Source organism: Micromonospora saelicesensis (assembly GCF_900091575.1).
Lineage (GTDB): Bacteria > Actinomycetota > Actinomycetes > Mycobacteriales > Micromonosporaceae > Micromonospora > Micromonospora saelicesensis.
Genome location: NZ_FMCR01000006.1, coordinates 168,528 through 522,698, shown reverse-complemented (window position 1 = coordinate 522,698; position 354,171 = coordinate 168,528). Strand labels below are relative to the sequence as shown.

General features: G+C 71.4%; 325 protein-coding genes, 3 tRNA genes and 2 pseudogenes (1 of these 330 cut by a window edge). 190 read left to right on the top strand and 140 right to left on the bottom strand.

All coding sequences use genetic code 11. From position 1 onward, the window contains the following. A partial coding sequence (locus GA0070561_RS26410) for a hypothetical protein (RefSeq protein ID WP_091406433.1) occupies positions 1–491 on the bottom strand: 491 nt, incomplete at its 3' end. Positions 492–1,193: 702 nt separating this feature from the next. Continuing rightward, positions 1,194–1,577: a WhiB family transcriptional regulator gene (locus GA0070561_RS26405; RefSeq protein ID WP_091406539.1), complete on the bottom strand. Its 384-nt coding sequence runs from the start codon at positions 1,575–1,577 to the stop codon at positions 1,194–1,196. A 253-nt stretch (positions 1,578–1,830) separates the two neighbouring features. Between GA0070561_RS26405 and GA0070561_RS26400 the strand changes: the two genes are divergently transcribed. After that, positions 1,831–2,646, top strand: a complete 816-nt coding sequence (locus GA0070561_RS26400; RefSeq protein WP_091406431.1) for a helix-turn-helix transcriptional regulator — start codon at positions 1,831–1,833, stop codon at positions 2,644–2,646. A 107-nt stretch (positions 2,647–2,753) separates the two neighbouring features. Here GA0070561_RS26400 and GA0070561_RS26395 read toward each other — a convergent pair whose 3' ends face one another. Next, on the bottom strand, positions 2,754–3,173 hold the full coding sequence (locus GA0070561_RS26395; protein WP_030337860.1) for a DUF5319 domain-containing protein: 420 nt from the start codon (positions 3,171–3,173) through the stop codon (positions 2,754–2,756). A 186-nt stretch (positions 3,174–3,359) separates the two neighbouring features. Between GA0070561_RS26395 and guaB the strand changes: the two genes are divergently transcribed. Then, positions 3,360–4,922: an IMP dehydrogenase gene (gene guaB, locus GA0070561_RS26390; protein WP_091406429.1), complete on the top strand. Its 1,563-nt coding sequence runs from the start codon at positions 3,360–3,362 to the stop codon at positions 4,920–4,922. A gap of 30 nt (positions 4,923–4,952) precedes the next feature. Further along, a complete protein-coding gene (locus GA0070561_RS26385; RefSeq protein WP_091406427.1) occupies positions 4,953–6,071 on the top strand; it encodes a GuaB3 family IMP dehydrogenase-related protein in 1,119 nt (372 codons plus the stop codon). Between the two features lie 101 nt (positions 6,072–6,172). Here GA0070561_RS26385 and GA0070561_RS26380 read toward each other — a convergent pair whose 3' ends face one another. Then, a complete protein-coding gene (locus GA0070561_RS26380; RefSeq protein ID WP_091406425.1) occupies positions 6,173–7,288 on the bottom strand; it encodes a sugar phosphate isomerase/epimerase family protein in 1,116 nt (371 codons plus the stop codon). A gap of 220 nt (positions 7,289–7,508) precedes the next feature. On the opposite strand from GA0070561_RS26380, the gene GA0070561_RS26375 reads away from it, so the two are divergent. Both GA0070561_RS26375 and GA0070561_RS26370 read left to right on the top strand, forming a co-directional pair. Further along, positions 7,509–8,912 carry a M1 family metallopeptidase gene (locus tag GA0070561_RS26375; RefSeq protein WP_091406424.1) on the top strand — a complete coding sequence of 468 codons (1,404 nt, stop codon included), beginning with the start codon at positions 7,509–7,511 and terminating at the stop codon, positions 8,910–8,912. A 110-nt stretch (positions 8,913–9,022) separates the two neighbouring features. Beyond that, positions 9,023–10,480, top strand: a complete 1,458-nt coding sequence (locus tag GA0070561_RS26370) for a M1 family metallopeptidase (RefSeq protein ID WP_091406422.1) — start codon at positions 9,023–9,025, stop codon at positions 10,478–10,480. Positions 10,481–10,486: 6 nt separating this feature from the next. On the opposite strand, the gene GA0070561_RS26365 is transcribed toward GA0070561_RS26370, so the two are convergent. Further along, complete coding sequence (locus tag GA0070561_RS26365; RefSeq protein ID WP_091406420.1) at positions 10,487–11,605, bottom strand: LCP family protein; 1,119 nt, start codon at positions 11,603–11,605, stop codon at positions 10,487–10,489. 145 nt (positions 11,606–11,750) lie between these two features. Between GA0070561_RS26365 and GA0070561_RS26360 the strand changes: the two genes are divergently transcribed. Together GA0070561_RS26360 and guaA are read left to right on the top strand one after the other, a co-directional pair. Next, on the top strand, positions 11,751–13,448 hold the full coding sequence (locus GA0070561_RS26360; RefSeq protein ID WP_091406418.1) for an FAD-dependent oxidoreductase: 1,698 nt from the start codon (positions 11,751–11,753) through the stop codon (positions 13,446–13,448). A 66-nt stretch (positions 13,449–13,514) separates the two neighbouring features. Then, a complete protein-coding gene (guaA, locus tag GA0070561_RS26355; RefSeq protein WP_091406395.1) occupies positions 13,515–15,071 on the top strand; it encodes a glutamine-hydrolyzing GMP synthase in 1,557 nt (518 codons plus the stop codon). 7 nt (positions 15,072–15,078) lie between these two features. Here the strand turns inward: guaA and GA0070561_RS26350 are convergent, their stop codons facing one another. Beyond that, complete coding sequence (locus GA0070561_RS26350) at positions 15,079–15,468, bottom strand: PspC domain-containing protein (RefSeq protein ID WP_091406392.1); 390 nt, start codon at positions 15,466–15,468, stop codon at positions 15,079–15,081. A gap of 143 nt (positions 15,469–15,611) precedes the next feature. Here GA0070561_RS26350 and GA0070561_RS26345 point away from each other — a divergent pair, with 143 nt between their 5' ends. From GA0070561_RS26345 to GA0070561_RS26335, 3 genes are all read left to right on the top strand, one after another. Next, a complete protein-coding gene (locus GA0070561_RS26345) occupies positions 15,612–16,562 on the top strand; it encodes an NUDIX hydrolase (protein ID WP_091406389.1) in 951 nt (316 codons plus the stop codon). Between the two features lie 729 nt (positions 16,563–17,291). Continuing rightward, positions 17,292–18,272, top strand: a complete 981-nt coding sequence (locus GA0070561_RS26340) for an NUDIX hydrolase (protein ID WP_091406386.1) — start codon at positions 17,292–17,294, stop codon at positions 18,270–18,272. 345 nt (positions 18,273–18,617) lie between these two features. After that, positions 18,618–19,568 (top strand): CDP-alcohol phosphatidyltransferase family protein, encoded by a 951-nt coding sequence (locus GA0070561_RS26335; protein WP_091406384.1) that lies wholly within the window; start codon positions 18,618–18,620, stop codon positions 19,566–19,568. A gap of 57 nt (positions 19,569–19,625) precedes the next feature. Here the strand turns inward: GA0070561_RS26335 and GA0070561_RS26330 are convergent, their stop codons facing one another. From GA0070561_RS26330 to GA0070561_RS26320, 3 genes and pseudogenes are all read right to left on the bottom strand, one after another. After that, positions 19,626–20,879, bottom strand: a complete 1,254-nt coding sequence (locus GA0070561_RS26330) for a phosphatidylserine decarboxylase (RefSeq protein WP_091406382.1) — start codon at positions 20,877–20,879, stop codon at positions 19,626–19,628. 637 nt (positions 20,880–21,516) lie between these two features. Next, a pseudogene (locus GA0070561_RS26325) lies at positions 21,517–21,765 on the bottom strand (hypothetical protein); the annotation flags it as partial. Beyond that, positions 21,762–23,555 (bottom strand): PspC domain-containing protein, encoded by a 1,794-nt coding sequence (locus GA0070561_RS26320; RefSeq protein ID WP_244166433.1) that lies wholly within the window; start codon positions 23,553–23,555, stop codon positions 21,762–21,764. The pseudogene GA0070561_RS26325 and the gene GA0070561_RS26320, both read right to left, overlap by 4 nt. Positions 23,556–23,710: 155 nt before the next feature. Between GA0070561_RS26320 and GA0070561_RS26315 the strand changes: the two genes are divergently transcribed. The 7 genes from GA0070561_RS26315 to GA0070561_RS26285 all read left to right on the top strand — a co-directional run bounded on the left by GA0070561_RS26315 (position 23,711) and on the right by GA0070561_RS26285 (position 31,983). Further along, positions 23,711–24,976 (top strand): ATP-binding protein, encoded by a 1,266-nt coding sequence (locus GA0070561_RS26315; RefSeq protein WP_091406533.1) that lies wholly within the window; start codon positions 23,711–23,713, stop codon positions 24,974–24,976. Between the two features lie 2 nt (positions 24,977–24,978). Next, positions 24,979–25,665, top strand: coding sequence for a response regulator (locus GA0070561_RS26310; RefSeq protein WP_091406380.1), 687 nt, complete (start codon positions 24,979–24,981; stop codon positions 25,663–25,665). Between the two features lie 580 nt (positions 25,666–26,245). After that, positions 26,246–27,886 (top strand): peptide ABC transporter substrate-binding protein, encoded by a 1,641-nt coding sequence (locus tag GA0070561_RS26305; protein WP_091406378.1) that lies wholly within the window; start codon positions 26,246–26,248, stop codon positions 27,884–27,886. A gap of 148 nt (positions 27,887–28,034) precedes the next feature. Beyond that, positions 28,035–28,961, top strand: coding sequence for an ABC transporter permease (locus tag GA0070561_RS26300; RefSeq protein ID WP_091406376.1), 927 nt, complete (start codon positions 28,035–28,037; stop codon positions 28,959–28,961). Continuing rightward, positions 28,954–29,922, top strand: coding sequence for an ABC transporter permease (locus tag GA0070561_RS26295; RefSeq protein ID WP_091406374.1), 969 nt, complete (start codon positions 28,954–28,956; stop codon positions 29,920–29,922). Before GA0070561_RS26300 ends, GA0070561_RS26295 begins: the two co-directional genes overlap by 8 nt. A gap of 26 nt (positions 29,923–29,948) precedes the next feature. Continuing rightward, positions 29,949–30,977: an ABC transporter ATP-binding protein gene (locus GA0070561_RS26290; RefSeq protein ID WP_091406372.1), complete on the top strand. Its 1,029-nt coding sequence runs from the start codon at positions 29,949–29,951 to the stop codon at positions 30,975–30,977. Further along, positions 30,970–31,983, top strand: a complete 1,014-nt coding sequence (locus GA0070561_RS26285; protein ID WP_091406370.1) for an ABC transporter ATP-binding protein — start codon at positions 30,970–30,972, stop codon at positions 31,981–31,983. Before GA0070561_RS26290 ends, GA0070561_RS26285 begins: the two co-directional genes overlap by 8 nt. Before the next feature lie 168 nt (positions 31,984–32,151). On the opposite strand, the gene GA0070561_RS26280 is transcribed toward GA0070561_RS26285, so the two are convergent. Continuing rightward, positions 32,152–32,541: a chorismate mutase gene (locus GA0070561_RS26280; protein WP_091406368.1), complete on the bottom strand. Its 390-nt coding sequence runs from the start codon at positions 32,539–32,541 to the stop codon at positions 32,152–32,154. 326 nt (positions 32,542–32,867) lie between these two features. Here GA0070561_RS26280 and pcrA point away from each other — a divergent pair, with 326 nt between their 5' ends. Continuing rightward, positions 32,868–35,273 carry a DNA helicase PcrA gene (gene pcrA / locus GA0070561_RS26275; protein WP_091406365.1) on the top strand — a complete coding sequence of 802 codons (2,406 nt, stop codon included), beginning with the start codon at positions 32,868–32,870 and terminating at the stop codon, positions 35,271–35,273. Positions 35,274–35,378: 105 nt separating this feature from the next. Here the strand turns inward: pcrA and GA0070561_RS26270 are convergent, their stop codons facing one another. Together GA0070561_RS26270 and GA0070561_RS26265 are read right to left on the bottom strand one after the other, a co-directional pair. Next, positions 35,379–36,149 (bottom strand): M23 family metallopeptidase, encoded by a 771-nt coding sequence (locus GA0070561_RS26270; RefSeq protein ID WP_091406363.1) that lies wholly within the window; start codon positions 36,147–36,149, stop codon positions 35,379–35,381. 273 nt (positions 36,150–36,422) lie between these two features. Then, positions 36,423–37,130 carry a M23 family metallopeptidase gene (locus GA0070561_RS26265; protein WP_091406360.1) on the bottom strand — a complete coding sequence of 236 codons (708 nt, stop codon included), beginning with the start codon at positions 37,128–37,130 and terminating at the stop codon, positions 36,423–36,425. A 486-nt stretch (positions 37,131–37,616) separates the two neighbouring features. On the opposite strand from GA0070561_RS26265, the gene icmB reads away from it, so the two are divergent. From icmB to sucD, 3 genes are all read left to right on the top strand, one after another. Further along, positions 37,617–38,021 (top strand): coenzyme B12-dependent isobutyryl CoA mutase small subunit, encoded by a 405-nt coding sequence (icmB, locus tag GA0070561_RS26260; protein ID WP_030491849.1) that lies wholly within the window; start codon positions 37,617–37,619, stop codon positions 38,019–38,021. Between the two features lie 432 nt (positions 38,022–38,453). Beyond that, the gene (gene sucC, locus GA0070561_RS26255) at positions 38,454–39,632 is read left to right on the top strand and encodes an ADP-forming succinate--CoA ligase subunit beta (RefSeq protein WP_091406357.1); all 1,179 of its coding nucleotides are present in this window, start codon (positions 38,454–38,456) and stop codon (positions 39,630–39,632) included. A 2-nt stretch (positions 39,633–39,634) separates the two neighbouring features. Next, on the top strand, positions 39,635–40,522 hold the full coding sequence (gene sucD, locus GA0070561_RS26250) for a succinate--CoA ligase subunit alpha (RefSeq protein WP_030337831.1): 888 nt from the start codon (positions 39,635–39,637) through the stop codon (positions 40,520–40,522). Positions 40,523–40,595: 73 nt separating this feature from the next. Here sucD and GA0070561_RS26245 read toward each other — a convergent pair whose 3' ends face one another. After that, positions 40,596–40,862 carry a hypothetical protein gene (locus GA0070561_RS26245; protein ID WP_091406354.1) on the bottom strand — a complete coding sequence of 89 codons (267 nt, stop codon included), beginning with the start codon at positions 40,860–40,862 and terminating at the stop codon, positions 40,596–40,598. A 200-nt stretch (positions 40,863–41,062) separates the two neighbouring features. Here GA0070561_RS26245 and GA0070561_RS26240 point away from each other — a divergent pair, with 200 nt between their 5' ends. Continuing rightward, positions 41,063–42,373: a cell division protein PerM gene (locus GA0070561_RS26240; RefSeq protein WP_091406352.1), complete on the top strand. Its 1,311-nt coding sequence runs from the start codon at positions 41,063–41,065 to the stop codon at positions 42,371–42,373. A gap of 97 nt (positions 42,374–42,470) precedes the next feature. Here GA0070561_RS26240 and GA0070561_RS26235 read toward each other — a convergent pair whose 3' ends face one another. Next, positions 42,471–43,022 carry a DUF4190 domain-containing protein gene (locus GA0070561_RS26235; protein ID WP_091406350.1) on the bottom strand — a complete coding sequence of 184 codons (552 nt, stop codon included), beginning with the start codon at positions 43,020–43,022 and terminating at the stop codon, positions 42,471–42,473. Positions 43,023–43,309: 287 nt separating this feature from the next. On the opposite strand from GA0070561_RS26235, the gene purN reads away from it, so the two are divergent. Then, on the top strand, positions 43,310–43,930 hold the full coding sequence (gene purN, locus GA0070561_RS26230; RefSeq protein ID WP_091406347.1) for a phosphoribosylglycinamide formyltransferase: 621 nt from the start codon (positions 43,310–43,312) through the stop codon (positions 43,928–43,930). Continuing rightward, positions 43,927–45,498 carry a bifunctional phosphoribosylaminoimidazolecarboxamide formyltransferase/IMP cyclohydrolase gene (purH, locus tag GA0070561_RS26225; RefSeq protein WP_091406344.1) on the top strand — a complete coding sequence of 524 codons (1,572 nt, stop codon included), beginning with the start codon at positions 43,927–43,929 and terminating at the stop codon, positions 45,496–45,498. Before purN ends, purH begins: the two co-directional genes overlap by 4 nt. 97 nt (positions 45,499–45,595) lie before the next feature. Here purH and GA0070561_RS26220 read toward each other — a convergent pair whose 3' ends face one another. The 5 genes from GA0070561_RS26220 to GA0070561_RS26200 all read right to left on the bottom strand — a co-directional run bounded on the left by GA0070561_RS26220 (position 45,596) and on the right by GA0070561_RS26200 (position 51,336). Then, entirely contained in the window at positions 45,596–46,630 is a 1,035-nt protein-coding gene (locus tag GA0070561_RS26220) for an ABC transporter ATP-binding protein (protein ID WP_091406342.1), read from the bottom strand. After that, on the bottom strand, positions 46,611–47,642 hold the full coding sequence (locus GA0070561_RS26215; RefSeq protein ID WP_091406340.1) for an ABC transporter ATP-binding protein: 1,032 nt from the start codon (positions 47,640–47,642) through the stop codon (positions 46,611–46,613). Before GA0070561_RS26215 ends, GA0070561_RS26220 begins: the two co-directional genes overlap by 20 nt. 7 nt (positions 47,643–47,649) lie before the next feature. Further along, positions 47,650–48,606, bottom strand: coding sequence for an ABC transporter permease (locus GA0070561_RS26210; protein WP_091406338.1), 957 nt, complete (start codon positions 48,604–48,606; stop codon positions 47,650–47,652). Next, positions 48,599–49,537 (bottom strand): ABC transporter permease, encoded by a 939-nt coding sequence (locus GA0070561_RS26205; protein WP_091406336.1) that lies wholly within the window; start codon positions 49,535–49,537, stop codon positions 48,599–48,601. Before GA0070561_RS26205 ends, GA0070561_RS26210 begins: the two co-directional genes overlap by 8 nt. A gap of 197 nt (positions 49,538–49,734) precedes the next feature. Continuing rightward, positions 49,735–51,336, bottom strand: a complete 1,602-nt coding sequence (locus GA0070561_RS26200) for a peptide ABC transporter substrate-binding protein (RefSeq protein ID WP_091406335.1) — start codon at positions 51,334–51,336, stop codon at positions 49,735–49,737. A gap of 481 nt (positions 51,337–51,817) precedes the next feature. Here GA0070561_RS26200 and GA0070561_RS26195 point away from each other — a divergent pair, with 481 nt between their 5' ends. Beyond that, positions 51,818–52,678, top strand: coding sequence for a bifunctional methylenetetrahydrofolate dehydrogenase/methenyltetrahydrofolate cyclohydrolase (locus tag GA0070561_RS26195; RefSeq protein WP_091406333.1), 861 nt, complete (start codon positions 51,818–51,820; stop codon positions 52,676–52,678). Positions 52,679–52,817: 139 nt separating this feature from the next. After that, positions 52,818–53,768 (top strand): malate dehydrogenase, encoded by a 951-nt coding sequence (locus GA0070561_RS26190; RefSeq protein WP_091406331.1) that lies wholly within the window; start codon positions 52,818–52,820, stop codon positions 53,766–53,768. A 208-nt stretch (positions 53,769–53,976) separates the two neighbouring features. Here GA0070561_RS26190 and GA0070561_RS26185 read toward each other — a convergent pair whose 3' ends face one another. Then, on the bottom strand, positions 53,977–54,783 hold the full coding sequence (locus GA0070561_RS26185) for an MBL fold metallo-hydrolase (protein WP_091406328.1): 807 nt from the start codon (positions 54,781–54,783) through the stop codon (positions 53,977–53,979). A gap of 137 nt (positions 54,784–54,920) precedes the next feature. On the opposite strand from GA0070561_RS26185, the gene GA0070561_RS26180 reads away from it, so the two are divergent. Then, positions 54,921–56,138, top strand: a complete 1,218-nt coding sequence (locus tag GA0070561_RS26180; RefSeq protein WP_091406326.1) for an NADP-dependent isocitrate dehydrogenase — start codon at positions 54,921–54,923, stop codon at positions 56,136–56,138. A gap of 324 nt (positions 56,139–56,462) precedes the next feature. Here GA0070561_RS26180 and galT read toward each other — a convergent pair whose 3' ends face one another. The 4 genes from galT to GA0070561_RS26160 form a co-directional block, all read right to left on the bottom strand. Next, positions 56,463–57,539 (bottom strand): galactose-1-phosphate uridylyltransferase, encoded by a 1,077-nt coding sequence (gene galT / locus GA0070561_RS26175; RefSeq protein WP_091406323.1) that lies wholly within the window; start codon positions 57,537–57,539, stop codon positions 56,463–56,465. Then, entirely contained in the window at positions 57,536–58,360 is an 825-nt protein-coding gene (locus GA0070561_RS26170; RefSeq protein WP_091406320.1) for a DeoR/GlpR family DNA-binding transcription regulator, read from the bottom strand. Before GA0070561_RS26170 ends, galT begins: the two co-directional genes overlap by 4 nt. Before the next feature lie 112 nt (positions 58,361–58,472). Continuing rightward, on the bottom strand, positions 58,473–60,002 hold the full coding sequence (gene cysC, locus GA0070561_RS26165) for an adenylyl-sulfate kinase (RefSeq protein ID WP_091406531.1): 1,530 nt from the start codon (positions 60,000–60,002) through the stop codon (positions 58,473–58,475). 88 nt (positions 60,003–60,090) lie between these two features. Continuing rightward, complete coding sequence (locus GA0070561_RS26160; RefSeq protein ID WP_091406317.1) at positions 60,091–61,605, bottom strand: glycosyltransferase family 2 protein; 1,515 nt, start codon at positions 61,603–61,605, stop codon at positions 60,091–60,093. A 240-nt stretch (positions 61,606–61,845) separates the two neighbouring features. Here GA0070561_RS26160 and GA0070561_RS26155 point away from each other — a divergent pair, with 240 nt between their 5' ends. The 5 genes from GA0070561_RS26155 (at position 61,846) to GA0070561_RS26135 (ending at position 66,019) form a co-directional block, all read left to right on the top strand. Next, the gene (locus GA0070561_RS26155) at positions 61,846–62,760 is read left to right on the top strand and encodes an ABC transporter ATP-binding protein (protein WP_091406315.1); all 915 of its coding nucleotides are present in this window, start codon (positions 61,846–61,848) and stop codon (positions 62,758–62,760) included. After that, complete coding sequence (locus GA0070561_RS26150; RefSeq protein WP_091406313.1) at positions 62,753–63,658, top strand: ABC transporter permease; 906 nt, start codon at positions 62,753–62,755, stop codon at positions 63,656–63,658. Before GA0070561_RS26155 ends, GA0070561_RS26150 begins: the two co-directional genes overlap by 8 nt. After that, positions 63,658–64,569 (top strand): ABC transporter ATP-binding protein, encoded by a 912-nt coding sequence (locus GA0070561_RS26145; RefSeq protein WP_091406310.1) that lies wholly within the window; start codon positions 63,658–63,660, stop codon positions 64,567–64,569. The genes GA0070561_RS26150 and GA0070561_RS26145 overlap by 1 nt, the downstream gene beginning before the upstream one ends. A 1-nt stretch (position 64,570) precedes the next feature. Then, positions 64,571–65,281 carry an ABC transporter permease gene (locus GA0070561_RS26140; RefSeq protein WP_091406308.1) on the top strand — a complete coding sequence of 237 codons (711 nt, stop codon included), beginning with the start codon at positions 64,571–64,573 and terminating at the stop codon, positions 65,279–65,281. 93 nt (positions 65,282–65,374) lie between these two features. Continuing rightward, the gene (locus GA0070561_RS26135) at positions 65,375–66,019 is read left to right on the top strand and encodes a hypothetical protein (RefSeq protein ID WP_091406529.1); all 645 of its coding nucleotides are present in this window, start codon (positions 65,375–65,377) and stop codon (positions 66,017–66,019) included. A gap of 42 nt (positions 66,020–66,061) precedes the next feature. Here the strand turns inward: GA0070561_RS26135 and valS are convergent, their stop codons facing one another. The 9 genes from valS to GA0070561_RS26090 form a co-directional block, all read right to left on the bottom strand. After that, positions 66,062–68,626 (bottom strand): valine--tRNA ligase, encoded by a 2,565-nt coding sequence (gene valS / locus GA0070561_RS26130; protein ID WP_091406307.1) that lies wholly within the window; start codon positions 68,624–68,626, stop codon positions 66,062–66,064. A 161-nt stretch (positions 68,627–68,787) separates the two neighbouring features. Further along, positions 68,788–70,356, bottom strand: a complete 1,569-nt coding sequence (locus GA0070561_RS26125; RefSeq protein WP_091406305.1) for a trypsin-like serine protease — start codon at positions 70,354–70,356, stop codon at positions 68,788–68,790. 117 nt (positions 70,357–70,473) lie between these two features. Next, entirely contained in the window at positions 70,474–72,372 is a 1,899-nt protein-coding gene (locus GA0070561_RS26120) for an ABC transporter ATP-binding protein (protein ID WP_091406302.1), read from the bottom strand. Beyond that, the gene (locus tag GA0070561_RS26115; RefSeq protein ID WP_091406299.1) at positions 72,351–74,207 is read right to left on the bottom strand and encodes an ABC transporter ATP-binding protein; all 1,857 of its coding nucleotides are present in this window, start codon (positions 74,205–74,207) and stop codon (positions 72,351–72,353) included. The genes GA0070561_RS26120 and GA0070561_RS26115 overlap by 22 nt, the downstream gene beginning before the upstream one ends. Before the next feature lie 37 nt (positions 74,208–74,244). After that, positions 74,245–74,754 (bottom strand): methylated-DNA--[protein]-cysteine S-methyltransferase, encoded by a 510-nt coding sequence (locus GA0070561_RS26110; RefSeq protein WP_091406298.1) that lies wholly within the window; start codon positions 74,752–74,754, stop codon positions 74,245–74,247. Next, entirely contained in the window at positions 74,751–76,247 is a 1,497-nt protein-coding gene (locus tag GA0070561_RS26105; protein ID WP_091406295.1) for a DNA-3-methyladenine glycosylase 2 family protein, read from the bottom strand. The genes GA0070561_RS26110 and GA0070561_RS26105 overlap by 4 nt, the downstream gene beginning before the upstream one ends. 85 nt (positions 76,248–76,332) lie before the next feature. Beyond that, positions 76,333–77,757, bottom strand: a complete 1,425-nt coding sequence (locus GA0070561_RS26100) for an FAD-binding oxidoreductase (protein ID WP_141710455.1) — start codon at positions 77,755–77,757, stop codon at positions 76,333–76,335. Between the two features lie 218 nt (positions 77,758–77,975). After that, positions 77,976–78,485, bottom strand: a complete 510-nt coding sequence (locus GA0070561_RS26095) for a hypothetical protein (RefSeq protein WP_091406291.1) — start codon at positions 78,483–78,485, stop codon at positions 77,976–77,978. Further along, positions 78,482–78,991 (bottom strand): SigE family RNA polymerase sigma factor, encoded by a 510-nt coding sequence (locus GA0070561_RS26090; protein ID WP_091406289.1) that lies wholly within the window; start codon positions 78,989–78,991, stop codon positions 78,482–78,484. The genes GA0070561_RS26095 and GA0070561_RS26090 overlap by 4 nt, the downstream gene beginning before the upstream one ends. A gap of 139 nt (positions 78,992–79,130) precedes the next feature. Here GA0070561_RS26090 and GA0070561_RS26085 point away from each other — a divergent pair, with 139 nt between their 5' ends. Both GA0070561_RS26085 and GA0070561_RS26080 read left to right on the top strand, forming a co-directional pair. Continuing rightward, positions 79,131–79,634 carry a hypothetical protein gene (locus tag GA0070561_RS26085; RefSeq protein ID WP_244166431.1) on the top strand — a complete coding sequence of 168 codons (504 nt, stop codon included), beginning with the start codon at positions 79,131–79,133 and terminating at the stop codon, positions 79,632–79,634. A 122-nt stretch (positions 79,635–79,756) separates the two neighbouring features. Then, the gene (locus GA0070561_RS26080) at positions 79,757–80,491 is read left to right on the top strand and encodes a Type 1 glutamine amidotransferase-like domain-containing protein (protein WP_091406287.1); all 735 of its coding nucleotides are present in this window, start codon (positions 79,757–79,759) and stop codon (positions 80,489–80,491) included. A gap of 3 nt (positions 80,492–80,494) precedes the next feature. Here the strand turns inward: GA0070561_RS26080 and GA0070561_RS26075 are convergent, their stop codons facing one another. Beyond that, positions 80,495–81,064: an exonuclease gene (locus GA0070561_RS26075; RefSeq protein ID WP_091406285.1), complete on the bottom strand. Its 570-nt coding sequence runs from the start codon at positions 81,062–81,064 to the stop codon at positions 80,495–80,497. A gap of 143 nt (positions 81,065–81,207) precedes the next feature. Here GA0070561_RS26075 and ychF point away from each other — a divergent pair, with 143 nt between their 5' ends. Next, positions 81,208–82,293, top strand: a complete 1,086-nt coding sequence (ychF, locus tag GA0070561_RS26070; protein ID WP_091406282.1) for a redox-regulated ATPase YchF — start codon at positions 81,208–81,210, stop codon at positions 82,291–82,293. Positions 82,294–82,573: 280 nt separating this feature from the next. Here the strand turns inward: ychF and GA0070561_RS33275 are convergent, their stop codons facing one another. Both GA0070561_RS33275 and GA0070561_RS26050 read right to left on the bottom strand, forming a co-directional pair. Further along, the gene (locus GA0070561_RS33275) at positions 82,574–82,972 is read right to left on the bottom strand and encodes a hypothetical protein (protein ID WP_141710454.1); all 399 of its coding nucleotides are present in this window, start codon (positions 82,970–82,972) and stop codon (positions 82,574–82,576) included. Positions 82,973–83,284: 312 nt separating this feature from the next. Further along, complete coding sequence (locus GA0070561_RS26050; protein WP_091406272.1) at positions 83,285–83,851, bottom strand: DUF3592 domain-containing protein; 567 nt, start codon at positions 83,849–83,851, stop codon at positions 83,285–83,287. Positions 83,852–83,891: 40 nt separating this feature from the next. On the opposite strand from GA0070561_RS26050, the gene GA0070561_RS26045 reads away from it, so the two are divergent. Beyond that, positions 83,892–84,662 carry a class I SAM-dependent methyltransferase gene (locus tag GA0070561_RS26045; protein WP_091406269.1) on the top strand — a complete coding sequence of 257 codons (771 nt, stop codon included), beginning with the start codon at positions 83,892–83,894 and terminating at the stop codon, positions 84,660–84,662. Between the two features lie 14 nt (positions 84,663–84,676). After that, a complete protein-coding gene (locus GA0070561_RS26040) occupies positions 84,677–85,057 on the top strand; it encodes a cysteine hydrolase family protein (protein ID WP_208603857.1) in 381 nt (126 codons plus the stop codon). Between the two features lies 1 nt (position 85,058). Here the strand turns inward: GA0070561_RS26040 and GA0070561_RS26035 are convergent, their stop codons facing one another. Together GA0070561_RS26035 and GA0070561_RS26030 are read right to left on the bottom strand one after the other, a co-directional pair. Next, positions 85,059–85,865 (bottom strand): nucleotidyltransferase family protein, encoded by an 807-nt coding sequence (locus tag GA0070561_RS26035; protein ID WP_091406267.1) that lies wholly within the window; start codon positions 85,863–85,865, stop codon positions 85,059–85,061. Positions 85,866–85,924: 59 nt separating this feature from the next. After that, entirely contained in the window at positions 85,925–86,299 is a 375-nt protein-coding gene (locus tag GA0070561_RS26030) for a VOC family protein (protein WP_091406265.1), read from the bottom strand. A gap of 114 nt (positions 86,300–86,413) precedes the next feature. Between GA0070561_RS26030 and GA0070561_RS26025 the strand changes: the two genes are divergently transcribed. The 3 genes from GA0070561_RS26025 to GA0070561_RS26015 are packed head-to-tail and all read left to right on the top strand — an operon-like array spanning position 86,414 to position 87,665. Then, complete coding sequence (locus GA0070561_RS26025) at positions 86,414–86,872, top strand: SRPBCC domain-containing protein (protein ID WP_091406264.1); 459 nt, start codon at positions 86,414–86,416, stop codon at positions 86,870–86,872. Continuing rightward, positions 86,869–87,219: an ArsR/SmtB family transcription factor gene (locus tag GA0070561_RS26020; protein WP_091406261.1), complete on the top strand. Its 351-nt coding sequence runs from the start codon at positions 86,869–86,871 to the stop codon at positions 87,217–87,219. The genes GA0070561_RS26025 and GA0070561_RS26020 overlap by 4 nt, the downstream gene beginning before the upstream one ends. A 2-nt stretch (positions 87,220–87,221) precedes the next feature. Then, positions 87,222–87,665, top strand: coding sequence for an SRPBCC family protein (locus tag GA0070561_RS26015; protein WP_091406258.1), 444 nt, complete (start codon positions 87,222–87,224; stop codon positions 87,663–87,665). Here GA0070561_RS26015 and GA0070561_RS26010 read toward each other — a convergent pair. The 6 genes from GA0070561_RS26010 to GA0070561_RS25985 form a co-directional block, all read right to left on the bottom strand. Further along, positions 87,649–88,926, bottom strand: a complete 1,278-nt coding sequence (locus GA0070561_RS26010) for an MFS transporter (protein WP_091406256.1) — start codon at positions 88,924–88,926, stop codon at positions 87,649–87,651. The two genes, GA0070561_RS26015 and GA0070561_RS26010, sit on opposite strands and share 17 nt — an antisense overlap. An 80-nt stretch (positions 88,927–89,006) precedes the next feature. Next, positions 89,007–89,288, bottom strand: a complete 282-nt coding sequence (locus GA0070561_RS26005; RefSeq protein WP_141710453.1) for a hypothetical protein — start codon at positions 89,286–89,288, stop codon at positions 89,007–89,009. A 117-nt stretch (positions 89,289–89,405) separates the two neighbouring features. Further along, positions 89,406–90,137 (bottom strand): class I SAM-dependent methyltransferase, encoded by a 732-nt coding sequence (locus tag GA0070561_RS26000; RefSeq protein ID WP_091406252.1) that lies wholly within the window; start codon positions 90,135–90,137, stop codon positions 89,406–89,408. Between the two features lie 223 nt (positions 90,138–90,360). Next, on the bottom strand, positions 90,361–90,723 hold the full coding sequence (locus tag GA0070561_RS25995) for a PH domain-containing protein (RefSeq protein WP_030337500.1): 363 nt from the start codon (positions 90,721–90,723) through the stop codon (positions 90,361–90,363). A 10-nt stretch (positions 90,724–90,733) separates the two neighbouring features. Further along, positions 90,734–91,489, bottom strand: coding sequence for a class I SAM-dependent methyltransferase (locus tag GA0070561_RS25990; protein ID WP_091406251.1), 756 nt, complete (start codon positions 91,487–91,489; stop codon positions 90,734–90,736). Then, positions 91,486–92,370, bottom strand: coding sequence for a LysR family transcriptional regulator (locus tag GA0070561_RS25985; RefSeq protein WP_091406249.1), 885 nt, complete (start codon positions 92,368–92,370; stop codon positions 91,486–91,488). Before GA0070561_RS25985 ends, GA0070561_RS25990 begins: the two co-directional genes overlap by 4 nt. Before the next feature lie 114 nt (positions 92,371–92,484). On the opposite strand from GA0070561_RS25985, the gene GA0070561_RS25980 reads away from it, so the two are divergent. Both GA0070561_RS25980 and GA0070561_RS25975 read left to right on the top strand, forming a co-directional pair. Beyond that, the gene (locus tag GA0070561_RS25980) at positions 92,485–92,838 is read left to right on the top strand and encodes a DUF1801 domain-containing protein (RefSeq protein WP_091406246.1); all 354 of its coding nucleotides are present in this window, start codon (positions 92,485–92,487) and stop codon (positions 92,836–92,838) included. Positions 92,839–92,843: 5 nt separating this feature from the next. Then, complete coding sequence (locus GA0070561_RS25975; protein ID WP_244166430.1) at positions 92,844–93,257, top strand: VOC family protein; 414 nt, start codon at positions 92,844–92,846, stop codon at positions 93,255–93,257. Here GA0070561_RS25975 and GA0070561_RS25970 read toward each other — a convergent pair. Then, positions 93,244–93,552: a 4a-hydroxytetrahydrobiopterin dehydratase gene (locus GA0070561_RS25970; protein ID WP_091406523.1), complete on the bottom strand. Its 309-nt coding sequence runs from the start codon at positions 93,550–93,552 to the stop codon at positions 93,244–93,246. The genes GA0070561_RS25975 and GA0070561_RS25970 overlap by 14 nt on opposite strands. Positions 93,553–93,735: 183 nt before the next feature. Between GA0070561_RS25970 and GA0070561_RS25965 the strand changes: the two genes are divergently transcribed. Further along, a complete protein-coding gene (locus tag GA0070561_RS25965) occupies positions 93,736–94,179 on the top strand; it encodes a (deoxy)nucleoside triphosphate pyrophosphohydrolase (protein ID WP_091406241.1) in 444 nt (147 codons plus the stop codon). Positions 94,180–94,319: 140 nt separating this feature from the next. On the opposite strand, the gene GA0070561_RS25960 is transcribed toward GA0070561_RS25965, so the two are convergent. The 6 genes from GA0070561_RS25960 to GA0070561_RS25935 all read right to left on the bottom strand — a co-directional run bounded on the left by GA0070561_RS25960 (position 94,320) and on the right by GA0070561_RS25935 (position 101,856). Further along, on the bottom strand, positions 94,320–95,384 hold the full coding sequence (locus GA0070561_RS25960; protein ID WP_091406239.1) for a succinate dehydrogenase/fumarate reductase iron-sulfur subunit: 1,065 nt from the start codon (positions 95,382–95,384) through the stop codon (positions 94,320–94,322). Continuing rightward, complete coding sequence (locus GA0070561_RS25955) at positions 95,381–97,309, bottom strand: fumarate reductase/succinate dehydrogenase flavoprotein subunit (RefSeq protein WP_091406236.1); 1,929 nt, start codon at positions 97,307–97,309, stop codon at positions 95,381–95,383. The genes GA0070561_RS25960 and GA0070561_RS25955 overlap by 4 nt, the downstream gene beginning before the upstream one ends. A 12-nt stretch (positions 97,310–97,321) precedes the next feature. Continuing rightward, positions 97,322–98,128, bottom strand: coding sequence for a hypothetical protein (locus GA0070561_RS25950; RefSeq protein ID WP_091406234.1), 807 nt, complete (start codon positions 98,126–98,128; stop codon positions 97,322–97,324). Between the two features lie 245 nt (positions 98,129–98,373). Continuing rightward, positions 98,374–99,780 carry a TldD/PmbA family protein gene (locus tag GA0070561_RS25945; RefSeq protein WP_091406231.1) on the bottom strand — a complete coding sequence of 469 codons (1,407 nt, stop codon included), beginning with the start codon at positions 99,778–99,780 and terminating at the stop codon, positions 98,374–98,376. Between the two features lie 58 nt (positions 99,781–99,838). Then, positions 99,839–101,275: a TldD/PmbA family protein gene (locus GA0070561_RS25940; RefSeq protein ID WP_091406229.1), complete on the bottom strand. Its 1,437-nt coding sequence runs from the start codon at positions 101,273–101,275 to the stop codon at positions 99,839–99,841. A gap of 32 nt (positions 101,276–101,307) precedes the next feature. Next, entirely contained in the window at positions 101,308–101,856 is a 549-nt protein-coding gene (locus tag GA0070561_RS25935; RefSeq protein WP_091406520.1) for a Uma2 family endonuclease, read from the bottom strand. A gap of 277 nt (positions 101,857–102,133) precedes the next feature. On the opposite strand from GA0070561_RS25935, the gene GA0070561_RS25930 reads away from it, so the two are divergent. The 9 genes from GA0070561_RS25930 (at position 102,134) to pip (ending at position 110,661) form a co-directional block, all read left to right on the top strand. Beyond that, positions 102,134–103,198 (top strand): ABC transporter ATP-binding protein, encoded by a 1,065-nt coding sequence (locus tag GA0070561_RS25930; protein WP_181541478.1) that lies wholly within the window; start codon positions 102,134–102,136, stop codon positions 103,196–103,198. Beyond that, positions 103,195–104,259, top strand: coding sequence for an ABC transporter ATP-binding protein (locus GA0070561_RS25925; RefSeq protein WP_091406226.1), 1,065 nt, complete (start codon positions 103,195–103,197; stop codon positions 104,257–104,259). Before GA0070561_RS25930 ends, GA0070561_RS25925 begins: the two co-directional genes overlap by 4 nt. Then, a complete protein-coding gene (locus tag GA0070561_RS25920; protein WP_091406224.1) occupies positions 104,256–105,263 on the top strand; it encodes an ABC transporter permease in 1,008 nt (335 codons plus the stop codon). The genes GA0070561_RS25925 and GA0070561_RS25920 overlap by 4 nt, the downstream gene beginning before the upstream one ends. Positions 105,264–105,274: 11 nt before the next feature. Beyond that, a complete protein-coding gene (locus GA0070561_RS25915; protein WP_091406222.1) occupies positions 105,275–106,261 on the top strand; it encodes an ABC transporter permease in 987 nt (328 codons plus the stop codon). Positions 106,262–106,406: 145 nt separating this feature from the next. Continuing rightward, positions 106,407–108,149, top strand: a complete 1,743-nt coding sequence (locus GA0070561_RS25910) for an ABC transporter substrate-binding protein (protein ID WP_091406220.1) — start codon at positions 106,407–106,409, stop codon at positions 108,147–108,149. Positions 108,150–108,290: 141 nt separating this feature from the next. Next, entirely contained in the window at positions 108,291–108,608 is a 318-nt protein-coding gene (locus GA0070561_RS25905) for an ArsR/SmtB family transcription factor (protein ID WP_091406218.1), read from the top strand. Then, entirely contained in the window at positions 108,605–109,132 is a 528-nt protein-coding gene (locus tag GA0070561_RS25900; protein WP_091406216.1) for an SRPBCC domain-containing protein, read from the top strand. The genes GA0070561_RS25905 and GA0070561_RS25900 overlap by 4 nt, the downstream gene beginning before the upstream one ends. Beyond that, positions 109,129–109,509 (top strand): VOC family protein, encoded by a 381-nt coding sequence (locus GA0070561_RS25895; protein ID WP_091406214.1) that lies wholly within the window; start codon positions 109,129–109,131, stop codon positions 109,507–109,509. Before GA0070561_RS25900 ends, GA0070561_RS25895 begins: the two co-directional genes overlap by 4 nt. A 195-nt stretch (positions 109,510–109,704) precedes the next feature. Further along, on the top strand, positions 109,705–110,661 hold the full coding sequence (pip, locus tag GA0070561_RS25890) for a prolyl aminopeptidase (RefSeq protein WP_091406211.1): 957 nt from the start codon (positions 109,705–109,707) through the stop codon (positions 110,659–110,661). A 296-nt stretch (positions 110,662–110,957) separates the two neighbouring features. Here the strand turns inward: pip and GA0070561_RS25885 are convergent, their stop codons facing one another. Together GA0070561_RS25885 and GA0070561_RS25880 are read right to left on the bottom strand one after the other, a co-directional pair. Continuing rightward, positions 110,958–111,950 carry a MerR family transcriptional regulator gene (locus GA0070561_RS25885; protein WP_091406516.1) on the bottom strand — a complete coding sequence of 331 codons (993 nt, stop codon included), beginning with the start codon at positions 111,948–111,950 and terminating at the stop codon, positions 110,958–110,960. A gap of 64 nt (positions 111,951–112,014) precedes the next feature. After that, a complete protein-coding gene (locus GA0070561_RS25880; protein WP_091406209.1) occupies positions 112,015–112,917 on the bottom strand; it encodes an NADP-dependent oxidoreductase in 903 nt (300 codons plus the stop codon). A gap of 106 nt (positions 112,918–113,023) precedes the next feature. Between GA0070561_RS25880 and GA0070561_RS25875 the strand changes: the two genes are divergently transcribed. Further along, positions 113,024–113,422, top strand: a complete 399-nt coding sequence (locus tag GA0070561_RS25875; RefSeq protein ID WP_091406207.1) for a winged helix-turn-helix transcriptional regulator — start codon at positions 113,024–113,026, stop codon at positions 113,420–113,422. A gap of 68 nt (positions 113,423–113,490) precedes the next feature. After that, positions 113,491–113,904 (top strand): nuclear transport factor 2 family protein, encoded by a 414-nt coding sequence (locus tag GA0070561_RS25870; RefSeq protein ID WP_091406206.1) that lies wholly within the window; start codon positions 113,491–113,493, stop codon positions 113,902–113,904. Positions 113,905–113,913: 9 nt separating this feature from the next. Here GA0070561_RS25870 and GA0070561_RS25865 read toward each other — a convergent pair whose 3' ends face one another. Next, a complete protein-coding gene (locus tag GA0070561_RS25865) occupies positions 113,914–116,058 on the bottom strand; it encodes a S9 family peptidase (RefSeq protein WP_091406204.1) in 2,145 nt (714 codons plus the stop codon). An 87-nt stretch (positions 116,059–116,145) separates the two neighbouring features. On the opposite strand from GA0070561_RS25865, the gene mshB reads away from it, so the two are divergent. The 3 genes from mshB to GA0070561_RS25850 all read left to right on the top strand — a co-directional run bounded on the left by mshB (position 116,146) and on the right by GA0070561_RS25850 (position 118,107). After that, a complete protein-coding gene (gene mshB / locus GA0070561_RS25860; protein WP_091406202.1) occupies positions 116,146–117,072 on the top strand; it encodes an N-acetyl-1-D-myo-inositol-2-amino-2-deoxy-alpha-D-glucopyranoside deacetylase in 927 nt (308 codons plus the stop codon). A 17-nt stretch (positions 117,073–117,089) separates the two neighbouring features. Next, positions 117,090–117,527: a hypothetical protein gene (locus GA0070561_RS25855; protein ID WP_091406514.1), complete on the top strand. Its 438-nt coding sequence runs from the start codon at positions 117,090–117,092 to the stop codon at positions 117,525–117,527. Between the two features lie 115 nt (positions 117,528–117,642). After that, on the top strand, positions 117,643–118,107 hold the full coding sequence (locus tag GA0070561_RS25850; protein ID WP_091406199.1) for a hypothetical protein: 465 nt from the start codon (positions 117,643–117,645) through the stop codon (positions 118,105–118,107). Between the two features lie 91 nt (positions 118,108–118,198). Here GA0070561_RS25850 and GA0070561_RS25845 read toward each other — a convergent pair whose 3' ends face one another. Further along, positions 118,199–119,215: a GNAT family N-acetyltransferase gene (locus GA0070561_RS25845; RefSeq protein ID WP_091406196.1), complete on the bottom strand. Its 1,017-nt coding sequence runs from the start codon at positions 119,213–119,215 to the stop codon at positions 118,199–118,201. A 79-nt stretch (positions 119,216–119,294) separates the two neighbouring features. Here GA0070561_RS25845 and fdxA point away from each other — a divergent pair, with 79 nt between their 5' ends. The 5 genes from fdxA to GA0070561_RS25820 are packed head-to-tail and all read left to right on the top strand — an operon-like array spanning position 119,295 to position 123,071. Then, positions 119,295–119,621 (top strand): ferredoxin, encoded by a 327-nt coding sequence (gene fdxA / locus GA0070561_RS25840; RefSeq protein WP_030490464.1) that lies wholly within the window; start codon positions 119,295–119,297, stop codon positions 119,619–119,621. Further along, entirely contained in the window at positions 119,618–120,721 is a 1,104-nt protein-coding gene (gene dapC, locus GA0070561_RS25835) for a succinyldiaminopimelate transaminase (RefSeq protein ID WP_167362494.1), read from the top strand. Before fdxA ends, dapC begins: the two co-directional genes overlap by 4 nt. A 22-nt stretch (positions 120,722–120,743) precedes the next feature. Continuing rightward, positions 120,744–121,763, top strand: coding sequence for a prephenate dehydrogenase (locus GA0070561_RS25830; RefSeq protein WP_091406193.1), 1,020 nt, complete (start codon positions 120,744–120,746; stop codon positions 121,761–121,763). Positions 121,764–121,773: 10 nt separating this feature from the next. After that, positions 121,774–122,424 (top strand): SIMPL domain-containing protein, encoded by a 651-nt coding sequence (locus GA0070561_RS25825; protein ID WP_091406191.1) that lies wholly within the window; start codon positions 121,774–121,776, stop codon positions 122,422–122,424. Then, positions 122,424–123,071 (top strand): nucleoside/nucleotide kinase family protein, encoded by a 648-nt coding sequence (locus tag GA0070561_RS25820; protein WP_091406189.1) that lies wholly within the window; start codon positions 122,424–122,426, stop codon positions 123,069–123,071. Before GA0070561_RS25825 ends, GA0070561_RS25820 begins: the two co-directional genes overlap by 1 nt. Here the strand turns inward: GA0070561_RS25820 and GA0070561_RS25815 are convergent. After that, a complete protein-coding gene (locus GA0070561_RS25815) occupies positions 123,068–123,625 on the bottom strand; it encodes a sugar O-acetyltransferase (RefSeq protein ID WP_091406187.1) in 558 nt (185 codons plus the stop codon). The two genes, GA0070561_RS25820 and GA0070561_RS25815, sit on opposite strands and share 4 nt — an antisense overlap. A 76-nt stretch (positions 123,626–123,701) precedes the next feature. Between GA0070561_RS25815 and GA0070561_RS25810 the strand changes: the two genes are divergently transcribed. Next, the gene (locus GA0070561_RS25810) at positions 123,702–127,121 is read left to right on the top strand and encodes a S8 family serine peptidase (protein ID WP_091406185.1); all 3,420 of its coding nucleotides are present in this window, start codon (positions 123,702–123,704) and stop codon (positions 127,119–127,121) included. Between the two features lie 51 nt (positions 127,122–127,172). On the opposite strand, the gene dapD is transcribed toward GA0070561_RS25810, so the two are convergent. Next, positions 127,173–128,132, bottom strand: coding sequence for a 2,3,4,5-tetrahydropyridine-2,6-dicarboxylate N-succinyltransferase (gene dapD / locus GA0070561_RS25805; protein WP_091406183.1), 960 nt, complete (start codon positions 128,130–128,132; stop codon positions 127,173–127,175). 78 nt (positions 128,133–128,210) lie between these two features. Here dapD and dapE point away from each other — a divergent pair, with 78 nt between their 5' ends. Beyond that, positions 128,211–129,284, top strand: a complete 1,074-nt coding sequence (gene dapE / locus GA0070561_RS25800; RefSeq protein WP_091406181.1) for a succinyl-diaminopimelate desuccinylase — start codon at positions 128,211–128,213, stop codon at positions 129,282–129,284. A gap of 50 nt (positions 129,285–129,334) precedes the next feature. On the opposite strand, the gene GA0070561_RS33770 is transcribed toward dapE, so the two are convergent. Next, positions 129,335–129,502 (bottom strand): hypothetical protein, encoded by a 168-nt coding sequence (locus GA0070561_RS33770; RefSeq protein WP_167362488.1) that lies wholly within the window; start codon positions 129,500–129,502, stop codon positions 129,335–129,337. Between the two features lie 154 nt (positions 129,503–129,656). Here GA0070561_RS33770 and GA0070561_RS25795 point away from each other — a divergent pair, with 154 nt between their 5' ends. The 7 genes from GA0070561_RS25795 (at position 129,657) to GA0070561_RS25765 (ending at position 140,725) form a co-directional block, all read left to right on the top strand. Further along, positions 129,657–130,511 carry an LOG family protein gene (locus tag GA0070561_RS25795; protein WP_091406179.1) on the top strand — a complete coding sequence of 285 codons (855 nt, stop codon included), beginning with the start codon at positions 129,657–129,659 and terminating at the stop codon, positions 130,509–130,511. Continuing rightward, positions 130,511–131,056 (top strand): LOG family protein, encoded by a 546-nt coding sequence (locus GA0070561_RS25790; RefSeq protein ID WP_091406178.1) that lies wholly within the window; start codon positions 130,511–130,513, stop codon positions 131,054–131,056. Before GA0070561_RS25795 ends, GA0070561_RS25790 begins: the two co-directional genes overlap by 1 nt. Positions 131,057–131,251: 195 nt before the next feature. Then, a complete protein-coding gene (locus GA0070561_RS25785) occupies positions 131,252–134,794 on the top strand; it encodes an ATP-dependent helicase (protein WP_091406175.1) in 3,543 nt (1,180 codons plus the stop codon). A gap of 79 nt (positions 134,795–134,873) precedes the next feature. Continuing rightward, positions 134,874–138,308: an ATP-dependent helicase gene (locus tag GA0070561_RS25780; RefSeq protein WP_091406173.1), complete on the top strand. Its 3,435-nt coding sequence runs from the start codon at positions 134,874–134,876 to the stop codon at positions 138,306–138,308. 226 nt (positions 138,309–138,534) lie between these two features. Further along, on the top strand, positions 138,535–138,738 hold the full coding sequence (gene cspE, locus GA0070561_RS25775) for a transcription antiterminator/RNA stability regulator CspE (protein WP_007464836.1): 204 nt from the start codon (positions 138,535–138,537) through the stop codon (positions 138,736–138,738). A 227-nt stretch (positions 138,739–138,965) separates the two neighbouring features. Next, entirely contained in the window at positions 138,966–140,279 is a 1,314-nt protein-coding gene (locus GA0070561_RS25770; RefSeq protein ID WP_091406172.1) for a DEAD/DEAH box helicase, read from the top strand. 245 nt (positions 140,280–140,524) lie between these two features. Then, a complete protein-coding gene (locus GA0070561_RS25765; protein WP_091406170.1) occupies positions 140,525–140,725 on the top strand; it encodes a hypothetical protein in 201 nt (66 codons plus the stop codon). 214 nt (positions 140,726–140,939) lie between these two features. Here the strand turns inward: GA0070561_RS25765 and GA0070561_RS25760 are convergent, their stop codons facing one another. From GA0070561_RS25760 to GA0070561_RS25745, 4 genes are read right to left on the bottom strand one after another with little or no spacing between them, the layout of a single operon-like run. After that, a complete protein-coding gene (locus GA0070561_RS25760; protein ID WP_091406168.1) occupies positions 140,940–141,398 on the bottom strand; it encodes an RrF2 family transcriptional regulator in 459 nt (152 codons plus the stop codon). Between the two features lies 1 nt (position 141,399). After that, positions 141,400–142,284 (bottom strand): ABC transporter permease, encoded by an 885-nt coding sequence (locus tag GA0070561_RS25755; protein WP_091406165.1) that lies wholly within the window; start codon positions 142,282–142,284, stop codon positions 141,400–141,402. After that, on the bottom strand, positions 142,274–143,053 hold the full coding sequence (locus GA0070561_RS25750) for an ABC transporter ATP-binding protein (RefSeq protein ID WP_091406162.1): 780 nt from the start codon (positions 143,051–143,053) through the stop codon (positions 142,274–142,276). The genes GA0070561_RS25755 and GA0070561_RS25750 overlap by 11 nt, the downstream gene beginning before the upstream one ends. Beyond that, positions 143,050–144,114 carry an ABC transporter substrate-binding protein gene (locus GA0070561_RS25745; protein ID WP_091406160.1) on the bottom strand — a complete coding sequence of 355 codons (1,065 nt, stop codon included), beginning with the start codon at positions 144,112–144,114 and terminating at the stop codon, positions 143,050–143,052. The genes GA0070561_RS25750 and GA0070561_RS25745 overlap by 4 nt, the downstream gene beginning before the upstream one ends. Before the next feature lie 173 nt (positions 144,115–144,287). On the opposite strand from GA0070561_RS25745, the gene GA0070561_RS25740 reads away from it, so the two are divergent. The 4 genes from GA0070561_RS25740 (at position 144,288) to nudC (ending at position 149,159) form a co-directional block, all read left to right on the top strand. Then, positions 144,288–145,403 (top strand): LLM class flavin-dependent oxidoreductase, encoded by a 1,116-nt coding sequence (locus GA0070561_RS25740; protein ID WP_091406158.1) that lies wholly within the window; start codon positions 144,288–144,290, stop codon positions 145,401–145,403. Positions 145,404–145,413: 10 nt separating this feature from the next. Next, positions 145,414–146,724 (top strand): M16 family metallopeptidase, encoded by a 1,311-nt coding sequence (locus GA0070561_RS25735; protein ID WP_091406156.1) that lies wholly within the window; start codon positions 145,414–145,416, stop codon positions 146,722–146,724. A 55-nt stretch (positions 146,725–146,779) separates the two neighbouring features. Beyond that, complete coding sequence (locus GA0070561_RS25730; RefSeq protein WP_091406154.1) at positions 146,780–148,123, top strand: M16 family metallopeptidase; 1,344 nt, start codon at positions 146,780–146,782, stop codon at positions 148,121–148,123. Positions 148,124–148,199: 76 nt separating this feature from the next. Continuing rightward, a complete protein-coding gene (gene nudC, locus GA0070561_RS25725; protein WP_091406152.1) occupies positions 148,200–149,159 on the top strand; it encodes an NAD(+) diphosphatase in 960 nt (319 codons plus the stop codon). A gap of 127 nt (positions 149,160–149,286) precedes the next feature. On the opposite strand, the gene GA0070561_RS25720 is transcribed toward nudC, so the two are convergent. From GA0070561_RS25720 to GA0070561_RS25710, 3 genes are all read right to left on the bottom strand, one after another. Continuing rightward, on the bottom strand, positions 149,287–149,562 hold the full coding sequence (locus GA0070561_RS25720; protein ID WP_091406149.1) for a hypothetical protein: 276 nt from the start codon (positions 149,560–149,562) through the stop codon (positions 149,287–149,289). Positions 149,563–149,847: 285 nt separating this feature from the next. After that, entirely contained in the window at positions 149,848–150,087 is a 240-nt protein-coding gene (locus GA0070561_RS25715; RefSeq protein WP_091406147.1) for a DUF397 domain-containing protein, read from the bottom strand. 74 nt (positions 150,088–150,161) lie between these two features. After that, positions 150,162–151,142, bottom strand: coding sequence for a helix-turn-helix domain-containing protein (locus GA0070561_RS25710; protein WP_091406146.1), 981 nt, complete (start codon positions 151,140–151,142; stop codon positions 150,162–150,164). A 213-nt stretch (positions 151,143–151,355) separates the two neighbouring features. On the opposite strand from GA0070561_RS25710, the pseudogene GA0070561_RS25705 reads away from it, so the two are divergent. Beyond that, positions 151,356–152,573: pseudogene (locus GA0070561_RS25705) on the top strand (MFS transporter); the annotation flags it as partial. Between the two features lie 184 nt (positions 152,574–152,757). Here GA0070561_RS25705 and GA0070561_RS25700 read toward each other — a convergent pair. Beyond that, a complete protein-coding gene (locus GA0070561_RS25700; RefSeq protein ID WP_030337579.1) occupies positions 152,758–153,000 on the bottom strand; it encodes a mycoredoxin in 243 nt (80 codons plus the stop codon). A 92-nt stretch (positions 153,001–153,092) separates the two neighbouring features. Here GA0070561_RS25700 and GA0070561_RS25695 point away from each other — a divergent pair, with 92 nt between their 5' ends. The 3 genes from GA0070561_RS25695 to GA0070561_RS25685 all read left to right on the top strand — a co-directional run bounded on the left by GA0070561_RS25695 (position 153,093) and on the right by GA0070561_RS25685 (position 156,124). Further along, on the top strand, positions 153,093–155,258 hold the full coding sequence (locus GA0070561_RS25695; protein ID WP_091406142.1) for an ATP-dependent DNA helicase UvrD2: 2,166 nt from the start codon (positions 153,093–153,095) through the stop codon (positions 155,256–155,258). 154 nt (positions 155,259–155,412) lie between these two features. Next, positions 155,413–155,628, top strand: coding sequence for a hypothetical protein (locus tag GA0070561_RS25690; RefSeq protein WP_181518366.1), 216 nt, complete (start codon positions 155,413–155,415; stop codon positions 155,626–155,628). Between the two features lie 130 nt (positions 155,629–155,758). Next, positions 155,759–156,124 (top strand): WhiB family transcriptional regulator, encoded by a 366-nt coding sequence (locus GA0070561_RS25685; RefSeq protein WP_030490434.1) that lies wholly within the window; start codon positions 155,759–155,761, stop codon positions 156,122–156,124. 361 nt (positions 156,125–156,485) lie between these two features. Here GA0070561_RS25685 and GA0070561_RS25675 read toward each other — a convergent pair whose 3' ends face one another. The 3 genes from GA0070561_RS25675 to GA0070561_RS25665 all read right to left on the bottom strand — a co-directional run bounded on the left by GA0070561_RS25675 (position 156,486) and on the right by GA0070561_RS25665 (position 159,334). Next, positions 156,486–157,832, bottom strand: coding sequence for an ABC1 kinase family protein (locus GA0070561_RS25675; protein WP_091406139.1), 1,347 nt, complete (start codon positions 157,830–157,832; stop codon positions 156,486–156,488). Beyond that, positions 157,829–158,941, bottom strand: a complete 1,113-nt coding sequence (locus GA0070561_RS25670; protein WP_091406511.1) for a TOMM precursor leader peptide-binding protein — start codon at positions 158,939–158,941, stop codon at positions 157,829–157,831. Before GA0070561_RS25670 ends, GA0070561_RS25675 begins: the two co-directional genes overlap by 4 nt. Before the next feature lie 222 nt (positions 158,942–159,163). Continuing rightward, on the bottom strand, positions 159,164–159,334 hold the full coding sequence (locus GA0070561_RS25665) for a DUF5679 domain-containing protein (protein ID WP_167457767.1): 171 nt from the start codon (positions 159,332–159,334) through the stop codon (positions 159,164–159,166). 512 nt (positions 159,335–159,846) lie between these two features. Here GA0070561_RS25665 and GA0070561_RS25660 point away from each other — a divergent pair. Together GA0070561_RS25660 and GA0070561_RS25655 are read left to right on the top strand one after the other, a co-directional pair. Then, on the top strand, positions 159,847–160,380 hold the full coding sequence (locus GA0070561_RS25660; protein WP_091406137.1) for a M48 metallopeptidase family protein: 534 nt from the start codon (positions 159,847–159,849) through the stop codon (positions 160,378–160,380). Between the two features lie 178 nt (positions 160,381–160,558). Next, positions 160,559–161,167, top strand: coding sequence for a hypothetical protein (locus GA0070561_RS25655; RefSeq protein ID WP_091406135.1), 609 nt, complete (start codon positions 160,559–160,561; stop codon positions 161,165–161,167). An 82-nt stretch (positions 161,168–161,249) separates the two neighbouring features. On the opposite strand, the gene GA0070561_RS25650 is transcribed toward GA0070561_RS25655, so the two are convergent. Then, complete coding sequence (locus tag GA0070561_RS25650; protein ID WP_091406133.1) at positions 161,250–162,593, bottom strand: zinc-dependent metalloprotease; 1,344 nt, start codon at positions 162,591–162,593, stop codon at positions 161,250–161,252. Between the two features lie 115 nt (positions 162,594–162,708). On the opposite strand from GA0070561_RS25650, the gene GA0070561_RS25645 reads away from it, so the two are divergent. The 6 genes from GA0070561_RS25645 (at position 162,709) to GA0070561_RS25620 (ending at position 168,778) form a co-directional block, all read left to right on the top strand. Further along, on the top strand, positions 162,709–163,722 hold the full coding sequence (locus tag GA0070561_RS25645) for a YlbL family protein (protein ID WP_181539400.1): 1,014 nt from the start codon (positions 162,709–162,711) through the stop codon (positions 163,720–163,722). Between the two features lie 96 nt (positions 163,723–163,818). After that, on the top strand, positions 163,819–166,803 hold the full coding sequence (locus GA0070561_RS25640) for a UPF0182 family membrane protein (RefSeq protein ID WP_091406507.1): 2,985 nt from the start codon (positions 163,819–163,821) through the stop codon (positions 166,801–166,803). A 192-nt stretch (positions 166,804–166,995) separates the two neighbouring features. Continuing rightward, the gene (locus GA0070561_RS25635) at positions 166,996–167,505 is read left to right on the top strand and encodes a SigE family RNA polymerase sigma factor (RefSeq protein WP_091406131.1); all 510 of its coding nucleotides are present in this window, start codon (positions 166,996–166,998) and stop codon (positions 167,503–167,505) included. Next, entirely contained in the window at positions 167,495–168,418 is a 924-nt protein-coding gene (locus GA0070561_RS25630; protein ID WP_091406129.1) for a hypothetical protein, read from the top strand. The genes GA0070561_RS25635 and GA0070561_RS25630 overlap by 11 nt, the downstream gene beginning before the upstream one ends. 84 nt (positions 168,419–168,502) lie before the next feature. Beyond that, a tRNA-Met gene (locus GA0070561_RS25625) sits at positions 168,503–168,576 on the top strand. 125 nt (positions 168,577–168,701) lie between these two features. Then, positions 168,702–168,778 (top strand) — tRNA-Met (locus tag GA0070561_RS25620). Positions 168,779–168,895: 117 nt separating this feature from the next. Here GA0070561_RS25620 and GA0070561_RS25615 read toward each other — a convergent pair. Continuing rightward, complete coding sequence (locus GA0070561_RS25615) at positions 168,896–172,669, bottom strand: S8 family serine peptidase (protein ID WP_091406128.1); 3,774 nt, start codon at positions 172,667–172,669, stop codon at positions 168,896–168,898. 163 nt (positions 172,670–172,832) lie between these two features. Here GA0070561_RS25615 and GA0070561_RS25610 point away from each other — a divergent pair, with 163 nt between their 5' ends. After that, complete coding sequence (locus tag GA0070561_RS25610) at positions 172,833–173,081, top strand: hypothetical protein (protein ID WP_030336617.1); 249 nt, start codon at positions 172,833–172,835, stop codon at positions 173,079–173,081. 57 nt (positions 173,082–173,138) lie between these two features. Here the strand turns inward: GA0070561_RS25610 and GA0070561_RS25605 are convergent, their stop codons facing one another. Then, on the bottom strand, positions 173,139–174,458 hold the full coding sequence (locus GA0070561_RS25605) for an ABC transporter substrate-binding protein (protein WP_091406126.1): 1,320 nt from the start codon (positions 174,456–174,458) through the stop codon (positions 173,139–173,141). Between the two features lie 138 nt (positions 174,459–174,596). On the opposite strand from GA0070561_RS25605, the gene GA0070561_RS25600 reads away from it, so the two are divergent. Further along, on the top strand, positions 174,597–175,430 hold the full coding sequence (locus GA0070561_RS25600) for a phosphoribosylaminoimidazolesuccinocarboxamide synthase (RefSeq protein WP_091406124.1): 834 nt from the start codon (positions 174,597–174,599) through the stop codon (positions 175,428–175,430). Positions 175,431–175,445: 15 nt separating this feature from the next. Here the strand turns inward: GA0070561_RS25600 and glpK are convergent, their stop codons facing one another. Further along, on the bottom strand, positions 175,446–176,930 hold the full coding sequence (gene glpK / locus GA0070561_RS25595; protein WP_091406122.1) for a glycerol kinase GlpK: 1,485 nt from the start codon (positions 176,928–176,930) through the stop codon (positions 175,446–175,448). A gap of 101 nt (positions 176,931–177,031) precedes the next feature. Here glpK and GA0070561_RS25590 point away from each other — a divergent pair, with 101 nt between their 5' ends. After that, positions 177,032–177,970, top strand: a complete 939-nt coding sequence (locus tag GA0070561_RS25590; protein WP_091406120.1) for a ribose-phosphate diphosphokinase — start codon at positions 177,032–177,034, stop codon at positions 177,968–177,970. Positions 177,971–178,086: 116 nt separating this feature from the next. On the opposite strand, the gene GA0070561_RS25585 is transcribed toward GA0070561_RS25590, so the two are convergent. Continuing rightward, entirely contained in the window at positions 178,087–178,542 is a 456-nt protein-coding gene (locus GA0070561_RS25585; RefSeq protein WP_091406505.1) for an ATP-binding protein, read from the bottom strand. Positions 178,543–178,661: 119 nt separating this feature from the next. Between GA0070561_RS25585 and macS the strand changes: the two genes are divergently transcribed. Together macS and GA0070561_RS25575 are read left to right on the top strand one after the other, a co-directional pair. Continuing rightward, entirely contained in the window at positions 178,662–179,795 is a 1,134-nt protein-coding gene (gene macS / locus GA0070561_RS25580; protein WP_091406117.1) for a MacS family sensor histidine kinase, read from the top strand. Between the two features lie 14 nt (positions 179,796–179,809). Then, positions 179,810–180,463 carry a response regulator gene (locus tag GA0070561_RS25575; RefSeq protein WP_091406503.1) on the top strand — a complete coding sequence of 218 codons (654 nt, stop codon included), beginning with the start codon at positions 179,810–179,812 and terminating at the stop codon, positions 180,461–180,463. A 7-nt stretch (positions 180,464–180,470) separates the two neighbouring features. Here the strand turns inward: GA0070561_RS25575 and GA0070561_RS25570 are convergent, their stop codons facing one another. From GA0070561_RS25570 to GA0070561_RS25560, 3 genes are all read right to left on the bottom strand, one after another. Further along, on the bottom strand, positions 180,471–181,043 hold the full coding sequence (locus GA0070561_RS25570) for a DUF5709 domain-containing protein (RefSeq protein WP_091406114.1): 573 nt from the start codon (positions 181,041–181,043) through the stop codon (positions 180,471–180,473). 88 nt (positions 181,044–181,131) lie between these two features. Beyond that, positions 181,132–181,926 carry an ATP-binding protein gene (locus tag GA0070561_RS25565; protein WP_341844881.1) on the bottom strand — a complete coding sequence of 265 codons (795 nt, stop codon included), beginning with the start codon at positions 181,924–181,926 and terminating at the stop codon, positions 181,132–181,134. Continuing rightward, entirely contained in the window at positions 181,923–182,921 is a 999-nt protein-coding gene (locus GA0070561_RS25560; protein WP_091406110.1) for an SDR family oxidoreductase, read from the bottom strand. Before GA0070561_RS25560 ends, GA0070561_RS25565 begins: the two co-directional genes overlap by 4 nt. Positions 182,922–183,145: 224 nt before the next feature. Here GA0070561_RS25560 and GA0070561_RS25555 point away from each other — a divergent pair, with 224 nt between their 5' ends. Then, positions 183,146–184,345: a glycosyltransferase gene (locus GA0070561_RS25555; protein WP_091406108.1), complete on the top strand. Its 1,200-nt coding sequence runs from the start codon at positions 183,146–183,148 to the stop codon at positions 184,343–184,345. A gap of 45 nt (positions 184,346–184,390) precedes the next feature. On the opposite strand, the gene GA0070561_RS25550 is transcribed toward GA0070561_RS25555, so the two are convergent. The 4 genes from GA0070561_RS25550 to aroA are packed head-to-tail and all read right to left on the bottom strand — an operon-like array spanning position 184,391 to position 188,585. Further along, positions 184,391–185,245 carry a hypothetical protein gene (locus GA0070561_RS25550; protein WP_225855223.1) on the bottom strand — a complete coding sequence of 285 codons (855 nt, stop codon included), beginning with the start codon at positions 185,243–185,245 and terminating at the stop codon, positions 184,391–184,393. A 59-nt stretch (positions 185,246–185,304) separates the two neighbouring features. Next, positions 185,305–186,123: a histidinol-phosphatase gene (hisN, locus tag GA0070561_RS25545; protein WP_091406104.1), complete on the bottom strand. Its 819-nt coding sequence runs from the start codon at positions 186,121–186,123 to the stop codon at positions 185,305–185,307. A gap of 28 nt (positions 186,124–186,151) precedes the next feature. Continuing rightward, positions 186,152–187,228: a ribosome small subunit-dependent GTPase A gene (gene rsgA / locus GA0070561_RS25540; RefSeq protein ID WP_091406102.1), complete on the bottom strand. Its 1,077-nt coding sequence runs from the start codon at positions 187,226–187,228 to the stop codon at positions 186,152–186,154. Positions 187,229–187,283: 55 nt separating this feature from the next. Beyond that, the gene (gene aroA, locus GA0070561_RS25535) at positions 187,284–188,585 is read right to left on the bottom strand and encodes a 3-phosphoshikimate 1-carboxyvinyltransferase (protein WP_091406100.1); all 1,302 of its coding nucleotides are present in this window, start codon (positions 188,583–188,585) and stop codon (positions 187,284–187,286) included. A 103-nt stretch (positions 188,586–188,688) separates the two neighbouring features. Here aroA and GA0070561_RS25530 point away from each other — a divergent pair, with 103 nt between their 5' ends. The 5 genes from GA0070561_RS25530 (at position 188,689) to rsrA (ending at position 192,004) form a co-directional block, all read left to right on the top strand. Then, positions 188,689–189,399 carry an SOS response-associated peptidase gene (locus tag GA0070561_RS25530; RefSeq protein WP_091406099.1) on the top strand — a complete coding sequence of 237 codons (711 nt, stop codon included), beginning with the start codon at positions 188,689–188,691 and terminating at the stop codon, positions 189,397–189,399. Positions 189,400–189,595: 196 nt separating this feature from the next. Then, positions 189,596–189,988 carry a WhiB family transcriptional regulator gene (locus tag GA0070561_RS25525; protein ID WP_091406097.1) on the top strand — a complete coding sequence of 131 codons (393 nt, stop codon included), beginning with the start codon at positions 189,596–189,598 and terminating at the stop codon, positions 189,986–189,988. 51 nt (positions 189,989–190,039) lie between these two features. Next, entirely contained in the window at positions 190,040–190,657 is a 618-nt protein-coding gene (locus GA0070561_RS25520; protein WP_091406095.1) for an alpha/beta hydrolase family protein, read from the top strand. A gap of 233 nt (positions 190,658–190,890) precedes the next feature. After that, positions 190,891–191,715, top strand: a complete 825-nt coding sequence (locus GA0070561_RS25515; RefSeq protein WP_091406092.1) for a sigma-70 family RNA polymerase sigma factor — start codon at positions 190,891–190,893, stop codon at positions 191,713–191,715. Position 191,716: 1 nt separating this feature from the next. Then, positions 191,717–192,004: a mycothiol system anti-sigma-R factor gene (gene rsrA / locus GA0070561_RS25510; protein ID WP_030490399.1), complete on the top strand. Its 288-nt coding sequence runs from the start codon at positions 191,717–191,719 to the stop codon at positions 192,002–192,004. 139 nt (positions 192,005–192,143) lie between these two features. Here the strand turns inward: rsrA and GA0070561_RS34780 are convergent, their stop codons facing one another. Further along, positions 192,144–192,218, bottom strand: a complete 75-nt coding sequence (locus GA0070561_RS34780; protein WP_372433306.1) for a 50S ribosomal protein bL37 — start codon at positions 192,216–192,218, stop codon at positions 192,144–192,146. Positions 192,219–192,439: 221 nt separating this feature from the next. Between GA0070561_RS34780 and GA0070561_RS25505 the strand changes: the two genes are divergently transcribed. Together GA0070561_RS25505 and GA0070561_RS25500 are read left to right on the top strand one after the other, a co-directional pair. Next, positions 192,440–192,661, top strand: coding sequence for a biotin/lipoyl-binding carrier protein (locus tag GA0070561_RS25505; protein WP_181518367.1), 222 nt, complete (start codon positions 192,440–192,442; stop codon positions 192,659–192,661). Continuing rightward, entirely contained in the window at positions 192,658–193,167 is a 510-nt protein-coding gene (locus tag GA0070561_RS25500; protein WP_091406088.1) for a GNAT family N-acetyltransferase, read from the top strand. Before GA0070561_RS25505 ends, GA0070561_RS25500 begins: the two co-directional genes overlap by 4 nt. A gap of 41 nt (positions 193,168–193,208) precedes the next feature. Here the strand turns inward: GA0070561_RS25500 and GA0070561_RS25495 are convergent, their stop codons facing one another. Beyond that, the gene (locus GA0070561_RS25495) at positions 193,209–193,787 is read right to left on the bottom strand and encodes a TetR/AcrR family transcriptional regulator (RefSeq protein ID WP_091406086.1); all 579 of its coding nucleotides are present in this window, start codon (positions 193,785–193,787) and stop codon (positions 193,209–193,211) included. Between the two features lie 111 nt (positions 193,788–193,898). On the opposite strand from GA0070561_RS25495, the gene GA0070561_RS25490 reads away from it, so the two are divergent. Further along, positions 193,899–195,485 (top strand): MDR family MFS transporter, encoded by a 1,587-nt coding sequence (locus GA0070561_RS25490; protein ID WP_091406083.1) that lies wholly within the window; start codon positions 193,899–193,901, stop codon positions 195,483–195,485. A 31-nt stretch (positions 195,486–195,516) separates the two neighbouring features. Here GA0070561_RS25490 and GA0070561_RS25485 read toward each other — a convergent pair whose 3' ends face one another. Continuing rightward, on the bottom strand, positions 195,517–197,358 hold the full coding sequence (locus tag GA0070561_RS25485; RefSeq protein ID WP_091406080.1) for a tetratricopeptide repeat protein: 1,842 nt from the start codon (positions 197,356–197,358) through the stop codon (positions 195,517–195,519). A gap of 189 nt (positions 197,359–197,547) precedes the next feature. Between GA0070561_RS25485 and GA0070561_RS25480 the strand changes: the two genes are divergently transcribed. Together GA0070561_RS25480 and GA0070561_RS25475 are read left to right on the top strand one after the other, a co-directional pair. After that, on the top strand, positions 197,548–198,579 hold the full coding sequence (locus GA0070561_RS25480; RefSeq protein ID WP_091406078.1) for an SIS domain-containing protein: 1,032 nt from the start codon (positions 197,548–197,550) through the stop codon (positions 198,577–198,579). 25 nt (positions 198,580–198,604) lie between these two features. Next, positions 198,605–200,197, top strand: coding sequence for a PAS domain-containing sensor histidine kinase (locus GA0070561_RS25475; RefSeq protein WP_091406501.1), 1,593 nt, complete (start codon positions 198,605–198,607; stop codon positions 200,195–200,197). Positions 200,198–200,409: 212 nt separating this feature from the next. Here the strand turns inward: GA0070561_RS25475 and GA0070561_RS25470 are convergent, their stop codons facing one another. Together GA0070561_RS25470 and GA0070561_RS25465 are read right to left on the bottom strand one after the other, a co-directional pair. After that, positions 200,410–201,918 (bottom strand): glycosyltransferase family 39 protein, encoded by a 1,509-nt coding sequence (locus GA0070561_RS25470; protein ID WP_091406076.1) that lies wholly within the window; start codon positions 201,916–201,918, stop codon positions 200,410–200,412. A 36-nt stretch (positions 201,919–201,954) separates the two neighbouring features. Beyond that, complete coding sequence (locus GA0070561_RS25465) at positions 201,955–202,980, bottom strand: aldo/keto reductase family protein (RefSeq protein ID WP_091406074.1); 1,026 nt, start codon at positions 202,978–202,980, stop codon at positions 201,955–201,957. 63 nt (positions 202,981–203,043) lie between these two features. On the opposite strand from GA0070561_RS25465, the gene GA0070561_RS25460 reads away from it, so the two are divergent. From GA0070561_RS25460 to GA0070561_RS25445, 5 genes are all read left to right on the top strand, one after another. Continuing rightward, a complete protein-coding gene (locus GA0070561_RS25460) occupies positions 203,044–203,955 on the top strand; it encodes an ArsR/SmtB family transcription factor (RefSeq protein ID WP_091406072.1) in 912 nt (303 codons plus the stop codon). Positions 203,956–204,247: 292 nt separating this feature from the next. Then, positions 204,248–205,960 (top strand): nitrite/sulfite reductase, encoded by a 1,713-nt coding sequence (locus GA0070561_RS25455; protein ID WP_091406070.1) that lies wholly within the window; start codon positions 204,248–204,250, stop codon positions 205,958–205,960. Next, entirely contained in the window at positions 205,957–206,118 is a 162-nt protein-coding gene (locus tag GA0070561_RS33760) for a hypothetical protein (protein WP_165435836.1), read from the top strand. Before GA0070561_RS25455 ends, GA0070561_RS33760 begins: the two co-directional genes overlap by 4 nt. Continuing rightward, positions 206,115–206,876, top strand: a complete 762-nt coding sequence (locus GA0070561_RS25450; RefSeq protein WP_091406068.1) for a phosphoadenylyl-sulfate reductase — start codon at positions 206,115–206,117, stop codon at positions 206,874–206,876. The genes GA0070561_RS33760 and GA0070561_RS25450 overlap by 4 nt, the downstream gene beginning before the upstream one ends. Continuing rightward, positions 206,858–207,661 carry a sirohydrochlorin chelatase gene (locus tag GA0070561_RS25445; protein ID WP_425255913.1) on the top strand — a complete coding sequence of 268 codons (804 nt, stop codon included), beginning with the start codon at positions 206,858–206,860 and terminating at the stop codon, positions 207,659–207,661. Before GA0070561_RS25450 ends, GA0070561_RS25445 begins: the two co-directional genes overlap by 19 nt. Before the next feature lie 89 nt (positions 207,662–207,750). Here GA0070561_RS25445 and GA0070561_RS25440 read toward each other — a convergent pair whose 3' ends face one another. Further along, positions 207,751–208,008, bottom strand: a complete 258-nt coding sequence (locus GA0070561_RS25440; RefSeq protein WP_088950012.1) for a WhiB family transcriptional regulator — start codon at positions 208,006–208,008, stop codon at positions 207,751–207,753. A gap of 450 nt (positions 208,009–208,458) precedes the next feature. Next, positions 208,459–209,409 (bottom strand): diacylglycerol/lipid kinase family protein, encoded by a 951-nt coding sequence (locus GA0070561_RS25435; protein WP_091406065.1) that lies wholly within the window; start codon positions 209,407–209,409, stop codon positions 208,459–208,461. A 43-nt stretch (positions 209,410–209,452) separates the two neighbouring features. Here GA0070561_RS25435 and GA0070561_RS25430 point away from each other — a divergent pair, with 43 nt between their 5' ends. Continuing rightward, complete coding sequence (locus GA0070561_RS25430; protein WP_091406063.1) at positions 209,453–209,842, top strand: hypothetical protein; 390 nt, start codon at positions 209,453–209,455, stop codon at positions 209,840–209,842. Between the two features lie 22 nt (positions 209,843–209,864). Here the strand turns inward: GA0070561_RS25430 and GA0070561_RS25425 are convergent, their stop codons facing one another. From GA0070561_RS25425 to sodN, 3 genes are read right to left on the bottom strand one after another with little or no spacing between them, the layout of a single operon-like run. Further along, entirely contained in the window at positions 209,865–210,272 is a 408-nt protein-coding gene (locus GA0070561_RS25425; protein ID WP_091406059.1) for an ATP-binding protein, read from the bottom strand. Positions 210,273–210,304: 32 nt separating this feature from the next. Continuing rightward, positions 210,305–210,826 (bottom strand): GNAT family N-acetyltransferase, encoded by a 522-nt coding sequence (locus GA0070561_RS25420; RefSeq protein ID WP_091406057.1) that lies wholly within the window; start codon positions 210,824–210,826, stop codon positions 210,305–210,307. After that, positions 210,823–211,227, bottom strand: a complete 405-nt coding sequence (sodN, locus tag GA0070561_RS25415) for a superoxide dismutase, Ni (protein ID WP_088987805.1) — start codon at positions 211,225–211,227, stop codon at positions 210,823–210,825. Before sodN ends, GA0070561_RS25420 begins: the two co-directional genes overlap by 4 nt. Before the next feature lie 84 nt (positions 211,228–211,311). On the opposite strand from sodN, the gene GA0070561_RS25410 reads away from it, so the two are divergent. From GA0070561_RS25410 to GA0070561_RS25400, 3 genes are all read left to right on the top strand, one after another. Next, positions 211,312–211,662 (top strand): S24/S26 family peptidase, encoded by a 351-nt coding sequence (locus GA0070561_RS25410; protein ID WP_220090120.1) that lies wholly within the window; start codon positions 211,312–211,314, stop codon positions 211,660–211,662. 145 nt (positions 211,663–211,807) lie between these two features. After that, positions 211,808–212,986 carry an NAD(P)-dependent malic enzyme gene (locus tag GA0070561_RS25405; RefSeq protein ID WP_091406055.1) on the top strand — a complete coding sequence of 393 codons (1,179 nt, stop codon included), beginning with the start codon at positions 211,808–211,810 and terminating at the stop codon, positions 212,984–212,986. Positions 212,987–213,130: 144 nt separating this feature from the next. Then, positions 213,131–214,093 carry a zinc-binding dehydrogenase gene (locus tag GA0070561_RS25400; protein ID WP_091406053.1) on the top strand — a complete coding sequence of 321 codons (963 nt, stop codon included), beginning with the start codon at positions 213,131–213,133 and terminating at the stop codon, positions 214,091–214,093. A 164-nt stretch (positions 214,094–214,257) separates the two neighbouring features. On the opposite strand, the gene GA0070561_RS25395 is transcribed toward GA0070561_RS25400, so the two are convergent. The 3 genes from GA0070561_RS25395 to GA0070561_RS25385 form a co-directional block, all read right to left on the bottom strand. Next, positions 214,258–215,223, bottom strand: coding sequence for an alpha/beta hydrolase family protein (locus GA0070561_RS25395; RefSeq protein WP_091406051.1), 966 nt, complete (start codon positions 215,221–215,223; stop codon positions 214,258–214,260). Positions 215,224–215,298: 75 nt separating this feature from the next. Beyond that, a complete protein-coding gene (locus GA0070561_RS25390) occupies positions 215,299–215,832 on the bottom strand; it encodes a nucleotidyltransferase domain-containing protein (protein ID WP_091406050.1) in 534 nt (177 codons plus the stop codon). A gap of 27 nt (positions 215,833–215,859) precedes the next feature. After that, positions 215,860–216,756: an alpha/beta hydrolase family protein gene (locus GA0070561_RS25385; RefSeq protein WP_091406048.1), complete on the bottom strand. Its 897-nt coding sequence runs from the start codon at positions 216,754–216,756 to the stop codon at positions 215,860–215,862. Positions 216,757–216,913: 157 nt separating this feature from the next. Between GA0070561_RS25385 and GA0070561_RS33755 the strand changes: the two genes are divergently transcribed. Continuing rightward, the gene (locus GA0070561_RS33755) at positions 216,914–217,087 is read left to right on the top strand and encodes a hypothetical protein (protein WP_167362491.1); all 174 of its coding nucleotides are present in this window, start codon (positions 216,914–216,916) and stop codon (positions 217,085–217,087) included. A 118-nt stretch (positions 217,088–217,205) separates the two neighbouring features. Here the strand turns inward: GA0070561_RS33755 and GA0070561_RS25380 are convergent, their stop codons facing one another. The 7 genes from GA0070561_RS25380 to GA0070561_RS25350 all read right to left on the bottom strand — a co-directional run bounded on the left by GA0070561_RS25380 (position 217,206) and on the right by GA0070561_RS25350 (position 227,379). Beyond that, entirely contained in the window at positions 217,206–218,321 is a 1,116-nt protein-coding gene (locus GA0070561_RS25380) for an acetate/propionate family kinase (protein ID WP_091406046.1), read from the bottom strand. Next, a complete protein-coding gene (pta, locus tag GA0070561_RS25375) occupies positions 218,318–220,387 on the bottom strand; it encodes a phosphate acetyltransferase (protein WP_091406044.1) in 2,070 nt (689 codons plus the stop codon). The genes GA0070561_RS25380 and pta overlap by 4 nt, the downstream gene beginning before the upstream one ends. A gap of 92 nt (positions 220,388–220,479) precedes the next feature. Then, entirely contained in the window at positions 220,480–220,665 is a 186-nt protein-coding gene (locus GA0070561_RS25370; protein WP_030490374.1) for a DUF6104 family protein, read from the bottom strand. Positions 220,666–220,786: 121 nt separating this feature from the next. Continuing rightward, positions 220,787–224,557, bottom strand: a complete 3,771-nt coding sequence (locus GA0070561_RS25365; protein ID WP_091406042.1) for a multifunctional oxoglutarate decarboxylase/oxoglutarate dehydrogenase thiamine pyrophosphate-binding subunit/dihydrolipoyllysine-residue succinyltransferase subunit — start codon at positions 224,555–224,557, stop codon at positions 220,787–220,789. 287 nt (positions 224,558–224,844) lie between these two features. Beyond that, positions 224,845–225,657 carry an ABC transporter permease gene (locus tag GA0070561_RS25360; RefSeq protein WP_091406040.1) on the bottom strand — a complete coding sequence of 271 codons (813 nt, stop codon included), beginning with the start codon at positions 225,655–225,657 and terminating at the stop codon, positions 224,845–224,847. Continuing rightward, a complete protein-coding gene (locus GA0070561_RS25355) occupies positions 225,654–226,589 on the bottom strand; it encodes an ABC transporter ATP-binding protein (protein ID WP_091406038.1) in 936 nt (311 codons plus the stop codon). The genes GA0070561_RS25360 and GA0070561_RS25355 overlap by 4 nt, the downstream gene beginning before the upstream one ends. A 142-nt stretch (positions 226,590–226,731) precedes the next feature. Beyond that, on the bottom strand, positions 226,732–227,379 hold the full coding sequence (locus tag GA0070561_RS25350) for a hypothetical protein (protein ID WP_091406036.1): 648 nt from the start codon (positions 227,377–227,379) through the stop codon (positions 226,732–226,734). Between the two features lie 149 nt (positions 227,380–227,528). Here GA0070561_RS25350 and GA0070561_RS25345 point away from each other — a divergent pair, with 149 nt between their 5' ends. The 9 genes from GA0070561_RS25345 (at position 227,529) to GA0070561_RS25305 (ending at position 236,876) form a co-directional block, all read left to right on the top strand. Continuing rightward, positions 227,529–228,299: a GNAT family N-acetyltransferase gene (locus GA0070561_RS25345; RefSeq protein ID WP_091406033.1), complete on the top strand. Its 771-nt coding sequence runs from the start codon at positions 227,529–227,531 to the stop codon at positions 228,297–228,299. After that, positions 228,296–229,234 carry a lysophospholipid acyltransferase family protein gene (locus tag GA0070561_RS25340; RefSeq protein ID WP_091406031.1) on the top strand — a complete coding sequence of 313 codons (939 nt, stop codon included), beginning with the start codon at positions 228,296–228,298 and terminating at the stop codon, positions 229,232–229,234. The genes GA0070561_RS25345 and GA0070561_RS25340 overlap by 4 nt, the downstream gene beginning before the upstream one ends. Positions 229,235–229,358: 124 nt before the next feature. Further along, entirely contained in the window at positions 229,359–230,183 is an 825-nt protein-coding gene (locus GA0070561_RS25335) for a DUF4097 family beta strand repeat-containing protein (protein ID WP_091406028.1), read from the top strand. Further along, positions 230,180–230,791 carry a PadR family transcriptional regulator gene (locus GA0070561_RS25330; protein ID WP_091406026.1) on the top strand — a complete coding sequence of 204 codons (612 nt, stop codon included), beginning with the start codon at positions 230,180–230,182 and terminating at the stop codon, positions 230,789–230,791. Before GA0070561_RS25335 ends, GA0070561_RS25330 begins: the two co-directional genes overlap by 4 nt. An 86-nt stretch (positions 230,792–230,877) precedes the next feature. Further along, on the top strand, positions 230,878–231,579 hold the full coding sequence (locus GA0070561_RS25325; protein ID WP_030336721.1) for a response regulator transcription factor: 702 nt from the start codon (positions 230,878–230,880) through the stop codon (positions 231,577–231,579). Then, a complete protein-coding gene (locus GA0070561_RS25320) occupies positions 231,576–233,132 on the top strand; it encodes a sensor histidine kinase (RefSeq protein ID WP_091406024.1) in 1,557 nt (518 codons plus the stop codon). The genes GA0070561_RS25325 and GA0070561_RS25320 overlap by 4 nt, the downstream gene beginning before the upstream one ends. A gap of 62 nt (positions 233,133–233,194) precedes the next feature. Further along, positions 233,195–234,820: a trypsin-like peptidase domain-containing protein gene (locus tag GA0070561_RS25315; RefSeq protein WP_091406022.1), complete on the top strand. Its 1,626-nt coding sequence runs from the start codon at positions 233,195–233,197 to the stop codon at positions 234,818–234,820. 179 nt (positions 234,821–234,999) lie between these two features. Continuing rightward, positions 235,000–235,671: a BON domain-containing protein gene (locus GA0070561_RS25310; protein WP_091406021.1), complete on the top strand. Its 672-nt coding sequence runs from the start codon at positions 235,000–235,002 to the stop codon at positions 235,669–235,671. Between the two features lie 149 nt (positions 235,672–235,820). Next, entirely contained in the window at positions 235,821–236,876 is a 1,056-nt protein-coding gene (locus GA0070561_RS25305; protein WP_091406494.1) for a glycosyltransferase family 4 protein, read from the top strand. Positions 236,877–236,894: 18 nt separating this feature from the next. Here GA0070561_RS25305 and GA0070561_RS25300 read toward each other — a convergent pair whose 3' ends face one another. Then, positions 236,895–238,394, bottom strand: a complete 1,500-nt coding sequence (locus GA0070561_RS25300; protein WP_091406019.1) for a serine/threonine-protein kinase — start codon at positions 238,392–238,394, stop codon at positions 236,895–236,897. Positions 238,395–238,559: 165 nt separating this feature from the next. On the opposite strand from GA0070561_RS25300, the gene GA0070561_RS25295 reads away from it, so the two are divergent. The 7 genes from GA0070561_RS25295 (at position 238,560) to GA0070561_RS25265 (ending at position 247,040) form a co-directional block, all read left to right on the top strand. Further along, positions 238,560–239,393, top strand: a complete 834-nt coding sequence (locus GA0070561_RS25295) for a patatin-like phospholipase family protein (protein WP_091406017.1) — start codon at positions 238,560–238,562, stop codon at positions 239,391–239,393. Then, positions 239,393–240,397, top strand: coding sequence for a 1-acyl-sn-glycerol-3-phosphate acyltransferase (locus GA0070561_RS25290; protein WP_091406016.1), 1,005 nt, complete (start codon positions 239,393–239,395; stop codon positions 240,395–240,397). The genes GA0070561_RS25295 and GA0070561_RS25290 overlap by 1 nt, the downstream gene beginning before the upstream one ends. Before the next feature lie 21 nt (positions 240,398–240,418). Next, positions 240,419–240,739 (top strand): divalent-cation tolerance protein CutA, encoded by a 321-nt coding sequence (gene cutA, locus GA0070561_RS25285; RefSeq protein WP_091406014.1) that lies wholly within the window; start codon positions 240,419–240,421, stop codon positions 240,737–240,739. 48 nt (positions 240,740–240,787) lie between these two features. Continuing rightward, the gene (locus GA0070561_RS25280) at positions 240,788–244,249 is read left to right on the top strand and encodes an SCO7613 C-terminal domain-containing membrane protein (RefSeq protein ID WP_091406011.1); all 3,462 of its coding nucleotides are present in this window, start codon (positions 240,788–240,790) and stop codon (positions 244,247–244,249) included. A gap of 136 nt (positions 244,250–244,385) precedes the next feature. Then, a complete protein-coding gene (locus tag GA0070561_RS25275; RefSeq protein WP_091406009.1) occupies positions 244,386–245,435 on the top strand; it encodes a fatty acid desaturase family protein in 1,050 nt (349 codons plus the stop codon). Between the two features lie 160 nt (positions 245,436–245,595). Continuing rightward, positions 245,596–245,889 (top strand): 4a-hydroxytetrahydrobiopterin dehydratase, encoded by a 294-nt coding sequence (locus GA0070561_RS25270; RefSeq protein WP_091406005.1) that lies wholly within the window; start codon positions 245,596–245,598, stop codon positions 245,887–245,889. Next, positions 245,886–247,040 carry an FHA domain-containing protein gene (locus GA0070561_RS25265; protein ID WP_091406003.1) on the top strand — a complete coding sequence of 385 codons (1,155 nt, stop codon included), beginning with the start codon at positions 245,886–245,888 and terminating at the stop codon, positions 247,038–247,040. Before GA0070561_RS25270 ends, GA0070561_RS25265 begins: the two co-directional genes overlap by 4 nt. A gap of 53 nt (positions 247,041–247,093) precedes the next feature. Here GA0070561_RS25265 and rocD read toward each other — a convergent pair whose 3' ends face one another. The 3 genes from rocD to GA0070561_RS25250 form a co-directional block, all read right to left on the bottom strand. Next, a complete protein-coding gene (gene rocD, locus GA0070561_RS25260; RefSeq protein ID WP_181539483.1) occupies positions 247,094–248,308 on the bottom strand; it encodes an ornithine--oxo-acid transaminase in 1,215 nt (404 codons plus the stop codon). Continuing rightward, positions 248,308–249,123, bottom strand: coding sequence for a dimethylargininase (ddaH, locus tag GA0070561_RS25255; RefSeq protein WP_181518433.1), 816 nt, complete (start codon positions 249,121–249,123; stop codon positions 248,308–248,310). Before ddaH ends, rocD begins: the two co-directional genes overlap by 1 nt. A 344-nt stretch (positions 249,124–249,467) precedes the next feature. After that, positions 249,468–250,379, bottom strand: coding sequence for a DMT family transporter (locus GA0070561_RS25250; protein WP_244166427.1), 912 nt, complete (start codon positions 250,377–250,379; stop codon positions 249,468–249,470). Positions 250,380–250,718: 339 nt separating this feature from the next. On the opposite strand from GA0070561_RS25250, the gene GA0070561_RS25245 reads away from it, so the two are divergent. After that, positions 250,719–251,528 carry an Fpg/Nei family DNA glycosylase gene (locus tag GA0070561_RS25245; RefSeq protein ID WP_091406490.1) on the top strand — a complete coding sequence of 270 codons (810 nt, stop codon included), beginning with the start codon at positions 250,719–250,721 and terminating at the stop codon, positions 251,526–251,528. Positions 251,529–251,706: 178 nt separating this feature from the next. On the opposite strand, the gene GA0070561_RS25240 is transcribed toward GA0070561_RS25245, so the two are convergent. Then, a complete protein-coding gene (locus GA0070561_RS25240) occupies positions 251,707–252,588 on the bottom strand; it encodes an aminoglycoside phosphotransferase family protein (protein WP_091406000.1) in 882 nt (293 codons plus the stop codon). A 99-nt stretch (positions 252,589–252,687) separates the two neighbouring features. Between GA0070561_RS25240 and GA0070561_RS25235 the strand changes: the two genes are divergently transcribed. The 4 genes from GA0070561_RS25235 to GA0070561_RS25220 all read left to right on the top strand — a co-directional run bounded on the left by GA0070561_RS25235 (position 252,688) and on the right by GA0070561_RS25220 (position 256,410). After that, entirely contained in the window at positions 252,688–253,539 is an 852-nt protein-coding gene (locus GA0070561_RS25235) for an LLM class flavin-dependent oxidoreductase (RefSeq protein ID WP_091405998.1), read from the top strand. Then, positions 253,536–253,961 carry a nucleoside deaminase gene (locus GA0070561_RS25230; RefSeq protein ID WP_091405997.1) on the top strand — a complete coding sequence of 142 codons (426 nt, stop codon included), beginning with the start codon at positions 253,536–253,538 and terminating at the stop codon, positions 253,959–253,961. Before GA0070561_RS25235 ends, GA0070561_RS25230 begins: the two co-directional genes overlap by 4 nt. Before the next feature lie 236 nt (positions 253,962–254,197). Next, positions 254,198–255,463 carry an AGE family epimerase/isomerase gene (locus GA0070561_RS25225; protein ID WP_091405995.1) on the top strand — a complete coding sequence of 422 codons (1,266 nt, stop codon included), beginning with the start codon at positions 254,198–254,200 and terminating at the stop codon, positions 255,461–255,463. Further along, entirely contained in the window at positions 255,460–256,410 is a 951-nt protein-coding gene (locus GA0070561_RS25220; protein ID WP_091405993.1) for a carbohydrate kinase family protein, read from the top strand. Before GA0070561_RS25225 ends, GA0070561_RS25220 begins: the two co-directional genes overlap by 4 nt. On the opposite strand, the gene GA0070561_RS25215 is transcribed toward GA0070561_RS25220, so the two are convergent. The 3 genes from GA0070561_RS25215 to GA0070561_RS25205 all read right to left on the bottom strand — a co-directional run bounded on the left by GA0070561_RS25215 (position 256,407) and on the right by GA0070561_RS25205 (position 259,987). Further along, positions 256,407–257,375: a LacI family DNA-binding transcriptional regulator gene (locus tag GA0070561_RS25215; RefSeq protein WP_091406488.1), complete on the bottom strand. Its 969-nt coding sequence runs from the start codon at positions 257,373–257,375 to the stop codon at positions 256,407–256,409. The genes GA0070561_RS25220 and GA0070561_RS25215 overlap by 4 nt on opposite strands. A 72-nt stretch (positions 257,376–257,447) precedes the next feature. Next, positions 257,448–258,827: an FAD-dependent oxidoreductase gene (locus GA0070561_RS25210; protein ID WP_091405991.1), complete on the bottom strand. Its 1,380-nt coding sequence runs from the start codon at positions 258,825–258,827 to the stop codon at positions 257,448–257,450. Between the two features lie 23 nt (positions 258,828–258,850). Beyond that, a complete protein-coding gene (locus GA0070561_RS25205) occupies positions 258,851–259,987 on the bottom strand; it encodes a carboxylate-amine ligase (RefSeq protein ID WP_091405989.1) in 1,137 nt (378 codons plus the stop codon). Positions 259,988–260,148: 161 nt separating this feature from the next. Between GA0070561_RS25205 and GA0070561_RS25200 the strand changes: the two genes are divergently transcribed. From GA0070561_RS25200 to GA0070561_RS25180, 5 genes are all read left to right on the top strand, one after another. After that, positions 260,149–260,442 (top strand): DUF6412 domain-containing protein, encoded by a 294-nt coding sequence (locus GA0070561_RS25200; protein ID WP_244166426.1) that lies wholly within the window; start codon positions 260,149–260,151, stop codon positions 260,440–260,442. Positions 260,443–260,544: 102 nt separating this feature from the next. Then, entirely contained in the window at positions 260,545–261,297 is a 753-nt protein-coding gene (locus GA0070561_RS25195) for a YidC/Oxa1 family membrane protein insertase (protein ID WP_091405987.1), read from the top strand. 73 nt (positions 261,298–261,370) lie between these two features. Continuing rightward, positions 261,371–262,780: a carbohydrate-binding protein gene (locus GA0070561_RS25190; RefSeq protein WP_091405985.1), complete on the top strand. Its 1,410-nt coding sequence runs from the start codon at positions 261,371–261,373 to the stop codon at positions 262,778–262,780. 149 nt (positions 262,781–262,929) lie between these two features. Next, positions 262,930–264,315 (top strand): chitinase, encoded by a 1,386-nt coding sequence (locus GA0070561_RS25185; protein ID WP_091405983.1) that lies wholly within the window; start codon positions 262,930–262,932, stop codon positions 264,313–264,315. Positions 264,316–264,470: 155 nt separating this feature from the next. Beyond that, complete coding sequence (locus tag GA0070561_RS25180) at positions 264,471–266,036, top strand: cellulose binding domain-containing protein (RefSeq protein WP_091405981.1); 1,566 nt, start codon at positions 264,471–264,473, stop codon at positions 266,034–266,036. Positions 266,037–266,048: 12 nt separating this feature from the next. Here GA0070561_RS25180 and GA0070561_RS25175 read toward each other — a convergent pair whose 3' ends face one another. Both GA0070561_RS25175 and GA0070561_RS25170 read right to left on the bottom strand, forming a co-directional pair. After that, a complete protein-coding gene (locus GA0070561_RS25175; RefSeq protein ID WP_091405979.1) occupies positions 266,049–266,720 on the bottom strand; it encodes a DedA family protein in 672 nt (223 codons plus the stop codon). Between the two features lie 70 nt (positions 266,721–266,790). Beyond that, on the bottom strand, positions 266,791–267,405 hold the full coding sequence (locus GA0070561_RS25170) for a DUF1349 domain-containing protein (protein ID WP_091406484.1): 615 nt from the start codon (positions 267,403–267,405) through the stop codon (positions 266,791–266,793). 106 nt (positions 267,406–267,511) lie between these two features. On the opposite strand from GA0070561_RS25170, the gene GA0070561_RS25165 reads away from it, so the two are divergent. Next, positions 267,512–269,164, top strand: coding sequence for an alpha-amylase family protein (locus tag GA0070561_RS25165; protein ID WP_091405977.1), 1,653 nt, complete (start codon positions 267,512–267,514; stop codon positions 269,162–269,164). Positions 269,165–269,207: 43 nt separating this feature from the next. Continuing rightward, the gene (gene fabG / locus GA0070561_RS25160; RefSeq protein WP_091405975.1) at positions 269,208–269,966 is read left to right on the top strand and encodes a 3-oxoacyl-ACP reductase FabG; all 759 of its coding nucleotides are present in this window, start codon (positions 269,208–269,210) and stop codon (positions 269,964–269,966) included. Positions 269,967–270,053: 87 nt separating this feature from the next. Here the strand turns inward: fabG and GA0070561_RS25155 are convergent, their stop codons facing one another. The 3 genes from GA0070561_RS25155 to GA0070561_RS25145 form a co-directional block, all read right to left on the bottom strand. Beyond that, positions 270,054–270,470 (bottom strand): hypothetical protein, encoded by a 417-nt coding sequence (locus GA0070561_RS25155; RefSeq protein WP_091405972.1) that lies wholly within the window; start codon positions 270,468–270,470, stop codon positions 270,054–270,056. Continuing rightward, a complete protein-coding gene (locus tag GA0070561_RS25150; RefSeq protein ID WP_181539482.1) occupies positions 270,463–270,855 on the bottom strand; it encodes a hypothetical protein in 393 nt (130 codons plus the stop codon). Before GA0070561_RS25150 ends, GA0070561_RS25155 begins: the two co-directional genes overlap by 8 nt. A gap of 136 nt (positions 270,856–270,991) precedes the next feature. Then, entirely contained in the window at positions 270,992–271,354 is a 363-nt protein-coding gene (locus tag GA0070561_RS25145; protein WP_091405967.1) for a cupin domain-containing protein, read from the bottom strand. Between the two features lie 258 nt (positions 271,355–271,612). On the opposite strand from GA0070561_RS25145, the gene GA0070561_RS25140 reads away from it, so the two are divergent. Further along, the gene (locus GA0070561_RS25140) at positions 271,613–272,515 is read left to right on the top strand and encodes a Gfo/Idh/MocA family protein (RefSeq protein WP_167362490.1); all 903 of its coding nucleotides are present in this window, start codon (positions 271,613–271,615) and stop codon (positions 272,513–272,515) included. A 133-nt stretch (positions 272,516–272,648) separates the two neighbouring features. Here GA0070561_RS25140 and GA0070561_RS25135 read toward each other — a convergent pair whose 3' ends face one another. Beyond that, positions 272,649–272,840, bottom strand: coding sequence for a DUF2795 domain-containing protein (locus GA0070561_RS25135; protein WP_091405965.1), 192 nt, complete (start codon positions 272,838–272,840; stop codon positions 272,649–272,651). A 128-nt stretch (positions 272,841–272,968) separates the two neighbouring features. Between GA0070561_RS25135 and GA0070561_RS25130 the strand changes: the two genes are divergently transcribed. Beyond that, the gene (locus tag GA0070561_RS25130) at positions 272,969–274,225 is read left to right on the top strand and encodes an erythromycin esterase family protein (protein WP_091405962.1); all 1,257 of its coding nucleotides are present in this window, start codon (positions 272,969–272,971) and stop codon (positions 274,223–274,225) included. A gap of 52 nt (positions 274,226–274,277) precedes the next feature. Here the strand turns inward: GA0070561_RS25130 and GA0070561_RS25125 are convergent, their stop codons facing one another. The 3 genes from GA0070561_RS25125 to GA0070561_RS25115 form a co-directional block, all read right to left on the bottom strand. Then, positions 274,278–276,479 (bottom strand): MMPL family transporter, encoded by a 2,202-nt coding sequence (locus tag GA0070561_RS25125; protein WP_091405961.1) that lies wholly within the window; start codon positions 276,477–276,479, stop codon positions 274,278–274,280. Then, entirely contained in the window at positions 276,479–277,066 is a 588-nt protein-coding gene (locus tag GA0070561_RS25120; protein WP_091406480.1) for a TetR/AcrR family transcriptional regulator, read from the bottom strand. Before GA0070561_RS25120 ends, GA0070561_RS25125 begins: the two co-directional genes overlap by 1 nt. A 102-nt stretch (positions 277,067–277,168) precedes the next feature. Further along, positions 277,169–277,603, bottom strand: a complete 435-nt coding sequence (locus GA0070561_RS25115) for a winged helix-turn-helix transcriptional regulator (protein ID WP_244166425.1) — start codon at positions 277,601–277,603, stop codon at positions 277,169–277,171. A gap of 74 nt (positions 277,604–277,677) precedes the next feature. Between GA0070561_RS25115 and GA0070561_RS25110 the strand changes: the two genes are divergently transcribed. Then, the gene (locus tag GA0070561_RS25110; protein WP_091405959.1) at positions 277,678–279,162 is read left to right on the top strand and encodes an MFS transporter; all 1,485 of its coding nucleotides are present in this window, start codon (positions 277,678–277,680) and stop codon (positions 279,160–279,162) included. Positions 279,163–279,329: 167 nt separating this feature from the next. On the opposite strand, the gene GA0070561_RS25105 is transcribed toward GA0070561_RS25110, so the two are convergent. Then, positions 279,330–280,268, bottom strand: coding sequence for a GNAT family N-acetyltransferase (locus GA0070561_RS25105; RefSeq protein WP_091405955.1), 939 nt, complete (start codon positions 280,266–280,268; stop codon positions 279,330–279,332). A gap of 223 nt (positions 280,269–280,491) precedes the next feature. Here GA0070561_RS25105 and GA0070561_RS25100 point away from each other — a divergent pair, with 223 nt between their 5' ends. The 4 genes from GA0070561_RS25100 (at position 280,492) to GA0070561_RS25085 (ending at position 284,832) form a co-directional block, all read left to right on the top strand. Continuing rightward, positions 280,492–281,451, top strand: a complete 960-nt coding sequence (locus GA0070561_RS25100) for a DNA polymerase domain-containing protein (RefSeq protein WP_091405953.1) — start codon at positions 280,492–280,494, stop codon at positions 281,449–281,451. Positions 281,452–281,555: 104 nt separating this feature from the next. Next, complete coding sequence (locus GA0070561_RS25095; protein WP_091405951.1) at positions 281,556–282,005, top strand: helix-turn-helix transcriptional regulator; 450 nt, start codon at positions 281,556–281,558, stop codon at positions 282,003–282,005. Positions 282,006–282,010: 5 nt separating this feature from the next. Further along, the gene (locus GA0070561_RS25090; protein ID WP_181541458.1) at positions 282,011–282,421 is read left to right on the top strand and encodes a VOC family protein; all 411 of its coding nucleotides are present in this window, start codon (positions 282,011–282,013) and stop codon (positions 282,419–282,421) included. Positions 282,422–282,450: 29 nt separating this feature from the next. Next, positions 282,451–284,832, top strand: coding sequence for an ATP-binding cassette domain-containing protein (locus GA0070561_RS25085; RefSeq protein WP_091405946.1), 2,382 nt, complete (start codon positions 282,451–282,453; stop codon positions 284,830–284,832). A gap of 8 nt (positions 284,833–284,840) precedes the next feature. On the opposite strand, the gene GA0070561_RS25080 is transcribed toward GA0070561_RS25085, so the two are convergent. After that, positions 284,841–285,467 carry a TetR/AcrR family transcriptional regulator gene (locus GA0070561_RS25080; protein WP_091405944.1) on the bottom strand — a complete coding sequence of 209 codons (627 nt, stop codon included), beginning with the start codon at positions 285,465–285,467 and terminating at the stop codon, positions 284,841–284,843. A gap of 123 nt (positions 285,468–285,590) precedes the next feature. Between GA0070561_RS25080 and GA0070561_RS25075 the strand changes: the two genes are divergently transcribed. Next, complete coding sequence (locus GA0070561_RS25075) at positions 285,591–287,726, top strand: ABC transporter permease (RefSeq protein WP_141710452.1); 2,136 nt, start codon at positions 285,591–285,593, stop codon at positions 287,724–287,726. Positions 287,727–287,912: 186 nt separating this feature from the next. Here GA0070561_RS25075 and GA0070561_RS33750 read toward each other — a convergent pair whose 3' ends face one another. The 5 genes from GA0070561_RS33750 to GA0070561_RS25050 form a co-directional block, all read right to left on the bottom strand. Beyond that, positions 287,913–288,377, bottom strand: a complete 465-nt coding sequence (locus tag GA0070561_RS33750) for a hypothetical protein (RefSeq protein WP_167362486.1) — start codon at positions 288,375–288,377, stop codon at positions 287,913–287,915. Between the two features lie 150 nt (positions 288,378–288,527). Beyond that, positions 288,528–288,602, bottom strand: a tRNA-Arg gene (locus GA0070561_RS25065). A gap of 92 nt (positions 288,603–288,694) precedes the next feature. Next, complete coding sequence (locus tag GA0070561_RS25060) at positions 288,695–289,390, bottom strand: winged helix-turn-helix domain-containing protein (protein WP_091405941.1); 696 nt, start codon at positions 289,388–289,390, stop codon at positions 288,695–288,697. A gap of 373 nt (positions 289,391–289,763) precedes the next feature. Further along, positions 289,764–290,432 carry a DUF305 domain-containing protein gene (locus tag GA0070561_RS25055; protein WP_091405938.1) on the bottom strand — a complete coding sequence of 223 codons (669 nt, stop codon included), beginning with the start codon at positions 290,430–290,432 and terminating at the stop codon, positions 289,764–289,766. An 8-nt stretch (positions 290,433–290,440) separates the two neighbouring features. Beyond that, a complete protein-coding gene (locus GA0070561_RS25050) occupies positions 290,441–291,244 on the bottom strand; it encodes a DUF3105 domain-containing protein (protein ID WP_091405936.1) in 804 nt (267 codons plus the stop codon). A 97-nt stretch (positions 291,245–291,341) separates the two neighbouring features. On the opposite strand from GA0070561_RS25050, the gene argS reads away from it, so the two are divergent. The 10 genes from argS (at position 291,342) to GA0070561_RS25000 (ending at position 309,685) form a co-directional block, all read left to right on the top strand. Next, entirely contained in the window at positions 291,342–293,009 is a 1,668-nt protein-coding gene (gene argS / locus GA0070561_RS25045; RefSeq protein ID WP_091405934.1) for an arginine--tRNA ligase, read from the top strand. A gap of 1 nt (position 293,010) precedes the next feature. Beyond that, positions 293,011–294,396: a diaminopimelate decarboxylase gene (gene lysA / locus GA0070561_RS25040; RefSeq protein ID WP_091405932.1), complete on the top strand. Its 1,386-nt coding sequence runs from the start codon at positions 293,011–293,013 to the stop codon at positions 294,394–294,396. Between the two features lie 8 nt (positions 294,397–294,404). Further along, the gene (locus tag GA0070561_RS25035; protein WP_208603859.1) at positions 294,405–295,715 is read left to right on the top strand and encodes a homoserine dehydrogenase; all 1,311 of its coding nucleotides are present in this window, start codon (positions 294,405–294,407) and stop codon (positions 295,713–295,715) included. 139 nt (positions 295,716–295,854) lie between these two features. Further along, on the top strand, positions 295,855–296,904 hold the full coding sequence (gene thrC, locus GA0070561_RS25030; RefSeq protein WP_091405927.1) for a threonine synthase: 1,050 nt from the start codon (positions 295,855–295,857) through the stop codon (positions 296,902–296,904). Positions 296,905–297,045: 141 nt separating this feature from the next. Beyond that, complete coding sequence (locus tag GA0070561_RS25025; RefSeq protein WP_091405925.1) at positions 297,046–300,324, top strand: efflux RND transporter permease subunit; 3,279 nt, start codon at positions 297,046–297,048, stop codon at positions 300,322–300,324. A 159-nt stretch (positions 300,325–300,483) separates the two neighbouring features. Further along, complete coding sequence (locus GA0070561_RS25020; RefSeq protein WP_091405923.1) at positions 300,484–301,302, top strand: polysaccharide deacetylase family protein; 819 nt, start codon at positions 300,484–300,486, stop codon at positions 301,300–301,302. Between the two features lie 11 nt (positions 301,303–301,313). Next, positions 301,314–302,558, top strand: coding sequence for an MFS transporter (locus tag GA0070561_RS25015; RefSeq protein ID WP_091405921.1), 1,245 nt, complete (start codon positions 301,314–301,316; stop codon positions 302,556–302,558). A gap of 64 nt (positions 302,559–302,622) precedes the next feature. Further along, positions 302,623–303,567, top strand: a complete 945-nt coding sequence (gene thrB, locus GA0070561_RS25010) for a homoserine kinase (RefSeq protein ID WP_091405918.1) — start codon at positions 302,623–302,625, stop codon at positions 303,565–303,567. A 297-nt stretch (positions 303,568–303,864) separates the two neighbouring features. Next, entirely contained in the window at positions 303,865–306,012 is a 2,148-nt protein-coding gene (rho, locus tag GA0070561_RS25005; protein WP_091405916.1) for a transcription termination factor Rho, read from the top strand. A 193-nt stretch (positions 306,013–306,205) separates the two neighbouring features. Further along, positions 306,206–309,685 (top strand): phosphodiester glycosidase family protein, encoded by a 3,480-nt coding sequence (locus GA0070561_RS25000; RefSeq protein WP_091405913.1) that lies wholly within the window; start codon positions 306,206–306,208, stop codon positions 309,683–309,685. 43 nt (positions 309,686–309,728) lie between these two features. Here the strand turns inward: GA0070561_RS25000 and GA0070561_RS24995 are convergent, their stop codons facing one another. Continuing rightward, positions 309,729–310,625 (bottom strand): phosphatase domain-containing protein, encoded by an 897-nt coding sequence (locus GA0070561_RS24995; protein WP_091405910.1) that lies wholly within the window; start codon positions 310,623–310,625, stop codon positions 309,729–309,731. A 275-nt stretch (positions 310,626–310,900) separates the two neighbouring features. Between GA0070561_RS24995 and rpmE the strand changes: the two genes are divergently transcribed. Further along, on the top strand, positions 310,901–311,125 hold the full coding sequence (rpmE, locus tag GA0070561_RS24990; RefSeq protein WP_030333150.1) for a 50S ribosomal protein L31: 225 nt from the start codon (positions 310,901–310,903) through the stop codon (positions 311,123–311,125). Between the two features lie 133 nt (positions 311,126–311,258). After that, positions 311,259–312,347 carry a peptide chain release factor 1 gene (gene prfA / locus GA0070561_RS24985; protein ID WP_091405908.1) on the top strand — a complete coding sequence of 363 codons (1,089 nt, stop codon included), beginning with the start codon at positions 311,259–311,261 and terminating at the stop codon, positions 312,345–312,347. Between the two features lie 42 nt (positions 312,348–312,389). Here the strand turns inward: prfA and GA0070561_RS24980 are convergent, their stop codons facing one another. Next, positions 312,390–313,934, bottom strand: a complete 1,545-nt coding sequence (locus GA0070561_RS24980; RefSeq protein WP_091405906.1) for a GGDEF domain-containing protein — start codon at positions 313,932–313,934, stop codon at positions 312,390–312,392. 73 nt (positions 313,935–314,007) lie between these two features. Between GA0070561_RS24980 and prmC the strand changes: the two genes are divergently transcribed. The 4 genes from prmC (at position 314,008) to GA0070561_RS24960 (ending at position 318,432) form a co-directional block, all read left to right on the top strand. Continuing rightward, a complete protein-coding gene (prmC, locus tag GA0070561_RS24975) occupies positions 314,008–314,955 on the top strand; it encodes a peptide chain release factor N(5)-glutamine methyltransferase (protein ID WP_091405903.1) in 948 nt (315 codons plus the stop codon). Continuing rightward, complete coding sequence (locus GA0070561_RS24970; protein ID WP_091406475.1) at positions 314,955–315,602, top strand: L-threonylcarbamoyladenylate synthase; 648 nt, start codon at positions 314,955–314,957, stop codon at positions 315,600–315,602. The genes prmC and GA0070561_RS24970 overlap by 1 nt, the downstream gene beginning before the upstream one ends. Further along, positions 315,603–316,214 carry an arsenate reductase/protein-tyrosine-phosphatase family protein gene (locus tag GA0070561_RS24965; RefSeq protein WP_091405900.1) on the top strand — a complete coding sequence of 204 codons (612 nt, stop codon included), beginning with the start codon at positions 315,603–315,605 and terminating at the stop codon, positions 316,212–316,214. 106 nt (positions 316,215–316,320) lie between these two features. Continuing rightward, positions 316,321–318,432: a transglycosylase domain-containing protein gene (locus GA0070561_RS24960; RefSeq protein WP_091405899.1), complete on the top strand. Its 2,112-nt coding sequence runs from the start codon at positions 316,321–316,323 to the stop codon at positions 318,430–318,432. A 159-nt stretch (positions 318,433–318,591) separates the two neighbouring features. On the opposite strand, the gene GA0070561_RS24955 is transcribed toward GA0070561_RS24960, so the two are convergent. Next, positions 318,592–320,052, bottom strand: a complete 1,461-nt coding sequence (locus tag GA0070561_RS24955; protein WP_091405897.1) for an SDR family oxidoreductase — start codon at positions 320,050–320,052, stop codon at positions 318,592–318,594. Positions 320,053–320,087: 35 nt separating this feature from the next. On the opposite strand from GA0070561_RS24955, the gene GA0070561_RS24950 reads away from it, so the two are divergent. The 13 genes from GA0070561_RS24950 to GA0070561_RS24890 all read left to right on the top strand — a co-directional run bounded on the left by GA0070561_RS24950 (position 320,088) and on the right by GA0070561_RS24890 (position 331,083). Then, on the top strand, positions 320,088–321,377 hold the full coding sequence (locus GA0070561_RS24950) for a serine hydroxymethyltransferase (protein WP_091405895.1): 1,290 nt from the start codon (positions 320,088–320,090) through the stop codon (positions 321,375–321,377). Beyond that, entirely contained in the window at positions 321,370–321,795 is a 426-nt protein-coding gene (locus GA0070561_RS24945) for an ATP synthase subunit I (protein ID WP_181541090.1), read from the top strand. Before GA0070561_RS24950 ends, GA0070561_RS24945 begins: the two co-directional genes overlap by 8 nt. Before the next feature lie 181 nt (positions 321,796–321,976). Next, a complete protein-coding gene (locus GA0070561_RS24940) occupies positions 321,977–322,213 on the top strand; it encodes an AtpZ/AtpI family protein (protein WP_091405894.1) in 237 nt (78 codons plus the stop codon). A gap of 11 nt (positions 322,214–322,224) precedes the next feature. Continuing rightward, on the top strand, positions 322,225–323,022 hold the full coding sequence (gene atpB / locus GA0070561_RS24935; protein WP_091405892.1) for a F0F1 ATP synthase subunit A: 798 nt from the start codon (positions 322,225–322,227) through the stop codon (positions 323,020–323,022). A gap of 65 nt (positions 323,023–323,087) precedes the next feature. After that, positions 323,088–323,321 (top strand): ATP synthase F0 subunit C, encoded by a 234-nt coding sequence (locus GA0070561_RS24930; RefSeq protein ID WP_091405890.1) that lies wholly within the window; start codon positions 323,088–323,090, stop codon positions 323,319–323,321. 32 nt (positions 323,322–323,353) lie between these two features. Next, a complete protein-coding gene (locus GA0070561_RS24925) occupies positions 323,354–323,893 on the top strand; it encodes a F0F1 ATP synthase subunit B (RefSeq protein WP_091406472.1) in 540 nt (179 codons plus the stop codon). Next, positions 323,893–324,714 (top strand): F0F1 ATP synthase subunit delta, encoded by an 822-nt coding sequence (locus tag GA0070561_RS24920; RefSeq protein WP_091405889.1) that lies wholly within the window; start codon positions 323,893–323,895, stop codon positions 324,712–324,714. The genes GA0070561_RS24925 and GA0070561_RS24920 overlap by 1 nt, the downstream gene beginning before the upstream one ends. Positions 324,715–324,855: 141 nt before the next feature. Next, the gene (gene atpA / locus GA0070561_RS24915; protein WP_091405887.1) at positions 324,856–326,508 is read left to right on the top strand and encodes a F0F1 ATP synthase subunit alpha; all 1,653 of its coding nucleotides are present in this window, start codon (positions 324,856–324,858) and stop codon (positions 326,506–326,508) included. Between the two features lie 4 nt (positions 326,509–326,512). After that, positions 326,513–327,442, top strand: coding sequence for a F0F1 ATP synthase subunit gamma (locus GA0070561_RS24910; protein ID WP_091405883.1), 930 nt, complete (start codon positions 326,513–326,515; stop codon positions 327,440–327,442). Then, positions 327,442–328,878: a F0F1 ATP synthase subunit beta gene (atpD, locus tag GA0070561_RS24905; protein ID WP_091405880.1), complete on the top strand. Its 1,437-nt coding sequence runs from the start codon at positions 327,442–327,444 to the stop codon at positions 328,876–328,878. The genes GA0070561_RS24910 and atpD overlap by 1 nt, the downstream gene beginning before the upstream one ends. Before the next feature lie 224 nt (positions 328,879–329,102). Next, positions 329,103–330,245, top strand: a complete 1,143-nt coding sequence (locus GA0070561_RS24900) for an LCP family protein (protein WP_091405878.1) — start codon at positions 329,103–329,105, stop codon at positions 330,243–330,245. A gap of 88 nt (positions 330,246–330,333) precedes the next feature. Then, positions 330,334–330,615: a F0F1 ATP synthase subunit epsilon gene (locus GA0070561_RS24895; RefSeq protein WP_030333186.1), complete on the top strand. Its 282-nt coding sequence runs from the start codon at positions 330,334–330,336 to the stop codon at positions 330,613–330,615. A gap of 12 nt (positions 330,616–330,627) precedes the next feature. Beyond that, positions 330,628–331,083 carry a DUF2550 domain-containing protein gene (locus GA0070561_RS24890; RefSeq protein ID WP_091405874.1) on the top strand — a complete coding sequence of 152 codons (456 nt, stop codon included), beginning with the start codon at positions 330,628–330,630 and terminating at the stop codon, positions 331,081–331,083. A 402-nt stretch (positions 331,084–331,485) separates the two neighbouring features. On the opposite strand, the gene GA0070561_RS24885 is transcribed toward GA0070561_RS24890, so the two are convergent. Then, positions 331,486–332,058, bottom strand: a complete 573-nt coding sequence (locus tag GA0070561_RS24885) for a cob(I)yrinic acid a,c-diamide adenosyltransferase (RefSeq protein WP_091405871.1) — start codon at positions 332,056–332,058, stop codon at positions 331,486–331,488. On the opposite strand from GA0070561_RS24885, the gene murA reads away from it, so the two are divergent. Both murA and GA0070561_RS24875 read left to right on the top strand, forming a co-directional pair. Then, entirely contained in the window at positions 332,057–333,499 is a 1,443-nt protein-coding gene (gene murA, locus GA0070561_RS24880) for a UDP-N-acetylglucosamine 1-carboxyvinyltransferase (RefSeq protein ID WP_091405869.1), read from the top strand. The two genes, GA0070561_RS24885 and murA, sit on opposite strands and share 2 nt — an antisense overlap. Before the next feature lie 95 nt (positions 333,500–333,594). Further along, on the top strand, positions 333,595–334,443 hold the full coding sequence (locus GA0070561_RS24875) for a 3-hydroxyacyl-CoA dehydrogenase family protein (protein WP_091405866.1): 849 nt from the start codon (positions 333,595–333,597) through the stop codon (positions 334,441–334,443). A 43-nt stretch (positions 334,444–334,486) separates the two neighbouring features. Here the strand turns inward: GA0070561_RS24875 and GA0070561_RS24870 are convergent, their stop codons facing one another. From GA0070561_RS24870 to GA0070561_RS24860, 3 genes are read right to left on the bottom strand one after another with little or no spacing between them, the layout of a single operon-like run. After that, on the bottom strand, positions 334,487–335,299 hold the full coding sequence (locus GA0070561_RS24870) for an alpha/beta hydrolase (RefSeq protein WP_091405865.1): 813 nt from the start codon (positions 335,297–335,299) through the stop codon (positions 334,487–334,489). Between the two features lie 48 nt (positions 335,300–335,347). After that, a complete protein-coding gene (locus GA0070561_RS24865) occupies positions 335,348–336,193 on the bottom strand; it encodes an ABC transporter permease (protein WP_091405863.1) in 846 nt (281 codons plus the stop codon). Beyond that, the gene (locus tag GA0070561_RS24860; RefSeq protein ID WP_091405862.1) at positions 336,190–337,041 is read right to left on the bottom strand and encodes an ABC transporter ATP-binding protein; all 852 of its coding nucleotides are present in this window, start codon (positions 337,039–337,041) and stop codon (positions 336,190–336,192) included. Before GA0070561_RS24860 ends, GA0070561_RS24865 begins: the two co-directional genes overlap by 4 nt. Before the next feature lie 150 nt (positions 337,042–337,191). Between GA0070561_RS24860 and GA0070561_RS24855 the strand changes: the two genes are divergently transcribed. Next, entirely contained in the window at positions 337,192–339,198 is a 2,007-nt protein-coding gene (locus GA0070561_RS24855) for a protein meaA (RefSeq protein ID WP_091405860.1), read from the top strand. Positions 339,199–339,234: 36 nt separating this feature from the next. Here GA0070561_RS24855 and GA0070561_RS24850 read toward each other — a convergent pair whose 3' ends face one another. Together GA0070561_RS24850 and GA0070561_RS24845 are read right to left on the bottom strand one after the other, a co-directional pair. Next, complete coding sequence (locus GA0070561_RS24850) at positions 339,235–339,531, bottom strand: DUF1540 domain-containing protein (RefSeq protein ID WP_091405858.1); 297 nt, start codon at positions 339,529–339,531, stop codon at positions 339,235–339,237. Positions 339,532–339,613: 82 nt separating this feature from the next. Beyond that, positions 339,614–340,231 carry a DUF4126 domain-containing protein gene (locus GA0070561_RS24845; protein WP_091405855.1) on the bottom strand — a complete coding sequence of 206 codons (618 nt, stop codon included), beginning with the start codon at positions 340,229–340,231 and terminating at the stop codon, positions 339,614–339,616. Between the two features lie 71 nt (positions 340,232–340,302). Between GA0070561_RS24845 and nucS the strand changes: the two genes are divergently transcribed. Next, the gene (nucS, locus tag GA0070561_RS24840; protein ID WP_091406470.1) at positions 340,303–340,962 is read left to right on the top strand and encodes an endonuclease NucS; all 660 of its coding nucleotides are present in this window, start codon (positions 340,303–340,305) and stop codon (positions 340,960–340,962) included. Positions 340,963–340,970: 8 nt separating this feature from the next. Here nucS and GA0070561_RS24835 read toward each other — a convergent pair whose 3' ends face one another. Beyond that, positions 340,971–341,627, bottom strand: a complete 657-nt coding sequence (locus tag GA0070561_RS24835) for a methyltransferase domain-containing protein (RefSeq protein WP_091405852.1) — start codon at positions 341,625–341,627, stop codon at positions 340,971–340,973. A gap of 80 nt (positions 341,628–341,707) precedes the next feature. Then, positions 341,708–343,204, bottom strand: a complete 1,497-nt coding sequence (locus GA0070561_RS24830; protein ID WP_091405849.1) for an aldehyde dehydrogenase family protein — start codon at positions 343,202–343,204, stop codon at positions 341,708–341,710. Between the two features lie 257 nt (positions 343,205–343,461). On the opposite strand from GA0070561_RS24830, the gene GA0070561_RS24825 reads away from it, so the two are divergent. The 7 genes from GA0070561_RS24825 (at position 343,462) to GA0070561_RS24795 (ending at position 349,801) form a co-directional block, all read left to right on the top strand. Further along, on the top strand, positions 343,462–343,878 hold the full coding sequence (locus GA0070561_RS24825; protein WP_091405846.1) for an FHA domain-containing protein: 417 nt from the start codon (positions 343,462–343,464) through the stop codon (positions 343,876–343,878). Between the two features lie 77 nt (positions 343,879–343,955). Next, positions 343,956–345,026 carry an alpha/beta hydrolase gene (locus tag GA0070561_RS24820; protein ID WP_425255912.1) on the top strand — a complete coding sequence of 357 codons (1,071 nt, stop codon included), beginning with the start codon at positions 343,956–343,958 and terminating at the stop codon, positions 345,024–345,026. Positions 345,027–345,152: 126 nt separating this feature from the next. Further along, on the top strand, positions 345,153–346,943 hold the full coding sequence (locus GA0070561_RS24815) for a 3-hydroxyacyl-CoA dehydrogenase family protein (RefSeq protein WP_091405841.1): 1,791 nt from the start codon (positions 345,153–345,155) through the stop codon (positions 346,941–346,943). Between the two features lie 40 nt (positions 346,944–346,983). Further along, complete coding sequence (locus GA0070561_RS24810) at positions 346,984–347,478, top strand: SigE family RNA polymerase sigma factor (RefSeq protein WP_091405838.1); 495 nt, start codon at positions 346,984–346,986, stop codon at positions 347,476–347,478. Continuing rightward, on the top strand, positions 347,475–348,524 hold the full coding sequence (locus tag GA0070561_RS24805) for a hypothetical protein (protein ID WP_091405835.1): 1,050 nt from the start codon (positions 347,475–347,477) through the stop codon (positions 348,522–348,524). Before GA0070561_RS24810 ends, GA0070561_RS24805 begins: the two co-directional genes overlap by 4 nt. Before the next feature lie 43 nt (positions 348,525–348,567). Then, the gene (locus GA0070561_RS24800; protein ID WP_181539310.1) at positions 348,568–348,891 is read left to right on the top strand and encodes a hypothetical protein; all 324 of its coding nucleotides are present in this window, start codon (positions 348,568–348,570) and stop codon (positions 348,889–348,891) included. A 100-nt stretch (positions 348,892–348,991) separates the two neighbouring features. After that, positions 348,992–349,801, top strand: a complete 810-nt coding sequence (locus tag GA0070561_RS24795) for an alpha/beta hydrolase (RefSeq protein WP_091405830.1) — start codon at positions 348,992–348,994, stop codon at positions 349,799–349,801. Positions 349,802–349,844: 43 nt separating this feature from the next. Here GA0070561_RS24795 and GA0070561_RS24790 read toward each other — a convergent pair whose 3' ends face one another. Genes GA0070561_RS24790 through GA0070561_RS24780 form a run of 3 tightly spaced genes read right to left on the bottom strand, consistent with a single transcriptional unit; the run spans position 349,845 to position 351,415 of the window. Continuing rightward, positions 349,845–351,074 (bottom strand): AI-2E family transporter, encoded by a 1,230-nt coding sequence (locus GA0070561_RS24790; protein ID WP_373861935.1) that lies wholly within the window; start codon positions 351,072–351,074, stop codon positions 349,845–349,847. Positions 351,075–351,089: 15 nt separating this feature from the next. Then, positions 351,090–351,278 carry a DUF397 domain-containing protein gene (locus tag GA0070561_RS24785; RefSeq protein ID WP_091405826.1) on the bottom strand — a complete coding sequence of 63 codons (189 nt, stop codon included), beginning with the start codon at positions 351,276–351,278 and terminating at the stop codon, positions 351,090–351,092. Continuing rightward, positions 351,269–351,415, bottom strand: coding sequence for a hypothetical protein (locus tag GA0070561_RS24780; protein WP_181541454.1), 147 nt, complete (start codon positions 351,413–351,415; stop codon positions 351,269–351,271). Before GA0070561_RS24780 ends, GA0070561_RS24785 begins: the two co-directional genes overlap by 10 nt. A 64-nt stretch (positions 351,416–351,479) precedes the next feature. On the opposite strand from GA0070561_RS24780, the gene GA0070561_RS24775 reads away from it, so the two are divergent. Then, positions 351,480–352,796 (top strand): endonuclease domain-containing protein, encoded by a 1,317-nt coding sequence (locus GA0070561_RS24775; protein WP_244166443.1) that lies wholly within the window; start codon positions 351,480–351,482, stop codon positions 352,794–352,796. A gap of 72 nt (positions 352,797–352,868) precedes the next feature. On the opposite strand, the gene GA0070561_RS24770 is transcribed toward GA0070561_RS24775, so the two are convergent. Continuing rightward, positions 352,869–354,171, bottom strand: partial view of a coiled-coil domain-containing protein gene (locus GA0070561_RS24770; protein WP_091405821.1) — the 3' portion only. Its footprint extends 785 nt past the window's final position; only the last 1,303 of its 2,088 coding nucleotides appear in the window; its start codon lies beyond the right edge, outside the window; its stop codon occupies positions 352,869–352,871.

Here is a 354,171-nt window from a genome sequence, read left to right as displayed (position 1 = left end):
GCCGACACCTGCACCGTCTGCGCGGCGTCGGTCAGCGCCATGTCCTGCCACCCGTCAACCTGCTTCAAACCCTTGAGGAACGCGGTCGTCGAGTACTCGGGGTCGGTGATCTGCTCCGGCGTACCCCAACCACTGGACGGGCGCTGCTGGAACAGGCCCAGCGAGTCGTGGTCGTTCATGTCGCCCAGGTGACCCAGGTTTTCCAGCTTCGACTCCTGCAGGCTCGTCGCGATCGAGATGACCGCGGCCCGCTCGGGCAGACCGGCCTTCTTCGTGGCGGCGATGATCGCCTTGACGTTGGCGGTCTGCTCGTCGTTGAGGCTGATGTGGGACTGCTCGCCCTGCGGCTTCGGCGCCGCCGACTGCACGGCCACCGCAACGGGCTTGGCATCCACCGGGTTGGCGTGGGCGGCGATCGGGCCGGCGAAGACACCACCGGCGAACGCGAGACCAGCAACAGACAGCATGCTCTTACGGAAGATCGTGTTCATGAGGGGTAGCTCCTTCGGGGGTAGAACACCCCAACCGCCAAAGGGGGAACGGCGGTAAGGGTGTGAGCACCTCGTCCGGCGCTGCACGTACAAAGGGGGAAAAGTTTGGGGGGTGACGCCGTGTCGGGCGTCGGGCGGCGACCTGCGAGCGGGGGCTCGTGGCGCCGGGTCCCTGTGTAACGACCGGGGGGCCGGGGTCATTCCGGGGTTGGCCCACCTGCCGGCGCCCTCATGGTGGCGGTGCCTGCGGTCGTTCGTGGGGACTGTAACGACCGGGTGGAGGTTGGCATTCCGACCTGCGCGACCAGCCCTCAGGGTCGGGCGGCGGGTCGTGGTGCTGCGATCGTCAGGATGTGTAACGACCCCGCCCCGGCCATGATTCCGGCCCATGAGTGCATCCGGTCACCGGACAAAGACCGCGTACCTCGCAGCAGCCTAAGCCCTACGCCCGGCTTGAATGCCCCAGACCGGACAAACCTCCCCAGGGCGCGCCCTCTGTCTGCCCCCGGGGACACCCGGCTTGGGGTCATTGAAATCGGGTGTCCGGGCCGGTGGGATGCCCCGACATCAAGGAACCCGTGTTGATCACGGCCTTGCCGGCGGTGGCGACGGAGGCCCTGGCCGCTCGGAACCGCATGAACGGCACGAAACCGCGCCCCCGGGGCGGGGACGCGGTCTCGCGGATGTTGGGGACGCCTCGGGTCAGGCGACGTTGCGTTGGGCCGGGACGGTCGACTTGTGCGGGCGGCCCAGGCGGGCCTCCAACCGTGCGACGTCGACCCGAGCGTGCCGGCGGTCTGCCAGGTCCTCCCAGCCGACGGCGAGCAGTCGCAGGCGCTCCGACTCGCTGAAGCCGCCCCACACGCCGTACGGCTCCCGTACCGACAGGGCGTGGGCGGCGCACTCGGCGCGAACCGGGCAGGCGCGGCAGACCGACTTGGCGGCGGACTCGCGACGCAGCCGGGAAGAACCACGCTCACCGTCGGGGTGGAAGAACTGGGCGCTGTCGCGCCCTCGGCAGGCACCGAGTCGCTGCCAGTCCCAGAGATCGACGATGGGTCCGGGCAGTCTACGTACGTTCGACATCAGCACCCCTCCTCCCGCGCGGCTCCGCGAGAATCCTTATGGCCGGCATCCGGGCGGCGGGCCGCGCAGGCGCACCGTTCCCGGCCTGGATCTCCCGGTACCCGGGCTTTCGTCAACTCACACGTCTGTGATCGAAAACGTCCGGGAAATTGCGGCTTTTGCCCTATCTGTCGGAAAAGTTCGAAGGATTGCCGGGAACCTCCTCCCCAGCCGACCGCGTCATGGTCTGCTCGTTGGCGGAGAGGAGACCACAGTGCGTACCGTTCTTGTGTGCGTTCGGACACCACTCGCGGCCCAGCACCTTACTTCTGCTGCCGCGCGGCTGGGGTTGTCCGCGATCGTTCGTACCGCCGTCTCTGATCCCGAGGTGATGCTGCGGCTGGCCGAGCGACCGGCCGACGTGGTCCTGGCCGACACGGCCCTCACCCGGCCGGACAGCGCCGGCTTCGTCCGCCGGGTGTTGGCGCGTGCGCCGCAGGCGGCGGTGCTGCTGCTCGGCACCGAGGAGTCCGAGGCCGCGGCGGCCACCATCAGCGCCGGCGCCCGGGGGCTCATCCAGAATGTCGACCATGACCTGACCAGCGCGGTGGCGAAGGCGCTACTGCTGCTCACCGCACCCGGCCGAGCTTCCCGGCAGCGGATCACCGATCCGGCCCGCGACGCGGCGGCGGTAGGTGGTTCCGGCCGCTCCGGACCGTCGCCGCGTGGTTCCGGTGAGCCCGGCTGGGCGGCCACGGCCGCCGACGGGCCGGCCGGGGTGGCGTCGGTGCCGGTGCAGCGGGGCGACGACGAGGCGGAGGCGGGGACCGGCGAGTCGCCGGCGCAGACCGACCCGGGCCGTCCTGCCCCGAACGCCCGACCGGGTCGGGCGTCGATCGGCCTCACCGAGCGTGAGCTTCAGGTGTTGCTCGGCATGGCCGAGGGCAAGAGCAACGCGGAGATCGGCCGGGAGCTGTTCGTCTCGGAGGACACCGTCAAGACGCACGCCCGCCGGTTGTTCCGCAAGCTTGGCGCCCGGGACCGGGCCCACGCGGTGGCGGCGGGCTTCCGCGCCGGTCTAGTGGCCTGATATCCGCGCAGCGCCGCCGCAGCGCACGCCGGGCAGCCGGAAACGCCGCGCGGTCGCACGGCACGGCACGGGACAGCAGGGGTACGTCGCGCAGCCGCGCGGCGGTGTCACTTGGTGGCGGTCGGGGCGCCCGGCTCGTCCTCGGTGCCCTCGGACAGGGTGTCGTGCACCCCGTCCGCGTACCCCCGGGCGTAGTCCCAGGTCACGTAGTGGTCCGGGTCCGGGTCGTAGGCGGGTTCGTGCACGCGGGGACGGCCCGAGTTGAGCAGGTGCCGCAGGTTGCCGCGGAGCAGGTCCCAGTCGAAGTAGTGCGGCTCGCGACAGTCCTCGCATTCGATCACCAGCCCGCGAACCCCGATCGGGGCCAGCAGAGCTTGGTAGATCTCCAGGTCAGCGAGGTCTTCCAGCACATCCTGCCGCTCGACGTCGGTCAGCGGATCCGGCGTCGCGTCATCGCCCGGGTCATCCAGACCCGCGGTCGGATCGGCCGGGTCGCCATTGAACGGGTCGATGGGCTCGTCGTGCACCCCCTCACCGTAGACCCAACGCGGTGCGAACGTCCGCCCCCCGGCCTCGGCGCCGGCCCGGCCTGCCACGGACGGGTCGCCCAGCTCACTGGGTACGATGAGGCGACGTGCCGGCACCGTGGCGCGCTCCGGTGCCCGCCCGCGCCACCTCGCTGAAGCCCATCCGAGCAGCTCAGGGGAGCAATCGTGGAAAATTCGCCCAGCACCGATCTTCCGGCCGGCGTCGAGCACGCCGACCTGGGCGGCCACCTGCCCGAGCTGCCGGCCGGCTCCGCCCGGGTGGTTCCGCTCGGCCTCACCTTCGACGACGTGCTGCTTCAGCCGGGCGAGTCGGACGTGGTGCCCAGCCGGGTCAACACCCGGACGAAGCTCACCCGCAACATCGAGTTGTCGATTCCGCTGCTGTCCAGCGCGATGGACACGGTGACCGAGGCCCGGATGGCGATCGCCATGGCCCGCCAGGGTGGCATCGGCGTGTTGCACCGCAACCTCTCCCTGGAGGACCAGGCCCTCCAGGTCGACCTGGTGAAGCGCTCCGAGTCCGGCATGATCACCAACCCGGTGACCGCCAGCCCGGACGACACGCTGCGCGAGGTCGACGAGCTGTGCGGGCGTTACCGCATCTCCGGCGTTCCGGTGGTGGACGGCGACGGCCAACTGGTCGGCATCGTCACCAACCGGGACATGCGTTTCGTCTCCGAGCCGAACACTCCGGTTCGCGAGATCATGACCCACACCCCGCTGGTCACCGCGCGGGTCGGGGTGAGCAAGGACGACGCCCTGGCGCTGCTGCGTCAGCACAAGGTCGAGAAGCTGCCGATCGTCGACGACTCGGGCCGGCTGCGTGGCCTGATCACCGTCAAGGACTTCACCAAGAGCGAGCAGTACCCGGACGCCAGCAAGGACGACGCCGGCCGGCTGCGGGTCGCCGCCGCCATCGGTGTGGGCGAGGACGCGTACAAGCGGGCTCGTGCCCTGGTCGACGCGGGCGTCGACGTGCTGATCGTGGACACCGCGCACGGTCACCAGCGGGCCGTGCTGGACATGGTCCGCCGGCTCAAGGCCGACGTGACTGTCGACATCATGGGCGGCAACGTGGCCACGTACGCCGGCGCGAAGGCGCTTGTCGACGCCGGCGCCGACGGCGTCAAGGTGGGCGTGGGGCCGGGCGCGATCTGCACCACCCGCATCGTCGCCGGGGTCGGCGTGCCGCAGGTGACCGCGATCATGGAGGCGGCCCGGGCCGCCCGCCCGGCCGGCGTGCCGGTGATCGGCGACGGCGGCATCCAGTATTCCGGTGACATCGCCAAGGCCCTGGTGGCCGGCGCCGACACGGTGATGCTCGGCAGCCTGCTGGCCGGCTGCGAGGAGAGCCCCGGCGAGCTGATCTTCGTCAACGGCAAGCAGTTCAAGACGTACCGCGGGATGGGGTCGCTCGGCGCGATGCAGTCCCGGGGTCAGGCCAAGTCGTACAGCAAGGACCGTTACTTCCAGCAGGACGTGCTCAGCGACGACAAGCTGGTTCCCGAGGGCGTGGAGGGTCAGGTGCCCTACCGGGGGCCGCTGTCCCGGGTCGCCCACCAGCTGGTCGGCGGGCTGCGGCTGGCCATGGGATACGCCGGTGCGGAGAACATCCCCGATCTGCACCGCCGGGGCCAGCTCATCCGGATCACCGCGGCTGGTCTGAAGGAGAGCCACCCGCACGACATCCAGATGACCGTCGAGGCGCCCAACTACCACACCCGCTGACCCAACACCCCCAACCACCTGGAGTCCCCCATGCGTGACGTGGTCGAGATCGGGCTGGGCAAGACCGCGCAGCGCGGCTACCACCTGGACGACATCGCCATCGTGCCGAGCCGCCGTACCCGGGACGTCGACGACGTGTCGACCTCCTGGCAGCTCGACGCGTACCCGTTCGGCATTCCGTGCGTCGGCCACCCCTCCGACGCCACCATGAGCCCGGCCTCGGCGGTGCGGCTCGGTCAGCTCGGCGGCCTCGGCGTGCTCAACGTCGAGGGGCTCTGGACCCGCTACGAGAACCCGACCAAGGTGCTGGACGAGCTGGCTGGCCTCGACGAGGAGGCCCGCGCCACCAAGCGGCTCCAGGAGGTGTACGCCGAGCCGATCCGTCCGGACCTGATCGCGGAGCGGGTCCGCGAGCTGCGCGCCGGTGGCGGCACGGTGGCGGTGCGGGTCTCCCCGCAGCACACCCTCGCGCTGGCGCCGGTGATCCTGGACGCCGGGGTGGACATCCTGGTCATCCAGGGCACCATCGTCTCGGCCGAGCACGTGTCGACCACTGATGAGCCGCTGAACCTCAAGGAGTTCATCGCCGACCTCGACCTGCCGGTGATCGTCGGTGGCTGCACCGACTACAAGACGGCGCTGCACCTGATGCGTACCGGCGCGGCCGGCGTGATCGTGGGCATTGGTGGCGACGAGTGGTCAACCACCGAGTCGGTGCTGGGCATCCGGGTGCCGATGGCCACCGCGATCGCCGACGCCGCGGCGGCCCGCCGTGACTACCTGGACGAGACCGGCGGCCGGTACGTGCACCTGATCGCCGACGGTGACATCCAGACCTCGGGCGACATCGCCAAGGCGCTCGGCTGCGGTGCGGACGCGGTGATGCTCGGTGAGCCGCTGTCGCTCTGCGACGAGGCCCCCGCCGGTGGTGCCTGGTGGCACTCGGCGGCGAGCCACCCGTCGCTGCCCCGGGGTGCCTTCGAGGTCTCCGGTGAGCCGCTCGGGTCGATGGAGCAGCTGCTCTTCGGGCCGGCGGACGAGGCCGACGGCCAGCTCAACCTGTTCGGTGGGCTGCGTCGGGCGATGGCCAAGTGCGGTTACCGCGACCTGAAGGAGTTCCAGAAGGTCGGTCTGGTCCTCGACCGCTGACCGATCCGTCAGACGCCGGAAGGCCGGCCCCGCCTGGTGCGGGGCCGGCCTTCGCCGCGTTCAGCCGGGAGTCACTCAGCCGGGAGTCACTCAGCCGGGAGTCACTTCTCCACGTAGATGGTCAGGTCGGACATGTTGCGGTAGCTGGTCGCCGCGAAGTCGAGCGACTGGCCCTTGTTGTCCGCGCCGCCGGGGGCGGTGTCCATCTCCCAGTTGGCGTGGTGGAAGTTGCGCTCGCCGATGGTCTGGAAGAACTGCTGGAAGTTGAGGTCGCCGTCGCCCAGCGGGGTCATCTGGTACCCGTTGGGCACGCTGGTGTCCCGGTCGCCGTCCTTGGCGTGGAAGAGCGGGAACCGGGTGGTCCGGTCGGCCACGGTGAGGATCGGGTCGAACAGGTCGGTCACCTCCTGGCCGGCCGGGTTGACGTACTTCTGGTGCTTGTAACGGGCCACGTAGGCCCAGTAGATGTCCAGCTCGAAGAAGACGTACCGCGGGTCGGTGATCTCGAAGAAGTACTCCAGTCGGCGGATGCCGGAGGACCGGGTCTGCCGGCCCTGCGCGTCGCGCGGGCCCCGGTCGATCAGGAAGCTGTACGCGGCGTCGTGGTTGTGCGTGTAGAGCCGCATGCCCCGGGCCCTGGCCTGCCGGCCCAGCTCGTTCCAGATGTCCGCGGCGGCGTCCCACTCGGCCTTGTACGCGCTGCTGGTCGGGTCGCTGCCGGTGCCGATGTTCTTCATCCCGAGTTCCTCGGCGATGTCCAGCTGTTGCTGGAAGGTGGCCGGCTGGATCGAGGCGTGAGTGCCGTTGGCCACCAGACCGTTGTCGTCGAGGATCTTGCGGATCTCGGCGGGGGTGATCTGCCGGCCCAGGATCTCGGTGCTCTGGGTGTAGCCGGCGAACTCGATCTCCTTGTAGCCGATCTCGGCGAGTCGGGCGAGGACGCGCTCGAAGCCGTACGGCACCCCGCTGTCGTCGGGCGCGGCGGTGATCCGGTCGCGGACGCTGTAGAGGATGATGCCGCGGTTCCTGGCCGGGATCAGCGGCTCCACCCGCAGCTTGCTCGCGTTGCCGGGGTTGGCGAGCGCGGGGGTGCCGGTGGCGAGGACGGGTAGGCCGGCCGCGCCGATCGCGGCGGCAGCGCCGGCGGAGGCGGCGAGCAGGGATCGGCGGCTGAGCCGGCCGGTGGGGGTGGCGTCGGGGGCGGTGTGGTCTGGCATGGTTCCACCTTTCGCGACGGTGGTCGGAGACAGACACTAACGTCGGTCTAAGTCGAAAGAAAGGTTCGATCGACAGCAGCTTTTGTTTGATTCAACGAAAGTTACTGATGATCGTCGATACCGGCCGCGCGGCCCGCGATGCTGACTACGCTCGTCCTGACCGGAACGCGGCAGAAGGCCGCAACGCCGCAGGAGGCCGGACGCCGCAGGAGGGGTGGGCATGGTCCTGACCGGACGGAGACTGCGCGTAGCCGCGCTGACCTGCGCGATCGGGCTGGCCGCCACCGGTTGTACGGGCGATGACCGCGACGGCTTCCGGCCCGGTGCCGCCGATGCCGGCGACCCCTACGTGCCGGGGCACGGCAATGGCGGTTACGACGTCGGGCACTACGGCCTCGACGTCCGCTACGACCCGTCGACCGACCGGCTGAGCGGTCGAGCCGTCATCACGGCCACCGCCACGCAGGACCTGTCCCGGTTCAACCTCGACCTGACCGGCCTGGAGGTCCGCGCGGTCAGCGTGGGTGACGCGGCGGCCGAGCACCGACGCGGCGACGGCGAGCTGGTGGTGACGCCCCGCGACGGACTGCCGCGCGGCCGGCAGTTCACAGTGACCGTCGAGTACGCGGGCGTCCCCACTGCGGTCGACGACGGTGCGTTGGGCAGCGGCGGTTTCCTGCACACCGCCGACGGCGCGGTGGCGCTCGGCCAACCCGACTCGGCCGCCACCTGGTTCCCGGTGAACGACCACCCGTCGGACAAGGCCACCTACGACCTGGCGGTGACCGTCCCGGACGGCCTGGCCGCGCTGAGCAACGGCGTACCCGGGCCGAAGAGCAGTGCCGACGGCTGGACCACCTGGCGCTGGTCGGAGCGCGCCCCGATGGCCAGCTACCTGAGCACTCTCGTGATCGGTGACTATCGGGTGGTGACCGGCACGCACGCCGGCCGGCCGATGGTCACGGCGGTGGCCGCGAGCCTGCCGGCGACCGGCGGCGCGGCCACCTCGCTGGCCCGCACCGGTGCGATCGTCGACTTCCTGGCCAGCCGCTTCGGCCCCTACCCGTTCGACTCGTACGGGGGGATCGTGATCGCCGACGACCGGATCGGGTACGCGCTGGAGACCCAGTCCCGGCCGGTCTACGGGCCCGGCTTCTTTGCGGACGACCGGCCGAACCCGAGCGTCGTCGCACACGAGCTGGCGCACCAGTGGTTCGGCGACAGCGTGTCGCTGACCAGGTGGGGCGACATCTGGCTCAACGAGGGCTTCGCCAGCTACGCCGAGTGGCTGTGGGAGGAGCACGACGGCGGCCGGACCGCCCAGCGCAACTTCGAGATCCAGTACGCGGCGACCGACTGGACGCAGCCGTCGGTCGAGCCGGGCCGGGAGCAGATGTTCGGCTCGGCCGTCTACAAGCGCGGGGCGCTCGCCGTGCACGCGTTGCGCCGGACCGTCGGTGACGACCTCTTCTTCCGCATCCTGCGTACCTGGACCACCGAGCGGGCGGCGGGCAACGCGACCACCGCGGACCTCGTCGCGCTGGCCGAGCGGGTCGCCGGGCGGCAACTGCGTCCGCTCTTCGACGCCTGGTTGGTGGGCGGGTCGGCACCCACACTGCCGTGACCCGGCCCCGCTGCCCGGTCGATATGCTGCCGCCTGCGAACGGCGGGTAGGCGCCCGTTCGCACGGAACAGCGGAGGCCGTCACCGGCCACCGTGCGGAAAGGGTGTGGGATGCGGGGGACGCGGCACAGACTGCGAGTGGCTGCCGGCCTGCTGGTGACCGGTGCGCTCGCACTGTCCGGATGCGACTCGGCGGGCCCGGAGACGGCCCCACCACCGAGCGCGTCCCCCACGCCGGCGCGGACGTTCACCGCGGGCGCCGACGGGGTCGGCGACGCCTACTTCCCGACCTACGGCAACGGCGGCTACGACGTCGCGCGGTACACGGTGAAGGTGCGCTACGACCCGGCCAAGGACCAGTTGACCGGTACGACCACAGTGCGGGCCACCGCGACGGCCGACCTGTCGACGTTCAACCTCGACCTGGCCGGTCTGACCGTCAGCGCGGTCACCGTGGACGGCGCACCGGCGACCCACAGCCGCAAGCGGAACGAGTTGGTGATCAAGCCGGCTTCCGGCCTCATCAACGGCAACGGGTTCGTCGCCGAGCTCACCTACGCGGGCAAGCCGAAGCCGCTGAAGAACGAGACGCTCGGTGACGGCGGCTTTCTGCACACCGCCGACGGTGCCATCGCGCTGGGCCAGCCCGAGTCGGCCAGCACCTGGTTCCCGGTCAACGACCACCCGTCGGACAAGGCGGCCTACGACTTCGAGGTCACCGTTCCGGACGGCCTGACCGCCATCAGCAACGGCGTTCCCGGCGGGAAGACCAGCACGGGCGGTTGGACCACCTGGAAGTGGTCGGAGAAGTCGCCGATGGCCAGCTATCTGAGCACGCTGGTGATCGGCAAGTTCCGGATCACCACGGGCGAGCACAAGGGCCGCCCGGTCTACAACGCGGTCACCACCACCGAGGCCAAGGGCAACGCGGACGCGTCCATCGCGCAGACCGTCGCGGTGGCCGACTACCTGGAGAGTGTGTTCGGGCCGTACCCGTTCGACGCGTACGGCGGGGTGGTGATCTCCGACAGCCGGATCTCCTACGCCCTGGAGACGCAGAGCCGACCGGTCTACGCGGCGAGCTTCTTCCGGCAGGGCGAGAACACCGAGGTCGTCGCCCACGAGCTGGCCCACCAGTGGTTCGGCGACAGCGTCGCGTTGGCCAAGTGGGAGGACATCTGGCTCAACGAGGGCTTCGCGACGTACGCGGAGTGGCTCTGGGCCGAGCACACCAAGGCGTACACCGCCAAGGAGGCGTTCGACAGCCGGTACGCCAGAATGTCCGCTCAAGTGTGGCAGACGCCGCCGGGCAAGCCGGGCGCGGAGAAGCTGTTCAGCGAGTCGGTCTACCAGCGCGGCGGGATGACCCTGCACGCCCTGCGGGTGGCCGTCGGTGACAAGGCGTTCTTCGAGATCCTCAAGACCTGGGCGGCGGAGAAGCGCGACGGCGTCGCCACCACGCCCGAGTTCGTGGCCCTGGCCGAGCGGATCTCCGGCAAGCAGCTCGACGCGATCTTCGACGCCTGGCTCTACGGCACGAGGAAGCCGGCCCTGCCCAAGCGGCTCTGACCCGGGTCAGTTCTTGACGACCAGGGCGGGGTGGGCGGCCAGGTAGGCGTCGGCACGGCCGGCGCGGAGTTCGGTGAGGAACTTCCGGCCCTCGCTGGTCAGCTGTTCACCCCGGTAGGCACTGCCCTTGCCGACGCCGGAACCGGGCAGCCCGACCAGCGTGAAACGGTTCTCCGGCAGGCCACTGAGGGCGTACGCGATGTCCACGATCCGGCGCCCGCCCACGTAGACCAGCGTGTCGCCCAGCGCGGAGACCACCTGGTCGACGCGCTCCGGCTGCCGGGCCAGGCCCTCGTCCAGGATCTTGCGGGTCATCGCCCGGATCAGCTGCTGCTGGTGGCGCTGCCGTGCGTAGTCACCGCCGGTGATGTAGCGCTGCCGCGAGTAGTCCAGCGCCTGCCAGCCGTTGAGGTGCTGCTCGCCCTTCTCGTACACCTGCTGCGGCCCCTTGTACCCGCCCGGCGCGCTCTCCCGGTACTTGCCGTCCGGTCGGCGGTGCAGCGACTCGACCCGCTGGTCGACGTAGATGTCCACCCCGCCCAGGGCGTTGACCAGCCGGTCGAACCCATTGAAGGTGAGCACCGCGCCGGCGTCGATGCGCAGCCCGGTGTAGCCGCTGACAGTGCTGCGCAGCAGCTCGTACCCCTGGGCCGTGCTGGGTTGTTTGGGTTTGCCCGGCACCCGGCTGCCGAAGCTCATCGCGTGCGTGAGCTTGGTCTTGCCGCCCTTGTATCCGGCCTTCGGGAACGCCGGGATGTCCACCACCAGGTCGCGGGGGAGTGAGAAGAGGTACGCCCGATCCAACCCCTTGGGTACGTGGAGTACCAGCACGGCGTCCGAGTGCGGCTCCCAGCCGGGCACGCTGACCCGGGTGTCCACACCGACCAGCAGCAGGTTGAGCGGGCCGGTGATGTCCGCGCCCGGCGGCGGGCCGCTGGGGCTCGGGGTCGGCGTGCCGATCGGCGACGGGGTCGGTGAGCCGGCCACCGGAGCGCCGCCCGGCTTGTCGTTCCCGGTCAGCCGGGTGATCACCACAGTGCCGGCCGCGATCAGCGCGACGACGGCGAGGGCCGCCAACCCCAGCAGCAGCCACCGTCGGCGCGGCGCCATCGACCCGAGAACCATCCTGGATTCCTTCCACCCGTCTGGTGAACAACGCTCCGACGGGTGCTCCGGGTTGCGGCCGGGAGACGCCGGGTCGGTCGGCCGGAGCATGATCGCGCGAAAAGTGCCGCTGGCGCGAGCGCTACTCGCGAGTAATGATGCGTGCATGCGGTACGACGTGGTCGTCATCGGGTCCGGCTTCGGTGGCAGCGTCACCGCGCTCCGACTGGCCGAGAAGGGCTACTCGGTCGCGGTGCTGGAAGCCGGCCGCCGCTTCGCCGACGACGAGTTCCCGCAGACGTCCTGGCGGCTCCGCCGGTTCCTCTGGGCACCGAAGCTGGGCTGCTACGGCATCCAACGGCTCACTCTGCTCCGCCCGGGCGACCGACGATCCGGCGGCGGGGTGCTGGTGCTCTCCGGCGCCGGGGTGGGCGGCGGTTCGCTGGTCTACGCGAACACCCTCTACGAACCGCTGCCGGCCTTCTACAGCGACCCGCAGTGGCGGGACATCACCGACTGGCGCGACGAGTTGGCCCACCACTACGACCAGGCGAAACGGATGCTCGGCGTCACCACGTACCCGGTGCACACCGGTGCGGACCGCGCCATGCTCGCGGTGGCCGAGCGGATGGGGGTGGGGCACACCTTCCACGCCACCCCGGTGGGCGTGCACATCGGCCGGCCCGGCCAGCGGATCGCCGACCCGTACTTCGGCGGTGCCGGCCCGGAACGCACCGGCTGCCTGCACTGCGGCTCGTGCATGACCGGCTGCCGGCACGGGGCGAAGAACACACTGGTGAAGAACTACCTCTGGCTCGCCGAACGGCTCGGGGTCACGGTCCGTCAGCTGACCACGGTGACCGCCGTCCGGCCCGCCGACGGCGGTGGGTACGAGGTGCACACCGAGCGCACCGGCGCCTGGCTGCGCAAGGCTCGACAGGTCATCCACGCCGATCAGGTGGTCTTCGCCGCCGGGGCGCTCGGCACCCAGCGGCTGCTGCACGGGATGCGGGCCGACGGTGCGCTACCCGGGCTCTCGCCCCGCCTCGGCGAGCTGACCCGGACCAACTCGGAGGCGATCCTCGGCGCCTCGGTGCCACGCCAACGGGCCCGGTCCGAGCGGTTGGACTACACCGAGGGGGTGGCCATCACCAGCTCGTTCCACCCCGACCCGCAGACCCACATCGAGCCGGTCCGCTACGGGCGGGGCTCCAACGCGATGGGGTTGCTCCAGTCGCTGCTGGTCGACGGCGGCCCGCACCGGGTCCGCCGCTGGCTGGGCAGCATCGTGCGGCAGCCCCGGTTGGCGGCGCGGATGCTGTCGGTACGCGGCTGGTCGGAACGGACGGTGATCGCCCTGGTCATGCAGTCCGCGGACAACTCACTGACCACCCGGTGGCGGCGTGGTCCGCTCGGCCGCAGGTTGGTCACCGGCCCGGGCCACGGCACGCCCAGCCCCACCTGGATCCCGGCCGGCAACACCGCCGCCCGGATGCTCGCCGACGAGATCGGCGGCACCCCCGGTGGCTCGCTCACCGAACCCTTCGACATCCCGATGACCGCGCACATCCTGGGCGGGGCGGTCATCGGGGCCACCCCGGCCGACGGGGTGATCGACCCCTGGCACCGGGTGTACGGGCACGCCGGGCTGCACGTGGTCGACGGCGCGGCCGTCTCGGCCAACCTGGGCGTGAACCCGTCCCTGACGATCACCGCACAGGCGGAACGGGCGATGTCCTTCTGGCCCAACAAGGGCGATGAGGACCCCCGCCCGACGCTCGGGTCCCCGTACCGCCGGCTGTCGCCCGTACCCCCGAAGAACCCGGCGGTCCCGGCGGACGCCCCGGGCGCGCTGCGTTCCTGAACCCCGCCGCCCGCCACGGCGAGCCGGTGCCGGCAGCGGCCGTGACTGTCGGTAGGCTTCGTGCACATGAGCCTGCCTCGCCCCGTCCTCGTGGTGGACTTCGGAGCCCAGTACGCCCAGCTCATCGCCCGCCGGGTCCGTGAGGCGAAGGTCTACTCCGAGATCGTGCCGCACTCGATGCCGATCGCCGAGATGCTGGCGAAGAACCCCGCCGCGATCATCCTCTCCGGTGGTCCGGCCAGCGTCTACGCCCCGGAGGCGCCGCAGATCGACGCGGGCGTGTTCAGCGCCGACGTGCCGGTCTTCGGCATCTGCTACGGCTTCCAGGCGATGGCCCAGGCGCTCGGCGGCACGGTCACCAGGACCGGCAACCGTGAGTACGGCGGCACACCGCTGCGCCCCCGCCTCCTCGACCCCGGTGTGCTGCTGCGTGACCTGCCGGCGGACCTGCCGGTCTGGATGAGCCACGGCGACTGCGTCACCGAGGCGCCCGAGGGCTTCACAGTGACCGCCGAGTCGGCGGGCGCGCCAGTCGCCGCATTCGAGGACCTGGCCGGTCGCCGGGCCGGTGTGCAGTTCCACCCGGAGGTCGGGCACACCGCGCACGGCCAGGAGATGCTGACCCGCTTCCTCTACGACATCGCCGGCATCGAGCCGACCTGGACTCCCGAGAACATCATCGACGAGCAGGTCGCCCGGATCCGCGCCCAGATCGGCGACAAGGAGGTCATCTGCGGCCTCTCCGGCGGGGTGGACTCGGCCGTCGCCGCGGCGCTCGTGCACAAGGCCGTCGGTGACCAGCTCACCTGCGTCTTCGTCGATCACGGCCTGCTGCGCGCCGGCGAGGCCGAGCAGGTGGAGAAGGACTACGTCAGCGCCACCGGCATCAAGCTGAAGGTGGTGGACGCCACCGACCGGTTCCTCGGCGCGCTCGCCGGGGTTATCGACCCGGAGCAGAAGCGAAAGATCATTGGTCGGGAGTTCATCCGGGTCTTCGAGGCCGCGGCCCGCGAGATCGCCGCACACGGCGACGTCGAGTTCCTCGTCCAAGGCACCCTCTACCCCGATGTGGTGGAGTCCGGCGGCGGCACCGGCACCGCCAACATCAAGAGCCACCACAACGTCGGCGGCCTCCCGGAAGACCTGAAGTTCGCGCTGGTCGAGCCGCTGCGCACCCTGTTCAAGGACGAGGTCCGGGCGCTCGGCCTCCAACTGGGCCTGCCCGAGGCGATGGTCTGGCGGCACCCGTTCCCCGGCCCCGGCCTGGCCATCCGCATCATCGGCGCGGTCGACCAGGAACGCCTCGACCTGCTCCGCCAGGCCGACCTGATCGCCCGCGAGGAGCTGACCGCCGCCGGCCTCGACCGGGGCGTCTGGCAGTTCCCCGTGGTGCTCCTCGCCGACGTGCGCAGCGTCGGCGTGCAGGGAGACGGGCGCAGCTACGGGCACCCCGTGGTACTGCGCCCGGTCTCCAGCGAGGACGCGATGACCGCCGACTGGTCCCGGCTGCCCTACGACGTGGTGGCCCGGATCTCCACCCGGATCACCAACGAGGTCGCCGAGGTCAACCGGGTGGTCCTGGACGTCACCAGCAAGCCGCCGGGCACCATCGAGTGGGAGTGAGCGCCGCTCAGGCCACCGGCGGTGGGCTGAACGGGACCGTCGGCGTGCTGGACGGGGTCGTCGGCGGGTAGGGCTGCGTCGGGGCGTACCCCTGCGGTGGCCCGCCGGGCGCGGGCCCGGCGGTGGGCGGCGGGCCGTTCTGCGGCGCGACCCCCGCGGCGTGCGGCCAGGCCGGCGCGCCGGTGGGCTCCTCCGGCATCAGGAACCACATGATCGGGTACGCGAACAGCGCGAGCCCGCCGGTGAGCAGGCCGGTGACCGCGAAGATCACGCGGACCAGGGTGGGATCGACGGCGAAGTAGCGGCCGACGCCACTGGCGACGCCGGCGACCATGCGGTCGGTGGTGGGTCGCCGAAGCTGCTTGTACGGGGCACGGGGAGCGGTGGTCGATGTCATACCCCCACGGTCCGCGCCGGCGCCCGTCCCGCCCTCGGTGACCGCCCGGATCCTTACCCTGACCAATCCCTGACCGGGGCCAGACAGTCAGGAATCCGACTCTTTTCCGTCCCGGTAACCCGGCCCGGGGAGAATTTGCTTCCGTGACCACCTTGCTCAAGCCGCTCCGCAGGATCGCGGCATACGCAGTTTGTGCTGATTCAAGCGGCCGAGTCTTGCTGGTCCGCGCATCGGAGCGCTCCGGCACCCCCGGCGCGTGGTCGCTGCCCGGCGGGGCGGTCGACCACGGCGAGGACCCGAACCACACAGTCGTTCGCGAAACCGCCGCCGAAACCGGCCTCTCCGTCGCCGTCTCCGGCCTGGTCGACGTGCTCGCCGACATGCGGGCACTCCCGGACCGCGGCATCACCATCCACACCGACCGGCTGATCTACCGGGTGGCCGTGCGCGGTGGCACCCTCGCCGACCGGGTCGGCGAGCGCCCCACCGACCTGGCCCGGTGGTACACCCTCGACGAGGCGCGCGAACTGCCGCTGCGCTCGTTCACCGCACGCGCCCTCGGGCTGCCCGCCTCCTCGGCCGACGTGGTGCCCGACGAGGCACCCGAGTTCCCCTCCTTCTACGCCGTCCCCGGCCCCGACGGGCTGCACCGGGCCCAGCGCTTCGCCGCGTACGCGGTCTGCACCGACCCCGCCGGCCGAGTGCTGCTCACCCGCATCTCCGACGGCTACCCCGGCGCTGGCTGCTGGCACCTACCCGGCGGCGGCACCGACTACGGCGAACAGCCCGGCGCGGCACTCATCCGGGAGCTGATCGAGGAGACCGGCCAGGCCGGCCGCCTCGTCGAGCTGCTCGGCGTCGCCAGCCACCGCGACGCCGCCTCACTCGGCCCCGAGGGCTACCCGATCGACTGGCACGGCGTACGCGCCTTCTACCGGGTCGTCGTCGACCAGCCCAACCCACTGACCGTGGCCGACGTGGGCGGGTCCACCTGCGAGGCCCGCTGGTTCGGCCGCGAGGAACTGGGCGCCCTCCCCACCGACCGCCTCACCGAGGTGACCGCCGAAGCAGTCCAAGCCGCCCAACTCACCTGACCCCCGACCAGTCCGCGGGGTCAGCGGCGCACCGCGTCGTCGGGCCTCGGGCCTCGGGCCTCGGGCCTCGGGCCTCGGGCCTCGGGCCTCGGGCCTCGGGCCTCGGGCCTCGGGCCTCGGGCCTCGGGCCGTCGGGCCTCGGGCCTCGGGCCTCGCGCCTCGCGCCTCGCGCCAAGATCGTGCTCGAACCAGGATGTAGTGGCTTCACCGACGCGGCGATGCCACTACATCCTGGATATTGCGCGATCTTGAGTTCGGGTCGCCCCGCTGCAGGGCTCCGGGTGTCTCGGGGCGGGCAATCTCGGCGCGGCGGCCAGGATCCACCCCGTGATCCACTCGGGTTCCTTGAAGGCGCCTGTATCCCGGGCGCTGTAACACCGCGCCTCCCGTGAACCCGAGTGGATCACGGCTTGTCTCGGCTCCCGCGAAGCGAATGGGCTCCACAATGAGGGCTAATGGAGTGAAGCGGACCGGGTCGCGAAACAGGCCGAAGGGGGCCTTGGCGGGCTAAACGGTCGTCGTCAAGGGTCGGCTACCGGGCGCTGCGGCCACCCCGGGCGCTGCGGCCACCCCGGGCGCTGCGGCTGCCCTGGGCGCTCCGGCTCGCCAAGCTCTGCGGGTTTCCCGTGCACTGCTCGCGTTGATCATGAAGTTATTGTCGGAACGCGGGATGGACGGCGATAACTTCATGATCAATAGTTGTGGGTGCGAAGCGGGGGGCGAGCAAAGGTGCAATTTGCGCGGCGAGTCGGGGTCCATGGGCTTTTGCGGAACTCGGGCCGGGTCTTGGTGGTTCAGGACGGGGCGGAGGGTGAGTTTCCCGGGGTCTGGCGGCTGCCGGGCGGTGCCGTCCGGCATGCAGAGGACCCGGAGCGCGCCGTGGTCCGCCAGGTCGCCGAGCAGGCCGGGCTGACGGTCGCGGTGACGCGACTACTCACGGTGGTCGCCGATGTGGCCACCTTGCCGGAGGACAAGACCGCGCTGCACACCGACCGGCTGTTGTTCGAGCTCAGCACTCCCCACGGCGCGCTGTCCGACGGCGCGCGGCCCGCGAGCGCGGGGCCTGGGAGTGCGCGGCCCGAGAGCGTGGGGCCCGGGGGCGGGTTGCGGGGCGTCGAGGCTGGTCTGGTTGATCAAGCTTGCTGGCTTTCGCTGGCGGAGGTGACGCAGTTGCCGCTGACCCCGTTCACCGCCGAGGCGCTCGGCCTGCCGGTCACCCCGCTGCCGCCGGCAGCGCACCGGTCGCGGGGCCTGTTCCCGCCGCAGCACCCCGACCGCCGACTGCGCTTCGGGGCGTACGGGCTGGTCACCGACCCCGCTGGGCGGATCCTGCTCACCCAGATCGCGGAGGGCTACCCGGGGGCCGGTCTGTGGCATCTGCCCGGCGGTGGCACCGATCACGGTGAGCAGCCGGCCACCGGGTTGCTGCGGGAGTTGGTCGAGGAGGGCGGGCAGGTGGGCCGGGTCGTGGAGCTTCTCGGCGTCAACAATCTGCACAATCCCGCCGCGCTGGGCCCGGAGGGCCGACCTCTGGACTGGCATGGCGTACGGGTGATCTATCGGGTGCTGGTGGACGTACCTACCGATGCGGTGGTCACCGAGTCCGCCGGAGGGTCGACGGCGCGGGCGGGGTGGTTCACCCGCGACGAGGCGACTGACCTGCCATTGAGTGACATCGCCGTCGTGGCAATCGGACAGAGTGGCCGATAGCACCCCGCTCGGTGAGCCGAGTTGGTGACCCTCCGGTACAGTCAAAGGCGGGAATGATGGAGGAAACGGGCGATGAAGCCCGGGATGGGAACAAGCGAGCGGTTCGAGCGGTTTAAGCCAGATATAAGTACCGCCGGCAGCTATCGCCAAGCCATGTTCCCCTATGCGATGGTGTACTCCGCAAAACGGCTGCCGGGCCATGCAAGGTCCGGCACGAGACAGCCGGACACCCGCCACTTGGCGGTCAGCAGATCCGGTGATGGAGGAAACGTGCCGAGAGCCCCATGGCGCCGGCGTCGTACTACTGACAGTCCGCGCCCCGCAGGGCGTCGCTGGGCGGGCCGGTTGCGCCGCAGCAGCACGTTCGCCCGCCAGGTGCTGTTGGTCCGGGTCGGTCGCCGCGACGGCGACCTGCACCCGACCGACCTGGCCCCCACCGAGCACCGGTACGCCGATCGGCAGCGCCGTCGCTACGGCCTGGACCGGCTCAGCCGGCCGACACTGGGCGTGGACCCGACACTGGGCCTGGGCCGAGCCGACGTCGACGCGGTCATGCCGGTCAGCCCGGCGATGCCCCCGATGACGCAGACCGACGAGGCCCACTCGATCCCACTGCTCCCCGGCGAGCGCACCATGGCGCGCCGGATGAAGTTCGGCCTGGTCAACGCCTGCACGCTGGCCAGCCTGATGCTCGGCATGCTGGCCATCTTCCTGGCCATGCAGGGCGAGGTGCGCATGGCGGCGCTCTGCCTGATCGCGTGCGTCGGCTTCGACGGTCTGGACGGCGCGCTGGCCCGACGGCTCGGGGTGGCCAGCCCGTTCGGCGCGCAGATGGACTCACTGGCCGACATGTGCTCGTTCGGTCTCGCCGCGCCGGTCGTGGTCTACGCCTCGCTCGCCGGCTCCGTCTCCACGGCGGCGGCGGCGGTGGCGTGCGCCCTGGTCGCGGCGTGTGCCGCGATTCGACTGGCCCGCTTCAACGTCTCGCCGAAGGACGGCAGGTTCTTCTGCGGAGTGCCCACCACCATGGCGGCCGCGGTGCTCGCCGTGACAGTGGCGATCGGCCTGCCGGTGCCTGGCGCCGTGCTGGTCGCCGGGGTGGCGCTGCTGGCCTTCGCGATGGTGTCGAGCTTCCCCTACGCCAAGCTCGCCCGCCTGGTGAAACTGCCGCCGTGGCTCTGGTTGGCCCCGGTGATCGGCGCGCTGGTCGACATCCGGCTCACGTTCGCCCTGATCGTGGTGGGCTACCTGGTCAGCGGGCCGGTTCTCTGGCTGCGGCAACGTCGTACCGCCTGATCTGAACAGACAAAACGGGGCGCCGCGGACAGCGGCGCCCCGTTCGTCGTTTGCGGGTCAGCGCCAGCGGGCGATGACCGTGGACCCGCCGACCACCTTGTCGCCCGGCCCGACCAGCGGGTCTGCGGCCTCGGCGGGCAGGTAGACGTCGGTCCGGGAACCGAACCGGATCAGCCCGAAGCGCTCGCCCTTGGCCAGCAGCGCGCCGATCGGCGCGCGCTGCACGATGCGGCGGGCGATCAGCCCGGTCCGCTGCGCGACCACCACCGTGCCGCGAGCGGTGTCCAGCACGGTGTACGCGGCGACGTTGTGCTCGGCGTCCGGCTTCATCGCGTTGACGAAGCCGCCATCGGCGACGAAGTAGTCCACCACCTTGCCGGCGACCGGGGCGCGGTTGACGTGCACGTCCAGCACCGACAGGAACACCGCGATCCGCAGCCACTCGCCGTCGCCGAAGCGCTCGTCGTGCAGCCGCTGCACCGACAGGACCTTCCCGTCCGCGCTGGCGACCACGGCGCTCGGGTCCTCCGGCACGTCCCGTTCGGGATCCCGGAAGAACGCGGCGACCGGCCCGGCGGCCAGGGCCGGCAGCAGCCACAGCTTGGACGACGGGCGCGCCACCCGGGCCAGCGCCGCGAGGCTCAGCGCGATGCCCGCCGCCGCCACACCGTTGGAGTCGATGTGCATGCCGCGGGTCACCGGCACGCTCGACGGCCGGTACGCAGGGGCCAGAGTGTCGGCCGTGGCCGGGCTGGCCGGGGTGAACCGCAGTCGGTAGACCCGCACCGGCGGCGAGTTACGTAGCACCAGATCGGCGCCGACGCCGTAGAGGGCATCCTGTCGGGCCAACTCGGCGGCGGCACCCTCGGTCCGGCCGGGGGTGGCGACGGTCGCCACGCTCAGCACCGCCCCGTCGGTCAGGTACTTGGCCAACCCCTCGACGCCGCTGCGGGTGGCCTCGGCGGTGCTGGTGAACGCCTCACCGGCGATGACGACCCCGGCGGCCTCGGCTTCGGCCAGCGAGTCGACGACGCTCACCCGGTCGGCGACCCAGCGGCCCTGGGCTGTGACGTGCTCGCGGAGCGCCGCAGCGCCGAACGGCTCGGCGGGCACCACGGTGAGCCGGTCACCGGGGAGCAGCGCATCGACCGCCGCGGCCAGCACCGCGGAGTCCGGGGTCACCCCGACCAGCAGGGCGGCCTTGGGGTCGTTGATCCGGGCCAGCTCGGCGACGAGGGTACGGGCGGCTCGCTCGCCGATGCGGACCGGACCGGACCGGCCGGTGGTACGCACGGCGGGGGACTGGGTCATGTCGGGCGGGCTCCTGACGGGGGTAGAGACGGGAATCGCGGCGGGACCGCCATGGGCGGGACGGGCCGGCCGGCGGAGGCGAGATCTCCACCAGCCAGCATATGCGTCCGTCCGCGCCGGCCGCACCGCCGTGGGGATGCGGTGGACCGACGCGGACGGGTGCCCGAGGTCACGCTTCCCTACGCGGGCCCTCCCGCTCGTCACCCGGCTGGTCGCCGGTGGCCTCGACCGGTTGGTCGGGCCGGGTCGGCTCGTCCCCCTCGGGCGAGGCCGGGCGGGTGAGGTTCCCGATGGTCGGCTGGTCGTCTCCGTTGCCGGATTGGCCGGGGATGGGCTCGGTCCGCGGCTCCGACGGCGAATGTGCCAGCCAGGCCGGGTGGATCACGTCGGTGGCCGGCACGTCCTGCGCCCGCACCTCGGTGGTCGGCGTCTCCAACGTCCGGTCCGAGATGAGCGTCGGGTCCGAGGAGGGCGTCGGGTCCGAGATGAGCGTCGGGTCCGAGGAGGGCGTCGGGTCCGAGATGAGCGTCGGGGCCGAGGAGGGAGTGTCCCAGGTGGACCGTTCTGCTTCCCAGACCGGCAGGGACGCGCCGGACGTCGACGTGGCGGCCCCGGAGACGGGTGCGCCGGAGACGGACGTGCCGGAGACGGGAGCGACCGCCTCGGCGGCACCGGCCTCGGAAATTGGCTCCGGCTGGTTCGGTCGACCGGAGCGCAGTGCGCCGACCAGCCCGAAGACCCCGATCAGGATGAGTGCGCCGGCCAGGAACCAGCCGACCGGCGGCAGCGCGAGCCCGAGCAGTTGGGCGAGCAGCCACCAGGCGGACAGCGCCAGGAACACGAGCCCGAAAGCGAACGACACCAGATCCGTGCGGTGAGCCTTCACCGGGTCACCTCCAGGTTGCCGGCATTGACATGGATGTAGAGGCGCAGGGTCCCGCCGCCGGGCCCGTCCGCGCCGACGTCGGTGGATTCCCGCAGGCGGCCGTCCAGCCCGCCGGAGCGGTTGCCGAAGACGGTGGCGTCACCGGCGTTGACGTCGGCCACGGTGGTGACGTCCACGTTCGGCGGCACGACGACCGTCGCCTGGCCGAAGTTGACGGCCACTGTCACCTGGCTGTCCCGTTTCGCGAAGTCGATCCCGCGCAGGTCGAGCACGGCGTCGCCGAAGCTGTTCTCGTACCGGTCCGCCAGGTCGCGGTAGTCGGTGGGCGCCCAGGTCACCGCGCCGTCGACCCCCCGGATCCGGTCGTAGGACTCGGCGACGGTCGCCGTGCCCAGCGCGGCCGCGGTCACCAGACCGAGCGCGATGAGCCAGCGGGCCCGCCCGAACCACGTGCCGACCAGCAGGCCGAGCGCGATCGTGGCCAGCGCGGCCGCGAAGTACGCCGAGGCGCTGATGGCGAAGACGTCCAGCAGGTCGAGCAGGGCGACCAGACCGAGCACCAGGAAGATCAGCGAGAAGGTCACCGCGCCGAGCGGCGAGCGCTCCTTGGGGCGCTTCGGCGGCTTCGGTGGCTTGGGTGGACGAGGCGCGGCCGGGGCCGGCGAAGCGTACGGGCCGTGCGGCGCGAACGGGGGCCGGTAACCGGAGGGCGGCGGGGCGGTCGGATAGCCGGCCGGGGCAGCGGGTGTGCTGCTCACCGGTGCCGACGGCCAGCCGGCGCTGGGCATGGCGGTGCTCGGCCAGCCGGGCTGGGCAGCCGTCGTGCCGGCCGGTTGCCCGGACACCGGACCGACCCCGGACACCGGCTGCGTCGCGCTGGTCGGCGGCGCGTCGTACGCCGGGATGGTGACGGTGGGCGTCGCCCCCGTCGTCGCGGTGGCGTACCCCGGACCGGTGCCGAACATCGGCGGCGTCCCCGCCGGGCCGGTCGACGGGGCCGCGCCGTACGACGGTGCGGGCCAGGTCACCGGTGGGACGACCGGACCGGCCGGGTTGCCGGACGGCGCGGCGGGCGGCGGACCAGCCGGGGTGCCGGGCCGTGGATTGCGGCCGTCCCGGTTGAGCAGGAGCGCGCCGGCGACCAGGATGGCCGCGCCGAGCAGCACCGCGCGGAAGGCGTCGGTGACGATGTACGCGAAGCTGGCCGCGACCAGGATGCCCAGGACGATCACCGTCACCGGGGACATGCTGGAGCGACCACGACCGAGCATGGACTCGACGGGGGACGCGGTGTCGCCCTCGTTCGGGATGATCAGCCAGGCGGCGACGTACACCAGGATGCCGATGCCCCCGAAGAACCCGAGCACCGCGAGCAGCACCCGCCAGAGCACCGGATCGGTGTTGGTGGCGCGCCCGATCGCCGCGCAGACGCCGGCCAGGTACCGCCCCTCGCGCGGCCGGACCAGCCCGTACCGCGAGGTGAAGCCGGTGCCGCCCAGGGGCGGTGGTGGCGCGGACGGACCGGGACCACCCGGCCCCTGTGGCGTGCCGCCCGGGCCGTAGCCGGTGCCCGCCGCGAACCCCGGGCCTGGGCCGTAGCCCGCCGTGGGCGGCGCGTAGCCGTCGGCCGGCTCGCCGGGCGCGGTGCCGGCGGTCGCGTCGCCGCCAGCGTGCGGACCGAACGTGCTGGGCTCGGTCCATTCAGTGGGCGTGGTGGTGGGCGGGGGCGGTGCTGAACCGCCCGGCTGTGCCGACCCCGGTCGGGGCGGCGGGGCAGCTTCCTCGGTCATGCTTCGATCCTGCTGCCCGGTCCACCCGAACGACCTCAGGACCCGACCCTGACCCCACCCTGAGATCCGGCGGCCGGAATGTCGGGGGCGTCCCCGTGGTCGTGGACGCCGCAGCGTGTGACGATCGAGTCACCGACCTCGACCTGTCCGCCACCGTGACCAGGGAGCCTCCGATCAGCACCGTGACACCGCCCCCGCGCCTCTACCGCGCCCCGGAGCACCGGATGGCCGCCGGCGTCGCCGCCGGTATCGCCGACCATCTCGGCATCTCGGTGCTGCGGGTGCGCGTCGCGTTCATGGTCCTGCTCGGGCTCAGCGGGCTGGGCCTGCTGCTCTACGCGGCCTTCTGGGCGGTGGTGCCGCTGCGTCCCGGTGACACCGCGGTGCCGCCCCGGCGGGACGTCGCCCAACTCCTGCCGTTCGTGGGGATCGGGCTCGGTGTCCTGTTGATCCAGGTGATGGTCTTCGACTCGGTCGGCGCGGCGGGCACCGCCGGTTGGTTGGTGGCCATCATCGCGGTCGGCGCCGGGGTCATCTGGCACCAGTCCGCGCCCGAGCGGCGGCGACAGTGGGGCGACGCGATGCCGGTGCCCTGGCTGGGCGCGGTCGTCGAGGAGAGCGACCGGCGGGCCTTCGTGCTGCGGTTCATCGGCGGGGGAGTGCTGGTCGCGGTCGGCATCATCGGCGTCGCGGCCGTCTACTCACCGGCACAGAACTTCGATGCGGTGATCAATGGCGTGATCTTCGCGTTGGTCGGGCTGGCGGGCGTCGGCGTGGTCGCCGCGCCGGTGCTCTGGCGGACGTACAGCCAGCTCCGCTCGGAGCGTGAGGGGCGCATCCGCGAGCAGGAGCGGGCCGAGCTGGCCGCGATGGTGCACGACCAGGTGCTGCACACGTTGGCACTGATCCAGCGCAACGCCGGCGACGTCAAGACGGTGCAGCGGCTGGCCCGGGGGCAGGAGCGTTCGCTGCGCAACTGGCTCTACAAGCCGACCGCTTCGCCGAGCGAGCGCTTCGCCGCCGCTCTCGAACAGGCCGCGGCCGAGGTCGAGGACACCTTCGCGATCAGCGTGGAGACGGTGGTGGTGGGGGACCGGGAGACCGACGAGAAGGTCGGCGCGCTGGTCGCGGCCGCGCGGGAGGCGTTGGTGAACGCGGCCCGGCACGCAGGCGTGCAGACCGTGTCGCTCTACGCCGAGGTGGAGCCGGATCAGGTCAGTGTCTTCGTCCGGGACCGGGGGAAGGGCTTCGATCCGGATACCGTGGAGGACCACCGGCACGGCGTACGCGGCTCGATCATCGGGCGGATGAAGCGGCACGGCGGACGGGCCGAAATACGGTCCGGCCCGGGGGAGGGGACCGAGGTCCGGTTGATCCTGCCGATCTCCCGGGACTCGTCCGCAGCGGAGAGGAACAGATGACCATGGCCGAGCAGTCGACCGAGCACCTCGACCCGGCGGATGCCCGCCCCGAGCGGCTGCGGGTGTTCCTGGTGGACGACCACGCCATGTTCCGAGCCGGGGTGCGCGCGGAGTTGGGCGCCCACGTCGATGTGGTGGGCGAGGCGAGCACGGTGGCCGAGGCGGTCACCCGGATCGCCGCCGTCGGCCCGGACGTGGTGCTGCTCGACGTGCACATGCCCGACGGTGGCGGTCGCGCGGTGCTGGAGGCGATGCGGCGTACGCACCCGCAGGTCAAGTTCCTCGCGTTGAGCGTCTCCGACGCGGCGGAGGACGTGATCGGGCTGATCCGTGCCGGTGCCCGCGGGTACGTCACCAAGACCATCTCCCCGGACGAGTTGGCTGCCGCGATCCGTCGCGTGGCCGACGGTGATGCGGTGTTCAGCCCTCGGCTGGCCGGGTTCGTGCTGGACGCCTTCGCGGCCCGGCCGGACGCGCCGGTGGCCGACCCGGAGCTGGACCAGCTCACCAACCGTGAGCGTGAGGTGCTGCGGCTGCTGGCCCGGGGGTACGCGTACAAGGAGATCGCCAAGGAGCTCTTCATCTCCATCAAGACGGTGGAGACGCACGTGTCGAACGTGCTGCGCAAGCTTCAGATGTCAAACCGCTACGAACTCTCCCGTTGGGCGGCGGATCGCCGCCTCGTGTGACGGCGCGTCGGCACCGGCGAGGATCAGAGAAACGTCCGGCGCGCCCTCGTACACCCAGCCGGTGATCGTGTCCGGGTAGCCGTAGGGGCCCTCATCCGGATGGGTCGAAACGTGAGTCGTGACGGACGTCCCACCGGGCTCGGGTGACCTCGGGGCTCGCGCACGGGCGGAGGCCGGCTGTTCGGGCGGCGCAACGTATTTCCTGCTCAGTGCCGCCCGCGTCGACCCTTTTATGATCATTTTTCAAGTATCGGCAACGTGGCGGGCAACTAACGGCTTGATAACGGCACCTTCACGGAAGAGGCCAGTGGGTGTCACAGTGGCAGCACCTCACCATCGGTGTGTGGCACTCCGTACGCCCCACGACCACGATTCCGCCGATCTCGGCGGCCCGTGGCTGTGTCGATTGCGTCGTGTCACGCCTCGTTGGTGGGGGAGCCCGGCGGATCGGAACATCAGGGGTGTCCCCAACTTCCCTGTGGTCCCGGCGACCCGCGCCCCGGGGTGGTCGGGCGGTGTCACCCCCAAACGTGCGTGAAACCCACGACGGAACCTGGTTAGAAAGAGGAGGCCCCTCGGAATGAGAGTCTCGAAGCGGGCGACGAGCGCCATCGCGCTCAGCGCGGCTGCCGCGCTTGTCGCGAGCGGTTGCTCGAGCGGCGGCGACGGCGATACTGCCGCCAGCACGGACGGCTCGATCGTTGTTCACGGCGTCCAGCCGGAGAACCCGCTGGTCCCGTCGAACACCACGGAGACCGGTGGCGGCAAGATCATCGACTGGATGTGGACCGGCCTGGTCGAGTACCCGAACGACGGTGGGGCCCCGCGTAACGCGCTGGCGGAGTCCATCAACACCACGGACTCCAAGGTCTTCACGATCAAGATCAAGGCCGGTACCAAGTTCCACGACGGTACCGAGGTCAAGGCGAAGAACTTCGTCGACGCCTGGAACTGGGCCGCCTACTCGCCGAACGGCGCGCAGAACGGCACCTTCTTCGCGGACATCGCGGGCTTCGACCAGACCTACACCACGGACCCGGATGGCGCGGACGGCCCGAAGAAGGCCCCGACGCCGACGGCCGACAAGCTGTCCGGCCTGAAGGTCATCGACGAGCAGACCTTCGAGGTCACCCTGGCGGCGCCGACCGCGGTCTTCCCGACCAAGCTCGGCTACAGCGCCTTCATGCCGCTGCCGGACGTGTTCTTCACCATGAAGCCGGAAGAGTTCGGCAAGAACAAGCCGATCGGCAACGGCCCGGTGAAGTTCGTGTCCTGGGAGGACAACTCCCTCATCAAGCTGACGCGCTTCGACGACTACAACCTTCGCGACAAGATGAAGGTCAAGGACGTCGACGTCAAGCTGTACCAGGACGACAACGCCGCCTACGCCGATCTGCTGGCCAACAACCTCGACTTCATGGAGGTTGTCCCCACCTCGGCGCTCGCCGGTGACAAGTGGAAGACCGACCTCGGTGACCGGGGCCGCTCGACCGTCACGCCGTCGACCGCGTTCATCGCGTTCCCGATCTACGACAAGCGCTTCGCGAACCCGAAGCTGCGTCGTGCGGTGTCGCTGGCGGTCAACCGGCAGGAGATCTCGGACAAGATCTTCTTCGGCACCCGCAAGCCGGCCGACAGCTGGGCGAACCCGCTGACCCCGGGCGCCAAGCCGGGCAACTGCACCGCCTGCAAGTTCGACCCGGAGACGGCCAAGACGCTGCTCGCCGAGGCCGGTGGCTTCACCGGTGAGATGGTCTTCTACTACAACGCGGACTCCGCCCACAAGGACTGGATGGACGCCGTCGCGCAGCAGGTCAAGACCAACCTCAACATCAACGCTCGGGCCGAGGGTGTGCCGACCTTCGCGGTGTTCCGCCAGAACATCAACGCCCACAAGATGACCGGCCCGTACCGCGCTGCCTGGCAGCAGGACTACCCGGACGTCGAGAACTGGGTCAACCCGCTGTTCATCACCAACGGCTCCTCGAACGACGGCCTCTACAGCAACCCCGAGGTCGACGCCCTTGCCAAGCAGGCCAGCGGCGCGCCGAGCCTGGAGGCCTCGCACGAGGCGTTCGCCAAGGCGGTCGAGAAGGTCGACCAGGACGTCCCGAGCATCCCGGTCTACTTCTACGGTCAGCAGTCCGGCCACTCGGAGAAGATCAAGAAGCTCGAGCTGAACAACGTCGGCGAGATCGACATCACCTCGGTCGAGCTCTGATCCGAACGGTCTGACCCCGGGTCGGGCTCGCCACATCCGGTGAGCCCGACCCGGGGCCGTTCCGCGATTGGGTGTTACAACACTCCACTCGCACGTTGTCACCACCGTGTCGGCCGTCCGACGCGCCCCCTGTCTGGAGGACCACCCCATGGGCCGTTATCTGTTGAGACGGCTGCTCCAACTCGTGCCGGTCTTCATCGGTACGACGTTCCTGATCTACTGGCTCGTCTGGGCCGTTCCGGGCGATCCGTTCGCCGGCAAGTGCGGTGAGCGTCGCTGCCCGGACCAGTACATCGCCTTCATGACCGAGAAGTACCACCTCGACCAGAACGTCTTCGTGCAGTACGCCAACTACATGAAGAACCTGCTCCAGGGCGACTTCGGTCAGACGTTCTCGCAGCGCGAGATCAGCGACATCATCCTGACTTCGTACCCGAACACCCTGAAGCTGGCCCTCGTGGCGCTCGCCATCGAGGCGATCATCGGCCTCGGCGCCGGCGTGCTGTCCGGTCTGCGGCGCAACGGCTTCCTGGACAACCTGGTCCTGGTCTCCACCCTCTTCCTGATCGCGCTGCCGGTCTTCGTGGTCGGCTTCGTGCTGCAGTGGCTGCTGGGTGTTCAGTGGGGCATCATCAAGCCGACCGTCTCCTCCGAGATGCGGTGGTCCGAGTTGATCGTGCCGGGCTTCGTGCTGGGCAGCGCGTCAGTGGCGTACATCGCCCGGGTGGCACGAACGAGCATCGCCGAGAACCGTCGCGCGGACTACGTGCGCACCGCCATCGCCAAGGGCCTGCCGATGCGCCGGGTGGTCGGCGTGCACCTGCTGCGCAACTCGCTCATCCCGGTGGTGACCCTGCTCGGTACCGACCTGGGTGCCCTGATGGGTGGCGCGATCGTCACCGAGGGAATCTTCGGCATCAACGGAATCGGCCGCCAGGTCTTCCGGGCGATCATCACCAAGGAAAGCGCCACGGTGGTAGGAATCGTGGTCGTCCTGGTGCTGGTCTATCTCGTGATGAACCTGCTGGTTGACCTGCTCTACGCCGCCCTGGACCCGAGGATCCGTTATGAGTGACCCGAGTACCGCATCGATCGTCAGTACCCCTGGCGCACACCCCACCGACTCCGCCGCACCCGCCACCGCGGGCCAGCCGCAGAGCAACGAGAAGCCGCGCGGCCTGCTCGCCGACGCCTGGCGGGATCTGCGGCGCAAGCCACTGTTCTGGATCTCGGCCACGCTGATCGTGATCTTCCTGTTGATGGCGGCCTTCCCGGCGCTGTTCGCTCCGGGCGACGCGGTCAACGGCTCGCTGTCCCGCAGCCTCGACAAGCCGTCCGCCAATGGCTGGTTCGGCTACGACGTGCAGGGCCGCGACGTCTACGCCCGGGTCATCTACGGCGCACGGGCCTCCATCGTGGTCGCCGTGCTCTCCGTAATGGGCACCCTGCTCATCGGCGGAACCATGGGCATCATCTCCGGTTACCGCGGTGGCTGGGTGGACGCGCTGCTCAGCCGGATCGCCGACGTGTTCTTCGGTCTGCCCTTCGTGCTCGGCGCGATCGTCATCCTGACCACCTTCAACGGGTCGGGCGCCGGCAACAGCAAGGCCCAGATCATGGGCCTGGTGATCGCGTCACTGATCGTGCTGAGCTGGCCCGTCGTGATGCGGCTGATGCGCTCCTCGGTGCTCGCCACCAAGGAGGCCGACTACATCGTGGCGGCCCGCGCACTGGGTGCCGGCACCGGCCGGATCATCCTCAAGCACCTGCTGCCGAACTGCCTGGCCCCGCTGCTGGTCTACGGCACGATCATGGTCGGCTCGTTCATCGGCGCCGAGGCCACCCTGTCGTTCCTGGGCGTCGGTCTGAAGTCGCCGGTGGTGTCCTGGGGCATCATGATCAGTGATGGGCAGCAGTTCGTCCGGGTCGCGCCGGGGCTGGTGTTCTTCCCCGCCGCGTTCCTCGTCACCGCAGTGCTGAGCTTCGTGATGCTCGGTGAGTCGGTCCGCGAGGCCCTCGATCCGAAACTCCGCTAGGGGAGATCCAGTTGTCCGACATTCTCGTGTCCGAGCAGTCAGCGCCGGGACCCGGCGGGTCCGGGCGTCCCTCCGGCCGCCTGCTCGAGGTCGACGACCTGCGGGTGGAGTTCCGCACCCGGGACGGCGTCGCAAAGGTCATCAACGGGGTCACGTACCACGTCGACGCGGGGGAGACCCTCGCCGTGCTCGGCGAGTCCGGCTCCGGTAAGAGCGTCACCGCGCAGACCATCATGGGCATCCTCGACACGCCGCCCGGCTTCGTCACCGGTGGGCAGGTCCGCTTCCACGGCAAGGACATGCTCCGCATGTCCGACGAGGAGCGCCGCCGCATCCGCGGCGAGGGCATCGCGATGATCTTCCAGGACGCGCTCTCCGCGCTGAACCCCGTCTTCACCGTCGGGTTCCAGATCGCCGAGCAGTTCCGGGTCCGGCGGGGCATGGGTCGCGCGGAGGCCAAGAAGCGCGCGATCGACATGCTCGACCAGGTCAAGATCCCGAACGCCAAGGGCCGGTTCAACAACTACCCGCACCAGTTCTCCGGTGGTATGCGGCAGCGCGCGATGATCGCGATGTCGCTGGCGCTCGACCCCGAGGTGCTGATCGCGGACGAGCCGACCACCGCCCTCGACGTGACCGTGCAGGCCCAGATCATGGACCTGCTGGCCGAGCTTCAGCGCGAGCGGCAGATGGGCATGATCCTGATCACCCACGACCTCGGCGTGGTCGCCGACGTCGCGGACCGGATCGCGGTCATGTACGCGGGCCGGATCGTTGAGGAAGCCGACGTGTACGAGCTGTACGCCAAGCCGGCGCACCCGTACACGCTGGGTCTGATCGACTCGATCCCGCGCCTCGACGAGAAGGGGCAGCAGCTCCGGACGATCAAGGGCCTCCCGCCGAACCTGATGAACATCCCGCCGGGCTGCCCGTTCAACCCGCGGTGCCCGATGGCTCAGCCGGTGTGCCGGGAGAAGGTCCCGCCGCTGCTGCAGGTCGGCCCCGCGCGGGCCAGCGCCTGCCACTTCGCCGAGGAGCTGGTGAACCGTGTCTGAGAACATCCTCGAGGTCAATGACCTGGTCAAGCACTACCCCGTCACGCAGGGTGTGGTGTTCAAGAAGACCGTTGGTCAGGTCAAGGCGGTCGACGGGGTCTCGTTCGGTCTGCGCGCCGGAGAGACCCTCGGTGTGGTCGGCGAGTCCGGCTGCGGCAAGTCGACGCTCGCCCGGGTGCTGATGAACCTGGAGAAGCCGACCGCCGGCAACGTGGTCTACAAGGGCCAGGACATCTCCAAGCTGTCCGGTGGGGCGCTGCGGCGTCTGCGCCGGCAGATCCAGCTGGTGATGCAGGACCCGTACACCTCGCTGAACCCGCGGATGACCGTCGGTGACCTGCTCGGTGAGCCGTTCGAGATTCACCCCGAGGTGGCGCCGAAGGGCAGCCGCCGGGCCAAGGTCCGCGAACTGCTCGACCTGGTCGGGCTCAACCCGGAGCACATCAACCGGTACCCGCACCAGTTCTCCGGCGGTCAGCGTCAGCGCATCGGCATCGCCCGCGCGCTCGCGCTGCGGCCGGAGATCATCGTCTGCGACGAGCCGGTGTCGGCGCTGGACGTCTCCATCCAGGCTCAGGTCATGAACCTGCTGGAGCAGTTGCAGGGCGAGTTCGGCCTCTCGTACGTCTTCATCGCGCACGACCTGTCGGTGGTCCGCCACCTGTCGGACCGGGTGGCGGTGATGTACCTCGGCAAGATCGTCGAGATCGGCACCGAGGACGAGATCTACGAGCGACCGACCCACCCGTACACCCAGGCTCTGCTCTCCGCGGTGCCGGTGCCGGACCCGACCCAGCGGAACAACAAGACGATCATCCGGCTCACGGGTGACGTGCCGTCGCCGATCAGCCCGCCCTCGGGCTGCCGGTTCCGGACCCGCTGCTGGAAGGCGCAGGACGTCTGCGCCGAGCAGGTCCCGTTGCTGGAGATCCGGCGGGGCTCGGACCACCCGAGCGCCTGCCACTTCGCGGAGAAGCGCGAGATCGTCGCCACCCACGAGGTGTGAGTCACCGAAACCGCCTGCCGCCGTCACCACGACGACGGCAGGCGGTTTCGTCTGTTCGTGACCCGGATCGGCCGCGCGGCGTCTGGCCGCCCAGGCGGCGTCAGCAAGCACGATGGGCGGTGTGCTCACCAGGGAGCCGTGGCCCGGTTCAGCGCGGGCTGAGGCGGCTCACAGCGGGCCGCGGCCCGCGCGGAGCAGCAGCAGGGCCAGCTGGGTGCCGTCGGCACCGAGCGCGACGCGGAAACGCTCCAGGATCTCCCGTTCCCGGGAAAGCACCAGGCGGGTCCCACCGGACGCCATCCGGGTCGCGCCGACCTCCTGGGACAACGCGGCCCGCTCCTGCCAGAGCGTGATCAACGCGTGGTCGATCTCGTCGATCCGTTCCCTGATCTGCACGATCCGCGCCGAGGCGGACGGCTCCTGGGTGCCGGTCTGCTGCTCGGCCGGCTCGGCGTCCGCACCCGTCGGTGCTGCGGCCACCGCCGCCTCAGCCCCCTGCGCTGCGGGCTGCCCCGGTCGGTTCGGGCTGCCGCTCTGCTCCATCACGCCTGTCATCATCGGGTACCTCTCGCACTGTGGTGCCCGGTGCCCGGAACCTGGGACGGAAAAAGCCCCGGACTCCAGGAGCCCGGGGCTTTAGCAGGTCTGAATCGATCAGGCGCGACCTACGGCAGCCGGACTCCCGGTGCCATAGTAAAAGTAGAAGCGCGCAGCGATCACGCCGTCGAGTATGCCCACGTCGTTGCCGGGTGCGCAAGCATTCCGCGTCGCGAAGGGCACCTTTCCCGCCGGTGGGCGTGCCGGGTGGTGGTGCGCGCCGTCGGGCACGAGCTGCTGAGCGCCAGAGGCGCAGTGTCCGGCCTGCGGCATAGACTTGTCGGGCGATGCATCCTCTCTTCGACATCCCCGCGTCCCCGCCTGCGCCGGAGTCCGCGCCGGCCCGCCCGCACCGACCCGGGGCGGCCGCCGCGCGCCTCGATCCGCAGCAGCTGCTCGCCGGGCTCAACGGGCCGCAGCGCGACGCCGTCAGCCATGCTGGCTCGCCGCTGCTGATCGTGGCCGGCGCCGGGTCCGGCAAGACCCGGGTGCTCACGCACCGGATCGCCTACCTGCTCGCCGCTCGGGACGTGCACCCCGGCGAGATCATCGCGATCACCTTCACCAACAAGGCCGCCGGCGAGATGAAGGAGCGCGTCGCCGCGCTGGTGGGCCCACGGGCCCGCCTGATGTGGGTGTCGACGTTCCACTCGGCCTGCGTGCGGATCCTGCGTGCCGAGCACGAGCACGCCGGCCTCAAGTCGACATTCTCGATCTACGACGCGGACGACTCCCGCCGGTTGATGCAGTTGGTAACCCGCGAGCTGGATCTCGACCCGAAGCGCTACCCGGCGCGTGGGCTGGCCGCCCAGGTCTCCAACCTCAAGAACGAGCTGGTCGACCCGGAGCAGTTCGCGGCGCGGGCCACCGGGCCCAACGAGCGGGCGCTGGCCGAGGCGTACACGCTCTACCAGCGTCGGCTGCGCGAGGCACACGCCCTGGACTTCGACGACCTGATCATGACCACGGTGCACCTGCTCCAGTCCCACCCGCACGTCGCGGAGAGCTACCGCCGACGGTTCCGGCACGTGCTGGTCGACGAATACCAGGACACGAACCACGCCCAGTACGTCCTGATCAAGGAGCTGGTCTCCGGCACCGACGGGCTGGAGCCCGCCGAGCTGTGCGTGGTCGGCGACGCCGACCAGTCGATCTACGCGTTCCGGGGTGCGACGATCCGCAACATCCTGGAGTTCGAACGGGACTTCACCGACGCTCGGACGATCCTGCTGGAGCAGAACTACCGCTCCACCCAGACCATCCTCAACGCGGCCAACGCGGTGATCGACCGCAACACCTCCCGCAAACCCAAGCGACTGTGGAGCGAGGCCGGCGCCGGCGAGCAGATCGTCGGCTACGTGGCCGACACCGAGCACGCCGAGGCCGACTGGGTGGCCCGGGAGATCGACCGGCTGGTCGACGCCGACGAGACCCGCCCCGGCGACGTCGCCGTCTTCTACCGGACCAACGCGCAGTCCCGCGTCTTCGAGGAGGTGTTCATCCGGGTCGGCCTGCCCTACAAGGTGGTCGGCGGGGTGCGCTTCTACGAGCGCAAGGAGGTCCGCGACGCCCTGGCGTACCTGCGTTCGGTGGTCAACGACGACGACACGGTGAGCCTGCGGCGGGTGCTCAACACCCCGCGCCGGGGGATCGGCGACCGCGCCGAGGCGTGTGTCGAGGCGCTCTCCAGCCGCGACCGGATCTCCTTCGGCGCGGCGCTGCGGCGGGCCCGAGAGGCTCCGGGCATCTCCAGTCGGGCGGCCAACGGCATCGCGGACTTCGTGGCGCTGCTCGACGGCGCCCGCGAGCTGGCCGAGACCGGCACCCCGGAGGAGGTGCTGGAGGCGCTGCTGACCCGTTCCGGCTACCTCACCGAGCTGGAGGAAAGCCTGGACCCGCAGGACGCCGGCCGGGTGGACAACCTCCAGGAGCTGGTCAGCGTCGCCCGCGAGTACACCGAGCGGATCGAGGCGCTGGGCGAGGAGGGGGAGCGGGCCACTCTGGCCGGCTTCCTGGAGCAGGTGGCGCTGGTCGCCGACGCGGACCAGATCCCCTCCGACGACCCCGACCACCAGGGCGTGGTCACCCTGATGACGCTGCACACCGCCAAGGGGCTGGAATTCCCGGTGGTCTTCCTGACCGGGCTGGAGGACGGCGTCTTCCCGCACCTGCGCTCGCTGGGCGACACCCGCGAGTTGGAGGAGGAGCGCCGACTGGCGTACGTCGGCATCACCCGTGCCCGACAGCGGCTCTACATGTCCCGGGCGGTGACCCGCTCGGCCTGGGGGCAGCCGTCCTACAACCCGCCGTCACGCTTTCTGGAGGAGCTGCCGAGCGAGTTGGTGCACTGGGAGCGCACCGAAGGGTCGTACACCTCGTGGGCTGGCGGGGGCGGCGGCGTCGGTGGCCGCGCGGACCGCGCGCCCGGCGCGCGTGGCAACTTCACCGGGGGTACGCCGAAGGCGGCCCAGTTGGCGCAGCGGCTCGGCGTGGACGCCAGCCGGCTGACCACCGCCAGTGAGCTGCCGCAGGGGCCGAAGGTGTCCGCGGGCGACCGGGTCAACCATCAGCGGTACGGGCTGGGGCGGGTGCTCGCCGTCGAGGGGCACGGCCCGGGTGCCCGCGCGCAGATCGATTTCGGCGACCAGACCATGTGGCTGGTGCTCCGGCACGCCCCGGTCGACAAGCTCTGACCCCGTCGTCCCAAGATCGTGCTAGATCAAGGAAAGAGTGGCCTCGCGTACCGCTGAGGCCACTCTTTCCTTGATGTTGCGCCCGGACCGCGCCCGGACGTCGCCTCAGCAGCCCAGGTCGACGCCGCGGGACCGCATGAACGGGGCCGGGTCGATCTGGTTCCACATGCCCTGGTGCACCTCGAAGTGCAGGTGCGGGCCGGTGGCATCGCCGGTGGCGCCCTCGTAGCCGATGACCTGGCCGGCCTTGACCTTCTGCCCGACGGTGACCGCGATGCGGCTCTGGTGGGCGTAGTGGGTCAGGTAGCCGTTGCCGTGGTCGATGAAGACGGAGTTGCCGTACCCGTCGGAGGCGTCGCCGGCCTGGGTCACGGTGCCGGCGGCCGCAGCGTGGATCGGCGTACCGGACGGCAGCGCCAGGTCGATACCGGCGTGCAGGGTGCCCCAGCGCTGCCCGTAGCAGGACGTGACGGCTGCGCCCGGCATCGGGTCGACCCAGGCGGGCGTGGGCCTGGTGGTCTTTTTCGGCTTCGGCTTGGCCTTCGCGGCGGCCGTCTTCGCGGGGGTCGGGCTGGCGCTGACCGTCGACGGGCTGGGCGTCGGGCTGAGCGAGGGGGCGACCGGGGTGCTCGACTCACGGACCGAGCGGTCGGCCCGGCTCGCGGCCTCGGCCCGGGCCTGGGTGTCGAGGGAGACGGCGGCGGGGGCCGGGTGGTCGGTGCCGCTGGTGGCGACGGCGACACCACCGAGGCCGAGGGCTACCAGGGCGGCGGCCCCGAGCACGATGAGGCGGTTCCGTCGGCCGGTGCGCTGCGGCGGCGCGGTCTCGCTGGTGTCGGGGGTGTTCTCGTTCTGGACGGGGCTGTCTTCCTGCACGGCGGACCTTCACAGTCGAGGGGCACTTGACCTCGAAATACTGGTGTCGGGCCGAGGTGGGGTGGGCGCGGGGACCGAACCCTCGGACGGAGAGCGGACGATCGGCTGCCCGGATATGACCCGCTGTGCGGCGCTACATCCGGAAAAGTGATCATGTTGGTGGGTGCCGTCGGTCACATTCGACACTGTGACCCGGGATACATCCGCCGTGACCGCCCAACGCAAAACCGCCCGGATCGACAGATCCGGGCGGTCAACGGTCGTTACGCATCGTCAGGAGGCGGCTACCTCGCTGTAGATTGCCTCGACTTGCAGCTTGATGTCCACTCCGCGCTCCTGGAGGAACGGCACCGGGTCGATCGGCTGCCCCTTGACATGGATCTCCAGGTGCAGGTGGGTGCCGTACGCGTGGCCGGTCTGACCCACGAGGCCGAGCTGGTCGCCCGCCTTGATCTGCTGGCCTTCCTTGACGCTCACCGCGGAGGAGTGGCCGTAGATGGCCTCGCTGCCGTCGGCGTGCTGGACGATCACCGCGTTGCCGTACCCGCCGAACCAGCCGGCCTTGGTGACCAACCCGTCGTGGATCGCCACGTAGGGCGTGCCTTCGCCGGCGACGAGGTCCACGCCGGTGTGCAGCTTGCCCCAGCGCATCCCGTACGGGGAGTTGAAGTCGTAGCCCTGTAGCGGCAGCAGCCAGACCTCGGGCTCGGCGCTGTCCTTGCTGCGGCTGTCCCGGGAGGCGCGGTCGGCGTTCTCCGAACGGGCCGCGACGTCCTGGCTGGTGACCGACGCCTGCTTGAGCTCGTCGAGGACCGTCGGGCTGACGTCCTTGGCGTCCGGCAGGGCGCTCGCGCCGAGGGCCACGATGCCGGCACCGACGAACGCGGTGGTGACGACAGCGGCGTAACGGCTGCGGGGTGGGGTGGGTACGCGGCGGCGACCGCGATATCGATCGGGCTCAGACGACAGGCGCTGGCGCACGCACACCCTCCGTTGTCGGGGTTCCGAAGCGGCCGGTGGGCATCCCCTGGAACTCCAGTGAAACGTCCGCTGACCGCGTCGTCACCCGTCCATGGACCTGATGACAACCGTGGACACGTTAGCCAACCGCCAGGCGAGTCACAAGCTAGACCGAAAAATTGGCGTGTCGGTCTGTCCGTTTGCGTCCCTGATTGTCATGCATCGCGACGCCGAACGGTGCCCCCGTCGCTGCCCGTTCGTCGCCGAGCGTGACCGTTCCGGCGGAGTCGTCCGGCTTGACTCCGAACGGTGCCGGGATGGTGTCCCCGGCCCTGCCAGCGGCGCGGCGGCGGTGAGGCCGGCATGGGGGTGGGTCGGAGTTCTCCGGGTTGCCGGGTGGACACGCCGGGTAACGACCGGTGGCAGAGCCCGGATTTCCCGGGCCGGGCCCGCCGGGTTACCGTTCGTTAAGGTCATGGCGGTCAAGCCGGTGAAAGGTGTGCGCTGATGAGCTCTCGTATTCGGGTCGTCGTCGCCAAGCCCGGCCTGGACGGCCACGACCGGGGCGCGAAGGTCGTCGCGCGCGCCCTGCGGGATGCCGGGATGGAGGTCGTCTACACCGGCCTGCACCAGACTCCCGAGCAGATCGTGGAGACCGCCATCCAGGAGGACGCCGACGCGGTCGGCCTGTCAGTGCTCTCCGGGGCGCACATGACGCTCTTCCGACGGGTGCTGGAACTGCTCGGTGAGCGGGACGCCCGCGACATCGTCGTGTTCGGTGGCGGCATCATTCCGAACGGCGACATTCCCGAGTTGGAGAAGCTGGGCGTCGCGAAGATCTTCACGCCGGGCGCCACCACCCAGGCGATTGTCGAGTGGGTCCGACAGAACGTGGCCCAGCCGGTTTCCTGAGGCACGCCGATCTGCTGCGTCACCGAGTTTTGGGCACGGGGGAGGGGCCGGACGCACCCCTCACACGTCCGGCCCCTCTATGCACGATGCCCCGCCGCCACCCCTCGACCGACAGGGCATCGGCCGTATCCCGTCATTGCGCTGTTCGGCGCTCCGACATCTGACTCAACGACGCCTCCACGGCAGGGTTACGCAAGCCGGACAACATCGCCCGGACGGTGGATGCCACCCGCGTCATGGCCGGAAACCGGCCACACCTGATGTCCGGTTGTGCATTACCGCACACCGTGCACCCGCTCGGTTGCCGGTGGTGCCGACCTCGCTAGGCTGCGGCCAATGGCCTGTTTCAACTGATGACAGGCGTCAAACTGTTTTCTGAACGCTGGTGGCGGCGCGACGGCGCGCCGCGGAGACGGGACGGGACGCGCAATCGTGGACCTGTACGAGTACCAGGGGCGGGACCTGTTCGAGCGGCACGGCTTGCCCGTGCTGGCCGGCGGCGTCGCCACTACCCCGGAAGAGGCCCGCGCGATCGCCGAACGTCTTGGCGGCCGTGTGGTCGTCAAGGCGCAGGTAAAGGTCGGCGGCCGAGGTAAGGCCGGCGGCGTCAAGCTGGCCGAGGGCCCGGATGAGGCGGTGGCCCGTGCCACCGACATCCTCGGCATGGACATCAAGGGTCACACCGTCCACAAGGTCATGATCACGGTGACCGCGGACGTGGCCGAGGAGTACTACTTCTCGTACCTGCTCGACCGGGCGAACCGCACCTTCCTCTGCATCGCCAGCGTCGCCGGCGGCATGGACATCGAGCAGGTCGCCGCCGAGACCCCCGACAAGGTCGTGAAGGCCCCGATCGACGCCGTGAAGGGCGTGGACGAGGCCAAGGCCCGCGAGATCGTGACCGCCGCCGGCTTCCCGGCCGAGGTCGCCGACCAGGTGGTCGAGATCGCCGTCGGCCTGTGGCAGGCGTTCGTCGCCGAGGACGCCACCCTGGTCGAGGTCAACCCGCTCGCCAAGAACGGCGACGGCCGGATGCTCCTGCTCGACGCCAAGATCAGCCTGGACGAGAACGCCGCGTTCCGGCACCCGGACCACGAGGCGCTGGTCGACCAGGCCGCCGTGGACCCGCTGGAGCAGGCCGCCAAGGCCAAGGACCTCAACTACGTCAAGCTCGACGGCGAGGTCGGCATCATCGGCAACGGCGCGGGTCTGGTCATGTCGACCCTCGACGTGGTCGCGTACGCCGGTGAGCGGCACGGCAACGTCAAGCCGGCCAACTTCCTCGACATCGGCGGCGGCGCGAGCGCCGCGGTGATGGCGAACGGGCTGGAGATCGTGCTCTCCGACCCGGCCGTGAAGAGCGTCTTCGTCAACGTCTTCGGCGGCATCACCGCCTGCGACGAGGTCGCCAACGGCATCATCCAGGCGCTGGCCCTGCTGGAGCAGCGCGGCGAGCAGGTCACCAAGCCGCTCGTCGTCCGTCTCGACGGCAACAACGCCGAGGCTGGCCGGGCCATCCTGGACAGCGCGAACAACCCGCTCGTGCAGCGGGTGGACACCATGGACGGTGCGGCCGAGCGGGCCGCCGAGCTGGCAGCTGCGGGGGTCTGATCATGGCTATCTGGCTGACCAAGGACTCGAAGGTCATCGTCCAGGGGATGACCGGTTCCGAGGGTTCCAAGCACACCCGGCGGATGCTGGCCGCCGGCACCAACGTGGTCGGTGGCGTCAACCCGCGCAAGGCGGGCCAGACTGTCGACTTCGACGGCACCGAGCTGCCGGTCTTCGCGTCCGTCGCGGACGCGATGGCCGAGACCGGGGCCGACGTCACGGTCATCTTCGTGCCGCCGCAGTTCACCAAGGCCGCCGTGGTCGAGGCGATCGACGCCGCGATCCCGCTGGCCGTGGTGATCACCGAGGGCGTCCCGGTGCACGACACCGCGTCGTTCTGGGCGTACAACGTGGCGCAGGGCGAGCGGACCCGGATCATCGGGCCGAACTGCCCGGGCATCGCCTCGCCGGGCGCGTCCAACGCCGGCATCATCCCGGCCGACATCACCGGCTCCGGCCGGATCGGCCTGGTCAGCAAGAGCGGCACGCTGACCTACCAGATGATGTACGAGCTGCGCGACATCGGTTTCTCCACCTGCGTCGGCATCGGCGGTGACCCGATCATCGGGACCACCCACATCGACGCCCTCGCGGCGTTCGAGGCCGACCCGGAGACCGACGCCATCGTCATGATCGGTGAGATCGGTGGCGACGCCGAGGAGCGGGCCGCCGAGTTCATCAAGGCCAACGTCACCAAGCCGGTGGTCGGCTACATCGCCGGCTTCACCGCTCCGCCCGGCAAGACCATGGGTCACGCCGGGGCGATCATCTCCGGCTCGGCCGGTACCGCCGAGGCGAAGCAGGCGGCGCTGGAGGCCGTCGGCGTCAAGGTCGGCAAGACGCCGACCGAGACCGCGAAGCTGATGCGGGAGATCATGTCCGGCAGCTGAGCCGGCCAGGCAGTACGAAGGGGGTCGACCGGTCACGGTCGACCCCCTTCGGCGTACGCGCGCTCCGCGCTGGTCAGTCGTTGTTCCAGAACGGGTAGTTGCCGGTCGAGCGCAGGATCGCCCCGCCGATGATGTTGATCACGCCGAACGCGATGGCGAGGTAACCGAGCAGCGGGGACTGCCCGTACCGCCGGGCGTCGCGGATGGACAGGTAGCCGAAGACGATGCCGAAGATGCCGCAGCAGATCAGCCCCAGCACGATGCCCAGCACGCCCCAGAGGGTGGTTCGGTCGCGTCCCTGGGCCGGTGGCGGTGGGGGAGGCGGGTATGGCGTCGTCACAGCGTCCTCCGAGCGGTCATGGGCGACGTGCCGGCCCGGACCGCGACCGGCGGGCCCGTCCCGGGTGGCGGCGACTCGCGCCCCCTCAGGGCCGAGGCTAGACCGGCCCGGGTGGGCAGGACGTCGGTTCGGTGAACTCGCCGACCTTAGGAGGGGTTAACGGACTGCCACCGCCCGCGCGACGTGCCAGAGTAGAGCGGATGTCCCCCGTCACCCCTGACCGTCCCAGCCGTCCCGGCGGTGTGAGCGCCGACGACCGGCCGGTCGACCGTGCCGCACCGGCCCGGCGGGTGCCCGCGCCCCGCGCGGGCGGGTCGCCGCGCGGGCGGGCGCCGTTGCCAGTCGCCGCCGGGGTGGCCGCCTGCTGGGCCGCCCTCACCTCGTACCTGCCGGTCGCCATCGTGCTCGGCCTGGTGCAGCTCGGCGCGGATGGCACCACAGTGACCGGCACCCTGCGCACCGCGCTGGCCGGCTGGCTGCTCGGGCACGGCGTGCCGCTGCACACCGAGACCGGGCCGCTCGGGCTCGCCCCGCTGGCGCTGACCGTGCTCGCGCTCTGGCGGCTGACCCGCGCCGGCGTGCACGTCAGCCGCGCGATCGGTGCCCGCGACACCCGCTCACCGCGCCGGGCACTGCTCGCCGCGGTGGCGGTCGGTGTCGCGTACGCGCTGCTCGGCGCGCTCGCGGCGGTGCTGGTCGGCACGGGTGGGCCCAATGTGTCGCTGATCCGGGCGGGCGCCACGTTCGCGGCGGTCGGCACACTCGCCGCGCTGGTCGGCGCGGTCCGGATCACCGCCGTGACCCGGCTGCTCGTCACCCGGCTTCCCGGCCCGGTGCGCGACGGCGTTCGCACCGGCCTGGTGGCCGGGCTGCTGCTGCTCGGCGCGGGCGCGGGCGCCGCCGGCCTGGCGGTGGCCACCGGCGGCGGCGACGCCGCCGACATGATCGGGGCGTACCGGACCGGGGTCGCCGGGCAGGCCGGCATCACCCTGGTCAGCGTCGCGTACGCGCCCAACGCGGCGGTCTGGTCGACCAGTTACCTGCTCGGGCCGGGGTTCGCGGTGGGGACCGACACCGCGGTCCGTACCAGCGAGGTGTCGGTCGGCGCGCTGCCGGCCGTGCCGCTGCTCGCTGGCCTGCCGCGTGGCCCGGTGGACGGCTTCGGCGCCCTGCTGCTCGCGGTGCCGGTGCTGGCCGGGATGGTCGCCGGTTGGCTGCTCGCCCGGCGGGTGGCTCGGCTCGCCGTGCCGGAGCGGGCTGCGCAGCGCTGGGCCGAGTTGCTGGCGCCGGCGGTGCTGGCCGGGCCGGTGGCCGGGGTGGTGCTCGGTGCGGCCGCGGCGGTCTCCGGCGGGCCACTCGGCGCCGGTCGGCTGTCCCAGGTCGGCCCGGTGGGTTGGCAGGTCGGGGCGGTGGCGGCCGGTGTCATCGCGGTCGGCACGCTGCTCGGCGCCGCCGCCACCCGGGCGCTGACCCGCAGTCCCGCGCAGCTGACCCGCAGTCCCGCGCAGTAGAGCCGCTGCCACCCGGGCGTTGACCCGCGGTCCCGCTCGGTAGACGAGCGCGGGGCGCCCCGGGCGAACCCGGAGCGCCCCGTCGAATCCGAGCCCGTCAGGGCTGGGCGGGCAGGTTGACGTTCAGCACAACGCTCAAGATGATCGAGATGATGCCGAGCGCGACGCCGACCGCACCACAGATCAGGCCGGCCTTGGCCTGGCCGGCGTTGCTGGCCTGCCCCTGGGCAGCCTTCTGCTTGCCCAGGTAGCCGGTCACCAGGGCCCCGATGCCGACCGGGATGCCCAGGATGGCGCAGCAGGCCAGAGGGATCGACGCGATACCGAGGATCAGCGCCACCAGGCCGAGGGTGTTGTTCTGCCCCTGTGCCTGCGGGTACCCGGCGTTCGGGTAGTTCGGGGCGCCGTACGGGGGCTGCTGCTGCGCGTACGGGTCCTGGTGCGGCGGCTGCTGACCGTACGGCTGCCCCGAGGTGGGCTGCTGACCGTACGGGGCCTGCGGCGCGGCGTACGGGTCCTGCGGCTGCTGACCGTACGGCTGGCCGGAGGTGGGCTGCTGGCCGTACGGGGCGGCCGGCGGCTGGGGAGCGGTCGGGTCCTGGTTGGGCTGCTGGCCGTACGGGTCCTGACCGGGGTTACCGGGCTGCATTCGAGAAGCTCCTTGGACTGGTTCCGTCAGTTGGTGCTCTTTGTTTCCATCCATGATCGCGGTCAGTCCTCCCAAAGCCCAGTACAGCAACAGGACGACATATCTTTCAAAGCAGGCAAAAGGCCCTTGTCGACCGCTTCGTGTGCCGGATCAGGGGCGGTGTGGGCCGGCGCGGCGTTCGGCCCGAGCGAGCGGCAGCGTATCGGGTCGACGCACGTCGGCACTGTCGAAGATCGGCACACCGCCCAGTCGAAGGGCGTCCCTGACCTGCCCGATAGGGTGGCCCGGTGACCGAGCCCGCGCCTGTCGCCCGCATCGTCGTCCTCATCTCCGGCTCCGGGAGCAACCTTCAGTCGCTGCTGGATGCCGCCGCCGACCCCGCGTACGGCGCACAGGTCGTCGCGGTCGGCGCGGACCGCGACGGCATCGCGGGCCTGGACCGGGCCGACGCCGCGGGGGTGCCGACCTTCGTCGAGCGGGTCCGCGACCACGACACCCGGGAGGACTGGGACCGCGCGCTCACCGCGCACGTCGCGAAGCACCAACCCGACCTGGTCATCTCCGCCGGTTTCCTCAAGCTGGTCGGCCCGCACTTCCTCGCTGCCTTCGGCGACCGCTACCTGAACACCCACAACACGCTGCTGCCGGCGTTTCCCGGCATCCACGGCCCGCGTGACGCCCTCGCCTACGGCGTGAAGCTCACCGGAGCCACCCTCTTCTTCGTCGACGCCGGCATGGACACCGGGCCGATCGTCGCGCAGGTAGCGGTGCCGGTGCTGGACGACGACGACGTCGACACGCTCACCGAGCGCATCAAGGAAGCCGAGCGACGCCAGCTCGTCGAGCAGGTCGGTCGGCTGGTCCGCGAAGGCTGGACCATCACCGGAAGGAAGGTCACGGTTCCGTGAGTCCCACTCAGGACGGGCGCCGCCCGATCAGGCGGGCGCTGGTCAGCGTCTACGACAAGACCGGGCTGGTTGAGCTGGCTCAGGCCCTGCACGCGGCCGGTGTGGAGATCGTGTCCACCGGCAGCACGGCGGGCACCATCGCCGCCGCCGGGGTGCCGGTGACGCCGGTGGAGACGGTGACCGGGTTCCCCGAGGTGCTCGACGGCCGGGTGAAGACCCTGCACCCGAAGGTGCACGCGGGTCTCCTCGCGGACCTGCGGAAGGACACGCACGTGGCACAGCTCGACGAGCTGGGCGTGGCGGCGTTCGACCTGCTGGTCTCCAACCTCTACCCCTTCCAGGCGACAGTCGCCTCCGGCGCCGACGTCGAGGAGTGCGTGGAGCAGATCGACATCGGTGGCCCGGCCATGGTGCGGGCCGCCGCCAAGAATCACGCCTCGGTCGCCGTACTCACCGACCCGGCCGGTTACCCGGCGCTGCTGGGCGCGCTCAGCGAGGGTGGCTTCACACTGGCCCAGCGTCGCGCGCTGGCCGCCCGGGCGTTCGCCGACATCGCCGAGTACGACGTCGCGGTGGCCCAGTGGTGTGCTCGGGAGCTGGCACCCGCCGACGACTGGTGGCCGCAGTTCGCGGGGCTGGCGCTGCGCAAGTCGACAGCGCTGCGCTACGGCGAGAACCCGCACCAGCCGGCCGCGCTCTACACCGACCCGGACGCCCCGGCCGGGCTGGCCCAGGCCGAGCAGTTGCACGGCAAGGAGATGTCCTACAACAACTACGTCGACGCCGACGCCGCCTGGCGGGCCGCTAACGACTTCGTCGACCAGCCGGCGGTGGCGATCATCAAGCACGCCAACCCGTGCGGAATCGCGGTCGGCGCGGACGTCGCCGAGGCGCACCGCCTGGCGCACGCCTGCGACCCGGTGTCGGCGTACGGCGGCGTCATCGCTGTCAACCGGTCGGTCTCGCTCGAGCTGGCCCGGCAGGTCGCCGAGATCTTCACCGAGGTGGTGGTCGCCCCCGGCTTCGACGAGGGCGCGGTCGAGGTGTTGCAGGGCAAGAAGAACATCCGGCTGCTGCGGGCACCGGCCTGGAAGCCGGCGCTGGTGGAGTTGCGGCCGGTGACCGGTGGCGTGCTGGCCCAGGTCGCCGACCGGGTGAACGCACCCGGCGACGACCCGGCCAACTGGCAGTTGGCGACCGGCGAGGCCGCCGACGAGGAGCTGCTGCGGGACCTCGCGTTCGCCTGGCGGGCGGTCCGCGCGGTGAAGAGCAACGCGATCCTGCTCGCCAAGGACGGCGCCACCGTCGGCGTGGGCATGGGTCAGGTCAACCGGGTCGACTCGGCGCAGCTCGCGGTCAGCCGCGCCGGTGCCGACCGGGCCCGCGGCTCGGTCGCCGCCTCGGACGCGTTCTTCCCGTTCGCCGACGGCCCGCAGATCCTCATCGACGCCGGCGTCCGCGCCATCGTGCAGCCCGGCGGCTCCATCCGCGACGAAGAAGTCATCGAGGCGGCCAAGAAGGCCAACGTAACGATGTACCTAACCGGAACCCGCCACTTTTTCCACTAACCCCCGGGGCTCGACCCCGTCGATCATGAAGTTATTGCCCTGCACGTCGGCGTGTCAGGGCAATAACTTCATGATCAACAGCAGGGGTCTGGGCCGGTCAGGCCGGGGTGGGGCGGAGTTCGGCGAAGTGGCAGGCGGATGGGTGGGGGTCCGCCGCTCTCGGGACCGTTGCCGGGTCTTCGACGGCGCAGATGTCCTGGGCCTTCCAGCAGCGGGTCCGGAAGTGGCACCCGCTCGGCGGGTCGGCCGGGCTGGGCACGTCGCCGACCAGCCGGATCATGTTGCGCTGGTCGCGGGCCTCCGGGTCCGGCACCGGCACGGCAGAGAGCAGAGCCTGGGTGTACGGGTGGGTGGCCCGCTCGTAGATCTCGTCCTCGGTGCCGATCTCGACGATCCGACCGAGGTACATCACCGCGACGCGGTCGGCGATGTGCCGCACCACGGACAGGTCGTGCGCGATGAAGATGTACGAGAGCCCCAGCTCGCCCTGCAACTGCTTGAGCAGATTGATCACCTGGGCCTGGATGGAGACGTCCAGCGCCGACACCGGCTCGTCGCAGACGATCACCTCGGGCTTCAGCGCGAGGGCGCGGGCGATGCCGATGCGCTGACGCTGACCACCGGAGAACTGGTGCGGGTACCGGTTGATGTGCTCCGGGTTGAGCCCGACCAGGTCCAGCAGCTCCTGGACCCGCTTGGCCTTGCTGCCCTTCGGCGCGGCATCCGGGTGGATCTCGAACGGCTCGCCGATGATGTCGCCGACGGTCATCCGCGGGTTCAGCGAGGTGTACGGGTCCTGCATCACCATCTGCATGTTGCGGCGAAGCCGGCGCAGCTCGCCGCCGGAAGCCTTGAACAGGTCCTTGCCCTCCAGGGTGGCGCGTCCGGAGGTGGGCGTCTCCAACCGCATCAGCAGCCGGGCGAGGGTGGACTTGCCGCAGCCGGACTCGCCGACCACGCCGAGCGTCTCGCCCCGACGCAGCTCGAAGCTCACCCCGTCGACGGCCTTCACCGCCCCGATCTGCCGCTGGAACAGCACGCCCTGGGTGATCGGGAAGTGCTTCACCAGGTTGTCGACGGAGAGGATGGTCTCGCCGCGGACCTTGGTGGGGTTAGCGGGCGACGCTGTCATCACGGACCTCCTGCGCGAAGTGGCAAGCGCTGGTCCGGCCGTCGCCGAGGACCAGGTCGTGCGGCACCTCGTCCACGCAGACCTGCTGGACGTAGGGGCACCGGGGGTGGAACGGGCAGCCGGACGGGATGCGCATCAGGTTCGGCGGCAACCCCTTGATCGTCGACAGTTCCTGGCCGCGGACGTCCAGGCGCGGAATCGACTCCAACAACCCCTTGGTGTACGGGTGGGCGGGCGCCTTGTAGAGCGAGCGGACGTCGGCGTGCTCGACGATCCGGCCGGCGTACATGACCGCGATCCGATCCGCGACACCGGCGACCACACCCAGGTCGTGGGTGATCAGGATCATCGCCATGTTGAGTTCCCGGCGCAGGTCGGCCAGCAGGTCCATGATCTGGGCCTGCACTGTCACGTCGAGGGCCGTGGTGGGCTCGTCGGCGATCAGCACCTTCGGGTCCAGCGCCAACGCCATGGCGATCATGACGCGCTGCCGCATGCCGCCGGAGAACTGGTGCGGGTAGTCGCCGATCCGCTTGGCGGCACCCGGGATCTTGACCAGATCCATCAGCTCGACGGCACGACGTCGAGCGTCGGCTCGGGACATGCCGGCGCGCTGGCGCAGCGTCTCACCGATCTGCCAGCCGACCGGGAAGACCGGGTTGAGGGCGGAGAGCGCGTCCTGGAAGATCATCGCGATCTCCTTGCCGCGTACCTGCCGGCGCTGCTCCTCGGAGCGGGTGAGCAGGTCCTCACCCTTGTAGAGGATCTGGCCGGAGCGGACGAACGCGGGCGGGGTGTCCAGGATGCCCATGATCGCCTGGGCGGTGACCGACTTGCCCGAGCCGGATTCGCCGAGCACGGCAAGGGTCTCGCCGGCGTCCAGGTGGTACGACACACCGTTGATCACCCGGGCGACGCCCTCGTTGGTGCGAAACTCGACGTGCAGGTCCCGCAATTCCAGCAGGTGACCGCCCTCGGGTGTGGCGGAGGCGGGAGTTGGATTGACGGTCATGGTGTTCTCACCGCAGCTTCGGGTCGAAGGCGTCACGGATCGCGTCGCCGAGCATGATGAACGCCAGCACGGTCAGCGCCAGGAAGGCCGACGGGACGATCAACGGGGTGGCCGCCTCCCGCATGTGGATCCGGCCGGTGTCGATGTCCTGCCCCCACGAGATGGTGGGCGCCTTCAGGCCGATGCCGAGGAAGGAGAGCGTCGCCTCGGCCGCGATGAACGAGCCGAGCGCGATGGTCAGTACGACGATCGCCGGGGCCAGCGAGTTCGGCAGAATGTGCCGCCACATGATCCGGCTGTTGCCGGCACCGAGCATCCGGGCCGCCGCGACGTAGTCCTGCTCCTTCGCGGTGATCACCGAGGACCGGACCACGCGGGCGGCGGTGGTCCAGCCGAGAAGAGCCAACACGAAGACGACAGCGCCGATCCGAGCCCACTGGCTGTCACTGGACACCCGCTTGAGCAGCACGATCGCGGCCAGCAGCAGCGGAATGCCGAGCACCACGTCGATCACCCGGGAGAGCACCGCGTCGACCCAGCGGCCGAAGTAACCGGCCAACATGCCGATCACCAGCGCGATGATTCCGGTGCCGAGCGCGGCGAGCGCGCCGACCAGCAGCGACGCCCGGGTGCCGTAGACCGCCCGGGAGTACGTGTCGCAGCCCTGGAAGTCGTACCCGAAGATGGCCCCGCCGGACGGCCCGGCGTGTTGCCGGGAGAGCAGGCAGTCGTTCGGGCTGTTGGCGGTGAAGACCCCGGGGAGCAGCGCCATCAAGGTGAAGATGACGACCAGCGCCAGCGAGATCCAGAAGATCGGGTTGCGGCGCAGGTCGCGCCAGGCGTCCCCGGCCAGGCTGCGGGGCTTGTTCGCGGCGCCGACCTGGTTGGGCGTGCCAGGCTCCCCCGAGGGGCCACGTCGCGCGGCCTGGTTCTCGGTGGCCGCCACAGTCTCAAAGTCACTCATAGCGGATCCTCGGGTCGAGTACGGCGTACAGGACGTCCACCACCAGGTTCGAGACCAGGTAGACCACGACGAGCACGCTGACGATGCCCACCACCAGGGGGCCGTCCTCGGTGCGGATGCCGCGGAAGAGGTTGAAGCCCACGCCGGGGATGTTGAAGACGCCCTCGGTGATGATCGCGCCGCTCATCAGGTTGCCCAGTTCCACACCGAGGAAGGTGACCACCGGGATCAGCGAGTTGCGCAGCACGTGGACGACGACGATGCGCCGCTTGACCAGGCCCTTGGACCGGGCGGTCCGGACGTAGTCCGCGCGCAGGTTCTCCGCCACCGAGGCCCGGGTGAGTCGTAGGGCGGTGGCCAGCGACAGCGAGCCGAGCACGATGCCCGGCAGCAGGAGCGCGTAGAACGTCGGGTCGGAGCCGGCGGTGGGTGGGAAGAGCTGCCACTTGACGCCCAGGAAGTACTGCGCCAGCGGCGCCAGCACGATGGTCGGGATGCCCAGCACGAGCAGGGTCAGCACCAGCGTCGAGTTGTCGAAGATGCTGGCCCGGCGGATGCCGGCGAGGACCCCGGCGGTGACACCGAAGATGATCGCCACGGCGAGCGCGATGAGCGCGAGCCGCACGGTGACCGGCCAGGCCTGCTGGAGGATGTCACCGATGCTCCGACCGGTGAGCGACTCGCCCAGGTTGCCCTGGAGCAGGTCCTTCACGTAGTCGAAGTAGCGGTAGAAGAAGCCGCCGACGCCCGTCTGATCCAGGTTGTACTTCTCGGTGAGGTAGGCCCGCTGCGCTGGCGTCACCGGCCGTTCGCCGGCGAGCGCCTGGATCGGGTCGCCCTGCCCGGCGAATGTCAGCGCGTAGACGATCAGGGTGGTCCCGAAGAACGCCAGGACCATCTGCAGTAGGCGCCGCAGGATGTAGCGGAACATGCTTAGCAGTCTCTCCGGAAATGTGCGAAAGGGTCGCAGGACGGCATCTCTGGTCGTACCCGAAATATCCGAGACGTGCCGTCCGGCCCGGGGGAGCCGGCACCACCGACGCCGGGTCCGCTGCTGCGACCCGGCCCCGGTGGTGCGGTCCGGGCCACCCGGGCTTCGTCGCCCGGGTGGCCCGCACCATGGTCAGCTCAGCTGGCTGCTTCGATCTTGACGAGGTTGACCCGCTGGAACAGGTCCATCTCCACGTTCTTGACCTTGGACGAGTGGCCGAACACGTTCTCGCCGAAGCGGAGCGGGATCACCGGCATGTCCTTGGCCAGGATGTCCTCCGCCTGCCGGTACTTGGCGATCGCCTCGTCCTGCGTCTTGGCGGCGGAACCCTCCTTGACCAGCTTGTCGAACTCCGGGTTGCTGTACCCGTAGTAGTTCGACGAGCCGTTCGTGCTGTACAGCGGGCCGAGGTAGTCCTCCATGGTCGGGTAGTCCATGACCCAACCCATCCGGAACGCACCCACCGGCGTCTTCTTCTCGACCTTGGTCAGCAGGTCGGCGAACTTCGGCTCGGCCGAGCCGACCGCGTCCACGCCCAGGTTGGCCTTGAGCTGGTTGACAGTGGCGTCGACCCAGTCCTTGTGCCCGCCGTCGCCGTTGTACGAGATGACGATCTTCGACGGACCGCCGGCGGCCTGGTAGAGCTTCTTGGCCTCGGTCGGGTTGAACTCGCCGGCCTTGCCCGCGGTGTTCTCCCGGTAGCCCGGCAGGACCGGCGAGACGAAGGAACGAGCCGGCGTCTGCGAACCCTTGAAGACCGACTTGGTGATCTCGTCACGGTCGATCGCCATCGAGATGGCCTTGCGCACGTCCGGGCTGCTGTAGTCCTTGTCGAACGTCGGGAACGCGAGGAACTGGAACGACGACATCGGGCTGGTCTTGTACCGGTCGCCCAGGTCGCTCGGCGCGGTGCTCAGGCTCTCGGTCGGGATCGTGGGCAGCACGTCCAGGTTGTCCGCAAGGACGTCCGCGTAGGCCGCGGTGAGCTGCTGGTAGATCCGGAACTCGATGTTCTTGACCTTGGGCTTCTCGCCCGGGTACGCGTCGTAGCGCTCGACGTCGATCTTGCTGTCGTGCTGCCAGGCGCCCTTCATCTTGAAGGGGCCCTGCCCGATCGGCGCCTGCTCGTAGGAGTCCTTGAGCACGCCCGGAGCCGAGAACGCGGCGTCCGGCATCGGGTAGAACGCGGTGTAGCCCAGCGTCGTCTTGAAGTCGATGTACGGCTCGGAGAGCGTCGCGGTGAAGGTGAGGTCGTCGACCTTCTTCAGGCCGGACATCTCCTTGGCCTTCGGCGCCTTGCCCTGCAGGTCGGCGTAGCCAGCGATCTTCTCGAAGAAGAAGTTGCTGTCCTGGCCGTTCGGGGCGTACGCGCCGTAGTTCCACGCGTTGATGTAGTCCTCGGACGTGACCTTCTCACCGTTGTGGAAGGTGAAGCCGTCCTTGAGCTTGATCGTCCAGACCTTGTTGTCGGACGAGGTGATCGACTGCGCGGCGACCTCGTACGGCTTGTTCTGGGCGTCGTAGTCGACGAGCGGGCTGAACAGGCCGGTGAGCACCTGTGCACCGGACGTCTCGGTGGTGTTTGTGGGAACCAGGTGCTTCGGCTCGGCGATCTGAATGCTGACCACCGAACTGTCGCTGCCACCGGATCCACCGTCTCCGCCGCTGCCGCAGGCCGCGAGGCCCAGCGTCACCGCGAGCGGGAGGGCGGTCCAGGCGGCGAGTCTACGAACTCGCATTGAGCCTCCTCATCTCCTCACGCTGCGCAGTCAGGCCCGACGCTGGGTTACGCTGCGCAACAAGCCGTAACGGTAGGTCGGCGACGAGCCTTCGACAACGACGCGGTTGCGGGTGGGTAACGGTCCGGGGTTGCCTTCCTTGTCGGGGGCGAGTGAACCTGCTACACCAAACCGGGTTTATCGACGTTGAACTGCGGAAACCACGAAGGTTGACGACGTGTTCGCCCCTGCTCGGCCGTCGCCGCGCTGCCTGGGGCGGCCGTCCGGTCTCCGCAGAACCGGCCCGGTCTGTCTGGTTCGACCGTGATCGAACCCACAAATTGTCACCGAAAGTGACTAGCAACACCTCACGCACGGTGACTTCAGTGGCTCTCGTCCCACCCTGGCCCGGCCCGTCCGGTCGCCGCCCCACCGCACAGCGCGGCGACGGCCCGAGCGAGGTCGTCTGATCCGCGGGCGGTGGCCGTGAGACGATCTGGTCGTGACGGCGACGCTTCTGGACGGCAAGGCAACCGCAGCGGAGATCAAGGACGAGCTGCGCATCCGGGTGAAGGCACTCGCGGAACGCGGCATCACCCCCGGGCTCGGCACGGTCCTGGTCGGTGCGGACCCGGGCAGCCAGGCGTACGTCAACGGCAAGCACCGCGACTGCGCGGAGGTGGGCATCGCCTCGATCCGCCGCGAACTGCCGGCCGACGCCACCCAACAGCAGGTCGACGACGTACTAGCCGAGCTCAACGCCGACCCGGCGTGCCACGGCTACATCGTTCAACTGCCGCTGCCGGCCCACCTCGACACCCAGCGGGTGCTTGAGTTGATCGACCCGGACAAGGACGCCGACGGCCTGCACCCGGTCAACCTGGGTCGGCTCGTGCTCGGCTACGACGGTCCGCTGCCGTGCACGCCGCGCGGCATCGTCGAGCTGCTCCGCCGGCACGACGTGGCGCTGCGCGGGGCCACCGTCGCGGTGGTCGGTCGCGGCAACACGGTTGGCCGACCGCTCGGCCTGCTGCTCACCAGGCGCAGCGAGAACGCCACTGTCACCCTCTGCCACACCGGCACCCTGGACCTCGCCTCGCACACCCGGGCCGCGGACATCGTCATCGTCGCGGCCGGCGTACCGGGTCTGCTCACCGCCGACATGATCAACCCCGGTGCGGTGGTGGTGGACGTCGGCATCACCCGCGTGATCGGCGCGGACGGCAAGGGCCGCTACACCGGCGACGTGGACCCGGAGGTGGTTGAGACGGCCGGCGCGCTGGTCCCCATGCCCGGCGGTGTGGGCCCGATGACCCGGGCCATGCTGCTCACCAACGTCGTCGAGCGCGCCGAGCGCGGCTGACCCGCACCTCGGTGGCGTCGAACCAGGACGGCGGTGACGTTCACCCCATCCCGGCGATGGCCGCCGCCCCTGGCCTGATCGGTGCCAGGATGACTGATACGGTCCGGAAAACCGACTGGTATCAGGGAGTGGGACGACCATGGGTAAGAAGGTCACTGTCGTCGGGGCTGGCTTCTACGGCTCCACCACCGCACAGCGCCTGGCCGAGTACGACGTCTTCGACACCGTAGTGATCACCGACATCGTGGAGGGCAAGCCCGCGGGCCTCGCGCTCGACCTCAACCAGTCCCGGGCCATCGAGGGCTTCGAGACCAAGGTGGTCGGCGTGACCACCGGCCCCAACGGTGAGGGCTACGAGAGCATCGAGGGCTCCGACGTCGTCGTGATCACCGCTGGTCTGCCGCGCAAGCCCGGCATGAGCCGGATGGACCTGCTGGAGACCAACGCCAAGATCGTCCGTCAGGTCGCCGAGAACGTCGCCAAGTACGCCCCGAACGCCGTCGTCATCGTGGTCTCCAACCCGCTGGACGAGATGACCGCGCTGGCCCAGCTCGCCACCCAGTTCCCGAAGAACCGGGTGCTCGGCCAGGCCGGCATGCTCGACACGGCCCGGTTCAGCAACTTCGTCGCCGAGGCGCTGAACGTGCCGGTGGCGTCGGTACGCACGCTGACCCTGGGCTCGCACGGCGACACCATGGTCCCGGTGCCGTCCAAGAGCACCGTCAACGGCAAGCCGCTGCGCGAGGCCATGCCGGCCGAGCAGATCGAGGAGCTGGTCGTCAAGACCCGCAACGGTGGCGCCGAGGTCGTCGCGCTGCTCAAGACCGGTTCGGCCTACTACGCCCCGTCCGCCGCCGCGGCCCGGATGGCGAAGGCCGTCGCGGAGGACTCCGGCGAGGTCATGCCGGTCTGCGCCTGGGTTGACGGCGAGTACGGCATCTCCGGTGTCTACCTGGGTGTCGAGGCCGAGATCGGCGCCGAGGGCGTCAAGCGGGTCGTCGAGACCGACCTGGACGCCGACGAGCGCGCCAGCCTCCTGGAGGCTGCCGAAGCCGTCCGCGCCAAGCAGGGCGACATCTCCAGCATGTAGTTCCCCCGAACCACAGCACCAGCGAAGGGCGCGCCAGCAAACCCGGCGCGCCCTTCGCCGTCCAGCCCCTCCCCGCCCGACCCTCCCTGACCCGGCCCCCGCTCCTCCCCGCCCCGGTTGATCAAGAGGTTTGCGTCAGGAATCGCGCCTGCGGTGACGCAAACCTCTTGATCAACGAGGTGGGGGTGCGCGAGATCGCGCTTGAGGCCTAGGTGGGCTGGTGGGGGGTGAAGGGGGCGCCGAGGTGGGGGGTGGCCAGGACGGTGGGGGAGTGGGTGCGCAGGGCGCTCAGCCGGGAGGTGCGGGCGAGTTCCGGGTCCTCCTCGTGGGCGTACGCCAGGTCGGGGTCGACGAGTTGCACCATGTGCACCAGTAGGTCCCCGGTGAGCAGCATCTGTTCGTCGGCCGAGGTCAGGAGCACCGACTGGTGACCGGGCGTGTGGCCGGGGGTGGGAAGCAGACGTACCGCTGGGGTGAGGGCGGTCTCGCCGTCGACCACCCGGAGCTGGCCGGCGGCGCGCAGGGGCGCGATGAGGCCGGCCGGCAGCCCGGGGTTGAGCGTCTCCGCCGCGTCGACTTCGGCGCGCTGCAGCAGGTAGCTCGCGTTCGGGAAGTGCGGCTGTCCCGGCGTGCCGGTGACCGCCCAGCCGATGTGATCGCTGTGCAGGTGGGTCAGGACGACAGTGTCGACATCGGCGGGGTCGATGCCCGCGGCGGCCAACTCGGCGGGCAGCCGCCCAGGCACTGGCGCCCAGCTCGCGGCGGGTGCGTCGGCCGGGCCGATCCCGGCGTCGACCAGCGTGACCGGCCCGTCGCCCGCGCGGATCGCGAAGCTGCGGAACGCCAGCCACCACTGCCCGTCGGCGGTCACCGAGCCGGGGTCGCGCCGGTCGGCCTCCGCCCAGTGCGCCGCTGTGGCCTGCGGAAACGCCTCCGCGCGGGGCTGGAAGAAGGCACCCTCACCGTCGGTGAGTGCGGTGACCGTGATAGACCCGAGGGTGCGGTTCAATGGCATCGGACGATGATTCCAGGGCATTCCTGTTCCGCGCAGCCCGGTTCCGCCGGCCGGTCGAGGCCGGCTGGGGGCTGCCGGCCCAATTGCAGTACGCTCGTACGGCTTGAGCACGTGTCCCCCGAGAGGAGCGCCGGCCGATGGCGAAGATCAAGGTAAACAACCCGGTCGTAGAACTCGACGGCGACGAGATGACCCGGATCATCTGGAAGCAGATCCGGGAGCAGCTGATCCTGCCCTACCTCGACGTCGACCTGCACTACTACGACCTGTCGATCCAGCACCGCGACGAGACCGACGACCAGGTCACGATCGACGCCGCCAACGCCATCAAGGAGCACGGCGTCGGCGTCAAGTGCGCGACCATCACCCCGGACGAGGCCCGGGTCGAGGAGTTCGGCCTGAAGAAGATGTGGCGGTCGCCCAACGGCACCATCCGCAACATCCTCGGCGGCGTCGTCTTCCGTGAGCCGATCATCATGTCCAACGTGCCGCGGCTGGTCCCCGGCTGGACCAAGCCGATCATCATCGGCCGGCACGCCCACGGTGACCAGTACAAGGCCACCGACTTCGTCGTCCCCGGCCCGGGCACGGTGACCATCACCTACACCCCGGCCGACGGCGGCGCCCCCATGGAGATGGAGGTCGCCAACTTCCCCGGCGGCGGCATCGCCATGGGTATGTACAACTACGACGAGTCGATCCGGGACTTCGCCCGCGCCTCGTTCCGGTACGGCCTGGACCGCAACTACCCGGTCTACCTGTCCACCAAGAACACCATCCTCAAGGCGTACGACGGTCGGTTCAAGGACCTCTTCGCCGAGGTGTTCGAGGCCGAGTTCAAGGCCGAGTTCGACGCCGCCGGCATCACCTACGAGCACCGGCTGATCGACGACATGGTCGCCGCCGCGCTCAAGTGGGAGGGCGGCTACGTCTGGGCCTGCAAGAACTACGACGGTGACGTGCAGTCCGACACCGTCGCGCAGGGCTTCGGCTCGCTCGGTCTGATGACCTCGGTCCTGCTCTCCCCGGACGGCCGCACCGTCGAGGCCGAGGCCGCGCACGGCACTGTCACCCGGCACTACCGGCAGTACCAGAAGGGCGAGAAGACCTCGACCAACCCGATCGCGTCGATCTACGCCTGGACCCGGGGCCTGGCCCACCGGGGCAAGCTGGACGGCACCCCGGCGGTCACCGAGTTCGCCAACACCCTGGAGCAGGTCATCGTCGACACCGTCGAGGGTGGCCAGATGACCAAGGACCTCTCGCTGCTCATCTCGCGCGACGCCCCGTGGCTGACCACCGACGAGTTCATGAACGCGCTCGACGAGAACCTGGCCCGCAAGATCGCTGCCTGATCCAGGCGTACCGCGTCATCGGAGCCCGCCGGCATCCCTGCCGGCGGGCTTCGGCGTGTCCGGCGCCGCCGCGCCGATCGGCGTCACTGCGACCGGCGCGCCTCGTTGACCAGGATGGACGAGATGCCAGTCGCGTCCAGGAAGGTTGACCTCGGTCGACCCGCGGCACCCGTGCGCCGATCAGCCAGCCTTCCCGGCTGTGCCGTGCACAGCCAGCCGTCCCTTCCCTGCGGGGGGCCCTGTCCCGGGCCCCCCGCGCCCTGTTTCCCGCAGTCATGCCGCACCGCACCGGCCAAGCTCAGGCCCCGCGCACAGCAGCGCGGCTCAGGCGGCGCGCAGCAACTCGGCGGCGCGTTCCGGGGAGATGTCGTTGATGAAGACACCCATCCCGGACTCGGAGCCCGCCAGATACTTCAGCTTGTCCTTGGCCCGCCGGATGCTGAACAGCTGCAGGTGCAGGTGGCCCAGCTCGCGGTCGATACGCACGGGAGCCTGGTGCCAGGCCGAGATGTACGGCATCGGCATGTCGAACAGGCCGTCGAAGCGGCGCAGCAGATCCAGGTAGAGCGGCCCGAAGGCGTCCCGCTCGCTGTCGCTGAGCGCCGGGATGTCCGGCACCACGCGGTGCGGCGCGACGTGCACCTCGAACGGCCAGCGGGCGGCCGCCGGGACGAACGCCGTCCAGTGTTCGTTCTCCGCCACCACCCGGTCACCGGTGGCGCGCTCGGCGGCCAGCACGTCCGCGTACAGGTTGCCCCCGCCGGTCCGCTCGGCGTGCCGGCGCGCCGCGGCCAGCAGCGCGCGGGTGCGCGGCGTCACGAAGGGGTACGCGTAGATCTGGCCGTGCGGATGGTGCAGGGTGACACCGATTTCGACGCCCCGGTTCTCGAAGCAGAAGATCTGCTCGACGCCGGGCAGCGCGCCGAGCACCTCGGTGCGATCGGCGAGGGCGTCCAGCACGGTGCGGACCCGGCGCGGGGGCAGGCTGGCGAAGGAGGCGTTGTGATCCGACGTGAAGCAGACCACCTCGCACCGGCCGAGGCCCGGCCGGACCGGTGTGAACGGGGTGATCTCCCCGGGCTCCTCGGCCACCCGACCGCTCAGCGACGGGAACCGGTTCTCGAAGACCACCACGTCGTAGTCGGGTGCGGGGATCTCGGTCAGCCGGTCGCCCACCGACGGGTCGAGAGGGCACTCGTTCGCCGGCGGGAGGAAGGTGCGGGTCTGCCGGTGCACGGCGACCGCCACCCACTCGTCGGTCAACGGGTCGTAGCGCAGCTGCGAGGCGGGGGGAGGCGGCGGCAGGTCCCGGCGGTCCGGCTGGTCGCGGACCGCGTCGTCGCGCTCGTCGAAGTAGATCAGCTCCCGGCCGTCGGCCAGGTCGATCGCGGTGCGCTTCACGGCGCCGTCCCCTCAGTTGTCGGCGTGCGCGTCGCGCGGCCCGCCCCTGTCGCCTTGACCATGATCAGTTCGCCCACCTGTTCGCCGAGTACCCGTCGTGCGGGTGGAGGCAACCGGTCGTCGCTGACCAGTACGTGGGCCGCCGCCAACTCGACGATCGAGGAGATGCCGACCGTTCCCCACTTGGTGTGGTCGGCGAGCACCACCAGCTGGTCCGCCGCCGCCACCAGCGCCCGATCGGTCTCCGCCTCCATCAGGTTCGGAGTGGTGAAGCCGGCCCGCTCGGTGATGCCGTGGACGCCCAGGAAGAGCAGATCCAGGTGCAGTGACCGGACGGCCCCGACCGCGAGCGGACCGACCAGCGCGTCCGACGGTGTGCGTACGCCGCCGGTGAGCACCACCGTCTGGTCCGGGCGGCCACCGGCGTGCATGATCTCGGCCACCGGCAGCGAGTTGGTCACCACGGTCAGCTCGGGCACGTCCACCAGCCGGCGGGCCAGCTCGGCCGTGGTGGTTCCGGCGGAGAGCGCGACTGCTGCTCCCGGCCGGACCAGCTGAGCCGCCCGGTCGGCGATGGCCGCCTTCTCGGGCAGTTGGCGGACCGACTTGGCGCGGAAGCCCGGCTCGTCGGTCGAGCTTGGCCCGGTCGTGGTGGCGCCGCCGTGCACCTTGGCCAGCAGGCCGCGCTCGTGCAGCGCATCCAGGTCACGCCGGATCGTCATGTCGGACACGCCGAACTCGCCTGCCAACTCGCTGACCCGGACGCCGCCGGTCGAGCGGACCCGCTCCAGGATGGCCGCCTGCCGCTGCTGAGCGAGCATCCGCCGTGCCTCCCCGGACGTCCATGTACCCTCACGCGGTCAAACGTGTTCCAACAAAGATGAACACTAGCGCGTGCCGTTCAGCGGTGGAAGGAACGGGTACGGCGACGCCTCAGGCGGACGCGATCTTCAGCTCCACCCAGCCGGTCTCGGTCAGATGGTGCAGCACGGCCTGCACCGCGTCCGCCACGCTCAGGTCGGTGGTGTCGAGCACCAGATCGGCGTCGGTCGGCTCCTCGTACGGGTCGTCGATGCCGGTCATCCCGGTGAGCAGGCCGGCTCGCGCTCGCGCGTACAGGCCCTTGCGGTCCCGCTGCTCGCACACCTCCAGCGGGGTGGCAACGTGCACCAGCACAAAACCCGATCCGGCGGCGAGGGCCATCTCCCGGGCGGTGGCCCGGGCCGCCGCGTACGGGGCGATCGGACAGCAGATGCCCACCCCACGGTGCCGGGCGATCTCGGCGGCCACCCAGCCGATCCGCCGGACGTTGAGATCCCGGTCGGTCTTGCTGAAGCCCAGCCCGGCGGAGAGTTCCCGACGCACCACGTCCCCGTCGAGCAGGGTCACCGTGCGGTCGCCACTCTCCCGTAACGCGTCCGCCAGCCCACGGGCGATCGTCGACTTGCCGGAGCCGGAGAGACCGGTCAGGAAGACCACCAGCCCTCGCTGCCGACGCGGCGGTCGGGCCCGGGCCAACTCCCGTGCCACAGCGGGCGGGGTGTGCCACTCCGGTAGCGGGAAGCCCCGGTCGAGCAGGTCGTCGATCTCCGGCTGGGTCAGCGCGAGCCGGCGGTTGCGCGGTGGGATGTCCTCCCGCCAACGCCACTGCCCGTCCCTGTTGTCGTAGGCGAGTTCGCGCGGCACCAGCACCCGCAGCCCGGCGCCGGAGAGCATCTCCCCGGTGGAGAGCAGGTGGGTGACCCCGTACGCGGCCGAGACCCGGGCGCGCAGCAACGCGTCGCTGATCTCCTCGCTTCGGTGCGACAGCGGCACCGCGACCAGGGTGGCGGGTGGCATCCGGTCCCGCGCGGCGAAGATCGTACGGACCAGCGCCTCCGGCGGGAGCCCGTCTGCGCCGCCCTCGCCGACCGGGATCATCACGAGCAGATGAGCGGCCAGGGTGCGGGCGGCGTGGGCGATCTGGGCGAGCTGTGGACGATGCAGCGGTCGATCGGCGATCACCCCGAGCACCCGGCCCGGGGGCAGCAGCGCACGGACCTCCTCCGGGTTACGCCGCAGTCGCTGGAACGGACCGTGCCCACCGTCGCCGAGCCGCCGAACCTGGCCGCCCACTCCCGCCACGCCCTCGCGGACCGGCCAGACGTCGGCCACGTCCAGGGCGGCCGCCGGGGCGCCCTCCCCGTCGGTCAGGACGAGCGCCCGGCGGGCCGGGTCGCGCGGATCGAAGCTCTGCGCCAGGGCGGCCGGAACCTGGAGGACGACCGCGACCTGCCACGGCGTGCCGTCGGCCAGCCGGCTGCGTCGGCTGACCGAGACCAGGTCGGCGCGGGTCATGAAGCCGGTCAGAGGGGCGTACGCGCCGGTCAGCAGCAGCTCCAGATCCGCGAGCTCACCGGGACGTGGCGTGTACGCCGGTGCGTCCCGTAGCACCTCGTCGGGCAGCACCCAGCCGTTGCTCATCCACACCCCCCACTCGCTGACCGGCACACAGTTTCGCAGCCGACCGCCCATCGGTCGAGGGCGCCACTCCAAGACCCCTGCGGGCGGATCAGCGCTTGATCCGCCGGCCTACCGCCGACCGCACCCGGTTCCACACCTTCCGCTCGTCGCGGATCCGGGGTTGCGAGCCGTCGGCCCGGCAGATGAACAGCAGAGGCAGTCGCGCGTCCTCGGTCCAGCCCACGTTGGTGATCCGGGCCTTGAGCTGCCAGCTGCCCCTGGTCCGGCCGCCGTTGAGGGCGGCGAAGTCGATCGTGGCGGTGGCCCGGTGCACCAGGTGGACGGTGTCCGCTCCGGTCGTACCGGTGATCCGCTCGGTCTCGAAGGTGTTCGGAAGAAAGATCTCGGCGCCGGTCTCCCGGTGGCGGGCCACGAGGTCCAGGCGGGCCTTGCGCACCTGCGCGGTGGCGTCGAGCACCTCGGGGGCGACCTCCTCCATCGGGAGCATCAGCACGTCGCGGCCATCGTCGGCGCGGAACCCGACCGGCTGGTCCGCGGCGCGTAGCTCGGCGGCGACGGTCACTGTGACGGCGTGGTCGACACGTCGGAACTCGTCGACCGTGCCGTGTGCGGCGATGCCCGCCTCCCAGCGGGCAAGCCTGCGCAGGTCCTCGACGCGCCCCTGCTCGGCCAGGTACGCCACGGCTCGGAGCAGAGGCGGCAGGCCGCCGGCGACGCCCGGGGCGAAGCGGTCCTGGATGATCTTCTGGATCTCCAGCGCGACCTGCTCCAGCCACGCGTCGGGGGCGTTCAGCAGCCGCTTGCCGCGCAGCCGGCTGAGCATCTCGTTGCGCAGCCAGCGCCGGTGCAGCCGGTCCCGCAGCGGACCCGGCTCGGTGTTGGCGTCCACGACGTCCAGCGCCTCCCGCACGCTGGCGTAGTAGCTCGCCGGGTCCAGCTCGCCGGCGGTGACGTTGCGCGCGTCGCCCCGCTGGACGTGGTGGTAGCAGATGTAGTCGGACAGCACGGAGGTGCGCCGGGACCGGAAGTAGGCCCGGATGACCATCGAGTGGTCCTCCAGCCGACGCTTGCCGCCCTCCGGGAACCGCAGACCATGCTCGTTGAGGAACGACCGCCGGAACAACTTGTGACAGGTCAGGCTGTCGACCAGGGGGGAGTTGCCGAGGGTGGCGTCGAAGCGGTTCTTGCGGAACAGCTCCCGCGGCACGGGGCGTCCGTACCCGGCCATCTTCCCCACCACGATGTCGGCGTCGTTCGCCTTCGCGCAGGCGTAGAGCCGCTCCAGTGCCTCGTCGGCGAACCAGTCGTCGTCGTCGGCGAAGAAGACGTACTCGCCGCGGGCGTGGTCGACGCCGAGGTTGCGCGGACGCGACGGCCAGCCGGAGTTCTCGATGTGCAGCACCTTGATGTGCGGGTGCTCGGCGGCCAGCCGGTCCAGCCGCTTCGCGGTGTCGTCGGTCGAGCCGTCGTCGACGAAGATGGCTTCGAACTCGTCGGCGGGCAGTGACTGGCGCAGCAGCGAGGCAGCGAGCTTCTCGATGTGTGGGCCGCAGTTGTACGCCGGCACCACGACGCTCACCTTGGGGACGCCCACCTCGGCCATCAGGATCCCTCCCGCGTCGTCGGTCGATCACCGGGCGGGGTCGATGCCTGGTGAACGGGAGGTGAATGGTGTCACCCTGGACTGGTCTTTCCCAAGGCGGGGTCGGGTCGAACGCGGGACCGGCGGAAACGTGGCGAGGGCCTCGGCGGGGGACCTTAGGGGTTCGGCGGGAAAAGGATCAGGGGAGCGCCGGGGGCGTGCCGGTGTCCCTGCTGGGCATCGACTCCCTACGCTGGGCGCGTGACACTGATCGCGACCCAGTCGCTCACCAAGACGTACGGAGGTCGGGTCACCGCGTTGGCCGACCTCACCGTCGCCGTCGAGCCCGGGATCATCGGCCTGGTGGGCGCGAACGGCGCCGGAAAATCCACGTTGATCAAGATCCTGCTCGGCCTGATCGCACCAACCAGCGGCCAGGTCTCGGTGCTCGGCATCGACCCGACCGCAGACCCGGCGGCCGTCCGCAACCGGGTCGGCTACATGCCGGAACACGACTGCCTCCCGCCGGACCTGTCCGCCGCCGAACTGGTCACCCACCTTGGTCGAATGAGCGGCCTTCCCCGCACCGCGGCTCGCGAGCGGGCCTCGGAGGCGCTGCGGCACGTGGGGCTCTACGAGGAGCGCTATCGCCCGGTCGGTGGCTACTCGACCGGCATGAAGCAGCGCGTCAAGCTGGCCCAGGCGCTGGTGCACGACCCCGACCTGCTGTTGCTGGACGAACCGACCAACGGCCTCGACCCGGCCGGCCGCGACGCCATGCTGGCCCTGGTACACCGGATCGGCACCGAGTTCGGCATCTCCGTGCTGGTCTGTTCGCACCTGCTCGGCGAGGTGGAGCGGATCTGCGACACGCTGATCGCCATCGACGGCGGCCGGTTGCTGCGCGCCGACAACATCTCCGCGATGACGTCGGCCACCGACGTGCTCGCCGTGGAGGTCAGCGAGGGCACCGAGGAACTCGCCGCCCGACTCGCCGAGCTGAAACTGCCGGTCGCCCGGGACGGGCGACTGCTCCTCGTGCCGCTCGCCGACGACGGCACCTACGACCTGATCCTCGGTGCGGTCGCCGAACTGGACCTGCCACTGCACCGACTGGACCAGCGCCGGCACCGGGTGGCCGAACTCTTCGCCACGAGGGAGCTCACTCATGCCTGAGCCGTCCACCGCCGCCGTGCGCCCCACGCCGACCGGCGTCATCCACGACATCGGCTACCAACGCTACGAGGGTCCGCGGCTCGGCCGCCGACAGGTCTTCGGCGCGCTCTACCTGCACGGTCTGCGTACCGCGTTCGGTTTCGGGCGCAGCGCCAAGGCCAAGATCTTTCCGTGGCTGGTGGTCGGCATCGTCACCCTGGTCGCGGTGGCCCTGGCCGCGGTACGCAGCCAGATCGGCGAGCCGGTCGCCACGTACGCCCAGTTCGCCGATGCGATGAGCTGGCTGGTCATCTTCTTCGTCGCGGTCGTCGCCCCGGAGCTGGTCTCCCGGGACCTGCGCAGCGGTGTGCTGCCGCTGTACTTCTCCCGGCCGCTGCCGCGCGCCGACTACGCGTTGGCCAAGTTGCTGGCGCTGGTCACCGCGCTCTGGCTGCTGCTCGGCGGGCCGCAGCTGCTGATGTTCCTGGGTGCCGCGTTCACCACCAAGCAGGGCATGCGCGGGGTGTGGAACGAGTTGCTCGACCTGCTGCCCGGGCTGCTCTACGCCGGGCTGTGGGCGGTGGTCTTCGCCTCGGTCGGCCTGCTGGTCGCGTCGCTGACCGGCAAGCGCGCCTTCGCCGCCGGCGGCGTGGTCGCGGTCTTCCTGATGACCACCCCGATCGTGGGCGTGCTGAGCATCCTGCCGTCGCGCGCCGCCAACGAGCTGGCCGGGCTCGCCTCTCCCTCCACGCTGGTGCAGGGGGTGGGCATCTGGTCGCTGGGTGACCTGCTGGTCGAGGGCGATCCGGGCGAGATGATGATCGGCGGGTTCGGCCCGGTCTACGCCCTGGCCGCGGTGCTGCTGGTCGCCGGCGCGACCGCCCTCCTGCTGGCCCGCTACCGGAAGGTCGCCTCCTGATGAGCACGCTGAGCCTGACCGGGGTGTCCCGGTGGTACGGCAACGTGGTCGCGGTCAACGACATCAGCATGGCCCTCGGCCCGGGCGTGACCGGGCTGCTCGGCCCGAACGGCGCCGGCAAGACCACGCTGCTGCACATGATGGCCGGGTTCCTCGCCCCGTCGCGCGGCACTGTCACCCTCGACGACGAGCCGACCTGGCGCAATCCCGACGTCTACCGGCGGCTGGGGCTGGTCAGCGAGCGGGAGGCGGTGCAGGGTTTCCTCACCGCGTACGAGTTCGTGCTGGCCAGCGCGAAGCTGCACCGGCTGCCCGATCCGGCGGCCGCGGCCCGACGGGCGATTGATCTGGTGGAGCTGGAGTCGGCGCAGGACCGCCGGATCGGCACGTACTCCAAGGGCATGCGCCAGCGTGCCCGGGTGGCCGCCGCGCTGGTGCACGACCCGCAGGTGCTGCTGCTCGACGAGCCGTTCAACGGCATGGACCCGCGCCAGCGGCTGCACATGATGCAGCTGCTGCACACCCTGGGTGACGCTGGCCGGACGATCCTGTTCAGCTCGCACATCCTGGAGGAGGTCGAACAGGTCTCCGGAACGGTGCAGGTGATGGTGGCCGGTCGGTTGGCCGCCTCCGGCGACTTCCGGACCATCCGCCGGTTGATGACCAACCGCCCGCACGTCTTCGCGGTGCGCTCCACCGATGACCGGGCGCTCGCCGTCGCGCTGATCGCCGAGGCGTCGGTGAGTGGGGTCGAATTGGACCCGACCGGCTTGACCGTGCGGGCCGGTGACTACGGCGCGTTCACCCGGGCGCTGCCCCGGATCGCGCTGAACAAAGGCATCCGGGTGCGCCAGCTGGTGCCGTCCGACGAGTCCCTGGAGAGTGTCTTCTCCTACCTGGTGGAGGCCTGACATGTCGACCGTTACCTGGATCACCGCGCGCGGGTTGTTCGGCCGACGTCGGTTCCTGCTGCTGCTACCGCTGCCGTTGGTGCTGCTCGGGCTGGCCGTGCTCTGCCGGTCGCTGGGGGTGGACCCGGGCCAGTGGGGGCCGCCGGTGCTGGTCGGCCTCGGGCTGGCCGTGGTGCTGCCGGTGGTTGCGCTGATCATCGGCACGGGCGTGCTGGGCGCCGAGATCGACGACGGCACTGTGGTGCACATCCTGACCAAGCCGCTGCCGCGCTGGCAGATCGTGCTGCCGAAGCTTGCGGTTGCCGCCGGGGTGACCGCGGTCACCGTGGCGGTGCCGCTCTACGTCGCGGGCGTGCTCGCCGATTCGGTACGCCTCGGACTGGCTCTGGCGGTCGCGGGGGCGCTCGGCGCGCTGGCGTACTCGGCGTTGTTCCTCGCGCTCAGCCTGGTCACCAGGCGGCCGGTGCTGCTCGGGCTGGTCTACGTGCTGATCTGGGAGGGGCTGCTGGGCAACTTCGTCAGCGGCACCAAGGTGCTCTCCATCCAGCAGTACGTGATCGCCCTCGCCGACCGGATCGCCCCCACCGGGCTGCTGGAGACCAGTGTGTCGGTGCCGGTGGCGTCGGTGATGACCGCGCTGGTCAGCGTCGGCTTCACAGTGCTCGCCATCGACCGTCTGCGCTCGTTCAGCGTGGCTGGCGAGACGAGCTGACAGCGGTGCGAGACGCTGTTCCGGCCAGCCCCCGCGCGGCGGTAGGGCTGGCCGGATGGACCGGCCGGGCCACATCGGGCCAGGCTGGTGGACGTGAGCGTCGAAGCGGAGCGGACGTCGTTGGCTGAGCCATACTCCCGGAGCAGCCGGCCGTGGCTGACCAGCCTGGCCGTCGCCGGGCTGGCCTGCGCCACGGTCGCCACGGCGGCTCAGGGCAGCGGCCAGTTCCACTGGTGGGCGGTGTTCATCCTGATCCCGGCCGCGTTGATCGCGGCCAGCGGTGGGCCGTTGCTGGCTCGCGGCGGCGGCCGCGCCTTCGCCGGGTACATGCTCGCCTGCGTCGGCACGATGGTCTTCGCGGTCGGCGCGCTGCTGATGTTCGGCGTGATGGGGCGAGGTTGGCCGCTCATGGTGGTGCTGCCCTGCCTGGCGGTGGCCGGCACCTACGGCTGGCGCGCGGCCCACCCGCTGGCCCGGGGCCTGCACCGGGCGGTGGCCCTGCTCGCGCTGACCGGAGCACTGCTCGGCCTGACCCTGCAACTGATCCGGGTGGATCTGATCCACCTGGAGACCGGTTGGTGGGGTGCGTTCCTGATGCTGGCTGGGGCCATCGTGCTGGGCAACGCGGGCGAGTTGACCCGGCACCGGATGCCGTACCGCCTCCAGGCGATCACCCTGCTGGTCGGGCCCGCCGTGATCGCGTTTCTGCTCGGGCTGCGCTTCCTGCGCGGCTGGTGACCCGGGTCCGCCGCCGCCCGAGCGGGCGGCGGCGGACCCGGGTCAGAAGGCGCAGGCGATGACCAACTCCGGGGTACGGTCCGGGAGCAGGTCGAGTTTGCCGATCCGGCCCGCCGCCCGTAGGTCGTCGGCGACCAGCGTGAGCTGCTCCAGCAACGCCGCCGGGCCGAGCGCCTCCGCCAACGGCACCTCCGCCTTCATCGACAGCTTCCGCTCCGACTTGGCCCGTCGCACCTGGCTCAACGCGTCACCGGCGAGCCGCAGCAGCGCCGGCTCACCCGAGCCCTCGATCGTCCGGGCCACCTCGTAGGTGGTGGGCCACGGCGCCTGGTGCACCGAGCCGTACCGCCACCACGACCAGACCTCCTCGGTCACGTACGGCAGCACCGGGGCGAACAACCGCAGCTGCACCGACAACGCCGAGGCCAGCGCCGCCCGTGCGGAGTCGGCCGCCGCGCCGGTGCCGTAGGCCCGCTCCTTGACCAGCTCGATGTAGTCGTCGCAGAACCGCCAGAAGAACGCCTCGGTGACCTGCAAGGCCGCCGTGTGGTCGTACGAGTCGAAGGCGGTGCCCGCGGCGGTGACCACGGTGGCCAGCTCGGCGAGCATGGCCCGGTCCAGTGGTGTCGTCGCCGGGGCGCGCAACGCGTCCGCCGCGCCCAGCCCGAGCGCGAACTTGGACGCGTTGAGCAGTTTGGTGGCCAGTCGCCGGCCGACCTTGATCTGCGCCGGGTCGAAGGCCAGGTCCATGCCGGGCTTGCCGCTGGCCGCCCAGTAGCGCACCGCGTCCGAGCCGTGCTGCTCCAACAGGGCCAGCGGGGTGACCACGTTCCCCTTGGACTTGGCCATCTTCTTGTGGTCGGGGTCGAGGATCCAGCCCGAGAGCACGGTGTCCCGCCAGGGCAGCACCCCGTGCTCGAAGTGCGAACGGACGACGCTGTCGAAGAGCCAGGTCCGGATGATCTCCTGCCCCTGCGGGCGGAGGTCCATCGGGAAGACCCTGGCGAACAGGTCCGGGTCGGTCTCCCAGCCACCGACGATCTGCGGGGTCAGCGAGGACGTGGCCCAGGTGTCCAGCACGTCCGGGTCGCCGATGAAGCCGCCCGCTCGGCCGCGTTGCGACTCGTCGTAACCGGGCGCCGGATCGCTGGATGGATCGACCGGCAGCGCGGACTCCTCCGGCGTGAGAGGGTGGGACCAGTCCGGCTCGCCAGTGTCGTCGAGTCGGTACCACACCGGCACCGGCACGCCGAAGAAGCGCTGGCGGCTGACCAGCCAGTCCCCGTTGAGGCCGCCCACCCAGTTGTCGTAGCGGTGTTTCATGTGCGCCGGCACCCAGTGCAACTGCTCGCCCCTGCCCAGCAGCGTCGCTCGCAGCGCCTCGTCCCGGCCGCCGTTGCGCAGATACCACTGTCGAGTCGAGACGATCTCCAGTGGCCGGTCGCCGCGTTCGTAGAACTTGACCGGGTGGGTGATCGGGCGCGGCTCGCCGATCAGGTCACCGGCGTCGGCCAGCATCCCGACGATCTCCCGGCGGGCGCCGTTGACGGTCTGCCCGGCCAGCGCCGCGTACGGCTGCGCCGGCACCCCGTGCGGCGGCTCCGGGAGCAACCGACCGTCCCGGCCGATCACCACCCGGGTGTCCAACCCCAGCTCACGCCACCACGTCACGTCGGTGAGGTCACCGAATGTGCAGACCATCGCGACGCCGGTGCCCTTGCCGGGCTCGGCGAGGGGATGGGCGTACACGGGCACCTCGACGTCGAACAGCGGACTGCGCACGGTGCCGCCCACCAGGTCGGCGTACCGCTCGTCGTCGGGGTGGCAGACCAGCGCCACGCAGGCCGGTAGCAGCTCGGGCCGGGTGGTGTCGATGAGCACCTCACGCCCGTCGGCCGCGGTGAACCGCAGCCGGTGGTACGCGCCGGGGCGCTCCCGGTCCTCCAACTCCGCCTGGGCGACCGCGGTGGCGAAGCCGACGTCCCAGAGCGTCGGCGCCTCCGACTGGTACGCCTCGCCGCGGCGCAGGTTGCGGACGAACGCCCGTTGGCTGGTGATCCGGGCGATCCGGCCGATCGTCGTGTACGTCAGGGACCAGTCCACCGAGAGCCCGAGCCGCCGCCACAGCGCCTCGAAGGCCTGCTCGTCGGTGACCGTCAGCCGTTCGCACAGCTCGATGAAGTTGCGCCGGGAGATCGGGGTGGGGTCGCGACGGGCCGCGTCGTCGACCGGAGCCGCGGGTGGTCGCCACACCGGGTCGTACGGCAGCGCCGGATCGCAGCGCACCCCGTACACGTTCTGCGCCCGACGCTCGGTGGGCAGGCCGTTGTCGTCCCAGCCCATCGGGTAGAAGACGGCCTTGCCGCGCATCCGCTGGTACCGGGCGGTGGTGTCGGTGTGCGTGTACGAGAAGACGTGCCCCATGTGCAACTCGCCCGATACGGTCGGCGGCGGGGTGTCGATCGAGAACACGTCGCTCCGCTGCTTCGAGCGGTCGAACGCGTACGTGCCTTCCTCCTGCCAGCGGTGTGCCCAGCTCTCCTCGAGCCCGTCCACTGTCGGACGCTCGGGAACGCCGGCGCGGGCCGTCCTCGCCGTATCGGTCATCCTGCGATCGTAGGCAGGGGCCAACGGCCGGACCACGGGTTAACCGGTGCGCCACGAGAATTCGTGCCGGAAGGCTGTCGGCCGGCGCGGCGGCAACCACCGACGAGGTGTTCCGGTCGACCGCTGGTGGGCCGACCGGCTGGTGCCGATCGGCCCTCCCGTCAACGGGCGACCGGGCCGGCCCCCGGGCCGGACGTGGCCAGCCGGACCCGCAGCCTTCCGCCGCTGCGGGCGTTGACCCGTTCCAGGATCGTGGAGATTGGGGCGTAGGAGTTCCGCTCGTTCGGGTTGGTGCAGGCGCCCTGCCCCGGGTCGCCGTTGGAGAGGATGCCCAGCGCCTTGCCGTCGGCCTCGGTGAACAGCGGCCCGCCGCTGTCTCCCGGCCGGGCGCAGATCCGCACGTCGATGCCGCCGCTGCTCTTGCCAGTGATCTCCCCGCACCGGGTGCCCGGCACGTAGCCGGCGCCGGCGCCGGAGTCGACGTACTGCTCACCGGCCTTCGGGGTGTACGCCGCGCCGGTCGCGCAGACGACCCAACCGCTCTGGATGGCGCTCCACGGCACGTAGCCGGTGATCCGCACGTCCCGGCTGCCGCTGGTGGCGCATCGCGGGTTGTCTGCGACGCACCAGTAGTTGACCAGGCTGGGTGTGCTCCTGGCCCCCCGCGGATACGTCCACCGGGGCAGGGCCCCAGCCTGGTACGGCATGATCGCGTAGTCGTACGGGTAGGCGTTCTCGGCCAGGTCCGGGTTCGGCGCCTCCACTGTCACGGGCACCTTCGGGCCGAGGAACTGATGCCAGGTCCGGTCGACCTGCTGGTGCCGTCCGCCGACGACGCAGTGCCCCGCGGTCAGCACGTACGCATCGCGCACGCCGACGGTGAGGTTGAAGCCGGTGGTGCAGCCGCCGACGGTGCCGTCGTCGCGGGGCACGTCCAGGCGGATGCCGCCGCGCATCGGCGCCTGGGGGCAGTAGCGCGGGTCGCACGCCTTCGGCACGTTGGTCGCGGGGGTCCGGACCTGGGTCCGGGTCGGCACCCCGGCGGCGCGGCGCGCCTCGGCCAGCCGCGGGTCGTCCGCCGTGATCCGGTCGCCGGTGAGCACCACGATCTCGTTGGCCTGCGGATCCACCACGACATCCGAGCCGGGTGACGCGTCGAGCGTGACGGCGATGGCGGCTGCGGCCTCGGCGAGCTGACCCAGGGCGTGCCGCACGGCGACCACCCGGACGTTCACCGGGTCCGTCACCTCGGCCACGGCCGCCCGCACCGCCGCGACGTCGGTCGCTCCGACGGTGAGTACACCGCCGGCCTCCTGGTCGAGCCACATGCCGCCGTACGAGCGCGGGACCTGCTCGGTCAGCCGCGCGGCGAGGGGCGCGGACAGTTCCTGGAGGGCGAGCCGCCGGGCCGCCTCGGTCGCGGAGATCCGGTAGCGGTCGCGCAGGTACGCGACGGACTCGGGCGCGGCCTGAGCGATCACCTGGGCCGGTCGGACGCGCACCGGCCCGGCGGTGGCATTCGGCTCGGTCTTCTGCTCCGTCTGCGAGCCGGGCGCGACGCCACCGGAGGCGGTTGCGCCGGGTGCTGTGCTCGCTCCGCTGGTTGTCGCGCTGCCCAGCCCTTCCTCAGCCGCTGCCGCGGTCGTCGACGGGCGCTCGGCTCCGTCTCCTCTGGTCACCGCGACGGCGGCTCCGATCAGACCGATGACGGTCAGCCCAGCCACGATCATGCGTCCCCGTGTGCGCACCCCGTACCCTCCCCGTGCGTTCGGTGGTGCCGGCCGGAAGGATCCGGTCGATGTTGGCGGCCCTACCGCGCGGGTGCCGCCGACGAGCGGTGATTGTAGCTAGACCAGTGACTCCCGCCACTGCCGATGCAGGGCGGCGTACCGGCCGTCGGCCTCGGCGAGCACGGCGGGTGGGCCGTCCTCGACGACCCTTCCGCCGTCGAGGACGAGCACCCGGTCGGCGGTCTCCACTGTGGAAAGTCGATGTGCGATCACCAGTGCGGTGCGGTCGCGCAGGATGGTGCCGAGTGCCCGCTGCACCAGACGTTCCGTCGGCACGTCCAGCGACGACGTCGCCTCGTCCAGGATGAGCACGGTCGGGTCGGCCAGGAACGCGCGGGCGAACGCGACCAGCTGCCGCTGCCCGGCGGAGAGCCGGCCGCCGCGCCGGTGCACCTGAGTGGCGTACCCCTCGGGTAGTGCGGCGATGAAGTCGTGCGCGCCGATCGCCCGCGCGGCGGCCTGGACGGCGGCGTCGTCGGCCCCCGGGCAACCGAACCGGATGTTCTCCGCGACGGTCCCGCTGAACAGGTGGTTCTCCTGCGTCACCAGCACCACCGCGCGGCGCAGGTCGGCGTCGCGTACGTCGCGCAGGTCGACCCCGTCCAACCGGACCGCGCCGGTGTCGGGGTCGTGGAAACGGGCGACGAGCTTCGCGATCGTCGACTTGCCCGCCCCGGTCGGGCCGATCAGCGCCACGGTCTGCCCGGCCGGCACTGTCAACTCCAGCCGACGGAGAATCGGGGTGTCGGCCCGGTAGCCGAAGCCGACCGAGCGAAAGATCAACTCACCACGGCCGGGACCGGTCGGCAGCGGTGTTGGCCGGGTCGGTTCGGCGACGGCCGGTCGTTCGTCGAGCACCCCGGCCAGCTTCTCCAGTGCGGCGGTGGCCGACTGCAACGAGTTGTAGAACTGGCTCAGCTCCTGCATCGGCTCGAAGAAGCGCCGCAGGTAGAGCAGGAACGCGGCGAGCACGCCGATCTCGGTCTGCCCGCCGAGCACCCGCCAACCGCCATAGCAGAGCACCACAGCCACTGTGACGTTGCCGATCAGCTTGATTGCGGGCGAATACGTGGCGATCAGCCGGAACGCGTGCAGGCTGCTCCGCCGGTAGTCGTCGCCGAGCGCCACGAAGATCCGTTGGTTGCGAGGCTCCCGGCGGAACGCCTGCACTGCCCGGATGCCCCGCATCGACTCGACGAAGTGAACGATGACCAGCGCGACCGCGTCCCGGGTCCGTCGGTACGCGCTGGCCGACGACCGGGCGAACCAGCGGGAGAGCGAGAACAGGAATGGAAAGGCGAACAGCGTCACGGCCGCCAGCGGTAGGTCCAGCCAGAGCAGGATGGCGGCCACCGACAGGATCGAGAGCCCGGCCAGCACCAGGTTGTCGATCCCACCGTCGACCAGCTCGGCGATCGAGTCCAGGTCGCTGGTGAGCCGGGAGACCATCCGGCCGGACGTGTACCGCTCGTGGAAGCCCACCGAGAGTCGCAGGAAGTGCCCGAACACCCGCTGCCGCAGGTCGAGCAGGACGGCCTGGCCGATCCGGGCGGAGAGGGTGAGGAAGCCGCGGCGGGCCGCGTACTCGGTCACCGAGGCCACCGCGAACGCCCCGGCGACGGCGACCAGCGGGCCGGCGTCGCCGGCGCGCAACGGCGGGATGGCCCGGTCGATGCCGATCATGACCAGGTACGGGCCGGCCATCGCGGCGGCGTTCTGGGCCAGCAGTAGGGCGACCGCCGCGGCGAGACGCCTCCGATGTGGGCGGAGCAGGCCGCCCAGCAGGGTGCGGCTGAGCCGGCGTAGCCGGGCCACCGCCTCGGGGCTGGTGTCCTCGGCTCGACTGCGGTCAGCCTCCGGGTCGGTGGCGGTTCCGCGCCAGCGGGTGAGCTCGGGCTCCTCCTCGGGAGGTGGCTCGGCCTGCTCCGGCACGCTCACGAGCGCACCAGCCCCCATCCGTCCGAAGGGGACGAACTCGGGCCGCTGGCCCCGGCTGGCGGTGGATGCCCGACGGTCGGCTCGGCGGCGAGCAGTGCCCGGTACGCCGGAACGGTGGCCAGCAGTTCGGAGTGCCGGCCGGTCGCGGTGATCCGTCCGTCCTCCAGCAGGGCGACCCGGTCGGCCAGCGCGATCGTCGACGGCCGGTGCACCACCAGCAGTGCGGTGCTGTCGCGCAGGACCCGCCGTAGCGCCGCTTCGACCAGGGCCTCGGTGTGCACGTCGAGAGCGGAGAGCGGGTCGTCCAGCACCAGCACCGCCGGTCGGCCGAGCACGGCCCGTGCCAACGCGAGCCGCTGCCGTTGCCCGCCGGAGAGGGACAACCCCTGCTCGCCCACCCGGGTCGCCAACCCCCAGGGCAGGTCGTACGCGAAGTCGGCCTGGGCCAGCGCGAGGGCCGCGCGGATCTCGTCGTCCCCGGCGTCCGGGCGACCCAGGGTGAGGTTCTCCCGCACCGACATGGAGAAGAGGGTGGGCTCCTCGAACGCCACGCCGACCAGCCGGCGCAGCGAGGCCAGCCGCAGCTCGCGCAGGTCGTGCCCGTCCAGGGTGATCCGGCCGGTGGTCACGTCGTGCAGCCGGGGCACCAGGGAGAGCAGCGTGCTCTTGCCGGAGCCGGTGGCGCCGACCAGGGCCAGCGTCTCGCCCGGCTCGATGGTCAGGTCGATCTCGCGCAGCACCCCCGTGGTGGCACCCGGATAGCTGAACGCGACCCGTTCGAAGCGCAGCCGACCGTGCACCGCGTCGCGCGGCAACGCGACCGCGCCGGGAGAATCCACGATCTCCGGTGGAGTGTCGAGCACCTCCTGGATCCGGTCGGCGGCGGTGGCCGCCTCCTGACCGTTGGCGATGATCCAACCCAGCGACTGCACCGGCCAGATGAGCATCAGTTGGAGGCTGACGAACGCGACCAGCTCGCCGATGGTGAGCGCGCCCTGCGCGGCGGCGGCCGCCCCGGCCGCCAGCACCACGCCAAGGGTCACGTTGGGCACCAGGTCGAGCAGCGCCGAGGTGTTCGCCAGCAGCCGCCCCTTGCCGACGCCCGTGTCGTGCAGCCGCCGGGCCGCACCGGCGAAGCGGGCGGCCAGCTCGGGCCCCCGCCCGTACGCCTTCATGGTGCGCAGGCCCTGTGCGGTCTCCTCGACCAGCGTGGCCACGTCGCCCTGCTGATCCTGCATCCGGCGGGACGCGGCGTGGTAGTGCCGGCCGAACCGGCGACTGATCAGCAGCAGCGGCACCGCGCTGGCGGCGACCAGCACCCCGAGCGCCGGGTGCAGGTTGATCAGCAGCACCACCACCACCACGTACGTGGTCAGGTTGAGCACCAGGAAGAACACGCCGAAGGAGAGGAACCGGCGGATCACCGACAGGTCGCTGGTGATCCGGGAGAGCAACTGGCCGGACTGCCAGCGGTCGTGGAAGTTGGTCGGCAGCCGTTGCAGGTGGGCGTAGACGTCGGCGCGCAGCGCCGCCTCCATGCCCACCGCCGAGGACGACTGCACCCACCGGCGGATGAAGATGAGCACCGCCTCGACGACGCCGAGCAGCAGCGCCAGGCCGCCGAGTTGGAGCAGCCCGGCCGTTTCGTGTCGGGCCACCGGCCCGTCCACGACCCGCTGCACGACCAGTGGTACGGCGATCCCGGCCGCGGTGCCGGCGAGGCCCGCGACGAGCAGCCAGACGAACTCGGCCGCGTACGGGCGCAGGTAGGGGCGCAGCCGCCAGAGGTTGTGCACGGGGTGGGTGCCCGCGGCGGCCCGGGCGGCCGGGTCGCCGTCGCTCTCCACAGGCACTACCCGACGGTAGCGTCAATGAGTGTCGATGCTCCTGTCAGCTTGTTGTCAAGCGTCGCTCATGACCGAGAAGCCACTTCTTCACGTCCAGCCCCCAGCGGTAGCCACCGAGCGTGCCGTCGGTGCGGAGAACCCGGTGGCAGGGCACGAAGAGGGCTGCCGCGTTCCGGGCGCAGGCGGCCGCGGCGGCCCGTACCGCCGGTGGCCGGCCGGCCAGCGCGGCGTACCCGGTGTAGGTGACCGGGGTGCCCGGCGGCACCTCGCGCAGCACCTGCCAGGCGTGCGCCATGAACTCTCCACCGGTGCGTTGACGGACCGGCACCGCGTCGATGGCGGCGAGGTCACCGTCCAGGTAGGAGTGGACCGCCGCAGTGACCGGGCCGAGGTCGGCCCTCTCCCGTAGCGGTGCCCGCAGGGTCGGGTGGACCAGGGGCAGCAGCGCCGCCGGGTCCGGGGTGAAGCCGGCCGCCCGTACGTCACCGTCGGGGCCGGCGAGGATGCTCAGGGGGCCGGCCGGTGTGCTCAGTACGGTGCTGTCGATGTTCATGCCGCTCTCCAGAGTCTGATCGTGGCGTAGGACCGCCAGGGACGCCAACGCTCGGCGTACCTGTCGAGGGTTGGTGGGGTGTCGGGCAGGCCGAGTGCGGCGGCGCCGCGCCGGACCGCGAGGTCGGAGCTGAGTAGGACGTCCGGGTCGCCGAAGGCGCGCATGGCCAGGTAGTTGGCGGTCCACGGGCCGATGCCGGGCAGCGCGAGCAGCCGCCGAACGGCCTCCTCCCGATCCACCCCAGCGGCGAGGCCGACGGATCCGTCCACCACGGCCCGAGCCAACCCGCGCAATGCCTCCCGCCGCCCCACCGGCATCCCAAACCCCGAGTCCGGCAGGCCCAAAAGCTCCTCCGCGCTCAAGAAACCCCGCAGCCCCTCCGGCGACCCATCCCGTTGATCATGAAGTTGTTGTCCCGGCACGCCGTCCTCAGTGGCAATAACTTCATGATCAACGCGAGCGTGGGCGGTCAGGAGGCGGGTGAGGGTTGTTCTTGCGGACGTGACCGAGACCTGCTGGCCGATGATGGCGCGGACGGCCTGCTCGAAACCGTCGACGGCGCGGGGGACGCGGATGCCGGGTTCGGCGGCGACCACCGGGGCCAGCGCCGGGTCGGCGGCCAGCGTCGCGTCGATGGCCGCGGGGTCCGCGTCCAGGTCGAGCAACCGGCGGCAGCGGGCCACCGCCGGCGCCAGGTCGCGCAGGTCGGCGAGCCGCAACGTCGCCGCCACGTGCCCGTCCGCCGGGGTCAGCGCCACCTGGCCGGTGCCGTGCGGCAACCGCAGACCCCGGTGGTACGTCCCGTCGCGGACCGCCTCCACGCCGGGCAACGCCCGCACCGTGAGGAAGTCCAGCAGCGCCCGGGCGTGCAGCGGCGGGCGGTACGCCAGCCGGAGCGCGATGATCCCCGCCCCGGCCGGCGCCTGCTGGCGGCCACGGGCCGTGCGCAGGTCCGACGGCGCGCTCGCGTACACCTCGCGAAGCGTGTCGTTGAACTGCCGCACGCTGCCGAAGCCGGCGGCGAACGCGATCTCGGCCATTGCCAGGTCGGTCGTCTCGATCAGGATCCGGGCGGTCTGGGCGCGTTGGGCCCGGGCCAGCGCCAGTGGACCGGCGCCCATCTCGGCGCTCAGCATCCGGTGCAGGTGCCGCTCGGTGTAGCCCAGCCGGGAGGCCAACCCCGGTACGCCGTCCCGGTCGACAACCCCGTCCGCGATGAGCCGCATCGCCCGACCGACCACGTCCGCGCGGACGTCCCAGAGCGGTGAGCCGGGCGCGGCGTCCGGCCGGCAGCGGCGGCAGGCGCGCAGCCCGGCGCCCTGCGCGGCGGCGGCGGACGGGAAGAATCGGACGTTCTGCCGCTTCGGGGTGATGGCCGGGCAGGACGGCCGGCAGTAGATCCCGGTGGACGTCACCCCGGTGTAGAACCAGCCGTCGAACCGCTGGTCACGGCTGTCCACGGCCCGGTAACACCGCTCGAAGTCCATCTCCATGTCACCGATGATGCCCCGCTCGACCGGTCATCGGCTGGCGGGAATCGGACCTGGGCGTGCGCGCTGGCCGCGCGGGACCCTCCGGTCAGCGGCGGCGTCGGTGCGGCTGACCGGACCGGCCGGCGCTGGAGCCCTGACTGGTTCGCTCGGCCTGGCCGGCGCGGCTGGACCGGTTGCCCTGACCGGCGCGGTTGGCCTGACCGGTGAGCAGGGCCGATCGGAACACACCGTCCGGGTCGTACCGCTTCCACAGCCGCCGGACCCGGGCCCCGGCCTCGCCCGGGTAGATCCGGGCGAACGCGGCCGGGTCCGGCCGGCTCTCGAAGTTGACGTAAGCGCCGTCGGCGCGTGCCCCGGCGGCCCGCCACGCGGCGTTCAACGCGGCGTCGGCCTGCGGCGGAAACACCGAGGCCACGATCAGCGTGTCCTGGTGGCGATGCGGGTACGCGGTTGCCTCGGAGGCGACGTCGTTGACCGCCCCACCCAACGAGCGGAGCTGGATCACCGCCCGCCCCGGCCCGGTCACCGCTCGCGTCACGGCCCGCGCCCCGGCGTCGTCCAGCGCGGTGAACAGACCGTTGGTGGTCGTGCCACGCTGCTGCCCGACGTTGGGGTTGAGGTGCGCGGTCGGCACCAGCGTCGGGTAGGGCAGCAGGTCGGTCCGGTGTTCGAGCACCTTGCCGATGGCGAGCAGCGGTTCCACCGCCGGCCGGGCTCGGCGCAGGCTCTCGGCGGCGACCACGGCGGTGATGGACATGAGCACCGACCGACCCTCGGCGAACACCACGGCGGCCGCGGACAACTCCCGTGGCGCCTGGGCGAGGTAGCTCGTCCACTCCCGGACCGTGCGACCGTCCGGATGCGCCTCGACGACCAGCTGCGCGACACCGACGTTGCGCTGCTCGGCCGCCTCGATCTCGAAGGCCACCACGATGCCCGCACCGGCGCCGGCCCCGCGGACCAGCCAGAACAGCTCCGGCTCGTGGTCGGCGTCCGCGCGTACCAGCGTCCCGTCCGCCAGCACCACCTCGACGGCGCGGACCCGGTCGATGGTGAGGCCGTGGGCGCGGACCAGCCAGCCGACACCACCGCCGGTGGCCAGGCCGCCGACGCCGACGCCGCCGTAGTCACCCGAGCTGATCACCAGGCCGTACGGTGCCAGTGCCTTCGCCACGTTCGCCCAGCGCGCGCCGGCCTCGACCCGGACCAACCCGGCCCGCTCGTCGATCACCTGAACCCGGTTGAGCATGGACAGGTCGATGACCACTCCACCGTTGTTGGAGGAGGCTCCGGAGAGGCCGTGCCCGCCACTGCGGACCGCGATGGGCAGCCGCTGCTCCCGCGCGTAGCGCAGCGCGTCGACCACCTGCGCGGTCGTCTTCGGCAGCAGGACCGCGGCCGGTGACGCCGACCTGGTGTACGTCGAACGCAGTTGCGCGTACCGGCGGTCGCCGGGCGTGACGATCTGCCCCCGGAGGGAGTCGGGCACCCGGGCCATGGCGGTGCTCATCGTCGCCCCCACAGCTCGCACCTCGGGTGTCCGGGATCGGTCATGGCCCAAGGATGAGCGGGCATGCCGGCCTCGACAAATTTCGTGGACCGGTGCCCGCTGGCCGCTGCGACGCGCGACGCTCGCCGGTACGGGGAGCGACGCGCGAAGGTGACCGGGATCTCCTGGGTCGACCGGTCAGGCCGGGGCGGAAGAACCACCGACCTGACCGGTGATGCTCAACGTGACGGGATCGGCGTGACCGTCGGCCGGCCCGGCACGCCGGGCGGGCCCAGCGGAGTCGTCGGGGTCGGTGAGACAAGCGGTTTGCCCGGTGCGCCCGGCGTGCTGGGCAGGCCCGGCCGGGTCGACGGACTCGGCTTGACCGTCGGTTGGCCCGGTACGCCGGGCGTGATCGACGGGTCCCCGGGCGCGCCCCCCGGGCTCGGCTCGACAGTGGGCACCGTGGTGGGCGCGGACGGGGTGGGCACGGGTGGGCTGGGCACGGCCGCCGGGCCGGCCGGGCTGGGCACGGCCGGGGGAGGCTCGTCCGAGCCGGTCGCGGCCAGGGCGAGCGGCGTGGCGATCAGGATCGCCGCCAGGGTGCTCACCGCCCCCACCGTCACCGTGGCGCGGCGTCGGTTGCGCACCCGCCGTTCCGCTCGGCTCAACTGGTCATGCACGATCGGTGCCTCCTCGGCCAGGTCGGTGAGGGTGGAGCGGATGAGGTGCTCGAAGGGTTCGGTCATCGCCGTACCTCCAGCCTGTCGACGTCCGGCAGCAGGTCGCGTAGTCGCTTCACCGCTCGATGGGTACGGCTGCGTACGGTCCCCACCGAGCAGCCCAGCAACTCGGCCACCCGGGCTTCGGGCAGGTCCTCGTAGTAGCGGAGGACCACCACCGCACGCTGTGTCGGTGGCAGGTGACGCAGCGCGGCCCGCATCGCCAAGCGCACGTCGGTGCCGCCGCTCGGGTCGCCACCGACCGGTTCGTCGGCCGGGTTGAGCGGTGTCTCCCGCCACCGGCGGAGTCGCCGCCACCAGCTGATCTGCTCCCGGTACATCACCACCCGCAGATAGCCCTCAGGATCGGCGTGCCGGATGGTTCCCCACTTCGGGATGGTCCGCGCCAACGCCGACTGGAACAGGTCCTCAGCGGCGTTGCGGTCCCCCGTCAGCAGGTACGCGACCCGCATCAGCGCCGGAGTCCGGCTGCCGACGAACTCGGCCAGCCGCGCGCGCTCGTCCTCGTCCACCCACCACCCCCGTTTCGTTGTCACAGATACAGACGTCCCAGGTCATCGTCGCTATCCACGATCGGTGGGGTTTTTCGGCCCGAAAGTGTCGGTCGTGCCGGGTAGCGTCCGGCCACCAACTGAAGAAGGGGTGCGGCGAATGACGAGCGTGGCGGGTTGGGCGGCGGCGTCGACACCGGGTGCGTTCCCGCCGCTGCCCCGCGCGGTGGCGCAGTCCTTCTACCGCCGGATGCGGGCCGTCGCGCCGGCCGCCGTGGGCGCCATCGAACGGGACCGGGCGGGCGACCCCGAGCAGAGCTTCCCCGACACGGCCTGCGGCCGGTTGGCCGGCTCCCTCGACGAGGCGGGCCTGCGGGCGCTCGGGATGTGGACGCACCACTGGTGCATGCGCTTCTACGACGACGACACGAGGGTCGGCCGGCGGTTGATCCGCGAGATCGCCGCGCGGCCGGGGCTCGGCTGGACGGCCGACGAGGTGCGTTGGATGCTGCGCGAGTCGGTCTCGGCCGGCCCGGCCGCCGCCGACCGGTTCACTCTGCCCCGCGCGGCCGCCGGGCAACTGACGCCGGCCGACCGTCGGGCCCTGGGCCGTTGGCCCGAGGTCGAGGTTCCCCGCCAACGGCGGCCCGACCAGGCTGGTTGATCATGAGGCTGGCGGGGCCCGACCGCCACCCGCGGGTGGCGGTCGGGCCCCGCACCGAGCGGGCGGGAGACCAGCTACGGCAGGATGGACGCCGCACCGGCCCCCGACGGAAGGACGCTTCGATGCCCGCCAGCGAACCGACCATCATCGCCACCAGCATGGGCTTCTTCCGGGGCGACCGCGGGCCCTACGACCTGCGCCCCAGCCCCGTCTTCGAGCTGGCGGCCGAGTTGGCCGAGGCCGGTCCGCAGCCGCGGGTCTGCTACCTCGGGCAGGCCGTCGGCGACCAGCCCACCTCGCTGACCGCCGTCTACGGCGCGTTCGCCGACACGCGGTTCCGGCTGTCACACCTCGCCCTGTTCCCGATGCCGAACGTCGAGGACGTCCGCGCCCACCTGCTCGCCCAGGACGTGATCTGGGTCGGCGGCGGCAGCGTGGCCAACCTGGTCGCGGTGTGGCGGGTGCACGGGCTCGACGAGATCCTGCACGAGTGCTGGCAGGCCGGCGTGGTGCTGGCCGGCGTCTCCGCCGGCTCGATCTGCTGGCATGTCGGCGGTGCCACCGACAGCTTCGGCCCCCGGCTGCGCGGCTTCACCGAGGGCCTGGCCTGGCTGCCGTACGGCAACGGGGTGCACTACGACAGCGAGGGCCAGCGCCGCCCGCTCATGCACGAGCTGGTCGGTGACGGCACGTTCCCGACCAGCCACTGCACCGACGACGGCGTCGGCCTGGTCTACCGGGGCACCCAGCTGGTCGAGGCGATCGCGGACCGCGACGGCGTCTCGGCGTACGAGGTCAGCCGAGGCGCGGACGGCAGCGTCCGGGAGGCGGTCATCGCCCCCCGCCGGCTCGGCTGAGCGTCACGCCTCCTCGACCGGCTGTCGGCGGCGCAGCACCGCGTCGAAGACCTGGGCCAGCTCGGCGGCGTCCTCCCCGGCGTGGTGCGTGTGCGGCATGTCGTGCAGGCCCAGCTCGTTCTTGATCGTGCCCTGGCGGGTCCTGGCCCACTCACTGCCGGTCAACCCCATCCAGTAGCTGCGGAGATCAACACCGGAGCCGGTCGAACCGAACGGGCTGTGCCCGACGAAGCGGACGAAGTACCAGTGCACGAACATGCCGTCCCAGACGGCCGGGGCGGCGAGGAAGACCGGACGGCCGACCCGGCGCAGCCCGTCGACCCAGGCCGCCGCGGCGGACATCGCCTCCTGCGCGGTGGGTGCCTCCCGCAGCAGCCGGTCCCGGTCCAGGCCGGAGACGGCCAGCGCCGCCGGGACGAACTCGTCGGAGATGGGGCGCAGTTCGGTGTAGAAGGTGAGGTCCGGGCGACCGGCCACGGCCATGCCCAGCGAGATCATGCTGTACGGCCCGGGAATCGGTCCGTCCGCCTCCACATCGACGGCGATGTACAGCTCAGGCAATGTCGAGGTCATCTCACCTCCAGCAGCGGAACATCGAACCGGGAGATTAGCAACGCCTGGCGGGGCCCGGTGGGAGCGACGATCGACCACCGGCGCGGCGCCGAATCGGAGCCGCCTGGACCGGCTCGGCCGGGACCGGCGTAAGCTGGCCCGTCGTGAGTCTCACCATCGGCATCGTCGGCCTGCCCAACGTCGGCAAGAGCACGCTTTTCAACGCGTTGACCAAGAACGACGTGCTGGCGGCGAACTACCCGTTCGCCACCATCGAGCCCAACGTCGGCGTGGTCGGGCTGCCCGACGAGCGGCTGGGCAAGCTGGCCGAGATCTTCTCCTCGCAGAAGGTGCTGCCGGCCCCGGTGTCGTTCGTCGACATCGCCGGCCTGGTCCGCGGCGCGTCGAAGGGGCAGGGCCGGGGCAACGCCTTCCTGGCCAACATCCGGGACGCCTCGGCGATCTGCCAGGTCGTCCGGGCCTTCTCCGACCCCAACGTGGTGCACGTCGACGGCAAGATCTCCCCGGCCGACGACATCGAGACGATCAACACCGAGCTGATCCTCGCCGACCTGCAGACCCTGGACAAGGCGCTGCCCCGGTTGGAGAAGGAGGCCAAGCTCCGCAAGGACCGGGCCGCCGCCGTCGCCGCCGCGAAGGCCGCGATCGAGGTGCTCGACGGTGGCACCACCCTCTACTCCGGGGCCGCCGCCGCCAAGATCGAGCTGGAGCACCTGCGCGAGCTGCACCTGCTCACCACCAAGCCCTTCCTGTACGTCTTCAACGTCGACGAGGCCGAACTGGCCAACGAGACGTTCCTCGACGAGCTGCGCGCCCTGGTCGCCCCCGCCGAGGCCATCTTCATGGACGCCAAGATCGAGTCTGAGCTGGTGGACCTGCCCGAGGAGGAGGCCCGCGAGCTGCTGGAGTCGATCGGGCAGAACGAGCCCGGCCTCAACCAGCTCGTCCGGGTCGGCTTCCGCACCCTCGGCCTCCAGACGTACCTCACGGCCGGCCCCAAGGAAGCGCGCGCCTGGACCGTCCCGGTCGGCGCCACCGCGCCGGAGGCCGCAGGTGTCATCCACAGCGACTTCCAGCGCGGCTTCATCAAGGCCGAGGTGGTCTCGTACCACGACCTGGTCGAGCACGGTTCGATGGCGGCGGCCAAGGCGGCGGGCAAGGTCCGCATCGAGGGCAAGGAGTACGTCATGCAGGACGGCGACGTGGTGGAGTTCCGCTTCAACGTCTGAACCTGTCCTGTCGACGGCCTCGGGCGAGGATGACGCGGCGGGGCGACAAGGGTGGATGTCCGGCAGGACGCCGTACCTTGTCGCCCTGACCACGTCACCGACGAGGCGTGAGGCCAGCCGTCAGGTGGTGCTTTCGCTCTTACCTGTCATCAATCCGGTCGCTGCGCCTATTTCTGGCTCCGAGCGCAGGCGGATGATGATATCTGTGGCGACGCAAATGGTCGTTGTCGAAGAGTGGTGCACGCTACGTGTTAAGCCAACTATCCCATTATGGGCGCGCCTAGTTGTAGTGGGCGAACTCGGTGTAGTCGTTCCAGATCCAGCCTTTGACGCCAGTGCAGCAGTCCGAGTGCCACCACAGGTTTCCGGCATCGTTCACACAGCGCTTGTCGATACGGAATAGCGTCTTGGACTTCCAGTGGGCGATCACGGTGGACGATCCCGAATAGCTGGTGTGCACCGCGGCGCTGCCGACGATGACCCGTCTCATGTGGGGCGTCCAGTTCGAGCAGGAGGCCAATGTTCCGACCTCCGCCGGCACCTCGCCCATTTCGCTCACCATTGCGCTCGGGCTGGGCTCGACCGCTGCTGCCGGTGCCGCGATCGGAAGAATGCCGGCAAATGCGAGCGTGAGTGCGCCACCCGCCGCTGCGAGTCTCCTCGACGTTGCTTTCCTCATAGAGTTCTCCATGTCTGTAAGGGCCTCTGAGTTGGACCGTATAGCTAAGGCCATCTCTGCGAAGTCCGACCTTGGTAACGGATAGATAAACGTGGCTTGATCAGGGCTTTTATTTGGTGGATTCAAGTAAATGGAGCCAGCGAGTCTCGCTTTGTGGGCGGTGGCCAGGCTCTGCTTGCCAACCGCGCTCGGGATCACGGCCACCGTCGGTGCAGCCGGGGCTTGGATGTCCGAGGGCAGCCGGGCAGCCGGGCAGCCGGGCTCGGCCCGTGCTCGCTACCGTGTCGGCCTGCCCGAGCACCTGGAGCGCTTCTACTGCTGGCCGTAGTGAGGGCGGCTCGGCTTCCGCTTCGTCCCGGCCCTGGCCTTCACGAACTGTCCTTGGCGTTGGTCCCGCTGCTGCCGCTGCCAGTCGTGTCGCCGGCGGTCGCGTCGTCTCTCGTAGCCGCGGGCGACCACGGCCAGCGCCATCCACCCGGACAGCACCAGGCCTGCCGCCCCGACCACCCCTTGCGGCCGGCCCCGATGCCCGCTGAGGACGCCGAAATCGGTGACGAAATCCCCCGGATCCTTGGGGTTGACCCATATCTGCACCGCGCTGTCGGCCGGTAGGCAGACCTCCCAACAGCCAACCTCGGCCTGACGCTGACCGCCGGCGGACTCGTAGCGCAGGTGCATCGTGTTCCGCCGCTTGTGCACGAGTTCATCGACGACTGCCTGGGCTGGCACGCCGTCGACCCGCAGTCGACGTCCCCACGCGTCGTTGTCCTGAAAGGTCTTGAACGGCAGCCACATCATGGCCAGCCCGACCGCAAGGCCGAGTGTGTAGACGGGGTAGCGGGCACGCCACCAGCTCCGCAAGATCTGCACGGTGGTCATGGTGGCAGTCGATGTCGACAAGCGGCGGTAGGTTGACCGGATGACGGAACAGTTGCTCCGATCGTCGTTCGGCGCGGCGGCGACCGCGTACGCCGAGCACCGCCCGGATTACGCGCAGGCCGCGGTGCGGTGGGCGCTGGAGCCCGCCCCCGGCCTACGCGTGCTCGACCTGGGCGCCGGCACCGGCAAGCTGTCCGCGACGTTGGCGGCGGTGGGCGCGGACGTCGTGGCGGTCGAACCCGACCCGGCGATGCTCGCCGAGCTACGCCGTGCACTGCCGGCCGTCCGTGCCCTGCCGGGTAGCGCCGAGGCCATCCCGTTGCCGGACGCTTCCGTCGATGCCGTGCTCGCCGGCAACGCCCTGCACTGGTTCGACATGGCTGTCGCGGGGGCGGAGATCGCCCGGGTCCTCGCACCCGGCGGTGTCCTGGCCGGTCTGTGGAACATCATGGACGACCGGATCGACTGGGTTGCCGGGCTCGAACGGGTCAGCGGGAGTGCGGCCATCGGCCCGCGGGACACGTTGAGCAGTTGGCGCACGGCTACGGCGGACATGCTCGTTCCGAGCACCGGCCTGATCGCGGGGTTCGGGTCGGCGGAGCAGGTCGAGTTCCCGCACGGGCAGCGCCGTACCGCCGACTCGCTCGTCGCGACGCTCGCGACGCGGGCCGGGATGCTGGTCATGCCGGAGGAGGAGCGAGAGGCCATCCTCGGCCGGATCCGCTCCTTCCTCGGGAGCCGACCCGAAACCGCTCACGGCGAGTTCACGCTGCCGATGCTGACCGGCGTGCTGCGCGCCCGTCGGAGCTGACGATCGTCGACCCGGTGAACCGGCATCGCTCCGGGGCGTTGAACGCTGTGCTGGCAGGCGCCGAGGTGGCGCTGGTGGGCCTGTTCTCGGCGAAGGACAAGGAGTTCGACAGCAAGCTCAATCTGCTGGCCAGCGTGGTGGAAGCCCACGGCGGCCAGGTCGTGAGCCGGCACGTGCAGCGGCGGGGAGTTTCGTCCGGCGGAGCGGACAAGATGGGCGACCCGTTCTCGCGGCGGACTCTGCTCAGCCCCGGTAGGGCCCGCGAAGTCGCCGAGGCCTGCCGGCAGCGCGGGGTCGGCGTCGCGGTCTTCGCGAACCCCTTGACCGACCACCAGCGGGCCGTCCTCACGGACATGTTCGGCTGTCCCGTCCTGACTGGCGAGGACCTCCGATAGTTCAGGGACGGGGGGCCTTCTCGCCATGGACGACTGCGTACTCCGCGGCGAGCCAGGGCCCGAGGTCGTCGATGAGTTCGCGGAGCACACTCGGAACCGGCGAGGGCGTGCGGCCGATAACGGCAGCTCTACGCATCTGCTCCGCGCGTTCCGGATAGTGGAGCCCGAACGCCTCGGCGGACTGGGTGAGGTCGCTCGTCCAGCCTCCCCACCGCGGCATGATCAGCGTGAACCCCGTCCTGACGATGCGCCGAGCGACGACCCGGCTGAGAGCCTTCCGTTGCTGGTCGTTGTTGGCTTCGGCTGCCTGGCGGCGCCACCCGGTTAGTGCAAGGGACAGGTCGCCGTTCGTCTCGCGGGCGAGCAGGGGAGTGGGCCGGTAGCGGGGGAGTTGGTCGGCGAGGTCGTCGCCCAGCAGGGGGGTGCACAGGCAGGCGACGAAGAAGCCGAGGTCGTGCCGCTCAAGCTCGCTGAGCAGCGTACGTGCACTGAACAGCAGGATGCCCACGCCGTCGATCTGCGGAAGGGTCCGGTCGAGGTCTTGCTCGATCCTGGTGGCAGCCGCCCGGTCGGCCTCGGTGGGTTCGGTGTGCAGGGCGAGGAGCAGGTCGAGATCGGAGACGCCGAGGATGGCGGTGCCGCGCGGGATGCTGCCGTAGATGTAGGCGCTGTGCAGCAGACCACCGTCGAACGAATCGGCTATCCGAGCGCGTGCCGCGTCGACAACACCGGCGAACGCGGCCGGGACCCGACTCAGCGCACCCTCGCGCGCAATCCAGCCCTCGACGTCCAGTCCTGTTCCGGCCATGGGGACACTCTGCCGGAGCTGGCGAGCACGTTCAGCCCCGGCCGTGCGACGTCGGCGCCCTACTGCTCGGCCCAGGCACCCAGCTCGTTGCCGCTGGGGTCGGTGAAGTGGAACCGCCGGCCACCGGGGAACTCGTACGGCCCGTTCACCACCTGGCCGCCCGCCTCCTTGACGGCCTGCACGGACCGGTCCAGGTCAGTGGAGTAGAGCAGCACGAGCGGGCCGCCCGCCCGAACCTCCCTGTCCAGCCGGAGGCCGCCCACCTCGGGCGCGGCGTCGCCGTGTGGGCTGCGGATGCCGGCGTACTCCGGCCCGTAGTCGTTGAACTGCCAACCGAACGCGTCGGCGTAGAAGCGCTTGGCCACGGCGAGGTCGGTCACCGTGAACTCGACGTAGTCGATGGCGTGGTGTCGGTGCGGCGATGGCTCAGACATGCGCCGATCGTGCACCCCGGGTACGACGAAACCGCGACGTGCAACGAAAGGTTGCGCGATGGGTGTGGGCTGCCGTAGGTTGAGTGCAACCAAAGGTTGCGAAAGGTTGTGGGCATGGAACAGGGAACGATCGAACGCGACATCCACGTCAACGCGTCCCCCGAAGTCGTCTTCGAGGTGGTCAGCCAACCCGAGCACATGCGGGAGTGGTGGCCCGACGACGCGCGGTTCGAGTCTGTGGCCGGCGCGCCCGGTGAGCTGGTCTGGCGCGACACCGACACCGGGGAGACGAAGACCGTCGCGCTCGCCGTCGTCGAGGTCGACCCGCCGAAGCGGTTCTCGTTCCGGTGGTGCTTCACCGAGCCGGACCGGAGTGGGCAGGCGCTGTTCGTCACCTTCGACCTGGTGCCCAGCGGCGGCGGGACGCTGATCCGGATGACCGAGACCGGGTTCCGCGAGTTGGGTTGGGAGGTCGCTGTCCTGGAAGAGCAGTACCGCGACCACGAGAACGGTTGGGACCACTACATGCCCCGGCTGGGCGAGTACGTCGCGCGGCTGGTCGCGACCCCGTGAACGCGGTGGTCGACGACGAGTTGTGGTCGGCGATCGGCGACCCGATCCGGCGTACGATGATCGATCTTCTTCTCGCCGACGGGCCGGGCACGGCCACCTCGTTGAGCAGGCGGCTACCCGTCACCCGTCAGGCCGTCTCGAAGCACCTGGCGGTCCTCGACCGGGTTGGGCTGATCCACGCCGAACCGGCCGGTCGCGAGCGTCACTACCAGGTGGACGAGGCGCAACTCGCCCGCGCGGTCGCCCAGTTGTCGGCGGTCGGCTCCACCTGGGACGCCCGACTCCGCCGGATCAAGCGCATCGCCGAGACGATCGAACGCACCCGCACCAACGACGAAGGAGACTGAGAATGGTCGACATCCTGCACCGGGTCGGCGTCGTCGCTCCGCTCGACGACGTCTACCGAGCGGTGGCAACGCCGGAGGGCCTCGCCGCCTGGTGGACCACCGACACGGTGGGCAAGAGCGAAGTCGGTGGACAGCTGGCCTTCCGGTTCGGCGATGCCGGCGGCTTCGACATGGAGGTCCTGGAGCTGAACCCCGCCGGGCGGGTGCGGTGGCGCGTCGTCGACGGCCCCGAGGAGTGGGTCGGCACCGAGGTCGACTGGCGTCTCGACCAGCGCGGCGAGTACACGATCGTCCAGTTCGCGCACCAGGGCTGGCGCGAGCCGGTCGAGTTCATGCACCACTGCAGCACCAAGTGGGCGCTGTTCCTGATGAGCCTCAAGGAGCAGGTGGAGACCGGCCACGGCCGACCGGCCCCGGACGACGTCCGGATCAGCGACTGGCACTGACCACGGTGATGGCTGCATCGCCGGGCAATCGCGAGCTCCGCCTGGAGATCGCGATTGCCCCGGCGGTCAGGCCGAGGGCCACGATCGCCATGGCGCACAGCAGCAGCGTCGGGCGTGCACCGATGGCACCCACCAGTGGCCCGCCGAGCATGGTGCCCAGCGGCACCGCCAGCACGAGGATGGCGCCGTTCGCGGCGAGCACCGCCGGGAGCTGCGCGATGGACGTGCTGCGCTGGAACAGCGCCATCGACGTGGCCATGTACGGTGCCCAGATCAGGCCTGCGAGGGCGAAGGCGGGCAGCGACAGGCTGACAGGTGCTCCCAGGCCGAGCGGCAGCATGGCGACGCCGAACCCGACGACGATGCTGATGGTGGTGGCACGCAGCGGCCAGCGACGTAGATGGCCGGCGACCACACCGCCGACCAGACCGCCGACGCCGAATGCGGTGTAGTAGCCGCCGAGCAGCGTCGCGGAGGCGTGCAGGTCGTCGGTGATGTGGATCGGCATGGCCACGTACACCGGCCCGAAGAGGAAGAAGAACCAGAGGCTCAGCACCAGCAGGCCCAGCAGCGCGGGGTTGCGACGGATGACGGCGAAGCCTGCGGTCCGCGAGGCGCCGCGCTCATGCCGGTGGTCGCTCTTGCGTGCAGGGAGGGCGAGACGGTACGTGAGGGCCAGTGTGGCGAAGGTGGCAGCGTCGATGGCGATGACCCATACCGGCCCAACCCAGGCGATCAGGAGGCCCGCCAGTGGTGGACCGACGATGGTGGCGAACCCGGCGATGCTGGCGAGCACGGCGTTGGCCGGCAGGTGGTGTCGCTGCGGCAGCAGTTCGGCGATCAGTGTGAAACGCCCGGCGGAACCCCACGAGTGCAGCAGTGCGGACGCGGCCAGCAGGACGACGTACAGCCCGAGGGTCAGTGCGCCGAAGATGTAGGCGAGGGGGATTGCCGCGAGCGCCGTGGCCCGCAGAATCGCGTCCCACCCGGCGAGTTGCGCGCCGCTGCGCCCCCGCAGCAGCCGACCGAAGACGACAGTTCCGGCCGCGCTGGGCAGCGTGTACGCCGCCATGGCCAGCGCGATCCAGGTGCCCCGCTGACCGTGCGGGGCGAGTTGGATGGCGAGCCAGGTCACCGCGACCACCGCCAGGCCGTCACCCAACGCGGAGACGGCCAGCCCGGGTAGAACGCGCCGGAGCTGAGGGTGACTGACCACCGGCCAGTACGGAGAGGAGCGCGGAAATCGGGAGGCGTCCGTCATGTTGTCAGCTCACCCGGCGCGGGACCTGCGGATCAACACCTACTGCTACCAGCAGAATCAGCCGAGGGCGAAAGGCCCGATCAGCCGCTCGGGCGGTCGTCATCGCGGCCCTGACGGTCCGGGCGCTCGTCCGCTTCCGTCGGGGTGTGGCCGCCGAGCAGCGCCGCGCGTAGTCGGTCGTTCTCGCGCTTGGCGCGACGCTCCCGGCTGATACCGGCGGCGATGCCACAGATCCAGGCGAGGGGCACCAGCACCCTGCCGATCGTGTGGGCCCCGCCGTGCTCGTTGGCCCGGAGGGTCCAGCCGGCACCGAGCAGAACGAGCGCCAGCGCCAACAGAGCCCGTTCGACTCGTCTGGTCATCATGGGCACCCGTTTCGGCTGACGGAGATCGACCCCGGCCCCTCGGGGACAGGTCGTCGTGCCCACAGTGGCACATCCACGCCCATGCCCCCGGGGACCGGAGTCGATCAACCGCCGCTACTCCGCCCGGTAGACGGAGATGTGCGACGGGCTGTCGGCCTGGAACGGCCGTCGGTGCCAGTCGGCGTACCGCTCGGTGAGCCGGAGCCCGGCCTGCTGCGCCATCTCGTCGATCTGGTGCGGCCAGGCGTACCGCATGGCGAACGGCTTCAGGTGCACACCGTCCGCGTCGAACGTGATCGTCTGCCGGATGAACCGCTGCGCCGGCCGGTCGTACCGGTGCAGTCGGATCGTCGCGGAGTCCTCGGTCACGGCACGTACCTGCACCTGCTCGTCCGAGTCGAAGCTGCGCGGGTCGGGCACGAACGTCTCGATGACGAACGCGCCGCCGGGCGACAGCACCCGGGCGACGTTGCGGAAGCAGTCCGCCTGCCGCTCGGCGTCCACCAGGTTGAACAGGGTGTTGAAGACCAGGTACGCGAGCCGGAACTCACCGGCCACCGGCACATCCGCCATGTCGGCGACGACCACCGGGATCCGGTCGCCGCCGGGTTTCGCCCGCAGCTGCGCGAGCATCTCCTCGGACGCCTCGACGCCCTGCACGGCGAGGCCACGTTCGGCCAGCGGCAGCGCGACCCGGCCGGTGCCGATCGCCAGTTCGAGAACCGGACCCCCGTCGGCCAATTCGGCCAGGAAGTCAACGGCGGGCGCCGGGTCGGGGTTGCCTGGGCCGTCGTAGTCGGCGGCCCACAGTCGGCCGAAGAGGCCGGGATCGTCGAAGACCGACATCAGCGGCCTCCGAGGTTGGGGTCAGTGGCGCCCAGCAGCGCCAGGGAAACAGTTCTGCTCACGAAGTCTCGATTCCTCGGGTCGGATAACGGTTGGTTCGGGGGACTTCGTCGTGTTGGGCATGGTGGCTGCTCCCTTCGCGCGGCTGTCGACCGAGGACACCAGAGACGCCGCGGGCCCGGCAAGGCAATTACGCCAGCCGGGCCCACGACGGGACGTGCGGTCAGGAGATGTGGTGCAGGATCACGTTGTGCACGTGGTGGCTCTTCTGCGCGCCACGGAACTCCACCTCATAGGTGTGCGTGCCGACGTGGATGGCGATGGCGCCGGTGGAGAAGAACGAACCACCCCACGACTTGTTGCTGACCACGCTCACGCTGGTGATCTTCGAGTACGGGATGCTGGTGATCGCGAACCGCTTCCCGACGAAGGACCGGTCCTGGATGATCACGCGGCGGTCGGTCAGCCCGATGAACCCGGTGCCGGTGCCGACGGCGTCGTAGACGGCGATGATCTGCTCGCCTTCGAGGAGGCCACTCTCAATCTGCTGGACCTGCTCTTTGCGGTCGTACGCGATGTTCGCCATGTGATCCAGGCTAGAAAACCGGTGCCAACGTACCCACCCGGGCGAGGACCACGAACTCGCCGTCGCCGTGGCCGACGGGCTCGCCGTGCCAGCCCCCGTGAACGCGATCCACGATGAAGCCCGCCCTGGTCAGAGAGGTGCGTAGCTCGGCCTCGGTGCGGAAGCGCAGGCTCGCCGAGCTGAGGAGTTCCTCCCCGTCGTCGAAGTGGTAGTGGTGGGTGAAGTCGACCACTCCGTCGCGTACCCCGGTGACCTCGGTCCACGCGCGGACCTCGCCGCCGTCGGGCAGCATGACCAGCCGGTGCGAATCCACCGGGTTCCACCGCTCCCAGCGACGGTCCGCCGGGTCGCGGGCGTCGAACACCAGCCGGCCGCCGGGCACCAGCGCCCGGGCCAGGTCGGCGAGGGTACGCGCCCACTCCGCATCGTCCACGAAGAACTGCGCGACGTGGCTGGTCAGCACCGCCACGTCGAACGCCCGCTCCGGCAGCAGCGCGGAGGTGCCCGCGAGCCAGGTCACCCGCTCACCACCCGGCTTGGCGCGGGCGGCGGCCACTGACGCGTCGGCCGGGTCCACACCGGTGACGGTGTGGCCGGCGGCGGCGAGGGCAATGGTCAGCCGGCCGGTGCCGCAGCCGAGGTCGAGCACCCGGGCGGCCGGGGTCTCGTCGACCACCGTCTGGAAGAAGTCGTCGTCCGGCCCCCACCGGCACTCCGCGTCGTACACCGGGACCAGCCGGTGGTGGCGGAACTCGGCGTGCCTCATCGGGGGTTCGCGTCGGTCGCGGCGCGGACGAACTCGCGTACCCGGGTGGTGGTGTTGCTGGCCAGCCAGACCGGCCCTCGTTCGATCGGTGGCGCGTCGTGGATGGGCACGTACGCCACGTCGGGGCGCGGGTAGTAGCGCCGCGTGTGCTCGCCCACCGGCAGGACTCCCCGGCCCAGCGCGACCAGGGACAGCATCTCGGAGAAGGTGTTCCCGGCAGGCCCCTTTGGCACCGCCCGGCCGGACGGGGTGCGCTCCGGGGTGCGGTCCCGCTTGAACTCCACCGAGGTCACCGTCGGGTACTGCACCACCGGGTGGTCGGCGAGCACCTCCAACGACACCGACCGCTCCCGGGTGAGCGGGTGGCCCGCGGCCACCGCCAGCACCCGGTCCTCGGAGAGCAGCGCCGGGCCGGTGGTCATCCCGTCGAACGGGTACGAGGCGATCAACACGTCGGTCGAGCCGTCGAGCAACCCCGATCGGGTGGTGGACAACTGCGCCTCGTGCACCTCCACCCGGCAGTCGGGGTGCCGTTCACCGAACAGGGCCACTGCCCGGAGCAGCACCGGCGCGGTCCACTCGCCGAGGAACGCCACCCGTAGCGTCCCGGTCACGCCCCGGGCGGCGTCGGTCGCGCGGCGGACGGCCTCGTCCATGCCTGCCACCAGCGGGGCCAGCTCGTCGGCGAGCTGCCGGCCGATCGGGGTGAGCCGGACGACCCGACTGGTGCGGGCGAACAGCGGTGCGCCGATCCGGCGCTCCAGCTTCTTCACGATGTGGCTGACCCGGCCGGTGCTGACGGTCAGCCGCTCGGCGGTCCGGCCGAAGTGCAGTTCCTCAGCGAGGGTCAGGAACGTCTCGACCTCGTACCGCTCCAGCACACCGTTCCCATCGTTGACCTGCGGGCAACGATCGTAGCGGCATCGGGTCTTGGTCGGCGTCCCTCGTCCGGGGATCGTGAACGCGGCAGGGAAAACCGAGCGAAAGGCTCTGACGTGAGCATTGACGACTACCTGGCCGGCCTGGCCGGCCCACTGCGCGAGATCGGCGAGAAGCTGACGCCCATCATCGCGGCGACCCTGCCCGGGGCGACCGGGGCGATGTGGCACGGGCACCCGGTCTGGAGCCTGGGCGACCGGCCCGGCCAGCGCCCGGTCTGCCTGGTCAAGGCGTACGGGTCGTACGTCACCTTCGGGCTGTGGCGGGGGCAGGAGATCACCGACCCGTCGGGGCGGCTGATCCCCGGTGCGCGGGCGATGGCGGCGGTGAAGTTGCGCGACGTCGCCGACATCGACCCGGCCCTGTTCAGCGACTGGCTGCACGCGGCGGCCCACCTGGAGGAGGCGTGAGCGCGGTGCGGGTAACCGGTTTCGACCACCTGGTGCTGACCGTCGCCGACGTGGAACGGTCCCTGGGCTTCTACTGCGGCCGGCTCGGGCTGGCACCGGTGCGGGTCGACGAGTGGCGTGCGGGCAGCGTCCCGTTCCCGTCGGTGCGGATCAGCCCCGACAGCATCATCGACCTCGTCCACGGTGAGCCGCATGGCGCGAACGTGGACCACTTCTGCCTGGTGGTGGCACCACTGGACTGGGAGCAGGTGATCGAGTCGGGAGACTTCACCGTGCTGACCGGGCCGGTCAGCCGGTTCGGCGCCCGCGGGTCGGCGACCTCGATCTACGTACGGGACCCGGACGGCAACTCGGTGGAGCTGCGCTGGTACCCGCAGGACGCCGGGTCGGATTCGGAGACGGTCGTCAGGACTCGGTGACCGCCCGGTACGCGTCCTCGATGCGGGCGGCCAACAGCACCTCGCCCTCGGTCAGCGGCTCGCTGCTGCCGTGACCGACCCGGATCTGGGTGCTGTCGGCCCGGCGGCTGATCTCGGGTCGCAGATGCAGCGCATCCGCGACGACCTTGACCCGTTCAGTTAGTGCGGCGTGTTGGGTATCGTCGATCACGAGCGTCCGTCGGATCTGCTCGCCCTCGCGCGTCCAACCAGATAGCAAGGTCAACGCGTCGGAAAGGTAGTCGTGCTTGGCCCTGCTGTTGAACAGCACGCGCATCACCGCACCCCCCAAGCGCCGTTGCCGGCTTGTGGCCAAATCGTCGCCATCCCGTGTCTTGTCGGTGTCTCCTAGTCTCCCGCTGCTCGGAGGGGGTGTCCACGCCCACACTTCCGTGTCTTGTTGGCCTAGCGGACGGCTACGGTACCCAAACCGCCGATTGATCTGGCACCCTGGACGCCCGTGCGGACCGAACGGGCGAATGATGGCGGGCAGGCCGAACGACGGGACCTGAAGGTGATCGTCGGTGCGGCGATCATCCGGGATGGGCGGGTGCTCGCCTGTGCGCGTTCCGCCCCACCCGAGGTAGCGGGCATGTGGGAGTTTCCGGGCGGAAAGGTCGAGCCGGGGGAGGCCGAGACCGACGCGTTGATCCGGGAGTGCGCCGAGGAGTTGGCCGTACGCGTCGAGATCGGCGCCCGGGTCGGCCGCAACGTACGGATGGCGCACGGCCGCTCGGTGCTCAAGGTGTACGCGGCCCGCCTGCTCGGCGGCGACCAGCCCCAGGCGCTGGAACACGAGGCGCTCCGCTGGCTGACCGCCGACGAACTGGACTCGGTCACCTGGCTCCCCGCCGACGCCCCCATCGTGGCCGCCCTCCGCCCCCTCCTGCTCAACTCGCGTTGATCATGAAGTTATTGCCATCGCCGGCGGCGTGTCGTGGCAATAACTTCATGATCAACCGGAGGGTGGGGTGGGCGCGCCGGGTGCGGGAAGTGGGACGGGGGCCGTGGCAACTGCCACGGCCCCCGTTGTTGTTCAGGTGGTCAGTGCTTGTTGTCCTGCTCCGGGTGGGCGAAGTTGAGGTGCTCCGGAGGCAGCGGGAAGGTCACGTCGTCGCCGAACGGCGACGGCGCGGCGGCCCGGTCGAAGGTGAGCTCGGTCAGCGGCAGCTTGCCCCGGTCGTCGACCGCCGGAGCGGTCGGGTGGGGCACCTCCCGGTGCCAGTTGACGCCGCTCTGCGCCTGCGTCTCAGCCCGCGAATCGTGGGAGCCACCCGCGTGCGAGTGCACCCCACCCCGGGCGGAGCCCGGCGTCGCCGAGCCCTGACGGGCGGTGGTCACGCTGGTCTGGGGCGTCTCGCCCCGACGGAAGATCTTGCTACCAAGCCACACAAGGGGATCGTACCTGCGGTCGACGACCCGTTCCTTCATGGGGATGATCCCGTTGTCGGTGATCTTGATGTGCTCGGGGCAGACCTCGGTGCAGCACTTGGTGATGTTGCAGAAGCCGAGGCCCTGTTCGGCCTGCGCGTACTCCTTGCGGTCGGTCCGGGCGTCCAGCGGGTGCATGTCCAGCTCGGCCGCCCGGATGAAGTACCGCGGGCCGGAGAACGCCTGCTTGTTCTCCTCGTGATCGCGGATCACGTGGCAGACGGTCTGGCACAGGAAGCACTCGATGCACTTGCGGAACTCCTGCGAGCGCTCCACGTCGACCTGCTGCATCCGGTAGTCACCCGGGGCCACGTCCGCCGGAGGGGCGAACGCCGGGGTCTCCCGTGCCTTCTCGTAATTGAACGAGACGTCGGTGACCAGGTCCCGAATGACCGGGAAGGTGCGCAGCGGGGTGACCGTGACGGTCTCGTCGTCGCCGAAGGTCGACATCCGCGTCATGCAACCCAGCCGCGGCTTGCCGTTGATCTCCATGGAGCAGGAGCCGCACTTGCCGGCCTTGCAGTTCCACCGGCAGGCCAGATCGGGCGCGTCGGTGGCCTGCAGGCGGTGGATGACGTCGAGGACGACCTCGCCCTCGTTCACCTCCACCATGTAGTCCTGGAGGTCGCCGCCGCTCTCGTCGCCCCGCCAGATCCGGAACTGACGCTTCCCGCTCATCGGTTGTCCGCCTCTCCAGCGTCGGCAACGAGGGCGTCGAAGTCGGCGAGCTCCTCGTCGGTGAGGTACTTGGCCAGCTCGGCCCGGTCGAAGAGGCCGATCAGCTCCGGCCGCATCTTCGGCAGCGGCTTGCGGGTCAGCTGCACGGTGTCACCGTCCAGCGCGCAGACCAGGTTGACCTGCCGCCACTTCGGCTCCATCGCCGGGTAGTCCTCCCGGGTGTGCCCGCCGCGCGACTCCTGCCGCTCCAGCGCCGCCTTCGCGGTGCACTCCGAGACCACCAGCATGTTGCGCAGGTCCAGGGCCAGGTGCCAGCCCGGGTTGTAGCGTCGGCCGCCGGCCGCGCTCACCTTGGCCACCCGCTCACGCAGCTCGGCGAGCCGGACCAGCGCGTCGGCCAGCTCACCCTCCCGGCGGATGATGCCCACCAGGTCACCCATGACCGCCTGAAGGTCCTGCTGAAGGGTGTACGGGTTCTCGCCGGTGTCCCGTTGCAGCGGCGCGAGGGCGGTCTCCACGGCCGCCTCGACCTCGTGCACGGCCACCTTCGGCCGGGCGGTCAGCCCGTCGGCGTAGCTGGCCGCGTGCCCGCCCGCCCGCTTGCCGAAGACCAGCAGGTCGGACAGCGAGTTGCCGCCGAGTCGGTTGGAGCCGTGCATGCCACCGGAGACCTCACCGGCGGCGAACAGCCCGCGTACGTGGCCGAAGGCGGCACCGGAATCCGGGTCCACCTCGACACCGCCCATCACGTAGTGACAGGTCGGGCCGACCTCCATCGGCTCGGCCGTGATGTCGACATCGGCCAGTTCCTTGAACTGGTGGTACATCGACGGCAGCCGGCGGCGGATCTCGTCGGCCGAACGTCGGCTCGCGATGTCCAGGAAGACGCCCCCGGCGGGGGAGCCCCGGCCTGCCTTGACCTCGCTGTTGATGGCGCGGGCCACCTCGTCGCGGGGCAGCAGCTCCGGTGGACGCCGGTTGTTGTCCGGGTCGGTGTACCAGCGGTCCGCCTCCTCCTCGGTCTCCGCGTACTGCTTGCGGAAGACGTCGGGGACGTAGTCGAACATGAACCGCTTGCCGTCGGAGTTCTTCAGGACGCCGCCGTCACCACGCACCGACTCGGTGACCAGGATGCCCTTCACCGAGGGCGGCCAGACCATGCCGGTCGGGTGGAACTGGAGGAACTCCATGTTGATCAGCGTCGCTCCGGCGCGCAGCGCCAGCGCGTGCCCGTCCCCGGTGTACTCCCAGGAGTTCGAGGTGACCTTGTAGGAGCGCCCGACGCCGCCGGTGGCCAGCACGACCGCCGGCGCCTCGAAGAGGATGAACTCGCCCGACTCGCGGTAGTAGCCGAACGCGCCGGCCACCCGGTCACCGTCGAGCAGCAGCTCGGTGATGGTCGTCTCGGAGAAGACCCTGATCCGGGCGTCGTACGAGCCGAACTCCCGCTGGTCCTCCTGCTGGAGCGAGACGATCTTCTGCTGGAGGGTGCGGATCAGCTCCAGGCCGGTCCGGTCGCCCACGTGCGCCAGGCGCGGGTACTCGTGGCCACCGAAGTTGCGCTGCGAGATCTTGCCGTCCTTGGTGCGGTCGAAGAGCGCACCGTACGTCTCCAGCTCCCAGATCCGCTGCGGCGACTCCTTCGCGTGCAGCTCGGCCATCCGGAAGTTGTTGAGGAACTTGCCGCCGCGCATGGTGTCGCGGAAGTGCACCTGCCAGTTGTCCCGGCTGTTCACATTGCCCATCGCGGCGGCCGCGCCGCCCTCGGCCATCACCGTGTGCGCCTTGCCGAACAGCGACTTGGAGATGATCGCGGTCTTCTTGCCGGCCAGCCGGGCCTCGATCGCCGCGCGCAGACCGGCGCCGCCGGCCCCGATGACGACGACGTCGTAGTGGTGTCGTTCGATGCGAGTGGTTGTGGTCATGTCAGGGGCCCTTTAGTTGATGAACCGCAGGTCGGAGAACCAGCCGGCCGCGAGCGCCATGATGTAGAAGTCGGCCAGCGCCAGGGTGCCGAGGGTGATCCAGGCGAGCTGCATGTGCCGGACGTTCAACGCCGAGACGAAGGTCCAGGCCTTGTACCGCACCGGGTGCTTGGAGAAGTGCTTGAGCCGGCCGCCGATGATGTGCCGGCAGGAGTGGCAGGAGATCGTGTACGCCCAGAGCATCACCACGTTGAGCACCAGGATGATGTTGCCCAGCCCGAAGCCGAAGCCCTTGGGCGAGTGGAAGGCGAGGATCGCGTCCCAGGTGTTGATCAGGGAGATGATCGCGGCGGCGTAGAAGAAGTAGCGGTGCAGGTTCTGCCCGAGCAGCGGGAAACGGGTCTCACCGCCGTACTCCTTGTGCCCGTCCGGGACGGCGCAGGCCGGCGGCGACAGCCAGAACGACCGGTAGTACGCCTTGCGGTAGTAGTAGCAGGTGAGCCGGAACAGCAGCAGGAACGGCAGGGTCAGCGCGGCGTCCGGGATGATCCACCAGCCGGGCAGGAACCGGCCGAAGTGCGAGGCTGCCTCGACACACCGGTCGGTCACGCACGGGGAGTAGAACGGCGTCAGGTAGTGGTACGCGTCCACCCAGTAGTTGTCATGCTGGAAGACCCGGACGGTCGCGTACGCGACCCAGGCGCTGAGCCCGATCACGGTGATCAGCGGGGCGAACCACCATCGGTCGGTACGCAACGTCTTCGCCGCGATGGCGGCGCGCGCCCGCGCCCCCCTCGGCCTCGTTGCCGTTGAAGTCATTCGAGTCGTCTCCTCGACGGGCCCGTACGGGCGGGCTGGTCTCTCTCCGGTCGGCACGCGGACCGGCGAACCCGCACCCGCTGCCACGTCATGCGCACACCAACGACCACGCCGGATCGACCGACGCAGCTAAGTGACACACGTTACGCCGATCTCTGCGGGCCGTCCGCGCAAGGGAGTGTCCCGTGTGTCTGGCCTGCGGAAAAGCCCTCGACACGCCGGTTTGGCGCCCGCAGTCGAGAACGTCAGCCGGAGGCGCCTCCGGTGAAGTGCCAGGACGCCAGCCGCAGTGAGGGCGCCGCCCACCAGGCACCGTCCACCCGCTCCGGTTGGCGCACCGCCCGCGCACCCAGCCCGAGCACCGCCCCCGGCCCGAGCGCCCGCGGGTACGACTCGGTGAACCGCAGGTCACGGACCGCCCGGACGACAGTGCCGTCCTCGATCAGCCAGACGCCGTTGCGGGTCAATCCGGTGACGACGAGGCTCTTCGGATCGAGCACCCGCGTGTACCAGAGGTCGGTGACCAGCAGCCCTCGGCGTACGCCGGCCACCAACGCGGCGGTGTCCGCGTCGACGACAGCCCCGCCCGCCGCGCCGGTGGTGCTCCGGCCCACCGCACTGGCCGGACCCGCCACCGCGCCGGTCAGCCGCAGATTGCGGGGCATCGGGCCCCAGGTGGCACCCCCCGCGACCGCGTGCCCGGTGGACTCCGCGCCCGCCTCGGCGCTGGTCCGGCGATCGTGCGCCACCGCCCGGGTGGTGCCCGCCTCGACCAGCGTCAGCGCCCGTCGGCCGGTGCCCTCCGCGTCGAACGGCAACCCGGACCCGCCCAGTGGGTCGTCCACCACTGTCACCGCCCGGTCGAACTGGGCCGCGCCCGGCTCGGCGAACGACTGCCGCTCGGCGTAGCGCTTGCCGTTGAAGCCGTAGAAGGACAGGTTCTGCAGGAGGTCCGCCACGGCGGCCGGCTCGAACACCACCTCGTAGTGCCCCGGCGGCAGCTCGACCGGGTCGGCCGCCGCCTGCGCCTTCGCGGCCGCCTGCGCGCCCAGCTCCGCGCCGTCGAGGTCGGACAGCCGGTCGGCGCTGCGCCGCGCCACCCCGTCCGCGCCATCACGGCGGGCGATGCCGTCCATCGCCGCCTCCACCGAGCGGCCGTACGCCGAGTGCCCGGCCGAGTTGGCGAACGCCGACGAGCGGTGCGCGGTGCGGCAGTAACCGGCGGTGCTGAGGCCCCCGGCGGCGGCCACGAACGCCCCCACCCGATCGGCCCGCTGATCCGGCTCGGCGTGCGCGGTGGCCTCGTCGACGGGCGGGGCGTCCGGCGTGGGCATGGGCGGGGTCAGCCCCGGCCAACCCGGGTCGGGCGGGCAGAGCCGGGCCGCGGTCAGGGTGCGCTCCACCAGGGCGGACAACCCGTCGGCGGTGACCACGCTGCCGCCACCGGCAGCCGTCCGACCGTCGACGTGCACCCGCAGCCGGACCCCGACCGTGGACTCGGAGACGTTCTGGTGGATGCCCGAGTTGGCGAACCGGGTCAGCGCCAGGTCCGCCCGCGTCACCACCGCCTCGGCCTGCGCGGCCGGCCCGCCAAGACGCCGAACCAGCTCCACGACCTGCCCGGCCAGCTCCAACTCCGTCTGCCCACTCATGCGAAGCCACCTTTCGTTCGCGACTGCGGGGCTCGCAAGCCCGGCTCACTCCTCGCGCTCACGCCGAGACCCCCACGCGGACGTTGCGGAACCGGGCCGGCGCGGCCGGGTGGCCGGTGTGCCCGACCTGGCCGGGTTGGCCCTTGCCGCAGTTGGGCGTCCCCCAGGAGACCGTCTCGCTGGAGAGCATGTCCATCGAGCGCCAGAACAGCGGACCGATCCCGGTGTACGTGGGGTTGCGTAGCATCCGCCCCCGCCGCCCCTTCTTGATCTCCCAGCCGACCTCACAGCCGAACTGGAAGTTGAGCCGCTTGTCGTCGATCGACCAGGACCGGTTGAGGTCCATCAACACGCCGTCGTCGGTGGCCGCGATGATCTCGTCCAGCGTGTGTGGGCCGGGTTCCAGGCCGACGTTGGTCATCCGCACCATCGGCAGCCGGGCCCACCCGTCGGCCCGTACGCTGCCGCCGTAGTCCAGGCTTGCCATCGCGGCGGAATCCCGGCCGGCGAGCACACCCACCCAGCGACCGTCGCGGACCGCGTCCCGCTTGACCGCCGGGGAGCCCTCGTCGTCGAAACCGAAGCTGCCCAGCGCACCCGGGATCGTCGGGTCGATGGTGATGTTCATCAGCTCCGAGCCGTAGCGCAACGAGCCGAGCTGGGCCAGGTCCAGCCAGGACGTGCCGGCGAAGGCCGCCTCCCAGCCGAGGATCCGGTCCAGTTCGATGGCGTGCCCGACCGACTCGTGGATCTGCAGGGCCAACTGCTCGCCGCCGAGGATCAGATCGGTCTCACCGGCCGGGCAGGGCGGCGCGGTGAGCAGCGCCCGGGACTCCTCGGCGATCTGCGCGGCGTGCGCGGCCAGATCCAGCGACTCGACCAGCTCCCAACCGGTGGTGCCGTACTGGCCGCGGTAGCTCGGCCAGGAGCGGCGCTGCGTCTCTCCGTCGCCGATCGAGGTGGCCGAGATGCCGCCGCCGCACTCGCGGATGCGCTGGTCGATCCGGTGGCCCTCGCTGGAGACGAACCACTTCGCGGTGTCCCAGATCTGGTACAGGCCCTCGGCCAGGTCCGCGCCGTGCTCGGCCATCGTGCGGGTCGCGTCGACCAGCAGATCGCCCTTGTCCGACAGCGGCACCCCGAGCGGGTCGATCTGGCAGCCGGAGGCCCAGCTCGCGGTGACCGCCTGGACCGGCACCAGGTCGACCGGAGGGCCCGGCACCCGCGCGCTCGCCATGGCGGTCCGCGTCGCGCGCCGGCCGGCGTCGCGGGCGGCGGCGTCCGACAGATCGGGTACGGCGTGGAAGCCCCAACTCGCCCCGACCAACGCTCGGACCCCGAGCCCGATGCTCTCGTCCTGCGTCAGCTCCTCCACGTCACCGTTGCGCGCGGTCATCGACTCGTAGCGGCGGTGCATCACCCGGGCGTCGGCGTACCGGGCGCCCGCGTCGAGGGCGGCCTGGACGGCGGCGGCGGCCGCGTCGAACTCGGTCATGGACCGACCCTAGGCCAGGCGACCGACACCCGTCAGGGGACGAGATCCTCCGGCCGGATCGTGGCCTTCACCGGCTCGGTAAGCACCAGCAGATCGCCTGGTCTGGTTACGGACTGCTCGGTGTAGTGACCGCCCCGCCGCCGGTAAAGATGCATGGTTCCGCTGTCCTGCTCCACCAGGAGATACCACTCGATGCCGGCGGCCGCGTAGTAGTGCATCTTGAGCACTTTGTCGGTCGACGCGTTGCTCGGCGAGATGATCTCACAAACCAGCCGCACGTCACCCGCCTCGACGTTGAGTTCGTCGAAGTCGATCGGACCGGTGATAACAAGATCGGGGATGGGGATCCGGCCGGGCCTGAGTCGGACGTTCACCGCTTCCAAGACGTGCAGGCCGGCTTCGCGAACCGGGGCTCGTAGCGCTGCGCGTAGTTCGCCGGAGATGTTCTGGTGTCGAGGGGTGGGGGCTGGGGTCACGTGGAGGCTCCCGTCGAAGAGTTCGACGCGTTGCTGCGTCTCGCCGAGGGCGAGGTATTCCTCTTCGGTCCACGGGCCTTCGTGGTTGAACACCGCCGCGGTCATCGTCACCTCCACCTCGTGCCACGGGGATCCTCTGCTGGTTGCTCGTTCAATGGTCGCACCCGACGTGCGGGTACGGCCATGAATGGGCGTGGATGGGGAGGTGACGGGGGTGCGGGGCCGATGCCGACTCGTTACGCTCGGGCCCGCTGACACGTGCCGACTTTGTAGCTTATTTTCACCCTCGGGACTTTCCTGTAAGTTCCCTTCGTCACTGAGGGAGGTGGCCGTGGACAGCTCGGAACCCTCGCCGTCCGGCGAACCGGACGACCGCCCCGTCGTGCCGGCACAGCGCTCCGACCAGGACGCCTACCTGCGGGTGCGTGATCTGCGGGTCCGGTTCGACACCGAGGACGGCGTGGTGCGCGCGGTCGACGGCGTGTCGTTCGCCGTAGAGCGGGGCCGCACCCTCGGCATCGTCGGTGAGTCCGGCTCCGGCAAGAGCGTCACCTCGTTGGCCATTCTCGGCCTGCACGACCCGAAGCGGACCACCATCACCGGGGAGATCTCGGTGGGTGGTCGGCAGGTGGTCGGCCTCGGAGACGAGGAGGTACGCCGGCTACGCGGCCGGGACATGGCGATGATCTTCCAGGATCCATTGTCGGCGCTGCACCCGTACTACACGGTGGGCCGGCAGATCGCCGAGGCGTACCGGGTGCACCACCCGAAGGCCAACCGGCGCGAGGCCCGCCAGCGGGCCGTCGACATGTTGGACCGGGTCGGCATCCCGCAGCCGGCGCGCCGCTTCGACCAGTACCCGCACGAGTTCTCCGGCGGCATGCGCCAGCGGGCGATGATCGCGATGTCCCTGGTCAACGACCCGGCGCTGCTGATCGCCGACGAGCCGACCACCGCGCTGGACGTCACCGTCCAGGCGCAGATCCTGGACCTGCTCGCCGACCTCCAGGCCGAGTTCAACTCGGCGATCATCCTGATCACCCACGACCTCGGCGTGGTCGGCCAGGTCGCCGACGACGTGCTGGTCATGTACGGCGGGCGGGCCGTCGAGCGGGGCAGCGTCGAGCAGGTGCTCCGGGCGCCGCAGCATCCGTACACCTGGGGGTTGCTCTCCAGCGTGCCGTCGCTGCACGGCGACGCGGACGCGGACCTGGTGCCCATCCCCGGCAATCCGCCCAGCCTGATCAACCTGCCGCCGGGCTGCGCGTTCCACCCCCGCTGCCGGTACGCGGACCGCGCCGGCAGCCGCTCCCGTACCGAGGTGCCCGAGCTGCGCCCGGCGGGGGAGGGCGACTCGGCCGGCCACCTGGTCGCCTGTCACCTGAGCGCCGAGGAGCGGGCCACGTTCTACGCCGAGGACATCGCATCCGTGGGGGTGGCCCGATGACCGATGAACCACTGCTGCGGGTACGCGGCCTGAGCAAGCACTTCCCGGTACGCCAGGGGCTGCGCGCCACCGGTCTGGTGCGGGCGGTGGACGGGCTCGACTTCGACGTGCGCCCCGGCGAGACGCTCGGCCTGGTGGGGGAGTCGGGCTGCGGCAAGACCACCACCGGTCGGATGCTGGTGCGGCTGCTGGAACCGACGAGCGGCAGCATCGAGTTCGACGGGCGGGACATCACGCACGCCGGCCGCCGGGAGTTGCGCCCGTTGCGCCAGGAACTCCAGATCATCTTCCAGGACCCGTACGCCTCGCTGAACCCCCGGCACACGGTGGGCCGGATCGTGGCGATGCCGCTACAGGTCAACGGGATCAAGCCGCCGGGTGGGATCAAGGCCCGGGTTCAGGAGTTGCTGGAGCTGGTCGGGCTGAACCCGGAGCACTACAACCGGTACCCGCACGAGTTCTCCGGTGGTCAGCGCCAGCGCATCGGCATCGCCCGCGCCCTGGCCCTGCGGCCGAAGCTGATCGTGGCGGACGAGCCGGTGAGCGCGCTGGACGTCTCGATCCAGGCGCAGGTCGTCAACCTGCTGCGCGACCTGCAACGCGAGCTTGGCCTGGCCTTCGTGTTCATCGCGCACGACCTGGCCGTGGTCCGGCACTTCTGCCAGCGGGTCGCGGTCATGTATCTGGGCCGGATCGTGGAGATCGGCGACCGGGCGGACATCTACGAGCGCCCGCAGCACCCGTACACCCGGGCGTTGCTCTCGGCGATCCCGGACGTCACCCAGCTCGGCCCGGCGGGTCGGATCCGGCTGACCGGTGACGTGCCCACCCCGCTGGACCCGCCGTCGGGCTGCCGGTTCCGTACCCGGTGCTGGAAGGCGCAGGACATCTGCGCCACCGAGGAGCCCGCGTTGATCCCGCGCGACGGCGGTTCGCAGGCCACCGCGTGTCACTTCCCCGAAGGGGAAGCAGCCCGCACGAGCCCCGAAGGCGAAGCGGACAGCACGAGTCCGGAGGCGGCGGAGTCGACTGCCCAGGTCGTTGAGGAGGTGCCGTCGTGAGCCTGTCCCCGGTAGAGGGTGTGGCGCTGGCCGAGATCGAGTCCGGCACGGACCCGGTCGGGCCCGCCGCGAAGGGCGTCGTCGGTCGCTCGCCCGGTCAGCTCGCCTGGCTGCGGCTGCGCCGCGACCGCACGGCCGTGGTCAGCGGCGTACTCCTGATCTTTTTCCTGCTGTTGGGGTTGTCCGCCCCGCTGATCGAGATGGCCTACGGGATCGGGCCGCGGGAACAGTTCCAGAACATGCTGGACGGCTTCGGCATGCCGCTGGGGTACGCCGGCGGGGTCAGCGGCGAGCACTGGTTCGGCCTGGAGCCAAACCTGGGTCGGGACATCTTCATCCGGCTGATCTACGGGCTGCGGACGTCGCTGTTCATCGCGTTCGCGGCGGCGCTGATCACCGCGACGATCGGGATCGTGCTGGGCGCGCTCGCCGGTTACCTCGGCGGCTGGCTCGATGCGGTGATCAACTGGATCACCGACCTGACCCTGGCCATGCCCTTCCTGATCATCGCGCTGGCGCTCACGCCCACCATCACGCTGCGCTTCTACGGTGAGCGGGGGCAGGTGTCGTCCGCCTTCGGGGTGGGCGTGCTGATCGCCGTCTTCGCCATCTTCGGCTGGACCAGCACGGCCCGGCTGGTCCGCGGGCAGGTGATCGCGCTGCGCGAGCGGGAGTTCGTGGAGGCGGCCAGGGCCAGCGGGGCCGGGCTGGGGCACATGCTCTTCCGGCAGTTGCTGCCCAACATCTGGGCGCCGATCCTGGTGTCGTTCTCCCTGGCGGTGCCGCAGTTCATCACCAGCGAGGCCGCGCTGTCGTTCATCGGTGTCGGTCTCAGCGACGAGACCCCGAGCTTCGGTCGGATGATCTACGACAGTCTGGACTTCCTCCAGACCGACCCGGCGTACGTGTTCTTCCCGGGCATCATGATCTTCGCGCTGGTGTTCGCCTTCAACCTCTTCGGCGACGCGTTGCGTGACGCGCTCGACCCGAAGTCGTCCCGGTAGGGGTCAAAATCATGGCGCGATTTCTGCTCAAGCGACTCTTCTCCGCCACGCTGACCCTCTTCGCGGTGAGCGTGTTGACCTTCCTGATGTTCTTCGCCCTGCCGCGCGACCCGGTCAGCAGCATCTGCTCGAAGAACTGCAACCCGGAGCGGCTGGAGCGGGTCCGCGACGACCTGGGCCTGAACGACCCGCTGATCAGCCAGTACGCCGGTTACATGAAGGGCATCGTGACCGGTCGGGACCTGGGCAGCGCCCAGGGCGGCCGGTGCGACGCGCCCTGCCTGGGCTGGTCGTACGTCACCAACGAGGCCGTCTCGGACACCATCGCCCGGGTACTGCCGGTGACGCTGAGCATCGTGATCCCGGCGGCCATCCTCTGGTTGCTGCTCGGCGTGGGGCTCGGCATGGTGTCCGCGCTGCGTCGGGGCACCTGGCTGGATCGGCTGGCGATCGGGTTCTCGCTGACCGGCGCGTCGTTGCAGCTGTACTTCGTGGGTGCGGTGCTGCTGCTGGTGTTCGTCTACAACCTGCGGCTGTTGCCGGTGCCGAGCTACACCTCCATCTTCGACAACCCGGCGAAGTGGGCCAGCGGCCTGGTGCTGGCCTGGGTGGCGCTGGCCTTCCTCTTCTCGGCCATCTACGCCCGGTTGTCGCGGGCGCAGATGTTGGAGACGCTGTCGGAGGACTTCGTCCGGACCGCGCGGGCCAAGGGCCTGGCCAAACCCAAGGTGTACGGGCGACACGCGCTGCGCGCGGCGATCACTCCGGTGGTGACCATCGCCGGGCTGGACGTGGGCGGGGCGCTGGGCGGGACGGTGATCACCGAGACGACGTTCGGCATCCAGGGGTTGGGGCGTACGGCGGTGGACGCGGTGCGCTCGGGTGATCTGCCCACCATCATGGCGACCGTGCTGATCGCCGCGGTCTTCGTGGTGTTGGCGAACGTACTGGTGGACCTGCTCTACGCGGCCATCGACCCCCGGGTGCGGCTGCGCTGAGCGCGACGTGTCCGGCGCACCCGCCGATGGCGAAATTTATCGACAACTGTTACACAACTTGTAGGTTTTCTTCCTTACGATCCTCGGGACGTCGGCGGTTCTCGCCCCGACGAAACCGCACGGCACATGGTGAAGGGGGTACTTCATGAGACCACGCGTGGCGGTTGCCGCAGGCGGCGCGATCGCACTGGTTGTGGCATTGGGTGCGTGCTCGAAGAACACGGGCGAGGGCACCACTGTCGACACCGAACGGCAGCAGACCGGGGTCATCGCGACCGACCCCAAGGACTCGCAGGGGCCAGCGGCCGAGGTGAGCGGCGCCGCGAAGGGCGGCACCTTCACCATCATCCGGGAGTCGCCGATCTCCCACCTCGACCCGCAGCGGACGTACTCGTTCGCCGGTCTGATGGCCAACCCGCTCTTCGCCCGCTACCTGACCACGTGGAAGGACGACGGCAAGGGCGGCCTGGTCCTGGTGGGCGACCTGGCCGAGACGCCGGGCAAGAACGTCAACAACGACTGCAAGGTCTGGGAATTCACTGTCAAGGACGGCGTGAAGTTCGAGGACGGCCGGCCGATCACCTCCAAGGAGATCGCGTACGGCATTGCCCGGTCCTTCGACCCGGACCTGTCCGGCGGCCCGACCTACATCCAGGAGTGGCTGGCCGACACCCCGCAGTTCGACACCAAGTGGGACTTCAAGAAGAACAAGACGTCGCTGCCGCCCGGCCTGAGCACGCCGGACGCCAAGACGCTGCGCTTCGAGTTCGCCAAGCCCCGCTGTGACCTGCCGTTCGCCGTCTCGCTGCCGACCACGGCGCCGCTGCCGGCCGACAAGGACACCGGCGTCGACCTGGACAAGCAGCCGTTCTCGTCCGGCCCGTACAAGGTCGCCAAGAACCAGGTTGGCGTGCAGATCACGCTGGACCGCAACACCAACTGGGACCCGAAGACCGACCCGGTCCGGCACCAGTACCCGGACCAGTTCGTCTGGAGCTTCGGCCCGACCGCGGACGCCGCCAACAACCGGGTGATCGCCGACAACGGCGCCGACCAGAGCGCGCTCGCCTTCAACGCCGTGCCCGCCTCGCTGGTCGCCAAGGTGGCCGGGGACGCCACGCTCAAGTCGCGCAGCATCCTCTCGCCGACCCCGAGTGCCAACCAGCTCGTCATCAACAACCAGCGGGTCACCGACCTCAAGGTCCGTCAGGCGCTCAACTACGCCATCGACCGCGAGGGCTTCATCAAGGCAATGGGCGGGCAGACCGTCGCCGCGCCGCTGACCACGCTGATGCCGCCGGCCACCATCGGCTACAAGGCGTACGACGCGTACCCGGCGGGTGCCAACGGCAACGTCGAGAAGGTCAAGGAGCTGCTCGGCGGAAAGACGCCGGAGCTGGTCCTCGGTGTCGCCGACAACTCGACCGAGCAGCAGCAGGGCGCCCAGCTCAAGGCCAACCTGGAGCGGGCCGGCTTCAAGATCACGCTGCGGAACATCTCGGACGACGCGAAGCTCGACGAGATCAAGAAGAAGAACAACCCCTGGGACCTGTACATCGGTAACTGGGCGGCGGACTGGCCCAGCGGGGCGTCGATCCTGCCGGTGCTCTACGACGGCCGGACCATCAAGGCCGAGGGCAACAGCAACCAGGCCTACTTCAACGACCCGGCGATCAACGCCGAGATGGACCGCATCCAGGCCATGCCGGCCGCCGACCAGGGCCCGGAGTGGGCCAAGCTCGACGAGCGGATCATGAAGGAGCACGCGCCGGTGGTGCCGCTCTTCGTGGACGTGGCCTACAACGTGCACGGGTCCAAGGCCGGCGGGGTCTTCATCTCCAGTGTCTTCGGCTACCCGTCGTTCGTGAACGCGCACGTCAAGCCGTAAGTCACACCGCAAGCCAGCAGGGTCCCCTCCCGACAGCGTCGTCGGGAGGGGACCCTGCTGTTTCTGCCGATCGGCTGCGGGCTGCGCATGGGAGGTCAATGTAACCTTGTGGGTACGTACCCGAACGGTTACATTAGGGCCATGGATGCCGTGTTGCACGCGCTGGCAGACGAGAGCCGGCGCACGGTTCTCGACATTCTCCGCGACCACCCGGCGAGTGCGGGAGAGCTGGCCGAGGCTCTCCCGATCGCACGCCCGGGCGTGTCCCGGCATCTCCGCGTGCTGCGGGAAGCCGGGCTGGTCGACGTACGCCAGGACGCACAGCGCCGGATCTACACCCTCCGCCCGGAGGCGCTCGTCGAGGTCGACGAGTGGCTGGGAGAGTACCGCCGGCTCTGGGAGAGCCGGCTCGACGCTCTTCATACCGAGATCGCACGAGGAAAGAAGGCGCGACGATGACCACGATCGCGACGATGCGAACGATCGACGAGAGCCGCGGAGCAGTCCGGGTCGAGAACCTCTACGACACGGACATCGGCGACCTCTGGCAGGCGTGTACGACGCCCGAGCGGCTGGCCCGCTGGATGGCCCAGGTCGACGGCGACATGCGGGTCGGCGGCACGATCCAGGCCGTCTTCACGAGCAGTTGGGCCGGTCCGGCGCGCATCGAGGTGTGCGATGCGCCCCACCACCTGCTGCTGACGACGAAGCCGGGTGCGGACGACGAGGGGCAGATCGAGGCGTGGCTGACCGAGGAGGGCTCCAAGACGCGGCTGGTGGTCGAGGAGCGCGGCCTGCCGATCGGGCATCTCCCGTTCCACGCCTCTGGTTGGCGGGTCCACCTCGAGGATCTCGGTCGGTCGTTGGAGGTCGACGGCCCGGTCCATTCGGAGGGCTGGAGTTCCGATGCCAGAGCGCCCGGCTGGAAGGAACGCTGGGAAGAGCTCACGCCGACATACCAGCGGATGAAGATTCTCCGATGACGGACCTGATCAGGCTCAGCTTGACGACGGTCAATGCGCCAGACGCAATCGCGCTCGCGCGGTTCTACGCCGAGATCACCGGCGGGGTCGCGAAGGGTGACGAGAGATGGGCGCTCGTCGAAGGGCCGAACGGTGACATCGGGTTCCAGCAGATCGACGACTACCGGCCACCCACCTGGCCGGATGGCGAGGTGGGGATGCAGATGCACCTCGAGTTCCTCGTCGACGACCTGGAGGCGACCGGAGCGCGTGTGCTGGCGGCCGGCGCTACCCGATTCGAGCATCAGCCCAACGCGGACCACTGCTTCGTGTACGCCGACCCGGCCGGGCATCCGTTCTGCCTGTCCCTGTGGGGGGTCCCGAGAGTCGGCGACTGACTCAGCTCGTTCGGGCATCTGTTGTTCAGGCGCGACCAACGTGCCGGTGCCGGAACGGGCCGAGCACCACTACCGGTACGGCCCGACGACGGCGTTGGCAACGAGGATCCGGGCGGTGCTGTCGGCGTACCCAATGGCTTCTGGTCGCCCGACGGGCCTGGAGGTGATGTCGGTTGATCGGTTGGGGTTGAATGAATGATGGACTGGTATCCGCCCATCGAGCCGTACGACTCCGGGATGCTGAGCGTCGGCCACGGTAATGAGCTCTACTGGGAACTGTGCGGAAATCCCGGCGGCAAGCCCGCGGTGTTTCTGCACGGCGGCCCCGGCGGTGGCCTGCTCCCGGACAATCGGCGGTACTTCGACCCGTCCGGCTACCGGGTCGTGCTGTTCGACCAGCGAAACTGCGGTCGCAGCCGGCCCTTCGCGGGCGACCCGAAGACGTCACTGGAACACAACACCACCCCACACCTGGTGGCGGACATCGAGCGGCTGCGCGAGCACCTGGGGATCGAGCGTTGGCTCGTCTTCGGTGGCAGTTGGGGCAGCACCCTCGGCCTGGCCTACGCGCAGGCCCATCCCGAGCGGGTCACCGAACTCGTGCTCCGTGGCGTGTGGCTGGTTCGCAGGTCAGACGAGGCATGGGGGTTCACCCCGGCGGGCGCGGCGCACCTGTTCCCCGCCGAGTGGGAGGCGTTTCGTGCTGCGATCCCCGCGAATGAGCAGGACGACCTTGTCGGGGCCTATGGCCGCCGCATCTCCGACCCCGACCCCGCGGTCCACGGCCCGGCGGCTCGCGCCTGGATGAGCTGGGAGCTCTCGGCCAACACCCTGCTGCCGATGACGCCGCCTGGCATCGAGGACACCAGCCTGCTGGCGTTCGCCCGCATCACACACCACTACATCAGCAACGGCGGCTTCCTCCCGCCGGAAGGTCTCCTGGCGGGCGTCGACCGCATTCGACACATCCCGACGGTCATCGTGAACGGCCGTTACGACATCAAGACGCCGCCGAACCAAGCCTGGGACCTGCATCGGGTCTGGCCTGAGGCGAAGTTGCACATTGTGGAGGGCGCGGGCCACAGCGGCTCCGAACCTGGCACCCGCAGCCTGCTCATCGATGCCACCACCCAGTTCCTCGCGCCAAGGTGATACGGGTAGGTCCTGACCCTGGCCAGGCTGTGGGCGCAGCCGACGGTCGGCGGTGACCGTCCGTCACCTTCAGGCGGGCGGATGCGGTGTCGAGCGGTATACCTCAGAGTCATATTCATACCTCTGAGGTATACCGCTCAACAGCACATCCACATGCGGGCCGAGCGGCGACCGGCTGGCGGCGCGAGCCGTAGATGCGGGTCACCCCGTCGAGTTCCACCACGTTGTCCATGCGTTCCAGCCTCGGCGCTGGCGGCGGCACGGACATCCGGGTGGCCCGACCGGTACGGGTGAAATCAGGAAGCAGGCGCGGCGGACGCGCGCAGTGCGTCGGCCAGCCACTCGTACGGGAACCGCTCCGGCGGCGCATCGTTCACGACGGTGACCAACTCCATGTACCTGTCGAACGGCCCCTCCTGCTCAGGCGGCGTGCGGTCCCACTCCGCGCCCTTGAGCATCTGGTCGGCGACCTGGACCCGGAACTCGGATGTGTCCGGGATCCCGGGGCTGTCCGGTGTCGCGAAGATGCCGGTCAGCCACCCGATCCACTGGTCGGCGATCTCCCGGCCCCTGGGCGAGTCCGGCGGCACCTGTTCCCGCGCCGCGTCCATCACCGGCTGGCCGATCGCCGCGCCCGCTTCCAGGGCGTCCAGCATCGGCGACGACGTCATCAGCGGCCCGGCCCCGGTAGTGCACGCCTCGTGCAACTCACGGCGTACGGCCTGCCGGACCTCGGTGTCCCGGACCAGTTCGGCCAGCTCGATCCACGCCTCCAACTGGGCCGCTGTGGGATGGTCGGGCAGCTCCGGCCGGGCCGCCCGCCACCACTCGACCATCCGCTCCGGTGGCTCCCAGCCGGCGGAGACCTCGGTCCAGAACTCGTCGATCAGCCGATCGCGTTCCTCGTCCGACAGGCCGACCAGCTTGTGCATCAGCGTGACCTGCTCGGCCGTGGAATCCTGCCGCAGGATGGCCGACAGCACCGCGCGGCGACTGCGCAGCCGTGCCTCCTGCCGTTCCAGCAGGGCCAGGTGGGTGGCGGCCAGTTCGCGCAGCGTCGCCTCGCCGGCCAGCACCCGCCGGATCTCGTCCAGCCCGGCGTCGAGTTCCCGCAGCGTCCGGACCAGTTCCAGCCGGGCGATGGCCGACACGTCGTACAGGCGGTGGCCGGCCGGGGTGCTGGCGGCCGGCGTGACGACACCGGCATCCGCGTAGTACCGGACGGCGCTGACGCTCAGGCCGGTCCGCCGGGCGACATCCCCGATGGCGTACAGCTCGTTTCGGTCCACGACGCCCACTATGCGATCTCAAGCGGCTTGAGATACAAGCCCCACGTCGAGCTTTCGCTGGGGATCAGGGGACGATCACCACGCCGCCGCGCACGCCACCCTGGGCCAGCCGCTCGTGGGCGGTCGCCGCGTCGGCGAAGGGGTAGACGGCAGCGACCCGGAGCGGGAGGTCGCCGCTGGTGACGAGTTTGACCAGTTCGCCCAGCCGGGTTCCGTCCGGTAGCACCTCCAGCGCGACGGTCCGGATTCCGCGCACCGGCTCCGGGCGAAGCGGGGGTGACGCGGCCACGTAACCGCCGCCGTCCCGAATGAGGTCCAGCAGCGAGGAGCCGATCACCGCCAGGTCGATGACCGCGTCGAACGTCCCCGTCGGATCGTCGGTGCGCGACAGGAACGCCGCGCCCAGCGACTCGACGAACTCGCGGTCGTCGGCCCCGGCCAGTCCGGTGGCGTGCAGACCGGCCGCCCGGGCCAGCGCCAGAACGAACCCACCGACCTGCCCGGCGGCTCCGGTGACGAGCACTGTCGAACCCGCCGGAAGCGCGAGCAGGTCGAGTGCCTGGGCCGCGGCGAGGCCATTGGTCGGTAGGGTTGCCGCCTCGGTGGCGGGGACGCCGGCGGGCGCGGAGGCCAGCCAGGCGGCGTCGAGAACTACGTACTCGGCGTGGGCGCCGACAGTGGTTTGCAGCCAGGGCGAGAAGCCGATGACCTCGTCGCCGATCGTGAACTCGTCGACCGACGGGCCGACGGCGTCGACGCTGCCGGCAACGTCCCAGCCGGGCGTGTACGGCAGACCGGTCGGCAACGGAGCCGGGAACCGACCGGTGCGGACCATCAGGTCGACCGGATGGACAACCGACGCGGCGACCCGCACCCGCACCTGCCCCGGCCCCGGCTCGGGCACCGGCACCTCGGCCACGTGCAGGACCTCCGGCCCTCCGAACTGTGCATAGCTGACTGCGCGCATCGCCGTCTCCTTCGTGGGATTTCGTGATCACCACGACCGTACGAATCATCGGCACTGTGAGAAAGTAGGTACCTTAAAGTGCCTAGGGCACCAAGCGGAGGTAAGAATGGCGACGTCGACCGCAGCGCAACGCCGCGAGCAGGCCAAACGCGACTACGACGCGTTTCTGGACCAGTGCCCGACCCGTGAGCTGCTGAGCAGGCTCACCGACAAGTGGGTCGCCCTGGTGATCCCAGCGCTCGTCGACGGCCCGCAGCGGCACGGCGAGCTCGCCCAGCGCATCGCCGGCGTCAGCCAGAAGATGCTCACCCAGACCCTGCGCACCCTGGAACGCGACGGCCTGGTCACCCGCACGGTCACTGCCTCGGTGCCGGTCCGCGTCGACTACGAGCTCACCCCGCTCGGCCACGAACTCTTCCCGGTCATGATCGCGATCAAGAACTGGGCGGAGACGCACATGGACCGCGTCTTCGAAGCCCGGAGCCGATACGACGCACGCCCCTGAAATCGACGGCGCCGATCACCTCGGAGGCTGCGGCGACTGTATTCGCCAAGGCCGCCGGGCTCGCCAGATTGTCGCTGGCGGGGGCTATGGTCCGCGCCGTGGATGACACCTCGACGGCCCGGCAGGCCGCCCACGCCTACGTTGATCTTTTGGAGCGCCGCGACTGGTCCGGGTTGGCCGCCCTGCTCACCGATGACGTGGTCTACGAGATGCCGCAGACTCGGGAGCGCATTCGCGGCAGGGACGCGTTCCTGCGGTTCAACACCGAGTATCCCGGCGACTGGCACCTCCGGCCGCGACGGGTGATCGCCGATGGTCGCCTCGCTGCCCTGTTGCTCGACGTTCGCGTCGGTGACGAGCAGCAGGACGCGTGCGTCTGGCTGGAGATGTCCGAGCATGGGCTGATCAGCAAGATCACCGACTACTGGCCCGAACCGTACGATCCGCCGCAGGGCCGGGAACACCTCGTGGAGCGTTGGTGATCGTGGCCGTTACAGCAGGTGGGTACGGAGGAAGTCCAGTTCCAGGGGGAGCAGCCGCTCGGCGGTGCCGTTCGCGGCCAGATGGGTGGCCCCGGTCAGCGGCAGCACGGCGTGCGGTCGGCCGGTGCTCAGCAGGGCCGCGGAGAGCCGGAGCGTGTGCGCGGCCACCACGTTGTCGTCGGCCATCCCGTGCACCAGCAGCAACGGGCGGGCCTGGTCCGGGCTGGTGACCGGCTCGGCGGCCAACTCGACGAGCGAGTGGTGCGCGTAGATGTCCTGGCCGTCTTCCGGCAACCCCAGATAACGCTCGGTGTACGCGGTGTCGTACAGCGCCCAGTCGGTCACCGGGGCACCCGCGATTCCGCACCGGAACAGCTCCGGGTGGCGCAGCACCGCCAACCCGGCCAGCCACCCGCCGAACGACCAGCCGCGCACTCCCACCCGCCCCAGGTCCAGGTCCGGGTGCTTGCCGGCGAGCGCAGTGAGCGCGTCGATCTGGTCGGTCAGGATCACGTCGGCGACCCGCCGGTGGATCGCCTTCTCGAACGACGGCGCCACGCCCGGCGTACCCCGGTTGTCGATGGTGACCACCGCGAACCCGGCGTCGGCCCACCACTGCCGTTCCAGCCACGCGGCCCGCGCCGCCACGACCTCCTGGTGCCCCGGGCCGCCGTAGATGTCCAGCAGCACCGGCAGCCGCCGGCCCGTCACGTGGTTGTCCGGGTAGAGCACCGCCGCCGGCAGCCGCCGATCGGTCACCCGCTCCAGCAGCGGCAACGGAGAGTACGGCGGGGCGGCGGCGAACGAACGCAGCTCGGCGATCTCCTGATCGCCGCGGCGCACCGTCCAGCGGACCCCGGCGTGATCCAGCGACGCGACGCCGACGGCCAGCACGTCCCCGCCCACCGCGGCGGTGTACCAGCCGGAGTCGGTGGTGAGCCGACGCGCGTCCACCCCACCGCCGATGGTGGTGCGGACCCGGAACAGGTGCCGCTCGCTCGGTTCGCCGTCGCTCGCCTCCACCAGCAGGTCGGCCGGGCCGGCGGCGGCCGGCAGCCGACCCACCACCCGTCGTACGTACAGCGACGGCGGGGTGAGCAGGGTGCCGTCCGCGAACAGGCACCGGGCGTCGTACCCGTCGTGGGCCAGTTCCCCACCGACCAGCACCCGGCCGTCCGGCAGGTGCGCGGGGGTGCCGGCGATCGGCTCGACCCAGCGCGGATCGGCCAGCTCGGCGTGCACCTGCGTCTCGCCCGTGCGCGGGTCCACCGCCAGCACCAGCCCGTGCTGCTGCGAGCGGCGCAGCACGGTGATCAACGGACTGCCCTCACCCCAGCTGACCCCGGTCAGGTACGGGTAGGTCTCCCGGTCCCAGTGCACGTCGACCCAGCCGTCGTCCAGGTCCAGCAGGTGCAGGCTGACCTCCGCGTTCGGGCCACCGGCCCGGGGGTACGCGACGGCGGTCGGGGGGTTCGCCGGCTCGGCCGGGTCATGCAGGTGCCACCGCTCCAGGCGGGACTCGTCGACCCGGGCGGCGAGCACCGAGCGGCCGTCGGGCGCCCACCAGTACCCCCGGAACCGGCCGAACTCCTCCGCCGCGATGTGCTCGGCCAACCCCCAGCTCACCCCGGCGTCCTCGCCGGCCAGCAGGGTGTCGGTGCCGTCGGGGTCGATCACCCTCAGCTCACCCCGGCGCACACCCTCGGCCGCGTCCGTCACGTACGACAGCCGCTGCCCGGTCGGGTCCGGACGTGGGTCCAGCACCGGGCCGACGGCCGCCACCTCCACCACGTCGCCGTGCACCAGATCGGCCCGGAACAACCGCCCGGCCAGCGCGAACACCGCAACCCGGCCGGCCGCGTCCAACGCGTACGAGCCGATGCCGGCGGCGCTGAGCCGCAGCCGCTCGCGTAGCGCGCGTTCGCCGGGGGAGAGGGAGCGGACGTCCCCGCCCTCGCCCAGCAGGGTCGCCGGATCGGCGACCAGCCGCTCCTCGCCGGTGCTCACGTCCAGAAACCAGAGCGCGTCCGCCGGATCCTCCGGGCCGGCGGAGCGCAGGAAGATCACCCGGGAGCCGTCCTCAGCCACCGAGACAGCGCGTGGCGCGCCGTGGCTGAACCGGCGGGTGCGGGCGGCCAGCTCCGGAAAGTCCACAGCCCAAATCGTAGAGCGGGAGCGGGGGTGATGTGGCGGACCTGGGCGGACGCGTCAGCGTCGGCCGGGGGAGAACGGCCAGTTAGAGTGACCGTCGTGACGATGCTGCCCGACCGCCGCCTGCTGCTGGTCCACGCGCACCCCGACGACGAGTCGATCGGCACCGGCTCGACGATGGCCCACTACGCCGCAGACGGCGCGCACGTCACGCTGGTGACCTGCACGCTCGGCGAGGAGGGCGAGATCCACGTGCCCGCGCTGGCGCAGCTCGCCGCCGCCGAGGCCGACCAGCTCGGCGGGTACCGCGTGGCCGAGCTGGCCGCCGCGTGCGCCGCGCTCGGCGTCACCGACCATCGCTTCCTCGGCGGCGCCGGCCGCTACCGCGACTCCGGGATGATGGGGCTCGCGACCAACGACCACCCCCGGGCCTTCTGGCAGGCCGACCTCGACGAGGCCGCCGGGCACCTCGTGGAGATCATGCGAGAGGTACGCCCGCAGGTGCTCGTCACGTACGACCCGAACGGCTTCTACGGCCACCCCGACCACATCCAGGCGCACCGGGTGGCCATGCGCGCCGTCGAGCTGGCCACCGCCGAGGGCTGCGCCCCGCTCAAGGTCTACTGGACGGCCATGCCGCTCAGCGTCCTGGAGGCCGGCATGACGCATTTCGCCGAGTCCGCCGACAACCCGTTCGGCGGCATCGAGAACATCGCCGACCTGCCCTTCGGCACCCCGGACGCCCAGATCGCCGCCCGGATCGACGGCACCGACCAGCACACGGCCAAGGAGGCCGCGATGCGGGCGCACGCCACCCAGATCCCGGCCAACTCGTGGCTCTACTCGATCGCCGGCAACTTCGGTGGCGAGTTCATGGGCGTGGAGTTCTTCACCCTCGCGGTCGGTGAGAAGGGCCCGGGCACCGGGCCGTACGGCTGGGAGGACGACCTCTTCGCCGGCCTGCCCGCGGAGACCGCCCCGGACCGGTCACCGGTCGCGGCGGCGGGTCTCCGGTGACAGTGCCGGCCGCACCGATGACGGTCGTGGAGGACCAGGAAGGCCCGCCCCCGGCGGGGCCACCGCCGCGACTGCTGGACCTGGGCGTCCGGCTGGTCGGTGCGATCGTCGTGGTCCTCGCCGGTGTGCTGACCGGCGTACTGGAGCTGCTGCTCGCCACGGTCCGCGTCGGCGGGCAACTGGTCGGCGTGTCGGTGCTCCTCGCCATCGGCGCCAACATCGTGCTGAGCTGGTTCGCCTACGAGGCGGTCGGCCGTCGGTGGGCGGTGGCGCTGCCGGCGGTGCCGTGGTTCGCGCTGATGGCGGTCGCCGCCATCCGGACCAACGAGGGCGACCTGTTGCTGGCCGGCGACAACTGGGTCGGGCTGGCCATGATCGTGGCCGGCGCGATGACCTTCGCGGTGATGGGCTTCCGGCAGATCCTCGCCCCGCAGCCGCCTCTGCTCGGCGGCTGACGCTCGGCTGCTTTTGGGGTGCTGCCGGCTGATGACGTCTCCCAGGTAAGGGTGGTAGATATTCCTGCCAGGGATGCGAACCCCGCGACGGGGCGTACGGCAGGAGGGTCCGGCGATGGACAAGCGGTGGCGTGACCTCGGGGTGCTCGTAGCGGCACTGTTCGCTGTCAACGTGGTCGCCCGACTGATCACCCGGTTCGGCTTCGACGGTGACGACACCGCCGCCGACCGGGTGTCGCTGGCGATGTTCACGGTGATCGGCCTGATCCTCGCCGTGGTCGCCTTCCGCTGGGGCCGACGCCGGCCGCTGGCCGGCTGGGCAGCCGACATGGCCCTCGTGGTGCCGGTGGCGATGCTGCTGACCGTGCTGGTCGGGCCCCTGCTGGTCGGTCACAACCCGTTCGCCGGCGGCGCGGCGACGTTCTTCGCCCAGATCTGGCTCTACCTGCTCGCCACCGGCGCCGGGTTGCTGATCGGCTACCTGGTGCTCACCGCGCTCGGCCGTGACTACCGCTCTCAGCAGCTCAAGCGGTACGCCGAGGTCAAGGCCGCCAAGCCCCGCCGGGTCGTCCGCCGCTGACCCGACCGTCCTGCCGCCCGGCGGCATGCCGTGTAGATCTTGGAAGGAAGCTGCCCTCGGAGGGGCGTTTTCCCTTCAAGATCTCGACGGGTCAGTGTGGGGCGACGCGGGTCAGGTAGGTGTGGTGGGTCGTGAAGCCGAGCCGCTGGTAGAGCGCGACCGCCGCCGTGTTGCGCTGCTCGACCTGGAGGAACGCGTGCGTCGCGCCGCCGGACGCGCCCCAACTGACCAGCTCGTGGATCACGCGGCGGGCCAACCCCTGGCGGCGGGCCGTCGGCACCACCTCGATCAGGCTGAGGCCCAACCAGCGCCCCTGGCCGGTCACCGTGCCGCGGCCGACGGCCACCAGGGCGTTGTCGGCGTACACGTGGGCGAAGCGGACCTGGTCCACGGCGGTGAGGACGTGTCGGGCGGCGTCCGGCAGGCCGCCCTTGCGGCCGGCGGCGATGGCCAGCCACTCGTCGCTGGGGGCGGCGGCCAGCTCGACGACCGCGCTGCCCCACCCGTCGGCCGGAGCGTTGGCGGCGTCGTTGGCCGTCGCGGGGAGATCGGCGGGCAGGGCTTCGGCGGACGCTGACACCAGCAGGGGCAGCGGCGCGGTCTGCACCAGCGTCGGCGGGCGGGTGCCCCAGCCGCGGGCGTCCAGTTCGGCGCCGACCGGCGCGGCGAGGGGCAGCGGCGTGTTGATCAACGCGGGTTGCCCCCGCTCGGCGTACCAGCGCTCCACCGCGTCGACGGCGGCGGCCAGTGGTCGGTCCGGGTCGCCGATCGGCAGCGCCGAGTTGGCACGCCCGGTCCAGCCCTCGGCCGACCGGAGCAGCCAGTCACCGAGTCGGCCCTTGGTCGGTGCCGGCCAGGCCTCGTCGGCGGCCCGCTCGAGCGCCACGACCGCGGCGGCGGTCGGCCGACGGGTCGGCGGAACGCGCTTGGCGCGGTGGACCTGCGCCACCGGAACCCGAAGCGGTCCCTGAGCGGTGGCCAGCGTGAGATGAGTCTCGCTCAGCTCGACCAGCTCGCCGAGGGCATCGGAAAATTGTGGGCGGCCCTCGCGAATCCCCACAATCCGGCGGACCACGATCCGGTGTCCCACATCCTGCTGTCGGAGCACGATCGACCCCCTCCCCGGCGAGATACTAGGCTCTTACCGTCGCGGGAGATCGCGGCGAGTCTTGCGGAGGAGAAGACCGGTGACCTACATCATCGCCGAGCCGTGCGTAGATGTGCTCGACAAGGCATGCATCGAGGAATGCCCGGTCGACTGCATTTACGAGGGCAATCGGATGCTCTACATCCACCCCGACGAGTGCGTCGACTGTGGTGCCTGTGAGCCCGTCTGCCCCGTGGAGGCGATCTTCTACGAGGACGACGTCCCGGAGCAGTGGAAGGACTACACCGGCGCGAACTACGAGTTCTTCGAGGACCTGGGCTCGCCCGGTGGCGCCTCGAAGGTCGGCAAGGTGGAGAAGGACGCCACCTTCGTCGCCGCGCAGCCGCCGCGCGGCGAGGGCCACTGAACCGGCCCGCGCCGGTCTCGTCGCGGCTGCCCGAGTTCACCTGGGACACCCTGGACGCCGCGGCCACGCTGGCCGCGGCGCATCCGGAGGGCCTGATCAACCTCTCCATGGGTACGCCGGTCGACCCGGTGCCCGAGGTGATCCGGCGGGCGTTGGCTGACGCGTCCGATGCTCCCGGTTACCCGCTGACCGCCGGCACGCCGGCGCTGCGGGCCGCGATCGCGGCGTGGGTGTCCCGAGCCTGTGGCGCCGGCGTCGACGGTCTCGGTGTGCTGCCGACCATCGGCTCGAAGGAGTTGGTGGCCTGGCTGCCCACGCTGCTCGGCATCGGCCCGGGTGACGTGGTGGTGGTGCCGTCGATCGCGTACCCCACCTACGAGGATGGCGCCCGGCTGGCCGGCGCGACCGTCGTCCGTACCGACTCGCTCACCTCGCTCGGGCCGACCCCGCGGGTCCGGTTGGTCTGGGTCAACTCGCCCGGCAACCCGACCGGCCGGGTGTTGCCCGCCGCGCACCTGCGCAAGGTGGTCGACTGGGCCCGCGAACGTGGCGCGGTGGTCGCGAGCGACGAGTGCTACCTGCCCCTGGGCTGGTCGGCCGAGCCGGTTTCGGTGCTGTCTCCGCAGGTCAGCGGGGGTAGCTACGCCGGGGTCCTGGCCGTGCACTCGCTCTCCAAGCGGTCCAACCTCGCCGGCTACCGGGCCGGCTTCGTCGCCGGCGACCCGGCGCTCGTCGCCGAGCTGCTCAAGGTCCGCAAGCACGCCGGCATGATCGTGCCCGCGCCGGTGCAGGCGGCCATGGTGGCCGCGCTGGAGGACGAGCGACACGCCGAGGAGCAGCGGGAGCGTTACCGCGCCCGGCGGGAGGTGCTCGCCGCCGCGTTCACCGGTGCCGGGTTCACCGTCGAGCACTCCGAGGCGGGCCTGTACCTCTGGCTGACCAGGGGTGAGGACTGCTGGCAGACGGTCGACTGGCTGGCCCGACGCGGCATCCTGGTCGCCGCCGGCGTCTTCTACGGCCCGACGGCCGGGCAGCATGTCCGGGTCGCCCTGACCGAGTCCGACGAGCACATCGCCGGCGTCGCGGCACGTCTCGCCTGATCGCGGCTCCGGGCGGTCGAGCATGGTGGACAGGCCAGGTGCGCGGGTGCGGGCGGCGGTGGTCGGCACCGGCCTGATCGGTGGTTCGGTGCTGCTCCGGATGGTCGCCGCCGGCATCGACGTGATCGGGTGGGACCCGGACGAGGCCACCCGGCGGGAGACCCGCCGGGTGGGCGTACCCGCGCCGGACCGCCTGGTCGAGGCGGTGACCGACCGGGACGTGGTCTTCCTGTGCGGGCCGTTGCCCACCCTGCCGGCAACGCTGGTCGAGGTGGCGGCGATGACCGGTGAGCGTTGTGTGCTGACCGACGTCGGTAGCACCAAGGAGCAGGTGGCGGCGTTCGCCGCCGCGCAGGGGCTGACGCACCGGTTCGTGCCCGGCCACCCGATGGCGGGCACCGACCGGGCGGGCCTGACGGCCGCGCGACCGGACCTGCTCACCGGCGCGGCCTGGGTGCTCTGTCCGGCGCCCGGGCCGGCCACCACCGCGTTCCGTTGGCTGGCCGAGCTGCTGGTGGAGGTCTTCGAGGCCCGGGTGGTGCCGATGTCGGCCACGGAGCACGACTCGGCTGCCGCGCTCGCCTCACACGTGCCGCACCTGCTCGCCGGCGCGCTGGCCGGCGCCGTGCAACGCGCACCGCTGCGCGACGCGATCCTCGCGCTCGCCGCCGGCAGCTTCTCCGACGGCACCCGGGTCGCCGGAACCCCGGCCGATCGGACCGCCAACATGCTGCTCGGCAACCGGGACCGGGTGCTGCGTGAGCTGGCCGAGGTCACCGCGTTCCTGGACGACCTGACCGCCGCGCTGCGCGCCGATGACGCGCCAGCGCTCACCGCCAGGTACGACGAGGCGCGGGCCTCTCGCGTGGCGCTGCGCGACCGGCGGTTCGACGCGTACGACCGGCAGTTCCCGGCCGGTGGTGACCACGCCGCAGAGGTGTCCTGGTTGCGCGAGCTGGGGGTGGCCGGCGGCTACCTGACCGGCCTGCACGTCGACGCGGACACCGTCTCCTACGCGGCGCGGCGCCCCGTCGCTGACTAGGCTGAGGGGCATGGCGGTGGACGGTCCGGTGGTGCAGGTGCGCGGCGAGGCGTACCGGGAGGTGCCTCCCGAGCTGGCCCGGTTCGCGGTCACCGCGACAGCCCGGGACCGGGACCGGGAGGCGACGCTGACCCGGTTGGCCGAGCGGGCCGCGGCGGTCCGGGTGCTGCTGGACGGCTCCGGGCCGGCGGTGGCGCGGCGGGAGACCGGCGACCTGCGGGTGCGGCCGGAGACCCGGCGCTCGGGTGAGCGGGTGGTCGCCTGGCACGGCAGTGTCACCACCACCGTCACTGTCACCGACTTCACCGCGCTGGGTGAGCTGATGCTCCGGCTCGCCGACCAGGACCAGGTCGAGGTGGCCGGCCCGTGGTGGGAGCTTCGTCCGGACAGCCCCGCCCATCGTGCGGCCCGGCACGCCGCGATCAGCGACGCGCTGCTGCGGGCCCGGGAGTACGCGGAGGCGCTGGGTGCCCGGGTCACCTCGTTGATCGAGCTGGCCGATGCCGGCCCCGCCGACCGGCCGATGTTCGCCCGTGCGGCCTTCGCCGGGGGTGGTGGCGCGGGCGGTGGTCCGCCGGAGCTTGAGCTGGACCCGCAGCCGCAGACTGTGCAGGCGGCGGTGCAGGCGCGTTTCACCATCAGCGACCCGGTCCTGGGCTGATGCCGCCGGCCCGGGTGCTGTCCGCCGACGAGTTGGTGGCGCGGGCGGTGGTGCTCGCCGAGGCCGGCCCGCGACAACTGCTCGGCATCGCAGGTGCACCGGGCGCCGGGAAGTCCACACTGGCGGAGCGGATCGTCGCCGAGATCGGGTCGGCTGCCTGCCTGGTGCCGATGGACGGCTTCCACCTGGCGCAGTCGCAACTGGTTCGCCTGGGCCGCGCCGACCGCAAGGGCGCCGTGGACACCTTCGACGCCAACGGGTACGTCTCACTGCTGCGCCGGCTGCACCGGTTGGAGCCGACGTCGGTCTACGCGCCGGAGTTCCGCCGGGAGTTGGAGGAGCCGGTGGCCGGCGCGATCGAGGTGCAGCCGTCGGTCCGGCTGGTGGTGACCGAGGGCAACTACCTGCTGTTGCCGGATTTCCCCTGGCAGGAAATCCGACCGCTGCTGCACGAGGCGTGGTTTCTCGACCTGGACGCCGAGGTGCGGCACCGCCGGCTGACCGCCCGGCACGAGGCGTTCGGTCGGTCTCCGGAGCAGGCGCGGGCGTGGGCGCTGGGTAGCGACGAGTCGAACGCCGCCCTGATCACCCCCAGCGCCGACCGCGCCGACCTGGTCGTCCGCCTGTCGGATCCACCGACGGTCTAGCCGAGTTCGCGGACCGGCCGGGCCGGGTTGCCGACGGCCACCACGTTGGCGGGCAGGTCCCGGGTGACCACCGCGCCCGCGCCGACGACGGTGTCCGCGCCGATCGTCACGCCGGCCAGCACGATCGCGCCACCGCCGAGCCACACGTTGTCGCCAATGGTGATCGGTTTGGCCGCCTCCCACTTGTCCCGTCGCGGGCCGGGCTCGACCGGATGCGTCGGGGTGAGGAGCTGCACGTTCGGGCCGACCTGGACGTCCGCGCCGAGGGTGATCCGGGCGACGTCGAGGAAGACCGCGTTGTAGTTGACGAAGCTGCGCGGGCCGATCCGGATCTGCCAGCCGTAGTCGCAGTAGAACGGTGGTCGGATCCAGGTGTCCTCGCCCAGTTCGCCGAGGAGCTCGCGCAGTGCCGCGATCCGGGCCTGCGGATCGGCCGCGGGACTGGTGTTGAAGCGCTCCATCAGCCGGGCGGCCCGGTCCAGATCGGCGACGATCTCGGGATCGTCGGCGATGTATGGCTCGCCGGCGAGCATCTTGTCCTTCATGGAGGTCACCGCCCGATCATGCCGGCCCGATTCGTCGGCTCGTGGCCGGTCCGTCATTTTTTGGCCTTCATTTTGCATACTCGGTATGCAATTCTGGGTTGTCAATGTGACTCCATCCATCAAGACGCTTGACCAGGAGGATCCGTTGCACCAGGGAAGAAGATTGGCCGCCCTCGGCCTCGTGTTCGCGCTCGCGCTCTCCGCGCCGGCTCCCGCCTCAGCCACGGCCGCCGTGCCCGCCCCACCGGGCGGCACCGGCCAACAGTCCACTCCGGGTGGACCCACCATCAACCGCTCGACCACGGTCACGCTGATCACCGGTGACCGGGTCACCGTCACCGCGTCCGGTGCCTCGGTCCGGCCCGGCGCCGGCCGCGAGGACGTGCAGTTCCTGGTCCAGCGCGAGCGCGGACGCCTCACCGTGACGCCGACGGACGCGGTGCCGTTGCTGCGCTCCGGCCGGGTGGACCGGCGGCTCTTCGACGTCACCGGGCTGGTCGAGGCGGGTTACGACGACGTCCACCGCGACACCCTGCCGCTGCTGGTGGCGTACGGCTCGACGGGTACCGCCAAGCGCGCCTCGGCCGCTCTGCCCGGCACGCGGCTGACCCGCGACCTGCCGGTGATTCGCGGCGCCGCCCTGAACAGCGACAAGTCCTCCCTCGGCGCGGTCTGGGAGAAGGTCACCACCGGTCCCGCTGGAGCCAGGCTCGAGGCGGCGGGGGGCGTCGAGCGGATCTGGCTGGACGGCCGTCGACGGGTGACCCTCGACCACAGCGTGCCGCAGATCGGCGCGCCCACCGCCTGGGCGGCCGGGTTCACCGGTACGGGGGTGTCCGTCGCGGTGCTGGACACCGGCGTCGACGCCACCCACCCGGACCTGGCCGGCAAGGTGGCCGAGGCGCGCAACTTCACCGAGGTCGCCGACGCTCGTGACACGGTCGGCCACGGCACCCACGTGGCATCGACCATCGCGGGCAGCGGCGCGGCCTCCGGCGGCAAGTACCGGGGTGTGGCGCCGGACGCGACGCTGCTGGACGGCAAGGTCTGTGAGGACGGCGGCTGCACCGACTCGGCGATCCTCGCCGGCATGCAGTGGGCCGCTGTGGAGAAGAAGGCCGCAGTGGTCAACATGAGCCTCAGCGGCTGGGACACCCCGGAGCTCGACCCGGTCGAGGAGGCCGTGCAGACCCTGACCGCGCAGACCGGCACGCTGTTCGTCCTCGCCGCCGGCAACGACGGCTCGGACGGCTCGGTCGGCTCCCCGGCCAGCGCCGACGCAGGGCTCGCCGTGGGCGCGGTGGACCGCGACGACGAGCTGGCCGAATTCTCCAGCCGGGGCCCGCGAGTCGGCGACGACGCGCTGAAGCCGGACATCACCGCGCCCGGCGTCGACATCGTCGCCGCACGGTCCGCCACCGGCGTCATCGGCGATCCGGTGGACGACCGCTACGTCACGCTCTCCGGCACCTCGATGGCGACCCCGCACGTGGCCGGGTCGGCTGCGCTGCTGGCGCAGCAGCACCCGGGATGGCGAGCCGACCGGCTCAAGGCCACCCTGATGGCCGCCGCCAAGCCACACCCGGACCAGACCGCCTACCAGCAGGGAGCCGGGCGGGTCGACGTCGCACACGCAATCACCCAGCAGCTCACTTCCGACCCGGTGAGCGTCTCGTTCGGGCGTACCCTCTGGCCGCACGGCGACGACGCCCCGATCACCCGCACGGTGACCTGGCGCAACGACGGTCCGGCCCCGGTCACAGTGGACCTCAGCATCGAGGGCGCCGGCCCCGGCGGTCGGGCGCTGCCGGCCGGCCTGTTCGTCCTGGGCGCCAACCAACTCACAGTGCCGGCGGGCGGCACGGCCGCCACTACCGTCACCACTGACACCCGGCTCGGCGACGCCGACGGTTACTGGACCGGGCGGATCGTGGCCCGGTCCGGTGCGGCGGTCGCTGTCACTCCGCTGGCCGTGAACCGGGAGGTGGAGAGCTACACGCTGACGGTGGAGCACCTGAACCGCGTTGGCGCGCGCACCGCGGACCACTGGACCGCGCTGGTCGGGATGGACACCTTTGGCACCTGGGACCTCGTCAGTTCCGACGGGGTGGCCACCGTGCGGGTGCCCAAGGGGCACTACGGCCTGACCGGCCTCGTCTTCGAGCCCGGGCCGGAAGATGAGCAGCGCGGGATGTCCCTGTTGGCGCAGCCCGAACTGACTGTCGATCAGGACACCCGGATCGTCGTGGACGCTCGCCGGGCCAAGCCGGTGCGGACGACCGTTCCGGACCGGAGCGCCGTTCCGCAACTGATCGACCTCAGCGCCAACTTCACCGCCGACGACGGCAGTGGGTACGGCGTCGGGCTCTGGGCGGAGACGTTCACCGGCCTGACCAGCGGTCAGCTCGGCAAGCCGGTCTCCGCCGACAAGTTCGTCGCCACAGTCAGCAGCAACTGGACCAAGCCGGACCCGGCCACCAGCCCGTACCTGTACGCGTTGGCCGAGGCGATCCCTGGCCGGATGCCCACGGGGTTCGTCCGCGACTACGCCCGACGGGACCTGGCCACCGTCGTGCACCAGCTCCGCGGTGACTACCCGGGCATGGCGGCCGAGCGGACCGTGTACCCGGTGCTGGAGTACAACGTCGGCGGCTCCGCCGTGATCCTGCCCATCGCCGTGCCTGGCCAGCGGGTCGAGTACTACAACACCAGGAACGTGAAGTGGGAATCCGACATCTACTTCGGGACGGTGGACGAGGACGGCTGGTTGAACCCGAAGGCAGCGCTCTTCTCCATCCCCACCGCGTACCGGGCCGGACGGACGGTCCAGGAGATCTGGAACCAGTCGCCGTACGCACCGTCCTTCCCGAAACCGCGCTGGCCGGAACAGAGCGTCAGCCGGGTGGGCGACACCATCCTGGTCGGCGTGCCGATGTTCAGCGACGCGGCCGGGCACCCGGGCGCCTCGCTGACCGACAGCGAGCACACCACGCTGTGGCGCAACGGCAAGCTGGTCGGTGAGAACGAGTACGCCGGCTCCGGAGAGTTCACAGTGCCACCGGGCGCGGCGGACTACCGGCTCGTCACGTCGGCGAAGCGGAGCTTCACCGACCTGAGCACCGAGGTGGAATCCACCTGGACCTTCCGGTCGAGGCACGTCGCCGGTGACACGCCGGCCCGGCTGCCGCTGTCGGCGGTTCGCTTCGCGCCGCCACTGCGGGTCGACAACAGCGCTCCGGCCGGTCAGGGCTTCGTCGTGCCGGTGCGGGTGCAGCGGCAGCCCGGCGCACCGGCCAGCCGGGTGGAGAAGCTCGCCGTCGACGTCTCGTACGACGGCGGGAAGACCTGGGGCAAGGCGAAGCTGGTCCGCACCTCGGTCGACGGCTGGTCGGCCCTGTTGCGGCATCCGGCCGGCGCCGGCCACGTGTCGCTGCGGGCCACCGCCCGGGACACCGCCGGCAACACGGTGACCCAACGGATCATCCAGGCGTACCGGTTGCGTTGAGGCGTACCCCGTCCGGGTCCGCGGCCGAGCGCCGCGGACCCGGCGGGTCCGTCAGTCGTTGGCGTGCAGGGCGGCGTTCAGCTCGATGCCCCGGCCGGTGCGCGGCCGGGCCTCCAGCCCGCCGGTGACCGAATTGCGCCAGAACAGCAGGCCGTCGACGCCGGACAGCTCCCGGGCCTTGACCACCCGGCCATCGGGGAGCGTGATCTTCGACGCGGCGGTGATGTAGCAGCCGGCCTCGACCACGCAGTCGTCGCCGAGCGAGATCCCGACGCCGGCGTTCGCGCCGACCAGGCTCCGCTCACCGATGCTGATCTTGTCGGTGCCGCCGCCGGAAAGGGTGCCCATGATGGAGGCCCCGCCACCGATGTCGGAGCCGTCGCCGACCAGCACGCCCTGCACGATCCGCCCCTCGACCATCGAGGTGCCGACAGTGCCGGCGTTGAAGTTCACGAACCCCTCGTGCATCACTGTGGTGCCGGCGGCCAGGTGCGCGCCGAGACGGACCCGGTCGGCGTCGGCGATCCGCACCCCGGACGGCACCACGTAGTCGGTCATCCGCGGGAACTTGTCGACCCCGTACACCGCCAGGTGCCGGCCGGCGGCCCGCTCGATCACCCGCAGCTCGTCGACCCGCTCCGGGGGGCACGGCCCGGCGGACGTCCAGGCCACGTTGGCCAGCTTGCCGAAGATGCCGTCCAGGTTGAGCTGGTTGGGTCGCACCAGGCGGTGCGAGAGCAGGTGCAACCGGAGGTACGCGTCGGACGCGTCCTTGATCGGGTCGTCCAGCGAGCCGATCACGGTGACCACCTGCACGGTACGCAGACCGGGCAGAGACCGGTCACCGAGCGCGGCCGGCGGCAGGTCGAGCACGTCCGCCTTGTCCTCGCCGGCGACCAGCGGCAGCTCGCCCAGGCCCAGCTTGCCGGTCGGGTACCAGGTATCGAGCACCTGCTCGTCTGCGGTGACCGTAGCCAGGCCGATGCCCCAGGCGGAATCTGCGGACGTCACTGTTACACCTCTCGGTCACGGCCGGGCTGACCTCGGCTCGCTCCTCGCGCTGACAGACCTGAAGGTACCGTGCGAACCATGGAGAACCCGCTGACCCCCGAGGTCCTCGCCGATCCGGTGCAGCTGACCCGCGCTCTGGTCGACATAGAGTCCGTGTCCCTCAACGAGAAGGCGATCGCCGACTGTGTCGAAGAGGTGCTGCGGGGCGTACCGCACCTGACCACCCACCGGCACGGCAACACGGTGATGGCACGTACCGACCTCGGTCGGTCACAGCGTGTCGTGCTGGCCGGACACCTCGACACGGTGCCGCTGAACAACAACTTTCCGTCGACCATGCGCGGCGACCTGATGTACGGCTGCGGCACCTCCGACATGAAGTCCGGCACCGCTTACGCGCTGCACCTGGCGGTGACGCTGCCCGAGCCGCGCTACGACGTGACGTACTTCTTCTACGAGGCCGAGGAGATCGAGTCCCGGTACAACGGGCTCAACCTCGTCGCCCAGGCATTCCCGGAGTGGTTGCAGGCGGACTTCGCGGTGCTGCTGGAGCCGACGTACGGCATCGTCGAGGCGGGCTGCCAGGGCACCATGCGCTCGGTGGTCACCACGACCGGCGTACGCGCCCACTCGGCGCGTTCCTGGCACGGGGTGAACGCCATCCACGCCGCCGGCGAGGTGCTGCGACGCCTCCAGACGTACGAGGCACGCCGGGTCACCATCGACGGCTGCGACTACCGCGAGGGCATGAACGCGGTGCGGATCAACGGTGGAGTGGCCGGCAACGTGGTCCCCGACCTCTGTGAGGTCGAGGTCAACTACCGGTTCGCCCCGGACCGCACCCCGGCCGAGGCGGAAGCGCACCTGCGTGAGGTGTTCGCCGGCTTCGAGGTGACCGTCACCGACACGGCTGCCGGTGCCGCGCCCGGGCTCGACGCGGCCCCCGCGAAGGAGTTCCTGGCGGCGGTCGGCGCCGCGCCGATCGGCAAGCTGGGCTGGACGGACGTGGCCCGGTTCGCGGCGATGGGCATTCCCGCGCTGAACTTCGGCCCGGGCGACCCGAACCTCGCGCACCACCCCGACGAGCACGTCGAGATCAGCAAGATCCGCGACGGCGCGGCAACCCTGCACCGCTGGCTGGCCCCGGCCTGACCCCGGTCGCCCCGTCGCGTCCGGTCGCCCCGGTGATCAAGAGGTTTGCGTCAGCCTGGCCCGTTGTCGGCGACGCAAACCTCTTGATCGGCTCCGGATGGGGTGGGGGAGGTGGGGATTGGGTTCTGCTGGCGGATGCGGCGGCGTTCGGCCACCACGTCTCGGATCCGTCGCTGCATCTGGCGACGGATCCGGATCATCTCGCTGTTACTGATCACGCTGTCTCCTCCCCCGAAGGCGCGCGCCGGGGCATACCCGGTATGTGAATAGTAAGACGTACGGGAGCGCCGAATAGTTGCCCATGATCCCGAACAATTTCTCGGCGTCCCCGCCCCGCGCACCCGAGCGGTGCTGCTCCACTACGGTTGCCCCATGAGCCAGAGCAACGGGCGGGAGGCCGGTCGCGGTCCGGGACAGGAGCGGCATCGCGGTGCGGTCACCCTGCGCAGAGGGGCGATCCCGAGCAGCACCGCCGACCAGCGACTGCTGGATTCACGGGGGCGGGGCGACTGGAAGACCAAGGACGCCTGGCGTGCGCTGCGCATCCTCGCCGAGTTCGTCGAAGGTTTCGACACCCTCGCCGACGTGCCGTCCGCGGTCAGCGTCTTCGGCTCCGCGCGCAGCGCGCCGGACAGCGCCGAGTGCCAGTTGGCCGAGCAGTTGGGCGGTGCGCTGGCCCGAGCCGGCTACGCGGTGATCACCGGAGGTGGGCCCGGCGTGATGGAGGCCGCCAACCGGGGCGCCAGCGAGGCCGGTGGGCTCTCCGTGGGCCTCGGCATCGAGCTTCCGTTCGAGCAGGGCATCAACGACTGGGTCGACCTGGCCATCGACTTCCGCTACTTCTTCGCCCGCAAGACGATGTTCGTCAAGTACGCCCAGGCGTTCGTCGTGCTGCCCGGCGGGTTCGGCACCATGGACGAGTTGTTCGAGGCGCTCACCCTGGTGCAGACCGGCAAGGTCACCCGGTTCCCGGTGGTGCTCATGGGCGTCGCCTACTGGCAGGGTCTGCTGGACTGGCTGCGCGACACGATGGCCGCCACCGGCAAGATCGGGCCGGTTGACCTGGACCTGATCTGCCTCACCGACGACGTCAACGAGGCGGTCCGGTACATCGTCGCGTCGGAGGCCGCGCTCTCCGCCGAGCAGGAGGCGGTCCGCGAGGAGGCCGTCGCGCGCACCGGCGCAGACCAGCAGGCCGCAGCCGTTCAGGCTCGGGACCACGACTGATGGCGGCGATCTGCGTCTTCTGTGCCTCCTCTCGTACCCTCGATCAGCGTTGGTTGGATCTGGCCGCAGAGACCGGCGCGGAGCTGGCCCGGCGCGGCCACACGCTGGTCAGCGGCGGTGGCTGCGTCGGAATGATGGGCGCGCTGGCGGACGGCGCCCGATCCGCCGGTGGACGCACCGTCGGCGTGATCCCGCAGTCGCTGGTCGACCTGGAGGTCGCCGACCTGGCCTCGGACGAGCTGCTGGTGACCGACTCGATGGCCAGCCGCAAGACCTTGATGATCGACAAGTCGGATGCCTTCCTCACCCTGCCCGGCGGGCTGGGCACCCTGGACGAGTTGTTCGAAGTCTGGACCACCGCCACCCTCGCCCTGCACGCCAAGCCGATGGTGCTGATCGACACCGACGGGTTCTACCGCCCTCTGCTGGACTGGCTCGACGCGCTGGCCGACCAGACCTTCCTCAAGCCCGCCGGCCGCGACCTCCTGACGGTCACCACCACCGTCACCGAGGCCCTCGACGTCCTGGAATCCCACCTGACCTGACCCCCCAGCCCACCCCCACCGCCCACCCCACCCGGCTGGGCCGCGGTGATCATGGAGTTGGCGACGCGGCCGTCGGCGTGTCGCGCCGCCAACCTCATGATCGACGAGAGTGGATGGGGTGGGGTGGACGGGGTGTGGGGCGGGTGGGGTTTGGGTGGGTGGGTGGGTGTCGTATGGGTCTGATGGGATGAGCTGATGCAGGCGTACCGGTTGGTGCGGCGGCCCGGAGGGCCGGCGCGGGGGGACGGGACGACGCCTGACAGCGCTTCCGTGCTCGCCAACGGCGGCACGTCCGGAGGCGGTGTCGGCGCGTCGGGTGGACCCGATGGCGTGGCCGGGCCCGAGCTGGCCGTCGGCGGTGGCTGGCGGGCCGATCCGGTGCAGGCCGAGGTGGTCGGGCACACCGACGGGCCGATGCTCGTGCTCGGCGGCCCGGGCACCGGCAAGACCAGCACGCTGGTCGAGGCGGTCGCCGCCCGGGTGGCCGAGGGGGTCGACCCCGAACGGATCCTGGTGCTGACCTTCGGCCGTCGGGGCGCCACCGCACTGCGACAGCGCATCGAGGCCCGGATCGCGCAGGACGGCCACCGGGTGCTGCGCGAGCCGCTGGTGCGCACCTTCCCGGCGTACGCCTTCGGGTTGCTCCGCCGCGCCGCCGCCGAGCGGGGCGAACCGTCGCCCCGGCTGCTCACCGGCCCCGAGCAGGATCTGATCATCCGTGAGCTGCTGGACGTGGTGGGCGAGGAGCCCGAGGACGACCCGGTCGGCTGGCCCACCGACCTGCGCCCCGCCCTGCGCACCCGGGCGTTCGCCGGCCAACTGCGCGACCTGCTCATGCGCGCCGCCGAGCGCGGCGTGGGCCCGATCGACCTGGCCCGCCTGGGTGAGAAGCTCGGCCGCGCCGACTGGCCGGCCGCCGCGCGCTTCCTGCGGGAGTACGTCGCCGTGCTCGCGCTACGCGACGTCAGCAACCGGGGCTCCATCGCGTACGACCCGGCGGAGCTGGTCCGGGCGGCCACCGGGCTGCTGCGCGACGACGAGGAGTTGCTGGCCGCCGAGCGTCGTCGGCTCGCGTACGTCTACCTCGACGAGCTGGCCGACACCGACCCCGCCCAACTGGAGCTGCTCTCGGTCATCGCCGGTGGTGGCAAGTCGCTTGTCGCGTTCGCCGACCCGGACTCCTCCACGTACGCCTTCCGGGGCGCCGACCCGGCCGGGGTGGCGACGTTCCCGCACCGGTTCCGGACGGCATCCGGTGCGCCGGCCGCGCAGGTGCTGCTGACCACGTCGTACCGGGCCGGGCCGGGTCTGCTCGCGGCGATCGCCCGGCTGGGTCGCCGGCTGCGGGGTCCGGCCGCGCACCGCCGGCTGCACCCCCTGCCGGACGCGCCACCCGGCGTGGTCGAGGTGCACACCTTCCGTTCGGCGACCAGCGAGGCCGCCTGGCTGGCCCACGCGCTGCGCTCGGCCCACCTGCTCGACGGCGTGCCCTGGTCACGGATGGCGGTGCTGGTGCGGTCCACCGCGTTGCAGCTGCCGACCCTGCGACGGGCGCTGCACGCTGCCGGCGTACCAACCGTGGTGCACGGTGAGGATCTGCCCCTGCACCTGCAACCGGCGGTCGCGCCGCTGCTGCTCCTGCTGCGCTGCGCGCTGGAGCCGGAACGACTCGACGAGGAGTCGGCCGTCGCGCTGCTGCACTCGCCGCTCGGCGGCGCCGACCCGCTGGCCGAGCGGCGGCTGCGGCAGGGCCTGCGCGCGCTCGCGTTGGCCGGCGGTGACCGACGCCCCTCCGGGGAGCTGATCGTCGAGGCGTTGCAGGATCCGGAGGAGTTGTCCGGCATCGAACGGCGCTGGGCCGAGCCGGCGCAGGCGGTGGCCGGGCTGCTGGCCATCGCACGGGAAGCCGCCGCCCGGCCGGGTGCGACCGCCGAGGACGTGCTCTGGGCCGTCTGGCACGCCAGTGGTCTCGCCGAGCGGTGGGCCGGCGCGATCAACCAGGGGCGCCCGGAGGCCGGCGAGGGCGACCTGGCCCGGCGTCGGCGGGCCGAGGCTGCCGACCGCGACCTGGACGCCGTGCTGGTCCTCTTCGACGCGGCGGCCCGGTTCACCGACCGGCTGCCCGGCGCGCGTACCGAGGTCTTCCTCGACCACGTGCTCGCCCAGGACCTGCCGGCCGACACCATCGCCCCGACCGCCGACCGGGGTGCGGCGGTACGCCTGCTCACCGCGCACGCCGCGAAGGGCCTGGAATGGGACCTGGTCGCGGTGGCCGGCGTGCAGGAGGGCATCTGGCCGGACCTGCGGCTGCGCGGCAGCCTGCTCGGCTCCGAGCGACTCGTCGACGTGCTGGCCGGCCGGTCGGTCGACGGGGCGACAGCGGCGAACGTGGTGGGTCAGACCTCGGCGTTGCTGGACGAGGAGCGTCGACTCTTCCACGTCGCCATCAGTCGGGCCCGGCACCGGCTGCTGGTCAGCGCCGTGGCGTCGGCCGCCGTCGGCGGGGACGACCACGAGGAGCAGCCCAGCCGGTTCCTGCACGAGCTGGGCCCGAGCACACCGCCACCGACCCCGCCGAGCACGCCGCCCACACCGCCGACGGCGCCCGGCCCGCCGCCCGGTCCCCGCACCGAGCCGTCCTCCGGCGGCACCGCCGGCACCGGCGGCGCTGCGGTGGGCGAGACCGGCGACGAGGAGCCGGACCGCCCCGGGGCACTGCCGGTGACCCGTCCACCCCGGGCGCTCACCCTGCCGGCGTTGGTAGCGGAACTGCGTACCGCCATCACCGACCCGGCGGCCCCGGCGGCCCGGCGGCGCGCCGCGGCGGCCGAGCTGGCCCGGCTCGCCGCCGCCGGGGTGCCCGGCGCGCACCCCGACGACTGGTGGGGGTTGCGGGTGCTCTCCGACGACCGGCCGCTAGTCGACGACGGCGACCCGGTGCGGGTGACTCCGTCGGCCATGGAGAGCGCGCTGCGGTGCAGCCTGCGCTGGCTGCTGGAACGGCACGGCGGTAGCGGCCCGACCAGCACCGCGCAGGGGGTGGGCAACCTGGTGCACGCGGCCGCGATGCTCGCCGAGGACGCCAGTGCCGACCGGGGCGCGCTGCTCGACTACGTGGCCGCGCGGTTCGACGCGATCGAGCTGGCGGCCCGGTGGATGGCCGGGCCGGAGCGGGAACGCGCCGAGGCGATGGTCGACAAGCTGCTGCGCTGGCTGGCCACCAACCCGCGCCGGTTGCTCGCCATCGAGCACGAGTTCGCCGTCCGCCTGGACGACCCGAACCGGCCCATCGACCTGACCGGCCGGGTCGACCGGCTGGAGGTCGACGAGGCCGGACGGCTCGTGGTGATCGACTTGAAGACCGGCAAGTCCACCGCCGTCACCGGCACCGACCTGGCGGAGCACCCGCAGCTCGGCGCCTACCAGGCGGCGGTGGAGGCGGGGGCGTTCGCCGAGTTCGGCGACGAGTCCGGGGGCGCCGCGCTGGTGCAGCTCGGGACCTCCGCCAAGGACGCCAGGGAGCAGAATCAGCCCGCTGCCAGCGAGGGGCCGGCGGCCGGTTGGGCGACGGCGCTGGTCCGGCGGACCGCCGATACGATGGCAGCCGCCACGTTCGCCGCGGTGGCCAACTCGAAGTGCCGGGTCTGCCCGGTGCGCACCAGCTGCCCGGTCTCCGGGCAGGGTCGCCAGGTCGTCGAGCCGCCCACCGTCCGACGCACAGGTGAGGGCGAGGAGTGAGCTTGCGAGCCCAGTCGCGACCTGGGACGGCACCCGTGAGGGCGAGGAGTGCGCCGGTGTTGGGAACCGAGACGGCACGGTGAGTCAGCCCACCCTGTTCGGCGCGGGCCCCGCGCCGACGCCCCGACTCGCGGACTCCGGCCCCCGGTACACACCGGTGGAGCTGGCCAAGCTGCTGCGGTTGCCGGCGCCCACCCGGGAGCAGGCCGCGATCATCGCCGCCCCGGTGGAGCCGCTGCTGGTGGTCGCGGGCGCCGGGTCGGGCAAGACCGAGACGATGGCCGCCCGGGTGGTCTGGCTGGTGGCCAACTCGTACGTGCGGCCGGAGCAGATCCTCGGGCTGACCTTCACCCGCAAGGCGGCCGGCGAGCTGGCCCATCGGGTACGGACCCGGCTCGACCAGCTGATCCGCCGACTCGGCCGGCAGGGACGGGACCCGCTGGGCGATCCGCTCGCGGGTGAGCCCACCGTCTCCACCTACCACTCGTACGCGGGACGGATCGTCACCGAGCACGGGCTGCGGGCCGGTTACGAGCCGTCCACCCGGCTGCTCACCGAGGCGTCCCGCTGGCAGTTGGTCGACCTGCTGGTGCGCAACTACGACGGCGACATGTCCGAGGTGGACCGGATGCCGAGCACCATCACCGACGCGGTGCTGGCGCTGGCCGGGGAGCTGGACGAGCATCTGGTCGCGCCGGACGACCTGGCGGCCTGGACCGGCCGGTTCTTCGCCGAGGTGCAGTCCCGGCCGGGTCGGGTGTACGCGGACGTGCGCAAGGCGCTCACCCTCCAGCAGACCCGGTTGCGCCTGTTGCCGCTGGTGCGGGCGTACGCCCGGCGCAAGGAGGACTTCGAGGCGATGGACTTCGCCGACCAGCTCGCCCGGGCGGCCCGGGTGGCCCGGGACCACCCGGGGGTCGGCGTGATCGAGCGGGACCGCTTCCGGGTGGTGCTGCTCGACGAGTACCAGGACACCAGCCACGCCCAGGTGGTGTTGCTCAACGCGCTGTTCGGTGGCGGGCACCCGGTGACCGCGGTGGGCGACCCGTGCCAGTCGATCTACGGCTGGCGGGGGGCCAGCGCGGGCACCCTGGACCGGTTCCCCACCGAGTTCGCCCGCGCCAACGGTGAGCCGGCCCCGGCGCTGGGGCTCACCACGAGTTGGCGCAACCGCCCGGAGATCCTCCGGGTGGCGAACGCGCTCTCCACCCCGCTGCGGGCGGCGGGTGCCCGGGTGCCGGAGCTGCGCTCCGCGCTGACCGTCCGGGACCCGATCCCGCACCGCAGCCCGGGCGGCGCGGCCGGCGGCACTGTGCACTGCGCCATGCTGCCCACGTACGCCGACGAGGCCGACTGGATCGCCGACAGCGTGCTCGCCGCCTGGCGTGGGGCGGCCGGGATGCCGGGCGCGGCCCCGGAACACATCCCGGTGGACCGCCGTCCGACGACCGCCGTGCTGGTCCGGGTGCGCAGCCAGATCCCGGCGATCGAGTCGGCGCTGCGTGAGCGGGGCCTACCGGTCGAGGTGGTAGGGCTGGGCGGCCTGCTGGACACCCCCGAGGTACGCGACGTGGTCTGCACGCTGCGGGTCCTGGCTGACCCGACCGATGGCGCCGCGCTGCTGCGGTTGCTCACCGGCGCCCGTTGGCGGATCGGGCCACGTGACCTGGTGGCGTTGCACCGGCGGGCCCGGGCCATCGCGAACGCCCGGCGACAGGTGGCCGCCGACGAGGCCTCGGAGATCAGCCCAGACCTGTTGGACGAGGCGACGCTGGTGGAGGCGTTGGCCGACCTCGGGCCGGCGCAGGCGTACTCGGCGGAGGGGTTCGCGCGGCTGCGCGCGTACGGCCGGGAGCTGGCGCTGCTGCGCTACCGGCTGGATCAGGCGCTGCCGGACCTGATCGCGGACATCGAGCGGACCATCGGCCTGGACGTGGAGGTCGCGGTGCGGGCCGGCCGGGACGGCGCCGGCGACGCGGGCCTGGCCCGGGGGCATCTGGACGCGCTCGGCGACGTGGCGGCCCGGTTCAGCGGGGAGACGCCCGGGGCGACCCTGTCCGGGTTCCTGTCCTACCTGGCCGCCGCCGAGGACGAGGAGCGCGGTCTGGCGCCGGGCGAGGTCGAGGTGGTGGAGGGCGCGGTGCAGGTGGTCACCGCGCACGCCGCCAAGGGCCTGGAGTGGGACGTGGTGGCGGTGGCCGGGCTCAGTCGTGGGCTGTGGCCGGGGCCGGTCCGCAACTCCGACCACTGGCTGGGTGGGCTGGGCGTGCTGCCGTTCCCACTGCGCGGCGACGCCGACGGGCTGCCCGAGTTGGCGCTCGACGAGGCGGGGGACCAGCGGGCCGTGGCGCGGGCGGTGACCGACTTCACCGACGCGTGGCGGGCCCACGACGAGCGGGAGGAACGCCGGCTGACGTACGTGGCGGTCACCCGGCCGCGCCGGCTGCTGCTCTGCTCCGGTTACTGGTGGGGGGAGGGCACGAAGCGACCGCGAGGTCCGTCGGTCTTCCTGCGTGAGGTGTACGACGCCTGCCTCGACGGCGGTCCGGGGCACCTGATCGACGCGTGGGCGCCGGAGCCGACTCCCGACGCGACGAACCCCACGGCCGAGGTGGTGCTGCGCGCGGAGTGGCCGGCGGACCCGCTGGGCGGTCGCCGGCCGGCGTTGGCCGAGGCGGCCGGGCTGGTGCGTCGCCTGATGGCCGACGGTCCGGCGGCGGCGCTTTCCGGGCCGGTCGGGCCGGTGCTCGCCGGGCCGGTCACGCCGACCGGATCGACGGCCGAGCCGGTCGAGCCGGCCGAGCCGGAGGTTGATCCGGAGGTGGCGCGGTGGCAGCGCGAGGCGGACCTGCTGTTGGCGGAGCGCGCCGAGCTGACCCGGCTCTCCGGTGCGGTCGAGGTGGCGCTGCCCGGGGCGCTGAGCGTCACCCAGTTGGTCGCGCTGCGGCGTGATCCGGCGGCGCTGGCCCGTACGCTGCGTCGCCCGGTGCCGGCCGAACCCAACCCCTACGCCCGTCGAGGCACCGCCTTCCACGCCTGGTTGGAGCAGCGCTTCGGCGCCGACCGACTGTTGGACCTGGACGAACTGCCCGGCGCGGCCGACGCCGATGCCGCACCCGACGAGGCGCTGGTCGAGCTCCAGGAGCGGTTCCTGGCCAGCGAGTGGGCCGACCGGTCACCGGTGGAGGTGGAGGTGCCGTTCGCCACGGTGATCGCCGGCGTGGTGGTGCGGGGCCGGATGGACGCGGTCTTCGCCCGGCCGGGTGGTCGGTTCGACGTGGTCGACTGGAAGACCGGCGCGCAGCCCACCGGGCCGGCGGCCGACGTGGCCGCCGTGCAGCTGGCGGTGTACCGGCTGGCCTGGGCGGAGTTGGCCGGCGTGCCGGTCGACCGGGTGGGCGCGGCGTTCCACTACGTTCGGCACGGGGTGACCGTCCGGCCCGCCGACCTGTTGGATGTGACCGGCCTCACGGCCATGATCGCCCAGTTGCCCGAGGATTCTGCCCAACATTGACCATGGCGGGGAAAACCGTGGTAGGTTGACCGGGTTGCAGTTTTGGTTACCAGAGACTCTGTGTGCGCCTGGCGGGATTGTGGCCCCAGGCGCTCTTTGTTGTGTCCGGAGTTCTCCGGGCGGGGCGACCAGAAGCGACAGGCGATTCGCGCATCCCCGCGCGGAGCGCTCCTCTTCGGGCAGGCAACAAGTGCGTGTCCGACGTTCCGTCAAGGAGACGAAACACATGGCTATTGGCACCGTGAAGTGGTTCAACGCTGACAAGGGCTTCGGCTTCATCACCCCGGACGGCGGCGGCGCTGACGTCTTCGCCCACTTCTCGGCGATCCAGTCCTCCGGCTACCGGAGCCTGGACGAGAACCAGCGGGTCGAGTTCGAGGTGACCCAGGGCCAGAAGGGCCCGCAGGCGGAGAACATCCGCCCGCTCTGATCTTCGGATCGGTCAGCATTACCTGTCGCGCCCTCCGGGTGTGACGGTGACGGGACCGGCCCGCCTCGCCGCCGCCTGCTCACGCAGGCGGCGGCCCGGCGGCGGGCCGGCCCGTACTCCAATCGGTTCGTGCTTGTGAGTCCTGGCTGCCTTGCGCCGCCGGTTGACAGCGCCGACTTCGGCGCCCTCCCTCGACACGTTCCGCGTCGAGGAAGGCTCGTTTCCGCATGACCACAGTTATTCCTTCTTTCGCTCATACCGGTCTGGCGCCGGCGCTGCTCACCGCGCTGACCGCGCAGGGCATCACCGAGCCATTCCCGATCCAGACGGCGACGCTGCCCGACTCGCTCGCCGGCCGGGACGTGCTGGGCCGGGGTCGTACCGGCTCCGGCAAGACCCTCGCCTTCGGGCTTCCGCTGCTGTCGCGCACCGCCGGCCGTAAGGCCCGGCCGGGTCGCCCGCTGGCCCTGGTGCTCGTGCCGACCCGTGAGCTGGCCCAGCAGGTCACCACCGCGCTGGCCCCGTACGCCCGCGCTGTCGGGCTGCGCTGCACCACGGTCGTCGGCGGCCTGTCGTTGCAGCGGCAGGCGGACGCCCTGCGCGCTGGCGCCGAGGTGGTCGTCGCGACCCCCGGCCGGCTGCACGATCTGATCAACCGTGGCGACGCCCGACTCGACCAGGTCGAAATCACCGTGCTGGACGAGGCCGACCAGATGGCCGACATGGGCTTCCTGCCGCAGGTCACCAAGCTGCTGGAGCAGGTCGCGCCGCAGGGGCAGCGGATGCTGTTCTCCGCCACCCTGGACGGCGGTGTGGACCGGCTGGTCCGCCGCTTCCTGAGCAACCCGGTGACCCACTCGGTGGACCCGGGCACGGCCACCGTCACCGCGATGACCCACCACGTGCTGCACGTCGACGCGCTGGACAAGCCCGACGCGCTGACCCGGATCGCCGCCCGTGAGGGCCGCACCATCCTGTTCATGGGCACCAAGCACCGCGCCGACCGGCTGGCCCGCCAGCTGCTCTCCAAGGGCGTACGCGCGGCCGCGCTGCACGGTGGCAAGTCCCAGCCGCAGCGCACCCGGATCCTGGAGCAGTTCCGCAACGGTCAGGTGACCGCCCTGGTCGCCACCGACGTGGCGGCCCGTGGCATCCACGTGGACGGCCTGGACATGGTGGTCAACGTGGACCCGCCGACCGAGGCGAAGGACTACCTGCACCGGGGCGGCCGTACCGCCCGGGCCGGCGAGTCCGGTTCCGTGGTCACCCTGGTCCTGCCGGAGCAGCGCCGGGACGTGTCCCGGCTGATGGCCACCGCCGGTATCCGGCCCGAGTCGGTCCAGGTGCGCCTGGGTGACGGGGCGCTGGCCCGGGTGACCGGTGCCCGCGAGCCGTCCGGTGTGCCGGTGACCATCGTCGCTCCGCCGGCGCCGGCCTCTCGGGCCCGTACCTCCGGCGGCTCGGCCGCCGATGGTGGCGCCCGTCCGGCGCACCGCGCGTCGGGCCGGTCCCGTCGCCCGCGTCGCCCGCGTACCGTCTGATCTTCTGCGCGTCGACCGACCCGTCCCGCTTCGGCGGGGCGGGTCGGTTTTGTCTGCGCGGTGTTGCGGGCCGGTCGGCTGTCCGTGCGGTCCGACCGGTCAGCCGGCCGCGCCGGGTGGCCCACTCTGCTGAGTCGGTAATCAGCCTCTGCTGGGTCGGCTGGCCGACTGCGCCCCGGCCGTTCGTGGTCGAGGCTGACCGACGGGGGAAGTCGGGCGGGGGGCCCGGCACGGGAGGGGTGACCATGGCGGGCGAAGCCGGCTCGGGCGCACTGCGTGAACTGATCCTGGTGGTCGCGGTCGCGCTCGCCGGGTTGTTGCTCGCCATGGTTGCGGCCTTCGCGCCCTGGCATGCCACCCCGGCGGGTAACGCTCCCGCCGGTCTGGTGGAGCTGCACAGTCCTGGCGACCCGGGCCTCGGCCCGGCGACCGCACACGTGGGCTGAGCAGCGACCGGCCTACCGGTGCCGACGGAGGGGCAGGCCCGGTCAGGATCGGTACGAGGTGTGGTCGGGTCGGCGGGGCACCGGCCCGACCACATCGCCATCGGGCCCTCCTCGGTGTGCTCGAGCACGACGCACCAGCCCAAGATCGCGCTCGATCCAGGAAGTAGGCCCCTCGCCACGCGGGCGAGGCCACTACATCAATGATCGAGCGCGATCATGCGAGCGGTGCGTCGGTGCTGACCGCACTCGGGGCGTGGGTGAGCAGGTCGGCCAGGGTGGTGCTGTCGACCACCGTGGCGATCGCCCCGTGCACCGCCAGCCAGACGTCGGTGAGCCCGGCGGCCACTCCGTGATAGCCGGCCCGCTCGGCCGGCAGACCGCGCACCGTGGTGAGCGAGCCGCCGACCGCACGCAGCACGTCTCCGACGGTGATCTCGTCGGGTGGGCGGGTCAGCGCGTACCCGCCGTCGGCGCCGCGATGGCTGTGCAGCAGACCGGCCCGGCGCAGGTCGAGCAGGATGCCCTGCAGGAAGCTGAGCGGGATGTCCTGCACCTCGGCCAGGCTGGCCGCCTTCACCAACTCGCCGACCCGGTCGCCGTCGCCGCCACCACCGGCGGCGGCGACGGCGAGCATCGCCCGGAGCGCGTAGTCGCTGCGCGCGGAGACGAACACGTCACTGACCAGCCTGGTCCAGTACGCCCCAGCGGCGCCGGATCGCCTTGTCCGCCGCGCCGAACGCGGCGTCCACGACGAGGCCGACGACCAGGATGACGATCATCGTGGAGAGCAGCCAGGGCGCGTCGGACAACTCGCGGGAGTAGGTGAGCTGGGCGCCGAGCGAGGTCTGCGAGATACCGCTCACGAGCAGCTCACCGGCCATCAGGCTGCGCCAGGAGAAGGCCCAGCCCTGCTTGAGGCCGGCGACGATCGCCGGCAGGGCGGCCGGCGCGATGACGTACCGGTAGAGGTTGAGCCCTCGGGCGCCCAGGTTGCGGCCGGCGCGCACCAGCAGCGGAGGCACGTAGTCCACCCCGGAGATCACCCCGTTCGCGATGGACGGCGCCGCGCCGAGCACCACCACGAAGAAGATCGCCTTCTCGCTCAGCTCGAAGAGCAGGATGGCCAGCGGGAACCAGGCGATCGACGGCATGGTCTGCAATGCGGTGATCATCGAGCCGATGGCGGCGCGCAGCACCGTGGACCGGGCCACGGCGAGGCCGAGCAGCAGGCCGACGGCGACCGAGAAGACGTACCCGAGGGCGGCCCGTTGCAGCGTGGTGAGCAGGCCGTCCCAGAGCTGCGGGCCCTGGGCCTGGGCCACCAGCTCGCGGCCGACCTCCAGCGGTGGCGGCAGTGAGTACGGCGGCTTCCAGCCCGTCCAGACCACGATCTGCCAGGCGGCGATGGCGATGGCCAGCGCGGCGAGCTTGGGCCAGGTGGCCGCCCAGATCCGGGCGCCGCGGGAGACCTCCTTGTCCCGGCCGGCGATCTCCAGCGCGTCGAGGCCGGTGATCTCCGCGTCGGTACGCGCCGAACTGGTGAGGGTGTCACTGGCCATGGCGGCCCACCTCCGTACGGAGCCGCTCGGTGACCTCGGCGGCGATGGCGGCGACCTCGGGGGAGTCGATCCGGCGGGGGCGCGGGATGTCCACCTCGGTGGAGTAGATGATCCGGCCGGGTCGGCTGGAGAGCAGGATGATCCGGTCGGCCAGCCGGGCCGCCTCGCGGACGTTGTGCGTCACGAAGAGCACCGAGAGTTTGCGCTCGGACCAGATCCGTTCCAGCTCGTCGTGCAGGATGTCCCGGGTCATCGCGTCCAGCGCGCCGAACGGCTCGTCCATCAGCAGCACCGGGGTGTCCAGGGCCAGCGTGCGGGCCAGCGCGACCCGTTGCCGCATTCCGCCGGAGAGCTCGTGCGGGCGCTTACGGCCGAAGTCCGCCAGGTGCACAGTGCGCAGCAGCTCGGCGACCCGCTCGCGGCGCTGGGCCCGGGGCAGTCGGCGCAGCTTGAGGGGCACCTCCACATTGGCGTCGACGGTCAGCCACGGGAAGAGCGCCGGCTCCTGGAACATCAGGCCCGGGTTGGCGTCGCCGGCCAGGGTGATCTGCCCACCGCTGACCCGGTCCAGCCCGGCGACCAGGTTGAGCAGGGTGCTCTTGCCGCAGCCGGACGCGCCGACCAGGCAGACGAACTCGCCGGGTGCGACGTCCAGCGAGACACCGTCCAGGGCCAGGACTGCGTTCGCCCCGCGCCCGTACACCTTGGTCACGCCGGAGAGCGCGACCGCGGTGGTCGCGCTCTGCGGCGTCGTCGTGGTCGACGTCATGGCTGGACGACCTCGGGCTTGCCCTGCGCCTTGAGCGCGTTGTTGAGGTACTTCAGGTCGTACAGGCCCTTGAGGTCCACCGGCTCGGTCAGCCCGACGTCGACGGCGTGGTCGAGCCCGGCCTTGAGGGAGGACGAGATCGGGTCGTTCGTGAACTCCAACGTCGGCCACGCCTGCTTGATCAGCTTCAGGTCCAGCGGCTTTCCGGTGATCTTGCCGATCGCGTCGGAGATGGCCTGCTGCGCCTCGTCGGGCTTGCTGTTGACGAACTCGTTGGCGGCCACCTGGCCGTCCACCAGCTTCTGCACCACGTCCGGGTGTGCCTTGAGGAACTTCGTGCTCACCAGCAGGTTGGTGATGACGAACTTCTTGTCCGGCCACAGGTCGCGCTCGTCGACCAGCACCTTGCCGCCGGCGTTGACCAGGCGGGAGACGAACGGCTCGGGCACCCAGGCGCCGTCGATCGCGCCGCTGTTGAACGTCTCGACCGTCTGGGCGTTCTCCTGCGGCACGATCTTGACGTCACCGCCACCCTCCTTGGTGGTGGTGAGGCCCTGTTGCTTGAGCCAGTACCGGATCGCCACGTCCTGGGTGTTGCCCAACTGCGGAGTGGCGATCTTCTTGCCCTTCAGATCCTGCGCGCCGGCGATGCCGGGCTTGACGACCAGCGCCACGCCGCCGGACGCCGCTCCGGAGATGACCCGGACGGCCTCCCCCTTGGACTTCGAGAAGGCGTTCACTGTCGGGTTCGGACCGATGTAGGTGGCGTCCAGCGCACCGGAGAAGACCGCCTCGATGGCGGCCGGGCCGGCATTGAAGGTCTTCGGGTCCAGCTTGACGTTGGTGCCGAGCTTTTCCGCGAAGATGCCCTTCTCCACGCCGACGACCGCCGGCGCGTGGGTGATGTTGGGGAAGTAGCCGAGGCGCAGCGTCACCGGGCCGGAGTTGCCGCCCGCGCCCTCGCTGTCGTCGCCGCACGCGGCGGTGCTGCCCAGGGTCGCCGCGCCGAGGGCGGCGAGGGTGGCCAGGGTGACCAACCGGCGCAGGGGGAGCCGTCTCATCGTCCATCCAATCCGCAGTATTCCTACTTAGTTGGTAGGAAGGGTGGGCCAGGGCGCGGTCAGCGTCAAGGCCCATCCACATGGCGGGATGGCGCGTCTCAGTTATGTCGGTATTTCCTACCAGCTTGCTAGGGTAACCGGTATTCGGTCACCGGCAGAGAGGCGACTTCGCGATGACCTTCCACTGGTTCCTGCCCACCTCCGGCGACGGCGACCAGGTCGGTGCCGCCACCGTCGCCGCGGGCGCCGCGAGGCACGACCGGGCCGCGACGGTGGCCTACCTGGCCGAGGTTGGCCGGGCCGCCGAGACGAACGGGTTCACCGCCGTTCTCACCCCGGTGGGCGCCGGCTGCCCCGACCCGTGGATCGTCTGCGCGGCGGTCGCCCAGCACACCGATCGGCTCGGCATGCTGGTCGCGGTCCGGGCCGGTTTCGCGCTGCCCACCCTGATCGCCCAGCAGGCCGAGGCGTTCCAGGCCGTCTCGGGTGGCCGGCTGTCGCTCAACATCGTGACCGGGGGCGACCCGGCCGAGCAGCGGGCGTACGGCGACTTCCTCGGGCACGACGACCGCTACGCGCGCACCGGCGAGTTCGTCGAGGTGCTTCGCCGCGCCTGGGCCGGCGGGCCGTTCGACTACGCCGGAAAGCACTACCGGGTCGACGGCGGCGGCCTGGCCACCCCACTCGCCACACCGCCGCCGGTCTACTTCGGCGGCGCGTCCCCGGCTGCCGAGACGGTGGCCGCCCGACAGGCCGACGTGTACCTGATGTGGGGTGAACCACCGACGTCGATCGCGGCCCGGGTCACCCGGGTCCGGGCGCTCGCCGCCGAGCAGGGCCGCACCCTGCGCACGGGCCTCCGGCTGCACGTCATCGCCCGGCCGACCAGCGCGGAGGCGTGGGCCGAGGCGGACCGACTGCTGGCCGGGATGAGCCCGGAGCGGATCGCCGCCGCCCAGGCCCGGTTCCGCCGGATGGACTCGGTGGGTCAGACCCGGATGGCCGCGCTGAACGCCGGCCGGACCGACGGGCTCACCGTCGCGCCGAACCTCTGGGCCGGCGTCGGCCTGGTCCGCGAGGGCGCCGGCACCGCGCTGGTCGGAAGCTACGCCGAGGTCGCGGCCCGCATCGACGAGTACGCCGCGCTCGGCGTGGACGAGTTCATCCTCTCCGGCTGGCCGCACCGTGAGGAGGCCGAGCGGGTCGGCGTCGAGGTGCTGCCCCTGGTGACGGCCCCGGTCGCGGCGGCTCCGGGAAGGTCGCGGGTGGCGGAGGTGTCGACGCGCTAGGGTCGACTCCGTGGCGGCGCGGAGATCCAGAATTCCAGCGACGAAGTATCCGGTCGAGCGGTTCACCCTCGACAACGGCCTGCGGGTGGTGCTCACCCCCGATCGCAGTGCCCCGGTGATCGGGGTGGCGGTGGTCTACGACGTCGGCATCCGCTCGGAGCCGGAGGGGCGTACCGGCTTCGCCCACCTCTTCGAGCACCTGATGTTCCAGGGCTCGGAGAACCTGGAGAAGCTGGCCCACTTCCGGCACGTGCAGGGCGCGGGAGGCACCTTCAACGGCTCCACCCACCTGGACTACACCGACTACTTCGAGACGCTGCCGAGCAACGCGCTGGAGCGCGCGCTGTTCCTGGAGGCGGACCGGATGCGGGGCCCCCGGCTGACCGAGGAGAACCTGCGCAATCAGGTCGACGTGGTCAAGGAGGAGATCCGGGTCAACGTCCTCAACCGGCCGTACGGTGGCTTCCCCTGGCTCACTCTGCCGCCGGTCATGTTCGACACCTTCCCGAACGCCCACGACGGCTACGGCTCCTTCGACGACCTGGAGTCGGCGACCGTCGCCGATGCCGCGGACTTCTTCCGCCGCTACTACGCCAGCGGCAACGCCGTGCTGGCCGTCAGCGGCGACATCGACGTGGCCGAGGCGACCGAACTGGTCACCCGGCACTTCGGCGACGTGCCGGCCCGGCCGGCACCGCAACGGCCCGACTTCACCGAGCCCGACCTGAGCGCCGAGCGGCGCACCTCGTACACCGATGCCCTGGCGCCGCTGCCGGCGGTGGCCGGCGCCTGGCGCGTGCCCGACCCGGTCACCGACTTCGCCGGCTACCTGCCGTACGTGGTGCTGGCCGAGGTGCTCACCGACGGCGACGCGTCGCGGCTGGTCGAACGGCTGGTGCAGCGGGACCGCACGGTGACCAGCCTCGGCGGATACCTCGGTTTCATGGGCGACCCGTTCGACGTCCGCGACCCCACCGCGCTGCTGTTGCAGGCGCACCTGCCGCCCGGTGGCGATGTGGACAAGGTGCTGCGCACCATCGACGAGGAACTGGACCGGCTGGCCACCGACGGGCTGACCGACGGTGAGCTGGCCCGCACCCAGGCCCGGATGGCGACCCACCTGCTGCGCGACACCGACGCGGTGCTCGGTCGGGCGCTGCGGATGGCAGTGCTGGAGCAGCAACGCGGCGAACCAGGTCTGCTCAACGAACTGCCCCGGCTGGTCGGCGAGGTCACCGAGGAGCAGGTCCGGGCCGCCGCGGCCACCCTGCGCCCGGAGCGCCGGGCGGCCATCGAGGTCATTGCCGGAGGCGTTCGGTGAGCGCGAGGAGTGAGCCGGTTTTGCGAGCCCCACAGTCGCGAACGAAGGTGACACAGTGAGTATCGCTACTTCTCCTGCCGGTCCGCGTACGCTGCCGCCGCTCGGGCCGACCCGCAAGCTCAAGGTGCCCAAGCAGGCCGAGCGCACACTGCGCAACGGGCTCACCGTGATCGCCGTACGCCGGCCCGCCGTACCCCTTGTCGAACTGCGACTCTGGGTGCCGTTCGGCCGGGTCCACCTGGCCCGCGGCGCGATGCTCTCGCAGACCATGCTTTCCGGCACCGAGTCGATGACCAGCGTGCAGATCGCCGCCGAGTTGCAGAAGGTGGGCGGCGGGCTTTCCGCGGGCGTCGACCCGGACCGGCTGATGCTCTCCGGCGCCGGCCTGGTCACCGGTCTGGACCGGATGCTGGAGTTGCTGGCCGAGGTGCTGACCGGCGCCAGCTACCCCAGTGACGAGGTGGCCACCGAACGGGACCGGCTGGTCGACCGGATCCAGGTGGCGCAGAGCCAGCCTTCGCACCTGGCCCGGGAGGCGCTGCTCAAGCGGATCTACGGCCGGCACCCGTACGCGACGCAGACGCCGGAGCCCGGTCAGATCCGTGCCGTCCGACCGGCGGCGCTGCGCACCCTGCACGCGGAGCGGGTCCACCCGACCGGTGCGCAGTTGGTGCTGGTCGGTGACGTGCAGCCGGAGAAGGCACTGGACGCGGCCGAGCGGGCGCTCGGCGGCTGGTCGGGTGCCGGGCGTGTGGCCGAACTGCCGGCGACCCCGCCGCTGGAGCCGGGGCCCCTGCTGCTGGTCGACCGGCCGGGCTCGGTGCAGTCCTCGCTGCGGATCGCGTTGCCCGCGGTGTCGCGCACCGACCCGGACCACGCCCCGCTGCAACTGGCCAACCTGATCTTCGGCGGCTACTTCTCCTCCCGCTGGGTGGAGAACATCCGCGAGGACAAGGGCTACACGTACGGCCCGCATTCGGTGATCGAGCACTCCGTCGCGGGGTCGGTGCTGGTCGCCGCCGCCGACGTGGCCACCGAGGTCACCGGCCCGGCGCTGCTGGAGACGACGTACGAGCTGGGTCGGTTGGCGTCGCTCCCACCGAAGCCCGAGGAGTTGGAGCAGGCCCGGCAGTACGCCTTGGGCACCCTCCAGCTCGGCATGTCCACCCAGGCCGGGTTGGCCGCGTTGACCAGCGCGTACGCCGGCAACGGTCTGCGCCTGGACTTCCTCGCCGAGTACGCGGCGAGGTTGGCGAAGGCGAGCATCGACGACGTCGCGCAGGCGGCGGCCCGCTACCTGGCCCCGGCTCGGGCGGCGATCGTGGTGCTCGGCGACGCGGAGCGGGTCACCCCCGGGCTGGCCGCGCTGACCACGGTTCAGACCGAGCAAGAGGCGTGAGCGAGCGGAGCGAGCGAGCCATGGGGTTCAGCAGCGGGCCGTCTCATGGCGGCGTGCAGCGAAGCGGAGCGCCGGCGTGAGCGGGGAGGCGGCGCCGCCGTTGGCGCGGTCCACGCTGGATCGGGCCGCGCACCGGCGGGGTGACTCGCAGTGGTTGACCGAGGCGTGGTTGCGCGCCCGGGTGCTGTTGCTCGACTCGACCGACGAGGGTCGGACGCTGGCCCGCACCGAGACGTCGCCTCCGACGTTGGTGCTGTTCGGGGCGGCTGACGTACCCGCCGGGTCAGAGTCGATGGCGATGTTCCTGGGTGTCGAGCCGGACGGGGTGCCGGTCTTCGCGGTCGACGCGCCTCTTCCGGCGATCCCGGGGACCCGGGCGGTCCACCTCCGGGAGGTGGGTCATCTGCTCGCCGACCGGGAGGCCGGCATCTTCACCACAGCGTTGGCGCTGGTCAACTGGCACACCCGACACGGTTATTCGACGAGCACCGGCGCGCCGACCGCGATGGACGAGGCGGGTTGGTCGCGGGTGGACCGCAATGGTGGGCGGATCTGGCCCCGTACCGACCCGGCGATGATCGTGCTCGTGCACGACGGCGTGGACGGCCCGGACGGTCGCTGCCTACTCGGCAACAACGCCGGCTGGCAGGGCACCCCGGGTGGTCGCCGCTACTCCTGCCTGGCCGGCTATGTGGAACCGGGGGAGTCGGCGGAGGCGGCCGTGCTGCGCGAGGTCCGCGAGGAGGTGGGCATCGGGGTCGAGCGCATCGGGTACGTGGGCAGCCAGGCCTGGCCGTTCCCCGGCTCGCTGATGCTGGGCTTCCTGGCCACCGCGAACCCGGCCGAGCCGGTGCGGGTCGACCCGTCCGAGATCGCGTACGCCCGGTGGTTCTCCCGGCATGAGATCGGGGCGGCGTTGGCCGGGCAGACGGTGGACGTGGGCGACGGTGCCCGGCTGATCCTGCCGCCGCCGTCGTCGATCGCGCTGTTCCTCATTCACCGCTGGCTGGACGGCTGGGTGGACGCCGACCGCTGAGCACGGTCCCGACCCGTGGCCGCCGTTGCCGCGGCGGTCACGGGCCGGGAACACGGGCCGTCGTGGTCGGCGGGTGCGAGTAACGCGGCGGGGGAGCCGGTCCGACCACGACGGACGACCTGTGGAATCAGGTGCCGGTGCGGCCCGGTCTGTGTCGGAAGGCGGGCCGCGACTCGATCAGCGGGAGGACCTTGACCCGTTGCTTGCCGGCGCGGACCGCGCCGACGGTGGCCAGGGCGCGGGCCAGCAGCAGCGCGGCGTCCCGGTCCTCGGCGTGCACGATCTGCCGGCGCGGCTCGGGCGTGGTCGTCTCGTCGCGAAGTCGGTGGCCGTCCGCCCAGGCGGCGGCGATGTCCCCGTCAGCGACGGCGCGGATGTCGGTGCGAACGATCAGGAACCGCATGAGGGTCTCCGGATGAACCGCGACGGATGAGCCAGTGTGGAAGTTCCACGTATCCGAGGGCCATGTTACGCCCCGTGTTCGTCCCAGCAACTGAAACGCGCCTATCGGTTTCGAGCCTCGTCCGATCGGCGGATGGCTGCTCAGCGGGGTCGCCGGGTCGCAAAGCGACGGAGTCGGCGGGTCGTCGAGCGACCGAGCCGCCGGGTCGCCGAGCGACTGCGGCGGCGGGTACGACGCGACGGGGCCGCCGGCAGTGCGCCGACGGCCCCCGTACCGGTCACCGAATCAGTTCAGATCGAACTGGCCCTTCTTCGCCCCGGTGATGAAACCGAGCCATCCCGTGCGGTTGAACAGCAGCACCGGGCCGCCCCGGTCCTTGCTGTCGCGCAGGGCGACCGCCGACGGTCCGGTGGCCAGTGGGGCGACCTCCACGCAGTTGGAGGTCTGGCTGCGTGTGCTGGTACGCCACGGGGCGTCCGCCAACGAGTGGGCGGAGACAGACGGCGTGTTGCGGATTTCGTTCATGGTTCTGCTCCTGATGTGCAGCGATCCGATGGGACGAGTGGTGCCGCACGTCCCGACGGAGGGTCCCCCGTGGATCACCGGTCCGTCAGTCGCCCTGATTCCCGGCGGCGTTGGGTCGGCGCCGTTGCCGGCCCGAACGCCACTGTGGATGGGGGCGCCGCCTCGGTCAGCCGTCCCGTCGCCTCGATAAGCCAGGAGAGGGTGTCCGAGGCGTCAAGTGCCGCCGTGCATAGCCACTCGAACACCACTTTATAGCGATTTAGCGTGATTGACTCGGTCGACATGACGTCGGTGAAGCCACCTTCGATGGCCAATGTCTCCGGATCGAGGGGATCGGCGAACCGATAGACCGAGAAGGCGGTCGGCGGAAGGTACCAATTGCCGATCTGGGTGTCCCGGGGCAGCACGTGCAGGGCCACGTTGGGCAGCAGCGCCAACTCGCAGAGCTGGAGCAGCTGTTCGTGCAGCACCTCCGGCGGCCCGGCCCGGCGGCCGAGAGCCGCCTCCTCCAACACGGCGGTGTAGCGGGGAGCGTGCGGCTCGCGGGTCAGCAGCGACTGGCGGGCCAGCCGCGCCTGCACCTCGGTATCCGGCTCGTCGCCGGGCTCCGGCTCGCCCGCGCCCGCGTTCACCTGCCGGGCCGACACGATCCGGAGCTGGGCGTACCCGGGGGTCTGCAACAGGCCCGGCACCAGCACCGGGTTGTACTCGGAGATCTCCGCGCAGCCCGCCTCCAACTCGGCCCAGCCGCGCTGTTGCTGCGTCATCACCGGGAAGTTCTTCAACCAGCCGCGCATGTCGCCGGCCTCGTTGGTGATGCCCAGCAGCTCGTCGTGCAGCGCCTGGTCGGCGCCGTAGAGGTCGAGCAGGTCGCCGACGTCCTGCGGGTCCGGTCGGCTGCGGCCGTTCTCCAAGCGGGACAGTTTGGACGCGGAGGCCCAACCGATACGCTCGATGACCTGATCGCCGGTGAGGCCCGCGGCCTCACGTAGGCGGCGCAGCTCGATGCCCAACCGGCGACGACGCAGGATCGGGCTGGGTGCGGCAGGAGGCACAGTGTCCTCTTTCCCGTCGACCGCCGCAGACGCGACGGTAACTGTATGAAATTCGCCCCCCACGGTCAGTATGGACGGCGCGACCGGTGTCGGAGGTTCCGGCGAGGGCGTGTCTTGCGAAAATCGCACCACGGGAATGCCGGATGACGACGGACCCGCGGTCGCGGCCCGTCGACCTCGCCCACCTGGGCAGCCATCCCGCCGGAGGGACCCATGCGCACGATCCTGCGCCGACCCGACTTCCGCCTGCTCTTCGGCGGCCTGCTGGCCAGCATGACCGCCGAGTCGATCCTGCTGCTCGCACTCGCGATCTGGGTCAAGGATCTGACTGGCTCGAACGGGTTGGCCGGTGCCACGATCTTCGCGGTCATCGCGCCGATGACGCTGGCGCCGCTGGTCGGCTGGGTCGTCGACCGCTACCCGCGCCGACCGTTCTTCGTGGCCGCGAACGTGCTGACCGCGGCCCTGCTCGCCCCGTTGTTCACGGTCCGCGACGCGGGCGACGTCTGGGTCGTCTATCTGGTGGCCGCCCTGTACGGACTCTCGTCCATCACGCTCGGCGCGGCGCTCAGTGGGCTCATCCGCGAGATGGTGCCGGTCGAGCTGCTGGCCGACGCGAACGGCGTGCTGCAGACCGTACGCCAGGGGATCCGACTGGTCGGCCCGCTGGTGGGCGCGGCGCTCTACGCGGCGCTCGGCGGGTGGGCGCTGGCCGGAATCGGCATGGTCGGATTTCTGACCGCGGCGGCGGTGGTCACCGCGCTGCCCACCCCGCAACAGCTGCCACCGGCCGTACGGCTGCGGTGGCCGGCCGAACTGGGTGCCGGTCTGCGGCACCTGGCCGGCGAGCCGGCCCTGCGACGGGCCCTGCTCGGCTACGGGCTCGGGTCGCTGGTGATGGGCTTCAGCGAGTCGCTCATCTTCGCCTACGTCGACCAGGGGCTGAACCGGGATGCCGCGTTCGTGGGGGTGCTGGTCACCGTGCAGGGCGTCGGTGGGTTGCTCGGTGGACTCTGCTCACCGACGCTGGTCCGCCGGCTCGGAGAGGTCGGCACCCTGGCCGCCGGGGTCGCCTTCTTCTCTCCGGCCGCGCTCGCGCTCGCGTTCCCCGATCTGCGGCTCGGGTTCGCGGCGGTGCTGCTGGCCGGAGTCTCGCTCCCGCTGACGATGGTGGGTCTGCACACGCTGATCCAGCGCCGCACGCCGCCTTCGCTGGTCGGCCGGGTCGCCGCGGCCACCCAGGCGGTGGTCAGCGGACCGCAGGCGGTCTCCATCGGGGCGGGTGCCCTGCTGGTCGGGTTCCTGGACTACCGGCTGCTGTTCGCGCTGGTCGGGGTGGCCACCCTGGCCGCCGGCAGCTACCTGTGGCGGGGCCGGCACCTGAGCGCGCCGGCCGGGGCCCGCCCGCCGACGCCGCCCACCCGCCCGACGCTCCCGGCGCCTCGCCGACCGGCCGAGGACGCCGACCGACAGGGGCTTCCGACACCTCGCCGACCGGCCGAGGACGCCGACCGACAGGGGCCTTCGGCACCCACCGACCGTGGCCACCCGTTCCCGAACACGACGAGCGGCCGCCCCGGGTGGGGCGGCCGCTCGTCGAGAATGAACCGGTAGATCAGGCGTTGAGCGTCTCCAGGTGCTGCTTCACCTGGGTGATCGAGGGATTCGTCAGGGCACTGCCGTCGGCGAAGCGCAGCGTCGGCACCGTCTGGTTGCCGCCGTTGACGCTCATCACGAACTCCGCGGCCTTCGGGTCCTGCTCGATGTCGACCACCTCGTACCCGATGCCCTCCCGGTCGAGCTGCGACTTCAGGCGGTGGCAGTAGCCGCACCAGGGGGTGGAATACATCGTCAGCATCCTCGGATCCTCCAACTCCTCCGGCCGCGGCTTGCGGATCAAGCCGAGGCTGTTCGCTGCAACGCTGGGAGGAGCTGAGATGATTCCTGGTTGTGGTGGTTCACTCAGGGTCGGAACAGGTGCTCGCCGGGCTGGACCCGGAGCAACGCTCCGCCGTGACCGCACCTGCCGGCCCGGTCTGCATCCTGGCCGGCGCCGGCACCGGCAAGACCCGGGCGATCACCTCCCGAATCGCCCACCGGGCGCTCTCCGGCGAGATCTCCCCCCGGCACGTGCTCGCTGTCACCTTCACCGCCCGCGCGGCCGCCGAGATGCGACACCGTCTCACTCTGCTCGGGGCGCACGGTGTCCAGGCGCGGACCTTCCACGCCGCCGCGCTGCGCCAGGTGCGGTATTTCGCGCCCCGGCTGCTGGCCGGCCGCGCCATGCCCGAACTACTGGACAGCAAGGTACGACTGGTCACCCTCGCCGCCGCCCGGGTCGGCCTGCGTACCGACCGGGCAGCCGCCCGGGACCTGGCCGGCGAGATCGAGTGGGCGAAGTCGTCGCTGGTCGAGCCGACGGACTACGTGGTGGCCGCAGCCCGGGCACTGCGCGACACACCGCACGAGCCGACGAAGGTCGCCGACGTGTTCACCGCGTACGAGCAGCTCAAACGGTCGAATGGCGTGATCGACTTCGAGGACATGCTGCGGGCCGCGGTGTGGGGCATCGAGGAGCACCCGGACGTCGGCGAGCAGATCCGTAGCCAGTACCGGCACTTCGTGGTCGACGAGTACCAGGACGTCAACCCACTCCAGCAGCGGTTGCTGGACGCCTGGCTGGCCGGCCGCAACGACCTGACCGTGGTCGGCGACGCCAGCCAGACGATCTACTCGTTCACCGGGGCGACCTCGGCGTACCTGGTCGACTTTCCCCGCCGGCACCGCAATGCCACAGTGGTGCGGCTGGTCCGCGACTACCGCTCCACCCCGCAGGTGGTCGGGCTGGCCAACGCGGTGATCTCCCAGGCCCGGGGCACCGAGGCGCGCCTGCGGCTGGAGCTGAGCGGGCAACGCCCACCCGGCCCCGAGCCGGACCTGCGGATCTTCACCGACGAGCCGGCCGAGGCGAACGCGGTGGCCGCGCGCTGCCGGTCACTGATCGACGCGGGTACGCCGGCGAAGGAGATCGCCGTGCTGTTCCGCGTCAACGCGCAGTCCGAGGCGTACGAGAAGGCGCTCACCGAGGCCGCGGTGCCGTACGTCGTGCAGGGCGCGGAGCGGTTCTTCGAACGGACCGAGGTGCGCCAGGCGATGGTCGCGCTGCGTGCCGCCACCCGCTCGATCCCGGGCGAGACACCGCTGCCGGCCGCCGTCGTCGAGGCGCTCACGGCCGTCGGCTGGGCCCCGGACGCGCCCCCGGCCGGCGGCGCGGCCCGCGAGCGATGGGAGGCGCTGTCCGCGCTGGTCCAGCTCGCCGAGGAGTACGCGGCCACCCCCGAGGTCGTGCCGATCGGCGAGGCCGCCTCGGTGGAGCGCCCGGTCACCCTCACCGACTTCACCGAGGAGTTGGCGCGCCGGGCCGCCCAGCAGCACGTGCCGACGGTGGATGGCGTGACGCTGGCGTCCCTGCACTCGGCCAAGGGGTTGGAGTGGGACGCGGTCTTCCTGGTCGGCCTCGCCGAGGGCACCCTGCCCACCACGTACGCCAAGACCGTCGAACAGGTCGAGGAGGAGCGCCGGCTGCTCTACGTCGGGATCACCCGCGCCCGGGAGTGGCTGTGGCTGTCGTACGCCAGCGCGCGCTCGCCGGGCGGACGGGCCCGGCGGCCGTCGCGGTTCCTGCCCCAACTGGACCGCTCAGGCGGCACCGAACGGGCGACCGGTGGCGCCGGTCCGGCCCGCAGTCCCGAGCGACGGCGAACCCAGATCGTCTCCTGCCGGATCTGCGGCGCCACCCTGCTCGCCGGCCCGGACCGCAAGCTCGGCCGCTGCCCCACCTGCCCGTCCGACATAGACGATGAGCTGCACGAACGGCTGCGCGAGTGGCGGCAGCGGGTGGCCGGTGCGCAGAAGGTCCCGGCCTACGTTGTCTTCACCGACGCGACGCTTGTCGCGTTGGCCGAGCGGCGACCGGGCCGGTCGGAGGAGTTGATCGCCATCGCCGGCATCGGCCCTCGCAAGCTGGGTCTCTACGGGGAGTCGGTGCTGGCCCTCGTGGCCGGTGCCGGGGTGGACGATGTCTGCCCGGAGAAAACTTTCGAAATCTCGTCGTAAATTCGTTTGCCCTCGCCCCGGCGCGAGGAATAGCCTCAGAACACACCACGCGAGCGGCGCCATTCCGGCTGCTCACGAGGTCGGTCCAGTCGATTCGAGGAACGTGAGGGAGGTGGCACCCGTGAAGATCTTCACCTATGAGCGTCTGGCGGCGATGCCGTCTGTCTGCGCTCCGCTGTCGGCTGTCCGGGTGGCCCTTGCGGCTGCACGACCGTCGGTTCCACAGGTGCACCAGGTTCAGGCCGAGCTGATCCTGACCGTCGCGCCCGCTGGAGTCGAGGGGACCAGTGGCTTCACGGGCAATGGCATCCAGGTCGCCAAGAAGCGCATGGATGTCCGCGGCGTTCCACCTCGAGGTAAACCGGTCTGACCATCAGACTCCGGCTCACCTCGAGGCCGCGGAACCCGCTTACCGGGATCCGCGGCCTCAGTTTTTTGCCCGCCGTAAGTACGTCGGAATGCGATCCACGAGATCGAAGTGAGAGAGAGGTGACCGGGAGATGAGTCTGGCGTTGGCCCCCCTCGACATGAGCGTCGAGATGGAGGCGAACCTGCCCTGCCGGAAGTTCGACCCCGACCTGTGGTTCTCCGACTCGCCCACCGAGCTCGAGCTGGCCAAGTCACTCTGCGGGGACTGCCCGCTGCGTGTCGAGTGCCTGGCCGGAGCCGTTGAGCGAGCGGAGCCGTGGGGCGTCTGGGGCGGCGAGATCTTCGAGCGTGGCGCGGTTGTCCCGCGTAAGCGGCCCCGTGGCCGTCCGCGTAAGGAGGACGTCGCCCGTGACGCCGAGCTTCGGGTCGAGGCCGAGGCGCGCCTGGCGGCCAGTGGGCTGTCCGAGGTGCGTGGCGCGGTCCGGCTGGCAGCCTGACATGTTCCCGACCCGTTCCAACTACGCCGGTGGGACACCGGCAGTGAGTGAGAAAACGATGTTGAACGTTCCGAGTGGAGCCTTCGAGATGCAACTACTCCACGAAGCGTTGACCAGGGCTCGAATGCGCCGGCCTCAGGCCGGTCGTACCACCACGAGCACTGAGGCAGCCCGATCCGCCCGTACCGTCGCCATGACCAGCCGCAACCAGGCGGCTCGCGACCTGGGCGTTCTCTAGTACCACCCCCACGCAGAAGGGCGGGTGCCGACCGGCACCCGCCCTTCCCCATGTGTTCAGCCGCCCGGGCCTCGACGGGTTCAGCCGCCCGGGCCTCGGTCAGGCCCCCGGGTCTCGACGTGATCAGGCGACCGGGGCGAAGCCGGGCAGCCAGCGCTCCAGGATGCTCCGGTAGGGGGCTTTCGCCTCCAACTGGCAGAGCACCCCGATCGACCCGAGCGTCACCCGGTGGATCAGCAGGTACGACGGTGGCAGGTTGAGCCGCTTGCTCAGCTGGTACGTGGGGGAGCGGGGGCTGGCCAGTCGCCCCGCCTCGGCCCGTAGCCAGGCCCGGGTGAACCGGAAGCCGTCCGCCGCGATGGGCTCCAACATGGGACGGATGAAGTCGAGCACCCCCTCGGCGTCGATCTCCTCGGCCGAGCCGATGAACCCCTCCGACCGCAGTCCCGCCACGACCTCGTCGGCGTCGCCGCGCAGGGCCATCGCGGCGATACGACCGATCGGCTCCGGGGTGCCCTCCGGCATCCGGGCCACCGCACCGAAGTCGATCACCCCGAGCCGACCGTCGGGCAGCAGCCGGAAGTTTCCCGGGTGCGGGTCGGCGTGCAGCAGCCCAGCCCGCTGCGGTGCGGAGAGGTGCAGGGTGGCCATCAAGCGGCCCGCCTCGTCCCGCTCCTCCTCGGTGCCCTCGCGGATGATGTCGGCCAGCGGGGTGCCCGTCACCCACTCGGTGACCAGCACCCGGGGCGAGGCGTCGACCACTTCCGGGATGAAGATCTCCGGGTCGTCGGCGTACGCGGCGGCGAAGGTGCGCTGCGACTCGGCCTCCAACTCGTAGTCCAACTCCTCGGTGATCCGTTCGCGCAGCTCGGCCAGGAGTGGCTTGACGTCCAGGCCGGGCTGGATGGCCCGGAACATCCCGCCCAGGCGGGACAACTGCTTGAGGTCGGCGAGCAGGGCGTCGCCAGCCCCCGGATACTGGATCTTGACCGCCACGTCCCGGCTGTGCGGTGCACCCGACGCGTCGAAGCCGGGCTCGCGCCAGCGCGCCCGGTGCACCTGGCCGATGCTGGCGGCGGCGGCCGGGACGTCGTTGAACTCGACGAACAGGTCCCGCCAGTCGGGGCCGAGCTGCTCGGCCAGCACCTTGTGCACGCTGGCGGCCGGCAGCGGTGGCGCCGCCTCCTGCAGCTTCGTCAGCGCCTGCCGGTAGGGGGCGGCGATCTCCTCCGGCAGTGCCGCCTCGAAGACCGACAGCGCCTGGCCGAACTTCATCGCCCCGCCCTTGAGCTGGCCCAACACGCTGAACAGCTGCTCGGCGGTGCGCTGCTGAATCTCCGCGGAGATCACGTCGGAGGCCAGCCCGGTGACGCGCTTTCCCATCCCGAGAACGGTCCGGCCGGCGAAGCCGAGCGGCAGGGCGGCGAGCTTGGCGGTGCGGGACACGGCGCGGCGCGGGATGTCGGTCACACGGTCATTGTTACCGACCGGAGGGCCCCGTTGCTGCTCTGCGGCCGGGCTGGTGCGGACACTCGGCCTCGCGAGCACCCACACGCCGGGTGTGGCGGCCAACCCCGACGACGGAAACGGCCGGCACCGGTGATCTCCATGGCACTGCCCAGCGTCTCCGGCTGGCCGCCGTCCAGCTGCGTCAGCGCCTCGGCCAGGGCGTACCCGCAGGCGACGAGCAGCGTGCCGGTCGTTGCGGCGGCCACCGGGTCGGCGGCGGCGAGTTGCGCGGCGAGCCGGGGCCAGTCCGGGTCGCGGTCGGCCCGGTGCAGCTCGACGCAGTGCAGGCAGGGCCCGGCGGGTGGGCGGACCAACGGCCCGATCACCGGTACGCCCTCGCGCAGCGTGATCAGCAGGTGCGGCTGCCGGCGCTGGGCGAGACCGGCGGCGAGCAGCGCCGGAGGGCGGTCCATGCCGAGTTGGATCACCAGGTCGATCCGCCCGGCGCGGCTCGGGCGGGTGCCGGTGCCCGGTGCGGCGCGGTTGACCGCGGCCCGCACCGCCGGCGCCAGCGGCCGACCCAGTTCGGTGGCGGGGATGCCCGTGCCGATCAGGTCGACGGGGCGTACCGGGCCGGTGAGCTGGGGAATCACCTGCCCCACGCCGGACTGGGCCAACGCCACCGTCAGCGGCCCGCCGAGCGCCCCGGCGCCGGTGAGCAGGACGCGGGCCGCCCGTCGCCGACGAAGGACCTGCGCGGGGGTGCCGGGCAGTCGGGCGGCGGCCAGGGCCAGCGCGCCGGCCTCCGCCGCGAGCCGGGCGCGGACCGGGCCGGTCAGGTCGCGGGGGAGCAGGCTGTGCGCGGGCACCAACAGGCCGGCGGCCCGCAGGGTGTCGAGCAGGGTGCGCGCGTCGTCGGCGCTGACCTGGGCGGACGCCGCCTGGGTCAGCACGGTCCGCTCGCTGCGGGTGCCGTCGAGCAGGTCGAGCAGGCGAGCGGCGCGGGGGTTGGCCAACTCCAGTAGGGCGGCCGGCCCCGGGCCGACGCCGAGTTGGAGGGTGTGCCGGTCCCGCCAGAGCCGGTTGAGGCCGGGCAGCAGGGTGGGGCGGGGCAGTGCGGTACGGCTCATGGTCACGAATCGTGACCGCATCTTCGCGTTCAGTCGATCGTTGTCCACAGGCGGTCAGGCCGCTGTCCAGCGCTATCCACAGGATTTGACGGGTTATCCACAGCCCCTCGCGCCTGTTGTCAGTCACCCGACAGGGCTACCACCGCAGTGGCACGCACTCCCGATTCGGCAACGGGGGTGGGGTGGCCACCCGGCCACCCCACCCCCGTTCACCCGTTCGGGTCAGACCTTGGCCTTGCCCAGGATGCGGTTCACTGTTGTACCGCATACCGGACACTTGCCCTTGGCCATGTTCATTCCGGTCTTCGAGACCTCGACGTGCCCCTCGAAGTCCCGCTTCTCCTTGCACTTCACGCAGTAACCGTTGTAGGTCGTCTGGGCCTGGTCGGCCACGGTGCCCTCCTCGTCTCGTCCGCCGGTCAATGCCGTTCCGGCGGGGTGCCCGGCGGCGGGCCACACGGGGCGCCGGCGCTGGGTCTCACTCCGCGGCCACCTTCGTGACCGCTGGTCCGCGGACCCTACCCAGGTCTGGGCAGTTCCATGTCAGCTGTGCATCGACACTGTGAGGAAGTCGACGTCGAGAGTGTGCATGGCGAAATAGGTCGGATAAGTCAGTTTGGCGGGGACACGCCGACCAAACCCTGTCAGCCACCCGTGCGAGTGCCCCCGCAGCGACATCCGGGGCGTGATCACCTACCGTGGAGACGTGCCGCGCACCGGCGCCATCGGCGTTCACCAAGGGTGACGAGATGGCGCGATGCCGCTGCGGTCAAGAAATTTTCGGGACGGCTGGCGACCAATCACCATTTTCTGGGCGCGTGTCGTGCGGTTGACTCTTGCGGACCCCTGGTCAGTGGGCATTAGCTTTCCTTCGTGACACGTAGTCGAGGCTGCGCGGGCCAGTGATGGCGGGGACGCGCAAGCCGGTCGTCGAGGTGCGGCGCAGTCAGCGTCGACGACGCACGGTGTCCGCGTACCGTGACGGTGAGCGAGTGGTCGTCCTCATCCCCGACCAGTTCTCCCGTGCTGAGGAGAGCGAGTGGGTCGACCGGATGCTCGCCCGGCTCGCCGCCCGGGAGGGGCGCCTCGCCCGGTCCGACGACGAGCTGCTGGCCCGTGCCAATCGGCTCATCGACCTCTACCTCGCCGGGTACGCCACGAAGGCGGTTCCGGCCAGCGTCCGATGGGTCACCAACCAGAACGGCCGGTGGGGCTCCTGCACGCCGGCGGACCGCAGCATTCGAATCTCGCACCGCGTCCAGGAGATGCCCGAATGGGTGATCGACTACGTGTTGCTGCATGAGCTGGCGCACCTCATCGTGCCCAGTCACAACGCCCGGTTCTGGGCGTTGGTCGGCCGCTACCCCAAGGCGGAACGCGCCCGCGGCTACCTCGAAGGGGTCGCCGCCGCCTCCTCCTGCGCGCCGCTCCCCACCTGATCCACACCCCCGCGCCACGCGCGTGATCGGCCTAGATCCACTCGCCTTCCTGAATGCCGCGCTATCCGGGCTGCCGGGACAGCGCGACTTCAATGAAGCCAGGTTGATCATGCCGTCGAGCCGCGCCAGGGTGGGCCGGGTGGGATGGCTGTGTGGGGTGGGGCGCTAGGGTCGGGGGATGGCGCGACGGGTGGTGGTGGCGTTGCTCGGGCCGGTGCACTGGTCGCCGCCCGGTGTCGACCTGGCGCAGTGGCGAGCGGCGCTCGCGGAAGATGTCATCGACCTCTTCGCCACGCTCAACGAGGTGGAGGTCGCGGTCGCGGTGACCCCGGCCGACCGGGCCCTGGCCGATGCGTTGGTGTGGCCCGGTACGGCGGTGTACGAGGTGGCCGAGCCGACGCCGAACGCCGTGTTCGCCGCGCTGGAGGGGTACGACCAAGCGGCCGTGCTGGTCAGTGACGTGCCTGACCTGCCCGCCCTGACCGTCGGCAAGCTGCTCCGCCCACTCACCAGTCGGCCGGTCGCGGTGGCCCCGGTCGAGGGCGGCGGGCCGGGTCTGCTCGGGGTCGCGGTACGACTGCCCGCGCCGGACTGGCTGCCGACGCTGGAGCTGGACACGGCGACGCCTGCTGAGGCACGCGCCAACGCCCCGCGCCCGGGTGACGTGGCGGTCACCACCGGTTGGCGACGACTGCGCGGCCCGGCTGACCTGGCCACGCTGGACCCGGCCTTCGAGGGTTGGGAAGCGACCCGCGCCCTGCTCTCCGGGTCGGGCCGACCCACCTGAACCGTCGGCACCGCCGAACGCGCCGCGGGTGCCCGCTGTCGATCTGCGGGCACCCGCAGCGCAGGCCGTCGATGTGCGGGCGTCAGGACTTGGTGTCGCCCTCGCCGTCGGTCTCGTCGGACGGACCGGGCTGCCCCGACTGCCCCGACGGACCGGGCTGACCCGGCTGATCCGACTGGCCGGGTGCCTTCTCCTCCACCCCGCCGGGGGCGGAGAAGTCGAAGCTGTCCAGCTCGCTGAGGTCCATGTCGTTCATCGCGAAGGCGACCGGGTCGGCGAAGTCGTCGTCCGACGGGAGCAGGTCGGGGTGGCCCCAGACGGCGTCGCGGCCCTCGATGCCACGGTGCTGGGTGAGCGCGGCCCAGAGCGCCGCGGCCTCGCGCAGTCGGCGGGGGCGCAGTTCCAGACCGACCAGCGCGGCGAAGGTCTGCTCGGCGGGACCGCCGGCGGCCCGGCGACGGCGGAACGCCTCGCCCAGCCGGACGACGTTGGGCAGCCGGTCGCTGGCGGCGCTGTCGACGACGTGGCACACCCAGCCCTCGACCAGGGCGAGTGCGGTCTCCAGGCGGGCGAGTGAGGCCTTCTGCGCCGGGGTGTCCTCCGGCGTGAAGATGCCCTCCAGGGCGATCGCCTGCATCGACTCGGGGTCGGTCGGGTCGACCCGGCCCATCGCCTCCTCGATCGCCTCCCGGTTGACCCGGATGCCCGAGGCGTACATCTCGACCGCGCTGAGCACGTGCCCACGCAGCCACGGGACGTGTTGGAACAGCCGCTGGTGGGCGGCCTCGCGCAGCGCCACGTAGAGGCGGACCTCGTCCTCGGGCAGCTCCAGGCCCTCGCCGTACGCCCGGATGTTGGCCGGGATCAGCGCGGCCGTGCCGGCCGGGCCGAGCGGCAGCCCGATGTCGCCGGCGGAGAGCACCTCCGCGGCGAGCGAACCGAGGGCCTGGCCCAGCTGACCGCCGAAGAGCGCGCCACCGAGGGAGGCCACCATCGACTGCATCGGGCCGAGCTGGGCGCGCGCCTCCGGTGGCACCAGGTCGCCCATCGCACCGACCATCCGGCTGGCCACGGGGTCACACAGCTTGCGCCACACGTCGAGCGTCTTGAAGATCCACTCGTTGCGGTTCCACGCAACGGGGTTCTGGATGCCGGAGGGCCACGCCGAGGCGGGCTCCAACCACAGGTCGGCGAGGCGCAGCGCCTCCTCGACCGCGTTGCGTTCGTACATCGACACCGCCGGGTCACCGGCGGCCGCGAGCTGGCTGGCTGCTACCTGCCGGGCCAGGTCCCAGTTGACCGGCCCGCTGCCCGGCGCGGAGAGCAGGTGCTGCAACTGCGACATGAACTGCTGCATCTGCGCGGGATCGTTGGGGTCTGGTGGCTGCCCACCCGGGAGCGCGAAACCGAACGGAATATCAGGCACGACATCTACGGTACGCGGACCGCGCCCCAGGTAGCCGCCGCTGGCGTTGCGCTGAGGGCGAAGTCGCGCGGCGCATCCGGCGGGTCACCCGCAGCCGGTCGGTACGCTCTGCGGCATGAGACGTCGTGGCCTGACGGTCCTGCTCGGTGCCCTGTTCACCGCCCTGCTGAGCATCGGGGTGCTCCGGGTGCCGATTCCGTACGTGGTGCTGGGCCCAGGGCCGACGGTCAACACCCTCGGTACGTCCGACGGTAAGGAGGTCATCCAGGTCTCCGGTCGGGAGACCTCGACCTCGGCCGGGCAGTTGCGGCTGACCACGGTGGGTGTGCAACCCACAGTGCGGTTGCGGGGGGCCATCGCGGGCTGGTTCTCCGACGACGAGGCGGTGGTGCCGCGTGAGCTGGTCTACCCGCCGGGGGAGTCGACGGAGCAGGTCGAGCAGCGCAACGCCGAGGACTTCAAGGCGTCGCAGACCAGCGCGGAGACCGCCGCGCTGCGGGAGCTGGGCTTTCCGGTGCAGGTGGTGATCAAGACGGTGGCCGGGGACGGCCCGGCGGCCGGGGCGCTGAAGGCCGGCGATGTGATCACCTCGGTCGACGGCCAGCCGGTGCCGGTGGCCGCGAAGGTCACCGAGCTGGTCCGGGCCAAGCCGGCGGGCACGGCGTTGACCATCGGCTACACCCGTGACGGCGTGCCGGCCACCGCGACGGTGACCAGTCAGGAGCAGGACGGCCGACCGCGGATCGGTGTCGAGATCGATCAGCAGCAGCCACACCCGTTCACGCTCGGCATCGACCTGGGGGACATCGGTGGGCCGAGCGCCGGTCTGATGTTCGCCCTGGGGATCGTGGACAAGTTGACCCCGGCCGACCTCACCGGCGGCCAGATCATCGCCGGCACCGGCACCATCGACGACGAGGGCACCGTCGGCCCGATCGGCGGGATCGCCCAGAAACTGGTCGGCGCCAAGCACGCCGGGGCGAAGGTCTTCCTGGTGCCGGCGGACAACTGCGCCGAGGCGGTCCGCAATCCGCAGCCCGATCTGCCGCTGTTGCGGGTGGGCTCGTTGGACGAGGCGATGACCGCTCTGGAGACGTTGCGCGCGGGTGGTCAGCCGACGCGTTGCTGACCGGTGTGACCGTGCCCCGACACGCTCAGGAACACCCCGTACTCTGGGTGCCTGGTCGGAGCCGATCATATCGAGCGTGCGGAGCAGACAGTGGTCATGCGTAGCAGCAGCCCCCTCCCGAGGATGAGCCGGCGCGGGCGCGTCACCATCGCGGTCCTGGTCGGGGTGTTCGTGCTCTTCACCCTGCTCGGCTGGGGTGTTCAGGCGTGGACCGACTGGCTCTGGTTCGACGAGGTCCGCTACACCGAGGTCTTCACCGGCGTCCTGCTCACCCGGCTGGTGCTCTTCCTCGCCATCGGCCTCGGCATGGCGGTGATCGTCGGTGGCAACCTGTGGTTGGCCTACCGGTTGCGCCCGCGACTGCGTCCGCACTCGGTGGAGCAGGCGACCCTGGAGCGCTACCGGATGGTGCTCAGCCCGCGTCTCGGCACCTGGATCTCGCTGACCGCCGCGGTGGTCGGGCTCTTCGCCGGTCTCTCCGCGCAGAACCGGTGGAACCAGTGGCTGCTCTTCCGCAACGGCGGTGACTTCGGCATCAAGGACCCGGAGTTCGGGGTCGACATCGGCTTCTACGTCTTCCAACTGCCGTTCTGGCGTTACCTGCTCGGGGTCGCCTTCACCGCTGTGGTGCTGGCCGTGATCGGCGCGCTGGCGGTGCACTACCTCTTTGGCGGGGTCCGCCTTCAGGGCGTCGGCGACCGGATGAGCAACGCGGCCCGCGCGCACCTGAGCACCCTGGTCGCGGTCTTCGTGCTGTTGAAGGCGATCGCGTACGTGTTGGACCGGCGGGCCATGCTGCTGGAGTACAACGAGGGCGCCAAGTTGTACGGTGCCGGCTACGCCGACGTCAACGCCTTGCTGCCGGCGAAGGAGATCCTCGCCTACATCTCGATCGTGGTGGCGATCGCGATCCTCGTCTTCTCCAACGCCTGGATGCGGAACCTGGTCTGGCCGGGGATCTCGCTGGCGCTGCTCGGCGTGTCCGCGGTGGCCATCGGCGGCATCTACCCCTGGGCGGTGCAGACCTTCGAGGTCAAGCCGAGCGCCAAGGACAAGGAAGCGCCGTACATCCAGCGCAGCATCGACGCGACGCGGGCGGCGTTCGGGTTGGGGGCCACCGAGACGACCCCGTACGCGGCGAACAACCTCACCCCACCAGCGAACCTGGCCACCGACACCTCGGTGGTGTCGAACGTGCGACTGCTCGACCCGCAGTTGGTCAGCGAGACGTACACCCAGCTCCAGCAGGTGCGTGGCTTCTACGACTTCGGTCCGAAGCTGGACATCGACCGGTACGGGGTGAACGGCAAGGTCTCCGACTACGTGGTCGGCGTCCGGGAGATCAACTACGGCGAGCTGACCGACCAGCAGAACACCTGGATCAACCGGCACACCGTCTACACCCACGGGTACGGGCTGGTGGCCGCCCCGGCCAACCAGGTGGTCTGCGGCGGGCAGCCGTTCTTCGTCTCCGGCTTCCTCGGCGAGAAGACCCAGGAGGCGTGCTCCTCACAGACCGAGCAGATCCCGGCCAAGCAGCCGCGCATCTACTACGGCGAGCGGATGGCGGACGACGACTACGCCATCGTCGGGCAGTCCGACCCGAACAAGAAGGCCGAGTTCGACCGGCCGGTCGGTGAGGGCGGCGGCGAGTCCTACACCTACACCGGTGAGGGCGGCGTGGAGATCGGCTCCTTCACCCGACGACTGCTGTACGCCATCAAGGAGCAGGAGTCGAACTTCCTGCTCTCCGAGGCGGTCAACAAGGACTCCAAGCTGCTCTACGTGCGCAACCCGCGCGACCGGGTGGAGAAGGTCGCGCCGTTCCTCACCCTGGACGGCGACCCGTACCCGGCGGTGGTCGACGGTCGGGTGCAGTGGATCGTGGACGGCTACACCACGGCGGCCTCCTACCCGTACGCGGAGAAGGTCAACCTGCAGACCGAGACCACCGACGAGTTGACCAACCGGGGCACCTTCCAGCTGGCCCGGGAAGACGTCAACTACATGCGCAACTCGGTGAAGGCCACCGTCGACGCGTACGACGGCACTGTGAAGCTCTACGAGTACGACGACACCGACCCGGTGCTCAAGGCGTGGAACAAGGCGTTCGGCGGTGACCTGGTGCTGCCGAAGGCGGAGATCCCGGTCGAGCTGACCGAGCACCTGCGCTACCCGGCGGACATGTTCAAGGTGCAGCGCAACCTGCTCACCAAGTTCCACGTGACCAACCCGGGTGACTTCTACTCCGCACAGGACTTCTGGCAGGTGCCCAACGTGCCGGACGCCCCGGACAGCGGTCAGAAGCAGCCTCCGTACTACCTCTTCACCCAGTTCCCGGGGCAGGAGAGCCCCCGGTTCCAGCTCACCTCGGCGGTCACCCCGAACGGCCGGCAGAACCTCGCCGCGCTGATCTCCGGGTCGTACGTCGAGGGGAAGCCCCGACTGGAGGTGCTGGAGTTGCCGGATCAGACCCGGATCTCCGGCCCGGTGCAGGTGCACCAGCAGATGACCAACAACGCGAACATCCGTCAGCAGCTCAACCTGCTCTCCAGCAACCAGGCGCAGGTGCAGTACGGCAACCTGCTCTCGTTGCCCTTCGCCGACGGGATGCTCTACGTCGAGCCGGTCTACGTGAAGAGCAACCAGCAGGACGCGTACCCGCTGTTGCAGAAGGTGCTGCTCTCGTACGGTGACGGCGGCTCCTTCGTGGCGCTCGCCGACAACATCAACGACGGCATCAAGCAGTTGGTCGAGCAGGGTAAGAAGGCCGGGCAGGGCACGTCGCCGCCGCCGACGACCGGGGGCAACCCGACGACTCCGACGCCGACTCCGACGCCTTCGGGGACGGCGGCGCCAACGCCGACCCCGAGCGCCGGCACGCCACCGCCGACAGGTGACCTGGCTGCCGCCGCGGACCGGGTGCAGACCGCGATCACCGAGGTCCGGGCCGCGCAGACGTCGGGCGACTTCGAGCGGTACGGGCGTGCGCTGAAGGCCCTCGACGAGGCGCTCACCGCGTTCCAGCAGGCGCAGCAGGCCGCTGGTGTGCCGGGTGCCAGCCCGAGCGCCGGCGGCTGACCCGCCCGCCACCGCCGGGAGTACGTCTCGGAGCCCCCGTCGTTCGGACCGCACCGGTCCGAACGACGGGGGCTCCGCCGCGTCCGGGGCTGTGCCCCCGCTGTCACCTCGCTGACAGGGGCAGCTGGGCCGCAACCTGCGGCACCGGTCCACCGTCCTCAATTGCAACGGGGTGGATGAGGGGGAGCAGTTGTGAGGGACGGGCAAAGCTTCGATGACTTCTACCGCAGTACGACGCGGCGGATGATGCGGTACGGCTATGCGGTCGTCGGCGACTACAACGAGGCGCAGGACCTGGTGCAGGAGGCGTACGCCCGGGCCTGGCGGCAGTGGGGGAGGTTGTCGGCGCATCCGGCGCCGGAGGCGTGGCTGCGGCTGGTGGTGTCCCGGTTGGCGACCGACCGTTGGCGGCGGCTGCGCGGTCTGCGGGGCGCGTTGCGGTTGGCCGGGCCTCCGCAGTCGGTGTCTCCGCCCAACGAGGACAGCGTGCTGCTGGTCCAGGCCCTGCGTCAGGTGCCGGCGACCCACCGGCGGGCGTTGGCGCTGCACTACCTGTTCGACATGCCGGTCGAGGAGATCGCCGATGAAATCGGCGTACCCGTTGGCACTGTGAAGTCGTGGCTTTCCCGCGGGCGGGCCCGACTCGCCGCGTTGCTGCCCGATCTGGCTGTCGTGGAATTGGAGGCCACCGATGTCGCGTGAACTGTCCGAGCTGTATGGGTCCCTTGCCGCCGACGCTGACGCTCGCGATCTGGGCCTTCCGGACGTGCTCCGGCACCAGGCGGACCGTCGGGCCCGGTTCCGTGCGGCCGGGAGCACCCTCGCCGTGGGGCTGGTGGTGGTGGGCGTGGTGATCGGCGCCCAGGTGGTCACCACGCCGCCGGCGTCGGTACCCGCGCCGGCCGGCATGCCGACGCCGTCGACGTCGCCGTCTCCCAGCGCGACTGGCGGTTCGCCATCGCCGTCCGTCCCGCCGACCACGCCCGGCCGCTCTCCGGGTACGACGTCTCCGGGTGCCACCGGCACGCAGCCCTCCAGGACGCCGACCAGCATCCCGGATCGGGCGTTCTTCGCGCTCGCGCCGACCAACCAGGTGGGCATCGCGCCGGAGTTCCGGGACGAGGCCGTACTGCCGAACCTGTGCGGCGCAGACATCGGGGGTGAGGCGATCGTGCAGCGCCGAACTCGGCTCCTGATCTACAAGCTGCCGCAGACCCCCAAGGGGTACGTCCCGGACGGCAGCTACACGCACTCCATCACGATCTACCGGGCCGGGCGCGCCGACGACGTGCTGAAGGAGTTGCGGCAGGCGGTGCGGGACTGCCCCGAGCAGAACGGGTCGAGCAGCGGCAGTTCCGTGCGGAGCAGGCAGCGGCTGCTTTCCGACAGCGGGTTCGGCGACGAGTCGGTGCTGTTCGAGATGCGCAACGCGGGTCAGGACGTCAACGGCACGCCGACCGGTGCGGACGAGGTTCGCCTGATCCGGGCGATCCGGGTCGGCGACGTGGTGACCATCCTCTGGGAGCAGGGCTGGGAGGGCACCTCCAGCCAGCGGGCGCAGGTCGACGCGGACGGTCGCCGCGCGGTCGCCGCCATCCGGAGGTGGCTTGGCTGACCGGCACGTGCCGGACCGCGGTCCGGCGGATTCGGATGTCGTTTTGCGGGGCCCGGGGGTGGTGCGCTACGGTTAGCGAGCCGACGCGGGGTGGAGCAGCTCGGTAGCTCGCTGGGCTCATAACCCAGAGGTCGCAGGTTCAAATCCTGTCCCCGCTACAAGTTCGAAGCCCGTCTCCGGTTCACCGGAGGCGGGCTTTCGACTTTCCGGGATGGCGGGCCGCAGGGTTGGTGACCCCCGCTGATCATCGCCGGAACGGGGTGGGTTAGTCTTAACCAGTCGACGCGGGGTGGAGCAGCTCGGTAGCTCGCTGGGCTCATAACCCAGAGGTCGCAGGTTCAAATCCTGTCCCCGCTACCACTGAAAGTGATATGAGTCCGGCCCCCACAGTGTGGGGGCCGGACTTGTTTGGTGCCGCTGCGCACTGAGGGCCCCCGCAGGGGCCGGCACCTCGTCGGCGCCGACCCCCGGCGGGTTCTACCGCAGGCCGAAGGCCCGGGTGACGGTCTGGGTGACGCCGCTACCGTTGCGCTGCTTGGCGGTGACCCGGATCGACACGAAGTCGGCCCGGTGCGGCGCGTTCAACGATGCCTGCCAGGTGCCCTTCTTCTCCCGCAGGTCCTGCCGCTGCCAGCTCACCCCGTCGTCGTAGGAGATCTCCAGTTGGAGCGACGACACGGCGTCCCGAGCTGCGGCGCTGCCCACCACCACTGGCGTGATCGCGAAGTCGGTTCGGCGCTTCGTCCGACCCGCGAAGTCCACATCCGTTCCGTAGTCCAGCTGGACAAGCGGGATTGCCTGCACCTCACTGCTGCCGCCGGAGACGAAACTCCACTCGGTGTGCGTGGCGGTCGAGTACGGGCTGAACTCGGGCTTGCCAGTGGTCTCGACGACCAGTCGGTACGGCAGCTTCTCCGGCGACAGGTCACCCGCGCCGACCTCCGGCCAGCCGTCGAACTGGGTCAGCTGCTTGTCGCCCTGATAGAACGTGGCGATCTGCGACATGCTGGCCCCGCCACTGTGGGCGGCGCCCGCGTCGCCGAACCCCTGGATGTAGGCGCTCATGGCGGTCTCACCACGGAACGGGATCTCGGTGCTGAGCAGCCGTGGCCGGGTGATGGGCCCGAACCAGCGGTCCTTCTGGACGCTGCCCGGCCGGTACGCGATGGCCTCCGTGTTGGACCGCGCCCAGTCGGCGACGTCGGCGTACTGCATCCACTTGATGCCGCCACCCGCCGAGACCCAGTCGGTGCGCGGCCCCGGCTCGACCGGCTCGAACGGGAAGGGCCGTGCCGCCGCGTACTCGTACGGCGGGAAGTCCATCCGGGTCTCACTGGACTGCTTCCCCGGGGGCGGGGAGAAGGTGAGATCGATCCGGGCGAGGTTGCGCGGGTCGGTCTTGGCGGACGGGTTCTTCGGCACCCCGCCACTGTGGTAGTCCACCAGGTCGTACAGGTACTTCGCCCTGGGGTGGGCGACCACGACCAGTCGTACCGGGTTGCGGCCCGCGGCGGTGATCTTCTGGATCAATGCCTCGCCCTCGTCCATGGTCACCGAGGCCACCGGGACCGGTCCGGTCGTCACGGCGTCGGGGTTGCCGTACCAGTCGCTCCTGCGGCCCGCGCGGTCGTTGACCACGACGAGCATCGCCGCCCCGGCGGTGTGCGCCGCCGCTGCCTGGTCCGTGGGGGTCACCGAGTCGTCGGCGCGGACGACCACGGCCCTGCCGTGGGCGGGGACGCCGGCGTAGTCGGCGGTGCCGCCGACGCCCGCGAAGACGGCGTCCAGGCGCGAGGTGCCGTCGGGCAGCGGTGGGGAACCGGGCTGCGCGAGCGGGTCGCTGAGGTGCCGGCCCTGGTAGCTGATCGCCAGCGGCGTCTGCTCGGCGCGGATCCGGGTGGTGAAGACGAAGCTGCCCTTGCGCACCTTGTCCCTGGTCGGCAGGGCCCACAGGCTGTCGTAGGCGGCGCCCGGCCAGAACGTCTCGCGGAGGGCGCTCCAGTCGGCGGGTGTCGGTTCGCTCGAGGTGAAGGAGCGGTAGACGTCGATTCTGCTGTTGACGACGGCGGTCGGCTGGGGTGTCGCCACCTTCACCTGGCGGGCCCGCGCGGCGTCGAGTTCCACGACCCGGTTGGTGGTCAGGTCGACCTCGGGAGCGGTCAGCATCGCGAGCCCGAGGGAGCGGGGCCCGTGCAGACCCTCCACGTCCGCCGCCGTGACGACGGTGTACGAGCCGGGTGCCAGGCGGGCGGTGAGCTTTCCGTCCGGCACCCACATGAAGGCGGAGCCGGTCTCGGCGTTGACGACCTCGACCTCGCCGCTCATGGGCCGGCCGGCGCGGTCCTTCAGGTGGATGGTGAGGTCGTACTTCCTGGACTCGACGGCGATCCCGACGGCCGTGTGCACCTCGCCGGCGGCGAAGCGGGCCGTGACCTGGGCGGAATACCTGCCGGAGGGAAGGCCGGCCGGGGCCACCACGACGTCGACAGTCGCGCTGGCCCGGGCGGGCACCGTGACGCGGTTGGCGGTTGCCGTGAACGTCTGCGCGGGGGCGGTGCCGTGGTCGACGGAGAGCTCCAACGCGATCGGGCTGTCCGTGGTGTTGGTGTAGGTGATCGTCCGCTTGATCGGCTGTGGCGTGCTGCCCCAGCCGACGAGTCCGACGTCCACCGACCCGGACGCGACGACCTGATCCTGGTGGTAGGCGGCGGCGACGTTCAACCGACCGCTGCCGGCCTGGTAGGCGTCGTAGTCGGACGTGCGGACGCTGGTGCTCATCAGCGCGTCCTTGATCTGCCGCGCGCTCCAGGTCGGGTGCTTCTGCACCAGCAGGGCGGCCGCCCCGGCGACGTGCGGCGCTGCCATCGAGGTGCCACTGTCGGCGTAGTAGTAGCCCTCACCCCAGGGGATGTGCTGCGAGCGTGCCGCCAGCACGTCCACCCCGGGAGCGGTCATGTCCGGCTTGAGGGCCTCGTCGTTCATCCGGGGTCCGACGCTGGAGAACTCCGCCAGGTGGTCGGAGGTGTCCACCGCGCCGATGGTCAGCGCGGCGTCCGCGGTGCCCGGCGCACCGAGGGTGTACGGGTCCGGTCCGCTGTTGCCGGCGGCCACGACGAAGAGCGCACCCGTCTCGGCGGTCAGCTGGTTGACGGCCTGGCTCAGCGGGTCGTCCTGGGTGTGCCACGCGCTCACACCGAGACTCATGTTGATCACTTTGGCGTGCTCGGCCCGCGCCGCCCACTCCATGCCCGCGATGATCCCCGAGATGGACCCGCTGCCGTACTCGTCGAGGACCTTGCCGATCACCAGGTCGGCGTCGGGGGCCACGCCCCGTTCCTTGCCGCCGGAGGCGGCGCCCGTCCCGGCGACGGTGGAGGCGGTGTGGGTGCCGTGCCCGTTCCGGTCGATCACGTCCTGGCCGGGGATGAAGCTCCGGGAGGCCACCACCTGGTCGGCGAGATCCGGGTGGGTGGTGTCCACCCCGCTGTCCAGGACGGCGACCCGGACACCGCTGCCGGTGCCACCCGCGGCCCACGCCGCGGGCGCGCCGATCTGGGCGGTGGTGTCGGCCAGGGTGGCCTTCGCCTTGCCGTCGAGCCACACCTTGTCGACGCCGGCAGCGAAGGAGGGTGCCGGGGTGGCAGCGCTGCGGCCGGTCGGCGACTGTCCATCGGTGAGGGCCGACCAGAAGTCCGCGGCCTGCGATCGGCGGGTGCGGATCGCCTCGCCACGGACGGAGGGAAGCTCCAGCGTGGTCTGCGCGCCCGGCAGCGTGCTGCCGGCCCTGAGCTTCGCCGCACCCGTCGTGCGGGTGACGATCAGGGGGAGTTCGGCGGTCCGAGCGTCGTCGTAGCCCTGGGCGATGAGCTGGGTGACGTCGAACAGTTGCTTGTCGAGTCGACCGGTGGCGAGGTACGGCAACGCCTCGTCCGGGTACACGTAGGTGTCCCGGTCCTCCGTGGAGACGCGTACGGAGCCGGTGGCACCCGGGGCGCGCGTGACATCCACCGAGGGGCTTGCGCCGTGGACGCCCGGGGTCACCGTCACCCGGTCGCCGGTGATCAGCGTGACCGTGACGGGTGCGCGGTCCGCGTTGTCGCTCGGAGCGGGTCTTGTCGGCGGCGGTGGAGGCGGTGGGGCGCCGTGCGCCGCCGTGGGGGTGAGGAGAGCGGCGACGAGGGTGACGCCGACCGCTGCCGCCGCAGATCTTCGGGTGCGAGAGATCCGCGCACTGTCTACAGAGTTGAGCATGAGGCGAATCCGATCACCTCGAGAGATTCATGTAAAGATCATCATCTTTGCCGGGATGTTGCGAGCGCGTTGCGCCCCGACCGGAGAGCTTCCGGACCATCCGGTCCCGTGATTCGGCGTGGACCGACGTGCCGAGGTTGCGCCCTTCGGCGAGGATGGGCACATGTCTTCATTCGGTAAGTGGTGGGGCCGCCTGAGCGCGGTCTTCGGTGCGGTCGTACTGGCGGTCTTCGTCCCGGTCGCGGCCTGGGCGTCAACGGGCACCGGCGAACTCGTGGTGGAGGCCGCCCGGCGGCGAGGCCGCAGTGGCTTCGGGGTGCTCCCGCTGCTCTGCTGCCTGGTGGTGGTCGCGATCGTCGTGTTCCTGGTGTTGCGTCTGATGCGCAACCGCCGGGGTGGCCCGCCGCGCTGACCGGGCCCGAGGCGTCGACGGGTCACCAGCGGCCGGCTCCGGGCCGGCCGCCGGTGTTCACACCGCCAGGGCCGCGATGGCCTGGGACAGGAAGCGCGCGGTGGCCTCGCGGGTGCCGTCGCGCTTGACGCGGATGCGCTCGGCGGCGGTGACCAGCAGGGTGCGCACCTTGGCGTGCCCCTTGGGCGGCGGCGCCGGCGCAGGCCCGAGCAGGTCGGCGATGCTGGCGCCGAACTCGGCGGCACGTCGCTGCGCCGGGTCGGTGATGCTGCCCTCTGCGTAGCGGCGGACCTGGGCACTGGCGTTCAGCCCACGTTCGTGGCCGAGAACGGCGCCAACCTCACCATTGGTGGTCAGAAAGTTGATCACGTCGGCGACCGCGTCCGGGTGGCGGGTGCCCCGGAAGCCCGCCCAGTACATCGACGCTCGCGCCCACTGAGCCCCCGGCGGGCCGGGAACGCCGACGATGCCCAACTCGGACTCGGTGAGCCGTTGCAGCTCCGGTAGCTGGTGCGACCAGGCGAAGGACGCCGCCGTCACCCCGCTCACCACCAGTTGCCGGGCCGGCTCGCCGCTGTCGGCCTGCTCGACCAGGGCCGCGCTCGGCGTGGCTCGGCCCCGGCGGGCCCGCTGCCACAACTCGAACCACGCGATCAGCTCGTCCGCGCCGAAGCCGAGCTGGTTGCCCCGGTAGAACTCGCCGCCCTGCGACCGCAGCCAGAGCCAGAGCGCCCGGTAGTCGCCCGACCCGTCCATGGTGCCGGCCACCCGGCGGTCGCTGGCCTCGGTGACCTGCGTGGCCCAGGAGATGTAGTCGGCCCACGTCATCCCCGCGCGTGGCTCCGGCATCTCCAGCTCCCGCAGCAGGTCCCGGTTGAACACGACGACGGCGTGGGTCTGCCCGGCGGCCACCGCCATCGTCCGCCCCTCCACCGTGCCGTAGCGGATCAGACCCTCCGGCAGGCCCCGAAGATCCAGGTGGTGGTCGGTGAGGTCGAGGATGACCTGACGTTGGGTGTACTCGGTCAGCATGGCGTCGTCGATCTGGATCAGGTCCGGTACGTTCCCGCCGCCCGCCTGGGTGGCCAGCCGGTCGTAGTAGCCGTCGGCGCCCTGCCAGGTGACCCGGAAGGTGACCCTGGGGTTGCGATCCGAGTAGAGCCGCAGCGCCTTCTCGGTGAGCTCGGCCCGCTTGGTGCCACCCCACCAGAAGACCGACAGCTCGACGGGCCCGTCCTGGGCCGAGGTGGCGGCGCCGTCGGTGCACCCCGCCAGCCCGCCGGACGCGAGCAGAGGTGCGCCGAGCAGCGCGCCGAGCAGTCGGCGCCGGCCCGGGTCGGCACCGAGGCGGTCGAGCGGGGGTCGAACAACGGGCACGGGGCTCTCCTGGACCTACGGGGGTGGCGGTCGGACCATTCACGCAGGCAGCGCACGAAGGTGTCAACGTCCGTCCGGTCACCCTCGGCCGGGTGGTCGAATCAGGCCCTTCCGTTGTCGCGTGGTGTACTAGGGCGCGTGGAACTTCTGCACTCGGGCAAGGTCCGGGACGTCTACGCCGACGGCGACGACCTGATCCTGGTGGCCTCGGATCGCATCTCGATCTACGACGTGGCGCTGCCGACGCCGATCCCGGACAAGGGTCGCCTGCTCACCGCGCTCTCGCTCTGGTGGTTCGAGCAGCTCGCCGACCTCGTGCCGAACCACGTCATCTCGGCCACCGACGTGCCCGCCGAGTTCGCCGGGCGGGCCATCCGCTGCCAGCGGCTGGACATGGTCCCGGTCGAGTGCGTCGCCCGCGGTTACCTGACCGGCGGCGGCCTGCGGGAGTACGAGCAGACCGGCGCGGTCTCCGGCGTACCACTGCCGCGAGGGCTCGGTGAGGCGTCGATCCTGCCCGAGCCGATCTTCACGCCGTCGAGCAAGGCGCCGATGGGCGAGCACGACGAGCCGATCACGTACGACGACGTGGTGGACAAGGTGGGCCAGGCCACCGCCGAGCGGCTGCGGCAGATCACCCTCGACGTCTACCGGCGCGGCGCCGAGCTGGCCGCCGACCGGGGCATCCTGATCGCCGACACCAAGCTCGAGCTGGGTTGGGCGCCGGACGGCACCCTGGTCCTCGCCGACGAACTGCTCACCTCCGACTCGTCGCGGTTCTGGCCGGCCGAGTCGTACCAGCCGGGCCGGGTGCAGTTCTCCTACGACAAGCAGTACGTGCGGGACTGGGCCACCGGCAGCGGCTGGAACAAGCAGGCCCCCGCCCCGGACATGCCGGCCGAGGTGGTCGAGGCGACCCGGGCTCGCTACATCGACGTCTACGAGAAGCTCACCGGCAACCGCTGGGAGTGACCGCCGCAGCGGCGGTCACTCCACCCAGTCGAGGGTGCGCTGCACGGCCTTGCGCCACTGGCGCAGCTCCTCCTCGCGCAGCTGCGGGGCCATGGCCGGCTCCCACTGCGCGTCGGAGCGCCACTGCGCCCGCAGGGTGGCCAGGTCCGGCCAGAAGCCGACCGCCAGACCGGCCGCGTACGCGGCGCCCAGGCAGGTGGTCTCGGTGATCCGGGAACGGACCACCGGCACGTCGAGCACATCGGCGAGGAACTGCATGAGCAGGCCGTTCGCGGTCATCCCGCCATCCACCCGGAGACGGCGCAGCGCCACATCCGAGTCGGCGTTCATCGCGTCGACCACCTCGCGGGTCTGCCACGCCGACGCCTCCAGCACCGCACGCGCCAGGTGCCCCTTGGTGATGTAGCCGGTCAGGCCGGCGATCACCCCGCGGGCGTCGCTGCGCCAGTGCGGGGCGAACAGTCCCGAGAACGCCGGCACCACGTAGCAGCCGCCGTTGTCGTCCACGGTGCGGGCCAACTCCTCCACCTCGGCGGCCGTGGAGATCAGCCCGAGGTTGTCGCGCAGCCACTGCACCAGCGAGCCGGTGACCGCGATGGCGCCTTCGAGGGCGTACGCCGGTGGTTGGTCCTTGATCCGGTAGGCGACCGTGGTGAGCAGGCCGTGCGTCGACGGGACCGGGCTGGCGCCGGTGTTGAGCAGCAGGAAACTACCGGTGCCGTAGGTGCACTTCGCCTCACCCGGCTGGAAGCAGGTCTGCCCGAACAGGGCGGCCTGCTGGTCGCCGAGCGCACTGGCCACCGGCACCCCGGCGAGCACCCCGCCGGCCGTCCCGTACACCTCGGCGGAGCAGCGGATCTCCGGCAGCATCGCCGCCGGAACACCCATCGCGTCCAGCAGCTCCGGGGCCCAGTCCAGGGTCGTGAGGTCCATCAGCATGGTCCGGCTGGCGTTGGTCACATCGGTGACGTGCTCGCCGGTCAGCTTCCAGATCAGCCAGCTGTCCATGGTGCCGAAGAGCACCTCACCGCGCTCGGCGCGCTCGCGCAGGCCGTCGACCTCGTCGAGCAGCCAGCGCAGCTTCGGCCCGGCGAAGTAGGTGGCCAGCGGCAGGCCCGTGCGGGCCCGGAACCGCTCCTCGCCGTACGCCGACGCAAGCTCCCGAAGCAGCGGCCCGGTCCGGGTGTCCTGCCAGACGATGGCGTTGGCCACCGGGCGGCCGGTGGCCCGGTCCCAGACGACTGTGGTCTCCCGCTGGTTGGTGATGCCGACGGCGGCCAGCCCGGACGCGTCGGTGCCGGCGGCCCGCAGCGCCTCGGCGACCACCTGCTCGACGTTGTCCCAGATCTCCTCGGCGTCGTGCTCCACCCACCCCGGTCGAGGGAAGATCTGCCGGTGCTCGCGCTGGGCCACGGCGACGATGTCCCCGGCCCGGTCGAAGACGATGCACCGCGAGGAGGTGGTGCCCTGGTCGATGGCGGCGACGTACTGGGGGGTCACCGCAGCACCGTACCCGGACGGCGGCGCGGCGCGACAGGCGTCACGGCGGGTTCCGGCCCGCCGCCGTCGGCGGCCGTCGGCTTCCCCTACGATGTGCGAACGTGCGCGACATCGCAGTTTTCAGTGGAACCGCCCATCCCGACCTGGCTGCCGAGATCTGCGCCCACCTGGGGGTGCCGCTGCACCCGGTGCGGGTCTCCCGGTTCGCGAACGACTGTCTGGAAGTCCAGTTGCAGGCCAACTGCCGGGAGCGGGACGTCTTCCTGATCCAGCCGTTGGTGCCGCCGGTGCAGGAGCACCTGGTCGAGCTGCTGTTGATGATCGACGCCGCCCGGGGCGCCTCCGCCGGTCGGATCACTGTGGTGCTGCCGCACTACGCGTACGCCCGGTCGGACAAGAAGGACGCGCCACGGATCTCGATCGGCGCGCGGCTCGTCGCCGACCTGCTCACCTCGGCCGGGGCGGACCGGGTGCTCGCGATGACCCTGCACTCGCCGCAGGTGCACGGCTTCTTCAGCGTCCCGGTGGATCACCTGCACGCGCTGCGGGAGTTGGCCACCCACTTCCGGCGCTACGACCTCAGCAACACCGTTGTGGTCTCGCCCGACCTGGGCAACGCCAAGGAGGCCGCGGCCTTCGCCCGGCTGCTCGGAACGCCGGTCGCGGCCGGGGCGAAGCAGCGGTTCAGCGACGACCTGGTCAAGATCAGCGCGGTGATCGGCGACGTGACCGACCGGGATGTCATCGTGCTGGACGACGAGATCGCCAAGGGCAGCACGGTGGTCGAGCTGATGGAGCATCTGCGCGGCCTGAAGGTCCGGTCGATCCGGCTCGCCTGCACCCACGGTCTCTTCTCCGGCGACGCGTTGCAGCGGCTCAGCGACCAGGACGGCGTCCTGGAGATCGTCTGCACCAACACGGTGCCCATCCCGGCCGCCAAGCGGGTCCCCAAGTTGCAGGTCCTGTCGGTGGCCCCCGCCCTGGCCGAGGCGACGCGCCGAATCCACAACGGAGAATCCGTCTCCGCCCTCTTCGCCTGACCCGCCCTCGCCCCTTACCCCGCGCGATCTTGCAGTTTGTGTCGCCGGGATGAGGGGGTTTGGGTGATTCGTCGCGACAGTAAGTGCAAGATCGCGCGCAGGGGTGGGGGTGAGGGTTAGCGCGGGGTGTGGTTGTGGTTGGTGAGGCCGGTGGTGATGCGGACGGTGGTGCCGGCGGTGCCGGTGACGACCTCCATCGCGTCGGTCAGCTCGCGGGCCAGCCAGAGGCCCCAGCCGCCGGCGGTGTCCGGGGCGGGCCGACTGCGGTCGCCCAGCCGTTGCGGGCTGATCCCGTGCCCGTGATCGGCGACCTCGCAGACCAGCACACCCGACTCGTGCCAGAGCCGCAGCCAGCCGCGCCCGCCGCCGTGCCGCACCGCGTTGGTGATCAATTCGTTGATCGCGAGCACGAAGTCGTCCAGCCGTTGGCCGCTGAGACCCGAGGCATGCGCGCAGGAGGTGACCGAGTGTCGAATCTCGGTCACCTGGGCCTGGTCGAAGGCTTCGGCGATCAGGAGGGCAGGTTCGATGGGCACAACCGTACGCGGTGCGTGCGGGTCTGCGTTCGTCATGGGCCCGTCCCGGCGGCGCATCTCGGAGTATTTCGCGGCTTTTCCACCGTACGTCAGGGTTTCCCGAACCGCACTCGCTGCTCGCCGTGCGCCGGCCCGGTTGTGGCATCCTGACCGCCATGCCGTCGCCGCCGGGTGGGTTCGAGGTGCCGCTGTGGCGTGCCCTCACCGTGTTCAGGCTGGCCTCCCTGGCGTACGTCTGCGCGCTCGCGGTGCGCGACGCCGACCGGTACGCCCACCCGTACGCCGTCGGCGCCCTGATCCTGTTGATGATCCTCTGGACCGGCACGACAGCGATCGGGTACGCCCGACCGGCCTGGCGGCGCTGGCCGCTGCTGCTGGCCGACCTCGGGGTGGTGGTGGCCATCGTGCTGGCCACCCCGTGGGTGGTCGGCCGGACGGCGCTCACCCACGGCGTACCCACCCTGGGGGTGGCCTGGATGGCCGGCCCGGTGCTGGCCTGGGCCGTCTCCGGTGGCCGGCGGCGGGGCACCGTCGCCGCGCTGCTGGTAGCCGGCGCGGACCTGGCCACCCGGGAGCGGATCGGCCAGTCCTCGTTCACCGGGGTGATCCTGATGCTGCTCGCCGGAGTGGTGGTCGGGCACGTGGCCCGGCTCGCGGTGAGCGCCGAGGAGCGGTTGCAGCGCGCGGTGGAGCTGGAGGCCGCCACCCGGGAGCGGGAGCGGCTGGCCCGGGACATCCACGACTCGGTGCTCCAGGTGCTGGCGCTGGTGCAGCGGCGCGGCGCCGACCTGCCCGGGGAGGCCGGCGAGCTGGCCCGGCTGGCCGGCGAGCAGGAGGTTGCCCTGCGGGCGCTGATCGCCGGCGCCGGCCCGGCCGCCGCGAGCCTCCCGGACGGCGGCGAGGCGGTGGACCTGCGGACCCTGCTCGGCCGGTACGCCTCGGCGGCGGTGGCGCTCTCCGCCCCGGCCACGCCGGTGCCACTGCCCCGACGGGTGGCCGGAGAGTTGGCCGCCGCGACCGGCGCGGCCCTGGACAACGTGGGGCGGCACGCCGGTGGGCGGGCCTGGGTGCTGATCGAGGACGAGGGGGCGACGGTGACCGTGTCGATCCGTGACGAAGGACCGGGCATCCCGGACGGTCGGCTGGACGAGGCGGCCGCCCAGGGTCGGCTCGGTGTGACCCAGTCGATCCGGGGCCGGGTGGCCGACGTGGGCGGCACGGTTCGGATCGTGTCCGCCCCCGAGGCGGGCACCGAGATCGAGCTGAGCGTGCCGAGGTCACCGCGGTGAACCCGATCCGGGTGATGGTGGTGGACGACCATCCGATGTGGCGGGAGGGCGTGGCCCGCGACCTGACCGAGGCCGGTTTCCTGGTGGTGGCGACCAGCGGCGAGGGACGACAGGCCATCCGGGTGGCCGCCGCCGCCCGGCCCGACGTCGTCGTCCTCGACCTGCAACTACCCGACATCTCCGGCGTCGAGGTGATCCTGGGGTTGCGCGCGGCACTGCCCGCCGTACGGGTGCTGATGCTCAGTGCCAGCGGCGAACAGCAGAGCGTGCTGGACGCGGTCAAGGCCGGGGCCACCGGTTACCTGGTGAAGTCGACAGCGCCCGCCGAGTTCCTGGAGGCGGTGCACCGCACAGCGGCCGGCGACGCGGTCTTCACCCCGGGCCTGGCCGGGCTGGTGCTCGGCGAGTACCGCCGGCTGGCCGCCGGGCCGGGGCGGGGGACCGGGCCGGCCGGCGCTGCCGAGCCCCCGACGCCCCAGCTCACCGAACGGGAGACGGAGGTGCTGCGGCTGGTGGCGAAGGGGATGTCGTACAAGCAGATCGCCCAGCGGCTCGGCCTGTCGCACCGCACGGTGCAGAACCACGTGCAGAACACCCTGGGCAAGCTGCAACTGCACAACCGGGTCGAGCTGACCCGGTACGCCATCGAACGCGGTCTGGACGACTGAGCGGACGTCAGACCGAGCGCGGCGGCTCCGTCTCGTGGATGGCCAGCTCCTCGGCGGTCGCTCCGCCGCCGGCCGATCCGGCGTCGTACGCCACCGAGTCGGTCTCCTGGTCGGTGTGCGACCCCTCGTCCGGTTCCACCAGCCGGCCCACAGTGGCGTCGGCCACCGTGCCGAGCTGACCGTGGTCGTAGAGGGAGACCGGTGAGTTCGGGTCCGAGGTCGGCCCGGGATCCATCACGTCGGCGTCCAGCTGAGCCTCCGCCGCGGCTTCCAGGTTGTCCGCCTCGAAGGCGATCTTCGGGTCGATGGTGCCGGCCAGCGGGTCGTCCGCCGGGCGCTCGTAGACCTCACGGTCGAGCTTGTAGTCCAACGACTCACCGTCGAGCTGCTCCTCGGCGGTCGTGCCGAACCGGTCCACCGCCACCGGCGTCCGATCGCCGGGCAGTTGGGCCGGGTCCGGGCCGTCCGCCTCGCGCCCGGTGAGGACGTCGTCGTTGGCGGTCGAGTCGTCATCGGCGGTGTCGGGCAGCCCTTGCGCCTCGGTGTCGGACAGGGGGGTCGGGTACTCGTTGTCGCGCATGTCTGATCACTACCCGCTGCCCTGCCGCCATAACCGGGCGGCCTCCGGCGGTACGTCGCCGAACCGGGCGCCGATGGCGAAAGCCCCGTCAGGCAGCCTCGTCGTCGGGGTGCAGCACACACCAGACGACCTTGCCGTCCGGTACGGCGCTGCTGCCCCAGCGACGGGTCACCGTGTCGATCAGCAGCAGGCCCCGGCCGCCGGCACGGTTCGGCGGGGAGATCCCGGCGAAGGTCGGCTGACGCGGGGAGTGGTCGCGAACCGCCAGGTGCAGGGTGGTCTCCTGAGGCGCCAGCCGAACCGTCATCGGGGTCCGGGCGTGCGCCACCACGTTGTTGACCATCTCGGTGATCGCGATGCACGCCGGGTCGGTGAGCGTCGGCATGCCCCAGCGCTCGCAACCGGTGGTGACCAGCTCACGCGCCTGCCGGGCGGCTCCCACCGCCGGCGCCAGGTCGGCGGTGAGCACCGCCGCCAGTGGTGTCGCCGCCACCGCGGCCAGCGCCCCGTCGAGCGTCGGCCAGGCCGGCACCCCGGCGAGCGCGGCGTCCGGACGGGCGGGCCCGTCGACTGCCGGGTCACACAGCAGCAGGTCCGCGGCGGGCCAGTCGGCGACCTCCCGGCGTACGTCGGCGAAGACGCCGCGCCCGGCCGGGTCGACGACCCGCAGGCCGGTCACGTCGGCCACCACTGGGCCGGGCCGGGTCAGCAGACGGGCGAGCAGCGCGCCGCGTACCGCCTCGGCACCAGCGGCATCGAGCACACCGGTCAGCCGGACCACCGCTGACGACTCGTCGATTTCCACGAGACAGCTCGACATGATCGCCCCATTGTGCGCGCCGGTGACGGTGAGCGCATTCGGGCGCTCGACATCGGCCATCATCGGTCCGACCGGGAGCGGCGGTTGATGGCCGCCAGGGTGCCGACAGCGGTGCCGGCGGCGGCCAGACCGAACGCGGCGGTCATCCGCACCAACTGCCGCCGCCGACCGTGCCAGCCACCGTCCTCGCGCGCCAGAGCATCGGCGTGGAACACGTTGCCGCTGCTGTCCACCCGGGCGCCCGGGCCGAACTGGGTGCGGTGGGCGTACCAGCCGAGGGTGCGCTCGACCAGCGCGGGCGCCAGCCGCCACTGCAGGCCGATCAGCCGGGCCGCGCCGCCGGCGTACGCCTCGCGGCGGGGCCGGCGCAGCAGCCGGACGATGGTCTCGGCGACCACCTCCGGCGGGTAGATCGGAGGAGGTGCCATCAGCTCCCGGCCGCTGTGGTTGCCGGTGTGCCGGAAGAACGGGGTGTCGATCGTGGCCGGCAGCACGGTGCAGACGGAGATGTGACCGCGACCGGTGACCCGCAGCTCCTGTCGGACGGTGTCGGCCAGCCCGCGGATGCCGTGCTTGGAGGCGTTGTACGCCGACTGGTACGGCATGGCCACCTCGGCCAGCACCGAGGCGTTGTTGACCAGCACACCACCACCGGCGGCGCCCAGGTAGGGCAGTGCCGCCTTGATGCCGTGCACCGCCCCGAGCAGGTTGACCTCCAGCACCCGGCGGAACTCGGCGACCGGGATCTCGTCGAACAGGCCCACGGCGCTCACCGCGGCGTTGTTCACCCAGGCGTCGATCCGGCCGAACTCGGCCACCGCCTGCTCGGCCAGCCTGCGCACCGACTCCAGGTCGGTGACGTCGGTCGGTACGACCAGCGCCCGGCCGCCCAACTCCCGGCAGCGCTGCGCGACCTGTAGCAGGGCCGGCTCGCTGCGGGCGGCCAGCACGACGGCGGCACCCCGGCGGGCCAGTGCGTACGCGGTCGCCGTGCCGATCCCGCTGGACGCGCCGGTGATCACCACGGTCGAATCGTCGAGACTGCGGGTCAGCGGCATTCCTGAGCGGTACCCCCGGCCGGGCCTGGTCACACCGACGACGGCTTGTCGATCATCGTCGAACCACGCTGTGGCGTGTCGCCTGTGCTTGCCGTGGCGCAAGTGTCGGTGGCACTCGCGCTGACTCTTCCTGATCTGCCAGGTTTCGGCTCAGCGTCGCGGGGTTAATGGGACGCTCTGACCGGGAGGACCACCGCCGAGGAAAGATCGCAGGGAGGTGACCCATGCGCGTCGGCCTCGTCTGCGCGCACGCCAGTTCCTACCGCCACGCCGACGGCCCGCCGGTCGGCACCCGACAGCACACCGCGAGGGTCGCCGCCGAGCTGGCCGAGCGAGGCCATGACGTCCGGCTCTACGTACGCCGGGACGACCCGACGCTGCCGGCGACGATGAACGTCGACGGATACCAGGTGCACCAGGTGCCCGCCGGCCCGCCCACCCCACTACCCACCGTCGAGCTGATCCCGTACGTGACCGAGGTCGGCCGCTGGCTGGCCGACGAGTGGTCGGGTTCCTGGCGGCCCGAGGTGGTGCACGGGCACTACTGGGTCGGTGGCCTGGCCGCCGCGCACGCCGTCCGGGAGACCGACATTCCGGTGGTGCAGACGTTCCACTCGCTCGGCATCGAGCAGCTGCGTCACCTGGGCGGCCACTACGACGGGCCGGGCCAGCGGATCACGCTGGAGCGCGCATTGACCAGGGCGGTCGACATCGCCGTGGCCCAGTCCAACGACGAGGTCGACGAGCTGACCCGGATGGGTCTGCAACGCAGCTCGGTCGCGTTGGTGCCGGCCGGCGTCGACATCGACCTGTTCCATCCCGACGGCGAGGCGGCACCGCGCGAACAGCGGCCCCGCATCCTTTCGGTGGGCTCGCTGGCCGCCGGGCACGGCCAGGAGGACCTGATCCGGGCGATGCGGCTGGTCGGTGACGCCGAGCTGGTGATCGCCGGTGGGCCGCCGGCCGACCAGTTGGCCAACCACGCCGAGGCGCGACGCCTGCGCGAGCTGGCCGAACAGCTCGGCGTCGTCGACCAGGTACGGCTCGTCGGGGCGGTGCCGCACGACCAGATGGCCACCTGGTACCGGTCGGCGGACGTGGTCGCCTGCACGCCGCACTACTCCTCGGCCGGGCGGGTCTCGCTGGAGGCGATGGCCTGCGGGGTGCCGGTGATCGGCTACGCGATGGGCGGCCTGGCGGACGCCGTCGTCGACGAGGTCACCGGCCGCCTGGTGCCCCCCGGTGACGTACGGGCACTCGGAGTGTCGCTGCGCCGGCTGCTTTCCGACAACGCCGGTCGGTTCGCCTACGGGCACGCCGCGGTGGACCGGGTGCGCAGCAGTTACACCTGGGAGCGGACCGCCGGTGCGTTGGAGCGCCTCTACGAACGGGTGGTGAGCCGCCGCAAGCCGGTCGAGGCCTGAGTTGGCGGTACTGCGAGACCTCTGCCGTGGTGCGGTGCCGGACGGTCAGCCCGGCCGGCCGGCACCGACCATGGCGGGGTCCCGACGGCGTGCCACCGAGCGGTGCTGCTGCGGTTCGGCGTACCGGGTCAGGCCGATCACCGCTGCCAGGGTCACCAGGAAGCCGACCGCGGCCAGCCACTCCCGCCCCGGCCAGATCTTGTCGTTGAGCAGCAGCAGGCCGACGATCGCGGCCGGCACCGCGCCGGCGGCGTCCATCGCGGCGACCGCGGCCGTCGTCGAGCCGCGCTGCATGGCCAGACCGAGCAGCAGCTGACCCACGATCGAGTGGGCGATCAGCAGGTAGAACAGCGGGTCGGCGAGGAACGCCTCGGCGGACGGCGCGGATGCCAGTGGCCGGGCAGCGACCGCGGCCGAGCTGAACGCCAGCCCGGCCAGTGAGCCGAGGGCCACCGAACCCGGCGCCCCGTGCAGCCGGACGGCGAAGAAACCGAGCACCGCGATCACGCCCAGCGCCACCAGCAGGGCGATCGAGCCGGCGGTGCCGAGCTGCTTCGACGGGGCCGGCCGGGCGGACAGCACCAGCGCGGTGATCCCCGCGAAGAGCAGCGCCAGCAGCACCACCTCCGCCGCCGGCAGCCGCCACTTCAGCACCAGCACCCCGAGGATGGCGGTCACTCCCAGCCCGGCGGCCACGCTGGCCTGCACGAGGAACAGCGGCAGGTCCCGCCGGGCCAGGAAGGCGAGCACGAAACCGCCGATCTGACAGCCGAGGCCGATCAGGTACGTCCGGTGCCCGGCGAGGCGCAGCAGCAGGCCCGGATCGAAGGTGTGGTGGACCGTGGTGCGCGCCGCCGCCACCGACTGGAGCAGGTTGGCGAAGCCGTACGCGACGATCATCGCCGCGAGAAAGCACCAACCGGAGGAGACCACCTGGCGAGGATAGAGGTTGCCGGGGGTCAGCGCTCGGCTGGTCGATCGAGGCGGGCGAGGATGTCGGCGTGCAGCACACCGTTGGTGGCCACCACGCTGCTGTCGGTGCCCGGAGCGCCGGCGGGGGCCGGTTGTCCGGCCAGATCCGTGACCGTGCCACCCGCCTCCGTGACGATCGGCACCAGCGCCGCCACGTCCCACACCGACAACTCCGGCTCGGCCATCACGTCCAGTGCCCCCTCGGCCAACAGCATGTAGCCGTAGAAGTCGCCGTAGGCCCGGCTGCGCCAGCTGTCCCGCATCAGGTCGAGCACGGCGTCGAGCCGCCCGGTCTCCTCCCACCCGTTCAGGGACGAGTAGCAGAAGCTGGCATCCGCGACCCCACGCACCGCGGACACGCCGATCCGCTCGCCGGCCGCGGGGCCCGGCCCGGCGTACGCGCCAGCACCCGCGCTGGCCCACCAGCGTCGTCCGAGCGCTGGTGCGGACACCACGCCGACCGCCGGCAGGTCGCCGTCGTAGAGCGCGATCAGGGTGGCCCAGATCGGCACGCCACGGACGAAGTTCTTGGTGCCGTCGATCGGATCGATGATCCACCGGCGGCCGTTCGGGTTGGCGGACGACTGCGCGCCGTACTCCTCACCGAGCAGCCCGTCGGCCGGTCGGTGCTCGGCCAGCAGGGCGCGGATCTCCCGCTCCACGGCGGTGTCCGCGTCGGAGACCGGGGTCAGGTCGGGCTTCGCCTCGACGCGCAGGTCGAGCGCGCGGAACCGGGCCGTGGCGATGGCGTCGGCCCGGTCGGCGAGCAGATGGGCGAGGGCGAGGTCGTCGGCGTACCCGGTCATGCCGGCAACCTAGCCCACACCCGTCGGCTCACTCGTCGGGGCCGCGCCGGTCACCCTCGCCGGGGCCCCGCTGGTCGCTGTCGCCGCGGGAGTCACCCTCGCCGGCCCGGGAGGCGAGCAATCGACGGTACGAGGCCAGCCGGCGCGGGTCGGCCTTACCAGCGGCCACCCAGGCGTCCAGCCCACACTCGGCCTCGTCGGCCGTGTGGGGGCAGTTCGGTGGGCAGTCGACGGTGCCCTCGACCAGGTCCGGAAAGCCGTGCAGCAGGCTGTCGGCCGAGACGTGCGCCAACCCGAAGCTGCGGATCCCGGGGGTGTCGATGATCCAGCCCGGGTCGGTGTCGATCCCGGGCACCGGTGGCAGCCGCAGCGCCACCGCGCTGGTCGAGGTGTGCCGGCCCCGGCCGATCGCGCTGACCACGCCGACCGCGCGCAGCGCGTCCGGAACGAGGCGGTTGACCAGGGTCGACTTGCCCACCCCGGAGTGCCCGACCAGCACCGACACCTTGCCGCTCAGCAGCGCGCGGAGCGCGTCGAGGTCGGAGTCGGGGCGGTTGAGCACGTAGGGCAGCTCCAGCTCGGTGTAGTAGCCGAGCACCTCCTCCGGCCCGGCCAGGTCGGCCTTCGTGAGGCAGAGCAGCGGCTCGACGTCCGCGTCGTACGCGGCCACCAGGCAGCGGTCGATGAACCCGGTGCGCGGCGGCGGGTCGGCCAACGCACTGACGATCACCAACTGGTCCGCGTTGGCCACCACGACCCGTTCCAGCCGACCCTCGGCGGTGGTCTCGTCGTCGTCGGCGGTGCGGCGCAGCACCGAGCGGCGTTCGGCGATCCGGACGATGCGGGCGAGAGCGCCCTCCGCGCCGGACGTGTCACCGACCAGGCTGACCCGGTCACCGACCACCACCGACTTGCGGCCCAACTCGCGGGCCCGCATCGCGGTGACGGTGGGCAGCTCGGCACCGACCACGCCGCGTTCGGCCCCGGAGAGCACGCAGGTGTAGCGCCCCCGGTCGACGGCGATGACGAACCCGTCGACCGCGTCGGCGTGCTGCGGGCGGGTGCGCGTACGCGGGCGCGACGACTTTCCGGGCCGGACCCGCACGTCGTCCTCGTCGTACTCCCGCCGTTTGGTCGCCAGGACCTGTCCTCTTCTCGCGTCAGCTCTTGCCGGTCACCATCGCTGACCATAGTGCCGGGAACTCGGGCATGGTCTTGGAGGTACACCCCACGTCGTCCACGTCGATGCCCGGAACGGCCAGCCCGGCCACCGCGGCGGCGTGCGCCATCCGGTGGTCGTGGTAGGTGCGGAAGACCCCGCCGCGCAGCGGTCGGGGCCGGATCTCCAACCCGTCCGGTGTTTCGGTGATGTCCGCGCCGAGGCCGCCGAACTCGCGCGCGAGCGCCGCGAGCCGGTCGGTCTCGTGCCCACGGATGTGCCCGACGCCGGTGAACACCGACGGCGAGTCGGCCAGCAGGGCCAGCGCGGTCAGCACGAGGGTCAGCTCGCCGACGTCGGACAGGTCGGCGGTCAGACCGTGCACCACGCCGGTGCCACGGACGGTCAGCCCGTTGGTGGACAGGCTGACCTCACCGCCCATCCGCTGTAGCAGCGAGCGCAGTTTCTCGACCGGCTGCGCGCTGCTGTGCGGCCAACCCTGAAGGGTCACCTCGCCGCCGGTGACCAGGGCGGCGGCGAAGAACGGCACGGCGCCGGAGAGGTCCGGTTCGATGTCCCAACCGCGCCCGGTGAGCGGGCCGGGCTCGACTGCCCAGACGTCGGGAGTGCTGTCGTCGACCGCCGCGCCGGCGGCCCGCAGCATCTGCACCGTCATCCGAAGGTGCGGCGCGGAGGGCACCGGCGGGCCGACGTGGCGGACCACGACGCCCCGGTCGAAGCGCGGGGCGGCCAGCAACAACCCGGAGACGAGCTGGCTGGAGGCGGACGCGTCGATCACGACCTCGCCGCCGGTGATCCGGCCGGTGCCGAGCACTGTCAACGGCAGGCTGCCGGTGCCGGTGACGTCGATCCGGACGCCCAGCGAGCGCAGCGCGCCGACCAGCGGGCCGAGTGGCCGGGTGCGCACGTACGGGTCACCGTCGAAGGTGACCCGCCCGTCGGCCAGGCCCGCCACCGGTGGCACGAACCGCATCACGGTGCCGGCCAGCCCGACGTCGACGTGGGCGGGGCCGGCCAGCGGGTGCGGTCGGACCAGCCAGCGCTCGTCGTCGCTGATCGAGACGTGCGCGCCCATTGCCCGCAGGCCGGCGGCCATCAACTCGGTGTCACGGGCGCGCAGTGGTCGGGCCAGCGTCGACGGGCCGGCGGCCAGCGCGCTGAGCACCAGGGCCCGGGCGGTCATCGATTTGGAACCGGGCAGGCGCAGCGTCGCCGCCACCGGGTCGGATGCGGTCGGTGCGGTCCACGGCTGCGGCGGCCGGGTCGCGGTCAGGTTGCCCACGGTTACATTCTGCCGTGTCGGTGGGCGGGCGGCGGCGCCCGGCGTTCGTACTCCCGGTTGGCGGGACAGCCGACGGGGCCTCCGACGCGTTAGCGTGTGCCCCATGTGCGGCAGGTACGCGACGACCCGGAGCTCCGGCGAGCTGAGCGCGCTGTTCGAGTCGTCCGACGACTCCGACGGCCTGGTCCGGGCGGACCACAACGTCGCACCGACCGACCCGGTGCCGCTGGTCCGGGTCAGCCCGGAGGGGCACCGCAGCCTCTGTGTCGGCCGCTGGGGTCTGCTGCCGCACTGGTCCCGGTCCGCCTCGGGGGCCGCCCGGATGATCAACGCGCGGGCGGAGACGGTGGCCACCAGCCGGGCGTACGCCGGCTCCTTCTCCCGTCGCCGTTGCCTGGTCCCGGCCGACGGCTGGTACGAGTGGGTCCGGTTGCCCGACGGTGGGCGACAGGCGTACTTCATGACCCCCCGGGACGGCTCGGTGCTCGCGCTGGCCGGCATCTGGTCGGTCTGGGAGTCCGACGCCGAGACCCGGCTCACCTTCAGCGTGCTGACCACCGCGGCGCTCGGCGACCTGGCCGAGGTGCACGACCGGATGCCGGTGCTGCTGCCCCCTGAGCGGTGGTCGTCGTGGCTCGCACCGACCGACGAGCCGGAGCGGCTGCTCACTCCGGCGTCGACGGAGCAGTTGGCGGGGTTGGAGATCCGCCCGGTGGGTGCGGCGGTGGGAGACGTTCGTAACGACGGGCCACAGCTGACCGCGCGGGTGGCGGTGGCGCCGACGGTGTCACCGCAGGAGCTGACCCTGTTCTGACGCCGCCGTGCATCGTCGGTCGCCGATTTGCCAGGGTTCCGCGTGATTCGTCTCCTGACTGTTCAGTCATGTTCCCGGCAGACCCTTGTCCCGGTGTTGTGAAGTGCGATAGAACACAGCGCCGGTAGTGGCTGTCGGTCCGCACGGGGCGGACGACGTCCACAGCTTTTGCCGGTCCCACGGGGGAGGTGGGTGGATGACACGGGCACGTATGCCGCGCCCGCACGAGGTGGCAGCGGCGCGGCGAGATCCGCGACTGCTGCGGGCCGTGCGAGAACGGCGACAGGACGACGCTTGGCGCACCAGAGGAACCTGCCAGAGCGTCGATCCGGAGACATTCTTTCCGGCACCGAACGAGCCGGCGGACGCCGCCGTCGCGCTGTGTCGCAGTTGTGACGTGCAGGGGTCCTGCCTGGCCTGGGCCCTCGACGTCGGTGACTGCCACGGCGTGTGGGGCGGCACCACGCCGCGGGAACGCCGGGCGATGCTGGTCGCCTGGCGCGGCGAGGTCGAACCCGATCCGGACGCCATCGACGACGCAGGCCCGCCGGTGCGCGATCGCCTGCTCGCCCTGGTCCCGCTGAGCTGATCGGCGGCCCGGTTCGCACCCGACGTCCGTCCGGCGGCGCAGAATAGGTCGGTGCCAGCCAGCAACGAGATCGACACCCCGCGCGGTCCGGCGTGGATCGACACCGACCTGCCGGTCCGCCCGGCCACCGCCCTGCTCGTCCTCGGGCACGGCGCGGGCGGCAGCGTCGACGCGCCCGACCTGCTCGCGGTCCGGGACGCGTCGGTGGCGGCTGGCCTGGCGGTGGTCCGGGTGACGCAGCCCTACCGGGTCGCCGGTCGACGTGCGCCGGCACCGGCAGGTCACCTCGACGAGGCCTGGACGGCGGTGCTCGCCGAGCTGCGTGACCGGCACGCCGACGTGCCGACGGTGGTGGTCGGTGGGCGTTCCAGCGGCGCACGGGTGGCCTGTCGGACGGCCCGAGCGGTGGGCGCGGTGGGCGTGGTCGCGTTGGCCTTTCCACTGCACCCGCCCGGCCGGCCGGAACGCTCGCGCGCCGCTGAACTGGGCACCGGCCTGCCGACGTTGGTCGTGAACGGCGACCGGGATCCGTTCGGGACGCCGGAGCCGGGACCGGCCGTGCAGGTGGTGAGTCGTCCCGGTGAGACGCACGACCTGCGCCGGGATCCGGCCGGCACCGCCGCCGCCGTGCGCGACTGGTTGGCCGCCCAGGGCTGGGCGGCCAACTGACCCGTCGCGGCGGCGCGCCGGGGCGACCGTTTCCGGCGCGGGCACGGGTCGTTGCATCCGATGGTGCCGCCGGCCCGAGCAGGGCCGGTGACACCAGTCCTCCCAGGCCCTTCCTGGTCCCAGCGCCGGCCGCCGTCGGGGCCGGGACCAGGAACGGGGAGGGCCGGCCGGAATGCCCCAGTGGTCATCTCGCGTTACTACCCCCGGACGACTTTTCTGTGAGGGGGTGACCGGTGCCAACCGAGACACGAAGCCTGGAACGGGACGAGCGGGACGCCCGGCAGCTGAAGCGGCTGCTGGATGCCCCGGAGTGGCCCGCGACGGCGGGACCGGGCGGGGTGGGTGCGGTGAGCACGGGCACACCGGCCGGAAGTGAATCTGCGGGCAGGTCCGTGCGCGTATCCTCGGCGGGAAAGCATCCGACGCGAGGGGATGTGCGGTTGACCACCGAGAAGACGGACGAGCGCAGGGCCCGATTCGAGCGGGACGCGATGCCATTCGTCGATCAGCTCTACGCTGCTGGGCTGCGGATGACACGCAACCCGGCGGATGCCGAGGACCTGGTCCAGGAGACGTACCTGAAGGCGTACGCGGCCTTCCACCAGTTTGAGCAGGGCACGAACCTCAAGGCCTGGCTCTACCGGATTCTGACCAACACCTACATCAACTCCTACCGCAAGCGGCAGCGCCAGCCGATCCAGGCGCCCACCGAGGAGATCACCGACTGGCAGCTCGCCGAGGCCGAGTCGCACACCTCAAGCGGTTTGCGCTCGGCCGAGACGGAGGCACTGGACCGGCTGCCGGACAGTGACGTCAAGGAGGCCCTCCAGCAGTTGCCGGAGGAGTTCCGCCTGGCCGTCTACCTCACCGATGTCGAGGGCTTCTCCTACAAGGAGGTCGCGGACATCATGGGCACGCCGATCGGCACCGTGATGTCGCGTCTGCACCGGGGCCGTCGTAATCTGCGCAAGCTGCTCGAGCGTTACGCGGGGGAGCGGGGCTTCAGTGCGGCCCGCTCCGCGAAGGGCTCGACCGCCGCTGCCGGCCGGGAGGTGTGACGTGAGCTGTGGGGAGCCGCACGAGACGGACTGCCGCGAAGTGCTCGCGGAGGTGTATCTCTACCTGGATCTGGAGTGCGCCGACGAACGCCGCTCGCTGATCCGGCACCACCTGGACGAGTGCGGGCCCTGCCTGCGCGAGTACGGGCTGGAGCAGGAGGTGCGGGCGTTGGTGGCGCGTTGCTGTGGCAACGAGACCGCGCCGGATCAGCTGCGTGAGCGGCTGCGGGTCAAGCTCACCGAGCTGGTGGTCTTCGAGACCAGCGACTCCCGTGAGCTGGCCGACTGATCGTCTGAGCTGGCCGACCGAGCGTCGGCACGAGCTGGCAAGACCGGTGGCCCGGGTCGATGTCGACCCGGGCCACCGGTGTACCCGGCCTCGGCCGGGTCGAGCTGAGCGGCGACGGGCAACCGGCCCGTCGACCCGTTCAGGAGTTGGGACGCTTGCCGTGGTTCGCGGCGTTCTTCTTACGAGCCTTCTTCTTCCGGGACTTCTTCGCCATGCTGACCTCCTCGTGATGGGTCGGATCCGTCCTGCGCACGACCTCGGCGCGGATGCGGCCACCGGCGGTCCGGCGTCGGGTCCGACCCGCTGATGGTAGTGCGGTCGACACCCGCCGCCTTCCCCAGGGCGGGCCTGTCATCCCGGCTGTGCCGCTGCCCGCCCATCGCCGGTCGACGCATGATTGGATACATCGGCAGGCACGTCGCGAAGAGGGAGGGCCTGGACATGGCCGAGGAGATCCGCGCCGAGATGGTGGCCAACGTCTGGAAGGTCGTCGCCACTGCGGGTGACACGGTGACCGAGGGTGACACCCTGGTGATCCTCGAGTCGATGAAGATGGAGATCCCGGTCGTCGCCGAGTCCGATGGTGTGCTCCAGCAGCTCGTCGTCAACGAGGGCGACGTCGTGCAGGACGGTGACCTGATCGCCGTGATCGCTTGACCGGGTTGCGGGTCCGTCCGGCCGAGTCGGCCGACTTCCCGGCGGTGGCCCGGCTGACCGTGGCCGCGTACGAGGCGGACGGCCAGCTCAAGGGCGAGCACGGGTACGGCGAGGTGCTGGCCGACGTGTCGACTCGAGCCGCCAGTGGCGAGGTGCTGGTCGCTGTCGACGAGGTGACCGGGGCGGTGCTCGGGTCGGTCACGTTCGTGCTGCCGGGCACCCCGTTCGCCGAGTTGGCCGGGCCGGGCGAGGCGGAGTTCCGGATGCTCGCTGTCGACCCGGGCGCTCAGGGGCGGGGTGTGGGTGCCGCGCTTGTCGAGGCGTGTGTCGACCGTGCGACCGGGTTGGGTTGCACGGCGATGGTGATCTGCGTACGGGCCGGGATGGCCGATCCGGCGCACCGGCTCTACTCGCGGCGCGGCTTCGTCCGTTCCCCGGAGAAGGACTGGTCACCGCTGCCGGGTGTGGACCTGCTCGGCCTTCGGATGGAGCTGACGCGCGGCTGAGCCGGCGACCGACGAACCCGGACGGGCACGATCACGCCCGGTCAGGCGTTGGGCTGCGTGCCGATGGCGGCCAGCAGTTCGTCGGCCACCTCCAGGGCGAGCTTGCGGCGTTCGTCGTCGCTGATGTGCGGCGCGCGGACCGCGAACCAGCTGGTGTGCACCGCAAAGATTGACAGCGCGGCGCGCAGTTGGGCGGCCGGCGAGTTGTCGCCCCGGCAGAGCGCGTCGGCCAGCTCCAACATCCGACCGCGCATCTTCTGCCCGGAGGAGAGGCTCTTGAGCGCGGTCTGGTTCTGCTCGAAGAAGCGCATCACCGACGGCTGAGTGCCGTCGAACATCGTGTCGGCGTACCGGGAGATCAGCTCGCGCCTGGTGGCCAGGGTGGCGGGCTGGGTGGCGGCCCAGGCGATCAGTGCGTCCATCCCCTCCAGCCGGTCCTCGACGAAGCTGGCGACGATGTCGTCCTTGCTCTTGAAGTGGTAGTAGAGCGCGGCCTTGGTGACGTTGAGGCGCTCGGCGATTTCCCGGAGCGAGGTCTTCTCGTACCCCTGCTCGGTGAAGAGTTCGAGCGCGACGGCCTTGATCCGTTCCCGCGTTCCGCCGCCTGTGCTCTCGCTCACGCACGCCCTCCAAATGGCTTGACCGTTACTCGTACCCAACTTACCGTGCGGCTAGTAAGGTGACTAGCCGGGCGGCAAGTAAGTACGGCAATCTTCGGGGGGAGCTTACCCATGACTCAGGCAACCCAGGCCGGCACGCGACCCAACAACATCCGGGTCGTGCTGTTCGGGCTGATGATCGCGATGATGCTCGCGATGCTCGACAATATGATCGTCAGCACCGCGTTACCGCGGATCGTCGGCGAGTTCGGCGGGCTCAACCACTTCACCTGGGTGGTTACCGCGTACGTCCTGGGCACCACCGTCTCCACCCCGATCTGGGGCAAGCTCGGTGACCTCTACGGCCGCAAGTCGGTCTTCCTCACCTCGGTCGTCGTCTTCCTGGTCGGCTCCGCCCTCTGTGGCATGGCCGGCTCCGGGATGCTCGGCGGTCCGGAGGACGGCATGGTCCAGCTCATCGCCTTCCGGGCCGTGCAGGGCCTCGGCGCCGGCGGCCTCATGGTCGGCGTGATGGCGATCATCGGTGACCTGGTCCCGCCCCGCGAGCGCGGGCGCTACCAGGGCATGATCGCCGGCATCATGGCCATCGCCATGGTCGCCGGCCCGCTGGCCGGTGGATTCATCACCGACCACCTCTCCTGGCGCTGGGCGTTCTACGTGAACCTGCCGCTGGGCGGAATCGCGCTGCTCGTGCTGATCACCACCATGCACCTGCCGAAGTACCGCACCGAGCACCGGATCGACTGGCTCGGGGCCGGGCTGCTCTCGGTCGGCATCACCGCGATCGTGCTCATCACCACCTGGGGCGGCAACGAGTACGACTGGACGTCGCCGCAGATCCTCGGCCTGGCCGTGCTGGCCGTCGTCGCGTTGGTGGCGTTCGGCCTGGTGGAACGCCGGGTCCAGGAGCCGATCCTGCCGCTGGCGCTCTTCGCCAACCGCAACTTCGCGCTGATCTCGGTGATCGGCTTCCTGCTCGGCTTCGCGATGTTCGGCGCGATGAACTTCCTGCCGCTCTACCAGCAGACCGTGCAGGGGGCGTCGGCCACCAACAGCGGTCTGCTGCTACTGCCGCTGATGTTCGGCATGCTGGTCGTCTCGCTGGTCATCGGCCGGGCGATCACCCGCAACGGCAGGTACCGGGCGTACCCGATCATCGGTGGTGTGGTGATGACCGCGGGCATGGCGCTGCTGTCCATGCTCGACACCGACACCAGCAAGCTGATGTCCTCGCTCTACATGATCGTGCTCGGCGTCGGCATGGGCTTCCTCATGCAGACGTCGATGCTGATCGCGCAGAACAGCGTGGAGCAGAAGGACCTCGGCGCGGCCAGTGGCGCGGCCACCTTCTTCCGGTCGATCGGCGGTTCGTTCGGCATCTCGCTGTTCGGCGCGATCTTCGCCAACCGGCTGGCCAGCTCCGAGGGCGGTCGGGCCTTCGGTGGCGGCGAGGCCGGCGCCGGGATGGACCTGGAGAAGCTCAAGGAGCTGCCCGCCCAGGCGCGCGAGGCGGTGCTCGGTGGTCTCTCCGACGCCATCTCGCACGTCTTCCTCTGGGCGGTGCTGTTCACCATCGTGATCCCGGTGCTCGCCTGGTTCATCAAGGAGATCCCGCTGCGCACCGCGAACGAGGCGCCGCCGCAGGCCACCCCGGAGGAGGACGCCGAGGTCGCCCTCGGCAAGGCGCCGGTCGCCTGACCCAACCGCGCGACACGCGCCGCGTCGACCGTCACGGTCGGCGCGGCGCGCCCCGGCTCAGACGTTGCCAGAGACGGCGCAGAGGATTGCGGGGGCGGGGAAGCCGGGGGGAGTGGGTGGCCAGCAGTTCGGTGGCCAGTGCCGCCGTCGCCGGATCCAACTGCGGGGCGGCGAGTGCCAGGTGAGCCAGCGAAGCGGCGATCGGGACCGGTCGGCTCCGCGCCACGGCAGCCGCGTCGGCCAGCCGCTCCGCCACCACCCGGGCCACGTCCGACCGCACCGTCGGGTCCACCCAGGCGGCGGTGACCAGGGCGAACAGCGCCGCCTCGGTGACCCAGTCCTCGACGCCCCAGATCAGATCGAGCAGCACCCGGCGCCGGGTCGAGCCCTCCCACGGCTCGTCGGTGCGGTGGTGCAGCAGCCCCAGACAGGCCCACACCTGCACTCCACGGACCCACACCGACGGGTCGTGGGCCGCCAGCAGCCGACCCACCGCGTTGGCCGGCGCCGCCGGCGGGTGCACCAGCAGACCGAGCAGGTCGCCCAGGTCGAGGCCGGCCAGGCCCACCGCCGCGTCGTACGCCGCCGGTGGGTGTGCCCACGCCGGGTGGGCGATCTGTCCGATCCGTTCGACCGCCGTCGCCGAGGGTGCCGCCAGCGCGGGCGTCGGGACCGCGTCCGCGTAGTGCCACAACCGCTGAGCGGACTCCCGCCGGGGCTCGCGCGGGTCGGGCTCCGGCGCGCCGACGACCTCGATCCTCAGCCCGGGGGCGGTGGAGATCGCCGTCCCGACCGCGCTCGGCGGGGCGGCGGCGGGTAGGCGTACGGCACCGCCGAGACCGTTGTCGTCATCGGCCACCGCCTGGCGCATCGCGTCGACAAGGGGCCCACCGGCCGGGGTGAGTTGGCCGAGCCAGGGCCGACCTCGGCAGCACTGGGCCAGGTCGCCGTGCTCGTGGCTGTCGTCCGGGTGGTCCCGCACGAAGTCGGCGAGCGCGACCAGATGGGAGAGGTCACCGTCGCGCAGGTGCCGCAGGCGGTGGGCGGTGTGCACCGCGCAGTCGAACGACGGATCGCGCGCCAGCGCCCGCTCGGTCCACTCCAACGCCTCGTCCAGCCGGCCGATCTCGGCCAGGGTGCCGGCGATGTCCGCGTAGATCGCCAGGTCGTCGGGGTCCAGCTCGACGGCCCGACCGAGGGCCGCGAGGCCGTCGCGGGTCCGGCCCGAGCTGCGGTACGCGTACCCGAGCCACACCTCGCCCATCTTCGAGGGCTGTGCGCGTACCCCTCGGGTGGCCCACCGGACCGCCAGCTCGACCTCGCCGAGGCGCCGGGCCAGCGCGGACGCCGCGCCCAGCAGCAGGCCGTGTTCGGGGTGCACGGTGGCTGCGTTGCGGGCGAGCGTGAGGTACGGGGTCAGCGGGGCCCGGCCGATCCGCGGCACCGGGTCGGGCAGTGCGGCGCAGACCTGCATGAGGACGCGGGCGATGTGCTCCGGGTCCAGTCGTTCGGCCAGCTCGGGCGCGGTGACCCAGGGCACGCCGGCCCACTCGGTGCCGGGCGCGTACGACGTCGCCGCGGCCAGCAGCTCCAGCCCTTCGGCGGGGCGCCCGGCGGTGGCGAGGAGGTGGGCCCGGGCGACGACCGCACCGACGAAGGTGTGGTGGTTGATCGGGAAGAGGTCGAGGCCGCCGCCGTTCGTCGCGGCGAGCCGGGCCAGCGTCTCGTGCACCTCCGGCAGGGTGGGGGCCCGTGCCAACGCGCCGGCGAGGTGGCCGGCGGCGTGGTGCAGGTCGCCCTCGTCGAGTGCCAGCCGGGCCAGCGCCAGCTCCTCCGTCGCGGAGAGCGCGGGATCGTCCGTTCCCTCGGGCACGTCGTCCTCTCGTGGCAGTTAGACCGGGTACAACGGGTAAAGCCTAGTTGATATTGAGATCAACTGGTGATCACCTGCGCAGTCCTGCTCGTTCGATTGCTGAGATACGCTTAAAAGTGCAAGACTGAGCAAGAATCGCGCGGCAACCGCGCAGGGGGAGGGGTTTCCGTGACACGTGCAGGGGCTGGAATGGCCGCCGACATCGACGAGCAGCCGGCCGGCTACGCGCGCCTGCTCTCCGCTGCCAACGCCGCCGAGATCGCCCGGGTGGCAGCGGTCATCGCGGAACGTCGGCCACGGCACGTGGTCTTCACCGCACGGGGCACCTCCGATCACGCGGCGCTCTACGGGGCCTACCTGACCGAGATCCGGCTCGGCCTGCCCGCCGGGCTGGCCTCGCCCAGCGTCGTCACCCTGTACGGGGCCCGCCCCGACCTCTCCGACGCGCTGGTCGTCGGGGTCAGCCAGAGCGGCGGCTCGCCCGACCTGGCCGAGGTGCTGCGCGCAGCCCGAGCCTCCGGTGCGCTGACCCTCGCGGTGACCAACGCCCCCGACTCGCCGCTGGTCGACGTGGCCGAACTGAGCGTCGACATCGACGCCGGGCACGAGCGGGCGGTGGCCGCCACCAAGACGTACACCGCCGAGCTGCTCGCCCTGCTGATGCTGGTGGAGGGGATCCGGGCCGGCGACGGCGTGCTTCCGAAGGCCGAACGGGAGGCGCTCGACGCACTGCCCGAGCTGGCCGCCCGCACCCTGGCCGACGGCACCCCGGCCCAGCTCGCCCCGCGCTACCGGTTCGCCCGTCAGTTGGTCACCACCGGCCGGGGGTACGCCTACCCCACCGCCCGGGAGGCCGCGCTGAAGCTGATGGAGACCTCGTACCTGCCGGCGCTCGCCTTCTCCGGCGCCGACCTGCTGCACGGCCCGCTCGCGATGACCGACCCGGAGGTCCCGGTGCTCGCCGTGGTCGGCTCCGGCCCCGGCGGCCGGTCGATGGGTGAGGTGCTGCCCCGCCTCGGCGAACGCCGCGCCGACGTCGTGGTGGTCGGCTCCGCCGACGTGCCGGGCGCCACCCGGCTGGCCGTCCCCGAGGTCGACGAGCGGTACGCCCCGCTGCTGGACATCCTGCCGATGCAGCGGTTGGCGCTGGCACTGGCGCTCACCCGAGGCGAGGACCCGGACGCGCCGCGCGGGTTGAAGAAGGTCACCGCGACGATGTGAGGTGCGGCGTGGCACCCTGGTCACCGTGTCCACGCTGCGCGACCTCGCCGAGGAGCACACCCATCTCCGTCCGGCCGACATCGACCACCTGCACCGGATCGCCGGCGACTGGCAACTGCTCTCCGATCTGTCCTTCGCTGACCTGCTGCTCTGGGTGCCGGTCGACGCCGACGGCACGTTCCTCTGCGTCGCCCAGGTTCGCCCGACCACCGCACCGACCGCCTACCAGGACGACCAGGTGGGTCGGATCGTCGGCGGGCCGGAGGTGGCCCACCTGGGGGTGGCGTACTCCCAGGGTCGGATCTGGCGCGAGGGCGACCCGGTCTGGTACGGCGACGTGCCGGCCCGGCACGAGGCGATCCCGGTTCGGCTGCGTACCGCCGAGGGGGAGGCCGGCGAGGTGATCGCCGTGGTGGGACGGGACACCAACCTCTCCACCGCGCGTACGCCCAGCCAGCTGGAGCTCAACTACCTCACCACCGCCGACGACCTGGCGCAGATGATCGCGGACGGCACCTTCCCGCCGCCCCGGCATCCGGGCGAGACCACCTCGGCGCCCCGGGTCGGCGACGGCCTGGTCCGGCTCGACGCCGGCGGCAAAGTCACCTATGCCAGCCCGAACGCGCAGTCCGCGTACCGCCGACTGGGCTACGCCTCGCACCTGGTGGGGGAGGACCTGGCCGCGTTGCACCGTCGGCTGGCCGGTGACCCGCTGGACGGCACCGAGGCCTCGAACGGCATCCTGGCCGCGCTGCGCGGTGAGGCGCCACCCCGCCGGGAGATCGACGCACGAGGTGCCACGATGCTCACCCGGGCGCTGCCGCTGATGCCGGCCGGGGTGCCGATCGGAGCGTTGGTGCTGGTCCGGGACATCACCGAGGTCCGCCGCCGGGACCGTGCACTGATCACCAAGGACGCCACCATCCGGGAGATCCACCACCGGGTGAAGAACAATCTCCAGACGGTTGCCGCGCTGCTGCGGTTGCAGGCCCGCCGGGTGGCGATGCCGGAGGCCCGGGTCGCGCTTGAGGAATCGGTCCGTCGGGTCGCCTCGATCGCCCTGGTGCACGAGACGCTCTCGATGTCCAGCGACGAGGCGGTGGAGTTCGACGGGATCGTCGACCGGGTGGCCAGCGCGGCGACCGAGGTCGCGGCGACCGAGGTGAGCGTCGGCATGCGCCGGCGGGGCAGCTTCGGCGTACTGCCGGCGGAGATTGCCACCTCGCTGGTGATGGTTCTCAACGAGTTGCTGCTCAACGCAGTCGAGCACGGCTTCCCGCCGGCCGACGAGGCGGACGAGGGCCCCGTACCCGCCGCCTCCGGCATGGTGCCGGTCGCCGCTCCTGAGGTGGACCCGTCGCTGCGGCCCGAGGTGGTGGTCTCCGCGCACCGGTTCCGCAAGATGCTGCACGTCTCGGTGACCGACAACGGGCGCGGCCTGCCCCCGGACTTCGACGCCGAACGCGGCAGCCGGCTCGGCCTCCAGATCGTCCGAGCCCTGATCACCGGGGAGCTGCGCGGCACCATCGAACTGCGCGCCGGCGCCAACGGTGGCACCGAGGCCATGCTGGTCGTCCCGCTGGCCCGCAACACCGCCGACGGCCGCTCGCAGGCCTGACCGCCGCGCCGCCCGCCCCCTTCCGCGTTCCGCGGACCGTCGGCCTGTCCTGGCGTGGCGGCGCGTTCGCGGGCCCGGCATGGCGGCGTGTCGGGCCCGAGCGGTCTTGTCGTTGTGAGCGATATACCTGTGGGTCATAAATATGACCCACAGGTATATCGCCTACTGAGGTGGTGGCGGTCTGACGGCGGCAACCGGGCTGTGTCAGCGGGTCAACGGTCGGGGCGGCTGGTCAGCAGGGCGACGGTGAGGCCCGGGCGCTGCCAGACCTGGGTGACGGTGAAGTCCGCGCGCAGCGCATCGCCCTTGGCGCCGGACACGGCGGCCAGCGGCTCGGCGTGCCGGCCGGAGACGACGAGCCAGACCCGCGTCGTACCGGCGAGGCACCGGGCTGGCTCTGGGCACTCGGCGGCCCACAGATCGCCGCGGCGGACCTCGTCCTCGGTGACCAGCACGTCGCGTGGTGGGTCGCCGAGGTGGTACTCGATGCCGAGATCGAGGAAGAGCCAGCTGTGCCGGGGCGAGTAGACCACCGCGTCCCCCGGGCGTTGACCGTCGGCGATCACCCGGGCCGCCCCCGCATAGTCCACCGGCGCGCTGCGTGGCCACTCGTGGGTCCGTCGCAGCGCGGCCTGGTCGGGTAGGCCGAGCAGCCCGGCCAGGACCACCACGACGAGCGCGGCCGGAGCGGCCACGGCAGCCAGCGCCGCGCCCGCCAGCAGGCACGCGAAGGGCACCACGAAGACCAGATACCGGGGTACCCACAGCGGTACGACAGTGCCGGCGGCGAAGAGCAGCAGTACGGGCAGCAGCACCGCGCCGACCGGCAGCAGTGCGCGTCGCCCGAGTCGGGCAGCGCCCAGCGCCGCGACCCCGACCAGCAGTCCACCGACCACACTGCTCTGGGTGACGCCGCCGGGTAGTGCGGTGAGGTCGTCCAGCCGGGCCAGGTGGACCCAGTTCAACTGCCGGGACTGCTGGGTCCGGGCCTTGATCAGCAGCGGGCCGGCCAGCAGCGCGACCGGCACCACGGCGACCAGCCACCGCCACACCCGCCGGTCCCGCCCGGCGTCGGGCTGGGCCGGGGTGGCGATGCCGGCCGGGGCCGGGCCGCGCCACCAGGCGATGAGGACGACCAGCGCGTGGGCGGCGAGCACTGTGAGCGCGATCAAATGGATGAGCCCGAGAGCGGCAATGGCGGCGGCGTAACCGGTCCAGCGGGACCAGCTCGGTCGACGCAGCGCGGTCACCAGCAGCACTGTGGCGAGCACGGCGAGCATGGTGGCCAGCGCGTACGGGCGAGCCTCCTGCCCGTAGCGGGAAGTGCCGGGGAGCACCGCGAACAGCAGCCCGGCGAAGAGGCCGCCGCGCCGGTCGACGAGCCACGCGCCGAGCACGGCGAGCAACCCGGCGGCCACTGTCATCGCCAACACGGCCGGTACGCGCAGGGCGATCGTGGAGTCGCCGAAGACCCTCGTCCAGAGGTGCATCAGCAGGTAGTACGGCCCGGTGGCGGCATCGATGGTGCCGGCCAGTCGGGCCAGGTCGCCGGGCGACCGGGTGGCCGCGCTCCACGTCGCCAGCTCGTCGCGCCAGAGCTGGGCGGAGCCCAGCCCGGTCACTGTCACCGCCAGGGTCAACAGCGCCGGGGGGAGCCAGACCGGCAGGCGGCGCAGGTGCTCCCACGCCGCCCCGGCCGACCTCTCGGACAATTGCCCCACGCTCCGAGCCTGCCATGGCCACCCCCTCCGTGGGCGTCAGCCGGCGGCAGGTGACGGGCGCCAGGCGGGCATCACGTCGTTCGGCCGGGCGGTCTTCGCCGGATCACGCTCCACGAGTTCGTCGAGCACGGCGTCGATTTCGGCCATCAGCTCGTCGTCGAGCCGTACCGTGGCGGCCTTGGCCGTCTCGGCGAGCTGCTCGGGCCGGGACGCGCCGACGATCGCGCCCGCCACGGTCGGCTGGCGCAGCACCCACGCCACCGCCAACTGGGCCATCGTGCAGCCGGCGGCCTCGGCGATCGGCCGGAGCTGGCGTACCCGGGAGAGCAGCAGATCCGAGGAGTAGCGGGCGATGAACGAGCCACCGAAACCATCGGCAGCCCGGGAACCGGCGGGCGGACGTCGGCCCGGCTCGTACCGACCGGTCAGCACGCCCATCGCGAGCGGCGACCAGGCGAGCTGGCCCAGGCCCAGGTCGGCGCAGGCGGGCGACACCTCGGCCTCCACCACCCGCCACAGCATCGAGTACTGCGGCTGGTTGGCGATGAACGGGATGTGCAGCTCGGCGGCGAGCCGCAGGCCCGCGCGCAGCTGCGGCGCGGTCCACTCGGAGGCGCCGACGTAGAGCACCTTGCCCTGACGGACCAGGTCGGCGAAGGCGAGCATCGTCTCCTCCAGCGGCACGCTGTCGTCGTACCGGTGCGCCTGATAGAGGTCGAGGTAGTCGGTGCCCAGCCGGCTCAGCGAGGCGTGACAGCCCTCGATGATGTGCTTGCGGGACAGCCCGGCGTCGTTGGCCCCCGGCCCGACCGGCAGGCACACCTTCGTACACAGCTCGATCGAGCTGCGCCGGACGCCGCTCAGCGCCTTGCCCAACGCCTCCTCGGCCCGCCCCTGGGCGTACCGGTCGGCGGTGTCGAACGTGGTGATGCCCGCGTCCAGGGCGGCGTTCACGCACGCGGCCGCCGCGTCGTCGTCGAGCTGGTTGCCGTGGGTGACCCAGTTGCCGTACGCGACCGCGCTGACGCGCAGGCCCGACCGGCCCAGTTGCCTGTACTCCATGACGAGAATCGTCGGGCCGCCCCGCGCTGTCGCCGAACCGTTCGAACGTGGTCGAATCCGTGGGTGATTGAGGTCCGGTTCTCGCCCGACGACCTGAGCCGGGTCCGGTTCGTGCACTCGCCTTTGGCCGAGCTGGTGGCCAGCTCCTGGGCGTTACGCAAGCCGGCGAAGTACTGGATGCACCGGCCATGGCGGGAGCGCGCGGAGCGGTTGCTGCCGGATGCCGGCCTGGAACCGCTGTTGGCGGTCCTCAGGTCGTCCAACGGTTACGTGCCTGATTTCCTCACCCCGATCGGAGTGGCACCGAACCTGGCCGCCGAGCTGCGGGCGGTCGCCGGCACCGACCCGTCCCGGATGCGCCGGCAACTGGAGCGGGCTGGCGCACCCCGGCTGGCCCCGGACGAGTTGGTCGCGCAACTCCACAGGTACTTCACAGTGCTGATCGCACCGGACTGGCCCCGGCTGCGGGCGCTCGCGCTGGCCGACATCCGGCGGCGGACGTTGCTCGCCGCCGAGCAGGGCGGGCGCACCCTGCTGCGCGAGGTGCACCCGTTGATCCGGTGGGACGGCGCGGCGCTGCGGGTCGCCGTCGGCACGACCCTGCCGGCCGGCCTGGACGGACGCCCGTGGACGCTGCTGCCCACCGCGTTCTCCGGGCCGACCGTGCACGCGATCATGGAGGGCGACGCCGGGCCCGCCCTCTGCTATCCGCCGAGCGGGCTGGGCGGGCTGTGGGATTCGCCGGCGCCCAGCAGGGCGCTCGGTGCCCTGCTCGGCGGTACCCGGGCGGCGGCGCTCTCCCTGCTCGACTCGCCGCTGAGCACCGGGGAGCTGGCCGCGATGCTGGGTCTCGCGCCGGCGACGGCGTCGCACCACCTCACCACGCTGCGGGACAACGGCCTGATCGTCGGCGTACGACAGGGGCGGGTGGTGCGTTATGCCCGAACTGTCCTCGGTGACCAGCTGGTCGGCTGAACCCCGGCCCGTGATGTGGGATCCAGCACGTGGACATTGGCCGGCCCCCATGGGGTGTGGCAGCATGGGCCCATGACCGCCGCAGTCGTCCGCCGCTTCGTGGCACGTCGCCACGTCGATTACGGCCGCGTGCGCAGCGCGATCTGTCCGGCCTACTGACGACGCCCGACCATTCTGTCTCGGGCGCGCTCCGCGCCGGCTGTCTGAAGACACCGTTGTCCCGCCCGCTTCGCCGGGCCGGCCGCCGCGCCCCGCGTATCCCGAGGCACAGCAGACAACGGAGGACGCCGCGATGGCGGTCAGCAGCATCCCGGCCCGTTCCGAGGACCCGACGGCTCGCCCGACCCGAGCGCCGCGCCGGCCACGGGGTGAGGGTCAGTGGGCGCTCGGCCACCGCGAGCCGCTCAACCCCAACGAGCGGATCAAGAAGGACGACGACCCGCTCAACGTCCGGGCCCGCATCGAAACCATTTACGCGCACCGTGGGTTCGCCTCGATCGACCCGCAGGACCTGCGGGGCCGGTTCCGCTGGTGGGGCCTCTACACCCAGCGCAAGGCGGGCATCGACGGCGGGCGTACCGCCGTGCTGGAGCCGCACGAGCTGGAGGACGAGTTCTTCATGCTCCGGGTCCGCATCGACGGCGGGCAGCTCAGCCTGGCCCAGCTGCGGGTGATCGCGGACATCTCCCGGGAGTTCGCGCGGGACACCGCCGACATCACCGACCGGCAGAACATCCAGTACCACTGGATCCGGGTCGAGGACATGCCGGAGATCTGGCGTCGGCTGGAGTCGGTCGGTCTGCAGACCACCGAGGCGTGCGGCGACTGCCCGCGGATCGTGCTGGGCAGCCCGGTCGCCGGGGTGGCCCGCGACGAGCTGCTCGACCCGACTCCGGCGATCGACGAGATCGTCTCCCGGTACGTCGGCGACAAGCAGTTCTCCAACCTGCCCCGCAAGTTCAAGACGTCGATCTCATGGCTGGTGGACACCCCGTACGAGTCGAACGACATCGCCTTCCTCGGTGTCGACCACCCGGAGCACGGGCCCGGCTTCGACGTCTGGGTCGGCGGCGGCCTCTCCACCAATCCGATGCTGGCCAAGCGGCTCGGCGTGTGGGTGCCGCTGGCCGAGGTGCCGGACGTGTGGGCCGGGGTGGTCGGGATCTTCCGCGACTACGGCTACCGCCGACTGCGCAACCGGGCCCGGTTGAAGTTCCTGGTGGCCGACTGGGGCGTGGAGCGCTTCCGCGAGGTCCTGGAGAAGGACTACCTCGGTCGTACGCTGCTCGACGGCCCGGCGCCGGTCCTGCCGTCGAAGCCGGTCGACCACGTGGGCGTGCACGAGCAGTCCGACGGGCGGCACTACGTGGGCGCCGCTCCGGTGGTCGGGCGGGTCTCCGGCGCGCAGCTCAGTCAGCTGGCCGACGTGGTCGAGGCGCACGGCAGCGACCGGGTGCGGCTCACCCCGTACCAGAAGCTGCTGGTGCTCGACGTGCCGTCGGAGCGGACGGAGTCGCTGGTCGACGCGCTGCGCGGGATCGGTCTGGAGGCCCGGCCGTCGGCCTGGCGGCGCGGCACGATGGCGTGCACCGGCATCGAGTACTGCAAGCTCGCCATCGTCGAGACGAAGGCCCGCGGCGAGGAGTTGGTGGCCCGGCTGGAGCAGCGGCTGCGCGACTTCGACGCGGACATCTCGATCCACATCAACGGCTGCCCGAACGCGTGCGCACGCACCCAGGTGGCCGACATCGGGCTCAAGGGTCAACTGGTGGTCGGCCCGGACGGCCGGCAGGTCGAGGGTTTCCAGGTGCACCTGGGCGGCGGGCTGGGCATGGCCCAGGGGCAGACCGCCGGTTTCGGCCGCAAGCTTCGCGGCCTGAAGACCACCGCCGACGAACTTCCGGAGTACGTGGAACGGCTGGCCCGTCGCTACCTGGCCGGTCGGAACGAGGGCGAGACGTTCGCCAACTGGGTGATCAGAGTCGACGAGGAGGAACTGCGGTGAGCAGCGAGAACCGAGCGGCACCTCTGTACTGCCCGTACTGCGGCGAGGAGGACCTGCGGCCGCACGAGGCGGGTCACGGCGCCTGGGAGTGCCACGCCTGCACCCGGGTCTTCTCGGTGAAGTTCACCGGGCTGCTGAGTCGGGCGGTGACCTCATGAGTCTCGTCTCGGCCGCGAGCCTCCGCCTGGTGGGCCCGGGCGGCTCGACGCCGGCCGACCCGGCCCGGCGTGACCCGGACGAGCTGCGGGCCCTGGCCGAGCAGGCCGCTCGGGACCTGGAGGGCGCCCCGGCACTGGAGATCGCCCGCTGGGCGGCGCAGACCTTCGGTGAGCGGTTCTGTGTGACCAGCTCGATGGCCGACGCCGTGCTGGCGCACCTGGTCTCCCGGGTGGCCCCCGGGGTGGACGTGGTCTTCCTCGACACCGGCCTGCACTTCCCCGAGACGCTGCGGGTACGCGACGAGGTCGCCCGGACGCTGCCGGTGAACGTCAGGTCGATCCGGCCCCGGCTCACCGTCGGCCAGCAGGACGGCCAGTACGGCCCCCGGCTGTTCAACAAGTCGCCGGACGACTGCTGCCAGTTGCGCAAGGTGGAGCCGCTGGAGCGGGCGCTGACCGGGTACGACGCCTGGGCTGCCGGTCTGCGCCGGGACGAGTCGCCGAGCCGGGCCAACACACCGGTGGTGACCTTCGACGCGCGTCGGGGCAAGGTCAAGGTCAACCCGATCGCGGCCTGGTCGCAGAAGGATGTGGACTCCTACATCGCCCGTTTCAACGTGCCGGTCAACGAACTGTTCAAGCAGGGTTACGGGTCGATCGGCTGCTGGCCGTGCACCCGCCGTACCAAGGCCGGCGAGGACGCGCGGGCCGGCCGGTGGGCCATGTTCGAGAAGACCGAGTGCGGGCTGCACGTCTGACCTCCCCGGCGGCGACCCTGACCGGCCCCGGTGCGGCCGGCGGGGCGGACCCGGTGGTGCTGGTCGCGCACGGCAGCCGTGACCCACGGGCGGCCGATGCCACCCGGGCACTGGCTCGGGCGGTGTCGGCCGCCCGGCCGGGCACACCGGTGTGGGCGAGTTGGCTGGACCACACCGAGCCGGGGCCGACCGAGGTGCTGCGCGACCTGGCCGTGGCCGGTCATCGCCGGGCGGTGCTGGTGCCTCTGCTGCTGACCGCCGCGTACCACCATCGGGTGGACATTCCGGCGGCGGTCGCCGCAGCGGCACGGTCCGGACCACCCCTGTCGGTACGGGTGACCGACGTGCTCGGCCCGGCGGACGACACGCCCGATCCTGCGCTGCTGGCCGGGTTGTGCCGGCGGCTGGGTGAGACGCGTCCGGGCCGCTTCGACGCGTTGGTGCTGGCTGCGGCGGGCACCCGGGACGCGCGGGCGCGACGATCGGTGGGCTGCGTCGCCGATGCGCTCGGCGCGGAGTTCGGGGTGCCCTGCCGGGTGGCCTACGCGTCGGCGGCTCCACCGGCGGCCGGTGTGGCGGTGTCCCGGCTGCGGGCCTCCGGCGCGCGCCGGGTCGCGGTGTCCGCGTACTTCCTGGCGCCGGGGCTGTTCCATGACGCGGTGACCGAGGCGGCCGGGGCGGCGGGCGCGGTGGCGGTCGCCGCGCCGCTGACCGACGCACCGGAGTTGGTCGAGTTGGTGCTGCGTCGGGTCGACGACCGGCCAGTGCTGGCGTCTACGGGCTGATACCCGTGCCAGCACTGTGTGATCCGGTGCCGGACAGCAGAACGCCCCGGTGGGCGAACCCACCGGGGCGTACGGCTGTGTGTTGGGGATCAGGCGGAGTGAGCGCGCAGCACCCGGAGACCGCCGCGCCGCTTGACGGCGCGCCGCTCTTCCTCGCTCATTCCGCCCCAGACGCCGGCGTCCTGACCAGACTCGAGTGCCCACTGAAGGCACTGGTCGGTCACGGAGCAGCGCCTGCAGACGGCCTTGGCCTGCTCGACCTGCAGCAGAGCCGGTCCAGACGTCCCGATCGGGAAGAACAGCTCCGGGTCCTCGTCGCGGCAGACACTATGGTGACGCCAGTCCATGGCGGCAACACTCCTCATTCTGGATGGGTGGCGAACAATTGCTTGGTCGTGCTTTTCCTATATGCATCCGCAGTGCCGATGGTGACAGTTAGCGTCCGTCCATTCGGCAGTGCGTGAGCAGGCGTTCAGCGCCGGGGACCTGCTGGAACAGCTCAACCTGACGAGCATATCCAGGCAATGTCCCGGTAACTCAAGTTCGCTTGTGAATACTTTCACGAACAGTCGCGATGTCAAGGGTGACGCTCGGAAAAACTCCGGGCGGTGAGCAAGCCCACAACCCATTTGTCCGGGTTCCAGTGCTTTCCTGGTTACCCGCCGTGCCACAGTCGAGGATCAATATAGTACAGTCCGCGTGACATTGCTGACATTTCCGGCACCTGCCCCTCGGTGTGGCGGCGACCAGGTCGATCGGTTGTGGCCACCGTGTCGACCAAGGGCAGTACCCGAGACCTAGCAGATTACTCTCAGTGCGGCCGGAACGGAGGTGAATCTGACTTTCTCCCGCTCGCCGAGATAGTCCCCATCCAGCTGGAACGCCTGCGGACGGCTGGAGACCAGCGTGAACTCCGCCGTGTCATGGAGTCGTAACACCTGCCGACCGCGCGGATCCGGTTGCCGGGACAGGAACTGGGTCACTGTCCGTGTTGTGCTAGCCACCCGGAGCTGACGCAACGCCAGCACATCCAGCCCGAGATCGAACGACGCCGCCGGGTTCGGGTTGACCTCCCGGTCGCCCAGGTACGTCCAGGGGGCCGTGTTCTGGATGATGACGGTGGCCAGCTCGGCCTCCGCCGGCTCGCCCGGACGCTCCAGCACGATCGCCGGGTGCCGCCGGTCCGAGGCGAAGAAGTACTGATTCATGATCGAACGCAGATAGAGCGACGGTGTGGAGACCCGCCCCTTCCGCCGGGCCTGCTCCACCCGGTGGATCACCGCGGCGTCCAGGCCGAAGCCGGCGCAGAAGGTGAAGTAGCGGTCGTCGGCGAGGCCCAGCCCCACCGTCCGGCTCCGGCCCAGCCGCAGTCCTTCCAGGATCATGCTGGTCGCCTCCGGCCACTCCCGGGGCAGACCCACCGCACGGGCGAACACGTTGGTCGAGCCACCGGGGACGGTCGCCAGCGCGGGCAGTCGCTCGGCCATCGGCGCGTCGCCGGCGCGAGTCGGCGGTTCGGCCGTCATCAGGCCGTTCACCACCTCGTTCACCGTGCCATCGCCACCCAGGGTGACGACCAGGTCGACGCCCTCAGCGGCTGCCTCCCGGGCCAACGCCACGGCGTGCCCACGCCGACGGGTGTAGCGCACGCTGAGATCGACTTCGCTGCGCAGCGCCCGGACGAGCACGTCCCGGCTGCGTTCGCTGGTGGTGGTGGCCTTCGGATTGACCACCAGGACGGCCCGCATGGGCGGCACTGTACCTTCCGACAGCCCGGGTATCGTGGCGCGCGTGACCATCGACTCGGACCCGATCCCCGTCACGCTCCGCTGGGCGGTCCGGCTGCTGTGGGCGGAGGCGGCCGTCGTCGGGCTGATCGCCGTCTGGCTGGTCTGGGCCGACCTCACGGCCACCCGCACCGACCTGCTGGCGGCATTGCTGGTGACCGTGTTCGCCATCGGGGCGGCCGTCGCGCTCTGGGCCCTGGGTCGCGCGCTGCTACGCCGTCAGGCGGGCGCACGAGCCCCCGCGATCGTGCTTCAGCTCATGCTGCTGCCGATCGGGTGGTTCATGATCCAGGCCGGCCTGGGCTGGCTGGGCGTGCCGCTGATGGCACTCGGCCTGGGCGTGGCCTGGCTGCTGGTCTGCCCTCCGACGACCCGCGCCCTCGGCTTCGAGTGACCCCGCCGGTGCGTCGGACCGGTCAGTAGCCGCCGGAGCGGCGGGTGAGCAGCGCGATCGTGGCCCGATCGTCGGCCGAGGTGGCCGACGCCGAGGTGGTCAGCGCGGTGAGCACCTTCCAGGCGAAGGACGACTCGGCGGGCAGAGTGGCACCGCGCACTGTCGGCACTGTCACCTCGACGGTCAGCGCGTCCTCGGTGACCGCGAAGCGGCACTCCAACTCGGCGTCGCGGGTGGCGATGGCGAGCAGCATGGCGCACGCCTCGTCGACCGCGATCCGCAGATCCTCGATCTCGTCGAGCGCGAACTGCAACCGGGCCGCGAGACCGGCGGTGGCGGTGCGGAGCACGCCGAGGTAACCGCCGTCGGCAGGCACCGTGAGGTGCACCACGTCGTCGTCGATCGCTGGCTGGCCAGTCAGTTGAGTCACGCCTCATCCCCCCGGTCGGGGACTCTACCCGGTCAGTCGCCCATACGCGTGCCGGCGGTGGTGGCGTGCTCGGCCAGCTCGCGGAGCGCGGCGCCGCTGAGCCGGTAGGGAACCCACTCGTTCATCTGCTCGGCGCCGATCGAGGCGTAGAAGCCGGCGGCCGGATTCCAGTCGATCATCCACCACTCCAGCCGCTGGTAGCCGCGTCGTACGCAGATGTCGGCCAGCGCGGCGAGCAGCAGTCGACCTGCTCCGGTGCCCCGGGCGGCCGGCCGGACGTAGAGGTCCTCCAGGTGGATGCCGTGCACGCCGGCCCAGGTGGAGAAGTTGAGGAACCACAGCGCGAAGCCGACCGGCGCGTCGTGCTCGTCCACCGCGACGTGACCGAAGAGCGCCGGAGTAGTCGTGAACAGCGCCGAGGTCAGCTGTTCGGTGGTGAGGTGGCACTGCTCCGCGGCACGCTCGTACTCGGCCAACTCGTGCACCATGGCGACGACGGCCGGCACGTCCTCGGGACGTGCCGGCCGGATCGTCGGGATGACCGGGGAGGTCACGCCTTCTTGGTCTCCCAGAAGATCTTCGAGATCTCGTCGATCTTCGCGAGCAGCTTGTCGGCGGTGGCCGGGTCGAGGCTGCCCTTGACGCCACCGGCGCCGGCGAGCTTGGTGGCCTCGTTGAACAGGCTGTGCAGGTTCGGGTACTTCTCGAAGTGCGGCGGCTTGAAGTAGTCGGTCCACAGCACCCAGAGGTGGTGCTTGACCAGCTCGGCGCGCTGCTCCTTGATGATGACGGCGCGGGTGCGGAACTCCGGGTCGGTGTTCGCCTGGTACTTCTCGCAGATCATTTTGACCGATTCGGCCTCGATCCGGGCCTGAGCCGGGTCGTAGACACCACACGGCAGGTCGCAGTGAGCGCTCGCGGTGACGCGGGGCGCAAGGATGCGCGGAAGTCGCATCGGGATCCTCCATGGGAAGTTTGCGATGATCAAAGGCGACATTACTCCTGGGGATGCTCCCCGAACCGGGTGGAGGTGAAACCAGTGGCCGCCGATCACCCGGCTGAGGTGCCCCGGTTGGGGAGGCCGCTGACCGCCGTTCTGGTGACCGGCCCGTCCATGGTCCCGACCCTGCGGCACGGTGACGCGGTGCTGGTTCGTCCCGGTGGCCGCCCGATCCGAGCCGGCGACGTGGTGGTCGCGGTCTTCCGGACCCGCCCCGATCTGCTGGTGGTGAAGCGTGCGGTCCGGCCGCAGGACGGCGGCTGGTGGCTGCGTGGCGACAACGACCTGATCACCGATGACTCCCGGGCGTACGGGGTGGCCGACGTACGCGGACGCGTGGTGGCCCGCTACTGGCCGCGCCCCGGACGGATACCTCGTCGTCAGTTATGACCCTGCTCACATCCGAGGGGTGGTGTCGACACTATGCTCGGAAAGTGCCCGGGTGACCCCCCGCACCGCGTGCCACCGCTCGCCGCCCACCTCGCGGCGGGGCCGGCCGCCTCACATCTGCTCGACAGATCCTGGAGTCACCACCATGTCTTCGTCCACCGTGGACCCCGCTGATCCCGTCTTCCTGCTGCACCGGGGCGGCAAGATGGCCGTCACCTCGACCGTGCCGCTCACCAGCCGGGAGGACCTCTCCCTGGCGTACACCCCGGGGGTGGCCCGGGTGTGTGAGGCGATCGCCGCCGACCCCGCCCTGGTGGACGACTACACCTGGGTGTCGCACACGGTCGCGGTGGTCACCGACGGCTCGGCGGTGCTCGGGCTGGGCAACATCGGTCCCCGGGCCGCGCTGCCGGTGATGGAGGGCAAGGCGGTGCTGTTCAAGCAGTTCGCCGGGGTGGACGCTGTGCCGGTGTGCCTGGACACCCAGGACGTGGACGAGATCGTCGCTGTGGTGCGGGCGCTGGCGCCTTCCTTCGGTGGGATCAACCTGGAGGACATCAGCGCGCCGCGATGCTTCGAGATCGAGCGTCGGCTCGACGAGGCGCTGGACATCCCGGTCTTCCACGACGACCAGCACGGCACCGCCATCGTGGTGCTCGCCGCGCTGCGTAACGCCGCGACGTTGCTCGACCGCAAGCTCGGTGACCTGCGGGTGGCGGTGAGTGGCGCGGGCGCGGCCGGTGTGGCCGTGACGAAGATGCTGATCGCCGGGGGCGTCAACCCCGACCAGGTGGTGGTCTGTGACTCCAAGGGAATCATCGGCCGGCACCGCACCGAGCTGACCGGCACCAAGGCCGAGCTGGCGGCGAGCACCAACGTCGACGGCCGCCACGGCGACATCACCGAGGCGTTGCGCGGCGCGGACGTGCTGGTCGGGGTGTCCGGTGGGCAGATCCCCGAGGCCGCGGTGGCCGGGATGGCGCCCGGCGGGATCGTGTTCGCGTTGGCGAACCCGACCCCCGAGGTGCACCCCGAGGTGGCTGCCCGGCACGTCGCGGTGGTCGCCACCGGGCGCAGCGACTACCCCAACCAGATCAACAATGTGCTGGCCTTCCCCGGTGTGTTCCGCGGTGCGCTGGATGCCGGTGCCACCCGGATCACCGAGGCGATGAAGGTCGCCGCCGCGGACGCCATCGCCGGTGTGGTGGCCGATTCCCTGACCGCCGACGCGATCGTTCCGTCCCCGCTCGACCCGCGCGTCGCGCCGGCCGTGGCCGAGGCGGTCGCCGAAGCTGCCCGCCGCGACGGCGTCGCCCGCCGGTAGGCGCACGCGTCGGCCGGGGACGCTCTGCGCCGCCGGTGAGGGCACCCATGGGCTGGGGGGCGCTGCGGCGCAGCGTGCGCTGCGGCGCAACCTGCGCCGCCGGCCTGCGCGCACGGCTTCTTAACGAGCGCTCAGCTTGTTACCGTGCCGATCATGCGTGCTGCCTTTGCCTCCCGTTTCGACGACGCCGACCCGCTCGCCGCGCTCACCGTCGGCGAGCGGCCCGAGCCGACCCCTCCGGCCGACGACTGGGTGACCGTGCAGTTGCGGGCCACCTCGCTCAACCACCACGACCTCTGGTCGCTGCGCGGGGTGGGTCTCACCGAGGCCCAGCTGCCGATGATCCTCGGCTGCGACGCGGTCGGGCTGGACCCGGAGGGGCGCCCGGTGGTCGTGTACCCGGTGGTCGTCACGCCGGGTGACCCGCGCGGGGTTTCCATCCTCTCCGAGCACTTTGCCGGGACGGTCGCCGAGCGGGTGGCCGTACCCCGATCGAATCTGATTCCGCTGCCCGACGGCATGGCGGCGACCGACGCGGCGTGCCTGCCCACGGCCTGGCTGACCGCGTGGCGGATGTTGACCACCAAGGGCCGCGTCGCGGACGCCGACAGCGTGCTGGTCCAGGGCGCGGGCGGTGGCGTGGCCACCGCGGCCGTCGCGCTCGCCGTCGCGATGGGCAAGCGGGTGTACGCGACCAGCCGCGACGCCGTCAAGCGGGACCGGATCTCGGCCCTCGGCGCCATCGCCGTGGAGCCCGGTGCCCGGCTGCCGGAGCGGGTGGACGTGGTGATCGAGACGGTCGGCGCGGCCACCTTCGACCACTCGCTGAAGTCGGCCGCGCCGATGGCCCGGATCGTGGTCTCCGGCGCGACCGCCGGGCACGAGCCGTCGGTCAACCTGCGCCGGGTCTTCGCCATGCAGCTGGAGATCCTGGGCACCTCGATGGGCACGCCCGGCGAGCTGTACGAGCTGCTGGCGTTCTGCTCCGACAACGAGGTGCGCCCGGTGGTGGACAGCGTCATCCCGTTCAGCCGGGTCGAGGACGCCTTCGCCCGACTGCACTCCGGCGACGCCTTCGGCAAGGTCGTCATCGACCACACCGCCTGACGCGTACCGCGCGCTGCATCGCATCGCCGCGCCGCCCGGCTCCGCCCCAAGATCGCGCAACATCATGGAAGTAGTGGCCTCCGCGTCGTGGGAGGCCACTACTTCCTGGTTACTGCACGATCTTGGACGGCCGGCGCGGGCGGAGCGCACGGCGCGGGCGGGCCTCAGAGGTGGTCGTCGAAGGTGGCGATGTCGCCGCGCGTCGCGTCGGTGGGGATGCGCTTCTTGGCGTCCGCGTCGCCGTAGAGCGACCAGCGCAGGAACTCGACAGACGTGTCCGAGACGACCCGCAGCGTCGCGCCGTCGCTGAGCAGCGCCCGCCCGTGGTCGCCCTTGGGCAGGCTCAGCATCGCCTTCGGCCAGGGCACCTTGTCGTACGCGGCCCTGCCCGCCGCGTACTCGACCACCTCGTCCAACTCGCCGTGCACGAACAGTTGCGGTGCGGCCGCACCGGCGAACGCGGTGCCCACACCGAGCGCCGTGCCCGCGAACACCACACCCGCGTCCAGTCGCTCGTCCCGGCTGGCGGTGAACAGGCCGATGGTGGTCACTCCGCCCGCCGAGTGCCCGGCCGCGGCCACCCGCTCGCCGTCCAACCGGCCGCGCAACGCGTCGCCGGCCCTGCCGTCCAGCGCCAGCACCTGGTCCAACGCGTACGACACGTCGGCGGGCTGGTTGAGCACGTCGAGGACGTTGTTGTCCGCGCCCCGCGAGGTGTGCGGGAACATCGGCGCGGCCACCACGAAACCCGCCGCCGCCCAGCGGGTCAGCAGCGTGGCGTAGTCGTCCGGTCGCCCACCCAGGCCGTGACTGAACATCACCACCGGGAACCGGCCCTCCGCCGCCGTCGCCGACCGCTTGGCCGCGCCGCCGGACTGCCCGGCCGCCGGGTACCAGAGCGTCGTCGGCAGCGCGCGGCCGTCCCGGTTCAGTTTGAGCTGGCGTACGCCGACCGCGAAGGCGCGCTGCGGGGCCTTCCCGGCGGGGACCTGTGGTGTCGGCGTGGCGGCGGGCTGTGGTTCGACGGGCGCCTGCTGGCTCTCGGTCTTCCTGGCGTCCGCGGAGCAGCCGACCAGACCGGCCATGAGCACGGCGCTGGCCAGCAGGGCGGGGGTGACGCGACGTGGCATGAATCCGATTGTGCCCTGTCCGGCGGGCGTGCTCGGCAGCGTTCGGCGCGGCGTGCCCATCCGCTCACCCACCGTTCAGCCGGTAGCGCCTGCCGGGCCGAGTTCGCGCAGCCGGGCCAGGTCGTCGGCGTCCTTCGGGCGGCGGGGACGTTCCGGCATCCAGACCGGGTACATCTGCTTGAACTCGATCTGGGCCGCCACCGAGATGGTCGGCGCGGTGAGCGGGCCGATCCGGCCGGGTGGGCCGGCCAGCATCCCGGCCGGCAGCGGGGTGCCGGCCCAGGATCCGGCACCGACCGTCGGTCGGCCGGCGGCATCGCGACCCAGGTACGCGAAGCTGACCTCCACGTCGGCGGCGAACAGGTCGAGCTGCGACTCCACCGGCATCCGCGGGTCGGGAAGCCAACCCCGGGCCAGCAGCAGGTCGGCCAGCCGGTCGGCGTCGTCGCGCCAGCAGTACCAGTCGACGTCGACGTGCGGGCGGGTCACCGCGCCGAGCTGGAAGTCCATCGCCCAGCCGCCGCGCAGCCACACCGGGATGCCGCCCGCCCCGGTCACGGCGATGACCTCGGCGATGCTCGCCAACTGCCGGCGCGCAAGCTCGTCCACCGCAAGACCGTACCGGTGTCGGTCGGGTCAGTGGGCCGGGCGGGACTCGTAACGGGTCAGGGTGGGGGAGTGGGCGTCGGCGGGGAGGCGGGCACCGGCGGTCCGGTCGCCGTAGAGGGTCCAGCGCAGGAAGTCGGTGGTGGTGGCGAGGACCGGGGCGAAGCCCGGGTGGCCCGGCGTGAGGTACGCGCCGTGGTCCTGACCGAGCAGGCTGAGGAACGCGGCCGGCCCGGGGGTGCGCGCGTACGCGGCCCGGCCGACCGTCACCGGCACCACCGGGTCGGCAGTGCCGTGCACGAAGAGCACCGGCGCGGCCGGCCCGGCGAAGCTGCCCGGCAGGCCACCGCCAGCGATCACGATCCCGGCGCGTAGCCGGGCCGGGTGGCCCTCGCTGAACATGCCGGAGGTGGTGAAGCCGCCCGCCGAATGCCCGGCGGCGGCGACCGAGGTCAGGTCGAGGTGCCCGGCGAGGGGGTCGACACGGCTCCGGTCGAGGCCGCCGAGATACCGGACCAGTCGCCAGGCGTCGGCCGGCTGGTGGCGTACGTCGGCCCGGGTGAAGTTCGCGGCACCCTGTCGGGTGTGCGGGTACGCGGGTGCGGCCACCACGAAACCGGCCGCCGCCCAGCGGGTGGTCAGGCCGGCGTGCAGTTCGGGGAGGCTGCCCAGCCCGTGGCTGTAGATCACCACCGGGAACCGTCCGGCCGCCACCTGATCGGTCGACGCCGGGTACCAGATCGTCACCGGCAGGGGGCGCGCCGAACGCGGATCGAGGGTGAGCGTACGCACGCCGACGGCGTACGACCCCTCGGGCGCCCGACGCGCCGACACCGGCCCGGTGGCCCCGCCGGCCACCGCCGTGGCCGGCGCACAACCAGCCAGCAGCGCTGTCACCAGTACGGCCATCAGCCGGCCCGCCCCCATCGTTCCACGGTAGGTGCCCGGGCGGGCGTAGCGGCCCCGCCGTCCGGCTGGGGTGCACCCGCCACCCGGTCGGGTCACCTCCGCCGGCCGGATCCACCCATGGGACGCCGCCGGCCGGGGACGGTGCCGCGTGACCAGCTTCGCTAGGGTCACCGGCATGCCTGAGAACTACACGGACCCCAGCGGCAACACCGAGGCGTTCCGCGCCTTCAACCAGACGCCGGAGACTGCGGCGCCGACGGAGGCCCCGTCCCGCCTGCCGCTCATCATCGGTGCGGCAGTGGTCGTCGTGGTGCTGGTGGCACTCGTCGCCTGGCTGGCGACCGGCTGACCGGGTCGCCTGGCTGGCGCCGCACTGATCAGGTCGCCTGGCTGCGGCCGCACTGAACGGGCTTTACCGACTTCGCGCGCACCCTCGGGCCTCCCGGGGGTGCGCGCCTCGAGTGGCGTCAGGCCGCCCCGACCACGTCCAGGGTCTGCCGGGCGATTTCCCGCTCCTCGTCGGTGCGGATGACGCAGACGCTCACCTCGGCGCCGTCGGGCGAGATCAACCGGTCGCCCTCGCCGTCGTTGCGGGCGTCATCCACGGTGATGCCGAGCCGGTCCAGGCCGGCCAGCGCGGCGGCCCGCACCGGCGCGGCGTGCTCGCCGACCCCGGCGGTGAAGGTGATCGCGTCGACCCGACCGAGCAGCGCGTAGTACGCCCCGACGTAGCCGGTGATGCGCCGGCAGTACACGTCGAAGGCCAGCGCTGCCGCCCGGTCACCGGCGGCCCGGCGCTCGAGCACCTCGCGCATGTCGTTCACCCCGGTCAGCCCGAGCAGGCCGCTGCGGTGGTTGAGCAGGTCGTCGATGTCGTCCACCGACAGCCCGCCCTCGCGGCGCAGGTGGAAGATCACGGTCGGGTCCACGTCGCCACTGCGGGTGCCCATCACCAGGCCCTGCAACGGGGACATGCCCATCGAGGTGGCGACGCTGCGACCGTTCGCCACCGCGCAGGCGCTGGCCCCGTTGCCCAGGTGCAGGGTGATCGTGTTGACCTGTTCGTACGGGCGGCCCAGCAGCTCGGCGGTGCGCCGGGACACGTACGCGTGCGAGGTGCCGTGAAAGCCGTACCGGCGGATGTCGTACCGCTCGGCGGTGTCCCGGTCGATCGCGTACGTCGCGGCTGCCTCCGGCAGGGTGTGGTGGAACGCGGTGTCGAAGACGGCGACCTGCGGGACGTCCGGCAGCGCCGCGCGGGCCACCTCGATACCGGCCAGGTTGGCCGGGTTGTGCAGCGGGGCGAGCGGCACCAGATTCTTGATCGCGGCCAGCACCGCGTCGTCGACCAGTACCGGTGCGCTGAACGTCCGGCCACCGTGCACCACCCGGTGTCCGACCGCCGCCAGCCCGGTCAGGTCCAGCCCGTCCAGGATCTGCCGGACCGCCTCGGTGTGGTCCGCCGGGCCGCCACCGGGCTCACCGATCCGCTCGACGGTGCCGTGGTCGAGTGCCCGGTCACCGTCGTAGCGGCGCCACTTCACCGACGACGACCCGCAGTTGAGCACCAGCACCTGACTCACGACGCCTCCTCGGTGGCCGCCTGGATGGCGGTGATCGCCACCGTGTTGACGATGTCCGGCACCGTGGCGCCCCGCGACAGGTCGTTCACCGGCCGCCGCAGGCCCTGCATGACCGGGCCGACGGCGACCGCCCCGGCGGAGCGCTGCACCGCCTTGTACGTGTTGTTGCCGGTGTTCAGGTCCGGGAAGATGAAGACCGTGGCGTGCCCGGCGACGGGGCTGTCGGGCAGCTTCGCGGCCGCCACCGCCGGGTCGATCGCCGCGTCGTACTGGATGGGCCCCTCGACCAGCAGGTCGGGCCGACGCTCCCGGACCAGCGCGGTGGCCGCGGCGACCTTCTCCACGTCGGCGCCCGCGCCGGAGCTGCCGGTCGAGTACGACAGCATGGCCACCCGGGGTTCGATGCCGAACCGGGCGGCGGTGTCGGCCGACGAGATCGCGATGTCGGCGAGCTGGGCCGCGTCCGGGTCGCGGTTGACCGCGCAGTCGCCGTAGACCAGCACCCGGTCGGCGAGCAGCATGAAGAAGACGCTGGAGGCCACCGAGACGTCCGGCAGCGTACGGATGATCTCGAACGCCGGCCGGATGGTCGCGGCGGTGGTGTGCGTGGCGCCGGAGACCATGCCGTCGGCTCGGCCGGTGGCCACCATCAGCGTGCCGAAGTAGTTGGGCTGGGCCACGATGTCGTGCGCCAACTCGGCGGTGACGCCCCGGTGGGCGCGCAGCCGGGCGTACTCGGCGGCGAAGTCGTCGCGCCACTCGCTGGTGCCCGGGTCGACCACCTGCACGTCGCCGAGGTCGATGCCCAGCTCGCGGGTGCGCCGGGCGATGTCGTCCGGCCGGCCGAGCACCGTCAGCTCGGCCACTCCACGCCGTAGCAGGATCTCCGCCGCGCGCAGGATCCGCTCGTCGGTGCCCTCCGGCAACACCAGGTGCCGGGGCTTCGAGCGGGCACGGTCGATCAGCTCGTTCTCGAACATCAGTGGGGTGACCCGCGCCGACCGGCTGACCCGCAGTCGACGGGCCAGGTCGTCGGTGTCCACACAGCGCTCGAACGCGCCGAGCGCGGCCTCCACCTTGCGGGGATTGGACGCGCTGGGCCGGCCCTCGATGCGACTGGACGCGGCCACCGTGTCGTAGCTGTCGCTACGCACGGAGAGCACCGCCAACCCCGTGTTGAGGCCCTCCACCAGCCGCATCACCCTGGGGTCGGGCTGCTCGCCGAGGGTGAGCACCAGACCGGCCACCGACACCTGCCCGGCCACGTGCGCGGCGCTCGCGGCGACGAGCAGGTCGGCCCGGTCCCCAGGCGTGATCACCAGGGCGCCCTCGGTGAGGTGGCCCAGCAGTGTCGGCACGTGTGCCGCGCCGACCACGAAGTCCAGCACGTCGCGACCGAGCGCGGTGTCGTCCCCGGCCAGCAGGGTGGCCCCGAGCGCCGCCGCCACCTCGGCCACCGTCGGCGCGGACACGCTCGGCACCTCCGGGATGGCGTACGCGGGGACCGGCAGCTCGGGCAGCGTCATCGGCTCGGTCACCCGGTTGGCGATCACCGCGAGCACCGTCGCGCCGAGGTCGGCCAGATCGTGGTAGGCCCCCCGCATCGCCGCCGCGACCGCCGCCGGCTCCTGCCCGAAGCCGTCCACCACCGGCACCACCACGCTGCCGAACTCGGTGGCCAGCCGGGCGTTGAAGGCCAGTTCCCGGGGGTGGGCCGGGTCGCCCGGCTCGTCGAAGTCACTGCCCACCACGACCACCGCAGGGCACTGCCGCTCCACCGCCCGGTAGCGCTCGACGACGGCGGAGATGAGCTGCTCCCGTCGGCCGTCGGCGACCAGCGCCGAAGCCTCGGCGTAGCTCGCCCCGGCCAGCTCGGACAGCGGCACCTCGACCCGGTAGCGCTCGCTCAGCAGGGCGAGGATCGGGTCCTGGCCGGTGTCGGCCACCAACGGCCGGAACACGCCGATCCGCCCGACCTGGCGGGACAGCAACTCCGCCAAACCGAGGGCAATCGTCGACTTGCCCCCGCCGGACCCCACGCTGGTGAGGTAAACACTCCGAGCCACGTTCCCACCCCCTGCCCGTTGATCAAGAAGTTTGCGTCAGCTCCGGCCCCCATCGTGACCGAAACTTCTTGATCACCGGGTGCGGAACGAGGTTAGGCGTCTTCGTCGTCTGGGTCGTCCAGGCGGGCCAGGTAGGTGGCCAGGCGCTCGATGGGGGTTTCGAAGTCGGGGTTGAGGTCGACGAAGTCGCGCAGGCGCTCGCCGAGCCACTCCAGGGTCACCTGCTCTTCGCCCCGGCGCTCGACCAGCTCCTCGATGCCACGGTCGGTGAAGTACATCGCGTACGTCCTCGTGCTCGGCCCGGCGCGGGCCGGGCGGTCGGGTGGGTGAAGGGACCGACGGAGCCGGGGCAGGACCGTGGTGAAACGGCCCTGCCCCGGCTTCCGTGCTCAGGTCAGGTCACGGGCGGGGGAGAGCCGCCTCGATCAGCGCGTTCTGCTCGACCTCGTGGGTCTTGGCCGAGCCGACCGCCGGGGCGGCCGCGGCCGGGCGGGAGATCCGCCGCAGCCGAACGTCCGTGAGGTGCTCCAGCAGGTTGAGCGCGACGAACGACCAGCCACCCTGGTTGGCCGGCTCCTCCTGCACCCAGGCGAAGTCCTCGGCGTTCGGGAACTGCGCGAGGGCGGCCCGGATCTCCTCCACCGGCAGCGGGTACAGCTGCTCCAGCCGGAGGATGGCGGTGTCGGTGACGCCGCGCTCCTGCCGGGCCTGGAACAGGTCGTAGTAGACCTTGCCGGAGCAGAGCAGCACCCGCTTCACCGCCTCCGGCGCCGGGGCGGCCGTGTCGCGCAGCACCGGCTGGAAGGTGCCGGTGGTGAAGTCCTCCACCGACGAGACGCAGAGCTTGTGCCGCAGCAGCGACTTCGGCGTGAACACCACCAACGGCTTGCGCTTGGGCGACAGGGCCTGGCGGCGCAGCAGGTGGAAGTAGTTCGCCGGGGTCGTCGGGATGGACACCCGCATGTTGTCCTCGGCGCACATCTGCAGGAACCGCTCCGGCCGGCCGGAGGTGTGGTCCGGGCCCTGACCCTCGTGGCCGTGCGGCAGCAGCAGGGTGATGGCGGAGCGCTGGCCCCACTTCACCTCACCGGACGAGATGAACTCGTCGATCACCGACTGGGCGCCGTTGACGAAGTCGCCGAACTGGGCCTCCCAGGCGACGAGGGCGTTGATGTTCTCCACCGAGTAGCCGTACTCGAAGCCCATCGCCGCGTACTCGCTGAGCAGCGAGTCGTGCACGAAGAACCGGGAGCGGTCACCGTCGCCGGTGAGCGACTTCAGCGGCAGGTAGTCGTCGCCGGTGCGGGAGTCGACCACCGAGGCGTGCCGCTGGACGAACGTGCCGCGACGAGAGTCCTGCCCGGCGAGCCGGACCGTGACCCCGTCGTGCAGCAGCGCCCCGAGCGCGATGATCTCGCCGAAGCCCCAGTCGATGTTGCCCTCGACGGACATCTTGGCCCGCCGGTCCAGCAGCTGCTGGATTCGCTTGTGCGGGGTGAAGCCCTCCGGCAGGTTGATGTGCGCCTCGCCGATGGCCTTGACCACTGACGCGTCGGTGGCGGTGTCGACCTGCGGCTCCGGCTCCTCCTCGCGGCGCGGCCGGTTGAGCTGGCGCGGTGCCGAGGCGGCGTCCCGGGTGGCCTTGAAGACCTTCTCCAGCTGCGCCTGGTAGTCGCGCAGCAGCTCCTCCGCGTCCTCCACGGTGATGTCACCGCGACCGATCAGCTCCTCGGTGTAGAGCTTGCGGACCGAGCGCTTCGAGTCAATGATCTTGTACATCTGGGGGTTGGACATCGACGGGTCGTCGCCCTCGTTGTGCCCGCGCCGGCGGTAGCAGACCATGTCGATCACGACGTCCTTGTTGAACGTCTGCCGGTACTCGAACGCCAGCCGGGCCACCCGGACCACGGCCTCCGGGTCGTCGCCGTTGACGTGGAAGATCGGCGCCTGGATCATCCGGGCCACGTCGGTGCTGTAGAGGCTGGACCGGCTGTACTCCGGGGCGGTGGTGAAGCCGACCTGGTTGTTCACGACCACGTGCACCGTGCCGCCGGTGCGGTAGCCGCGCAGCTGCGACAGGTTGAGCGTCTCGGCGACCACGCCCTGCCCGGCGAAGGCGGCGTCACCGTGCACCGCCAGCGGCAGCACGGTGTAGCCCTCCAGCTTGAGGTCGATCCGGTCCTGCTTGGCCCGGACGATGCCCTCCAGCACCGGGTCGACGGCCTCCAGGTGCGACGGGTTGGCCACCACCGACACCTTGACCGCGTGCTCGCCGTCGGGGGTGGTGAACTTGCCGTTCTGACCCAGGTGGTACTTCACGTCACCGGAGCCCTGCGTCGAGCGCGGGTCCAGGTGACCCTCGAACTCCGAGAAGATCTTCTCGTACGGCTTGCCGACGATGTTGGCCAGCACGTTGAGCCGACCCCGGTGGGCCATGCCGATGACGACCTCGTCCAGCCCGTTCTCGGCGGAGGACTCCAGCACCTCACCGAGCAGCGGGATCAGCGACTCGCCGCCCTCCAGCGAGAAGCGCTTCTGGCCGACGTACTTCGTCTGCAGGAAGGTCTCGAACGCCTCGGCGGCGTTGAGCCGGTTGAGCACGTGCTTCTGCTCGTCGGCGGACGGCTTCTCGTACTTGCGCTCGATCCGTTCCTGGACCCAGCGCCGCTCCTCCGGGTCCTGGATGTGCATGTACTCGATGCCGACCCGGCGGCAGTACGAGTCGCGCAGCACGCCGAGGATCTCGCGCAGCTTCATCCGCTGCCGGCCGGCGAAGCCGTTGACCGGGAACTCGCGGTCCAGGTCCCACAGGGTGAGCCCGTGCTGGAGGACGTCCAGGTCGGGGTGCTTGCGGATCTTGAATTCCAGCGGGTCGGTGTCGGCCATCAGGTGACCGCGCACCCGGTACGCGTGGATCAGCTCGTGCACCCGGGCGGTCTTGTTGATCTGACCCTCGGAGTTGACAGCGACATCGCGCATCCAGCGCACCGGCTCGTACGGGATGCGCAGCGCGGTGAAGATCTGGTCGTAGAAGCCGTGCTCGCCCAGGATCAGCTCGTGCATCACCTTGAGGAACTCGCCGGACTGCGCGCCCTGGATGATCCGGTGGTCGTACGTGCTGGTCAGCGTGATGATCTTGCTGACCGCCAGCTCGGCCAGGGTGGCCTCGGACATCCCCTGGTAGGGGGCCGGGTACTCCATCGCGCCGACGCCGATGATCGCGCTCTGCCCCTGCATGAGCCGCGGCATCGAGTGCACGGTGCCGATGCCGCCCGGGTTGGTCAGCGAGATCGTGGTGCCGGAGTAGTCCTCCATGGTCAGCTCGTTGCGCCGCGCCCGTCGGACCACGTCCTCGTACGCCTGCCAGAACTGCCGGAAGTCCATCTGCTCGCAGCCCTTGATGGAGGGGACCACCAGGTTGCGGCTGCCGTCCGGCTTGGCGAGGTCGATCGCGATGCCGAGGTTGACGTGTGCCGGGCGGAGCACCGCCGGCTTGCCGTTGGCCTCGGTGAAGGAGTTGTTCATCTCGGGGTGCTGGACCAGCGCGCGCACCAGCGCGTAGCCGACCAGGTGGGTGAAGCTGACCTTGCCGCCCCGCCCCCGGGCGAGGTGGTTGTTGATCACGATGCGGTTGTCCACCAGCAGCTTGGCCGGGACCGCGCGCACGCTGGTCGCGGTGGGCACACTCAGCGAGGCGTCCATGTTCTGGACGATCTTCGCCGCGACGCCCCGCAACGGCGTGGTCTGCGGGCCGTCGGCAGTCGGCGCGGCGGCCTTGGCGGCCGGCTTGGCCGGAGTGGCCTTCTCCGGAGCGGTCTTCTCCGGCGCGGCCTTCGGTGTGGCCGCAGCGGCAGGCTTGGCCGGCGCCGGCTGGGCGGCGGCCGGCTTGCTCGCGGTCGCCGGCTTGGCCGGGGCGCTCGGCTGGGCCACCGTGGCGGCTGCCTCCGGCTGACCGTCCGGCTCCGGTGCGGCGGCCGGCTTGTCCGAGGATTCGGCGCCGCGCGGGGTGCCCGCGCCAGGTGCCGGTCGGTAGTCGGCGAAGAAGTCGTGCCAGGCCGAATCAACGCTCGATGGGTCGGCGAGGTAACGCTGGTACATCTCCTCGACGATCCACTCATTCGGGCCGAAACCCGCCAGTGGGTTCTCCTGCGAAGTCTGCTGGGTCGACACGGCCGGTAATCGCCTCTTTCACGCGGGTTTGTGTGGCACGCGGTGGGTCCGTCGCGCCCGATTAGGAGCACGGACTAGACGGCTCCCAGGCTACGCCGTACCGATCCCGCAGGCATTTCCGCCTCGGTCCCGTGGCCGGTTTCACAGAAGATGCCAGAAGTTCGGCAACGCCTGCGCGCACCGTGTCGAACTGGTAACACCCGGCCCTCCCGCGGCCGGTCGCCGAGGGTGACGCCCGACCCCGGGGCGGCGAGCCTGTCGTCGCCGCTCCGGGGTCGCAGACGCCATCAGGCGATGTCGCGCCGCCGGGTGAGCAGAACTCCGGCAATTCCGCTGACCAGCGCGTAGCCGATCAGCACCAGGGCACCGACCCACCAGGAGGGTGTGAACTCCGAGGTGCCCTCCGTGATCATGACCTGGGATGCCACAGCGGGCCAGATCACCTGCCACTTGAGAACCGCCTGGCTGTCGAGGAGGTTCGACAGGAGCAGGAAGAGCAGCCCCACCACCTGGGTGCCGATCAGATAGAGCACTGCCGCCGTGATCACCGCACCGAGCTGGTTGGTGATCAGGGTGCCGATGCCCACACCGAGGATCGTCCAGATGGCGTAGGCCAGCAGGTTGAACAGCAGCGCCCGCTGCACCGGCCACTCACCGAGCTGAGTGCCGTAGTCGTTCGCGGACAGGAAGATCGCGCCGGCGGCCAGGTCGATGAGCGTGGTCGCCAGCCAGAACATGAAGCCGAGCAGGCTGGCGGCGACGAGCTTGCTGACGATGACCGACGTCCGCCGGGGAGTCGTCAGGAACGTCGTGGTCGCGGTCTGGTGGAAGAACTCGTTGGTGACCATCAGGATGCCGATGAGCATCACGAACATCAGCCCGAGGTACTGACCCGAGGTGTAGAGGTTCGCCGCCTGCGCCGGCGCGGTCGCCTGCTCGGCGCTGACACCGATCTCTTCGGCGTCGCCGCCGAGCGCCGTGACGGCCAACCACGCGTTGATCGCGAACGCCAGGGCGATCGAGAGGAACGCGCCGATGGCCAGCCACCACCAGGTGCTGGTGGTACGGATCTTGAGTAGCTCGGATCGGACCAGGTTCATCGGATGCCCGCCTTTCCGGCCGTCAGCTCCAGGAAGACCCGTTCCAGATCGGGCCGTTCGGTGGTCAGTTCGTGCAGCTCGACCCCGGCCGCGAGGGCGGACCGGCCGATCGTCGGGGCGTCCACCCCGCCGACCAGCAGCACACCCTGCTCGTCGGTCTCGATCGTCGCCGACTGCGCCTTGAGGGCGGCGGTCAACGCCTCGGCCTGCGGGGTGCGGACCCGGACCCGGGCGCCCTGGGCCATCGACCCGAGCACCTGGTCGACCGGACCCTGCCGGACCAACTGCCCGGCCGCGATGATCACCACGTCGTCGGCGAGGAGCTGCATCTCCGACAGCAGGTGGCTGGAGACCAGCACCGTACGACCCTCGTGGGCGAGGTTCTTGAGGAACCCACGCATCCACCGGATGCCCTCCGGGTCCAGCCCGTTGGCCGGCTCGTCGAGGATCAGCACGCGGGGGTCACCGAGCATCGCGGCGGCGATGCCGAGCCGCTGCTTCATGCCCAGCGAGTAACCCTTGAACTTGCGCTTCGCCGCCGGGGTCAGCCCGACCAGGGCCAACGCCTCGTCGGCCCGCTGCTTGGGCAGCCCGGCCGCCGCGCAGATGACCCGGAGGTGGTTGATGCCGGTGCGGCCCTTGTGCGCGCTGGACGCCTCCAGCACCGCGCCGACCTGCCGCAGCGGGGTGGCGAGGTCGGCGTACCGCTGGCCGCTGATGGTGGCCGTGCCGGCGGTCGGCGTGACCAGATTCAGCAGCATGCGCAGCGTGGTGGTCTTGCCTGCGCCGTTCGGGCCGAGGAAGCCGGTCACCCGTCCCGGCGCCACGGTGAAGGACAGGTTGTTCACCGCCCGGACGTTCTTGTACTGCTTCGTCAGACCGGACACCACGATCTGACCGTCGCTGGTGGGGCTTCGCTGCCCGTCAGTCATCGTTCTCCTCCCGTGTGTGGCGTCGAGGTACGCCGTGGCACAGCGTGACGGCCCGTGGCAACAAGGTCAATCAGGCGCGGTCAGTACGTTTGCCTCCGTCGCGGGGTGGACGCGACTCATCCCTGCGGACTACGGCCCGGGTTCAGCGGGCGATCCAGGTTGCCCGCGCCGAGCCGAGCAACGACCCGTCCGGGCCGTACAGGCTGGTGTGCACGAGCGCCTTGCGCCCATCGACGCGCAGCAACGCCCCGGTCACCACGCACTCGTCGCCCGGCCGGGGCAGCGCCGCGACCACTGCGGCGATCCGGCCCAGCAGGTACGGGCGGCCCGGCGCGAGCACCGCCCAACCACCGGGGCAGTCCAGCGCAGCCCAGACCGTGGCCGTGCTGACCTGTGCGGGCGCGCGGAAGGGTGCGGCGGTCCGGCCATCGGGCAGCCGGCCGGGGAAGATCCGCAGCCCGTCGGCCCGCTGCGGCCCGCAGACGTAACAGCTGGGGAACGGATGCTCGACCAGGCCGGGGTAGCGGGCCGCGGCGGCCACCGCCGTCTCCAGGTCGACCGGGGGTACGACAGCATCGATCACCCCGGCCGGGCTCACCTCGGCCACCAGTTCGCCGGCCGGGTCCCGGACCTCGCCGTCGACCACTGTCAGCTCGGTCTCCAGCGGTGGTGGCCGGCGCAGCGTCACCTCGACCGGCCCGCTGCCGCCCGCCTCGGCGGCGAAGATCCCCGCGCTCCAGCCGCCGTTGCCGGAACCGGCGGGCCCGTTGTAGCGGGTTTCGATACGCATCGTCGACCTCCGGTGGTGCGTGTCGGCGTCGTCGCCGGTCCGCTCCGCAGCCTCGCACGACCGGGGTGGGAGCCATCTGCCGGCCGGCGTTCATCCTGCCGACACCAGTGGTCCCCGTGAATGGCAACCCGGGCCCTTACACAGATCCCATGGCCGTTCTGCATGCCGCTGGCGCAGCCCTGAAGACCAGCGGATACACCCTGCTGATCGCCGACGACCCCACCCAGGTCGCGGCCGCGCAACGCCTGCGCCACGAGGTGTTCGCCACCGAGCTCGGCGCCACCCTCCCCGGCGAGGCCGGGTTGGACGTCGACCCCTTCGACGCGTACTGCGACCACCTGATCGTCCGCGAGGACAGCACCGGCGAGGTGGTCGGCACGTACCGGCTGCTGCCGCCGGGGCGCACCACCCGGCGCTACGCCGAGGACGAGTTCGACCTGAGCCCGCTCGACCCGCTCCGCGACGACCTGGTCGAGGCGGGTCGGTCCTGCGTGCACCCGGACCACCGCTCCGGCGCGGTGATCAACCTGATGTGGGCCGGCATCATCCGGTACCTGCACCTGCGCGGCTCCCGCTGGCTCGGCGGCTGCGCGTCGGTGCCGGTGGCTGACGGCGGGCGGACGGTGGCCGAGGTGTGGACCCAGGCCCGGGCCCGGCACCTGTCGCCGCCGCCGCTGCGGGTCCGCCCGTTGCGGCCCTGGTTCACCGAGGCGGCTGCGGCCGGCCCGGTCGCCGCCGCCCCGGCCGGGCGGGTGGCGGTTCCGCCGCTGCTGCGTGGCTACCTCCGGCTCGGCGCGTGGATCTGCGGCGAGCCGTCGTACGACAGCGACTTCGGGTGCGCGGACTTCTACGTCCTCTTCTCCCTGGACCGGATGAACCCGCGCTACCTGCGGCACTTCCTCGGCGGGGAGCAGCGGTGACCGCCGTGCCGCGCGACCTGTGGCGCCCCGCCTCGGGTTGCGACGACGACTGCCTGCCGGCGGCCGGCGAGGGGCCCACGGTGCCGGTGTCCCGCCGGGTGCTCCGACTGGTCGCCGCGCTCGGCATGCTTATGGCCGGGATCCCGGTGGTGGCGCTGCTGCCCGTGCTCCCCACTCGGGAACGGCAGGCGCTGGTCAGCGGCTGGGCGCGGGCCACCGCGCGCGCCTTCGGCGTCCGCCTCGTGGTCCGGGGTCGGTTGCCCCGGCGGCGCGCACTGCTGGTCGCCAACCATGTCTCCTGGCTGGACATCCTCGCGGTGCTGGCGGTCGCGCCCACCCGGATGGTGGCCAAACGGGAGGTCCGCTCCTGGCCGGTGGTCGGTCTGCTGGCTGCGGCGGTGGGCACGGTCTTCGTGGACCGCGCCCGGCCGCTGGCGCTGCCGAGGACCGTCGCCCGGGTCGCCGACGCGCTGCGCGCCGGGCGGTCGGTGGCTGTCTTTCCGGAGGGCACGACGTGGTGTGCCGGGAACGGTGCCACCGACTGCCGCCCTGGCGGTGGGTTCCGGCCGGCGACGTTCCAGGCGGCCATCGACACCGGCAGCCCGGTGGTTCCGCTGCGGCTCACCTATCGCTGTGCGGCCACCGGGTCGACCACCACGGCGGCCGCCTTCCTCGGTGCGGACACCCTGCTGCGCTCGGTGGCACGGGTGGTCGCGGCGCGGGAGCTGGTGGTCTCGGTGACGATCGCCGCCGCGCTGCACCCGGCCCGTGACGCCGATCGGCGGTTGCTGGCCCGGGCCGCCGAGTCGGCCGTACATCTGGTGCCGGCGGCGGGTGCCGTGGCGCGGGCCCGGCTGCGGCCGGTGCCGACGGTGACCCCGGCCGTTCCCGTACCGGGTCCGCCTGCTGATCGGGAGCTGGACCTGGCGGCCTGAGGGGAGCACGCCGAACGCCGGGCCGGCGACCAACTCGCGACAGTCTTGTGGTGTCGCGATGTATCGCGTTACATTCTCCTCCTGTTCGGCGTGCCTCCCGCGCGTCGTCGAGAGGGGGAACGCCATGGCCGGATGGACGGTCGAGAGCCCGCAACGGCTCACACTGGACGCTCCGGTCGTCCGGCTGGACGTTCGACTGATCAGTGGGCGGCTCAACGTGGTCGCCACCGACGGGCCGACCCGGATCGACGTGACCCAGGTCGGCCGTCGGCCGGTCCTGATCGACCACACCGACGGTCGCCTCAGCGTCCGCCAGGAACGCGGTCGGGGCTGGTCGGACGTCCTGCGCTGGTTCCGGATGATCCACCGCTATCCCCGGGTGGACGTCTCCATCGCCGTGCCCGCCGACGTCCTCGCCGATCTGGGCCTGGTCGCGGGCTCGCTGGTCGCCTCCGGCCTGCGCCGGCAGACCACCGCCAACGTCGTCGCCGGCCAGATCACCCTGATGGGGCTGCGCGGCAGCACCTCCGCGAAGCTCACCTCGGGCCCGGTGGAGGCGCTCGGCGTCCGCGGCGACCTCACTGTGGAGACGGTCTCCGGGGAGGTGATCCTCGCCGACAGCGCCGCCGACCGGGTCCGGGCGCAGACCGTCTCAGGTCAGATCACCTGTGATTTGGACAACCCCCGGCGCAGCGAGATCCGGTTGACCACCATCTCGGGCAGCATCACCGTCCGGGTCCGCGCGGACAGCGACCTCGCCGTCCAGCTGAACACCGCCTCCGGCCGGATCACCAGCGGCTTTCCGCAGCTGCGCACCTCGACGTTCCCACTGCCCAGCAGCGAGGGGGTGCTCGGCGCCGGCGACGGTAAGCTCTGGGCTTCCGCGACCTCGGGGAGCATCGCCCTGCTCGCCCGAGCCGTCGACGACGATGCAGAGGAGCTGCCGTGACCGCCGTGTTCAGCCACGGGCGGCTCCGGCTCTACCTGCTCAAGCTCCTCGACGACGGCCCGAAGCACGGCTACGAGCTGATCCGCCTGCTGGAGGACCGCTTCCTCGGGCTGTACGCGCCCAGCGCCGGCACCATCTACCCCCGCCTGCAACGGCTGGAGGTCGAGGGTCTGGTCAGCCACACCGCGGCCGGCGGCCGCAAGACGTACGACATCACCGATGCCGGCCGGGCGGAACTGCACCAGCGGGCCGGTGAGTTGACCGCGCTGGAAACGGACATCGCGGCCTCCGTGGCGGACCTCTCCAGCCTGGCCGGCGAGATCCGCAGCGAGGTACGCGGATCGGCACGCGACCTCAAGCGGGAGCTGAGCGAGGCCACCCGGCAGACCCGGCGGACCCGGTGGGAGGCGCCCGCGCCGCCGCCCCGCCCGGCGTCGACCGGAGGGCCGCAGGCCGAGCTGCTCGACGAGTTGGACCAGCGGCTGGCCGCGTTCACCGCCGAGGTGGGCCGGCTGATGCGCGCCCGACAGTTCAGCGACACCCAGTTGCGCACCGCGATCCGGCTGCTCGACGGCGCCCTCGACGGGCTGCGTCGCCTGCTGCGCTGACCGGCCTCGCCGGACGGCCGCCGACTCACAGCCTTTTTGCAGGAAGCGTCCAGCGCTGGCGCAGTGAAGTCACCGATGATGGGCTCATGCCCGCTACCCAGACCGAGGCGCGACTGCTCGTCGTCGAGGACGACCCCAACATCCTCGAACTGCTCTCCGCGAGCCTGCGGTTCGCGGGCTTCGACGTGGCCACCGCGACAAGTGGGAGCGCCGCGCTCAACGCCGCCAAGGACCACCGGCCCGACCTGGTGGTGCTCGACGTGATGCTCCCCGACCTCGACGGCTTCGAGGTCATCCGGATGCTCCGCGAGGGCGGCACGCGTACCCCGGTGGTGTTCCTGACCGCCCGGGACGCCACCGACGACAAGATCCGTGGGCTGACTCTGGGCGGCGACGACTACGTCACGAAGCCGTTCAGCCTGGAGGAGTTGACCGCCCGGATCCGCGCCGTGCTGCGCCGCACCACGACCGGCGAGCAGGCCCCGTCCCGGCTCACCTTCGCGGACCTCGAGTTGGACGAGGAGACCCACGAGGTGCACCGTGCGGGCCAGCGGGTGCAGCTCTCGCCGACCGAGTTCAAGCTGCTGCGGTACCTGATGCTCAACGCCAACCGGGTGCTCTCCAAGGCGCAGATCCTCGACCACGTCTGGAACTACGACTTCCGGGGCGACGACAACATCGTCGAGTCCTACATCTCGTATCTGCGGCGCAAGGTCGACACCACCCAACCCCGGCTGATCCACACCCTGCGCGGCGTCGGCTACGTGCTGCGCAAGCCGGCGGCGTGAACGCGGTCCAGCAGGCGAAAGGGCGGGTCCGCAGCGTTCCGCTGCGGGTGAAGCTGGTCACCTCGGTGCTCGCGCTGGTCGCCGTCGCGCTTCTGGTGATCAGCTCGCTGACCGCGTACTTCCTCCGCAACTACCTGGAGGGCCAGGTCGACGGGCAGGTCCGGTCGACCGCCCAGGGCCTCGGCCAGCTGCTTCCGAAGCTGCGCAGCGGTGAGGTCGGCGCGATGCTGCCCAGCGACTACGTCGTCATCGTGGCCGACGAGCAGCAGGTGTACCCGCCCAAATACGACGACCTCAGCTACGACCGCGACCAACTGCCCGCGTTCCCCACCAGCCGCGCGGGTTTCGAGGCGGCGGAGGGCGAGCCGCAGACCGTCCTGTCCCACAACGGCTACACCCGCTGGCGGGTGTACTACGCCCCCCAGCCGGACGGCTCGGTGCTGGCCGTGGGTCAGCCGCTGACCGACGTGGACCGGGCGGTGAAGCAGCTCGTCTGGATAGACCTCCTGGTCGGTGGCGCAGTGCTGATCATGCTGGCCTCGGTCGGCGCGGCGATCGTCCGGACCAGCCTCAAGCCCCTCGTCGAGATCGAACAGACCGCCGCCGCGATCGCCGGCGGTGACCTGACCCGCCGGGTGCCCGACCCGGAGGAGGGCCAGGCCGAGCCGACTTCGGAGCTGGGCCGGCTCTCCCGTGCGCTGAACGCGATGCTCACCCAGATCGAGGCGGCGTTCACCGCCCGAGCCGCGTCGGAAACCTCGGCCCGGTGGGCGGAGAGCGCCGCCCGGGATGCCGCCGCCGCCGCACAGGCGTCCGAGGCGCGGGCCATCCGCTCCGAGGAGCGGATGCGGCAGTTCGTCGCCGACGCCTCCCACGAGCTGCGGACTCCGCTCACCACCATTCGTGGCTTCGCCGAGTTGTACCGGCAGGGTGCCGCCCGTGCGCCGGAGCAGACCGCCGGTCTGCTGCGCCGGATCGAGGACGAGGCGGCCCGGATGGGGCTGCTGGTGGAGGACCTGCTTCTGCTCGCCCGGTTGGACATGGAACGGCCGCTCTCGCTCACCCCGGTGGAGCTGCCGGTGCTCGCCTCCGACGCGGTGCAGGCCGCCCGGGCGATGGCACCGGACCGGCGGATCGAGCTGGAGATCGCGCCCGAATCGGGCCCGCTCGTCGTCTCCGCCGACGACGCGCGGCTACGGCAGGTGATCGGCAACCTGGTCACCAACGCGCTCACCCACACCCCACCGGAGGCCGAGATCCGGGTACGGCTGCGCGCCGAACCGGGTGGTTTCGCCGTCGTGGAGGTGGCCGACACCGGCCCCGGTCTCTCAGCCGAGCAGGCGGAACGTGTCTTCGAGCGGTTCTACCGGGCCGACGCGGCCCGGACCCGGAGGGCCGACGGCAACACCGGCACCGGCCTCGGCCTGGCCATCGTGGCGGCGCTGGTCGCCGCCCACCACGGCTCGGTCGAGGTGGCCGAGACGCCCGGCGGCGGGGCCACCTTCCGGGTTCGGCTGCCGCTGCTGCCGCAGATCGACGGAGCGGGCGAGTGACTTTCAGCCAACTTCCAGGACGGTTCCAGGTTGATTGCAGTGCCGGGGGAGAAGGTAGTGCCATGACCGAGTTCGAGTCCGACCCGCAGCGCCGGCCGGCCCCCACCGACGCCGAGCCGTCGCACCCCACCGCCGAGCTGCCGCGCGACGAGCGCGTGCAGTCCGACTCCCCGACCACTCCCGTACCGGTCGTCTCGACCGGCGGCGACCCGACGGTCGCCGCCCCCACCGGTGACGCCGAGACCACCGCCGTCACCCCCGCCGGGTACACCGGCTCCTCCGCGCCCGCCGGCCCGCCGGCAGCCGCTCAGCCGACCGGGTTCGAGCCGTCGACCGGCTACGAGCGCCCGGCCGCCGCCGCGTCCGCGCCGTCGTACCCGGTCTCCGGTCACCCGGCGCCCGGCCAGCCCGGCTACCCACAGCCGGCCGCCGGTCACTACCCCGGTGCTCCCTGGTACCCGGGCCAGCAGTCCGGCTGGGCCGGCGGGGGCCAGCCGGGAATGCCGTACGCCCAGCACCAGCAGCACCCCGGGCAGCACGCCCAGCACCCCGGACAGCACCCGCACCACCCGGGCCAGCCGGTCCCGCCGTGGGGCCCGCAGGTCGCGCCGCCCGGCAGCGGCCCCCGGCCGGGTCGGATCGCCAAGTTCGCCGGTGCCGGTGTCGCGGTGTTCGCCCTGATGCTCGGTTCCGGTGTTGCCGGTGGGGCACTCGCGCTCGCCCTCGACGGCGACGGCGGTGGCATCACCCGCACCTACTCCGCGGCTCCCGTGATCAACGGCGCCGACCTGCCGAAGATCGCCGCGTCGGTGCAGGACAGCGTCGTCTCGATCACCACCAACAGCGGTGAGGGCTCCGGGGTGGTGCTCAGCGCCGACGGGTACGTGCTGACCAACAACCACGTGGTCGCGTCCGCAGCCGGCGACGCCGTGCGGGTGGTCTTCGCCGACGGCAAGACCGCCGACGCGAAGATCATCGGCACCGACCCGAAGACCGACCTGGCCGTGGTGAAGGCCAACGGGGTGAACGACCTGAAGCCGGCCAAGTTCGGCGACAGCGACGCCATGCAGGTCGGCGACCAGGTGCTCGCCCTGGGCAGCCCGCTCGGTCTGCAGGGTTCGGTCACCTCGGGCATCCTCAGCGCCCGGGACCGCACCATCCGGGCCGGTGAGGGGCAGCCGCAGGACCCGACCCAGCAGCAGAGCCAGCCGGTCAGCTCGATCTCCGGCCTGCTCCAGACGGACGCGCCGATCAACCCCGGCAACTCCGGTGGCGCCCTGGTCAACACCCGGGGCGAGGTGATCGGCGTCAACACCGCCATCGCGACCTCCGGGCAGAGCACCGGCAACATCGGTGTCGGGTTCGCCATCCCCAGCAACAAGGCCAAGGACGTCGCGGGCAAGCTCCAGCGGGGCGAGAAGGTCAGCCACCCGTCGCTCGGAGTCGGCGTCAACCAGGCCGAGGGCGGCGGCGCCCTCGTTGCGTCGGTCACCCCGGGCAGCCCGGCGGAGAAGGCCGGCCTCCAGCGCGGCGACGTCGTCACCCGGTTCGGCGACAAGCCCGTCAACGACTCGGACGACCTGGTGGGCGCGGTGCAGGCCGGCAAGGTCGGCGACCGGGTCGAGGTGCAGTTCAAGCGCAACGGTGTCGAGAAGTCGGTGACCGTGACGCTCGCCGAGACGTCCTGACCAGCTGTCTGAACCTGCTTCCTCCCTCCGGCGGCGGGTGGCGGGGCCGAGGGGGTCGGCTCCGTCACCCGCCGCTTCTTTCCGCCCGGACGGCGGTTCACCCGTAACGGGTGAACCGCCGTCACCCGTCCGCCCGGCAGGTTCGGAGGGCGACGACCGGAACCGGGGGGTGGGGTGCCATGACCGAGGTGGTGGGTGTCCGCGACGACCAGCGGATCCAACGCGACGTTCTGGCCGAACTGGCCTGGGACGCCCGGCTGCAACCGAACGAGATCGGCGTGACAGTCGACCAGGGCGTGGTCACCCTGACCGGATTCGTGGACGGTGCCGCCCGCGGCTGGGCCGCGACACGGTGCGCGCAGCGGGTTCGCGGCGTACGGGCGGTGGCCGACGAGATGGAGGTGCGGCTGCCCGGCACTCCGGGGCGTACCGACGCCGAGGTCGCCAACGCCGCCACCCGCGCCTTGGAGTGGGACAGTTTCGTGCCCGCCGAACGGCTGGACGTGACAGTGGCCAACGGCTGGCTGATGCTGCGCGGTGAGGTCGAGTTCGGGTGGCAGCGGCGGGCCGCCGAGGGCGAGGTGCGCCGGCTCGACGGCGTACGGGGGATCACCAACCTGATCGAGGTACGACCCGCGGCGCCACCGGCTGGCGAGCGGCTGCGGCGGGACGTCCAGCGGGCGCTGCTGCGCACGCTCGGCGGCGAGCGGGTGACCGTCGAGGTGGACGGCGACACGCTGGTCCTCGCCGGCGTGGTCCGTTCCTGGTGGGAACGCGATCAGGTCGAGCGGGTGGCGTGGTCCGCGCCCGGAGTGCGGGTGGTCCACGACCAACTCCTGGTGGGCGGGTGATCGTCCGCCATGTCCGGTTTACCCGGGACGCCACCGGGAAACCGCCGCCGACCGGCGGTGCCGCCGCACCGGGGGAGCAACGGGGAGGACTCGTGGCCGTGAACCACCCGCCTGCGGGCCGCCCCGAGGAGCGGTCGCTGCGCATCGCGATGGTGGTTCCGCCGTGGTTGTCCGTACCGCCGCCCGGCTACGGCGGCCTCGAACAGGTCGTCGCCGCCCTGGTGGACGCGCTCTGCGGGCAGGGGCACTCGGTGACCCTGTTCGGCGCCGGAGGTGACCACGGCACGGCGGCCGACGGCTTCGTCTCCACGGTGGCCGAGGTCCAGTACGAGCGGCTCGGCGAGTCACTGCCCGAGCTGGCACACCTGGCCCGGGTGAATCGGCTGATCAGCCCGGCCGACTTCGACGTGATTCACGACCACACCACGATCGGTCCACTGGTCGCCGGCCGCCGGGCCGTGCCGACCGTCGCGACCGTGCACGGCAACCCCGTGGGGGAGTACGGCGACGTGCTGAGCGACATCGACGCGGGCGTCGCACTGGTGGCCATCTCGCACGCCCAGCGCCGGCTGAATCCGAACCTGCCCTGGGCCGGCACTGTGCACAACGCGCTCGACATCCGCGGCTTCCCGCGCAAGCACACACCCGGCGCGGGGCCGGTGCTGTGGCTGGCCCGGTTCAGCCCGGACAAGGGCCCGGACACCGCCATCCGGGCGTGCCGGGCGGCCGGACTGCCCCTGCTGTTGGCCGGCAAGTGCAACGAGCCGGCCGAGCGCCGCTACTACGAGCAGGTCGTCGCGCCGATGGTCGACGACGACGTGACCGTCGTGCTCAACGCGGACCGCGCGACGACGCTGCGGATGCTTGTCGACGCGCGCTGCCTGATCATGCCGATCCAGTGGGACGAGCCGTTCGGCATGGTGATGCTGGAGGCGATGGCCACCGGCACGCCGGTGGTGGCGCTCAACCGGGGTGCGGTGCCGGAGCTGGTGCGGCCGGGGCTGACCGGGCTCGTCGTCGAACGGTCGGAGGAGCTACCCGCGGCGCTGCTCGCGGCGGAGCGACTCGACCCGGAGGACTGCGTGGCGCACGTCGCGCGGAACTTCTCGGTCGAGCGGATGGCGAGCGGCTACGCGGAGGTCTATCAGCGCTTCGACCTCGGCCGGCACGACGTCCGTGAACCGGACCGGGTGCCGGTGCGCTGACCCACCGGTGTCGCCGGGTCAGGCTCCGGTCGCGCCCAGCTCGGCGATGGCGGCGTCGAGCCGAGAGGCGTAGGCCGGGCTGATGCCGCCCTCACCGAGACGGACGGCGACCTTCGCGCGCAGCCGGGCCACCGGCGGCGCCAGCTCTTCGCGGCCGGAGCTGACCGCCACGGTCAGGTTGCGCAGCTCGTTTCGCAGGTCGAGGGCCACGTCGTCGCGGATCTCACCGGCGCTCAGGCCGGCGCCGATCAACCCGTCGACCCGGTTCGCGACCTCGGTCAGGGTGCCCGGGTTCGAGGTGGGCGCCCCGGTGGTCGGCTTCGTCGTCGGTGCCGCGGTCGGTGGGGTCGACGTGATCGGCGCGGACGACTCGGGGGCCGGCGGGTCGGTCGACGGGGTCGTCACCGGCCCGGCGGAGGGCTGCGCCCGGCGGGTCGGCTGCTCTTCGGGCAGCAGGGCCACCCCGGCCAGTGTCACTCCGACGGCCAGCACCAGCAGCAACACCAACCGCCGGCGCGACCAGCCGGACCCGGTCGCCGGCTCGCCCGCGCCGGAGGAGGTCCCGCCGTCCGAGGCGTCTCCGTCCAGCCGCGCCGCCGCTGGAGGGCTGACCGTCGCGACGGCGGGCGACTCCGGTGGCAGGGGCTGCGTGGGCACCCGGATGGTCGCCGTCGGGGGCTCGGCGGGCAGCGAGTGGTCGCGGAGCGCGGTGGCGACCTGCCGGGCCGTCGGCCGATCGGCCGGGTTCCGGGCGAGGCTGCGCAGGCAGATCTGGGCCACCGGTGCGGGCAGATCCGGTAGGTCGGCCAGCGTCGGTGGCGGACCACTGGCCAGCGCGGCGCTGAGCTGCTCCCAGGTGTCCGCCGGATACGGGACCCGGCCGGTGAGCGCCTCGTGCAGCAGTACGCCGAGCGAGTAGACGTCGGTGGACGGTTGGGCCGGCGCGCCGTCGAGGCGTTCCGGGGCGACGTACGCCGGGGTGCCGAAGGTCTCGCCGTCCTCGTCCTCGTCGGGCGCGCCGATCCGGGTGGCGATGCCGAAGTCGAGCACCTTGACGCCCGTCCCGGTCATCATCACGTTGGCCGGGGTGATGTCCCGGTGCACGATGCCGAGCCGGTGCGCGGCGGCCAGCGCGTCCGCGACCTGCGCGCCGACCTGGACCGCCTCGGTCCACGGCAGCGGCCCCTCGGTGAGCCGCAGCTTCAACTCCTCGCCGCTGAGCAGTTCCATCACGACGAACGAGGTGATCGAGCCGTCCGGGTCGACCGTCTCGCCGTAGTCGTGCACGGAGGTCAGGTGCGGGTGCACCAACTGGGCGGCGGCCCGTGCCTCCTCGCGCACCATGCCCCGGAACCGCGCGTCGGCGGCGAGTGACGGGGCGAGCACCTTCAGCGCGACCACCCGGTCCAGTACCTCGTCCCGGGCACGCCAGATGACCGACATGCCGCCGGCGCCGATCTGGTCCAGAAGTCGGTATCTGCGAGCCAGCAATCGGCCCGGATGCAGTGCTGCCTTCACAGATCGCACCTGCCTCAGGGGTGGGAGCGGTATCAGGTTGCGCGAATGCGTCCTGCCTGTCAACGCCGTCGCCACCAGCCGTCGGCGGACGGTGCCTGCCGTGCGCTGACCGCCGGTCGGCAGCGGCCCACCGGTCGGCGGCGGGCCCGTGCCAGGATGAGAGACATGGCGGGGGGACCGGTGGCGTTCGTGCTCGGCGGCGGGGGAGTGCTCGGCGCGGTCGAGGTCGGCATGTTGCGTGCCCTGTTCCGGGCCGGCATCCAACCCGACATGGTCCTCGGCACCTCGATCGGCGCGGTCAACGGCGCGCTGGTCGCCGCCGACCCGTCCGAGGCGGTGACCGATCGGCTGGTCCGGCTCTGGGCCTCACCGGAGGCGAGCGAGGTGTACGGCGACTCGGTCGCCCGGCAACTGCGCCGCTTCGCCGCCCGCACCCACCTGCACTCACCCCGGCCGCTGCGCCGCCTGTTGGAGAACGAGCTGGGGGTGGACACCACCTTCGCCGACCTGCGGGTTCCGTTCCGGTGCTGCGCCGCCCACATCGAGCGGGCCGCCGAGCACTGGTTCGACAGCGGCCCGGTGGTGCCGGCGGTGATGGCGTCGGCCTCGGTGCCGGGCCTGCTCCCGCCGATGCAGATCGACGGCGCGCACTACGTGGACGGCGGCATCGTCAACTCCATCCCCATCGGCGAGGCGGTGGCCGTCGGCGCCCGCCGGATCTACGTCCTCCAGGTGGGTCGGATCGAACGGGAGCTGACCCCGCCCCGTCGGCCGTGGGAGATCGCACAGGTGGCGTTCGAGATCTCCCGCCGGCACCGCTTCTTCCGGGAGATGGCGGCTCTGCCGGAGGGGGTGGAGGTGCACGTCCTGCCGACCGGCGGGCTCAACCCACGCGACGACACGCCGTGGGCGTACCGGGACATGGCGGCGGTGGGACGGCGGATCAGCCGCGCGTACACCGCCTCCCGGCGCTACCTCGCCACCCACCTGGAGCGTTGATGCCGCTGCCTCCCCGGTGGCTGCGTCGGCTGCTGATCGCCCCCGCCGTCGTGCTGCTCGCCTTCCTCGTGGTCACCACGTTGCCGATCTGGGCGCTGCTCGCCGCGGCCGCGTCCCCGCTGGTCCCGGGCCGGTTGCGCCCGCTGCGACTGCTCTGGATCGGCTGCTTCTACCTGGTCTGGGACGCTGCCGCGCTGCTCGCGCTCTTCCTGCTCTGGGTCGTCTCCGGCTTCGGCTGGCGGACCCGGTCGCCGGCGTTCCAGCGCGCGCACTACGTGTTGGCCGGCTGGTTCCTGCGGTTGCTGTTCTGGCAGGCACATTGGACACTGCGGTTGCGCATCGACGTCGTGGGCACCGACCCGGACACCGCGTTGCCCGGCCGGCCCGAGCTGGTGCTCTGTCGGCACGCCGGGCCGGGCGACTCGTTCATCCTGATCCACGGGCTGGTCAACTGGTTCCACCGGGAGCCCCGGATCGTCCTCAAGGACAGCCTCCAGTGGGATCCGGCGATCGACGTGCTGCTCAACCGGCTGCCCAACCGGTTCATCGCGCCGACCCCGGAGCGCGGCGAGGAGACGGTACGCCAGGTGAGGCACCTCGCCACCGGCCTGGACGACAACGACGCCTTCGTGATCTTCCCCGAGGGCGGCAACTTCACCCCCAGGCGACGGCTGCGCGCCATCGCCCGGCTGCGCTCCCTCGGCCTGGAAAGGATGGCCCTGCGCGCCGAGCGGATGCGCCACGTGCTCGCCCCGCAGCCCGGTGGGATGCTCGCCGCGCTGGACGCCGCACCGGACGCCGGGGTCATCTTCGTCGCCCACACCGGGCTGGACCGGATGCTCACCGTCGCCGACGTGTGGCGGGAACTGCCGATGGACAAGCGGATCGTCATGCGGTTCTGGTCCGTGCCGCCGGAGGACGTACCGACCGGACGGCAGCAACGCATCGACTGGCTCTTCGATTGGTGGGCGCAGATTGATGCCTGGATCGCCGCTAATCGGTAGATGTCCGCGTAGGGTGCGGGCGTGGACGAGATCTGCGTGGTGACAACGGTGGTGGATGCGCGTTCGGTCGCCGACGTGCTGGCGGCTGCGGCCGTCGCCGGCAGGCTCGCCGCCTGCGCCCAGGTGGGTGGTCAGGTGGACAGCACCTACTGGTGGCGGTCCGGGATGGAGACGAGCACCGAGTGGTCGGTGCAGTTCAAGACCGCACCGGATCGGCTCACCGCGTTGCTGGACCAGATCCGGGTCAGCCACCCGTACGAGGTGCCGGAGATCCTGGTGTCCAGGGTGGAGAGCGGCAACCCCGACTACGCCACCTGGGTGTACGAGCACACCCGCTCCTGAGTACGCGCACTCTGGGTCGCACCCCGGTCGGTTGTCGATGATGACCGGGTGGACGACACCCGTTACCCCTGCCCCGCCTGCGGTGCACCGGCCGATCTGAGCGCCGGTTGCTCCGGCTGCCGACGTGCGCCCGACCCGATCGCCGCTGAGGTGGTTCGGCTGAGCCGGGAGGTCGCCGAGCTTGAGCCGCAGGTGGAGCGGGCTCGTCGCGCGTACACCGAGCTGGCCGGACGACTGTCGACAGTGTCCGGGCGGCGGGCCGAGCTGGCCGCGGTCGTCCGCGCCGGGTTGGCGGCCTCGGTCGTGGCGCGTCCGGTGCCTCTCGGCGGGCCGGCGCCGTCCATCGGCCCGGGTCCCGGGGTGGCGGCGGATTCGCGGCCGGGCGCGGCGGAGACCTCGACCCGGACGGTCCAAGGTCTGCTCTTCGTCCTCGGTGGACTCCTGCTGGGCACCGCGGCGGTGGTGTTCACCGCGGTCGCCTGGGCGGCGGTGGGGGTCGCCGGGCGGGCGTTGATCCTGGCGGCGTTCACAGCGCTCGCGCTGGGCGTACCGCTGCTGGCGGTCCGCCGAGGGCTGCGCGGTACGGCGGAGACGTTCGCCGCGGTGGGGTTGCTGCTGGTGGTGCTGGACGGTTACGCGGCCTGGTCGGTGGACCTGGCCGGCGTGGCCGACTGGCCGGGCAGCCGGTACGCCGCGCTGGTCGGGGGGGCCAGCGCGGCGGTCGCCGTGGCGTACGGCCGGTGGAGCGGGTTGACGGGGCCCTGGTTCGCCGCCCTGGTGGCCGCCCAGCCGGCGTTGCCGCTGCTCGCCGCCGAGGCCGGGCTGGGTGCGACGGGGTGGGCGTTGGTACTGCTCGGGGTGGCGTCGCTGAACCTGGCCGTGCTGGCCGCGTTGCGTGGCCGGGAGGGGGCGGCGCAACTCGTCGGCCGGGTCCTTGCCGGCGCGGGTCACGTCGCCGCGCTGGTGGGCGCCTCGGCGTGCGCGGTGGTGCCGCTGGTCAGTGGGCGGGCGGGGGGCGCGCCACTGCTGGCCGGGGTGCCGCTGTTGCTGGTCGCGCTGACCGGGTTCGGTGCGGCCTGGCTCGTCGGGGGGCGGGCGCTGCGGGCGGTGGCGGCCGGGCTGCTGGTGCCGGTGCTCGCCGCCGCCCTGCTGCGTCCGGTGGCGGAGCTGCGGCCGTCAGTGCTGCTGCTCGCGGCGGCGACTGTGGCGCTGGGGATGGCCGCGGCCGTGCGGCTCCTGCCGGCGGCGGCCGGGGCGGCAGTGGACGGTGGCGGCGGTTGGCGGGCCGGTCCGCGGGCCGGCGCGCTGTTCGTCGCGGCGGGCACGGCGCAGGTCACCGTATTGATCACCATCGGGCTGGCGGTCGCCGCCGTCGGCCGGTCGCTGCCGCCCTGGGGCGGGGCCGGGACGGCGCCGGATCTGCGCTGGGGCTGGCAGCTGGCACCCGCTGTGGCGCTGGCGATCGGCGCGACGGTGCTCCTGCTGCCCCGTGGCGCGCGGGCGGTGCTCGCCACGGCCGGCGCGGTGGCGGTGCTGTTCGCCGTACCCGCCGGCTGGTCGGCCTCCTGGCCTCAGGTGGTGGCCGTCGACCTGGTCGGCGGGGTCGCGTTGCTGCTCGCCGTGCTGGCCCGCCCGAGCACCCCATCGGTCGCCCTGCGCACCCGTGCTCTCGGCGGTGCCGTCCTGCTCGGGCACGGGCTGCTGGTCGCCCTGGCCGCCCCGATCGGTGCTCTGGTGGCGCTCGGCGTGCTCGCCGTGGTCGGGCTGGCGCTCGCCGTCCGACGGGGGGCCGGCGCGTACCGGGAGGTGGCCGGCGCGGGTCTGCTGGTCGGGCAGCTCGCGCTGCCTGGAATCGCGGCGGTGGCGATGTTCGCCGCGGGCGGGCCGCCCTGGTGGCAGGCCCGGCTCGCGCTGGCCGCCGCCGGGCTGTCGCTGGTCGCAGCGCTCGCGGCCCGCCGTCACCGGGTGGAGCTGATCGGGTACGCGGTGACCGGCGCCGTCGCGGCGGTGACCGTGCCCGGCCTCACGCCGCTGGTCGGGGCGGGTGACGAGCCGCTCGTGCTGTACGCGGCGCTGGCCGCGCTGGGCGTCTGCTGGCTGCCGTCGGCGAGCGCCTCCGGTCAGGCGGTCCTCGGGGACCGGCCGGCGGCCGACGGGCGCGAGTCGGCCCGGTCAGCGCTGTTGCTGGCGGCCGGCGGAACGCTGGCGGCGGTCGCCGTCCTGGCGGCCCTGCCGACGGTGCTGACCGCACTCGGGTCGCCCTACGGCGGCGGGAACCCTGTGTGGTCGGGGGTGCCCACGGTCGTGGCCGACCCGTCGGTGCTCCCGGTCGGGTTCGCGCTGGTCGTGCTGGCGGTGGCCGGCGCGCTGGCCGGTCGGCGGGTCGGCCTGCCGGTGCCGCCCGCGCTGCCGTTCGTCGCGGCGGCGCTGCCGGTGCTGCTCATCGCGATCGGCGCGCCGTGGCCGGTGCTGCCGGCCGCCGTTCTGCTCGCCGGCCTGGCGGCGCTGCTGTTCACCGCGCTGGCCGCGGCCCGCCCGGCGCTCGCACCGGTCGCCGTGCCGGTGGGCGTGGTGCTGGTGGCCTCCGGTGTGCTCGGTCTGCTGGCCACCCGGGCCGGGACGCTCGCGGCCGAGGGGGCGCTGCTGGTGGCGGCGGTCGCGGTCGCCGCCGGGGCGCGCCGGTTCGAGGTACGGGTCGCCGGTTGTCTCGCCGCCGTGGGCGCGGCCTCCTCGTTGTCGGTGACCGCCCCGCTCGCCGCTGGGCTGCCGTTGCGAGCTGCCGCGTACCCGCTGCTGGCGGTGGCCGGTCTGGTGCTTGCCGCCGCGGCGGTCACCCCGGCGCGGGTCCGGCTGGGACGGGTGCTGGACGCCACCGCGCAGGCCGTCGCGCTGGTGGCGGCGGTGCTCGCCGTCGAGGCGGCACGGCACCTCGCCACCGTCTGCGTGCTCTGGGGTGTCGCCGTGGCGCTGCGACTGCTGCGCCGGGGCGAACCGGCCGGCCGGCGGTGGATGTTCGCCGGGATCGCCGCCGGCAGCGAGTTGCTCGGGGCCTGGGTGCTGCTCGCCGCCGGTGGGGTGACCGTGCTGGAGGCGTACACCCTGCCGGCCGCAGCGCTCGCCGTCGGCGCGGGCCTGCTGGCGCTGCGTACCCGATCGGGGTTGACCAGCTGGCCGGCCCTCGGCCCGGGGCTGGTGGCGGCGTTGCTGCCCAGCCTCGTGTCGGTGCTGGCCGGGGCGGACCCACAGCCGTGGCGGCGACTGCTCCTCGGCGCGGCGGCGACCGGCGCGGTGCTGGCCGGCGCGACCCGCCGGTGGCAGGCGCCGGTGCTGCTCGGAGGCGGGGTGCTGACACTGTTGGCGCTGCACGAGCTGGCCCGGGGGTGGGATCTGCTGCCCCGGTGGATCTACCTGGGAGTCGGCGGGCTGGCGCTGGTCGGGCTCGCCGCAACCTACGAGCGGCGGCGACGTGACCTGGCTCGACTGCGCGCTGCGGTCGGCCGACTGAGCTGAGTCGAACCAGTAGGGGTAGGGCCTGCCCTACCCCCCATTCGGGGGTTGTCGGGGTTACTCACCGCTACCGCAATCAGGAGACTTGACATTAAGCCCGAACCACCCCGGTACGGGCGCAAGCGGAACGGGAGCAGCGATGGCGCTCGGAGCGGTGGCGGAACCGCCGGTACGACGGCGAGGTAGCGACTACGCACAGTTGTCCCGACGGATCAGCCAGGCGGGCCTGCTGGAGCGGCGCCCCGGCTGGTATGTCACCCGCATCGTGCTCACCCTCGGTGCCTTCGTGGCCGGCTGGGTGGCAGTGTTCCTGCTCGGCGACTCCTGGTGGCAGCTTCCGATCGCGGCCCTGATGGCGGTGGCCACGACCCAGGTCGCGTTCCTCGGTCACGACGCCGGGCACCGCCAGATGTTCCGTCGGCGTGGCCCCAGCGAGTTGGTGGGACTGCTCGCCGGCAACGTGGCGGTGGGGATCAGCTACGGCTGGTGGGTCGACAAGCACAACCGGCACCACGCCAACCCGAACCACGAGGACGAGGACCCGGACGTCGGCGCGGGGGCCCTGGTGTGGACGCCCGAGCAGGCGTTGGAGACCCGTGGGTTCGGCCGTTGGATGGCTCAACGGCAGGCGTACTTCTTCTTCCCGATGCTGCTGCTCGAGGGTCTGAGCCTGCACGTGGCGAGCATCAAGGCGATCGTCGGCCGGGAGGACGGTAAGTACGCCGTCCCCATGCGGCACCGGGCGGTCGAGGCGGCGTTGCTCGTCGCGCACACCGCCGCTTACGTGGCGCTGCTGTTGGCGGTCATGTCCCCGGTCAAGGCGCTGCTCTTCGCCGTCGTGCACCAGGCGCTGTGGGGCCTCTACATGGGCTGCGCGTTCGCGCCGAACCACAAGGGCATGCCGATGCCGACCGCCGAGGACGAGCTGGACTTCCTGCGTAAGCAGGTGCTGACCTCCCGCAACGTGCGCGGCAGCCGACTGGTGGACACCACGCTCGGCGGTCTCAACTACCAGATCGAGCACCACCTCTTCCCCAACATGCCGCGCGCCAACCTGCGCCGGGCCCAGCCGATCGTGCGCGCCTACTGCGCCGAGCAGGGCATCCCGTACGCCGAGACCGGGCTGGTCGAGTCGTACCGGCAGGCGCTCGGTCACCTGCACGAGGTGGGTCGGCCGCTGCGCGGCTGAACAGCACGGCCGCTGCGCGGCTGACGCGATACTGATCGGCGGGGCGGCATCTGATGATGCCGCCCCGCCGTCGCGTTTCTGGCCGGCACCGCCTGCCGGAGACCTGGGCTCGAGGGAGCGCGTCCGGGCTCGTCGGACGCGCCACCGGTAGGGTCTGGTCATGGCAGACCTGCTCACCGCGGACGCGGTGCGAGAAGAGCTGAGCCGGTTGCCCGACTGGTCGGGTGACCCGACCGGCATCGGTCGTACCGCTCAGCTCGGCAGTTTCCCGGCGGCCATCGAAGTGGTGGACCGGGTGGCGACGGTGGCCGAGGATCTCGACCACCATCCCGACATCGACATCCGATGGCGGACCCTGACCTTCCGCTGTGTCACGCACTCGGCCGGTGGGGTCACCCACCGGGACATCGAGCTGGCCCGGCGAATCGACGACATCGTCCGGAGCGCGGCATGAGATTTGAGATCAGCAAGGTGTTGGACGCCATCGAGGGTCGCGTCTGCACCGACCCGTCACTGGCCCGAGCCGTGATCGACCTGGCCGAGGTGATCCGCTACCAGGACATCGACGGTGGCCGACCGGCCAGCCTGCTCCGCCTCGGCATGGTCATCGACGCGCTCTCCCGCGAGCTGGAAGAGGACAGCGTCCAGGTCTACGCGGTGGTGCACCGGGCGTTGCTCTCCGACGCCGATCTCACCTCGAACGAGCGGATGGTCGTCCGCCGCTGGGCCGACGACGGGCTCGTCGAGGTGCTCGACAACCCGGGTGACCGGATGTTGGAGGTCGCCGACCTGCTCGGTCTGCCGGTGCTCAGCCGGGTCCGCTTCGACGGGTTGCGCGGTCGGTTCCCGTGGCTGGTCGAGCAGCCCGGTCGGGTGGTCGCGCCGGTGCCGGGCGCCGGCGGACCGGTGTTCATCGCACACGTCGGTGGTGGGCACTCGCCGGTGGCCGGCAAGCGGTCACCGACCGGTGCCAAGCTGCTGGCCCGCCAGTGGCGCTGCCCGGAGTCGGGCTGCGCGCTGTTCGGCGGCGGTGGTGGGGGCGGCGCGTTCGCCGACCTGGCCGGGGGCGCCGATCGCAGCCCCGCCGCGCAGCCGCCGCCCGCGCTGCGCAACGGCGTGCCGACCTGCCCCCGACACGGCGTACGGCTCGGGGACGGCGGCCCGCGTCCGCGTACCGAGGTGCTCGCGGTGCGCGTCGGCGGCCTGGTCCGACGGCGGTTCGTGCTCAGCGAGGAGCAGCCGATCGTGGCCGGTAGGGCTCCCGAGCAGGACGGCGGGATCATGCTCGGGCAGTGGCTCAACGACGAGGCCCGGCGCTGGATCAGCCGTGGTCACGTCCGCTTCGAGCTGCGGGTCGGCGAGGTCATCGTGACCGACGTCAGCACCAACGGCTCCGGCATCCGCCCGGCCGGTTCGATGACCGAGTCCGACCGGATCCCGCTGGCGCCGCAGCAGTCCCGGGTGCTGGGTGAGAACGACATGGTGGAGCTGTATCCGGGGGTGCAGATCGGTCGGGCCGAGGAGTTGCCCACCGGCGCCCCGTTCACCCCCACCTCGGTGATGGCCGAGGCCCCGACGATGGCCATGCGCCTGCCCCGCCCCTGACGCGAAAGGCGGGCGCCGGAACCCCGACGCCCGCCTTTCACCATGTTCCCGGGTCAGCCGGCCAGCACCTCGGCCAGCTGGGTCACCGCCAGGTCGATCTCCTCCTCGGTGATCACCAGCGGCGGGGCGAGCCGGATGGTGGAGCCGTGGGTGTCCTTGGCGAGCACTCCGCGCGCGGCGAGCCGCTCGCACGCCTCCCGACCGCTCATCAGCGCCGGGTCGATGTCCAGACCGGCCCACAGGCCACGGACACGTACCCCGACCAGGCCCTTGCCGAGCAGCCCCTCCAGGCCGGCCCGCAGCCGCTCACCCAGCTCGGCCGAGCGGCGCTGGAACTCGCCAGTGGCCAGCAGCCGGACCACCTCGATCGCCACCGCGCAGGCGAGCGGGTTGCCGCCGAAGGTGGAGCCGTGCTGGCCGGGCTTGAGCACGCCGAGCACGTCGGCGTTCGCGGCCACCGCTGACACCGGCACGATGCCGCCGCCGAGCGCCTTGCCGAGCAGGTACATGTCCGGCACGACGCCCTCGTGGTCACAGGCGAAGGTCGCGCCGGTACGCCCCAGACCCGACTGGATCTCGTCGGCGATGAACAGCACGTTGCGCTCGGTGCAGACCTGGCGTACGCCTGGCAGGTAGCCCTCCGGCGGCACCACCACACCCTGCTCACCCTGGATCGGCTCCAGCAGCACGGCCACGGTGTTCTCGTCGATCGCGGCGGTCAGCGCGGCCAGGTCGCCGTACGGCACGACGGTGAACCCCGGGGTGTACGGCCCGAAGTCGGCGCGGGCGTCCTCGTCGGTGGAGAAGCTCACGATGGTGGTGGTCCGCCCGTGGAAGTTGCCCTCGGCGACCACGATGTTGGCCTGCCCGGCAGCCACGCCCTTGACCTGGTAGCCCCACTTGCGGGCCACCTTGATTCCGGTCTCCACCGCCTCGGCGCCGGTGTTCATCGGCAGCACGAGGTCCTTGCCGCACAGCTCGGCAAGCTCCCGGCAGAAGTCGGCGAACTGGTCGTGGATGAACGCCCGGCTGGTCAGCGTCAGCCGGTCCAGTTGGGCGTGCGCGGCGGCGATCAGCTGCGGATGCCGGTGACCGAAGTTCAGCGCGGAGTAGCCGGCCAGGCAGTCCAGGTAGCGGCGGCCGTCCACATCGGTGAGCCAGGCGCCCTCGGCGGACGAGATCACCACCGGCAGCGGGTGGTAGTTGTGCGCAGTCCAGCGCTCGGCGTCCCGGACCGCTCCCGGCGTACGCAGCTTGTCATCCACGATCACTTGCTTGCCTTTCCCTGACGGAGTCGCAGCGTGCAGCACTTCGGTCCGCCGCCGGCCTTACGGAGCTCGGACAGGTCGACCCCGATGGTCTCGTAGCCCCGGTCGCGCAGCTTGGCGGCCAGGTCGGTGGCCTGCGCGGGCAGCACCACGTGCCGCCCGTCGCTGACCGCGTTCAGCCCCAGCACCTCGGCGTCGGCCATGGTGGCGTGCACCGCGTCGGGGAAGAGTCGGCGCAGCACGGCCTGGCTGCCCGGGGAGAACGCCTCCGGCAGGTACGCCACGGTCCTCTCGTCGAGCACTGTCAACGCGGTGTCCAGGTGGTAGAAGCGCGGGTCGACCAGCTGCATGGTGATCACCGGGTAGCCGAAGACCTCCTGCAACTGGGCGTGTGCGGCGTGCGCCGTGCGGAAGCCGGTGCCGGCCAGCAGGTGGTCACCGGCCAGCAGGACGTCGCCCTCGCCCTCGTTGACGTGCTTCGGGTCGTACATCTCGAAGCCGGCGGCCTCGAACCAGGCCCGGTACGCCGGCGCCTCGTCGGCGCGCTGCGGGTCGCGGAACTGCACGGCCATCGCCTTGCCGTCGATCACGGTGCCGCCGTTGGCAGCGAAGACCATGTCGGGCAGGCCGGGCACCGGAGTGATCTCCTCGACGGTGTGGCCCAGGTCAAGGTACGTCTGGCGCAGCTGCTCCCACTGCCGGACGGCCAGCGCGGCGTCGACCGGCGCGCTCGGGTCCATCCAGGGGTTGATCGCGTAATCGACGGCGAAGTACGTCGGCCGGCACATCAACAGGCGCTGGCTGGTGGCGTCCATCGTCATTGTCCTGCTCCCAGGGGTCGGGCGCGCCCGGCCACCGTGGCCCACGGGCTGGCGCCGTTGCTCAACGGTATGCGGCGTCAGCGGCAGGATCCACCACCGAGAGTTGCGCAGACCGAAGATTCGTTGCGTCTGGGCGCTCAGCGACTGCGATTCGTTGCGTCGGGGCCTACCCGGGCGGGGTTCGTGTTTTCGGGCCGTGCCCCGGACACACTTCAGGGGCGGCGAACCGCCGCCCCTGAAAGGGTGTCGCCCGGCCGGTGAACCACCGGATGAGATCGGGCTGCCGGCGAACCGCCGGCTGTTCGCCGGTGCATCACCGGCGAGCGGAACAGTGCCCGCTAGAAACGATCCACAAACTGTGAGTCAAGCCACTCCCGGAAGCGCGGCACCCAGTCGCCGTCGGTGGTCGGCCAGTCGAACTGGCCGGTCATCGCGAGCACCCCGATCACGACCGCGGACAGCCCGATCAGCACACCGAAGAGCGCGTCGGTCTTGCCGGCGACGTGCCGACGACGGGTGGCCATCAGGCCGAGCACCGCCAGCACCGCACCGAATGCGCCGAGCCCGATGCCGTACCCGGCCAGGGTCCCGGTCAGCACGAACATCGCGCCGGCGACCGAGACGATCAGGCCGAGGGTGGCGAGCAGGCTGGCCCGCGGCTTCGGGCCACGCGTCACCGGCGGCTCGGGCGTGCTCACGCCCGGGGTCGGGTCGACCGGGCGGTCGGTGGTGACCCGGTCGGTGGTGTCGGGCCGACGGGTGGTGCTGTCGAGGTCGGCGTCCCGCTCGGCGGTACGCGCCGTCGTCGGGGCGACGGGGGGCCGGGAATCGGTCTCCACCTTGTTGGCGGTGCCGGTGCGGGGCTCGGGCGTCACGGGGCTGGTCGTGCCGTTCACCGGCTCGGGTGCGACCGGGCGGGCCGTGCCGCCGTTCACGGGCTCGGGTGCGACCGGCCGGGAAGCGGTGCCCCGGGAGTCGGTCTCCACCGGTCGCGCGGTGGCGGCTCGGGCCACGGCCGCCCGCTCGTTGGCCCGCCGCTCGGCCTCGCTGGTCTGGCCGCCGGTCGCGCCGGCGCTGCGGTACGTCGTCTGGTCGGCGTCCCGGTCGGTGACCACCGGGCGGCCGACGCTGTCGTCGGACTGACCGGTCTCGGTGACCGGGGTGTCGCTGCCGTCCACGCGGCCGTCGAGGTTCTCGTCCCGCGTCGGTGCCGGCTCGGACCGGCGGGACAGCGAAGGAATCCTGACCACTACACACCTCCTGATGAATGCGTGGTGGCCGACGGAAAGGGTGGCACCCACGCGGTCTCGCCCCCCAAATACCCACCTGGGCGTTTCCTGACACCAATCCTGGGTACGGCCGCCGAGACCGGCCTTGACCGGCCCTCGCTTGGCCTCGATCGACTCGGTTTCCTGGAAGTCGCGGTGTCCCGCTCCTCGCAACACCGCGGTTTCCTGGAGTTCGAGTCGATCAACGCCGCGGGGACCGAGTGGATCGACGCGGCGGGGACTGGGTCGATCGAGGCGGCGGCGGGCCCGAGCCGATCGGCGCGCGGTCCGGTCGGGCGGGGCTGGCTATCCTTGGCACCTGTGCCAGAGGGACATACGATCCATCGCCTGGCGGCCCGGCACGCCGAGTTGTTCGCCGGGGACAAGCTGCACGCCGCCAGCCCGCAGGGCCGCTTCGCCGAGGGTGCCGCCCGGCTCTCCGGGACCGTGCTGGAGGGCACCGAGGCGTACGGCAAGCACCTGCTGCATCACTACGCCGGCGAGCTGACTCTGCACGTACACCTCGGGCTGTACGGCAAGTTCACCGACGGGCCGGCGGAGCCGCCCGAGCCGGTCGGGCAGGTGCGGCTGCGGCTGGCCAGCGACCGGGACTGGCTCGACCTGCGCGGGCCGACGGCCTGTGAGCTGCTCACCCCACCCGAGGTGGCCGCGCTGCGGGACCGCCTCGGGCCGGATCCGCTGCGCGCCGACGCCGACCCGGAGCGGGCGTACGCCCGGATCGCCCGCAGCCCCACCCCTCTCGCCGCGCTGCTGCTGGACCAGTCGGTGGTGGCCGGCACAGGTTTGATCTTCGTGACCGAGGCGCTGTTCCGGGCGGGGCTGCCGCCCACGATGCCCGGCCGACAGTTGACCAGGACCGGCTGGGACGCGCTCTGGGGCGACCTGGTCGGGCTGATGCGGCTCGCGGTCGAGCAGGGCCGGATCGACACGGTCCGCGACACGCACCTGCCGGAGGCGATGGGCCGGCCGGCGCGCGTGGACCGGCACGGTGGTGAGGTGTACGTCTACCGCCGCCCGGGAGCACCCTGCCACGTCTGCGGCACCGAGGTCAGCCGCGGCGAGCTGGCCGGCCGCAACCTGTACTGGTGCCGTACCTGCCAAGCCGGCTGAGCCGCCTGCCCGCCCCGCGCCCCGCGCCCCCGCCCGCGCGCCCGCGCGCCCCCGCGCCCCCGCGCCCCCGCGCCCCCGCGCCGATCTTGCAGTTTCTGTCGTCGACTTGAGTGGATATGCACCCTAGGTCGGGACAGAAAGTGCAAGATCGCGGAGCTGGGTCGGGTCGAGCCGGAGTTCAATCGGCGTCGAGCAGCCAGCGGACCACCTCGATCTTCTCGGGGAAGACTGTGTCGTCGGCGAGGCTCCAGGCCAGCGTGTGGCCGATCGTCCAACCTCGGACCCGTTCGGGGTCCAGGCCCAGTTCGGTGCTGAGCCGGTGCAGTCGATGCCGGACGGCGGCCGGGGAGTGGCCCAACTCCGGGCCGCGCACGATCGGTACGACCGAGAACTCCCGTTCCCCGGTCAGCGGCTTCGGGTCGATCGCCAACCACGGCCCTCGGTCGGCGGTGAGCGCGTCGGCGGCGAGGATGTTGCCGGCGTGCAGGTCCTGGTTGACCAGCACCTGCTCGCCCTGGCTCGACGCCAGGCCGGTGAGCAGGTCGAGCGCCGCGTCCAGCAGCCGTCGCTCGTACGGTCGGGCGGCCCGTTCCCAGGCCCGGGGCATCCGGTCGATCCAACCGGCGGCCTCCTGTGCCAGCGGCGTGAACGGCGCGCCGGCAGGTCGCCAGAGCCGGGGGAGCAGTCCGATCACCACGTCCAGCGCTCGGTCCGGCGGAAGGTCGTGCAGGGGAGTGCCGGGCTGGCAGCGTTCGAGCAGCAGGGCACGCCGCGCGGGGTCGCGGGCGAGCAGACGGATCGCCGCGTCACCGTCCCAGTGGGCCAGGGCGTCGGCCTCGTACCGGCTCTCCTCGTCGGGGTACTGGAGCTTCAGCACCGCCGCCGTGCCGTCGGGCAGGTGGGCGGGAAGTGCCAGTGACGCGTACGCCTGCCGGAAGGGCGGGCCGACCCGCAGTGACCAGCGTTCGGCGCACTCGTTCAGCCACGTCGGGAGTGCGGCCAGCCAGGTGCGACCGGCGGGTGATCCGCGTACCCAGTCGAGTCCCTCGGGCAGATCCATCCGGCGCTCCTGAGTCGTGCGGCGATTAGTGCCGGCTGCCAGCTGATTCAGCCGGGCCACGGCGTTCACACACCGGTCCACAGTGGCTAGCGTGGACGGGTGCAGATTGGTGTGAACGTACCGAACTTCGCCCCGGGCACCGACCCCGACGTCCTGCGTCGGTGGGCGCAGACGGTGGAGGGTCTCGGCTTCGACCTGTTGATGGTCTCCGATCACATCGCGGTGACCCCGGACGTGGCCGAGCAGTATCCGGCGCCGTTCTACGAGCCGTTCACCACGCTGTCCTGGCTGGCCGGGGTGACCAGCCGGGTTCGGCTGGGCACCACGGTGCTCATCGTCCCGTACCGGCACCCGCTGCTCACCGCCCGGATGGCGGCGAACCTCAACCGGCTCAGCGGCGGCCGGCTCGTTCTCGGTGTCGGCGTCGGCTGGGCCCGGCAGGAGTTCGAGGCGCTCGGCGTGCCGTTCCGGCAGCGTGGCGCGCTGACCGACGAGTACCTGCACACCATGCGCGAGGCCTGGCAGGACACCGAGGACTACGACACGGCGGCGATCCCGATCTGGGTCGGTGGCAACAGCGAGGCCGGCATGCGGCGCGCGGTACTGCTCGGTGACGCCTGGCACCCGCTGCGGGTCACGCCGGCACGGCTGGCCGAGGCGGTCGGACGACTGACGGACATCGCCGACGAGCTGGGTCGCCCGGTGCCCGCGTTGGTGCCGCGGATCGCGCTCCAGGAGACCCGAGAACCGATCACCGACCCGGACCGGCTCGCCGGTGTCGGCACCATCGATCAGATAGTCGCCGACCTCGACCAGCTTCGTGCGCTCGGTGCGGAGACGGTGGTGCTGGACCCGTTCAACGGCGACCTGACCGAGATCCGCCAGCCCGAACGCGCCTGGCGGACCCTTGCGGCAGTGGCCGCACATCACGCAACCCAGGAGGACCGATGACCCCGGACGACGAGAAGTTTCTCCGCCACGCAGTGGAAATCGCCAGGCGGGCGGGGGCTTCCGGCGAACGGCCGTTCGGCTCGTTGCTGGTCGACGCGGCCGGCGTCGTCCTGATCGAGGACCACAACACAGTGGTCTCCGACGCGGACATCAGCGCCCATCCGGAGTTGAAGCTGGCCCGCTGGGCGGCTCGGGAACTCTCCCCCGAGGTGGCCGCGGGCACCACCATGTTCACCAGTTGCCAGCCCTGCGCGATGTGCGCGACGGCGATCGACCGGTCCGGCCTCGGTCGGGTGGTGTACGCGCTGTCCACCGAGCAGTTCGAGGAGGTCAAGCCGGCCACCCCGCCGCTGCCCCCGGTCCGCTACGAGGGGCCGGCGCTGTTCGACGAGGCACGCCAGCCGATCGACGACTACTACTGACCGAAGCTGCCCCGGGGTGGTGTGACGCAGCCGGAATTGACAGTCGGCCGGCTGCCGGAGCAGGGTTGAGCGGTGACAACGATGTCAACGGGCAAATGGGAGGAAAAGCCTCCCGCCGCGTGCCGACCCTGGCCAGTCGATTCGTGGCGTACCGTTGGCGGTTTTGCGGCGCGGACCCGGTCCGTCCGCCGATCCTGGCCGTATGTCCCTTTCCTACCCGACGGTGACCAGCTGAAATGACCGACGTGCCCCGATCCGACGCCGCAACGACCCCTGCTCCGGCGGGGTCACCAGACCTGCCCGATCTGGACGAGTTCCTCGTCGACCAGACCCGGACGCTGCTCGACACCGCCCGCCGCTCGGTCCGGCCCGAGGGCGGCTTCTGGTGGCTCACCGACGACCGCACCCCGGATCGCGGCGAACCGATCCACACTTGGATCACCTGCCGGATGACCCACGTGGCAGCCCTCGCTCATCGCAACGGCGATCCAGACGCCGCCGCCCTGGTCGACCACGGGATCGCCGCGCTCAGCACGCTGCTGCGCGACGACCGGTACGGCGGCTGGTTCGGCGCGGTGGACCAGCAGGGAGCGCCCGTCAACGACCGCAAGGCCGGGTACGACCACGCGTTCGTGCTGCTCGCCGCCTCCAGCGCCGCGCGCGCCGGACGGCCCGGCGCGGATCGGCTGCTCGCCGACGTGCTGACCGTCGTGCGGGACCGGTTCTGGGACGACGACGCCGGCGCGGTCCGCGAATCGTGGAACCGGGACTGGACGGTCACCGAGGACTACCGGGGCGCCAACAGCAGCATGCACATGGTCGAGGCCTTCCTCGCCGCTGCCGCCGCCACCGGCGACGCGAGCTGGGCCGACCGGGCCCTGCGGATCGCCACCCACCTCGTGCACGGTGAGGCGGCCCGACACGACTGGCGGCTGCCCGAGCACTTCACCACCGACTGGACGCCGCTGCCCGACTACAACCGGGACCAGCCCGCCGACCCGTTCCGGCCGTACGGCTCCACGATCGGGCACTGGCTGGAGTGGGCCCGGCTGCTGCTGGAGTTGGAGGCGGTGCTGCCACAGCCACCCCGCTGGCTGCTCGCCGACGCCTGCGCCCTGTTCACCGCCGCCGTGGGTCGCGGCTGGGCGGTCGACGGCGCGGACGGCTTCGTCTACACCATCGACTGGGACGACCGGCCGGTGGTGCGCTCCCGGATGCACTGGGTTCTCGCCGAGGCCATCGGCGCGGCGATCACCCTGCACCGCCGCACCGGGGACACGGTCTACCTCGACTGGTACCGGGTCTTCTGGGCGTACGCCCGCCGTCGTCTCATCGACCAGACCGGATGGCGGCACGAGTTGGACGCGCAGAACCTGCCCGCCGACACGGTCTGGCACGGCCGGCCGGACGTCTACCACGCCTACCAGGCGGTACTGCTGTCCCGCGCGGCCGACGGGCTCGGCGGCCCCGGCCCGCTCGCACCGGGGGAGGTGACCGCGTGATCGTCGTCGCGGGTGAGGCTTTGATCGACCTGGTCGTCACCGCCGAGGGGCAGCGGCCCGTGCCGGGTGGCTCCCCGGCGAACGTCGCGGTCACCCTGGCCCGGCTCGACCAGCCGGTACGGCTGCTGGCCCGGCTTGCCAGCGACGAGTACGGCCGGCAACTCGTCGAGCACCTGAGCGCCAACCGGGTGGACCTGGAGTGGGCGGTACGCGCCGAGGAGCCCACGTCGGTGGCGGTGGCCACCCTCAACGCCGCCGGGCAGGCCAGCTACGAGTTCCGGCTGGCCGGTGCGGCCGACTGGCAGTGGACGCCGCAGGAGTTGCCCGAGCTGGCCGGGTCACCGGCCGTCGCGCTGCACACCGGGTCCCTCGCGCTCGCGTTGGCACCCGGCGCGGAGGCGCTGGAGGGCCTGCTCGCCCGGGAACGCCAGCGCGACGGGCTCACCGTCTCCATCGACCTCAACCTGCGCCCGAGCATCGTCACCGACCGGGCGGCGGAGCAGGAGCGGGTACGCCGACAGATTCGCCTCGCGCACCTGGTCAAGGCCAGCGACGAGGACCTGGCCTGGCTCTACCCGGACCGTTCGGTGGCCGACGTGATGACCGAATGGCGTACGGCCGGTGTGTCCTGCGCCGTGGTGACCCGGGGCGGCGACGGCGCCTGGCTGCTCGCGCCCGACGGCTCGCTGCACGAGGAGCCAGCGGTCCGCACCACTGTGGTCGACACCGTCGGTGCCGGCGACTCGTTCACCGGTGGGCTGCTGGCCGCGCTGGCCGGCCTCGACGCGCTCGGTGACCGCCCCGCCGACCGGCTCGCCGCGGTGACTCCGCTGCAGTGGGCGGAGGTGCTCCGACAGGCCGCCACGGTGGCCGCGCTGACCTGCGCCCGCCGAGGCGCCAACCCACCCACCCGCGCCGAGGTCGAAGCACTCCTCAAGACCGCCTAGGAGAGGCCGCGCTTCAGCAGTCTGGTGGGTAGGACCGTGGTGGAGGGTGGGGTGTCGTCGCCGGCCACTCGTTGGAACAGTCGCTCGGTGGCGACCCTCGCCAACTCCCGGGTGTCGTACGCGACGACAGTCAGCGGTCGGGGCATCAGGTGGGCCAGCTCGAAGTCGTCGAAGCCGACCAGCGCGGCGTCACTGCCCCGCCGGTGCAGCTCCTGGAGTGCGCCGACGGTGAGCCGGTTGTTGGCGCAGAAGAACGCGGTGGGCGGCTCCGGAAGGTCGAGCAGTGCGGCGACCGCCCGGCCGGCCTCCTCGGGAGCGATGAGCCGCTCACGGATCAGCGACTCGTCCGGCTCGACCCCGGCGGCGTCCAGCGCCGCGCGTGCTCCGGCCAGCCGCTCCCGCATCGTGGGCACGCTCGGCGCGCCGAGCAGCAGCCCCACCCGTCGGTGCCCCTCGTCGAGCAGCGCGCTCACCCCGGCGTGGCTGCCACCCCGGTTGTCCAACAGCACCGCGTCGGCCTGCAGCCCCTGCGGCGGCCGGTCCAGGAACACCACAGGCATGCCCAGCTCGACCTCGCGACGCAGGAACGAGTGGTCGAGCCCCGCCGGCACCACCAGCAGGCCGTCGACCCGGCGCTGGGTGAAGTCCTGGAGCAGGGCGCGTTCCCGCTCCGGGTCCTCCTCCGACGACGCGGTGATCAGCATGGTGCCGTGGGCGGCGGCGATCTCGGCGGCGACGCTGGCGATGGTCGCGTAGAACGGGTTGGCGATCTCCTCGATCAGCAGCCCGACGGTGGCGTTGAGCTGGCGGGAGCGCAGGTTACGAGCGATGTCGTTGCGCCGGAAGCCCAGCTCGGCGATGGCGGCCAGTACCCGGCCGACCAACTCCTGCCCCACCGGCTCGTCGTTCACGACCCGGGAGACCGTCTTCAGGCTGACGTCGGCCCGCCGGGCCACGTCGACCATCGTGGGACGCCGACGCACGGTCGGCCGGGTCGGGGTCTGGGTCACGGGGTGGTCCTCCACGGCGGGCGCGGGTCAGCGGTCGAGGGCGGCGAGCGCGTCGACCGCTTTTCGGGCGGCGATGAGCACCGGATCCCACACCGGCGCGTACGGCGGAGCGTAGCCCAGGTCCAGCTGCGTCATATCGTCCACCGTCATGCCGTTCCACAGCGCCACGGCCAGCGAGTCGATCCGTTTGGCCGCCTCGGACCAACCGACGATCTGCGCGCCGAGCAACCGGCCGCTGGGACGCTCGGCGATCAGCTTGACCGTCATCGGCCGGGCACCCGGGTAGTAGCCAGCCCGGTTGGTCGACTCGGCGATCACCGAGACGAACTCGAAGCCGGCAGCCGTGGCGTCGCGCTCGCGCAGACCCGTCCGACCCACCTCCAGGTCGCAGACCTTGGTCACCGCCGTGCCGATCACGCCCGTGAAGGTGGCGTACCCGCCACCGATGTTGATCCCGGCGACCCGGCCCTGCTTGTTGGCGTGCGTGCCGAGCGGCACGTGCACCGGCAACCCGCTGATCCGGTGCAGGGTCTCCACGCAGTCACCGGCCGCCCAGACGCCGGGGTGCCCGGGCACCCGCATCCGGCGGTCCACCCGGATCGCGCCGGTCGGCCCGAGGGGCAGCCCGGCCGCTTCCGCGAGGGCGGTGTTGGGGCGTACGCCCAGACCCATGACCACGACGTCGGTCGGGATCGGTCCCTCGGCGGTGACCACGGCGGACACCCTGCCGTCCCGCTCCTCAAGGCCGCTCACCGGCAGGCTGCCGCGGATCGTGATGCCGAGGCCGCGCATCGCCTCGGCGACCAGCTCGCCCATGTCGCTGTCGACCGTCGACATGGGCTGCTCGCCAGCTTCCACCAGGGTCACCGAGAGGCCGCGTTGGATGAGGGCCTCGGCGATCTCGACGCCGATGTACCCGCCGCCGACCACCACGGCCCGGCGCGGCTGCGGGTCGGCGTCCAGCCAGTCGCGTAGCGCCGCACCGTCGTCGAGGGTCTGCATGCCGAACACGCCGCCCGCGTCGGTGATCGCCCACGACGGTTTCACCGGCACCGCGCCGGTGGCGTACATCAGGTCGTCGAAGCGTTCGCGGACCTCGCCGCCGCCCTTCAGGTCCCGTGCCACCACCTCGCGGCGTTCCAGGTCGATGGCAGTGACCTCGTGGCGCATCCGGACGTCCATCGCGTACTCGGTGCGGAACGTCTCCGGGTCCCGGGCGATCAACGCCTCGGGGCCGGGCACCAGGCCGCTGATCCAGTACGGGATGCCGCACGCCGAGTAGGAGGTGAAGTGGCCCCGCTCGAAGACCACGATCTCCAGGTCGCCACGGTCACGACGGCGTCGGGCCTGGGACGCCGCCGACATTCCGGCGGCGTCCCCGCCGATGACGATCAGCCGTTGCGCCACGGGTTCATCCTGTCACGCGGTGATCAGCCGCGGGTCTGCCGTGCGACGTCCTGCACCACGTCGGTGAGTCGGCCGGTGCGCTCGAACACCGCGCGCTGCCGTGCCGCGCCGCTGCCGTGCCGGCGCAGCCCACCCAGCAGGTCGGTCACCTCGGCCCAGTCGCCGTGCTGCTCCAGCGCGGGCCGCATCCGCTCCACGAACCGGTCCAACAGCTCCCACGCCGGGCGCAGCTCACCGTTGGTGACGTCGACGGCCTCGCCTTCCAGCCCGTCATGGGCGGCCCGCCAGTGCGCCCCGACCAGCAGGTGGTGGTCGGTCTGCAACGCCGGCCGGCCGGCCTCGACATCCGCCATGGCGGTGGCCACCAGTGCCCGGACCAGCGCGGCGACCAGCACCGCGTCGTCCACCGACGGGCAGACGTCGCCGATCCGCAGCTCCACCGTCGGGTACTTCGCCGACAGGCGGGCGTACCAGTAGAGCATCCCCTCGTCGAGCATCACCCCGCTGGAGATCAACTGGCGGATCAGCCGCTGGTAGTGCTCGTGCGACTCCAGGAACGGCGTCGGCGCCACCGACGGCCAGCGCTCCCACTCCACCGAGCGCCAACTGGCGTAGCCGGTGTCCTCGCCCCGGGAGAACGGCGAGTTGGTGGTCACCGCGTGCAGCATCGGCAGCCACGGCCGTACGTGGTTGAGTACCTGCACGCCGGTGTCCGGGTCGGGCACGCCGACGTGTACGTGCATGCCGTTGTTGCCGGGGCCGGGGACGAGCAGCCGGAAGCGCTCGATCATCCGGTCGAAGCGGGGCTTGTCCACGACCGGCGGCACCGGGCCGTCCACCGGGCCGGTGCCGATGGCGAGCAGGCGTACGCCGGCCCGCTCGGCGGCGTCGGAGAGCGCCCGACGCAGGACGCCGAGGGAGTGCCGGATCGACGAGAGCTCCAGGCCGGGCGGGCTGCCGATCTCGATCTGACTGGTCTGGAACTCCCGCTCCACCTGCCCGCGAAGTTCGGCCGGCACCTGCTCCATGACCAGGTCCACGGCCGGAACCGCGGCCCCGGTGTGCGGGTCGACGAGCAGGAACTCCTCCTCGACACCCACGGTGAGCAACCCGGTCGCCGCAGCCATGTCGCTGGGCGCCTCCGCCACCTGACCGGTCATCACATCACCCGTCCGTTCCTACCGTTCGCGGTCCGTCCGCGTTGGTCCGCCGTTGGTTACCCAACGTGGCGATGCCGGGAAACGTGGCGGCGGCGCGTCGTACTCGGGGCGGGCCGCCGGATTCGGCTGGATGACGTGACAGCGGGTCCTATGCTGAGCCCGTGCCGGTGCTGCTGGGCTATGTCGGGGTCGCGTGGATGTCCGCGTACGCCCAGCTCACACTGCTCGCGGACCGACCGGTCGACCTGCTGGCGGGCGCCGCGTTGACAGCCCTGGTGCTGCTCGCGGTGGTGCTGGCGGCCCGGGTGCACGACCGGGCGGGCGCGCCCGGTGCCGGGCCGCGGTGGGCCGGACTGCGGGCCCGCTCCCGAAGTCGCCGAATGCCTCGCCAGATCGACCCGGATGCGGCCGGTCGTCCTCGTCCCCGCGCTCCGGGGCACCCCTCGGTCGCGTAGCGCCTCGCCGCCACGCGGCCGATCCCGCCGTCACCGGCCCCCCTTGCTGAGCGGACACCGCCCGGGGGAGGGCCTCACCGGAATCGGACCGAGGGGCTTCCCATGCTTGCCTTCGCACCACTGCACGACACTGTCGCCGCTGCCGGCAGCGCGCTGTCCTGGCTCACCGAGCTGCTCGAACCACTGGCCGGCGGCGCAGCGACCGCCGCCGCCATCGTGCTCTTCACCATCGCCGTCCGCCTGCTGATCTCGCCGCTGACCGTCGCGCAGGTCCGCGGCGAGCGGCGCCGCGCGGCGCTCGCCCCACAGGTGCGTGACCTCCAGCAGCGGTACGCGGACGACCCGGCGACGCTTCAGCGCGAGGTGTTCACGTTGTACCGCGAGGCCGGCGCGAACCCGATCGCCGGCTGCCTGCCGTTGCTCATCCAGGCGCCGTTCCTGCTGGTGCTGTACCGGTTGTTCAGCACCAGTGAGGGCGGCACCGGGTTGCTGGACGAGCGGTTGGCCGGCGTGCCACTGGGTCACCATCTCAGCGACGGGCTGGCCGGTGCGGCCGGACCGCTGTTCGGCGTACTGCTGCTGGTCTTGCTGGTGGTGGCCTGGTGGTCGTCGCGGCGGGCCCGCCGGGCGTCGGCGGCGGTGGGCACGGTGGCCGGTACGCCGACCGAGGGGCCGGGGGCGGCCACGCTCGGTCGGCTGCTGCCCCTGCTGCCGTTCACGACAGTGCTGGTGGCGCTGGTGCTGCCGCTCGCCGCGGTGATCTACCTGGTGACCACGAGCGTGTGGTCGGCCCTTGAGCAGGCGGTGCTCCGGCGGCCGCAGGCAACTCGACCGGCCGACATAGATCGACGTTGACAACTGTGTTGACGGGACGTACAACTCTGAGAGAGCGCTCTCTCGATCCGTCCCCCCGCAGAGAGGCACGTCCATGCCACCTCCCCTGGCGGTCACCGCCGCCCCACCCGTCCGCCGCCGACTGTTGGCGTCCGTCCTGCTCGCAGCTACCACCATCGCCCTGGCCGGCGTCACCATGACCGCGCAGGCCGCCGTTCCGCCACCGCCGGCCGGCTGGAGCACGGTCTGGAGCGACGACTTCACCGGCGCGGCCGGCACCCTGCCGTCGGCCGCCAACTGGATCATCGACACGGGGCACAACTACCCGGGCGGCCCGGGCAACTGGGGCACCGGCGAGATCCAGAACTACACCGCCAGCACCGCCAACGTGAGCCACGACGGCGGCGGCAACCTGCGGATCACGCCGCTGCGCGACGGAGGGGGAGGCTGGACCTCCGCCCGGATCGAGACCGTGCGCAGCGATTTCAAGGCCCCGGCCGGCGGCGTGCTGGCGATCGAGGGCCGGATCCAGATGCCGAACGTCACAGGTGCGGCGGCGTCCGGCTACTGGCCGGCGTTCTGGGCGCTGGGCGCGCCCTACCGGGGCAACTACCAGAACTGGCCGGGCATCGGCGAGTTCGACGTGATGGAGAACGTCAACGGCATCAACTCCGTCTGGGGCGTGCTGCACTGCGGCGTGGCCCCGGGCGGACCCTGCAACGAGTCGAACGGCCTCGGCGCGTCCCGGGCCTGCCCGGGCGCCAGTTGCCAGTCGGCGTTCCACACGTACCGGTTCGAGTGGGACGCCTCGATCAGTCCCCAACAACTGCGCTGGTACGTCGACGGGCAGCTCTACCACACCGTCACGCAGAGTCAGGTCGGCGCGTCGGCCTGGTCGCAGATGACCTCGCACGCCGGCTACTTCCTGTTGCTCAACGTGGCGATGGGCGGTGCCTTCCCGAACGGGGTGGCCGGCAGCGGCACGCCGACCGCAGCGACCGTTCCGGGTCGGCCGATGCTGGTCGACTACGTGGCCGTGTACCGCCGGGGTGGCGGGACCACCCCGCCGCCGACCACCCCGCCGCCGGGCGGGACGAGGGACGCGTACGGGCAGCTCCAGGCCGAGTCGTTCAACGCCCAGAACGGCGTGGCTGTCGAGGCGTGCGCCGAGGGCGGGCAGAACATCGCCGCCCTGCGTAACGGGGACTGGGCGCGCTACGACGGCGTCGAGTTCGGCTCCAGCGGGCCTCGCGACTTCGTGGCCCGGGTCGCGTCCGGCGCGGCGGGCGGGGTGAGCGGTCTGGTGGAGGTGCGGCTGGACAGTCCGACCGCGGCTCCCATCGGCAGCTTCGCGATCGGCAACACCGGCGGCTGGCAGAGCTGGCGCTCGGTGCCCGGCAACGTCGGCGGCGGGGTGACGGGCCGGCACACCGTCTATCTCACCTTCACCAGCGGCCAGCCCAACGACTTCGTCAACGTCAACTGGTTCACCTTCCGCCGCTGAGGCGGACGCCCTGCGGCCTCCCGTCGCGCCGCCCGCGCGACGGGAGGTCCGTTCACCCGGGCGACCCCTGGACAGAAACAGTTAACTGTCTTAATAATTAGCAGTGACGTTGACGTCCATGGATGCCCGTTGCGGGCGTGGAGGGCCGAATGAAGCCTGCCAGAACCCTTGTCCTGTCCCTCGTCGCCGCCCTCGCGGCGACACTCGGCGCGGCCTGGGTGGCGCTGCCCGCGTACGCCGCCGGAGCCACCGCCAGCTTCGTCAAGACCGCCGACTGGGGCTCCGGTTGGGAAGGGAAGTACACCATCACCAACGGCGGCAGCTCGACCGTCAACGGCTGGAGCCTCGCCTTCGACCTGCCGTCCGGCACCACCCTCGGCAGCTACTGGGACGCGTTGCTCAGCTCAGCCGGCCAGCGGCACACCTTCACCAACCGGTCCTGGAACGGCGCCATCGCCCCGGGCGCGTCGGTCTCCTTCGGCTTCCTGGCCAGCGGCTCCGGCTCGCCGGGCGGCTGCCAGCTCAACGGGGCGTCCTGCGCCGGCGGCACCCCACCCACCACGCCGCCGCCCACCACGCCCCCGCCGACGACGCCTCCGCCGACCACCCCTCCGCCGACCGACCCGCCCACCGGTGGACTGCCGAAACACCTGCTCACCGGGTACTGGCACAACTTCGACAACCCCGCCGTCGAGCTGCGGCTACGAGACGTGCCGGCCGAGTACGACCTGGTGGCGGTCGCCTTCGCCGAGGCCACCGCGACGCCGGGAGCGCTCACCTTCGGCATCGACCCCGGGCTGGCCGCCGCGCTGGGCGGCTACACCGACGCGGACTTCACCGCCGACGTGCGCACCCTGCGCAGCCGGGGCAAGCGGGTCATCCTCTCCGTCGGTGGCGAGACCGGCCGGGTCGCCGTGAACAACGCCGCCTCGGCCGCCGCGTTCGCCGACACGGCCGCCGCGTTGATCGCCCGGTACGGCTTCGACGGAATCGACATCGACCTGGAGAACGGGCTCAACCCCACGTACATGGCGCAGGCGCTGCGCGCGCTGCGGGCCACTGTCGGGTCGAGCCTGATCATCGCGATGGCGCCGCAGACCATCGACATGCAGAACCCGGCCGGCGGCTACTTCAAGCTGGCGCTCGACATCAAGGACATCCTCACCGTCGTCAACACCCAGTACTACAACTCCGGCGCGATGCTCGGCTGCGACCAGAACGCCGCGTACGGCCAGGGCACCGTGAACTTCATCGTCGCGTTGGCCTGCATCCAGCTGGAGGCCGGGCTCCGCCCCGACCAGGTCGGCCTCGGCCTGCCCGCCGGAGCGGGGGCGGCCGGTGGCGGCATCGTCGCGCCCAGCGTGGTGAACGCCGCCCTGGACTGCCTGGCCCGGGGCACCAACTGCGGCAGCTTCCGGCCGCCGCGCACCTACCCCGGCATCCGGGGCGCGATGACCTGGTCGGTGAACTGGGACGTCAGCAACGGCAACGGCTTCGCCAACACTGTGGGCCCGCACCTGGACACCCTGCCCTGAGCAGTGCCGACGTCCGCACCGGCGTCGGCGCCACCACCTGCGCGGCCGGCACCCCGCCCGGCCGCGCAGGGCATCGGCACCATCCGCCCGCGCGCCGAGCGCCGCTCGACGACGCAGGCGAAAACCCCCCACCACACCGGTCCCTGGAGGCCACCATGAAACTCCGATCCCCCCGCGCGGCGACGTTCGCCGTCGCGCTGGCCGCCGCACTGGTGGCGGCCACCGTCGTGGCGCCGCAGGCCGCGTCCGCCGCCACCGCCGCCTTCGCCCGCACCAGCAGCTGGAGCAGCGGGTACGAGGCGAAGTTCACCGTCACCAACAACACGTCCACGGCGATCACCTCCTGGGACGTTCAGTTCGACCTGCCCGCCGGCAGCACGGTCGGGTCGGCCTGGGACGCCCTGGTGAGCAGTTCGGGTCAGCACGTGACCGCCCGAAACCAGTCCTGGAACGGCGCCCTGGGGGCTGGCGCGAGCACCTCGTTCGGCTTCATCGTCGCTGGCACCGGCGACCCCATCAACTGCACTGTCAACGGTTCGCCCTGCGCGGGCGGCCCGACCACCCCGCCAGGCGCCCCCGGCACTCCGGGCGGTCTGCGCGTCACCGGCACCACCGCGTCGGCGGTCTCGCTGGCCTGGAACGTGGTCGGCGGCACGGTGACCGGCTACCGCGTGTACGAGGGCTCGACGGTCCGCGCCACCGTCACCGGCACCTCGACGACCGTCTCCGGCCTGGCCGCCTGCTCGGCGCACAGCTACACGGTCGCCGCGTACAACTCCGCGGGGGAGTCGGCGCGGTCGACAGCGGTCGCCGCGAGCACCACCGGCTGCACCGGTGGCGGCGGTTCGATGGCCGTCGCGCCCTACCTCTACCCGGGCTGGGGTGACCCGCCCGCCCCGGCGACGGTCATGTCGGCGACCGGCGTGAAGTGGTTCACCATCGCGTTCGTGCTCTCCGGCGGTGGCTGCACCCCGGCCTGGGACGGCGGTGGCCCGCTCACGGGGGGCGCGCACGCCAACACCATCGCGGCCATCCGGGCGGCCGGCGGCGACGTGATCCCGTCCATCGGCGGTTGGAGTGGCAACAAGCTCGGCCCGAACTGCTCCTCGGCCAGTGCCCTGGCCGGGGCGTACCAGCAGGTGATCAACGCGTTCGGGCTCAAGGCGATCGACATCGACATCGAGAACAGCGACGAGTTCGAGAACGAGGTCGTGCAGGACCGGATCCTCGGCGCGCTGAAGATCGTCAAGCAGAACAACCCGGGTCTGAAGACCATCATCACGTTCGGCACCACGACCACCGGCCCGTCGTACTACGGCACCCGGCTGATCAACCAGGCCGCCGCGCTGGGCGTCAACATCGACACCTTCACGATCATGCCGTTCGACTTCGGTGGCGGGGCCAACATGTACCAGAGCACTGTCAACGCCGCCGAAGGGCTGAAGAACACGCTGAAGACGGCCTTCGGTTGGTCCGACGCGACGGCGTACGCCCACATGGGCATCTCCGGGATGAACGGGCTCTCCGACCAGCAGGAGTTGACCTCACCGGCCACCTGGACCCAGATCCGTGACTGGGCGAAGGCACGCGGGCTGAGCCGGTTCACGTTCTGGTCGGTCAACCGGGACCGGCCGTGTCCGGGCGGGGGCGTCGTCGCCAACTGCTCCGGCATCGCACAGAACACGTGGGAGTTCACGTCGATCACCGCCCAGTTCGGCTGAGCGGGACGCGGATCAGCGACCGGCGGTCACCGACCGCCGGTCGTCGCGCTCCCGGCGGCGGCGGACCTTACGGATCACCCACATCACCACCATGACGACGAAGACCGCGATGATCGCGTAGTTGAACCAGTCGCTGTAGCGCTCGACGTCCTGCCAACGGCTCCCGAGCGCGTAACCCGCGCCCACGATGAGACCGTTCCACACCCCGCTGCCGATGGTGGTGAGCAGGATGAACTCACCCAGCGGCATCCGGTTGGCCCCGGCCGGCACGGAGACCAGGCTGCGGACCACCGGCACCACCCGGCCGATCAGCACCGCCCACCGACCGTGCCGCTCGAACCACTTGTCGGCCTTCTCCAGGTCGTCGCTGTCCACCAACGGGATGTGGTCCAGCCAGCGCTTGAGCCGTTCCTCGCCCAGCGCCGCGCCCAGCCAGTAGAGCACCAACGCGCCCACCAGCGAGCCGACCGTCGCGGCCAGCACCACGACGACGACGTTGAACTTGCCCTCGTGGGCCAGGAAACCGGCGAGCGCCAGCACGATCTCACTGGGGATCGGCGGGACGATGCTCTCCAGCGCCACCAGCAGCGCCACGCCGACCGGGCCCATCACCTCGATCACCGTTGCCACCCAGCCGGTCAACCCGGTGAACTCGGACGGGTCGCCAGCCTGGGCGTACGCCATGGGTCGTCCTTCCGGTCGGCTGTCGGGGATCGGAGGGTCATACCCAGCGGCGCCCGAACTACACCCGTGCTCAGTGCTCCGGGTGCAGCGCGGTGTCCGCCGGCCCCTGCCGCCAGCCGGTGAACACCACGGTCAGACCGGCGCGGGACGGCGCGCAGCAGAACGGGCCGGCGACGGCCTCGGCCGTCGGGTCCAGCGGGGCGAGCCGGACCAGTTGCCACGGCTCGTCGTCGACCCGGGCGCGGATGGTCAGCGCGTCGCCGGCCCGGCTGACCCGGACTGTCACCTCCCGGCCCGCCCACTCCGGCACCGGCCCCACCGACCAGTCGGAGAACTCCCGGGTCACCACCGCGCCGAGCTGCACCTCGCCGTCGCTGATCTCCACACCGGCCTTGGTCCAGGTCCGTTCGTCGACGCGGACGAACACACCGGCCTGGTCGAACTGCGCCGAGAAGTCGAGCCGGAAGCTCACCTCCATGGCGGCGCCCACCGGCAGCGGCGCCAGCAGGGCCGGGCCGTTGTCGTGCACGAAGCCGTAGCTGGTCCGCCGCCAGAAGTCGCTGTCCGCAGCCGGCTCGACGACCAGCTCGCCGGCCGGGCCCTCCTCGACGCGTACCGGCGGGTGCAGCCAGCTGCCCCGGGACCAGTCCAACAGTTCGCTCGGCGGTACGAGGTCGTTCTCCATGACCGGCACGGTAACCAACGCCGCCCCGCGCCCGCCGCCCGCCGCCCGCCGCCCGCGCCCGCCGGACGGGTTTGCCGCGGTGATCGAACGGAGATGTTCCTTCGGCATGGGTGACCGTTGGTATTCCGAAGCCGTCGTCTACTGCCTCGACATCGACACGTACGCCGACTCCGACGGCGACGGGGTCGGTGACATCCGTGGGCTGATCGGGAGGCTGGACTACCTGGCCCGACTTGGGGTGACCTGCCTGTGGCTGCACCCGATCCACCCGTCGCCCAACCGCGACGACGGCTACGACGCCACCGACTTCTACAACGTGGACCCGCGCTTCGGCACCCTGGGCGACTTCGCCGAGCTGCTGCACCAGGCGCAGAACCGGGGCATCCGCGTGATCATCGACCTGGTGGTCAACCACACCTCCGACGAGCACCCGTGGTTCCAGTCCGCCCGCTCCTCGCCGGACTCGCCCTACCGGGACTGGTACGTCTGGTCCGACACCGAACCGGACGACCGGCACCAGGGCATGGTCTTCCCCGGCGAGCAGAACGAGACCTGGAGCTACGACCGGACCGCCAAGGCGTGGTTCTACCACCGGTTCTACAAGTTCCAGCCGGACCTCAACTTCGCCAATCCGCAGGTCCGGGACGAGATCAAGAAGATCATGTCGTTCTGGCTCCAGCTCGGCGTCTCCGGCTTCCGGATGGACGCGGTGCCGTTCATCATCGAGCTGACCGAGCCGGGCAACCCTAACTCCCCGAAGGATTTCGAGTTCCTCACCGAGATGCGCCAGCACATCCAGTGGCGTCGCGGCGACGCCGTCCTGCTGGCCGAGGCGAACGTCGAGCCGGACCAACTGCCCACGTTCTTCGGCGACGCCAGCGGTTCCGGCAACCGGATCCACATGCTCTTCGACTTCATGCTCAACGGTCGACTCATGCTCTCCCTGGCCCGGCAGGACCCGGAGCAGCTGATCGACGCGTTGCACGACACCCCGAAGCTGCCGGTCGGCGGGCAGTGGGCCACCTTCCTGCGCAACCACGACGAGATCGACCTGTCCCGGCTGACGACTGAACAGCGCAACCAGGTGTACGCCGAGTTCGGCCCGGACGAGAACATGCGCATCTACGACCGGGGCATCCGTCGCCGGCTCGCCCCGATGCTCGGCAACGACCGGCGGCGCATCGAGCTGGCGTACGCCCTGCAGTTCTCGATGCGCGGCACGCCGGTGCTGCGCTACGGCGAGGAGATCGGGATGGGCGAGGACCTGTCGCTGCGCGGTCGGGACGCGATCCGTACCCCGATGCAGTGGTCGTACCAGCCGAACGCCGGCTTCTCCACGGCGGACCCGGAGAAGCTGGTCCGCCCGGTGATCGACAAGGGCGAGTTCGGCTACCAGACGGTGAACGTGACCGCCCAGCGGAGCGACCCGAAGTCGCTGCTCGCCTGGTTCGAGCGCATGATCCGTACGCTGCGGGAGGCGCCGGAGATCGGCTCCGGCTCGACCAGCCACATCGACGTGCCGGTGCCGCCCGGCGTGCTGACGCACCGGGCCGACGGGCCGACCGGGACGATGGTCTTCGTGCACAACCTGGGCACCGACGACGTCGAGGTGGATCTCAGCAGCCTCGAACCGGAGGCCGACCTGCCGATCGACGTGCTCGCCGACCGTGGCTACGGAGAGTTGGGCAAGCTCGGTGCGGTGAAGGTCTCCGGCTACGGATACCGGTGGATTCGCCTATGCCGAGGGTCGGCCTGTTGAGGTTAAGCTCCTCCGATCGACCCCAAGTTACCGGGAGGTAATCATGTCGGAGGAGTCCCGCGTCGCCATCGTCACCGGAGCCGCACGCGGCATCGGCGCGGCCACCGCCCGACGGCTGGCCGCCGACGGAATGGCCGTCGCCGTGGTCGACATCGAGGAGGCGGCCACCAAGGAGACGGTGGACGCCATCGCCGGTGCGGGTGGCCGGGCGCTCGGAGTGGGCGCCGACGTGTCCGACCGGGACCAGGTCGAGGCGGCGGTGAGCCGGGTCGCCGCCGAGCTGGGCGCACCCACAGTGCTGGTCAACAACGCCGGTGTGCTCCGCGACAACCTGCTGTTCAAGATGACCAACGCCGACTGGGACACGGTGATGGGGGTGCACCTGCGCGGCGCGTTCCTGTTCAGCCAGGCCGCCCAGAAGCACATGGTGGACCGGAAGTGGGGGCGGATCGTCAACCTCTCCAGCACCTCCGCCCTGGGCAACCGGGGCCAGGCGAACTACGCCGCCGCCAAGGCCGGTCTACAGGGCTTCACCAAGACGCTCGCCATCGAGCTGGGTCCGTTCGGGGTGACAGTGAACGCTGTCGCACCCGGCTTCATCGTCACCGACATGACCGCGGCCACCGCAGCTCGCATGAAGGTCGACTTCGACGACTTCCAGAAGCACGCCGCCGCCGAGATCCCGGTCCGTCGCCCGGGTCGGCCGGAGGACGTCGCGCACACCATCTCGTTCCTGGCGAGCGAGGGCGCAGGCTTCGTCTCCGGTCAGGTCATCTACGTCGCGGGCGGCCCACGGGACTGACCCGTACTTTCGACGAGGGCGCTCCGGCAGGTCAGCCGGCGCCCTCGTCGCCGGGTCTGCGCCCGGTCGGGCGGGGTGCGCGGCGGATCAGGCGGGTGCGCGGCGGGTGCGCCAGAGCCAGATCAGGCCGAGCACCGGCAGCACCAGTGGGATGTAGCCGTACCCGCTGCCGAACTGCGACCAGACCGTCTCGTCCGGGAAGAGGTCCTTGTCGACCAGGCTCAGGATGCCGACCGCGACCACACCGACCAGCTCCACCGAGCAGCACGCCAGGGCGACCCGACGGCCGGTGTGCCCGGCGCGGGCCAACCCCACCGCCGCCACGATGTAGATGAGCGCGGCCACCCCGGAGAGCAGGTACGCCACCGGCGCCTCGTCGAACTTGGTGGCGAGCTGCAGACCCGCCCGACTCGTCGCCGCGATCGCGAAGAGCAGGTAGACCGCGATCAACAGCCGACCCGGGCCGGAGTTCGTGCGCTGCCGAGCCGATCCTGTCTCAACCACCGAGCACCTCCCAGGTCTGCTGCAACCGGACCACCACCACCGGGGTCACCAGGCAGACCGCGCACACGATCGCCGAGCCCCAGCGGGTCGGTTCCATCCGGGCCAGCACCCAGGCCAGTGGCGGCAGGCACACCAGCGTGACCAGGTAGCCGAAGAAGGCGCCGGGTTCGCCGGGCCGATCCCCGCCGCCGACCGCGACGAGCGCCAGCACGCTCAACACCAGCAACGCCACTTCGAGTACGGCCAGACCGACGAACTGCACCCGGTCCGGCGGCCGGTGGCGTACCGCCGCCACCAGCGCCCACACCGCCACGAGCAGCGACAGCACGATCGGCACGGTCGCGACGATCCCGTCCACCGGAGAGTCGGCACCCACGCTGGTCACCGGCACCACCCGGTCGTTGCCTCGGTCACCGGCACAGCCTACTAACCGTCGTAGTAAAGGGGTGCCCTGCCTCTCCGCGTGTGACGCGCGCCGGTCGAGGTGCCAGCAGTCCCGGTGCCCGCGCTTCGGGTGGGCGTCAGTCGCCTGCTTGCAGCCAGTAGACGGAGATGGCAACGAGCGGATCCGGTCCGTCGTTCCGAATCTGATGTGGCACCCTGCTGTCGAACGCCGCGACGTCGCCGGCCCGCAGGACGCCTGTCTGGTCGGCGAACGTCAAGGTTCCCGTCCCGGACACGATGATCCACACCTCACGAGACCGATGGACGTCGAGGTCGTTGGAGGTGTTCGGGGCCACCGACCAGCGCGCGACCTCGAACGGGGCGGGCGCTGTCGACGGAAACGGCAGCAGCGCGCGGTGCACCGGGCCGCCCTCGGTGAAGTCGTACCAGTGGTCAAACGTCACGACACCGCTGGTGATCGCTGGATTCGTGCTCTGCATGCGGTCGAGACTGCCCCGGGGCACCTGGTGTGTCTGGCGGCGATCGGACCTGACGCTGCCGAGAGCGGCGCAGGTGGTGCCGGCAGACCACGGGCGGACCGCTGCACCGACAGTCGGGCGGGTAGCTCGGGCACCGACCCGGAAATGAAGGTGAGCTGCTTCGATTGGTCGAACCCGCCGCCGTCATGGCCGCCCGGGCGACTAGCGTGGATCACGTCCGTGGCGTTGCCGCGGTGCGGGGAAACAGCGGAGGTACACGTGCTGCGGTTCGGCTTGTTCGGCACCGGTCACTGGGCGATCGAGACGCACGGGAAGGCGCTGCACGCACATCCCGACGCGGAGCTGGTCGGAGTGTGGGGCCGCAACCCGGAGCGGGCCTCCGCGCTGGCCGAGCGGTACGGGGTGCCCGCCTACGCCGACGTCGACGCGCTGATCGAGCAGTGCGAGGCGATCGCCGTCGCGCTGCCGCCGGACATCCAGGCCGACATCGCGGTCCGGGCCGCCCGCGCCGGTCGACACCTGCTGCTGGACAAGCCGCTGGCGCTCAGCGTGGCCGACGCAGACCGGGTAGTGGCCGCCGCCGAGGAGTCCGGGGTCGCCTCGGTCGTCTTCTTCACCCAGCGGTTCCAGCCGAACGTGACCGCGTTCCTCGCCGCCACCGCCGCTGCCGGGGGCTGGCAGCACGGTCGGACCACCGCGTTCGCCTCGATCTTCCAGGACGGCAGCCCGTACGGTGGCTCGTTGTGGCGTCGGGAGCACGGGGCGCTCTGGGACATCGCCCCGCACGCGCTCTCGATCCTCCTGCCGGTGCTGGGCCGGGTGACGCAGGTGGCGGCGATGGACGGCCCGAGCGGGATGGTGCATCTGCTGCTCACCCACGAGGGCGGTGCCACCAGCAGCGCCTCGCTGTCCCTGGATGCCCCGACCGAGTCGATGGCCCGGGAGTTCGTGTTCTACGGCGAGAACGGCATCGAGGACGTCCCGTTCGGCGAGAACGACGCCGCCACCGCGTTCGGCGTCGCCATCGACCAGCTCGTCGAGCAGGTCCAGGCCGGCACCCGGGACCACCGCTGCGACGTCCGCTTCGGCCGCGAGGTCGTCGCCATCCTCGCCGCCGCCGAAACCGCCCGCACCGAATCCCGCACCATCCAGATCCCCTAACCCCCTGAACCCTGGCCCACCCCACGTCGCCCCCCGGTGATCATGAAGTTAGCGGCGCGACACGCCGTGTCGGACGGCAATAACTTCATGATCAACCGGGCTGAGGCGGGGCCGGTCCGGGGGTGGGTTGGGTTCAGGTGGGGGTGGAGAGGGCGGCGTTGAGCTCGTCGGGGGAGTTGAACTGCTCGGGTGGCAGGGCCTGGAGCATCTGCAACATCGCAGTGCTCGCCCCGTTCTCCTGACCCCAGCGGATCAGGTCCTCGCGGGAGACCGGGTAGTCGAGCCCGGCGAGGTACTCCTGCAACTGAACCCCGGTGACGGTCATGTCGGCCGGCTACCCGCTCGCGGTGGTCGTACACCGGCTTGGTTGGGGCCCACGACGGCCTGGCGGCCGGCGTGTCGGCCCGCGACGTGCGCACGGTTTGCCGCAACGGCGGCCGGGTAGCCGCTGGCATGCTGGTTCAGCGGCTCGGCGCGCCGAGCGATTTCGACCCGTTGCTGGAGCGCGTTCGGAACGCCAGGGTGGTGATGATCGGTGAATCCACCCACGGCAGTTACGACTACTACCGTTTGCGCGAGCAGCTCACCCGCCGGTTGATCGCGGAGTGCGGTTTCTCCTTCGTCGCGGTGGAGGGTGACTGGCCCGACTGCGACCGGGTGCACCGTTCGGTGACGGCCGCGCCGGGCGGCGCGCTCGAACCGCAGGTCGCACTCAACCAGTTTGAGCGATGGCCGACCTGGATGTGGGCCAATGCCGAGGTGGCCCGTTTCGCCAGCTGGTTGCGGGCCTGGAACGTGGAGCGGCCGGAGGAGCAACGGGCCGGGTTCCACGGCCTCGACGTGTACAGCCTCTGGGAGTCGATGCAGGCGATCTTCGACTACCTGGGGGAGGAGGACCCGAAGTCGCTGGAGGCGGCGCAGGACGCGTACCGGTGTTTCGAGCCGTACGGCAAGAGGGTCGAGGAGTACGGCGCGGCCAGCCGGTTCGTCTCCGCCCGGTGCGAGGAGGAGGTCGTCCGGTTGCTCGCCCGGACCCGCGAACACGCCCTCTCCGACGGCCCGGACCGCTTCTCGGCCTGGCAGAACGCGGAGGTGGTGGCCGGCGCCGAGCGGTACTACCGGGCGATGGTGGCCGGCGGGCCGGACTCGTGGAACATCCGCGACACCCACATGCAGGACACCCTGGACCGGCTGCTGGACCGCTACGGTCCCGACGCCCGGGGCATCGTCTGGGCGCACAACACGCACGTCGGGGATGCGCGGGCCACCGACATGGCCGCCGATGGGATGATCAACATTGGCCAGTTGGCCCGGGAGCGGCACGGCGAGGACGCGGTCGCCCTGGTCGGCTTCGGCAGCTACCGGGGCACGGTGATCGCCGCACCCCGCTGGGGTTCGCCGCCCGAGGCGATGGTGGTGCCCCCGGCACGGGAGGGCTCGATCGAGCGGCGGTTGCACGAGCTGATGCCGGAGCGGGCGGTGCTGATCTTCGGCGGCGACGACCAGCCAGGCTGGGTCACCGAGACCGTGGACCACCGGGCGATCGGGGTCGTCTACGACCCGTCGTTCGAGTCCTGGGGCAACTACGTGCCCACCCGGCTCGGCGACCGCTATGACGCCTTCATCTGGTGCGACGACACCACAGCCCTGCACCCGCTACCGGTGCCGGCGGCCCCCGGCGAGATGGAGACCTACCCGGCGGGCGTCTGACGCAGCGGAGGTGTGGTGCCCGCCGGGCACCACACCTCCGCTGTCAGGTGGATCAGACGTGCGTCGGGGTGCGGTCCTCCAGGTGTTCGCGCAGGCCCTCGCCCTCGATGTCCACGTTGGGCAGGGCGCGGTTGAGCCAGCGGGGGAGCCACCAGGCACGGTCGCCGAGCAGCGACATCACCGCCGGGACGATGGTCATCCGGACCACGAACGCGTCGATTGCCACGCCGATGGCGAGCGCGAAGCCCATCGACTTGATGATCGGGTCGTCGAGGAACACGAAGCCGCCGAAGACGGACATCATGATCAGCGCGGCGGCGGTGACCACCCGGGCACCGTGGCCCATGCCGCTGATCGTGGCCTCACGCGCGGTCTCGCCGTGCACGAAGTCCTCCCGCATCCGGGAGACCAGGAACACCTCGTAGTCCATGGCCAGGCCGAACAGGATGCCGATCAGCAGGATGGGCAGGAAGCTGACCAGCGGGGCCGGGGTGTCCAGGCCGACCAGGTCGGCGAGGTGGCCCTGCTGGAAGATCGCCACCGTGATGCCGAACGTGGCGGCCACGGTGAGCAGGAAGCCCAACGCCGCCTTGAGCGGCACCAGCAGCGAGCGGAACACCAGCATCAGCAGCAGCACCGAGAGCCCGACGACCAGCAGCAGGTAGATCGGCAGCGCGTCGGAGAGCTTCTCCGAGACGTCGATCCCGATCGCGGTGGCGCCGGTGAGCAGCACCTCGGCGCCCTTGACGCCGCCGACCGCGTCGCGGACGTCGTGCACCAGGGTCTCGGTGGCCTCGTCGGTCGGGCCGGTCTTCGGCACCACTCCGAGCAGGGCGGTCCGACCGTCCGGACTCAGCTGCGGTGGCGCCACCGCGACGACGTTCTCGGTGCGCTGGATCATCGCGGTCACCTGCGGCACCGCGGCCGCGGTCGCCTGCGCGTCGTCGCCCGCCACGACCACCGCGAGGCGGCCGGTGAAGCCGGGACCGAAGCCCTCGGTGGTGAGGTCGCTCGCCACCCGGGCCGGGGAGCCCACCGTCGCCGTGCTGGCGTCCGGCAGGGCCAGCCGCATGTCCGGCGTGGGCAGCGCGAGCAGCCCCAGGCCGAGCAGCGAGACCAGGATGACCGGCACCCGGAAGCGGGTGACGAACCGCGCCCAGCGGAAGCCGAACCCGGAGCGGTCCTCGACCGGCAGCGTCTCTTCGCCCACCGGCTCACCTGGCGCGGCGGAGTCGACCGTGGAGCGCAGCCGGCGCGGGAGCACCCGGTTGCCGGCGAAGCCGAGCAGTGCGGGCTGGAGGGTGATCGCCACGAGCACGGCGATGGTGACCGTACCGGCGGCGGCGAGACCCATCACGGTGAGGAACGGAATGTTCACCACGGCCAGGCCGGCGAGGGCGATGACCACCGTGGCGCCCGCGAAGACGACAGCGGAGCCGGCGGTACCCACCGCGCGGCCGACCGCCTCCTCCGGGGACAGGCCTTCGAGCAGGTTCTGTCGGTGCCGGGAGGTGATGAACAACGAGTAGTCGATGCCGACGGCGAGGCCGAGCATCAGCGCCAGGATCGGCGCGGTGCTGGTCAACTCGATGACACCGCTCAGCGCGAACAGGCCGGCCATGCCGACGCCCACGCCGATCAGCGCGTTGAGCATGGTCATTCCGGCGGCGACCAGGGAGCCGAACGTGATGATCAGGACGATCGCGGCGACCAGGACGCCGAGCGCCTCGGTGGAGCCGATCTCCGGCTCGCCGCCGAGCACCTCACCGCCGGGTGCGACCTGCCAGCCCTGCGCCTTGGCCGCTGCGCCGACCTCCTCGTACGCGGTGCGCTGCTCGTCGGTCACCTCGTCGCCGCCGGTGGCGAACTGCACCTGGACCAGCGCGTACCGGCCGTTGGGTGAGACCGCGCCGACCTGTAGCGGGTTGACCGCGCCGACCACGCCGGGCAGTGCCGACGCCTGCTGGACGAGCTCCTGCACCACTGCCTGACCCTGCGGGGTGGCCAGTTGGCCGTCGGCGGGCGCCTTGACCGCGATGGTGCCGGTGGCGCCGCTGGCCGCGGGGAACTGGTCGGCCAGCAGGTCGAGCGCGCGCTGGCTCTCGGTGCCGGGCATGGTGAAGTTGCTCGCCGTCGGGCCGCGCAGGGTCGCCGCGGCCAGGCCGGCGACGACGAGTACGACGAGCCAGAGCGCGACGACGAGCCGTCGCCGGCGCAACGCGCCCCGGCCGAGCCGGTAGAGCAGGGTGGCCATCAGGAGTCCTTGTCCTCGGTCGTGGGTTGTTGGGGCGGAAGTGCGTCGACGGGTTCGACGGCCCGTCGGACGAGGGTGAGCAGGGCGGAACGCAGGTCGTCGTCGGTGATGTCGGCGAACTCGCCGCACGCCTCGGAGATGCCGGCGAGCAGCACCAGCGCGGCGATCCGGGCGCCCGGCCGGTCGGAGTGCCCGGCCAACGCGTCGCGCAGCCGGTCGGAGATCTCCTGGATGTGCGCGAAGGCCGGCTGGCACAGCAGCTCCGGGAACTCACCGCGCAGTACCGCGATCTCCTGCCGGAACCGGACCGCGAGGTCGACGAAGCCCTGTGCGGCGACCTCCTGGGCGGCCGCTCCGGTCAGGCCGGTGAGCTGCTCGTCGAGGCTGCGGAGCACCTCGATCGCAGGGGCCATCAGCTCGGCGAGCAGGGCTTCCTTGTTGGCGAAGTGGTAGAGCACGGTGGCCTTGGAGCAGCCGACCTCACGGGCGATGTCCTGCAGGGAGGTGCCCCGGTAGCCGGTCACCGTGAACTGCCGCGCCGCCGCGGCGAGGATCTCACCGTGCGTGTCTGGTACCGCTCTGACCATGCGCTGGTCCACCTCCCGCAGACCAGCATGCCTGACCGATCGGTCAGACCCTGACCGATCGGTCAGATGAAAGCGGTGGCGTTCACCACACCCCTGGCCGGTTTAACCGGCGTGCTGGGCGTCGTACCTGGTCCGCGCCTCGGCGATGGCCCGGCGGTGCCGCTCGGCCCAGCTGGTCAGCGCGACCAGCGACTCGTAGAGCTCCAGCGCCATCGGGGTGGCGGTGTATTCGACCTTGGGCGGGACGGTCGGGTAGACCGTGCGGTGCAGCAGGCCGTCCCGTTCCAGGTTGCGCAGCGTGAGCGTGAGCATCCGGCGGCTGATGCCCTCGATGTGCCGCTCCAGTTCGGTGAAGCGCACCGGCCCGTGCGAGGCGGCCACCAGGATGCCGATGCTCCACTTGCCGCCGACCCGGTCGAGCACCTCGCGGACGGTGCACGCCCGGGCCTGACCGGGGGTGAACGGCACGTTCTCGGCCGCGCAGGTCAGCTCGGCCGCGACCAGCGCGGACACATCGCTGTTCCTCTGGGACATCAAAGTGCCTCCTTCCGCTCCGGTTCATGGTCACAGACGATGACCTCGGTAACAAACCGTGCACCAAGGAGGGTTCCATGGAGCGTGTCGTCCCATCCCGTTGGCCGGCGTTGCTGGTGCTCTGCGCCGGCAGCCTGATGATCATCCTGGACGGCACCGTCGTCGCGGTGGCGCTGCCCGCCATCCAACGCGACCTGGGCTTCAGCGCCGCCGGCCTGGCCTGGGTGGTGAACGCCTACCTGGTCGCGTTCGGCGGGCTGCTGCTGCTCGCCGGCCGGCTCGGTGACCTGCTGGGCCGGCGCAGGGTCTTCCTGGCCGGCGTCGCGCTGTTCACAGTGGCCTCGCTGGCCTGCGCGGTCGCCACCGGGCCAGCCCTGCTGGTGGGCGCGCGGTTCGGGCAGGGCATCGGCGGCGCGTTGGCCATGGCGGTCAGCCTCGGCATGATCGTCCGGCTCTACCCCGAAGCGGCCGAGCGGGCCCGCGCCATCGCCGTCTTCAGCTTCACCGGCGCGGCCGGTGCGTCGGTCGGCACAGTCGCCGGAGGGGTGCTCACCCAGGCCGCCGGGTGGCGGACGATCTTCCTGGTCAACGTGCCGATCGGGGCGGCCATCCTCATCGCTGCCGTCCGCCGGCTCCCGGCCGAACGAGGGATCGGCCTGCGCGCCGGCCTGGACCTGCCCGGCGCGCTGCTCGCCACCGCCGGTCTGATGGCCGCCGTGTTGGGCATCGTCGGAACGGGAGAGCACGGCTGGACCAGCCCTCGGACGCTCGGCGCGGTGGCCCTCGCGGCGCTGCTGCTCGGCGGGTTCGCGCTGCGCCAACGCGTGGCGGCGGCCCCGCTGGTGCCGTCCCGGGTGCTGCGCGTCCCGGGTCTGGTGGCGGCGAACGCCGTGCAGTTCCTCATGGTCTGCGCGTACTTCGGGTTCCAGTTCCTACTCGCCGTGGAGCTGCAACTGGTGCTGGGGTTGGACGCCGCCGCGACCGGCTGGGCCTTCCTGCCCACCCCGGTCGTGATCGCCGTTGTCTCGCTCGGCCTGGCCGGTCGGCTGATCGCCCGCTTCGGTGCCCGGATGGTTCTGCTGGGCGGGCTCGGCCTGGCCATCGTCGGCTTCCTCCTGCTCGCCCGGCTGCCCGCCGACGGCGCCTACGTCGCGGACGTACTCCCCGCGATGTTGATCTTCGGGGTGGCCGGCGGCCTGACCCTGCCGGCGGTCACCACACTGGCGATGGCCGGCGCGACCGACGCCGACGCCGGGCTCGCCTCCGGCCTGGCCAACACCACCCAACAGGTCGGCGGCGCGGTCGGCCTGGCCGCGCTGGCCACCCTGGCCGCCACGCGCAGCGACGGGCTGCGGGCCGCAGGCTGGGCCGAGACCGCCGCGCTGGCCGGCGGCTACCGGACCGCGTTCGCCGTGGCCGCCGCCCTGGTGGTCACCGCGTCACTTGTCGCCGTGACGGCACTGCCCCGACGCCCAGTCCACGCCGGGCCGGACACTGACCCGTCGGGGCCGGCCACGGTGGGCGCCGAAACCGATACGTACCCGAGCGCCGCGTCCGGTTGACCGACGGCGCCGCCGCGAGTGGAACACGTCCAGCAACGCCTCGGCTACCGACTGGGACGAAGCAAGGCAGGGGGACGACACCGGCGGCGTCATCCCTTGTCCTGCCGCTGACGGGGCTAATGACGAATTGCGGTTCGTGGTGGTGGAACGCCGTTCCCGTCGGCACGTCATGCGGCCCCCGACGCCTCCAGAACCATACGGATCTCCGTCACCTCGTAGTTGGCGCGGTCGAAGGCGGCGGCCATCGGGATGTTCGTAGTGTCCGTCGTCGCGGTGATGCGCTCGGCGCGTTCGGTCGCGTGGAAGCGGGTGATCTCGGCGAGGATCTCGTCGATCAGTCCCTTGCCGCGCTGCTCGGGTACGACACCGAGATACCCGACGTTGCGGTTGTACGGGGTCGCTGACGGGACGGCCAGGCCGGCGAGAGTGCCGTCGGGCAGCTCCGCAAGCCTCCACCAGGAGCGCTCACCCGGGCAGTCGAGGTAGAACTTCATGTCCTCCTCGGCCAGCTGCCTGGCGCTCTTTCTGCGCAGCTCGTCACGGGTGGCCTCGTCGAGGCTGTCGCCCGACACCCGGACGAAGGCCTCCAGGAACTCCTCGTCGCTGCCCTCGCGGAACGTCAGCCGACCGCCGGCCCCGGGCAGTCCCGCCGCCGGAGTCCACTCGTAGCGCAGGCGCTGAATCTCCCGGCTCAGCCCTGTGCGCAGTCCCGCCTCGCGACGCCAGGCCACTGCCTCGCTCAGTTCCGGTCGGCTGCTCCAGTCCGTTGGGAGGGAGAGGTTGTACAGCGGCCGCGCGCCGAAGGCGGCATGCGCGGCGTCAAGGAGCCTGGTGGCGACGGCGACCGGATCGGCAACGGTGGAACGGACCTGGAGGCAATCGAGCGCTATGGGGCGCTCGCTGTCGGCACGACCCCACCAGAGTGCACGGGCAAGGACGTACCCGTTCTCGTCCTCGGCAAGCCAGACCCATTCCGGGCGGAACTGGTTGGCACCGAGCTCCTCGCGGATCTTCTCAGCGGTCAGGGCGGTGATGGGACCGTCGGCCGGGTACGCGGCGGCACGGTCCAGGGCGGTGGAGTCCGCAGTAGCGGGAAAGCATCTCATTGGGCACCTGATCACAAATGGAAATGGCAGAGCAAGGCAATTCTTGCTGGCTGCCCACCGACGGCACCTACCTCGTCGACGTGTTCCCGGCGATGCTGGTCTTCGGGATGGCCGGTGGTTGCTGGTGGCGCTGAGCAGGTTGCCTGGTACCCGGCCGGAACAGATCCGTACCGAAGCGCCGCGTCCAGTTGACCGACGGCAGCGGGGCCGGGAGGGTGGTCGGGTGAGGGAGGCCGACGAGACCCGGGACGGCGTGGCCCTGACCAACCTGGACCAGCCGCTGTCCGACCGCGATGACGCGACGAAGCGTGACCTGGTCGACTACCTCGACGCGGTCCGGGACCGGCTCCTCCCGCAGCTGCGGGGCCGGCCGCTGTCGGTGATCAGGGTCCGCCCCGGCCAGCCGCCGTTCATGCAGAAGAACCTGCCCCGCTACACACCGGACTGGGTCCGCCGGGCGCCGGTCTGGGCGGAGGCGTCGCATCGGGAGATCTCGTACGCCCTCTGCGACGACCGCCGCACCCTGCTCTGGTTCGCCAACCAGCGGGCGGTGGAGTACCACCCGACGCTGGCCACCGTGGCGGATCTGCACCGCCCGACCCACCTGATCCTCGACCTGGACCCGCCGGACGGCGACGGGTTCCGCGCGGCGGTCGACGCCGCCCTGCTGGTCCGTCAGGCGCTCGCCGATGCCGGCCTGGCCGGTGCCGTCAAGACCAGCGGCGCCAAGGGCGTGCACGTCTTCGTCCCGGTGACCGACGAACCAACGGCCGAGGAGTTGGCCGCCGCCACCCGGGCGCTCGCCGTCCGCGCCGAGCGGCTCGACCCGGCGCTGGCCACCACGGCGTACATCAAGGAGGACCGGGGTGGCCGGGTCTTCGTGGACGCCACCCGGGCGGGCGGGGCGACAGTGGCCGCCGCGTACAGCCCTCGCCTGCGCCCGGGGATGCCGGTCTCGTTCCCGGTCGACTGGGCCGACCTGACCGAGGTGACCCCCGCCGACTTCACCATCCGGACCGCGCCCGCACTGCTCGCCGACGGCGACCCGTGGGCCGCGCTGATGCCGGCCCCGCAGTCGCTCCCCGCCGACCTCGTCGCCGAGGGCCGGACCATCCCGGTGGCCCGGGTGCAGGCCATGCACGAGGGGAAGCGCCGGGCCCGCGCCCGCCGCGAGGCCGGCTGACCGGCGCGTCGGCCCCCGGCTCGGCCCCGTGCTCGGCCCCGGATCGACCCCGCTCCCGCCCGGCGGGCGGCCGATTGTCGGTGGGTTGTGGCACGATTTCGCAGGTGAGCAGCAGAGCCGACGCGACCCAGCGACTGGCCGACCTGGCGCGGCTGCGCCGGGTCCGCGACCGGATCGACCGGGAGTACGCGCAGCCGTTGGACGTCGAGGCGCTCGCCCGTGGCGCGCACATGTCGGCCGGGCACCTCAGCCGCGAGTTCCGGCTCGCCTATGGCGAATCTCCGTACAGCTACCTGATGACCCGACGGATCGAGCGGGCGATGACCCTGTTGCGCCGTGGCGACCTGAGCGTCACCGACGTCTGTTTCGCTGTCGGTTGTTCGTCGTTGGGCACCTTCAGCACCCGCTTCACCGAGCTGGTCGGTGTGCCGCCCAGCGTCTACCGGCGGCAGGCGGCTCAGGCGACGGCGGGGATGCCGTCGTGCGTGGCGAAGCAGGTGACCAGACCGGTCAGGAATCGAGAAGCGCGGGCCACCGAGCCGCAACTAGCGTGACCAGCATGGACATCACCATTCACTCGAGTTTCCTCCCGCACACCGATTCGGAGGCCTCGCTGGTCTTCTACCGCGACATCCTCGGCTTCGAGGTCCGCCTCGACGTCGGGTACGAGGGGATGCGGTGGATCACGGTCGGGCCGCCCGGCCAGCCCAGCACCGCCATCGTCCTGCACCCGCCGGCCGCCAACCCCGGCATCACCGACGACGAGCGGCAGACCATCCTTGAGCTGATGGCCAAGGGCAGCTACTTCGGCGTCAACCTCGCCACCACCGACCTCGACGCCACCTTCGCCAAGTTGGAGGCGAGCGACGCCGAGGTCGTCCAGGAGCCGACCGAGCAGCCGTACGGCGTGCGCGACTGTGCCTTCCGAGACCCGGCGGGCAACATGGTCCGCATCCAGGAAGTGCGCTGAGTCCTGCGCGCCCGACAGATGGAGTCACGATGAGCACGGCCATCCAGCCGTCCGCGCCGCACGTCGCCGACAGCCACGACCTGATCCGGGTCCAGGGCGCGCGGGTGAACAACCTCAAGGACGTCAGCGTCGAGATCCCGAAGCGGCGACTGACGGTGTTCACCGGCGTCTCCGGCTCCGGCAAGAGTTCGCTGGTGTTCGGCACCATCGCGGCCGAGTCGCAGCGGATGATCAACGAGACCTACAGCGCCTTCGTGCAGGGCTTCATGCCGACGTTGGCGCGGCCCGAGGTCGACCTGCTGGATGGCCTGACCACGGCGATCATCGTGGACCAGGAGCGGATGGGTGCCAACTCCCGCTCCACCGTCGGCACCGCCACCGACGCCAACGCGATGCTGCGCATCCTGTTCAGCCGGCTCGGGCAGCCGCACATCGGCTCGCCCAACGCGTACTCCTTCAATGTTCCCTCGGTGAAGGCGACCGGGGCGATCACCGTCGATCGCGGCGCCGGCAAGACGAAGACCGAGAAGGCGACCTTCAACCGTCTCGGTGGCATGTGCCCGCGGTGCGAGGGCATGGGTGCGGTGACCGACATCGACCTGTCGGCGCTCTACGACGACAACCTCTCGCTCAACGAGGGCGCGATCACCATCCCGGGTTACAGCATGGAGGGCTGGTACGGCCGGATCTTCCGGGGCTGCGGCTACTTCGACCCGGACAAGCCGATCGCCAAGTTCAACAAGCGGGAGCTGCACGACCTGCTCCACCGGGAGCCAACCAAGATCAAAATCGACGGGATCAACCTGACGTACGCGGGCCTGATCCCGTCGATCCAGAAGTCCTTCCTGGCCAAGGACATCGACGCGTTGCAGCCGCACATCCGCGCCTTCGTGGAGCGCGCGGTGACCTTCACGACCTGCCCCGAGTGTGCCGGCACCCGGCTCAGCAAGGAGGCCCGGTCGTCGAAGATCAAGGGCAAGAACATCGCCGACGCGTGCGCGATGCAGATCAGCGACCTGGCCGCCTGGGTGCGTGGGATCGAAGAGCCGTCGGTGGCCCCGTTGCTGGCCGGCCTGCAACACCTCCTCGACTCGTTCGAGGAGATCGGGCTGGGCTACCTGTCGCTCGATCGACCGTCGGGCACCCTCTCCGGCGGTGAGGCGCAGCGCACCAAGATGATCCGCCACCTCGGCTCCTCGCTCACCGACGTCACCTACGTCTTCGACGAGCCGACGATCGGGCTGCACCCGCACGACATCCAACGGATGAACGAGCTGCTGCTCCAGTTGCGCGACAAGGGCAACACCGTGCTGGTCGTGGAGCACAAGCCGGAGGCCATCGCCATCGCCGACCACGTCGTCGACCTCGGGCCCGGCGCGGGTACGGAGGGCGGGACCGTCTGCTACGAGGGAACAGTGGAAGGTCTGCGGGCCAGCGGCACCATCACCGGCCGCCACCTCGACGACCGGGCGGCCCTCAAGGAGACGGTGCGGACGCCCACCGGCAAGCTGGAGATCCGGGGCGCGACGGCCAACAACCTCCAGGACGTGAACGTCGACGTACCCCTCGGGGTGCTCGTCGTCGTGACCGGCGTCGCCGGCTCCGGCAAGAGTTCGCTCGTGCACTCCTCGATTCCGGCCGGCGCGGGCGTGGTCTCGATCGACCAGGGCGCGATCCGCGGCTCACGGCGCAGCAACCCGGCTACGTACACCGGGTTGCTCGACCCGATCCGCAAGGCGTTCGCGAAGGCCAACGGGGTGAAGCCGGCGCTGTTCAGCGCCAACTCCGAGGGTGCCTGCCCGAGCTGCAACGGTGCTGGCGTCATCTACACCGACCTGGGGATGATGGCGGGCGTCGCCGCCCCCTGCGAGGACTGCGAGGGCAAGCGGTTCCAGGCATCGGTGCTGGAATACCGCTTCGGCGGCCGCGACATCAGCGAGGTGCTCGCGATGTCGGTGACGGAGGCCGAGAAGTTCTTCGGCGCCGGCGAGGCGCGTACGCCGGCAGCGCACGCCATCCTCGACCGGCTCGCCGACGTCGGGCTCGGCTATCTCAGCCTGGGGCAGCCGCTCACGACTCTCTCCGGCGGCGAGCGGCAGCGGCTCAAGCTGGCCACCCACATGGCTGAGAAGGGCGGCGTCTACGTCCTCGACGAGCCGACCACCGGCCTGCACCTGGCCGACGTGGAGCAACTGCTCGGCCTGCTCGACCGCCTGGTCGACGCCGGCAAGTCGGTGATCGTCATCGAGCACCACCAGGCGGTCATGGCGCACGCCGACTGGATCATCGACCTCGGTCCCGGCGCCGGCCACGACGGAGGCCGGATCGTCTTCGAGGGCACCCCGGCCGACCTCGTCGCCGGTCGCTCCACCCTCACCGGCGAGCACCTGGCGGCGTACGTCGGCAGGTGAGCCGGCGATCAGCTCTCCGCTCGGCGTGGCCGGCTGATGGGGGCGCTGAGCATTCCGGTGATGGCGTCGACGAGGAAGTCGCCGACCTCTGGCCATCGCGGGTCTTCGCCGCTGCGTTCGGCGCGTGCCTCGACCTCGGCCGTCGTGGTGCTGACGATGCGGGTGATCAGGAGCGCCCGGCCGGCAACCACCTCCGGGTCGAGGTGCCGTAGCCGCGCGGCCAGTGACTCGCGCAGCTCCAGTGCCTGTGGCGTGGTGTCCTGGGCTTCCCGCATGATCGGCAAAGTGGCGGGGTTGTGCAGCATGTGTTCCAGGAACCGGGCCCGCCAGCTCGGGCGCGGTAGCTGGTCGAGAACCCGCATGCTCGGCTCCACGAGACCGCGGATGTCGCCGAGGACGGAGTCGTCGGTCGGGGGCATGCCGACGCGTGCCTGCGCCACCTCGTGCACGTGGCGGGCCATCAGCGCCTTCAGCAGGCCCTCGCGCCCGCCGAAGTAGTAGCGCACCGCCGAGTGGTTGGTGTTGCCAGCCGCCTCGGCCACCCTGCGGTCGGAGACCTCGGCGACTCCCGACTCGGCGAACAGCCGCTCGGCCGCGTCCAGCAGCGCGGTGCGTGCCGCCTCGGACCGCCTCATGACCGGCCCCCTCGTGTCCTCGCCTGGATGTGACTCAGGTCAACCTAGCCGGATTCCCGGTCCCGGCATCCGCCGCCTACAGTTTGTAAGTCAACTGGCGTACAAACATGAGCTGGAGCGTGCATGGATACCGAAGCCGTGATCGAGGCTGCCGACGTGGTGGACGGCCGCCCGCCCGGCGCGGACCGCAAGGAACAGATCATCCGAATGGTCGCCCTGTTCGTGATGCCGTTCCTCATGGTCACGATGATGTTCGCGACCTACATGTCGACCATGCACTCACCGCACCCCCGGGACATGCCGGTAGCGGTCGTCGGCAGCGGCGCCACGGCGCAGGCCGTGGTCGACGGGCTCAACTCGGGCGACAGCACCGAGGCCACGCTGGTGACCACCCGCGACGACGCTGTCGACCTGCTGCACGACCAGGAAGCCGCCGGCGCGCTCGTCCTGCCCACCGACGGCGGCGCCAACGCGACAGTCCTCACCGCCTCGGCGGCCGGAGCCTCGCAGAACGCCACCGTCCAGCAGTTGCTCGCGCCCGTGGTCTTCCAGAACAGCTGGAAGGCCACCACCGAGGACGTCGCACCGCTACCCGCTGGTGACTCGGCCGGCATCGCGGTCCTGTTCGCGGCGATGGGCATGATGCTGGCCGGGTACGTGCCACTGAGCATCATGGTGATGGGCGTCCCCCACCTGCTGCGGCTGCGCCGGTTCCTGCCCGTGCTGGCCGGCTGGTCCGCGCTCACCAGCTCGATCATCTGGCTCATCCTCGGGCCCCTCGTGGGTGCCGTCGACGGCCACTACCTCACCTTCCTCGGCGTCGGCATGCTCGCCACCGCGGCCGTCGGCCTGGCCCAGCTCCTGCTCTCCAAGCTGGTCGGGCCCCTCGCGGTGCTGCCCGGCATGCTGCTCTGGGTCGTGTTCGGCATGCCCGCGTCGAACCTGGCCCTGTCCGTGCACAACATGCCCGGGTTCTTCCAGTTCCTGCATGGCGTGCTGCCGCTCCCGGCGGCCGGTGAGGCGCTGCGCTCGGTCCTGTACTTCGACGGCAACGGTCTGGGCACCCACCTGATCGTCCTGGCCCTGTGGATCGTGGCCGCCCTCGCGCTCTGCCTGCTCAAGGAGCGCAGCGCGAGCGGGAAGATGATCCCCGGCGTCCCCCCGGTCACCGACCCCGACGCGAAGGCCCCCGCTCTGGCCGGCGGGCCGCCGCGCTCCAAGCGATTCCGGTACGTGGCCGCGGCGGGCTTCCCGCTGGCCATCCTCGTGGTCGTCGTGGGCGCCATGGGGTTCTCCATGCACAAACCGCAACCGCACGACATCCCGGTCGTCGTGGTCGCCGCCGCCCCTGGGCAGGCTCAGCAGACCGCTGCCGGTCTCAACGCGCAGCTCGACGGCATCATCGACGTCACCGTCGCCGACACGGTTGCCGAAGCCACCGAGCAGATCCACTCCCGCGACGTGGTGGCCGCCTTCGTCCTGCCGTCGGCGCCGGGCACTCCGGCGACCCTGTACTCGGCGTCCGCCGCCAACGCCAGCCAGCAGTCCGCGATCCGCGCGATCTTCCAGCCGATCACCGCCGCCGAGGGTTTCTCGCTCACGCTGGCCGACGTGCAACCGCTGAGCGAGACCGACACCGGCGGCAGCAACAGCATGTACGTCGGCATGTCCTGGATCATGGCGGGGTTCCTGTTCCTGGCCGTCCTGCGCGGTGGCGCCCCGCACGTGCGCCGCCTGCGCCAGTTCCTGCCGCTGCTGGGCGGCTGGGCGATCGGTATGTCCGTCTGGCTGTGGTTCCTCTTCGACGTCGTCATCGGCGCGATCAGCGGCAACGCCCTGGAGACGATCGCCTACGGCGCCCTGACCATCTTCTCGGTCTCCCTGGCCACCGGAGTGCTCACCCGCACCGTCGGCCTGGCCGGCATCATCCCGATGATGGTGGTGCTGATGATGGCCGGCGTACCCGCCTCCGGCGGTGGCATGTCGGTGTACCTGGTCCCCGAGGTGTTCCGCCCCCTCCAGGACGTGCTGCCGTTGCCCGCGGCCGTCGACATCGCCCGATCGCTGCGGTACTTCGACGGCGTCGGCGTCGGGCAGAATCTGCTGGTCATCGCCATCTGGGGCGCCGTCGGGCTCGTCCTGAACCTCGTGGTCGACCAGTGGCTCAAACGCCGCGAGCGCCGCTCGGACTCCGGCGGCCCGGACGCGGGTACGACACCCGGGACGCACCTGAGGTTGGTGCCGGCCGAGACGCACTGAGCGGCACTGCAAGCCCACCGCCGATCCCTCGTGATCGGCGGTGGGCGGCTCCTGGTCAGGCGGGGTTGTACTCGACAGCGACGTCGAGCACCCAGGTGACACCGAACGGGTCGGTGAGCATGCCGTAGAGGGGAGCCCAGCCGGCGAGCGCGAGGTCGACCAGGACGGTCGAGCCACGTGACCTGACTAGACGCCCGGTGGCCGTGCGCGTTGTGTCGTCGCGGCGGCGAGGACTCCGCAGCTGGCGCTGATCAGCCCGAGGACGGATGTGACCGGGTTGACGTACCCGGGCACGGATGAGGTGACGTACGTGCCGCCACCGCTGAGGTGGCACTCGAAGCGGAGCGGTACGTAGCTGACTCCGTACCCGTCGACCTGGCTCGCCAGCTGCGACCCGCCCTCCCTGCAGGGTTCGATCGGGAAGGAACCGGCTCCGCCGTCCTCCGCCCGCATCACCGCGTAGCCGAGGTGGAGCAGACCCCACGCGTACATGGCGACGGCGCCCGCACCGGCGAGAAGCGCCGCCGCCCGCAACCAACCCGACCGGGAGCGTTCGCCTTTCCTGAGCACCGCGCCGAGCCCACGTACGGTGAGGATCGCCGCGGTGGCGGCTCCGCCCAGCGCGGCGAGAAGCAACCCGAGAAACAGCATGACGACATCATGATCTTCTGGGTTCACGTGCGCCGCGCGGGGCTCACGTCCACCCAGGCGGCCGTTCCGGGCTTCGGCGAGTGGAAACGCAAAACCGGGCGCCTGGAGGCTGTATCCCCCTGCGCCCGGCAGTGTCGGGTGAAACTTTCCTGGTGCCCCCGGCAGGATTCGAACCTGCGCCCCCGCCTCCGGAGGGCGGTGCTCTATCCCCTGAGCTACGGGGGCTCAGCGACTGGAGAAGACTAGCAAACCTCCCCTGCGTACGCCGAATCGGTATCGGGTGAGCCGATCGTGTCGGCAACCGGCTCACCCGGTGCTCAGGCCGCCGCGATCGCCCGCCCGCAGCTGGGCAGCGGGTGCAGGACGATTCGCCGGGGGAGCCGCCGCGGCCACTCGTTGCGCGGCCAGGAGCCGTCCACGATCAGGTGGACGGTGCGCTGCTCCTCGCCGCTGAGCCGCAGCACGAAGTCGCGGGGGAGCGGCGGGTCCACCGTCGGCGTGGTGATCATGAAGCGCACCCGACCGCGGGACGAGACAGCGGAGATCACGTCGGCGGCCGGCATCGTGCCGCGCAGCCGGACCCGGCCGATCCAGTAGACCTCCGCGAGGTGCTCCTGGGCGGCCCGGGTGATCCCCGGGTACTCGCTGCGGACCCAACGCTCGACCGCGCTGACGCAGAGCCCGCACGCCCGCTCGCGCGGCTCCCGCGGACCCAACCCCCAGGCCCGCAGGTACGCCCCGACCGCGCCAGTGTCCAGCGGCAGCTCGAAGCGCCGCTGGATGAGCGTGGTGAGGCTCTGCCGCGTCCACAACTCCTCGTCCAGGCCGAACTCGTCGGGATGGACGCCCCGCAACGTGTCGATCAACTCGAGTTCCTGTTCGCGGCTGAGCATTCCCGGCTCGCCCTGCCGCTGTCCGCGACGGACGGCTGCCACCGCCCCGTCACCGCCAATGGTGTGGCGTCGGCACCAACTGGTGACCGAACGCCGTGCGTCTCTGAGTGCAACCCCCACGTCTTGGGCAACGAGCCCGAATCGCAACTGGTCACGATATGTGGGGAGAAAACTCTCTAAGCAACGTAATCGCCTGTGCCACGCAAAACGCCCACAAGGGACGAGAGGGGTGTTCGAGTCATAAACGGCGGTCCTGGCCGCGTTGATCGACTCGGGTTCGTGGAAACCGGGGCGTCCCGGTCGCGTGGACCGCCCGGTTTCCTGAAAGCCGAGTCGATCAACGCCGGTGCTTGCGGCTGGGGCCCGTCCGGAGGCGGGGCTCGCGTCGGTGGCGGCGCGGGGTCGAGCGGCGTAGTGGCCTCGACGTGGTGCGGCCCGCGTCACCGCCACGGAGCGGCGGGGACGCGGGCCGGGTGCGCCGTCGTCCGGTCGGTCAGCCCTTGGCCTGGGCCTGGAGCTGCCGAAGGTTGTTCAGTTCGGTCTGCTGGGTGGCCTTCATGGTGTTCGCCACCCGCAGCACCTCGGCGTTGTCGGTCGCGCCGAGCGCCGCGTCGATCATGTGGATGCCGCCCAGGTGGTGCGCGTACATCAGGGTCAGGAACTGCCGGTCGACCTCGATGCCCTGAGCGTTGCGCAGGGCGGTCATCTGTTGCGGCGTGGCCATGCCCGGCATCAGGCCGTCCTTGACGGTGGCCCCGTCGGACATCCACGACATCGGCGGCTTCGACCCGGTCGGGCTGAGGCCCCATTCGCGCAGCCAGGTCTGCATCGCGCCGATCTCGCCCTGCTGCCCGGTGGCGATGTCGACGGCGATCTGCCGCACCTCGGGGAGGGTCGCCGACCGGTACGCGATCAGGCTCATCTCCACCGCCTGCGCGTGGTGGGTCGTCATGTCCCGGGCGAAGCCCGCCTCGACCGAGGCGTCACCGGGTCGGGTGATCCGTGGGGTGAGCAGACCGCCCGCGTACCCGAGGAGGAGCCCCACCACCAGCATGATGGCGAGCGCCAGCACGCCGTAGCGCGACGCCGGGGCCCGGCCCCCCTCGTCCGGGGCGGCCGGGATCTCGTCGTACTCGCTGTCGGTGGTTGCCGGAGCGGTCATTGCCGTCCTTACTGGGTGGGCTGCTGCTGTTGCTGGAGCTCACGCGGCGTGGTGCCGGTGGCGGTGATGCCGGTGTTGCAGAGCGCCGTCGGGCCCTCGACGGAGGCGTTCACCCGCAGGTCCTTGATGAACTCGTCGATCCGCGAGTCGTCAGCGTTGTCGACCTTGAGCTGGTAGCCCCAGGCCTGAAGCGAGATCGGCTTGTCCAGGCCCTCGTACGGGCTCATCAGGGTCTTCTCGACACCGCGCACCTTGCTGGCGAGCTTGTCGACCTGGTCCTTGGGCAGGTCCGGGCGGTAGGTGATCCATACCGCGCCGTGCTCCAGGCTGTGCACCGCGTGCTCGTTGGCGATCGGGGCGTCGTACACGTCGCCCATGCAGTTCTGCCAGGCGGCGTTGTGCACCCCACCCACCGGCGGCGAGTAGTTCCAGGTCAGCGGGCCCGACTTGTGCGACTCGTACTTCAGGCTGTCCGGGTCGGACTTGCGGATGTTGGCGATGCCGTCGATGGCGTTGGCCCGCTTGTCCCACGGCTTGGAGCCCTGGAACGACGCCCAGGCGCCGTAACCGATGATGCCGGCCGCGAGCACGCCAACCGCGACGAAGAGCGCGATCGGCCCCCACGCGCGGCCCTGGCTCACCTTGACCGGGGTGACCGGCTTGCGCGGGCCCTTGCCCCCGGCCCGGGGGGAGCCCGTCGGCTTGCCGGAACCGGCCTTGGCGCCGGACGCCGGCCGGCCTGCGGCCGGCTTCTTGCCGGTGCTGACCACGGTCGGGCGGCGCTCAGGGCCACCCGGGGTGCTGATGCTCATCGTGCCTCGTCAAGTCGGTCGGTCAGGGGAGTGGCGGGCCGGATGACGCGCAGGGGAGCCGCCGAGTGCCCGAGTCTACCCCCGATAACATGGTTGGGTGACTCCTGCAGAACTAGCCTCGGTCGTCCTTGCCGCCGCCCACGCCGTCTTCGAGCAGCGTGGGCTGGACGGCGCCGCGCTGCCGGCGAGCACGGTGGTGGAGCGACCGCGCAACCCCGAGCACGGCGACTACGCCTCGACGCTCGCGCTGCAGTTGAGCAAGAAGGTGGGCGTCCCGCCCCGGGAGCTGGCGACGGCCCTGGCCGACGAGCTGAGCCGGGCACCGGGGGTAAAATCGGTGGAAATCGCCGGGCCGGGCTTCCTGAACATCCGGCTCGACGCCGCCGCGGCCGGTCAGCTCGCGCGGGTGATCGTGGAGACCGGCGCGGAGTACGGCCGCAGCGACCGACTCGCCGGCGAGAAGATCAACCTGGAGTTCGTCTCGGCCAACCCGACCGGGCCGGTGCACATCGGCGGGGTCCGCTGGGCGGCCGTCGGTGATGCGCTGAGCCGGCTGCTGCGGGCCACCGGCGCCGACGTCGGCACGGAGTACTACTTCAACGACGCCGGTTCGCAGATCGACCGGTTCGCCCGGTCGCTGCTCGCCGCCGCCAAGGGGGAGCCGGCGCCGGAGGACGGCTACGGCGGGGCGTACATCGCCGAGATCGCCACCGAGGTGCAGGCCCGCCGGCCGGAGGTGCGCTCGCTCGACGACGACGCCGCCCAGGAGGTCTTCCGGGTCGAGGGCGTCGCGCTGATGTTCGACGAGATCCGCACCTCGCTGCGCGACTTCGGGGTGGAGTTCGACACCTACTTCAACGAGAAGGACCTGCACGACCGGGGTGAGCTCGACCTGGCGTTGAACCGGCTGCGCCAGCAGGGGCACCTCTACGAGTCCGAGGGCGCCACCTGGCTGCGCACCACCGATTTCGGTGACGACAAGGACCGGGTGCTGCGCAAGTCCAACGGCGAGTGGACGTACTTCGCCGCGGACTGCGCCTACTACCTGGACAAGCGCGAGCGCGGGTTCGAGCGGGTCGTGATCATGCTGGGTGCCGACCACCACGGCTACATCGGCCGGATGAAGGCGATGTCCGCCTGCTTCGGCGACGACCCGGAGCGCAACCTGGAGATCCTCATCGGGCAGCTGGTCAACCTGCTGCGCGACGGCGCCCCGATGCGGATGAGCAAGCGGGCCGGCACCGTGATCACCCTGGAGGACCTGGTCGACGCGATCGGCGTGGACGCCTCCCGGTACGCGTTGGCCCGCTACTCCAGTGACTCCCCGATCGACATCGACATCGAGCTGTGGACCCGGGCGACCCGCGACAACCCGGTCTACTACGTGCAGTACGTGGCAGCCCGGACAGCGGGCGTGGCCCGCAACGCCGCCGAGGTGGGGCTGGTTCCGGGCGACGCCGACGCGTTCCGCCCCGAGCTGCTCGACCACGAGAAGGAGAACGAGCTGCTCAAGGCGCTCGCCCAGTTCCCCGCGGTGGTGGCGACGGCCGCCGAGCTGCGGGAGCCGCACCGGGTGGCCCGCTACCTGGAGGAGAGCGTCGCCGCCTCCTACCACCGGTTCTACGACAACTGCCGAGTGCTGCCGCTGGGCGACGAGGAGATCACCGACCTGCACCGCGCTCGGCTCTGGCTCAACAACGCCACCCGCACGGTGATCGCCAACGGCCTGTACCTGCTCGGCGTCTCCGCACCCGAGAGGATGTGACATGAGGGCTCATGAGGCTGGTGCGCTGCACGCGGACATCAGCAACCAGGGGCCGGCCTGGCTGCGTGCCCCGGCCGACGTCAACGCCCTCGTGCCGGCGCTGTGGCCGCGGTCGGTGACGCGCGGTGCCGACGGCGCGGTCGCCGTCGCGGGCCTGAGCGTCCGCGACATCGCGGCCGAGTTCGGCACCCCGGTGTACGTCCTCGACGAGGCCGACCTGCGCTCGCGCTGCCGCGACTTCCGGGCGGCCTTTCCGACCGAGGACGTGTTCTACGCGGGCAAGGCGTTCCTCTGCCGAGCGGTGGTCCGGATGATCGCCGAGGAGGGGCTGCACCTGGACGTCTGCACCGGTGGCGAGCTGGCCACCGCGCTGTCGGCCGGAATGCCGCCGGAGCGGATCGGCTTCCACGGCAACAACAAGTCGGTCGCCGAGCTGGGCCGGGCGTTGGACGCCGGGGTGGGCCGGATCATCGTCGACTCGTTCACCGAGATCGACAGGCTCACCGCGCTGGCCCGCGAGCGCGGGGTCCGGCCCCGGGTGCTGGTCCGGGTCACTGTGGGCGTCGAGGCGCACACCCACGAGTTCATCGCCACCGCCCACGAGGATCAGAAGTTCGGCTTCTCGCTGGCCGGCGGTGCCGCCGCGAACGCCGCGTTCAAGATCCTCGACGAGGGCGTGCTGGAGCTGCGTGGTCTGCACTCGCACATCGGCTCGCAGATCTTCGACGCCAGCGGCTTCGAGGTCTCGGCCCGGCGGGTGCTCGCCCTTCAGGCGCAGATCCGCGACGCGCGCGGGGTGGAGCTGCCCGAGCTGGACCTGGGCGGCGGCTTCGGCATCGCGTACACCACCCAGGACGACCCGGCGACCCCGCAGGATCTGGCCAAGCGGCTTCGCAAGATCGTCGATTCGGAGTGCGCAGCGGAGAACCTGGCAGTGCCGCACCTGTCGATCGAGCCGGGCCGAGCCATCGTCGGGCCGGCCGTGTTCACCCTCTACGAGGTCGGCACGGTGAAGGACCTCGACGGTCTCCGGACGTACGTCAGCGTCGACGGCGGGATGAGCGACAACATCCGCACCGCCCTCTACGACGCGTCCTACTCGGCGACGCTGGCCTCGCGGGCCTCGACCGCGCAGCCGTTGCTCGCCCGCGTGGTGGGAAAGCACTGTGAGTCCGGGGACATCGTGGTGAAGGATGAATTCCTGCCCGCCGACGTGCAGCCCGGAGATCTTGTCGCAGTGCCCGGCACCGGTGCGTACTGCCGAAGCATGGCCAGCAACTACAACCATGTGCCCCGGCCACCGGTGGTCGCGGTGCGCGACGGCCAGGCGCGCCTGATCGTCCGGCGGGAAACCGAAGAGGACCTGCTCGCATTGGATGTTGGATGACGTCACCTGTGCGCTTGGCGCTGCTCGGCTGTGGCACGGTCGGCCAGGAGGTGGTCCGGCTGCTGCACGAGCAGTCGGCCGACCTGACGGCGCGGATCGGCGCTCCGCTGGAGATCGCCGGCATCGCCGTCCGTCGGCTCGGCCGCGACCGGGGTGACCTGCCGGTCGACGAGGACCTGTTCACCACCGACGCGCTTGGCCTGATCAAGCGCGACGACGTGGACGTCGTGGTCGAGGTGATCGGTGGCATCGAGCCGGCCCGGAGTTGGCTGGTCGAGGCGCTGCGCGCCGGCAAGAGCGTGGTCACCGCCAACAAGGCGCTGCTCGCCGAGGACGGCGTGGCCCTGCACGAGGCGGCGGCCGAGGGCGGCGGCGACCTCTACTACGAGGCGTCCGTGGCCGGGGCCATCCCGCTGCTGCGTCCGCTACGGGAGTCGCTGCACGGCGATCGGATCAACCGGGTCACCGGCATCGTCAACGGCACCACCAACTTCATCCTCTCCGCGATGGACGCGACCGGCGCCGGCTTCGCCGAGGCCCTCGAAGAGGCCACCGCCCTGGGCTACGCGGAGGCCGATCCGACCGCCGACGTGGAGGGCTTCGACGCGGCGGCGAAGGCGGCGATCCTCGCCTCGCTGGCGTTCCACACCCGGGTCGGCGCCGCCGACGTGCACCGCGAGGGCATCACCGAGGTGACCGCCGCGGACATGGCCAGTGCCCAGGCGATGGGCTGCACGATCAAACTGCTCTGCATCGCGGCCCGGGGTGTCGACTCCACCGGCCGGGAGACGGTCAGCGTCCGGGTGCACCCGGCGATGATCCCGCGCAGCCACCCGCTGGCCAGCGTCGGGGACGCGTTCAACGCGGTCTTCGTGGAGGCGGACGCGGCCGGCCAGTTGATGTTCTACGGTCGGGGCGCCGGTGGCGCACCCACCGCCAGCGCGGTGCTCGGTGACGTGGTCGCGGTGTCCCGCAACCGGCTCGCCGGGGTGCGCGCGGCCAGCGAGAGCGCGTACGCGGACCTCGCGGTCCGGCCGATGGGTGAGGCGTTGACCCGCTACCACGTGAGCCTCGACGTGGCCGACCGCCCGGGTGTGCTGGCCTCGGTGGCGAGCGTGTTCGCCCGGCACGACGTGTCGATCGCGACCGTGCGGCAGGGTTCGGCGGGCGGGCCGGCGGGCCGCGACGGCGACGCCGAGCTGGTCATCGTCACGCATGTGGCACCGGACGCCGCGCTCGCCGCGACCGTCGGTGAGCTGCGCGGTCTGGACATCGTCCGGTCGGTGACGAGTGTGCTGCGGGTCGAGGGCAACGCCTGAGTCGTTGCATCATCGACGGGACGGCTCGCGCGTCCCGTCAGGTGGGTAAGCCAGGGTGTGCCGTTGACCACTCCAGCAGGCTGGTCCAAGGTGGCCCTGACAATTGGGTGGGCGCGGCGGTAGAGGCGAGGAGAGCGACATGTGGCGGGGTCTGATCGAGGCGTACCGGGATCGGCTGCCGGTCACCGCGGCCACGCCGGTCGTCACGCTGCACGAGGGCAACACCCCGCTGTTGCCGGCGCCGGTGCTGTCCGCCCGGCTCGGTTGCGACGTGCACCTGAAGGTGGAGGGCGCCAACCCGACCGGCTCCTTCAAGGACCGGGGGATGACCCTCGCGGTGTCCAAGGCGGTCGAGGCCGGCAACAAGGCCATCATCTGCGCCTCCACCGGCAACACCAGCGCCTCCGCCGCGGCGTACGCGGCCCGGGCCGGGTTGACCTGCGCCGTGCTGGTGCCGCAGGGCAAGATCGCGCTGGGCAAGCTGGCCCAGGCGCTGGTGCACGGCGCGAAGCTGCTCCAGGTGAACGGCAACTTCGACGACTGCCTCGCGACGGCCGCCAAGCTCGCCCAGGACTACCCGGTCGCGTTGGTCAACTCGGTCAACATCGACCGGTTGCACGGCCAGAAGACCGCCGCCTTCGAGATCGTCGAGGCGCTCGGTGACGCGCCCGACATCCACTGCCTGCCGGTCGGCAACGCCGGCAACATCTCCGCGTACTGGATGGGCTACGCGGAGGAGCTGTCGGCCGGCGCCACCACCCGCACCCCGAAGATGTACGGCTTCCAGGCCGCCGGGGCGGCCCCGATCGTGACCGGTCAGGTGGTGCCGGAGCCGTCGACCATCGCCACCGCGATCCGGATCGGCAACCCGGCGAGCTGGACCAAGGCGTTGGATGCGCGGGACGCCTCCGGGGGCCTGATCGCGTCGGTGACCGACCGGGAGATCCTCTCCGCGTACCGTCTGCTGGCCCGTGAGGTGGGGGTCTTCGTCGAGCTGGGCAGCGCGGCCAGCGTGGCCGGCCTGTTGCAGCAGGCCGCGGCGGGCGCGGTGCCGCCCGGCTCCACTGTGGTCTGCACGGTGACCGGCCACGGGCTGAAGGACCCGGAATGGGCGATCTCCACCGCGCCGGCGCCGGTGACCATCGCGAACGACCCGCTGGCCGCGGCGCGCGCCCTCGACCTGGCCTGAGCGCGCCACCGTCCGCGTGGTGATCGACGGCGGGTAGCTGGACGGCGGTGCGGCCCGGGGGCGGCGGGGGTCGGGGTATGCGAGTCCGGCACACTTTCGGGTATCCCCGCCCGCATTCTCGTTCAGGAGTGAGCCAGGCCGATGTCGCTGCTCGCCAGATTCAGCCTCGCCAACCGAGGGCTGATTGCCCTCATCGCGGTGGTGACCACGGTGTTCGGAGTGTTCGCCGTGCCGTCGCTGAAGCAGCAACTGCTGCCGTCGCTCGAGTTCCCGGCCGCGTTCATCGTGGCTCCCTACCCCGGCGCCGGCCCCGAGATCGTCGAGTCGCAGGTGACCGAGCCGATCGAGAACGCCCTCCAGGGCATCCCGGGGCTGGACCAGGTCACCTCCACCTCGCGCGAGGGGGCGGCCACCGTCCAGGTGACGTACGAGTTCGGCACCGATCTCGACGACGTGGTCAACAAGATGCAGACCGCGTTGAGCCGGATCGACGCCCAGCTGCCGGAGGGCGTCGACCCGCAGGTCATCGCGGGTAGTACCGACGACCTTCCGGCGGTGGTGCTGGCCGCGGCCGGCACGGCGGACGAGCGGGCGCTCGCCGAGAAGCTGCGCGCGACAGTGGTGCCGGAGCTGGAGGGCATCGAGGGGGTACGCACGGTCGAGGTGACCGGTACCCGCGACGACGTCGTGGTGGTCACTCCGGACCCGGCGAAGTTGGCCGCCGCGAAGATCCAGCCGACGGCGATCGGCGCGGCGCTGAAGAGCAACGGCGTGGCGGTTCCGGCCGGCGCGGTGACCGACGGCGCGTTGGCCCTCCCGGTGCAGGTCGGCACCCCGATCTCCACCCTGGAGGAGCTGCGCGGCATCGTGGTCGCCCCGGCCGCGGCACCCGTTCGCCTCGGTGACGTGGCGACGGTCGAGCAGCAGCTCGCCCCGGCCACGGCGATCACCCGGACCAACGGCAAGGACAGCCTCGGTATCGCGGTCACCGCGGCACCGGACGGCAACGCCGTGGAGATCTCGCACGAGATCCGGGACCGGCTCGACGACCTGAAGGACGCCTCCGGCGCGGAGCTGACAGTGGTCTTCGACCAGGCGCCGTTCGTCGAGAAGTCGATCGAGTCGCTGACCACGGAGGGTCTGCTGGGCCTGGTGATGGCGGTCATCGTCATCCTGGTCTTCCTGCTGTCGGTGCGCTCGACGGTGGTCACCGCGGTCTCCATCCCGCTCTCCGTGCTGGTGGCGCTGATCGCCCTGTGGATCGGTGACTACTCGCTCAACCTGCTCACCCTCGGCGCGTTGACCATCGCGGTCGGTCGGGTGGTCGACGACTCGATCGTGGTGTTGGAGAACATCAAACGACACCTGGAGTACGGCGAGGAGAAACGGCACGCCATCATCACCGGCGTCCGGGAGGTCGCTGGTGCGGTGACCGCGTCCACCCTCACCACCGTGGCGGTGTTCGCGCCGATCGCGCTGGTCGGCGGGTTCGTGGGTCAGCTCTTCGCACCGTTCGCGATCACCGTGACGGTGGCCCTGCTCGCCTCGCTGCTGGTGTCGCTGACCGTGATCCCGGTCCTCGCGTACTGGTTCCTCAAGCCGCGCGGCGGCACCGCGGACGACGAGGCGGTACGGCACGCCGCGGAGGAGAAGGAGCTGCGCAGCCCGTTGCAGCGGGCGTACCTGCCGGTGATCGGGTTCGCCACCCGCAAGCGGTCGACCCGTTGGATCACCGTCGGGCTCGGCCTGCTGGTGCTCTTCGGCACCTTCGGTCTGGCGCAGAAGTTGGAGACCAACTTCCTGGACGACTCCGGCCAGGACACCCTCAACATGAGCCAGGAGCTGCCGGCCGGCAGTGGCCTGGCGGCAACCGACGCGGCGGCCAAGCAGGTCGAGTCGGTGCTGTCCCGCACCGACGGCGTCGAGACGTACCAGGTGACCGCGGGCGGTGGGGACAACCCGTGGGCGGGCGGCGGCGGCAACAACGTCGCCAGCTGGTCGCTGGCGCTCGACGGTGACACCGACGCGAAGCAGATGCGTGAGGTGCTGCGCAAGGAGTTCGACAAGCTCGGCGCCGGTGTGGGTGAGATCAGCTTCGGTGGCGGGCAGGAGGCGTCGACCAGCCAGCTGGAGGTGATCGTCCAGGCCAGCGACCCGGAGGCGCTGATCCGGGCCGCCGAGGAGGCGCGGGCCGCGATGGCCGGGGTCCCGGACGTCGAGGACGTCTCCACCAGCCTTGCCGCGCGGGTGCCGCGGGTCGACGTGGTGGTCGACCGGGTCGCTGCCGGTCGGGTCGGGCTCACCGAGGCCGCCGTGGGGCAGCTCGTGTCGCAGGCGTTCCGGGGAGCGCCGCTGGGCCAGGTCGCGCTCGACGGCCAGCAGCAGAACGTGGTGCTGCGGTTGGGCACGCAGCCGCCGACGACCGTGGACGAGCTGCGGGCACTGCCGGTTGGTCCGGTGAAGCTGGGCGACATCGCGAAGGTCACCCAGGGTGAAGGCCCGCAGCAGGTCACCCGGATCGACGGTGAGCGCAGCGTGTCGGTGACCGGCGCGGCGACCGGCTCGAACCTGGGCGCGACCAGCCAGGAGTTGCAGAAGCGGCTGGACGGCATCAACGTGCCGGGTGCGAGCTTCACCATCGGTGGTGTCAGCGCGGATCAGGCGGATGCCTTCGCGGACCTGGGCCTGGCGGTGCTGGCCGCGATCGCCATCGTCTTCCTGATCATGGTGGCCACGTTCCGCAGCCTCACTCAGGCGTTGATCCTGCTGATCTCCATCCCGTTCGCGGCGACCGGTGCGATCGGTCTGCTGTTGATCACCGGGACGCCGCTCGGTGTGCCGGCGCTGATCGGTGTGCTGATGCTGGTCGGCATCGTGGTGACCAACGCGATCGTGTTGCTCGACCTGATCAACCAGTACCGGGCGCAGGGCATGGGGGTCCGGGAGGCGGTGGTCGAAGGTGGCCGTCGCCGGCTGCGCCCGATCCTGATGACGGCGGTGGCGACCATCTTCGCGCTGCTGCCGATGGCGTTCGGGTTGACCGGTGAGGGCGGCTTCATCTCTCAGCCGCTGGCGGTCGTGGTGATCGGTGGTCTGCTCAGCTCGACGCTGCTCACGCTGATCCTGGTGCCGACGCTGTACACCATGGTGGAGCACACCAAGGAGTCGCTGCGGGGTCGGCGCGCACGGCGGCGCTCCGGCGGGTCGGAGGTGACCACGACGGAGACCGACGAGGTGCCAGCGCCGAACCAGGTCGCGGTGCCGAGCGGCGCGCCCGCCCCGGTCGCGGCCGAGGGTGTGCAGCCGGCCGGGCGACCCGCGCCGTCGGCCGCGTTGGTGGAGGGCACGGACCAGTTCGAGGTGCTGCGGCTGCCCCGTAGCCGTACCTCGCCGCTGCCTCCGGCGGAGCCGACCGAGTAGGTCGCAGCGCGGTTCGGAACGCCCCCGGCGGATTTTCGCCGGGGGCGTTCCAGGTTCATTCGACCGAAAACACTCCGACTCGACGACCCCATACTTTGTGTGACTTCTTGCATACTCCTCGTAGGCGGGTGGGGGTGTGGGTGAAGCGGGGGCGGGCGGATGGCCGAGGGCGCGCGCGGGTGGGGGCGACGCGACCTGCTGCGCCGTGGCCTGCTGGTGGCGGGCGGTGTGGCCATCGGTGCCGGGACGTCCGAGGCGTGGCGGGTCACCCATCGTCAGATGCCGATCGCCGACGGTCCCGCCAGCACCACCCTCGGTAACGGCCGGCAGGGTGTCGGCTCCGGCGCGCTGGAGGTCGTCTGGTCGGGGCGGACCGACCAGCGCCTGGTGGCCCTCACCTTCGACGACGGCCCGGCGCCACAGTGGACTCCCATGGTGCTTGACACCCTGGCCCAGCACCGGGTGCCGGCCACCTTCTTCATGGTCGGGGCGCAGGTCCGCCGGCACGCCGACGTCGTCCGCGACCGGCTCGCCGGGCACGAGGTGGGAAACCACAGTTGGGAGCACCGGGACCTGGCCGAACTGAACACCGCCGAGGCGTACGACGACCTGCGCCGCAGCCACGACGCGATCGCCGACCTGACCGGGGTGCCGCCGGCGCTCCTCCGCCCGCCGTACGGCCACCTGGGCGGGGCGGTGCTGCACGCGGCGGCCCGGCTGGACTATCGGCTCGTGCTCTGGTCGTTGCAGATGGTGGAACGCGAGTTCCCCGACGATCCAGCCGGTCACGCGCGACGGATCGTGGCCGCGGTCCGACCGGGAACGATCGTGCTCGGCCACGATGTGGGGGCGCGCCGGCGACTGGTCGCCCTGCGGGGCCTGGCCGACATGATCAACGGGCTACGGTCGCGCGGCTACACCTTCGTCACGGTCTCGGCGCTGCTGGGAGCGGATATGGCTCCGACGACGACCAGGTAGGGTCGCGCTCCGTGGCGTCCACCCTCTCGGTTCTGACCGGCAATCGGAGCTTCCGCAACCTGTTCCTCGCCGAGCTGGTGGTCTTCGGCGCCGACTGGTTCGTCATGGTGCCGCTGCTGGTGCTGCTGCCGCACCTGACCGGCAGCGGCGTCTGGGGCGCGCTGGTGTTGGCGGTGGACACCGGCATCGTGGCGTTGCTGCTGCCGTACACCGGCACGATCGCCGACCGCTTCGACCGCCGGAAGATCATGATCGCCGCGAACGTGGCCGCGCTGGCGGGCGTGCTGCTGCTGCTCGGCGTGCGCAACGCCGGAACGGCGTGGCTGGCGCTGGTCGCGATCGGCGTGGTGGCGGTCGCCAAGGCGTTCTACTCGCCGGCCGCCCAGGCCGCGCTGCCCAACGTGCTGGAGCCGCACGAACTCGCCGCGGGCAACGCCGTCGCCGGCTCGGCCTGGGGCACCATGACCGTGGTCGGTGCCTCGCTCGGCGGCGTGCTCAGCACCGCTGCCGGCCCGTACGTCTGCTTCTGGGTGGCGGCGGCGGGCCTCGCGGTGGCCGCGGCCCTCGCCACCCGGATCCGCCGGCCGTTGCAGGCGCCCCGGGATGCCGACCAACCGGCCCAGCGAACCTGGTCGGCGGTCCGCGAGGCGCTCGGCTACATCGGTCACCGCCCCCGGGTGCTCGCGCTGGTCACGGTCAAGTCCGCGGTGGGCCTGGGCAACGGCGTGTTGACCGTGTTTCCGCTGCTGGCCGGCGTGTACGGTGTCGGCCCGCTGGGCGCCGGACTGCTCTTCGCGGTACGCGGCGCGGGAGCGTTGGTGGGGCCGATCCTGATGCGCCGGGTGTTGACCAACCGGGCCTGGCTGCTGCCCGGGCTCGCGCTGTCCATGTCGCTCTACGGCCTGTCCTACCTGGGCACCTCGGTGGTGCGATGGTTTCCGCTGGTGCTGCTGCTGGTCTTCGTGGCGCACTTCGCGGGTGGCAGCAACTGGGTGATGTCGAACTTCGCCCTTCAGGGCGAAGTTCCGGACCGGCTGCGGGGCCGGGTCTTCGCCACCGACATGATGCTGGCGACGCTGGCGATCTCGGTGAGTCAACTGGCTGTGGCCCTGGTGGTGGACTCGGTCGACGAACGGGTGGTGCTCGCCGGCTGTGGTCTGATCACCCTCGTGTACGCGGTCGGCTGGCGGATCGCCACCCGCCGCCTGTCGCTCACGGATCCGGCCGTCGAGCCGGTCCCGGACCCGGCCGGCTGAACTCGGCGGTCCCAGGCAGCGGGCGCGGGGCCGGTTCGTCGGTCCCGAGCCCTAGCATGAGCGCGTGCCGACGAACTTCACCGCCGAGCCGGTCCGGGTCCGCGTCCCGGCGACCAGCGCCAATCTGGGCCCGGGCTTCGACGCGCTGGGTCTCGCCCTCGGGCTCTACGACGACGTGGCCGCCGAGGTCGCCCCGGACGGTGTCCGGGTGACAGTGACCGGGCAGGGCGCCGGTGAGCTGCCCGACGACGACCGGCACCTGGTGGTGCTGGCCATGCGCGCCGCGTTCGACGTGCTCGGGGCCCACCCCACGGGGCTGAGCGTGGAGTGCGTCAACCGGATCCCCCAGGCACGTGGGCTGGGCTCCTCGTCCGCCGCGATCGTCGCCGGGGTGCTGCTGGCCCGCGCCCTGGTCGTCGACGGGGAGCACCGCCTCGACGACGCCGGCGCGCTGCGGCTGGCCGCCGAGATCGAGGGCCACCCCGACAATGTGGCGCCGTGCCTGCTCGGCGGTTTCACAGTGGCCTGGTCCGAGCCGAACGGCGCTCGGGCGGTCTCCCTGCCGGTCGCCGCCGCGGTGCGGCCCACTGTTTTCGTTCCGGCGGAACGCGGTTTGACCGCGACCGCGCGGGCGGCTCTGCCGGCAACCGTGCCGCACGGTGACGCCGCGTTGACCGCCGGGCGGGCTGCACTGCTGGTGCACGCGCTCACCACGGACCCGACCCTGCTGCTGCCGGCGACCGTCGACCGGCTCCATCAGGATTACCGCGCAGCCGGGATGCCGGGCACGTCTGCCCTGGTCAGCGCGTTGCGAGCGGCTGATGTGGCAGCTGTGGTCAGTGGGGCGGGGCCGACTGTGCTGGCGCTCAGCCAGCCTCCAGCGGGCTTCCCAGTGGGAACAGACTGGGAGATCTGGCAGTTACCGATAGACGTCAGCGGCGCGCGGGTCGCGCGGGGTAGACTTGGACACGCCGAGCGGGACCCTGTTGCCGCAGGTCGGAAGAGTTGATTACGCTCTAGACCTAGCACAGCCGCGAAGCACGCGATCTCCTGCGGGGCGGCGCACCCCCGAAGCTCTCGGCGGTCAGCCCGTCTACCCCTGCCAAAGGCCCACGCCGCACCGCAGTTTCCACAGGTCGCCGCAGACGGCGAGACCTGCTCACCGACGTTGGTGAGTCGGGATACCGACCGGCTGCTGTGTCACAGACTCCCGCGACGCGTCCTTGCGAGGCGGGTGCACCGAGGCCGCCCGGCCACCTGAGCTCCGACTCCGGGCAGTCCCGGCCTTATCGAGGGAAGGAATCCATTGAGCGACACCACCGACGTGACGTCGGATGTTTCCAACGTCGCTGGCGATGCCACCGCCGCCGCTCCCGCCCGTCGTCGGCGTAGCGGCACCGGTCTGTCGGCGATGCTGCTGCCAGAGCTGCAGAGCCTGGCTGCGTCGCTCGGCATCTCCGGCACGGCTCGCATGCGCAAGGGCGAGCTGATCGCCGCGATTTCCGAGCGGCAGGGCGGCAACGCCGCCGGGACCCCTCGACCACGGGCCGAGGTCGCGGCCGCGGCCGCCCCGACCCGCGAGGGGGTGCGCGCCGAGGTGCGGGAGACCGCCGACCGGCCGGCAGCCGAAGGACGCGGTGCCGAGCAGGCGCCGGCCGAGCCGGCCGCCGAGACCGAGGGCCGTACCCGCACCCGGCGGAGCCGGACCGCAACGGCGGAGGCCCGTACCACCGAGGCTCGCCCCGCTGAGGCGCGGGCGACCGAGGCGCGGGCGACCGAGGCGCGTACCGACGAGGCGGAAGCCGGCGAGCGGGCCGACCGTGGCGAGAACCGCCGCGAGCGGGCCGAGCGTCCGGAGCGCGCCGAGCGGACCGAGCGTGCCGACCGGGGCGAGCGGACCGAGCGTGCCGACCGGGGCGAGCGTGCCGACCGGGGCGAGCGGACCGAGCGTGCCGACCGGGGCGAGCGTGCCGACCGTGCCGACCGGGGCGAGCGCAACGACCGGACCGAGCGTGCCGATCGTGGCGAGCGCAACGACCGGACCGAGCGTGGCGAGCGTGCCGAGCGCAACGACCGGGGCGAGCGTTCCGACCGGGGTGAGCGGGCCGAGCGCAACGACCGACCCGACCGCGGTGACCGCAACGACCGCAACGACCGTGGTCAGCGTGCCGAGCGGGACAGCGACGACGACGACGAGGGCGGCGGCCGGCGCGGCCGGCGCAGCCGTTTCCGCGACCGTCGCCGCGGGCGCGGCGAGCGCACCGAGACCGGTGCCGACACCGGCGGGCGTGAGCCGCAGGTCAACGAGGACGACGTGCTCGTCCCGGTGGCCGGCATCATCGACGTGCTCGACAACTACGCCTTCGTGCGGACGACCGGTTACCTTGCCGGCCCGAACGACGTGTACGTCTCGATGTCTCAGATCAAGAAGTACGGCCTGCGCCGCGGTGACGCGATCACCGGTGCGGTGCGGGCGGCCCGAGAGGGCGGCAACAGCGGCGACCAGCGGCGCGACAAGTACAACCCGCTGATGCGGCTGGACACGATCAACGGGATGGAGCCGGAGGAGGCCCGGCGTCGTCCGGAGTTCTACAAGCTCACCCCGCTCTACCCGCAGGAGCGCCTGCGGCTGGAGACCGAGCCGCACATCCTGACCACCCGGGTCATCGACCTGGTCATGCCGATCGGCAAGGGCCAGCGGGCACTCATCCAGTCTCCGCCCAAGGCGGGTAAGACGATGGTGCTGCAGGCGATCGCGAACGCGATCACCCGCAACAACCCGGAGTGCCACCTGATGGTGGTGCTGGTGGACGAGCGGCCTGAAGAGGTCACCGACATGCAGCGGTCGATCAAGGGCGAGGTCATCGCGGCCACGTTCGACCGTCCGCCGCAGGACCACACCACGGTGGCGGAGTTGGCCATCGAGCGGGCCAAGCGCCTCGTCGAGCTTGGACACGACGTCGTCGTGCTGCTCGACTCGGTGACCCGGCTCGGTCGGTCGTACAACCTGGCGGCGCCGGCCAGCGGTCGGATCATGTCGGGTGGTATCGACTCCACCGCGCTCTACCCGCCGAAGCGCTTCCTCGGCGCGGCCCGCAACATCGAGAACGGCGGGTCGCTGACCATCATCGCCACGGCGCTGGTGGAGACCGGGTCCATGGCGGACACGGTCATCTTCGAGGAGTTCAAGGGCACCGGCAACGCCGAGTTGAAGCTGGACCGGAAGATCGCCGACAAGCGGACCTTCCCGGCCATCGACATCAACCCGTCCGGTACGCGTAAGGAAGAGGTCCTGCTCGCACCCGAAGAGCTGGCCATCATCCACAAGCTCCGGAAGGTGCTGCACTCGCTGGACTCGCAGGCCGCGATGGATCTCCTGCTGGACCGGCTCAAGCAGTCCCGCACGAACATCGAGTTCCTGATGCAGATCGCGAAGTCGACGCCGGGGGAGTAACCATCCCCGGGTGACGACGAAGGGGCACGGCCGCGATGGCCGTGCCCCTTCGTCATGTCCCCGGTCCGGACCCGCAGCCGGCGGGAGCGCAGCCGGCGGGCGATGACGCCCGCACGGTCAGGTGATGGAATTTTCCTTCGGTTCAGTCCGCAGGTATTGAAACTTCTATTCATTGCCGGGTTGACTGTGGTCCATGCGTACCCGCAGACGATCCGCCCGTCGCACCGGCGTCCTGCTGCTGACGCCGCTGCTCGCCCTGGCCCTGTCGCCGCCGGCCACCGCCGCGCCCACCATCGACCCGCCCACCGCATCGTCCCTGGCCTCACCCACCATCGCCGAGGACGCGCCGCCCGCGTCCTCCCGCCCGGCCGGCTCGGTCAGTCTGGCCGCCGCCCCGACCGCCCCGACCGCCGACGCTGGTGGTCTGGAGCCGGCCGGCGGGCTGGAGACCACGAAGGCCACCAGGCCGGTCGCGCCGGGCGTGCAGCTGACGTCCTTCGACCGGTACGACGCCGAGGGCTGGCTGCGCGCCGACGCGCTCACCACCGACCTGGCCGGCGGCTCCACCGTCGACTACGTCAACTCCGGCGCGGTCAGCCGAGCCGAGCCGCTGCGGAAGGCGGTGGACCAGTCGCACGCGGTCGCCGCTGTCAACGGCGACTTCTTCGACATCAACAACTCCGGCGCCGCCCAGGGCGTCGGCGTCCGGAACGGCGAGCTGATCCAGTCCGGGGTCAGCGGTCACCGCAACGCGGTGGCGGTCACCACGAACGGGCTCGGCCGGGTGATCGAGGTGAACTTCGACGGCAGCGCCACCCTGCCCACCGGGGCGGTCCCGCTGACCCAGTTCAACAACATGGTGCAGGCCGACGGCATCGGCGCCTTCACCGAGCTGTGGGGGACGTACTCCCGGCAGCGTGCCGTGGAGGGCGCAGCCCGGGTGGTCGAGGTCACCGTGACCGGCGGTCGGGTGGCCTCGGTGGGAAGCGTGGCCGGTAGCGGCCCGATCGTCGCGGGCAGCACCGTGCTTCTCGGCCGCGACCTCGGCGCGGACGCGCTGGCCGGCCTGCGCCCCGGTGACCCGGTGGCGGTGGCCTGGCGGCCGAAGCCCTCCGACGGCAGCACCCTGCACGCGGCGGTCGGGGGCGGCAACGTCCTGGTCCGCGACGGCGTCGTGCAGAGCATCGCCGACCCGACCCTCGCCCCCCGCACCGCCGTCGGGTTCAGCGCCGACGGTCGAAAGATGATCATGCTGACGGTGGACGGCCGCCAGGTCGACAGCCGTGGCGTGACGCAGACCGAGATGGGCCGGATGATGGCCGAGCTGGGCGCCCACCACGCGCTCAACCTTGATGGTGGCGGATCGTCCACGCTGCTGGCCCGGGAGCCGGGCGCACCCGCCGTGCAGCTGGAGAACGGCCCCTCGGACGGCAGCGAGCGGGCTGTGCCCAACGGCCTGGCCATCTACGCCCCGAAGGGCAGCGGCCGACTCACCGGCTACTGGGTCGAGACGGCCAGCGACCCCACCGCCGCCCCGGGCGTCTCACCGGTGCGCGGTGGGCGGCCCGACCGGGTCTTCCCGGGGCTGACCCGCACCCTCACCGCATCCGGCTACGACGAGACGTACGGCCCCGCGGCCGGTGCACCCACCTGGCGGGCGACCCCGGCGGTACGCGGCCGGGTCGACAGTGACGGTGTGTTCCACGCCGGCGCACCGGGGGCCAGCACGGTGACCGCCGCACGGGGGCGCGTCACCGGCTCGCTGAACCTCACGGTGCTCGGCCCGCTGGCCCGGATCGGCACCACAGCGGCGCGGGTCGGGCTGACCGGCCGGGACGGCAACGCAGTGGTCGGCGTGGTCGGGTACGACGCCGAAGGCAACACCGCACCGATCGAGCCGGCCGACCTCATCCTCGACTACGACCGGGACCTGCTGCGGATCACCCCCACCGGGGACGGCAACCTGTCCGTCGCCGCGTTGCGGGACACCGGCTCGGGCCTGGTGACCGTTCACGTCGGACGCACGAGCGCTGTCCTGCCGGTCACCGTCGGGCTGACCGACGTGCCGGTCGCCGGTTTCGACGACGCCGCGTCCTGGCGGTTCAGCCAGGCCCGCGCCAGCGGTTCGGTCGCGCCGGCGCCCGGGCACACCGGCACCGGCCTGCGCATGTCGTACGACTTCAGCCAGTCCACCGGCACGCGGGCCGCGTACGCCGACCCGCCCGCCTGGATCGAGGTGCCCGGTCAGCCGCAGGCCTTCGGGATGTGGATCCACGGCAACGGCACGGGGGAGTGGCCCAGCCTGCACCTGCACGACGCCCAGGACACCCAGCACGTGCTGCGTGGCCCACTGATCACCTGGACCGGCTGGCGGTACGTGGAGTTCGCGGTGCCGGCCGGGGTGCAGTACCCGGTGCGGGTACGCCGCTTCTACGTGGCCGAGACGAACGCCGCGGCGCAGTACACCAGCGAGGTGATCATCGACGACCTGGTGGCGAAGGTGCCCCCGACGGTCGACGTGCCGCAGGTGGCCCCGCGTACCGATCGGGTGGTGGTCCGCGACGGCACTGTGGACGGCGCGCCGTGGCGGTTCGCGGTGCTCTCCGACGCCCAGTTCGTCGCCGCCGACCCGGACAGCGACCTGGTCGCCCAGGCCCGGCGGACGTTGCGTGAGGTGCGGGCGGCCCGGCCGGACTTCCTCCTGATCAACGGCGACTTCGTGGACACCGCCTACCCGGCCGACTTCGCGCTGGCCCGGCGGATCCTCGACGAGGAGTTGGGCGACGCGCTGCCCTGGTACTACGTGCCCGGCAACCACGAGATCATGGGCGCCCCGATCAGCAACTTCGCGGCCGCGTTCGGTGCCACCTCCCGGGTGTTCGACCACAACGGCACCCGGTTCGTCACGCTGAACTCGTCCACCGGGACGCTGCGCGGCGGCGGCTTCGACCAGGTACGGATGCTCCGCGAGACGCTGGACGCGGCGGCCACCGACCGGCGCGTGGGTTCGGTCGTCGTCCTGCACCACCACCCGACGCGCGACCCCAGCCCGGCGCAGGCCAGCCAGCTCGGCGACCGCAAGGAGGCGGCGCTGCTGGAGCAGTGGCTGGCCGACTTCCAGCACAGCACCGGCAAGGGCGCGCTCTTCGTGGGCGGACACGTCGGCACCTTCCACGCCGATCGGGTGGACGGGGTGCCTTACGTGATCAACGGCAATGCGGGCAAGACGCCGTCCACCCCTGCCGACCAGGGCGGCTTCACCGGCTGGACGGAGTTCGGCGTGGACCCGGTGACCCTGGCCGAGGCCGACCGGGCCCGCCGTGACCCGCTCGCCGAGGGCCCGCGCTGGGTGGACGCGGAGTTCCACGCGCACGCCGACCGCCTCACGGTGGCCGCCCCGGCCAGCGTCGCGGTCGGCACCCCCGCGGCGGTCACCGCCACGCTGACCCAGCCCGGCGGGCGTACGGTCCCGGTGTCCGCGCCGGTCAGCGCCGACTGGTCGGCCTCGCCGGGAGTGCACGTCGGCTCGGCGGCCGGGGTGCGCCCCTGGCACACCGCCCGATTCGACCCGGCCACCGGCACCCTGACGGCACTGCGGCCCGGCGCGCCGATACGGCTAACGGTCGAGGTCAACGGCGCCCGTGCCGAGACCACCATCACCGTCACCGGGTGAACTGTCCGGACGGGCCCCCACGCGCGGGGCCCGTCCGGACACCTCAGAAGTCGCCGTCGGCCACCTGGAAGACGGTGAGACCGAGGGATCGCCACATCTGGACCACCTGGACACGGTCGTCGAAGACGCCGGCCACCCGGTAACGGTCCCGGATCTCCCGGTCGTAGATCTCCCGCTTGACGATCGAGTCCTTCCGGGCGTCTCCGACGGCCCGCAGGTGCAGGCCCAGGTAGGGCACTCGTACGTGCCGGGCCAGCCACGCCTCGGTGGCCGCCCGGGCGGAGGCGTCCCGCCCGGAGCAGAAGACCACCCCGTACCCGGCCGCGTGCATCGCCCGGACCGCCGCGATCACCGCCGCGTTCGGCTCGTCCTGGCCCACCCGGGTCATGTCGTACGGACTGCGGGAGACGGCCAGCGCGACGGTGCCGTCGATGTCCACCAGGACGATCTCCGGTGGCTCGGCCGACGGCGGGTGCACCACTGCGGGGCGTCCGGTGCGGGCCTGCGGCACCGGCAACGGCAACTCCCGACCCTCCAGGTACCGCTCGTGCAGCCGGCGGATCGCGTCCGCGCCGACCTGGTCGTCGGCCGGTCGGGCGGCGTCGCGGCGCAGGCACTCGTCCAGCGGCACGTCGGTGAAGTCGTGCACCTCGAAGTCCGCGCCGTGGCGGGCGGCCAACTCGGCCCAGTCACGCAGCGTCCGTGAGCGCAGGTTGGTGTCGTCCACGCAGACGTCCGCGCGGGCCCGCAGCAACGCCTCGACCTGGGCCCGTTGGACGGCGGTCACCTGCGCCTCGGCCCACTGGGTGAACAACCGTTCACCGTGCAGCATCCGGCGCAGATCGTCCCGGTTGACCCGGACCACGGACGGCTGGAGCGTGCGGGCGAACGTCGTCTTGCCCGAGGCGGGCAGTCCCCGGGTGGCGATCAGGCGGGTCATCGACGCACCTCCGGCTCGACGGGCGTACCCCGGCCGGGGTACCTGGCGGCGATCCGCCGGCTGCGCGAATGCCCCGCCAGGCGGCGGGAATGCGGACGGGTAGGCACGTGTTGACGATGCCGGACGAGGTGTGCGGCCCGACTACCGGGTCGGCTCAGGCCCATGGCACACTGGTCAATCGGCCACCGGTTCCGGTTCACGCCCGAGCCCGTCGCGTACGGCGCGACGAGCGATGACGGCGACCCGGCGACCACCAACGAGAGGACCGAGGCGAGATGAAGGCAAACATCCACCCGGAGTACGTGACCACCGAGGTCAGCTGCTCCTGTGGCAACACGTTCACGACCCGCAGCACCGCCAAGGGCGGGGCGATCCACGCCGAGACCTGCAGCGCCTGCCACCCGTTCTACACCGGTAAGCAGCGCGTTCTCGACACCGCCGGCCGGGTCGCGAAGTTCCAGCAGAAGTACGCCAAGGTTCAGGCCAAGAAGGCCAAGTAACTCCTCGTTCGGCGCCCGCGTCCGGTTTTTCACCGGACGCGGGCGCCGTCCGCATTTTCCTCCGTTTCCGCCTGGCCGCTGGCCCCCCGGCCCCGGCCCGGTCGTCGCGCACCGTCGAAGGAGCATCCGCAGCATGAGCAGCGAGCGTCTGGCCGGCCTTCTCGACGAGTACGCGGAGCTGGAGAAGCGGTTGGCCGATCCGGCCATCCACGCCGACCAGGCCACCGCGCGCAGGGTCGGCCGCCGGTACGCCGAGCTGGTGCCGCTGCACAAGGCCGCCGACGAGTTGGAGCAGGCCCGCGCCGATCTGGCCGCGGCTCGTGAGCTGGCCGCCGAGGACCCGTCCTTCGCGGCTGAGGCGGACGCCATCGCCGGGTCCCTGCCGGTGCTGGAGGAGCGGCTCGCCGAGCTGCTCATTCCGCGCGACCCGCACGACGCCAAGGACGTGATCGTCGAAATCAAGGCCGGTGAGGGTGGCGAGGAGTCGGCGCTGTTCGCCGGTGACCTGCTGCGGATGTACACCCGGTACGCCGAGCGGCACGGCTGGGTCACCGAGGTGATCGACGCGCAGGATTCCGACCTCGGCGGGGTCAAGGACGTCTCCCTCGCGATCAAGACCAAGGGTGTGCCGGACGGCGGCAACGGCGTCTGGTCGCGGCTCAAGTGGGAGGGCGGCGTGCACCGGGTGCAGCGTGTCCCGGTGACCGAGTCGCAGGGCCGGATCCACACCAGCGCCGCCGGGGTGCTGGTGCTGCCGGAGGCCGAGGACGTCGACGTCACCATCGACCAGAACGAGCTGCGCATCGACGTGTTCCGTTCGTCCGGCCCGGGTGGCCAGTCGGTGAACACCACCGACTCGGCGGTGCGGATCACCCACCTGCCGACCGGCATCGTCGTCTCCTGCCAGAACGAGAAGTCCCAGTTGCAGAACCGGGAGCAGGCGATGCGGATCCTGCGGGCCCGGCTGCTCGCCGCCGCGCAGGAGCAGGCCGACGCCGCCGCCTCGGACGCGCGCAAGGCCCAGGTGCGCACCGTGGACCGCTCGGAGCGGATCCGCACCTACAACTTCCCGCAGAACCGGATCACCGATCACCGGATCGGCTACACCGCGTACAACCTGGATCTGGCGCTCGGCGGCGAGCTGGACGGGGTGCTGGACGCCCTCACCGAGGCCGACCGGGCCGCCCGGCTCGCCGGCGACACCGAGCTGACCCGCCGCTGACCGCGGCACCGAGCCGCGGCGCGCCTCGACGCCAGCCGGGGCTCAGCTCGCGCGGGGGCGGGTCTTGGCGCGGAGCATCTCGCGGTCGGCCTGCTCGAACGCGACGCTGAGCGCGTCGCGCAGCCCGCTGCCACCGGAGACCTCGGCGAAGCCGATGCTGACCCCGACCGGGGTGCCCGGGACCAACGACTCCCAGTCCTCCAGGCGGACCGCGGCCTCGATCCGGCGGGCCACCTCGGCGGCCTCGGTCATGCCGGTGTCCGGCAGCACCACCACGAATTCGTCACCGCCGTAGCGGGCCACGAAGTCGCCCCGGCGCATCACCCGGTTGATCACACCGGCGATGCGTTGCAGCACCAGGTCGCCCGAGTGGTGCCCGTGCCGGGTGTTGACCGCCTTGAAGCCGTCCAGGTCGCAGACGCCGATCACCACCCGATCGCCGCGGGTGACCACGGCCGTGATGTAGCGCTCCAACCGGCGGCGGTTGGGCAGCCCGGTGAGCGGGTCGGTCAACGCCTCGCCCTCGAAGCGTGCCGCCTCGCGGCGCATCTCCTCATGGTCGATGCGGGCGGCGATGCCGTCGATGTAGACGTCGCGCAGCCTGTCGTTGCGTTGCGCGGCGAGCCGGAACGCCAGCCGGTCGGCCCGGTGCGCCGCCAGGTGGTCCCCGGCGCGGGTCAACGCGATGCTGCGCAGCCGGGCCGGCTCGGCCGCCCCGAGCGTCTCGTTGGAGACCTGCACGGTGTCCAGTCGGGCAACCGCCTCGATCGGTCGACCGTCGGCGACGGCGAGGCACACCTGCCCGAGCTGACGCAGGTCGCGGGCGCGGGCGCTGTCCCCGCCGTGGGTGATCAACCGGGCCGGCTCGGGGCCTTCGGTCGCCACCTGGTCGCCGAGCGCGGCCTGTCGGGCCGCCGCGTAGCCGTACGCGGCGAGGCTGCTCGGGCGTAGCTGGCCGGCCCGCCCGGCGCGGACGAAGCGGGTCAGGTCGGCGGCCACGTCCCGGAGCACCCGCAGGCAACCGTCGCTGTCGCCGTTGTGGTCCAGGGCCACGGCGTTGCGCAGCCGGATGCCCGGCGCGGCGAACGTCTCCTCCGGGATCCCGGCGGTCAGCCCGAGCTGCCGGGCCCGCTCGATGGCCCCCAGGGCGTACCCGTGGAAGCTGAGGTAGCTGTAGGCCATGGCCAGGTCGTGCCAGCCCCAGGCGGTGTCCCGGTCGGGGTCGGCGACGGCGCCCAGCGCCCGGGCCGCCCGGACGAGGTGCATGACACAGCGGTCCAGTGCGCCCTGGTGGTGCGCGGCGAGCGCGGCCAGCGCGTTGAGGTGACCGTGCAGATAGGGCTCGGCGAGGTCGCGGACCGCCGCCGACGCCTCTTCGATGGCCCGGGTGAACTCCGCGGTCCGACCGAGATTGATCAGCGCGGAGAGGCGCTGCACCATCGCGTCCGCTCGCGCCGCCGGGTCGTTGGTGGTGCGGATCACACGCTCCAGCAGGACGTACGCCTCCGCGGAGCGGCTGGCCTCCTGCAACGCCCGGGCGTGCGTCAGGGCGTCAACCTGGTCATCGACCCGGTCGAGCCAGCCCACCCGCCAACCTCCTGTCGTGCGCGCCTGGGCGCACCTGTTCGTCACGCCGCCCGCGACGCTTCATGATTATGTCGTGAGTACTTTGCCGCAACACCCCCCCGAAGGGACAGGCCCCATCCGGCCGTCCGCCGCGGTGGCCCGAGCGGCCCGCGCGCTCGCCGCCGCCGGGGTCGGCTCCGCCCGGGTGGAGGCCGAGTTGCTGGCGGCGTACGTGCTGGGGGTGCCCCGGGGTCGGTTGGCTCTCGCCGACGACCTCAGCGACGACCAGCTGGTGCGGCTCGACGAGTTGACGCGCCGCCGCGTCGCGCGCGAGCCGTTGCAGCACCTGACCGGTCGGGCCGGGTTCCGGCACCTGGAGTTGTCGGTCGGCCCGGGTGTCTTCGTGCCCCGGCCGGAGACCGAGCTGTTGGCCGGCTGGGGTGTCGAGCAGGCCCAGGGCCGGCCTGACCCGGTGGTGGTGGACCTGTGCAGCGGCTCGGGCGCGATCGCCCTGGCCGTGGCTCAGGAGCTGCCGGGAGCGCGGGTGATCGCGGTGGAGCGGTCTCCGGCGGCGCTGGCCTGGTTGCGGCGCAACGCGGCGGAGCGCGCCGCGGCGGGAGACCGACCGATCGAGGTCGTCGAGGCCGATGTGACAGCGCCGGACCTGCTGGCCGAGCTGGTGGGCCGGGTGGACGTGCTGCTCTGCAACCCGCCGTACGTGCCGGACGACGTGGTGGTCCCGCCGGAGGTCGCCGGGCACGACCCGGCGGAGGCGGTCTTCGGCGGCGCGGACGGTCTGGTGGTGATCCGGCCGGTCGTCGCCAGGGCGGCGGTGCTGTTGCGCCCGGGGGGCGTGTTCGGCGTCGAGCACGACGACACTCACGGCGCGGCGGTGCCGGAGCTGCTCGCCCGGGACGGCGGCTTCACCGCTGTCGCGGAGCATCTGGACCTCACCGGGCGTCCCCGCTACGCGACCGCGTCCCGACGGGCGGACGGCCAGCACGCCCCGATCGGGGCGGCGTGGCAGACTGACTCCTCGTGATGCTCTACGACTGCCGGTCGCCCGCCGATCGGGACCGCGGCATCGCTGCGGCGATCGAGGCGGTCAAGAACGGCGAGCTGGTCGTTCTTCCGACGGACACCGTGTATGGGATCGGCGCGGACGCGTTCACCCCGTACGCGGTGAAGGCGCTGCTCGATGCCAAGGGCCGGGGCCGGCAGATGCCGCCGCCGGTGCTGATCGGCTCGCGGCACACCCTGGACGGGTTGGTCTTCTCGCTGCCCACTGCCGCACGGGACCTCGTGGAGGCGTTCTGGCCGGGTGCCCTGACCATCGTGGTCGAGCACTCGCCGAGCCTTCAGTGGGACCTGGGCGACAAGACCGGCACGGTGGCGGTGCGGATGCCGCTGCACCCGGTGGCGTTGGAGGTGCTGCGCGAGACCGGCCCGATGGCGGTCTCGTCGGCCAACAAGACCGGCCAGCCGGCCGCGGTCACCGCCGACGAGGCGCGTGACCAGCTCAGCTACTCGGTGCGGGCCTACCTGGAGGCCGGCCCCTGCCCGGACCCGGTGCCCAGCACGATCGTGGATCTGACCGGTGAGGTGCCGCAGTTGCTGCGGGCCGGGGCGATCCCGCTGGAGAAGCTGCGTGACGTGGTTCCGGATCTCGTCGACGGTCGGGCGGTCTGAGTGCCCCCGTTCACTGTTCTGCACGTCTGCATGGGCAACATCTGCCGCTCGCCGATGGCGGAGCGGCTGCTCGCCCTGGCGGTGCGGGAGCGGCTGACCCGGCGTTCGCAGGACCCGGCCCAGGCCGAGGAGTTGGTGCACAGCCACAGCGCCGGCACGGGTGGCTGGCACGCGGGCGAGGAGATGAACCCGCCGGCGGCACGGCAGGTCACCGGCCGTGGTGGGGACGTGGCCGGGTTCGCCGCGCGCAAGCTGCGCTCGGACCACATCGACGCCGCCGACCTGGTCCTGACCGCCACCGCCGACCAGCAGGAGTACGTGGTCGCGCTTCGTCCGGACGCGGCGGCCCGCACGTTCGTGCTGGGCGAGTTCGGCCGGCTGCTGGCCGCGGTGGACGCCGCCGCGCTGCCGCCGGGTGACGCCACCCCGGACGCCGTGTACGCCCGGGGGGTGGCCCTGGTGGCGGCGGCGCATGACGCGCGGCTGGGCGCTTCGGCGCTGGCCACCGATGATCTGGACGACCCGTGGGGTCGTGGCGACCAGTGCTTCAGCCGGGTCGCCGACGAGATCGAGGAGACGGTCCACCCGCTGGCCGGCGCGCTGCTGCCCTGAGCGTGGTGCGAGTTTCCTCCGGGTTTGGTGAAAACCCAGGGCTAAAGGGGCGTTCCGGGTCATTCTGAACGGGTCCTAGCGTGACCGGCTCCTGCGGGGAGAGCTGATGATCCGGGCCCAACTCGACAAACTGCTGACCGTGGTGATCGCCGGAGTGCTGGCCGGTTTGGTGCTGGCCGCCGCCGCCCTACCCGCGGCCCTGGTCTTCGGGATCGGCTTCAGTGCCCTGTCGACGCCGTACTCGGAGCTGCCGAACACACTCCGGACGCCGCCCACCGCGCAGCGCTCCAACCTCTACGCCAACGACGGCACCACCCTGATCACCTCCTTCTACCAGGAGGACCGGGTGGACGTGCCGCTGCACGAGGTGGCTCCCGTGATGCGTCAGGCGATCGTGGCCGCCGAGGACGTCCGGTTCTACCAGCACAGCGGGGTCGACCTGCGGGGCGTGGTGCGCGCGTTCACCGTCAACAAGCGCGACGGCCAGACCCGACAGGGCGCCTCCACGCTGACCATGCAGTACGTCCGCAACGTGCTCAGCAACGATCCCCGACTGACCGAGGCGCAGCGGAACGCCGCCACCGAGCTCACCACCGTCCGCAAGCTCCAGGAGATGCGGTACGCGCTCGCGTTGGAGCGGGAGCTCGACAAGGACGAGATCATGACCCGCTACCTCAACATCGCCTACTTCGGTGCCGGGGCGTACGGCATCGCGGCGGCCAGCAAGCGGTACTTCTCCCGCTCCCCGGCCGAGCTGACCCTGGCCCAGGCGGCACTGCTCGCCGGTCTGGTGCGTTCGCCGGACAGCGACGATCCGATCAACGGCGACGCCGACAGCGCGGTGGCCCGGCGGTCGTACGTGTTGGAGCGGCTGGTGGAGTCGGGGCAGGTGCCGGCGGACGCGGCGGCGGCGGCGCGCGCCGAACCGCTGCAACTGCGGCCCAGCGAGACCCCGAACGACTGCACTGGCGTACTCGACACGCACAACGACTGGGGCTTCTTCTGCGACTGGTTCACCCGCTGGTGGAGTAGCCAGTCCGCGTTCGGGGCGACCGCCGACGAGCGGCAGCGCGCGCTGCGCCGGGGCGGGTTCTCCATCGTGTCGTCGCTGGACCCGGGAGTGCAGCGGGCCACCACCGAGCAGGTGCTGAAGATCTATCCGAAGACCAGGGCCGAGGCGGTGCCCACCGCCGTGGTGCAACCGGGCACCGGGCGGGTGCTGGCGATGTCGGTGAACCGCGCCTACAGCGTGGCGGACAACCCGGTCGGGCAGAAGAACCGCCCGAACACCGTCAACCAGTTGATCGCCGGCGGCGGCGCGATCGAGGGGTACCAGGGCGGCTCGACGTTCAAGCTCTTCACCCTGCTGGCCGCGCTGGAGGCCGGCCTGCCGCTGTCGACCGACTTCGTGGCGCCGACCCAGTTGCTCACCCGCTTCCCGGTGACCGGGGGAGCGAGCTGCGACGGACGGTGGTGCCCGGCGAACGCCAGCCCGTCGTCGATGGACGGCCCCCGCACCATGTGGAGCGCGTTCGGCCGCTCGGTGAACACGTACTTCGCCTGGCTCACCGAGAAGGTCGGCGCCGACCGGGTGGTGGAGATGGCCGAGCGGCTCGGCATCGTGCTGCGGGCCGAGTCCGACGCCAAGCTGGCCCGCTACGGCGCGAAGGACTGGGGTCCGTTCACCCTGGGCGTGGCAGCGACCACCCCGTTGGACCTGGCCAGCGCGTACGCCACGGTTGCGGCCGAGGGGACCTGGTGTGCGCCGCTGCCGGTGGTCTCGATCACCGACTCGGGCGGTCGGCCGGTCGACGCCGCCAAGCCGGACTGCCGACAGGTGCTCGACCCCGACGTGGCGAGGGCGGCCACCGACGCGGCCCGCTGCCCGGTCGGCGACCAGTCGATGTACGGGCGCTGCGACGGCGCCACCGCACCCGGGTTGCGGGCGAAGCTCGGCCGTCCAGTGGCGGGCAAGACCGGCAGTTCGGAACGGTACGAGACGGAGACGGTGGTGGCGTTCACGCCGCAGCTCGCGGTCGCCTCGATGGCCGCGAACCCGGACGATCCCCGGGACGCGGTCGGTCAGGCGGTGCAGGCCCAGCTGGTGAACGCGGTCGGCGAGGTGCTCGCCTTCGCCCTGCGCGACCAACCGGTCCGCGACTTCGTCCCGCCGAGCGAACGAACCGCCTTCCAAACCCAACCCCAAGCCGGCAACTAACCCCCAAACCCCGCCCCACCCCGCCCGCCGATCTTGCACTTTCTGCCGTGACAAAACGTGCCCAAGGCTCGCAAATCGGCAACACAAAGTGCAAGATCGCCGGAGCGGGGAGCGGGGAGCGGGGAGCGGGGAGCGGGGAGCGGGGAGCGGGGAGCGGGGTCAGCGGGGTTGTTCGGCGTTGCGGGCTATGTTGCGGGCCATTCCGCCGAAGACCACCGCGTGGAACGGGGCCACCGACTTCCAGTAGGCGTGCCCCGGCAGGCCGCGTGGCAGGAAGACGGCGCGTTGCTGGTAGCGGCTGCGGCCGTCGTCGGCCGGAAGCACCCGCATCTCCAGCCAGGCCCGGCCGGGTAGCCGCATCTCGGCGCGCAGTCGCAGCAACTCGCCCGGGACGATCTCCTCGACCCGCCAGAAGTCCAGCGCCTCACCGACCTGGAGGCGGTGCGGGTCGCGTCGACCCCGGCGCAGCCCGACCCCGCCGGCCAGCCGGTCCAGCCAGCCGCGGATCGACCAGGCGAGGGGGAACGAGTACCAGCCGTGTTCGCCGCCGACGCCCTCGACGACCCGCCAGAGCGCCGCGGGTGGAGCGTCCACCGTCCGCTCCCGGACGTCGGTGTAGGCGGTGCCACCGGACCACACCGGGTCGGTGGGCAGTGGCTCGGCGGGTGCGTCCGGGCCGCTCGCGTTCGACCAGCGGGTCTCCACCTGGGCGTCGCGCACCTTGGTCAGCGCCAGCGCCACCGCGTCGTCGAAGCCGGTCAGCCCGCCCGGCGGGTCCGGGACGTAGCGGGCGATGTCGTGTTCGTCCGCGACCGCCTCCTGGATCAGGCTCTCCACCAGCGGGCGGGCGATCTTGTTCGGCACCGGGGTGATCAGACCGACCCAGTGCGAGGAGAGCGACGGGGTGAGCACCCGGACCGGCACGATGATCCGCCGGCGCAGCCCGGCCACCCGGGCGTAGCGCTGCATCATCTCGCGGAAGGTGAGCACGTCCGGCCCGCCGATGTCGAAGCCCCGGTTGACCTCCTCCGGCAGGGCGGTGCAGCCGACCAGGTAGCTCAGCACGTCGCGGACGGCGATCGGCTGGATCCGGTTGCGCACCCAGCGTGGCGTGATCATGGCCGGTAGCCGCTCGGTCAGGTACCGCAGCATCTCGAACGACGCCGAGCCGGACCCGATGATCACCGCGGCGCGGAGCACCGCCGTGGGCACCCCGCTGCCCAGCAGGATCCGGCCCACCTCGGCCCGGGAGCGCAGGTGCGGCGAGGGGACCGCGTCGGTCGCCGGCAACGGACCGCCCAGGTAGACGATCCGACGTACGCCGGCCGCGCGCGCCGCCGCCGCGAAGTTGGTCGCCGCCGTCCGGTCGACCGCCTCGAAGTCGGACCGGCCCAACGAGTGCACCAGGAAGTACGCGACGTCCACGTCGGCGAACGCGGCGGCCAGCGTCTCCGGTCGACTCAGGTCTCCTTCGACGATTTCGGCCGCCGAGGCCCAGGGCACGTCGCGCAGCCGCACCGCCTTGCGGGCGAGGCAGCGCACGGTGTGCCCGTCGGCGAGCAGCAGCGGCGTCAGCCGCCCGCCGATGTAGCCGGTCGCTCCGGTGACGAGGCATCTCACAGGTCCCAGTCTGCGGCCCCCTAGACTCGTTCGCTGTGGAGACCGAGACGAGCACCTTCTGGGGGCCGGATTTCGCGCAGCTCAGGGCCACCGACCCGGAGATCGCCGGGGTGGTCCTCGGCGAGTTGGACCGGTTGCGCGGCGGCCTGCAGCTCATCGCCAGCGAGAACCTGACCTCGCCGGCGGTGCTGGCCGCGCTCGGTTCGACGCTGACCAACAAGTACGCCGAGGGTTACCCGGGTCGGCGCTACTACGGCGGCTGCGCCGAGGTGGACCGGGCCGAGGAGATCGGCATCGCCCGGGCCAAGGAGCTCTTCGGGGCCGAGCACGCCAACCTCCAGCCGCACTCCGGGGCGAGCGCCAACCTGGCCGCGTACGCCGCCTTGGTGCAGCCGGGGGACACGGTGCTGGCGATGGACCTGCCGCACGGCGGGCACCTCACCCATGGCAGCCGGGTGAACTTCTCCGGCAAGTGGTTCCACCCGGTCGGCTACCCGGTCCGGCCGGACACCGAGCAGATCGACTACGACGAGGTACGGGACCTGGCGCGGGCGCACCGACCCAAGCTGATCATCTGTGGGGCCACCGCGTACCCGCGCCTGATCGACTTCGCGCGGTTCCGGGAGATCGCCGACGAGGTCGGCGCGTACCTGATGGTGGACGCGGCGCACTTCATCGGCCTGGTCGCCGGTCGGGCGATCCCGTCCCCGGTGCCGTACGCCGATGTCGTCTGCGCCACCACCCACAAGGTGCTGCGCGGGCCGCGCGGCGGCATGATCCTGTGCCGCGAGTCGCTGGCCCAGCGGATCGACAAGGCGGTCTTCCCGTTCACCCAGGGCGGCCCGCTGATGCACGCGGTCGCCGCCAAGGCGGTCGCGCTGCGCGAGGCCGCCCAGCCGGAGTTCCAGACGTACGCCCGGCAGGTGGTCAGCAACGCCCAGGCGCTCGCCGCCGGGCTGGCCGACGAGGGGATGCGCCCGGTGTCCGGTGGCACCGACACCCACCTCGCCCTGATCGACCTGCGGGAACTGGGGGTGACCGGCACCGAGGCCGAGCGCCGCTGCGACGCCGCGTCGATCACCCTGAACAAGAACGCCATCCCGTACGACCCGCAGCCCCCGATGGTGGCCTCCGGCATCCGGGTGGGCACACCGAGCGTCACCACGCAGGGGATGCGCGAGGGGGAGCTGCGCCAGGTGGCGACGCTGATCGCCCGTGCGGTACGCACCGATCCCGGTGCTCCGGGCGGGGCCGACGAGTTGACCCGGCTCGGTGCCGAGGTGTCCGAGCTGGTCGCGGCGTTCCCGGCGTACCCCCGTGGCTGAGCCCGGGGTGGTCGAGCCGGACACCGACCGGCGGTGGCGGCTGCGGCACCTGCCGGTGCTGTTGGGCGCGTCGGCGGCGCTCGCGGCGGTCGCCGCGGTGGTGGGCGGGGTGACCGGTGGCGTGACGGCCGCGCTCGGCGCGGCGGCCGGCGTGGGCGTCACGGTGCTCAGCTACACCCTCACCACCGTGGTGCTGGCCCGGGCCGACCAGGTCAACCCGCAGTTGCTGCTGCCGCTCGGGGTGGGCCTGTACGTGCTGAAGTTCAGCCTGCTGGGTGTGGTGCTGGTGGCGGTGGCGTCGACCGGTTGGCCCGGTTTGATCCCTCTCTGCCTTGGCATCGTCGCCGGGGTGGCAGTGTGGACAGCGGTGCACCTCTGGTGGCTGACCGCGGTACACGCTCGCCGGCCGCGCGGCTGACCCGGCGGTCGTCCCAACCAGCGGACGCGCCGCAATGTGTCGGCCTCCGGTCATTTTCCGACGGGCGGAAGGGGAGTAGCGTGCCCACAGACGACGGCGCCCACGAGAAGCCCACACAACGACGGTTGTGCGGGGGGTGAGGCACAGCCTCGTCTTCCCGGCTGATATCGTTCGCCCCGTCATGGCTGGTGACCAAACCCCCCGTCCCGCCGGTGAACCGGACGATTATCCGTCCGGCGCCGGTCAGGGTTGGACCGCGCTCAGCTACCTCATCGGAGGAATGCTCGTGTGGGGTTTCATCGGCTGGCTGGTCGACCAGTGGCTCGATACCGGTGGCGTCGCCACCGGGATCGGCGTCGTGCTCGGCGTGACCGGGGGGATCATCCTCGTCGTCCGTCGGCTCGGCACGCCTACTTAGGAAGGGACACGGTGTTCGGACAGGCGAACGTTCTGGCAGCGGGCCAGGCGGCATTCCCACCCAGTGTGGACGACTTCTACCTGCCCGCGATCGCGCCCTGGGGTGTGGAGAACGCTCCGTGGTTCACCAAGTTCACGCTGATGATCTGGATCGCGGTCGGCGTTCTGATCATCTTCTTCCTGGCGACCTATCGGAACCCGAAGTTGGTGCCGACCAAGAAGCAGTGGTTCGCCGAGTCGATCTACGGCTTCGTCCGGAACAACATCTCGGTCGACATGATCGGTCACCAGGGCGTGCGGTTCGCTCCCTACTTCACGACGCTGTTCTGCTTCGTGTTGCTGACGAACGCGTTCGCGATCATTCCGCTCTTCCAGATCTCGCCGAACTCGCACATCGCCTTCCCGGCGATCCTCGCGGTGATCAGCTACGTGCTGTTCAACTACATCGGCATCCGGCACCACGGCTTCGGCAAATACTTCAAGCACGCCCTGATCCCACCGGCACCGTGGTACATCCTGCCGCTGCTGATCCCGATCGAGGCGTTCTCGACCTTCATCATCCGGCCGTTCTCGCTGGCCGTTCGTCTCTTCGCCAACATGTTCGCCGGCCACATGCTCCTGCTGGTCTTCACGCTCGGCGGCTTCGCGATGCTCAACGCCAACGCCTGGCTGGCGCCGATCTCGGTGGTCTCCTGGGTGATGACCGTGGCGCTGACCCTCCTCGAGGCGCTGGTCATCGTCCTGCAGGCCTACGTCTTCACCGTGCTGAGCGCCAGCTACATCCAGGGTGCGCTCGCCGAAGAGCACTGATCCACGCACCAACCGTTGTCGTCCCGCGTGAGAGTCACGCGTGATAACCAGGAGGAACCACACCAATGGACGCTAGCGTTCTCGCCGAGGTCACCGGTAGCACCGCTGCCATCGGCTACGGTCTCGCCGCCATCGGCCCGGGCATCGGCGTTGGCCTGGTCTTCGCCGCCTACATCCAGTCGACCGCCCGGCAGCCCGAGTCGTCGCGCATGACCCTGCCGTACGTCTGGATCGGCTTCGCCGTCATCGAGGCGCTCGCGCTGTTCGGCATCGCCTTCGGCTTCATCTGGGCCGGCTGATCCCGCCCCTTCCGACCGGGAGGTCACCCATGTTGTTCCTCCTCGCCGCCGAGGGTGGTGAGTCAGAGCACAACCCGATCATTCCGATCTGGCAGGAGATCGTGGTCGGCACGGTCGCCTTCGCCGTGCTCTGCTTCGTGCTGATGAAGTTCGTGTTCCCGCGCATGGAGCAGACGTTCCAGGCTCGGGTCGACGCGATCGAGGGCGGCATCAAGCGCGCCGAGGCCGCCCAGGCCGAGGCGAACCAGCTGCTCGAGCAGTACCGTGCCCAGCTCGCTGAGGCCCGGACCGACGCCGCCAAGATCCGTGACGACGCGCGGGCCGACGCCGAGGGCATCCGGCAGGACATCCTCGCCAAGGCGCGGGAAGAGTCCGACCGGGTCATCCAGGCGGGCAAGGACGCGCTCGCCGCCGAGCGGGCCACCATCGTGCGCGAGCTGCGCGCGGAGGTCGGCACGATCGCGGTGGACCTGGCCAGCAAGATCGTTGGCGAGTCGCTGGCCGACGAGGCACGGCGCAAGGGCACCGTCGACCGGTTCCTGAGCGGTCTCGAGAGCACGGGGGCCCGCTGATGCAGGCCGCCAGCCGGGAGTCGTACAAGGCCGGGGCCGAGCGCCTCGACGCGTACGTCCGCGGCACCGACGCGGTCACGGCGGCACACACCGCCAACGACCTGCTCGCCGTTGCCGGGCTGCTGCGGCGCGAGCCGCGGCTGCGCCGGGCCCTCTCGGACCCGGCCCGGTCCGGCGCTGACCGCGCCGAACTGCTCGGCGGGATGCTGCGCGGCAAGATCGGTGACGGCGCGCTCGACCTGCTCGCCGCGCTGGTGTCCGGCCGTTGGTCGGCGCCGTCGGAGTTGCTCGACGGCGTCGAGCGGCTCGGCGTGGAGGCGGCACTGGCCAGCACCGAGGCCTCCGGCGATCTCGGCGAGGTCGAGGACGAGCTGTTCCGCTTCGGGCAGGTCGTTGCCGGCCAGCCCGAGCTCTCGGCGGTGCTGTCCAACCCCGCGGTCCCGGTGGACCGGCGGGGGGTCCTGGTCGGCGAGCTGCTCTCGGGCAAGGCCCACCTGGCCACCGTCCGCCTCGTCGAGGTGGCGCTTGCCGGCTTCGGGGGGCGTTCCTTCAGCGGATCGCTCACCCGGCTCGTGGAACTCGCCGCCGAACGGCGGGACCGTCAGGTGGCCTACGTCACCGTGGCGGCCCCGTTGAGTGACGAGGAGGAGCGCCGGCTGGGTGCGAGCCTCGCCGCGATATACGGTCGAGAGGTCTCCGTCAAGCAGACGGTGGACCCCCACGTCCTGGGTGGCGTGAGCGTGCGGGTCGGCTCCGACCTGTACGACGGCACCGTCCTGCGCCGCCTCAACGAGACCCGCAACGCGCTCGCGAAGCGCTGATCGGCTTCGCCGCCCCGCGGCTGAGCGGCTCCGCCGCCCAGCGTTGGGGTGGCTCCGCCGCTCAGCGCCCGGATTGACAGACGCCATTCGGACCGGTCGGTACTAGGTATCCCGGGCCCCTGAATTTTAAGGAAGCAGAGGATGGCCGAGCTGACCATCTCGACGGAGGAGATCCGCGGCGCCCTGGAGCGCTACGTCTCTTCCTACTCGTCCGACGTCTCCCGCGAGGAGGTCGGCACCGTCGCCGACACCGGTGACGGTATCGCCCACGTCGAGGGCCTGCCCTCGACCATGACCAACGAGCTCCTGGAGTTCGAGGACGGCACGCTCGGCGTGGCGTTGAACCTCGACGTGCGGGAGATCGGTGTCGTCGTTCTCGGTGACTCCGCCAAGCTGGAGGAAGGGCAGCGCGTCAAGCGCACCGAGCGGGTTCTCTCCGTTCCGGTCGGCGACGCCTTCCTCGGCCGCGTGGTCAACGCGCTCGGTGAGCCGATCGACGCGCTCGGCGACATCGCCAACGAGGGCTTCCGCGAGCTGGAGCTGCAGGCTCCGAACGTGATGTCCCGGCAGTCCGTCGACGAGCCGCTGCAGACCGGCATCAAGGCCATCGACGCGATGACCCCGATCGGTCGGGGTCAGCGGCAGCTGATCATCGGTGACCGGAAGACCGGCAAGACCACTGTCGCTCTGGACGCCATCCTCAACCAGCGGGACAACTGGCGCACCGGCGACCCGAAGAAGCAGGTTCGCTGCATCTACGTCGCCATCGGCCAGAAGGCCTCCACGATCGCCTCCATCAAGGGGCAGCTCGAGGAGGCGGGCGCGATGGAGTACACCACCATCGTCGCCTCGCCGGCCTCCGACCCGGCTGGCTTCAAGTACCTCGCCCCGTACACCGGCTCGTCCATCGGGCAGCACTGGATGTACGGCGGCAAGCACGTTCTGATCGTCTTCGACGACCTGAGCAAGCAGGCTGAGGCGTACCGCGCCGTGTCGCTGCTGCTGCGTCGCCCGCCGGGCCGTGAGGCGTACCCGGGTGACGTCTTCTACCTGCACTCCCGCCTGCTGGAGCGCTGCGCGAAGCTCTCCGACGAGCTGGGTGGCGGCTCGATGACCGGTCTGCCGATCATCGAGACGAAGGCCAACGACATCTCGGCCTTCATCCCGACCAACGTCATCTCGATCACCGACGGCCAGATCTTCCTGGAGACCGACCTGTTCAACCAGGGCGTTCGTCCGGCGATCAACGTCGGTACCTCGGTCTCCCGGGTCGGTGGCGCCGCGCAGGTGAAGCCGATGAAGAAGGTCGCCGGTTCGCTGCGGCTCAACCTCGCCCAGTACCGCGAGCTGGAGGCGTTCGCCGCCTTCGCCTCCGACCTGGACCGGGCCTCCCGGGCCCAGCTGGACCGCGGTTCGCGCCTGGTGGAGCTGCTCAAGCAGCCGAACTACTCGCCGTTCCCGGTGCAGGAGCAGGTCGTCTCGGTCTGGGCCGGCACCGAGGGCAAGCTGGACGACATTCCGGTGGGCGAGGTCCGGCGCTTCGAGTCGGAGTTCCTCCAGTACCTGCGGCACAAGCACCAGGGTGTGCTGGCCGGCATCGCCGACAACCAGTGGAACGATGACATCATCGGCTCGCTGGACAGCGCGATCGCCGAGTTCAAGCAGGTCTTCCTCGGCAAGGAGGACGAGCGCAAGGTCAACGACGCGCCGGCCGCGCCGCTTGAGGGCGACGAGAACCGCGAGACGGTGACCCGCTTCCGCGACGGCGCGACCGACCGCCCGGCCGAGAGCTGATCCCGTGGCGGCCCAGGTACGCGTTCTTCGTCAACGGATCCGCTCGGCGAAGTCGATGAAGAAGATCACCAAGGCGATGGAGCTCGTGGCGACGAGCCGGATCGCCAAGGCCCAGGCCCGGGTGCAGGCGTCCCTGCCGTACGCCCAGGCCATCACCGGCGTGCTCACGGCGCTGGCGTCCAACGCGCGGATCGACCACCCGCTGCTCACCCCGCGTGAGCGGGTGCGGCGGGCCGGCGTCCTGTTGGTCACCAGCGACCGTGGCCTGGCCGGCGGTTACAGCTCCAACGCGATCAGGATGGCGGAGTCGCTGATCGCGCGGCTCAAGGCGGACGGCAAGGAGCCGGTGCTCTACGTCATCGGGCGTAAGGGCGTCGGGTTCTACCGGTTCCGCGAGCGGCCGATCGAGGCGAACTGGACCGGCTTCAGCGAGCAGCCGTCGTTCGAGGACGCCCGTACCGTTGGTGAGACGCTGATCAAGGCGTTCACCGCCGGTGCGGACGACGTCGACGGCGGCGCCGGAGCGGACGGGGTGCTCGGGGTCGACGAGCTGCACATCGTCTACACCGAGTTCCACTCGCTCATGACGCAGAACCCGGTCACCAAGGTCATCGGTCCGATGCAGGTGGAGGACCGGCCGCGCTCCGAGGGGTTGCTGCCGGCGTACGAGTTCGAGCCGGAGGCGGAGGCGCTGCTCGACGCGCTCCTGCCGAGGTACATCAACACGCGGATCTACGCGGCGTTGATCGAGTCGGCGGCGAGTGAGTCGGCGTCGCGTCGGCGGGCGATGAAGAGCGCCACCGACAACGCCGAAGAGATGATCGAGAAGTACACGCGCGAGATGAACTCGGCTCGCCAGGCCGGGATCACCCAGGAGATCAGCGAGATCGTCGGCGGCGCCAACGCGCTGGCCGCGTCGGGAAGTGAAGTGTGATGACTGCACCAGTAGAGACCAAGACGGCCACGGGTCGCGTGGTCCGGGTCATCGGCCCGGTCGTCGACGCCGAATTCCCGCGCGACGCCATGCCGCCCCTGTTCAACGCCTTGAACGTGAAGGTGAACCTGTCCGGCGGTGAGAAGACGCTGACCCTGGAGGTTGCCCAGCACCTGGGTGACAACCTGGTCCGTGCCATCTCGATGCAGCCGACCGACGGCCTGGTCCGTGGCGCCGAGGTGCGCGACCGCGGCGAGCCGATCACGGTGCCGGTGGGCGACGCGGTCAAGGGCAAGGTGTTCAACGCGATCGGCGAGGTGCTCAACCTCAAAGAGGGCGAGACGTTCGAGGCCGACGACCGGTGGGGCATCCACCGCAAGGCCCCGGCCTTCGCGGACCTTGAGCCGAAGACCGAGATGCTGGAGACCGGCATCAAGGTCATCGACCTGCTCGCCCCGTACGTCAAGGGCGGCAAGATCGGCCTGTTCGGCGGCGCGGGCGTGGGCAAGACGGTGCTCATCCAGGAGATGATCACCCGGGTCGCCCGCAACTTCGGTGGTACCTCGGTCTTCGCCGGCGTGGGTGAGCGCACCCGTGAGGGCAACGACCTCATCGCCGAGATGACGGAGTCCGGCGTCATCGACAAGACCGCGCTGGTCTACGGCCAGATGGACGAGCCGCCGGGCACCCGGCTGCGGGTGGCGCTCTCCGCGCTGACCATGGCCGAGTACTTCCGGGACGTGAAGAAGCAGGAGGTGCTGCTCTTCATCGACAACATCTTCCGCTTCACGCAGGCCGGTTCGGAGGTGTCCACCCTGCTCGGCCGTATGCCGAGCGCCGTGGGTTACCAGCCGACCCTGGCCGACGAGATGGGCGAGCTCCAGGAGCGGATCACCTCCGTCCGGGGCCAGGCCATCACGTCCATGCAGGCGATCTACGTGCCGGCGGACGACTACACCGACCCCGCCCCGGCCACCACGTTCGCCCACCTGGACGCGACCACCAACCTGGAGCGGTCGATCTCCGACAAGGGCATCTACCCGGCCGTGGACCCGCTGGCGTCCTCGTCCCGGATCCTCGCCCCGGAGTTCGTCGGCAACGAGCACTTCCAGGTTGCCACCGAGGTGAAGCGGATCCTGCAGCGCTACCGCGACCTGCAGGACATCATCGCCATCCTCGGCATCGAGGAGCTCTCCGAGGAAGACAAGATCACCGTGCAGCGCGCGCGGCGGATCGAGCGCTTCCTCTCGCAGAACACCTACGCGGCGGAGCAGTTCACCGGCGTGCCGGGCTCGACGGTCCCGATCAAGGAGACCATCGAGGCGTTCCGCAAGATCAGCGAGGGTGAGTACGATCACTTCCCCGAGCAGGCGTTCTTCATGTGCGGCGGTCTCGAGGACCTGGAGCGCAAGGCTGAGGAGCTGATGAAGAGCTGACCCAGCTCTCGTCCGACCCGTAGCAAAAAGACTGCCCCGGCAATGCCGGGGCAGTCTTTTGTTCATGTTCGCGTCTTACCATCGTCGCGGTCCGTTACTCGTGGTCGTCATTCCGGAGGGTCCCGAGCTACGGTTCGTTCCGCGCTCACCTGAACGAGCGTTGATCTTTGCAACCTTTCGACGACGTGCGCCCGTCTTCCTCGTCGTGGGCGTAACGAACGGAGCTGCTCGTGGGTAAGGCCGGCAAGAGTGGCCGCAAGCCGTCCATCTGGCGAGGTGTGCCGCGGTGGGCCAGGCTCTGCACGGTGTTCGGCACCGTGTTGACCGTGCTCAGCGGCGCCGTGCTGGTCGGCACCGAGGTGCTCATGGCCCGCTACGAGGGTGCTGTCGGCAAGGCCGACCTCTTCGGGGATCAGGCGGCGGGCGCCCAGGCGAAGAAGAGCGAGATCAAGGGTCCGCTCAACATCCTTCTCGTCGGCATCGACCCGCGTACGCCGACGGCCGCGCCGCTGGCCGACTCGATCATGGTGCTGCACGTGCCGGCCTCGATGGACCGGGCCTACCTGTTCTCGCTGCCTCGCGACCTCTACGTGCCGATCCCGCCGTTCAAGAAGGCCGACTTCCCGGGCGAGACCACGAAGATCAACGCTGCGATGTCGTTCGGCAGCAAGGTGCCGGGGGCTAACCCCGACGCGGCACGGGGCTTCGAGTTGCTGGCCACCACAGTGCAGAACGTCACCGGCATCAAGCGCTTCGACGCTGGCGCGATCATCAACTTCACCGGATTCCAGAAGATCGTCGACGCCATGGGCGGTGTCGACATGTACATCGAGCGCGACGTGAAGTCCGAGCACAAGCAGCCGGACGGCAAGCCGCGGCCGGGAAACACCCGTGGTGAGGGCTACGTCGGCCCGCAGGCGATCTACAAGAAGGGCAACCGGCACCTGAGTGGGTGGCAGGCGCTGGACTACGTCCGGCAGCGCTACCCGAAGAACGGCGTCCCGGATTCCGACTACGGCCGGCAGCGCCACCAGCAGCAGTTCGTCAAGGCCATGGTCGGCCAGGCGTTCAGCGCCGACGTGGTGTCCAACCCGATCAAGCTGGACAAGGTGCTCCGCGCCGCCGGGCAGTCGTTGATCTTCAACGGTCGGGGCAACAGCGTTGTCGACTTCGGGCTCGCCCTGAAGGACATCCGCCCGAACACCATCGAGATGATCAAGCTGCCCGGTGGCGGGGTCTTCGATGGTAAGAAGTACCTGGGCGAGCAGTTCCAGGAAGGTGTTCCGGACTTCTTCACCGCTCTGCACAACGAGCAACTCGACCCGTTCCTGCTGGAGCACCCGGAATTCGTCAACAAGGCCAAGTAGTCAGGTCGGCGTTGTCCCCACCCGCGTTGGGCGCGCCGCGTCGTCAGGCTAGACTTTCGGCAATCCGTAGCCGCAGCAAGGAGACAGCGTGGCACAGCAGCTTCACGTCGAGCTCGTCGCCGTCGAGGAGAAGGTCTGGTCCGGTGACGCCGAGATGGTCGTCGCCCGGACGACCGAAGGCGAGCTCGGTGTCCTGCCGGGGCACGCGCCGCTGCTCGGCCAACTCGCCGAGCCCGGCCAGGTACGCATCAAGCTCGCCGGCGGCGAGCAGGTCGCCTACGAGGTGGCCGGCGGCTTCCTCTCGGTGAGCGCCGACGGTGTCACCGTGCTGGCCGAGAGCGCAACCCCGGTCTCCGCACAGAGCCGCTGAGCCACACCGGGGATGGAGATCGTCGAAGGATTCGGAATCGGCGTTGTCGTCATCCTCGGCGCGCTTCTGATCCTCTTCGTCCGGCGAGCTCTCGTCACCCGCAGCGGTGGCATCATCCGGCTCAGCGTCCGGGTCTCCACCATGCTCGACGGCCGCGGCTGGTCGCCCGGCTTCGGCCGGTTCGCCGGTGACGAGCTGCGCTGGTACCGGATGTTCAGCTTCGCGATCCGACCCAAGCGGGTGCTCTCCCGCAAAGGGCTGGCCGTGGAGCGCCGCCGGTTGCCCGAAGGTCAGGAACGGTTCTCCATGCCGGCCGACTGGGTGATCCTCCGCTGTACCAGTAACCACGCACCGGTGGAGATCGCCATGGCGCGATCGACCGTGACCGGTTTTCTCTCCTGGCTCGAGGCCGCCCCTCCGGGGGCGGTCTCGCCACGTATGGCCTCCCAGGATTGGCCGGCTGCCTGAGGCTCGCTTTTAGTTGCTCTTCTGGGTTTCCGGGGGAGCCCGCCCGGCTCCGGGCGGTCAGGCTTGATCCCTGCGCCGGGCGGGCTCCCCCGGAAACCCTTCGTCGGGCGCTGTCCGTCGTTCCGGCGCGGATTTCTCATGTGCCGTTACCCGTGCAGCCTGGGTCCCGCCTTCTCACTGGTCGGGCTGCTGCCCGCTCACGTCGTGGCGGCCGAGCAGTCCAGTTGATCGACACGGGTTTCTTGATGTTGGGCCATCCCGATCACCAGGACACCCCAACATCAAGGAACCCGAGTCGGTCTAGGTGCTGGTCGGCATGGCTCGCGAGGAGTCAGCCCTGGCTACGCGTGGTGGCGGGCAGAGTGGGAACCCAGACCTCGACGTGGTGCGGAGCGCCGACGTTCAGCGCTTGCCGCCCGGCACCCATAGCACGTCTCCTGCCGGATTTGCCGTTCTTGACAGGATAAAGAGCAGATCGGAGAGCCGGTTGAGATACTTTGCCGGGAGCGTGCTGGTTCGTTCCGGATCGTGGCTGACCAGCGCCCACGCTGCCCGTTCGGCACGCCGGGCGACGGTCCGTGCCACGTGCAGCAGCGCCGCACCTGCGGTGCCGCCGGGGAGGATGAAGGAGTCGAGCTTGCTCAGGCGTGCGTTGTACTCGTCGCACCAGCCCTCCAAGCGCTCGACGTACTCCTCGGTCACCCGCAGCGGCGGGTACTTCGGTTCCGGCTCGACCGGGGTGGACAGGTCGGCGCCGACGTCGAACAGGTCGTTCTGCACCGACCCCAGCACGCCGCGAAGCTCCTCGTCGAGGTTTCCCAGCGCGAGGGCGACGCCGATCGCCGCGTTGCACTCGTCGACGTCCGCGTACGCGGCGATCCGTGGATCGGTCTTCGGCACCTGCTCGTTGTTGCTCAGCCTGGTCATGCCGGCGTCGCCGGCCTTGGTGTAGATGCGCGTGAGGTGGACGGCCATGACGCACAGCCTACGGATTCCCGACCTGACGATCCCGGCGCGGCCGGACAGCACCGCCGGCTGGCCGGTGGCGGTGGGCCCCGGCGACGCCGGCGATTCGGCGGTCAACGATGTCGACGTCATCCGGGTACGCGGTGACGCCCGGTTGTCCGGCACCGTGCACGTGGTCGGTGCCAAGAACTCCGCGTTGAAGCTGATGGCTGCCGCGCTGCTCGCGCCGGGCCGCAGTGTGATCACCAACGTCCCCCGGATCACCGACATCGCGATCATGGGAGAGGTGCTGCGTCGGCTGGGCTGCGACGTCCAGTTCGACGCGGACGACCCCGTCGACCCGATGGTCGCCCGTGGCGGTGTGGCCCGGTCCCGGTCGGTGACGATCGACGTACCCGAGCAGCCGGGCGCGGAGGCCGACTACGACCTGGTCCGGCGGTTGCGCGCGTCGATCTGCGTGCTCGGCCCGTTGCTGGCTCGTCGGGGGTACGTGCGGGTGGCCCATCCCGGCGGCGACGCGATCGGGTCGCGGGGGTTGGACATGCACATCTCCGGGCTGACCCGGATGGGCGCGGAGATCTCCGGCGAGCACGGGTTCGTCATCGCCTCCGCCCCGCACGGGCTGCGTGGCGCGGACATCGTGCTGGATTTCCCCAGCGTCGGCGCGACTGAGAACCTGGTGATGGCGGCGGTGCTGGCCCAGGGCACCACGATGATCGACAACGCGGCCCGGGAGCCGGAGATCGTCGACATCTGCACGATGCTCAACCAGATGGGCGCGCGCATCGTCGGTGCGGGCACGACGACGTTGCGCATCACCGGTGTGCCCGGTCTGCGTCCGGTGCGCCACGCCACGGTGGGGGACCGGATCGTCGCCGGCACGTGGGCGTTCGGCGCGGCGATGACCCGGGGCGACGTGACGGTGACCGGGCTGGACCCGGCCTTCCTGGAGGTCGCCCTGGACAAGGTGGTGGCCGCCGGCGGGCTGGTGGAGACCAGGGGAGACGGCTTCCGCGTACGGATGGACGAGCGGCCCCGGGCGGTCGACGTGGTGACGCTGCCGTACCCCGGCTTCGCCACCGACCTGCTGCCGATGGCGATCGGGCTGGCGGCCGTCAGCGACGGCGCCTCCCTGATCACCGAGAACATCTTCGACGGCCGGTTCATGTTCGCCAACGAGATGATGCGGCTCGGCGCGGACATCAAGACCGACGGGCATCACGCGGTGGTCCGGGGCCGGGAGCGGCTCTCCGGCGCCCCGGTGCGGGCCACCGACATCCGGGCCGGCGCAGGGTTGATCATCGCCGGACTCTGCGCGGAGGGGGTCACCGAGGTCTCCCACGTGCACCACGTCGATCGGGGCTACCCGGACTTCGTGGCCGACCTGCGTGCGCTCGGGGTGGCGGTCGAGCGGGGCACCACGCCGGAGGAGCCGGCACTGGAGATCTGAGGCCCCCACGACCCGGCCCGACCGCCACTTAGCCATCGTTCAGGCTCGCCGACTAGGGTGCAGGCAGGCACTCAATCGCAGCGAGGGAGAAGCAGATGGCGGGTCGACTCGCGGTCGTCGGGGCCGGGTTGATGGGTTCCGGCATCGCCCAGGTGGCGGCGCAGGCGGGCTGGCAGGTGACGCTGCGCGACCTGGACGACGCGGCTACCACCCGGGGTCTGGGCGGCATTCGGAAGTCACTGGAGAAGTTCGCCGAGAAGGGCAGGATCGAGGCGTCCGAGGTCGAGGCGACGCTGGCTCGGATCACCCCGACCACCGACCTGGAGGCGGCGGCGGACGCGGACATCGTGGTCGAGGCGGTCTTCGAGCGCCTGGAGATCAAGCACGAGGTGTTCCGCGCCCTGGACAAGATCTGCAAGTCGGACGCGGTGCTCGCCACCAACACCTCGGCGATCCCGGTCACCCAGATCGCCGCGGTGACCGAGCGGCCCGAGGCGGTGGTCGGCACCCACTTCTTCTCCCCGGTGCCGATGATGCAGCTCTGCGAGCTGGTGCGCGGTTACAAGACCAGCGACGCGACGCTGGACACCGCGCGGGTCTTCGCCGAGGAGATCGGTAAGACGGTCGTCGTGGTCAACCGGGACATCGCCGGCTTCGTCACCACCCGGTTGATCTCCGCCCTTGTGGTGGAGGCGGTCAAGCTGGTCGAGTCCGGGGTGGTGTCCGCCGAGGACCTGGACACCGCCTGCCGGCTGGGCTTCGGGCACGCGATGGGCCCGCTGGCCACCACCGACCTGACCGGCGTGGACGTGCTGCTGCACGCCTCGAAGAACATCTACACCGACACCGCCGACGAGAAGTTCTTCCCGCCGGAGCTGCTCCAGCGGATGGTCACCGCCGGCGACCTGGGCCGCAAGACCGGCAAGGGTTTCTACACCTACTGAGACCGGCAGCCGTGGGGGCCCGTTCGCGGGCCCCACGGTCAGTTCAGGTCGGGCCGGGCGGCGCGGCCAGCGCTGCCGCGACGAAGTCGAGGGCACCGGGTATGACCGAGCCCCAGTACCGGAAGTCGTGCCCGCCGTCGGCGTACTCAGCTCGGGCGGCCGGCTCGGGAAGGGCCCGCTCCAGCGCCTGCACGTCGACGAGGAAATCGTCCTGGCGACCGCACCAGAGGCCCAGCGGAGTGCCGCGCAGCCGGTCGACACCCGCGAAGACGGCATCACCGGGCGCCACGGCGGGGGAGAACGCCGCCACCGCCCGGAGCAGCCCCGGCCAGGTGGCGGCGAGCAACAGCGAGCCGAAGCCACCCATGGACCAGCCCCAGGCCGCCAGTCGGGTGGCGTCGAAGCCCTGCTCGGCGCACCAGGCCGGCAACTCCTCACGCACCATCCGCTGCGGGTCGTCCCGGCCGGCGGGGCGCCAGGAGAGGCGGTCGCCGGTCGCTCCGGCGAGCACGAACGGCGGCGCACCACGACGCACCGCGTCGGTCAGGAAGCGCCCCAGGCCGAGCCCGGGAAAGTCCCGTGCGGTCGTGGACGCGCCGTGCAGCACCAGGCAGACCGGCAACCCCTGACCGTCGCCGTGCCCGTCCGGGACGGCGGTGTAGAAGTCGACCGAGCGGCCACGTGCGGCGGACGGGCGGCTGACCAGTCGCTCGTCGCCGGCCGGCGCGTCCGGGGGGACGGGTCGCGTCGGCGACGGGCGGATCAGGTCGCGGGCCGTCCAGCCGACCCCGACCGCCAGCGCCGTCGCCCCTGCCCCCGCCAGCAGGAGCCCGCGCCGGGTCGGTCGAGCGGCCATCGTCAGAGTCTGGCAGCCCCGGGGCGGATCGGGGGCCCCGGAAAGGGGTCAGCCGTCGCGCTTGGTGGTCCAGCGGAAGGTGGTCAGGCAGAGCACCACGCCGATCACGCACCACAGGGCCAGCACCACCGCCACCCGGCCCAGCTCGAACGAGCCACCCGGCTCCTGGGCGCCGAAGCTCTCCGGCAGGAACACCGACCGCAGCCCCTGGCACATCCACTTGAGCGGGAAAACCGCCGCCACCTGCTGCATCCAGGTGGGCAGGTCGGTGAAGACGAAGAACACCCCGGAGATGAACTGGAGCACCAGGGCCACCGGAGTGACCACCGCCGAGCCGCTGCGGGCGGTGCGGGCCAGCGACGAGATCGCGATGCCGCACAGGGTGCACGCGGTCACCCCGAGCACGGCGACCCAGCCGAAGGTGAACCACTTCGCGGCGGTGCCCGGCAGGTCCAGGTCGAACAGCGCCACCGCGACGGCCAGCAGCAGCACCGTCTCGGCGATCCCGATCGCCACCACCATGATCACTTTGCCGGCGAACCAGACCCACTTCGGCATCGGCGTGCCCCGGTAGCGCTTGAGCACGCCCCGGTCCCGCTCGATCGGGATCCAGATGCCGAGGTTCTGGAAGCTCACAGTCATCAGGCCGGTGGCGATCATGCCGGTGATGAAGTACTGGGTGAACTTGACCCCGCCGCCGATCGTGCCGTCGAAGATCGACGCGAAGATCAGGATCATGATGATGGGGAAGCCCATCGTGAAGACCACCGACTCCCGGCTGCGCAGGAACTGGGTGATCTCCAGTCGGCCCTGGCGCAGGGCGAGCGCGCCGGCACCCGGCCGCCGGCCGCGGGTCGCGGTGACCGGCGTCGCCGGCTTCGTCGTGGTCGTCATCGCGCGTGTCCGATCATGGTGAGGTAGACGTCCTCCAGAGTCGGCCGGGTCACCGTGAGCCCGGGGACCTCGCCGCCGTAGCGCGCGGCGAGGTCGGCCACGAAGGCCGTCGGCGTCGCGCTCTGCGCGCTTTCCAGCGTCCCTTCCGGGGTACGCCAGGAGACCGTCGCGAGGGCCTCCTGCCGATTGCCCAGCCGATTGGGAGCGGCGACCTCGACCAGCCGGCCGCCGGCGATCACGCCGACCCGGTCGGCGAGGGCCTCGGCCTCGTCCAGGTAGTGGGTGGTGAGCACGATTGTGGTGCCGGCCGCGGCGAGGTCGCGGATCAGCTCCCAGAACTCACGGCGGGCCTCCGGGTCGAAACCGGTGGTCGGCTCGTCGAGGAAGAGCAGCTCGGGACGGCCGATGATGCCCAGGGCCACGTCCAGGCGGCGCTTCTGCCCCCCGGAGAGGGTGTGCGTCCGGGCCTTCGCCTTGTCGGCCAGCCCGACCCGCTCGATCACCTTGTCCGGGTCGTCCGCGTCGGGGTAGAAGCCGGAGAAGTGCCGGATCACCTCGGCCACTGTCAGCTCGTCGAACTCGCCGGTGCCCTGAAGCACGATGCCGACCCGGGAGCGCCAGTCGGCATCCGGGTGGGCCGGGTCGACGCCGAGGACGGTGACCTCGCCGGCGTCCCGGCGGCGGTAGCCCTCCAGGATCTCCACCGTGGTGGTCTTGCCGGCGCCGTTCGGGCCGAGCAACGCGAACACCTCGCCGCGGTGGACGTCCAGATCCACGCCCGCCACCGCCACGTTGTCGCCGTACGCCTTGCGCAGCCCTCGGACGGAGATGGCCAGCTCGTCATCCATGCCGTCAAGTGTGCGCCCTGGCCACAAGGCCTGTTGCCCGGGGTGTGGTGGTCCGCGCCACTGCGGGTGCTTGGCACCCGGACGTCCCCGACATGGACCTGTGTGGTTTTCCACAGCTCCTTTTACTGAACGGTAACTTAGACTCCGGCCATGGATGAGACGGCATCTGCGAGCCGGTTGCCCGAGCGGGACCGCCCGTGGGTGATGCGCACCTACGCCGGCCACTCGTCGGCCGCTGCGACCAACGCCCTCTTCCGCCGCAACCTGGCGAAGGGGCAGACCGGCCTGTCGGTCGCCTTCGACCTGCCCACCCAGACCGGGTACGACCCGGACCACGAACTCGCCTCCGGCGAGGTCGGGCGGGTCGGCGTACCGGTGGCCCACCTCGGCGACATGCGGGCGCTCTTCGACGGCCTCCCGCTCGCCGACACGAACACCTCGATGACCATCAACGCCCCGGCGATGTGGCTGCTCGCCCTGTACGGCACCGTCGGACTGGAGCAGGGCGCCGACCTGGCCCGCTGCGCCGGCACCACCCAGAACGACATCATCAAGGAGTACCTGTCCCGGGGGACCTACATCTTTCCGCCGGCGGCGTCGCTGCGGCTCACCGCCGACGTGGTGGCGTACACGCTGCGTGAGATGCCCCGGTGGAACCCGGTCAACATCTGCTCGTACCACCTTCAGGAGGCCGGCGCCACGCCCGTGCAGGAGGTCGGCTTCGCGCTGGCCACCGCGGTCGCCGTGCTCGATGCGGTCCGTGACTCCGGCCAGGTGCCGGCCGAGCGGATGGGCGACGTGGTCCAGCGGATCTCGTTCTTCGTCAACGCCGGGGTGCGCTTCGTCGAGGAGATCGCCAAGATGCGCGCGTTCGGCGTGCTCTGGGACGAGATCACCCGGGACCGGTACGGGGTCACCGACGCCAGGCAACGGCGGTTCCGCTACGGCGTGCAGGTCAACTCGCTCGGCCTCACCGAGGCGCAGCCGGAGAACAACATCCAGCGCATCGTGCTGGAGATGCTCGGCGTGACGATGTCCCGCGACGCCAGGGCCCGCGCGGTCCAACTGCCCGCCTGGAACGAGGCGCTCGGCCTGCCTCGCCCGTGGGACCAGCAGTGGTCGCTGCGGATGCAGCAGGTCCTGGCGTACGAGTCGGATCTGCTCGAATATCCCGACCTCTTCGCCGGCTCGCACGTGATGACCGCGCTGGTCGACGAGGTCGTCACCGGGGCGCGGGTCGAGCTGGACAAGGTTCTGGATCTGGGCGGCGTCGTCGCCGCCGTGGAGACCGGCTACCTCAAGAGCGCGCTTGTCGCGTCGCTGGCCGAGCGCCGTCGGCGGATGGAGTCCGGTGCCGACGTGGTGGTCGGGGTCAACCGGTACACCGAGACCGAACGCTCCCCGCTGACCGCCGCCGGCGCGGGCGCCGTCGAGCAGGTCGATCCCGCGGTCGAGGCGGCCGCCGTGGACGGCGTACGCCGGTGGCGGGCCGACCGGGACGCGGCCGTCGTCGACGCGGCGCTGGCCCGGCTGCGCGCGGACGCCGCGACCACCACCAACCTGATGCCGGCCACCCTGGAATGCGTGCGGGCCGGGGTGACCACCGGCGAGTGGGCCGGCGCGCTGCGCCAGGTCTTCGGCGAGTACCGGGCACCGACCGGCCTGGCCGGTGCCACCGGCGGCGGTGGGGAGCCGGGCCTCGTGGCGGTCCGCGAGCGGGTCACCGCCACCGCGCGGGAGTTGGGCAGCGGTCGGCTGCGGCTACTGGTCGGCAAACCCGGCCTGGACGGGCACTCCAACGGCGCGGAGCAGATCGCGGTACGCGCCCGCGACGCCGGCTTCGAGGTCGTCTACCAGGGCATCCGGTTGACCGCAGGGCAGATCGTCGCCGCCGCCGTGGAAGAGGACGTCGACCTGGTCGGGCTCTCCGTGCTCTCCGGGTCGCACCTGGCCGCCGTGCCTGCGGTGCTCGACGGGCTACGCGCCGCCGGCCGGCCGGACCTGCCGGTGGTGGTGGGCGGCATCATCCCGGCCAGCGACGCGGACACCCTCCGGGCGGCCGGGGTCGCCCGGGTCTTCACCCCGAAGGACTTCGCCCTCACCGGCATCATCGACGACCTGGTGACGGTCATCCGTCACGCCAACGACCTGCCCTGATCGAAGCGGTCCCGGCAGGTCGTCGGCCGGCGTGGGTCAGCGGCCGGAGTAGGTCATGCAGTCGGCCATGTCGTTGTCCGGGCCGACCCTGATCGACGCCGCGTGGCACTCCAGTTGCTCGTTGTGCCGGCAGTCGGAGCGCTGGCAGGCGCCCACCTGCGCGATCAGGCTCTCCACACCGCCCCGGACGGGCGACTCGACGAAGGTGTGGCAGTGGGCGTGATCCATGCTGCCGATGGTGATCGCGAAGGCGTGGCAGTCACCCGACTGGTTGTACGCGCACGCGGCGACCACACATTCCTGGACTCGGGGCATCTCCAACGCTGCGGTCATGCCGACCTCCTCTAGGTTCCTGCCCCGATCCTAGGCTTTTGTCGGCCCGCGAAACGCCGGTATGGCGAGCCCCGCCCGCCCGTCAGACGCGGAAGCCGGCGGCGCGGGCGGCCTCTCGTTCGCGGCGTCGTTCCGATCGACGACGGAAGAACCAGAAGGTGAAGAACGCCAGGCCGACCAGGACGACGAGCACCAGCACCGGCAGGATGATCGCCACCAGGGAGACCACCACGCTGGTGGCGTCCTCGGCGGTGCTGGCGACCGGGGCGCCGATCCCGGCGGTGGTCGCGTTGATCACCGGGCGGGCCGCGGACTTGAGCAGGTGCACGCCCAACGCCAGCAGTACGCCGGTGACGACCGGCACCCACTGGTGGGATGAGAAGAAGCTTCCCGGGTCGCTGACCGTCACCGTCTCCGACGAGGAGCCGGCGCCGAAGGCCAGCCCACCGGCGGTGGGTCGGACCACGGTCTGCACCACGTCGTTGATGTGGTCGACCACGGGCACCTTGTCCGCCACCATCTCCACGGCGAGCAGCACGGCCATGATGGCGATGACCCAGCCGTTGCCGAGCCAGGTCCAGCCGCTGGGCAGGTCGATCAGGTCGGTGTAACGGCCGAGTAGGCCGAGGATGAGCAGGGGTATGTAGGCGTTCAGCCCCGCCGAGGCGGCGAGACCGGTGCCGGTGAGGACTTCGAACACGGTCTCAGCATCGCATCGACGCGCCAGTGCCGCTCGCTGGCGACCGGGGGGTGCTCGGCTACCCTCGTCGGGTGCGGTTGGTCATTGCGAAGTGCTCGGTGGACTATGTCGGACGGCTCTCGGCTCACCTGCCGCTGGCCACCCGGTTGCTGATGGTGAAGGCGGACGGGTCGGTGTCTATTCACGCCGACGACCGGGCGTACAAGCCGTTGAACTGGATGAGCCCGCCGTGTCGGTTGGAGGAGGCCCCCGGTGTGTGGCGGGTCGTCAACAGGGCTGGCGAGGAGCTGCGGATCACCCTGGAGGAGATCTTCCAGGACACCTCGTACGAGCTGGGTGTGGATCCGGGCCTGCGCAAGGACGGGGTGGAGGCGCACCTGCAGGAGTTGCTGGCCGCCAACCCGGGTGCCCTGGGTGAGGGGTTCACGCTGGTCCGCCGCGAGTACATGACGGCCATCGGCCCGGTCGACCTGCTGTGCCGGGATGCCAACTCGGGCTCGGTCGCCGTCGAGGTCAAGCGGCGTGGCGACATCGACGGGGTGGAGCAGTTGACCCGTTATCTCGAGCTGATGAACCGTGACCCGCTGCTCAGCCCCGTCGTCGGGGTCTTCGCCGCCCAGGAGATCAAGCCGCAGGCCCGGGTGCTCGCCACCGACCGGGGCATCCGGTGTGTGGTCGTGGACTACGACAAGCTGCGCGGCATCGTGAAGGACGAGCTGACCCTCTTCTGAGCGGCGTCCTACCCGGTACGCACCGCGATCAGTGACTTCGGCAGACCGACCACCCGCTCCACCAGCATTGACGAGTCGGGGAAGTAGTGGCGCATCTGCGAGCGGTCCAACAGCTCGGTCCAGAGCACCTGGTGGATGGCGGCGTCGTGGCTGCGGGTCGGCTTGTGCCCCAACGGCCAGCGTCGGGCGAACGCGGTGCGCAGTCGTACCGGCAGGAACTGCATGCCGGGTGCGATCCAGTGTGGCTCGATGGGGAAGTAGCGGTAGGGCGTCTGCACCCAGTGCCGGTCGGCCAGTGAACGGGCGGCGGCGGCGAAGCGGATCCGGCGTTCGTGCCCGCCCACATGCTCCAGCACCGAGTTCGAGAAGACCAGGTCGTAGCTGCCCCTGGTGAGGTGCGGGGGCAGGTCGCAGGCGTCGGCCTGCTCGACGTGGGCCCATTCCGGGACGACGGCGGGCGGCTGCTCCAGGTTGACGACGGTCACCCGGGCCGGTCGGACGGTGGAGCGGTGCCAGGTGCCGAGCCGACCACCGAGGTCGACCACGTGCATGTCGCCGATGTCGGGAAAGGTGCGCGCCAACCAGTCCGAGCGGTGCCGACGCCGTCGGGCGCTCCACGACTGGTCACTGTCGACAAGGCGGTAGCGCAATCGATTGGGGCCCATTTAACGCAATGTACCGCCGCGACCACAGCGTATAAACATGTGGATACACCGATCCTTGTTGATGATCGGTTATCCGACACTTACCTCCCGTACATGACCTTGATGGTCTTGACGAGTCGGGCCACGTCGGCCGGGGTGCGCTCGAAGGTCATCGACGGCAGCAGCGACCGGGCACGACGTCGGGTGATCGCCTTGGCCCGACCGAACTCACGCAGGCCGTCCTCCCCGTGGATCCGCCCGAAGCCGGAGTCGCCCACACCGCCGAACGGCAGGGTGGACATGCCGGCGAAGGTCAGCGTGGAGTTGATCGACGCCATCCCGGAGCGCAGTCGCCGGGCGGTGGCCACCGCCCGGCGCCGGCCGAAGACGGAACCCCCGAGGCCGTACGACAGGGCGTTGGCGCGGGTGACGGCCTCGTCGGCGTCGCGGACCCGGCTGATGGTCAGCGTGGGGCCGAAGGTCTCCTCGCGGACGGCGGCCGACTCCTCCGGTACGTCCACCAGCACGGTGGGGTGGACGTACGGCGGCTGTACGGCGCTCGGGCCGCCGAGCACGGCGCGCCCGCCGGACGTGATCGCGGCGTCGATGTGCCGGCGGATCACGTCGATCTGCTTGGGCATGGTGATCGGGCCGATGTCGGTGCCCTCCGGCCCGACCGTCAGCCGACCGGCGCGGGTGACCACCTTGTCGACGAAGGTGTCGAAGACGGCGTCGACCGCGTACACCCGCTCGATGCCGATGCAGGTCTGGCCGGCGTTGGTCATGCCGCCCCAGACACACGCCTCGGCGGCAGCGTCCAGGTCGGCGTCGCTGTCCACGATCATGGCGTCCTTGCCGCCGCCCTCGATGAGCACCGGGGTCAGCGTCTCGGCGCAGGCGGCCATCACCTTCCGGGCGGTGGCGGTGGAGCCGGTGAAGGCCAGCTTGTCGACGCCGGAGTGGCACAGCGCCGCGCCCACGTCGCCCAGCCCGTGCACGGCGGTGAAGACCGGCTGCTCGGGCACCACCTCGGCGAAGCTGTCCACCAGCCACTGGCCGACGGCGGGGGTGTATTCGCTCGGCTTGAGCACCACGGCGTTGCCGGCGGCGAGGGCGTACGCGGCGGAGCCGATCGGCGTGAAGACCGGATAGTTCCACGGCCCGATCACGCCGACCACCCCGTGCGGCTGGTATTCGAGGTGCCCGGAGAACTCGGCGAGGATGAGCCGGGACCGCACCCGGCGTGGACCGAGCACGCGGCCGGCGTTGCGGGCGGCCCAGTCGATGTGCTCGATCGCGGTGACGATCTCGACGATGGCGTCGGCGGTCGGCTTCCCGCCCTCGACGTGCACCAACTCGGCCAACTGCTCGATGCGCTTGGCGAGCAGGGCACGCCACCGCAGCATCCGCTGGCGGCGGCCGGTGAAACCGAGACCGGCCCACCACTCGCCGGCGGCGCGGGCACTCTCGACGGCCTGCCGGACGTCGGCGTCGGTGGCGACCGGGAGGCGACCGGCCTCAGCGCCGGTCGCCGGGCTGGTGGAGACCAACTGGCCGGCGTCGATGACCGGAACGCCCGGGATATGCACTGCCGTCATGGCGGAAGTCTAGACCCGAGGATTACTCACCGGTAGGGTCCGCGATTCGGGGTCGGGGGACCGGCGTCGCACCAACCCGGCCGATCGTTGATCAGTGCAGGTCAGGGCGTTGGTGACGGATGCGGCCCGCCCGAATCGTCGAACGGCAGGTGGCCGGGAGGTGACGAGAGGCTGACCGGCCGGTCGGTATTGACGACTACCGTCTGATGGCAAGCTGACGCGCGGAGTGACGGTGTGGGGTGGAGGGCTGACTGTCCATGGAGGAACATCCGGAACTGATGCCGCTGTTGACGGTCGCGGGTGGACCGATGCGCGGCGCGAGCTTTCGCATGCGAGCCGAGATACAGGTGATCGGCCGAGCGCCGACCGGTCAGGTGGTCATCAACGACCCACACCTGAGCCGTCGCCACGCCGAGGTGTGGCTGGCACCGGAGGGGCCGTCCCTGCGGGACCTGGGCTCCACCAACGGCACCTGGCTCAACGACCGGCGGATCACCGAGGTGGAACGACTCTCCGACGGCGACGTGATCCGGTTGGGCCGTACCGAACTGCGCCTGTTCGACCCCGGGGTGGCGCTCACCGACCCGGTGGGGCTCAGCTTCGGCCCGTCCCGGCGCGACGTCCGACCGACGCTGCCGCTGCCGCTGGCCGCCCCACCGGGCTCCCGTCGCTGATCTGGCGGTCGGCCACACCGGGTGACTCCGTTGGGTGGCGGTCCGACACCTGGACCGGCGGGGACACCCGTGGCACCATGCCGCGGATGGAGACCGAGCAGCGGACCGTGACGGCGAACGGCATCACGCAGGCGGTACGGGTGGCAGGCCCACCGGACGGCACACCGGTGCTGCTGATCCACGGCAACTGCTCGTCGGCTCTGTTCTGGGAGCCGCTGGTCCGCCGTCTGCCACCGACGCTGCGGGTGGTCGCCCCCGACCTGCGGGGGTACGGCGACTCCGCGACCGCCCCGGTGGACGCCACCCGGGGCCTGCGGGACTTCGCCGACGACGTGGCCGCCCTACTGGACGACCCGACGCTCTTCGACGCCGACGCACGCCCGGTGGTGGTCGGGCACTCCCTCGGCGGCGGGGTGGCGATGCGCCTGCTGGTCGACCATCCGCACCGGGTGGGGGCGTTGTTGCTCGCCGCACCGGTCTCCCCGTACGGCTTCGGCGGCACCCGCGACCTGACCGGCACACCGACCACCCCCGACTTCGCCGGCACCGGCGCCGGCACGGCGAACCCGGACTTCGTCGCCCGCCTCGCGGCCGGCGACCGGAGCACGGACGCGCCGGCCAGCCCGCGCGCCGTGTTGCGAGCCACCTATGTGGCCGATCCCGCGTCGCTGGGCACCGACGAGGAACTGCTGCTGGACACCGTGCTCTCCACCGCCACCGGGGACGACAACTACCCGGGCACGGCGGTGCCGTCGGAGAACTGGCCGGGCACCGCGCCGGGGGAGCGCGGGGTGCTCAACGCGCTCGCGCCGACCTGGTTCCGGCTCGCCGACGAGCTGGTGGCCGTCGCCGAGAAACCGCCGGTCACCTGGGTACGCGGAGACGTCGACGTCATCGTCTCGGACACCTCGCTGTTCGACCTGGCGTACCTGGGTTCGCTGGATCTCGTGCCCGGCTGGCCCGGCGCGGACGCCTGCCCACCGCAGCCGATGGTCGGCCAGACCCGGGCGGTGCTCGACCGGTACGCGGCGGCCGGCGGCGCCTACCACGAGGTGGTGCTGCCCGGTTGTGGCCACAGTCCGCACCTGGAGCGCCCGGCGGAGTTCGTCGCGGAGCTGTTGGCCCTGACCAACGTGTCGGCCGGGTAGCGGCGCCGCTGGGCCGTGGGTGAAATATGCCACGGCGTCTCGACAACTCACCGTCACGTGGCAGACTCGCGCGCATAACCTTAGCGGCCGTTCAGTGGCCGTGCGGAGTCTCTGGGGAGGCCGGTCGTGGCGCGCGAGTTCAGCACCGTGGGTGTGGTGGGGCTGGGCACCATGGGTGCCGGCATCGTCGAGGTCTTCGCCCGCAACGGCATCGACGTGGTGGCAGTGGAAATCTCCGCGCCGGCGCTGGAGCGTGGCCGGGCCACCCTGAAGGGCTCCACCGACCGGGCGGTCGCCAAGGGCAAGCTCGCCGAGGCGGACCGCGACGCCCTCAACGAGCGGGTGCACTTCGCGGTCGGGCTGGACGCGCTGCACTCCGTCGACCTGGTCATCGAGGCGGTGCCCGAGCACCTGGACCTCAAGCAGCGGATCTTCGCGGAGCTGGACCGGGTCTGCCGACCGGAGACGATCCTCGCCACCAACACCTCGTCGTTGAGCGTCACCGAGATCTCCGTCGCCACCAGCCGGCCCAACCAGGTGATCGGCATCCACTTCTTCAACCCGGCCCCGGTGATGAAGCTGGTCGAGGTGGTCCGCACTGTCGTCACCGCACCCGAGGTGGTCGCCGACGTGGAGGCGCTCTGCGCCCGGCTCGGCAAGGTCGACGTCACCATCAACGACCGGGCCGGCTTCATCGCCAACGCGCTGCTCTTCGGCTACCTCAACCACGCGGTCGGCATGTTCGAGTCGCACTACGCGACACGGGAGGACATCGACGCCGCCATGAAGCTCGGCTGCGGCCTGCCGATGGGCCCGCTGGCGTTGATGGACCTGATCGGCCTGGACACCGCGTACGAGATCCTGGACACCATGTACCGGCGCGGCGGGCGGGACCGCCGCCACGCCCCGGTGCCGCTGCTCAAGCAGATGGTGACGGCAGGGCTGCTCGGCCGGAAGTCGGGCCGGGGCTTCTACACCTACGAGCGGCCCGGCTCCCCGGTGGTCGTACCGGATGAGGCGACGCCGCTGGCCACGGACGGCGCGCTCGCCGACGGTGCGCGCGCCATCGCGAAGGTCGGCGTGGTCGGCTCCGGAACGATGGCCACCGGGATCATCGAGGTCTTCGCGAAGGCCGGCTACGAGGTCGTCTCGGTGACCCGCGGCATGGAGAAGTCAGCGAAGGTCTGCGAGGCGGTGAAGACCTCGCTGAACAAGGGCGTGGTGCGCGGCAAGCTCGCCGAGGCCGACCGGGACGCCGCCCTGGGCCGGATCAGCTGGTCCGCCACGCTCGACCACCTCGCCGACGTCGACCTGGTGGTCGAGGCGGTCGTCGAGGAGCTGAGCGTCAAGAAGGCCCTCTTCGCCAGCCTCGACGAGATCTGCAAGCCGGGCGTGGTGCTGGCCACCACCACCTCGTCGCTGCCGGTGATCGACGTGGCGATGGCCACCCAGCGGCCGGCCGACGTGGTGGGGCTGCACTTCTTCAACCCGGCGCCGGTCATGCCGCTGGTCGAGGTCGTCCGCACCATCCGCACCTCCCCGGAGGCCACCGCGACCGCCCGCGCCGTCTGCGCCGCGCTCGGCAAGACCGGCGTGGTCTGCGGCGACCGGTCCGGCTTCATCGTCAACGCGCTGCTCTTCCCGTACCTGAACGACGCGGTGAAGATGTTGGAGGCCAGCTACTCGACGGCCGACGACATCGACCACGCCATGAAGCTGGGCTGCGGCTACCCGATGGGCCCGTTCGAACTGCTCGACGTGGTCGGGCTGGACGTCTCCCTGGCCATCCAACGCGAGCTGTACCTGGAACTGCGCGAGCCGGGCTTCGCGCCCGCGCCGCTGCTGGAGCACCTGGTCACCGCCGGCTACCTGGGCCGCAAGACCCGCCGCGGCTTCCGCGACCACTCGCACCGCTGACCGGGTCAACGCTGGGCGGCTCCGGCCGCGTCTGCATGGTGTGACCTTCGAGGAGTACGTCGGCAGCCGCGGCCCGGCCCTCGTTCGGCTGGCCCGGCTGCTGACCGGTGACGAGCACCGGGCCGAGGACCTCACCCAGGAGGTGCTGTCCCGGGCGTACGTGCACTGGCGCAAGATCTCCCGGGCGGACCGGCCTGACGTGTACGTGCGCCGGATGCTTGTCAACGCCAACAACTCCTGGTGGCGCCGCCGGTCGAACCGCGAGCTGTCCATCGACACGTTCGTGGACCGGCCGCACCGTGGTGACCTCGGCGGCGAAGCGGCCGACCGGGACGAGATGTGGCGGCTGATCCTCGGCCTGCCCGACCGCCAGCGGGCGGTCCTGGTGCTGCGCTACTACGAAGACCTGGACGACGCGTCCATCGCGCAGATCCTGGACTGCTCGCCGGTCACCGTCCGCACCCACGCGATGCGGGCGCTCGCCAACCTCCGGGAGCGCTGCGGTGCCCCGGCCGCCAACGGGAGCCGACCGTGACAGACCTCGACCAGCGGATCATCTCAACCCTGCGGGAGCGCGCCGAGGGTCAGGTGGACATCGGCCAGCTGACCAGCGGGGCGGTTACCCGGGGCCGGGCCCGGCGGACGCGGCGACGGGCCGCGGTGGGCGGGACGGCGCTCGGCGTGGCGGCGGTGCTCGGCCTCGGGGTGGCGGGCGGCGGTGGGCTGCCCGTGGAGGTGCCCTGGACGGGGGCGAAACCGGCAGCCCAGGCGGACACGCCGGCGGTGGCCCCCGGGGTGCCTGGCGCACTCGCCCGACCTGATCTGGTCGGAAAGGACCCCGGTCTGCTGCACTTCGGCTTCGACCCGGCCCACGCTCGCTACCTGAGCTGGCGATCGGCGGCCGGCCTGGAGAGCGCCCAGCTGGATCTGGGTGGCTCCGCGCCGGTCAGTTTCTACCTCGCCCGCAGCGCAGCCGTGGCCGAGGAGGTTCACCTGGAGGGGGCCAGGTATGTCCCGGCACCGGCGGACCGGCCCTACGACGGTCAGTTGATTCGGTTGTCCCTGGACGTGGAAGGCAAAGATCCGATCTGGGAATTGCGGTGGCAGCCGCTGCCCGGCCTCTTCGCCCGCCTGCGCACGGAGGCGCCCACCGACGCGGCGCTGCAGGCAGCCAGGAGCGCTCTCCGACTCGATGAGGCGCACCGATGCACCGCCCCGATGCGGCTCACCGCGTTGCCGGCGGGGGCGTGGAGTGCCGGATGCGAGGTCACCGTGGCCGACCTCCCGACCGCGCTGGACGTCTCGCTGATCGTCAACGGGCGAGGGGATCGCTCGATGGAGGTGCGGCTCCAGTACCCGCACAGCATCGTCGGTGACCGCCAGGAAGCCAACGCGACGGCGGGCGGTCGGCCGGTTTACGTCTACCCACTGGGCGAGAAGATGGAGCTGCTCGACGTACCGAATGCCCAAGTCACCGCCGGTTGGGGCCGGCCGAACGAGGGTTTCACCGCGGAGGACGCGGCAACCGTGCTGGGTGGGGTGCAGGTCGCCCAGCACCTGGACCGGCCCGCGACCTGGTGACCGCCCCGGGCGGCCGCACCCGCCGGACGTACGCTTGGTGACTGTGAGCCCCCGTCGCAATCGCCCTCGCCGGGACGAGAACGCCAACCTGGACGCCGACCGGGTCCGGCAGGGCGTCGCCTCGGTGCAGCAGTGGACCGACGGCGCCTGGCAGGTACGCGGCATCGGCGCGGGCGCGTCGGTCAAGACGTACCGCTGCCCCGGCTGTAATCAGGAGATCCGGCCCGGGGTGGCGCACCTGGTGGCCTGGCCGGCGGACGGGCTGGGTGACCTGACCGACCGGCGGCACTGGCACAGCGGCTGCTGGCGGGCCCGGGACCGGCGCGGCCCGGCGGTGCAGCGTGGCCGGAGCGCCCCGCGCTACTGAGCGACCCGCCCGGGGCGCTGCGCGCCGCGGCTGAGCGACCTGGGTCACCCTGTTCGTGCCTGGGCGGGCGGCGGCGGCGACTTCGCGACAGACTTGGGCGGTGAGCACAGCGATCCGCGCGTCGTCGATCCTGCCCGGCCGCCGGGAGGACATCGAGCTGCACACCGCCGACGGTCTGCGGCTGGTCGGTGAGCTGGCCCTGCCGGCCGACCGGCCGCCGGTGGCCACCCTGGTCTGCCTGCACCCGCTACCGACCCATGGCGGAATGATGGACAGCCACGTGTTCCGCAAGGCGGCCTGGCGGCTGCCCGCGCTGGCCGACCTGGCGGTGCTGCGGTTCAACACCCGGGGCACCAGCAGCGTGCGCGGCACCAGCGAGGGAGCCTTCGACGGCGCGGTGGGCGAGCGGTACGACGTGGCCGCCGCCATCGAGTACGCGGAGTTCGCCGAGCTGCCCAACATCTGGCTCGTCGGCTGGTCGTTCGGCACCGACCTGGCGCTGAAGTACGGCTGCGACCCGGCGATCGCCGGGGCGATCCTGCTCTCCCCGCCGCTGCGCTTCTCCGCCCCCGAGGACCTGGCCACCTGGGCCAACTCGGGTCGGCCGCTGGTGGCGCTGGTGCCGGAGTTCGACGACTATCTGCGCCCCACCGAGGCGCGGGAGCGGTTCGCCGCCGTGCCACAGGCCGAGGTGGTCGGGGTGCCGGGTGCCAAGCACCTGTGGGTGGGTGACGCGGAGACGGTGCTCGACGAGATCGTCCGGCGGGTCAACCCGGCCGTCGAGGTGCCGCTGCCGACAACCTGGGACGGCCCGATGGAGGCCGGCGACGTCAGCGCGTACGCCGACCGGACGGTGGCCGCCTTCGCCGACACGCCCGTCCCCGGCCCGGCCGCCACCAAGGCGGACTGACCCGCTCGTCCCCGGCCTGGCCGCCGGTGCGGCGGGCTGACGCTCAGCGGCGCTCCTGGCGGGGCAGCACCACCTCGCGCAGGATCAGTTGCAGCGCGGCCACCGTGGGGATGGCGATCAGCGCGCCCACCACGCCCAGCAGCGCCACTCCGAGCAGCGCGGCCAGCAGGGCGGCCACCTCGTTGACCTCCACCGAACGCCGCATCACCTTCGGGTAGATGAGGTAGTTCTCCACCTGCTGGTAGATGAGGAAGAAGACCGCGCAGGCGATGCCGGTGGGCAGGTCGGCGGCGAAGCCGACCAGACTCACGATCACCGCGCCCAGGGTGGCGCCGATCTGCGGGATCAGGTCGGTCACCGCGACCACCACGGCCAGCGCGAACGGGTACGGCAGGTCGACGATCAGCGCGAAGACGAAGGTGGTCGCGCCGGCCAGCACCGCGATGCTCAGCGCGCCGACCATGTAGGCGCCAACCTTGGCCAGGATCTCGTCGCCGATCAGCTGCACCCGCTGCCGCCGCGACCGGGGCACCAACGAGTAGCCCAGCGAGCGCAGCTTGTCGAAGTAGGCCAGGAAGTAGATGGTCAGCACCAGCACGGTCAGCGTCCGGAACACTGTGCCGAAGATCAGTTGTGCGCCGCCCAGCACCCCGCCGAGCGCCCGCCCGACCGTCTCCGCGTTGGCCGCGCCCTGCACCCGCTCCACCACGTCGTACCGCTCCACCAGGTCATTGACCGTCGGGTTGCGGCGCAACTCGTCGAGCAGGCTCGGGATCTGGTCGATGAACTGCCCCGACTGGGTGACGATCGGCGGGACCAGCGCCACGATGCCGCCGCAGAGCAGCAGCACCACCGTGAGGGCCACCGCCGCCACCGCCAGGCCGTGCGGCACACCCCAGCGGCCCAGTCGGACCACCGCCGGGTTGAGGCCGACCGCGAGGAAGAGCGCGATCACCACCAGCACGAGGATGCCGCCGGCATTGCGAATCCCCAGATAGAGGGTGTACGCCAGCAGCACGCCCAGCGCACCGGTGAAGCCGAGCAGGAAGCTGCTGCGGCGCAGTGGCCGCCCCGGTGTGCCGAACTTTCCGGACGGGACCGCCGGCGGCTCGTCCGGGTCGACCCCCGGAGCGGGGACCGGCACCGGCGGTGGCGTCTCCGCTGGCGGTGGCGTCTCCGCCGGCTGTGGGGTTTCCGCCGGTGGTGGCGTTTCCGCTGACTGGGGACCGGGGGTCACGTCCGGCTCGTCGCCGGACGGGTCGTGCTGCGGCACCAGGAACCTCCCGGCTCAGGCCGTCGGACGACGGGCGACGGCCACGAACGCCCGCCACGCGGCGGGCGCGAACACCAGCACCGGCCCGGCCGGCTCCTTGCTGTCCCGCACCCCCACGACCTCGGGCAGATTGTCCGCCACCTCGACACACTCACTGTTGCCGCTGCGAGTGGAGGTGCGCCAGAGCGCGCCGGTCAGGTCCATGAGGTCACAACTTCCTTCATCAGCTCGATCGACTGGCGGCTGGACAACGCACCGTTTCTGATCATCGCCCAGCGCGCCAGCAGCGTAGCCACCTCATGGTCGCCATCGACCACGAGACCGTCAATCTGATGCGCCATGTGCCCCACCCAACCACCGTCGGCGCCTCGGGCCGGATTGAACGGTCCGGAAGGGTCTCCGGCGGTGGCGGTCGTGGAGCGGCGGCTCGCCGACGGCAGTCCGGTGGTGGCATCGAGACGACCATCGGCCGATCTGCTCGACCATCAATCCGCCACTCGGGCCGTACCCCTGTTTGCCCGACCCTGCGGCGCGCACACCCCGCTGCAACCCGTGTGGTGCTGCCGGGCCGACGGCCGGCCGTGGCCCTGCGCGGAGGCCCGGCTGCTGATCAAGGCGGAGTTCGACGAGGACCCCACCCCGGACGCCGCCGAATCCGCGCAGATCTTGGACAGTTTCCGTTACCGCCTAACGGAAACTGTCCAAGATCTGGTGGTGGGGCGGCGCGCAACGGCGAAGGCTGTCCGGATGCTGCCCGCCGATGACGCCGACGCACTCGACTGGCTCGCCTTCGAGCAGGCGGGCGTGCTGACGACCGCGCAGATCGCCAGGTTGCTCAGCGAGGGGCGGGTGCGGGGGCGGATTCGCTCCGGTCGGTGGCGGTCGATCTGCCGCGGAATCCTGCTGGCGGGCAACGGCCCACTCACCCGCGACCAACAACTCTGGGTGGCGGTGCTCGCGGCCGGGCCGGGGGCGGTGCTGGCCGGGGTGTCCGCCGCCGCCGAAGCCGGCGTACGGGGACTGCGACGGGAGCCGCTGCACGTGCTGGTGCCGGCAGCCCGCCGTGCCGCGCGGGCCACCCTGCGTCGACTTCCGATCGACATGCCCGCCGTCCTGGTCCACCGTACGACGGTCCTCCCCGAGGCCCATCTCCAACGTGCCCGCCCACCGCGCACCACGACGGCGCGGGCCCTGGTGGACGCGGCGGGCTGGGCGGCCGGAGTGGACGAGGCGCAGTCGGTGCTGGCCGCCGGTTGCCAGCAACGCCGGGTGCTGCCCGAGGAGTTGCAGGCGGTGCTCGACGTCCTCCCTCGGGCCCCCCGTCGGCGGCTGATCGGGCAGACCGTCAGCGACGTCGCGGGCGGCGCACAGGCGCTCTCCGAGATCGACTTCCTGCGGCTGTGCCGCCGGCACCGGCTGCCCGGCCCGGACCTGCAGGAACACCGGGTCGACGCGGCCGGCCGGAACCGCTGGCTGGACGCGTACTGGCGGGAGTGGCGGGTGCAGGTGGAGATCGACGGCGCACACCACATGGACGCCAAGCAGTGGGCGGCCGACATGCGTCGGCAGAACGACGTCTGGACCAGCGGCGACCGGATTCTGCGCTTCCCGGCCTGGCTGGTCCGCGCCCGCCCGGACGAGGTCGCCGACACCGTCCGCCGCGCCCTCATCGCAGCCGGCTGGACCCCCACCCCGCCCCTGCGCCACCCGACGCCAAAATGAATCTTGGACACTTCCCGTCAATTGCTGACGGAAAGTGTCCAAGATTTCGAAGCTTCGGCGGGCGGGTGCCCGTCACTCCTTGTCGATGGTGACCTTGCTGGGCTTGGCGCTGCGCTCGTCGGTGGTCGGCTTTGTCGGTCGCTTGCCGTTCTCACCGGTGCTAGTGATCTTGGTGGGCTTGGCGCCCCGACCGCCCTCGCCCGGAACGGCGGCCACTGTCGGCTCCCCGTCCACACCGGCGCTCGCCGTCCCACCATCCACGGTGGTCACCGGCTCGGCCACCGGCCGGGTCGTGGACTGCGCGGACTCCTCCGCGCCGGCGTTCACCGGCTGCCTGGTGTCGGCGGGCTCCGTCTTCAGCCCGGTGCCCGTACCCGACCCGGAGGCCGCGCCGGCGGCAACGCTCACGCCGTCGTCCCCACCACCGGCGACGCCTCCGCTCGCGCTGTCTCCGGCCGGCGCGGTCGGGCCGTCGATCGGACCGGCGACACTCTGCAACCGCAGCTCGGACATCTGACGCTGGAACTCGTCGGACTCCTGCCGGGCCTTCCAGGTCTCCTGCCGTAGATCCGCCAACTGCTGCTGGGCCTGGGCGATCTCCAACATCACCTGGGCCAACTGCTGACGGCCCGCCGCCGACTCCTGCTGGGTCGCCGCCAGGTGCTGCTGAGTGGTGGCCAGGTGCTGCTGCGTGGTGGCCGCGTACTCCTCGAACTGCCGCCGGGACGCCGCGACATGCTCGTCGGCCTTGCGGCGCTTGTCGCTGGCCTCGGCCTCGGCCCGGCTCAGCAGCTCGGCGGCCTCCGCCTCGGACCGCTGACGCAGCGCCGCCGCGTCCTGCTCGGCCGCCTGACGGACGCCGGCCGCGCCCTGCTCGATCTCGTTCTTGCGAGCCGTGTACTCGGTCTCCAGCTCGTTCTTCCGGGCGGAGTATTCGGTTTCCAGCTCGTCCCGACGGGTGGTGAACCCGTTCTCCAGCTCCTGCTGACGGCTGGCGAGCCCGGCCTCCACCTCCTGCTGGCGCGCCGCGTGCTGCTTGTCCAGCTCGTCGCGGCGCTTGGCGAACTCCTGCTCGGCCGCGGACCGTCGCTGCGCCAACTCCCGGTCGGCCGCCTCCCGACGGGAGTTGACCTCCTGCTCCACCCCGGCCCGCCACGCGCCCAGCTCCTGCTGGGTCTGCGCCCGAGTGTGCTGCACGTACGCCTCGGTCTCGGTGCGCATCCGCTGCACGTACGCCTCGGTCTCGGCGCGGCTGCGCTTCGCCGCCTCGGAGGCCTGCGTCGTCAGCCGCTCGGCCTCCTGCTGCGCCTTGGCGCGGGTGGCCCGACCCGCCATCGACGCGTCGTCGATGATCTGCTTGGCCTCCTGCTGCGCC

Bases quoted from the DNA above. Each gene is read 5' to 3' on its own strand.
- GA0070561_RS26405 (WP_091406539.1), bottom strand. From the start codon at position 1,577: ATGTCGAACGTACGTAGACTGCCCGGACCCATCGTCGATCTCTGGGAC.
- GA0070561_RS26385 (WP_091406427.1), top strand. From the start codon at position 4,953: ATGCGTGACGTGGTCGAGATCGGGCTGGGCAAGACCGCGCAGCGCGGC.
- GA0070561_RS26380 (WP_091406425.1), bottom strand. From the start codon at position 7,288: ATGCCAGACCACACCGCCCCCGACGCCACCCCCACCGGCCGGCTCAGC.
- GA0070561_RS26375 (WP_091406424.1), top strand. From the start codon at position 7,509: ATGGTCCTGACCGGACGGAGACTGCGCGTAGCCGCGCTGACCTGCGCG.
- GA0070561_RS26370 (WP_091406422.1), top strand. From the start codon at position 9,023: ATGCGGGGGACGCGGCACAGACTGCGAGTGGCTGCCGGCCTGCTGGTG.
- GA0070561_RS26365 (WP_091406420.1), bottom strand. From the start codon at position 11,605: ATGGTTCTCGGGTCGATGGCGCCGCGCCGACGGTGGCTGCTGCTGGGG.
- GA0070561_RS26360 (WP_091406418.1), top strand. From the start codon at position 11,751: ATGCGGTACGACGTGGTCGTCATCGGGTCCGGCTTCGGTGGCAGCGTC.
- guaA (WP_091406395.1), top strand. From the start codon at position 13,515: ATGAGCCTGCCTCGCCCCGTCCTCGTGGTGGACTTCGGAGCCCAGTAC.
- GA0070561_RS26350 (WP_091406392.1), bottom strand. From the start codon at position 15,468: ATGACATCGACCACCGCTCCCCGTGCCCCGTACAAGCAGCTTCGGCGA.
- GA0070561_RS26330 (WP_091406382.1), bottom strand. From the start codon at position 20,879: ATGACCCAGTCCCCCGCCGTGCGTACCACCGGCCGGTCCGGTCCGGTC.
- GA0070561_RS26320 (WP_244166433.1), bottom strand. From the start codon at position 23,555: ATGACCGAGGAAGCTGCCCCGCCGCCCCGACCGGGGTCGGCACAGCCG.
- GA0070561_RS26310 (WP_091406380.1), top strand. From the start codon at position 24,979: ATGGCCGAGCAGTCGACCGAGCACCTCGACCCGGCGGATGCCCGCCCC.
- GA0070561_RS26305 (WP_091406378.1), top strand. From the start codon at position 26,246: ATGAGAGTCTCGAAGCGGGCGACGAGCGCCATCGCGCTCAGCGCGGCT.
- GA0070561_RS26300 (WP_091406376.1), top strand. From the start codon at position 28,035: ATGGGCCGTTATCTGTTGAGACGGCTGCTCCAACTCGTGCCGGTCTTC.
- GA0070561_RS26295 (WP_091406374.1), top strand. From the start codon at position 28,954: ATGAGTGACCCGAGTACCGCATCGATCGTCAGTACCCCTGGCGCACAC.
- GA0070561_RS26280 (WP_091406368.1), bottom strand. From the start codon at position 32,541: ATGATGACAGGCGTGATGGAGCAGAGCGGCAGCCCGAACCGACCGGGG.
- pcrA (WP_091406365.1), top strand. From the start codon at position 32,868: ATGCATCCTCTCTTCGACATCCCCGCGTCCCCGCCTGCGCCGGAGTCC.
- icmB (WP_030491849.1), top strand. From the start codon at position 37,617: ATGAGCTCTCGTATTCGGGTCGTCGTCGCCAAGCCCGGCCTGGACGGC.
- sucD (WP_030337831.1), top strand. From the start codon at position 39,635: ATGGCTATCTGGCTGACCAAGGACTCGAAGGTCATCGTCCAGGGGATG.
- GA0070561_RS26240 (WP_091406352.1), top strand. From the start codon at position 41,063: ATGTCCCCCGTCACCCCTGACCGTCCCAGCCGTCCCGGCGGTGTGAGC.
- GA0070561_RS26235 (WP_091406350.1), bottom strand. From the start codon at position 43,022: ATGCAGCCCGGTAACCCCGGTCAGGACCCGTACGGCCAGCAGCCCAAC.
- GA0070561_RS26220 (WP_091406342.1), bottom strand. From the start codon at position 46,630: ATGACAGCGTCGCCCGCTAACCCCACCAAGGTCCGCGGCGAGACCATC.
- GA0070561_RS26215 (WP_091406340.1), bottom strand. From the start codon at position 47,642: ATGACCGTCAATCCAACTCCCGCCTCCGCCACACCCGAGGGCGGTCAC.
- GA0070561_RS26210 (WP_091406338.1), bottom strand. From the start codon at position 48,606: ATGAGTGACTTTGAGACTGTGGCGGCCACCGAGAACCAGGCCGCGCGA.
- GA0070561_RS26205 (WP_091406336.1), bottom strand. From the start codon at position 49,537: ATGTTCCGCTACATCCTGCGGCGCCTACTGCAGATGGTCCTGGCGTTC.
- GA0070561_RS26200 (WP_091406335.1), bottom strand. From the start codon at position 51,336: ATGCGAGTTCGTAGACTCGCCGCCTGGACCGCCCTCCCGCTCGCGGTG.
- GA0070561_RS26190 (WP_091406331.1), top strand. From the start codon at position 52,818: ATGGGTAAGAAGGTCACTGTCGTCGGGGCTGGCTTCTACGGCTCCACC.
- GA0070561_RS26185 (WP_091406328.1), bottom strand. From the start codon at position 54,783: ATGCCATTGAACCGCACCCTCGGGTCTATCACGGTCACCGCACTCACC.
- GA0070561_RS26180 (WP_091406326.1), top strand. From the start codon at position 54,921: ATGGCGAAGATCAAGGTAAACAACCCGGTCGTAGAACTCGACGGCGAC.
- GA0070561_RS26170 (WP_091406320.1), bottom strand. From the start codon at position 58,360: ATGCTCGCTCAGCAGCGGCAGGCGGCCATCCTGGAGCGGGTCCGCTCG.
- cysC (WP_091406531.1), bottom strand. From the start codon at position 60,002: ATGAGCAACGGCTGGGTGCTGCCCGACGAGGTGCTACGGGACGCACCG.
- GA0070561_RS26160 (WP_091406317.1), bottom strand. From the start codon at position 61,605: ATGGCCGAGGTGGGCGTCCCCAAGGTGAGCGTCGTGGTGCCGGCGTAC.
- GA0070561_RS26150 (WP_091406313.1), top strand. From the start codon at position 62,753: ATGCCTGAGCCGTCCACCGCCGCCGTGCGCCCCACGCCGACCGGCGTC.
- GA0070561_RS26145 (WP_091406310.1), top strand. From the start codon at position 63,658: ATGAGCACGCTGAGCCTGACCGGGGTGTCCCGGTGGTACGGCAACGTG.
- GA0070561_RS26140 (WP_091406308.1), top strand. From the start codon at position 64,571: ATGTCGACCGTTACCTGGATCACCGCGCGCGGGTTGTTCGGCCGACGT.
- valS (WP_091406307.1), bottom strand. From the start codon at position 68,626: ATGACCGATACGGCGAGGACGGCCCGCGCCGGCGTTCCCGAGCGTCCG.
- GA0070561_RS26125 (WP_091406305.1), bottom strand. From the start codon at position 70,356: ATGATCGTGGCTGGGCTGACCGTCATCGGTCTGATCGGAGCCGCCGTC.
- GA0070561_RS26120 (WP_091406302.1), bottom strand. From the start codon at position 72,372: ATGGGGGCTGGTGCGCTCGTGAGCGTGCCGGAGCAGGCCGAGCCACCT.
- GA0070561_RS26110 (WP_091406298.1), bottom strand. From the start codon at position 74,754: ATGAACATCGACAGCACCGTACTGAGCACACCGGCCGGCCCCCTGAGC.
- GA0070561_RS26105 (WP_091406295.1), bottom strand. From the start codon at position 76,247: ATGGAGATGGACTTCGAGCGGTGTTACCGGGCCGTGGACAGCCGTGAC.
- GA0070561_RS26100 (WP_141710455.1), bottom strand. From the start codon at position 77,757: ATGAGCACCGCCATGGCCCGGGTGCCCGACTCCCTCCGGGGGCAGATC.
- GA0070561_RS26095 (WP_091406291.1), bottom strand. From the start codon at position 78,485: ATGACCGAACCCTTCGAGCACCTCATCCGCTCCACCCTCACCGACCTG.
- GA0070561_RS26085 (WP_244166431.1), top strand. From the start codon at position 79,131: ATGACGAGCGTGGCGGGTTGGGCGGCGGCGTCGACACCGGGTGCGTTC.
- GA0070561_RS26080 (WP_091406287.1), top strand. From the start codon at position 79,757: ATGCCCGCCAGCGAACCGACCATCATCGCCACCAGCATGGGCTTCTTC.
- GA0070561_RS26075 (WP_091406285.1), bottom strand. From the start codon at position 81,064: ATGACCTCGACATTGCCTGAGCTGTACATCGCCGTCGATGTGGAGGCG.
- GA0070561_RS33275 (WP_141710454.1), bottom strand. From the start codon at position 82,972: ATGAGGAAAGCAACGTCGAGGAGACTCGCAGCGGCGGGTGGCGCACTC.
- GA0070561_RS26050 (WP_091406272.1), bottom strand. From the start codon at position 83,851: ATGACCACCGTGCAGATCTTGCGGAGCTGGTGGCGTGCCCGCTACCCC.
- GA0070561_RS26045 (WP_091406269.1), top strand. From the start codon at position 83,892: ATGACGGAACAGTTGCTCCGATCGTCGTTCGGCGCGGCGGCGACCGCG.
- GA0070561_RS26035 (WP_091406267.1), bottom strand. From the start codon at position 85,865: ATGGCCGGAACAGGACTGGACGTCGAGGGCTGGATTGCGCGCGAGGGT.
- GA0070561_RS26030 (WP_091406265.1), bottom strand. From the start codon at position 86,299: ATGTCTGAGCCATCGCCGCACCGACACCACGCCATCGACTACGTCGAG.
- GA0070561_RS26025 (WP_091406264.1), top strand. From the start codon at position 86,414: ATGGAACAGGGAACGATCGAACGCGACATCCACGTCAACGCGTCCCCC.
- GA0070561_RS26015 (WP_091406258.1), top strand. From the start codon at position 87,222: ATGGTCGACATCCTGCACCGGGTCGGCGTCGTCGCTCCGCTCGACGAC.
- GA0070561_RS26010 (WP_091406256.1), bottom strand. From the start codon at position 88,926: ATGACGGACGCCTCCCGATTTCCGCGCTCCTCTCCGTACTGGCCGGTG.
- GA0070561_RS26005 (WP_141710453.1), bottom strand. From the start codon at position 89,288: ATGACCAGACGAGTCGAACGGGCTCTGTTGGCGCTGGCGCTCGTTCTG.
- GA0070561_RS26000 (WP_091406252.1), bottom strand. From the start codon at position 90,137: ATGTCGGTCTTCGACGATCCCGGCCTCTTCGGCCGACTGTGGGCCGCC.
- GA0070561_RS25995 (WP_030337500.1), bottom strand. From the start codon at position 90,723: ATGGCGAACATCGCGTACGACCGCAAAGAGCAGGTCCAGCAGATTGAG.
- GA0070561_RS25990 (WP_091406251.1), bottom strand. From the start codon at position 91,489: ATGAGGCACGCCGAGTTCCGCCACCACCGGCTGGTCCCGGTGTACGAC.
- GA0070561_RS25970 (WP_091406523.1), bottom strand. From the start codon at position 93,552: ATGCGCGTGCTGTTCAACAGCAGGGCCAAGCACGACTACCTTTCCGAC.
- GA0070561_RS25960 (WP_091406239.1), bottom strand. From the start codon at position 95,384: ATGAGCGGGAAGCGTCAGTTCCGGATCTGGCGGGGCGACGAGAGCGGC.
- GA0070561_RS25955 (WP_091406236.1), bottom strand. From the start codon at position 97,309: ATGACCACAACCACTCGCATCGAACGACACCACTACGACGTCGTCGTC.
- GA0070561_RS25950 (WP_091406234.1), bottom strand. From the start codon at position 98,128: ATGACTTCAACGGCAACGAGGCCGAGGGGGGCGCGGGCGCGCGCCGCC.
- GA0070561_RS25945 (WP_091406231.1), bottom strand. From the start codon at position 99,780: ATGAGTGGGCAGACGGAGTTGGAGCTGGCCGGGCAGGTCGTGGAGCTG.
- GA0070561_RS25940 (WP_091406229.1), bottom strand. From the start codon at position 101,275: ATGACCGAGTTCGACGCGGCCGCCGCCGCCGTCCAGGCCGCCCTCGAC.
- GA0070561_RS25935 (WP_091406520.1), bottom strand. From the start codon at position 101,856: ATGACCGCGGCGGTGTTCAACCACGAAGGCCCGTGGACCGAAGAGGAA.
- GA0070561_RS25925 (WP_091406226.1), top strand. From the start codon at position 103,195: ATGACCGATGAACCACTGCTGCGGGTACGCGGCCTGAGCAAGCACTTC.
- GA0070561_RS25915 (WP_091406222.1), top strand. From the start codon at position 105,275: ATGGCGCGATTTCTGCTCAAGCGACTCTTCTCCGCCACGCTGACCCTC.
- GA0070561_RS25910 (WP_091406220.1), top strand. From the start codon at position 106,407: ATGAGACCACGCGTGGCGGTTGCCGCAGGCGGCGCGATCGCACTGGTT.
- GA0070561_RS25905 (WP_091406218.1), top strand. From the start codon at position 108,291: ATGGATGCCGTGTTGCACGCGCTGGCAGACGAGAGCCGGCGCACGGTT.
- GA0070561_RS25900 (WP_091406216.1), top strand. From the start codon at position 108,605: ATGACCACGATCGCGACGATGCGAACGATCGACGAGAGCCGCGGAGCA.
- GA0070561_RS25895 (WP_091406214.1), top strand. From the start codon at position 109,129: ATGACGGACCTGATCAGGCTCAGCTTGACGACGGTCAATGCGCCAGAC.
- pip (WP_091406211.1), top strand. From the start codon at position 109,705: ATGATGGACTGGTATCCGCCCATCGAGCCGTACGACTCCGGGATGCTG.
- GA0070561_RS25880 (WP_091406209.1), bottom strand. From the start codon at position 112,917: ATGCGCGCAGTCAGCTATGCACAGTTCGGAGGGCCGGAGGTCCTGCAC.
- GA0070561_RS25875 (WP_091406207.1), top strand. From the start codon at position 113,024: ATGGCGACGTCGACCGCAGCGCAACGCCGCGAGCAGGCCAAACGCGAC.
- GA0070561_RS25855 (WP_091406514.1), top strand. From the start codon at position 117,090: ATGACGGTCGTGGAGGACCAGGAAGGCCCGCCCCCGGCGGGGCCACCG.
- GA0070561_RS25850 (WP_091406199.1), top strand. From the start codon at position 117,643: ATGGACAAGCGGTGGCGTGACCTCGGGGTGCTCGTAGCGGCACTGTTC.
- GA0070561_RS25830 (WP_091406193.1), top strand. From the start codon at position 120,744: ATGGTGGACAGGCCAGGTGCGCGGGTGCGGGCGGCGGTGGTCGGCACC.
- GA0070561_RS25825 (WP_091406191.1), top strand. From the start codon at position 121,774: ATGGCGGTGGACGGTCCGGTGGTGCAGGTGCGCGGCGAGGCGTACCGG.
- GA0070561_RS25820 (WP_091406189.1), top strand. From the start codon at position 122,424: ATGCCGCCGGCCCGGGTGCTGTCCGCCGACGAGTTGGTGGCGCGGGCG.
- GA0070561_RS25810 (WP_091406185.1), top strand. From the start codon at position 123,702: ATGCAATTCTGGGTTGTCAATGTGACTCCATCCATCAAGACGCTTGAC.
- dapE (WP_091406181.1), top strand. From the start codon at position 128,211: ATGGAGAACCCGCTGACCCCCGAGGTCCTCGCCGATCCGGTGCAGCTG.
- GA0070561_RS25795 (WP_091406179.1), top strand. From the start codon at position 129,657: ATGAGCCAGAGCAACGGGCGGGAGGCCGGTCGCGGTCCGGGACAGGAG.
- GA0070561_RS25790 (WP_091406178.1), top strand. From the start codon at position 130,511: ATGGCGGCGATCTGCGTCTTCTGTGCCTCCTCTCGTACCCTCGATCAG.
- GA0070561_RS25785 (WP_091406175.1), top strand. From the start codon at position 131,252: ATGCAGGCGTACCGGTTGGTGCGGCGGCCCGGAGGGCCGGCGCGGGGG.
- cspE (WP_007464836.1), top strand. From the start codon at position 138,535: ATGGCTATTGGCACCGTGAAGTGGTTCAACGCTGACAAGGGCTTCGGC.
- GA0070561_RS25770 (WP_091406172.1), top strand. From the start codon at position 138,966: ATGACCACAGTTATTCCTTCTTTCGCTCATACCGGTCTGGCGCCGGCG.
- GA0070561_RS25765 (WP_091406170.1), top strand. From the start codon at position 140,525: ATGGCGGGCGAAGCCGGCTCGGGCGCACTGCGTGAACTGATCCTGGTG.
- GA0070561_RS25755 (WP_091406165.1), bottom strand. From the start codon at position 142,284: ATGGCCAGTGACACCCTCACCAGTTCGGCGCGTACCGACGCGGAGATC.
- GA0070561_RS25750 (WP_091406162.1), bottom strand. From the start codon at position 143,053: ATGACGTCGACCACGACGACGCCGCAGAGCGCGACCACCGCGGTCGCG.
- GA0070561_RS25745 (WP_091406160.1), bottom strand. From the start codon at position 144,114: ATGAGACGGCTCCCCCTGCGCCGGTTGGTCACCCTGGCCACCCTCGCC.
- GA0070561_RS25740 (WP_091406158.1), top strand. From the start codon at position 144,288: ATGACCTTCCACTGGTTCCTGCCCACCTCCGGCGACGGCGACCAGGTC.
- GA0070561_RS25720 (WP_091406149.1), bottom strand. From the start codon at position 149,562: ATGCGGTTCCTGATCGTTCGCACCGACATCCGCGCCGTCGCTGACGGG.
- GA0070561_RS25715 (WP_091406147.1), bottom strand. From the start codon at position 150,087: ATGAACGAAATCCGCAACACGCCGTCTGTCTCCGCCCACTCGTTGGCG.
- GA0070561_RS25700 (WP_030337579.1), bottom strand. From the start codon at position 153,000: ATGCTGACGATGTATTCCACCCCCTGGTGCGGCTACTGCCACCGCCTG.
- GA0070561_RS25690 (WP_181518366.1), top strand. From the start codon at position 155,413: ATGCCGTCTGTCTGCGCTCCGCTGTCGGCTGTCCGGGTGGCCCTTGCG.
- GA0070561_RS25685 (WP_030490434.1), top strand. From the start codon at position 155,759: ATGAGTCTGGCGTTGGCCCCCCTCGACATGAGCGTCGAGATGGAGGCG.
- GA0070561_RS25670 (WP_091406511.1), bottom strand. From the start codon at position 158,941: ATGAGCCGTACCGCACTGCCCCGCCCCACCCTGCTGCCCGGCCTCAAC.
- GA0070561_RS25660 (WP_091406137.1), top strand. From the start codon at position 159,847: ATGGCGGGGACGCGCAAGCCGGTCGTCGAGGTGCGGCGCAGTCAGCGT.
- GA0070561_RS25655 (WP_091406135.1), top strand. From the start codon at position 160,559: ATGGCGCGACGGGTGGTGGTGGCGTTGCTCGGGCCGGTGCACTGGTCG.
- GA0070561_RS25645 (WP_181539400.1), top strand. From the start codon at position 162,709: ATGAGACGTCGTGGCCTGACGGTCCTGCTCGGTGCCCTGTTCACCGCC.
- GA0070561_RS25640 (WP_091406507.1), top strand. From the start codon at position 163,819: ATGCGTAGCAGCAGCCCCCTCCCGAGGATGAGCCGGCGCGGGCGCGTC.
- GA0070561_RS25630 (WP_091406129.1), top strand. From the start codon at position 167,495: ATGTCGCGTGAACTGTCCGAGCTGTATGGGTCCCTTGCCGCCGACGCT.
- GA0070561_RS25615 (WP_091406128.1), bottom strand. From the start codon at position 172,669: ATGCTCAACTCTGTAGACAGTGCGCGGATCTCTCGCACCCGAAGATCT.
- GA0070561_RS25610 (WP_030336617.1), top strand. From the start codon at position 172,833: ATGTCTTCATTCGGTAAGTGGTGGGGCCGCCTGAGCGCGGTCTTCGGT.
- GA0070561_RS25585 (WP_091406505.1), bottom strand. From the start codon at position 178,542: ATGACGAACGCAGACCCGCACGCACCGCGTACGGTTGTGCCCATCGAA.
- macS (WP_091406117.1), top strand. From the start codon at position 178,662: ATGCCGTCGCCGCCGGGTGGGTTCGAGGTGCCGCTGTGGCGTGCCCTC.
- GA0070561_RS25575 (WP_091406503.1), top strand. From the start codon at position 179,810: ATGGTGGTGGACGACCATCCGATGTGGCGGGAGGGCGTGGCCCGCGAC.
- GA0070561_RS25570 (WP_091406114.1), bottom strand. From the start codon at position 181,043: ATGCGCGACAACGAGTACCCGACCCCCCTGTCCGACACCGAGGCGCAA.
- GA0070561_RS25565 (WP_341844881.1), bottom strand. From the start codon at position 181,926: ATGATGGCCGATGTCGAGCGCCCGAATGCGCTCACCGTCACCGGCGCG.
- GA0070561_RS25560 (WP_091406110.1), bottom strand. From the start codon at position 182,921: ATGCCGCTGACCCGCAGTCTCGACGATTCGACCGTGGTGATCACCGGC.
- GA0070561_RS25555 (WP_091406108.1), top strand. From the start codon at position 183,146: ATGCGCGTCGGCCTCGTCTGCGCGCACGCCAGTTCCTACCGCCACGCC.
- GA0070561_RS25550 (WP_225855223.1), bottom strand. From the start codon at position 185,245: ATGATCGTCGCGTACGGCTTCGCCAACCTGCTCCAGTCGGTGGCGGCG.
- hisN (WP_091406104.1), bottom strand. From the start codon at position 186,123: ATGACCGGGTACGCCGACGACCTCGCCCTCGCCCATCTGCTCGCCGAC.
- GA0070561_RS25530 (WP_091406099.1), top strand. From the start codon at position 188,689: ATGTGCGGCAGGTACGCGACGACCCGGAGCTCCGGCGAGCTGAGCGCG.
- GA0070561_RS25525 (WP_091406097.1), top strand. From the start codon at position 189,596: ATGACACGGGCACGTATGCCGCGCCCGCACGAGGTGGCAGCGGCGCGG.
- GA0070561_RS25490 (WP_091406083.1), top strand. From the start codon at position 193,899: ATGACTCAGGCAACCCAGGCCGGCACGCGACCCAACAACATCCGGGTC.
- GA0070561_RS25480 (WP_091406078.1), top strand. From the start codon at position 197,548: ATGGCCGCCGACATCGACGAGCAGCCGGCCGGCTACGCGCGCCTGCTC.
- GA0070561_RS25465 (WP_091406074.1), bottom strand. From the start codon at position 202,980: ATGGAGTACAGGCAACTGGGCCGGTCGGGCCTGCGCGTCAGCGCGGTC.
- GA0070561_RS25455 (WP_091406070.1), top strand. From the start codon at position 204,248: ATGGCGGTCAGCAGCATCCCGGCCCGTTCCGAGGACCCGACGGCTCGC.
- GA0070561_RS25450 (WP_091406068.1), top strand. From the start codon at position 206,115: ATGAGTCTCGTCTCGGCCGCGAGCCTCCGCCTGGTGGGCCCGGGCGGC.
- GA0070561_RS25440 (WP_088950012.1), bottom strand. From the start codon at position 208,008: ATGGACTGGCGTCACCATAGTGTCTGCCGCGACGAGGACCCGGAGCTG.
- GA0070561_RS25435 (WP_091406065.1), bottom strand. From the start codon at position 209,409: ATGCGGGCCGTCCTGGTGGTCAATCCGAAGGCCACCACCACCAGCGAA.
- sodN (WP_088987805.1), bottom strand. From the start codon at position 211,227: ATGCGACTTCCGCGCATCCTTGCGCCCCGCGTCACCGCGAGCGCTCAC.
- GA0070561_RS25405 (WP_091406055.1), top strand. From the start codon at position 211,808: ATGTCTTCGTCCACCGTGGACCCCGCTGATCCCGTCTTCCTGCTGCAC.
- GA0070561_RS25395 (WP_091406051.1), bottom strand. From the start codon at position 215,223: ATGCCACGTCGCGTCACCCCCGCCCTGCTGGCCAGCGCCGTGCTCATG.
- GA0070561_RS25385 (WP_091406048.1), bottom strand. From the start codon at position 216,756: ATGGGGGCGGGCCGGCTGATGGCCGTACTGGTGACAGCGCTGCTGGCT.
- GA0070561_RS33755 (WP_167362491.1), top strand. From the start codon at position 216,914: ATGCCTGAGAACTACACGGACCCCAGCGGCAACACCGAGGCGTTCCGC.
- GA0070561_RS25370 (WP_030490374.1), bottom strand. From the start codon at position 220,665: ATGTACTTCACCGACCGTGGCATCGAGGAGCTGGTCGAGCGCCGGGGC.
- GA0070561_RS25360 (WP_091406040.1), bottom strand. From the start codon at position 225,657: ATGAACCTGGTCCGATCCGAGCTACTCAAGATCCGTACCACCAGCACC.
- GA0070561_RS25355 (WP_091406038.1), bottom strand. From the start codon at position 226,589: ATGACTGACGGGCAGCGAAGCCCCACCAGCGACGGTCAGATCGTGGTG.
- GA0070561_RS25350 (WP_091406036.1), bottom strand. From the start codon at position 227,379: ATGCGTATCGAAACCCGCTACAACGGGCCCGCCGGTTCCGGCAACGGC.
- GA0070561_RS25345 (WP_091406033.1), top strand. From the start codon at position 227,529: ATGGCCGTTCTGCATGCCGCTGGCGCAGCCCTGAAGACCAGCGGATAC.
- GA0070561_RS25335 (WP_091406028.1), top strand. From the start codon at position 229,359: ATGGCCGGATGGACGGTCGAGAGCCCGCAACGGCTCACACTGGACGCT.
- GA0070561_RS25325 (WP_030336721.1), top strand. From the start codon at position 230,878: ATGCCCGCTACCCAGACCGAGGCGCGACTGCTCGTCGTCGAGGACGAC.
- GA0070561_RS25315 (WP_091406022.1), top strand. From the start codon at position 233,195: ATGACCGAGTTCGAGTCCGACCCGCAGCGCCGGCCGGCCCCCACCGAC.
- GA0070561_RS25310 (WP_091406021.1), top strand. From the start codon at position 235,000: ATGACCGAGGTGGTGGGTGTCCGCGACGACCAGCGGATCCAACGCGAC.
- GA0070561_RS25305 (WP_091406494.1), top strand. From the start codon at position 235,821: ATGGTGGTTCCGCCGTGGTTGTCCGTACCGCCGCCCGGCTACGGCGGC.
- GA0070561_RS25295 (WP_091406017.1), top strand. From the start codon at position 238,560: ATGGCGGGGGGACCGGTGGCGTTCGTGCTCGGCGGCGGGGGAGTGCTC.
- GA0070561_RS25290 (WP_091406016.1), top strand. From the start codon at position 239,393: ATGCCGCTGCCTCCCCGGTGGCTGCGTCGGCTGCTGATCGCCCCCGCC.
- GA0070561_RS25275 (WP_091406009.1), top strand. From the start codon at position 244,386: ATGGCGCTCGGAGCGGTGGCGGAACCGCCGGTACGACGGCGAGGTAGC.
- GA0070561_RS25270 (WP_091406005.1), top strand. From the start codon at position 245,596: ATGGCAGACCTGCTCACCGCGGACGCGGTGCGAGAAGAGCTGAGCCGG.
- GA0070561_RS25265 (WP_091406003.1), top strand. From the start codon at position 245,886: ATGAGATTTGAGATCAGCAAGGTGTTGGACGCCATCGAGGGTCGCGTC.
- ddaH (WP_181518433.1), bottom strand. From the start codon at position 249,123: ATGGACGCCACCAGCCAGCGCCTGTTGATGTGCCGGCCGACGTACTTC.
- GA0070561_RS25240 (WP_091406000.1), bottom strand. From the start codon at position 252,588: ATGGATCTGCCCGAGGGACTCGACTGGGTACGCGGATCACCCGCCGGT.
- GA0070561_RS25230 (WP_091405997.1), top strand. From the start codon at position 253,536: ATGACCCCGGACGACGAGAAGTTTCTCCGCCACGCAGTGGAAATCGCC.
- GA0070561_RS25225 (WP_091405995.1), top strand. From the start codon at position 254,198: ATGACCGACGTGCCCCGATCCGACGCCGCAACGACCCCTGCTCCGGCG.
- GA0070561_RS25215 (WP_091406488.1), bottom strand. From the start codon at position 257,375: ATGGTCGACGTGGCCCGGCGGGCCGACGTCAGCCTGAAGACGGTCTCC.
- GA0070561_RS25205 (WP_091405989.1), bottom strand. From the start codon at position 259,987: ATGACCGGTCAGGTGGCGGAGGCGCCCAGCGACATGGCTGCGGCGACC.
- GA0070561_RS25195 (WP_091405987.1), top strand. From the start codon at position 260,545: ATGCTTGCCTTCGCACCACTGCACGACACTGTCGCCGCTGCCGGCAGC.
- GA0070561_RS25190 (WP_091405985.1), top strand. From the start codon at position 261,371: ATGCCACCTCCCCTGGCGGTCACCGCCGCCCCACCCGTCCGCCGCCGA.
- GA0070561_RS25185 (WP_091405983.1), top strand. From the start codon at position 262,930: ATGAAGCCTGCCAGAACCCTTGTCCTGTCCCTCGTCGCCGCCCTCGCG.
- GA0070561_RS25180 (WP_091405981.1), top strand. From the start codon at position 264,471: ATGAAACTCCGATCCCCCCGCGCGGCGACGTTCGCCGTCGCGCTGGCC.
- GA0070561_RS25175 (WP_091405979.1), bottom strand. From the start codon at position 266,720: ATGGCGTACGCCCAGGCTGGCGACCCGTCCGAGTTCACCGGGTTGACC.
- GA0070561_RS25170 (WP_091406484.1), bottom strand. From the start codon at position 267,405: ATGGAGAACGACCTCGTACCGCCGAGCGAACTGTTGGACTGGTCCCGG.
- GA0070561_RS25165 (WP_091405977.1), top strand. From the start codon at position 267,512: ATGGGTGACCGTTGGTATTCCGAAGCCGTCGTCTACTGCCTCGACATC.
- fabG (WP_091405975.1), top strand. From the start codon at position 269,208: ATGTCGGAGGAGTCCCGCGTCGCCATCGTCACCGGAGCCGCACGCGGC.
- GA0070561_RS25145 (WP_091405967.1), bottom strand. From the start codon at position 271,354: ATGCAGAGCACGAATCCAGCGATCACCAGCGGTGTCGTGACGTTTGAC.
- GA0070561_RS25135 (WP_091405965.1), bottom strand. From the start codon at position 272,840: ATGACCGTCACCGGGGTTCAGTTGCAGGAGTACCTCGCCGGGCTCGAC.
- GA0070561_RS25130 (WP_091405962.1), top strand. From the start codon at position 272,969: ATGCTGGTTCAGCGGCTCGGCGCGCCGAGCGATTTCGACCCGTTGCTG.
- GA0070561_RS25125 (WP_091405961.1), bottom strand. From the start codon at position 276,479: ATGGCCACCCTGCTCTACCGGCTCGGCCGGGGCGCGTTGCGCCGGCGA.
- GA0070561_RS25120 (WP_091406480.1), bottom strand. From the start codon at position 277,066: ATGGTCAGAGCGGTACCAGACACGCACGGTGAGATCCTCGCCGCGGCG.
- GA0070561_RS25110 (WP_091405959.1), top strand. From the start codon at position 277,678: ATGGAGCGTGTCGTCCCATCCCGTTGGCCGGCGTTGCTGGTGCTCTGC.
- GA0070561_RS25105 (WP_091405955.1), bottom strand. From the start codon at position 280,268: ATGAGATGCTTTCCCGCTACTGCGGACTCCACCGCCCTGGACCGTGCC.
- GA0070561_RS25090 (WP_181541458.1), top strand. From the start codon at position 282,011: ATGGACATCACCATTCACTCGAGTTTCCTCCCGCACACCGATTCGGAG.
- GA0070561_RS25085 (WP_091405946.1), top strand. From the start codon at position 282,451: ATGAGCACGGCCATCCAGCCGTCCGCGCCGCACGTCGCCGACAGCCAC.
- GA0070561_RS25080 (WP_091405944.1), bottom strand. From the start codon at position 285,467: ATGAGGCGGTCCGAGGCGGCACGCACCGCGCTGCTGGACGCGGCCGAG.
- GA0070561_RS25075 (WP_141710452.1), top strand. From the start codon at position 285,591: ATGGATACCGAAGCCGTGATCGAGGCTGCCGACGTGGTGGACGGCCGC.
- GA0070561_RS33750 (WP_167362486.1), bottom strand. From the start codon at position 288,377: ATGCTGTTTCTCGGGTTGCTTCTCGCCGCGCTGGGCGGAGCCGCCACC.
- GA0070561_RS25055 (WP_091405938.1), bottom strand. From the start codon at position 290,432: ATGACCGCTCCGGCAACCACCGACAGCGAGTACGACGAGATCCCGGCC.
- GA0070561_RS25050 (WP_091405936.1), bottom strand. From the start codon at position 291,244: ATGAGCATCAGCACCCCGGGTGGCCCTGAGCGCCGCCCGACCGTGGTC.
- lysA (WP_091405932.1), top strand. From the start codon at position 293,011: ATGAGGGCTCATGAGGCTGGTGCGCTGCACGCGGACATCAGCAACCAG.
- thrC (WP_091405927.1), top strand. From the start codon at position 295,855: ATGTGGCGGGGTCTGATCGAGGCGTACCGGGATCGGCTGCCGGTCACC.
- GA0070561_RS25025 (WP_091405925.1), top strand. From the start codon at position 297,046: ATGTCGCTGCTCGCCAGATTCAGCCTCGCCAACCGAGGGCTGATTGCC.
- GA0070561_RS25020 (WP_091405923.1), top strand. From the start codon at position 300,484: ATGGCCGAGGGCGCGCGCGGGTGGGGGCGACGCGACCTGCTGCGCCGT.
- GA0070561_RS25000 (WP_091405913.1), top strand. From the start codon at position 306,206: ATGCGTACCCGCAGACGATCCGCCCGTCGCACCGGCGTCCTGCTGCTG.
- GA0070561_RS24995 (WP_091405910.1), bottom strand. From the start codon at position 310,625: ATGACCCGCCTGATCGCCACCCGGGGACTGCCCGCCTCGGGCAAGACG.
- rpmE (WP_030333150.1), top strand. From the start codon at position 310,901: ATGAAGGCAAACATCCACCCGGAGTACGTGACCACCGAGGTCAGCTGC.
- prfA (WP_091405908.1), top strand. From the start codon at position 311,259: ATGAGCAGCGAGCGTCTGGCCGGCCTTCTCGACGAGTACGCGGAGCTG.
- GA0070561_RS24970 (WP_091406475.1), top strand. From the start codon at position 314,955: ATGCTCTACGACTGCCGGTCGCCCGCCGATCGGGACCGCGGCATCGCT.
- GA0070561_RS24960 (WP_091405899.1), top strand. From the start codon at position 316,321: ATGATCCGGGCCCAACTCGACAAACTGCTGACCGTGGTGATCGCCGGA.
- GA0070561_RS24940 (WP_091405894.1), top strand. From the start codon at position 321,977: ATGGCTGGTGACCAAACCCCCCGTCCCGCCGGTGAACCGGACGATTAT.
- GA0070561_RS24930 (WP_091405890.1), top strand. From the start codon at position 323,088: ATGGACGCTAGCGTTCTCGCCGAGGTCACCGGTAGCACCGCTGCCATC.
- GA0070561_RS24920 (WP_091405889.1), top strand. From the start codon at position 323,893: ATGCAGGCCGCCAGCCGGGAGTCGTACAAGGCCGGGGCCGAGCGCCTC.
- atpA (WP_091405887.1), top strand. From the start codon at position 324,856: ATGGCCGAGCTGACCATCTCGACGGAGGAGATCCGCGGCGCCCTGGAG.
- atpD (WP_091405880.1), top strand. From the start codon at position 327,442: ATGACTGCACCAGTAGAGACCAAGACGGCCACGGGTCGCGTGGTCCGG.
- GA0070561_RS24890 (WP_091405874.1), top strand. From the start codon at position 330,628: ATGGAGATCGTCGAAGGATTCGGAATCGGCGTTGTCGTCATCCTCGGC.
- murA (WP_091405869.1), top strand. From the start codon at position 332,057: ATGACGCACAGCCTACGGATTCCCGACCTGACGATCCCGGCGCGGCCG.
- GA0070561_RS24885 (WP_091405871.1), bottom strand. From the start codon at position 332,058: ATGGCCGTCCACCTCACGCGCATCTACACCAAGGCCGGCGACGCCGGC.
- GA0070561_RS24875 (WP_091405866.1), top strand. From the start codon at position 333,595: ATGGCGGGTCGACTCGCGGTCGTCGGGGCCGGGTTGATGGGTTCCGGC.
- GA0070561_RS24870 (WP_091405865.1), bottom strand. From the start codon at position 335,299: ATGGCCGCTCGACCGACCCGGCGCGGGCTCCTGCTGGCGGGGGCAGGG.
- GA0070561_RS24865 (WP_091405863.1), bottom strand. From the start codon at position 336,193: ATGACGACCACGACGAAGCCGGCGACGCCGGTCACCGCGACCCGCGGC.
- GA0070561_RS24860 (WP_091405862.1), bottom strand. From the start codon at position 337,041: ATGGATGACGAGCTGGCCATCTCCGTCCGAGGGCTGCGCAAGGCGTAC.
- GA0070561_RS24855 (WP_091405860.1), top strand. From the start codon at position 337,192: ATGGATGAGACGGCATCTGCGAGCCGGTTGCCCGAGCGGGACCGCCCG.
- GA0070561_RS24850 (WP_091405858.1), bottom strand. From the start codon at position 339,531: ATGACCGCAGCGTTGGAGATGCCCCGAGTCCAGGAATGTGTGGTCGCC.
- GA0070561_RS24835 (WP_091405852.1), bottom strand. From the start codon at position 341,627: ATGGGCCCCAATCGATTGCGCTACCGCCTTGTCGACAGTGACCAGTCG.
- GA0070561_RS24830 (WP_091405849.1), bottom strand. From the start codon at position 343,204: ATGACGGCAGTGCATATCCCGGGCGTTCCGGTCATCGACGCCGGCCAG.
- GA0070561_RS24825 (WP_091405846.1), top strand. From the start codon at position 343,462: ATGGAGGAACATCCGGAACTGATGCCGCTGTTGACGGTCGCGGGTGGA.
- GA0070561_RS24820 (WP_425255912.1), top strand. From the start codon at position 343,956: ATGCCGCGGATGGAGACCGAGCAGCGGACCGTGACGGCGAACGGCATC.
- GA0070561_RS24785 (WP_091405826.1), bottom strand. From the start codon at position 351,278: ATGGACCTGACCGGCGCGCTCTGGCGCACCTCCACTCGCAGCGGCAAC.
- GA0070561_RS24780 (WP_181541454.1), bottom strand. From the start codon at position 351,415: ATGGCGCATCAGATTGACGGTCTCGTGGTCGATGGCGACCATGAGGTG.